This window comes from Variovorax sp. WS11, from assembly GCF_010499245.1.
Lineage (GTDB): Bacteria > Pseudomonadota > Gammaproteobacteria > Burkholderiales > Burkholderiaceae_C > Variovorax.
Map to the genome: position 1 here is coordinate 393,487 of NZ_JAAGOW010000003.1, position 396,362 is coordinate 789,848.

Annotated in this window: 343 protein-coding genes, 13 pseudogenes and 2 riboswitches (1 of these 358 running past the window's edge); of the genes and pseudogenes, 178 read left to right on the plus strand and 178 right to left on the minus strand. The window is 68.6% G+C overall.

Annotation, left to right across the window (positions count from 1 at the left end; genetic code table 11):
* From GXN78_RS27540 to mltG, 11 genes and pseudogenes are all read right to left on the minus strand, one after another.
* On the minus strand, positions 1-221 hold the 5' end (the start) of the coding sequence (locus tag GXN78_RS27540) for an MFS transporter (RefSeq protein WP_106554697.1). The gene continues 1,078 nt to the left of window position 1, outside the view; the window shows 221 of its 1,299 coding nt (coding positions 1-221); the start codon lies at positions 219-221; its stop codon lies beyond the left edge, outside the window.
* Positions 222-335: 114 nt separating this feature from the next.
* Entirely contained in the window at positions 336-3,059 is a 2,724-nt protein-coding gene (locus tag GXN78_RS27545; protein ID WP_106554696.1) for a CoA-binding protein, read from the minus strand.
* 16 nt (positions 3,060-3,075) lie between these two features.
* Complete coding sequence (locus tag GXN78_RS27550; RefSeq protein ID WP_106554695.1) at positions 3,076-4,362, minus strand: ATP citrate lyase citrate-binding domain-containing protein; 1,287 nt, start codon at positions 4,360-4,362, stop codon at positions 3,076-3,078.
* A 138-nt stretch (positions 4,363-4,500) separates the two neighbouring features.
* Positions 4,501-5,268 (minus strand): class II aldolase/adducin family protein, encoded by a 768-nt coding sequence (locus GXN78_RS27555; protein WP_106554694.1) that lies wholly within the window; start codon positions 5,266-5,268, stop codon positions 4,501-4,503.
* Positions 5,269-5,321: 53 nt separating this feature from the next.
* Entirely contained in the window at positions 5,322-6,188 is an 867-nt protein-coding gene (locus tag GXN78_RS27560) for an amidohydrolase family protein (RefSeq protein WP_106554693.1), read from the minus strand.
* A gap of 117 nt (positions 6,189-6,305) precedes the next feature.
* Positions 6,306-6,971, minus strand: coding sequence for an ankyrin repeat domain-containing protein (locus tag GXN78_RS27565; RefSeq protein WP_106554692.1), 666 nt, complete (start codon positions 6,969-6,971; stop codon positions 6,306-6,308).
* Positions 6,968-7,774: a TatD family hydrolase gene (locus GXN78_RS27570; RefSeq protein WP_106554691.1), complete on the minus strand. Its 807-nt coding sequence runs from the start codon at positions 7,772-7,774 to the stop codon at positions 6,968-6,970. Before GXN78_RS27570 ends, GXN78_RS27565 begins: the two co-directional genes overlap by 4 nt.
* Positions 7,775-7,838: 64 nt before the next feature.
* Complete coding sequence (locus GXN78_RS27575; protein WP_164255800.1) at positions 7,839-8,210, minus strand: PilZ domain-containing protein; 372 nt, start codon at positions 8,208-8,210, stop codon at positions 7,839-7,841.
* Positions 8,207-9,229: pseudogene (locus tag GXN78_RS27580) on the minus strand (DNA polymerase III subunit delta'). The gene GXN78_RS27575 and the pseudogene GXN78_RS27580 overlap by 4 nt, the downstream one beginning before the upstream one ends.
* A gap of 58 nt (positions 9,230-9,287) precedes the next feature.
* Complete coding sequence (gene tmk / locus GXN78_RS27585; protein ID WP_106554688.1) at positions 9,288-9,932, minus strand: dTMP kinase; 645 nt, start codon at positions 9,930-9,932, stop codon at positions 9,288-9,290.
* Positions 9,929-10,954 carry an endolytic transglycosylase MltG gene (gene mltG, locus GXN78_RS27590; RefSeq protein ID WP_106554775.1) on the minus strand — a complete coding sequence of 342 codons (1,026 nt, stop codon included), beginning with the start codon at positions 10,952-10,954 and terminating at the stop codon, positions 9,929-9,931. Before mltG ends, tmk begins: the two co-directional genes overlap by 4 nt.
* Positions 10,955-11,038: 84 nt before the next feature.
* Here mltG and GXN78_RS27595 point away from each other — a divergent pair, with 84 nt between their 5' ends.
* Positions 11,039-11,962, plus strand: a complete 924-nt coding sequence (locus tag GXN78_RS27595; protein WP_106554687.1) for a folate-binding protein YgfZ — start codon at positions 11,039-11,041, stop codon at positions 11,960-11,962.
* 7 nt (positions 11,963-11,969) lie between these two features.
* Here GXN78_RS27595 and GXN78_RS27600 read toward each other — a convergent pair whose 3' ends face one another.
* The 6 genes from GXN78_RS27600 to GXN78_RS27625 form a co-directional block, all read right to left on the minus strand.
* Positions 11,970-12,182, minus strand: a complete 213-nt coding sequence (locus GXN78_RS27600; protein WP_106554686.1) for a YbdD/YjiX family protein — start codon at positions 12,180-12,182, stop codon at positions 11,970-11,972.
* Positions 12,182-14,245, minus strand: coding sequence for a carbon starvation CstA family protein (locus tag GXN78_RS27605; RefSeq protein ID WP_106554685.1), 2,064 nt, complete (start codon positions 14,243-14,245; stop codon positions 12,182-12,184). Before GXN78_RS27605 ends, GXN78_RS27600 begins: the two co-directional genes overlap by 1 nt.
* 126 nt (positions 14,246-14,371) lie before the next feature.
* Positions 14,372-15,004, minus strand: a complete 633-nt coding sequence (locus tag GXN78_RS27610) for a response regulator transcription factor (protein ID WP_106554684.1) — start codon at positions 15,002-15,004, stop codon at positions 14,372-14,374.
* A gap of 2 nt (positions 15,005-15,006) precedes the next feature.
* Positions 15,007-16,368 (minus strand): cache domain-containing protein, encoded by a 1,362-nt coding sequence (locus tag GXN78_RS27615; protein WP_106554683.1) that lies wholly within the window; start codon positions 16,366-16,368, stop codon positions 15,007-15,009.
* Between the two features lie 37 nt (positions 16,369-16,405).
* Positions 16,406-17,278, minus strand: coding sequence for a YbgC/FadM family acyl-CoA thioesterase (locus tag GXN78_RS27620; protein ID WP_106554682.1), 873 nt, complete (start codon positions 17,276-17,278; stop codon positions 16,406-16,408).
* Positions 17,275-18,225 carry an alpha/beta hydrolase gene (locus GXN78_RS27625; protein WP_239142945.1) on the minus strand — a complete coding sequence of 317 codons (951 nt, stop codon included), beginning with the start codon at positions 18,223-18,225 and terminating at the stop codon, positions 17,275-17,277. Before GXN78_RS27625 ends, GXN78_RS27620 begins: the two co-directional genes overlap by 4 nt.
* Before the next feature lie 65 nt (positions 18,226-18,290).
* Here GXN78_RS27625 and GXN78_RS27630 point away from each other — a divergent pair, with 65 nt between their 5' ends.
* Positions 18,291-19,427: an iron-containing alcohol dehydrogenase gene (locus tag GXN78_RS27630; RefSeq protein WP_106554681.1), complete on the plus strand. Its 1,137-nt coding sequence runs from the start codon at positions 18,291-18,293 to the stop codon at positions 19,425-19,427.
* On the opposite strand, the gene GXN78_RS27635 is transcribed toward GXN78_RS27630, so the two are convergent.
* Positions 19,397-20,281, minus strand: coding sequence for a LysR family transcriptional regulator (locus GXN78_RS27635; RefSeq protein WP_106554680.1), 885 nt, complete (start codon positions 20,279-20,281; stop codon positions 19,397-19,399). The genes GXN78_RS27630 and GXN78_RS27635 overlap by 31 nt on opposite strands.
* 91 nt (positions 20,282-20,372) lie before the next feature.
* Between GXN78_RS27635 and bla the strand changes: the two genes are divergently transcribed.
* Positions 20,373-21,251 carry a class A beta-lactamase gene (bla, locus tag GXN78_RS27640; protein WP_106554679.1) on the plus strand — a complete coding sequence of 293 codons (879 nt, stop codon included), beginning with the start codon at positions 20,373-20,375 and terminating at the stop codon, positions 21,249-21,251.
* On the opposite strand, the pseudogene GXN78_RS27645 reads toward bla, so the two are convergent.
* Positions 21,238-21,465: pseudogene (locus tag GXN78_RS27645) on the minus strand (DUF3016 domain-containing protein); the annotation flags it as partial. The gene bla and the pseudogene GXN78_RS27645 sit on opposite strands and share 14 nt — an antisense overlap.
* Positions 21,466-21,692: 227 nt before the next feature.
* On the opposite strand from GXN78_RS27645, the gene GXN78_RS27650 reads away from it, so the two are divergent.
* Genes GXN78_RS27650 through GXN78_RS27660 form a run of 3 tightly spaced genes read left to right on the plus strand, consistent with a single transcriptional unit; the run spans position 21,693 to position 25,942 of the window.
* Entirely contained in the window at positions 21,693-22,181 is a 489-nt protein-coding gene (locus GXN78_RS27650) for a type III secretion system chaperone (RefSeq protein WP_106554678.1), read from the plus strand.
* Positions 22,178-25,555 carry a hypothetical protein gene (locus GXN78_RS27655; protein ID WP_146162973.1) on the plus strand — a complete coding sequence of 1,126 codons (3,378 nt, stop codon included), beginning with the start codon at positions 22,178-22,180 and terminating at the stop codon, positions 25,553-25,555. The genes GXN78_RS27650 and GXN78_RS27655 overlap by 4 nt, the downstream gene beginning before the upstream one ends.
* 6 nt (positions 25,556-25,561) lie before the next feature.
* Positions 25,562-25,942, plus strand: coding sequence for a hypothetical protein (locus GXN78_RS27660; protein ID WP_106554676.1), 381 nt, complete (start codon positions 25,562-25,564; stop codon positions 25,940-25,942).
* Between the two features lie 117 nt (positions 25,943-26,059).
* On the opposite strand, the gene GXN78_RS27665 is transcribed toward GXN78_RS27660, so the two are convergent.
* From GXN78_RS27665 to GXN78_RS27685, 5 genes are all read right to left on the minus strand, one after another.
* Entirely contained in the window at positions 26,060-27,046 is a 987-nt protein-coding gene (locus GXN78_RS27665; protein WP_106554675.1) for a tripartite tricarboxylate transporter substrate binding protein, read from the minus strand.
* 77 nt (positions 27,047-27,123) lie between these two features.
* Positions 27,124-27,345: a hypothetical protein gene (locus tag GXN78_RS27670; protein WP_106554674.1), complete on the minus strand. Its 222-nt coding sequence runs from the start codon at positions 27,343-27,345 to the stop codon at positions 27,124-27,126.
* A 66-nt stretch (positions 27,346-27,411) separates the two neighbouring features.
* A complete protein-coding gene (locus GXN78_RS27675; protein WP_106554673.1) occupies positions 27,412-28,485 on the minus strand; it encodes a phospholipase in 1,074 nt (357 codons plus the stop codon).
* Positions 28,482-29,504 carry an acyltransferase gene (locus GXN78_RS27680; protein ID WP_106554672.1) on the minus strand — a complete coding sequence of 341 codons (1,023 nt, stop codon included), beginning with the start codon at positions 29,502-29,504 and terminating at the stop codon, positions 28,482-28,484. Before GXN78_RS27680 ends, GXN78_RS27675 begins: the two co-directional genes overlap by 4 nt.
* A gap of 22 nt (positions 29,505-29,526) precedes the next feature.
* Complete coding sequence (locus GXN78_RS27685) at positions 29,527-31,884, minus strand: Tex family protein (RefSeq protein WP_106554671.1); 2,358 nt, start codon at positions 31,882-31,884, stop codon at positions 29,527-29,529.
* Between the two features lie 224 nt (positions 31,885-32,108).
* Here GXN78_RS27685 and GXN78_RS27690 point away from each other — a divergent pair, with 224 nt between their 5' ends.
* From GXN78_RS27690 to GXN78_RS27755, 14 genes are all read left to right on the plus strand, one after another.
* Entirely contained in the window at positions 32,109-32,675 is a 567-nt protein-coding gene (locus GXN78_RS27690; protein WP_164255804.1) for a DUF2239 family protein, read from the plus strand.
* Positions 32,676-32,809: 134 nt separating this feature from the next.
* On the plus strand, positions 32,810-34,156 hold the full coding sequence (locus GXN78_RS27695; RefSeq protein ID WP_106554773.1) for an MATE family efflux transporter: 1,347 nt from the start codon (positions 32,810-32,812) through the stop codon (positions 34,154-34,156).
* Positions 34,123-34,824, plus strand: coding sequence for a glutathione S-transferase (locus GXN78_RS27700; protein ID WP_106554669.1), 702 nt, complete (start codon positions 34,123-34,125; stop codon positions 34,822-34,824). The genes GXN78_RS27695 and GXN78_RS27700 overlap by 34 nt, the downstream gene beginning before the upstream one ends.
* Positions 34,825-34,975: 151 nt before the next feature.
* Positions 34,976-35,290, plus strand: a complete 315-nt coding sequence (locus GXN78_RS27705) for a DUF2282 domain-containing protein (RefSeq protein ID WP_106554668.1) — start codon at positions 34,976-34,978, stop codon at positions 35,288-35,290.
* A gap of 10 nt (positions 35,291-35,300) precedes the next feature.
* A complete protein-coding gene (locus GXN78_RS27710) occupies positions 35,301-35,795 on the plus strand; it encodes a DoxX family protein (protein ID WP_239142946.1) in 495 nt (164 codons plus the stop codon).
* A gap of 14 nt (positions 35,796-35,809) precedes the next feature.
* Positions 35,810-37,141 carry an NAD(P)/FAD-dependent oxidoreductase gene (locus GXN78_RS27715; protein WP_106554667.1) on the plus strand — a complete coding sequence of 444 codons (1,332 nt, stop codon included), beginning with the start codon at positions 35,810-35,812 and terminating at the stop codon, positions 37,139-37,141.
* A 10-nt stretch (positions 37,142-37,151) separates the two neighbouring features.
* Complete coding sequence (locus GXN78_RS27720; protein WP_106554666.1) at positions 37,152-37,934, plus strand: 3-hydroxybutyrate dehydrogenase; 783 nt, start codon at positions 37,152-37,154, stop codon at positions 37,932-37,934.
* Between the two features lie 15 nt (positions 37,935-37,949).
* A complete protein-coding gene (locus GXN78_RS27725) occupies positions 37,950-39,107 on the plus strand; it encodes a patatin-like phospholipase family protein (protein ID WP_239142947.1) in 1,158 nt (385 codons plus the stop codon).
* A 5-nt stretch (positions 39,108-39,112) separates the two neighbouring features.
* Positions 39,113-40,057, plus strand: coding sequence for a YeeE/YedE thiosulfate transporter family protein (locus GXN78_RS27730; RefSeq protein ID WP_106554770.1), 945 nt, complete (start codon positions 39,113-39,115; stop codon positions 40,055-40,057).
* An 86-nt stretch (positions 40,058-40,143) separates the two neighbouring features.
* The gene (locus GXN78_RS27735) at positions 40,144-41,001 is read left to right on the plus strand and encodes a DUF692 domain-containing protein (RefSeq protein WP_106554665.1); all 858 of its coding nucleotides are present in this window, start codon (positions 40,144-40,146) and stop codon (positions 40,999-41,001) included.
* Positions 40,985-41,758 (plus strand): DNA-binding domain-containing protein, encoded by a 774-nt coding sequence (locus GXN78_RS27740; protein WP_106554664.1) that lies wholly within the window; start codon positions 40,985-40,987, stop codon positions 41,756-41,758. Before GXN78_RS27735 ends, GXN78_RS27740 begins: the two co-directional genes overlap by 17 nt.
* Positions 41,755-42,468, plus strand: a complete 714-nt coding sequence (locus tag GXN78_RS27745; RefSeq protein WP_106554663.1) for a response regulator transcription factor — start codon at positions 41,755-41,757, stop codon at positions 42,466-42,468. Before GXN78_RS27740 ends, GXN78_RS27745 begins: the two co-directional genes overlap by 4 nt.
* 16 nt (positions 42,469-42,484) lie before the next feature.
* Positions 42,485-43,474: an ATP-binding protein gene (locus tag GXN78_RS27750; RefSeq protein ID WP_106554662.1), complete on the plus strand. Its 990-nt coding sequence runs from the start codon at positions 42,485-42,487 to the stop codon at positions 43,472-43,474.
* Complete coding sequence (locus tag GXN78_RS27755; protein WP_106554661.1) at positions 43,471-44,556, plus strand: PAS domain-containing protein; 1,086 nt, start codon at positions 43,471-43,473, stop codon at positions 44,554-44,556. Before GXN78_RS27750 ends, GXN78_RS27755 begins: the two co-directional genes overlap by 4 nt.
* On the opposite strand, the gene GXN78_RS27760 is transcribed toward GXN78_RS27755, so the two are convergent.
* Entirely contained in the window at positions 44,505-49,799 is a 5,295-nt protein-coding gene (locus tag GXN78_RS27760; protein ID WP_106554660.1) for an AAA family ATPase, read from the minus strand. The genes GXN78_RS27755 and GXN78_RS27760 overlap by 52 nt on opposite strands.
* Positions 49,800-50,000: 201 nt before the next feature.
* Between GXN78_RS27760 and GXN78_RS27765 the strand changes: the two genes are divergently transcribed.
* Complete coding sequence (locus tag GXN78_RS27765; protein ID WP_106554659.1) at positions 50,001-50,510, plus strand: cupin domain-containing protein; 510 nt, start codon at positions 50,001-50,003, stop codon at positions 50,508-50,510.
* Positions 50,511-50,642: 132 nt separating this feature from the next.
* On the opposite strand, the gene GXN78_RS27770 is transcribed toward GXN78_RS27765, so the two are convergent.
* From GXN78_RS27770 to GXN78_RS27795, 6 genes are read right to left on the minus strand one after another with little or no spacing between them, the layout of a single operon-like run.
* Complete coding sequence (locus tag GXN78_RS27770) at positions 50,643-51,872, minus strand: hypothetical protein (protein ID WP_204162283.1); 1,230 nt, start codon at positions 51,870-51,872, stop codon at positions 50,643-50,645.
* Positions 51,869-53,353 carry a peroxidase gene (locus GXN78_RS27775; RefSeq protein ID WP_106554658.1) on the minus strand — a complete coding sequence of 495 codons (1,485 nt, stop codon included), beginning with the start codon at positions 53,351-53,353 and terminating at the stop codon, positions 51,869-51,871. The genes GXN78_RS27770 and GXN78_RS27775 overlap by 4 nt, the downstream gene beginning before the upstream one ends.
* The gene (locus tag GXN78_RS27780; RefSeq protein ID WP_106554657.1) at positions 53,350-54,648 is read right to left on the minus strand and encodes a hypothetical protein; all 1,299 of its coding nucleotides are present in this window, start codon (positions 54,646-54,648) and stop codon (positions 53,350-53,352) included. The genes GXN78_RS27775 and GXN78_RS27780 overlap by 4 nt, the downstream gene beginning before the upstream one ends.
* A gap of 22 nt (positions 54,649-54,670) precedes the next feature.
* On the minus strand, positions 54,671-55,102 hold the full coding sequence (locus tag GXN78_RS27785; protein ID WP_106554656.1) for a hypothetical protein: 432 nt from the start codon (positions 55,100-55,102) through the stop codon (positions 54,671-54,673).
* A 59-nt stretch (positions 55,103-55,161) separates the two neighbouring features.
* Positions 55,162-57,027, minus strand: coding sequence for a GMC oxidoreductase (locus GXN78_RS27790; protein WP_106554655.1), 1,866 nt, complete (start codon positions 57,025-57,027; stop codon positions 55,162-55,164).
* Between the two features lie 4 nt (positions 57,028-57,031).
* Positions 57,032-59,560: a hypothetical protein gene (locus GXN78_RS27795; RefSeq protein ID WP_106554768.1), complete on the minus strand. Its 2,529-nt coding sequence runs from the start codon at positions 59,558-59,560 to the stop codon at positions 57,032-57,034.
* Positions 59,561-59,778: 218 nt separating this feature from the next.
* Here GXN78_RS27795 and GXN78_RS27800 point away from each other — a divergent pair, with 218 nt between their 5' ends.
* A complete protein-coding gene (locus tag GXN78_RS27800; RefSeq protein WP_106554654.1) occupies positions 59,779-60,156 on the plus strand; it encodes an FHA domain-containing protein in 378 nt (125 codons plus the stop codon).
* Between the two features lie 277 nt (positions 60,157-60,433).
* On the plus strand, positions 60,434-60,844 hold the full coding sequence (locus tag GXN78_RS27805) for a GreA/GreB family elongation factor (RefSeq protein WP_106554652.1): 411 nt from the start codon (positions 60,434-60,436) through the stop codon (positions 60,842-60,844).
* A gap of 30 nt (positions 60,845-60,874) precedes the next feature.
* Here GXN78_RS27805 and GXN78_RS27810 read toward each other — a convergent pair whose 3' ends face one another.
* Positions 60,875-61,708, minus strand: coding sequence for a c-type cytochrome (locus GXN78_RS27810; protein WP_106554651.1), 834 nt, complete (start codon positions 61,706-61,708; stop codon positions 60,875-60,877).
* A 78-nt stretch (positions 61,709-61,786) separates the two neighbouring features.
* Here GXN78_RS27810 and GXN78_RS27815 point away from each other — a divergent pair, with 78 nt between their 5' ends.
* The 4 genes from GXN78_RS27815 (at position 61,787) to GXN78_RS27830 (ending at position 66,207) form a co-directional block, all read left to right on the plus strand.
* Complete coding sequence (locus GXN78_RS27815; protein ID WP_106554767.1) at positions 61,787-62,188, plus strand: c-type cytochrome; 402 nt, start codon at positions 61,787-61,789, stop codon at positions 62,186-62,188.
* Between the two features lie 58 nt (positions 62,189-62,246).
* Positions 62,247-63,182, plus strand: coding sequence for a c-type cytochrome (locus GXN78_RS27820; RefSeq protein WP_106554650.1), 936 nt, complete (start codon positions 62,247-62,249; stop codon positions 63,180-63,182).
* Positions 63,179-65,698, plus strand: coding sequence for a cytochrome c oxidase subunit I (ctaD, locus tag GXN78_RS27825; RefSeq protein WP_106554649.1), 2,520 nt, complete (start codon positions 63,179-63,181; stop codon positions 65,696-65,698). Before GXN78_RS27820 ends, ctaD begins: the two co-directional genes overlap by 4 nt.
* Before the next feature lie 110 nt (positions 65,699-65,808).
* Positions 65,809-66,207, plus strand: a complete 399-nt coding sequence (locus GXN78_RS27830; protein ID WP_106554648.1) for a hypothetical protein — start codon at positions 65,809-65,811, stop codon at positions 66,205-66,207.
* A gap of 60 nt (positions 66,208-66,267) precedes the next feature.
* Here the strand turns inward: GXN78_RS27830 and GXN78_RS27835 are convergent, their stop codons facing one another.
* A complete protein-coding gene (locus GXN78_RS27835; RefSeq protein WP_106554647.1) occupies positions 66,268-67,185 on the minus strand; it encodes a hypothetical protein in 918 nt (305 codons plus the stop codon).
* A 491-nt stretch (positions 67,186-67,676) separates the two neighbouring features.
* Between GXN78_RS27835 and GXN78_RS42025 the strand changes: the two genes are divergently transcribed.
* From GXN78_RS42025 to GXN78_RS27850, 3 genes are all read left to right on the plus strand, one after another.
* A complete protein-coding gene (locus tag GXN78_RS42025; protein WP_106554646.1) occupies positions 67,677-68,885 on the plus strand; it encodes a calcium-binding protein in 1,209 nt (402 codons plus the stop codon).
* Complete coding sequence (locus GXN78_RS27845; RefSeq protein ID WP_181360486.1) at positions 68,882-69,445, plus strand: calcium-binding protein; 564 nt, start codon at positions 68,882-68,884, stop codon at positions 69,443-69,445. Before GXN78_RS42025 ends, GXN78_RS27845 begins: the two co-directional genes overlap by 4 nt.
* A 65-nt stretch (positions 69,446-69,510) precedes the next feature.
* Positions 69,511-71,025 (plus strand): caspase family protein, encoded by a 1,515-nt coding sequence (locus GXN78_RS27850; protein ID WP_164255806.1) that lies wholly within the window; start codon positions 69,511-69,513, stop codon positions 71,023-71,025.
* Positions 71,026-71,034: 9 nt separating this feature from the next.
* Here the strand turns inward: GXN78_RS27850 and GXN78_RS27855 are convergent, their stop codons facing one another.
* Positions 71,035-71,949 carry an EamA family transporter gene (locus tag GXN78_RS27855; RefSeq protein WP_106554766.1) on the minus strand — a complete coding sequence of 305 codons (915 nt, stop codon included), beginning with the start codon at positions 71,947-71,949 and terminating at the stop codon, positions 71,035-71,037.
* 135 nt (positions 71,950-72,084) lie between these two features.
* On the opposite strand from GXN78_RS27855, the gene GXN78_RS27860 reads away from it, so the two are divergent.
* Together GXN78_RS27860 and GXN78_RS27865 are read left to right on the plus strand one after the other, a co-directional pair.
* Positions 72,085-72,537: an Lrp/AsnC family transcriptional regulator gene (locus tag GXN78_RS27860; RefSeq protein WP_106554643.1), complete on the plus strand. Its 453-nt coding sequence runs from the start codon at positions 72,085-72,087 to the stop codon at positions 72,535-72,537.
* An 89-nt stretch (positions 72,538-72,626) separates the two neighbouring features.
* On the plus strand, positions 72,627-73,427 hold the full coding sequence (locus GXN78_RS27865) for a TetR/AcrR family transcriptional regulator (protein ID WP_164255808.1): 801 nt from the start codon (positions 72,627-72,629) through the stop codon (positions 73,425-73,427).
* On the opposite strand, the gene GXN78_RS27870 is transcribed toward GXN78_RS27865, so the two are convergent.
* From GXN78_RS27870 to imuA, 6 genes and pseudogenes are all read right to left on the minus strand, one after another.
* Positions 73,428-74,489 (minus strand): xylose isomerase, encoded by a 1,062-nt coding sequence (locus GXN78_RS27870; RefSeq protein WP_106554641.1) that lies wholly within the window; start codon positions 74,487-74,489, stop codon positions 73,428-73,430.
* A 7-nt stretch (positions 74,490-74,496) separates the two neighbouring features.
* A complete protein-coding gene (locus GXN78_RS27875) occupies positions 74,497-75,705 on the minus strand; it encodes an ABC transporter substrate-binding protein (protein WP_106554640.1) in 1,209 nt (402 codons plus the stop codon).
* Positions 75,706-75,897: 192 nt separating this feature from the next.
* Complete coding sequence (locus tag GXN78_RS27880) at positions 75,898-76,911, minus strand: aromatic ring-hydroxylating dioxygenase subunit alpha (protein WP_106554639.1); 1,014 nt, start codon at positions 76,909-76,911, stop codon at positions 75,898-75,900.
* Positions 76,912-77,114: 203 nt separating this feature from the next.
* Positions 77,115-80,481 (minus strand): annotated as a pseudogene (locus GXN78_RS27885) (error-prone DNA polymerase).
* A 16-nt stretch (positions 80,482-80,497) separates the two neighbouring features.
* The gene (locus tag GXN78_RS27890) at positions 80,498-81,901 is read right to left on the minus strand and encodes a hypothetical protein (RefSeq protein ID WP_106554637.1); all 1,404 of its coding nucleotides are present in this window, start codon (positions 81,899-81,901) and stop codon (positions 80,498-80,500) included.
* The gene (gene imuA / locus GXN78_RS27895; RefSeq protein WP_106554636.1) at positions 81,870-82,670 is read right to left on the minus strand and encodes a translesion DNA synthesis-associated protein ImuA; all 801 of its coding nucleotides are present in this window, start codon (positions 82,668-82,670) and stop codon (positions 81,870-81,872) included. The genes GXN78_RS27890 and imuA overlap by 32 nt, the downstream gene beginning before the upstream one ends.
* An 88-nt stretch (positions 82,671-82,758) precedes the next feature.
* Here imuA and GXN78_RS27900 point away from each other — a divergent pair, with 88 nt between their 5' ends.
* On the plus strand, positions 82,759-83,589 hold the full coding sequence (locus tag GXN78_RS27900) for an aldo/keto reductase (protein WP_239142948.1): 831 nt from the start codon (positions 82,759-82,761) through the stop codon (positions 83,587-83,589).
* A gap of 7 nt (positions 83,590-83,596) precedes the next feature.
* On the opposite strand, the gene GXN78_RS27905 is transcribed toward GXN78_RS27900, so the two are convergent.
* Together GXN78_RS27905 and GXN78_RS27910 are read right to left on the minus strand one after the other, a co-directional pair.
* Positions 83,597-84,481: an alpha/beta fold hydrolase gene (locus GXN78_RS27905; protein WP_106554634.1), complete on the minus strand. Its 885-nt coding sequence runs from the start codon at positions 84,479-84,481 to the stop codon at positions 83,597-83,599.
* Between the two features lie 33 nt (positions 84,482-84,514).
* Positions 84,515-85,363 (minus strand): class III extradiol ring-cleavage dioxygenase, encoded by an 849-nt coding sequence (locus GXN78_RS27910; RefSeq protein ID WP_106554633.1) that lies wholly within the window; start codon positions 85,361-85,363, stop codon positions 84,515-84,517.
* Positions 85,364-85,454: 91 nt separating this feature from the next.
* On the opposite strand from GXN78_RS27910, the gene GXN78_RS27915 reads away from it, so the two are divergent.
* From GXN78_RS27915 to GXN78_RS27945, 7 genes are all read left to right on the plus strand, one after another.
* A complete protein-coding gene (locus tag GXN78_RS27915; RefSeq protein ID WP_164255810.1) occupies positions 85,455-86,375 on the plus strand; it encodes a LysR family transcriptional regulator in 921 nt (306 codons plus the stop codon).
* Between the two features lie 142 nt (positions 86,376-86,517).
* Complete coding sequence (locus GXN78_RS41490) at positions 86,518-89,997, plus strand: DUF2868 domain-containing protein (protein ID WP_239142949.1); 3,480 nt, start codon at positions 86,518-86,520, stop codon at positions 89,995-89,997.
* Positions 89,994-91,433, plus strand: coding sequence for a GTPase/DUF3482 domain-containing protein (locus tag GXN78_RS27925; RefSeq protein ID WP_106554764.1), 1,440 nt, complete (start codon positions 89,994-89,996; stop codon positions 91,431-91,433). Before GXN78_RS41490 ends, GXN78_RS27925 begins: the two co-directional genes overlap by 4 nt.
* Positions 91,434-91,441: 8 nt before the next feature.
* On the plus strand, positions 91,442-92,194 hold the full coding sequence (locus GXN78_RS27930) for a glutamine amidotransferase (RefSeq protein WP_106554763.1): 753 nt from the start codon (positions 91,442-91,444) through the stop codon (positions 92,192-92,194).
* An 89-nt stretch (positions 92,195-92,283) separates the two neighbouring features.
* Positions 92,284-92,928 carry a CDP-alcohol phosphatidyltransferase family protein gene (locus tag GXN78_RS27935; RefSeq protein ID WP_106554631.1) on the plus strand — a complete coding sequence of 215 codons (645 nt, stop codon included), beginning with the start codon at positions 92,284-92,286 and terminating at the stop codon, positions 92,926-92,928.
* Between the two features lie 37 nt (positions 92,929-92,965).
* Complete coding sequence (locus GXN78_RS27940; protein ID WP_106554630.1) at positions 92,966-94,522, plus strand: phospholipase D family protein; 1,557 nt, start codon at positions 92,966-92,968, stop codon at positions 94,520-94,522.
* 52 nt (positions 94,523-94,574) lie between these two features.
* The gene (locus GXN78_RS27945) at positions 94,575-97,238 is read left to right on the plus strand and encodes a LuxR C-terminal-related transcriptional regulator (protein WP_106554629.1); all 2,664 of its coding nucleotides are present in this window, start codon (positions 94,575-94,577) and stop codon (positions 97,236-97,238) included.
* An 8-nt stretch (positions 97,239-97,246) separates the two neighbouring features.
* Here the strand turns inward: GXN78_RS27945 and GXN78_RS27950 are convergent, their stop codons facing one another.
* Positions 97,247-98,494 carry a tripartite tricarboxylate transporter substrate-binding protein gene (locus GXN78_RS27950; protein ID WP_106554628.1) on the minus strand — a complete coding sequence of 416 codons (1,248 nt, stop codon included), beginning with the start codon at positions 98,492-98,494 and terminating at the stop codon, positions 97,247-97,249.
* Positions 98,495-98,603: 109 nt separating this feature from the next.
* Here GXN78_RS27950 and GXN78_RS27955 point away from each other — a divergent pair, with 109 nt between their 5' ends.
* The 5 genes from GXN78_RS27955 to GXN78_RS27975 are packed head-to-tail and all read left to right on the plus strand — an operon-like array spanning position 98,604 to position 103,685.
* Complete coding sequence (locus GXN78_RS27955; protein WP_106554627.1) at positions 98,604-100,982, plus strand: penicillin acylase family protein; 2,379 nt, start codon at positions 98,604-98,606, stop codon at positions 100,980-100,982.
* Between the two features lie 8 nt (positions 100,983-100,990).
* On the plus strand, positions 100,991-101,605 hold the full coding sequence (locus GXN78_RS27960; RefSeq protein ID WP_239142950.1) for a histidine phosphatase family protein: 615 nt from the start codon (positions 100,991-100,993) through the stop codon (positions 101,603-101,605).
* A gap of 41 nt (positions 101,606-101,646) precedes the next feature.
* The gene (locus GXN78_RS27965) at positions 101,647-102,618 is read left to right on the plus strand and encodes a DnaJ C-terminal domain-containing protein (protein WP_106554625.1); all 972 of its coding nucleotides are present in this window, start codon (positions 101,647-101,649) and stop codon (positions 102,616-102,618) included.
* 4 nt (positions 102,619-102,622) lie between these two features.
* Entirely contained in the window at positions 102,623-102,946 is a 324-nt protein-coding gene (locus tag GXN78_RS27970) for a chaperone modulator CbpM (RefSeq protein WP_106554624.1), read from the plus strand.
* Between the two features lies 1 nt (position 102,947).
* A complete protein-coding gene (locus GXN78_RS27975) occupies positions 102,948-103,685 on the plus strand; it encodes a hypothetical protein (protein WP_106554623.1) in 738 nt (245 codons plus the stop codon).
* 2 nt (positions 103,686-103,687) lie between these two features.
* Here GXN78_RS27975 and GXN78_RS27980 read toward each other — a convergent pair.
* Together GXN78_RS27980 and GXN78_RS27985 are read right to left on the minus strand one after the other, a co-directional pair.
* Positions 103,688-105,415 (minus strand): annotated as a pseudogene (locus tag GXN78_RS27980) (dipeptidase).
* 131 nt (positions 105,416-105,546) lie between these two features.
* Positions 105,547-106,194, minus strand: coding sequence for a TetR/AcrR family transcriptional regulator (locus GXN78_RS27985; RefSeq protein WP_106554622.1), 648 nt, complete (start codon positions 106,192-106,194; stop codon positions 105,547-105,549).
* A gap of 185 nt (positions 106,195-106,379) precedes the next feature.
* On the opposite strand from GXN78_RS27985, the gene GXN78_RS27990 reads away from it, so the two are divergent.
* From GXN78_RS27990 to GXN78_RS28000, 3 genes are read left to right on the plus strand one after another with little or no spacing between them, the layout of a single operon-like run.
* On the plus strand, positions 106,380-107,183 hold the full coding sequence (locus tag GXN78_RS27990; protein ID WP_106554621.1) for a glucose 1-dehydrogenase: 804 nt from the start codon (positions 106,380-106,382) through the stop codon (positions 107,181-107,183).
* 22 nt (positions 107,184-107,205) lie between these two features.
* Positions 107,206-108,333 carry a DUF5938 domain-containing protein gene (locus GXN78_RS27995; protein ID WP_106554620.1) on the plus strand — a complete coding sequence of 376 codons (1,128 nt, stop codon included), beginning with the start codon at positions 107,206-107,208 and terminating at the stop codon, positions 108,331-108,333.
* 12 nt (positions 108,334-108,345) lie between these two features.
* Entirely contained in the window at positions 108,346-109,887 is a 1,542-nt protein-coding gene (locus GXN78_RS28000) for an AMP-binding protein (RefSeq protein ID WP_106554619.1), read from the plus strand.
* Here GXN78_RS28000 and GXN78_RS28005 read toward each other — a convergent pair.
* Positions 109,880-111,331 (minus strand): bifunctional 2-methylcitrate dehydratase/aconitate hydratase, encoded by a 1,452-nt coding sequence (locus GXN78_RS28005; protein ID WP_106554762.1) that lies wholly within the window; start codon positions 111,329-111,331, stop codon positions 109,880-109,882. The two genes, GXN78_RS28000 and GXN78_RS28005, sit on opposite strands and share 8 nt — an antisense overlap.
* Positions 111,332-111,348: 17 nt before the next feature.
* Positions 111,349-112,506: a 2-methylcitrate synthase gene (gene prpC, locus GXN78_RS28010; protein ID WP_106554618.1), complete on the minus strand. Its 1,158-nt coding sequence runs from the start codon at positions 112,504-112,506 to the stop codon at positions 111,349-111,351.
* A gap of 102 nt (positions 112,507-112,608) precedes the next feature.
* Between prpC and GXN78_RS28015 the strand changes: the two genes are divergently transcribed.
* Positions 112,609-114,159 (plus strand): short-chain fatty acyl-CoA regulator family protein, encoded by a 1,551-nt coding sequence (locus tag GXN78_RS28015; protein ID WP_106554617.1) that lies wholly within the window; start codon positions 112,609-112,611, stop codon positions 114,157-114,159.
* Positions 114,160-114,830: 671 nt separating this feature from the next.
* On the opposite strand, the gene metE is transcribed toward GXN78_RS28015, so the two are convergent.
* Entirely contained in the window at positions 114,831-117,152 is a 2,322-nt protein-coding gene (gene metE / locus GXN78_RS28020) for a 5-methyltetrahydropteroyltriglutamate--homocysteine S-methyltransferase (protein WP_106554616.1), read from the minus strand.
* Between the two features lie 70 nt (positions 117,153-117,222).
* On the opposite strand from metE, the gene GXN78_RS28025 reads away from it, so the two are divergent.
* Positions 117,223-118,149 carry a LysR family transcriptional regulator gene (locus GXN78_RS28025; protein WP_106554615.1) on the plus strand — a complete coding sequence of 309 codons (927 nt, stop codon included), beginning with the start codon at positions 117,223-117,225 and terminating at the stop codon, positions 118,147-118,149.
* A gap of 6 nt (positions 118,150-118,155) precedes the next feature.
* On the opposite strand, the gene GXN78_RS28030 is transcribed toward GXN78_RS28025, so the two are convergent.
* Together GXN78_RS28030 and mmsB are read right to left on the minus strand one after the other, a co-directional pair.
* Positions 118,156-120,021 carry an AAA family ATPase gene (locus GXN78_RS28030; protein WP_106554614.1) on the minus strand — a complete coding sequence of 622 codons (1,866 nt, stop codon included), beginning with the start codon at positions 120,019-120,021 and terminating at the stop codon, positions 118,156-118,158.
* A 112-nt stretch (positions 120,022-120,133) separates the two neighbouring features.
* Positions 120,134-121,030, minus strand: a complete 897-nt coding sequence (gene mmsB / locus GXN78_RS28035; RefSeq protein ID WP_106554613.1) for a 3-hydroxyisobutyrate dehydrogenase — start codon at positions 121,028-121,030, stop codon at positions 120,134-120,136.
* 402 nt (positions 121,031-121,432) lie between these two features.
* Here mmsB and ltrA point away from each other — a divergent pair, with 402 nt between their 5' ends.
* Positions 121,433-122,941 carry a group II intron reverse transcriptase/maturase gene (gene ltrA / locus GXN78_RS28040; protein WP_164255457.1) on the plus strand — a complete coding sequence of 503 codons (1,509 nt, stop codon included), beginning with the start codon at positions 121,433-121,435 and terminating at the stop codon, positions 122,939-122,941.
* A gap of 89 nt (positions 122,942-123,030) precedes the next feature.
* Here ltrA and GXN78_RS28045 read toward each other — a convergent pair whose 3' ends face one another.
* Genes GXN78_RS28045 through GXN78_RS28055 form a run of 3 tightly spaced genes read right to left on the minus strand, consistent with a single transcriptional unit; the run spans position 123,031 to position 126,857 of the window.
* The gene (locus GXN78_RS28045) at positions 123,031-124,146 is read right to left on the minus strand and encodes an enoyl-CoA hydratase/isomerase family protein (RefSeq protein WP_106560690.1); all 1,116 of its coding nucleotides are present in this window, start codon (positions 124,144-124,146) and stop codon (positions 123,031-123,033) included.
* 25 nt (positions 124,147-124,171) lie between these two features.
* Complete coding sequence (locus tag GXN78_RS28050; RefSeq protein ID WP_106560689.1) at positions 124,172-125,326, minus strand: acyl-CoA dehydrogenase family protein; 1,155 nt, start codon at positions 125,324-125,326, stop codon at positions 124,172-124,174.
* Positions 125,327-125,336: 10 nt separating this feature from the next.
* Positions 125,337-126,857, minus strand: a complete 1,521-nt coding sequence (locus GXN78_RS28055; RefSeq protein ID WP_106560688.1) for a CoA-acylating methylmalonate-semialdehyde dehydrogenase — start codon at positions 126,855-126,857, stop codon at positions 125,337-125,339.
* Between the two features lie 102 nt (positions 126,858-126,959).
* Here GXN78_RS28055 and GXN78_RS28060 point away from each other — a divergent pair, with 102 nt between their 5' ends.
* Positions 126,960-127,853 carry a LysR family transcriptional regulator gene (locus GXN78_RS28060; protein ID WP_106560687.1) on the plus strand — a complete coding sequence of 298 codons (894 nt, stop codon included), beginning with the start codon at positions 126,960-126,962 and terminating at the stop codon, positions 127,851-127,853.
* 6 nt (positions 127,854-127,859) lie between these two features.
* On the opposite strand, the gene GXN78_RS28065 is transcribed toward GXN78_RS28060, so the two are convergent.
* Together GXN78_RS28065 and GXN78_RS41495 are read right to left on the minus strand one after the other, a co-directional pair.
* A complete protein-coding gene (locus GXN78_RS28065) occupies positions 127,860-130,556 on the minus strand; it encodes a LuxR C-terminal-related transcriptional regulator (protein ID WP_106560686.1) in 2,697 nt (898 codons plus the stop codon).
* Positions 130,557-130,673: 117 nt separating this feature from the next.
* Positions 130,674-132,989 carry a hypothetical protein gene (locus GXN78_RS41495; protein WP_239142951.1) on the minus strand — a complete coding sequence of 772 codons (2,316 nt, stop codon included), beginning with the start codon at positions 132,987-132,989 and terminating at the stop codon, positions 130,674-130,676.
* A gap of 554 nt (positions 132,990-133,543) precedes the next feature.
* Here GXN78_RS41495 and GXN78_RS28075 point away from each other — a divergent pair.
* Together GXN78_RS28075 and GXN78_RS28080 are read left to right on the plus strand one after the other, a co-directional pair.
* Positions 133,544-133,888 carry a hypothetical protein gene (locus GXN78_RS28075; protein ID WP_146163192.1) on the plus strand — a complete coding sequence of 115 codons (345 nt, stop codon included), beginning with the start codon at positions 133,544-133,546 and terminating at the stop codon, positions 133,886-133,888.
* A 156-nt stretch (positions 133,889-134,044) separates the two neighbouring features.
* Positions 134,045-134,287, plus strand: coding sequence for a hypothetical protein (locus GXN78_RS28080; RefSeq protein WP_106560684.1), 243 nt, complete (start codon positions 134,045-134,047; stop codon positions 134,285-134,287).
* Between the two features lie 3 nt (positions 134,288-134,290).
* On the opposite strand, the gene GXN78_RS28085 is transcribed toward GXN78_RS28080, so the two are convergent.
* The 3 genes from GXN78_RS28085 to GXN78_RS28095 all read right to left on the minus strand — a co-directional run bounded on the left by GXN78_RS28085 (position 134,291) and on the right by GXN78_RS28095 (position 137,192).
* A complete protein-coding gene (locus GXN78_RS28085; RefSeq protein WP_106560683.1) occupies positions 134,291-135,670 on the minus strand; it encodes a CoA transferase in 1,380 nt (459 codons plus the stop codon).
* A gap of 75 nt (positions 135,671-135,745) precedes the next feature.
* Positions 135,746-136,384: a 3-oxoacid CoA-transferase subunit B gene (locus tag GXN78_RS28090; RefSeq protein WP_106560682.1), complete on the minus strand. Its 639-nt coding sequence runs from the start codon at positions 136,382-136,384 to the stop codon at positions 135,746-135,748.
* A 1-nt stretch (position 136,385) separates the two neighbouring features.
* Positions 136,386-137,192, minus strand: a complete 807-nt coding sequence (locus GXN78_RS28095; protein ID WP_106560681.1) for a CoA transferase subunit A — start codon at positions 137,190-137,192, stop codon at positions 136,386-136,388.
* Positions 137,193-137,266: 74 nt separating this feature from the next.
* Between GXN78_RS28095 and GXN78_RS28100 the strand changes: the two genes are divergently transcribed.
* Both GXN78_RS28100 and GXN78_RS28105 read left to right on the plus strand, forming a co-directional pair.
* On the plus strand, positions 137,267-137,854 hold the full coding sequence (locus GXN78_RS28100) for a LuxR C-terminal-related transcriptional regulator (RefSeq protein ID WP_106560680.1): 588 nt from the start codon (positions 137,267-137,269) through the stop codon (positions 137,852-137,854).
* Between the two features lie 487 nt (positions 137,855-138,341).
* Positions 138,342-139,976 carry a hypothetical protein gene (locus GXN78_RS28105; protein WP_181360689.1) on the plus strand — a complete coding sequence of 545 codons (1,635 nt, stop codon included), beginning with the start codon at positions 138,342-138,344 and terminating at the stop codon, positions 139,974-139,976.
* 8 nt (positions 139,977-139,984) lie between these two features.
* Here GXN78_RS28105 and GXN78_RS28110 read toward each other — a convergent pair whose 3' ends face one another.
* A complete protein-coding gene (locus GXN78_RS28110) occupies positions 139,985-140,689 on the minus strand; it encodes a nitroreductase (RefSeq protein ID WP_106560694.1) in 705 nt (234 codons plus the stop codon).
* A 55-nt stretch (positions 140,690-140,744) separates the two neighbouring features.
* Positions 140,745-141,740, minus strand: a complete 996-nt coding sequence (locus GXN78_RS28115; protein WP_239142952.1) for a LysR family transcriptional regulator — start codon at positions 141,738-141,740, stop codon at positions 140,745-140,747.
* Between the two features lie 99 nt (positions 141,741-141,839).
* On the opposite strand from GXN78_RS28115, the gene GXN78_RS28120 reads away from it, so the two are divergent.
* Together GXN78_RS28120 and GXN78_RS28125 are read left to right on the plus strand one after the other, a co-directional pair.
* Entirely contained in the window at positions 141,840-142,832 is a 993-nt protein-coding gene (locus GXN78_RS28120; RefSeq protein ID WP_106560692.1) for a tripartite tricarboxylate transporter substrate-binding protein, read from the plus strand.
* Between the two features lie 20 nt (positions 142,833-142,852).
* Positions 142,853-143,383 carry a DUF4863 family protein gene (locus GXN78_RS28125; RefSeq protein WP_106560679.1) on the plus strand — a complete coding sequence of 177 codons (531 nt, stop codon included), beginning with the start codon at positions 142,853-142,855 and terminating at the stop codon, positions 143,381-143,383.
* A gap of 236 nt (positions 143,384-143,619) precedes the next feature.
* Here the strand turns inward: GXN78_RS28125 and GXN78_RS28130 are convergent, their stop codons facing one another.
* The 4 genes from GXN78_RS28130 to ada all read right to left on the minus strand — a co-directional run bounded on the left by GXN78_RS28130 (position 143,620) and on the right by ada (position 147,380).
* Positions 143,620-144,762, minus strand: coding sequence for a hypothetical protein (locus GXN78_RS28130; RefSeq protein ID WP_146163191.1), 1,143 nt, complete (start codon positions 144,760-144,762; stop codon positions 143,620-143,622).
* Between the two features lie 191 nt (positions 144,763-144,953).
* A complete protein-coding gene (gene alkB, locus GXN78_RS28135) occupies positions 144,954-145,610 on the minus strand; it encodes a DNA oxidative demethylase AlkB (RefSeq protein ID WP_106560677.1) in 657 nt (218 codons plus the stop codon).
* A 4-nt stretch (positions 145,611-145,614) separates the two neighbouring features.
* Positions 145,615-146,298 (minus strand): 2OG-Fe(II) oxygenase, encoded by a 684-nt coding sequence (locus GXN78_RS28140; RefSeq protein WP_106560676.1) that lies wholly within the window; start codon positions 146,296-146,298, stop codon positions 145,615-145,617.
* On the minus strand, positions 146,295-147,380 hold the full coding sequence (ada, locus tag GXN78_RS28145; protein ID WP_204162284.1) for a bifunctional DNA-binding transcriptional regulator/O6-methylguanine-DNA methyltransferase Ada: 1,086 nt from the start codon (positions 147,378-147,380) through the stop codon (positions 146,295-146,297). The genes GXN78_RS28140 and ada overlap by 4 nt, the downstream gene beginning before the upstream one ends.
* A gap of 186 nt (positions 147,381-147,566) precedes the next feature.
* Between ada and GXN78_RS28150 the strand changes: the two genes are divergently transcribed.
* The 3 genes from GXN78_RS28150 to GXN78_RS28160 all read left to right on the plus strand — a co-directional run bounded on the left by GXN78_RS28150 (position 147,567) and on the right by GXN78_RS28160 (position 151,285).
* A complete protein-coding gene (locus GXN78_RS28150; RefSeq protein ID WP_106560675.1) occupies positions 147,567-149,165 on the plus strand; it encodes a glucan biosynthesis protein D in 1,599 nt (532 codons plus the stop codon).
* Positions 149,166-149,223: 58 nt separating this feature from the next.
* A complete protein-coding gene (locus GXN78_RS28155; RefSeq protein ID WP_106560674.1) occupies positions 149,224-149,844 on the plus strand; it encodes a PAS domain-containing protein in 621 nt (206 codons plus the stop codon).
* A gap of 91 nt (positions 149,845-149,935) precedes the next feature.
* Positions 149,936-151,285, plus strand: coding sequence for an esterase-like activity of phytase family protein (locus GXN78_RS28160; RefSeq protein ID WP_106560673.1), 1,350 nt, complete (start codon positions 149,936-149,938; stop codon positions 151,283-151,285).
* Positions 151,286-151,300: 15 nt separating this feature from the next.
* On the opposite strand, the pseudogene GXN78_RS28165 reads toward GXN78_RS28160, so the two are convergent.
* Positions 151,301-151,683 (minus strand): annotated as a pseudogene (locus GXN78_RS28165) (FKBP-type peptidyl-prolyl cis-trans isomerase).
* A 144-nt stretch (positions 151,684-151,827) separates the two neighbouring features.
* Between GXN78_RS28165 and eat the strand changes: the two are divergent.
* The 3 genes from eat (at position 151,828) to eutC (ending at position 155,467) form a co-directional block, all read left to right on the plus strand.
* Positions 151,828-153,198 (plus strand): ethanolamine permease, encoded by a 1,371-nt coding sequence (gene eat, locus GXN78_RS28170; protein ID WP_106560671.1) that lies wholly within the window; start codon positions 151,828-151,830, stop codon positions 153,196-153,198.
* A 17-nt stretch (positions 153,199-153,215) separates the two neighbouring features.
* Positions 153,216-154,607: an ethanolamine ammonia-lyase subunit EutB gene (locus GXN78_RS28175; RefSeq protein WP_106560670.1), complete on the plus strand. Its 1,392-nt coding sequence runs from the start codon at positions 153,216-153,218 to the stop codon at positions 154,605-154,607.
* 68 nt (positions 154,608-154,675) lie between these two features.
* A complete protein-coding gene (eutC, locus tag GXN78_RS28180; RefSeq protein ID WP_181360690.1) occupies positions 154,676-155,467 on the plus strand; it encodes an ethanolamine ammonia-lyase subunit EutC in 792 nt (263 codons plus the stop codon).
* On the opposite strand, the gene GXN78_RS28185 is transcribed toward eutC, so the two are convergent.
* The gene (locus tag GXN78_RS28185) at positions 155,464-156,408 is read right to left on the minus strand and encodes a PhnD/SsuA/transferrin family substrate-binding protein (RefSeq protein ID WP_106560668.1); all 945 of its coding nucleotides are present in this window, start codon (positions 156,406-156,408) and stop codon (positions 155,464-155,466) included. The genes eutC and GXN78_RS28185 overlap by 4 nt on opposite strands.
* Positions 156,409-156,571: 163 nt before the next feature.
* A complete protein-coding gene (locus tag GXN78_RS28190; protein WP_106561525.1) occupies positions 156,572-157,606 on the minus strand; it encodes an IS630 family transposase in 1,035 nt (344 codons plus the stop codon).
* A gap of 139 nt (positions 157,607-157,745) precedes the next feature.
* Between GXN78_RS28190 and GXN78_RS28195 the strand changes: the two genes are divergently transcribed.
* Complete coding sequence (locus GXN78_RS28195) at positions 157,746-158,327, plus strand: peroxidase-related enzyme (RefSeq protein WP_106561177.1); 582 nt, start codon at positions 157,746-157,748, stop codon at positions 158,325-158,327.
* A 169-nt stretch (positions 158,328-158,496) separates the two neighbouring features.
* Positions 158,497-158,739: a hypothetical protein gene (locus GXN78_RS28200; protein WP_164255814.1), complete on the plus strand. Its 243-nt coding sequence runs from the start codon at positions 158,497-158,499 to the stop codon at positions 158,737-158,739.
* On the opposite strand, the gene GXN78_RS28205 is transcribed toward GXN78_RS28200, so the two are convergent.
* Positions 158,715-160,454, minus strand: coding sequence for a hypothetical protein (locus GXN78_RS28205; RefSeq protein ID WP_146163223.1), 1,740 nt, complete (start codon positions 160,452-160,454; stop codon positions 158,715-158,717). The two genes, GXN78_RS28200 and GXN78_RS28205, sit on opposite strands and share 25 nt — an antisense overlap.
* A 369-nt stretch (positions 160,455-160,823) precedes the next feature.
* On the opposite strand from GXN78_RS28205, the gene GXN78_RS28210 reads away from it, so the two are divergent.
* Genes GXN78_RS28210 through GXN78_RS28220 form a run of 3 tightly spaced genes read left to right on the plus strand, consistent with a single transcriptional unit; the run spans position 160,824 to position 164,123 of the window.
* Entirely contained in the window at positions 160,824-161,216 is a 393-nt protein-coding gene (locus GXN78_RS28210; RefSeq protein WP_106561167.1) for a response regulator transcription factor, read from the plus strand.
* Positions 161,213-162,643 (plus strand): HAMP domain-containing sensor histidine kinase, encoded by a 1,431-nt coding sequence (locus GXN78_RS28215; RefSeq protein ID WP_106561168.1) that lies wholly within the window; start codon positions 161,213-161,215, stop codon positions 162,641-162,643. Before GXN78_RS28210 ends, GXN78_RS28215 begins: the two co-directional genes overlap by 4 nt.
* A 34-nt stretch (positions 162,644-162,677) precedes the next feature.
* Complete coding sequence (locus tag GXN78_RS28220; protein ID WP_106561169.1) at positions 162,678-164,123, plus strand: carotenoid oxygenase family protein; 1,446 nt, start codon at positions 162,678-162,680, stop codon at positions 164,121-164,123.
* On the opposite strand, the gene GXN78_RS28225 is transcribed toward GXN78_RS28220, so the two are convergent.
* The 3 genes from GXN78_RS28225 to GXN78_RS28235 form a co-directional block, all read right to left on the minus strand.
* Complete coding sequence (locus GXN78_RS28225; protein ID WP_164255816.1) at positions 164,118-164,582, minus strand: JAB domain-containing protein; 465 nt, start codon at positions 164,580-164,582, stop codon at positions 164,118-164,120. The genes GXN78_RS28220 and GXN78_RS28225 overlap by 6 nt on opposite strands.
* A 100-nt stretch (positions 164,583-164,682) precedes the next feature.
* Positions 164,683-166,491: a phosphoethanolamine--lipid A transferase gene (locus GXN78_RS28230; RefSeq protein WP_106561171.1), complete on the minus strand. Its 1,809-nt coding sequence runs from the start codon at positions 166,489-166,491 to the stop codon at positions 164,683-164,685.
* Positions 166,492-166,537: 46 nt separating this feature from the next.
* Entirely contained in the window at positions 166,538-167,248 is a 711-nt protein-coding gene (locus GXN78_RS28235; protein WP_106561172.1) for a phosphatase PAP2 family protein, read from the minus strand.
* Between the two features lie 93 nt (positions 167,249-167,341).
* Between GXN78_RS28235 and GXN78_RS28240 the strand changes: the two genes are divergently transcribed.
* The 3 genes from GXN78_RS28240 to GXN78_RS28250 are packed head-to-tail and all read left to right on the plus strand — an operon-like array spanning position 167,342 to position 172,312.
* A complete protein-coding gene (locus GXN78_RS28240) occupies positions 167,342-168,019 on the plus strand; it encodes a response regulator transcription factor (protein ID WP_106561178.1) in 678 nt (225 codons plus the stop codon).
* Positions 168,016-169,383 carry an ATP-binding protein gene (locus tag GXN78_RS28245; protein ID WP_106561173.1) on the plus strand — a complete coding sequence of 456 codons (1,368 nt, stop codon included), beginning with the start codon at positions 168,016-168,018 and terminating at the stop codon, positions 169,381-169,383. The genes GXN78_RS28240 and GXN78_RS28245 overlap by 4 nt, the downstream gene beginning before the upstream one ends.
* Positions 169,384-169,441: 58 nt before the next feature.
* Positions 169,442-172,312, plus strand: a complete 2,871-nt coding sequence (locus tag GXN78_RS28250; RefSeq protein ID WP_146163224.1) for a DUF4132 domain-containing protein — start codon at positions 169,442-169,444, stop codon at positions 172,310-172,312.
* A 47-nt stretch (positions 172,313-172,359) separates the two neighbouring features.
* Here the strand turns inward: GXN78_RS28250 and GXN78_RS28255 are convergent, their stop codons facing one another.
* Positions 172,360-172,785, minus strand: a complete 426-nt coding sequence (locus tag GXN78_RS28255) for an acyl-CoA thioesterase (protein ID WP_106561175.1) — start codon at positions 172,783-172,785, stop codon at positions 172,360-172,362.
* Positions 172,786-172,874: 89 nt separating this feature from the next.
* Here GXN78_RS28255 and GXN78_RS28260 point away from each other — a divergent pair, with 89 nt between their 5' ends.
* Positions 172,875-173,816, plus strand: coding sequence for a hypothetical protein (locus GXN78_RS28260; protein ID WP_146163225.1), 942 nt, complete (start codon positions 172,875-172,877; stop codon positions 173,814-173,816).
* On the opposite strand, the gene GXN78_RS28265 is transcribed toward GXN78_RS28260, so the two are convergent.
* A protein-coding gene (locus tag GXN78_RS28265) for an IS3 family transposase (protein ID WP_106561507.1) occupies positions 173,771-175,332 on the minus strand; the annotation gives its coding sequence in 2 pieces (ribosomal slippage) (positions 173,771-174,894 and positions 174,894-175,332; 1,563 coding nt in all). The genes GXN78_RS28260 and GXN78_RS28265 overlap by 46 nt on opposite strands.
* A 401-nt stretch (positions 175,333-175,733) precedes the next feature.
* Here GXN78_RS28265 and GXN78_RS28270 point away from each other — a divergent pair.
* On the plus strand, positions 175,734-176,618 hold the full coding sequence (locus GXN78_RS28270) for a hypothetical protein (RefSeq protein ID WP_106561514.1): 885 nt from the start codon (positions 175,734-175,736) through the stop codon (positions 176,616-176,618).
* On the opposite strand, the pseudogene GXN78_RS28275 reads toward GXN78_RS28270, so the two are convergent.
* Both GXN78_RS28275 and GXN78_RS28280 read right to left on the minus strand, forming a co-directional pair.
* A pseudogene (locus GXN78_RS28275) lies at positions 176,568-177,152 on the minus strand (IS630 family transposase); the annotation flags it as partial. The gene GXN78_RS28270 and the pseudogene GXN78_RS28275 overlap by 51 nt on opposite strands.
* Positions 177,109-177,633 (minus strand): winged helix-turn-helix domain-containing protein, encoded by a 525-nt coding sequence (locus GXN78_RS28280; RefSeq protein WP_146163252.1) that lies wholly within the window; start codon positions 177,631-177,633, stop codon positions 177,109-177,111. The gene GXN78_RS28280 and the pseudogene GXN78_RS28275, both read right to left, overlap by 44 nt.
* A 60-nt stretch (positions 177,634-177,693) precedes the next feature.
* Here GXN78_RS28280 and GXN78_RS28285 point away from each other — a divergent pair, with 60 nt between their 5' ends.
* Complete coding sequence (locus GXN78_RS28285) at positions 177,694-178,221, plus strand: hypothetical protein (protein WP_106561485.1); 528 nt, start codon at positions 177,694-177,696, stop codon at positions 178,219-178,221.
* 97 nt (positions 178,222-178,318) lie between these two features.
* Here GXN78_RS28285 and GXN78_RS28290 read toward each other — a convergent pair whose 3' ends face one another.
* Entirely contained in the window at positions 178,319-179,206 is an 888-nt protein-coding gene (locus GXN78_RS28290; protein WP_239142968.1) for a DMT family transporter, read from the minus strand.
* Positions 179,207-179,226: 20 nt separating this feature from the next.
* Complete coding sequence (locus tag GXN78_RS28295; protein WP_106561486.1) at positions 179,227-180,009, minus strand: SDR family oxidoreductase; 783 nt, start codon at positions 180,007-180,009, stop codon at positions 179,227-179,229.
* A gap of 123 nt (positions 180,010-180,132) precedes the next feature.
* Here GXN78_RS28295 and GXN78_RS28300 point away from each other — a divergent pair.
* Positions 180,133-181,808, plus strand: a pseudogene (locus GXN78_RS28300) (electron transfer flavoprotein-ubiquinone oxidoreductase).
* A gap of 136 nt (positions 181,809-181,944) precedes the next feature.
* Here the strand turns inward: GXN78_RS28300 and GXN78_RS28305 are convergent.
* The 5 genes from GXN78_RS28305 to GXN78_RS28325 all read right to left on the minus strand — a co-directional run bounded on the left by GXN78_RS28305 (position 181,945) and on the right by GXN78_RS28325 (position 189,686).
* Positions 181,945-182,598 carry a DUF3455 domain-containing protein gene (locus GXN78_RS28305; protein ID WP_239142953.1) on the minus strand — a complete coding sequence of 218 codons (654 nt, stop codon included), beginning with the start codon at positions 182,596-182,598 and terminating at the stop codon, positions 181,945-181,947.
* Between the two features lie 235 nt (positions 182,599-182,833).
* Complete coding sequence (locus tag GXN78_RS28310) at positions 182,834-186,481, minus strand: hydantoinase B/oxoprolinase family protein (protein WP_239142954.1); 3,648 nt, start codon at positions 186,479-186,481, stop codon at positions 182,834-182,836.
* 82 nt (positions 186,482-186,563) lie between these two features.
* On the minus strand, positions 186,564-187,853 hold the full coding sequence (locus tag GXN78_RS28315; protein WP_106560266.1) for an MFS transporter: 1,290 nt from the start codon (positions 187,851-187,853) through the stop codon (positions 186,564-186,566).
* A gap of 39 nt (positions 187,854-187,892) precedes the next feature.
* Positions 187,893-188,708, minus strand: a complete 816-nt coding sequence (locus tag GXN78_RS28320; RefSeq protein ID WP_106560270.1) for a putative hydro-lyase — start codon at positions 188,706-188,708, stop codon at positions 187,893-187,895.
* A gap of 72 nt (positions 188,709-188,780) precedes the next feature.
* Complete coding sequence (locus GXN78_RS28325; protein ID WP_106560265.1) at positions 188,781-189,686, minus strand: LysR family transcriptional regulator; 906 nt, start codon at positions 189,684-189,686, stop codon at positions 188,781-188,783.
* Positions 189,687-189,828: 142 nt separating this feature from the next.
* On the opposite strand from GXN78_RS28325, the gene denD reads away from it, so the two are divergent.
* The 21 genes and pseudogenes from denD to GXN78_RS28425 all read left to right on the plus strand — a co-directional run bounded on the left by denD (position 189,829) and on the right by GXN78_RS28425 (position 210,020).
* Entirely contained in the window at positions 189,829-190,845 is a 1,017-nt protein-coding gene (gene denD / locus GXN78_RS28330; RefSeq protein ID WP_106560264.1) for a D-erythronate dehydrogenase, read from the plus strand.
* A 40-nt stretch (positions 190,846-190,885) separates the two neighbouring features.
* A complete protein-coding gene (locus tag GXN78_RS28335; RefSeq protein WP_106560263.1) occupies positions 190,886-191,863 on the plus strand; it encodes a TRAP transporter substrate-binding protein in 978 nt (325 codons plus the stop codon).
* Positions 191,864-191,947: 84 nt separating this feature from the next.
* Positions 191,948-192,442, plus strand: coding sequence for a TRAP transporter small permease (locus GXN78_RS28340; RefSeq protein ID WP_106560262.1), 495 nt, complete (start codon positions 191,948-191,950; stop codon positions 192,440-192,442).
* On the plus strand, positions 192,439-193,716 hold the full coding sequence (locus GXN78_RS28345; RefSeq protein WP_106560261.1) for a TRAP transporter large permease: 1,278 nt from the start codon (positions 192,439-192,441) through the stop codon (positions 193,714-193,716). Before GXN78_RS28340 ends, GXN78_RS28345 begins: the two co-directional genes overlap by 4 nt.
* Positions 193,717-193,811: 95 nt before the next feature.
* A complete protein-coding gene (locus GXN78_RS28350) occupies positions 193,812-194,345 on the plus strand; it encodes a hypothetical protein (RefSeq protein ID WP_106560269.1) in 534 nt (177 codons plus the stop codon).
* A 213-nt stretch (positions 194,346-194,558) separates the two neighbouring features.
* Positions 194,559-195,470: a hypothetical protein gene (locus GXN78_RS28355; protein WP_146163177.1), complete on the plus strand. Its 912-nt coding sequence runs from the start codon at positions 194,559-194,561 to the stop codon at positions 195,468-195,470.
* Between the two features lie 18 nt (positions 195,471-195,488).
* Positions 195,489-195,587: riboswitch (glycine riboswitch) on the plus strand.
* Between the two features lie 15 nt (positions 195,588-195,602).
* Positions 195,603-195,715, plus strand: a riboswitch (glycine riboswitch).
* A 36-nt stretch (positions 195,716-195,751) separates the two neighbouring features.
* Positions 195,752-196,924 (plus strand): glycine cleavage system aminomethyltransferase GcvT, encoded by a 1,173-nt coding sequence (gcvT, locus tag GXN78_RS28360; RefSeq protein ID WP_106560259.1) that lies wholly within the window; start codon positions 195,752-195,754, stop codon positions 196,922-196,924.
* Positions 196,925-196,969: 45 nt separating this feature from the next.
* Positions 196,970-197,341: a glycine cleavage system protein GcvH gene (gene gcvH, locus GXN78_RS28365; protein ID WP_106560258.1), complete on the plus strand. Its 372-nt coding sequence runs from the start codon at positions 196,970-196,972 to the stop codon at positions 197,339-197,341.
* A 43-nt stretch (positions 197,342-197,384) separates the two neighbouring features.
* A complete protein-coding gene (gene gcvP / locus GXN78_RS28370) occupies positions 197,385-200,285 on the plus strand; it encodes an aminomethyl-transferring glycine dehydrogenase (RefSeq protein WP_164255818.1) in 2,901 nt (966 codons plus the stop codon).
* Positions 200,286-200,366: 81 nt separating this feature from the next.
* Positions 200,367-201,134, plus strand: a complete 768-nt coding sequence (locus tag GXN78_RS28375) for a histidine phosphatase family protein (RefSeq protein WP_106560256.1) — start codon at positions 200,367-200,369, stop codon at positions 201,132-201,134.
* 142 nt (positions 201,135-201,276) lie between these two features.
* Positions 201,277-201,351 (plus strand): annotated as a pseudogene (locus GXN78_RS42030) (hypothetical protein); the annotation flags it as partial.
* Positions 201,345-202,100 (plus strand): ADP/ATP-dependent (S)-NAD(P)H-hydrate dehydratase, encoded by a 756-nt coding sequence (locus tag GXN78_RS28380; RefSeq protein ID WP_258187265.1) that lies wholly within the window; start codon positions 201,345-201,347, stop codon positions 202,098-202,100. The pseudogene GXN78_RS42030 and the gene GXN78_RS28380, both read left to right, overlap by 7 nt.
* A 52-nt stretch (positions 202,101-202,152) precedes the next feature.
* Positions 202,153-202,581, plus strand: coding sequence for a YciI family protein (locus GXN78_RS28385; RefSeq protein ID WP_106560255.1), 429 nt, complete (start codon positions 202,153-202,155; stop codon positions 202,579-202,581).
* Positions 202,582-202,613: 32 nt separating this feature from the next.
* A complete protein-coding gene (locus GXN78_RS28390) occupies positions 202,614-203,054 on the plus strand; it encodes a YciI family protein (protein WP_106560254.1) in 441 nt (146 codons plus the stop codon).
* 10 nt (positions 203,055-203,064) lie between these two features.
* Positions 203,065-203,481: a DoxX family protein gene (locus GXN78_RS28395; protein WP_106560253.1), complete on the plus strand. Its 417-nt coding sequence runs from the start codon at positions 203,065-203,067 to the stop codon at positions 203,479-203,481.
* A 50-nt stretch (positions 203,482-203,531) separates the two neighbouring features.
* On the plus strand, positions 203,532-204,215 hold the full coding sequence (locus tag GXN78_RS28400) for a YciI family protein (RefSeq protein WP_164255820.1): 684 nt from the start codon (positions 203,532-203,534) through the stop codon (positions 204,213-204,215).
* Positions 204,216-204,336: 121 nt separating this feature from the next.
* Complete coding sequence (locus GXN78_RS28405; RefSeq protein ID WP_106560251.1) at positions 204,337-204,744, plus strand: YciI family protein; 408 nt, start codon at positions 204,337-204,339, stop codon at positions 204,742-204,744.
* Positions 204,745-204,751: 7 nt separating this feature from the next.
* Entirely contained in the window at positions 204,752-206,059 is a 1,308-nt protein-coding gene (locus GXN78_RS28410; protein WP_106560250.1) for an RNA polymerase sigma factor, read from the plus strand.
* A 144-nt stretch (positions 206,060-206,203) separates the two neighbouring features.
* Complete coding sequence (locus tag GXN78_RS28415) at positions 206,204-208,009, plus strand: adenylate/guanylate cyclase domain-containing protein (protein WP_106560249.1); 1,806 nt, start codon at positions 206,204-206,206, stop codon at positions 208,007-208,009.
* Between the two features lie 29 nt (positions 208,010-208,038).
* Complete coding sequence (locus GXN78_RS28420) at positions 208,039-209,037, plus strand: phosphatase PAP2 family protein (protein ID WP_164255821.1); 999 nt, start codon at positions 208,039-208,041, stop codon at positions 209,035-209,037.
* A gap of 50 nt (positions 209,038-209,087) precedes the next feature.
* Positions 209,088-210,020 carry a tripartite tricarboxylate transporter substrate binding protein gene (locus GXN78_RS28425; protein WP_164255823.1) on the plus strand — a complete coding sequence of 311 codons (933 nt, stop codon included), beginning with the start codon at positions 209,088-209,090 and terminating at the stop codon, positions 210,018-210,020.
* Between the two features lie 59 nt (positions 210,021-210,079).
* On the opposite strand, the gene GXN78_RS28430 is transcribed toward GXN78_RS28425, so the two are convergent.
* Together GXN78_RS28430 and GXN78_RS28435 are read right to left on the minus strand one after the other, a co-directional pair.
* Entirely contained in the window at positions 210,080-210,961 is an 882-nt protein-coding gene (locus GXN78_RS28430; RefSeq protein ID WP_106560246.1) for a DUF3014 domain-containing protein, read from the minus strand.
* Between the two features lie 92 nt (positions 210,962-211,053).
* The gene (locus GXN78_RS28435; RefSeq protein ID WP_106560245.1) at positions 211,054-212,166 is read right to left on the minus strand and encodes a DUF2855 family protein; all 1,113 of its coding nucleotides are present in this window, start codon (positions 212,164-212,166) and stop codon (positions 211,054-211,056) included.
* Between the two features lie 45 nt (positions 212,167-212,211).
* Between GXN78_RS28435 and GXN78_RS28440 the strand changes: the two genes are divergently transcribed.
* Positions 212,212-212,883, plus strand: a complete 672-nt coding sequence (locus GXN78_RS28440) for a TetR/AcrR family transcriptional regulator (RefSeq protein ID WP_106560244.1) — start codon at positions 212,212-212,214, stop codon at positions 212,881-212,883.
* A gap of 13 nt (positions 212,884-212,896) precedes the next feature.
* Here the strand turns inward: GXN78_RS28440 and GXN78_RS28445 are convergent, their stop codons facing one another.
* The 4 genes from GXN78_RS28445 to GXN78_RS28460 form a co-directional block, all read right to left on the minus strand.
* On the minus strand, positions 212,897-214,207 hold the full coding sequence (locus GXN78_RS28445) for a nitrate/sulfonate/bicarbonate ABC transporter ATP-binding protein (RefSeq protein ID WP_106560243.1): 1,311 nt from the start codon (positions 214,205-214,207) through the stop codon (positions 212,897-212,899).
* Positions 214,208-214,228: 21 nt separating this feature from the next.
* Positions 214,229-215,956, minus strand: a complete 1,728-nt coding sequence (locus GXN78_RS28450) for an ABC transporter permease subunit (protein WP_106560242.1) — start codon at positions 215,954-215,956, stop codon at positions 214,229-214,231.
* Between the two features lie 125 nt (positions 215,957-216,081).
* Complete coding sequence (locus GXN78_RS28455) at positions 216,082-216,675, minus strand: carboxymuconolactone decarboxylase family protein (protein WP_106560241.1); 594 nt, start codon at positions 216,673-216,675, stop codon at positions 216,082-216,084.
* A gap of 36 nt (positions 216,676-216,711) precedes the next feature.
* Complete coding sequence (locus GXN78_RS28460) at positions 216,712-217,884, minus strand: YbfB/YjiJ family MFS transporter (protein ID WP_106560240.1); 1,173 nt, start codon at positions 217,882-217,884, stop codon at positions 216,712-216,714.
* A gap of 75 nt (positions 217,885-217,959) precedes the next feature.
* Here GXN78_RS28460 and GXN78_RS28465 point away from each other — a divergent pair, with 75 nt between their 5' ends.
* Positions 217,960-218,823 (plus strand): LysR family transcriptional regulator, encoded by an 864-nt coding sequence (locus GXN78_RS28465; RefSeq protein WP_106560239.1) that lies wholly within the window; start codon positions 217,960-217,962, stop codon positions 218,821-218,823.
* A 14-nt stretch (positions 218,824-218,837) separates the two neighbouring features.
* Here GXN78_RS28465 and GXN78_RS28470 read toward each other — a convergent pair whose 3' ends face one another.
* From GXN78_RS28470 to GXN78_RS28495, 6 genes are all read right to left on the minus strand, one after another.
* Positions 218,838-219,386 (minus strand): DUF4124 domain-containing protein, encoded by a 549-nt coding sequence (locus tag GXN78_RS28470; RefSeq protein WP_106560238.1) that lies wholly within the window; start codon positions 219,384-219,386, stop codon positions 218,838-218,840.
* A 45-nt stretch (positions 219,387-219,431) separates the two neighbouring features.
* Positions 219,432-219,686, minus strand: coding sequence for a 4-oxalocrotonate tautomerase (locus GXN78_RS28475; protein WP_275407615.1), 255 nt, complete (start codon positions 219,684-219,686; stop codon positions 219,432-219,434).
* A complete protein-coding gene (locus GXN78_RS28480) occupies positions 219,682-220,449 on the minus strand; it encodes a class II aldolase/adducin family protein (protein ID WP_164255827.1) in 768 nt (255 codons plus the stop codon). Before GXN78_RS28480 ends, GXN78_RS28475 begins: the two co-directional genes overlap by 5 nt.
* 81 nt (positions 220,450-220,530) lie before the next feature.
* Positions 220,531-221,205: a DsbA family oxidoreductase gene (locus tag GXN78_RS28485; RefSeq protein ID WP_106560268.1), complete on the minus strand. Its 675-nt coding sequence runs from the start codon at positions 221,203-221,205 to the stop codon at positions 220,531-220,533.
* 37 nt (positions 221,206-221,242) lie between these two features.
* On the minus strand, positions 221,243-223,444 hold the full coding sequence (locus GXN78_RS42035) for a hypothetical protein (RefSeq protein WP_106560235.1): 2,202 nt from the start codon (positions 223,442-223,444) through the stop codon (positions 221,243-221,245).
* Positions 223,445-223,509: 65 nt separating this feature from the next.
* Positions 223,510-223,908, minus strand: coding sequence for a type III secretion system chaperone (locus GXN78_RS28495; RefSeq protein WP_106560234.1), 399 nt, complete (start codon positions 223,906-223,908; stop codon positions 223,510-223,512).
* 142 nt (positions 223,909-224,050) lie between these two features.
* Between GXN78_RS28495 and GXN78_RS28500 the strand changes: the two are divergent.
* Positions 224,051-224,953: pseudogene (locus tag GXN78_RS28500) on the plus strand (IS4 family transposase); the annotation flags it as partial.
* Positions 224,954-224,984: 31 nt separating this feature from the next.
* Here the strand turns inward: GXN78_RS28500 and GXN78_RS28505 are convergent.
* Positions 224,985-227,036: a recombinase family protein gene (locus tag GXN78_RS28505; RefSeq protein ID WP_106561492.1), complete on the minus strand. Its 2,052-nt coding sequence runs from the start codon at positions 227,034-227,036 to the stop codon at positions 224,985-224,987.
* Positions 227,017-227,190 carry a hypothetical protein gene (locus tag GXN78_RS41515; protein WP_239142847.1) on the minus strand — a complete coding sequence of 58 codons (174 nt, stop codon included), beginning with the start codon at positions 227,188-227,190 and terminating at the stop codon, positions 227,017-227,019. The genes GXN78_RS28505 and GXN78_RS41515 overlap by 20 nt, the downstream gene beginning before the upstream one ends.
* 309 nt (positions 227,191-227,499) lie before the next feature.
* Here GXN78_RS41515 and GXN78_RS28515 point away from each other — a divergent pair.
* Positions 227,500-227,772, plus strand: a pseudogene (locus GXN78_RS28515) (IS4 family transposase); the annotation flags it as partial.
* Between the two features lie 205 nt (positions 227,773-227,977).
* Here the strand turns inward: GXN78_RS28515 and GXN78_RS28520 are convergent.
* From GXN78_RS28520 to GXN78_RS28565, 10 genes are read right to left on the minus strand one after another with little or no spacing between them, the layout of a single operon-like run.
* Positions 227,978-228,742 (minus strand): alpha/beta fold hydrolase, encoded by a 765-nt coding sequence (locus GXN78_RS28520; protein ID WP_106561259.1) that lies wholly within the window; start codon positions 228,740-228,742, stop codon positions 227,978-227,980.
* Positions 228,739-229,176, minus strand: coding sequence for a carboxymuconolactone decarboxylase family protein (locus GXN78_RS28525; RefSeq protein ID WP_106561260.1), 438 nt, complete (start codon positions 229,174-229,176; stop codon positions 228,739-228,741). The genes GXN78_RS28520 and GXN78_RS28525 overlap by 4 nt, the downstream gene beginning before the upstream one ends.
* Positions 229,173-230,384: a 3-carboxy-cis,cis-muconate cycloisomerase gene (gene pcaB, locus GXN78_RS28530; RefSeq protein ID WP_106561261.1), complete on the minus strand. Its 1,212-nt coding sequence runs from the start codon at positions 230,382-230,384 to the stop codon at positions 229,173-229,175. The genes GXN78_RS28525 and pcaB overlap by 4 nt, the downstream gene beginning before the upstream one ends.
* A gap of 8 nt (positions 230,385-230,392) precedes the next feature.
* Entirely contained in the window at positions 230,393-231,232 is an 840-nt protein-coding gene (locus GXN78_RS28535) for a shikimate dehydrogenase (protein WP_106561262.1), read from the minus strand.
* Positions 231,229-232,269, minus strand: a complete 1,041-nt coding sequence (locus GXN78_RS28540; protein WP_106561263.1) for a Gfo/Idh/MocA family oxidoreductase — start codon at positions 232,267-232,269, stop codon at positions 231,229-231,231. Before GXN78_RS28540 ends, GXN78_RS28535 begins: the two co-directional genes overlap by 4 nt.
* Positions 232,270-232,299: 30 nt before the next feature.
* Positions 232,300-233,304 carry a TRAP transporter substrate-binding protein gene (locus GXN78_RS28545; RefSeq protein ID WP_106561264.1) on the minus strand — a complete coding sequence of 335 codons (1,005 nt, stop codon included), beginning with the start codon at positions 233,302-233,304 and terminating at the stop codon, positions 232,300-232,302.
* Positions 233,305-233,347: 43 nt separating this feature from the next.
* Positions 233,348-234,628, minus strand: a complete 1,281-nt coding sequence (locus GXN78_RS28550; RefSeq protein ID WP_106561265.1) for a TRAP transporter large permease subunit — start codon at positions 234,626-234,628, stop codon at positions 233,348-233,350.
* Between the two features lies 1 nt (position 234,629).
* Positions 234,630-235,229: a TRAP transporter small permease gene (locus GXN78_RS28555; RefSeq protein WP_106561266.1), complete on the minus strand. Its 600-nt coding sequence runs from the start codon at positions 235,227-235,229 to the stop codon at positions 234,630-234,632.
* Between the two features lie 29 nt (positions 235,230-235,258).
* Positions 235,259-236,113, minus strand: coding sequence for a sugar phosphate isomerase/epimerase family protein (locus GXN78_RS28560; protein ID WP_106561267.1), 855 nt, complete (start codon positions 236,111-236,113; stop codon positions 235,259-235,261).
* 19 nt (positions 236,114-236,132) lie between these two features.
* Positions 236,133-237,056 (minus strand): shikimate dehydrogenase, encoded by a 924-nt coding sequence (locus tag GXN78_RS28565; RefSeq protein ID WP_106561268.1) that lies wholly within the window; start codon positions 237,054-237,056, stop codon positions 236,133-236,135.
* Positions 237,057-237,217: 161 nt separating this feature from the next.
* Here GXN78_RS28565 and GXN78_RS28570 point away from each other — a divergent pair, with 161 nt between their 5' ends.
* From GXN78_RS28570 to GXN78_RS28580, 3 genes are all read left to right on the plus strand, one after another.
* Positions 237,218-238,003 (plus strand): IclR family transcriptional regulator C-terminal domain-containing protein, encoded by a 786-nt coding sequence (locus GXN78_RS28570; RefSeq protein ID WP_106561269.1) that lies wholly within the window; start codon positions 237,218-237,220, stop codon positions 238,001-238,003.
* A gap of 145 nt (positions 238,004-238,148) precedes the next feature.
* Positions 238,149-239,588 carry an FAD-binding oxidoreductase gene (locus GXN78_RS28575; RefSeq protein WP_106561270.1) on the plus strand — a complete coding sequence of 480 codons (1,440 nt, stop codon included), beginning with the start codon at positions 238,149-238,151 and terminating at the stop codon, positions 239,586-239,588.
* A complete protein-coding gene (locus GXN78_RS28580; RefSeq protein WP_106561271.1) occupies positions 239,585-240,457 on the plus strand; it encodes a class I SAM-dependent methyltransferase in 873 nt (290 codons plus the stop codon). Before GXN78_RS28575 ends, GXN78_RS28580 begins: the two co-directional genes overlap by 4 nt.
* 96 nt (positions 240,458-240,553) lie before the next feature.
* Here GXN78_RS28580 and GXN78_RS28585 read toward each other — a convergent pair whose 3' ends face one another.
* The gene (locus tag GXN78_RS28585) at positions 240,554-241,588 is read right to left on the minus strand and encodes an IS630 family transposase (protein WP_106561525.1); all 1,035 of its coding nucleotides are present in this window, start codon (positions 241,586-241,588) and stop codon (positions 240,554-240,556) included.
* 167 nt (positions 241,589-241,755) lie between these two features.
* Between GXN78_RS28585 and GXN78_RS28590 the strand changes: the two are divergent.
* The 10 genes and pseudogenes from GXN78_RS28590 to GXN78_RS28635 all read left to right on the plus strand — a co-directional run.
* Positions 241,756-242,346: pseudogene (locus GXN78_RS28590) on the plus strand (filamentous hemagglutinin N-terminal domain-containing protein); the annotation flags it as partial.
* A 77-nt stretch (positions 242,347-242,423) separates the two neighbouring features.
* Positions 242,424-243,782: an IS701 family transposase gene (locus GXN78_RS28595; protein WP_164255346.1), complete on the plus strand. Its 1,359-nt coding sequence runs from the start codon at positions 242,424-242,426 to the stop codon at positions 243,780-243,782.
* Positions 243,783-243,903: 121 nt separating this feature from the next.
* Positions 243,904-245,229, plus strand: coding sequence for an IS1182 family transposase (locus tag GXN78_RS28600; RefSeq protein WP_164255356.1), 1,326 nt, complete (start codon positions 243,904-243,906; stop codon positions 245,227-245,229).
* Positions 245,230-245,401: 172 nt separating this feature from the next.
* A complete protein-coding gene (locus GXN78_RS28605; protein WP_239142957.1) occupies positions 245,402-247,327 on the plus strand; it encodes a DUF637 domain-containing protein in 1,926 nt (641 codons plus the stop codon).
* On the plus strand, positions 247,288-247,593 hold the full coding sequence (locus tag GXN78_RS28610; protein ID WP_239142969.1) for a hypothetical protein: 306 nt from the start codon (positions 247,288-247,290) through the stop codon (positions 247,591-247,593). Before GXN78_RS28605 ends, GXN78_RS28610 begins: the two co-directional genes overlap by 40 nt.
* A 91-nt stretch (positions 247,594-247,684) precedes the next feature.
* A complete protein-coding gene (locus GXN78_RS28615) occupies positions 247,685-248,002 on the plus strand; it encodes a hypothetical protein (protein ID WP_146162962.1) in 318 nt (105 codons plus the stop codon).
* 336 nt (positions 248,003-248,338) lie between these two features.
* On the plus strand, positions 248,339-248,737 hold the full coding sequence (locus GXN78_RS28620) for a hypothetical protein (RefSeq protein ID WP_146162961.1): 399 nt from the start codon (positions 248,339-248,341) through the stop codon (positions 248,735-248,737).
* A 71-nt stretch (positions 248,738-248,808) separates the two neighbouring features.
* Positions 248,809-249,114: a hypothetical protein gene (locus GXN78_RS28625; protein ID WP_146162960.1), complete on the plus strand. Its 306-nt coding sequence runs from the start codon at positions 248,809-248,811 to the stop codon at positions 249,112-249,114.
* Positions 249,115-249,574: 460 nt separating this feature from the next.
* Complete coding sequence (locus GXN78_RS28630; RefSeq protein WP_106554386.1) at positions 249,575-250,021, plus strand: hypothetical protein; 447 nt, start codon at positions 249,575-249,577, stop codon at positions 250,019-250,021.
* Between the two features lie 38 nt (positions 250,022-250,059).
* Positions 250,060-250,227, plus strand: a complete 168-nt coding sequence (locus GXN78_RS28635) for a hypothetical protein (RefSeq protein ID WP_164255831.1) — start codon at positions 250,060-250,062, stop codon at positions 250,225-250,227.
* Here the strand turns inward: GXN78_RS28635 and GXN78_RS28640 are convergent.
* Both GXN78_RS28640 and GXN78_RS28645 read right to left on the minus strand, forming a co-directional pair.
* Entirely contained in the window at positions 250,224-250,706 is a 483-nt protein-coding gene (locus GXN78_RS28640; protein ID WP_146162959.1) for a hypothetical protein, read from the minus strand. The two genes, GXN78_RS28635 and GXN78_RS28640, sit on opposite strands and share 4 nt — an antisense overlap.
* A 191-nt stretch (positions 250,707-250,897) precedes the next feature.
* Positions 250,898-252,307 (minus strand): MFS transporter, encoded by a 1,410-nt coding sequence (locus GXN78_RS28645; protein ID WP_106554384.1) that lies wholly within the window; start codon positions 252,305-252,307, stop codon positions 250,898-250,900.
* 333 nt (positions 252,308-252,640) lie between these two features.
* On the opposite strand from GXN78_RS28645, the gene GXN78_RS28650 reads away from it, so the two are divergent.
* The 5 genes and pseudogenes from GXN78_RS28650 (at position 252,641) to GXN78_RS28670 (ending at position 258,419) form a co-directional block, all read left to right on the plus strand.
* Positions 252,641-253,885: an ROK family protein gene (locus tag GXN78_RS28650; protein WP_106554383.1), complete on the plus strand. Its 1,245-nt coding sequence runs from the start codon at positions 252,641-252,643 to the stop codon at positions 253,883-253,885.
* On the plus strand, positions 253,878-255,425 hold the full coding sequence (locus GXN78_RS28655) for a sugar ABC transporter ATP-binding protein (RefSeq protein WP_106554382.1): 1,548 nt from the start codon (positions 253,878-253,880) through the stop codon (positions 255,423-255,425). Before GXN78_RS28650 ends, GXN78_RS28655 begins: the two co-directional genes overlap by 8 nt.
* Positions 255,426-255,538: 113 nt before the next feature.
* Positions 255,539-256,464 (plus strand): annotated as a pseudogene (locus GXN78_RS28660) (ribose ABC transporter permease).
* A gap of 52 nt (positions 256,465-256,516) precedes the next feature.
* Entirely contained in the window at positions 256,517-257,455 is a 939-nt protein-coding gene (locus GXN78_RS28665) for an ABC transporter substrate-binding protein (protein WP_106554380.1), read from the plus strand.
* Positions 257,456-257,486: 31 nt separating this feature from the next.
* Positions 257,487-258,419: a carbohydrate kinase gene (locus GXN78_RS28670; protein ID WP_343231035.1), complete on the plus strand. Its 933-nt coding sequence runs from the start codon at positions 257,487-257,489 to the stop codon at positions 258,417-258,419.
* A gap of 12 nt (positions 258,420-258,431) precedes the next feature.
* On the opposite strand, the gene GXN78_RS28675 is transcribed toward GXN78_RS28670, so the two are convergent.
* The 7 genes from GXN78_RS28675 to GXN78_RS28705 all read right to left on the minus strand — a co-directional run bounded on the left by GXN78_RS28675 (position 258,432) and on the right by GXN78_RS28705 (position 264,797).
* On the minus strand, positions 258,432-258,740 hold the full coding sequence (locus GXN78_RS28675; RefSeq protein WP_239142958.1) for an AbrB/MazE/SpoVT family DNA-binding domain-containing protein: 309 nt from the start codon (positions 258,738-258,740) through the stop codon (positions 258,432-258,434).
* A complete protein-coding gene (locus GXN78_RS28680) occupies positions 258,737-259,897 on the minus strand; it encodes an MFS transporter (protein ID WP_106554379.1) in 1,161 nt (386 codons plus the stop codon). Before GXN78_RS28680 ends, GXN78_RS28675 begins: the two co-directional genes overlap by 4 nt.
* On the minus strand, positions 259,897-261,021 hold the full coding sequence (aroC, locus tag GXN78_RS28685) for a chorismate synthase (RefSeq protein WP_106554378.1): 1,125 nt from the start codon (positions 261,019-261,021) through the stop codon (positions 259,897-259,899). Before aroC ends, GXN78_RS28680 begins: the two co-directional genes overlap by 1 nt.
* 25 nt (positions 261,022-261,046) lie before the next feature.
* Entirely contained in the window at positions 261,047-262,621 is a 1,575-nt protein-coding gene (locus GXN78_RS28690) for an MFS transporter (RefSeq protein WP_106554377.1), read from the minus strand.
* Complete coding sequence (locus tag GXN78_RS28695; RefSeq protein ID WP_106554376.1) at positions 262,618-262,992, minus strand: YciI family protein; 375 nt, start codon at positions 262,990-262,992, stop codon at positions 262,618-262,620. Before GXN78_RS28695 ends, GXN78_RS28690 begins: the two co-directional genes overlap by 4 nt.
* Positions 262,989-263,351 (minus strand): YciI family protein, encoded by a 363-nt coding sequence (locus GXN78_RS28700; protein ID WP_106554375.1) that lies wholly within the window; start codon positions 263,349-263,351, stop codon positions 262,989-262,991. The genes GXN78_RS28695 and GXN78_RS28700 overlap by 4 nt, the downstream gene beginning before the upstream one ends.
* A 96-nt stretch (positions 263,352-263,447) precedes the next feature.
* On the minus strand, positions 263,448-264,797 hold the full coding sequence (locus GXN78_RS28705) for an RNA polymerase sigma factor (protein WP_106554374.1): 1,350 nt from the start codon (positions 264,795-264,797) through the stop codon (positions 263,448-263,450).
* Positions 264,798-264,892: 95 nt separating this feature from the next.
* On the opposite strand from GXN78_RS28705, the gene GXN78_RS28710 reads away from it, so the two are divergent.
* A complete protein-coding gene (locus GXN78_RS28710; protein WP_106554373.1) occupies positions 264,893-265,315 on the plus strand; it encodes a cupin domain-containing protein in 423 nt (140 codons plus the stop codon).
* Between the two features lie 81 nt (positions 265,316-265,396).
* Complete coding sequence (locus tag GXN78_RS28715) at positions 265,397-265,966, plus strand: GbsR/MarR family transcriptional regulator (protein WP_106554372.1); 570 nt, start codon at positions 265,397-265,399, stop codon at positions 265,964-265,966.
* Here GXN78_RS28715 and cydX read toward each other — a convergent pair.
* The 5 genes from cydX to cydD are packed head-to-tail and all read right to left on the minus strand — an operon-like array spanning position 265,963 to position 272,269.
* Complete coding sequence (gene cydX / locus GXN78_RS28720) at positions 265,963-266,088, minus strand: cytochrome bd-I oxidase subunit CydX (RefSeq protein WP_106554371.1); 126 nt, start codon at positions 266,086-266,088, stop codon at positions 265,963-265,965. The two genes, GXN78_RS28715 and cydX, sit on opposite strands and share 4 nt — an antisense overlap.
* 31 nt (positions 266,089-266,119) lie before the next feature.
* Entirely contained in the window at positions 266,120-267,274 is a 1,155-nt protein-coding gene (gene cydB / locus GXN78_RS28725) for a cytochrome d ubiquinol oxidase subunit II (protein WP_106554370.1), read from the minus strand.
* A 13-nt stretch (positions 267,275-267,287) separates the two neighbouring features.
* Positions 267,288-268,901 (minus strand): cytochrome ubiquinol oxidase subunit I, encoded by a 1,614-nt coding sequence (locus GXN78_RS28730; RefSeq protein WP_106554369.1) that lies wholly within the window; start codon positions 268,899-268,901, stop codon positions 267,288-267,290.
* A gap of 45 nt (positions 268,902-268,946) precedes the next feature.
* Entirely contained in the window at positions 268,947-270,641 is a 1,695-nt protein-coding gene (locus GXN78_RS28735) for an ATP-binding cassette domain-containing protein (RefSeq protein WP_106554368.1), read from the minus strand.
* Positions 270,638-272,269, minus strand: a complete 1,632-nt coding sequence (cydD, locus tag GXN78_RS28740) for a thiol reductant ABC exporter subunit CydD (protein ID WP_239142970.1) — start codon at positions 272,267-272,269, stop codon at positions 270,638-270,640. Before cydD ends, GXN78_RS28735 begins: the two co-directional genes overlap by 4 nt.
* A 222-nt stretch (positions 272,270-272,491) precedes the next feature.
* Between cydD and GXN78_RS28745 the strand changes: the two genes are divergently transcribed.
* The gene (locus tag GXN78_RS28745) at positions 272,492-273,598 is read left to right on the plus strand and encodes a glycosyltransferase family 4 protein (RefSeq protein ID WP_146162958.1); all 1,107 of its coding nucleotides are present in this window, start codon (positions 272,492-272,494) and stop codon (positions 273,596-273,598) included.
* A 26-nt stretch (positions 273,599-273,624) separates the two neighbouring features.
* Here the strand turns inward: GXN78_RS28745 and GXN78_RS28750 are convergent, their stop codons facing one another.
* The 7 genes from GXN78_RS28750 to GXN78_RS28780 form a co-directional block, all read right to left on the minus strand.
* On the minus strand, positions 273,625-274,809 hold the full coding sequence (locus tag GXN78_RS28750; protein ID WP_308812387.1) for an acyltransferase: 1,185 nt from the start codon (positions 274,807-274,809) through the stop codon (positions 273,625-273,627).
* On the minus strand, positions 274,772-275,734 hold the full coding sequence (locus tag GXN78_RS28755) for a nitronate monooxygenase family protein (RefSeq protein ID WP_106554365.1): 963 nt from the start codon (positions 275,732-275,734) through the stop codon (positions 274,772-274,774). Before GXN78_RS28755 ends, GXN78_RS28750 begins: the two co-directional genes overlap by 38 nt.
* 41 nt (positions 275,735-275,775) lie before the next feature.
* Entirely contained in the window at positions 275,776-277,566 is a 1,791-nt protein-coding gene (locus GXN78_RS28760) for an acyl-CoA dehydrogenase (protein WP_106554364.1), read from the minus strand.
* 94 nt (positions 277,567-277,660) lie between these two features.
* Positions 277,661-278,596: an electron transfer flavoprotein subunit alpha/FixB family protein gene (locus tag GXN78_RS28765; protein ID WP_106554363.1), complete on the minus strand. Its 936-nt coding sequence runs from the start codon at positions 278,594-278,596 to the stop codon at positions 277,661-277,663.
* A gap of 2 nt (positions 278,597-278,598) precedes the next feature.
* Entirely contained in the window at positions 278,599-279,348 is a 750-nt protein-coding gene (locus GXN78_RS28770) for an electron transfer flavoprotein subunit beta/FixA family protein (RefSeq protein WP_106554362.1), read from the minus strand.
* Between the two features lie 136 nt (positions 279,349-279,484).
* Positions 279,485-280,765 carry a mechanosensitive ion channel domain-containing protein gene (locus GXN78_RS28775; protein WP_106554361.1) on the minus strand — a complete coding sequence of 427 codons (1,281 nt, stop codon included), beginning with the start codon at positions 280,763-280,765 and terminating at the stop codon, positions 279,485-279,487.
* Positions 280,766-280,769: 4 nt separating this feature from the next.
* Positions 280,770-281,723 carry a histone deacetylase family protein gene (locus GXN78_RS28780; protein ID WP_106554360.1) on the minus strand — a complete coding sequence of 318 codons (954 nt, stop codon included), beginning with the start codon at positions 281,721-281,723 and terminating at the stop codon, positions 280,770-280,772.
* A gap of 74 nt (positions 281,724-281,797) precedes the next feature.
* Between GXN78_RS28780 and GXN78_RS28785 the strand changes: the two genes are divergently transcribed.
* The 5 genes from GXN78_RS28785 to GXN78_RS28805 all read left to right on the plus strand — a co-directional run bounded on the left by GXN78_RS28785 (position 281,798) and on the right by GXN78_RS28805 (position 287,419).
* The gene (locus GXN78_RS28785; RefSeq protein ID WP_106554359.1) at positions 281,798-282,718 is read left to right on the plus strand and encodes a MoxR family ATPase; all 921 of its coding nucleotides are present in this window, start codon (positions 281,798-281,800) and stop codon (positions 282,716-282,718) included.
* Between the two features lie 3 nt (positions 282,719-282,721).
* Positions 282,722-283,690, plus strand: a complete 969-nt coding sequence (locus GXN78_RS28790) for a DUF58 domain-containing protein (RefSeq protein WP_106554358.1) — start codon at positions 282,722-282,724, stop codon at positions 283,688-283,690.
* Positions 283,684-285,690, plus strand: a complete 2,007-nt coding sequence (locus GXN78_RS28795) for a DUF3488 and transglutaminase-like domain-containing protein (RefSeq protein ID WP_106554357.1) — start codon at positions 283,684-283,686, stop codon at positions 285,688-285,690. Before GXN78_RS28790 ends, GXN78_RS28795 begins: the two co-directional genes overlap by 7 nt.
* A 182-nt stretch (positions 285,691-285,872) precedes the next feature.
* Positions 285,873-286,802, plus strand: a complete 930-nt coding sequence (gene mltB, locus GXN78_RS28800) for a lytic murein transglycosylase B (RefSeq protein ID WP_164255849.1) — start codon at positions 285,873-285,875, stop codon at positions 286,800-286,802.
* Positions 286,802-287,419: an N-methyl-D-aspartate receptor NMDAR2C subunit gene (locus tag GXN78_RS28805; protein WP_106554355.1), complete on the plus strand. Its 618-nt coding sequence runs from the start codon at positions 286,802-286,804 to the stop codon at positions 287,417-287,419. Before mltB ends, GXN78_RS28805 begins: the two co-directional genes overlap by 1 nt.
* Here the strand turns inward: GXN78_RS28805 and GXN78_RS28810 are convergent, their stop codons facing one another.
* The 8 genes from GXN78_RS28810 to glpD form a co-directional block, all read right to left on the minus strand.
* On the minus strand, positions 287,420-287,977 hold the full coding sequence (locus GXN78_RS28810; protein WP_106554354.1) for a histidine phosphatase family protein: 558 nt from the start codon (positions 287,975-287,977) through the stop codon (positions 287,420-287,422).
* An 87-nt stretch (positions 287,978-288,064) separates the two neighbouring features.
* Positions 288,065-289,795 (minus strand): ABC transporter substrate-binding protein, encoded by a 1,731-nt coding sequence (locus tag GXN78_RS28815; RefSeq protein WP_106554353.1) that lies wholly within the window; start codon positions 289,793-289,795, stop codon positions 288,065-288,067.
* An 80-nt stretch (positions 289,796-289,875) separates the two neighbouring features.
* The gene (locus tag GXN78_RS28820) at positions 289,876-290,184 is read right to left on the minus strand and encodes a DUF2160 domain-containing protein (RefSeq protein WP_106554352.1); all 309 of its coding nucleotides are present in this window, start codon (positions 290,182-290,184) and stop codon (positions 289,876-289,878) included.
* Positions 290,185-290,206: 22 nt separating this feature from the next.
* Positions 290,207-291,019: a carbohydrate ABC transporter permease gene (locus tag GXN78_RS28825; RefSeq protein ID WP_106554351.1), complete on the minus strand. Its 813-nt coding sequence runs from the start codon at positions 291,017-291,019 to the stop codon at positions 290,207-290,209.
* Between the two features lie 82 nt (positions 291,020-291,101).
* A complete protein-coding gene (locus GXN78_RS28830; RefSeq protein WP_106554350.1) occupies positions 291,102-291,992 on the minus strand; it encodes a sugar ABC transporter permease in 891 nt (296 codons plus the stop codon).
* Complete coding sequence (locus GXN78_RS28835; RefSeq protein WP_106554349.1) at positions 291,989-293,059, minus strand: ABC transporter ATP-binding protein; 1,071 nt, start codon at positions 293,057-293,059, stop codon at positions 291,989-291,991. The genes GXN78_RS28830 and GXN78_RS28835 overlap by 4 nt, the downstream gene beginning before the upstream one ends.
* A 1-nt stretch (position 293,060) precedes the next feature.
* The gene (locus GXN78_RS28840) at positions 293,061-294,137 is read right to left on the minus strand and encodes an ABC transporter ATP-binding protein (protein ID WP_106554348.1); all 1,077 of its coding nucleotides are present in this window, start codon (positions 294,135-294,137) and stop codon (positions 293,061-293,063) included.
* Positions 294,128-295,726, minus strand: a complete 1,599-nt coding sequence (gene glpD, locus GXN78_RS28845; protein WP_106554347.1) for a glycerol-3-phosphate dehydrogenase — start codon at positions 295,724-295,726, stop codon at positions 294,128-294,130. The genes GXN78_RS28840 and glpD overlap by 10 nt, the downstream gene beginning before the upstream one ends.
* A gap of 172 nt (positions 295,727-295,898) precedes the next feature.
* On the opposite strand from glpD, the gene GXN78_RS28850 reads away from it, so the two are divergent.
* Positions 295,899-296,669: a DeoR/GlpR family DNA-binding transcription regulator gene (locus tag GXN78_RS28850; protein WP_106554346.1), complete on the plus strand. Its 771-nt coding sequence runs from the start codon at positions 295,899-295,901 to the stop codon at positions 296,667-296,669.
* Between the two features lie 16 nt (positions 296,670-296,685).
* Positions 296,686-298,182, plus strand: coding sequence for a glycerol kinase GlpK (gene glpK, locus GXN78_RS28855; RefSeq protein ID WP_106554345.1), 1,497 nt, complete (start codon positions 296,686-296,688; stop codon positions 298,180-298,182).
* A gap of 45 nt (positions 298,183-298,227) precedes the next feature.
* On the opposite strand, the gene GXN78_RS28860 is transcribed toward glpK, so the two are convergent.
* The 4 genes and pseudogenes from GXN78_RS28860 to GXN78_RS28875 form a co-directional block, all read right to left on the minus strand.
* Positions 298,228-299,451 (minus strand): calcium-binding protein, encoded by a 1,224-nt coding sequence (locus GXN78_RS28860; RefSeq protein WP_239142959.1) that lies wholly within the window; start codon positions 299,449-299,451, stop codon positions 298,228-298,230.
* A 194-nt stretch (positions 299,452-299,645) separates the two neighbouring features.
* Positions 299,646-300,602: an alpha-E domain-containing protein gene (locus GXN78_RS28865; protein WP_106554343.1), complete on the minus strand. Its 957-nt coding sequence runs from the start codon at positions 300,600-300,602 to the stop codon at positions 299,646-299,648.
* A gap of 17 nt (positions 300,603-300,619) precedes the next feature.
* Entirely contained in the window at positions 300,620-302,134 is a 1,515-nt protein-coding gene (locus GXN78_RS28870) for a circularly permuted type 2 ATP-grasp protein (protein ID WP_106554342.1), read from the minus strand.
* A 78-nt stretch (positions 302,135-302,212) separates the two neighbouring features.
* A pseudogene (locus GXN78_RS28875) lies at positions 302,213-304,602 on the minus strand (DNA internalization-related competence protein ComEC/Rec2).
* 168 nt (positions 304,603-304,770) lie between these two features.
* Between GXN78_RS28875 and GXN78_RS28880 the strand changes: the two are divergent.
* From GXN78_RS28880 to GXN78_RS28905, 6 genes are all read left to right on the plus strand, one after another.
* Positions 304,771-308,268, plus strand: coding sequence for a transglutaminase family protein (locus GXN78_RS28880; RefSeq protein ID WP_106554341.1), 3,498 nt, complete (start codon positions 304,771-304,773; stop codon positions 308,266-308,268).
* Positions 308,269-308,314: 46 nt separating this feature from the next.
* Positions 308,315-311,008 carry a circularly permuted type 2 ATP-grasp protein gene (locus GXN78_RS28885; protein ID WP_106554340.1) on the plus strand — a complete coding sequence of 898 codons (2,694 nt, stop codon included), beginning with the start codon at positions 308,315-308,317 and terminating at the stop codon, positions 311,006-311,008.
* A 2-nt stretch (positions 311,009-311,010) separates the two neighbouring features.
* A complete protein-coding gene (locus tag GXN78_RS28890) occupies positions 311,011-312,006 on the plus strand; it encodes a transglutaminase family protein (protein WP_106554339.1) in 996 nt (331 codons plus the stop codon).
* Complete coding sequence (locus GXN78_RS28895) at positions 312,003-312,461, plus strand: RidA family protein (protein ID WP_106554338.1); 459 nt, start codon at positions 312,003-312,005, stop codon at positions 312,459-312,461. Before GXN78_RS28890 ends, GXN78_RS28895 begins: the two co-directional genes overlap by 4 nt.
* Before the next feature lie 122 nt (positions 312,462-312,583).
* Positions 312,584-313,057, plus strand: a complete 474-nt coding sequence (locus GXN78_RS28900) for an MbcA/ParS/Xre antitoxin family protein (RefSeq protein WP_239142960.1) — start codon at positions 312,584-312,586, stop codon at positions 313,055-313,057.
* Positions 313,054-313,527 carry an RES family NAD+ phosphorylase gene (locus tag GXN78_RS28905; RefSeq protein ID WP_164255833.1) on the plus strand — a complete coding sequence of 158 codons (474 nt, stop codon included), beginning with the start codon at positions 313,054-313,056 and terminating at the stop codon, positions 313,525-313,527. The genes GXN78_RS28900 and GXN78_RS28905 overlap by 4 nt, the downstream gene beginning before the upstream one ends.
* Before the next feature lie 8 nt (positions 313,528-313,535).
* On the opposite strand, the gene GXN78_RS28910 is transcribed toward GXN78_RS28905, so the two are convergent.
* From GXN78_RS28910 to GXN78_RS28950, 9 genes are all read right to left on the minus strand, one after another.
* Entirely contained in the window at positions 313,536-314,777 is a 1,242-nt protein-coding gene (locus tag GXN78_RS28910; RefSeq protein WP_106554335.1) for an MFS transporter, read from the minus strand.
* Positions 314,778-315,020: 243 nt separating this feature from the next.
* Positions 315,021-316,052 (minus strand): substrate-binding domain-containing protein, encoded by a 1,032-nt coding sequence (locus GXN78_RS28915; RefSeq protein ID WP_239142971.1) that lies wholly within the window; start codon positions 316,050-316,052, stop codon positions 315,021-315,023.
* Positions 316,053-316,168: 116 nt separating this feature from the next.
* Positions 316,169-317,155 (minus strand): D-glycerate dehydrogenase, encoded by a 987-nt coding sequence (locus GXN78_RS28920; protein WP_106554333.1) that lies wholly within the window; start codon positions 317,153-317,155, stop codon positions 316,169-316,171.
* Entirely contained in the window at positions 317,152-318,102 is a 951-nt protein-coding gene (locus tag GXN78_RS28925) for a sugar kinase (protein WP_106554332.1), read from the minus strand. The genes GXN78_RS28920 and GXN78_RS28925 overlap by 4 nt, the downstream gene beginning before the upstream one ends.
* Entirely contained in the window at positions 318,099-318,842 is a 744-nt protein-coding gene (locus tag GXN78_RS28930) for a glutamine ABC transporter ATP-binding protein (RefSeq protein WP_106554331.1), read from the minus strand. Before GXN78_RS28930 ends, GXN78_RS28925 begins: the two co-directional genes overlap by 4 nt.
* A gap of 10 nt (positions 318,843-318,852) precedes the next feature.
* A complete protein-coding gene (locus GXN78_RS28935) occupies positions 318,853-319,632 on the minus strand; it encodes an amino acid ABC transporter ATP-binding protein (protein WP_106554330.1) in 780 nt (259 codons plus the stop codon).
* Positions 319,633-319,642: 10 nt separating this feature from the next.
* Positions 319,643-320,440 (minus strand): transporter substrate-binding domain-containing protein, encoded by a 798-nt coding sequence (locus tag GXN78_RS28940; RefSeq protein WP_106554329.1) that lies wholly within the window; start codon positions 320,438-320,440, stop codon positions 319,643-319,645.
* A 47-nt stretch (positions 320,441-320,487) separates the two neighbouring features.
* Positions 320,488-321,141: an amino acid ABC transporter permease gene (locus GXN78_RS28945; RefSeq protein WP_106554328.1), complete on the minus strand. Its 654-nt coding sequence runs from the start codon at positions 321,139-321,141 to the stop codon at positions 320,488-320,490.
* A 13-nt stretch (positions 321,142-321,154) separates the two neighbouring features.
* Positions 321,155-321,826 (minus strand): amino acid ABC transporter permease, encoded by a 672-nt coding sequence (locus GXN78_RS28950; protein ID WP_106554397.1) that lies wholly within the window; start codon positions 321,824-321,826, stop codon positions 321,155-321,157.
* 166 nt (positions 321,827-321,992) lie between these two features.
* Between GXN78_RS28950 and GXN78_RS28955 the strand changes: the two genes are divergently transcribed.
* Positions 321,993-323,687, plus strand: coding sequence for a hypothetical protein (locus GXN78_RS28955; protein ID WP_106554327.1), 1,695 nt, complete (start codon positions 321,993-321,995; stop codon positions 323,685-323,687).
* 34 nt (positions 323,688-323,721) lie between these two features.
* Positions 323,722-324,972 carry an acetate/propionate family kinase gene (locus tag GXN78_RS28960; protein ID WP_106554326.1) on the plus strand — a complete coding sequence of 417 codons (1,251 nt, stop codon included), beginning with the start codon at positions 323,722-323,724 and terminating at the stop codon, positions 324,970-324,972.
* On the opposite strand, the gene GXN78_RS28965 is transcribed toward GXN78_RS28960, so the two are convergent.
* Positions 324,915-325,769 carry a GDSL-type esterase/lipase family protein gene (locus GXN78_RS28965; protein ID WP_106554325.1) on the minus strand — a complete coding sequence of 285 codons (855 nt, stop codon included), beginning with the start codon at positions 325,767-325,769 and terminating at the stop codon, positions 324,915-324,917. The two genes, GXN78_RS28960 and GXN78_RS28965, sit on opposite strands and share 58 nt — an antisense overlap.
* A gap of 24 nt (positions 325,770-325,793) precedes the next feature.
* Positions 325,794-329,378 (minus strand): patatin-like phospholipase family protein, encoded by a 3,585-nt coding sequence (locus tag GXN78_RS40945; protein ID WP_204162285.1) that lies wholly within the window; start codon positions 329,376-329,378, stop codon positions 325,794-325,796.
* A gap of 220 nt (positions 329,379-329,598) precedes the next feature.
* Between GXN78_RS40945 and GXN78_RS28975 the strand changes: the two genes are divergently transcribed.
* On the plus strand, positions 329,599-330,666 hold the full coding sequence (locus GXN78_RS28975; protein ID WP_181360470.1) for an MBL fold metallo-hydrolase: 1,068 nt from the start codon (positions 329,599-329,601) through the stop codon (positions 330,664-330,666).
* A gap of 483 nt (positions 330,667-331,149) precedes the next feature.
* Here GXN78_RS28975 and GXN78_RS40950 read toward each other — a convergent pair whose 3' ends face one another.
* The 5 genes from GXN78_RS40950 to GXN78_RS28995 form a co-directional block, all read right to left on the minus strand.
* The gene (locus tag GXN78_RS40950; protein WP_181360466.1) at positions 331,150-331,326 is read right to left on the minus strand and encodes a hypothetical protein; all 177 of its coding nucleotides are present in this window, start codon (positions 331,324-331,326) and stop codon (positions 331,150-331,152) included.
* 12 nt (positions 331,327-331,338) lie between these two features.
* Complete coding sequence (parC, locus tag GXN78_RS28980) at positions 331,339-333,723, minus strand: DNA topoisomerase IV subunit A (RefSeq protein WP_106554323.1); 2,385 nt, start codon at positions 333,721-333,723, stop codon at positions 331,339-331,341.
* 52 nt (positions 333,724-333,775) lie between these two features.
* Positions 333,776-334,537, minus strand: coding sequence for a sulfite exporter TauE/SafE family protein (locus GXN78_RS28985; protein WP_106554322.1), 762 nt, complete (start codon positions 334,535-334,537; stop codon positions 333,776-333,778).
* A gap of 150 nt (positions 334,538-334,687) precedes the next feature.
* On the minus strand, positions 334,688-335,791 hold the full coding sequence (locus GXN78_RS28990; protein WP_106554321.1) for a kelch repeat-containing protein: 1,104 nt from the start codon (positions 335,789-335,791) through the stop codon (positions 334,688-334,690).
* 11 nt (positions 335,792-335,802) lie between these two features.
* Positions 335,803-336,726 carry a lytic transglycosylase domain-containing protein gene (locus GXN78_RS28995; protein WP_106554320.1) on the minus strand — a complete coding sequence of 308 codons (924 nt, stop codon included), beginning with the start codon at positions 336,724-336,726 and terminating at the stop codon, positions 335,803-335,805.
* Between the two features lie 92 nt (positions 336,727-336,818).
* Between GXN78_RS28995 and GXN78_RS29000 the strand changes: the two genes are divergently transcribed.
* Complete coding sequence (locus GXN78_RS29000) at positions 336,819-337,535, plus strand: RNA polymerase sigma factor (protein WP_106554319.1); 717 nt, start codon at positions 336,819-336,821, stop codon at positions 337,533-337,535.
* A gap of 18 nt (positions 337,536-337,553) precedes the next feature.
* Here GXN78_RS29000 and GXN78_RS29005 read toward each other — a convergent pair whose 3' ends face one another.
* Positions 337,554-339,530 (minus strand): DNA topoisomerase IV subunit B, encoded by a 1,977-nt coding sequence (locus tag GXN78_RS29005; protein ID WP_106554318.1) that lies wholly within the window; start codon positions 339,528-339,530, stop codon positions 337,554-337,556.
* 153 nt (positions 339,531-339,683) lie between these two features.
* On the opposite strand from GXN78_RS29005, the gene GXN78_RS29010 reads away from it, so the two are divergent.
* The 6 genes from GXN78_RS29010 to GXN78_RS29030 all read left to right on the plus strand — a co-directional run bounded on the left by GXN78_RS29010 (position 339,684) and on the right by GXN78_RS29030 (position 344,521).
* On the plus strand, positions 339,684-340,904 hold the full coding sequence (locus GXN78_RS29010; RefSeq protein WP_106554396.1) for an MFS transporter: 1,221 nt from the start codon (positions 339,684-339,686) through the stop codon (positions 340,902-340,904).
* A gap of 6 nt (positions 340,905-340,910) precedes the next feature.
* On the plus strand, positions 340,911-341,051 hold the full coding sequence (locus GXN78_RS40955) for a hypothetical protein (RefSeq protein ID WP_181360465.1): 141 nt from the start codon (positions 340,911-340,913) through the stop codon (positions 341,049-341,051).
* Positions 341,048-341,593 carry a class I SAM-dependent methyltransferase gene (locus GXN78_RS29015; RefSeq protein ID WP_308812388.1) on the plus strand — a complete coding sequence of 182 codons (546 nt, stop codon included), beginning with the start codon at positions 341,048-341,050 and terminating at the stop codon, positions 341,591-341,593. Before GXN78_RS40955 ends, GXN78_RS29015 begins: the two co-directional genes overlap by 4 nt.
* Positions 341,594-341,653: 60 nt before the next feature.
* Positions 341,654-342,544, plus strand: coding sequence for a 4-hydroxy-tetrahydrodipicolinate synthase (dapA, locus tag GXN78_RS29020; RefSeq protein ID WP_106554317.1), 891 nt, complete (start codon positions 341,654-341,656; stop codon positions 342,542-342,544).
* 96 nt (positions 342,545-342,640) lie between these two features.
* Positions 342,641-343,720, plus strand: a complete 1,080-nt coding sequence (bamC, locus tag GXN78_RS29025) for an outer membrane protein assembly factor BamC (RefSeq protein WP_106554316.1) — start codon at positions 342,641-342,643, stop codon at positions 343,718-343,720.
* 12 nt (positions 343,721-343,732) lie between these two features.
* A complete protein-coding gene (locus GXN78_RS29030; RefSeq protein WP_106554315.1) occupies positions 343,733-344,521 on the plus strand; it encodes an MBL fold metallo-hydrolase in 789 nt (262 codons plus the stop codon).
* 75 nt (positions 344,522-344,596) lie between these two features.
* Here the strand turns inward: GXN78_RS29030 and GXN78_RS29035 are convergent, their stop codons facing one another.
* From GXN78_RS29035 to GXN78_RS29055, 5 genes are all read right to left on the minus strand, one after another.
* Complete coding sequence (locus GXN78_RS29035) at positions 344,597-344,971, minus strand: transcriptional regulator (RefSeq protein ID WP_106554314.1); 375 nt, start codon at positions 344,969-344,971, stop codon at positions 344,597-344,599.
* Between the two features lie 11 nt (positions 344,972-344,982).
* Complete coding sequence (locus tag GXN78_RS29040; RefSeq protein ID WP_106554313.1) at positions 344,983-345,294, minus strand: type II toxin-antitoxin system HigB family toxin; 312 nt, start codon at positions 345,292-345,294, stop codon at positions 344,983-344,985.
* Positions 345,295-345,440: 146 nt separating this feature from the next.
* Positions 345,441-345,704, minus strand: coding sequence for a hypothetical protein (locus GXN78_RS29045; RefSeq protein ID WP_106554312.1), 264 nt, complete (start codon positions 345,702-345,704; stop codon positions 345,441-345,443).
* A gap of 93 nt (positions 345,705-345,797) precedes the next feature.
* Complete coding sequence (locus GXN78_RS29050) at positions 345,798-346,304, minus strand: hypothetical protein (protein ID WP_106554311.1); 507 nt, start codon at positions 346,302-346,304, stop codon at positions 345,798-345,800.
* On the minus strand, positions 346,294-347,433 hold the full coding sequence (locus GXN78_RS29055; RefSeq protein WP_106554310.1) for a cupin domain-containing protein: 1,140 nt from the start codon (positions 347,431-347,433) through the stop codon (positions 346,294-346,296). The genes GXN78_RS29050 and GXN78_RS29055 overlap by 11 nt, the downstream gene beginning before the upstream one ends.
* 14 nt (positions 347,434-347,447) lie before the next feature.
* On the opposite strand from GXN78_RS29055, the gene GXN78_RS29060 reads away from it, so the two are divergent.
* Positions 347,448-347,972: a peptidylprolyl isomerase gene (locus GXN78_RS29060; RefSeq protein WP_106554309.1), complete on the plus strand. Its 525-nt coding sequence runs from the start codon at positions 347,448-347,450 to the stop codon at positions 347,970-347,972.
* Between the two features lie 63 nt (positions 347,973-348,035).
* Here GXN78_RS29060 and GXN78_RS29065 read toward each other — a convergent pair whose 3' ends face one another.
* From GXN78_RS29065 to coaBC, 4 genes are all read right to left on the minus strand, one after another.
* A complete protein-coding gene (locus GXN78_RS29065) occupies positions 348,036-348,527 on the minus strand; it encodes a glycine zipper 2TM domain-containing protein (protein WP_106554308.1) in 492 nt (163 codons plus the stop codon).
* Positions 348,528-348,712: 185 nt separating this feature from the next.
* Complete coding sequence (gene dut, locus GXN78_RS29070) at positions 348,713-349,159, minus strand: dUTP diphosphatase (protein ID WP_106554307.1); 447 nt, start codon at positions 349,157-349,159, stop codon at positions 348,713-348,715.
* Positions 349,156-349,593, minus strand: coding sequence for a hypothetical protein (locus GXN78_RS29075; RefSeq protein ID WP_106554306.1), 438 nt, complete (start codon positions 349,591-349,593; stop codon positions 349,156-349,158). The genes dut and GXN78_RS29075 overlap by 4 nt, the downstream gene beginning before the upstream one ends.
* Positions 349,590-350,816: a bifunctional phosphopantothenoylcysteine decarboxylase/phosphopantothenate--cysteine ligase CoaBC gene (coaBC, locus tag GXN78_RS29080; protein WP_106554305.1), complete on the minus strand. Its 1,227-nt coding sequence runs from the start codon at positions 350,814-350,816 to the stop codon at positions 349,590-349,592. Before coaBC ends, GXN78_RS29075 begins: the two co-directional genes overlap by 4 nt.
* 124 nt (positions 350,817-350,940) lie before the next feature.
* Between coaBC and GXN78_RS29085 the strand changes: the two genes are divergently transcribed.
* From GXN78_RS29085 to GXN78_RS29115, 7 genes are read left to right on the plus strand one after another with little or no spacing between them, the layout of a single operon-like run.
* Entirely contained in the window at positions 350,941-352,611 is a 1,671-nt protein-coding gene (locus tag GXN78_RS29085) for a CTP synthase (protein WP_106554304.1), read from the plus strand.
* Positions 352,608-353,465: a 3-deoxy-8-phosphooctulonate synthase gene (gene kdsA / locus GXN78_RS29090; protein ID WP_106554303.1), complete on the plus strand. Its 858-nt coding sequence runs from the start codon at positions 352,608-352,610 to the stop codon at positions 353,463-353,465. The genes GXN78_RS29085 and kdsA overlap by 4 nt, the downstream gene beginning before the upstream one ends.
* Positions 353,459-353,752, plus strand: a complete 294-nt coding sequence (locus GXN78_RS29095) for a DUF1330 domain-containing protein (protein WP_106554302.1) — start codon at positions 353,459-353,461, stop codon at positions 353,750-353,752. The genes kdsA and GXN78_RS29095 overlap by 7 nt, the downstream gene beginning before the upstream one ends.
* 55 nt (positions 353,753-353,807) lie before the next feature.
* Positions 353,808-355,091 (plus strand): phosphopyruvate hydratase, encoded by a 1,284-nt coding sequence (gene eno / locus GXN78_RS29100; protein ID WP_106554301.1) that lies wholly within the window; start codon positions 353,808-353,810, stop codon positions 355,089-355,091.
* Between the two features lie 18 nt (positions 355,092-355,109).
* A complete protein-coding gene (gene ftsB / locus GXN78_RS29105; protein ID WP_106554300.1) occupies positions 355,110-355,385 on the plus strand; it encodes a cell division protein FtsB in 276 nt (91 codons plus the stop codon).
* Between the two features lie 8 nt (positions 355,386-355,393).
* A complete protein-coding gene (locus GXN78_RS29110) occupies positions 355,394-355,858 on the plus strand; it encodes a hypothetical protein (RefSeq protein ID WP_106554299.1) in 465 nt (154 codons plus the stop codon).
* An 18-nt stretch (positions 355,859-355,876) separates the two neighbouring features.
* Positions 355,877-356,836, plus strand: a complete 960-nt coding sequence (locus GXN78_RS29115; protein ID WP_106554298.1) for a hypothetical protein — start codon at positions 355,877-355,879, stop codon at positions 356,834-356,836.
* 9 nt (positions 356,837-356,845) lie between these two features.
* Here GXN78_RS29115 and GXN78_RS29120 read toward each other — a convergent pair whose 3' ends face one another.
* On the minus strand, positions 356,846-357,844 hold the full coding sequence (locus tag GXN78_RS29120) for an Hsp33 family molecular chaperone HslO (protein WP_106554297.1): 999 nt from the start codon (positions 357,842-357,844) through the stop codon (positions 356,846-356,848).
* A gap of 21 nt (positions 357,845-357,865) precedes the next feature.
* On the minus strand, positions 357,866-358,390 hold the full coding sequence (locus GXN78_RS29125) for a gamma carbonic anhydrase family protein (RefSeq protein WP_106554296.1): 525 nt from the start codon (positions 358,388-358,390) through the stop codon (positions 357,866-357,868).
* 38 nt (positions 358,391-358,428) lie between these two features.
* On the opposite strand from GXN78_RS29125, the gene GXN78_RS29130 reads away from it, so the two are divergent.
* Entirely contained in the window at positions 358,429-359,265 is an 837-nt protein-coding gene (locus GXN78_RS29130) for a ferritin-like domain-containing protein (RefSeq protein ID WP_106554295.1), read from the plus strand.
* Here the strand turns inward: GXN78_RS29130 and GXN78_RS29135 are convergent.
* From GXN78_RS29135 to GXN78_RS29155, 5 genes are all read right to left on the minus strand, one after another.
* Positions 359,262-360,395 carry a thiolase family protein gene (locus GXN78_RS29135; protein ID WP_106554294.1) on the minus strand — a complete coding sequence of 378 codons (1,134 nt, stop codon included), beginning with the start codon at positions 360,393-360,395 and terminating at the stop codon, positions 359,262-359,264. The two genes, GXN78_RS29130 and GXN78_RS29135, sit on opposite strands and share 4 nt — an antisense overlap.
* 94 nt (positions 360,396-360,489) lie before the next feature.
* Positions 360,490-361,077 carry a TetR/AcrR family transcriptional regulator gene (locus tag GXN78_RS29140; protein ID WP_106554293.1) on the minus strand — a complete coding sequence of 196 codons (588 nt, stop codon included), beginning with the start codon at positions 361,075-361,077 and terminating at the stop codon, positions 360,490-360,492.
* A 67-nt stretch (positions 361,078-361,144) separates the two neighbouring features.
* Positions 361,145-362,125 (minus strand): tripartite tricarboxylate transporter substrate binding protein, encoded by a 981-nt coding sequence (locus GXN78_RS29145; RefSeq protein ID WP_106554292.1) that lies wholly within the window; start codon positions 362,123-362,125, stop codon positions 361,145-361,147.
* A gap of 41 nt (positions 362,126-362,166) precedes the next feature.
* Complete coding sequence (gene xerD / locus GXN78_RS29150; RefSeq protein ID WP_106554291.1) at positions 362,167-363,084, minus strand: site-specific tyrosine recombinase XerD; 918 nt, start codon at positions 363,082-363,084, stop codon at positions 362,167-362,169.
* Between the two features lie 69 nt (positions 363,085-363,153).
* Positions 363,154-364,131: a tripartite tricarboxylate transporter substrate binding protein BugE gene (locus GXN78_RS29155; RefSeq protein ID WP_106554290.1), complete on the minus strand. Its 978-nt coding sequence runs from the start codon at positions 364,129-364,131 to the stop codon at positions 363,154-363,156.
* A 108-nt stretch (positions 364,132-364,239) separates the two neighbouring features.
* Here GXN78_RS29155 and GXN78_RS29160 point away from each other — a divergent pair, with 108 nt between their 5' ends.
* Both GXN78_RS29160 and GXN78_RS29165 read left to right on the plus strand, forming a co-directional pair.
* The gene (locus GXN78_RS29160; protein WP_106554289.1) at positions 364,240-365,145 is read left to right on the plus strand and encodes an AEC family transporter; all 906 of its coding nucleotides are present in this window, start codon (positions 364,240-364,242) and stop codon (positions 365,143-365,145) included.
* Positions 365,146-365,161: 16 nt separating this feature from the next.
* Positions 365,162-365,584, plus strand: coding sequence for a hypothetical protein (locus tag GXN78_RS29165; protein ID WP_106554288.1), 423 nt, complete (start codon positions 365,162-365,164; stop codon positions 365,582-365,584).
* Between the two features lie 3 nt (positions 365,585-365,587).
* Here the strand turns inward: GXN78_RS29165 and queG are convergent, their stop codons facing one another.
* On the minus strand, positions 365,588-366,655 hold the full coding sequence (queG, locus tag GXN78_RS29170) for a tRNA epoxyqueuosine(34) reductase QueG (protein WP_106554287.1): 1,068 nt from the start codon (positions 366,653-366,655) through the stop codon (positions 365,588-365,590).
* On the opposite strand from queG, the gene tsaE reads away from it, so the two are divergent.
* The 3 genes from tsaE (at position 366,641) to GXN78_RS29185 (ending at position 372,665) form a co-directional block, all read left to right on the plus strand.
* Entirely contained in the window at positions 366,641-367,138 is a 498-nt protein-coding gene (gene tsaE, locus GXN78_RS29175; RefSeq protein WP_106554286.1) for a tRNA (adenosine(37)-N6)-threonylcarbamoyltransferase complex ATPase subunit type 1 TsaE, read from the plus strand. The genes queG and tsaE overlap by 15 nt on opposite strands.
* On the plus strand, positions 367,135-372,240 hold the full coding sequence (locus tag GXN78_RS29180) for an indolepyruvate ferredoxin oxidoreductase family protein (RefSeq protein ID WP_164255835.1): 5,106 nt from the start codon (positions 367,135-367,137) through the stop codon (positions 372,238-372,240). Before tsaE ends, GXN78_RS29180 begins: the two co-directional genes overlap by 4 nt.
* A gap of 146 nt (positions 372,241-372,386) precedes the next feature.
* Positions 372,387-372,665, plus strand: a complete 279-nt coding sequence (locus GXN78_RS29185) for a glycine zipper domain-containing protein (RefSeq protein ID WP_106554283.1) — start codon at positions 372,387-372,389, stop codon at positions 372,663-372,665.
* A 66-nt stretch (positions 372,666-372,731) separates the two neighbouring features.
* Here the strand turns inward: GXN78_RS29185 and GXN78_RS29190 are convergent, their stop codons facing one another.
* A complete protein-coding gene (locus GXN78_RS29190; RefSeq protein ID WP_106554282.1) occupies positions 372,732-373,382 on the minus strand; it encodes a DedA family protein in 651 nt (216 codons plus the stop codon).
* 61 nt (positions 373,383-373,443) lie between these two features.
* Between GXN78_RS29190 and mutL the strand changes: the two genes are divergently transcribed.
* The 8 genes from mutL to GXN78_RS29230 all read left to right on the plus strand — a co-directional run bounded on the left by mutL (position 373,444) and on the right by GXN78_RS29230 (position 381,776).
* Entirely contained in the window at positions 373,444-375,303 is a 1,860-nt protein-coding gene (gene mutL / locus GXN78_RS29195) for a DNA mismatch repair endonuclease MutL (RefSeq protein ID WP_106554281.1), read from the plus strand.
* A 147-nt stretch (positions 375,304-375,450) separates the two neighbouring features.
* Complete coding sequence (locus GXN78_RS29200) at positions 375,451-376,419, plus strand: alpha/beta fold hydrolase (RefSeq protein ID WP_106554280.1); 969 nt, start codon at positions 375,451-375,453, stop codon at positions 376,417-376,419.
* A gap of 101 nt (positions 376,420-376,520) precedes the next feature.
* Positions 376,521-377,711 (plus strand): Bcr/CflA family efflux MFS transporter, encoded by a 1,191-nt coding sequence (locus GXN78_RS29205; protein ID WP_181360464.1) that lies wholly within the window; start codon positions 376,521-376,523, stop codon positions 377,709-377,711.
* The gene (miaA, locus tag GXN78_RS29210; RefSeq protein ID WP_106554279.1) at positions 377,701-378,630 is read left to right on the plus strand and encodes a tRNA (adenosine(37)-N6)-dimethylallyltransferase MiaA; all 930 of its coding nucleotides are present in this window, start codon (positions 377,701-377,703) and stop codon (positions 378,628-378,630) included. Before GXN78_RS29205 ends, miaA begins: the two co-directional genes overlap by 11 nt.
* Before the next feature lie 55 nt (positions 378,631-378,685).
* A complete protein-coding gene (locus tag GXN78_RS29215) occupies positions 378,686-379,336 on the plus strand; it encodes an ABC transporter ATP-binding protein (protein WP_106554278.1) in 651 nt (216 codons plus the stop codon).
* An 18-nt stretch (positions 379,337-379,354) separates the two neighbouring features.
* A complete protein-coding gene (locus tag GXN78_RS29220) occupies positions 379,355-379,759 on the plus strand; it encodes a DUF4189 domain-containing protein (RefSeq protein WP_106554277.1) in 405 nt (134 codons plus the stop codon).
* A 2-nt stretch (positions 379,760-379,761) separates the two neighbouring features.
* Positions 379,762-380,421, plus strand: coding sequence for an ankyrin repeat domain-containing protein (locus GXN78_RS29225; protein WP_164255837.1), 660 nt, complete (start codon positions 379,762-379,764; stop codon positions 380,419-380,421).
* A complete protein-coding gene (locus GXN78_RS29230; protein ID WP_106554275.1) occupies positions 380,418-381,776 on the plus strand; it encodes a Gfo/Idh/MocA family oxidoreductase in 1,359 nt (452 codons plus the stop codon). The genes GXN78_RS29225 and GXN78_RS29230 overlap by 4 nt, the downstream gene beginning before the upstream one ends.
* 40 nt (positions 381,777-381,816) lie before the next feature.
* On the opposite strand, the gene GXN78_RS29235 is transcribed toward GXN78_RS29230, so the two are convergent.
* On the minus strand, positions 381,817-382,041 hold the full coding sequence (locus GXN78_RS29235; protein WP_106554274.1) for a type II toxin-antitoxin system HicA family toxin: 225 nt from the start codon (positions 382,039-382,041) through the stop codon (positions 381,817-381,819).
* Positions 382,041-382,268 carry a DUF1902 domain-containing protein gene (locus GXN78_RS29240; RefSeq protein WP_106554273.1) on the minus strand — a complete coding sequence of 76 codons (228 nt, stop codon included), beginning with the start codon at positions 382,266-382,268 and terminating at the stop codon, positions 382,041-382,043. The genes GXN78_RS29235 and GXN78_RS29240 overlap by 1 nt, the downstream gene beginning before the upstream one ends.
* Positions 382,269-382,507: 239 nt before the next feature.
* Here GXN78_RS29240 and GXN78_RS29245 point away from each other — a divergent pair, with 239 nt between their 5' ends.
* The 7 genes from GXN78_RS29245 to GXN78_RS29275 are packed head-to-tail and all read left to right on the plus strand — an operon-like array spanning position 382,508 to position 390,309.
* Positions 382,508-383,872 (plus strand): aromatic ring-hydroxylating dioxygenase subunit alpha, encoded by a 1,365-nt coding sequence (locus tag GXN78_RS29245; RefSeq protein ID WP_106554272.1) that lies wholly within the window; start codon positions 382,508-382,510, stop codon positions 383,870-383,872.
* Positions 383,873-383,918: 46 nt separating this feature from the next.
* The gene (locus tag GXN78_RS29250) at positions 383,919-384,548 is read left to right on the plus strand and encodes a hypothetical protein (protein WP_106554271.1); all 630 of its coding nucleotides are present in this window, start codon (positions 383,919-383,921) and stop codon (positions 384,546-384,548) included.
* Entirely contained in the window at positions 384,545-385,414 is an 870-nt protein-coding gene (locus tag GXN78_RS29255) for a branched-chain amino acid ABC transporter permease (RefSeq protein WP_106554393.1), read from the plus strand. The genes GXN78_RS29250 and GXN78_RS29255 overlap by 4 nt, the downstream gene beginning before the upstream one ends.
* Positions 385,414-386,355, plus strand: a complete 942-nt coding sequence (locus tag GXN78_RS29260) for a branched-chain amino acid ABC transporter permease (protein WP_106554270.1) — start codon at positions 385,414-385,416, stop codon at positions 386,353-386,355. Before GXN78_RS29255 ends, GXN78_RS29260 begins: the two co-directional genes overlap by 1 nt.
* Positions 386,352-387,965, plus strand: coding sequence for an ATP-binding cassette domain-containing protein (locus tag GXN78_RS29265; RefSeq protein ID WP_106554269.1), 1,614 nt, complete (start codon positions 386,352-386,354; stop codon positions 387,963-387,965). The genes GXN78_RS29260 and GXN78_RS29265 overlap by 4 nt, the downstream gene beginning before the upstream one ends.
* Positions 387,962-389,161 (plus strand): DUF1116 domain-containing protein, encoded by a 1,200-nt coding sequence (locus GXN78_RS29270; RefSeq protein ID WP_106554268.1) that lies wholly within the window; start codon positions 387,962-387,964, stop codon positions 389,159-389,161. Before GXN78_RS29265 ends, GXN78_RS29270 begins: the two co-directional genes overlap by 4 nt.
* A gap of 11 nt (positions 389,162-389,172) precedes the next feature.
* Positions 389,173-390,309 carry an ABC transporter substrate-binding protein gene (locus tag GXN78_RS29275; RefSeq protein WP_106554267.1) on the plus strand — a complete coding sequence of 379 codons (1,137 nt, stop codon included), beginning with the start codon at positions 389,173-389,175 and terminating at the stop codon, positions 390,307-390,309.
* A 25-nt stretch (positions 390,310-390,334) separates the two neighbouring features.
* Here GXN78_RS29275 and GXN78_RS29280 read toward each other — a convergent pair whose 3' ends face one another.
* A complete protein-coding gene (locus GXN78_RS29280; protein ID WP_239142961.1) occupies positions 390,335-391,282 on the minus strand; it encodes a LysR family transcriptional regulator in 948 nt (315 codons plus the stop codon).
* A 59-nt stretch (positions 391,283-391,341) separates the two neighbouring features.
* On the opposite strand from GXN78_RS29280, the gene GXN78_RS29285 reads away from it, so the two are divergent.
* The 4 genes from GXN78_RS29285 to GXN78_RS29300 form a co-directional block, all read left to right on the plus strand.
* Positions 391,342-392,331: an NADPH:quinone oxidoreductase family protein gene (locus GXN78_RS29285; protein ID WP_106554266.1), complete on the plus strand. Its 990-nt coding sequence runs from the start codon at positions 391,342-391,344 to the stop codon at positions 392,329-392,331.
* A complete protein-coding gene (gene hutU / locus GXN78_RS29290) occupies positions 392,328-394,010 on the plus strand; it encodes a urocanate hydratase (protein WP_106554265.1) in 1,683 nt (560 codons plus the stop codon). Before GXN78_RS29285 ends, hutU begins: the two co-directional genes overlap by 4 nt.
* 18 nt (positions 394,011-394,028) lie before the next feature.
* Complete coding sequence (locus GXN78_RS29295; protein WP_106554264.1) at positions 394,029-395,213, plus strand: CoA transferase; 1,185 nt, start codon at positions 394,029-394,031, stop codon at positions 395,211-395,213.
* Positions 395,210-396,362 (plus strand): amidase (locus tag GXN78_RS29300; RefSeq protein ID WP_164255839.1); only part of this gene is annotated, 1,153 nt, incomplete at its 3' end. The genes GXN78_RS29295 and GXN78_RS29300, both read left to right, overlap by 4 nt.

Genomic DNA, 396,362 nt, shown 5'->3' on the forward strand with positions numbered 1-396,362 from the left:
CGCATCAGGAAGCCGGCGCCGAAGACCGCGAAGGTCAGCATCAGCGAGGCGAAGTCGCTGCTCGTCGGAAAGAAGGCGTGGGCGATCGAGGTCGCGTAGAAGCCGAAGAGGAAGAAGTCGAACTGCTCGAGGAAATTGCCGCTCGTGACGCGCAGAACCGCGCCGAGCTTGGAGCTCGAGGCAGGCGCGGGTGTGCCGTCGGCCAGGATGGCTGAACTCATGGGGACTCTCCAGTGGTGTATGAGGTTTTGGCGGAGAAGGAAATGGACAGGGTCCGCAGACCCTATCTCAGGCGTGCTTGCGGCACCCTGACCAGCAGCTGAATTCGTGCCGGCTCAGGCGACGAATTTGCAGAGGGATGCGACCGTACGCGTGTCCATGTTGCGGCCGCGGTTGAGGTGGTCGTCGATCTCGGCGGCGCAACCCAGCATGCGCGGGTACAGGAAGATCGTGAACGCGGCGGTTTCGAGATCGCGCTCGCCGATCTCGCCGGACTGCAGCGGCTTCCACAGCATCTTGAGGAGCAGGGCGGCGATCACCGCATCCACGTTCACGCAGTAGACGTTGCGCGAGACGCCGGCATCGAAGAGCTGCTGCACCAGCGCACGGTAGAAGTCGTGGAACACGTTGTGGTCGCCCCGCGACTCGCGCAGCTTCGCGATGAAGACCTCGCGCGGGTCGAGGTTGACCGGCTTGTCCTTGAAGACCGGGTGGTTCACGCCCGGCAGCTTGGCGATGTCCAGGCTGCCTGCGCTCTTCTTGCGGGTCTTGTACTGCGCGTACTGGTCGACCGCCTTCGCGGCGAGCGCCTTGAGATCCACGCCGTGCTCCGGGGCGCCCGGATCGTCGAGCCCGCTGCCCTTGAACTGCTCGATCAGGTAGGCGATGCCCTCGTAGCCGTTGCCGCCGTGCGCATAGCCGGTGTGCGTGAGGAAGCCGACCAGCGCCTTGTTGAGCTGCACCCGCTCGGGCTGCTCGGGGCCGTCCGCCGAGACCGCGCCCTTGGCGCCCTGGGCCGAGATGGCGCCGGGCCCGTTGGTCAGCAGCAGGCCGACCAGGGTCTGGAAGGCGAAGAGGTCGTTCTCGCCCGGCGTGCGGCCGAGGAGGGCGGCGAAGGCGATCTCGCCGAGGCTTGCGCTCTCGAGCATCTGCTTTTGCGCGATGCCGCAGAAGCCATCGGGCGCGTGCCGCGCGGCATCGGCCGAGGCACCGATCAGCGTGCCGAAGAGCTGCAGCCACCACGGGAAGTTCTGGGCCGTGAGCAGCGAGATGCGCTTGCGCGACAGCGGCCCCCAGGCCAAGGTGGCCGAGACCGCGGCCAGCGCGGCCGCCTCGGTCGGATGGCCGGGGAGGCCCTGCAGCCAGCGCAGGAACACCGAGCGGCCGCCGCGTGCCTGCACGCCGGCCAGCAGGGCCTGGGCACGGGCGTCGGGCGTGTCGGTCGTGAGCGCGGGCGCGTCCGCCGTGTCGATCTGCGCGATGTCGAAGCTGTCGCTGAGCGAGGCTCCGAACTCGTTGCCGAGGCCCGCGGCATGGAAGCGCTCGAGCATGAAGCCCAGCGCCTCGCGCGCCGCCTGCTGGCGCTTCGGCCCGACGATGGCGGCCGCCGCGGCCAGCACCGAATTGGGCGCGTTGCCGGCCTCGCGGCTGGCTTGCGCCGCCGCCAGCTCGGGCCGGCCGTGCAGGTTGATGTGGGCCGCGACCGTGGGTGCGATCAGCTTTCGGTCGTTCTCGCCGCCGGCATCGTGCAGCAGCGCCAATGCGACGTTCGATTCCAGCGAGAGCGTGGCCGCGTCCAGCATGCTGGTGCCGTGCAGGCTGCTGACCTGCGTTTTCGCGTCCATCTGCGAGGCGCCCGAGGCGTCCTTCATCGTCTGGCGCGGCACCACGCCGCCGATCTGGGTGTTGAGCAGCGCCACCTGCTCGCCGTAAGGGGCGAGCGCCTGTACCACCGCCGGGCGCAGCTCTGCCGGCAGGTCCAGGCCCTCGTCGGAACCGAACCAGGGCTTGAGCGCCAGCGTGCCCTCGGGCGCGAAGTCGGGGAGGGTGGCGTTGGCGCGCATCACCGCCGTCAGCGCGGCCGGGATGTGGGCGATGTTGGTGACCAGCGCGCCCTTGGCCGAGAACACCGGATTGTCGGGCGTGAAGATGCCGTCGACGCCGAACTTCTCCATGAACCAGCGTTCCTTCGCCAGCGCGTCGTCAGAGCCGCCGGCCATCGCGCCGGCATGGCCGACCGCGCGCGTGAGCTTGCTCTTCCAGCGGCCCACGACGCAGGCCACCACCGGCTTGTTGAACTTCGCGTCGAGCTCGTAGTAGCCACCGGGCTCGCAGTACAGCACCGCAGCCTTGCTGCGCGCATCGTTGGCGAGCGCGAAGGCGAACTCGGGCGCGGCATAGTGGATGTAGACGTCCTTGCCCGAGGAGATCACGGTGGTGGTGCCCCAGCCCGCCATGCGCAGGTACTGCGCGATGGTGGTGGAGAAGCCGCCCGAGTTGGAGAAGATCGCGATCGAGCCCGGCCGCAGCGAGTCGCTGGGCTTGTCGCCGCCCAGGGCGCCGCCGACGCGCACCTGGTTCCACGAGTCGGCCACGCCCAGGCCGTTGGCGCCGAAGATGTCGATGCCGTTTTGCTGGCCCATGGCGCGGATCTCGCGCGCGTCGTGCACGGCGATCTTCTCGGTGATGATGAAGATCTTGCGCAGCTCCGGATTCACGCGGATCAGTTCAGCCACGCCGTCGCGTGCCGCCGAGGGCGGCAGGTACACCACGCCGCAGTTGAAGCGGTGGCCCGCCGCCAGCCCGTCGCGCACGTTGTTGAACACGGGGATGTCGCCGATGGGCGTTTCCAGCACCGCGCCGCCCTTGCCGGGCGCGGTGCCGAAGACCACGTTGCCGCCCGAGTAGGCATGGCTCACCGGCGTGACCTCGCTCGATTCGCCGCCCAGGATGTTGAGCACGCAGACGCGGTCCTCGCGCGAGGCGACCTGCGTGAGCGAGCTGATGCCGACGTGGTACTTGAAGTCGCCCACGCCTGTCTTCTGCCAGCTGGATTGCATGATTCTTTGCTCCCTTTCAAGCGGCCGCGGGGGCCTGGATGCCGAGGCGCGCGGCGACCTGCTCGCGTCCGCCGTCCTTCATCCACGCGTTGATCTTGCGGGCGAACTGGATCACCTCGCTCATGTCGGAGTCGAAGCCGAAGAGGCGGTAGGGCAGGCCCAGCGCATCGCAGGTGTCGCGCAGCGCGCCCATGCCGCGCACCAGGTTCGGCCCGCCGCGGCCCACCACCACGTAGAGCGGCGTGGGCCCGTGCTGGCTGAAGTGCTCGCGGAGCGCGTCGGCCATGGCGCGCAGGGTCTCGAAGATGTCGGTGTTGTTGCTCTTGCCGCCGATGATGAAGAGCACGTTGGCCTGCTTGAGCCAGTGCTTGAAGCAGATGCGCGCGACCTCCTTCATCTTTTCGTAGGGCGGATTGCCGCCGAAGTCGGAGCTGATGATCGCGTCGTCACCCAGCATCTCGGTCACCAGCGAGTTGGCGCCGCCGCCGAAGGTGGGGGCGAGCACGGTGCCCTTGTCGTTGATCACATAGACGTCGCTCTGGCCCTGGTGGGTGCGCAGGGTGTTGATCTCCTGCTCGAAGTCGGAGTAGTCGGCCGCGAACAGGTGCGGCGGCAGTCCCAGGCGCAGCCAGCGCGGGTCGTCGCGGTCGAAGCCGCACTTGAAGTCGCAGGCCACTGGCGTGAGCCGGCCCTTCTTGTCCTCGCGCATGCGGATCGGGTTGAGCTCCAGCGTGGTCATGCCGAAGTCGTGGAACAGCTCCCACAGCTTGGGCAGCTGCTGCACCAGCGGCGAGATGATTTCCTTGGGCGCGCCGATCTCGGTCAGCGCATTGGCCACCACGAAGGCCTTGAGGCCGGTGAGTGGGTCGAAGGGGACCGTGGCGACCTGCGTCTTGTCGAGCTCCTCGATGTCCATGCCGCCCATGTGCGTGAGCGTCATGGTCGGCGCGCGGAAGCGCGTGGAGTCGCTGATCGAAAAGTAGACCTCGTGCTTGGCGGGCACGCCGGCCTCGAAGGTCACGCCGTTGGCCTTGGCCTTGACGTGGCCGACCTGGTGCTCGGCGAAGTAGAGGCGCTCCTTCTCGGCCAGCGCGGTCTTGAGGTCGCTGGCGCGGCCCAGCAGTCCGGCCTTGCCCTTCTTGCCGATGCCGCCCTTGAAGACCGGCTTGATGAAGACGAGCCCGTATTTGTCGATGAGCGCCTTGATCTCCTCTTCGCTGGCCGCGGGGCCCAGCACCTCGGTGGCCGGAAAGCCCACGAAGTGCAGCAGGCGTGCGCCGTGCAACATGCCCGTGATCTGCATGGTCGATGTCTCCTGGTGGTGCGCGAACTGCGCCGTGGGTCGCCCGCGTTTCGGGTGGCCTCGGAGAAATCGTAGAAATCGAAGCTGTCGATCCGCCGTCAGTGCGATCAGGGTTTGTACGGGGCGGGCGCAAGACCGCTACTGCTTGTAGCTCGGGTCGACGCGATCCAGCTTGCGGATCAATGCCGGCCAAACGAAGGCGCCACCCAGGCCGCCGGTCTGCACCTTCAGCGCGTGGCCCACGCCTTCGACGATGCGCGGATCGACATGCGTGAGCTCGCCGCCGCCGGCCTGCGCGGCGATCTGGATCTGGCAGGCGTTCTCGAAGGTGTACATCGAGAGGAAGGCGTCAGCGATGGTTTTGCCGACGGTCAGCAGGCCGTGGTTGCGCAGCATCAGGAAGTTGGCCTCGCCCATGTCGGCCTGCAGTCGCGGCTTTTCCTCGTCGCGGAAGGCCACGCCCTCGTAGTCGTGGTAGGCCAGCGAGGCCAGCACGAAGGTCGACTGCTGGCTGATCGGCAGCACGCCGTTCTTCTGGGCGCTCACGGCAATGCCGGCGCGCGTGTGGGTGTGCAGCACGCACTGGATGTCCGGCCGCGCCGCATGCACCGCGCTGTGGATCACGAAGCCGGCGGGGTTGACGGGGTAGGGCGAGGTGATCAGTTTGTTGCAATCCTGGTCCACCTTGATCAGGCTCGAGGCGGTGATCTCGTCGAACATCAGCCCGTAGGGATTGATCAGGAAATGGTGCTCGGGCCCCGGCACCCGCGCGCTGATGTGGGTGAAGACGAGGTCGCTCCAGCCATGGAGCGCGACCAGCCGGTAGCAGGCCGCGAGGTCCACGCGCAGCTGCCATTCTTCGGCGGAGACGAGCTTCTGGATTTCGGAGGAGGTGGTGGTGTTCATGGGGTTGTCTCCTTGGGTACCGTCACTTTAGAGCCGAGCATGACGCTCGACTGTCAAGAATCGGACACCTGTCCCGGCATTTCGAAGCCGAACAGCCGCGCCGGTGTTTCCAGAAGGATCGCGCGGCGGTCGGCCTCCGAAGGCACGCTGCGCACCAACACGTTCAGCAGTGGACCGTAATCGAGCCGCCGCGTGGCCCGCACGTGCGGCCAGTCCGAACCCCAGATACAGTGGGTGGGGTCGAATGCTTCCAGCAATGCGGCGGTGAAAGGCCGTGCATCGGCAAACGGCAAGGCCTCTCGGGAGAACTTGTCGTAGCCCGAGAGCTTCACGGTGCAGCGCCCGCTGGCGGCCATGCCGAGAAGGGCCTGGAAGCCCGCGCTCGCGAGGCCTTGGTGCAAGGGCGAAAGATCGGGCCGACCGTGGTGATCGACCAGGATCTGCGCGCCGCAGCCCATGAGGCGCGGCGCAAGCGCTGCCATCTGGTCGCCCTCGACCTGCACCTGCACGCACATGCCGAGCGCCGCAATGCGCTCCCACAGCGCGTCCGCATCGGCATAGTGCGCAAGGCCGAGCAGCGCCATGTTGAATGCGATGCCCACCACGCCTTGTGCCTGCAGATCCTGGAGCCGTGCGGTCGAGGCATCGTTGTCGACCACGGCAATGCCCTTGAACCGGCCCTTGCCGTTGCGGATCGCGTCGAGCATGCAACGGTTGTCGGTGCCGTAGCCCGAGTTGGGCCCGACCAGAAGCGCGTGCGACACGCCGTACGCATCCATCACCTCGGTGAAGTAGGCGGCAGTGGCAATCTCGCCGCCCGAGGGCGAGTAGAAGACACCCGGCGTGTACGGGAACGATTCGGGGTCGAAGAGGTGGCAGTGGCAGTCGATCTTGGGCGTGGAAAAGATGGAGGCGTCCATGCCGCGGATTTTCCCGCCTTAACGGGGGCGTCTGTGCTTTTTATTTAACATAATGCACATTGTGTTTTTCGAATCGCTGAGGCAGGCGCTGAGGCGGCTCAGCTCGGGCGAGCCAGCTCACCACTTGCCATCGCCCGGCCGCTTGTTCGCCTGGGCCGCGGTGCTCAGCAGCCGCACCGCATCCGGCCGATTGGCGCGCTGGGCAAAGTCCAGTGCCGTCATGCCCAGTTGGTTCTTCATCGTCGTGTCGGCGCCCTCATCGAGCAGCAACTGCACCGCGGCGGCCGAGCCGTACATCGCGGCCATCATTAGCGGCGTGCTGCCGTTGGGCGACTGCGCGTCGATGAAGGCGTAGTTCTCCAGCAGCACCTTCATGATCGCCACGTGGCCGCCGGTGGCGGCGTAATGCAGCGGCGCCCAGCCCGGCTTGTTGACGTCGGCATCGCGCGCGATCAGGCGCGTGACCAGGTCCTGCTGGCCCTTCAGCGCGGCCAGCATCAGCGGGCTCTCGTCCTTGGCGTTGCGCACCTCGACGTTGGACTTGGGCGAATCCAGCAGCACCTGGATCACCTTGGGCGACGGCTCGCGCATGGCGATCAGCAGGCCAGCTTGGCCCTGTTCGTCGACGGTATTGGGGTCGAAGCCGCGATTCAGGAGCGCCTGGATGCTGCTCGCGTTGTCGCTTCGGACTGCCCGGAAGAAATCCTCGTACGAGCCGGCCTGCGATGAAAAAGATGCTGCAAATACAGCTAGATAGATGATGTATTTAAAGTAATTCTTCATGACTTCACCCCCTTGAACAGGGTCTCGAAGTTCCGGCTGGTCGCCTCGCCGATGGCCTCGACCGGCAGCTTGCGCAGCTCCGCGATCTGCTTGGCCACGAAAGGCACATAGGACGGATTGTTGGTCTTGCCCCGGTACGGCACCGGCGCCAGATAGGGGCTGTCGGTCTCGATCAGCATGCGGTCCAGCGGCACGAAGGTGGCCACCTCGCGCAGCTCGGCGGCCTTCTTGAAAGTCAGGATGCCCGAGAACGAGATGTAGAAACCCAGGTCCAGCGCGGCACGCGCGACTTCGGCCGTCTCGGTGAAGCAATGGAACACGCCGCCGGCGGCCCCCGCCGAGCCGTCCTCGCCCTCCTCCTTCAGGATCGCCAGCGTGTCGGCCGAGGCGTCGCGGGTGTGAATGATCAGCGGCTTGCGCACCTGCTGGGCAGCACGGATGTGAACCCGGAAGCGGTCGCGCTGCCACTCCATGTCGGAGATGCTGCGGCCGCCCTTGCGTTCTTCCATCTGGTAGTAGTCCAGCCCGGTTTCCCCGATCGCCACCACCTTGGGCAAGGCCGAGCGTGTCACCAAATCGTCCACCGAGGGCTCGGCGATGTCCTCGTTGTCCGGATGGACGCCGACACTGGCCCAAAAGTTGTCAAAACCAGCCGCGAGCGCCTGCACCTCGGCGAATTCCTCCAGGGTGGTGCAGATACAAAGCGCCCGGTCGACCTGCGCGGCGGCCATCGCCTCGCGGATCTGCGGCATCTGGCCGGCGAATTCGGGGAAGGTCAGGTGGCAATGGGAGTCGGTGAACATCGCAAAACTTCGGGAAACGGCGGCGCGACCGCAGCGGCTGCGGTCGACGTCGTGCAGACGGAACTCAAATGGTCTGGGTCGGGCGGTCGGAGGCCAGGGTGCCGCCGAGCGCCTCTTCGATGCGCGCCTTCAGCTGGCGCGACTTCTCGTCCGAGGGAAAGCGGATGCCGACGCCCGGCGCCCGGTTGCCGGCCGCGCGTGCCGGCGTGATCCAGGCCACCTTGCCAGCCACCGGGTAGCGCTGCGGGTCCTCGGGCAGCGTGAGCAGCACGTAGACGTCGTCGCCCAGGCGGTACTCGCGCGAGGTCGGGATGAAGATACCCTTCGGCGAACAGCGGGATGTAGGCGGCGTAGAGCGCGCCCTTTTCGCCTTGATCGCCAGCTGAATGACGCTGGGTCGGGCGGGCGCGGCGGGGTGGGAGGCTGTTGTATTCATGGGCGGCGGCTGGCGGAGTTTAGGGTGCTTCGCGCTTCGCTCACAAAGTGCTTCGAGCATCAAGCCCACGCATTGAAGGGATGTTCTGCGGTTTTTGCCGCATTGGCGAGCGACCGGGCCCAGCGGCCCAGCGCCGCCTTCGACGGTAGGGCCGGCAGGTCGGCAGCTTCGAAGAAGCGCGGCGCAGCGCCGCTGTCCACCGCCATGAGGTCGTGGCACAGCTTCTGCAGCGCGCCGATGGCCTGGGCCGGCGCATGGTCGGCCAGCGCGCCGATCTCGCCGCGCTGCATGGCCTTCGGAAACAGGCTCCAGGCCTTGGGCGACTGGCCCGAGGCGGCAAGCCGCAGGGCATCGCTGGGCCGGCCGCCGGCAGCGCGCAGCAGGGCGGGCGCGTCGGCCGCCGGCACGCCCTGCCCCACCAGCCATTCGCGCGCCTCGTCGTCGCCGGGCCAGGGCATGGTGAAGCCCAGGCAGCGGCTGCGGATGGTGGGCAGCAATTGCCACGCGGCCTCGCTGGCCAGGACGAAGCGCACGTCCCCGACCGGCTCCTCCAGCGTCTTGAGCAAGGCGTTGGCGGTGATGTTGTTCATCCGCTCGGCCGGATAGACCAGCACCGCCTTGCCGCGCCCGCGCCCGCTGGTGCGCTGGGCGAAGCCGACCGCATCGCGCATCGCCTCGACGCGGATCTCGCGGCTGGGCTTGCGCTTCTTGTCGTCGATGTCGGCCTGGCTCTTCTCGTCGAGCGGCCAGCCCAGCTCCTGCATCGCGACCTCGGGCATCAGCACGCAGAGGTCGGCATGGGTGCGCACGGCGATGGCGTGGCAGCTCGGGCAGTGGCCGCAGGCGCCCTGCCCGCCTTTTTCGTCGGGCTGCTCGCAGAGCCAGGCGGCCGCCAGGGCAAGGCCCAGCTCGTACTGGCCCAGGCCCGACGGCCCCTGGAGCAGCCAGGCATGGCCGCGCTGCCGCAGCAGCTCGGCCAGGGGCTTGCGCAGCCAGGGCGAAATGTTTAGCTCGCTCATTGGGCAGCCTCCGCCCTGCGGGCTGCGGGGCTATGAGCCTTCGGAGCGGCCATGCGGCTCATGATTTGACGCCCACCAGCCCGCGCTGGACCAGCGCCGCCTCGACCTGCGCCCAGACCTGCTCGCGCGAACGGTTCGCGTCGATGCGCACGAAGCGCGGCGCGGCCGCGGCGCGCGCCGCATAGCCTTCAGCGACGCGGCGGAAGAACTCGACCGGCTGCGATTCGAACTTGTCCGGCAGCCGCGCGCCCGCCAGGCGCTCGGCCGCGGTCTCGGGCGGCAGGTCGAACCACAGCGTGAGCGCGGGTTGCAGCAGCGCGCCATCGCGCGCCTGCACCCACTGCTCCAGGGTCGAGAGCACCGCGTTGTCGAAGCCGCGCCCTGCGCCCTGGTAGGCGAAGGTGGCATCGGTGAAGCGATCGCACAGCACCACCTCGCCGCGCGCCAGCGCGGGCTCGATCACCTGCACGATGTGGTCGCGCCGCGCCGCGAACACCAGCAGCGACTCGGTCAGCGGGTCCATGGCCTGCGTGAGGATCATGGTGCGCAGCGTCTCGGCCAGCGGCGTGCCGCCAGGCTCGCGCGTGCGCGTGACCACCCTGCCCTGCGCCTTGAACAACGCCTCCAGCGCATCGATATGGCTGGACTTGCCGGCGCCGTCGATGCCTTCGAGCGTGAGGAAGAGGCCCTGCTGCTGCGTCATCGCTGCTCGCTCCGCGGTACAGGCTGCTCGATGCCGCGCTGGTAGCGGTTCACCGCGCGGTTGTGCTCGTCGAGCGAACTGCTGAAGTGGCTGGAGCCGTCGCCGCGCGACACGAAGTACAGCGACTTGCTCTGCGCCGGCTGCACCGCCGCCAGCAGCGCGGCCTTGCCCGGCATGGCGATCGGCGTCGGCGGCAGGCCGGGCCGCAGGTAGGTGTTCCAGGGCGTGTCGGCCTGCAGGTCCTTCTTGCGCAGATTGCCGTCGAAGCGCGTGCCCATGCCGTAGATCACGGTCGGATCGGTCTGCAGCGGCATGCCGGCGCGCAGGCGGTTGACGAACACGGCCGCGATCTCGGCCCGGTCCTTGGCCACGCCTGTCTCCTTTTCGACGATGCTGGCGAGGATCAGCGCCTCGTCGGCCGTCTTGAGCGGCAGATCGGCCGCGCGCGCGGCCCAGGCCGCTTCCAGCTTCTTGTCCATGGCCCGCATCGCCCGCTGCAGCACGGCGAGGTCGGTGGAGTTTTTCGAATAGGTGTAGGTGTCGGGGAAGAAGCGGCCCTCGGGATGCACGCCGGGCTTGCCGAGCCGGGCCATCAGTTCCTGGTCGCTCTGGCCCACGGTTTCGGGCTTCAGCTGCTCGGCCTTGGCCAGCGCGGCGCGTATCTGGCGGAAGCTCCAGCCCTCCACCAGCACGATGCTGCGCGTGGCCTCTTCGCCGCGCACCAGCATGTTGAGCAGCAGGCGCGGCGTGACGCCGCGCTCCAGCTCGTAGCTGCCGGCGCGGATCTGCCGGTCCTGCCCCGAGAAGCGGAACCACCCGTAGAGCAGTTGCCAGGGCACGTCCACGCCGGCCTCGACCACGGCCTGTGCGACGCCGCGCGGCGTGGTGCCCGGCTCGACCGAAAGGTCCACCGTGGGCGCCGGCAGCTTCAACGGCGCCTGCACCCACCAGAGCCCGGCCGCGCCCGAGCCGAGCACGACGAATGCGGCGAGCAGGAAGAGCGTGAGAAGAAAGCGGCGCACGGATGCGAATGAGGCGGGCAGAAGAAGGAAAACGCGGTAGCCCTGCGGGCCGAACGGAACGGAGCCGGCCATGATAATTCAGCGATGACCCCAGTCGTTCTGAATGGCGTAACAGCCCTTTCGCACCTCGGCGTGATCCGCGCCGAGGGCCCCGAAGCCGCCGATTTCCTCAATGGCCAGCTGACCCAGGACTTCGCCCTCCTCGGCCCCACCGAAGCGCGCCTGGCCGCGCTGTGCACGGCCAAGGGACGCGTGATCGCGAGCTTCATCGGCATCAGGCCGCAGCCCGAACGCGTGCTGCTGGTGATCGGCCGCGACATCCTTCCCGCGACGCTCAAGCGCCTGTCGATGTACGTGCTGCGCGCCAAGCTCAAGCTCAGCGATGCCAGCGATGAATTCATGCTCCACGGCCTGACCGGCACGGCGCTGACGGCCAACGGCGTCGATGCCGGCGCACCGCCCGGGCGCTGCTGCCAGGTCGGCGATGTCAGCGTGGTCTCGCTCTATCCCTCGGATCGCGTCCCACGCGCGCTGCGCATCGCGCCGGCGGGCAGTGCCGAGCCGGAAGGCCCGGCGCTCGATTCCGCGCTGTGGCAGTGGAGCGAGGTGCGCAGCGGCATCGTGACCGTCAGCGCGCCGATCGTCGATGCCTTCGTGCCGCAGATGCTCAATTACGAATCGGTGGGCGGCGTGAGTTTCAAGAAGGGCTGCTACCCCGGCCAGGAGGTGGTGGCGCGCAGCCAGTTCCGCGGCACCCTCAAGCGCAGGACCTACCTCGTGCAGGCGCCGGCGCCGTTGGCAGCGGGCCAGGAGGTCTTTGCCGCCAACGACCCCGAGCAGCCGGTCGGCATGGTCGCGCAGGCGGCGCCGACGCCCGGCGGCGGATGGGCTGCGCTCGTGTCCATGCAGATCGCGGCGCTCAATGCCGGTGGCCTGCACGCCGGCAGCGCCGAGGGGCCCGCACTCAGCGTCGAGCCCCTGCCCTACCCCTTGCTCGAAGACATCTGAGCCCGGCTCAACAGCAGCGGCCCTTGCCGCTGCCGTAGCGCGCCTCCAGGCGCTCGCGGAAGAAGGCCTCGTAGCTCATCGGCGCCTGGTCCGGATGCGTGCGCGCCATGTGGCTGAGGTAGGCGTCGTAGTCCGGCAGCCCCACCATCAGGCGCAGCGACTGCGCCAGCGAGCGGGTCAGATAGCGCCCGGCCTCGGGCAAGGCGGCCAGGGAGCGCATCAGGCGGCCTGAGTCGGCATCGGCTCGAAAGGCGTCTCGCGCGCCGTCGGCTTGTTCGCCGCGCGCGCCGCGAGCGCGCTGCGCACGCTGTAGACCAGCACGCTCAGCACCACGAAGATGAAGAGCCCGCACAGCGCCGCATCCAGCCGGTCGTTGAAGACGATGCGCGCCATCGCCTCGGGCGTCTTGGCGGGCGCGAGCAGCACGCCCTTCTCGATCGCCTCGGCGTATTTCGCCGCGTGCGACAGGAAGCCGACCTTCGGATCGGCCGAGAAGATCTTCTGCCAGCCCGCCGTCAGCGTACACACCAGCAGCCAGGCGGCCGGCGCGATCGCGACCCAGGCGTAGCGCTCGCGTTTCATGCGGAACAGCACCACCACGCCCAGCATCAGCGCCACCGCGGCCAGCATCTGGTTGGAGATGCCGAACAGCGGCCACAGCGTGTTGATGCCGCCCAGCGGATCGACCACGCCCTGATACAGGAAGTAGCCCCAGGCCGCGACGCAGAGGAAGGTGGCGAGCAGGTTGGCCACGAAGGAGTCGGTGCGCTTCAGCGCCGGCACGAAGCTCCCGAGCAGATCCTGCAGCATGAAGCGCCCGGCCCGGGTGCCGGCATCGACCGCGGTCAGGATGAACAGCGCCTCGAACAAAATCGCGAAGTGGTACCAGAAGGCCATCATGGCCGGCCCGCCGATGGCCTGGTGCAGGATGTGCGCCATGCCCACGGCGAGCGTGGGCGCGCCGCCGGCGCGGCCGAGAATCGTGCTCTCGCCCACGTCCTTCGCGGTTTGCACCAGCATCTCGGGCGTGACCACGAAGCCCCAGCTCGAGATGGTCTGCGCCACCGCAGCCGGCGTGTTGCCGACCAGCGCGGCCGGGCTGTTCATCGCGAAGTACACGCCCGGCTCGATGCAGGCCGCGGCCACCAGCGCCATCACCGCGACGAAGGACTCGGCCAGCATGCCGCCGTAGCCGATGAAGCGCGCATGGCGCTCGTTGTCCAGCATCTTCGGCGTGGTGCCCGAGGAGATCAGCGCATGGAAGCCCGACACGGCGCCGCAGGCGATGGTGATAAAGAGGAAGGGAAAGAGACTGCCCGACCACACCGGCCCGTTGCCCTGCGCGAACTGCGTCACCGCCGGCATCTGCAGCGTCGGCGCAACGAAGACGATGCCGATCGCCAGCGCGACGATGGTGCCGATCTTCAGGAAGGTCGAGAGGTAGTCGCGCGGCGCCAGCAGCAGCCACACCGGCAGGCTGGCGGCGATGAAGCCGTAGCCGATCAGCATCCAGGTCAGCGCCTTGCCGTCGAAGGTGAACATCGGCCCCCAGGTCGGGCTCTGCGCCACTGCCTGGCCGCCGAAGATCGCCAGCATCAGCAGCACGAAGCCGATCACCGAGATCTCGCCGATGCGCCCCGGGCGGATGTAGCGCAGGTACACGCCCATGAAGACCGCGACCGGAATGGTCGCTGCCACCGTGAAGGTGCCCCAGGGCGATTCGGCCAGTGCCTTCACCACGATCAGCGCCAGCACCGCCAGGATGATGATCATGATCATGAAGGTGCCGAACAGCGCGATCAGCCCCGGCACCGTGCCCATCTCCTGCTTGATCAGGTCGCCGAGCGAGCGGCCGTCGCGGCGGGTCGAGATGAAGAGCACGATGAAGTCCTGCACCGCGCCGGCGAAGACCACGCCGGCCAGGATCCACAGCAGGCCCGGCAGGTAGCCCATCTGCGCCGCGAGCACCGGGCCGACCAGCGGGCCGGCCCCGGCGATGGCCGCGAAGTGGTGGCCGAAGAGCACGTTCTTGTCGGTGGGCACGTAGTCCAGTCCGTCGTTGTGGCGGTGCGCCGGCGTCATGCGCTTGCCGTCCAGGCCGAGCACGCGGTCGGCGATGAAGAGGCTGTAGTAGCGATAGGCGATCAGGTAGGTGCAGAGGGCCGCGGCCACGACCCACAAGGCGCTGATGGCCTCGCCTCGCGCCAGGGCCACGGTGCCCAGCGAAAAGGCGCCGACCACGGCCACGACAAGCCACACCAGGTGGCGGCGGATGCTGTGCATGCGATGTCTCCAGACGTTGTGAACCCGGCGAGTGTCCCGATTCGCCGGCCGGTCGGCATCCGTCGCACCGCGCGGGCGGGACGCGTGGAGTTGCCTAAGGGATAACCCTGGAACGCCCAGGCCGCCTCAGCCTTGGCCGAACTGGCGGGCGTGCTCGACGGCGTATTTGATGAGCTCGGCTTGGCCCTCGATGCCGAGCCGCCGCTTGATACTCTGCCGATGCGCCTCGACCGTGCGCACGCTCAACCCGAGGTCGCGCGCGATCTGCTTGCTCGATTCCCCCCGCCCCAGTGCCGAGAGAATCTCGCTCTCCCGCGGCGTGAGCAGCGGCCTCGGCGCCTGGTTGCGGAACAGCCGCTGCGACACCGCCGGGCTCAGAAAGGTCCCGCCCGCCGCCGCCGCCTCGATGGCCGCGACGATCTCGGCCGCCGGCGCATCCTTGAGCACATAGCCGCGCGCCCCGGCCGCGAGCGCCTGCTGCACGTACTCGGGGTTGTCGTACATGCTGAGCATCACCACGCGCACCGCGGGCGCAACCGTCTGCAGCCGCGCGGCCAGCTCGATGCCGTTCATGTCCTTCATGCCCACATCGGCCAGCACCAGCTGCGGCTGCAGGCGCTCGATCGCTTCCAGCGCCTCGGCGGCGCTGCCGGCCTCGCCCACGATCTCGATGCCCGGCAAAGGGTCGAGACGCGCATGCAGTCCGTCGCGCACCAGCGGATGGTCGTCGACCAGGAACAGGCGGATCGGCTGCGTCATCGTCACGTCGCCTCCAGGCTCTTCGCCGGGACGAAGGCGACGATGGCGGTCCCCTTGCTGCCCGAGTGCAGGTCCAACCGCCCGCCGATGGCCGCGATGCGCTCGCGCATGTTGCGCAGCCCGATGCCCCGGCGCGGATCGAGCTGCGTGGTCTGCAGGTCGAAGCCGACCCCATCGTCGTTCACCTCCAGCCGCACGCCGCGCCGCTCGAAGTCCAGTGCGATGCGCACCTGCCGCGCCCGTGCATGCTTGCGCACATTGGTCAGCGCCTCCTGGGTCACGCGGAACAGCGCAGTCTTGACCTCCTCCGGCAGCTCGCAAGGCGTCCCCTGCACCGCGACCGAGGCGGCGACCGCGCCCTCCTCGCCGAACTCCGCGCCCAGCCGCTCGAGCGCGGCCGGCAGGCCCAACTGGTCCAGCAGCGCCGGCCGCAGCCGGTGCGAGATGCGCCGCACCTCGGCCAGCGCCTCGTTGAGCCGCACGAGCGCCCTGCCCAGCACCGGCGGCGTGGGCTGCTGCCCGCGCTCCAGCGTATCGACCGCCGACTCCACCAGCAGCTTGGTCGACACCAGCGTCTGGCTGGTGCCGTCGTGCAGCTCGCGCGCGAGGTGGCCGCGCTCTTCTTCCTGCGACTGCACCACCTGCCGCGCGAGCAGACGCAGCTTTGCCTCGGCCACGCGGTGCTCGCTGAGGTTGAGCAGCAGCCCCCCGGCGCTGACCACCGCCAGGCACAGCGCCGCGATGCCGGCGATCCACAGCATGGTGGTCGCGACGTTCTGGTTCATCTGCCGGTCCAGCGTCTGCATGGTCGACTGGATGTCGTCCATGTACAGCCCGGTGCCGACCATCCAGTTCCAGCGCGGCAGCGTCGTCACGTAGCCCAGCTTGGGCGCGGTCTGCGCACTGGAGGGCTTGCGCCACTCGTACTGGACGAAGCCGCCGCCGGTGCGCGCCTGCGCGATCAGTTCCTGGATGGTGAAGCGGCCGCGCGAGTCGCGCAGCTCCCAGAGGTTCTGGTTCACCAGTTCGGGTTGGCGCGAATGCATCAGCGAGCGGCCCTGCAGGTCGTAGACGAAGAAGTAGCCGTCGCTGCCGTAGTCCAGCGCGGCCAGCCGGCGCAGGGCCTCGGCGCGCGTGGCCTCGTCGTCGAGGCCCGCGTCATAGAGCGGCCGCACCACGCTGATTGCCAGCTCCACGTAACTGCGCAGCTCGCTGCGGCGCTGGTCCATGTAGGTCTGCTCGATCAGCGCGCGCTCACGCCGCGCCAGGTCGCGCTCCTGGTGGCGCACGGCCAGCGCCACCAGCACCAGCGCGACCAGCAGCGGCGCGACGGCCAACGCGACGATCTTGGTGCGGAGGTTCATGTTCCACCTATGGCCGGCCAGCCGGCGCCGTGCGGGTTCAGAGTGCGCGCCGCATCTCGATATGGGCGATGCCCGCTTCCTCGAAGGGCTCGCCGTGCGGCACATAGCCCAGGCGCGTGTAGAAGACTTCGGCGCTGCGCTGCGCGTGCAGCGCCACCTCGCGGTCGCCGCGCGCCTTGGCGGCTTCTTCGAGCGCACGCAGTACCGCCGCGCCGTGGCCGCCGCCGCGCAGCACGCGGTGCACCGCCATGCGGCCGATGCGGCCCTGGCCGGGCGCGCCGCCCGGCACGAGGCGCCCGGTCGCGATCACCTGGCCCAGGCGGTTACGCGCCACCGCGTGCACGGCGCTCTCGTCGTGCTCGTCCCATTCGAGCTCCTTGGGAATGCGCTGCTCCTCGATGAAGACGCTGCGGCGCACCGCGCCGGCGCCCTCGCCCAGCTCGGTCCAGCTGCCGGTCTTGACTTCACTCAAGGCTTCGCCGGCCTCATAGGCCGTGAAGATCTCACGCAGCAAGGCCGGCACCGGCTTCGAGGTCTGCGTGGCCGGATCGGCGAACACGTAGACCAGTTCGCAGCCCACCAGGAAGTCCTCGCCCCGGAACAGCCCGCCGTGGAAGACGATGGAGGAATTGCCCACGCGCACGCATTTCATCGCGACGTCCAGCACGTCGTCGACCCGCGCCGAGGCCTGGAAATCGATGGTGGCCTTGCGCACGTAGAGGTCGCCGCCCAGCGCGTCCATCGCCTCCTGGTACGGCAGCGCCAGGGCGCGCCAGTAGTCGGAGATCGCGGTGTCGAAGTACATCAGGTAATGGGCATTGAAGACGATCTTCTGCATGTCCACCTCGGCCCAGCGCACGCGCAGGCGGTGGAAGAAGCGGTAGTCGGATCGGCGGGTGTTCTCGGTCATGGTTGCAAGGCTTCCTTCAGGGCGCGCGCCGCATCGGCCTGGGCCTGCAGCGCTTCGGGGATGGCACGGCCCATTTTGACGAACTCGTGGATCACGCCGCGGTAGATCTCCAGATCCACCGGCACGCCCGTGGCGCGCAGCTTGTCGGCATAGGCGATGCCCTCGTCGACCACCGGGTCGCATTCGGCCAGGCCGATCCAGGCGGGCGCGACGCCTTCGACGTCCTCGGCGTTGAGCGGCGCGAAGCGCCAGTCGTCCCGCTCGGCCTGACTGTTGAGGTACTGGGCGAAGAACCAGGTGATGAGCGGCTCGCCGAGCAGCGGGCCGTCGGCGAAGCGATGGTGCGAGGCCGTGTCCTGATGCGAGGTGGTGCCCGGATAGAAGAGCATCTGCAAGGCCACCGGCAGGCCCGCGTCGCGCGCGAGGATGGCGCACACCGCCGCCAGCGTGCCGCCCGCGCTGTCGCCGCCCAATGCCAGGCGCGACCCATCCAGCCTCAGTTCGGTGGCGCTCTTCGCGACGAAGAGGCAGGCGTCCCAGGCGTCGTTCGAGGCGGTCGGGAACTTGTGCTCGGGCGCCAGGCGGTAGTCCACCGAAACGACGGCGCAGCCGCTCTTCTCGCTCAGCACGCGGCACAGCGTGTCGTGGGTGGCGATGCTGCCGACGGTGAAGCCGCCGCCGTGGAAGAACAGCAGCACCGGCAGCCGCGCTTGCGAAGGCGCGTAGAGGCGGGCCGGCAGCGCATGGCCATCGCGCGCGGGGATCGCGAAGTCCTCGACGCGCGCCAACTGCGGCTTGGGCACCTCGAGCACGCTGGCGCCCTTCTCGTAGGCGGCCTTGGCCTGGGCGGGTGTGAGCGTGTAGTACGGCGCCTGGTGGGCGCGGGCCATGCGGTCGACCACGCCGGCCATCTTGGCGGTGAGGGGCGGCGCGAGGGTTTGGGTCATGGGCAAGAGGGGCGGCGCTTGTTAAATTGGAAGGCCCGAATCGTAGCCCCACCTCCACACGACCCATGGCCCTCATCCAATACCTGACCCAAATCCAGTTCGACTTCGGCGCCATCCAGCTGCTGCGCAGCGAATGCGAGCGCATCGGCATCGCGCGGCCTCTCATCGTCACCGACGCCGGCGTGCGCGCGGCCGGCATCCTGCAGAAAGCGCTGGATGCGCTGGGCGACCTGCCGGCCGCGGTGTTCGACCAGACGCCCTCCAACCCCACCGAGGCTGCCGTGCGCGCCGCCGCCGCGATCTACCGCGAGCAGCGTTGCGACGGCCTCATCGCCGTCGGCGGCGGCTCGGCCATCGACTGTGCCAAGGGCGTGGCGATCGCGGCCACGCACGAGGGGCCGCTCAAGACCTACGCCACCATCGAAGGCGGCTCGCCGAAGATCACCGAGCGCGTGGCGCCGCTGATCGCCGTGCCCACCACCAGCGGCACCGGCAGCGAGGTGGCGCGCGGCGCCATCGTCATCGTCGACGACCATCGCAAGCTCGGCTTCCACAGCTGGTTCCTGATGCCCAAGGCCGCCATCTGCGACCCCGAGCTCACGCTGGGCCTGCCGCCGCGGCTCACGGCCGCCACCGGCATGGACGCCATCGCGCACTGCATGGAAACCTTCATGTCGGCCGCCTTCAATCCGCCGGCCGACGGCATCGGCCTCGACGGCCTGCAGCGCGCCTGGGGCTACATCGAGCGCGCCACCAAGGACGGCAGCGACCGCGAGGCGCGCCTCAACCTGATGAGCGCCTCGATGCAGGGCGCCATGGCCTTCCAGAAGGGACTGGGCTGCGTGCACTCGCTGAGCCACAGCCTGGGCGGCATCGACCCGCGCCTGCACCACGGCACCCTCAACGCCCTCTTCCTGCCGGCCGTCATCCGCTTCAACGCCGGCGCGGAGTCGGTGCAGAAGGAGCAGCGCCTGCAGCGCATGGCGCAGGCCATGCACCTCGACTCCCCGGGCGACCTTGCGGCCGCGATCCGCGACATGAACGCGCGTCTGGGCCTGCCCGCGGGCTTGGCCGAGGTGGACGTCACGCCTGCGATGTTCGAGCCCATCATCGACGGCGCGATGGCCGACCACTGCCACAAGACCAACCCGCGGCTGGCGACGCGCGAGGACTACCGCGCGATGCTCGAAGCCTCGATGTAGTCCAACAGCCAGCGCCGGAAGGCCTCCATCGCGGCGCTGGGCTTCCTCGACTTGAGCCGCACCAGCCAGTAGCTGCCCGTCATCACCTCGGTCGAAAGGGGCCGCACGAGCCGGCCTTCGTCCAGCTCGCGCTCGAACATCGAGGCCGGGGCGAGCGCCACGCCGGCGCCCTGCATGGCCGCCTCCACCATCAGCCGCGAGGAATCGAAAACGGGCCCGCGGATCGCCGGGCAGGCCGCGCCGGCGGCCGCGAACCAGGCCGGCCAGTCCTCCGCGCGGTAGGAGCGCAGCAAGGTCTGTTGCGCGAGGTCCCGCGGCCTGACGATGCGCGCCGCGATCGCCGGCGCGCACAGCACCGAGAGCGGCGCCGCCATCAGGTGCTCGGCCTTCAGGCCCGGCCAGTTGCCGTCGCCGAAGCGGATCGCGAAGTCCAGCCCCTCGCCCGCCAGGTCGACCACGTTGTTGTGCGTCATCAGCCGCAGGTCGACGAAGGGGCAGCCCTGCTGGAACAGGCGCAGCCGCGGCAGCAGCCAGCCGACCGCGAAGGTGCCCACCACGCCCACCGTCAGCACCTCGAAGAACTGGCCGTTGTCGAACTGCTGAACCACCGCCTCCATGCGGCCGAAGGACTCGGCCAGCACCGGCAGCAGTGCCTGACCCTCGTCGCTGAGCGCGAGCCCGCGCGGCAGCCGGCGGAACAGCGCCACGCCCAGCCGCGCCTCGAGGCCGCGCACCTGCTGGCTGACCGCGGCCTGCGTCACGTTCAGCTCGTCGGCCGCCAGCGTGAAGCTGAGATGCCGCGCGGAGGATTCGAAGGCGCGCAGCGCATTGAGGGGAAGATGGGCCCGTGCCATAAGATTTTCTTGTGCGAGACAGCAAATACTATCGTTTGTGCCTGCGCCGCGGATCGCCGAAAGTCGCCTCTCTTTCAGGAGCTTTCATTTCATGATCCATCGACGTCAATTCACCGGCGCCCTTCTTCTTCCCCTGGCCGCCGCTTCCTTCGACCTTCGCGCCGAGAGCCGTCCGGGTCTGGCGCGGCAACTCGCCGAGATCGAGAAAAAGGTCGGCGGCCGGCTCGGTGTCCATGTGCTCGACACCGCCGATGGCCGGCGCGCCGGCCATCGCCAGGACGAGCGCTTCGCGCTGTGCAGCACCTTCAAGTTCCTGGCCGCCGCGCTGGTGCTGGCACGGGTGGACCAGGGCAAGGAGCGGCTGGATCGCCGCGTCACCTACGCACGCGACGACCTGGTGCCCTACTCCCCCGCGACCGAGAAGCACGCGGGCGGCGAAGGCATGACCATGGCGCAGCTGTGCGAGGCCGCGGTCACCCTGAGCGACAACACCGCGGCCAACCTGATGCTGGCGAGCTTCGGCGGCCCGGCCGGCCTCACCGCCTACATGCGCTCGCTGGGCGACACGCACACGCGGCTCGATCGCATCGAGCCCGGGCTCAACGAAGCGCGCGCGGAGGATCCGCGCGACACCACCACGCCGGCCGCGATCGTGGACAGCATGCAAAAGACTCTCTTGGGCAATGCGCTCGCGCCCGCCTCGCGCGTCCGGCTGCTGCAATGGCTGGACGACAACAAGACAGGCGGCCAGCGCATCCGCGCCGGCCTGCCCGCAGACTGGAAGGTGGGCGACAAGACCGGCACGGGCGAGAACGGCGCAACCAACGACATCGCGATCCTGCGGCCGCCGGGGCGCGCGCCCGTCCTGCTGTCGGTCTACCTGACGGAGACCAAGTCGTCGATGGCCGATCGCAATGCGGCCCACGCCGCCGTCGCCGCCGCAGCCGCGGCCTGGGTCACTGGCGCCTGACGAAGCGCCTGTCGAACCAATCGTCCAGCATCGCCTTCTCGTAGCGCAGGCGGTCGCTGGTCATGTAGCGGTTGGCCGTCATCAGGTAGTGCATGTCCGAGACCTGCTCCTCGGCGCTCGCCACCGCCTGTCCGCCGCGCTCGAGCGTGTAGCGCAGCTTGATGCGCGGCCAGGTCACGCCGCGCAGCACCCGCAGGTCGCCGGCGAAGGGGCCGCGCCATGGCTCCTAGCCGCCCGCAAGGTCGATGTCGAGCACCTCGATACCCTGCGCGATAGCAGGTTCCCGAGGGGCTCGCTCTCTGCCCTCACGGCGCCATGCAAATGATCTTGCGCTGGGAACTCCGCATCCACTGCTGTTACTGAGCTATGGACCACGACGCACGGTTCCGCTTATGAGAGACGGCGTCGCGGCATAAAACTGCCCCCTGGAGAGACCTTTTCATGCAAATATCCGGGCGCTTGCAATGGCGAGCCGCGTTCTTCAATGGCCTCGTCGAGCAGCACTGCACGGCCGGCAACCTCCCGCTGCCTCAGGTACAGCCCCATGGCGGCTATGCCTTCAGTGACGGTGGAATTTGCGCCGTGCACGCGATCTGCCGCGGACAGTTCCTGGAGCTGACTACATCCGCGGGTCGCATTCCCTTGACGCAGATGCCGGCCCGGCCGCCTACATCGGAATCGTGGAGTTTGCCGCTACTGAACTCGGGCTTGCTGCGGCCCGCGGAAGAAGGCGCGCCTCCCAGTATTGGCGTAACGCATGGCGTCGCCGGATTCGAGCGGTCCGAGATCGACTTGGAAACAAGACAACTGATTCTTCGACATTGGCTGGCCATGGAAGAGCTGGATCAACCTACCTTCAGCCGCGCAGTGGAAGGCATGCGTGAACGCGCCGTTCTTTGGAATTCGCTCTTCGAACTGGAGAACACGTGAACCCTGTCAACAACAACCAAGTCTCGACTTACAGCCCAGCAGTCCGCACAGATCGAATCAATGCGCCCTCTGTCATCGCGCTCGAAGTGCCGCTGTATATGCTTCAACAGAATCCGCTGGTCGACCCAATTTCACTTCTCGTCACCGAAGCTGAGCAACTGCTCCGGCATCAGGCAGTCAGGGAGGCATTGAAGGTCCTGCTGAAGGCCGGGCACGGGTTCATTCCCGGACCGCGGGCTCAGCAACTCGTATTCCAGGGGACGACCGACTCGGCATGCATGTTGATGCGAGCGCTGATAGGAGCTGGCGAACCCGGCTCGGCTGCGGCCAGGGCAATCTACACGCATCTCCGCCATTTGCCGGAGTTTCGTCAAGCGCTGTGCATGACCCTGGCGCAGGAGCTTCAGCGCATGGTGCATGCGGAGGCGCAACTGCCCGATTCGTTCGATTGGGCGTGGAACGTCTGTGCGGCCGAAGCGCTGGCGCGGGACGACCACCCTGCCGTCGTTCGCTTCGCGCATGCCTGCTCGAGCGGGGCCCTCTTGCCAATCCTTCAGCTTGCGGGGCGCATCGATCCCGCCCAGCGCTCGGCCCTGATGCGTGCCGGCTTCCCGCTCGACCGTTGCATTACTGCCTGGATCGCAAGATGCGAGCAGCTCCGGACCACAACCAACCAAACCAACCAGGACGAGAAAGATCGCCGGCTGGCATTTCTGGCCGCGCAGCTGGGGATCTTGACGGAATGCTGCGGACTGGCCGGGCGTAGCGACGAGTTCCGCGAGCAACTGATCGATTTGGCTCAGAGGCTGATGGACGAGTGCGTGAAGCAGTCATCGGTCCAGGCTAGATCCAGTTTGGCGGATGTGGCCCGGGTCTTGACTTATCTGGGCGTCGCCGGCGACGAGGTGGAGGCCCCAGACCTTGAAGGCCTGGAAAAGGAGTTCTTGGAGCAGTTGGACAACAAGGCTTTCTCGGAGGCATCCAAGACGCTCCGGGCGATTCGCGCCACGAAACAATGCCCTGCGGAGAGCCTGCAACTGATGTTTTTCTCGTTGTGGTCCGCAATGGCGGAGGACGCAGGGCCACTCAACAGAATCGGCTGGAAGCAGGTAGATGCGGCCCAGGAGATCAACGTGGCCAAGCATGTGCAACTCGCCGAGGTCTTGCTGGAGTTCGGTGGCGCTACCGACCTTGAGTATGCCGTGACACAGCTTGTCGAGCTCTTGAGGGAATGCATGGCTTACGGCTCCCTGAACGCCCCCCAAGCGCAGACCGTGCAGGTTCTTCTAGCTCGATCCATCAAGCAAATGTTCCACAGTGGCGCCTTCCCTGCAGCGATGCCGCGGTGGCGGCAGTTTCTCGCCTTGAGGCATCTGGACTGGGCAATCGATCTGTATAAATCCATTTTGCGCCTGAGAGGATGCACATCCAATATCGCCGGTGAACTGCTGTACGACCTTCAAAAGGCCTTCGTCGGCGAACTGGCGAAGTGCGAGCAGCGAGATGAAGGCTACATTGCCAAGGAACTGCAATTGGCGCGCCTGCTTTGCGAGTTCGGAGGAAGCCGTCAACTGCAAATGGTTCGCGGCAGGCTGGAGAGCCTGCTCCTGGTCTGCGCATCCGATGAATCCCGATTCGCGTCAGCCGAGAAATCCGTCCGCAAGCAGCTTCTGTCCGTTGCGCTGAGCATGCTGGAACTCGGCGATATTGGAACCGGCTTGGAGCTTTGGACCAAGCATGAGGGCGGCCCGCTCGATCTAGCGCTCCCGAAGCAGCCCGAACGACTCGTGACCTTCGTCCGCACGCTCAATGCCCTTGCCAATTTTCCCGGCTCAAACAAACAGGAGTTGAAGGCCAAGCTCGACAGCGCATGGGACTCGCTACTCGATGCTGACGAGCCTTGGAGCTTCTACCAATGCGACTTCATCGTGCGTAACCTCCTTGAGACGCTTACCAGCCTTGTAGAACGAGGTCCGGACAGTTCCCGCAGCTTGTTGAATTTTGGCAACTGGTCAGGGGACGAATTTCATATCGAACGCGACTTGGTCGCGCTTGTACAGTGGTTCGGTCCGCTTGCCGATTCGGAGCCGCCGGGCCTGACGACAATCGTTTTCGACGACGCCGAGGAGACCAAGCGTTTCCAGGCCTTCGCGCAAGCGGCTTGGCTGATCGCCCGCATCCGTGCAAACCTGGACCACGGCGTCATTGATGCAACCACCTTTCAAAGCGAACTTGCGGGACTCGATCGTGAGTTGCTCTTCGTATTGGCGATAAATTCAGGCCTGTTGAAGCAGACTCTCGGGGAGTGGCTGGGTCGCTGCATCAAGGCCGCGCGCGGCTTGAACGCCGGGAACATCCTCGCACCGCTCGCGGCCATGTTCTTCGGCGACAACGGCGGCCTCGCACGTACAGCGAAGATTGATCTTGTCGAGATCGCCGCGCAGCATATGGACAGTGAGGAGGAGCGCTACCTGTTTCTCCGGGAGCTCATCTTCGTGCCGACGGAACTGAGGAATTCTCTTGCAGACCGCTTTGCCGATTGGTTTACGCCAGCAGTTCTTTCGTCCCTGGAGGTCGCTGCCATGGAAGGGGACGCAGAGGCAAAGCGCCATCTCGTCCGCTTGCTCTGGACCAGCCTCTCGCCGCCGCCGGCCATCTATGGCCACCCAGACCGGATGCGCATCGCCGAAGCGGCGATCCGGCTGCTGCACGCTGTGCCGCTGGACGAGCGCAAGCCGGGTGACCTCGAAGGCCTACTGATCATCAAGACGCACACGCTCTCGGGGATCGCGTGGCTCGCAAACATCAACGACGATGCGGCATTCGATCGCGGAATGCCGTACAGGATCAGCAGGGCACTTGTCGAGTGGCTCGGAATCGCAGTCATCTTCCTGGGTTGGCGGGAAGCATTTGGATGGGGGCACCCCCAAGTTGCCGAGCCGATTGCCGCAAAGCTCGCGGAAATAATTTCGGCGAGCCGTAGCGCTGCAGGACTGGATGCGCCCAGCACTGTCGTAGGCTACGCGGTGCTGAGCGAGACAGAGAAGCTGCTCCAGCCGAGCATTTCATCGAACTTGGGACGCCCTTGGGACACAATTTTGTATGCCCTGAACCACTATCCCGACCTGTTGTCCGGGATCCCGTCGGCCGTGTGGGCCGGCACCGACGCCGTCAGAAAGGAAACCAACGTGCAGCCGGACATCACCGGCAGCCTGGGCGAACTGATTGCCGAGCGGATCCTTGAAATGGCCACGTTCGAACCAGGCATGATCCCGGAGCAGACGTTGAAAGCCGAAGTCGCCAAGCAGTTCATCCTGGCTGCCTTCCTTGTCATCTTGCTGAAGGCACTCTACGAGCGCTTGTTCTGGCGCTGAGATCACATGAATTCCATCGACGTTTCGAAATACGCCGAGCTGAAAATAACAGCAAGCATTGAGATCGCCGACGAACTGCTGCAAGTCCGTCATGCGCTTTCGGGGTTTGTCCAGGCATTGCGGGCGGGTGGCCCGCTGCCGCCGCTGCTGCCTCGGCCGGATGCCTTCGATCTCCCGACGCTCGAAGTGACTGCCAGGAAACTGATCGACCGCGGCAAGCCGGGCGACGGGCTGCTCCCGGTGGTGCTTCTTGCCCTCCATCCCGACGCCGAAGAGCGCCATGTGGCCCTTGCTCGCGAGTGCCTGGAGTGCCTGGGGCAGCCCGCGCTCGCGACGGAACTGGGTGCGTTCGCAGGGCTGCTTCGGCGCGATCAAGATGTCCGCTGAGCGCGTGCCCGGCAAGCCGATGGCGCTACACGCTTCGACCATATGGTGACGCACTGACTTGTCGATCCATGGGGCGCTCATTGGATGGCAGGACTCTTTCGATGCCCTGCCCCGCGCTCACTCGGCCTTCACGCCCGCCGTCCGGATGACCTTGCCCCACTTCTCGGTCTCGGCCGCGATGAAGGCATCGAACTCCTCGGGCGTGCTGCCGGCCGGGAAGGTGCCCATCGCGTCGAGCTTCGCGCGGGTCTCGTCGCTCTTGATGATCCGGGCCACCTCTTCCGACATGCGCTTGACGATCTCGCGCGGCGTGCCCGCCGGCGCCAGAATGCCGGCCCAGGTGCTGCCGGTGAAGCCCGCGAAGCCCTGCTCGATAAAGGTGGGCACCTCGGGCACGGCCGGCAGCCGGCGGTCGCTGGCCACGCCGATCAGGCGCACCTTGCCGGCCTTGCCTTGGTTGATGAGCCCGGTCGGCGCGTCGAAGAAGAGCTGGATCTGCCCGCCCAGCAGGTCCGTCAGCGCCGGCACTGCGCCGCGGTACGGGATGTGGGTCATGTAGGTCTTGGTGAGCGACTTCCACAGCTCGCTGGTCAGGTGCGCGGCCGAGCCGTTGCCCGAGGAGCCGAAGCTGATCTTGCCGGGATGCGCGCGCGCATAGTCGATCAGCTCCTTCGCGGTCTTGAAGGGTGCGTCGTTGTTCACCGCCGCGAGCAGCGGCGAGATGCCCAGCAGCGAGACGCCCGTGAGGTCCTTCTTCGGGTCGTAGGGCAGCTTGGGGTAGAGCGTCGTGTTGGCCGCGTAGGCCGCGATCACCACGCCGAAGGTGCTGCCATCGGGCGCCGACTTGGCCAGCGCATCCACGCCGATCAGGCTGTTGGCGCCGGGCTTGTTGTCGATCACCACCGGCTGGCCCAGCCGCGCAGTAAGACCAGGCTGCACCAGGCGCGCCATCTGGTCGGTGAAGCCGCCGGGCGTATAGGGGACGATGATGCGGATCGGCTTGCTGGGCCAGGCGGCCTGCGCGAAGCCGGGTGCCGCGATCGATGCCGCGGCCGCGGCGGCCGAGAGGTTGAAGGCGCGGCGGGACAACGGGGCTTGCTGCATAAAGACGACTCCTCGAATGGAGCGCCGATTCTGGAAGGCTGTGGCATCCCTGCCCTCAGGGTTTGCCCCGCAGGAGCTCAGCCCTTCCTGCCGCCGAACACCACCAGCGCCCCGCCCACCACGATGGCGGCCACGCCGGCCCAGGTGGGGAAGCTGATGGTCTCCTTCTCCTTCACCGACAGCTCGATCGGCCCGATCTTGGCCTGGTGCGTTTCCTTGGTGAAACTGAAGCCGCCCAGGCCGATGGCGGCGATGCCGGCGACGATCAGGATCAGGCCGATGATTCGTGTTGCGTTCATGGTGTCGTGCTTCCCCGTGGTTCGAAGTAGAGAAGCCCGACTGTAGCCGCCGCGCGGCAGCGCCTGTCAGAGCGGCTGTACGTCCGCCACCGGGCTACCCCGGTGCAGCCACTCGGCCAACTCGTCCGCCAGCCGGCGCGCCTCCTGCGCCGCGATGCCCCAGGCCTTGATGCGGCCTGCCTGGTCGTTGCCGTAGCGCAGGAAGTCGTTGCGATCGGGCAGCTTGCCATTGGGCAGCTTGCGCACCCACTCCGGATCCGGCGCCAGCACCACCATGCGCTCCAGAAAGCGCGTGGGCTTGTGACGCCACTTGAGCCCCTTGTCCAGCCAGCCCGGCACCACTGCCTTCTGGAAATGCGGATACAGCACCACGCCGTCGGCATTGCCGTAATTCAGGTGCAGGTGGTAGTCGGTGATGCCGCCGTCCCAGTAGGCGCCGGGCGGCGCGCCCGGGATGTCGTGCACCGCCTCCAGCATGAAGGGGATCGAGCACGAAGCCTGCAGCGCGAGCTCGAAGTTGGTCTCGGCCAGTGCCACCTGCCGCGTGCGGAAGTCTTGCGTGCCGAAGGGCAGCGTCGCGCCGGGGCTGGAGAAGACCACGCGCTCCAGCCACGCGCCCAGGCCCTTGCGGTGCACGCTGTTGGTGATGAAGGCGCCCAGGTAGCCGGCCGGCGTGCGCGCCCTGCCCTCGCGCCCGAGGATGTGGCGCCCGCGCGCCGTGATCACATGCAGCCGGTAACGCGAATGCGCGACCACCTCGCGCGTGCGGCCGCCGTAGAAGTCGCGCAGGCCCTCGCTGAACTTCGCGCTGACCTGCTGCGCGCTCATGCGCTTCTGCCCCGCCGGCACCTCGAAATGCTGGTGGATGTAGCCGTGCTCGAACTGGTCGAAGGCGGTCTTCGGGTCGCTCAGGCAGGCATTGGCCAGCCGCCACGCGCCGATGGAAGCGCCGACCAGGTCCACGGGCTGCGTGGACTGCAGCAGCCAGTCGCCGAAGAGAAAGCGGTCGATGGGCCCGAGGATCAAGCCCTTGGGCCCGCCCGCCGCGCCGGGGACGGTGCGCACATCCTGCGGCGCCAGGCCCTGCGCGGCAATGTGCGCGCGCGCCGCCGGGCCCGCGTAGATGCGCAGGGCCTTCATCGCTTGCCGACGAGCACGCCCAGGCCCAGGGCCTGCAGCAGCCAGCCGATGCCCAGGCCGCCCGCCAGCGTGGCCGCGACCACGGCGAGCAGGCCCCAGGGCCCGCCGTGGGAAACGGCGAAGGCGGTGAAGCCCGTGCTCTTGCTCACCTCCAGCATGGCGACGTTGGCCACGTAGATCGCGAAGGTGTTGCGGCCCACGAAGGCGACGGTGCGGCCCAGCACGCCCGGCTTCCGCAGCGGCGAGCGGTCGGCCGCGACGGCGCTCATCAGCAGCAGCAGCGAGGCCAGCGTCACGGTCAGCGCCAGGTAGGCCGAGTGCTCGGCGAAAAGCCGGCTCTCGATCGGTGCCGCGAGCAGCAGCAGCACGGCGACAAGGCCCAGGCCCGGCTTGCGGCCGAACTCGCCGCGCGCCAGCGCGATGCCCATCGCCACGTAGGGAATCCAGTAGATGAAGAGCCGGTCGCCGACGGCCGAGATCCACCGGTTCTCGAACAGCCAGTAGCCCGCGGCCACGTTCAGCGCCACGCCGGCGGCGATCACCGGCAGGGTCGGCGCCTCCGCCACCCAGCGGCGCAGCAGCGGAAAGATGAGCGTGAGCTGGAACAGGATCACGAAGTAGTACTGCCCCGACCAGCCATAGCCCCCGAACCAGCCGCCCACGATGGTGTGCAGCGGCGTGGCGTCCCAGCGCCCGTCGTAGAACTTCTCGATGTAGAGCAGCGTCCAGGCGATGTAGGCCACGCCCAGCTCGACCAGGCGCTGGACCAGGTAGGCCCCGTGCGTTTCCGGCCCGCGGCGCGCCAGCGCCTTCTCGAGGTAGTAGGCCCACAGGCCGATGAAGACCGGCACGCCGAAGCGGTACACGTCCTCGAAGGGCAGGCCCGCATGGATGCAGACCACGCCGACGATGGCGGCCGCCTTCAGGTAGTCCGCGTTCAGGTCGCGGGTGCCGGCCGCCGCGGCGGATCGCGCCGGCAGTCCGTCGGCGCGCTCGGCCAGGTGGCGGGGATCAGGCATGCGGGCTTCCCATTCGTTGGTCCTAGGGCTTGCGCAGGCCTTGTAGCTTGGCGAAGGCGCTGGCCATCTGCCCTGCGGGCTGCGGCGCGTTGTCGCGGCGCGGACCCTGCTGGCCGCGCCCTGCTCCCTCGAAGCGGTTCTCGCGCGGGCCGTCGCGGCGGGCGGGCGCTGCGTCCAGCTTCATCGACAGGCCGATGCGTTTGCGCGCCACGTCCACTTCCATCACCTTGACCTTGACGATGTCGCCGGTCTTCACCACCTCGCGCGCATCGTTGACGAACTTGTGCGAGAGCTGGCTCACGTGCACCAGGCCGTCCTGGTGAACGCCCAGGTCGACGAAGGCGCCGAACTGGGCCACGTTACTCACCGTGCCCTCGAGCACCATGCCCTCGACCAGGTCCTTGATGTCCTCGACGCCCTCGTTGAAGCGCGCCACCTTGAAGTCCGGGCGCGGGTCGCGGCCCGGCTTCTCGAGTTCGCCCAGGATGTCCTTGACGGTGATCACGCCGAACTTCTCGTTGGCGAAGAGCTCGGGCTTCAGCGTCTTGAGCATCTCGGCGCGGCCCATCAGTGCATCGATGGGCTTGCCGGTCTTCTCGATCATCTGTTCGACCACCGGGTAGGTCTCGGGATGCACGCCCGTCATGTCCAGCGGATTGGCGCCGCCGCGGATGCGCAGGAAGCCCGCGCTCTGCTCGAAGGTCTTGCCGCCGAAGCCCGTGACTTCCAGCAGCTGCTTGCGGGTCGCGAAGGCGCCGTTGGCCTCGCGCCAGCGCACCACCGCCTTGGCGACGCCCGCCGACAGGCCCGAGACGCGCGACAGCAGCGGCACGCTCGCGGTGTTGAGGTCCACGCCCACGGAGTTCACGCAATCTTCGACCACGGCATGCAGGGTGCGAGCCAGCTCGCTCTGGTTCACGTCATGCTGGTACTGGCCGACGCCGATGGATTTGGGGTCGATCTTCACCAGCTCGGCCAGCGGATCCTGCAGGCGGCGGGCGATGCTGGCAGCGCCGCGCAGGCTCACATCCACGTCAGGCATTTCCTGCGAGGCGAACTCGCTGGCGGAATAGACCGAGGCGCCTGCCTCGCTCACCACCACCTTCTCGACCTTCAGCGGCGGCGCGCCGGCCTGCTCGGCCATCTTCGCCAGCAGCTTGATCAGGTCGGCCGCGAGCTTGTCGGTCTCGCGGCTGGCGGTGCCGTTGCCGATCGCGATCAGGTTCACGCTGTGTTTGGCGCACAGCTTGCCCAGCGTGTGCAGCGAGCCTTCCCAGTCGCGCCGCGGCTCGTGCGGGAACACGGTGCCGGTGTCGACCAGTTTGCCGGTGGCATCGACCACCGCGACCTTCACGCCGGTGCGGATGCCCGGGTCCAGGCCCATCACGACACGCGGGCCGGCGGGTGCGGCCAGCAGCAGGTCGCGCAGGTTGTCGGCGAAGACCTTGATGGCGACCTTCTCGGCCTCCTCGCGCAGCCGCGAGAACAGGTCGCGCTCGGTGGACAGCGAGAGCTTCACGCGCCAGGTCCAGGCCACGCACTTGCGGATCAGGTCGTCGGCCGCGCGGCCCGCATGGCTCCAGCCCAGGTGCAGTGCGATCTTGCCTTCGGCGATCGAAGGCTTGCCCGGTTCGGGCTCGACGGGCAGCACCAGCTTGGCGTCCAGAATATCCAGCGCGCGGCCGCGGAACACCGCCAGCGCGCGGTGCGAGGGCACGCGGCCGATGGGCTCGTCGTAGTCGAAGTAGTCGCGGAACTTGGCGACATCGGCGTTGTTCTCGTCCTTGCCCGCCATCAGGCTGGACTTGAACAAGCCCTCGGCCCACAGCCATTCGCGCAGGCGCTGCACCAGCGCGGCATCCTCGGCCCAGCGTTCGGAGAGGATGTCGCGCACGCCGTCGAGCACCAACTGCACCGTCGAGAAATCGAGCCCGTCGGCGGCCGGCTTGACGAAGGCCGCGGCCTCCTCGGCCGGGTTCAGCGTGGGGTCGGCGAAGAGCTTGTCGGCCAGCGGCTCGATGCCTGCTTCGCGCGCCATCTGGCCCTTGGTGCGGCGCTTGGGCTTGTAGGGCAGGTAGAGGTCTTCCAGCTCCTGCTTGGTCGGCGCGGCATCGATGGCGGCGCGCAGCTCGGGCGTGAGCTTGCCCTGCTCCTCGATGCTCTTCCGCACCGCGGCGCGCCGCTCCTCGAGCTCGCGCAGGTAGGCAAGGCGCGCCTCGAGCTCGCGCAGCTGAATGTCGTCGAGGCCGTCGGTGGCCTCCTTGCGGTAGCGGGCGATGAAGGGGACGGTGGCACCCCCGTCGAGCAGGTCGACGGCGGCCTTCACCTGGTGCTCGCCGACCTTGATCTCGGCGGCGAGCTGGCGAATGATTTTCTGCATGGATGGGAAAAGGTGCCTGGCTGGCGGGGCGCGAGGCCCGTCCAGTGTGAGAGGGGAAGAGAACAACGGAACGGAAGCACGGAAGTTTGCCATAGGGCCCCTCGCACAATTGCGCGAGGTACGTATCCTCGAGAAACGGGGCGCGCCGTGCGTAAGTCGCCTGACACGAAAATTTTCACCCGGGTAGATTGCGAAACTCGTTTTGCCCGGGTATTATTCGCGCCATGTCTTCTCCCGTTCCCGACCCCACCCTCACCGCCTTCGCCGGCTTCGAGCGTATTGCCGCCGGCCCGCGATCCGAAGTCGTCGCCCAGTTGCGGGTGCGTGCCGATGCCCAGCCGGTCTTCATCTTCGACGACAGCACCGGCGAGCGCCTCGATCTGGACCTGCGCCAAGGCGTGCCCGCCGTGCCGGAAAGCCCCGCGGCCGACGAACAGGCCACCCGCGGCGTCGGCCGCCCCAAGCTCGGCGTGGTCGCGCGCGAGGTCACGCTGCTGCCGCGCCACTGGGACTGGCTCAGCCGCCAGCCCGGCGGCGCCTCGGTGGCGCTGCGCCGGCTCATCGACGAGGCACGGCGCGTGCATGCCGATCGCGATGCCCAACGCGCCTCGCGCGAAGCCGCTTACCGCTTCATGAGCGCGATCGCTGGCAACCTGGCCGGCTTCGAGGAAGCTGCGCGCGCGCTGTTCGCGGGCGAAGGCACGCGCTTCGCCGAGCTCGTCGGCCCCTGGCCGAGGACCTGCGCACCTACCTGCTGGAGCCTGGCTGCCGCCGCATGGAGCGCTGAATGAGCCGCGCCCTGCCCGCCCAGCCCATGGACCCCGAGGACGTGGAGCACGCCGGCGAGATCGTCGTGCCGCCGGCGACCGCGGCCGACCCGGTGCCGCCGCAGATCGCCTCCAGGTCCGATCCGCGCACCGCGGCCATGGCCTCGCGCCCGCTATGGAAGACCTTCCTGCTCTTCCTCGCGCCCATGCTATTGAGCAACATCCTGCAGTCGCTCTCGGGCACGCTCAACAACGTCTACCTGGGCCAGATGATCGGCGTGGGCGCGCTGGCGGCAGTGTCCAGCTTCTTCCCGGTGATGTTCTTCTTCATCGCCTTCACCATCGGCCTGGGCGCGGGTGCCTCGGTGCTGATCGGCCAGGCCTGGGGCGCGCGCGAGCCCGAGAAGGCGCGCGCCGTGGCCGGCACCACGCTGACGGTGGGCGTGCTCTTCGCGCTGTGCGTCGCGGTCTTCGGTGGCGCCTTCACGCAGCCGATGCTGGCCGCGCTGGGCACGCCGCCGGACATCCTGGCGGACGCCGTGGCCTACGCCCGCATCATCCTGATCGCGATGCCGGGCCTGTTCGTGTTCCTGCTCTCCACGGCGATGCTGCGCGGCGTGGGCGACACGGTGGCGCCGCTCTACACCTTGATCATCTCGACCCTGCTGGGCCTGGTGATCACGCCCGCACTGATCCGCGGCTGGTTCGGCCTGCCGCAGATGGGCGTGACCAGCGGCGCCTGGGCCACGGTGATCTCCTTCGTGGTCGCGACCACGTGGCTGGGCTTCCACTTGCGGCGCAAGAAGAGTCCGCTGGCGCCCGATGCGGGCTTCGTGCGGCACCTGCGCGTGCGGCCGGCGATCCTGAAGGCGGTGCTGAAGGTCGGCGTGCCCACCGGCGTGCAGATGATCGTGGTCTCGCTCGCCGAGCTCGCCCTGCTCTCCTTCGTCAACGCCTACGGCTCGGAGGCCACAGCGGCCTACGGCGCGGTGAACCAGGTGGTGGCCTACGTGCAGTTCCCGGCCATCTCGATCGCCATCGCCGCCTCGGTGCTGGGGGCGCAGGCCATCGGCGCCGGCCAGGTGAAGCGCCTGGGCGCCATCGCCCGCACCGCGCTGATGATGAACCTGGTGCTCACCGGCGGCCTGGTGCTGCTGGGCTACCTGTTCTCGCGGCCGCTGATGGGCTTCTTCATCACCAGCGAGCCGGTGATCGAGGTGGCGCAGACGCTCTTGCACATCATGCTGTGGAGCACGGTGATCTTCGGCATGGGCGCGGCACTGTCGGGCATCATGCGCGCCAGCGGCTCGGTGCTGGTGCCGACCTCGATCTCGATCTTCTGCATCGCGCTGATCGAGGTGCCGGTGGCGTGGTGGCTGAGCCATCGCATGGGACTCAACGGGATCTGGGTGTCGTACCCGGTGGCGTTTGCGGCGATGCTGACGCTGCAGGCCAGCTACTACCGCTTCGTATGGCGCAAGAAGGCGATCCGCAGGCTGATCTGAAGAGTACCGGCGGCGCGCGCCCGGTGCTCTATTCCTTCCGCCGCTGTCCCTACGCGATGCGCGCACGCATGGCGATCGCGGTCAGCGGCCAGCGCTGCGAACTGCGCGAGGTGGTGCTGCGCGACAAGCCGGCCGAGCTGCTGGCCGCATCGCCCAAGGGCACGGTGCCGGTGCTGGTCGAGGCCGACGGCACGGTGATCGACCAAAGCCTGGACATCATGCTGTGGGCCTTGCGCCGCAACGATCCCGAGCGCTGGCTGCAGCCCGCCCACGCGACGCTGGACGAGATGCTCGCGCTGGTCGCCGAATGCGACGGCGAGTTCAAGAAGCATCTCGACGGCTACAAGTACCCCGAGCGCCATCCGCAGCCCGACGCGAGCACGCATCGGGCGCAAGGCTCCCTTTTCCTGGAGCGGCTCGAGACGCGGCTGCAGGCCGGGCGCTGCCTGTACGGCGAGCAGGCAGCGCTCGCCGACATCGCGATCGCCCCCTTCGTGCGGCAGTTCGCGCAGGTCGATGCAGCCTGGTTCGAGGTGCAGCCTTGGCCGCGGCTTCGAGCCTGGCTCGCCGCGCGGCTCGATGCGCCGGTCTTTGCGCGAGCGATGGACAAGTACCCGCCCTGGCGCGCAGGCCAGCCGGGTGTCGACTTCCCGCGGCAGGCTGGGTGAAAGCCTGCCGGCCGTGACCGATTCGTGAATCTTCCTTGATGGACGCGTGAACCGAGGAAGCCAGACTGGCTTCCAGGACGGAACAGCGATGCGGCAGTCGCATCGAGACCGATCCCACCTCGCTTCACCCAACCATCGACAGGAGATTCACATGAACGCAAACCAGCAACGCATCCACGGCGCCATCGCCGGCCTGCTCGCCCTGGGCCTGGCCGCTGCCAGCACCGGCGCCATGGCGCAGAAAGCACAGACCGAGAAATGCGCCGGCATCGTCAAGGCCGGCCAGAACGATTGCGGCACCAGCAAGAGCGCCTGTGCGGGCACCTCCACGATGGACCGCGATGCGGAGGCCTGGATCTACGTCGCCAAGGGCAGCTGCGCGCGCATCGTCGGCGGCATGGTGACCGACAAGCCCGAGAACGTGCACGGCGGCGCCGCCGCCGCGGCTTCGGCCAAGAAGGGCTGAGGAGAAGATCGTGCAAGGCACGGCTTCCATGCCCGCCGCCCATGCGCCCCATGCCGGCCTGGCACGTCGCCTGGCGGGCCGGATGGGCAGCGCACACCGCGGCCTGCAGGCGCTCGCGCCGCTGGCCGACCTCGCGGTGCGGCTCTTCGTCGCTGCCGTCTTCTTCAAGTCGGGACTGACCAAGATCGCGACCTGGAGCTCGACGCTCGCGCTGTTCGAGAACGAGTACGCGGTGCCGCTGCTGCCGCCCGAGCTCGCGGCCTGGCTGGGCACCGGCGTCGAGCTGGTGTTCCCGGTGCTGCTCGCGATCGGGCTGGGGGCGCGCTTCTCGGCCGCGGTGCTGTTCGTCTTCAACATCGTCGCCGTGATCTCCTACCCGGACCTCGGCGCGGTGGGGCTGCGCGATCACCAGACCTGGGGCCTGCTGCTGCTGGTGAGCCTGCTGCACGGGCCGGGGCGCATCTCGTTCGACCATCTGATCGGCCGCAACGTCGGCCACCGCTGAACCCGGAGCGCACCATGTCCGAAGACAGGAACATCGTGATCGTCGGCGGCGGCTTCGCCGGCACGACTCTGGCGCGCACGCTGGCACCGCGCCTGCCGAAGGGCTGGCGCGTGGTGCTGGTCAGCGAGGAGAGCTACACCACCTTCAACCCGATGCTGGCGGAGGTGGTGGGCGCCTCGGTGTTCCCCGAGCACGTGGTGGCGCCGATTCGCCAGATGCTGCGGCCGGGCGAGACCAGCCGCTTCGTCATGGGCCGCGTGACCGGCGTCGACGCAGAACGCCAGCGCGTGCAGGCGCAGACGCTGGCCGGGCCGAAGGAGATCGCCTACGAGCACTTGGTGTTGGCCTTCGGCACGCGCGCCCACCTGGACCTGGTGCCCGGGCTGGAGCAGCATGCGCTGCCGCTCAAGCTGATCGGCGACGCGCTGTTCATCCGCAACCGGGTGCTGCAGCGCATCACGCGCATCGAGCTCGAGCACGACCCGGCCGAGCGCCGGCGGCTCGGCCATTTCGTGGTGATCGGCGGCGGCTTCTCCGGCGTCGAGGTGGCGGGCGCGCTGGCCGACTTCCTGCGCAGCGCCGCGCGCTACTACCCGCAGGTGCGGCCCGAGGAACTGCAGGTCAGCGTGATCGAGGGCGGCGAGCGGCTGCTGGCCGAGCTGCCGGACTCGCTGGACCATGCCGCCGCGCGCTCGATGCGCGGGCGCGGCATCGCGGTGCGGCTCAACGCGCTGGCCGCCGAGGTCGATGCCGACGGCGTTCGCCTCACCAGCGGCGAGCGGCTCGGCGCCGCCACCGTGATCTGCACCATCGGCACCCGGCCCAACCCGCTGCTCGATGCCCTGCCCCTGCCCCGCCTGCGCGGACGCATCCAGACCGAGCCCGACATGTCGGTCTGCGGCTCGCCGCAACTCTGGGCCCTGGGCGATTGCGCGCTGGTCCACAACCAGGCAACGCGGCAGTTCGCGCCACCGACCGCGCAGTTCGCGGTGGCGCAGGCACGCGCGCTGGCGCGCAATCTGTTGGCGCGCATCGAAGGCCGGCCGACGCAGGCCTTCGGCCATGTGTCCAGGGGCATGATGGCCACCACCGGCCATCTCAAGGGTGTGGCGAGCGTCTTCGGCCTGCGCCTGCAAGGGCTCCCGGCCTGGTTGCTGTGGCGCGCCTACTACCTGTCGCGCATGCCCACGGCCGGCCGCAAGCTGCGCATCTGGATCGAGTGGACGTGGAGCATGCTGTTCGCGGCCGACATCACTCACCTGCGCTTCACGCGCACCGGCGAGGCCGAGGCAGAGCACTCCGCGGCCGCCGCCGAAGCGCTTTCCCGCATCCAACCCCAACCCTGAGGAGAGCACCATGCTCAAGCAGAAATCCGCCGTCGTCACCGGCTCCACCAGCGGCATCGGCCTGGGCATCGCCCGCGGCCTCGCCGGCCGCGGCGCCGACATCATGCTCAACGGCTTCGGCAACCCGGTGGAGGTCGAGTTCACGCGCGGCGAGATGCAGCGCCAGTTCGGCGTCAAGGTGCGCTACAGCAGCGCCGACATGAGCCGGCCCGAGCAGGTGCGCGACATGATCGCGGCAGCCGAGCGCGAGTTCGGCAAGGTCGACATCGTGGTCAACAACGCCGGCATCCAGCACGTGGCGCCCATCGAGGATTTCGCCGACGACAAGTGGGATGCGGTGGTGGCCATCAACCTGTCCTCGGCCTTCCACGTGATCAAGGCCGTCACGCCGGGCATGAAGGCGCGCCGCTTCGGCCGCATCATCAACGTCGCCTCGGCGCACGGGCTCACCGCCTCGCCCTTCAAGTCGGCCTACGTGGCGGCCAAGCACGGGCTGATCGGGCTGTCGAAGACGGTGGCGGTGGAACTGGCCGAGTTCGGCATCACCTCCAACACCATCTGCCCCGGCTACGTGAAGACGCCGCTGGTGGAAAAGCAGATCGCCGACCAGGCCAAGGCGCACGGCATCTCGCCCGAGCAGGTGGTACGCAACGTGATGCTCTCGCACCAGGCGCGCAAGTCCTTCATTGAGGTGGAGGAGCTCGCGGCGCTGGCCGTGTTCCTGGCCTCCGACGCGGCGGCCTCGATGACCGGCTCCGCGCTGGCCATGGACGGCGGCTGGACGCTGCACTGAAGGCCGGAGCGCATCATGATGGCCAACGCAACGAAGCAGCGCGCCGCCGGCGCCCGCGGCGATCCCAAGGCCGCGCTGCCCGGCCAGGTGGTGCTGGTGCTGCAGGGCGGCGGCGCGCTCGGCGCCTACCAGGCCGGGGTGTACCAGGCATTGCACGAGTCGGGCATCGAGCCGGACTGGGTGATCGGCACCTCGATCGGCGCCATCAACGCCTCGCTGATCGCCGGCAATGCGCCGCGGCACCGCATGGAGCGGCTCGACAGCTTCTGGAACATGATGCAGGCGTCCGCGCCCGGCACACGCTTCCCGGACTGGATGGGCCTCGGCAACCTGGTGTCGAACATGGCGACGGTGATGCGCGGCATTCCGGACTTCTTCACCCCCAACCTGCATGCGCTGCGCGGCTCGGCGGCGCCGCTGGGGGTGGAAGCGGCCTCGTACTACAGCACGGCGCCGCTGCGCGGCACGCTGGAGTCGCTGGTGGACTTCGAGTACCTGTGCGAGTGCCACACGCGCATGACGGTGGGCGCAGTCAACGCCTGCAGCGGCGAGATGCGCTACTTCGACACCCGCAGGGAGCGCCTGGGCGTCGACCACGTCATGGCCTCCGGCGCGCTGCCGCCGGCCTTTCCGGCGGTGCGCATCGACGGCCAGCCCTACTGGGACGGCGGCATCTACTCCAACACGCCCATCGAGGCCGTGCTCGACGACAAGCCGCGCCGCGACTCGCTGATCTTCGCGGTCAACGTCTGGCACCAGACGGCCCCCGAGCCCGAGTCGATCTGGCAGGTGATGGCGCGTCAGAAAGACATCCAGTACGCCAGCCGCGCCGACAGCCACATCGCGCGCCAGAAGCAGATCCACCGGCTGCGCCACGTGATCCGCGAGCTGCACAAGCAGGTTCCCGCCTCGCGGCGCGCCGACCCGAAGGTGGCGTCGCTGGCGGCCTGGGGTTGCGGGACCACCATCCACGTGGCCCACATGCTGGCGCCGCGCGTCGAGGGCGAGGACCACACGAAGGACATCGACTTCACGCCCGCCGGCATCCGCACGCGCCGGCAGGCCGGCCATGCCGACACGCTGCGCATGATCCAGCGCGCGCCCTGGCACCAGGCGCACGCCGATCCCATCGAGGGCGTGATCGAGCATCACGGTGCCGGAGCGCTGACGTGAGCCTGATGCTCGCGGGCCTGGGCTTCGCGCTCGCTGCGCTGTGCGCGGGCGTCATGGGCTTCGCGATCCAGCGCGGCGGCACCTGCACCGTGGCGGCCGTCGAGGAGATCGTCCACAAGCACAGCGCGCGCCGGCTACTGGCGCTCGGCGAGGCCTCGCTATGGGTGGCCGGCGGGCTGCTGCTGGCGCAGGCGCTGCACATGCTGCCGGCGATGCCGGCGGGCTATGCGCTCAGCGGCTGGACGATCGCGGGGGGCGCGCTGCTGGGCTTCGGTGCCTGGGTCAACCGCGCCTGTGTGTTCGGTGCCATCGCGCGCCTGGGTTCGGGCGAATGGAGCTATGCGCTGACGCCGCTGGGCTTCTACCTGGGCTGCCTGAGCGTGGGGCCGCTGTTCGGCGCGGGGCTGCAGCAGCCGCTGCCGCAAGGCTCGCCGGTGCTGCAGGCGCCGGTCTGGGTGGCCTTGCTCTTCCTCGCGTTCGCTGCCTGGCGTGTGCTGCTGCCGCTGCGGATGCCCGGTGCGCGCCGCGCCCTGGCCGAGCGCATCTGGTCGCCGCATGCGGCCACCACCGTCATCGGCATCAGCTTCGTGCTGATGCTGCTGGTGGCGGGCGCCTGGGCCTACACCGACGTGCTGGCCGAGCTGGCGCGCGGCATGGCCGCGAGCCTCGCGGCGCGCACTGCATTGTTCGCGGCCCTGCTGCTGGGCGCCGTCTGGGGCGGCTGGACCGCGGGGCGCTGGCGCAGCGGGCGCATCAGCGCGGCGCAGTGCCTGCGCTGCCTGGCCGGCGGCCTGCTGATGGGCTGGGGCAGCCTGCTGATCCCGGGCGGCAACGACGGGCTGATCCTGGTGGGCATGCCTCTGCTGTGGCCCTATGCCTGGGCCGCCTTCCTGCTGATGTGCCTCACCATCGGCGCGGCCCTGTTGCTGGCGCGGCGGGGGAGGCCCTGATGCGCGGGGCGCGATCTTCACAATTCGGTCACGGGCGCCGCCACCCCGCAGCACCTGCCTAGAATTTCCAGCACCAGGAGGGCAGCATGCGAGATCCGCATTCCCCATTGGCCGGGCGCACCGGCATCGGCCTTCGGCCCGAGCACTGGCGCGCCTTCGCGCAGACGCGGCCATCCGTGGGCTTCGTCGAGGCGCACAGCGAGAACTACTTCGGCCGCGGCGGCAAGCCGCTGCACTTCCTGCAGCTCGCGCGCCAGAGCCATGAACTCAGCCTGCACGGCGTGGGCCTGTCCATCGGCTCCATCGACCCGCTGTGCGAGACGCACCTCGCGCGCCTCGCCGAACTGGTGCGCATGCTCGAGCCCGCGCTGGTCTCCGACCATCTGTGCTGGACCTCGGTGGGCGGCATCCACGCCAACGATCTGCTGCCCCTTCCCTACACCGAGGAGGCGCTCGCGCACGTGGTGGCGCGCGTGCAGCGCGTGCAGGACCACCTCGCGCGGCCGATCCTGCTGGAGAACCTCTCGGCCTACCTCGACTACGCCCAATCGACCGTGCCCGAATGGGAGTTCCTGGCCGAGGTGGCGGCGCGCAGCGGCTGCGGCCTGCTGCTGGACATCAACAACATCCACGTCAGCGCGCACAACCTGGGCTTCGATGCGCTCGACTACATCGAGGCCATTCCGCCCGATGCCGTGCAGGAAATGCACCTGGCAGGCTTCACGCGCAACAGGCTCGACGACGGCGCCGAGATCCTGATCGACACGCACAGCGCCCCGGTCGCCGATGCCGTGTGGGCGCTCTATGCGGCGGCGCTCGAGCGCTTCGGCCCGGTGCCCACGCTGGTCGAATGGGACGCCGACCTGCCTCCGCTGCCGGCGCTGTTGGCCGAGGCAGCCAAGGCCCGCGCGATGATGGAGGCACGCCATGCTTGCCCTGCCTGACACCCAGGTCCGCGTGATGAACGCGCTGCTGCGGCGCGGCGATCCGGCCGCGGCGGCGGCGCTGGTCCGCCCCGGCAGCCTCCCCGCCGCGCGAAGGCTGGCGATCTACCGCAACAACATGGTGCAGAGCCTGGTGGCGGCCCTCGCCGCCGTCTACCCCGTGACCGATCGGCTGGTGGGCAGCGTCTTCTTCCGCCAGGCGGCCAAGGCCTGCATCGGCATCCATCCCTCGCGCTCCGGCGATCTGCACGACTTCGGCGTCGACTTCCCTGCCTTCCTGCGCGCCTGGTCACCGGCGGCCGCGCTGCCTTATCTGCCGGACATCGCGGCGCTCGAATGGGCGATGCACCGCGCCTACCACGAGGCGGCGCTGCCGCCCCTCGCGCTCGCGCGGCTCGCCGAGGTGCCGCCGCACGCGCAGGCCGGGCTGCGCCTGCTGCTGCAGCCGTCGGCGCGATTCGTGTCCTCGCCCTACCCGGTCCTGCGCATCTGGCAGGCCAACCAGGCCGGCGCCGACGAGGCGGATACGGTCTCGCTGGACGAGGGCGGCGTGCGGCTGCTGGTGCTGCAGCAGGCGCTGGAGATCGTCTTCGTGCCGCTCGATGCCACCGAGGATCGCTGGCTCCGCGCCCTGGCCGATGGTGCCGGGCTGGGCCAGGCCAGCGCCTGCGCCTTCGACCTCGATCCGGCCTTCGATCTGCCGTCCGCGCTGGCCCGCCACCTGACGCTCGGTCTCTTCACGGAGCTGCAGCAATGACCCGCCGCGTGCTCGTGGTCGAGGACGACCCGGACATCGGCCGCCTGGTCACGCTGCAGCTGGCCGAGCTCGACTGCGAATGCCGCCTGATCGCCGATGGCCTCGGCGCGCTGGCCGAAGGCGAGGCCGGGAACTACGACCTGGTCATCCTCGACCTCATGCTGCCGCGCATGGACGGCCTTGAGATCTGCCGCCGCCTGCGCGCCCTGCCGCGCTACACGCCGATCCTGATGCTGACTGCCAAGTCCTCGGAGCTCGACCGCGTGCTGGGCCTGGAACTGGGCGCCGACGACTACCTGACCAAGCCCTTCAGCATGCTCGAGCTGGCGGCGCGCGTGAAGGCGGTGTTCCGCCGCGCCGACCACCAGCAGGCCGCGGCCGAGCGCGTGCAGCAGGCCGAGCAGCCGATCGAAGCCGGTGCCCTGCGCATCGATCTGCAACGCCACGAGGCCCTGCTCGACGGCCGCCTGCTGGACCTCACGGCCAAGGAGTTCGAGCTGCTCGCCTACTTCGCGCGCAGGCCGGGCCGCGTGCACACGCGCGCGCAGCTGCTCGACCAGGTCTGGGGCTACAGCCACAGCGGCTACGAGCACACGGTCAACTCCCACATCAACCGCCTGCGCAACAAGATCGAGCGCGACCCGGGCAACCCCGACTACATCCAGACCGTGTGGGGCGTCGGCTACAAGTTCGCCGATCCCCGCAGCTGAAACGAGCCCTACACCCGTGGACAGCCTCTACATGCTGATCGTCGGCGCCGCCCCGGCAGCGCTGGCGGCACTGGCCATCTACTGGCGCTTCTCGCGCCGCCTCAGGCGCCTGACCGATGCGGTCGAGGCCGGCGCGCAGCTTGGCTGCCGGCAGCCGCTCCGGGTGCCGGGCGCCGACGCGCACGGCGACGAGATCCAGCGCCTGTCGGCGCATGTGGAGCGCATGTCGGGGCGCATCGGCGAGCAGGTGACGGAGCTGGAGCGCAGCGCCAGCCGGCGCCGCGAGCTGCTGGCAAACGTGTCGCACGACCTGCGCACGCCGCTGGCCTCGATGCGCGGCTACCTGGAGCTGCTGCTGCTGCGCCACGGCAGCCTGCCGCCCGAAGAGGAGCGCAACTACCTGGAGACCGCGGTGCGCCACAGCGAACGCCTGGGGCGGCTGGTCGACGACCTGTTCGCGCTGAGCCAGCTGGAAGGCGACGAGGTGCGGCCGCAGCCCGAGGCCTTCGCGCTGGCCGAGCTGACGCAGGACGTGGCGCAGAAGTTCGCGCTCGATGCGCAGCGGCGCGGGATCGCGCTGCGCGCCGAGGCCGGCGAAGCCCAAGCCGTCGGCGTGCGCGCGCTGGCCGACATCGGCATGGTCGAGCGCGTGCTCGAGAACCTGCTGGACAACGCCCTGCGCCACACGCCGCCCGGCGGCACGGTGAGCATCGCGTGCGGCCGCGATGCGCAGCGCGCGCGCGTGGCCGTGCGCGACACCGGCTGCGGCATCGCGGCCGATCAGCTGCCCGGTATCTTCGAGCGCTATGACCACGCCGACCGCGCGCTGCCCGGCGGCCGCGGCGGCCTCGGCCTGGCGATCGCACGGCGCATCGTGCGGCTGCACGGCGGCGAGCTGGCGGCCACCAGCGTCGAAGGCGAAGGCGCCTGCCTGAGCTTCGACCTGCCGCTCGCGCCGGCCGCGGCGGCTTCCGCGCAGCGCATCACGGAGGGAGTCGACGCATGAGCTCATCCATCGCCACTGCAGCGCTGCTCGCCCTCGCCCTGCTCGCCTGGCTGGCCGTCTCGGCCGCGCGCCGCGCCGCACGCCGCCGCGACGCGTGGAACGCCAGGCTGGCGCAGCTGGAACAGCAGGTGGCCGAGCAGCACGGCGCGTTCGAACGCGCCGAGGCCTCGCGCGCCGTCGCCGAGGCCGAGCTGCGCGCGAGCGAGGAGCGCTATGCCGCCGCCCTGCGCGGCAGCCAGGACGGCATGTGGGACTGGGACCTGGCCTCGGGCCGCGTGCAGCTCTCGCCGCGCTGGAAGAGCATGCTGGGCTTCGAGGCGCACGAGCTCGCCGACGACCTGCAGGGCTGGGGCTCGCGCGTGCATCCCGAGGACCGCGCCGCACTCGACGAAGCCCTGGCACGCCCGCTGGCGAGCGGCTCCGCCCCGGCCGACGCGCGCTTCGAGCATGAGCTGCGCCTCGTGCACAAGGACGGCAGCGTGCGCTGGGTGCTGTCGCGCGGAGTCGCGCTCCGGCGCGCCAGCGGCGCCGCCTACCGCGTGATCGGGCAGGACACCGACGTGACGCAACTGCGCCGCGTCTCGCACGTGCTGCAGGCGGTGGCCGACGGCACGGCCGGCGCCGTGGGCGAGGCCTTCTTCCCGGCCATGGTGCGGCACTTCGCGCAAGCGCTCGGCCTGGACTGCGCCTTCGTCGCCGAATGCGCCGACCAGCCGCCGACGCGGGTGCGCACGCTGGCCTACTGGTCCGACGGCACGCTCAAGGACAACATCGAGTTCGCGCTGGCCGGCACCCCCTGCGAAGCCGTGGTGCACACCGAGCAAGCCGCGCTGCACCGCTGCGGCCTGGCGCAGATGTTCCCGCGCGAGGCCGGCTGGGAGTCCTACCTGGGCCTGCCGATCGTCGCCAGCGATGGCCGCATGCTGGGCCACCTGGCCTTCCGTCATCGTGCGCCGCTGGGCGACGAGGTGCTGGTCGACGCGGTCTACCGCATCTTCCTCGCCCGCGCGGCGGCCGAGCTGGAGCGCATTCAGGCGCTGGCGCGGCTGCGCGTGGAAGCTTCCGGCGCCGTCGCTTCCTGAGCACCGGCCGGCGGCGCCTCGGGCAGGTCGAAGCTGAAGCGGCAGCCCTGGCCGGCGACGCTCTGCACCCGCAGCTCGCCGCCGTGCAGCTCCACGATGCGCTTCGCGATCGCCAGGCCCAGGCCGGCGCCGGCACGCTCGCGCTCCCGGTCCCCGCGGTAGAAGCGATCGAAGATGAAGGGCAGCGCCGCCTCGGCGATGCCGCCGCCCGTGTCGCCCACGCAGGCCGCCACCCGCCCCGCCTCGGCGCGCAGCGACACGCTCACCGCCCCGCCGGCCGGCGTGTGGCGCAGCGCGTTGCCGATCAGGTTGTCGAGCACGCGCTCCACCAGCCCGAGGTCGGCATCGACCGGCGGCACGCCCTGTCCGCCCTCGAAGCGCAATGCGACCTGCTGCCGGTCGGCGGTGAGCTGGAACTTCTGCAGCACATCCGCCGCCAGCTCGGCCAGCTGGAAGGCCTCGCGCGCCAGCCGCACGCCCTTGAAGTCCAGCTTGGCGAGCTCGAACAGCTCGTCGACCAGCGTCGCCAGGTACTCGCTCTGGCGCAGCGCGATCTCGACATAGCTGCGCTGCGTGGGCGCCGGCAGTTCGCTGCCCTTCAGCGCCAGCATCTCCAGGTAGCCGCGCAGCGCCGCCAGCGGCGTGCGCAGGTCGTGCGAGACGTTGGCGATCAGCTCGCTGCGCAGGTAGACGTTCTCGGCCTCCAGGTCGTCCTTGAGGCGCTGCACCTGTGCCAGGGCCTCGGCCAGCTGCGCCCGCGCCGCCTGGTGCTCGCCGATCTCGCGCCGCAGGCCCTCGAACAGGCGCGCGTTCTCCAGCGCGATGGCGGCCTCGGTGGCCAGCATGCGCACCACCAGGATGCGCTGCGCGGTGAAGGCGCTGTACAGCTGGCGGTTCTCGAGGTAGAGCACCCCCACGAGGCGCCCCTGCTTCTGCACCGCCACGCACATCGCCGAGCGCGGCCGGTGCTGCTGGATGTAGGGGTCGTTGCCGAAGCGGTCGTCGCCCGCCGCATCGGCCAGCACCACGCTCTCGCCGGTGCGGCGCACGTAGTGCACGATGCCCAGGGGCAGGCTGCGCGATTGCGCCAGCGGCGTGCCGTGCGAGACCGCGGCCTGCGGCGCCTCCACGGTGTCGGCCGCATGCACCATCGATCCGCCCTCGCCTTCCAGCACCAGGCAGCCGCGCTCGGCGCCGGCGTTCTCGATCGCGATGCGCATCAGCCGGGCCAGCAGCCGGTCGAGCTCGACTTCGGCGGCCACGGCCTGCGCGGCCTTCATCACGCTGTCGAAGTCGAGGCCATCGCCGTGCCCGCCTGCCGCAAGCGCAGCCGTGGCGGGCGGCACGGCCGCCGAGTCCGCGTCCGATGCGGCCGGTGCCGGACGCAGCCAGGCATGCCGGGCCTCCAGCTGCGCCACCTTCGCCCTCGCCCCCCAGCGCGCATAGCAGGCGCGCGCCTCGGCCATGAAGAGCGCGCCGAGCGCGGCCTCTCCGCGCCCAAGCCGCAGCCGCGCATGCAGCTCGTTGGCCAGCGCGAGCAGCTGCAGCAGCGCGGGATGCAGCGCCGCGAACTCGATCGCCTGCTCGTGGAACTTGATCGCGATGCCCTCTTCGCCATCGATGCGCGCCCCCTCCGCGGCGAGCAGCAAGGCCTGGCAGCGGAAGTTCTCGGGGCAGTTTCCGGCCAGCAGCGCGAAGTACGCGCGGGCCTGGCCGATCTGCGCGCGCACGGCCTCCTGTTCATCCGGCGCGGCCTCGTCATGCGAGGCCGCCAGCGCGATCGCGTGCCAGAAGGCATGGGTCACGGGCCAGACGGTGCCGGCCACGTGGTGCACCGTGGCGGCGGCCACGTGCGCCGCCGCCAGCGCCTCGGCCGGCGTGCCCAGCAGGCTGCTGAGATGCTGCCGGGCCACCGCGTGGAAGCTGGCGAAGAAGGGGTTGTCGCGGTAGCGCCGGCGGTAGGCCTGCTCCTCGAAGCCCTCGTCCGACAGCGACAGCGGCCCGCGCGTGCGGCCCTGCAGCGCGAGCGCCCATTGCAGCATCAGCTGCGTCGCATCGGCAAAGCCCTGGTTCTTGAGCTTGCGGATCAGCGCCACGTTGGGCGCATGCGTCTCCACGAACTGCGCGAGGCTCTCGCAAACGAGGAAGGACGACCAGAGTTCCGTGCCGGCACCGTAGGCCGCGTAGAGGAAGTCTCCGCTCTCCAGCCCGCTGCGGCAGGCTTCGCGCGCATAGGGAATGCAGCTCGCCAGCGGCCGCCGCCAGAAGTTCACGTGCGCATGGAACTGCTGGTAGATCTTGGCGCGCCGCCGCGTGTCGCCGAAGCGGTGGTTGACCGCCAGCGCCAGGGTGCCGAACTCGTAGGCGCTGCGAAAGTCCCCCTGCACCGGGCCGACCGTGATCGCGTGCGTGACGTAGCCGTAGGCCGACTCCTCGGCATTGCCATGCGTGAGCGACAGCCGCACCAGGATCGCCGAGATCAGCCGCGCGAGCGTCGGATTGCCGAGGATGAAGGCCGAGGCCCAGATGTCCGTCAGCATGCTCATCACGATCAGGGTTTCCGGATGGTCCATTGCGGGCAGCTCGGCCAGCGCCGCGATGGGCCGGGTGCCCAGCAGCGCGGAGATGCGCTCCATCTCGACGGCCAGCGCGCGCTCGGTGTCGGCGGGGGTCTCGGGCAACTGCAGGCCGAACGGCGCCAGCCCGGCGCGCGTGTTCGCCAGCGCCTCGGCATAGCGCGCCATGTGCTCGTGCTGCACGCTCTGCAGCCGGTGGACCCTGGCGCGTTCGATGTTCGTCGCGGCGCGCCGAAGGAGCTGCTGGTACTGCGGCTGCGCGGCCTCGAAGCGCCCGCACAGGTACTCGCTCTCCACGGCCTCGAGCTGCAGCGCGAAGCACAGGTCGTGGTCGCTCGCCCATTGCGCCTCGTCCAGCAGGTCGAGGCCGGCGCGGAAGAACTCCAGCGCGGCCTCGTGCGCGGTCGAGGACTTGGCCTCGCGCCCGGCGCGCAGATCCAGCCGGGCGACTTCGTGCCGCTCTTCGGGGTCCTCGATCAGGCCGCGCCCGCGGTTGAGATGGTGCGCGATGTCGAACAGCGTCTGCTGCGCCGGCGCTTCGCCCGCGCGCGCGTGCAAGAGCCGGCCGATGCGCAGGTGCAGCATGGGCTTGCGCGCCTGCGGGATCAGCGCATAGGCGGCCTGCTGCACGCGGTCGTGCAGGAAGTCGTAGGCCGGCGCGTCCTCGCGCGCCGAGGCGGCCTGGGCCTGGGGCGGGACGGGCACGATCAGCCCCGACGCCATGGCATGGGCCAGGTCGTCCGCCACGGTCTCCTGCGGCTGCTCGCAGATCAGCGCCAGCGTGTGCGCATCGAAGCGGTTGCCGATGCAGGCCGCCAGCGTCAGCGCGTACTGCGAGCGGGTGGACAGGCGCTGGATGTTGCGCGTCATCAGCTCGACCACGTCTTCGGCCAGCGGCGCCTGCGCGATGGCCTCGATCCGGTAGCGCCAGCGCTGCGCCGCCGCGTCGAAGCGGAAATGGCCGTCGCGCTCCAGGCTGCGGAGGAACTGATGCACGAAGAAGGGGTTGCCGCCGGTCTTCTCCAGAACCAGCCGTGCCAGTGGCAGGGCCTCGTCGAGCTCGCCGTGCAGCGTATCGCGTACCAGGGCCGCCAGGTCGTCCAGGCGCAGCGGCCCGAGCGCGACATGCTGCACCGCCACGCTCGCGGCCTCCAGCGCGCTCAGCACGGGTGCGAGGCGTTGCGTTGCATCGTGCTCGCTGTCGCGGCAGGCGCCGATCAGCAGCAGGCCGCGGATCTCCGGGCCGTCGAGCAGGGGCTCGAGCAGGCCCAGCGTGGCGGCATCGGCCCACTGCAGGTCGTCCAGGAAGACCACCAGCGGGTGCGCCGGCTGCGCCACCGCGGCGACGAAGTTCCGGAACACGCGCTGAAAGCGGTTCTGTGCCTCGGTGGGCGCGAGCGGCACCGGGGTCGCTTGCTCGCCGAGGATGAAGCCGACCTCGGGGATCACCTGCGCCAGCACGCCGCCGTTGGCGCCCAGCGCCTGCACGAGCACCGCGCGCCAGTGCACCAGACGCGCCTCGCTCTCGGTGAGCATCTGCCGCACCAGCTCGCGAAAGGCCTGGATCAAGGCGCCGAAGGGCACGCCCCGCACCACCTGGTCGAACTTGCCCGAAACGAAGTAGCCGCCCTGGCCGCGCACCAGCGGCCGGCACAGCGCGAGCACCAGCGCCGTCTTGCCGATGCCGGGATAGCCGTCCACCAGCAGCATCGCGGGCCGTGCCTGCGGCTCGCGCACGCGCTCGCACGCGGCGCGCAGCAGCGCCTGCTCCGCCTCGCGGCCGTACAGGTGCGCCCGGATCGCGAGGCCCTGCGCCGAGTCGCGCAGGCCCGGCGCGAAGGGGGCGATGCGGCGGTGCGCCGCCCATTCGCGCGCGCAGAAGGCCAGGTCCTCGGCCAGGCCGGCCGCGCTCTGGTAGCGCTCGTCGGGCGACTTGGCCAGCAGCTTCATCACGATGTCCGACACCGGCGGCGGCAGCCCCGGCACGCGCGCAGCGGGCGCGACCGGCGTGCCGGCAATGTGCGCGTGGATCAGCGCCAGCGCATCGTCGGCGGCGAAGGGCGGCTCGCCGGTCAGCATCTGGTAGAGCAGCACGCCGAGCGCGTACAGGTCGCTGCGGTGGTCGGGGGTGCTGCCGGTGCGGCCGGTCTGCTCGGGCGAGGCATGGCGCAGCCGGGCCACGGTGTCGATAGCGGCGAACGGCGGTGGCCCCTGCCCGGCCTGGCTGCCCGCCTCTGCGACATCGAGCAGCCACGCACGGCCCGACGCGCCATCGGCCAGCACGATCTCGGGGCGCAGCCCGTGGTGGACCCGGCCGCGCCGGTGCAGCTCGGCCAGCGCAGTGGCGAGCTGCATGCCGAAGCCGAGGGCCAGCGGCAGCGCCAGGCGGCCGGTCGCGAGCAGCGCGGGCAGGGGCTCGCCACCTGGGTCTTCCATGACCAGCGCCGGCCCCGACTGCAGCTCGAACAGGCGCGGCTGCAGCGCCGCGGCGCAGGACAGGCCGGCCATCAGCTCGCACTCGCGCCGCAGGGCCGCGCCGTCGGCGGTGCCGGTCGGCAGCTGCCGTGCGCACTTGAGCAGCACGCGCCGGCCCGCGAGCAGGCCGCGGCCGAGCCGGAAGGCGCCGGTGTCGGCGATCCAGGCATGCACTTCGGGCGTCGGGCTCATCGCTGTCTTCGTCCTCTTCCCATGTCGCGGCAGGTGCGCGCTGTGCGGACTGTGCGCCAGATCCGGCCCGGCTGGCAATGCGTGATCAAAGCGTGAACTCCGGCGGACCGCAGCGTGAAGCCCGGCCGCCACAGTGCACTCCGGAGCCGCCGACCGGCGATCCGTCCCTCGTCAACAACCTTCGCTTCCAGGAGAGTCACCATGCATATCGCCAATCCCCCGCGCCGCCTGCCGTGGCGCCCCGCCGTGCTCGCGGCGCTTGCCGCCGGCGCACTCGGCGCCCTCGCGCCGGCCGTCCATGCCGGCGAATGCCCGGCCGACAAGGTCGTCGCCGACGGGCACGGCCAGAAGGCCGGTCCCATGAGCCCCAAAGATGTGACGGACGTGGTGCGCTACAGCACCGACCTGTCGAAGGAGCCGCTGGCGCTCCAGGGCCGCCTGTTCCGCCTGCGCCAGCTCGAGATGAAGCCCGGCGGCATCGTGCCCTGGCACAGCCACAACGAGCGCCCGGCGATGATCTACATCGTCTCCGGCGAGGTGGTGGAGTACGCCAGCAGCTGCGCCGTGCCCATCGTGCACCGCGCCGGCGACGTGGCGCCGGAGAAGAACGGCACCTCGCACTGGTGGAAGAACACCGGCAGCACGACCGCCGTGCTGATTTCGGTGGACCTGTTCCCCACCGGCAAGCAGATGGACCCGCACGAGATGTGACATGACGAGCACGTCATCTTCATTCGCATCTGCGGGCTGCTGCCGGCGGCCTGTTCCGGGCCGGCACCGGCTGCGACGCAGTCGCCGGCGCAAGCTGGGGCGGCGGCTGCCTAGGGCCTGATCGAGCCCGCACTACTCGATGACCTCGTCCCCGGTCGGCTCGTAGTGCGGCACTGCATTCATGTCGTGCCGCAGCTTCGACAGCTCCCAGTACATCCGTCGCCGCGCCCGGCTCTGGTTGCCCAGCGGCCGGTGCTCGGGCGTGGTGTGCCAGGGGTTGTACGAGAGCTTCTTCGCGAATTCCATCTGCGCCGGCGAATCGAAGGTCTGCTTCGGGATGCGCAGCGTGGCAACGCTGACGCGCGGCGACAGCTTCTCGGGCCACAGCACGCCCGCGTTCTCGATCGGCATCAAGTGCGGGTCGGTCTGCATCTGCAGGCGGATGTCGAGCTCCACCTCTTCCTGGTTCAAGGTCGCGACCATGGCCTGGCGCAGGTAGTCGTCGGGCGGGCGCAGCGGCAAGCGCGGGATGGGGGTGCGCCTGGTGGACTTCGGCCACACCGAGTACTGCATCGCCTGCCCCTCGCCCAGCAGGTACGGCACGCAGCTGAAGTACGGCGCCTCGAACGGGCTGGACTGGGTCTTGATGAAGAGCGACTGCATCACCAGGTCCAGCACATGCGACTCGCGCAGGTTGACGAAGTAGAAGATCTGCGCGTTCTTCACGCTCTCGATCTGCAGCGCCGCGTTGGCCTTGACGTCGGGCGTGACGAAGGTGGGCGTGGAGACGCCGAACATGTCCAGCGTGTGCTGCTCTTCCTCCATCAGCTTCGGGCCTGGCACGCCCATGAGCTTGATGCTGATGCTCATGAAGCCCACGTCCTCGATGTCCGGCGTGATGTAGGGGCCGGGGCCGGAAAAGCGCACCCAGGCGTTGTAGCGCTGGGCCTTCGCGTAGATGCCCCGCTTCATGTGCGCGGGGATGTCGTCGTGCACGATGAACTCGGCGCGCACGATGCCCTGGGTCTTGGTGTTGCCGCCGCGCTCGAAGCCGCCGGGCTTCCAGAGGTCGCGCATCTGCTGGGTGAAGCTGCGGACGATGGAGTCGACGAATTCTTCCTCGCCGGGCAGCAGTTTCTCTTGCGCGATGGCCAGGCCTTCGTTGGGGCGGCGGCTGTTGATCAGCGCGGTGGTCAGGCGCGCCAGCGGGTCGCGCAGCAGCGCGTCGAAGGCCGGCCGCACGAAAGGATCGAACCTGCGCTCCAGCCGCAGCAGGGCCATGCCGGAGTCGCTGACGAAGTTCTTCAGCGCCGAGCCGGTGTTGGCGCGAGGCGCAGGGCGGCTCACGTTCGAGTGGGTCATGAAGCTTGGACTTTCGACAGGTAGCGCAGCGCGCTGATGCCCGGCAGGAAGAAGTACGCCCCGCCCTGCACGGTCACGAACTGCGGCAGGCCCGAGATGCGGCGATCCGGGCCCGTGCCCAGGGGCATCGAGAAGCCGTCGGTGAGGCTGCCGTCCGGCTCGGCCAGGCGATGGCCCAGCAGCGGATCGGCCTCGCCGGAGAGGCCGTCGAAGCGCGTGCCCATCAGCCACGCGTTCTGCACGAACTCGAACTGGCGCCCGATGTTCGCGGCCAGGCAGATGAAGTGCAGACCGGTCTCTTCACCCGGCGCGCCGCCGTACTCTCGACCGCGGCGCAGCAGGCGATGGAAGCGGGTCGAGGCGACCAGGTCGGGACGCAGAGGGTCCGCGCCGAAGCCCAGCCGCCGCCACAGGCGCGAGAGCGGATTCGCCCAGCCCGCCGGCAAGTCGGCATTGCGCGGGTTGGCGCGGCGGACGTGCGCGCCCACGGGACAGCGCAGGCCATCGGGATCGCTGCGATAGGTGAAGCCGTTGCGCCGCCGTTCGTCCTCCTCGATGCCGTCGATGCGCTCGCGCCCGGGGCCCACCAGCGCCTCGCCGCCTTCCATCTTGCGTCCGACCATGGCCTCGGCCAGGCGCCGGCGCAGCATCGGGTCGCCGCCGGCCTGGCGGTCGATGAACTGCCAGAAGCCGCCCACATCCTGGCGCAACTGGCGCATCACCAGGTAGCTGCCGTTGCGCCCCAGGTCGGCCATGCCGGGGGCTTCCTCGGCACGGGGCAGCAGCGCGCCGGGATCGCGTTGCGGCTCCAGCAAGGGCCTGTCGGTGTAGGCACCGTACTCGTTGGGATAGCCCAGCAGGTACTCGCCGAGGCAGGAACGGTTGGTGAAATCGAACTGCTCCTCGTCGTGCGCGGCGCGCCGGCGCTCCCAGTCGACGCGCGGCTGCGAGATGCCGTCGATGAAGCCGAAGGGCTCGGTCTCGCGCAGGTTGGCGGTGAACAGGGCATCCGTTTCCTCGAAGCCGGCTGCGCACTGGGCGCGCACGGTCGCAAGCCACGCGTCGAGCTCGCCCGGCACCGCGTAGACCATCGCCAGCACATGCGGCACGTCGTGCGGCGCGCCGCCCCACTTCCATCCGGCAGGGTCGTTCGCGCCGAGATCGCCCAGCCGCCGTGCCCGGCTCGCGTCGCTGGTCATGCCGGCCAGGAACTCTGCCGAGAAGCCCTCGACGATGTCCCTCGCCACGCCCAGCTTGTTGAGGCCCGGGGCGCTGATGGCGATGTGCAGCGCCGTGCGCGGCGGCGGCCTGCGTTCGATCGCCGGCGTGACCGTTGCCGTGCCGAGCCAGGCGCGCGCGGCCGCGGCATCGCGAATGCGCAGCAGCAGGAAGCAGGCCTGCGTCAGCCGCTTGTAGCCGTAGCGCACCAGGCCCTGAATGTCCTCGAAGTCGACCGGCGATGGCGTGTCGTGCTGGCTCATAGCAGCCTCAGCCACGCGAGCGCTTCCGCATCGCTCATGCCCACGCGCTCGAAGCCTTCGCGGATGCGCCGGTTGTTCTCCATGTCGCTGAGCGTGAGGCCGGGGTAGGCCTTGTACCAGACCTGGGTCGGCAGCTGATGGCCGCGCTGGTAGTGCTTGAAGGGCAGCTCGCGGCGCGCGCCCTCCTTGATCAGCCACGCGGTGCGCGGCCAGCCGAAGCCGTTGCTGAAGACCAGGTTGAGGCCCCAGGCGACCTTGTTGATGAAGTCGTCCATGTAGGCCTCGTGGCTGCCGTCGTAGTTGCTGGCGAACAGCACGCGCAGCTTGTTGTCGAGGAAGACCCAGTGCGCGAAATGGATGGTGCGCACGCGCCCCAGGTGGCCCCGCCCGAAGACATGGCGGCAGGCCCAGGCGATGGCCAGCAGCAGCACCTGCACGAGACCGACCCGGAACCAGCCGGGCTTGACGGCGCCCAGCGCGGTGAAGCTGTTGCTCAGGTCGTGGTCTTCCAGCTCCTGCATCTCGCTCACGGCGGCGGCGCGGGGTCGCGGGCAGTACTCCGGGTCTGCGCGTTCGTGCCGCCGCAGCAGCACGAGGACGAAAGGGAGCGCCACGAGCAGCAGCGGCGACAGCAGCAGTGCCAGCATCGGCAAGCCGAAGGCATGCAGCGTGTTGCCCATCCACCACCCCAGCGGCGTCGGCGCGGGCGGCGTCAGCAGCAGCTCGCCGGCGGCCTGCCGGGTGCGCACGAAGTTCAGCAGATCGCGCCGCAGCAGCTGCGGATCGATGGCCGCATCGCGCACGCTGCGCGGCACGCGCGCCGACAGCGCCCGCTGCAGCGCACTTTCCTCGCGGATCTGCCGCACGGTGCGGCCGATGCGGTTGACGTAGGGCGCGGCCACGGGCCGGTCATGCTCGATCAGCCAGTCGAGCAGGTCGTCGCGCAGGTCGAAGCCGCGGCAGTGCGAGAAGATGCGGCGCAGGCCTTCGCCGGCGCGCTGCACCAGCTCGGCCAGCTGGGCCTCGGCGGCGCCGTCGCAGTCGCCCATGAAGAGCAGGTAGGTCGGCAGCTTGGGGCGCGGAAGCCCGAAGACCTCGAGGTCGGCCATGGTCGCGTCGCCCAGCACCGCGAAGCGCGCAAAGTGCAATCGCTCGAAGGCGCCGAAAGGCAGCACCGGGTTGACCGGATCGGCCACGCCCGGCGCCAGCGTCATGGCGGCCAGGAGCTTGCGCAGCCCTGCTTCGCGTCCCGGGGCGATGGCGGCGACCACCACGAAGTGCGATTGAGGAGTCACTGCATCCGGTCGTGTCGGCAGGCTAGAACTTGAGGCAGAAGTCGATGAGGCGTTCCTTGCCCCAGTACACCTTGCCCAGGTAGAAGGACGGCGAGATGAGCCGGATCTCGTCGCGGATCCAGTGGGCCACCACCGAGGTCTTGGAGTAGTCGAGCACGACGCACTCCTTCTGGTCCAGCCAGCTGTCGCCCTTGTAGACCTGGGCCACGATGGCCTGGATGCCGAAGGGGCTGACCTTGTTCTTCAGCACGCCGTGCTCGGGGTCGAAGACCTTGCCCTGCCAGCCGAAGAAGTTGACCATCTTCGCGATCGACTCGGTGTAGCGAGTGCCGGGCGCGATGATCGCAGTGCCCTCGGCCTCGCCGGAGGGAATGTCGCCCGCCGGACTGGCGGTGAAGAGCTCGTCGAGTTGCTGCTGGGTCATGTCGAGCAGCTGCTGTACGTCGTAGGCCATCGCCATCTCCTCGAGTGAAGACCCCGGGCGACTGAGTGTCCAGCCGGGGTCGGGGGCCGTCAATTTGCCGAAAGTGGTGTGCGCGCGGCCGTGCGCAGCACCGCATCCGCCGCTTTCTCCGCGGCCATGTAGACCGCGGAAGCGACGAAGAAACCCGGAATGCGCGGGAACACCGAGGCATCGACCACGCGCAGCCGCGGCACGCCATGCACCGCGAAAGTGCTGTCGAGCACCCCGCCTTGCGCCTGCGGGCCGATCGCGCACGAACACGAGGCGTGGTGGCCCCAGGCCGTGTCGCGCACATAGCCGGCCAGCGCCTCGTCGCTCTGCACGGCCGGGCCGGGCGCGAGCTCCTCGGCGATCCATCCCTTGGCCAGCAGCGGCGCCGTCATGCGGCGCACCTGGCGGATCGCCTCCACCACGGCGCGCAGGTCCTCGGCGCCGGGGTCGTCGGTCTCGTCGAAGTAGTGAAAGTCGATCAGCGGCATGTCGCGCGGATCGGCCGAGCGCAGGCGCACGGTGCCGGCGCGGTTGCGCGTGTGGGCTTTGAGCACGGCCCAGGTCAGCTGGTCGGGCTGCTCGCGCACCAGCTTCGAGAAGCCGGGGAAGTAGCCTTCGAAGCGCGCGAGCACCGCCATGCAGAAGAGATCGGGTTCCAGGCCCGGCTGCATCGCGAAGCGCGAGCGCTGCACCACGCCCAGGGCCGCGCCGTTGGAGGCATACATGCCCAGGCGCCCTTCCTGCCAGCGCCGCCACAGCGTGTCGTCGCGGTCGAAGCGTGCGCCTTCGAGCACCTCCCAGGGCCTGCGCATGCGGTGCGTGACGGCGACCTCGTAGCGGTCTTGCAGGTTGCGGCCGACGCCGGGCAGCGCGGCGCGCAGTGCGATGCCGTGCCGGCGCAGCTCTTCCTCCGGCCCGATGCCCGAGAGCATGAGCAGCTGCGGCGTGTTGAAGGTGCCGCCGCAGAGGATCACCTCGCGCCGCGCCCGCGCCTCGCACCGCAGGCCCTCGGCGCCGCTGGGCGCGGCATGGGCGCGATAGAGGTGCGCGCCCTTGCGGTACTCGACGCCGCAGGCCGCGCCGGCCTCGTCGAAAAGCACGCGCGCGGCCAGCGCATCGAGCTCGATGTGCAGCTTGCCGGGATGCTGCTTCGCCACCTCCAGCAGCCGCTCGCGGATGCCGGCGCGCCGGTGATCAGAGGTCGACAGCGGCGTGTAGCACAGGCCCTCGAAGCCGCCCGGCCAGAGACGCCGCGAGTTGGGATCGCCCAGCCCGCCGCGCACCCAGCGCAGCGTGCTGCGCAGCGGCGTGGGCAGGTTGCCGGCGAAGACGCCGGCGCTGTCGCGCAGCACGCGCACCAGCCCGTCGTCGCCCAGCACCGAGAGCGGGACCGCCTTCTCGGTGCGCAGCCAGCCGCCCCAGCCATGCCCCGTCGGATCGAGGCCCACATGGCGCAGCCAGCGCCACAGCGGCCGGTGTCCGCAGTTCTCGATGCGCCGCGCGTAGCCGCGCATGCGCGAGGCGCGCCAGGAACGGTCGCCGGTGAGCCGTGCGATGTGGTTCCAGTCGGAAGCGTGCGGCAGCATGAAGATCATCGCGTTGTGCGCGCTGCAGCCGCCCAGCGCCGCGGCGCGCGGGTAGAGCACGCCCTGCCCTGCCTCGTACTTCCAGTCGCGCGCCTGTTGCGTCTCGTCGGCATAGTGGCGCACGCGGAAGTTCCAGCTGATGGCCGGGTTCTCGCAGGCGAACGCATGGAAGGCGGGCACGTCGTAGTCATCCGGCAAACGCGGCGCCGAGGCCCGCGGGTCGCCGCCGGCCTCGATCAGGAAGACCCGCATGCCGGCTTCCGCCAGCCGAGCGGCCAGCGTGCCGCCGCCGGGGCCGGAGCCGACGATCACGTAGTCCCACTCGTCGGGTGAAGGCATCTCGCTAAAAGGTCTTGAGGAAGGCGATCAGCGCGCGCTTGTCCTCGTCGTTCAGTTCCGGCTCGCGGCCGAAGGCCTTCTCGTCGTCGCTCAAGGCATCCTGCCGGTTGAACTGCGCGGTGCCGAAGTAGTGGCCGCGGTTGACCACGAAGTCCGGGCACTTGCTGAGCGTCAGCATCGGCTGGCGCAGCTTCGCGAAGTGCTCGCGCAGCTGGTCGTCGGTGGCACCGGCGGGGGTGTTTTTCAGCGCGCTCCTGAGCTCGATCAGCAGCCCGCCCACGTCGCGCACATGGGTCGCCTTCTCGTGCAGCGTGTCGCCCTCGGCGCGCAGCTTGAGGTTGGCCAGGAGCGCCACCGGCGTTCCCTTGGGGATGGGGCCGAGCACGATGTCGCCGTCCTCCTCGAACAGCCAGGGCAGCCAGCGGTGCAGCGTGCCCTGCAGCGGCTGCAGGGCCTCGGGCACGAAGCCGGTGGGCACGGTCACGGTGCTGCGCTCGGTGGTGCGGTCGATCATGCCCTCGGCCTTCTCGCCCAGCACCGCGTCGCGCTCGCGCCGCTCGGGCCAGAGCATCTGCTCGATCGAAGCCTCGAAGCTGCGCAGGCGCGCATTGACGGAAGGGTCGATGTCGAAGGGGCCGACGGTGTTGTTGAGCAGCAGCGGCGCCGTCGACCAGACGCTGATCAACGAAGGCACGCGCGTGTAGCCGCGCCCGCCGGCCGGCATCGCATAGGGCCGCGGCTCGCCGCTGAAGGGATCGCGCAGGGTCACGGTGCCCACCGCGGGCAGTTGCTTATAGGTCTGCGAGGAGAAGTTGTCCCAGATGTTGCCGGCGAGCGCATTGGTTGCGAGCGGGCTGCAGACGTTGGTGCGCAGCAGCGTCACGGGAATGCGCGCATCAGTCGACAGGTAGTTGCCCTGCAGGAAGTCCGGCGTTTGCACGACCTTGCGCATCTCGGCCTTGTACTCGTCGGACTGGGTCCACTTCCAGTAGCGCTTGAAGCAGTCGAGGTAGCCGGCGCCGGCACACTTCGCGGCCGTGAGCTCCAAGGCGGGCGGTGGCGTCGGCCCCTTGCTGGAATGGCAGCGCGCGCAGGTGTCGGCAAAGGCGAGCTTGCCGCGGTCCAGCAGGGCCGCGCCGGCCTGCAGGTGCTCGGCGCCGCCGGGCGCGTCCGCGAGGCGGTCGGGCTTCGCCGCCTTGAGGAAGAAGAGTGCCGTGTCGGGTGTGCCCGCCTCGGTCGCCTGCCAGTAGCTGGAGTTCTTCTGCGCGGTCGCGATCGGGATCGGCGTGATGGTCTTGCCGCCCACCACCGGGTTGAAGTGCAGCAGCCATTCCTCGCTGAACAGACCGATGTTGAGGTAAACGCGGTTGAGCGCGCCCAGCAGGCCCACCGAATCGGCGCCGTCCTTCAGCACATGCGGCGTGTGCACGGCGTCGGGCTTGGTGAAGAAGTCCAGCAGCGGCCCGCTGGTCACGAAGTCGTTGAACTGCTTGTTGTGCAGCTCGCCGTCCGCGAGCTTCTCCTGCCCGATGCGCTTGGCCATCTCCAGCCGTCCGCCGAACTCGTACACCGCGTTCATGGTGCGCGGGTTGTTGATGCTGTCGGTGGAGACCAGCGAGGTGTCCATGCTGCCCGGCCGGTAGGTGTGGGCCAGCTGGAACATGTAGTTGGTGCGGCCCTCGGGCTTGTTGGCGTTGTGGATGAAGAGCCGGTCCACCCACATGTACTGTGCGCCCACCGAGGAACTGAGGTTCTCGAACTTCGGGCTGTTCGGGTCGGCCGGCGGCTTCACCGGGCTGGGGCCGATGTGGCAGAAGCCGCAGGACATGCCCACGCGGTACGGGCGCACGAGATCCTTGCGGTTGTAGTAGTTCGGGTCGGTGTAGTACTTCTCCGCGTCCCATTCCTTGGCGGCCTTGGCATCGAAGGCCGGGTTGGGAAAGAGCCTGAGGCCCGCGATGCCCGTGCCCCATCCGTAGAAGGAGCCTACCGGCTGCGTCGTGCCGTCGCCCAGCGACTGGCCGCGCGATCCGATCTTGACGCCCGGGTACTTGCTCTCGTTCTCGAAAGGGTCGGGGCCGCAGTCCTTGCTGCGCACGTCGAGCCAGAGACCGCGGCGGGACTTGTCGGGGCCGGTCGCGGCCTCGAAGCAGGGCTCGTTCACCAGGCCGAAATAGCTCCAGCGGTTGGCGCGCGAATAGCCCTGGATGGGATGGGTGCTCACCACCTTCAGCAGATCGAAGGCGCCGAAGGTGTAGTCGGTCATCTGCGTCCAGAAGCGGTCGTTGCCGCCGCTCCAGGCCAGCCACATGTTGCGGCCCCGGACCTCCTCCGGCGTGAGCGCGATGCCGCCGTCCATGTCGCGGAAGTAGTCCTCCGTGGCATGCGGGAAGGAGGCGGCGTCGCGGCCGGCCTGCCTGGCTTCGTCGAGCACCTCGCCGGGGCGCGGGCCTTTGCTGCAGGCCGCGACGCACAGGATGACTGCGAGCGGCAGCAGCAATCGCTTCGCCGCAAAGCAGCGTCTTGGGATCATGGCCATTCCTCCTGCGTCCGACAACGTCGGTGAACGGGCGATCACGAGGCGCAGTGTGGGTGCGGGGGGTGCGCCTTGCCTATCGGCCATGCGCGCTAACGCGAAGGTCGTAGTCGTGGCTATTCGCGCCATCGATACGCCCCATTCATCCAAAGCGTTTGGCACTCGAGGCGCGAGCCCCTACCCTCGCCCGACTTCCAATCCGCCCCAGCCTGCGCATGCCCAAACTCCTCCTGTTGACGAGCGCCAACGCCACCAAGCAGATCTCATTGCGCAAGCCCGAAACCCGGGTCGGGCGGGCCTTGACCAACGACATCGTCATCCGGCATGACCGGGTGAGCCGCTTCCACGCCCTGCTCACCATCGACGGCCCCTTCGTGACGATCAAGGACCTGGGCAGTAGCAACGGGGTCTTCGTCAACGACCTCAGGGTGGACACGCAGCATCTGGTCGACGGCGACAACATCTCCATCGGCGGCTGTCGGATGCGCTTCCTGGCCGGCGAACAGGACTACACGGAGATCGAGGCCCTGCGCCTGCTGACGATCCCGGGACTGCCGATCGCACTGCCGGCTCGCAGCACCTCGACGGCATGAGGCGATCGCGCCCGGCCTAGAATGTGCCGATGCGCTCCCCGGCCCTCGCCAGCACCCACCTCGACGCCAAGCCGCCCTGCGCGCGGCCGTGCGTCGCGCGCGTGCGGCCTGCGTCGGGCCGCGATGCCGGGCGGCCAGCCCGTGCCGGCCGCACTTTCCTCCGCCCGGCGATCCCCTCCCCTTTTCTCTGTAGCGCAAACCATCGATCGCCGGGCCCCGCCCCGCGCATTCGCGAGCGCCGCTTGCACAGCGCGCCCGCATTCGATTGGAGTGCTTCATGGCCACCACCACGCCCCTTCCCGGCGAGCGCATGCTCACCGAACTCGACCACGCCCGGCTGCTCAAGCTGCTCGACAAGACAGGGCCACATCCGGCGCTCGAGGCCCTGCTCGAATTCACCGACGTGATCCGCTCGCGCGAGGTCCCGGCCGACATCGTCACCATGTACTCGCAACTGACGCTGGTGGACGCACGCTCGGGCGAGCGCCGCAAGCTGACCCTGTGCTATCCGCAAGACGCCGAGCCCGCGGCCGGCTTCGTCTCGGTGCTCTCGCCCGTGGGCATCAGCCTGATCGGGCTGCGCCTCGGCGCCACGGCGAGCTGGACCTTGCCCAGCGGCAGCCAGGGCGTCGCCCGGGTGGAAGAGATCCTGTTCCAGCCCGAGGCCAGCGGCGACTACACGAGCTGAATGCGCCCGATGGCAGCGGCGGCCGCGAACTCAATCGAGCGTCGACAGATAAGCCGCGATGTCGCGCGCGTCCTGCTCGGTCAGGCCCATCTCCGGCATGGCGGTGCGCGGGTCGACCTCGTGCGTGCGGCGCAGCCAGTGCACCATGTTGTCGGGCGTGTTGGCGAGCCGGCCGCCGATCATTGCGCGGCGCGCGATGCCATCGAGCGGCGGGCCGACATGCGTCGAGGAGCCGGTGATGCCGGGAATGCTGTGGCAGGCATTGCAGGCGTACTGGTGCAGCGCCCGCGCGCCACGCCGCGCATCGCCCGGCGCGCCGGCTGCTGCCGCTTGGCTCGGGCCGCAGGTGGCCGAGGCCCGCGTCTGCTCCGCATACTGCCGTGCCGTCAGATCGGGCAAGCGCTCGAGAAAGGCGACCACCGCCCACAGGTCTTCCTCGGCCAGGCGGGACTCCCAGGCCGGCATGCCGCTCATCTTGATGCCGTGCTTCGTCACCCAGTAGAGCTCGCGCGCATTCCAGTGGTGGCGCGCGTCCACCAGCGGGCCGGGCAGCGGCTGCATGCTCTTGCCGATGTCGTCCTGCGCCACCCCAGGCGCGCCGTGACACTGCTGGCACTTGGCCCGGAAGCAGGCCGCGCCGCGCAGCACCAGCTGCTCGTCGTCGAGCCGCGGCACCTCGACGCCGCGCGCGCGCAGCCGCACCGACTGGCGCATCGCGGTCTCGAGCAGGGTGTGCACCGTCTGCGTGTGCTGGGAAGTCGCCGCCACGTTGTAGAGGCCGCCATACACGACTGCCGCCGCAACGGCCGCGGCGGCGAGGCCTAGCGCCGCCGACGTGAGCAGGACGGTCTTCAGGGTTCCCATGTACTGGCGGCATTGTCCGACGCACAACAGCGCCGCCCTGTCGGCGCAACGCGCATTCGCGACGCGAGAATGCCCGCCATGGCCCTCGCCTCGCTGGACCGCCCCGGCCCGCGGACCGCGCTGCTGCTGCAGCTGGTCCCGCTGGCGCTCGCGGCCGGCTGCATCGGCGACAGCCGGCTGCCCTACGCCGATGCGCCGCGCGCCCAGGTGCTGCGCGGACAGGCGCTGCTGGCCCAGTACCAGTGCGGCAGCTGCCACGCAATCCCCGAGGTGTCGGCGGCCCGCGGCACCGCCGGGCCTGCGCTCGCGGGCTTCGGCCGGCGCAGCTACATCGCGGGAGAGGTGCCGAATCGCCCCGACACGCTGGCGCGCTGGATCGCCCAGCCGACGGCGCTGGTGCCCGACACGCTCATGCCCGCCATGGGCGTCTCGGCCGACGAGGCGCGCGACATGGCCGCGTACCTGCTGGCGCTCGAATGAGCCGCACGGCCGCTCCGAAGGCGAATAGCATCGCAGCGCGTAGCGCGGAGGTCGCCCTATGAGCGGCGCCTACATGCAGTCGGCCTTGCAGGCGGCCGGCCCGGTGGCAGAGACGCTGCTGGGCGTGACCGGCGTCTTGGTTGCCGGCGCGGCGCTGATCTTCGCAGGCGTGATGGCACTGCTCGCGCTCGCCGTTCGCCGGCGCCGGGCGCGGGTGAATGCGCGCTGGTGGGTGCTCGGCGGCGGCCTCGCCTTTCCGGGCGCAGTGCTTGCCGCTCTCTTCGTCTACAGCGAATGGCACAAGCCGCCCTGGCGGGTAGCGCCGCCCAAGGACGCATTGATCGTTGCCGTGACCGGCCACATGTGGTGGTGGGAGCTGCGTTATCGCGATCCGGCCACGGGCCTGGAGGTCGCGGGCGCGAACGAGCTGCGCATCCCGGTCGGCCGGCCAATCTACTTCGCGCTCGCCAGTGCCGACGTCATCCACAGCTTCTGGGTGCCGGCGCTCGGCGGCAAGATGGACATGGTGCCGGGCCGCATGCAGCACCTGCAGCTGCAGGCCGACCGCCCCGGCACCTGGCGCGGCGCCTGCGCCGAGTACTGCGGCGACCAGCATGCCAGCATGGCGCTGCATGTGGTGGCCGAGCCGCCTGCCGCCTTCGATGCCTGGCTTGCCGCTCAGGCCACGCCCGCCGCGCCGCCGGCCACGGCTGCGCTCGAACGCGGGCGCGATGCCTTCCTGGCGCACCGCTGCAATGCCTGCCACACGGTGCGCGGCGTGAGCGAGGAGAGCCGCCTGGGCCCGGACCTCACGCATGTGGGCAGTCGCCTGTTCCTCGGCGCCGGCCTCATGCCCAACGATGCCGATGGCCTCGCGCGCTGGGTGGCGCACACACAGCAGCTCAAGCCCGGCGCGCGGATGCCCTCCTCGCACGAGCGCATCGACGAAGCCAGCCTGCAGGCCATCGCCGCCTGGCTGGCCCACCTGAAATGAGCGAACTGCCCTCCGCCCTGCCCCGGCCCGCGGGCGAGCGCGAGGCGCTGCAGCGCGCCTGGGCGGCACCCAAGGGCTGGCGTGCGCTCTCGGCCGTCAACAACACCCGCATCGGCGTGTACTACATCGCGACCGCGATGCTCTTCTTCGTGCTGGCCGGCGTTCTCGCGCTGCTCATGCGCGCGCAACTGGCCCTACCCGACAACACGCTGGTCGAGCCGCGCACCTACAACCAGCTCTTCACCATGCATGGCACGGTGATGATGTTCCTGTTCGCGGTGCCGATCGTGGAGGCGGTGGCGGTCTATTTGCTGCCCGGCATGCTGGGCGCTCGCGACCTGCCTTTTCCGTGGCTGTCGGCCTATGCCTTCTGGGCTTATGCGATCGGCGGGCTGGTCTTCTTCTGCACGCTGTTCTTCGGCCAGGCGCCCGACGGCGGCTGGTTCATGTACCCGCCGCTCACCGGCAAGGAGTTCTCGCCGGGGCGCGGTGCCGACTGGTGGCTGCTGGGCATCGGCTTCATCGAGATCTCGGCCATCGCGGGTGCGATCGAGCTGATCGTCGGCATCCTCTTCACACGCGCGCCTGGCATGACGCTGATGCGCATGCCGGTCTTCGCCTGGGCCATGCTGGTGACGGCGCTGATGATCGTCTTCGCCTTCCCGGCGGTGATCGCTGCCACCACGCTGCTCGAGCTGGAGCGCGCCTTCGACTGGCCCTTCTTCATCGCCGGGCGCGGCGGCGATCCGCTGCTGTGGCAGCACCTGTTCTGGTTCTTCGGGCATCCGGAGGTTTACATCATCTTCCTGCCGGCTGCGGGCATGGTCTCGATGATGATCCCCGCGCTCGCGGGCACCCCGCTGGTGGCCTACCGCGGCATCGTGGCGGCGCTCGCCGGCGTCGGGGTGCTGAGCTTCGCGCTGTGGATCCACCACATGTTCGCGGCGGGGCTGGGCGACGTGTCGATGATGATCACCTCGGCGGCCAGCTTCCTGGTCGCGCTCCCCAGCGGCGTGCAGGTGTTCGCGTGGATCGCGACGCTCTGGCGCGGCGAGGTGCGGCTCAACGCGCCGACGCTGTTCCTGCTGGGCTTTCATTTCATCTTCGTGCTGGGCGGGCTGACCGGCGTGATGGTGGCGGTGCTGCCCTTCGACTGGCAGGCGCACGACAGCTATTTCATCGTCGCCCATCTGCACTACGTGCTGATCGGCGGCATGGTGTTCCCGCTGTTCGCGGGCTTCTACTACTGGGCGCCCGTGTTCAACGGCCACCGGCTGTCGGAGCGCTGGGGCCGCTGGGTCTTCGGGCTGATGTTCGGCGGCTTCAATCTCGCCTTCTTTCCGATGCACATCGCGGGCCTGCTGGGCATGCCGCGTCGCATTCACAGCTACCCGGACGAGCTGGGCTGGAACGCGCTCAACCTTTTGTCGACGCTCGGCGCCTTCGTGCTGGCCGCGGGCGTGCTGCTGTTCATCGTCGATGCCGCACGTGTGCTGCGCCGGCCGCAGAAGGACCACGGCAACCCCTGGCAGGCCGGCACGCTCGAATGGCTGCCGCAGCGCGAATACGGCGTGCGCAGCATTCCCGAGCTCGCCTCGCGCGAGCCGCTGTGGGAGCAGCCGTCGCTGCCGCGGGAGGTCGAGGACGGGCGGCACTGGCTGCCCGGCACCGTCTTCGGCGGCCGCGAGACGCTCATCACCAGCATTGCCGGCGCACACCCTCTGCACCTGCTGCGGCTGCCCACCGATGGCTGGTGGCCGCTTCTGGCGGCTGCCGGCACGGCGGGCTTCTTCCTGCTCCTGACGGTGGAACTGGCGGTGCCCGCCTTCGCCTTCGGGCTGGTTGCGATCGGGGCGGTGCTGCGCTGGTTGTGGGCCTCCGACCAGCCGCCGCCGCGCCCGCGTGCCGAGGTCGCTCACGGCGTGCAACTGCCCGTGGGCAGCCGCAGCATCATCGACTCGCATTCGTGGTGGGCCATGCTCATCCTGGTTGCGGTGGACCTGACGGTGTTCGCGTCCTTCGCGTATGCGCATGTGCATGTCGCGATGGCGGCCGATACCTGCCCGCCGCCCGGTGCCGCGCTGCCGGCGCTGCGCTGGCCCTGGGCCTCGGCGGCGCTGCTCGCGGCCGGCTCGCTGCTGATGGCGACGGCACCGCGGCGCCTGCGCGGCGCCGATGTACGCGGCCAGCGGGGGCTGCGCGCGCAGGTGACGATTGCCATGCTGTGCGCGGCCGGCGCCTTCGGCATCGATCTCTTCGCGCAGGCGCAGGCCGGCTTGATTCCGCAGGCCCAGGCCTGGAGCGCCACCGTCGCCATGCTGCTCGCCTACCAGGGGTTGCATGTCGCCGTGCTGCTGCTGATGGGCGGCTACCTGCTGGCGCGCTCCTTCGCGGGCCGTCTGCAGCCGCAGGCACGCGCCACGCTCGACAACACGCTGCCGATGTGGCATTGCGCCAGCGTGCAGGGCGTGGCGGGGCTGCTGCTGGTGCAAGGGCTGCCGCGCCTGCTGGGCTGAAGCGCGATCGCCTTCGCGCCGGCCGACAAGCGGCGTCCGCCGCTGCCCACACGGCACCGCACGCTTCCGCGCACAGTGAGGCCATGCCATCGACCCGAAGGAGGAACCTCATGGCCAAGAGCAGCATCCTGGGCGGCGAGCACGCGCCGTCGCGCCCGCGCGGCACCGACGTGGACGCGCTCGGTCCCAGCGACAGCAGCGACAGCGGCAGCGACGTGCAGACCGATCGCAACCGCACCGCCATGCCCGACGAGAGCGCCGAGGGCGCGCTGCCCATCGCCCACGGCACGGACACCGATGCCGCCGGCACCGGCGAGCGCGCCTCGGCCGATCCGGCCGCGCCCGTGGAGGATGCCGATATCCTGCCCGATCGCATCGGCACCGTGCCCTTGGACGTCGGCGAGGTCACGGATGAAGTCGACGATCCCGCCGCCGCTTCGGCCGCCGAACTGGCGGGCGATGGGGACAGCCTCGACACCGAGGACGAGGACGAGGACAACGAGGATTGACCAGAGCGGCACCGCCCCGCTCGGACGCCCGGTGCCGTGCGGCGCGGCTCCTGAGCGGGCTCAGCTCTCGATGCCCGCCAGCAACTCCTGCGACTCGTCGTCGAAGCCCGCCACCGGTTGCGCCTTGGCCAGCGCCATCCAGACGCTGAAAGGCATCCGCGGCAGCGCGCGATGCACGGCCGCGCGCGCCACCACCAGCCGCTCGCCCTGCGCGACCAGCACGCCGCACTCGGCCGGGATCTCTTCCGGCTCGGCGATCGCCCGGCCCCTGGCATCGCAGCCCAGCACATACCAGCACTCGCCGCCGAGGTCGAGGTAGGCGGCGCGCTTGTCGGGCTTGCGCAGGTCGCCGAGCAGGTCGGCGCGGTTGACCTTCACCTCGTGGACGATGGGCTGCGCATAGGCCTCGACGCTCGTGTTGCGGATCGAAAACACATCGGGCCGCGCGATGCACCAGCGCGGCTTGTCGCCCTCGTTCGCGCCGGGCAGGCGCGCGCGCAGGCTCAGCCCGCGCCATGCGACGCGGCCGGCGCGCGTCATCGCGCGCGCCACCTGCTCGACCAGCGCCTCGTGCCGCGAGAGCGCGGCGCGGTTGACGACCAGGCTGCCCGCGATGTGCGCGATGCCGGCATCGCTCACGCGCAGCGTCTCGTGGCCCTGCGGCCAGCGCACGCGCTCCAGCAGGCCGGCCGCGAGCAGCTCGACCTCGATTGCGTCGCAGCAGGGCCAGCCGGCCGAGCGGTACACCTCGCGCAGGCGGCGCGCATGCAGCCGGCCCAGCGCGGCCAGAGCGCCGGGCGGCGGGTCGGCCACCGGCGACGGCGTGCCGGGCTCGGTCATGGGGGGATCGACTGCCGGCGGATCGCCCTCGGGCTGGGGTGAAGGCGCCGGCGGCGGTGAAGGCGGCACCGGAAGGTCGGGTGCCGGCGGCGGCGGGCCGATGGGGATGCCGGCGTGCTGCAAGGCGTATGCGTTCATCGCGCTAGGGTAGCGAAAAGTGCTTGGCTCGGCGATGCCGTGGGTGGGGTTGCGAAGGCCTCACCTCACGATTGCAGGGCGATTCCGGACACATTTGCCTTGGCGCAGTCAGTTGCCTGCGCACATGTATTTGCGGCGTTTGGCTGAAGGCTCCATGGGGCCGTCAATCACTGATTTGCATCGTCGGACACATTTGTGAATTGAAAAGGGCGGTGCCTAGGCGCCACGAGTCGCGGGGCGATGCGCGCCCACATCAAATCTGATCAATTCTGACGAAGAGCAGGTTTGCTCAAATTCGAGTTCGTAAGCCGTTAAAGTGCCGGCCTAGCTCGGCGGGGCCCGCAAGTTCTGGCGGACAGCACCTGCAGGGAAGACTTCAGAGCGGTCGTCACCAGAGAATCAGACATCAGCATGAATAGCAGAAATCAAACCGAGCAAAGAGACGATTCAGTGTCGATCGCAGCTCCCAACGACACTTCTGGGTCACCCTCGTGACCCGTGCCGGCTACGGCATTGCTCCGCCGGCGGCACAACTCACGCTCCTGCAGCAAAGCTACGACGCCTTGAAGGAGAGCATCTACAGCGCCCTCGTGCTGCAGACCCGGCTCAAGCCGTATCTGGATGCGATCGAGCTGACCATCGACGAGCAAGGCATCCGCTTCGACACCACCGCACTCGCCAGCCTGCTCGATCAACGCAAGGCGGCCGGCGAGCGCGAGGCAATCATCGATCTGGTGGAGCTCAACCGCTTTGCGCAGTCAACGCTGCAGGCGGTGGGTTTCGCGGGCCTCGACACGCTGCGTGGCTGGGTCGAGGCCCTGCCGGCAGGCTCGGCGCTTCGAACCGAGCTCGCTGCCTTGAACGTCTACGCCGGGGCAACGACCAGCGGCACGGCCAAGTCGGACCTCTACCTCGGAGATGCCAGCGGCAACAGCTTCAATGGCGGGGCGGGCGACGACGTTGCGAGCGCGGGTGCTGGCAACGACACGCTGAGTGGCGGGGACGGCAACGACAGCCTGTACGGCGGAACGGGCAACGACTGCCTGAACGGCGACAACGGCAACGACACCCTGGAAGGCGGTGCGGGCATCGACAGTCTCCTCGGAGGCGAGGGCAATGACATGTTGTACGGTGGCGTCGGCAACGACACGCTCGATGGTGGGGTGGGCAACGACACCTTGAGCGGCGATGCCGGCAACAACATTTACCTCTTCGGACGCGGCGACGGCCAGGACAACATCCGCAGCCACGACAGCACCGCAGGCAAGCTCAACGTGCTGCAGTTCAAGGAAGGCATCGCCCCCTCCGACATCATCGTCAAGCAGGCCTACGACGGCTACTGGGGCGGCGGCAATGGCCTGGAGCTGTCGATCGCCGGCACCACCGACAAGCTCTTCATCAACGGCTACTTCTACGGCGACACCACCGACAGCGCCTACAGCCCCGTGCAGCAGGTGAAGTTCGCCGACGGCACCACATGGAACTCGGCAGCGATCCTGGCGAAAGTGTTCGCAGGCACCGAAGGCAGCGACAGCCTCCGCGGCACGACGAGCAGCGATACCTCGTCGGAGGGCTGGGCAGCGGCACGCTCGATGGCGCGGCGGGCAACGATACGCTCAACGGCGGTGCGGGCAACGACACGCTCCAAGGTGGCGAGGGCAACGACAACCTCTTCGGGGACGACGGCAGCGACACCTTGAACGGCGGCAACGGCAGTGACCTCCTTGACGGAGGCGCAGGCAACGACGCACTCAACGGCGGTATCGGCAACGACACCTACGTCTTCGGCCCGGGCTCGGGACAGGACACCCTCTCCGACTACGACGCTACGCCCGGTAACAAGGACGCGGTGACCTTCGCCAGCGGCTTGCCCGCCGACCAGCTCTGGTTCCGCCAAGCCGGCAACAACCTCGAGGTCAGCATCATCGGCACCAACGACAAGCTCACCCTCAACAGCTGGTACGCGGGCAGCCAATACAGCGTCGAGGAATTCAGGACCAGCGATGGCCATGTGCTGATCGATACCCAGGTGCAGAACCTGGTGCAGGCCATGGCCAGCTTCGCGCCCCGCCGCCCGGCCAGACGACACTGGCTCCGACCTACCAGGACAGCCTGGCGCCGCTGCTCGCCGCCAACTGGAAATAGCCACCAAGCGGCGTCCGGCGGAGCGCTCCCCTCCCCTTCGAGGGAGGGCGCTTCTTCCTTCGCGCGCGCGCTTCCTTCTTCGCCTGGCGCTGCGCATCCAGCGGCTGCCCGGTAGCCAGCCACTGTTTGCCCCGCAAATACGCATTGCGATCCGAGCGGCGCTGGTAGATAGTCCGCGCCATGAATGCCCGATGCAAGGCGCACCGCCTCGGCTCGATGACTCCGCTCGTTTCCCGGCTCGGCTGGATGCTGTTGCTCGCGCTCGCCTCGGCGCTGCAGTTCGTGGTCCTGCCCGCCCATGCCCAGGACCGCCCCCCGGAAAAGCGCATCGCCCTGGTCGTCGGCAACTCCCAGTACCCCAAGGTCCCGCTCGACAACCCCGTGAACGACGCGCGCCTGATCGCCGGCAACCTGCGCAAGCTGGGCTTCGACGTCAACCTGCAGCTCAACGTCGGCGTGCTGCAGTTCAGGCGGGCGCTGCGCGAATTCGCGCGCATGGTCCAGCAGGACGATGCCATCGCGGTGCTGTACTACGCGGGCCACGGCGTGCAGATCGACGGGCGCAACTACCTGCTGCCGGTGGACATCAACCTGCGCGACCAGGAGGAGGTGAAGGATGAGTCGGTCGACATCGAGGAGCTGTTCCTCAGCAAGATCGACAAGGTCGGTTCCTACCCCCGCATCGTGATCCTCGACGCCTGCCGCGACAACCCGTTCGCGGCGAAGACGCGCAATGTCCGCTCCGCCGGCGGACTGGCCGAGATGGGCGCGCGCGGCACGCTGATCGCCTTTGCCTCGGCGCCCGGCGCGCCGGCCGAGGACGGCCCGGCCGGGCGCAACAGCATCTACACCCGCAACCTGGCCGACGAGATCATGGTCCCCGGCCTGGAAGTCGAGCAGATGTTCAAGAACGTGCGCGTGCGGGTGCTGAACGACACGCGCCAGCGCCAGCTGCCCTGGGTGAACACCTCGCTGACCTCGAACTTCAGCTTCAACCCGACGGCCCGGCGGCCGGCGGCCGAGAACCCGGCGGCCGCACCCGCGTCGCCGTCCGGCGCGCCGGCTGCGCCCTTGGCGCAGGCGCAGGCGCCGGCACCCGCACCCGCAGGCCGCGACGCCAGGCCGAAGGACATCGACGCTTGCTCGCGCAGGCCCGGCGCGAGAGCGATACCAGGTCGCGGCAGCACCGCCCTCGGCAGCGCCGCCGCCGGCGGTGCAGCCCCGGTGGCGCCGCCCGCGCCGCGGCCATCGCCGCCGGCCCCGCCGCAGCCGCAGGCGCCCGTGGCAGCCTTGACGCCGTCCCCGCCCGCGCCATCTCCCGCCCAGCCCTCCTCCGCATCACGCAAGTTCCTCGACCGCAACGAGTTGCAGCAACTCTTCGTCGGCAAGACCCACACCCTGAAGGAGACCGCGGCCGGCAGCCTGATTCGCTTCGACCTGCGCGACGGCGGCAGGGTCTTCTTCAACAGCCAGAGCGTCACCAGCGTCTCGGTCAACGGCTCGGGCCGCTGGGAACTGAAGGACGACGGCGCCCTGTGCGCGAAGTTCAACCCGGCGCCGCCGAGCCGGCTCTCCGATGCGCGCAACCCCGACGACGGCTGCTGGTATTTCTACCGCGAGGGCGAGAAGCTCATGCGCAGCTCCAGCCTGGAGCCGCAGGCACGGCCCCAGGCCGAGGTCGTCCGGATCCAGTGAAAGGGCGCCTCATCGAAGCCCGCGAAGCGCCTCCTGCTTGCGCCGATCGCGCGCCCGCACCAGGGGGAAGGCCCATCCCAGGTTCATGCCCGCCGCGGCCAGCAAAATCGCTGCCGCGCCGATCCACTGCGCGATCTGCAGCCGGTGCCCGAAGGCCAGGAAGTCCACGCCGATCGCGACCACCGGGTAGATGAAGGACAGCGCCCCGGTCAGCGGCGTCGGCAGCTTCTGGATCGCGCCGTACAGCAGGATGTAGACCAGCCCCGTGTAGACCACGCCCATGGTGGCCAGCGTGGCCCAGCTGCCCGCATCGGCGGGCAGCGCATCGAGGTGCGCGAAGGGCGCGACCATCAGGATGCCGACGCAGGTCTGCACCAGCGCGATCAGATGCGGCGGCGTGCCGTCGAGCTTCTTGGTAATGACCGCGGCCAGCGCATACAGGAAGGCCGCGCCCAGCGCCATCAGGATGCCGGTGCCGTAGTCCGAGCCCGGCTGGCCGGCGCCGGGCTTGGCCTGCACGATCAGCAGCATGCCGATGAAGGCGAGCGCGAGCCACAGCAGCTTGGTTGCCGTGAGCCGCTCGGAGAAGAACAGCACGCCCAGCGCGACCAGCATGAAGGGCTGGGTGTTGTAGACCGCCGTCGCGACCGAGATGGAAGCACGGCTGTACGAGGCGAAGATCAGCACCCAGTTGAGCACGATGGCAGCGCCGCCCAGCGCCGCCAGGCCGACGATGCGCAGCGACAGGCCGCGCAGGAGGCCCAGCGCGACGCAGACCACCAGCAGGGTCGCGGCGCCGAACACGCAGCGCCAGAAGATCAGGTCCACGATCGGCAGGCCCGAGCGCACCACGAACCAGCCGATGGTTCCGGAGATCGCCATCGCGGCGCTCATCTCGAGCGTGCCGTGGGTTCTGCTGTTCATGCCTGGCCTCTTCGTCGTCGCGATGCGATGAAGGATGCCATCGACCGCACGGGCCATCCATGGCCAAAGCAAGGCGAATAGGCACATACTCCTTTGCTTCTGAGGCCACCGGCCCTTTTGCCCGAGGAAAGCTCCATGATGGACACCATCGACCAGCGCATCGTCGAGGCCCTGCTCGCCAACGCCCGCCTCTCGCTCAAGGACCTGGCGCAGGCAGTCGGTCTGTCCCCGCCCAGCGTGTCGGAACGGCCCAAGCGGATGGAAGAGCGCGGCCAGATCCGCGGCTACACGCTGGCGCTCGACCCGCAGGCGCTGGGCTACCCGCTGCAGGCCATCGTCCGCATCCGGCCCCTGCCCGGCAAGCTGCAGGCGGTGCAGAAGCTGATCGAGCAGACGCCGGAGATCTGCGAATGCGACAAGGTCACCGGCGAGGACTGCTTCGTCGCGCGGCTGTTCGTGCGCTCCATCGAGCAGTTGGACCGGGTGCTGGACCGGATCGCCGACCAGGCCGAGACCAACACCTCGGTGGTGAAGGCGCAGGTGGTGCGCAGGCGCCCGCCGCCGCTCGGCTTCGCGGCTGCGCGCTGATAGGGGATGTCCCCCTAATCCTCGACAGCCATGCGAGAGAATGCATCACCATCCGCCGCCCGGACCCGAACGACAAGGAGCGATCCACCGTGCCTGAACGATCCCCTTCCGCCCCCCGCACCGGCCGCCTTGCCGCACGCGCGGACGAGCCTGCGCCGATCGCGGAAGGCGGCCCCACACGGCGGCGCCTGCGGCGCGAGCGCACGGACCTGCTGGAGACCCGCATCCTGGATGCAGCCGTCGAGGAGTTCGCGGAGCATGGCTTCGCCGGCGCGCGCATCGAGCGCGTCAGCGCCGCGGCCGGCACGGTGGACCGCATGCTGTACTACTACTACGGCAACAAGGAGCGCCTCTACCAGGCGGTGCTGGCGAAGATCTACGAAGACATGATCGGCGCGCAGCGCGAGTTCGTGACGCCCGAGGACCCGGTGGAAGGCATGCGCCAGCTGGTGCTGCACTCGTGGGACCACTACCTCTCGCATCCCAACCTGGTGCGGCTTCTGATGAACGAGAACCTGCTGCGCGGTAAGCACATCCGCCAGGCGCCGCAGGTGGTGGAGCGCGCCACGCTGCCGCTGTTGCAGACGGTCGCGACGCTGCTGGAGAGCGGGCAGGCGCGGGGCGTGTTCCGCCGCGACCTGTCGTCCGAGCATGTGCTCATGACCATCATGTCGCTCGGCTTCTTCTATCTCTCGAACCAGTACACCTGCGCCACCTGGATCGGCGCGGACCTGATGAGCCCGCGGCGGCGCGCGGCCTGGCGCGCGCACATCGGCGATGTGGTGCTGAGCATGCTCGCGGTGCGCGACGAAGCGGATGAGGCGGCCGAGACGGGCGAGCCGCAGGCCGCGACCAAGCCGCGTCGCAGGGCCGCCGTCAAGAAGAAGTGATCAAGCAGGGCCCGCCAGCGCGGCCCACTGCTCGCGCACGAAGCGCGCGATTGCCGCGTTCTGGCCGATCAGCGAGAAGCGCGCGTTGTGCGCATAGTCCGGCAGGTTGATCATCTCGGTGGTGATCCAGCGCAGCGGCGAGTCTTCGTGGGTGCGGTGGTAGGCCAGCACCTTGCGCACCACCTCGCGCGTGCAGGCAAGCGCACCCGCGTCCCAGGGCGAATGCCACTCGCCGGGCGCCGGCTCGGTGAAGGGATAGAGGATGCCGCGGCCCGGCTCGCCCTTGGTGTACGGGAAGATCGAATGCTCGGGCACGGCCGCGACCGCCTCTCCCGAATCGCCCACAGACCAGATGTTGCGCGGCCCGTTCGGCGCCACGCTGCGCACCTGCAGCCAGCGCACGATGCCCATCTCGAGCCATTGGTCGACGAAGTTGCCGGGCTGGAAAGGGTCGAGCACCGCGCGGCCGGAGGCGACGTCTTCCGTCAGCCCGCAGATCGCCAGCTCCTGCGCGTTGCCGATCTTGAAGATCCCATGGCTGTAGTCCAGCGTGAAGTGGAAGGGGATGCCGCGCCGGCGCACCGCTCCGGCCACCGGCGCGACGCGCCGCGGGTCCTCGCTCCACATGTTGACGTGCAGCTCGAAGGCGGGCTCCACGCCGCGGGCCATGCCCTCGTCGTAGGCGCGCAGGTAGAAGTCCGCCACCTCGTCGTTGCCGATGGGCCGGCCCGTCGCGTCGTGCCAGTGCAGCATGATGTTGTGGGTGCGTGCGCCGACCTCGGCGGCCAGGCGCAGCTTGTCGGACAGCAGCGCCTCGTCGCGCCCGAGCGCATAGAACCAGCTCGCGGTGTGCACCGGCAGGCCGAAGCGCTCGATGCAGCGCAGATAGGTATCGACCTGGCCCGGCATCGGCAGGCGGTCGAAGCAGTCGAAGGCGCCGCTCTCGCGCACCAGGCGGAACTGCTCCTCGATGGTCGGCTCGGCCAGCGACACCGGCCGCTCCAGCGAAGAGGCCTGCGCGCCGCGGCCGTTGCAGCCGATGGGCGGGAGGGTTGCGCTCATGCCGCGCTCACGAAGGATTGCGCAGCTTGCGGATCTGCTCCTCGGCCGGCTGCAGCTTCGCGCCGTCGAGGTAGGTGCCCGAGGGCATCACGCCCTTGCCGTCCTTCACCGCGGTGCGGCCCACGAAGATGCCGAGCGTCGACTGGTTATCCTGCGGCCGGAACACCACCGGCCCGAAAGGCGAGTCGAACTGCAGGCCCTTGAAGGCCACGATCAGCTTCTCGGTGTCGGTCGAGCCGGCCTTCTGAATGCCCGCGGCGATCGCCTTCACCGTGGCATAGCCCACCACCGAGTTCAGGCGCGGATAGTCGTTGTACTTCTTCTGGTAGGCGGCGAGGAAGGCCTTGTGCTCGGGCGTGTCGATGCTGGCGTAGGGATAGCCGGTGACGATCCAGTTGGCGGGCGCATCGTCCTTCAGCGGGTCGAGGTACTCGGGCTCGCCGGTCAGCAGGCTCACCACCTCGCGGCCCTCGAACAGGCCGCGGGTCTTGCCTTCGCGCGCGAGCTTGGTCAGGTCGCTGCCGAACATCACGTTGAAGATGGCGTCGGGCTTGGCATCGGCCAGCGCCTGCACCACGGCACCGGCATCGATCTTGCCGAGCGGCGGCGACTGCTCGGCCACGAACTCGACGTCGGGCTGCGCCTTTTTCATGTTCTCCTTGAAGGCCGCCACAGCCGCCTGGCCGTACTCGTAGTTGGGGTAGACCAGCGCCCAGCGCTTCTTCTTCAGCTTGACGGCCTCGCCGATCACCGAGGCGGAGAGCGCATAGGTGCCGGAACGCAGGCGGTAGGTGTAGCGGTTGCCGTTGTCCCACACGACCTTGTCGCTCAAGGGGCCCGAGGCGAGGAAGAAGGTTTTCTTCTGCTTGGCGAAGTCGGTCAGCGCCAGCCCGACGTGCGAGAGCGTCACGCCCGAGAGGATGTCGACCTTCTCGCGCGCGAGCAGTTCCTCGGCCATGCGCACCGCGTCGCCGGGGTTGCCGTTGTCGTCGCGGAACACGGTCTCCAGCTTGCGGCCGCCGAGCACGCCGCCCGCGGCATTGATCTCTTCCTGCGCCAGCAGCCAGCCCTGCTTGTAGGGCACCAGGTTTTGCGGCAGGGCCTTGTAGCTGTTGATCTCGCCGATCTTGATCGTGCCCTGCGCGGCGGCGTGCGCGCCCACGAGGCAGAGGCTGGCCGCCAGCAGGCGGGCGGACGCGGAAAGCGTGAGAGTCATGGCGGAGTCCTTTATGGCGATGGCTGGGGACGGAGAAAAAGAAGAAGGTAGCGGCTCGTGGCTCAATCAGTCGCTTCGAAGCTGTGCAAGCCAGCCGGGGAACACCGCGGAACCGGCTTTGCCGGGCCGCTGGTGTTGCCCCCGGTGAGGGGGTGGGCGGCTACACGAAGTGAGCCAACCTGGGGGAGAACTTCATTCGGCGGCCATCTCCTCGACGATGCGTCGCATCTTGATGGAGGAGCCGTCGAGGCCGAGGTTGATGCGGTGCCACTGGCGCGGCTTGTCCTCGTTGCGCTGGATCGCCTCGAGCATGCGCTTGTCCTCCTGGAAGGCCATGCGCAGGTTGTTGCGCAGGCGCTCGTCGATCACCGGGTCGGCCGGCGAGTTCTTCAGGCACAGCCAGTGCTGAATGCAGCTGCGCTGGTCGACGGGCGTGATGAAGTGGCAGGCGTACATCTGGATGCAGTCGTCCCGGTTGCCCTCGGGCGCGCCGGTGCCGGTGCGGGCGGAGCCGAAGTCGATCACCGCGATGCTGGGGGCGTGGTAGTGGTAGTAGTGCCAGCGGTCCACGTTGCCTTCGAAGTTCTTGAGACCTTCGAAGATCGGGATCAGCGGGCCGTCGATCACCCAGCGCCAGGTCACGACCGTGTTGCCCTGGCGCTCGTGCTGCACGCGCGTCTCCTCGCGGCCGGCGCTGGCCAGGGTGGTCTGGTGCACGTAGACCACGTGGGTCGGGTCGCAGAGGTTGTCTGCCAGGCTCAGGTAGTTGGCCTGCACGAGCAGCGCGTCGCCCTCGACCACGCTGTAGGCGGGGTCGTCGTACTGCGGCAGGCGGAACACCTGGCTGCGATCGGCCTTGTCGGCATCGCCCATCCACACCCAGACCATGCCCATGCTCTCGGCCGTGGGGTAGCTGCGAACGCGAAAGCTCTCCGGCACGCGCGGCATGCCCGGCGCGTGCACGCAGCGGCCGCTGCAGTCGAAGGTGAGGCCGTGGTAGCCGCACTGGATGGCATTGCCTTGGAGCCGGCCGATGGTCAGGGGCGCCAGCCGGTGCGGGCAGGCGTCCTCGAGCGCGGCGACGGCGCCCTCCTCCGTGCGGTAGACCGCGAGGTCCTCCTCGAGCACGCGGCGCGCGACGATCTCGCGTCCGATGTCCCGCGACCAGGCGAGCGGGTACCAGGCGTTGTAGGCGTAGGCGGTCATGGACTTTCCTCGTGGGTGACGGCGGCTTGCACGACGCGGGGCGTTGCAGAAAGCGTGCCGGCAGTTAAGTAAGCGACTTCTACAAATTAATGTAGAGAATACTTAATTTCGGTGCTTTTGTTCCCCGGGTTTGCACCGGGAAGAGGCACCATGGCGGTGCGGCCGTGCGCATGGCGGGCATCGCCGCGCGGCGGCCGCGGGCCTCAGTGAAAGTCCCGGCTCCTGCTGTTCTTCGCGATCCGCCCCAAGAGCGGCGTCAGGTCCCGGAAGCCGGTGGCCACCAGGTGCCGCACCTCGCCGCCGCTGTCCACGTCGCGTTGCCAGGTGCCCTGCACCGCGAGCAGGTGCGACTTCAGCAGCGGCTCGCGCCAGGCCTCGACCACGTGCTTCCAGACGATCACGTTGACGTTGCCGGTCTCGTCCTCGAGCGTGACGAAGATGGTGTCGTTGGCGGTCTGCGGGCGCTGGCGGCCCATGACGATGCCGCAGGCGCGCACGGTCTGACCGCTGGGCAGGTCGCGCAGCTGCTCGGCGCTCGAGAGCTTCATGCGCGCGAGCCGTGGGCGCAGCAGCGCCAGCGGATGGCGGCGCAGCGTGAAGCCCAGCGAGGCGTAGTCGCCGACGATCTCCTCGCCCTCGGGCGCCAGGGGCAGCTGCAGCGCGCGCTCGAGGATGGGCACGCCCTTGAGCAGCGCCGGCGCGCGCCGCTGCGCGGTGGCGTCCCAGACCTGCTGGCGCCGGTGGCCCGAGAGCGTCAGCAGCGCATCGGCGGCGGCCAACGCGGCCATGTCCTTGGCGTCGAGCTCGGCGCGCAGGGCCAGGTCTTCGGTGCTGGTGAAGGGGGCCTGGGTGCGGGCTTCGACGATGCGGGTGGCGCCGGTTTCGCTGAGGGTGGCGATGCGGCGCAGGCCTAGGCGTATGGCGGGTTGGTGGGGGTTGCCTTGGCGATGTTCGAAGCGGGGGATGCTTTGCGGGGCTGCTGCCCCATCCCAACCTGCCCCAGAGGGAAGGAGCAAGAGACTCCAGAGTGCAGTCCAGGTCGCTGGCGGTCACATCCACGGGGCGCACCTCGACGCCATGCCGTCTGGCATCCTGCACCAGCTGCGAGGGCGAATAGAAGCCCATGGGCTGCGAATCGAGCATGGCGGCCAGGAAGCAGGCGGGCTCGTGCAGCTTGAGCCAGCTGCTCACGATCACCAGCAGCGCGAAGCTGGCGGCATGGCTTTCAGGAAAGCCGTATTCGCCGAAGCCCTGGACCTGCTTGAAGATGGCTTCGGAGAATTCGCTGTCGTAGCCGTTGCGGATCATGCCGTCGACCAGCGGATCGCGGAACTTCTCGACACCGCCCTTGCGCTTCCAGGCCGCCATCGAGCGGCGCAGGCGATCCGCCTGGTCGGGCGTGAACCGGGCCGCGATCATCGCGATCTGCATCACCTGCTCCTGGAAGATCGGCACGCCGAGGGTGCGGCCCAGCGCGGGGATGAGGTCGGGATAGCGGTAGTCGATCTCGCTGCCCTTGCGCACCTTCTCGCGGTTCTTGAGGTACGGATGCACCATGCCGCCCTGGATCGGCCCGGGCCGCACGATGGCGACCTCGATCACCAGGTCGTAGTAGCTGCGCGGCTTGAGGCGCGGCAGCATCGACATCTGCGCGCGGCTCTCGATCTGGAACACGCCGATGGTGTCGGCATCGCAGATCATGTCGAACACGGCTTCGTCGTCGTTCGGGATGTGGTGCATCTCGATCGCCGTGCCGCGCCAGCCGTTGACCAGCGCCAGCGTGCGCCGGATCGCGCTCAGCATGCCCAGCGCGAGCACATCGACCTTCAGCATGCCCATGGCCTCGAGGTCGTCCTTCTCCCACTGGATGACGGAGCGGTCCTTCATCGAGGCGTTCTCCACCGGCACCAGGCGCGTGAGCTTGCTCTGCGTGAGCACGAAGCCGCCCACATGCTGGCTCAGGTGGCGCGGAAATCCGCGCAGCTGCTGGGTGAGCTCGATCCACTGCAGCAGCCTGGGCATGGCTTCCTGCACGCCCGTGCGCTGCATCGCCTCCTGCAGCCGCTGGTCGAGCACCACGCCATCGAACCAGTAGTGGTCCTTGGCGAACTCGTCGACCAGGCGGGCATCGATGCCCAGCGCCTTGCCCACGTCGCGCAGCGCGCTGCGCGAGCGGTAGCAGATCACGACCGCAGCGATGGCGGCGCGGTCGCGGCCATACTTTTGGTAGATGTACTGGATCACCTCCTCGCGCCGCTGGTGCTCGAAGTCGACGTCGATGTCGGGCGGCTCGCGGCGCTCGCGGCTCAGGAAGCGCTCGAACAGCAGGTGGCCGGTCTCGGGGTCGATGGCGGTGATGCCCAGGCAGTAGCAGACTGCCGAATTGGCCGAGGAGCCGCGGCCCTGGCACAGGATGCCCTGGGAGCGCGCGAAGCGAACGATGTCTTCCACCGTGAGGAAGAACATCTCGTAGTGCATCTCGATGACCAGGTCGAGCTCGTGCTGGATCTGCCTGCGCACCTTCTCCGGAAGGCCCTGCGGATACTTCTCGCGCGCCCCCTCCCAGGTCTTGCGCACCAGCGTCTGCGCCGGCGTCTCGCCGTTCGCCACGTTCTCGAGCGGGTACTTGTAGTGCTCGCGGATCACGTCCAGGTCGAAGCTGCAGCGCCGCGCGACTTCGAGCGTGTTGATCAGCAGCTCGGCCGGATAGAGGTTGGCCAGGCGCAGCCGCGAGCGCAGGTGCCGCTCGGCATTGGGCTGCAGCGCGAAGCCGCATTCGGCGACCGGCCTGCCCTCGCGCACGGCCGTGATCACGTCCTGCAGCGGCTTGCGCGAGCGCACGTGCATGTGCACGTCGCCGGCCGCCACCAGCGGCACGCCGGCCTGTGCGCCGGCCTGCAGCAGCGTGACGAGCCAGAGGTCGTCGTCGAGCTCGTTGGGCAGCTCAGCCGCGATCCAGAGGCGGCCCGCGAAGAGGCGCGCGACCTGGGCCACGTCGGCGCAGAGCGCTTCGGCGTCGGGCATGGCGCCGGGCGTGCGCAGGGGCACGAAGAGGATTTCGCAATCGCGCAGCGAGGCGACGTCGCTTTCGTCCCAGCTCACGTGGTAGCTGCCCTTGGGCGCCGTGGTGCGCGCGGCGGTGATGAACTCGCAGAGGTTGCCCCAGCCTTCGAGATCGTGCGCGATCGCCACCAGCTTGAAGCGCTCGAAGCGGAACTCGCTGCCGAACAGCAGCCGGAAGGGATGCCGTTGCGAAGGATCGAGCTCCTCGAGGAGCTCCCGCAGCGCCTCGTGCGCGCGCACCACGCCGGCCACCGAGCATTCGTCGGTGATGGCGAGCGCCTCGTAGCCGAGCGCGTAGGCGCGCTGCACGAGCTCTTCGGGATGCGAGGCTCCGCGCTGGAAGCTGAAGTTCGTGAGGCAGTGCAGCTCGGCGTAGGCGGGCAGTACCGGCAGCCCCGGTGGCATCGGCGGCCCGGCTTCCGGCTGTGACAGCCGCGGCGGCAAGGCATGCACCGTGGCCGAGGCACGCTTGCGCTTCAGGATCTGCTTGTCGCTGAGCTCGGGCATGGTCTTGCTCCCTCGCTCAGGCATAGAGCCCCTGCAGGAACCAGCGCGGCGCCTCGTCGGACAGGAAGGCCGAAGGCCGCTCGCGAAAGATCCAGACCAGGCCCGCCTCCGGGCTCTCGGCGATGTAGTAGTCGCGCACGGCCGGGTGGCCGCCCTCTTCCGCGCCCTGCCCCGGGCCGCCCCACCAGCCGACCTCCAGCCGCTGCGGCCCGACCCGCTTGCGCAGCACGCCGCGGAAGCAGGGATGGCCGTCGCGCACCTCCAGCCGCAAGGGCTCGCGCAGCAGCCAGGAGGGGTAGATGGCGCCCGGCTCCCCGACGGGGCCATCGACCGCCTTGGGACGGCCCGGCGTCGGTCGAGCCGCCGACTGCGAAGCCGGCGGCGGCGAGGCAGCAGCCTGCGGCTTGTGCAATGCAGGCCGCCACGCCTGCCGGCACTCGAGCCGGTGGTCGGCCTGGGCGACCGCGCGCAGCACCTGCTGCGGCCCCAGCCGCGCGCTGAGCCGCTCGACCAGCTCGTGCAGCTTGTCGCCCTTGCGGTTGTCTTCGGGCAGGAAGCTGGTGCTGGCGCCGGCCCAGGGCGCGGTCTCGACCGAGCGCAGGCGCAGCCAGCTCGCCGGCGCGGCCAGCGTCGTGAGCGCGAGCCGCTCGGACAGGAGGCGCCGCAGGTGCGCCATGTCCTGCGTGGGCTCGGCCGTGCGCACCGTGAGCTGCTGGTGCGGCGGCAGCGTGACGCCGTTTAGCCGCTTCAGGTCCAGCGTCCATTGCAGCTCGATCGCCACCACGCCGCGCTGGCGCGCGCGCAGCCAGATCTGCAGTGCCGCCAGCAGGCGGTTGGCCGACCACATGAGCTCGGGCGCGCCCTCGGCCAGCGCGGGCAGTTCCAGCTTCTGCTCGAACACATCGGGCAGCTGCAGCCACTCATGGCCGTCGGGTGCGAGGCCGTAGGCCACGTCGAGGGCCGCGCGCAATGCCTTGCCGAAGCGGCGCGTGAGGCCGCCGCGTGGCAGCTTCTCGACATCGCCCCAGTTGCGGCAGCCCAGATGCGCCAAAACCTCGAGGTGATCGCGCGCCGCGCTCAAGGTGTCGAGCGGCAGGCCGGACGGCAGCTCGTACGGCGGCTGCTCGCCGCGCGCGAACATGCGCAGCCGCGCCAGCGCGACCGGGCTGGTCGCACCCTGCGCGCGCTGCACGGGGACTTCCGGCACCGGGTTGAGCCGCGCGATCTCGCGCATCAACGCCAGGCGCCCGCCCCACAGCCGCTCGCAGGCCGAGACTTCGAGCAGCAGGGCTTCGCCGTCGACCCAGGCGACACGCGGCGTGAACTGCAGGGCCCACCAGCCGAGGGCCTCGGGGGACGGCAGCGGCACCTCCTGGGCGGCGGCGATCTCAGGCGGCCAGCGCAATGCGATCCAGTGCATGGCCTTGTTCCGCGTGAAGGCCGAGGCGGAGCACGGTCGCGCCTTCGGTCTTGGGTGGCAGCCTGCCCTCCTGCTGCTGGCGCAGCTTGCGCCTGAGCTGGCTGGCCGCGAGCAGCGCCGTCATGCGCTCGCTGCGTGCCGGCAGTTGCAGGGGCGCCGCCAGCGGCGGGCCGCGGCGCTTGAGGATGTGGACGTCGATCTGCGCGGCGTTTGCGGCGCAGGCGGCGAGTTGCAGGCGCAGCCGGGCGGGCGACGCCGAATGGGCGGCCGTGTCCGGGCGAAACACGAACAGCAGGCGGTCGTGCTGCGCCGCGGCCAGTTGCAGCCGCCGCAGCTCGCCCACCCGTGCCTGCGGCAGCCAGGCCAGCACGGCGGCCACCTCGGCGCAGCGCAGCGCCTGTTCGCAGGCCCAGAGCCGCGCGGCCGATGCCTCGCTACGGATCCAAAGCAGCGCTTCCACAGGCAGGCCTTGAGCCGCGAGCGCAGGGCCGAAGGGTTCGTGCGGCGCGCCGATCAGCGCGACGGGCCCTGCGCCGCCCTGCACCGCCTGCGCCAGCGCCGGCAGCAGCAGTTGCCAGGCATGGGCCTCGGGCGCGGCCTGCAGCAGCTCCGTCATCGCGCCCACCGGCCAGCCGCCTCCCGGCAACTGCGCATCGAGCGCTGCATGCCCCGTGCCGATGACCTGCCCATCGGCCAGGCCCAGCGTGTCCCCGCGCCAGACCTTGTAACGGGCGGCGGTGGAAAAGGAGTCGAAGGAAGGCAGGCCCATGATGATCCGTATAACTGTATTTTTATACAGTATTCCTGGGTGCTCTGGTTTTCTTTTTCCGAGTCCAGGACGATCATGTGGAAAAGCCATGACACCCATGACCACTCGCCCCATTCCCTCCACCCGCGAAGCCCTGCCGGTGATCGGCTGCGGCACCTGGCTCGGCTTCGATGTCAGCCCCGGCAGTGCCGAACACCAGCGCCTGCCGGGCGTGCTCGATGCGCTGTTCGCCGCCGGCGGCTCGCTGATCGACAGCTCGCCGATGTACGGCCGCGCCGAGTCCGTAGTGGGCGCGCTGCTGGCCGCGAGCGGGCAGCGCGAGAAGGCCTTCCTCGCCACCAAGGTCTGGACCTCCGGCCGCGAAGCCGGCATCGCGCAGATGGAGCAGTCCTTCCAGCGCCTGCGCACGCAGCGCATCGACCTGCTGCAGGTGCACAACCTGGTCGACTGGCGCACCCACCTGGCGACGCTGCGCGACTGGAAGGCGCAGGGCCGCGTGCGCTACATCGGCATCACGCACTACACCGCCTCGGCCTATGCCGAGGTCGAGGCGGTGCTGCGCGCCGAGCCGCTCGACTTCCTGCAGATCAACTACTCGATCGAAGCGCGCCAGGCCGAAGAGCGCCTGCTGCCCCTGGCTGCCGAGCGCGGCATGGCGGTGATCGTCAACATGCCCTTCGGCGGCGGCGGGCTGCTGCGCCGGCTGCGCGCACAGCCCCTGCCCGGCTGGGCCGGCGAGATCGGCTGCGGGAGCTGGGCGCAGCTGCTGCTGAAGTTCGTGCTGAGCCATCCGGCCGTGACCTGCACCATCCCCGGCACCACCTGGCCGGAGCACATGGAGGACAACGCGGCGGCCGCTGCGGGCATGTTCCCCGACGCTGCCTTCTGGCAGCGCCACACTGGCTCGATCCCGCTCTAGGACTCCCTCAGGACGCGAAGAAGCGCGCGAGCCGCGCGTTCACCGCGTCCGCGCGCTCGTACTGCACCCAGTGGCCGGCACCGTCGATCACGACGCCCTCGCGTCGCGCATGGCCCGCCGCCAGCTGCGCTACCAGCGGGTGCGCGTCGGCCGTCACATCGTGCTCGCCCCACAGCAGCAAGGTCGGTCCGCCAAAAGCGTCGAGCGCCGGCTGCAGCCCGCCGGCCATCGAGACGTCCTTGCTGCGGAAGCGCGTGCCGTGGCAGGAGGCATCGTGGATGGCGAAGGCCAGTGCGTCGATCGCGGCCGGGTCGTGCAGCATCAGCGCGCCCAGGTTGTGCAACAGCGCGGCGCGCTCCTCGTTGCGGTCCTTGGCGGCGCGCCAGTTGATCATTTCCGCCGTCATGCGCCGCACCGTGCCGTGCCCGCCGCTGCCCATCAGGGCCAGGCGCCGGATACCGCCACGCCGCAGTGCGAATTTCGCGGCCACCAGGCCGCCGAAGGAAAAGCCGCCGAGATCGATCTCGGTCTGCGCACCGACCAGGCTGTCGAGCGTGGCGACCAGTGCATCGAGCGATGGGTCCAGCGCGGTCTGGCCGCCCGAGGGCGGGGGAGGCGTGTCGGACTCGTTGAAGCCCGGCATGTCGGGCAGCCACAGCGTGTGCGCGGCCGAGAGCGCCTCGATGTTGCGCAGCCAGTGCATCCAGCTGCCATGGCCGCCGTGCAGCAGCACCACGGGCGGCTGCGTGTTGTCGCTGCCGAAGCGGCGCCAACGCACGCGCCGGCCGGCGTGGAGGGCATCGTGGGAGGTGGAGAGCGCGGCAATGCGCGCGATCTGGCGATGCGCGGCGGCATCGGCCTCGGGGTCAGGATGGGAAAGTAGATCGCTCACCCGCCCATTTTGCAGCGGCCGTGCAGACCCCGCTCAGGCCGCTTCACCCGCCGCTTCACCCGCCGCGGCGCCGAAGCGGTAGCTGGACACCACGAGCCCGCCCATGAAGGCCTCCTCGTGGTAGATGCGCATGCCCGCATCCTCCCCGGCCGCGCCGGCGGCGACCATCAGCGGAATCAGGTGCTCCTCGCGCGGATGCGCGATGCGCGCCGCGGGCGCCTGCGACCAGTCCAGCAGGCGCTCGATGCGCTGCGCCGGCGCCGCATTCACGGTCTGCGCCAGCCAGTCGTCGAAGGCCTTCGACGGCTCGTGCGCCTGCGGGCCGAAGTTGCGCAGGTTGTGGTAGCTCAGGCCGCTGCCGACGATCAGCACGTTCTCGTCGCGCAGCGGCGCCAGCGCGCGGCCCAGCGCCACGTGCTCGGCCGGATCGAGCCCGCGCCGCAGCGACAGCTGCACCACCGGCACCTCGGCCTTCGGGTACATCGCGGCCATCGGCGAGAACATGCCGTGGTCGAAGCCACGCTCGGCATCGAAGGCCGCGGGCAGGCCCGCCGCCTCGACGAGGCCCTGCACGCGGCGCGCCAGCGCGGGCGAGCCGGGGGCGTCGTAGTGCACTTGGTAGGTGTGCTCGGGGAAGCCGCCGTAGTCGTAGATCATCGGCGGCTTGGGGTTGCCCATCACGGTGAAGGCCGGGGCCTCCCAGTGGGCCGAGACCATCAGGATGGCGTCGGGCGTGCGGCCGATCTGGCGCGGCATGTCGGCCAGCGCGGCTTCGAGCTGCGCGTAGGCATCGCCCATCTCCTTCTTCATCCACGGCCAGGGGCCGCCGCCGTGAGAGATGAAATAGGTCGGAAGGGTGTCGCGGGTCGTGCTCATGGTCATGGAATGCTCCTTGGCTGCCAGTCTAGGGATTTCCCGTGGGGAAATCGACAGGCTAGGATGCATCGAATCCTTTCTTCCCAGGAAATCGAACATGGACCGACTGACCAGCCTGCGCGTCTTCCGCGAGGTCGTTGAGGCGGGCAGCTTCGCCGCCGCCGCGGCCCGCCTGGAGATCTCGGCGCCGATGGCGAGCAAGCATGTGGCGCAGCTCGAGCAATCGCTGGGCGCGCGGCTGCTGCACCGCTCGAGCCGGCACCTGAGCCTGACCGAGGCCGGCCGCGCCTGGTACGAGCAGAGCGGGCGCGCGCTCGACCTGCTCGACGCGGCCGAGGCCACGATCAGCCGCCGCAACGAGGCGCCGCGCGGCCAGCTCAAGGTCAGCGCGCCCGTGTGGTGCGCCACGCCGCGCATCGCGCGGGTGCTGGCCGACTACCGCGAGCGCTTTCCGGAGGTGCTGATCGACATGCACCTGGAGAACCGCAAGGTCGACCTCGCGGCGGACGGTTACGACCTCGCGCTGCGCGCCACGCAGGAACCCTCGCCGGCCCTGATCGCGCGGCCGCTCACCCGCCTGCAGTTCCCCCTGGTGGCCGCGCCGGACTATCTTGCACGCGCCGGCCGGCCTGCGACGCCGGCCGAGCTGGCGAAGCTGCATGCCATCGTGCCCAGCTACGTGAACATCGAGGGGCTCACGCTCAAGGGGCCGGGTGGGCGGCAGGCGCCGCTGCGGCTGCAGCCGGTGATGAAGTCCGACGACACCACGCTCACGCTGCATGCGGTCCGGGTGGGCATGGGAATGGCCTTTCTACCCGAGTGGCTGGTGGACGAGGACCTGGGCGCGGGGCGGCTGGTGCGGTTGGTGCCGGAGTACACGGCGCCACCGGTGACGCTGTTTGTGGTTTATATGAGCCGGCAGTACATGGCGCCGAAGATGCGCAGCTTCATCGATTTCCTGGGGAGAGGTTGGCGAATCCCTTGCAAGGCGCATAAACATAGGCACCCGCTACAGTGACGCCTCACCGGAGACCGCCTCCCTTGTTCACCTACTTCGAAAAACTACTCCACCCTACCCCACCACCGAACCCGCCCTCCCGCGCGGCTTCTTTGCCTTTCTCTGGGCCTGCACCGAAGGCCTGCGCGGGAAGATCCTCGCGATGGCGCTGCTCACGGCCGCCATGTCGGCCTTCGAGGCGCTGCTGTTCGCGATGCTGGGGCGCATCGTCGACTGGCTCGGCGGCCAGGCGCCGGCGCGGCTGTGGGAAGAGCGCGGCGGCACGCTGATGTGGCTGGGCATCGCGCTGGCTGTCAGCATCGCCGTGGTGGCGCTGCAGACCATCGTCAAGCACCAGACGCTGGCAGTGAACCTGCCCATGCGCCTGCGCTGGAACTTCCACCGCCTGATGCTGGGCCAGAGCATGGCCTTCTACCAGGACGAGTTCGCCGGCCGCATCACCGCCAAGGTCATGCAGACCGCGCTGGCCGTGCGCGAAACCCTCTTCGTGCTGGCCGACGTGCTGGTGGCCATGACGGTCTACGTCGCCACCATGATCATCCTGGCGGCCGTGCTCGACCGCCAGCTGATGCTGCCCTTCGCGATCTGGCTCGCGCTCTATATCGCCGCGCTGTGCTTCTTCGTCCCGCGGCTGGGCAAGATCGGCAAGGCGCAGGCCGATGCGCGCGCCATGATGACCGGCCGCATCACCGACGCCTACACCAACATCGCCACCGTCAAGCTGTTCTCGCATGCGCACCGCGAGGCCGGCTTCGCGCGCGCGGCGATGCAGGACTTCATGCTCACCGGCTACGGCCAGATGCGGCTGGTGAGCGCGTTCGAGATCACCAACCACACGCTCAGCATGGGCCTCACGGCCGGCATGGCGGGCATGGGCCTGTGGCTGTGGTCGCAGGGCGCAGTGGGCGTCGGCGCGGTGGCGGCGGCGACCGCGATGGCGCTGCGGCTGCAGGGCATGTCGCACTGGATCATGTGGGAGATGACCAGCCTGTTCGAGAACATCGGCACCGTGCAGGACGGCATGAAGACGCTGTCGCACCAGCGCACCGTGCTCGACGCGCCCGATGCCGCCACGCTCGCCGTGCCGCGCGGCGAGGTGCGCTTCGAGCACGCGAGCTTCCGCTACGGCCTGGACCCGGCCGAAGGCGGCCGCCGCGTCATCGACGAGCTCACGCTCACGGTCGCGCCCGGCGAGAAGATCGGCCTGGTCGGCCGTTCGGGCGCCGGCAAGTCCACGCTGGTGAACCTGCTGCTGCGCTTCCACGACCTGGAGAGCGGCCGCATCCTGATCGACGGCCAGGACATCGCGCATGTCACGCAGGACTCGCTGCGCGCCCACATCGGCATGGTGACGCAGGACACCTCGCTGCTGCACCGCTCGGTGGCGGACAACATCGCCTACGGCCGGCCCGAGGCGAGCGCGGCGGCGATCCGCGCGGCGGCCGAGCGCGCCGAGGCGCACGACTTCATCGAATCGCTGGGCGACCCGAACGGCCGCCGCGGCTACGAGGCGCACGTGGGCGAGCGCGGCGTCAAGCTCTCGGGCGGCCAGCGGCAGCGCATCGCCATCGCGCGCGTGATGCTGAAAGACGCGCCGATCCTGCTGCTCGACGAGGCCACCAGCGCGCTCGACTCCGAGGTCGAGGCCGCCATCCAGGCCAGCCTGTACCGGCTGATGGAAGGCAAGACCGTGATCGCGATCGCGCACCGGCTCTCCACCATCGCGGCCATGGACCGGCTCATCGTGCTCGACCAGGGCCGCGTGGTCGAACAGGGCGACCACCAGACGCTGCTGGCCCGCGGCGGCCTCTATGCGCGGCTGTGGGCGCACCAGAGCGGCGGCTTCCTGGGCGAGGACGACGGGGATGGCGACGGGGATGGCGACGGGGATGGCGACGGGGATGGCGACGGGGATGGCGACGGGGATGGCGACGACGTGGGACCCGGAATCCTGGCGAGTCCTACAGTGCGCGACGCCGGGCGACTACAGCCCGCCAGCCCGTTGCTGGCACTCTGGAGCGGTCTTCAACGCAAGAGGAGCCTGCGCCGTGAATTCCATCATCTACATCGTCGGTCTGGTCGTGGTCGTCGTGGCCGTCCTGTCTTTCTTCGGGCTGCGCTGACACCACCAGCGCCGCATGTTCCTGCCCACGCGGGCAGGGATCTCGGGGCCGATCGTGGCCCCGTTTTTCATGGGGCCCCCCCGGGCATAATTCCGCGCTCTTCTCGAAGGAAGCCGTTGAATCCCGGAGCGCTCCCCTTTTCTTTTCAGGATGCGGCGATCGCCGAGGCCGTGCAACAGGTCGAAGAGGCCGGCCCGCTCGACGATGCGCAAGCGATGGGCGAGGCAATGGCGCTCTACGCCGACGGCGGCGGACGGATCGTCGAGCGCGCCCGCCTGCTCGGGCAGCGCATCGGCCTGCAGGATGAGCTGGCACGCGCCCGCACCTGGGCCCCTTGGGTCCTGCTGGCCCTGGTGGCCCTGATCGTGCTCGGCAGCCTCACGCTCGCCGGCAGCGTGGTCGGCGGCAGCGAGCGCAGCATCAACGTGGTGGTCGCGCTGGCCAGCCTGCTGGGCCTGCATCTGTTGACGCTGCTGCTGTGGCTCCTCGGGCTGCTGCTGCCGCTGGGCTCCCTCAACCTCTCCCTCGGCTGGCTCTGGCTCGCGCTCACGGCACGCGCCGCCGGCGGGCGCCGGGGCCAGGCGCCGCTGCTGCTGCGGGCGGCCACGCGGCTGCTGGTCCGCGCGCGGCTCGCGCCCTGGGCGCTGGGCTTCGTGAGCCATGTGATCTGGTCGCTGTCCTTCACGGTCGTGCTGGCGGTGCTGCTCTTCTCGCTGGCCTTTCGCAGCTACACGCTGAGCTGGGAAACGACCATCCTCGACCCGGACTTCTTCGTGCAGGCCGTCCAGTGGCTGGGGCATGCACCGGCGTGGTTGGGCTTCCCCGTGCCGGATGCGCAGACGGTGTTGTCGCCCCGGGCCGCCGCGGCCGGCCAGCGCGACTGGGCGCTGTGGCTCACGGGCTGCATCCTGGTCTACGGCCTGCTGCCGCGCCTCGTCCTCGCACTGCTGTGCGCAGGGGTCTGGCGCGCGCGGCGCCGGGCGCTGCAGCCCGACCTGTCGCAGCCCTACCACCGCCGGCTGCTGGCGCGCTTCGACGCGCTGGCGCCGCGGCAGATCGTCGATGCCGATCCCGGCAGCGCGCGGCACGGCGCGCTGCCGGGCCTGGCCGCAGACCAGACCCGCGACACGCTGATGGCGATCGGCTTCGAGCTGCCCGAGGAGCTGCCCTGGCCGCCCGCCGCGCTCGATGCCGCGGGCGCGCAGGCGCTGCGCATCGACGGCAGCGCCGGCGCCCGGCGCGAGGCGCTGGACCTGCTGGCGCGCCTGCGGCCGCGGCGCGTGCTGGTCGGCTGCAACGCCGCCGCCAGCCCCGACCGCGGCACCGAGCGCTTCCTGCGCGAAGTGGCCGCGCTCAGCAGCGAATGCCGCCTGTGGCTGCAGGGCAGCGGCGCCACGCCGGAGGCGCGCAACCGCTGGCATGCCTGGCTGGCCGATGCCGGTCTCGAGCGCATCGAGGCCAGCGACGAACCCCGGGGCGCGCTGCGCGGATGGGCATGAGCTTTCCTGAACCCATCCGCATCGCCGTCGTCGGCCACACCAACGCCGGCAAGACCTCGCTGCTGCGCACGCTGACCCGCCGCGTCAACTTCGGCGAGGTGTCGCACCAGCCCGGCACCACGCGCCACGTCGAGGCCATCGAGCTGCAGGTGGACGGCCGCGCCGCCGTGCGCTTTCTGGACACGCCGGGCCTGGAAGATGCCGTCGCGCTGCGCGAGCACATCGACGTCCTCGACGAACGCGGCGATCTCACCCCGCCCGAGCGCATCCGCCGCTTCCTCGCCGGGCCCGAGGCGCATGGCGTGTTCGAGCAGGAGGCCAAGGTGCTGCGCGCCCTGCTGGAGGTCGATGCCGCCTTCCTGGTGATCGATGCGCGCGAGCCGGTGCTGCCCAAGTTCCGCGCCGAGATCGAGCTGCTCGGCGCCTGCGCCCGGCCGCTGCTGCCGGTGCTGAACTTCCTGCGCGAGGCCGGCAGCCGCGAGGCCGCGTGGAAAGAGCTGCTCTCGGCCTACGGGCTGCACGTGGTCGTGCGCTTCGACGCGGCCGCGCCCTTCGTCGGCGCCGAGCGCGAGCTCTATCGCGACCTCGCGACCCTGCTGCGCGAGCGCCGCGCGCAGCTCGACCGGATCGCCGCCTTCCTCGACGAGGAATTCGCCCGGCGCCGCGAGGCGGCCGGCGAGCGCATCGCCGAGCTGCTGGTCGATGCCGCGGCGATGCGGCGCACAGCCTCGGCCGTCGAGTTCGAGATCGAGAGCAGCCGCGAGCGCCTGGTCGCGGCCCTGCAGAAGGCCGTGTTCGACAAGGCGCAGCGCTGCGCCTCCGACCTGCTGGCCCTCTACGGCTTTCGCGAGAACGATGCCGACGAGGCCCCACTGCCGCTGATCGAAGGCCGCTGGACCATGGACTTCTTCCACCCCGAGGCGCTGAAGGACGCCGGCATCCTCCTCGGCAAGGGCGTGGCGGTGGGCGCCGCCGTCGGCGTGGTGGCCGACCTGGCGCTCGCCGGCCTGTCGCTGGGGGCCGGCGCGGCCCTGGGCGGCGCCATCGGCGGCGCGCTCTCGCAGGGCTTCGGCCCGCTGGGCCGCAAGCTCGCCAACAAGCTGCGCGACGTGCACGAGCTCACCGTGGAAGACCGCGTGCTGGTCGTGCTCGCTGCCTGGCAGCTGAAGCTGCTGCGCGCGCTCGAGCAGCGCGGCCATGCGGCCGTCGATCGCATTGCCGCCCACACGCCGGCGGACGCACCGCCGGCCCCCCTGGAAGCCGCCCGGCGCCCGCTCGCCGAGCTGGTGCGCGCCGCCCAGCCCGCGCGCAGCCATCCGGACTGGGACAGCGAGGCGCGCCTGCGCTGGCGCGAGGCGCCGCAGCGGCGCGACGTGGTGCTGCGGGTGGCGCGGCAGGTGCCAGTGGCCATTCAGGCCTTCGAGCGTGCGGCATGATCGGGCGCATGGAAGACTCCTCTCCCCGACCGCTGGCGATCATCAAGGCCGGCGATACCTTCGGTCCGCTGCGCGAGCAGCGCGGCGATTTCGAGCACTGGGTGCTGGCCGGCCTGGGCCCGATCGGCCTGCCTGTGGTCGTGCTCGATCCGCGCCGCGGCGACACCCTGCCCCCGCCGGCGCAGATCTCGGGCGCCGTCGTGACCGGCTCGCACGAAATGGTGTCGCACCGCGAGCCCTGGAGCGAGGCCACCGGCGCCTGGCTGGCGCAACTGGTCGCGCACGGCACGCCGTTCCTGGGCATCTGCTTCGGTCACCAGTTGCTCGCGCATGCGCTGGGCGGCGAGGCCGGCAACCATCCCGGCGGCCCCGAGATCGGCACCGTGCCGATCGAGCTGACGCCCGAGGCCGCCGACGACGCGCTGCTGCGTGAGATGCCCGTGCACTTCGACGTCCAGGTGGTGCATTGGCAGAGCGCCTTGCGGCTGCCCCCGGGCGCCGTGCGCCTGGCGGGCAATGCCTTCGAGCCGCATCAGGCCTTCCGCGTCGGGCCGCGTGCCTGGGGCCTGCAGTTCCATCCCGAGTTCGATGCCGAGGTGATGCGCGGCTACGTCGACCACCTGGCCGGGGAACTGCGCGCGCTCGGCACCGACCCGGACGTACTGCGCGGTCGCGTGGCCGGCACCGAGACCGCGACCGGCCTGCTGCGGCGCTTCGCCTGCATCGCCGAGGCGCACGAAACCGCAGCGGCGCCGGCCTGAACCCCCACGCCGGCATCGACCGGCGACTACACGCGGCCCGCGGCAGTTGCGCTAAGGTGCGTCGCATCCCGTCCCACTGAAGAACAGCCATGTCCACCCCTACCCCGGTCGCGGCGCGGCCCCGCAAGCATTTCTCGATGATCCGCGGCTTCCACCTGGCCGACGTCTTCACGCTCGGCAATGCGGCCTGCGGCGTCGGCGTCGTCTTCCTCGCGATGGCCTACATCGGGAGCCAGCAGCTCGCGCATTTCATGTGGGCGGCGGCGCTGGCGCCCGCCGCCTTCGTCTTCGACGTCTTCGACGGCCGCATCGCGCGCTGGCGGCAGACGCAGTCGGCCCTCGGGCGCGAGCTCGACTCGCTGGCCGACGTGATCTCCTTCGGCGTCGCGCCCGCTGCCCTCGGCTTCGCGGGCGGGCTGGACGGCGGCTGGGACTGCCTGATCCTCACCTACTTCGTCTGCTGCGGCGTGAGCCGGCTCGCGCGCTACAACGTTACGGCCGAGGCGCTCTCGGAAGGCGGTGCCAAGGTCAAGTACTTCGAGGGCACGCCGATCCCGACCAGCGTGGTGCTGGTCGGCGTGCTGGCCTGGGCGGCATGGCAGGGCCGCATCGGCGATGCGGTCTGGGGCGGCGCGTGGATGCTCGGGCCCTGGACGCTGCATCCGCTGACGCTGCTGTTCGCGCTCTCGGGCACGCTGATGATCAGCAAGACGCTGCGCATTCCGAAGCTGTAGGCGCCTTCTCGCCCCGCATGCCGGTTACGCTCCCGGCATGCGATCCCTGCGCGCCTTCCTTGCACTTTCGCTGGCCCTCCTCCTCGCGGCCTGCGCGTCGCTGCCGGCGACGGTCCAGCGCCCGCCCTCGTCCGCCTTCACCAGCACCGACGACACCTTCCTCGGCCAGGCCCTGGCACCCGAGCTCGCCGCACATCCGGGGCTCACCGGCATCCTGCCGCTGATCGACGCGCGCGAGGCCTTCGCGGCGCGGATGACGCTCGCGCAGGCCGCCGAGCGCAGCCTGGATCTGCAGTACTACATCTGGCGCGGCGACACCACGGGGCAGCTCCTGTTCGAGGCCGCCTGGGCGGCGGCCGAGCGCGGCGTGCGCGTGCGCCTGCTGCTCGACGACAACAACACCAGCGGACTGGACGACACCCTGGCCGCGCTCGATGCGCATCCGAAGCTCGAGGTCCGGCTCTTCAATCCCTTCGCCAACCGCGGCCTCCGGGCCGGCGACTTCGCGCTCGACTTCTCGCGCGTCAACCGGCGCATGCACAACAAGTCCTTCACGGCGGACAACCAGGCCGCCATCGTCGGGGGGCGCAACGTGGGCGACGAATACTACGGCGCCGACCAGCTCCTCGGCTTCCAGGACCTCGATGTCGTCACGGTCGGGCCGGTGGTGCGCGAGGTCTCGCGCCAGTTCGACCTGTACTGGAACAGCGAGGCCGCCTACCCCGCCGCTGCCCTGCTCGGCCAGCCGCCGCCCGACGCGGCTGCGCGGCTGCTCGCGCAATGGGCCGGCCTGCGCCAGCAGCCGCAGACGCAGCACTATCTGGAGGCCGTGCGCCAGACGCCGCTGATGCGCGAGGTGGCCGCGCGCCGCCTGCCCTTCGAGTGGGCCGATGCCCGCGTGGTGAGCGACCTGCCGTCGAAGGTGCAGGCGTCCGACGGGCGCGAGCAGCAGCAGCTCATGTTCCCCTTGCTCAGGGAATCGATGGGCGAACCCCGGCGCGAGCTGGACCTGGTGTCGCCCTACTTCGTGCCCGGCGCGGAGGGCGCGCAGGAACTCGCCGCGCTGGCCCGGCGCGGCGTGGTGGTGCGCGTGCTGACCAATTCGCTGGCAGCGACGGACGTTGCCGCGGTGCATGCCGGCTACGCCCGCTACCGCAAGGAGCTGCTGGCCGGCGGGGTCGTCCTCTACGAGCTCAAGCCAGGCGCCGCGACGCCGCCGCGGCCGGAGGAGGAAAGGCGCCGCAACCCCGGCGGCAGCTCGGCCGCGAGCCTGCATGCCAAGACCTTCGCGGTGGACCGCAGCCGCGTCTTCGTCGGCTCGCTCAACCTCGATCCGCGCTCGGTGCACCTCAACACCGAGATGGGCGTGGTAATCGACAGTCCCACGCTCGCACGGCGCCTGGGGGTGCAGATCGACCAGGTGGTACCGACGCTGGCCTACGAGGTGCGCCTGCCCGGCCCGAGCGGCGGGCTGGAATGGATCGACCGCGGCCCCGAGGGCGAGACACGCTACCGCAGCGAGCCCGACACCAGCGGCCTGCGGCGGCTGTGGGTCGACTTCCTGTCGCTGCTGCCGATCGAGTGGCTGCTGTAGCCGGGCGCCGTCATGCGAACGATGGTTTGCAAAGCTATAGTCCGCATTCCCTATGCAGTCCGTCAGTCTTGCCCGAGCCAAGATCCAAACACCCCGCTTCCGCAGTGGACTGATCGAACGCAGCAAGCTCGAACAACAGCTCGCCGATGCCCTGGCGAGCCGGCGCCTGGTGCTTCTGGTGGCGCCGGCGGGCTACGGCAAGACGGCTGCGCTGTCGCGCCAGTTGCAACGGCTTCCTCCAGGTTGCGCCGTCGCTTGGGTCACTGCCGACGAGGAAGACGATCTCCAGCGTCTCCTTTCCCACCTGATCGAGGCGCTCGAACCCCTTGACCCCCCATGGCGCCTGGCCCCTGAGGCCCTGCTCGAGCTGGTGGCCCAGGGCCGGCTGCGCGAGACGGCGTCTGCCTTGGTCAACGCGCTCGAAGCCACGGACACATCAGGCGGCGTGATCGTGCTGGACGACCTGCATGCCGTGGCGGACGCCCGCGCCTTCGAATTCCTGGGCCATGTGCTCGACGGCTTGCCGCAGAACTGGACGCTCGTGATCGCCTCGCGCGTGGAGCCACCGCTCGCACTGGGGCGCTGGCGCGCGCGGCGCGAAGTGGCCGAGTTCGACGAGACCACCCTGGGCTTTTCCAGGAAGGAAGTACAGGACCTGTGGCGCCACGCCACCGGGCGGGACGACCCCGAGCAGGCCGAGCGCCTGCTCGACCGGACCCAGGGCTGGGCTGCCGGGCTCTGCTTGAGTCTCGAAGCATCGGAACGATCGGCAGCGACGGCGCCCAAGGGCGTCTGGCACAACCGTCGCCATCTGTTCGATTACCTGGCAAGCGAAGTCCTTGAGCATCTTCCCGGCGAACTGCAGGAATTTCTTCTGCGCTGCTCCGTGCTCTCCGAACTCACGGTGCGGCGCTGCGAGCAGGTCAGCGGCAATCCGCGCGCGCCCCAATTGCTGGAGGACATCGAACGGCGGCGGCTGTTCGTCTCCGTGCTCGAGGACAGCGAGGCGCTGACGCTGCGCCTGCACAACCTCTTTCGCGACTTCCTGGAGGAGCGCCTGCGCAGGTTTCATCCAGAGGAAGTGCCGGTGCTGATGCGCCGTGCCGCCGAGGGCGAGCCAGACCCCGTTCGCCGCACGCTCATCTACTTGCGTGCCGGCGCCTGGGACGAGGCGCAGCGCGGCCTGGCCGATGCGGCGCCGGACATGCTGGCCAGGGACAACGGCGTGCAGGTGATTCGCATCGTCGAGCAGTTCCCGGCCGACATCCAGGCCCAGTCGCCTTCGCTGGCCTATGTCCGGGGCCTGTGCGCCTGGCCGCACTACCAGTACCGTGCGGTACGGTCGGCCATGGAGCACGCCGCGGCCGGCTTCGACGCGCTGGGGCGGCACGACGACGCGCAGCGCGCACGGGCAATGCTGGCGCTGGCCATGTTCTTCTGCGGCCAGATGGAAGAGGCCCGGCGCCTGAGCCGGGCGGTTCGCGCACAGCCCATGGACCTCGAAGCCGAGACCCTCAGCGAAACGCTCGATTTCTGGTACGAGGCCAACCACGGGCCGGCGGATGGACCCGGCAAACACCTGGCCAGGATGGTCGACGTGCTGACGCGGCGAAACAGCGCCGAGCTGTGGTTTCGCTGCGTGCCGCTGGTCAACATGCTCATCAGCCGCCCCGGCGTGAGCGTGCAGATTCAGCGCCTGCTCCTCAGCGTCAGGGCCGTCACTGGCGACGAACACTGGTCGTTGCAGGCCAACGCGAACCTGATGGAAGCGTGGCTGCTCATCTCGCAGGGCAAGCTCGCCGAGCTGGAGGCCGCGTTCCAGAGAATCGAGGAAGATTCCAATTGGCTGGGCCAGCCCACAGGCTTGCGTATCCGGCTTGCAACGCTGAAGGTCATGCACCAGGTGATCTCCGACGACAAGGAGGCCGTGAGAGCGACGCGCGACGCCATCGCCGCGCACGCGGCACTGCTGGACCATTCCAGCGACCTGCCCCGGGCCATGCTGAGCATGGTCGTGCGGGCTTCTGCCGGCATCGGGGACTGGGCGGCCGTGCGCATTCACCTGCCGGCTCACATCAAGACGGACCGCGAGGCCCCGAACACGGAGATGCTCCTGCACGCCTACCAGGCACAGCTGGCATTGCACGAGGGCCGCGTCGGCGAGGCCTTGACGGCGCTTCGCGCGCTGGTGGCGAGATCCGCCATGCTGGACACCATCAGCCTCGACGCCACAGTCCGGACACAACTGGCGCTCGCCGAACTCGCCGATGGTTCGCCTGCCGCGGCCTGGCAAGCGCTGGAGCCGCTGGTCCAGCGCATATCGGCCACCGGCGCTGTCGGGGAGGTCCTGTTCATGGGGGTGCAGGTCTTGACCAACCTCTGGCAGGCGCCGTGGGGCGATGCCATGCCGAGGGAAGGACTGGCCGCGTTGCGGCAGTGGGTCGATACTGCACGGCGAAACAAGGCCGGCTCGCACGACCGGCCGCTTGCCTCGGCAGGCGACGATGCAGGCCTCAGTGCCCGGGAACTGGAAGTCCTCGCGTTGCTGGCCGACAGCCACAGCAACAAGCTGATCGCACGCGCGTTGGACCTCAGCCCGCACACCGTCAAGCGCCATGTCGCGCGCATTCTCGATCGGCTCGACCTGTCTTCGCGCATGCAGGCTGCCGATTGGTACCGTGAACGCTTCGGCAGCCCCATGCGCGTCGGCACCTGACGGGCGAGCTAATCCACGTTCGCACCCGAAGCCTTCACCACCTTCGCCCACCTGGCGTGTTCGCTCTCAATCAGCTCGGCGAACTGGGCTGGCGTGTTCCCGCTCGGGATCGCGCCCTGGGCTAGCAACCTCTCCTTGATGACCGCAGTGCCCAATGCCTTGGCGACCTCTTGCTGGACGCGATTCAAGATCTCCGGCGGCGTGCCGGCGGGCGCCAGCAGGCCGGACCATGCGCGCGCTTCGTAGCCCTTAAGTGCAGGGCCGCCGACCTCCTCGACCGTGGGCACGTCGGGCAGGGCCGGCGAGCGCTGCGAGCTGGTCACGGCCAGGGCCTTGAGCTTGCCGGCCTTGATCTGCTGCATCGAGGAAGGCAGGTTGTCGAACATCACATCGGCGTTGCCCCCCACCAGGTCCTTGCCGGCCAGGATCTTCTGCAGCGCGGCCGACAGCGTCGCGACGATCGGCTTGGGCGTGGTTGCAGGCGCCAGCACGCCGGTGAAGGTCTCGGCCGTGAAGTCGAAGCCTGCCTCCTTCAGGGTCGGCACCTCGGGCAGCTGCGGCTGCCGCTTGGCGAAGCTGACAGCCAGCGCGCGCGTGCGATCCTGATGGATGAAGGGCAGCGCCACCGAGAGCTGGTCGAAGTTGAAGTTCACCTGCCCGCCCAGCAGGTCGGCGGTCGCCGGCGCGTTGCCCTTGTAGTGCAAGGTAGTCCACTTCGCGCCGCTGAGCTGCTGCAGGTATTCGCTCGCCAGGTGGTTGCTGCTGCCGGCGCCTGGCGATGCCATGGTGAGGCTGTTGCCCGCGATCTTTCCTGCGGTCAGCAGCTCGCCAACGGTCTTGTAGGGCGTCGCGGGATGCACCTGCAACACCAGCGGCGTGAACGAGACCGAGCTGACCGGCGCGAAGTCCTTCTTCCAGTCGTAGGCGCTGCGCGTGAAGATCAGCGGCGAGAACAGGATGGGCCCGTTGGCGCCAAAGAAGAAGGTGTAGCCGTCGGGCTGGGCCTTGGCCACGAACTCGCCCGCGATAATTCCGCCGGCGCCGGGCCGGTTGTCGACGATGAAGGGTTGCTTGAATACGGCCTGCAACTGCTCGCTGACGGCGCGCGCTGCGCCGTCGACGTTGCCGCCGGGCGGGTAGGGCAGCACCAGGCGCACGGGCTTGTCGGGCCACGTCTGCCCTCCCTGGGAAAGAGCCGGCGGCGCAACAGCCAGGCCGGCCAGCAGCACGAGCCCGATCGCAAAGTCTCTTTTCATGGTCAGTCTCCTGAAGGCCTCGGCTCGGACAATGCACACAGCAAGATCAAAGCAGAGAATCGCGCAAATACAGAGGTCCCCGAATACGAAAAGGCCGAAAGCATTAAGCATGAATCCCTTCCGCCTCGCACCCCACGCCATCGCCCTCGCCCTCGCAACCCTGCTCGCTGCCTGCACGACAGCACCCGAGCCCGGCTCGCGCAGCGTCACCATCGAGCGCACCACTTACGGCATCGCCCACATCACCGCCGCGGACTACGAAGGCATCGCCTACGGCGTGGCCTACGCGTACGCGCAGGACAACATCTGCCAGAGCGCCGAGCACCTGCTGACCGTGCGCGGCGAGCGCTCCCTGTTCCTCGGCCCACAGGCCATGGGCGATCTGGGACTGGCCCGGCTGCCGAACGCGCAGATCGATCTTTTCGTGCGCGCCCAGATGGACGATGCCGCGCTGGCGCGTGCAGCCGCCGCGACCAGCGAGGAGGTCAGGGCCTCGCTGCGCGGCTACATCGCCGGCTACAACCGCTACCTGCAGGACACCGGCCCGGCCGGCCTGCCCGAGGCTTGCCGCAACAAGCCCTGGGTGCGGCCGATGACGCCGGCCGATGCAGCCCGCGGCACCGAGCTCTCGATGATCCAGGGCGGCTTCGGCGCGCTCGCCGGCGCGGTGCTCGCCACGGTGCCTCCTGCCCCTGGCACGCGAACCGGCGAGGCGCCGGTGCCGCTGGAACAGGCCGTGGCCGAAATCGCGCGCCACAGCCCCACCGCCAACCCCGAAGGCGGCGAGCTCGGCTCCAACGGCTGGGCCTTCGGCCGCAACGCGACGCCCGACGGCCGCGGCCTGGTGCTGGGCAATCCGCATTTCCCGTGGACCGGCACCAACCGCTTCTGGGAGATGCACCTCACCATCCCCGGCAAGCTCGACGTGATGGGCGTCACCATCGGCCCGGGCTCCTTCGTCGTGATCGGCTTCAACAAGGACGTGGCCTGGACGCACACGGTCTCCACCGGCAAGCGCTTCACGCTGTACGAGCTCAAGCTCGACCCGGCCGACCCGACGGTCTACCTCGTCGATGGCCAGCGCCGCAAGATGACGGCGAAGACGGTGGTCCTGCCCGCGATGGACGGGGCCGCGCCGGTGCAGAAGACCTTCTACGGCACCGAGTGGGGCCCGGTCGTCGGGCTGCCGCGCGCCGGGCTCGGCTGGACCGCCACCACTGCCTATGCCGTGCGCGACGCCAACACGCAGAACACGCGCTCGGCCCAGAGCTGGATGCAGATGGCCGTGGCGCGCAACGTCGGCGAGCTGCGCGCCGCGATGGGCAACCAGGGCATCCCGTGGGTCAACACCATCGCGGCCGACCGCGAAGGCAACGCCCTCTATGCCGACCTTTCGGTGGTGCCCGATGTCTCGGCCGAGATGCTGAAGTCCTGTGCGCCCTCCCCCCGCGCCGCCGCGCTGCTCGACGCCGCCGGCCTGGCGGTGCTCGACGGCTCGCGCTCGGCCTGCGCCTGGACCCGGGACGCGGCCGCCGCCATGCCCGGCGTGACGCCGCCACAGCGCATGCCCGTGCTCGTGACGCCGGACTGGGTGCAGAACAGCAACGACAGCTTCTGGCTCGCCAACCCGCGCATCGCGCCGCCCGCCGGCATCTCGCCGCTGGTCGGCTTCGTCGGCACGCCGCAGCGGCTGCGCACGCGCAGCGGCATCCAGGAAATCGAGGCGCGGCTGGCCGGCACCGACGGCCTGCCGGGCAACCGGATGGGCGCGGCCGAGCTTCGCAGCGTGATCTTCCGCGACCGCAACCAGGCCGGCATGCTGGTGATGGACGACCTGGCGGCCGCCTGCAGCGCCAACGCCACCGCGCTCACGTCCGACCAGGCGCTGGGCTGCCGCGTGCTCGCCGCCTGGGACCGCACCAGCAACAGCGCCTCGAAGGGCGCGCCGCTGTTCCGGGAGTTCTGGCGCAAGGCGAGGAACGTGCCCAAGGTCTGGCGCGTTCCCTTCGACCCGGCCCGACCGGTCGCCACGCCGGCCGGCCTGGACATGGCCACGCCGGCAACGCGCGACGCGGTCTTCAAGGCGCTGGGCGAGGCGGTCGGCATCGTGCGCACCGCGGGCTTCGCGGCCGACGTGCCGCTCGGCGAGGTCCAGGCCCGCTTGGTGCGGGGGCAGAAGATCGCGATCCACGGCGGCGACGAGTTCGAGGGCGTGCTCAACAAGGTGGAGAGCCAGGGCCAGTCGCTGATCGATCCGAAGGGCTACAACATCAACTTCGGCAGCAGCTACATGCAGGTGGTGGGTTTCGACGAGCGCGGGCCGGTCGCGCAAGCCATCCTGACCTACGGCCAGAGCACCGATCCGGCCTCGCCCTACGCCTACGACCAGCTGCCGCTGTTCGCCGCCAAGCAGTGGCATCCCCTGCCCTTCCACCGCGCCGACATCGAGGCCCAGCGGGCCGGCGCTCCCCTTCGACTCGTCTACTGAGGATGCGCATGCAAGACGGCCTTGCCCGACTGATCGACCTGGCCACGGCCCCGCCCCTGGCGCCGGCCTGCGACCACTTCTACTTTCTGCGCCACGGCCAGACCGCGGGCAATGCGCAGCGCATCTTCCAGGCGGTCGACGCGCCGCTGAGCGAACTCGGCCTGGCGCAGGCGGCGCGGGCCGCCGAGCGGCTGGCGGGCGAGCCGATCCGCAGCGTGGTCTGCAGCGACGCCCGGCGCGCCTTCGACACGGCCCATGCGGTCGCCGCCGGCCTGGGCATGGCGCCTTTGCATTTCGAGGGCCTGCGCGAGCGCAACTTCGGCGCGCTGATCGGCACCTCTTCCGCCGAGCTGGACTGGGCCTGCGAGCCCGAGGGCGGCGAAACCCTGCCCCAGTTCGTCGCGCGCAAGCGAGCCGCGCTGGAGGCGGCGCTGGCCCACCCGGCGCCGGTGCTGATCGTGGCGCACGGCGGCTCGCTCTTCGTGCTGGCGGCGGCGCTGGGCGTGCCGCTGGACCTCGGCGTGCTCGGCAACGCCCAGCCCTTGCGCTTCGAGCGAAGCGGTCCTACATGGGCGGTGAAGCCGCTCCTGCACCATTCGGGGGGTGGAGCGGCCGTGGCCTGAAGCCTGCCCTGGGCGGCTCCACGAAGCCACCCCTCACGAACATGGACTTCAAGGACTACTACCAGGCACTCGGCGTCGAGCGCAACGCGTCGGACGAGGACATCCGCAAGTCCTACCGCAAGCTGGCGCGCAAGTACCACCCGGACGTCAGCAAGGAGCCTGACGCCGACCAGCGCATGCGCGAGATCAACGAGGCCAACGACGTGCTGCGCGACAAGGAAAAGCGCACCGCGTACGACGCGCTGGCCGACCAGGTCGCGCAGGGCCGCTACGCGGGCGCGGGCACCGGCGAGGGCTTCCAGCCGCCGCCGGGCTGGGACGAGGGCTTCGAATTCCACCGCCGGCCGGGCCAAGGGCCGGCGGACCATGCCGAGTTCAGCGAGTTCTTCTCCTCGCTCTTCGGAGCCGCCGAGCGCCGCAACGCCGAGCGCCGCCAGTACCGCGCGCGCGGCGAGGACCATCACGCCGCCATCGAGATCGCGCTGGAAGACGCTCTGAAGGGCGCCGAGCGCGAGATCACCCTGCGCTCGCAGGAGCTCGACGACCAGGGCCGGCCCCAGTGGAAGACCCGCACGCTCAGCGTGAAGATCCCGCCCGGCGTGCATCCGGGCCAGTACATCCGCCTCGCGGGCCAGGGCATGCCGGGCCATGGCGGCGAGCCGGCGGGCGACCTGTACCTCGAGGTGCGCATCGCGCCGCACAAGCTCTATCGCGTCGAGGGCCGCGACCTCTACATGACGCTGCCGGTCACGCCGACCGAAGCGGCGCTGGGCGCACAGGTGAAGGTGCCCACGCCCGGCGGCGGCGTGGTCGAGGTGACGGTGCCGCGCGGCGCGCGCAACGGCCTCAAGCTGCGGCTCAAGGAGCGCGGCCTTCCGGGCCAGGCGCCGGGCCACCTCTACCTGCTGCTGGAAATCGCGCTGCCGCCGGCCGATACCGACGCCGCGCGCAAGGCCTACGAGCAGCTGGCGCAGGCCGCCCCTTACGATCCGCGCCACCATCTGGGAGTGTGACGACATGGCCAATCCCTCCTTCGACACCACCACGCTGGGCGCCGCTCATCCGCTGCGCGCCGGGGAGCTCGCGCATGCCTGCGGCGCCGAAATCGACTGGGTCGTGCAGCTGGTCGAAGTCGGCATCGTCGAGGTGCGCAGCCCGGCCGAGCGGCCGGACGACTGGTGCTTCCACAGCGCCGACCTGCAGTGCGCGCTCGATGCCCGCCGGCTCGAACGCGACTTCGGCGTCGGGCTCGACGCGGCGGCGCTGATCCTCGACCTCGAGCACGAAGTGCGGCGGCTCAAGGCCCTGCTGACTGCGCGGGGGCTGGCCCGGGAGATCTGACATGCATGTGGTCTGCGACCAGTGCGGGACGGAGAACCGCGAGAGCGCGAAGTTCTGCAAGGGCTGCGCGGCCAAGCTGCCCGCGTTTACGGCCACCGGCCCGTCCGCGCTCCAGAGCATGAAGGCGCTGAAGACGCCGCCGCATGCGCCGCCGCCGCCAGATGCGCCGATACCCGGCATGCTGCCGATCGAAACGCGCGCCTTCTGGATTCGCTTCGCGCTGCTGTCATTGCTGATCACCACCGCCTTCGTCAGCTGGTATGCCTATGTGACGCGCAAGGTGCCGCCGAATCCGGCTCCCGGCCCGCCTGCCGTCGTCGCTGCCGCATTGCCGCCGCCGGCACGAGTGGGTGCAGCTACGCCGCCCCTGGCACCCCTGGACTACGAGAGGCTCCCGCCTGCCGACCCCGTGCGCCCCGCGGAGGCGCTGGACCCGACCGAAAGCTTCGTCGTCCCCGGTCCGGCGCAGCAGCGCGAGCTGGTGCAGGTGGTACCGCCGCCGCGCCGCGACAATGACGCGCAGGCGGTGCGGACGGAAGAGTCGCGCAAGATCGTCGCGCGCCCGAACGCGAACGACCCGCGCCCCGGCTGCGCGCACCTCAACTTCATCGCGGCGGCGCGATGCGAGGCGGCGCAATGCGCCAAGGCGCAGTACGCCCGGCACCCGCACTGCAGCGCGGTGCGCGAGCAGACGCGGCGCGACGTGGCGCGGCGCAATCCGCTGCAGCTCGGCTACTAGGCTTACTGCATCGACTTCAGATTGCCGACGCGCACCAGCATCTCGGTGAACATCTGCATGTCGGCATCCAGATCGGCGACCTCCTTGAACTCCTTGGCGTTGTGCGCGGTGTACTTCTTGCCGGGCATGGCCGGGCCGAAGTTGATGGCGTTGGGCATGAGCTTGGCGGTGGTGCTGCCGGCGGTGGGCACGGGCTTGGCTTCCAGGCCGGTGGTGTCGCCGAAGATGTTGAGCAGCGTGGAGAGTCACGCCCCCTTGGGGTCGCGCGCCATCCAGTCGCCCTGCTGGTAGTCGACTTCGACCTTGGCCTGCTTCGCGGCCGCCCAGGCGTCGACCTTCTCGCCGATGGCGCGGGTCAGCTGCTCGGGCGTGCGGCCGCGCGGCATGCGCACGTTGGCCGTGACTTCCAGCTTGCCGTCCTTCTCGCGGATCAGGTTGGGCGACATCGTGAGCGGCCCCATGAAGTCGTCCTTGTAGGCCACGCCCATCTTCTCGCCGAGGTAGTCGGTGCCGTAGAGCGTGACCAGATAGTCGATGGCCTTCGCATAGTGGTTGTCGGCCAGCGCCACGCCGGACTCGCGCAGGAACAGCGCCAGGCGCGGCAGCGGATTGACGCCCTCTTCCGGCCGCGAGCCATGGGCCGAGACGCCCGTGACCTTGATGTCCACGCTGTCGGCGCCCTTGGCGATGTCGATGCCGAACTTGCCGCCCTGGCCTTCGTATTTCTGGATGAAAGCGGCCTTAGCGGCTTCCAGCCGGTCCGCCGTCTGGGCCAGGTCGCCGCCCTTGAGCGTGGCGGTGGCGGTCTGCGGCACGGCATTGGCCGCGGCCGAACCCGCCATCGCGGTGATCGCCGTGCGCTGGCCGTCCGAGGCCTGCACCGGGAACAAGACCTTGAGCCCGCCCGAGCCCTTCTCGGCCACCACCGCGGGGTACTTGCTGTCGAGCACGATGTTGTACTCGGGTAGCGGGGTCTTTTCGCGGTAGTACTTCATCGCGTCGCCGCCGGTTTCCTCGGTGGTCTCGATCATCAGGCGGATGCTGCGGTCCAGCGGCAGGCCACTTTCCTTGACCGCCTTCATCGCGTAGAGCACGGCGGCGATGGAGCCCTTGTCGTCGATGGTCCCGCGGCCGTAGAGCTTGTCGTCCACACGCGTCATCTTGAACGGATCGAGGCGCGTGCCGTCGTCCAGCACCCACTCCTCCAGCACCGCGGGCACCACGTCGGCATGGGTGAGGATGCCGAATTCCTGGCTGCCGCGGCCCGGCAGCTTGACCTCGAAGATGCGGTTGTCGACGTTGCGGTACTGGAGGCCGAAGTCCTTCGCCATCTTCTCGACCAGCTGGCCGAATTCGATGATGGCCTTGTTCTCGTGCGGCGGCACCTTGTCCATGCGCACGGTGGGCATCGCCACCATGGACTCGATGCTCGCGATCACGGCCTTCTGGTTGTGAAGGCGGTTGTAGAGCCCGAGCAGGCGGGCGATGTTGGTGAGTTCATCGCCCTGGAGCGGCGCCTTCTTCTCGTAGGCCGCGACGGCGGGCTTGAGACGCGGATCGGCCTTGGCGGCCTGCGCGAGGAAGGCGCGGAAGCTGGGCGCCGGCCTGGCCTGCTGGGCCGCGGCGAGCCGGTCGAGCTCGGGCTTCTTGAGGGTTTCGGCCGAAGCCGGCAGGCCCAGTGCAAGGGCCAGGCCGAGCGAGAGGACGGACAGGGAAAGAGAAGACTTCATGGAGGGCTCCCGGTGGCGGGATCGATTCGCTGGAAAGGCGCCGAGTCTACGCAGACACGCGCACCAGCCGCGCCGCTTGCCCATGAAAAAGGCGGCCGTGATGAGCGGCCTGTTCCCGATCTTCCGAGTTGCTACTCGGCGTCCACGGCCACGCCGAACAGCGCGTCGATCGCGGTCCGCGCGTCCGCGCGCAGCGCCTCCACCGCCTCCTCGTCACCCGACAGGTGGCGCAGCAGATACTGCTGGAACAGCCCGTCGAACAAGGCATAGAGCACCGACGGCGCCAGCGCCAGCGGCGCTTCGGCCAGCTCCGAGAAGCGCTTCATGATCCGCAGGACCATGTTCTCGAGGCTCTTGTCGATGGCCGTGACATCGGCGCGGAAAGCCTCCTCGAACAGCGCCTGCGCGCGCAGGTCGTACCACAGACGATGCATGTGGGCCTCGTCGCGCAGGGTGTCGCCCAGGGCGCGCAGGAAGCCTTCCATCATCTCGTCGTAGCTCGCTGCATCGGCGGTGACACGGTCGTAGCGGGTGACGCAGCGCGCCTTGTACTGGCGCACGCTGCACACGATCAGGTCGACCTTGTCGCTGAAGTAGTAGTGCAGCACGCCATGCGAGAAGACCGAGTTCTGCGCGATCTCGCGCAGGCTGGTGCGCGCGTAACCCAAGGTCGCCAGGGTCTGCAACGCGGCCTCGCCGAGCTCTGCGCGGCGCTCGGCGAACTTGTCGACGCGTGCGCGCGGAACGCGATCCGTCTGCTTTTCCCGTTGTGAAGCCATGGCTGAAGATGGTTTGGGACAGTCGTCCAGATTCGAAAAAGGATAGCACGGTGTCCCTTCCGCAGGCTGACCGGCGGCGCCTCTTCTTCTAGGTTTTTGACAACTGCCAAGCTTTTTCTTGACACTCGTCAAGTCGATTCCTAGGATGAATCCGGGTCCCTCACGCAAACCAAAAGGAGACAAGGATGAAACAGTTCGACCTGCAGGGCCGCAAGGCCCTGGTGACGGGGGCTGCGCGCGGCATCGGTGCCGGCATCGCCCAGGCGCTGGCGGCGGCGGGCGCCGCGGTCATGGTCAGCGATGTCCTGGAGAAGGACGGACGCGACACCGCCCGCAAGCTCGCGGATTCGGGCGCCAGGGCCGGCTTCGTGCGGCTCGACGTGACCCAGGACGACGACTGGGCCTCGGCGGTCGCGAGCACGGTGGCCGAGCTCGGTGGCTTCGACATCCTGGTGAACAACGCCGGCATCGAGATCACCTCGCTGGTGGTCGACCAGGACGCTGGCGACCTGCGCCGCATGCTGGACGTGAACGTGGTGGGCACGCTGCTGGGACTCAAGCATGCATTCCGCGCCATGCGGCCCGGCGGCAGCGCCGGCGGCGGCGGCGCGGTGGTCAATATCTCCTCGGTGGCCGCAACCATCGCCTTCCCGGCCATCGCGGGCTACTCCGCCACCAAGTCGGCAGTGGACCGCCTGACCCGCGTCGGCGCCATGGAGTCCGGCAAGCTGGGCTACGGCGTGCGCGTGAACTGCATCTACCCCGGCCTGGTGCCCACCGACATGGGCATGAGGCTCGCCGGCGACGTGGTGGCAGCGGGCCTGTGGCCGAACGCCGAGGCCGCGATCGGCGACGTCATCGGCCGGACGCCGCTGGCGCGGCTCGGCGAGGTGGGCGACATGGCCGACGCCGTGCTCTTCCTCTGCTCCGACGCTGCGCGCTTCATCACGGGCGCGGGCCTGCCGGTCGACGGCGGCATGGGCATGTAACTCAACACACGAGGAGAAGGACATGAGCAGCAGCAACAAGAAGCCCGTGGTGGTCTACGGCGCCTCCGGCTACACCGGCCGCCTGGTGTGCGAGTACCTGCGCGAGCTGAACATCCCCTTCATCGCCGCCGGCCGCGATGCGGCGCGCGTGCAGGCGGTGATGGACAAGGTCCCCGGCATCGAGACCGCCGACTACCAGGTGGTGGGCGTGCCGCACAACGTGGATGCACTGACCGAGCTGTTCCAGGGCGCCCGCGCGGTCTGCAACATGGTCGGCCCCTTCATCAAGCATGGCCACGAGGTGGCCGAGGCCTGCCTCGCCACCGGCTGCCACTACATGGACACCACCGGCGAGCAGGACTGGGTGCTCGAGGCCCAGGCCCGCTGGGGCGCGAAGTTCGCGCAGAAGGGCCTTTTGCTCTCGCCCGGCATCGCGCAGATGTACACCACCGGCGAGATCGCAGCCAACCTCTGCCTGGAGACGCCAGGCGTGGACACGCTGGACATCCTGGTGCTGTGGAAGGGCTTCCCCACCTACGCCTCCACCCAGACCATCTTCACCATCCTGAAAGCCAAGTGGTACTACCTGGAGCAGAACAAGTACGTGGAGTGGGCGCCGGGCGCGAGCTTCGAGGTCAACGTGCCGGGGCAGCACGAGAGCGCGCTGGCCCTGCCCTGGGGCGGCACCAGCCATCCGGTGTGGTTCAAGGACGATCCGCGCGTGTCCAACGTCAAGGTCGCGGGAGGCGTGTTCTCGCGCGAGGTGATGAAGAGCGTGGTCGCCACCCAGCAGATGGTCGAGGAGAAGATCAAGCCCCTGCCGCTGGCGCAGCAGGAGGCGGCGCTGGCCGACATCGCCGCCTCGGTGCAGGCCAGCATGCCGCCGCGCGAGAACCCGCGGGTGAACATCTCGCTCGATTCGGTCTACGCCTCGGGGCCGCTGGCGCGCGTGCACTGCGTGATCCACGGCAACTGCAACTACAAGCAGACCGGCCTGCTGCAGGCCTGGGCGGCCGCTTCGCTGCTGCAGCAGCCGCCGCGGCGCGTGGGCTTCGCCTCCGCCTGCCAGGCCTTCGGGCACCGCGAGCTGCTGGGCGCGTTGCGCAGCTTCGGGCTGGCGATGGAGCCGGTGCTGACCGTGCACCGCTGACCGGGCGCCGCGATGCGCCTCATCGACTATCTCGACAAGGGGGCCATGCTGGGAGCGCAGGCCCCCTGCATGCGCATGGGCGACAAGGACCTGTCTTATGCGCAGGTCCAGTCGCTGAGCCATCGCGTGGCCCGCGTGCTGCAGGGCTTCGGCATCCGCCCCGGAGCCAAGGTGGCGGTGCTCTCGGGCAATGACCCGGTTCCTTTCTCCTGCGTGTTCGGCATCTCGCGCGCGGCTGCGGTGTGGTGCCCCATCAACCCGCGCAACGAGGCTGCGGAGAACCGCTTCGTGCTCGATGCCTTCGACTGCGAAGGCCTGCTGTTCCACAGTGCCTATGCGCCGCTGGTCGCACAGATCCGGCCCGAGCTGCCCAAGCTCCGGGCGCTGGTGTGCCTGGACCAGGCCCTGCCCTTCGCACCTTCGCTGGACCAGTGCCTGGCCGGCGTGGACGAGGCGCCGCTCGACGTGCCCGCCATCGACGACCTCGCGATGATCGCCGGCACCGGCGGCACCACCGGCAGCCCCAAGGGCGTGATGCTCTCGGGCCGCAACCTGGAGAGCATGTCGGCACTGACGCTGATGGGCTATCCCTTCGAAGGCCGCCCCGCCTACCTCGCGCTGGCCCCGCTCACCCATGCGGCCGGTGTGCTGTGTTTGCCGGTGATGGCGCTGGGCGGGTGCGTGGTGATCATGCCCAGGCCCGACCTGGGCGAGTTCCTGCACCTCATCGAGCAGCACCGCATCACCCACACCTTCCTGCCGCCCACGCTGATCTACATGCTTCTGCAGCATCCGCAGCTGGAGCACACGCGGCTCGACTCGCTGCAGTGCTTCTGGTACGGCGCGGCGCCCATCGCGGCAGCCCGGCTCGAGGAGGCGCTGCACAAGATCGGCCCCGTGATGGCACAGCTTTTCGGCCAGACCGAGGCGCCGATGATGGTGTCGATGATGGCGCCGAAGGAGCATTTCAACGCCGACGGCTCCGTCGCCCGCCGGCGCCTCGCCTCCGCCGGCCGCCCCGGCCCGCTGGTGCAGGTGGGCATCATGGACGCCGACGGCCGCCTGCTGCCCACCGGCGAAAGCGGCGAGATCGTGGTGCGAGGCTCGCTGGTGATGATGGGCTACTACAAGGACCCGAAGGCCACCGAGGAGGCCTCGCGCCACGGCTGGCACCACACCGGCGACATCGGCTTGCTCGACGCCGACGGCTTTCTCTACATCGTGGACCGCGCCAAGGACATGATCATCAGCGGCGGCTTCAATATCTACTCAGTGGAAGTCGAGCAGGCCCTGCTCGCCCATCCCGACGTGCAGGACAGCGCCGTGGTCGGCCTGCCCGACGAGAAATGGGGCGAGCGCGTGGTCGCGGTGCTGCAGCTCCATGCCGGCCGCAGCTGCGAGGCCGAGGCCATCCAGTCCTTCGTCAAGGCCCGCCTGGGCAGCGTGAAGGCGCCCAAGCAGATCGAGATCTGGCCCGAGCTCCCGCGCTCCAAGGTGGGCAAGGTGCTCAAGAAGGACATCCGCGCGATGCTGCTGGCGGCGCAGCTCAGATGACGTAGAGGTCGACGTACTCGTGCACCGGCATCGCTTCCAGCGCGCGCTGGTCGAGCGACACGGCGAGGATGGCCTCCTGCTGCTTCTTCGCGAAGCGGCGCGCGAGGTTGGTGCGGAACTTGGCCTCCAGCAAGGGGATGCCCTCCTCCCGGCGGCGCTTGTGGCCGATGGGATAGTCGACCACCAGCTCTTCCAGCTTCGTGCCGTCCTTGAACGCGACGGTCAGCGCATTCGCAATGCTGCGCTTGTCGGGGTCGTGGTAGTCGCGGGTGAACTGCGGGTCTTCCACGCAGACGATTCGCTCGCGCAGCGCGTCGATGCGCGGGTCGGCCGCCACCGCGTCTTCATAGTCGCTCGCCGTGAGCCGGCCGAAGAGCAGCGGCAGCGCCACCATGTACTGGATGCAGTGGTCGCGGTCGGCCGGGTTGTTCAGCGGGCCCTTCTTGTCGATGATGCGGATGCAGGCCTCGTGGGTGCGGATGGTCACGCGCTCGATGTCTGCCGCCGTGCGGCCGGCCGCCTTCAGCTGCGCATGCAGATGCATCGCGGCCGCCACCGCCGTCTGGCTGTGGAACTCGGCCGGGAAGCTGATCTTGAACAGCACGTGCTCCATCACGTAGGAGCCGTAGGGCCGCTGGAAGCGGAAGGGCTGCCCCTTGAACAGCACGTCATAGAAGCCCCAGCCCTTGGCCGTGAGCACGCTGGGGTAACCCATCTCGCCGGACTTCGCGATCAGCGCCAGGCGCACCGCGCGACTGGTCGCATCGCCGGCGGCCCAGCTCTTGCGGCTGCCGGTGTTGGGTACATGGCGGTAGGTGCGCAGCGACTGCCCGTCGACCCAGGCCAGCGAGACGGCGTTGAGGATCTCCTCGCGCGTGAGGCCCAGCAGCTGCGCCACCACCGCGGTCGAGGCCACCTTGACCAACACCACGTGGTCGAGCCCCACCCGGTTGAAGCTGTTCTCCAGCGCGATGCAGCCTTGGATCTCGTGTGCCTTGATCATGGCGGCGAGCACCGCCTTCATCGCCAGGGGCTTCCTGCCGGCGGCCACCGCGTTGCGGCTGAGCCAGTCGGCCACCGCGAGGATGCCGCCCAGGTTGTCGCTGGGGTGGCCCCATTCGGCGGCGAGCCAGGTGTCGTTGAAGTCTAGCCAGCGGATCATGGCGCCGATGTTGAAGGCGGCCTGCACCGGGTCGAGCTGGTAGGAAGTGCCGGGCACCTTCGCGCCGTGGGGCACCACCGTGCCGGGCACGACCGGGCCCAGCAGCTTGGTGCAGGCCGGGTACTCGAGCGCCTCCAGGCCGCAGCCCAGGGTGTCGATCAGGCAGTTGCGGGCGGTCTCGTAGGCCAGCTCGCTGCGGATCTCGTAGCCGAGCACGTAGTCGACGATGTCGACCAAGGGCTGGTCGAAGGGCGGGCGGATGTTGCTGATGGATGCGGACATGGTTTCCTTCTTCATGTTCAAACGCGTTCCGCGATGGGAACGAAGCGCAGATCCTCCGGCCCCACGTAGTTGGCGCTCGGGCGGATGATCCTGTTGTCGATGCGCTGCTCGATGATGTGCGCGGCCCAGCCGCTGGTGCGCGCGATCACGAACAGCGGCGTGAACATCGCGGTGGGCACGCCCATCATGTGGTAGCTGACGGCGCTGAACCAGTCGAGGTTGGGGAACATCCGCTTGGCCTCCCACATCACCTTCTCCAGCCGCTCGGCGATGTCGAACATGCGCGTCGTGCCGGCTTCCTGCGACAGCCTCTTCGCCACCCGCTTGATCACCTCGTTGCGCGGATCGGCCACCGTGTAGACGGGGTGGCCGAAGCCGATCACCACCTCCTTCGCCTCGACCCGGCGGCGGATGTCGGCCTCGGCCTCGTCGGGCGTGTCGTAGCGCTTCTGGACCTCGAAGGCCACTTCGTTGGCACCGCCATGCTTGGGCCCGCGCAGCGCGCCGATGGCGCCGGTGATGGCCGAGTACACGTCCGAGCCCGTGCCCGCGACGACCCGTGCGGTGAAGGTCGAGGCGTTGAACTCGTGCTCGGCATAGAGGTTGAGCGAGGTGTGCATCGCCCGCTCCCAGCCGGCCGAGGGCGGCTTGCCGTGCAGCAGGTGCAGGAAGTGTGCGCCGATCGAGTCGTCCTCCGTCTCGACCTCGATGCGCCGGCCTTGCGTGGACCAGTGGAACCAGTAGAGCAGCACCGAGCCGAGCGAAGCCATCAGGCGGTCCGCGATGTCGCGAGCGCCGGGCGTGCCATGGTCGTCCTTCTCCGGCAGCACGCAGCCCAGCGCGGAGACACCGGTGCGCATCACGTCCATCGGATGCGCGCTCGCGGGCAGGTGCTCCAGCGCCTCTTTCACGCTGGCCGGCAGCCCGCGCAAGGCCCTGAGCTTCGCCTTGTAGGCGCGCAGTTCCGCCGCGGTCGGCAGCCTGCCATGCACCAGCAGGTGAGCGACCTCCTCGAACTCGCAGACCTCGCCGATGTCGAGGATGTCGTAGCCGCGGTAGTGCAGGTCGTTGCCGGTGCGGCCCACGGTGCACAGCGCGGTGTTGCCGGCCGCGACGCCCGAGAGCGCCACGGATTTCTTCGGCTTGAAGCCGGTTGCAGGAGATGCTTGCGTCATGCTTCGCAATCTACGCAAATTCGATTCCATAATGAAGGACTGAAATAGCGAAGCATTGTGAATGGTGCGAACGCAGTTTGCGAATTTTGCGAATCACCGACGATGAAGAAGACCTTCATGGGCGTGCGCCTGCGCCGCCTGCGCGAGGAGCGCAACCTGAGCCAGGTGGCGCTGGCGCAACAGCTGGGCCTGTCGCCCAGCTACCTGAACCAGATCGAGCAGAACCAGCGGCCGCTGACGGTGGCGGTGCTGCTGCGCATCAGCGCCACCCTGGGGGTGGACGTGCAGGCCTTCTCGGACGACGAGGAGGCGCGGCTGGTCGCGACTCTGCGCGAGGCGCTGGCCGACAACCCGGGCGGCGAATCGGTGTCGATGGCCGAGTTGCGCGAGCTCGCGACGCAGATGCCGGTCGTCGGCCGCAGCCTGGTGGCGCTGCACCGGCGGCATCGCGAGGCGCTGGAGCGCATCTTGACCATCGCATCCGCGCTGGGCGACGGCCGCGAGGAGCTGGCCCGCCTGCCGCCCATGCCCTTCGAGGAGGTGCGCGACTTCTTCTTCGCGCAGCAGAACCACATCGCCCCGCTCGACGATGCCGCCGAGGCGCTGGCCGCGGCGTGGCGGCTGCGCGAAGGCAACCCCGGCGACCGGCTGGCGCAGCGCCTGCTGGAGCAGCACGGCGTGCGCGTGGTGCCGATGGAAGGCGATGCACCGCAGGACCAGCGGCGTTACGACTCCGCTACCCGCGTGCTGCGGCTGTCGCCTGATCTGGAGCCGGGGCAGTACGCCTTCCAGATGGCGACGCAGCTGGCCTTCCTCGAGATGGATGCGCAGCTGCAGGCGCTGGTGGAGAAGGCGTCCTTCACGAGCGACGCGGCGCGCGCGCTCGGCCGCATCGGCCTGGCCAACTACTTCGCCGGCGCCCTGCTCCTGCCCTACGGCCCCTTCCTTGCCGCGGCCGAGGCGCTGCGCTACGACATCGACCAGCTGGCGCGCCGCTTCGGGGTGGGCTTCGAGACCATCTGCCACCGCCTGAGCACCCTGCAGCGGCCCGAGGCGCGCGGCGTGCCTTTCTTCTTCATCCGCGTCGACCGGGCCGGCAACATCTCCAAGCGCCAGTCGGCCACGCACTTCCACTTCTCGAAGACCGGCGGCACCTGCCCGCTGTGGAACGTGTACGAGGCCTTCGCGCAGCCCGGCCGCATCCTGACGCAGCTGGCGCGCATGCCCGACGGCCGCGCCTATTTGTGGATCGCCCGCACGGTCTCGCGCGGGCACGGCGGCTGGGGCTCGCCCGGCAAGACCTTCTCCATCGGCCTGGGCTGCGACATCAGCCACGCGCCGCGGCTGGTGTACGCCAAGGGCCTGGACCTGCGCGACCCGGAGGTGCCCACGCCCATCGGCATGGGCTGCAAGGTCTGCGAGCGCGCGGCCTGCCCGCAGCGTGCCTTTCCCTTCCTGGGGCGGCCGCTGGATGTGGACGAGAACCAGAGCCGGTTCACGCCGTATGCGGTGGCGCAGACGCATCCCGCCGGGTTGGCCATGAAGGGGCGGTTTGCTGGGCGCGTCGCGAAGCCCGTCAGCATCGAAGCGATGAAGGAGGCCACTGCCGAAAGTGCAATCGCAAGGCAGCGCAGGGGCGGACCATCGCGCTGACTCGTATCAGTTCGCGAGCAAGAAAATCGAGAAACGTTCATGTGCCTGCGCACTGCAAAGGCGCCCACGGGTGCGCTGCGGCGCGCCACTGTGGCGGTCGTCGCTGCGCGCCGACTCCCCTGCGATGCTCGCGCAGCCGGCCTGCCGCAGAACTCGCGCCGTTCACTTCGTTCACTATGCTCAAACAGCTGCGGCAAGCTAGATCACGAAGCACGCCTGTCCTTCGGCAGGCGTGCCGGCCGGCTGCGCTGCGCTTCTCGGCGCCACAGAGGCGCGCCGCAGCGCACCCGTGGGCGCCTTTGCGGGATGCGTTGTGCCGGTTTCTCAAACACCAACCACCCAACACCGCGAACGCTGGAGCGAGAGCGGGTTCGGTATTCAGAACATCCCCAACGCCTCCTCCGCGGAAGGTGGTCTGCGGACCGGGCGATTTCTGGGGCGGCGAGGAGCGCAGTCTGGGGGCGGGCGCGCCTGCCGAAGGACAGGCGCGCTTCGTTTTCTAGCTCGCCGCACCTGTTTGAGTGCAGTGAACGAAGTGAACGCAACGAGTTCTGCGGCGCCGCCCCCAGGCGAGCACCGGAGCGGAGTCGGCGCGTAGCGACGACCGCCCCAGTATGAGCCCGGACCGCAGACCGCCTTCCGCGGCGCGCGCACCTGCATTGCCGCGCGTATCAAGTGCCGAGCGCCAGCTCCTGCCGCAACAGCTTCGCCGCCGCCACCATGTTCACCAGCGCCGCCTCGGTCTCGGCCCATCCGCGCGTCTTCAGGCCGCAGTCCGGGTTGACCCACAGCTTCGACGGCGGCACCACCGCCGCGGCCTTGCGCATGAGGCGCACCATCTCCTCGACCGCCGGCACGCGCGGCGAATGGATGTCGTAGACGCCGGGGCCGATCTCGTTGGGGTATTCGAAGTCGCCGAAGCCGCGCAGCAGCTCCATGTCGGAACGGCTGGTCTCGATGGTGATCACGTCGGCATCCATGGCCGCGATCTCGGGCAGGATGTCGTTGAACTCCGAATAGCACATGTGGGTGTGGATCTGCGTGCGGTCGCCCACGCCCGAGGCGCTGATGCGGAAGGCGCGGGTGGCTCCCTCCAGGTAGGCCTTCCAGCCGGCCCGGCGCAGCGGCAGGCCCTCGCGGATGGCCGGCTCGTCGATCTGGATGATGCCGATGCCGGCACGCTCCAGGTCGACCACCTCGTCGCGGATCGCCCACGCGATCTGCTCGGTGGTGACGCTGCGCGGCTGGTCGTCGCGCACGAAGGACCATTGGAGGATGGTGACGGGCCCGGTCAGCATGCCCTTCATCGGCCGCGGCGTGAGGCTTTGCGCATAGGCGGTCCACTCGACCGTCATCGGCGCCGGGCGCGCGACATCGCCGAAGATGATGGGCGGCTTGACGCAGCGCGAGCCGTAGGACTGCACCCAGCCGTTGGCGGTGAAGGCGAAGCCGTCCAGCTGCTCGCCGAAGTACTCGACCATGTCGTTGCGCTCGGCCTCGCCGTGCACCAGCACATCGATGTCGAGCGCTTCCTGCTTGCGCACTGCGAGCGCGATCTCGGCGCGCATCTTCTCGCGGTAGCCCGCCGCATCGAGCTCGCTGCGCTTGAAGGCGGCGCGCGCGGCGCGGATCTGCGCCGTCTGCGGGAAGGAGCCGATGGTGGTGGTGGGCAGCGGCGGCAGCGCGAAGCGCACCCGCTGCACAGCTTGGCGCTCGGCGAAGGGTGAAGCGCGGCGATCGTCGCCGGCCACGCGGCGCGCGAGGCGCAAGGCCACCTCCGCGCGATGCACGCGCGGGCTGGCGCGGCGCGCCGCGACTGCAGCACGGGCGGATGCGAGCGCCTCTGCGACGCCCTCCTCCTCGCCGTCGAGCGCGGCGCGCAGCACGCGCAGCTCGCCCAGCTTCTCGACCGCGAAGGCCAGCCACGACTTCAGCTCGGCATCGAGCTGCTTCTCCGCCGCCAGGCTGAAGGGCACATGCAGCAGCGAGCAGGAAGGTGCGATCCACAGCTCGCCCCGGTGCTTGGCGGCGACCGGCCGCAGGCGCGCGAGCGCGGCATCGGGGTCGGTGCGCCAGATATTGCGGCCGTCGACGATGCCGACCGACAGCACCTTGTGCGCCGGCAGCCAGTCGGCCACGCCGGTGAGCTCCTCGGGCGCGCGCACCGCATCGACGTGCAGGCCGGCCACCGGCAGCTGGCAGGCCAGGCGCAGGTTGTCCGCGAGCGGCGAGAAATACGTGGACAGCAGCAGCTTCGGCGCGTTGCGCGCAAGCTGCCAGTAGACGCGCTCGAAGGCATGGCGCCAGGGTTCAGGCAGGTCCAGGCCCAGGATGGGCTCGTCGATCTGCACCCATTCGACGCCCTGCGCCTTCAGGCGCGCCAACACCTGCTCGTAGACCGGCAACAGGGATTCGAGCAGGCTGAAGCGGTCGAAGCCGGCTTGCTTCTCCTTGCCCAGCCAGAGAAAGCTCAACGGCCCGAGCAGCACGGCCTTGACCGCGTGGCCGGCCTTCTGCGCCTCTGCCACCTCGTCGAAGAGCCGGACCGACGCCAGGCCGAAGCGCGTATGCGGCGAGAACTCCGGCACCAGGTAGTGGTAATTGGTGTCGAACCACTTGGTCATCTCCAGCGCGAAGCGGCCGTGCCCGCCATGGGCGCAGCCGGGGTGGTCGTGCACCTCGGCCGCGACGCCGCGCGCCATCGTGAAGTAGCGCGAGAGCTCGGGCTCGTCGCCCTTGAAGTCGAAGCGCGCCGGCTCGCAGCCCAGCAGCTGGATGTGGTTGGCCACGTGGTCGTAGAAGGCGAAGTCGCCCACGGTCACGAAGTCCAGGCCGACGTCGCGCTGGGCCTGCCAGTGGCGTCGACGCAGATCGCGGCCGGCCGCTTCGAGGGCCTCGCGGTCGATCTCGCCGCGCCAGTGTTGTTCGAGGGCGAACTTGAGTTCGCGCTGCGCGCCCATGCGCGGGAAACCGAGGGTGTGGATGCGTGTCATCCCCCGATGGTCGGGCTTCCTGCACTATGATTCAAACGAAAGCTTTTGCCGTTCAACTTGAATTTTATTCATGGCCCAGTCCATCCTCGAGATCCGCCACCTGCGCACCCTGGTCGCGCTGCGCGACACCGGCAGCCTGGTGCGCGCGGCCCAGCTGCTCAACCTCACGCAGTCGGCGCTGTCGCACCAGATCAAGCTGCTCGAGGAGCGCTACGAGGCGGCCCTGTTCGAGCGCAAGTCCGTGCCACCCCAGTTCAGTGGCGCCGGTCTGCGCCTGCTGCAGCTGGCCGACGCCGCGCTGCCGCTGGTCGAGGAAGCGGAGCGCGACCTGTCGCGGCTGGCGCAAGGCGGCGCCGGCCAGCTGCGCATCGTGGTCGAGTGCCACACCTGCTTCGACTGGCTGATGCCCGCCATGGACGCCTTCCGCACCCGCTGGCCGGAGATCGAACTGGACATCGTCTCGGGCTTCCACCCGGACCCGATCGCGCTGGTGCTGCAGAAGCGCGCCGAGGTGGCCATCGTCTCCGAGCAGGATGCCGCGGAGACGGTGGACTACCACCCGCTGTTCCGCTTCGAGATCATGGCGCTGGTGGCCAACGAGCATCCGCTGGCGGCCAAGCCCTACCTGACGGCGCGCCATTTCGCCGACCAGACGCTGATCACCTACCCCGTGCCCGACGAGATGCTCGACATCGTGCGCCAGGTGCTGGCACCGGCCGGCGTCGAGCCCGCGCAGCGGCGCACCACCGAACTCACGGTCGCGATGCTGCAGCTGGTGGCCAGCGGCCGCGGCATCGCGGCCCTGCCGCTGTGGGCGGTGCAGAACTACCTGGACCGCGGCTACGTCACGGCCCGGCCGGTGGGCAAGAAGGGACTCACGGGCGAGCTGCACATGGCCTGCACCGCATCGACCTCGGCTCGGCCCTGGCTGGAGGACTTCGTGAGGATCACGCGGGAGAGCTGCTTCAAGAGCCTGCCGGGGATCAAGCTGTTGTGAGCGCCCTCAGGCGACCAGCGCCACCGGCGCGCGTTGCCCGACCAGCTCCAGCACCCGCTCGCCCGACACCGTCTCGTGGGCCAGCAGCTCGTCGGTCAGCGCATCCAGTGCGCGGCGATGCGCGCGCATGAGCTGCTGGCACTGGAGGTTCAGCGCCTCGAGCAGCTGATTGGCCTGGCGCACCGCTGCCGAGATCTGCCGGGAGGCATGCTGCGCCGGGAGCGCGCCGATGCTGAAAAGCGTGCCGTCCTGCCCGAAGCCGTAGCGCCCCACCATGTCGAGCGCCAGCTTGGACGCCTGCTGCAGGTCCTGGCTGGCCCCGCTCGACGCCTCGTCGAAGACGGCCAGCTCCGCGTTGCGCCCGCCCAGCAGCATCTGAATGTGCTTTTCCATGTCGCTCTTGAGCACCAGCGTCTGGTCCTCCTCCTGCGTGACGAGCGTGACGCCCAGCGCACCGCCGCGCGGCAGGATGGTGACCTTCTCCACCTTGCCGTAGCCCAGCACCGCCGAGACCAGCGCATGGCCGGCTTCGTGCACCGCGATGTAGCGGCGCTCGCGCTCGCCGAGCGCTCGCTGCGCGCCGTTGAGCTCGCCGATGCGCGTGGTCTCGATGGCTTCCATCAGATGGCTCATCGTGACGGTACGGCTGTCCGCGCGCGCGGCCACGAGCGCCGCATGGTTGACGATGTGGGCGATGGTGGCAGGCGACAAGCCGGTGGTCAGCCGGGCGAGCTGCTCGTGGTCGATCGCGCCTTCGGTGCGCAGCTTGCCCGCGTACAGCCTGAAGATCGCAGAGCGGTCGCGCACGTCCGGCAGCTTGACGTGGACGCGGCGGTCGAAGCGGCCTTCGCGCAGCAGAGCTTCGTCGATGTGCTCCTCCAGGTTGGTCGCACCGACCACGATGACGCCTTCGTTGGCCTCGAAACCGTCCATCTCGACCAGCAGCTGGTTGATGATGCGGTTGCTTTCCGACTCGGCAGGCCCCGCGCCCGCCGAGGTGCGCTTGGAGATGCCGTCCAGCTCGTCGATGAACAGGATGCAGGGCGCATTCTTGCGTGCGGTCTCGAAGAGCTTCTTGACCTTCTGGACGCCGACGCCATAGAACTTCGAGGTGAACTCGCTGCCGTTGGTGGCGATGAAGCGCGCGCCACATTCCCCGGCCAGCGCCTTCGCCAGCAAGGTCTTGCCCACGCCGGGGCCGCCGAGCATGAGCACGCCGCACGGGGCGCGCGCCCCGATCGCCCGGTAGCGGCCGGGGTCCTTCAGGTAGTCGACGATGTCCTGCAGCGCGTGCTTGGCCTCGCCCGCGCCGATGACCTCGTCGAAGCCGACGCCGGTCGGCGCCTCGACCAGCTTCGCGCCGCCGCCGATCGAATCGCGCATCGTGTAGACCACGAACGCAACCAGCAAAAGGGGCAGGAGGATGCCGGCCAGGTCGCGCGCGGTCGTGAGCGTGCGGTTGTCCGCGGCAGGCGCGCCCACGGTGCTGTCCGGCAGCACGACGAGCTGGAACGGGTGCGCGCCGCCTTCCTTGGCCTGGGCGACGGCCACGGCAGCAAAGGAGCCGCGCCCGTCGACCACGAAGTAGCGCTCGCCCGCGGTGGTGGAGACGAGCAGCGCGTTGGGCGCAAGACCCACGGCGCCGACCTGGCCGGTACGCAGGTCGCGCAACAGGTCGGAACCGTCCTTCTCGACGGCGGTCCAGGCTTCCGGCGCATGGCGCATCTCATGCGCCGGCCCATCGAGCCGGCGAGTCGGCGAGCTGTCGTTCAGATGGAGAAACACGGCCGCGGCGGCGAGCGCAGCCAGGGCAAGAACGAGGACGAGGGCCAGGCGGCCCTTCGAGCGAAGAAGTCGATGGAAATGCTTCATGCGGCGGTTGCGCGGTCGGGGGATGCCGGATCGTAGGCAATCCACCGCGCGCAAAGCCGCCTGGGCGCCGCGGCGCGCAGGTAACAGTCAGGCTGCGTGCAATTGTTGGCGCTCAGCCGGCCTTCTGCACCAGCTTGATCACGCTCGAGAAATCCAGCACCCCGTGCCCCGCCAGGCTGTGCGCCGCATACAGGTTGCGCGCCAGACCGCCCAGCGGCGTCGAAGCGCGCACTGCCGCGGCGTTCTCCTGCGCCAGGCCCAGGTCCTTGAGCATCAGGTCCGTGCCGAAGCCACCGGCATAGCCCTTGGAAGCCGGTGCGTTCTCCATCACGCCCGGCAGCGGGTTGTACTTCTCGAGCGCCCAGTTGCCGCCCGAGCTGCGGCGCATGATCTCCGACAGCACCTTGGGGTCCAGCCCGTTGGCCACGCCCAGCGCGATGGCTTCCGAGGTGCCGATCATCAGGATGCCGAGCAGCATGTTGTTGCAGATCTTGGCGATCTGGCCCGCGCCGGCCTCGCCGGCGTGGAAGATGTTGGCGCCCATCTTCTCCAGCACCGGGCGCGCGCGCTCGAGGTCGGCCGCGGCGCCCCCGACCATGAAGGTCAGCGTGCCCGCGATCGCGCCGCCGGTGCCGCCGGAGACGGGCGCGTCGATCACCGCCACGCCGCGCTTCGCGCCGGCCTGCGCCAGCTTGCGCGAGGTCGCCGCGGCGATGGTGCTGCTGTCGATCACGAGCGTGCCGGGCGCAATGCGCTCCAGCAGCCCCGGCTGGCCCTCGCTGCCGAAATAGAGCGACTCCACATGCTGGCTCGCGGGCAGCATGCTGATCACCACCTCGGCGCCGGCCAGCGTATCGGCCGCGGACGCGGCGATGGGAACGCCTTCGGCAGCGAGCTTCTTGCAGGCCTCGGCCGAGAGGTCGAAGGCGCTGAGCACGTGGCCGGCCTTGTGCAGGTTGAGGGCCATGGGGCCACCCATGTGGCCCACGCCGATGAATGCGATCTTCATGCTTGTCTCCGGTGCGCCGGTCAAAACCGGCGAGGTGTTGTGAATGAAAGAGTCATACGTTGAAGGCTTAGCCAGCTACGGCGGCCCCGAGTCATGCGTACACATTCGTGAGGGTGTGGGCGAAGCGTTGACAGGGGTACGCGCGGGCCGGGTATCGAGCCGCGTAATACATGCCCCGCGGCGAGAGCTGCGGGTGGTCCGGGGTGCCGAGGTTGTCGGAGAAAGCCGAAGGCCACACCGATGCTGCCGCTTTGGCGAGGCGGCATCGGACCCCGCGCGGTCAGAGACCCCGCGCACGCGCGGAAACACCTCGCACGGGAACCGGGAGATCCCGCGTCCTTCTGCGCAGCGCTGGGAAGCGCCTGGCGCAGAGCGCATCGTGAAGCCCAAGGGCGTACGACGATGAGCCACGGGCGCGGGAAGTCGGACTGCTGCGTAGTACCGAAGAAGCTGCCGAACAAGGCCGCGGGGGAAGCCCCTGCGGCGGCGGAGGCGGTGGAGGGAAGGCGGCAGGCCAAGGGCAATGCCATCGCGGCGCGCATGTCCCGCAGATCGGTGCGGGTCTATGACATGGGAACCGCGCTCGATGGCATACGACAGACGGCAAAGGGCCGTCGTGGTGCGAGGTTCACTGGACTGCTGCATCACATCTACGCGGTCGAGCGCCTGCGGGCGGCCTACCTTGCGCTCAAGCGCGATGCGGCCGCCGGGGTGGACGGCCAGACCTGGCAGACGTACGGGCAGGACCTGGAGGGCAACCTCCTGGAACTGTCCGAGCGGCTGGCCCGAGGGGGCTACCGGCCCCAGCCTGTCAAGAGGGTGTACATCGACAAGGCCGACGGCAGCAAGCGCCCGCTGGGCGTGCCGGCGCTGGAGGACAAGCTCGTGCAGCGCGCCACGGTCGAAGTGTTGAACGCCATCTACGAGCAGGACTTCCTCGGGTTCAGCTACGGCTTCAGGCCCGGCAAGAGCGCGCACAACGCGCTGGATGCCGTGGCGGTAGGTGTGAGCAGCAGACGAGTGAACTGGATACTCGATGCGGACATAGCCAAGTTCTTCGACACGATCGAAAGGGACTGGCTGGTGAAGTTCATCGAACACCGCGTGGCTGACGCGCGCGTGGTGCGGCTGATCAAGAAATGGCTGCACGCGGGCGTGCTGGAAGACGGCAGGCTGACGCAAAGTGAGTTGGGTACGGTTCAGGGTGGGAGCATCAGCCCGCTGCTGGCCAACATCTACCTGCACTATGCGTTCGACCTGTGGGTCAAGCAGTGGAGGGGGCGCCATGCCCGAGGCGACGTGATCGTCGTGCGCTACGCCGACGATTGGGTTGCCGGGTTCCAGTTCCGCGACGATGCCGAGCGCTTCCAGCGCGCGGTGGCCGAGCGGCTGGGCCAGTTCGGGCTGAAGCTGCACCCCGAGAAGACGCGGCTGATCGAGTTCGGGCGCTTCGCCCGCGAGAACCGACGCCGCAAGGGACAAGGCAAGCCGCAGACCTTCGACTTCCTGGGGTTCACGCATTGCTGCGGGACGACGAGGAAGGGCCACTTCATGGTCCTGCGACTCACCAGTGCCAAACGCCTGCGAGCCAAACTGCAGGTGGTCAAGCTCGAACTCAGAAGGCGCATGCACCAACCCATCCCGGAGCAGGGCCAGTACCTGCGGGCGGTGGTGACTGGGCATGCGCGCTACTTCGGCGTGCCGTGCAACGGCGCGCGGCTGAGGGCATTCCGCTTCCAGGTCGTCGGGTTGTGGCACCGCACGTTGTGCCGCCGCAGCCAGAGCCACGACCTGCCTTGGCGACGCATGTATCGCTTGATGGCGCACTGGCTGCCTGTTCCGACCATCTGCCACCCTTACCCGAACCAGCGTCTGATCGTCACGACCCAAGGCAGGAGCCGTATGCGGTAGCTCCGCACGTACGGATCTGCGGAGGGGGTGCTGGGTGACTGGCATTCCTACTCCTACTTCTTTCTGGTGAATGCGTATGCAGGGCGGGGTCAGGCCAGCCGGGCCAGCGCTTGCGGCATCTCGCCGCGCGGACGCAGGTGGTCCTCGACGAATTCCGGCGTGATCTCCTCGAGCGTGGCCGGGTTCCATTTCGGATTGCGGTCCTTCTCGATCAGCAGCGCGCGGATGCCCTCGGCAAAGTCCTTGTGCGCGCAGAAGCCCAGCGAAGTCCAGTACTCGAGGCGGAATACCTCCGCCAGCGACATGTGCTTGACGCGCTGCCACAGCGCAAAGGACATGGCCGCAGTGCTTGGCGCGCCCTTGGCGAAGGTCTGGGCGGCGGTCTGCAGCCAGGGGTCTTCCGACCTCAGCGCGCGCAGGCGCTTCGCGATGTCCAGCAGGTCGTCGCCCGCCATCAATTCGTTGATGGTGTCGAAATGCTCGCGCACCTTCGACGGCTGCCGCTCGGCGCCCTGGCCCGCCTCGGCCAGCAGGCGCGACAGCGTGGCACGGTCGGCCGCGAGCTCGCCGCTCCAGGCTGCGGCCGCGATTGCCTTCAGCACCTGCGGCTTGCGCTCCTGCGGCACCACGAGGTCGGCCAGGCCGCAGAAGATCGCATCGGCGGCGTTGAGCGGCGCCGCGGTCAGTGCCAGGAACACACCCACGCGCCCAGGCATGCGCCGCAGGAACCAGCTGCCGCCGACGTCGGGGTAGAGGCCGATGTTGATTTCCGGCATCGCCACCCGGCTCTGCAGCGTCACGACCCGGTGCGAGGCGCCCGCCATCACGCCCACGCCCCCGCCCATCACGATGCCGTGGCCCCAGCACAGCAGGGGCTTGGGGAAGGTGTGGATCAGGTAGTCGAGCTCGTACTCTTCGCGGAAGAAGTCCTCCGCATAGGTGTTGCGTGCCGGGCCGCAGGCCAGCAGCGTCTGGTAGAGCTGCCGCAGGTCGCCGCCGGCGCAGAAGGCCTTCTCGCCCGCGGCCTGGAGCACTACGCCGGCCACGGACGGGTCCTCTGCCCATTCGCGCAGCTTCGGCGTGAGCAGGCGCACCATCGCCACCGACAGCGCGTTGAGCGAGGCCGGTGCGTTGAGGGTGGCGACGCCGAAGCGCTTGCCGCCGGCGGTCTTGATTTCTTCGAAGAGAACTACAGGGTCGGTCATGGGGTGTCGAGTCGGGAAAGCAGGCTCAGCGGATGTCGCTGTCGCCCTCCAGCAGCTTGCGCGCAACGATCACGCGCATGATTTCGTTGGTGCCTTCGAGGATCTGATGCACGCGTGCATCGCGCACCAGCCGCTCCAGCGGGAATTCGCTCAGGTAGCCGTAGCCGCCGTGCAGCTGCAGCGCATCGTTGCAGACGTTGAAGCCGGCATCGGTCGCGAAGCGCTTGGCCATCGCGCAATAGGTGCTGGCGTCGGCGTGGCCCGCATCGAGCTTGCTCGCCGCCAGCCGCACCATCTGGCGCGCGGCCACCAATTCGGTCGCCATGTCGGCCAGCTTGAACTGCAGGGCCTGGAAGCTCGCGAGCGGCTTGCCGAACTGCTGGCGCTCGTGCAGGTAGCGCCGCGCGGCATCGAGCGCGCCCTGCGCCGCGCCCACCGAGCAGGTCGCGATGTTGATGCGGCCGCCGTCCAGCCCCTTCATCGCAATGCGGAAGCCCTCGCCTTCGCTGCCCAGCAGGTTTTCGGCCGGGATGCGCACGTTGTCGAAATTGATGGTGCGCGTGGGCTGGCTGTTCCAGCCCATCTTGTGCTCCTTCTTGCCGTAGCTGATGCCGGGCGCATCGGCCGGCAGCGCGAAGGCCGAGATGCCGCCCGCGCCGCCGCCGCCGGTGCGTGCCATCAGCACCAGCACGTCGGTCGAGCCGGCGCCGGAGATGAAGGCCTTGCCGCCGTTGATGACGTACTCGCCGCCCTTCAGCTCGGCCCGCGTTTTGAGCGAGCCGGCATCCGACCCGGCACCCGGCTCCGTCAGGCAGTAGGACGCCAGCTTGCGCCCGCTGGTGAGGTCCGCGCCCCAGGGCTCGCGCACCGCTGCACCGCCCCAGGTGCCCAGCATCCAGGTCGCCATGTTGTGGATGGTGATGAAGGCGGTGGTCGACGGATCGACCGCGGCCATCTCCTCGAACACCAGCGTGGCATCGAGGCGCGGCAGCGCCAGGCCCTCGATGCTCTCGGGCGCATAGAGGCCGCAGAAGCCCAGCTCGCCGGCCTTCGCGATGGCCTCTTTCGGGAAGATGCCTTCCGCATCCCACTGCGCGGCATGCGGGGCGAATTCCGCGAGCGCGAACTCGCGCGCAGTCTGGGCGAAGGCGCGCTGCTCCTCGGAAAGTTCGAAGTCCATGCAGCCGAGATTACTTGAGGCTGATGGTGGTGTTCAGGCCATGGGCGGTGGCATCGTCGAACCAGCGCGCCGTCACGGTCTTGGTCTGCGTGTAGAACATGATGACCTGCTTGCCGTAGGGGCCGAGGTCGCCCAGCTTGGAGCCGCGCGAGCCGGTGAAGGAGAACATCGGCACCGGCACCGGGATCGGCACGTTGATGCCCACCTGGCCGACGTCGATGTCTTCCTGGAAGCGGCGCGCCGCGGCGCCCGACTGAGTGAAGATCGCGGTGCCGTTGCCGTTCGGGTTGGCGTTGATCATCTCGATCGCCTCGTCGATGCTCTCCGCGCCCGCCACGCACAGCACCGGGCCGAAGATTTCCTGGTCGTAGATGGTCATGCCCGGCTTCACGCCGGAGAAGATGGTCGGGCCGACGAAGTTGCCCTTGTCGTAGCCGGGCACCGTGGGCTTGCGGCCGTCGAGCTCCAGCGTGGCGCCGTCGGCCACGCCGCGCTCGATCAGGCCGGTGACGCGCTCATAAGCCGCACACGACACCAGCGGGCCGACGTCCACGCCCTTGTCGATGCCGGCGCCGATCTTGAGCGACTTGGCCTTCTCGACCAGGTCCGGAACCCACTTGCGCGCATCGCCCACCAGCACCGCGACCGACACCGCCATGCAGCGCTGCCCCGCCGCGCCGAAGCTCGCGCCGACCAGCGCGTTGAGCGACTGGTCCTTGTGCGCATCGGGCATGACGATGGCGTGGTTCTTCGCGCCCATCATGCATTGCACGCGCTTGCCGGCCAGCGTGGCGCGGTTGTAGACATGGGTGCCGACCTTGGTCGAGCCGACGAAGGAGATCGCCTTGATGTCCTTGTGGTCGCAGATCGCGTTGACCACGGCCTCGCCGCCGTGCACCACGTTCAGCACGCCCGGCGGGATGCCGGCTTCCAGGGCCAACTCGCAAAGGCGCATGGTCACCATCGGGTCCTGCTCGGAGGGCTTCAGCACGAAGGTGTTGCCGGTGACGATGGCCATCGGGAACATCCACAGCGGGATCATGGCGGGGAAGTTGAAAGGCGTGATGCCCGCGCACACGCCGAGCGGCTGCAGCAGCGTGTAGGTGTCGACGCCGCCGGCCACGTTGTTGGCCAGCTCGCCCAGCTGCAGGTTGCCGATGTTCGACGCGTGCTCGACCACCTCGAGGCCGCGGAACACGTCGCCCTCGGCGTCGGGCAGCGTCTTGCCCTGCTCGGCGGTGAGGATGGCGGCCAGCTCGCCCATGTGCTCGCGGATGAGCTGCTGGTACTTGAGGAAGATGCGCGCACGGGCGCCGATGGCGGTCTTGCGCCAGGTCTTGAAGGCGTCCTGGGCCGAGGCCACGGCGGCATCGACCTCGGCCTGCGTCGCGAAGGGCACGCGCGCCAGGACCTCCTGCGTGGCGGGGTTGACGATGTCGCGCCATTCGCTGGTCTTCGACTCGACGAACTTGCCGCCGATCAAGAGCTTGACGGTGGCGACCTGGGTCGCGGGCGTGGTGGTGGCATCCATGGATTTGTCTCCTGAGTAAAGGCTTCAGCGACCGATGCTAGCTTTGCACTTTTGCCATGGCAATAGACAAATACGCACTCATGATCTGCATAATTGCAACGCATGGACTGGGACAACCTGCGCTTTTTCCTGGAGCTGGCGCGCTCCGGCACGCTGGTGAGCGCGGCGCGCCGGCTGGAGGTCGATCACACGACGGTGGCGCGCCGCATCCATGCGCTGGAAAAGGAGATCGGCACCGCCCTCTTCGCGCGCGAAGCCGGCGGCCATCGCCTGACCGAGGCAGGCCGGCGGCTGCAGCCGCAAGTAGAGGCGATGGAGGGGGCCCTTCTCGCCGTGGAAAGCGCGGCGCCGGCCGCGCAGGCGGGCCTCTCGGGCCTGGTGCGCATCGGCGCCACCGAGGGCTTCGGCACCATGGTGCTGGCGCCGCAGCTGGCGCGCTTTGCGCAGCAGCATCCCAAGCTGGTGATCGACCTGCTGGCGATGCCGCGGCTGGTGCACCTGTCGCGGCGCGAGGCCGACATCGTGATTTCGCTGGAGCGGCCGGCGCGCGGCCCGGTGGTGGTGAGCAAGCTGACCGACTACGTGCTGCGCCTCTACGCCTCGGCCGACTACCTGGACGCCCATCCGCGCATCGCCTCGCGCGAGGACCTGCGCGGCCACACCTTCATCAGCTACGTGGACGACCTGCTCTTCAGCAAGGAATTGCAGTACCTCGACGAGCTGTACCGCCCCGATGCCTTCGCGCTGCGCAGCACCAGCATCCTGGCGCAGCACCAGGCGACTGCGGCCGGCGCCGGCATCGCAGTGCTGCCCGCCTTTCTTGCCGAGCGCGATCCGCGGCTGCGCACCGTGCTGCCCGGCGAGGCCAATTTCACGCGCACCTTCTGGATGTCGATGCCGGCGGAGAACAAGCACCTGGCGCGGATGCAGGCGGTGTGGCAGTTCCTGCGCGAGACGGCGGAGTTGCAGCGGGCGGTGCTGTTGCCAAAGGCGTAGGGCTGTTCAGGCGCTCGTTGAACCGCGGCCGGCGAGGTTCTTCGCATACCAGGCCGCGGCTTCGCCTCGCGAGGACAGATCGAGCCTGTCGAGGATGCGCGCCACATGACGCTTGACGGTGTGCGGGCTCAGGTCGAGTGCGCGGGCGATCACCTTGTTGCTCTGACCCGCAGCCACCAGCGCCATTACTTCGAATTCGCGCCCACTCAGCCGCGATGCATGGATATTGTCGCGATCCGACGTGTCATGCATGCCATACAGGCGGCCGAGCTCGGCCCACCTCTGCAGCATTGCAATGCCTTCGGCCGGCGCTGCCTGGCCCCAGTCGGCTTTGGACAGCTGCGTGAGCGCATCCACCCCAGGCATTAATACTTCTCCAATCTCGCCGCTCGCCGATATGCGCTCCACCATCGTTGCGATGGCTCCCCATGCCGCGCGTGGCGTTCCATATCTGAGCTCAGCCAGTGCGAGGCGGGTGCATACCGTCGCGTGGAGCGTGAAGATATCCCTTTGGCGCGACGGCTCGTGCAACTTGCGCAGGAGGGTCAATGCTTCCTCTCCTCGCCCCTCGGCCAAGGCAAGCTGCGCATCAAAGGTTTCAAAGTAGAGCTCGAGACTCGGTAGACGGCGCACCGGGTGCCCTTCCAGCATGGCCAAGGTTTTCCGCACGGTATCCCAATCTTCCGCCGCGGCAGACATCCTGATGATGGTGGGAAGGAAAAGCCCGACCAGCCTGCCACCAGGCGCGAGCGCGTGTGCATGCGCCAGGATCGCCTGGCGACTCGCCTCGAAAGCCTCGCGATCGTCGCGAATCAGGTCGATCTGCGCTTTGTAGATCAGCAAGGGACCACGCAGGCTGTCCGGCTGACCCAGCCATCGGCTGTCTTCGAAGGTCCGCCCCAATGCCGCTTCGGCGGCAGGGACGTTGCCTTGCCACAGCAGTTGCACCATCTCGATCAGGTTAACGGACGCCCTGAGCGAAGGATGCTCTTCGCCCGCGACGATCTTGGCGGCCTCGGTCAGCCGATGCAACTGAGCGCAAACGCCGGGCCGACCGAGGAACAGACTCACTCGAGGCATGCAGCGGTACCAAAGTGCCGCATCAGGGCTGCTCAACAAGCAGTCGACGATCGTACGCAGATGCTGACCCGGGCCTTCAGCAGGACCATAGTAGCCGCTGTACCAATGGTCAAAAAGCGCGATTGGCAACCTGCCCTCCAGGTCTGCGGGAGAAGGCCGAATGCGCACTGACAGGTCGAGGGCTTCGTTCACATCGCCCGACGACATCAGGCCGAGGTCCGCAAGCGCCCTGGCCCACAGCGCCTGCTTCGGTTGGCCGAGCACATCGAACTGAGCGGCAGCAACCTGCATGGCGTCCCGCTGACCGATACTGTCGGCGTCGTGCCAGGCGCATAGGCCGCGAGCGAATGCCAGGTTGGCCGACTGCTCGCGCAGCTGCGCCGGAAACTGATCGATCAGGCGCTTCGCCTGCGCAATCCGGCCAAACGCCAGCGCGACGTCAACTGCGTCGACCACAGCGTGCTCGGCCGCAGCCCAGGCGCCGGCTCGAAGCAACAGCGCGACCTTGCGCGCCGGATCGACCTCGACCTCGGCAGCACGGCGCAGGAGCAACGGCACTTCGTCGGGATAGCGCCTGCGCAATTGCTCCTCTAGAAAATCGCGAAAGAGGTCATGCAGGCGCAGTGTGAGCGTCTCGCCGTCAAGCACTGCAACGAACAACCCCCGCCGTTCGATCTCCTCGATCAGTTCAGCAGCGCGCGGCTGCGGCTGGGCACTGAGCGCCGCGCAGCGCTCCGCGCTGAGTTCGGGCAGCACCGAGCAACGCAGCAGGAATTCGCGCAACTCATCCGGCATCCGCGTCAGAACCTCTTCGGCCAGGTATTCGAACATGTGACGGCGACTGAGCTTCTGGCTCGCCGGCCTCGACGGGACTTCGGGCTGCCTGCCGATGGCTGTGTCCAGGCTTAGGCTCAGCCCGGCGGGCCATCCTTGGGTACGTTCATGCAGACTGCGGGCGACCGCAGGATCGTCCTGGCCAGTCGCCATGCGCGACAGTTGCTCCACCTCCTGCAACGAGAAACTTAGCTCGGCGTGCCGAAACTCGGCCATTTCGCGCCGGCCGCGCAGGCGCGCCAGGTCCAGCGGCGGCTCGGTTCGGCTTGCGATGGCCAGGGTCCACTTGTCCGGCAGGCTGTGGAGCAACAGTCGGAGGAACTCGAATACCTGCACGTCCGAGATGGCATGCAGGTCGTCCAGGGCAATGACGCCGCGCTCGACGGCAGTTGCGGCCAGTGCGGCGCGCAGCACCTCTACGGCTTCGCGCAGCCCTCCCTTCTGGGCCGCTTGCTCTGCCAAGGCCTCCGGCGCCATGCGCCAGGGCAGGTCGTAGGGCTCCAGCGCCTCGACCAGGCACAGCAGCAGGCGCGGCAGGTCGTCGTCGGCATCGGCGGTCACCCACGCGACGGCGTGGTCCGGCGGCAGTGCTTGCAGCTGGCGCATCAAGGCCACCGACTTGCCGAAGCCGGCCGGCGCGACGAGGAGCACCAGGCTCCGTCGGATCAGGGCCTCGCCGAGCCTGCGATCCAGCCCACTGCGCTCGATCAGGCTGGTGCGAGGGCGAGGAAGCCGGATCTTTGCCGGTGCGAGCGTCGGAGCGTGCAGGGCGATAGGCACGTCAAGCACGACACTGCTCCTGATACCAGGCCGCAGCCTCGCCACGCGATGAGAGATCGAGCCGGTCCAGAATTCGCGCCACGTGGCGCTTGACGGTGTGCGGGCTCAGATCCAGTGCCCGGGCAATCAGCTTGTTGCTTTGCCCGGCAGCGAGGCACTGCAGGACTTCGGTTTCTCGCGCGCTGAGGGGGCCGTTGGCACCGCCCGCGGTGACGCGGTCTTCCTCCGGTGCGCCGGCGCGCCATTGCCTTGCCAGTTCCGACCAGGCGTCGAGAACCGCCAGATCCTGCAGCGCTTCGCAGTCCCTGCGCGCGCGCCAACTCCTCCAGCACTGCCGGCCCGCAGAGCAGCGCGCCGCCCGCGTCGCTCGCCGCACCCGTGGCATCGACCCAAGGGGCCAGCGCTCTCCGCGCTGCCGGCGGTGAGCCGGCTCGCAATTCGGCCACCGCCAGGCACGCACGCACGCACGAACGCATCGAAGCCGACACGGTCCACGTCGGCCGAGCCCTCGACGACACTGCGCAGGGCTCGCAGCGCATCCTCGTTCCGCCCCTCGTGCAGCGCGTGCCGGGCCTCCAGCGCCCGCATGCTGAGCTTCGGGAACGCAGTGGTGCCGCCGAGTCCTCCCAGATCGCGCAGCGCCTGGCGCACACGCGCCCAGTCGTCCGCGGCGGCCGACTGGCGTCCCGACCACGCGATGACGTTCGTTTTCCAATCCGCGTGGAGCGTCGGCGCAGCCGCGTTGGACAAAAGGGCCTCGCACCCGGTGCGCACGGCTTCCTTGTCTCCGCTCATGACTTGGAAGACCACCACCGCGGCCAGCAAAGGGACGGACAGGCTGCGCGGCTGGCCGAGCCATCGGCTCTGCTCCTGCAATTGCTCGATGGCCGTGCGGGCCGCCTCGCGATCGCCCCGCCACATGGCAAGCCAGGTGGCGAGCACGGTGGCCGCTGCCTGCAGTGGCTCGCTGCCATCGCGGGCGGCCGTGAGCGCTCCTTCCACGAAACGCCGCATCGGGCCTGCCGTGCCGGCCCGGCCGATCATCATGTACATCCGCGGCATGCAGCGGTGCCAGAGATGCGCAGGCGCATCGTGGGCCAGCAGATCCGTCATCCTGTCCAGATGGTCGGCCGGTCCGGTCGATGGGCCGTAAATCGCGCTGCGCCAATGCTCGAAGAGCTCGACCTGCACGGCCGCTTCCCGCGTGGCGGGCTCGGCAGGAACCGCCCCCGCCTGGGCCTTCGCTTCCTCGAGCCTCCCCATGAAAAGCAGCGAGATCGCCCCCAGGAGTCGTGCTTCCTGCGCCTCGCCGGGCCGGCCGAGCCTTTCCAGACCCGGCGCCGCCTGGCCCATCCACTTCACGACGGAGGGATCTTCGAACTCCTGCCAGGCGCACAAGCCGCTCGCATAGGCCAGCTCCGGCGATGCGTCCCGCCTGTGCTGCGGGAACTGCTCGATGAGCCGCACCACCTGGGCGCTGTCGCCTGCGGTCAGGAACGCAGGCGCAAGGTCTGCCAGGACCTGCTCGGCTTGCGGCCAGTCTCCGGCGCGCATCCAGAGGTTCACCCGGCGCACAGGATCTCGCTCGGACTCCGCCGCGCGCCTCAACAGCTGCGGCACCTCCTGTGGCAGTTGCTGCCTGAGCTTCTCATCCAGGAAGTCGCGGAACAGATCATGCAACCGCAGGATGGGCTCCCCGCCCTGGAGCACCGAGACGAACAGCCCTCCTCGCTCGACGTCCTCCAACAACTCGGCCGCGCGCGGGCTGCCGCTCACGGCGGCGCAGCGGCCAGCGGTCAGCTCCGGCAGCACCGAGCAGCGCAGCAGGAAGGTGCGCAGCTCCTCCGGCATCTGCTCGAGAACCTCGCTGGCCAGATAGTCGAAAAGGTGCCGCCTGCTCTGCCTGGCGCCGATCCGATCGACCCCGCCGGGCCCGGCAGTCGCATCCACGCTCAGCCATACGCCGGCCGGCCATCCCTCGGTGCGCTCGTAGAGGCCTCGGACCACCTGCGGGTCATCGGTTCCTGTGATGGATTGCCGCAAGCTGCGAACTTCCTCCATTGAAAAGCTCAGCACATCCTGGCGGAACTCGGCCAGCTCACGGCGTACGCGCAGGCGCGCCAGAGCCAGCGGCGGATCCGTGCGCGTGGCAATCACCAGAGTCCAGTTGATCGGGAGACCTTCGAGCAGGGCGTCGAGGAAGGCGAACACGCGTGGGTCCGACACCGCATGCAGGTCGTCCAGTGCGATAAGGCCGCGCTGGACGTCCGTCGCAGCCAGCGTGTCCAGCAGCATCCTGGCCGCGCTGCGCGGGCCGTCTTCCTTCGCGGCCAGCGCTGCCAGCGCCTCCGACGCGATGCGCCAGGGCAGGTCGTAGGGCTCCAGCGCCTCGATCAGGCACAACAGCAGGCGCGGCAGGTCGTCGTCGGCGTCGGCGGTCACCCATGCGACGGCGTGGCCCGGCGGCAGCCGCTGCAGCTGGCGCGACAAGGCCACCGTCTTGCCGAAGCCGGCCGGCGCGACGAGGAGCACCAGGCTCTGACGGATCAGCGCCTCGCCAAGCCGGCGATCCAGTTCAGTGCGCTCGATCAGTCTGGCGCGAGGGCGGGGAAGCCGGATCTTTGCCGGTGCGAGCGTGTGGGAGTGGATCGCGGTGGGTTCGTCAAGCACGCCGTTGCTCCCGGTACCGTAGCCGACGGGGGGTCAGCGCCATGCAAATGCGCCGTTCCAGCTCGCCGCGCTCGATCAGTCCGGCGCGAAATCGCGGCGGCTGGATCTTGGTTTGAGCAAAAGTCGCACGCTGCATCGTTCCTCCGGCGCGAGACCGGACTATAGAGCCAAGGACACCCCTCTGGAACCGCCTCATTGGCTCGCCGTTGGCTCTCGATTGGCCTAGGCACCCGGTCCTGGACGGGGAACACTGGCACCGGACCAACAAGAGTATCCGGACGGGCCCCGCGATGACGGGGCACGCGCCAGTCACAAGCTCCCAAATCATGCATGTCATCGACCACTCCACCCTCCCTCGACTCCACGCCGAAGGGCGGCAGCGCTTTGCCGCGGCCCATCGGGGCCTGGGTTTCGCGCCTTTCGAGCTTTGGATGGAGGTCCTCGAGATCGACGCACGCGTCGACCTCCAGCCCATCGAAAGTGCCCGGGTCGTGCTGGTGCTCACCGGCCACGGCAAGCTCGTGGTCGACGGCGCGGCCCAACGCTTTCACGCCCCCTGCAGCCTGGTCCTGCCCGCCGGCATCGACAGCCAGGTGGTCAACATCGGCGCCGAGCTCATGCAGATCGTGACGGGTTTCACGCCGGCCGCTGCGGTAGCACCGCCGGCTTGAGCCTCGGTCCGGACCATGGCCCTTCGGCCTTGGCCCTCCGCTTAGGCCGAACTGGCTCCTCTGGTCGATGTGCCGAAAAGCTGAAACCAAATACTTCGATCATGCGCAGGAAAGAGATGAATCGCTCTCCCAGCGCCCCACTGATCGGAGATTGTCATGAGCTCAGCCGCCGCCACTTCGCTGGATAACCTGCATTCCGGCCTTCAGCCCCTGCATCACCTGGCGCCCGAGAGGGCCCGCATCTCTGCCTCCCTGCAATCCGTGTTACGCCAATCCGCCGCGCGGTCTGTCGAGATCTGGCACAAGCTCTCGCGCAAGACCCAGATCCTGCTTGTCGCCCTGTCAATGACCTTCACCAGCTTCGGTCTGTCGATGATCGTGGCAACCCTCTCGCGTTGATGCTCAGGGCCAGCGACCCGGGTGACTGCCCGGCGGCATCGAAGGCCACCGCCAGGCGACCGGCGTTCGGGCCAGCCGTGCACTGAGCCGCATGCTCCGGAGCTCGCCGAAGCCGGAGGCGGCACTCTCCAGCCAAGGCTCGATCTTCGGGCTGGGCACCTCGAAACCATCCGAAATCCGTCCCAGGCCGCGCAGCCACTGCCCGGTCTGCGCCAGCGAGACCTGGACGTGCCAGCTGCCGCCTTCGCGCTGCTGGCGCCACAGCGCCGCCGCCGCGCCCATCGCGATCAGGTAGCCGGTCGCCTCGTCGAGGATCTGCATCGGCAAGGGCCGCGGCTTGCCCTCCCCGGCCGCCTCCCCCTCGGCGTGGTTGAAGCCCATGGCCGTCTGCACCAGCGAGTCGAAGCCGCGCCGCGGCGCCCAGGGGCCATGCGTGCCGTAGGCCGAGAGCGAGACATGAACGATGCCGGGGCGCTGCCGCGCCGTCTGCTCGGGCCCGAAGCCCAGTTCGGCCACGCCGCCGGGCCGATAGCCCTGCACGAACACATGCGCCTCGGCCAGCAGTTCCTCGAGCGAGGTCCGCCCGGCCTTGCCGCGCAGGTCCAGATGCGCCGAGAGCTTGCCCCGGCTGGTGTCCGCAATGGCCTCGATGTTCGGCAGATGCGGTGCATTGACCAGCATGACATCCGCACCGAAGGCCGCCAGCGCGCGGCAGCCGACCGGGCCAGCCAGCACGCGCGTGAGATCGAGCACGCGCAGGCCCGCGAGCGGCGGCTGCGACTCGGCCAGCGACGCCAGCGCCAGCGGCGGCGCTTCGCCGATGCGCTCGATGGTGAAGAGCGGCTGGGCCGCGATGGCCCGGCCCTGCGGCGTCGCATCCCATTCGTCGAAGCGGCGCAGCGCGGTGGCGACCAGGCCGGCCTCGGCCGCGGCGGTCTCGAAGTCGATCGCTTTCCTGCCCCGCATGGCTGCCTCGGCGTCGGCCCGCTGCGCCGTCGACGGGTCCAGCCCCATCAGGCGCAGCGCTCCGTCGCGGTGGTGGGCGAAGTTCGCATGCACGCGCACCCAGCCGTCGGCGCAGCGGTAAAGGCCAGAGAAGGGATCCCACTGCGGCGGCACCCGTCCGTCCAGGCTGAACCAGGCGGTGCATTCCATCGCCGCATGCAGCATGTCGACCGCCACCTGCTGGCGCGGCGTGCCGCGCAGATGGCCGAGCTCGCAGGCCGCGAGCGCGGCGGCGGCGATGCTGGCCTGCGCGGCCGTGCCGACGGCGAAGGAGGAAGGCAGCACCGGGTCGGCGCCGGTCAGGCGGACGAAGGCCAGGGCCTCCTGGGGGAGAGCGGCCAGGGTCCAGAGCGACTGGAGGGTTTCTTCGGGGCGCATGGGGTTGTCCTCGAGGCTTCCGAGCGCTGCTGCCCTCACCCCTGCCCTCTCCCCAAGGGGAGAGGGAGTAAGACCTTAGTGCAGGAGCTTGACGCCGGTCTTGGCCTGCAGCGCCTCGAAGGTGACGCCCTCGGCCAGCTCGACCACCTTCAGGCCCTCGGGCGTGACGTCCATCACGGCCAGGTCGGTGATGATCCGGTCCACCACGCCCACGCCGGTCAGCGGCAGCGTGCATTCCTCGAGGATCTTGAGGTCCTCGGTGCCGTCCTTCTTGCGGGCCACGTGCTCCATCAGCACGATGACGCGCTTCACGCCGGCGACCAGGTCCATCGCGCCGCCCATGCCCTTGACCATCTTGCCGGGGATCATCCAGTTGGCCAGGTCGCCCTTGGCGCTCACCTGCATGGCGCCGAGGATCGACAGGTTGATCTTGCCGCCGCGGATCATCGCGAAGCTGTCGTGGCTGCCGAAGATGGCCGAGCCGGGCAGCGTGGTCACGGTCTGCTTGCCGGCGTTGATCAGGTCGGCGTCGACCTGGTCCTCGGTCGGGAAGGGGCCGATGCCGAGCATGCCGTTCTCGCTCTGCAGCCAGACTTCCTTGTCGCCGACGAAGTTGGCCACCAGCGTGGGAATGCCGATGCCGAGGTTCACGTAAAAGCCGTCTTCCAGCTCCTGGGCGGCGCGCGCCGCCATCTGGTCTTGGGTCCAGGGCATCTCAGGCTCCTTTGTTGCTGCTGTTCTTGACGGGGGCCGGCACCTCGCTGCCGGCGGCGGCCTGGGCAATTGCGGCCTGCGCCTCGACCTTGGCGGCGGCCACGTCGACCGCCGCGCTCACGGTGCGCTTCTCGATGCGCTTCTCGGGGCTGGCATTGAGCACGATGCGGTGCACGTAGATGCCGGGCAGGTGGATGTCGTCGGGCGCCAGTTCGCCGATCTCGACGATCTTCTCGACCTCGACGATGCAGATCTTGCCCGCCATCGCCGCCGCCGGATTGAAGTTGCGCGCCGTCAGGCGGAAGCGCAGGTTGCCGGACTTGTCGGCCACATCGGCCTTGACCAGCGCCACGTCGGGCACCAGCGAGCGTTCCATCACGTAGGTCTCGCCGTCGAACTCGCGCAGTTCCTTGCCCTCGGCCACCAGGGTGCCCACGCCCGTCTTGGTGAAGAAGGCCGGGATGCCGGCGCCGCCGGCGCGCAGCTTCTCGGCCAGCGTGCCCTGCGGGGTGAACTCGAGCTCCAGCTCCTTGGCCAGGTACTGGCGCTCGAACTCCTTGTTCTCGCCCACGTAGCTCGCGATCATTTTCTTGATCTGACGCGTCTCCAGCAGCTTGCCCAGGCCGAAGCCGTCGACGCCGGCGTTGTTGGAGATGCAGGTCAGGTTCTTGACGCCCGAATCGTGCAGTGCATCGATCAGGGCCTCGGGAATGCCGCAGAGGCCGAAGCCGCCGACCGCGAGCGTCTGGCCATCGGCGACGACGCCCTTGAGCGCCGCATCGGCGGAGGGATAGATCTTGTTCGCCATGATTCCTCGTTCGGAAATGGTGGTTGATGGATAACCCGCACGATACTACGTATGCGCATACGTAGTATTTCGTAATGGAGACACCCGACACCGCCCTCGCCCCTATCGACTACCAGCTCGCCTTCGAGGAGGCGCCGGTGGGCATGGTGCTGTCGCGCCATCGGATCATCGTCGATTGCAATACGCGCCTGTGCGAAATGTTCGGTGCCACGCGCGAGATGCTGGTCGGCCAGTCCTTCCGCGTGCTCTACCCGAGCGTCGTCGAATTCGAGCGCATCGGCAAGCGCATGGAACCGATCCTCAATGCCAGCGGCCGCTACGCCGACAACCGCATGATGCGGCGCGTCGGCGGCCTGCACGGCGCCTTCGCGGGCGAGACCTTCTGGTGCCACGTGAGCGGCCAGGCGCTCAATCGCGCGGCGCCGCACGAGGCCGGCATCTGGACCTTCGAGGACCTGGGCTCGCGGCGCGCGGCCAAGGCCGAGCTCACGCCGCGCGAGCGCGAGGTGGCGGCGCAGCTGATGAAGGGCCTGACCTCAAAGGAAATCGGGCGGGCGCTGGGCATCAGCCACCGCACGGTCGAGATTCATCGCGCGCGGCTGATGCGCAAATATGCCGCGGCAACGACGGCGGAACTGGTGCAGAAGCTCATCGCGGCTTAGCGCATGGAACCTTTTTCGAGCGCGTGCCACTCAGCTTGGGTCAACGAGGCATGTTCGTCGCCTGCAGTTGATGAATGATCGTGTGGGTCCGATGGCGCAATGCGCCGGAGGTCCCTGAAGCTTGAATCTCAAGTGTGTCGGACGGGGGTTCGATTCCCCCCAGCTCCACCAGAGTGCGGATGCGCGTGCGTCCGCAGTCTCGTGGGGCTGACTGGTTTCGACGACGCATGGCCGCGGAAGGCGACGATCCGAGAGGCGACTGCCGTAAGCAGAGCAAATCCAGTAAATGCTAATGACAGCTTTTACCTGAAGCAGGCGACCTAAAGCCGGCTTCGGAGTAGCCCGAAAGGGTTCCCGGCCCCTGCAGTTTCTGCAGGCTCGGCAACAGAAAGGCCGGGACCTCGTCAGCGCGCCCCGCGTACTTGAAGCCTCGGGCGCAGCGGCGCATCATGCCGCCGTGCCGCACCTCGCACCCCGCCGCCGATCCATGCGCTGCGCTTCGGCCGAGCAGCTTCGAAGAAGCGCGGCGCTGGCGCTGCTCGTCGTTGCCGGCTGCGCCCTCCCGGGCAGCGACCGTGCGTCGTCCCGCGCCGCGCCGCCACCCCCCGACTGCCATGCACGCGTGGGCACCGACCGCAACGCCGAGCTGCCGGGCTACCTGCTGCCCGGCGCGAATGGTGCGACCGTCTGCGTTCCCTTACTGCTGACCGCGAGACGCCCCCCGCCGGACTACGAGGGCCGCAACTTCTACGTCGACGAATACACCGACGCCAAGCTGAAGGCCCGCTGGCGCTGGTGCAAGACCGACACCGCCTGCTTCCAGCGCATCGACGCCCAGATGCAGCGCTGGCTGCCGCCCAACAAGGAGCGCGCCACGCGTTCCACCGGCGTGGTCGATCCGTCCGGCCGCATCGACCCCGACGGCCAGGTGGACCTGCGCCAGATCCGGCGCCCGGCCTTCTTCGCGAAGGCGCCCTATCGCGAGACGATTGCCGAGGCCGAGCCGCACACCTACACCGTCGAGTTCAGTGCGCCGCGCGACACCTTCGAGCGCATCGACCTGAAGATGCAGGACACCATCAACCTGCGCGGCTGGTACATCGAGGGTGTGGGGGTGGATGACGGCAAGGGCGGCCGGTTGCGCGCGCTGGCGATCATGGCCAACGGCGGCGGCGGGCAGATGACGGCGATCCAGCATCCCGACGAGAAGCCCTACCGCATCGACGCCGCCACCGGCCGGACCGTCGCCATCAGCTTCCCCAACGCCACCACCGAGACCATGGGCCAGCGCTGGTGGCGCGAGAACCTGCAGGCGCTGAACGCGGCCGGCTTCGACGTGCTGGCCTACGACCGCCGCGGCGAGGGCATCTCCGGCGGTTTCAGCGACACCAACACGCTCGAACAGGGCGAGGATGTGTTCCGCGTGCTCGAGCAGCTGGAAAAGGGTGACGGCCTGCGCCTGCTCTCGCCCTCGGGCCAGCTGATAGAGGGCAGTGCGGCGGGCGGCCGGCTGTTGGCCGGCATGAAGGCCAGGCAGATCCCGATCCTGCTCGGCGGCTACTCGCGCGGTTCCATGTCCACCGCCTGGGCCATGACGAAGAACTTCGTCGAGTCCTGCAGCTACGACATGCCGGTCGCCGCCTGCTCGCCGCCCAAGGGCTACACGAACATCAAGGGCGCGATCCTGCTCGCCTCCTTCGCGAGCGGCGCGGGCTACGTGCCGGCCGCACCCGACTTGGCCGATCGCAACCTGTTCCTCGGCGGCATGGCGGCCGACCATCACATCGTCTTCTATCCCAACTCGGCTACGCTCGCGGGCATGCCACGCTGGCCGGCCGCCTTCTTCGGCAAGGGTCTGTGGGACCGCGCCGAGAGCCTGGAGGGGACCATCGCCGCCTACGACCGCATCCGCGGCCTGAAGGAGATCGTGGTGGCGCGCGGCCCGCATTCCATCGAGACCTGGGACCCGGACGACCTGCGCTATCTGCAGGAACGCATGGTCGCCTTCGCGAAGGCCGCGGCGATGGGCGCCTCTACGGTGCCGGGCGGCAGGCGGTGGACAGACCTCAAGAGTCTGGTCGCGACCACGCCGGATCGCTGGGAGCCCTCCTCGCGGCCCTAAGTGGCCTGCTAGCCCCAGAACACCGCGAAATCCTCGACTGCTTCCCTGGGCATCCCGAGATCGTTCACCTCGGCCTCGACCTCCGCATAGCCCAGGGACATGCCGCAGACCAGCGCCTGCCCTGACGGCAGGCCGAGGAACTGCGAGATGACCGGCTCGTAGCGCACGAACAAGACCTGCGGGCAGGTATCGAGCCCCCTGGCCCTCGCGGCAATCATGATCGTCTGCAGGAACATCCCGTAGTCGGCCCAGCTGTGCCGGGTGAGCCGGCTGTCGATGGTGAAAAGCAGCCCCACCGGCGCATCGAAGAAGCAGAGATTGCGCCCCGACTGCCGGTAGCGCGCTGACAGGTCCTTGCGGTCGATTCCCAGCGCGGCGTAGTACCGGGCGCCGAAGTCGGCCTGTCGGGATGTGCACTCCGCCGGCAGGTCGGCCGGGAAATGCGGCGAAGGCGGCAGCTCGTTGCGCTCGTGCGCCTGCATCAGCGCTTCGCTCAGGCGCCGCTTCGGATCGCCCTCCAGCACATGCACCCTCCAGGGCTGGGAGTTGGAGTTGCTCGGCGCGCAGCGCGCCACGCTGAGGATGTCCACCACCACGGCGCGCGGGACCGGTGTCGGCCTGAAGGCGCGCACGGCTCTTCGCGACCGGATCACGGCGTCCACGATGCCTGCAACGGCGTCGCTCTCGGCCACCACGGGATCTGCTTTCGTCATGCCGCCATGGTGCACGAGCAGCGCGCCGGCATCCACTGAACATTGCGCAAGATGCTCATGCACGAAACGACAGCGCGAGCCGGGCGAGCTGCTCCCTCAGCCAGACATGCGCCGGGTCGTGCTCGTGCCGCCGATGCCAGACGGCGCGCATCGTGGCCTGCTGGGTCGCATAGGGCAGTGCCTTTGCCAGCAGTTCGCGCCGGGCGACGAAGGCCTGCGCCAGCGGCGCCGGAACAATCGACACCATGTCGCCGCCGGCCAGCAGATCGGGCACCGCGAGCGAGTGCGGCACGGTGACCCGGTAGCGTGGGCGCAGGCCGGCCGCAGCCAGCGCGTCCTCCAGCGCCGCGCGGTCGAACATCTCCGACTGGCGCGCCAGCCCGCGCTCGGCGATAAAGCCACTGACCGCGCCCTCCTCCTGACCGCCCAGCGACACCGTCAGCAACGGGAAGTCGGCGAGATCGGCGATGCGCGGCTTGCGCCGCGCAAGCGCATGCCCGCGCCTGAAGACGAGCACGTCCTCCTGCAGCCACAGGCGCGCGCTCTGGAAGCGGGCCGGGACCTCGGCGAAGATGCCCAGCGCGATGTCGATGCGGCCGACGTCGATCTGCTCCGCCAGGTCGAGCCGCGTCGAAGGGCGCACCACGAGATCGATCGCGGGCGCCACCTCGCCCATGCAGGCGGCCAGCCGCGTCAGCAGCACCGAGGTCACGTAGTCGTTGGCCGCGACCACGAAGCTGCGCGCCGTGCTCGCGGGATCGAACGGCTGCGCGCCCAGCGTGTCGTGAATGCTGCGCAAGGCCTCGCGCAGGGCAGGCGCCATGGCAAGTGCGCGTGCGGTCGGCTCCATGCCTTTGGGGGTCCGCACGAAGAGCTCGTCCTGCAGCGCCTCGCGCAGGCGTCCCAACGCATGGCTGATTGCGGACTGGCTCAGGTGCAGCCGCTTGCCGGCGCGCAGCAGGTTGCGATCTTCGAAGACGGCATCGAAGACGCGCAGCAGGTTCAGGTCGATGCGCTTCGCGTTCAGCGCGGCCTGCGCTCTGGTGGTCATGTTGCACCTCGTGCATGTGGCGGTTGCAGATTCGTCGCTTCCGGCAGCGGCGCGGCGCTGGCAATGTCCAGGCCTGCACCGAAACCGATGGAGCCCGCGATGACTGAACTCTCCCGGCGACGATTCGCCAAGTATGTGGCCTGCCTCGTGCCGGTCCCCTCCCTGCTCTCTGCGCCGGCGCGGGCGCAGCCGGACAGCGCGCCGGGCCGCATCGTGGTCGGCTATCCGGCCGGCGGGACGATGGACCAGACCGCGCGGCGGCTGGCCGAGTCCTGGCGCACACAGAACCGCGCCTACCTGGTGGACAACCGCCCCGGCGCCGCGGGCCGGATCGCCACCGCCCAGATGAAGCGCGAACGCGCGGACGGCAGCGTCGTGCTGTGCACCCAGACCTCGGCGATGACGATCTACCCGCATGTCTACACGCGCCTGTCCTATGACCCGGTCCGCGACCTGCGTCCGGTCGCCGCGCTCGCATCGTCCACCTGCGTGCTGGCGATCAGCGCGGCGGTGCCCGCCGAGGTGCGCACGCTGGCCGACTATGTCCGCTGGCTGAAGGCCAACGAGAGCGGCCGCAGCTATGCGTCGCCCGCCGCTGGCTCGCTGGCCCAGTTCCTCGGCTTCCGCTTCTCCCAGGCTGCAGGAGTTCCGCTGGCCCACGTGCCCTACCGCGGCTCGGCGCCGGCCCTGCAGGACCTGCTCGGCGGGCAGGTGCCTGCCTACCTCGGCTTCGTCGGCGACTTCCTGCAGTACCTGGGCAGCGGCAAGCTGCGGCTGCTGGCCGTGACCAGCGAACGGCGCTCCCGCTTCATCAAGGACGTTCCCACCTTCGCCGAGCAGGGTTTCGACTCCGTGGTGGGCGTGGAAAGCTATGGCCTGTTCGCGCCGGCCGGTACGCCGGACGCGGTGGTCGCCGCCCTCGCGGCCGCGACGCGGACTGCCGCCGCCGACAAGGCGCTGGCCGGCGGCCTGGAACAGATCGGGCTGGAGGCCGCCTACGTCGGCCCGGCCGAATATGTGCAGACCATCGCCGCCGAGCGCGAGCGGTGGAAGCCGATCGTGCCGGCATCCGGCTTCAAGGCCGACGAGTGACAACACAAGGAGAGCACCCCATGACCGACCAGGAAGAACTCATCGCCACCAGCCTGCCTTTCCTCGAGCAGATCAAGAACATGACCGCGGGCACCGAGGTCGAGCAGTGGCTGAACGCCAATCACGGCCCCGGCAGCCCGCTCTATGAACGGCTCGCGGGGCTGGTGAAGGCCGGCGTGCGCGACGGCTGGGCCGCCAACGTCGAGATCCGCGGCGAACGCTATCGCCGCAGCCGCATCAGCGAGGCCACGCCGCAGACGCTGGGCTTCAGCATCACCACCGTCTACATGGACAGCACCGGCAACGACCAGGGCAACGACGACGGCAGCTTCCGCGGCGACTACCACGCGCATCCCTATGGCGAGTTCAACATGGTGGTGCCGCTGGATGAACGCGCAGCGCTTGCCGGGCCCAACGGCTGGTGCCATGGGGGGTGGACGGCGCCGGCGCCGGGGAGCCATCACTATCCGGAAGCCAAGGGCGGCGCGGTGATCGCGTTGTTCTACCTGCCGGCGGGGCGGATTTCGTACGACATCACACCCAACGCTTGAGCCGGTCAACAACGTCGTTGGAGCTGCAGATCACAAGCACCCGAAGCGGGAGCTTTCGATTCGGGCGACTCGGACCCGACGTGTCCGCATTCATGGTCCTACTCGTCAACCGCGAGGTCGGCAAAGCACCCAAACTCCCATGATGCAGCGCGTATCTGGCTGAGCTTGCGAGTGATCTGTGGCTCTTTGGCGCAGCGTGTCGCTCAATTCGCGCTTCAGAGTCCGAGGCTGATGGGTCAAGGGATACTCGACAAAATGCCCGCCTTCATCCACGGTGACCACATCCCTCGGCTTCGCTCCAAGGACTTCCAGAATATGGCTGGCATTGTGAGGGCGCACCCCGGCCTGCACGAGGTCCGCGAAATAGACCTTTTCCAGCTCCACCCTCTTGCTCCACGGATGAACTGGGCGAACCCGATCACTTGCTTGTCCACCTTCGCCATGAACTCAAGGTCATCAGGACTCAATCCAGCCGATGCGTCTTCGCAAGCTAGCAGTCTGGCGCAGCGTTGATAGGACTCTGCCCAATCATCCATGCCGTATTTTTGAAGCCATTTCGGCAAAGAAGCTTGCAAATCGGTGAGGTCGACGCCACGGCTCTTTGGGTCAGGCGTTTTGTGGTAGATCGCCAAGTTCGTGAAGCTGAGCATGTCGCCACGTTGCACCTGGGATTTGTGGACCACTTCCCCATGCTGCGTCGCGTGCACATCCCGCAAGTGCTGCACCACCACACTTGGAACCTTGCCCTTTAGGTTATCGATCCGGTCGCCCAACGTTTCTGGATTCACGATGTACTCCGGGCCGTCGATCGATAGGTCAGTGTCGTAGAAAAGGTTGGTGAAAAGCTGCGCCCCTTTTTCTGCCCCATCCTGGTGAAATCCTGAGGCTTTGGAGACGTCAAGCGCGCCTTTGAGAATGATCTGAAGGCCCAAGCAGTAGTCCTCATTCACCAAGGCATCGCGATGCTTGAGCAAGTAGACCATCTGGCCTGATCGATCCAAGGCGCTTTGCGCGAAAGCAATGAGAGTGGATGATTCCACCCCCGCTTCCTCGAGGTTGCATGCTGCCGGACCCTTCGAAGGCTTGTAGGTGTATTCGAACCCCATCTTCCTATCTTTGGACAGCGAGAGGCTGATCTCGCCGACGAGAAGCGCACGGCCCGTCCCGTCGGCATGCTTCAAGTCCCATTTCTTGACCTTCTGCATCACGTCATCGAGGCGCTCAGCATCGGCAGGATCGAGCCGAATGACATCCGGCTTGTAGAGCCCCTTGAGGCCTTCATGTTCGGGAGGTGCCTCGGCCCGTGGCGGCGTGGAGGCAACCGCTGGATTTTTTCGTTGCAAGGTAGAAGACGGGCTGACATTCCGGTTGACGTTCACGGTGCGCTCCTGGTTGATGAGGTCGGTCCCAACTTGAATGCGTCCTGATCGGCCGGCGCATCGAAAATTGAATCCTTCCAATCAGTAACCCCGGGTTTTCTGCGGTTCCCGGCAAGGGCGTCACATGAGCGTTGGCTCGCGAGCAACAGTTCCCTGAATCTGACGCCGGGTCGCTGCTCTGCCAGGAACGATCAACGCGCCTTGCGAAAGGTCAGGTTGATGCGGCAAGCCCCCGTCAGGGGATGCTCGCCCTCCTTCACCGGCAGCACGCCGTGATAGTGCAGCCGCGAAGCCCCGCCCCACACCACCACGTCCCCATGCGTGAGCGGCACGCGCTGCGCCTTGTCCGACCGCTTCGGTCCGCCGAAGAGGAACACGGCCGGCAGGCCCAGCGAGACGGAGACGATGGGCCAGTCGTAGTTGCCCTCGTCGCGGTCCTGGTGCAGCGAGAGCCGGGTGCCGGCTTCATAGCGGTTGATCAGGCAGGCGTCCGGTGCGAAGCCCTCGAAGCCGCCCGCGCGTGCGGCGGCCGCGGCCAGCTCGCGGAAGGCGGCGGGCATCGGCGGCCAGGGCCGGCCGCTGTCGGGATCGGACGCGTCGTAGCGGTAGCCGCTGAGGTCGGACACCCAGCCCAGCGCACCGCAGTTGCTCATCGCGACCGACATTCGAAAACCGCCCGGCGTGATCAAGTGACGCAGCGGCGCCTGCGCCAGCACCGCTTCCACGCCGGCCAGCAACTGCGCGCCTTGCGCAAGCGCAAAGCCGCGCAGCAGCACCGCACCGGCCGCGAGCGGCTGCATCGCAGGCAGCGCGGATTCTTCAAGCCCTTCGAAAAGATCGAGCGTCATGGCCTCAGGCCGCATCGTGAAAGATGATGCCGGCGGTATGGCGATGCCCCGAGCGCACCCGGCTCACCCCATGCCGCAGGTTCACGCGATAAACGCCGCGCGTGCCTTGCACCGGCCGGTGGTGCACGGCGATCACCGCCGCATCGCCCTGGCGCAGCGGCAGCACCATCGGCCGCGACTGCATGCGCGGGCGCTGCTCGGTCATCACGAACTCACCGCCGGTGAAATCGCGGCCCGGCTCGGACAGCAGGATCACCAGCTGCAGCGGGAACACATGCTCGCCGTACAGGTCCTGGTGCAGGCAGTTGTAGTCGCCCTCGCCGTATTGCAGCAGCAGCGGCGTGGGCCGCGTCTGCCCCGCCGCATGGCAGCGCGCGATGAAGTCTGCATGCCGCTGCGGAAAGCGTACCTCGATGCCCATGACCTGGTTCCAGCGGTTGGCGATGGGCGCGAGCTGCGGGTACATCGCTTCGCGCAGCCCGGCCAGCTTTTCGGGGAGCGGGTAGTCGAAGTACTTGTACTCGCCGCGGCCGAAGCCATGGCGCTCCATCAGCACGCGGCTGCGGAACAAGGGGTCGAGCGGATAGAGCGCGGCCAGCGACGCGCAGTCCTCGCGCGTCAACAGGCCCGGAATCAGCGCGCTGCCCTCGCCGTCGAGGTCCAGCGCCACCTGTTGCCAATCGATCATGCGGCGCTCGCCTCCCGCTTCAGCAGCGCGCTCTTGCGCTCCACGCCCCAGCGATAGCCGGAGAGCCCGCCGTCGCTGCGCACCACGCGGTGGCAGGGAATCGCCACCGCCAGTGCATTGGCGCCGCAGGCTTGCGCCACCGCGCGCACCGACTTCGGGCTGCCGATGCGCTCGGCAATGTCGGCGTAGCTCGCGGTGCTGCCCGGCGGGATCTCGCGCAGCGCCTGCCACACGCGCTGCTGGAAGGCGGTGCCGCGCACGTCCAGCGGCAGGTCCAGGCCCACGCCCGGCGCCTCGACGAAGCCCACCACGCGCGCCACCAGCTGCTCGAAGGCCGGGTCGCCGCCGATCAGCCGCGCGTGCGGGAAGCGGTCCTGCAGCTCGCGCGCCAGTGCATCGGGATCGTCGCCCAGCGCGATGGCGCAGACGCCAAGCGCGCTCTGCGCCACCAGGATCGCGCCGAGCGCGCACTGGCCGATGGCGAAGCGAATCTCCGTGTCGGCACCACCCGCGCGAAAGCGCGTCGGCGTCATCCCCAGCACCTCGTTCGAGCGCTCGTAGAAGCGGCCGTTGGAGTTGTAGCCGGCGTCGTAGATCGCATCCGTCACCGTTTCGCTGCTCGCCAGCGCCTCGCGCACGCGCCGGTCACGGTGCGCCGCGGCGTAGGCCTTGGGCGTGAGCCCCGTGACCTCCTTGAAGAGGCGATGCAGGTGAAAGCTGCTGAGCCCGGCGCGCTCGGCCAGCGCGTTGAGCGTCGGCGTCTCGTCGGCGTTTTCGATGAAGCGGCACAGCTCGGCCACCTGCGCCGCCTGCTGCTCGTTGCGCGCCGGCTGATCCGGCTTGCAGCGCTTGCAGGGGCGGAAGCCCGCGCGCTCCGCATCGGCGGCCGTCGCGTGGAAGGCCACGTTCTCGGGGCGCGGCTGGCGCGCGCCGCAGGAGGGCCGACAGTACACGCCGGTGCTGCGCACCGAGTAGAAGAACTGTCCGTCGGCCGCGGCGTCGTGCGCGACCACCGCCGCCCAGCGCGGGTCGCTCGCGGTTTCGAGGGCACGGACTTCGTTGGGGTTGCTCATCATGTTCATTGCAAGTCCTTTCGGCTTTTCATGGATCGATGAACCGATTCTGGAGATCGGGCATCGCATGCGCACTCCGGGTCTTGCTTTCGAATTCGATCGTAGAAGATCGTAGGACAAGGCCGCCAACGGGGGTTTTTGCTCGCGCCCTCGGCCTACGGGCCCCTGCTCCAGGCCTCGTTACCATCTTGGCCGATGATCGATCGCCGTTCACTCCTCACCGCCGGCGGCGCCTCCATGGCGCTGGCCGCCCTCGGATTTCCCGCAGATGCCCTCGCGGCCGGGGGAATCAAGCTCAGCCAACCCCGCCCTTTCTCTTTCGAACGTCTTGTTACCGAAGCCAAGGCGCTCGCGGGCCGGCCTTACGTGGCCGACACCTCGCTGCCCGCGGACGTGCTGCAGCGCATCGACTACGACGCGCACGGCAAGATCAAGTACAACCCCGATCTCGCCGTGTTCCGCGACGGCCCCGGCCCCTTCCCGGTCACCTTCTTCCACCTGGGCCGCTACTTCCAGTTGCCGGTCCATATGTACGTGACGGAGGCCGCCAGCGGGGACGGCTTCGCGCGCGAGATCCTCTACGACACCGACTATTTCGCGATGCCCGCGGACAGCCCCGCGCGCCAGCTGCGCGAGGGCGCCGGCTTCGCCGGCTTCCGGCTGCAGGAGAGCCGGCTGGGCGACCAGAAAAAGCTGGCTTGGCAGACCAACGACTGGGTCGCCTTCCTCGGCGCCTCCTACTTCCGCGCCATCGGCGAGCTCTACCAGTACGGGCTGTCGGCACGCGGCATCGCGCTCGACGCGGCCATGCCCGACCGGCCCGAGGAGTTCCCCAACTTCACCCGCTTCTACTTCGAGCCGCCCGCCACGCCCGATGCCAACACGATGACGGTGTACGCCCTGCTCGAAGGCCCGAGCATCACCGGCGCCTACAAGTTCGTGATGCAGCGGACCAAGGCGGTGCTGATGGACATCGAGGCGCGCCTGTTCCTGCGCCGCGACGTCGGCCGCCTCGGCCTGGTGCCGCTGACCTCGATGTTCTGGTACGGCGAGACCGTCAAGCCCACCGCCATCGACTGGCGGCCCGAGGTTCACGACTCCGACGGCCTCGCGATCTGGAACGGCGCCGGCGAGCGCATCTGGCGCCCGCTCAACAACCCCACCCAGACCCGCGCCTCGGCCTTCAGCGACACGCGCCCGCGCGGCTTCGGCCTGTTGCAGCGCGACCGCAACTTCGACCACTACCAGGACGGCGTGCTCTACGAGAAGCGGCCCAGCCTCTGGGTCGAGCCGCAGGGCGACTGGGGCGAGGGCTCGGTGCAGCTGATCGAGATCCCCACCGACGACGAGATCCACGACAACATCCTGGCCTGCTGGGTGCCCAAGGCCCCGGCCAAGGCCGGCGCGAGCTTTGCGCTCAAGTACCGGCTGCACTGGACCGACCAGGAGCCCTTCCCCTCGCCGCTGGCGCGCTGCATCGCCACCCGCATGGGCCGCGGCGGCGAGCCGGGCACGCAGCGCCCTGCGGGGGTGCGCAAGTTCATGGTCGAGTTCATCGGCAAGCCGCTCGAAGCTATCCCCTTCGGCGTCAAGCCCGAGCTGGTGCTCACGGCCTCGCGCGGCAAGTTCTCGTACATCTTCGCGGAGGCAGTGCCCAATGGCGTGGCGGGCCACTGGCGCGCGCAGTTCGACTTCACGACCGAAGGCACGGAGCCGGTGGACATGCGGCTGTTCATGAAAATCGGGGACCAGGCGCTGACGGAGACCTGGCTGTACCAGTACCAGCCGGGCTGAGCGCGCGGCTCCCGACCTGGATGCTTTGTCCAGGTTTGGATACGGATACATTCGGCCGATGAAGAAAAAGCCGAACAAGCTCCTGCTGCGGGAGCTGCGGACCATTGCCCAGGGCCTGGGCAAGACCCTGGCCCCCTTCTGCGAGGTGGTGGTGCACGACCTCAGCCATCCGAAGAACGCCATCTTCGCGATCGAGAACAACCTGAGCGGGCGCAGCGTCGGCCAGCCGGTGACGGAGCTGGGCCTGGCGCGCATCCGCGACCCGGAGTACCCGGCGGTCATCGCCAACTACGCCAACCAGTTCGCCGACGGCCGCAAGGTGAAGAGCACCTCCATCGGCATCAAGGACGAGAGCGGCGAGTACGTGGCCGCGCTGTGCCTGAACGTCGACCTCACGCTGTTCCAGGGCTTCCAGGCCGCGCTCTCGCAGTTTTCCAGGATCGAGTCGAGCGAGGTCAGCGAGACGCTGGACGCCAATCACGCGAGCCGGATCTGCGAGCAGATCGACGCCTTCGCGGCCGCGCGCGCGAGCACGGCCCGCGCGCTCAAGCCCGCCGACCGACGCCTGCTGGTCCAGGAGCTCCGGAAGGCCGGCTACCTGGACATCCGCCGCGGCATGGAGATTGCCGCCGCCCACATGGGCGTGTCGCGGGCCACGGTGTACAGCGACGCGAAGTAGGCGCCCTTCGGATGGGATTGGCGCCGATGTCATGGCCGCGTCACCCGCCGGCGGCATGGTCCGGGCTTTCATCACAAGAAGCTTCCGGACCATGCAGCGCACCGTGTTCTCCCTCGTCGCCCTCGCTGCCGCCCTGGCCTGCAGCCAGGCGAGCGCCCAGACCGCCTACCCCGCCACGCTCGCCGGCCATGCGCTGATGCCGGCGCAGAGCTTCATCGCCGCGCCCAAGGATGCGCCGGCCGACCTGCAGGCGAGCGGCAAGTTCACCACCGGCAAGCGGGTCGAGAAGATCGGCAGCGTGGAAGGCCTTTCGGGCGGCCGCGGCACGGGCGTCTCGCTGCCCTTCGAGGGGCAGCCGGCGCAGGGCCAGTCGGGCATCAAGAAAATGGAGGACGGCAGCTTCTGGATCCTCACCGACAACGGCGCCGGCTCGAAGGCCAACTCGCCCGACTTCATGCTCTACCTCAACCACTACAAGGTGGACTTCGGCAGCGGCAGGTTCCAGCGCCTGGGCACCGTGTTCCTGCACGACCCGGACAAGAAGGTGCCCTTTCGCATCGTCCACGAAGGCAGCAAGCAGCGTTACTTGACGGGCTCGGACTTCGACCCCGAGAGCTTCCAGTTCGCCGGCGGCGCACTGTGGATCGGCGAGGAGTTCGGTCCCTACCTGATCAAGGCCGACCGCAAGGGCAAGGTGCTGGCGGTGTTCGAGACCCAGGTCGACGGCAAGGCGGTGCGCTCGCCCGACCATCCGGCCGTGACCACGCCGGGCGCGCCTGGCGGCCCGGTGGACTTCCAGGTCAAGCGCTCCAAAGGTTTCGAGGGCATGGCCGCCTCCAAGGACGGCAGCAAGCTCTACGCGCTGCTCGAGGGCCCGGTGTGGAACGCGGAGACCAAGGACTACGAACGCGTCGATGGCAAGGAGGCGCTGCGCGTGCTGGAGTTCGACGTCGCCAGCGAGAAGTGGACCGGCCGCCACTGGAAGTACCCACTGGAAGCCAACGGCAACGCCATCGGCGACTTCAACATGATCGACGCCACCACCGGCCTGATCATCGAGCGCGACAACGGCGAAGGCACGCCGGACAAGGCCTGCCCCGAAGGCCAGAAGCGCGCCGACTGCTTCCATGACATTGCGAAGTTCAAGCGCGTCTACAAGATCGAGATGAGCGATGCCAACGTCGGCCAGCCGGTGCGCAAGATGGGCTACATCGACCTGCTGCAGATCGCCGACCCGAACAAGCTGTCGCGCAAGCCCACGGTGGAAGGCGTGCTGAGCTTCCCCTTCTTCACGATCGAGAACGTGGATGTGGTGGATGCCACGCACATCGTGGTGGGGAACGACAACAACCTGCCCTTCTCGAGCAGCCGGGAGCCGAACAAGGCCGATGACAACGAGCTGGTGTTGCTGGAGGTGGGGGAGTTTCTGAGGGCCAAGTAGCCCTCAAGACCCCGCTCAGCGCTTCGTCACCGAGATCAACTCGATCTCGAAGTCCAGCGTCGCATTCGGCGGAATCACCCCGCCCGCCCCTTTCGCCCCATAAGCGATGGCAGGCGGGCAGGTCAGTTTGGCCTGCCGCCCGGCTTCATCTTCTGCACCCCTTCGGTCCAGCAGGGGATCACGCCGTTCAACGGGAACTCCGTCGGCGCATTTCGCTTGTAGGAGCTGTCGAATTCCTTGCCGCTGTCCGGAAAGGTGCCACGGTAGTGCACCTTGACCACATCGGTGGCCGAGGGCGATGCGCCGTTGCCCTCTTTCAGCGACTGGTAGATCAGCCCGCTCGGCGTGGTGACGGGGGCGCTCTGCGCCAGCGCGGCCGGCAGTGCGCACAAGGACACGAGGGCTGCGGCAGTAAGACGAAAGAAGGAATGCACGAGACGGTCTCCCGGGTTGGTTGAAAACGGTCCATTATTGCGGCGCATGCCGCCATGGCATCGCTCTTGCTGTGAGCCTCCGGTCCCATTCAACAACAAGGAGTGTGCATGTCCACAGGCTTGAAGAAAGTGCTCGGCCCCATCCAGCTCTGGGGCATTGCCGTCGGCCTCGTGATCTCGGGCGAGTACTTCGGCTGGAGCTACGGCTGGAACACCGCCGGCACCCTGGGCTTCCTGGTCGCCACCGTGCTGGTCGCGACCATGTACACCACCTTCATCTTCAGCTTCACCGAGCTCTCGACCGCCATCCCGCATGCGGGCGGGCCCTTCGCCTATGCGCGGCGTGCCTTCGGACCCAACGGCGGCTTCGTCGCGGGTTTCGCGACGCTGGTGGAGTTCGTGTTCGCGCCGCCGGCCATTGCGCTTGCGATCGGCGCCTACCTCAACGTGCAGTTCCCCGGCATCAACCCCAAGTGGTTCGCGCTCGGCGCCTATGTGATCTTCATCGCCCTCAACTGGGTCGGCATCGGCATCGCGGCGGCCTTTGAGCTTTTCGTGACCGTGCTTGCGATCTTCGAGCTGCTGGTCTTCATGGGCGTGGTCGCGCCGGGCTGGTCGCTGGCCAACTTCGTGGCCCACGGCTGGTCGGGCAGCTCGGATTTCGGCAGCGCGGCGATCCCGGGCATCTTCGCCTCCATTCCCTTCGCGATCTGGTTCTTCCTGGCGATCGAGGGCGCGGCCATGGCGGCCGAGGAGGCGCGCGATCCGCACCGCACCATCCCGCTGGCCTACACCACCGGCATCCTCACGCTGGTCGTGCTGGCCTTCGGCGTGATGATCTTCGCCGGCGGCGTCGGCGACTGGCGCCAGCTCGCCAACATCAACGATCCGCTGCCGCAGGCGATGAAGGCCGTGGTCGGCGAGCAGAGCGGCTGGCTGCACATGCTGGTGTGGATCGGCCTCTTCGGGCTGGTTGCCTCCTTCCACGGGATCATCATGGGCTACTCGCGCCAGATCTTCGCGCTGGCGCGCGCCGGCTACCTGCCGGCCACCTTCGCCGCACTGAGCCCGCGCTTCAACACGCCGCACCGCGCGCTGGTGGCCGGCGGCGTGATCGGCGTCGCCGCGATCTTCAGCGACGAGTGGGTGCAGTTCGGCGGCCAGACGCTCACGGCCAACATCGTCACCATGTCGGTGCTGGGTGCGATCGTGATGTACCTCATCTCGATGGCCGCGCTCTTCAAGCTGCGGCGCAGCGAGCCGCAGCTGGAGCGCACCTACCGCGCGCCCTTCTACCCCGTCTTCCCCGCCATCGCGCTGCTGCTGGGCCTGGTGTGCCTGAGCGCGATGATCTGGTTCAACGGCAAGCTGACGCTGCTGTTCCTGGTGCTGATGGCATTGGCCTACGGCTATTTCCGCCTCACGGCCGCACAGCGCGAGGCCGCCGCGCCCGACAAACTGCTCTCCACGATGGGCTGAACTTCTTCCTTGCCGCAATGCGCTACCGGACCACCCTCGATTCGCAGGTCTTCGCGTTCGACGACCTCCGGCAGGTCATGGCCTTCGCCAGCCCTGCGCGTTCGGGCGACTACCTGGCGGGCATCGGTGCGGCCACCGCGCAGCAGCGCATGGCGGCGCGCCACGTGCTGGCGGAGACGCCGCTCAAGCAGTTCCTGAGCGAGGCCCTGATCCCCTATGAAGAAGACAACATCACCCGCCTGATCATCGACGACCACGATGCAGCAGCCTTCGCGCCGGTGGGCCACCTGACGGTCGGCGACTTCCGCAACTGGCTTCTTTCGGAGCCAGCGAGCACCGAAGTTCTGGCGGCGCTCGCGCCCGGCCTCACGCCCGAGATGGCGGCCGCCGTCTCCAAGCTGATGCGCAACCAGGACCTGATCGCGGTGGCACGCAAGTGCCGCGTGGTGACGCGCTTTCGCGACACCATCGGCCTGCCCGGCCACCTCGCGGTGCGGCTGCAGCCCAACCACCCCACCGACGACCTGCGCGGGATCGCCGCCTCCATGCTCGACGGCTTGCTGATGGGCGCCGGCGATGCGGTGATCGGCATCAACCCCGTGACCGACAGCGTGCAGCACCTGGGCGACCTGCTGCGCATGCTCGACGAGGTGATCCAGCGCTTCGAGGTGCCGACGCAGAGCTGTGTGCTGACGCACGTGACGCACGCGCTGAAGCTGGTCGAATCCGGCGCGCCGGTGGATCTGGTGTTCCAGTCCATCGGCGGTACCGAGAAGACCAACCGCTCCTTCGGCGTCACGCCCGAGCTGCTGGATGAGGCGCATGCGGCCGCGCAGTCGCTCGCGCGCGGCACGGTCGGCAACAACCTCATGTACTTCGAGACCGGCCAGGGCTCGGCGCTCTCGGCCGATGCGAACTTCGGCGTCGACCAGCAGACCTGCGAGGCGCGGGCCTATGCGCTGGCGCGACGCTACCAGCCGCTCTTGATCAACACCGTGGTCGGCTTCATCGGGCCGGAGTACCTCTACGACGGCAAGCAGATCATCCGCGCCGGGCTGGAGGACCATTTCTGCGGCAAGCTCCTGGGCCTGCCGCTGGGCTGCGACGTCTGCTACACCAACCATGCCGAGGCCGACCAGGACGACATGGACACGCTGCTGGTGCTGCTGGGCACGGCCGGCATCAACTTCATCATGGGCGTGCCGGGTGCGGACGACGTGATGCTCAACTACCAGAGCACCTCCTTCCACGACGCGCTGTTCCTGCGCGAGTCGTTGGGACTGAAGCGCGCGCCCGAGTTCGAGGCCTGGCTGCAACGCATGCAGATCACCGACGGCACTGGCCGGCTGCAAGCGCCCTCTTCCAACCCGCTTCTGGCGGACATGCGTTCGCTGAAGGCCCTGACATGAGCGCCGCCCGGCCGTCCGAAGGCGCTCGCCCCGCAGCCGAGGGCGAAGGCGAAGGCGAAGGTATTCCAATGCGCGACCCCGTCACGCACAGCCCCTGGGCCGACTGGCGCAGCGCCACGCCGGCACGCCTCGCGCTCGGCCGCGCAGGCGCCGGGATGCCGACCGACGAAATCCTGCGCTTCGGCTGGGCGCATGCGATGGCGCGTGACGCGATCCATGCGGCCCTGGATGTCGATGCCCTCGAGGTCGCGCTGCGTGGAGAGGGCTGGGAGGTGCTGCGTGCGCGCAGCCGGGCGACGGACCGTACCGCTTACCTTCGCCGCCCCGACCTGGGCCGCCAGCTCGACGACGACGATGCGCAGGCCCTGCGCACCCGGGCGGGCCCACCGGTCGATCTCAGCCTGGTGATCGGCGACGGACTTTCTTCACTGGCCGCGACGCGCCATGCGCTGCCGCTGCTGTCCGCCTTGCGCCCGCAACTGCCGGCCGCGCTGCGGCTCGCGCCCATCGTGATCGCCACGCAGGCGCGCGTCGCGCTCGCGGACGAGGTGGGCGAGGCCTTCGGCGCCCGCATGGCCGTGATGCTGATCGGCGAGCGCCCCGGCCTCAGTTCGCCCGACAGCCTCGGCCTCTACATCACCCACGCGCCACGCCGCGGCCGGCATGATGCCGAGCGCAATTGCATTTCGAACGTGCGTCCGGAGGGGCTGCCTTACGAGGCTGCAGCCTTCAAGCTCGCCTGGTTCGTCCGCGAAGCGCTGCGCCGCGGCCTGACGGGCGTGGCGCTCAAGGACGAAAGCGCGTCGGCCGTGCTCGCGTCGGAGAACTCAACCCCGCCGCTGGAAGGTCCGGGCTCCTAGATCCCGAGCCACGTCGTCAAGGACTTCTCGATCTCCACCGACGGCGCAACGAAGCCGGAATAGTTCGACGGCCCGAGCGCACGCTTGCCGCCATCCGACTGGCCGAGCTGCAGCAAGGCCTCGCGCACCGTGGCGGCCGTGGTGACGTCGAGCTTGCTCGACACCAGCCATTGCTTGATGGGCACCGCCCGCGACTCCGCGCAGGTCTTGCCGCCGGCGGTCTTCCACGCCTTGATCACACCGGCGGACGCCGTGGCGCCATAGGCGGTGAAGCCGTTCTGCACGTAGAAAGGCACGGCGTCCTGGTAGCGGGTGTTGGAGAGCCTGACCGTGCCCTCCTGCAGACCCTGTTCGCGCAGCATCGCGCGGGTGATGACCGAAGTGATCGAATCCGGATCGGGGACGACCAGGGTCTTGCCGGCCATTTCCTTCCAGTTGGCGATGGGCGGCATGTCCTTGCACAGGAAGGACACCTTGTACTCGGTGAAGCCCGCGGTCCACGCGAGGCCCTTGTAGCCGCCGCTCTTGGTCGCCTCGAAAGCGACGTGGGCCGGATGCACGAAGGCCAGCTCGACCTGCTGCTGCTTCAAGGCCTCGCGGGCGCTGCCGTGAGAGCTCAGCACCTTGATGGTCACGGGCTGCTTGAGCGCCTTGCTCAGTACCTCCGCGATCGGTGCGAACCTGGCTTCGATCTCGCTGTCGCTGGCCCGGTAAGTGACGCCCTCGGTCACGCCGATCACCAGCGCGTGGGCGGAGCCGCCGGCGGCCATCAGCAGCGGCAGCAGCCATCGCCCGGCGATGGCGGCCGCGTGTGCGTGTGCGTGTGCGTGTGCGTGTGCGTGTGCGTGTGCGTGTGCGTGTGCGTGTGCGTGTACGTGTGCGCGGCTTGCGCGGTTATTGCGGCCGATGGCGGCTGCATCCTTGTCTCCGTGGTGCTTCATCACGAACCGTCCTTTGTTGCGATGTCCTTGTGCGTGACGCTCGCCGGTCTTCTTCCGGCCTGTGCGTTCACTCCTGCGCTCTCGATGTCCCGAGGAACTGTAACCAAAAGTTTTCGTCGTAACTCCTGGGCGCGTTCACGGCGCGACAGGCCGGGTGACTTACTCATAGGTCAGAAATATAGGAGACAGATGGATGCCTGAAAAAGGAACGAACCAAGGCGCTGTCTTCGGCGATGGCCTGCAGTTGACCGTCAACTCGGCACTGCAGCTTCTCGCCCGCTTTCAAAGGCGAGCGAGCAACTCCTGTGCGCTTGGCATGGCTCCAGACCAACTCGTCGGGATTCAGGTCAGGCGCATAGCCGGGCAAGAAGTGCAGCGTGAGTTTGCCGGCGGTGCTGGCTACGTATTCCTTCACGATGGCCTTCTTGTGCGCGGGAAGTCCATCCACAATCAGGCGCACCGGCTTTCTGCGCTTTCGCATCAACTGTTTGAGCAATTCGACAAACAACTCACCAGTCAACGCGCCGGAATAAGTCGCAAACCAGAAAGCGCCCTTTGCGGTGACGGCGGACGCCGCGCTGATGCTCTGACGCTGCCCCGGCCGATCAATGACGGGGGTCTGTCCTTTCTTGGCCCACGTCTTGCCATGCACCGAGTCGGCTCGGAATCCGGATTCATCCCAGAACAAGATTTCCGCCTCACTGGCTTGCGCCTCGGTGGCAATCGCGGGAAAGATCTCGCTTTTCCATCGAGCAACCGCAGCGGGGTCGCGCTGATAGGCGCGTTGCAGTGGCTTTTGCGTGGTCAGCCCCAAGCGTGCAAGCAGCGCGCCAATCGAGGCGAGCGACAGGCTCACTTCAAAGCGCGCGAGCAGAAGTTCTTGGACGATCTGCCGGGTCCACAGTCCAAAGTCAAAGCCGTACTGATCGGGGCGCTTGCCATTGACCCATCGAAAGACTTGCCGCTCCTGGGCGCTGGTGAGCTTTCGAGGCCGCCCCGTCCCTTTGGTCGACCGCAGAGCCTTCAGTCCACGGCCACGTCCGCGCGCCGCCGCTTTGCACTTGTACGCCCACGATCGGTTCATGCCAAAGGATGCGGCCACAGCCGCGGGGTGCTCTCCCTCGTTCATGCGCTGAACAGCCACAACACGCATTTCCTCAAGCGTGTTGTGGGCCAGAGTGCGACCGTCTCGTTTCATCAGCCATTGGACTCTATGAGGCCGAGCAAGTTTCACAATCGTCCGCTAAATTACTGACTCATGAGTAAGTCACGTCGGCGGCCGCAGCGTGCCGAACACCCTCGCTCCTATGATGGGCGGCAGCAACACCGGAGACACCATGACCGCACTGCGCTATCCCCTCGCCGAGTTGAAGGACCTGCCCGAAGACATCCGCGCCAAGGTGCTCGAAGTGCAGGAAAAGGCCGGCTTCGTCCCCAACGTGTTCCTCGCTCTCGCGCGCCGGCCGGCCGAGTGGCGCGCCTTCTTCGCCTACCACGACGCACTCATGCTGAAGGAGGAAGGCTCGCTCACCCAGGGCGAGCGCGAGATGATCGTCACCGCCACCAGCGCCGCCAACCGCTGCCTCTATTGCGTGGTGGCGCACGGCGCACTGCTGCGCATCTACGAGAAGAAGCCGCTGGTGGCCGACCAGGTAGCGGTCAACTGGCGCAAGGCCGACATCACGCCGCGCCAGTACGCCATGCTCGAGTTCGCGACGAAGGTCAACGAGCGTTCGCACGAGATCGACGACAGCGACTTCCCGCCGCTGCATGCGCACGGCTTCAGCGACGAGGACATCTGGGACATCGCGGCCATCACCGCCTTCTTCGGTCTGTCGAACCGGATGGCGAGCTTCAGCGGGATGCAGCCGAATGCGGAGTTCTATCTGCTGGGGCGGGTGCCCAAGGCCAAGAAGTAGCTTTGCCTTTGCTCCCCTTGTCCACGGAGAGGGGGAGCAAGACCGGTGCTATATTCCGCCCCCAGATTCCGCCCGAAGAGCCTTCCAGGGCCGCAGCGGACATCCTGACCTCGCAAGAACATCAACAGACGCGCAACAGCGCGCGACAGGGAACGGGCATGAAAGAGGTATGATCATCGAGGATCATCCTTTTGTCGCGGAAGCGACGAAAGCATTGATCGCCAAGAGTCATCCTGAGCTAAGTGCAAGGGTGTGTGATGCGGCGGCACCCGCGCTGTCGCTGCTGCTTGACCCCGATCGTTGCTGGCATCGGGTGTTACTCGATCTAGCCTGGATTTCCACGCGGAGTAGTTCGCCTAACGCGGGCCTGGGTTTGAGTCCGCCTGACTACGCCGACATGCGCAGAGAGTAGCCCTTCCACCACGGAATGGGGATCGCAGTATTGAGCAATCCGGAGGCGAGGACGATGGGCAAGTGAGCGCGACGGTGAAAGTGGACGCGGACCTCGGAGTCGGTGACCGAGACGTCGGCGGGAGTGTCGATGAGGTCACGGAAGATGTGGCGAGCCTGGGCATCGGCATAGCCGCGCATGCGACGCGCGAGCAACCGGTACAGGCCGCTGGCGACGACCAGCAGCGCCATGTCGAAGTCTACCTTCATGCCCACCGCCGATGACAGTGCGTCCATGTGGAAGAAGCGCACGGCGTCGGACAAGGCGTTCTCGATCAACATGCGCTGGGCATAGCGGGTGAGCAGCTTGGCGTGAGAGCTGTGAGGGTCGTTGGTCAGCAGGATGGTGGGCTGCTCATGGCCGAGGTCGACCACGAAGAGCTGACGCAAGGTGGCCCCGGCCAGGCGGATCGATTGCTCGAACACGCGAGGGGTCTTGTACTTGCGCGCGGGCACATCCAGCGTGACACGGCGCCAAGCCGAGGCGGGAAGATCGGCCACCTCCTTCAGCAGCACCGCCGAGCGGCGACGCAGCGTGATGAAGGTGATGCCCAACTGATCCAGACGCGCCAGGTGGGCATAGGTGGTCAGGCGCGAATCGAACACCAGGTGCCGCGGGAGCTCACCGTGCTGGCGCTTCCAGAACTCGATGAAGCGGAAGATCTCTTCGGCCTCCTCACCCTTGCGCAGATCGGCGTTGGAGTAGCAAAAGGCGCGGCCGCTCGCGTCCTGCGCGAGGAAGGCCAGCACACTGGCCTGGGCGCGGCTGCGCGCGGACACGAAGTGGCGCTGGACCTGGGGATCGTCGCCGTAGTACGGCACCGAGTGGAAGTCCAGGTTGAACGAGTGGGCGTCGAACAGCTGCTCGTCGGTGAGGGCGCGGTGCCAGGCCGCCAGCAGCGCGACGGTGCGCTCACGCTCGACCCGCGAGGAATACTCGCACAGGTAGCTCTTCTTGGGGATGACGTTCAAGCCGCAAAACAACGCCAGGCCCGGATCGGTGACCAAGGCCATGACATGGCTCTTGCGCTCGATGGACCACAGCTTGAGCGCCAGCGCGCAACGCAGGGCGTGCGACGAGGGAATCATCCTGGAGCCCGGCAGCTTGGCGCGCGCGGCGATCTCGTCGAGCTGCAGGCGCACCAGATCGGGCAAGAACAGGAACAAGCCACCGCAGCGTGTGGTGAACTGCGTGCCGGGCTGTAGCGCGAACTCGCGCACGTCGGCCACCGCCTCGGCGGTGGGGCCGAGATGCTCAAGTCGTTCGTCATCGCCGCGCCGCGGCAGCGGCGCGAAGCCCTCCTCGCGCAGCACCTCGCGCACGGCGGTGGGGCTCAAGGGCGTGCCGTGCGCCTTGAGTGCCTGACTGATCTCGTAGACCGAATGGTTTTGCTTGCGCAGGGCCACGACCAGGTCGTGCGCCTTGGACTTGTGCGGCTGGGTGCGTGGACCGGGGCTGGGCGAGTGGAAGAACTGCGGATCGGGATCGCGGCGGAACTGATGGCACAGCACGCGGAAGGACCCGGGGGTGTAGCCGAAGGCGCGGGCGACCTCGTGGGAGGGGCGGTCTTCGACGAAGAAGGCGCGCAGCGCTTCGTACTGGCGCTGGCGGGGATGGGAGGGCTCGGCGAAGAATCGTCGGATATCTGTTAGGTCTTTAGGTACGCCTATACCCATACGCGCATTGTGCTATATGGAGAATGGCGGCGTCAACGACAATCTCACCGGTACCCATCAAAGATCGGGAAACTCAAGCTGCATGCGGCTTGGCGAGAGATTGGCGTGGACTGGCACAAGCAATGCAGAAATGCCAATGGCCCCGCGTGGGGGCCGTCGAGATGATGGGGTAGGCGCACCAACTGCTAACGCTGGAGGGCCAGGCCCCTGCGCCAACATCAGCAGAAGCGGTCTGCTCCTATCGAGCAGCGTTACCCAAACAGTGGTGCGTGGAAATCCAGGCTAGACATACCTGGTGCCCATGGCCTTTCCCTCGCACTGGACCTCCATCGTTGGGGGCTGGCGCTCCGGACCTGCATCGTCACGGCGATGGATCGCGCGGACTTTGCGGCTCAACTCAAGGACCGCGGCTTCCTCGGCTACATCCTCAAGGCAATCCCGGCCCCGGAGTTCTCGACGGCGCTCGCCGAAGTCCTGGAGGGCAAACGGGTGTTCCTGGACACAACCACGTCAGCCTCGGGCAACGCCGCTGCCCGGATCACGCGGCGCCAGGCGGAGGTGCTCGACCTCGTCCGCAAGGGCTACAGCTCCAAGCAGGTCGCGGCAGAGTTGTCGCTGACCGAAGGCACGGTCAACAACCACGTGAATGCACTGATGGGCATACTCGATGCAAGCTCGCGCAGCCATGCCGTCGCAAGGGCGATCGAACTCGGCTTGCTCCGGATGACAGGTTCATTGCCGGTCGAGAAAGCCCGGACATGAGCCGAGAACAGTTCAGTGCGCATCACCCCTTTTCTCGCGCTCAGGTCGAGCAGACCGTGGCGGTAGTCGCGCACGAGGCGCACGCCAAGCGCTTGCTGATGAAGGTCACGACCGCGCATCGCCAGTACGCCATTGATCGATGGGTCCTGAATCAGTTGGCCTTCTGGCTCACAGTGGCAACCCTGTTCTTGGCCGAGATACTGAGGCCGAGCGTCGCCCGCTCCGTGCTCTATGCCTGGCTGCTGGTTTGCACCGTCACCTGGGCGCTGCGTGCACTGTTGTACTACTGGATTTTTCGCGCGCCACCAGCCGAGGTCTCCCGTCGGCTGCTTTTGCGTTCGCTCCCATTGATCATCATGGCGTTGTCGACGAGTCACTGGATCTGGTCGGTCCAACTGCTCGTCACGCCTTCGTTCACTCCGACAGTGATCGTCATGTACGTCGGGTTTGTGATGCTCACCATCACCGGCATCGGCAATTTGCTGGTCACGCCGCTGGCTGCGGGAGCCTATGTCATCGGCTTGTGGCTGGGCCTGTCGATCCGGGTCGTGCAGGTCGGCCTCATGCCTTGGAGCCTTGTGCTTGCCATCGACATCTGCGTCGCAAGCATCCTCTGGCTTTGCGTCTACATGACAGTGAACCACCTGCAACCGCACCTGGACCGCAGCGATCAGATCGATTTGTTGCTGGCGGAGCTGAAACGATCCAACGCAGAACTCGCGTCGATGAAGGACGACGCAGCCGCGACGCTGGCCAAGCGCTCGAGTTTTTTCGCTGGCGCCAGCCACGACTTCAAGCAGCGTCTGCATGCGATGAAGCTCATGCTTCATGCGTGCATCTCGGATATGCGAGAGAGCGATGTGTCGCGATGGACGCTGACGAGACTCTCCGAGGAGGTGCGCGAACTGGAAAGCTTCATCGCCCACTTTCTGGCTTTCGCACGTATTGAAGCCTTGAATGAGAAGGCCGATCTTCAGGAAGTCCGATTGCTGGACCTGTTCCAGCAAATCGATCTGCGCTTCGAGGAGCTCGCATCGTCGCGGGCAGTGCTGTTGCGCTTTCATTCGACCCGAGTTCGATTGCGCACGGATCCGAGACTGCTGCTACAGGTGATCGAGAATCTTGTCTCCAATGCGCTGAAGTTCACACACGGCGGCGTCCTCGTGGCGGCGCGCAGGCGAATGGGCGGCATTGCCATCGAAGTGTGGGATCAAGGCCCAGGCATCGAGGTCGAGCAACTCACCAACATCTTCGAGGCATTTCATCAAGGAATCGACGCCGCAGCCCGAGGCGAGCGCGGCGTCGGGCTGGGCCTCGCCGTCGTCAGGCGCTTTGCGGATCGACTGGGCTTGACCGTTTCGGTATCCAGTTGGCCAGGGCGCGGATCGGTGTTCCGCATTCAGGTGCCGGCACCGCTGGTGCTGTAGACCCGTAAACGATCAACAAGGAAGGAACGGTATCGTGGATTGGTTGAACGGTGAACTGCAGAGGAAGTTCGCGGCCGCGCGCGACAAGCCCTGGACGCTGGCATACGCGTCCATGAACGAAGACCAGCTGTGCTCGGGTCCCCTGAAAGTGGAAGGCTCGCTGCCGCGCGATCTTTGCGGCACTTTCTATCGCAATGGGCCGGCGCGGCACGAGCGCGCCGACGGACGCTATGCCCATAAATGGGACGGCGACGGCATGATCCAGGCCTTCGCCCTGCGCGATGGGACGGTGTCGCACAGGGCGCGTTACGTTGCCACGTCGAAGTACCGGAAGGAATCGGCCGCCGGCCGGTTCGAGTTCAGCGCCTATGGCTCTGCCGTGGGCTGCCAGAGCGAGCTCACGACCGATATCGACGCGATGAACGCCGCGAACATTGGCGTTTGCGCTCATGGCGACCAACTGCTGGCCTTGTGGGAGCCGGGTTCCGCATATGCGCTGGATCTGGACACGCTGGAAACCCTGGGATTGAAGCAGTGGAGCGCACCCTTGCCGCTTCGCCCTTTTTCCGCGCATCCGAAGGTGGAACCGGATGGACGGCTCTGGAATTTCGGCTGCGATCCGGTGGCGAGCGTGCTGAGCGTCTACGCCGTGTCGGCGACCGGCGTGGTCGAGCAGCAGCGGCGATTCGACATTCCTCGATTGCCGCCGGTTCACGACTTCGCCGTGACACGCCATCACTTGGTGTTCGTGCTGCCACCCTTGGAGCTGGCTGTCGAGCGGTTGGAGGCCGGCCGCCCCTTCGGTGCTTCGATTGTCTGGACGCCTGGGCGCCCTGCGCGCGTGCTTGTCATCGACAAACGATCATGGGCGCTTCGGTGGTACGAATTGCCGCCCGCCGTCTTTTCCCATATTGGCAATGCCTGGGAGGATGACGACGGCGTGATCCGGTTCGACTGCATGTCCGGACACGATGCGCAATGGGCGTTGCACGGCTGGTCCTTGATGCGCGGCCTATATTCGCATGTGCGGGGGGCCTCGCTGACCTGGATCGAGTTGCGTCCAGATGGAAGCTGCGCAGCCAGGATGGATGCCTCCCTCGAGACCGAGTTCCCGGTCGTCGAGCCGCGGGTGGTGGGGCAACGGTACGAGGCGCTTCTGTGCATCAGCCGCAGCCCGGACCGGCCCGCTGATTTGCCAGGCTGGGACAGATTGACGGCAGTCGACGTTGAGGATGGCAGCGCCCAGTCCTACCATTTTGGGAACGACTGGATGGTCGAGGAGCATGTGTACGCGCCGCGTCCAGGGAAGCCCGATGCGAAAGCGCGATGGGTCGTCGGCACGGCACTCAACCTGCGGACTGCGAAGACGGCGCTCTCGGTGTTCGACGCAGGCGCGATCCAGGAAGGGCCGGTCGCGCAAGTGGTGCTGCCCTATGCATTGCCGGTGGGCCTGCATGGAACCTTTCGCGCAGGCTCATAACAGCTCATGCGACGCCATGGAGAAAGCGCTGGTCGGCGACACGATGATGTGATCGAGAACGCGGATGTCCAGCAGGGCCAGGCCGTCCCGTACGCGGTGCGTCAGCGCCACATCGTCACGGGAGGGGTCGCAACTTCCGGTCGGATGGTTGTGGCTGAGAATACAGGAACTCGCGTTGTGCCTGATCGCTTCACGCGCCAACTCGCGTGTGTAGACAGCTGCCTGTGCGACGGTCCCGCGAAACATCTCATCGAACTCGATCAATCGCCGATCCACGTCAAGCCATAGCACCGCGAAGACTTCATAGCTCCTATGCGCAAGCCGGATTCGAAGGAAGTCCCAGGCTTCACGGGGATTCCCGAAACGGGGCCCATTGCGCATTCGTTGCTCCAGGACCTCCAGCGCTCGTTGAATGCAGCGTTGATCTTCCGGGTTCTCGTCTTGATAGCCTGATTCCATCGGCGCATTGGAGCATCTCGCGCCCGGAATGCAAATATGCAATTCCTCATGGTCGGGTCTGAGCGCCGGCGCCCGGGTCAGAGGCCCGGTGCCCTCACCCCTACCCTCTCCCAGAGGGAGAGGGAGAGGGAGCAAGAGAGGCAGAGGGAGCAGGACCACGGCACGACGCCAGCGCGTCCAATCCCGCCTTGTAGCTCGGCGTCCGCACATCCATCGCGCCCAGCACCGTGTGATAGAGGTTGTCATGCGTGAGCGGCGCATCCAGCCCCGCCTCCATGCAGGCCAGCGACAGGCCCGCGCGCTCGCGCATGCGCGGTCCGAACCACATCACCATCGGGATGTGCTTCTGCACCTCGGGTGCAAAGCTGTAGGGCACGCCGTGCAGGAACAGCCCGTACTCGCCCAGCGACTCGCCGTGATCGCTCAGGTAGAGCAAGGCCGGGTCGTAGCGGCTGGACTGCGCCTGCAGCCAGTCGATGGTCTTCCCGAGGAAACGGTCGGTGTAGGCGATCGAGTTGTCGAAGCCGTTCACCAGCTCCGCATGGCTGCACTCCGCCAGCGCGTTGGTCTTGCATTCGGGCACGAAGCGCTTGGCGTCCGGCGAGGAGCGCTTGTAGTAGGCCGGGCCATGGCTGCCCATCTGGTGCATCACCAGCACCACGCCCTTGGCGCGGCGTTCGGCCGGCAACGCAGCCAGGCGCTCGTCCAGGCCCCGGAGCATGGCGTCGTCCAGGCATTCGTCGCCGTCGCACAGCGCGCTCTTCACCTCCGGCGCGAGCTGGTCGAAGGCGAAGGCATGCGGGATGCGGTCGCACACGCCCTTGCAGCCGCCGGGCTGGTTGTCGAGCCAGAACACCGCGAGGCCGGCGGCCTGCAGCACGTCCATCAGGTTCTCGTAATCGTCCTTGCGCGCCTCGAACGCGGCCTTTCCCAGGGGCGAGAACATGCAGGGCACCGAGGCCAGAGTGTTGGTGCCGCAGGAATGGACGTCGCGCCATGACAGCACCTTGCGCGCCGCCAGCTCCGGCGTGGTGTTGCGCGCGTAGCCGTTCAGCCCGAAATGATCGGCCCGCGCCGTCTCGCCGACCACCAGCACGAAGAGCGGCGGCCGGGCCTGCGCCGCGTAGCTGGCGCCCAGTGCCGTGCCGCCCGACACCGGAATCAGCTTCCTGCTGTGCCTGAACAGCGGCTTGAGCGCCACCGCGCCCGCCGAATAGAGGCTGGCCAGCGGATTCATCATGTAGCGCAGGTGAACGTTGTTGCGCATCAGCGGCGCGAGCTGCCGGTTCATTGCCAGCGCGCCGCCGGCCGCCAGCGCAACGGCCGCGACGAGCAGCAGCGCGTTGCGCCATGCCTGCGACAGCAGGCCCCTGGGCGCCACGCGCACGCGCCACAGCGCCCAGGCGGGCAAGGCCGCGACCAGCAGCACGTGGGACAGCAGGCCCCAGCCCATCAGGTCGCGTGCTTCGTGCGCGTCGGTCTGCATCGCGTTGGCCAGCATGCTCGGGTCCATCACGGCGTGGTAGCTCAGCATGAAGTGCTGCGCCACCGCGGCAACGATCACCACGGCGAACCACAGCGGCTTCATCCAGCGCGACCAGGCGACGAGCGCCAGCAGGGCGACGGTGCCGCAGACGGTGAGCAGCGCCATCAGCGCGATCTGGGGCAGGTAGATGCTGGGCGCGCCGCCGATGCGGGCCAGCTCTGCCCACAGGGGCCAGTTGGCGGCCAGCGCGAGATAGAGGCTCAGCCAGAGGACCACGCTGCGTGCCGAACGCGGCTGCGTCAGCCAGGCATCGATGCGTCGCCACAGGGGTGCGGTCGCCTCTTCGATCGAGGCTTGCGCCAGGGGCGCGGCAACGGTGTGCTCGGGGGAAAGGGCGGAATTCCGGACAGTCGAGAAAGGCATCCGGCGAGTCTGGGAAGCCGGACTGAAAACTCGCTGAATGCCCGGCTCAGCTTTCGTTCAGCTTGGGCGTGGCGCCCGCCGCCGCACCGCTGCGGTCTCGCATCAGCCGCAGCAGCGCGTCGACGGCAAAGCCCGTGGTCCAGCAGAGCCAGCCCGTCCACAGCGTGTGACTCATGTAGTGGGCCCCGCGCAGTTGCTGCGCCAGGCCCAGCAGCAGGCCGCCCGCCAGCGCGCAGGCCAGCCATGCGCGCGCCGCGGCCGGCGAGCTGCGCCGCAGCACGAACCAGCCGCCCACGTAGGCGAAGCCGGCGGAGGCGTGGCCCGCCGGAAAGCAGCCGCCCGGCCCGCCATCGCGCAGGCCCCAGGCCCAGTGCGACACGTAGTCGGCCACGCCGCCGAAGGCCTTCAGATCCCAGGGACAGCTGGTCGCGCTCGCCTGCTTGACCAGCGACACCACCAGCACGCCGGCCAGCACGGTGAGGGCGAGCTGGGCCCGCTCCCGCCTCCGCAGCCGGCGCAGCACGCCCACCGGCCAGCGAATGGCGGCGACGAGCGCAATCAGCAGCAGCCAGCTCAGCGACCTCGCGCCTTCATGCATCACATGCACCAGGAACCCGTTGTCGCGCCAGGGAAAGCCCGTCGGCGTGCCCGCGAGCCGGGCCAGCGCGAGGTCGAGACCGGTGGCGTCCCAGAGCAGGAGCAGAAGCAAGGCCAGGAGTGTCCAGGCAAGGGCGCGTGCGGGCATCGAACGGAACATGGACGCGAGAGCCTAAGCCCGCCTGCTGAACGCTGCCTGAAGCGCCCGCGCGGCACACTAGACTCGCACTCTTTGGAAAAGAAGGAAGGCGACGTGCGCATATTGCTGGTCGAGGACGATGCCGCGCTGGCCAGTGCGGTCTGCAGCTACCTCGAGGCCAAGGCCTTTGTGGTCGACGTGACGCCCGGCCTCGCGCAGGCGCGCGCCGCGCTGGCGGCGGTGCAGTACGCCGCCGTGCTGCTCGACCTGCACCTCCCCGACGGCGAAGGCCTGTCGCTGCTGCCGGACGTGCGCGCCCTGCGCGACCGCCCGATCGTGATCGTGCTCACCGCGCGCGACCAGGTCACCGACCGGATCCGTGGCCTGGACGCCGGCGCCGACGACTACCTCATCAAGCCCTACGATCCGGCCGAGCTGCTCGCGCGGTTGCGCGCCGTCGAGCGCCGCCGCAGCAGCGCCAGCGCTCCGGTGCTGCGGTTCGGCAAGCTCGAGATCGACCTGGCGCGCGACCTGGTGCGCAACGATGGCATGCCGGTCACGCTCACGCAGAAGGAATGGGCGCTCCTGCGCGTGATGGCGACGCGGCCCGAACGCATCCACACGCGCGACAACCTGGCCGATGCGCTCTACGGCTTCGGCGACGAGGCCGACAGCAACACGCTGGAGGTCTTCATCAGCCGCCTGCGGCGCAAGCTGGGCCGCAACCACATCCAGACCCTGCGCGGCCTGGGCTACCGGCTGTCGTACTCGCCCGAGGACGACGACGAATGAAGCTCGGCTTCCTGCAGCAGGCGGAAGCCGAGCTCGGTTCCCGCGATTCGCTCGCCGGGCGGCTGACGCGCACGCTCATCGTCTGGGTCGGCGGCGTCTGGCTGCTGTGCGTGCTGGGCGTGGTCTGGTACGTGGACCGCGAGATCAATCACAACTTCGACAACGAGCTGGCCGAGGTCGCGCACCGCACCTTCGACACTGCGGTGCATGAGTTCGACAAGCTGCGCGCCGAGCGCCCCGACGCCGCCCTGCCGCTGATCCCGCCGCCGCAGCTCTACCCCACCGACGCGGTGCTCTACCAGATGGTGGATGTGCACGACCGCGTGCTGCTGCGCTCCGCCGAAGCGCCGGCAAATGCCTTCGACGTGCCGCTGGCCCAGGGCTTCGCCGACAGCGAGGCCTGGCGCATCTACACCGCGCGCCACCCGACGCTCGGCCTCTACCTCCAGGTCGCCGACCCGCTGGACGAGCGTCGCACCGCGCTCAACCGCACCCTGCTCGGCCTGATCATTCCGTTGATGGCGATGCTTCCCCTGCTGGCGCTGGTGCTGCGCAACGTGGCGCGCAGCGAGCTGCGCGGCCTGCAGGTGCTGGCCGGCGAGATTGCGCTGCGCAACGGCTCGGACCTGCGGGCGATCCCGCTCGCCGGATTGCCGCGCGAGCTGCGGTCGGTGGGAGACGACGTCAACCGGCTGATGCAGCGGCTGTCGCACGCGCTCGACGTCGAGCGTGCGCTCGCGGCGAACGCGGCGCACGAGCTGCGCTCGCCGCTCGCGGCCGCCCGGCTGCGGCTGCAGACCGCGCTGGAGCACGACCTGCGTCGCCACGACGTGGAGGCCGCGCTCGATGCATTGCATGTGCTGGGCCACCGCGCCGAGAAGCTGCTGCAGCTCTCGCGGGCCGAATCGGGCGCCTCGCTCACGCGCGCCCGGGTCAACCTGGTCCAGCTCGCCGGCACCGTCGCGCAGGAGTTCTGGAAGGACCCGCGCGTCAACGAGCGCCTGTCGCTGAAGGTGCCCGACGCCGAAGCGCCCATGGCGCTCGGCGATGTGGATGCATTGGCGATCGCGCTGCGCAACCTGGTGGAGAACGCCCTGCGCTACGGCCACGGCCGCGTCGTGGTCGAGGTGATGGCGCCCGCCACCCTGGCCGTGCGCGACTTCGGCCCGGGCGTGGGCAGCGCGCAGCTGCGCACGCTGCAGCAGCGGCACGTGCGCCACAGCTCCGACAGCGCGGGCTACGGGCTGGGGCTCTCGATCGTCAACACCATCGTCGAAAAGCACGGGGCGCGGCTCGAACTGTCCTCGCCGCCGCCGGGGGCGGCGACGGGGTTCGAGGCGCGGATCGTGCTGGACGCGGCCTGAGCGGCGAGCGCGAACAGTCCCAGGGCCTCCGCCAGTTCCTTCGAAGCTTCCTGGCACTTTGCGATGGTGCCGGGTTCCAGAGTGTCCGTCTGGGCGGAACCAAGAGCGACGCCGAGTTACATATGAGTCGAGTCGTCGGCCTTGTCGACGGCCACGTGACGAGCCGGCGGCCGAGATCGCACAGCAGCAGACCCAGCGGCGGGCTCCCCTCATACGGCTCGACACAGCCAGGACAAACAGGAAGCCCATGCGACGATCCGAGCCATCCCCCGGCACAGGCACAGCCGAGGACGCAAGCCCTCCGCAAACGGCGGCCCACGATGGCGCGTCAAAGCTGCTGCTGGAGGTGCTACGCAGCGCGCCGAGCCGCGACAACAGCCTGAAGTTCAACGCGCTGATCAAGCGCATGCCCGCGTCGCAATCCCTGCCCTTGCTGGTCGAATGGATGACACACAAGGAAGCTCGTGCCGCACTCGACAAGCTGGCGCGGCACCATCCGGCCGCGACGCTCAAGTACATGACCGAGCACGCGCTGGCCTCCCGCTCGCACCTGGCCCGAAGCTGGGCGGTCCGGCTGGCTCTGGGCGAACCGGCCGCGTTGAAGGCGCTCACGAGCGCCGAGCAGGAGCGCTTCGAGGCACTGCTGTCCTCGATGAAGGTCGAAGAGGCCGCGCCGGAGCAACTGCCGCCTCTGCTTCGCCAGCCGCCATGGGTGAACGGCCGTGCGTCGATCGAGCTGCCGACGCTGGACCTTCCCGCGCTCGTGCTGCCCGAAACCATCCGATGGACTCTGGCCGACAAGGCGAGCGCGGCAAGCGGTCCGCTCACCAGCGCATGGCGCTTGCAACGCCTGGACCGCTCGGCCGCGCACTGGCTCGCAGCCCTGCGCATCACCCCGGCCGGCCAGGCCAGAGTGATGGGCGGCGAAGCGTTGCAGGAGGGCGATGTCGAGCTCCCGCAGCACGCCTTCGACGCAGAGGTGCCGGACCTCGTGCTGCTGCTGCCCGACCCGGCTGCATTGGCGGTATGGAACAGCTATCCGTCCAGCCTGTGGTGTACCGGCCGCGGCGATGCCATCCGCGCCATCCTCGCAAAGCATGGCGAAGCCGCATTGCCGGGACTCGCGGCCTACGCGCAACGCCACGCCGCAGAGGGGCTGGCCCTGGCAATCGACGTGGACAGCGCCCGACTGGTGCCCACGGCACTGCATGCCCTGCACCACTTCAAGAAGGCCCGAACGGCCGCCATCGCATGGATGACGGCCCATCCCGTCACCACGCTGACGACGGCGCTGCCGCTGGCCTTCGGCCGGGACGGGACGCAGCGCAGCCTGGCGCAACATGGTGTGCGCTGGCTGCTGTCCCAAGGCTTCGGGGCCGAAGCGCAGCAGGCGGCAGCGCGCCACGGCTCGGAGATGGCACGGGCCCTGCAAGCGCTGCAGGAAACAGATCCGCTGCAGGTCCTGCCGTCGCGCATGCCCAGGTTCGCCGGGTTCTTCGTCGCGCCGTCATTGAGCCGGCCTGTGCTGCGGCACGGCGGCACTGGTCTGCCCGACAGCGCGATGGAGCACATCGGCACGATGCTGGCCATCAGCCGGCTGGACTCGCCCTATCCCGGGCTGGCCATCGTCAAGGATGCTTGCACGCCGACTTCGCTGGCCGAATTCGCCTGGGACCTGTTCGAAGCGTGGATGTCCGCGGGAGCGCCGGTCAAGGAAGCCTGGGCCTTCGAGGCGCTGGGCCATCTCGGCAACGACGAGACCGCTCACCGGCTGACGCCGTTCATCCGGGAATGGCCCGGCGAATCGGCGCACCAGCGCGCGGTAGCGGGCCTGGATCTGCTGGCAGCGATCGGCAGCGATATTGCGCTGATGCATTTGAATGGGATCGCCTGCAAGCTGAAGTTCAAGGGCCTGCAAGACCGGGCCCGCGACAACATCGACGCGAGGGCCGAAGCGCGCGCACTCACCGCCGACGAGTTGGCCGATCGCCTGGTGCCCGATCTGGAGCTCGACGCGCGAGGCACATTGCAGCTGGACTTCGGACCGCGGCAGTTCCGCGTGCACTTCGACGCCGCGCTCAAGCCTTGTGTGCAGGATGCACAAGGCATGCGCCTGAAGGACCTGCCCAGGCCAGGCCCGCAGGACGATGCAGCGCTGACGCATGCAGCCGCCCCGCGCTTCAGGCAGCTGAAGAAGGACGCCAGGGCCATCGCCGGCGTGCAGATCCCGCGGATGGAAATGGCCATGGTCCGTCGCCGACGCTGGTCGGCGGGGGATTTCCGTCTCTTCATCCTCGATCACCCCTTGATGCGGCAGTTGTGCACGCGGCTGGTGTGGGGCGTGTACGAAGGGGCGGGCGCGCCGGCGCGGTATTTCCGGATCGAGGAAGACGCGATCCTGGTCGACGCACAGGATGCGCGCGCCGACCTTCCGGACGATGCAAGCGTCGGCATCGCCCATGTGCTGGAGATGCCGCAACCGATGCAGGCTGCGTTCGGGCAGCGCCTGGGCGATTGCGGAATCGTGCAGCCGTTCAGGCAGCTCGGCCGCGAGACATTCATCCTGAAGGATGCCGAAAGCGCGGACAGCGAGATCAGGCGATTCGCCGGAAAGACGGTGGCCACCGCGAGCGTGATGGGGCTCGTCGATCGCGGCTGGCGCCGCGGCTTGGTTGAGGATGGCGGATACGTCGGCTGGTACAGCAAGCAGGCCGGCGAAGGGCTGGAAGTCCATCTGGAACTGGCGCCCGGCATGGTCGTCGGTGAGCCGGACTTCCAGCCCCGGCAGCGCCTTCCGAGCCTCGTGCTGCGCCGGGCCGGTACTTCCGGATTCGACGGTCGTGTGAAGTTCGGGGGCCTCGATCGCATCACCGTCAGCGAAGTGCTTCGCGACATGGCGCTGCTTGCCGAGGCGGCGATCGATCCCTGAGGGGTTCGACGGGACGCAGTTCCACACAGAGCTCCCGCGCGACGTTTTCAGCAGGGGGCGACGATCGCCCGCAGCCAGTCCGGCAGCCGCAGCGCCTTCTGCTTCACGACATCCACCCAGATCGTCGTCGCCCCGCCCGCTGCGCAGATGACATCGGGCGCATCGGTGCGGGCCATGGTGGCCCAGCTCTCGAAGGTGGTGCGGCCGGGGTCGCTCACGTACATCTTGATCAGCACGTCGCCGGGGTACTCGAGCTGCCTGTAGAAGTTGCAGAAGGCATTCACGATCACCATGCCCTGCCCCTCCGGCTTGGGCACGGTACCGAGCGAATGGAACCAGTCGATGCGCGCGGTCTCGAGGAAGCGGAAGTAGCTCGCGTTGTTGAGATGGCCCATCGCGTCCATGTCGCCCCAGCGGATGGGGATCGTCATTTCGTAGACCAGCTTCTTGACTTCGGGGATTTCGATTTTCATCGGTATGCGTTGATGGCGCCTTCGGCGCGCCGGAACCAAGCGGGTGCCGATGTTACAGACATGGGCTTTCCCCCTCTTAGACCCATGTGATGAAACGTCAATCCGAACTCTCCCCCAAAACATCTCCTGAGAACAGTCCGAGGCGTCATGGTGACCTCCATGTGTCGCTGGCGCAAGAACTACTTGGCAATGAACCTGTGCCGGGGCCGCTGGAATGTCCGGCGCTGGATATGCTCCATCATGGAGCGGAGCCCACGCCGCAGCACTTCGACTCCTGCGTCAAATGGTGCCTGCAGCGCGGGCGCCTCGACATCGTGGCGGGCATACAGGGCAAGTATCCGACGTTTCGTGCCACCGTCGATCTGAGATCCCTGCAGGCTGGCGACACGGCCTCTGCCATTACCGCGTTGACGTCGAACCGAATCGAATGCTCTCTGAGGCTCACGTTGGGCGATCCGGTCGTGGCGCTGGAACTGGCGCATTGTCTTGCGAGCCCGCAGTGCGCCATCTCAACTCTCAGCCTGGAATTTCCAACGTGGGACCGCGTGAGCGCCGGCAGTCTGGTGGCCGGCCTTGGGCGCGCCATCGCCGATTGCCCTTCGATGCGCCATCTGTACTTGCAAGGTCCCAAGGGGGGCAAGTGCGAACTTGAGACGTCATTCATCGTGGAAGCGATAGTCAATCCAAAGCTTCTGTGCGTTGTCCTGGGCTCCGGGCTCGCATGGCACGACGGCGCCTGGCCGGATCTCGGCAGGCGGATCCTGCACCAGATGCTGGCGCGACATGATCCCGGTTCAATCAGCGGTCAACTGGCAGATGCCTACGCCAATGCGATTGCTTTGAACAGCGCAAGATCGGGTTCGTACACGGTGGAGATGGGGCTTTCGACTTCTTGGCGATCCAGATCGGCGAATGCGCTGCAACAAAAGGTGGGTGCGAACAAGTACACGAGACGCGGCGCGCGTCAAGGTAGTAGTCGCCTGGTTTATGCAGCCAGCGGCTGTATATCTAATGCTCGCGAATGGGTCTGAACAATCGAGTCGCGTTCGGGGTTGAGCGTCACGGCGCCGATGGGCGACCAGTTGCGAGTGCGGCCAGACCAGCGAGCCGGGTTGATCTCACGAGCGCGGGTGTACAGCGCGTGGCGAGCGGCCAGGATGGCGTGGTCGTCGCCGGCATGACGTTGGGCCGGGCTGACGTAGCGAATGCCGCTGTGGCGATGGTCATGGTTGTACCAACGCACGAAGCCGGCTGCCCAGGTGCGTGCCTGCTCGAGATCAGCGAAGCCCTTGGACGGGAATTCCGGACGGTACTTGGCCGTGCGGAACAGCGCCTCGGCGTAGGCGTTGTCATCGCTCACGCGGGGTCGCGAGTACGACGGCTTCACGCCCAACCATTTGAGCATCGCCAGCACCGTGGTGGCCTTGAGCGTCGAGCCGTTGTCGCCATGCAGCACGGGCTTGGAGTCGAGTGTCGCGATGCTCTCGGCCAGCGCCGTGCGACGCACCAGATGCGCGGCATGGTCGGAGTCATCCGTGTCATGCACCTCCGAACCCACGATCTTGCGGCTGTACAGATCCAGAATCAGGTACAGGTGGAACCAACGCCCGATCACGGTGGCCGGCAGGTAGGTCATGTCCCAGCACCAGACCTCGCGTGGTGCCGTGGCGATGTGCGTGGTGGGCGGGCGCGAGGCCTTGGGCGCCTTGGCGCGGCCACGGCGGGTATTCTGCCCGTGCGCACGCAGCACGCGGCTGAAGCTGGACTCGCTGGCCAGGTAGATGCCCTCGTCGGCCAGCATGGGCACGATACGCGCCGGCGGCACTGCGGCGAAGCGCGGCTCGTTGGCCACGCCAAGCAGCTGCGCACGCTCGGCAACGCTCAAGGCATGGCTTGGCACGGGGCGCACGGCCTGCGGCCTGCCATCGCCCGTCACGAGGCCCTCACCGATCTTCCAGCGCTGCAGGGTGCGCAACTCGATACCTGCGGTCGCGCAAGCCGTGCGCAGCCGCGCACCGGCGGCATGGGCAACGTCGATGTCTCGGGCCAGCGCCTGGCGATCTTCGAGGCCGATCATTCGTCCTCGCCTTTGTTGAAGATCGCCGCGACTTTTTTTGAAAGTACCAGCAGCGCCGCCGTCTCGGCCAGGGCCCGGTCCTTGCGCAGCAGGTCTCGTTCGAGCTCCTTGATGCGCTTCCTGTCTTGTCGCGTGGCCTGCGGGCTGGCCCGTGCTTCCTCGGGTTCGGCCAGCGCTGCCGTAGCGCTGGCGTGCCACTTGTCCAACTCTCCGGGGTAGACCCCGTGCTCGCGGCACCAAGCGCTCTTGCCGGCCTCGTCCATCGCCGCCGTGGTGATCACCGCCTCAAGCCGCGCGCGCGCAGTCCAGGCCCGCCCTCGGGCGGGCCTGGACTGCGCCTCCTCGCGCCAGCGCTCCAGCGTTCCCGCTCCAATGCCAACTTCCCGCGCAACCACTTCTACCGCTGCGCACTCCGGCGGCAGCAACCGTGCCACCGCCCTGTCCTTGAATGCTTGTCCATATCGAGCCACTACTGTCCTTCATCGCCGCCCCCAGGTTCTTGGTTCTATCGAGGCGACAACTATTGTGACGCGGGGGGGGGCTACCTTACAGTGAAAGACCTCGCCAGCTTGGCCAGTACATCGCGAACGATGACGTCGCAATTCCGCGGTACGAAAGCGCCCGACGTCGAGAGCATGCTTTACGAGATGATCAGGTCGGCAGAGGCCTTGGCTGACGAGGACCTGCGCTGGATTACCCATCAGTTCGAGGAGCGGACGTGGTTCGTCGATCCACGGCTTTCGTCGCTTCGACACGGCTTGACGAGCATTGCCACCTCAGCGCTGTCGAAGGAGGTTTGGATTTTGCCGCGCATCGGAGCGATCGAAGAAGCGACCGAAGAAGCGGTCGATCCGGAGTTGGCAGCGCAGCGATGCTGGAAGGCCATACGGAGACTTGCGAAGCAGTGCAAGTGGCCGCGCAAGGCAGAGAGCCGCACCGCGAGGACTTCCAGGCGTGTATCGCCTGGTGCGGCGAGACAAATCGCATGGACGTCGTGGCGGCGATCCAGCGACGCTGGCCGGCCTTCTCGAACCTCGTGCATCTCGATGACATCGAGATGCAGGTGCCGATACTTGGAAGCATCCTGTCTTATGGCATCGCGTGCGATGTCACGGTGACGATCCGCGGCGACCTTGACATCGAAAGCCTCGAGACCGCGCTCAAGCAATTGCTGCCGGAATCGATGTCCACCGATGACATCGATGACTCGAAAGCTGCCACCCAGCCGCCGGGGCCGGGGATCCGAACGCTGGGCATCGTCTTCGGTGTCGAAGAGCGGTTGGTGGTGCCGACATCGCTTGCGCAAGAGCTTGCGAAAACGAAGTTGCGCGGGCTGTGCCTGATGGGCGGCGACCCACGGGTGAAGCTGGCGCAGGGATTCCTGCCCGAACTCCTGCTCAGCAAATGGATCGAGCAGTTCACGCTGCAGGGTGCGTTCGATGCCGAGCTTGCGGTCTACCAAGCGCAAATGTGGATCGAGCAGGCCAAGGTGCGCAGCCTGCATGTGCGGTCGAGTCCGTTTCTGGTCGATGTGTTCGGCGAGGCCGTCGTCGCGGCCGGTGACAAGGGCCGGCTCGTGGACCTCGAGCTGCTGAGCGCCCAGGCAAACGAGACACCTCCGTTTACCTGGGCACCTAAGCTCTTCGATCCTGTCTTGGGCATCACGAGCCTGGCCCTGGATGAGCAGCAGCTTGCGCGCCTGATACTAACTCGCGTTCAAAGATATAGAAGTTATCCATTTGAACCCGGTCATTGAATGGGTTCGCGTAGGATTGGATTCGAGGGCGACGAGTCCGTTGGTCAGGGTGCTCTCGACGGCGTCCAGATTGGCGAAGACGTGGTTGGCGAAGCAGTCCTCGCGCAGCGACTCCCACAAGTGCTCGGCGGGGTTCAGCTCCGGGCTGTACGGGGGCAGGAAGATCACGCGCATGTTCTGCGGCACGGCGAGATCACCGGCGATGTGCCAGCCTGCTTGATCCATGACCATCACGATGAATTCCGCGGCGTGGCGCTGCGCGACCTCGCTCAGGAACAGCGACATTGTCTCGGCGCTGACCCAGGGCAGCACGAGGCTGTCCAGCACGCCGTCGTGCGGGCTGACGGCGCTGAAGGCGTAGATGTACTTGCGCTCCAGTCGCGCACCGACCACCGGGCGTGTGCCGTGAGGTGCCCAGCAGCGCCGAGGGCTGCCCAACAAGCCGAATCGGCCTTCGTCCTGGAACATCAGGCGCACTTGGCGCCCACGTTCAGCCTGGCGCTCGACCTCTTGGCGTACCGTGCGGCGCAGTTTTTTTAAAGGCGGCCTGCGCCGCCACGTCTGCCTTGGGGTGCCGTGGGCGCGGCACCACCTTGCGCCAACCGTGGCGATCCAGAAGCCGGTAGACCGTAGAGGGGGCCACCTGCTTGCCCAGTTGTTCCTGGTAGGCCTGCTGGATCTCCGCCACCGTCAGCATGCCGCCCGCCTCGGCACGCTTGACGAATGGCGCCAGAAGTTGCTGCTCTTGCTCTGGGCTGAGGTGTTGGTGATGCCTGCCGCCACGCCCGCGCAGCTCGAAGATGGCATCTCCCTCCTTCGACCAGCGCGAGTGCAAGACATGCACCGTCGCTGTGGACCAGCCCAGCAACTCGGCGATCTGCGCGGCTGAACTGCCCAGCGTCGCACGGATGAGCACGCACTGGATGCGCTGGTACTCCGCATGACTGCCGGCTCGCTTGAGCCGCTCCGCCAGGCGCTCAACAGTCGGCCTATCACCCACGATCAATGTCTTCATCCACGACTCCTTGAAGTTCGTGGAATTACATGATATCTAATCTATTGAACGCGAGTTGGTATGAGTGCCTCGCAATGGGCCGATGCGCACAAGATCAACCAGTGTCTGCTGGAACTGCGGCCGCTAACCGCCGACTTCGAGCGCGCTGTGCCGCCCGGCATCGCAGCGCAGCTGGTGGCTCGCAATCAGCAGATCCACGCGCATATGGCGCGTTGGGCCGTTGAAATATTCATGAAGAGCTGGAGCCCGTCCGGCCGGCGGCCCGAGCGGGCCTGGATGAATCAGTTGCTGGACTACGTCGCTGAGCCTGGCAGCTTCAACGCCCTGCGCCGCCTCAACAAAGAGACGGCGAACGCGTCCACTGAATATGCCGATCGCCTCGCCCTGGTCCTGCGCAGGGCTGCATTGCCGGGCAGCGGACGCCTCGGCGTGGACCGGATCGTCAACCATATGACGAATCACGGCTACTCGTTGACCGAAGCGCAGTACGCGCGGCTCCGGTCCGCCGTGGTGGGCAGGATCGAGCGCTATCTGGATCGCTGGCAGGCTAGCCGCTTGCCCGACCTTGGCGTCACGACCACGACCTGATCGCGCACGGGGCCGCTTGGCCGCGTGAGGCATGGGCGCCCCCGCGCCCCACTATCGGGACTCCGGCTCAGCCGCTTTTGCGCCGAGGCCCTGGCTCTCACCGATGCGCCTTGATAGACGCAAGGATGCCCAAAACAAACAGCAGCGCCGCCGCAAGCTCGCTCGCATGCGGCCAGCGACCATCCCACAAAAAGGAATAGAGCAAGGCAAATAGCGTCTCGCTCACGATCAACTGTCCGCACAGGCTGGCCGAAAGCCGCTGGCTCGCGATGTTCCACAGCACGGTCGCCAGCCACGAAGAGCCCAGCCCGCCGGCCAGCGCCAGCAGCACGAACAAGGCCCCGTCGGGCTGCGCGCGCAGGGTCGCCAGGTCGGAGCCCGCGGCCAGCCACAGCACGAAGGCGCCCAGGCCTGTGGCGATGCCCAGCCAGTTGGTCCAGTCGGCCGCATGCACCTCGGAATGGCGCTTCAGCCAGGCGGCGTTGAGCAGGCCGAAGGCGGTCCAGCTGGCCATCGCGAGCGCGGCGAGCAGCATGCCCCGCCCGAAGTGCGCCCGTGCGGCGCCGCCGATGCCGGTCTGCGGCCAGGCCGACCAGACCATCAGCGCGATCCCGGCCGCAGTCAACGCCAGGCCCGGCAGCAAGCCCGCCATGCGCAAGCCTGCCGGCCGGCCGAGCAACATCATCCAGACCGGGATGGTGCCGATGACCAGGCTCGGCACCTCCGTGCCCGCCTCGACGATGGCAAAGGCCAGCAGCAGGTAGTAGCCGCTGAAGCCCAGCCCGCTCAGTCCGAGCACGGCGAGGGCCTGGCGCGCGCTGGGCCAGCGCCGCTCGGCCGGCCGCCACCCCAGCGCCAAGCCCGCGACCGCGCCGAAGACCAGGAAGCGCGCCGCCGTGATGTCGACCATGCCGAAGTGCCCCACCATGCGCGGCACCACGAACACCAGGCCCCACAGCGCACCCGCGGCCAGGCCGGCCGCGATGCCGATCACTGCGCCGCGGCTCAGAGCGCGTATCCGTCGTCGGCCGCGATCACCGCGCCATTGACGAAGTGGCCCTGGCCGCTGGCCAGCAGCACGATCAGCCCATCGAGGTCTTCCGGCTTGCCCAGGCGCTTGCGCGGCAGGCCGCCGACCAGCTTCTGGCCGTCGTCGGAGGCCCAATGGTCCTCGTTGTTGTCGGTCGTGATGAAGCCGGGGCACAGCGCGTTGACGTTGATGCCGAAGCGCCCCCATTCGAGCGCCATCGCCTTGGTCATCTGCACCACGGCGGCCTTGCTCATGCAGTAGACGCCGATCTTGGGGATGACCTTCAGCGCGCCCACCGAGGCGATATTGACGATGCGCCCGCCGATGTACGTGCCGGGCGCCGCGCCGCGGGCCCGCGCCAGCATGCGCTTGCCCACCTCCTGGGCGATGAAGAAGGCGCCCTTCACGTTGGCGTCGAAGATGAAGTCGTAGTCCTGCGGCTTCACCTCCTCCAGCCGCTGGGTGGTGCTCACGCCGGAGTTGTTGACCAGGATGTCGATGGGCCCGACCTCGGTCTCGGCGCGCGCCACGGCGGCCCTGATGCTGTCCACATCGGTCGCGTCGAGCTCCACCACGTGGGCATCACCGCCCTCGCCCTCGATGCGCGCGCGCAGCTCCTTGAGGCGGTCGGTATGGCGGCTGGCCAGCACCACCGCGGCGCCGGCACGGGCCAGGGTCTTGGCGAACTGCGCGCCGAGCCCGCTCGATGCGCCAGTGACGAAGGCCACGCGGCCGGAAAGATCGATGCTGTAAGCCATGAAGACCGTCCCTGCTGGTTTGGATAAGCGACATTCCGGACAAGCATAAGGCGCCGCATAAAATGGCCCGGCCCTTCGCGGCGCCTCGCCACCCTCCCAAAATCATTATCGACGAGACCCCACATGACCCACGACGAAATCCTCGCCCAGTACGGCCCCCGCGAAGCCATGGAATACGACGTGGTGGTGGTCGGTGCCGGCCCCGGCGGGCTGGCCACCGCCATCCACCTCAAGCAGCTGGCGGCCTCGCACGGCAAGGACATCTCGGTGGTGCTCGAAAAGGGTTCCGAGCCCGGCGCCCACATCCTCTCCGGCCCATCATGGACCACGCGCGCTCTACGAGCTCTTGCCCGACTGGGAAGGCAAGGGCGCCCCGCTCAACCAGCCGGTCACGCAAGACACCTTCCTGATGCTCGAGCGAGACCGGCGCCTACCGCACCCAACTTCCTTTTGCCCAGAACTTCCCAACGAGGGCAACTTCATCGTCAGCCTGGGCAACGTGGTGCGCTGGCTGGCGCAACAGGCCCAGGCCCTGGGCGTGGAGATCTTCGCGAGCTTCCCCGCGGCCGAGTGCTCTACACCGAGACGGCAGGTGCGCGGCGTGGCACACCGGCAACATAAGGGATCGGCAGGGACGGCAGGCCCACGAGCACTTCCAGCTCGGCATGGGGCTGCATGCCAAGTACACCATCTTCGCCGAGGCGCCGCACGCGGCCACCTGGGCGCACCAGCTGATCGCCAAGTACAAGCTCGACGCCGGCAGGACCCGCAGAGCTACGGCATCGGCATCAGGGGCTGTGGAGATCACGACCCGGCCTGCCACGGCCCGGCCTGGCCGTGCACACCGCCGGGCTGGCCGCTGCCGCCCGACACCTACGGCGGCTCAGCTTCTCTACCACGCCGGAACAACCAGGTGATCGTCGGCTTCGTGATCGGCCTGGACGTACCAGAACCGCACGCGGGCCTTCGAGGGGTTCCAGCGCTGGAGACCCATCCGAACATCCGCTGGTACTTCGAGGGCCGGGACCAGGGCCTGAAGGCGCCCAAGCGCCTGAGCTACAGGGCGCGCGCCATCACCGCCGGCGGCTGCTCTCACTGCCCAAGACGGTGTTCCCCGGCGGCGCGCTGGTGGGCGACGACGCCGGCTACCTGAAACGCCAGCCGCATCAGGGGCAGCCACGCCGCCATCAAGACCGGCATGCTCGCCGCGGAGGCGTACTACGGTGACGGTGATGGCCGGGCGCCAGCACGACGAAGCTCAGCGCCTACCGGCCTCGTTCCAGAAGAGCTGGCTCTACCGCAGGCGCTGAACAAGGCGCAACTTCAAGCAGTGGTTCCAGAAGGGCCTGACGGTGGGCACGCTGATGACCGGCATCGAGCGAGTACGTGCTGCGCGGCCCATCCCCTGGACGGTGCACCGCCACCAGGCCGACCACGAGCGGCTCAAGAAGGCCGCGCACGCCAGAAGATCGTGTACGAAGCCGGACGGCAAGCTCACCTTCGACCGGCTCTCCCCGGTGTTCATCAGCAGCACCAACCACGGGAGAACCAGCCCGCACCTGACGCTGAAGAAACGCGGCGGTGCCCACCGGAATCAACCTGCCCGAATACGCCGGCCCGGGCCCGCTATTGCCCGGCCGGCGTGTACGAGTTCGTGGCCGGCGAGAACGGCCAGCAGCGGCTGCAGATCAACGCGCGAACTGCGTGGCACTGCAAAACCTGCGACATCAAGGACCCGACGCAGAACATCGTATGGGTCACGCCCAGGGGGCGGCGGGCCGGGCTACGTAGGGATGTAGGGTTCGCTCCCGTCAGCCTGAAGCAAGCGGCGTTGCCGATCGGCGTGAGGGGCTGTTCGCGCTACCAACACAGCGCTCGTCGTTGGATGCACGCCCGGCATGCGCGGAGAGTGAGCGTGCGTCAGGAACAAGTTTGTCACCGTCTTGCTCCCTCTCCCTCTCCCTCTCCCTCTGGGGGCGGGGTGAGGCACCGAACCTCCCGCGGAGGCGTGCGGTGACAGGCCCCTTGTATAGCGCGCCACCAGGAACACGTAGTCGGCGCTGTAGCGCTCCTTCGCGCGCTGCCCTGGTCGGCCTGGGCCTCGCAGCCCTTGGCCGGCGCGACACCGCCGACGGTGTTGATGCGCTGCACGCTCGTGACGCTGTCCATACGACCGGCGGTGCCGGCCGACTTCGCGGACAGCAGCAGCCAGGGGATGTCGGCCGCCCGCGGCGCATCGGCGCGCGCCTTCACCGTGCCGATGGTTCGGCTGCCGTCGAGCGCGGTCCAGTGCGGACCGGCGCCGTGGGTGCCCATCTTCTGCCCGCCGGCGCCGAAGAGATCGGCCTCGGGCGCCACGAACTGCCAGGCCCAGCCGCCCTTCTCGGCGGCGCGACACTCGTAGACCTGCGACCCGGTGGCCTGCCAGGTGAAGGCCGCGCGCTCGCCCGCGGGCGCCTGGATGGCACTCGGCAGTGGCGCCATGGACGCACTCGGAACGCCCGGCTCCGACATCGAAGCACAGCCGGCAAGCGCGGCGGCGCCCAGCAAAGCTGCGGCAAGACGAGGCATGTGGGGGTCGGATCTCATGGCACCTCCGTGACCGAGTGCAAAAAACGACAGCATTCTGACCCGGTGTCAGCCCAGAGACCAGCGTGCGTGTCGGTTCCTCCCGCGTCGAACACCCTCGCAGCATCAGGCCGAGGGTGGTGGGTGACGACGCAGTGAAGTAAGGAGCGGCCGCAGATACTGGGGATGAACGGAGTCGGCCACCCACCGCCCTCGGCCCACCCGGACGTCAAACCCGGACATCAACCCCGAACCCTCAAGCCAAGCCCCACCCCCCCCCCGGCGTCTCAATCCTGAACACATCGCCGTGCTGCATCACTGCCCGATATGCCCCAGCGACTCGACCGCGCCCCCGGCCCATCTGACCCGGTTGATCCCCCACCGCGCCGGCCTCGCCGCCCGCGCCGCCGAAGGCACCGTGCGTGCGGCCGTTGCTCAGGATCGAGGCCGTCATCGGCGCCAGGAAGCGGATGCGCCGCACGCCGCCGTCGCCGCCGCGCCAGCGCCCTGCCCCGCCCGAACCGGCGCGGATCGCGTAGCTCTCCAGCCGCACCGGGTAGCGGAACTCCAGCACCTCCGGATCGGTGAGCCGCGAGTTGGTCATGTGCGTCTGCACCACGCTCGTGCCTTCGAAGCCCGGCCCCGCGCCCGAGCCGCCGGAGATGGTCTCGTAGTACTGGTGCTCGCCGTCGCCGAAGGTGAAGTTGTTCATCGTGCACTGGCTCGCCGCCAGCACGCCCAGCGCGCCATAGAGCGCGTTGGTCACGCAGCTCGAGGTTTCCACATTGCCCGCCACCACCGCCGCCGGCGCCACGGGGTTGAGCATGCAGCCCTGCGGCACGACCACGCGGATGGGCTTCAGGCAGCCGGCGTTGAGCGGAATGTCATCGTCCACCAGCGTGCGGAAGACGTAGAGCACGGCCGCCATGGTGATGGCCCTGGGCGCGTTGAAGTTGTTGGGCAGCTGCGCGCTGGTGCCGGTGAAGTCCACCGTGGCGGCGCGTGCGGCCGCATCGACCTGCACCCGCACGCGGATCTGCGCGCCGTTGTCCAGCGGCAAGGTGTATTCCCCGTCTTTCAGCGCGGTGATGGCACGCCGCACCGACTCCTCGGCGTTGTCCTGCACGTGGCCCATGTAGGCGGCCACGGTATCGCGCCCGAACTGCGCGACCATCGCCTGCAGCTCCTGCACGCCCTTCTCGTTGGCGGCGATCTGCGCGCGGAGGTCGGCGAGGTTCTGCTCGACGTTGCGCGAGGGATGCGGCCCGCTGCCGAGCAGCGCGCGCAACTCAGCCTCGCGGAGGCGGCCCTCTTCGACCAGCTTGAAGTTGTCGATCAGCACGCCCTCCTCGCCGATGGTCTTCGAGAAGGGCGGCATCGAGCCCGGCGTGATCCCGCCCACGTCCGCGTGGTGCCCGCGCGAGGCCACGTAGAACGAGGGCTTAGCGTCTCCGGCCGCCAGGTACACCGGCGAGACGACCGTGATGTCCGGCAGGTGCGTGCCGCCGTTGTAAGGGTCGTTGAGCATGTAGACATCGCCCGGCTTCATGCCCGGGTTGCCATCGATCACGGTGCGGATCGATTCGCTCATCGAGCCCAGGTGCACCGGCATGTGCGGCGCGTTGGCGATCAGGTTGCCCTCGATGTCGAACAGCGCGCAGGAGAAGTCCAGCCGCTCCTTGATGTTCACCGAGTAGGCCGTGTTCTGCAGCCGCAGGCCCATCTGCTCGGCGATGTTCATGAAGAGGTTGTTGAACACCTCGAGCATCACCGGGTCGGCGCGCGTGCCCACGGCCTGCGCGGCCACGCGCGGACGCACGCGGTGCAGCTCCACGCCGGCCGCGGTCGCGCGTGCCTGCCAGCCCGGCTCGACCACGGTGGTGGCGTTGCGGCCTGCGAGGACGGCCGGGCCGTCGATGGCGGCGCCGGGGCGCAGCTCGCTTTCGAGATGCAGCGCCGCATCGCGCCAGCCGGCCGGCTGTTCATCGGCCTCGCAAAAGACGCGGACCGCGGCATGCGGCTGCGGCGCGTGCCGGATGGCTTCGCCGGCGTCCAGAGGCGAAGCGGCGCGTTCGCCGGCGGCCGTGGCCTCCACCGTCACCGCCTCGATCACCAGCGCGCGCTCCGGCATGAGGAAGGCGAAACGGCGGCGGTAGGCGGCCTCGAATTCGCTGCGCAGCGCGACCAGCGCCTCGCCCTGGGGCGCCTCCAGGGGCAGCGTGCAGGCCAGCGCGGTGTCGGTGCCCTCGTAACGCAGCTGCACCCGATGGATGGCCCCGATGCCGGCGCCGGCCGCCCCCTGGGCATGCAACTCGGTGACGGCTTCGTCCGCCAGCGCGAGCGCCGTGCTGCGGGCCGCCGCCAGCACGTCGGCATCGAGCCGGCGCTCCAGCGCCCGCTCGCGCATCGCCAACTGGTCTGCCAGCCCCATGCCGAAGGCCGACAGCACGCCGGCGAAGGGATGCAGGTAGACGCGCTGCATGCCCAGCGCGTCGGCCACCAGGCAGGCGTGCTGGCCGCCCGCGCCGCCGAAGCATTGCAGCGTGTACTGCGTGACGTCGTAGCCGCGCGCCACCGAGATGCGCTTGACCGCATTGGCCATGCTGGCCACCGCGATGCGCAGCGCGCCGCTGGCGACCTCCTCCGCGCTCACGTCGCGGCCGCTGGCTTCGCTCATGCGCTGCGCCATGGCGCCGAAGCCGCGGCGCGCCGCTTCCAGGTCCAGGGGCTCGTCGGCGCCGGGCCCGAAGACCTTCGGGAAATACGCCGGCTGGATCTTGCCGAGCAGCACGTTGGCATCGGTGGTGGTCAGGGGCCCGCCGCGCCGGTAGCTGGCCGGGCCCGGGTTGGCCCCCGCCGATTCGGGCCCGACGCGCAACCGCGCGCCGTCGAAGGCGATCACCGAGCCGCCGCCCGCCGCCACCGTGTGGATGCTCATCATCGGCGCGCGCATGCGCACCCCGGCCACGTGGGTCTCGAAGGAGCGCTCGAACTCGCCGGCGTAGTGCGACACATCGGTCGAGGTCCCGCCCATGTCGAAGCCGATCACGCGCGGATGGCCGGCCTCCAGCGCGGTGCGCACCATGCCCACGATGCCGCCGGCCGGCCCGGACAGGATCGCGTCCTTGCCCTGGAAGCGCTGCGCCTGCGTCAGCCCGCCCGAACTCTGCATGAAGAAGAGCGGCACGCCCGGCATCTGCTGTGCCACCTGGTCCACGTAGCGCCGCAGGATCGGGCTCAGGTAGGCATCGACCACGGTGGTGTCGCCGCGCGGCACCAGCTTCATCAGCGGGCTGGTCTTGTGCGAGACCGACACCTGCGTGAAGCCCGCCTCGCGGGCGATGCGCTCGGCCGCCAGCTCGTGCGCCCGGTGCTGCCAGCCGTGCATGAAGACGATGGCGCAGGCGCGCAGGCCGCCATCGAAGGCCTCCTGCAGCGCGGCGCGCAGGCCGGGTTCGTCGAGCCGGCGGACTACTTCGCCATCGGCCGCCACGCGCTCGTCGGCCTCGATAACGCGCTCGTAGAGCAGCTCGGGCAGCACGATGCGGCGATCGAAGAGGCGCGGCCGGGCCTGGGTGGCGATGCGCAGCGCATCGCGAAAGCCGCCGGTGGTAACGAGCACGGTGCGCTCGCCCTTGCGCTCCAGCAGCGCGTTGGTGGCCACCGTTGTGCCCATCTTCACGCACTCGACGCGCTCGGGCGTGACCAGTTCGCCGGCCCGCAAGCCCAGCAGCCGGCGGATGCCCTCCACCGCGGCGTCGCGGTACTGCTCGGGGTTCTCCGACAGCAGCTTGAGGGTGTGCAGGCGGCCCTCGGGGTCGCGCCCGACCAGGTCGGTGAAGGTGCCGCCGCGGTCGATCCAGAACTGCCAGCGGGAGGTCGAGAAAATGGGATGCGTGCTCATGATGGTGGGGGAAGAGGTCGCGGAGGGACAGGGCGGCCCCGGCGGGCCGCCGCATACGGACGAAAGAACGGAGGGAAAGGCGTCAGTTCTGGTGCAGATCGCGGCCGCGCGTCTCGGGCAGGCACAGCGCGACCACCACGACCATCGCGTAGGCCACCGCCGCGCACACGCCGATCGAGGTGCCCAGCGACAGCTGCATCCGATCGCTCAGCACGCCCACGAGGGCCGGGAAGGTGGCGCCGATGCCGCGGCCGAAGTTGTAGCAAAAGCCCTGCCCCGATCCGCGCAGCTCGTTGGGAAACAGCTCGGCGAGGAAAGCGCCCGCACCGCTGAAGATGCCCGACATGAAGAAGCCCAGCGGGAAGCCCAGCATCAGCATCATCGCGTCGGTGATCGGCAGCAGCGTGTAGGCGTACACCAGCGTGCCGGCGCCGATCGCGAACAGGATGAAGGCCAGCCGGCGCCCCAGGCGGTCCGACAGGTAGGCGCCGCACAGATAGCCGAGGAAGGCTCCGGCGATGAACATGAACTGGTAGCCGCCCGAGCCGAGCACCGTGAGGTGGCGCTCGTTCTTCAGGAAGGTCGGCAGCCACACGCCGATGGCGTAGTAGCCGCCCTGCATGCCGGTGAACAGCAGGCTCGCCAGCACCGTGGTGCCCAGGATGCCCGGCTTGAAGATCGCGAGGAAGTTGCCGCTGCGCTCGCCGCGGGCGATGGCGGCGCGGGTCTGCACATAGATCTCGGGGTCGCGGATCGAACGGCGGATGAAGACGATCAGCACCGCCGGCAGGAGCCCCAGCAGGAACATCACGCGCCACGAGATCTCCGGCGGCAGGAAGGAGAACAGCGCCATCGACACCAGCACCGCCGCGCCCCAGCCCACGGCCCAGCTGCTCTGTACCAGCCCCACCGCCTTGCCGCGGTAGGCGGGCCGGATCATCTCGGCGATCAGCACCGAGCCCACTGCCCATTCGCCGCCGAAGCCCAGGCCCTGCAGCGTGCGCGCGATCAGCAGCTGCTCGGGCGTCTGCGCCAGCCCGCAGGCGAAGGTGAAGATCGCGAACACCAGGATGGTGAGCTGCAGGATGCGCACGCGCCCGTAGCGGTCGGCCAGGATGCCGGCCAGCCAGCCGCCCAGCGCCGAGGCCACCAGCGTGGCGGTGCCGATGACGCCGACCTCGGTCTTGCTCATGCCCCACATCGCGATCAGGATGGGCGTGACCAGCGGCAGCGTGTAGTAGTCGAACGAGTCGACGGCGTAGCCGCTGAAGGATGCGGCCAGGGTGCGCTTCTCGTTGCGGTCGAGCGTCGTCAGCCAGCTGCCGCCGGCGGGCGCCTCGGCGCCAGGTTGAATGGGTTCCGCTGTGTTCATGTGTTTGTCTCCTTGGTTTCTTGAATCGAGGTTCCTGCGTCAGAAGGAGGCCAGGCGGTGATGCGGCAAGTCGGTGACCAGCATCGCGCCCGGCGCGTGGGTGATGGCGAAGGGCAGCCGCGCCTCGGCCAGCGCGGCCTGGGGCGTCACGCCGCAGGCCCAGAACACCGGCAGCTCGTCCGGCATCACGTCGACCGGGTCGCCATAGTCGGGATGTGCGATCGCGCGGATGCCGATGAGCGCCGGGTCGCCCAGATGCACCGGCGCGCCGTGCACGGCCGGAAAGCGCGAGGTGATCTGCACCGCGCGGATGGCATCGGCGGCGCGCAGCGGGCGCATCGAGACCACCATCGGGCCGCGGAAAGCGCCGGCCGGCACGGTCGCGATGTTCGTGCGGTACATCGCGACGTTGCGTTGCTGCACGACATGGCGCAACTCGATGCCCTCGGCCATCAGCGCATGCTCGAAGGTGAAGGAGCAGCCGATGACGAAGCTCACCAGGTCTTCGCGCCACAGCGCGCGCACATCGCCGGGTTCGTCGACCAGCTCGCCGCCCTGCCACACGCGGTAGCGCGGCAGGTCGCTGCGGATGTCGATGTCCTCGCCCAGCATCGGCAAGGCCGGATCGCCGGGCTCCGACACGCCCAGGAGCGGACAGGGCTTAGGATTGGCCTGGCAGTAGCGCAGGAAGTCCGCGGCATGCGACTTCGGCAGGATGACCAGGTTGCCCTGGACATGCGCGCTCGCCAGGCCGCTGGTGTGCGATTGCAGCGCGCCGCTGCGGGCGGCGAGGCGCACGTCGCGCGCGCTGCTCGCGGCGTCGGGGGTGCGGAAAGGGGCTTGAAGCGTCGACATGAAGGCGTCCGTGAGGTGATGGAGCGGATTGTGGGAATCCGCCCTTCCGAACGCCAACGCAAAGTTTCTTGCTCAGCTCATCGATTTTTTCGATGACCTGGAACCGTGCGAGGCATGCACCACGGCGGAGCCGAGCGCGGCCTCGAGCAGCGGCGAGGAGGGGTCGTCCCGGTAGCTCGCGTAGATGGGCAGCGGCTCCAGCGTGTCCTCGCAGGGCAGCACCCGCAGCGGCAGGCGCCGCGCCAACGGCTCGACCACGGCGCGCGGCAGGGTCGCGACACCGAAGCCGGCCTCCACCAGCTGGGCCATCGCCGAGATCGAGGAGATGGCATGCACGCGCGGCGCGGGACTGCCCGCGTCGCGGAACAGCTCCAGCAGCGCCACATGCGGCTGCGAGCCGCGCTGGAAGGTGAGCAGGTCCAGCGCGAGCAGGTCGTGCAGCTTGTAGCGCCGCCGCAGGTGCAGCTCGCGGTGGCCGACGAAGCACATCGGCATCGGCGGCACCGCACGCGTGCGCACCCCATCGCCGGCGGCCGGCAGCGCGGCGAAGATCAGGTCCTGCTTGCCGCGCTGCAGCTGGTCGACCAGCACCGGCGTGGTCTCGACCGTGAGCTCCAGCTCGAAATCGGGGTAGGTGGCCTGCATGTGCTTGAGCCAGCCGGTGAGCCAGCTGTGGATCACCGACTCGATGGCGCCCACACGCAGCACGGTCGCGCGCACCGCGCCGGAGCCCATCTCGGCCTTGATGTGCATCTGCATTTCGAGCAGGCGCTGGGCGAAGGCATGGAAGCGCTGGCCGGCCACCGTGAGGCGGAACTGCTTGTCGCGCCGGTCGAGCAGCAGCACGCCCAGCTCGCGCTCGAGGGCGGCGATGCGGCTGGACAGGGCCGACTGGGTGAGGTGCAGTTTCTCGGCCGCCCGCGTGACGCTCTTGAGGGCGACGGCCCAGTGGAAGGCTTCGACGAATCGCAGGTTCATGGGGCGCTGGAGGGTTGCTTCGGGAGGCATTGTTACTCCCTCCTCGAGCGCCCGGTGCCCTCACCCCCGCCCTCTCCCGAGGGAGAGGGAGCAAGCCGGGGACAAAGGCGGGGAGATAGACTGAGCACCCCAAGGAGACACCATGCACATCGTCATCACCGGCGGCGCCGGATTTCTGGGCGCACGCCTGGCGCGCACGCTGCTCGCGCAAGGCAGCCTCGCACTGGCTGGCGCCGCGCCCCAGCCCATCGAACGCATCACGCTGGTCGACCGCGCCGCGCCCCCGGCCGATCTCGCGGCCGACACCCGCATCGCCGCCGTCGTCGGCGACCTCAACGCCCAGTTGGCCGACGCCGACGCCGCCTACTGGGCCGAGGCAAACGCCGTTTTCCACCTCGCCGCCGCCGTCAGCGGCGAATGCGAGGCCGACTTCAATCTCGGCATGCGCAGCAACTTCGGCGCCACCAACGCCCTGCTCGAACGCCTGCGCGCCGCCGGCACCACTCCGGCGCTGGTGTTCTCCAGCTCGCTCGCAGTGTTCGGCAACTCGCCCGAGCAGCCGCTGCCCGAAGTCATCGACGACAACACGCTGCCCACGCCGCAGACCAGCTACGGCATTCAGAAGTTCATCGGCGAGCAGCTCGTGGCCGACTACACGCGCAAGGGCTTCATCCGCGGCCGCAGCGTGCGGCTGATGACGGTGAGCGTGCGCCCGGGCCTGCCCAACGGCGCGGCCTCGGGCTTCTTCAGCGGCATGATCCGCGAGCCGCTCGCCGGCATCCGCGCGGCCGTCCCGGTGCCCGACGAGACGCTGGTGGCGCTGGCCTCCCCGGCGCGCACCGTCGAAGGCATCGTGCGCGCCGCCGAGGCGAGCGATGCGCAATGGGGCCCGCGCACCGCGCTCAACCTGCCCTCGCTGAGCCTCACGGTCGGCGGCATGGCCGCGGCGCTCGAACGCGTGGCCGGCAAGGCCGCCACCGCCCTGCTCGACCGCACGCCCGATCCTGCCATCCAGCGCATCGTGAAGACTTGGCCGGGCCGCATCGAGGCCCGGCGCGCGCGCGGCCTGGGCCTCTTGCCCGATGCCAGCTTCGAGGACGTGATTCGCGATTACGTCCGTGAAAATCCCGACGCCGTGAAGCTGCCGGCCAATGCATAGTCATACGTTTGCAAAACGTCACATCGACAGGAGACTCCCCATGAAGTTGAACCGACTGGCCGCCGGCCTCGTCCTCGTCCTCGGCCTCGGCATGGCCTGCGCGGCCTTCGCGCAGACGGCCATGAAGATCAGCATCTCGACCGCGCAGAACTCGCACCAGGGCGTCGCCATCGACGCCTTCGCCAAGGAAGTGGCGACCCGCACCAACGGCCGCTACAAGATCGAGACCTTCTACAACGGCTCCCTGGGCGGCGAGCGCGAGTCGATCGAGGCGGTGCAGCTCGGCACCCAGGAGCTGGCCTTCTCCTCCACCGGCCCGGTGCCCAATTTCGTGCCCGAGGCCAAGATCCTCGATGTGCCCTTCCTGTTCCGCGACAAGGCCCATGCGCGCGCGGTGCTCGACGGGCCGATCGGCCAGGAGCTGCTGACCAAATTCGACGCCAAGGGCTTCAAGGCCCTGGCCTGGGCCGAGAACGGCTTCCGCCACATGACCAACAGCAAGCGCGATGTCAAGGGACCGGAAGACCTCAAGGGCCTGAAGATGCGCACCATGGAGAACCCGGTGCACATCGCGGCCTACAAGGGCCTGGGCATCATCACCACGCCGATGGCCTTCCCGGAAGTGTTCACGGCGCTGCAGCAGGGCACGGTCGACGGCCAGGAGAACCCGCTGTCGGTGATCATGGCGGCCAAGTTCTCGCAGGTGCAGAAACACCTGTCGCTGACCGGCCATGTCTACTCGCCTTGCATCTTCCTGATGAACAAGGCGGCCTTCGACAAGCTCAGCGCCGCCGACAAGACCGCCTTCCTCGAAGCCGCCAAGGTGGCGGCGAAGGTGAACCGCGACCGCGTCGACCAGGACGACGCCAACGGCGTGAAGGAGCTGCGCGCCCAGGGCATGACCGTGATCGAGAACGTGGACAAGAGCAAGTTCGTCAGCACGCTGGCGCCGGTCAACGCCGAGTTCGAGAAGCAGTTCGGCAAGGCCAACATCGACAAGATCCGCAACTTCCAGTGATCCCGTTGCCGCGATGACCCGCGGCGCACGCCCGCACAGCACCGGCTGGCGGGCGTTTTTTATCGACCTTTGCATGCCTCGCTCATGAAATCCGCCTTCCTCCGGCTCGACCACTGGACCAATTCGCTGTCCATGGCCGTCGCCTGCCTCATGCTCGTGATCGCCTCGGCGCTCGGCGTGTTCCAGATCGTCACCCGCTTCGTGCTCGAGCAGCCGGCCGAATGGTCGGAGATCCTGATCCGCGTGAGCCTGATCTGGATGGTCTTCATGGGCATCCCCACCGCTTTTCGCCAGGGTGCGATGGTCAGCGTCGACGTGCTGTACCGCTGGAGCCCGCCGAAGATGCGGCGCGTGCTCGACTGGCTGGTGTGCCTGGCCGCGCTGACGCTGATCGGCGTCATCGTCTGGTGGGGCTGGGACTATGCGAAGCGCGGCGGCGTGCAGTCGATGGCGGGGCTCGAATCGGTGTCGATGTTCTGGGCTTACGTGGCGATGCCCATTGGCGGTTTGTTCAGCGTGATCGGCATCGTGGGCAACTTGCTCGATCCGCAGCGGCAGGAACTGGAGACCGCGCAATGACCCCGATCATGGTCACCACGATGGTCGTGTGCTTCGCACTCACCATCTCCGTCGCGGTCTCGATCGGCCTGGCCTCCGTGGTCGGCATCCAGGCCTCGAACGCCAACATGCTGATCTCCGTCAAGGAGATGTTCAACGCGATCAACAAGTTTCCGCTCGCGGCCATCCCCTTCTTCATCCTGGCCGGCAACCTGATGGAAACGGGCGGCATCTCGCGCCGGCTGGTGGAATTCGCCAAGAGCCTGGTGGGCGGCGTGCAGGGCGGGCTGCCGATGACCTGCGTGCTGACCTGCATGATCTTCGCGGCGGTGTCGGGCTCCTCCGTGGCGACCACCTTCGCCATCGGCGCCATCCTGATCCCGGCGCTGATCAAGCATGGCTATCCCACCAGCTACGCGGCGGCGCTGCAGGCCACGAGCGCGGAGCTGGGCGTGATCATCCCGCCCTCGATCCCGATGATCCTCTACGGCGTGAGCGCCGAGGTGTCGATCGGCGAACTCTTTATCGCCGGCTTCGGCCCGGGCATCCTCATCAGCCTGGCGCTGATGGCGTTCGTCTATGTCTACTGCAAGGTCAAGGGCCTGGGCAAGAACGATGGCGACGGGCGCCTGGGCGTGGGCGTCGCCACCTGGCGCGCGGGCTGGGCGCTCTTGATGCCGGTGATCATCCTCGGCGGCATCTACGGCGGCATCTTCACGCCGACCGAAGCCTCGGCGGTGGCGGTGCTCTATGCGCTCGTCGTCGGCATGCTGATCTACCGCGAGATCAAGCTGCCGCAGCTCTACGCGGTGCTGCGCAAGTCGGTGATCTCGTCGTCGGTGATCATGTTCATCATCGCCAACGCCGGCCTCTTCGCCTTCCTGATCACGCGCGCCGGCGTGCCCGAGGCCATCGGCCACTGGCTCGAGGGCGTGCTGAAGTCGCCGGCCATGTTCCTGCTGGGCGTGAACGCGGCGCTGTTCGTCATCGGCATGTTCATCGAGACCAGCGCGGCCATCATCGTGCTGGCGCCCATCCTGGCGCCGGTGGCGATGCACTTCGGAATCGACCCGGTGCACTTCGGGCTGGTGATGGTGGTCAACCTGGCGCTGGGCATGATCACGCCGCCCTTCGGCGTCAACCTGTTCGCGGCCTGCACGGTGGCGCGCATTTCGCTGGACCGCATCGTCACGCACCTGGTGCCCTTCGTGCTGGTGATCCTGGCCTGCCTGATGGTCATCACCTACGTGCCGGGCATCTCCTTGGGGCTGCGCGACCTCGTTTATGCGAAGTAGTTCACGCATGATGGCCTGAGGCCTCGGGTTTCACCGGGGTGTCATGCACGTGGCCGATGCTGCGGCGCTTCGATTGCGAACGCCACAACATCCCCATGCTCTTCATCAAGACCGAGAAAGCGCGCCAGAAACTGCAGCCGGGCCGCCGCACCCTGGGCCAGCGCGAGCGCGCCCTGCTGCTGATGGCCGACGGCCAGCGCTCGGTCACCGATTTCGGCGAGCTCTTCGGCGGCCGCGACGAGGCCGGCCGCGTGGCGCTGCACCTGGTGCAGGAAGGCTACCTGCTGGACTCCCGGCCCCTGCGGTCCGCGGTGCCCGCGCCGGCGCGCCAAGCGCCCGAAGCCATCCCGCAGGCGGCGATCTCGGCCGACACCTTCGACGGCAAGCGTTCGCTCGCCACCACGCGCATGTTCCTCTTCGACCTGTGCGAGCGCATGTTCGTGCGCCGCGATCCGGTGCTGGCTGGGCAGTTCCGCGAGACCCTGCGCGAGTCGCGCGACCGCGAGTCGATGCTGTCGGTGGCCGAGGCCATGCTGGGCGAAATCGAGAAGCTCGCGGGCGTCGAGCGCGCCGCCTCGATCCGCGACCGCATCCTGCGCCTGCTGCCGGCCGAGGAGGCCGTGCACTGAAAACAAGGGTTACAGCATGGGCCCGGCACGGCGCCTTGGCTGACACGCAGTGCCCCTGTTTCTTGAATAGGCTTGGGGAGTTGCGGCTGCTTCGCGCAGCCAGCGTCGCCGTTTCCGCATTCAAGCGGTAACATCTTCACGCGGCCGCAACCGGCGGGGAGCGCATGGGGCGACAACCCGCCGCTTCTCTTTTCTTCTCTCCCCTGAAGGCAAATGACAAGCTACGGTTTCGTTCACTTGGAATTCGGCGACCAGCACCGCGAGCGTTCGCTCCAGGTGCTGGACAAGCTGCGAATCCGCCTGGCCCAGGATGGCGACCGCTTCTCCAGCGTGATCGTCGACAACGCTAGCGCCGTGCCCGCCGAAAGCGCCACCGGCACGGACTCCGCGCAGGGCCTGGTGGTCGCCGGCGACAACAGCAACCGCGAGTTCTCCGGCTGGGACACCGGCATCGAGACCCTCCTCGCGCGCGGCGAGCAGCCCGACGTCTGGATCTTCTCGAACGACACGGTGGCCCTCAACCACGCCTGGAGCGAACGGCGGCTCGAGCGCTTCGGCGGCGAGATCCGCAAGCTCGCCCTGCATCCAGGCCCCTGGCTCTTCGGCGAGATCAACGACTTCCCGCGTTCGACCATGACCCCGATGGGGCCGCTGCTCGAATGGGTCTCGACCTACTGCTTCGCGATGAACAACACGCTGCGCCACCGGCTGGGCACGCTCTCGCCCGGCAACGCGCTGCTGGACTCGCTCGTGAACGAGCAGTTCGAGCCCGGCCGCGGCGTCTTCCGCGACCATGTGGGCGAGGCGTATGTCGATTTCGTGTCCGCCTGGCTGATCAGCGACGACGGCGAGGGCGAGCAGAAGAAGCGCCGCTTCAAATGGGACCACGAATGGCACAAGGCCAGCCCGCTCGGCACCGAGAACTTCGAGGACCTGCGCATGAAGGCGCGCTGCTGTCTCTCGGAACACATGCTGAGCCTGCGCGCGCGCCAGGCAGGTGCCGACATCCGCTCGCCCTACGATGCCCGCAACTTGCGCGAGCACGTCCGGCGCTCCCTGCAGTTCCTATCGGACAAGCTGTGGGAGAAATTCCTGCTGCGGCGGCTGCGGCTGGAGCGGTCGTAGGCGCGGTTTCCCTTACACTCGACCCGGTCAGGAGAGAGCCCCGCAGCGCGGGGCCGCCGAAGGCGCAGGGCCCCTCGAAGAACGGGCCCGAACGCTCAGGCAAAAGGACTGACGAGGCGCCCGTTTTTCGGGCGTTTCCTTGCTGGAGAGAGGCGGCGCTTTACGTTGAGTGAAAGCCGTCCACCGAAGGAGCAAACCCCGATCGTGGGGCGAATCTCTCAGGTAAAGCGGACAGCAGGGGTGGCCCATGGCTTTGCCGCCATGGATCTGGACTGCCCCTGATGGAGAGTGCCTTGGCCTCTGCTCCCGACGATCTGCAAAAGACCCCGCTGTACAACCTGCATGTGGAGCTCGGCGCCCGCATGGCGCCCTTCGCGGGCTATTCGATGCCGGTGCAGTACCCCGCCGGCCTGATGGCCGAGCACAAGCACACGCGCACGGCCGCGGGCCTCTTCGACATCTCGCACATGGGCCAGCTGCGCCTGGTCGGGCCCGAGGCCGCTGCCGCCTTCGAGACCCTGATGCCGGTCGACGTGATCGGCCTGGCGCCCGGCAAGCAGCGCTACGGCCTGCTGCTGAACGACGAGGGCGGCATCCTCGACGACCTGATGTTCTTCAACGAGGGCGGCGATTCGATCTTCGTGATCGTCAACGGCGCCTGCAAGGCTGCCGACATCGCCCACATCCAGGCGAAGATCGGCCAGCGCTGCCAGGTGCAGCCCCTGCCCGACCACGCCCTGCTCGCGCTGCAGGGCCCGCAGGCCGCGGCCGTGCTGGCGCGCCTGTCGCCCGGCATCGAGCGCTTCGTCTTCATGACCGGCGGCAAGGTGCAGATCGGCGGCATCGCGGCCTTCGCCACGCGCAGCGGCTACACCGGCGAGGACGGCTTCGAGATCTCGGTCGCCGCCCCTGACGCCGAGGCGCTGGCCCGGCTGCTGCTGGCGCAGCCCGAGGTGCAGCCCGTCGGCCTGGGTGCTCGCAATTCGCTGCGCCTCGAAGCAGGCCTCTGCCTCTACGGCAACGACATCGATACCACGACCACCCCGGTCGAGGCCTCGCTCAACTGGGCCATGCAGAAGGTGCGCCGCAGCGGCGGCGCGCGCGAGGGCGGCTTTCCCGGCGCGGCGCGGGTGCTGGCGCAGCTCACGGCCGACAGCGGCACGGCCGGCCGCCTCGACCACGAGACGCTCAAGCGCAAGCGCGTCGGCCTGGTGGCGCTGGAGCGCGTGCCGGTGCGCGACAGCACGCTGCTCGAATCGTTCGAGGGCCTGCCCATCGGCCAGGTGACCAGCGGCCTGCTGGGCCCGACGGTCGACCGGCCTGTCGCGATGGGCTATGTCGCCCTCGCCTACGCCGAGCCCGGCACCCGCCTGCAGGCCATCGTGCGGGGCAAGCCGGTGCCGATGGAAGTCAGCACCCTGCCTTTCGTGCCCGCGCGCTACTGGCGCGGCTAATTCTTCTTTCTTCCTTCCCTTCCCCTTCCCCCCAGGAGCCATTCCATGACCATCAAATACACCAAGGACCACGAGTGGGTGAACGCCGACGGCGACAACGCCACCGTCGGCATCACGCTGCATGCCCAGGACGCGCTGGGCGACGTGGTCTTCGTCGACCTGCCGCAAGTCGGCCAGGGCTACGCCCAGGGCGAGGTCGCGGGCGTGGTGGAGTCGGTCAAGGCCGCGGCCGACGTGTTCATGCCGGTCAGCGGCGAGGTCACCGAAGTCAACGAGGCGCTGCGCGCCGACCCCTCGCTGGCCAACAGCGCGCCCGAAGGCGAAGGCTGGTTCTTCAAGATGAAGATCACCGAGCCCGCGCAGCTCGACGCCCTGCTCGACAAGACCACCTACGACAAGTTCACCGACGAGAACTGAAAAGCGGACACCCGCCGCGTTTGTTCCCCTCTCTGAGCCCTCCATGTCGAAGTCCTCCTGCTCCTTGCCCACCCTCGCCGATCTCGAGAACGCCGGCGAATTCATCGCCCGCCACATCGGCATCGAGGCCGAGGACGAAGCGCGCATGCTCGCCGTCGTCGGCTCCAAGACCCGCGCCGAGCTGATCGACGGCATCGTGCCGCCCGCCATCCGCCGCAGCCATCCGATGCAGCTCCCCGCACCGGTGACCGAAGCCGGCGCGCTGGCCGAGCTGCGCGCCATCGCGGCGAAGAACAAGGTGGCGCGGAACTTCATCGGCCAGGGCTACTACGGCACCCACACGCCCGGCGTGATCCTGCGCAACGTGCTGGAGAACCCGGCCTGGTACACGGCCTACACGCCCTACCAGGCCGAGATCTCGCAGGGTCGCATGGAGGCGCTGCTCAACTTCCAGACCATGGTCTGCGACCTGACCGGCATGGCGATCGCCAACGCCTCGATGCTCGACGAGGCCACCGCCGCGGCCGAGGCGATGACGCTGGCGCGCCGCAGCGTCAAGAGCAAGAGCAAGGTGTTCCTGGTCTCGGGCGACTGCCATCCGCAAACCATCGAGGTGATCAAGACGCGCGCCGCACCGCTGGGCATCGAGGTCAAGGTCAGCACCGTCTCCGAGACGCTGCCGCATTTGATGGCCAGCGGCGATTTCTTCGGCGCGCTGGCGCAGTACCCCGCCACCACCGGCCACGTGCACGACCTGCGCCCGCTGGCCGGCCATGCGCACGCCTGCGACGCCGCCTTCTGCGTGGCGGCCGACCTGTTGGCGCTCACCCTGCTGGCCCCACCCGGCGAATGGGACGCCGACATCGTCTGCGGCACCACGCAGCGCTTCGGCATGCCCTTGTGCAACGGCGGCCCCCATGCGGCCTACCTGGCTTGCCGCGACGAGTTCAAGCGCTCGCTGCCGGGCCGCCTGGTCGGCGTCAGCGTCGACACGCAGGGGCGCCCGGCCTACCGCCTGGCGCTGCAGACGCGCGAGCAGCACATCCGCCGCGAAAAGGCCACCTCCAACATCTGCACGGCGCAGGTGCTGCCGGCGGTGGTGGCGAGCATGTATGCCGTCTACCACGGGCCCGAAGGCCTGACGCGCATCGCGCAGCGCGTGGCCGCCCTCACCGCCATCCTGGCGCAGGGCCTGGAGCAGATGGGCCGCGAGCTGGCCAACGCCACCGCCTTCGACACGCTCACCGTCCTGACCGGCGAGGACACGCCGAAGATCCTGGAGCGCGCGCAGGCCACCTCGGTCAACCTGCGCCAGGGCCTGCAGCAGCACCTGGGCATCTCGCTCGACGAGACCAGCACCCGCACCGACATCGAGACCCTCTGGGCCCTGTTCGTGCCCGCGGGCACGCCGATGCCTCGCTTCGAGGAGCTCTCGGCCACGGTCGGCTCGCGCATCCCGCTGGACCTGCGCCGCAGCAGCGACTTCCTCGCGCACCCGGTCTTCAACACCCACAAGAGCGAGACCGCGATGCTGCGCTACATCCGCAGCCTCTCCGACAAGGACCTCGCGCTCGACCGCAGCATGATCCCGCTGGGCAGCTGCACCATGAAGCTCAACGCGACCAGCGAGATGATCCCCATCACCTGGCCCGAGTTCGCGGACATTCACCCCTTCGCGCCGGCCGAGCAGCTGCAGGGCTACGCCGAGCTCGACGCGCAGCTGCGCGCCTGGCTCTGCGAGGCCACCGGCTACGCCGGCATCAGCCTGCAGCCCAATGCCGGCTCGCAGGGCGAGTACGCCGGCCTGCTGGCCATCAAGGCCTACCACGAAGCGCAAGGCCACGGCCACCGCAACATCTGCCTGATCCCCTCCTCCGCCCACGGCACCAACCCGGCGAGCGCGCAGATGGTGGGCATGAAGGTGGTGGTGACCGCCTGCGACGCGCAGGGCAACATCGACATGGACGACCTCACGCGCGCCTGCGAGCAGCACCGCGACGACCTGGCCGCGGTGATGATCACCTACCCCAGCACCCACGGCGTGTTCGAGACCCGCGTGAAGGAGCTGTGCGAGATCGTGCATGCGCACGGCGGCTGTGTGTACGTCGACGGCGCCAACATGAATGCGCTGGTCGGCGTGGCCGCGCCCGGCGAGTTCGGCGGGGACGTGAGCCACCTCAACCTGCACAAGACCTTCTGCATCCCGCACGGCGGCGGCGGGCCCGGCGTGGGACCGGTGTGCGTGGTCGAGGACCTGGTGCCCTACCTGCCCGGCCACGTGAGCGGCGGCCTCCCCTCGAACGGCGTGGGCGCCGTATCGGCCGCGCCGCTGGGCAATGCGGCGGTGCTGCCGATCAGCTGGATGTACTGCCGCATGATGGGCGCGGAAGGCCTGCAGGCCGCGACCGAGGTCGCGATCCTGAGCGCCAACTACATCAGCGCGCGGCTCAAGGACCATTACCCCACGCTCTACGCCAGCCCGAACGGCCACGTGGCGCACGAGTGCATCCTGGACCTGCGTCCGCTCAAGGACACCAGCGGCGTGACGGCCGAGGACGTGGCCAAGCGTTTGATCGACTACGGCTTCCACGCGCCCACCCTGAGCTTCCCGGTGCCCGGCACACTCATGGTCGAGCCGACCGAGAGCGAGCCCTTGGCCGAGCTGGACCGCTTCGTCGACGCGATGATCGTGATCCGCGGCGAGATCCGCCGCATCGAGGAAGGCATCTGGCCGCGCGAGGACAACCCGCTGAAGAACGCGCCGCACACGGCCGACAGCCTGCTGGCCAGCGAATGGACCCGGCCCTACTCGCGCGAGCTCGGCGCCTTCCCCATCGCCTCGGTCAAGGACGCCAAGTACTGGCCGCCGGTGGGCCGCATCGACAACGTCTACGGCGACCGCAACCTGTTCTGCAGCTGCGTGCCGGTGGCCGACTACGCGTGATAACGCCCGACGCGCACCGGGCGAAATAGGCCTTTGCCTACGGGGCGCGCGGCGAGGGGCTCCTAGCATGGGCTTCGTTCCATGCAATCCAACTGGCCCCAAACCCTCTGGATCGTTCGCCACGGCCAAAGCGCCGGCAATGTCGCGCGCGATGCAGCCGAAGCCGGCGGGCTCCCGCTGATCGAGCTGGCATGGCGCGACATCGACGTGCCGCTGTCCGAGCTGGGCATCGAGCAGTCGATCGCACTCGGCGACTGGTTCGCCCGGCTGCCGGCAGAGGAGAAGCCCGAGGTGATCCTCTGCTCGCCCTATGCGCGCGCCCGCGCCACCGCGGAGCTGGTGGCCGAGCATGGCGGCCTGTCCGGCGACAGCATCAAGCTGCGCTTGGACGAGCGCCTGCGGGAGAAGGAGTTCGGCATCCTGGACCGGCTGACCAAGCTGGGCATCCGCCAGAAGCACCCCGAGCTGAACGAGCAGCGCCTGCACGTGGGCAAGTTCTACTTCCGCCCGCCCGGCGGCGAGAGCTGGTGCGACGTGATCCTGCGCCTGCGCAGCGTCCTCGAGATGGTGACGCGCGAGTACGCGGGGCGGCGCGTGCTGCTGGTGGCGCACCAGGTCATCGTCAACTGCCTGCGCTACCTGCTCGAGCACATGGACGAGCAGCAGATCCTCGATATCGACCGCCAGGGCGACGTGCCCAACTGCGCCATCACCTCCTACCGGGCCGAGCGCCGCGAACAGGAGGACGAGGTGCTCCAGCTCGATCTGGTTAACTTCCTCGCCCCGCTTCGCGAAGCCGCCACACCGGTGACCCGCGCGCCCGATCAACCGGCGGCCCCCAAGCCCTGAGGCTCCTCCCGGTGCCATGGCCACGCCGCGCGCCGCAGCCCTGACCGAAGCATCGCTGGCACGCTGGCCCTTGCCCGACCCGGGCGCCGACGCCGACAAGGAGGCGCGCGGCCGCGTGCTGGTTGTCGCGGGCAGCGCCGAGATGCCCGGCGCCGCGCTGCTCGCCGGCACCGCGGCGCTGCGGACGGGTGCGGGCAAGCTCACCCTCGCATGCCCCGCGTGCGCCGCTCAGGGCCTGGCGCTCGCGATGCCCGAGTCGCGCGTGATCGCCCTGCCCGAGACGCGCGGCGGCGGCCTGGCCCCACGCGGCTGCGAGAGCCTGGCCCCATTGCCGCTCACGTGGCGGCCGTGGTCGTGGGTCCTGGCCTTTGCGACGAGCGCGGCAGCACGGCCTTCGTGCGCCGGCTGCTGCGGCTTTTCCGCGAGCGCACCGTGGTGCTGGATTCGATCGCGATGTCGGTGGCGGCCATGCAAGCCTTCGACCAGCCGGTGCTCCTGACGCCGCATGCAGGCGAAATGGCGCACCTGTGCGGCCTGCCCAAGGAGGTCGTCACCCAGGAAGCGCTGCACGTGGCATGTGAAGCGGCCATTCGCTGGAATGCCTGCGTGGTGCTCAAGGGCGCAAGCACGGTGATCGCGACGCCGCAAGGCCGCGCCTGGCGCTTCGACGGAGGGTCGATCGGGCTCGCCACCTCGGGCTCGGGCGACGTGCTGGCCGGGCTGATGGGCGGCTTCGCGGCGCGCGGCCTGCCGCCGGAGCAGGCGGCGGCGTGGGCCGTGGTGGTCCATGCCATGGCGGGCAGGAAACTGGGCCGGCGCGTCGGACCTCTGGGCTACCTGGCACGCGAGTTGGCGGGGGAAGTGCCGGCGGTGGTCCGGCAGATTGGCCGCTGCGCCGCGCCGCCGTTGCAAAAATTTACAACTCCCGATGTCGATCGGATGCGCTCTGCTTCGACGTCCCTGTAGAGCCTCATTCCGAGACTCGCCACCCAACCCTTCAACCCTTCAGGAGTACGACATGCGATTCATGGTGATTGTGAAAGCCAACAAGGACTCGGAAGCCGGCGTCATGCCGACCGAACAAATGCTCACCGAGATGGGCAAGTACAACGAGGAGCTCGTCAAGGCCGGCGTGATGCTGGCCGGCGAGGGCCTGCAGCCCACTTCCAAGGGCGCGCGCGTGCGCTTCGACGGCAAGACCCGCACCGTGACCGACGGGCCTTTCAGCGAGACCAAGGAACTGATCGCGGGCTTCTGGCTGTGGCAGGTGCGCTCCCGGGACGAGGCCATCGAATGGCTCAAGCGCGCGCCCTTCACCGACGGCGAGGAACTCGAGCTGCGCCAGGTCTTCGAGATGGAGGACTTCGGCGCCGAGTTCACCCCCGAACTGCGCGAGCAGGAAAAGCGCGTGATGGCCGAAGCGGAAAAGAACCGCGGCAAATCCTGAACGCCCATCCACCATCTGGCGGAGATTCGACAATGAAATTCATGGTGATTCGAAAAGCCGACAAGGACACCGAGGCCGGCGTGATGCCCACCGAGCAGTTGGTCACCGACATGCTCCGGTACAACGAGGAGATGATCAAGGCGGGCGTGATGCTCGACGGCATGGGCCTGCAGCCCAGCATCAAGGGCGCGCGCGTCAAGTTCGGCAACGGCAAGCCCACGGTGATCGACGGCCCCTTCACCGAGGCCAAGGAACTGGTCGCGGGCTTCAGCCTGATCCAGGTGAAGTCCAGGGAAGAGGCCATCGCGTGGGTCAAGCGCTGGCCGACGATCGACGGCGGCGGCAACGTCGAGATCGAGCTCCGGCAGGTCTACGAGGCCGAGGACTTCGGCGCCGAGTTCACGCCCGAGATGCGCAAGCACGAAGCGTGGCTGCGCGATGCCGCCGAGAAGCGTTCCGCGGGCAGGAACTGAGGAGGCCGCCATGCAAGCAGCTACCACCCTCACCCCCGCCGCGCCGGCTACCGGCGCCGCCCGCTGGACCGGCCGCGTGCTCAGCGCACTGGTCGTGCTCTTCCTGCTGTTCGACGGCTTGATCAAGGTGGCCGGCCTGCCCGTGGTCGAGGAGACGATGGCGCAGCTGGGCTACCCGGCCGGCCTGGGCTTCGGGCTGGGCGTGCTCACGCTCGCCATCGCCCTGCTCTATGCGCTGCCGCGCACCGCGTTGTTGGGTGCGGTCCTGCTGACCGGCCTGCTGGGCGGCGCCATGGCCACGCATCTGCGTGCCGGCAGTCCCTTGTTCAGCCACCTGCTTTTCGGGCTCTACATCGGGCTGATGGCCTGGGGCGGGTTGTACCTGCGCGACGAGAAGCTGCGCGCATGGCTGCCGATCCGGCGCTGAGGGACGCGCTATATGCTTGCTGTCCTTCTTTTGGCAGAGGACTGCATCGCATGAGATTCGTGATCCTGAGCCAGGCCGGCCCCTCCGGACAGGCCGTCCCGGTTCCATCGCCTTCCGTCGGCATCACGTTGCACGAGAGCGCGCCGGTCGCCGCCGATGCGGCCGGCGTGCACGTCCGCTTGACGGACGCCGGCCCCGAAGAGACACGCGTCCCCTTCCCAAGCGCGACGCGCGTGGCGGGCCTCGGCATCGTCGAGGCCGAGTCGCGCCAGGCGGTCGCCGAGTGGCTGCGTGACGCGGCCGGTGGCGACGACGAAGCCGGCTTCGAGATCCGCGAGACCGGCTGCGCCGGCGGGCTGGCAGGGGTCGATCCTTCGGGCACTGCCAGCAAGCCGCGCTTCTTGATCCTGGTGAAAGCCGATGCGGACACCGAGGCCGAGGCGCCCAGCGATCCCGCGAAGCTCGCGGCCATGGCGCAACGCAACGACGAGGGCGTGCGCGCCGGCCTGCTGCTGGCGGGTGATGGCCTGCGCTCCACCGCGCGCGGCACACGCGTGCGCGTGGGCAACGGCAAAGCCGGCGTCATGGACGGCCCTTTCGCCGAGGCCAAGGAACTGGTCGCCGGCTTCTGGCTGATCCAGGCCGATTCCATGGACGAAGCCATCGCCTGGGTCCGGCGCTATCCCTTCGCCCAGGCGCGGCCCGAGGTCGAGATCCATCCCGTGGCGGGTTGAAAAAAATCAGCAGCCCTGTCGATCCGGACGCGCCTCGTTCGACGTTCAGATAGAGCCCCAGGTTTTTCCAGAGCCGCCCACATCAGGGCGGCGGCCCGGCTCCCATCCAAGGAGTGAAGACATGCGATTCATGATGCTGATGATCCCCAAGGGCTACGAAAGCGCCGCCCCAGGAACGATGCCCGATGCCAAGGCCGTCGAGGCCATGATGAAGTACAACAAGTCGCTGAACGACGCCGGCGTGCTGATCACGCTCGACGGCCTGCGCCCGCCCTCCGAGGGCGCGCGCGTCAGCTTCCCCGGCGGCAAGCCCAAGGTGACGGACGGCCCCTTCGCCGAGGCCAAGGAGGTGCTGGGCGGCTACTGGATGATCGACGTGAAGTCCCAGGCAGAGGCCATCGCCTGGGCCTCGCGCTGCCCGGGCTCGGAGAACGAGACCATCGAGATCCGCCGGGTGCAGGAGATGGAGGACTTCCCGCCCGACGTGCAGAAGGCGGCCGAAGGGTTCACAGAGATGCAGAAGCGCTGACCCCTGAATGACCGCGCCCGACATCCACCGCACCATCAACGCCGTCTGGCGCATCGAGTCGGCGAAGATCATCGGCGCGCTCGCGCGCATGGTGCGCGATGTGGGCGTGGCCGAGGAGCTGGCGCAGGACGCGCTGGTCGCCGCGCTCGAGCAATGGCCGCGCGAGGGCGTGCCGGACAACCCCGCCGCCTGGCTCATGCAGGCCTCCAAGCACCGCGCGCTGGACCTGCTGCGCCGGCGCAAGCTGCATGCGAGCAAGGAGGGCGAGATCGGCCGCGAGATCGACGCGCAGCACGAGATGGCGTCGGCGGACTTTGCCGAGGCGGTCGATGCCGCGCTCGACGACGACGTGGGCGACGACCTGCTGCGCCTGGTCTTCACCGCCTGCCATCCGGTGCTGTCGCCCGAGGCGCGCGTGGCACTCACGCTGCGCCTGCTGGGCGGGCTCACCACCGACGAGATCGCGCGTTCCTTCCTGGTGCCGGAGCCCACCATCGCGCAGCGCATCGTGCGCGCCAAGCGCACGCTGGCGGCGGCGCGCGTGCCCTTCGAGGCGCCGCGCGCGCATGAGCTCGGCGCGCGCCTGGCCTCGGTGCTGGAGGTGATCTACCTGGTCTTCAACGAGGGCTACTCCGCCACCGCCGGCGACGACTGGATGCGCCCCGCGCTGTGCGAGGAAGCACTGCGCCTGGGCCGCATCCTAGCCGGGCTGGTGCCCGACGAGCCGGAAGTGCATGGCCTGGTCGCGCTGATGGAGATCCAGGCCTCGCGCTCGGCCGCGCGCGTCGATGCCCAGGGCGAGCCGGTGCTGCTGCTGGACCAGAACCGCGCACGCTGGGACCAGATGCTGATCCGCCGCGGCTTCGCCGCGCTGGCGCGCGCCGAGGCCTTGGGCGGCGCGCTCGGCCCCTATGCGCTGCAGGCCGCCATCGCCGCCTGCCATGCGCGCGCCCGCACGCCGGAGCAGACCGACTGGACACGCATCGCGGCGCTCTACGAGGCGCTGGCGCAGCTCGCGCCCTCGCCCATCGTCGAGCTCAATCGCGCGGTCGCGCTGTCGATGGCCTTCGGGCCGGCTGCCGGCCTGGAGCTGGTCGATGCGCTGCGCGACGAGCCGCTGCTGAAGGGTTACCACCTGCTGCCCAGCGTGCGCGGCGACCTGCTGGCCAAGCTGGGCCGCAAGGCCGAGGCCTGCGCGGAGTTCCAGCACGCGGCCTCGCTCACGCGCAATGCGCGCGAGCGCAAGCTGCTGCTGATGCGTGCGCTGGCCTGTTCGGGGAGCCCGCTGCCGCCTGAAGCGCACGCCATGTCCTAAGGACAGCAAACACATGCGGCCGCAGTGATCCGCCCGCTTCCCACGCCCCAGAACGGAGCTTGCACGAGCAACTGTTGCCACTGGCCTCCGTCTGGCCGCAAGCACTATGGCGCAAGTTAGGCCATTTGCATACATTTACCCACCATGGGCCCGGCCACCGACGAAAAGATTGTCGCCTTCGATTTGGCGCAGGGCCTCTCGTGTCTGCTGCGACGGCAGCGCGTCATCCTCGTTGCCGATCTGGTCGAATCCGTACGCCTGTTGATGCAAGACGAAGCCAATGCCGTCCAGCGGTGGCGATGCTTTGTGGACAAGATCCAGTCCTCAGTGCTTCCGGAGTCGTCAGGCCGTTTGGTCAAGAGCCTGGGCGACGGGGTGCTGGCAGAGTTCAACGATGTGCCGGCTGCCGCTTCGGCGGCGGTGGCAATGCACTCAGAAATCGCCAGGCTGAGCCAAGGATGCCCCAGCGATACATCCATGTGGCTGCGTATTGGCATCCACATCGCAGATGTTTTCGTCGACACGCTGGATGTGTACGGTGCCGGCGTCAATCTTGCAGCGCGACTTGCAGGGTTGGCCGGTCCCGGTGAAACGGTTATCTCCGCCGACGCACGCGACAGGGTCGTCGATGGGCTTCATGGAGAACTGGAAGACCTTGGTGAATGCTATCTAAAGCACATTCCCCAGCCGATGAGAGCGTTTCGGTTGCATGCGCGCGGTTTTGATCGAGTGAGTGCGCGGCCTTCTTCAACCGAACACCATGCCATACTGGCCGTGGTCCCGTTCGCGCTGGTACCGCCCCATCCAGCAATGAACGTGATCAGCGAAGCGCTGGCCGAGCACATCATCGTCGGCCTCTCCGGACTGACCAGCCTCCAGCTCATCTCCCGGCTGTCGACTTCGCCGCTTTGTAATTCGGTTGATCCCGTCCACGATTCACGCGTGCTGCTGCGCGCCAATTTCGTACTCACCGGTCATTGCGCGCTTCGCGGCACTGACATGACAGCCCGCTGCTCACTTACCGAAGTGGCGGGAGGAGAAGTACTCTGGCAAGGCACCTATCACTCCTCTATCGATGAGTTGTTTGGCTTCGAGGGAGGCTTCGTCCCCGACCTCGTGGCCCATGTTGGACGGGCTGTCGTACGCCGCGAGGTCAAGCGGAGCAAACGGCTGCCGCTTCCATCGCTCGAGAACTATGCCTTGTACATAGGTGGTAATTCATTGATGCACCGCATGGCAGAAGACGACTTTGCTCTTGCAAGACGCCTATTCGAGCAACTCGAGCATCGCCTTCCGCGCACTGCTGCGCCCAAGGCAATGCTTGCTAAATGGCATCTGATGAGACAGTTGCAGGGCTGGAGTCGCCAAACAACGAACGATGGCCGAATGGCGCAGGATTTCGCGCGTCGCGCACTCGATCAAGACCCTGAGCATGGCTTTGCCCTCGCTACCGAAGCTTTCGTCTCCGCCTACATGGATGCCGACTTGCCACACGCGCGCCAAGGCTGCCTGCGGGCATTGGAACTCGATCCGCAGGAAGCGCAGTGCTGGCGCATGGCGGCTGGCGTGCATAGCTACTTCGGAGACGGCGTCGCGGCCGAGTCATGCGCCGAACGGGCACTAGCGCTGACCCCGCTCGACCCGACACGCTTCATCTACGAGCTCGTGCTTGGTGCAGCCAAGCTTGCTTGCGGCAAATATGGCGAAGCAGTGACCTTGGCCGAATCATCGTTGCGTCGCAACGCAATGCATGTGCCGACACACCGCTTGCGCGTCATTGCTCTTTCGATGGCGGGTCGGGATGTCGAAGCAATTGGTGCGGCGCATGCCCTGTTGACGTTGAGTCCAGGTTTCAGCGTCAACGACTTCGAGCGCTGGTATCCAGGTCGCAACCAGTCGCATGCGCCTGAATACTTTGCAGCACTTCGCCGGGCGGGACTGCCTGGATAGCTTTTTTAACAACGATGGAGGGCAATCTCATGACCCAGGCTGACCGGACTCTCTCGAACAGCTTTGCCGAATCGAAGCTGTCCTTCCCACCATATGGGTTGATCAACACGGAAAATGCGCGCTACCTTGCCACGCGGCCTGTACCGGAGGGGTTTCGTCGTGATCCGACGTCCCCGCGGCCCTCCGACGCGGAAGAGTGGGAAGAGTGGCTCATCGAGTTGGCCCAGGAGATGTCGGACTTCCTCTGGCCCATCTATCAAGACAACGAGTGGGTCGGACGCGCAGTGGCTCACGCGATGGATCTGACGCAGATAGACCTTATGGTCATGCAAGCCCTGCAGCCCACGATGGAGGAGCGCATTCGCGGCGCAATCAGCCCAACGGACCGTCACCGCATCGCATGGGCGCATGAGGACGAGGGGCCGCCGCGTTTTACCTTGGCGCTGTACCAAGCGGTGTGGCCTGCAGAACTGGAGGCGGATCTCAACCGAGCCATCCTCACCGGCGGCGTCGACATTGCACGACCGGCCTCGCAAGGACTGAAGAAACTGTTTCAGCGGCCGAGACCGCAGCTCACGGCACTCACGCTCGGGCTCAAGGACGGGCTGGAGGTGCAGCCCTCCAAGTCGGCGATCACGCCGTCGATGATCAGCGGCCATTGCATCCAGGGCACGATGGCGTTGGCTCAGGTGCACTATTGGCTTGCGGATGCTGCGAAGCAGCGCCCCGGCCTGCTTCAGCTGTTGAATCGATTCTTGATCGACACCGGCGACCGTCGGGTTTTCGCGGGGTTGCACTACCCTTCCGATAACATCGGGTCGTGGTTTGTCAGCTTGAGGTTGTGCGCACACGTCTATGGCGACGGTGCCGCCCGAGTACGGTCGGGGTTGTGGAGCGCAATCCAAGAATGCAGTACCGTCTTCAAGGCCATGAAAGAGCAAGGTGGTCTGTACACGGATCTACTTGCCAAGCTGGAAGCGACGGTAAGTTCGTCATCTTCTGCGGATCAGGGAGCGGCAGCATCATGACAAGCATATTGGTGCGCTGCCATGCGTGTCTGGCAGCCGTCGCAGCTATCTTGACTGCCAGTTCCACCCTCGCGCAATCCGCTACCTTTCCGGACAGACCCATCGTCATTGTTGACCCTGCCGCGGCCGGTAGCGGTACCGATTTCTTCTCGCGCCCCTTGGCCGAGGAGATGAGCAAGATCCTGAACAAGCCAGTGATCGTGGAAAACAAGCCTGGAGCGGGAGGTGCGCTGGCAGCCGAGTTTGTCGCGCGAGCCAAGCCCGATGGTCACACGCTCGGGCTGGCGGCGGTGAGCACTCATGCGGCCAATCCCGCGGTGAACAAGGCCCTGCGGTATGACCCAGTCAAGGACTTCGCGGCGATTACGCTGATGGTGACACTGCCCAGCGTGACTGTCGTGCGCGCGGACGCCCCGATACGGTCACTCAAAGAACTTGTCGAAGCGGCACGGGCGGCGCCAGGCAAGGTTACCTTTGCCGGACCTGGCATCGGAACGGCCGCCCACGTGCTGCTGGAGCAGTTCTCGCGCCAAGCGGGCATCCGCGTTTCGTACATTCCCTATCGCGGCAGCGGAGACATGCTTGCCGACCTTCTCGGCGGCCGCGTCGATGTTGCGAGCGACAATATCCCGACGCTCCTTCCACACCTCAAGGAAGGCCGATTGAGAGCGCTCGTGGTGCGCGACGTGATCCGCGTTGCGTCGCTGCCTGACGTGCCAACATACAAGGAACTCGGATTCGAATCTGTCAGCTTTCCACTGTGGTTTGGATTGGTGGCCCCGGCGGGCACACCGCCAGATGTGATTCGCCTGCTCAACAACACCGCTCAAACCGCGATGCGGACTCCTGCCTTCCAGCAGCGCATCGAAGCCGGATCGGCTCGCTATTCGCCGAGCACCCCCGAGCACTTTCAGGCTCAGATTGAGGAATGGCGAGATCGGTTCAGGATCACGGCCGAGCAGGCTGGGATCCGAACCGAATAAGCCCCTTTTTTGCCACGCGCGGCAAGCTTCCCAATCGCAGCGGAGCACCTGGCCAAGGTCTATTTCTTTTGCGCGAGCGCGCCGCCCGCGATCTGTCCGCGGAACTCCCGCAGCCGGGCCTTGAGCCGGCGCTCGTTGACCTGACCCGTGCGGATCATCATCTTCTGCCCGGCCGACAGCGATTCGAGCGCGGGGTCGACGAACTCGTAGTGCACCCAGGGCCGCTCGGAGGGCACGTCGCCCTTGATCTCGACCAGCTTCACCTGCAGCGGCCCCGTCGGCTCGGGCGCCTGCAGCAGGTGGTCGATCACCGCGACCAGGCGGTCGTTGAAATGGCGGTTGGGATAGCCGAGCTCCTCGTACGCCTGCTGGAACAGCGGGTAGAGCTTCTGGTAGAGCGCCGCCGCGCGCTGCGGATTCACCGATTCGGCGAACAGCACCAAGGGCGTGTAGCGCGCCGAGTTGTCGAGGCTGATGGTCTGCGCCTCCTTGCTGCCGCCGGCCATGAAGCGCTTGGGCGTGCGCTGCACCGGCCACATGCGCGCCGCCGCCTGGTCGCGCGGCAGGTTGTCGACGGTGGCGACGAAGCGGTGCACGAAGCCATCGGTCTGCAGGAAGCTACCCACCGCCTTGGCGCCGAGCAGTTCGGCCAGTGCGGAGCGCACGTGGGCGTCGGCGTCTTCGAGCTTGGGCAAGGTGGCGTCGGCCGTGGTCTCGACCGGGTTCTGCGGCTCCGCCGGTGCGACAGCGGCAGGCGGCGGAGCCGGTGCGTCGGGCTGCGGCGCGGTGGCCGCCGGAGTCGCTTCGACAGGCGCGGCCTGCTGGTGCGTCCAGCGCCACCAGACAGCACCGGCGCCCAGCGCCAGCACCACCAGCACCACGAGGATCCACAGCGAGGATTCGCGCGCCGGCCTCAGATCGTCGAACTCGCGTTCGGGCATGGGGCATCTCTCCTTTTCATGAGCCCCACCATTGGACGCCATGCGGCGCCGCGGCAGCCGCGGCGCTGGTAACGGCCTGTGACGGCAGGTGCTCAGCCCACTCGGATCACATGCGCGTGCAAGGGTTCCACGCGGCCCGCGTGCAGTTCGACGATGACCTGCCGCGCGGCCTCGAGGCCCTCGCTCTCGACCAGCGTCATCCAGCGGTTGCCGGGCCGGCTCAGCTCGGCCATGAAGCGCTGCTGGGCCTCGTTGAATCGGCGGTTGACTTCCTGCGGCCCCCAGTCGGCATTGCGCTTGCGGATCTGGACCGGCGCGAAGTAGAGCGTGGGCTTGGGGCCCGGGAGATCCGTCTCCTCCAGCCAGGCGGGCTTCTGCGCCGAGCCCGCGAAGCAGTCGTAGACCAGCGCTTCGCCGAAGTGGCGGTGCACGGTGGCGCGCAGCGCGTCGTCGCCCGAGAAGTCGATGTAGATCGTGGGCGCGTCGGCCGGCAGCGTCGTCAGTTCTTCGTAGCTCACCGTCTTGTCGTAGCAGCCCAGGCCCTCGACGAAGCCGCGGTTGCGCGCCGAGGTGGCGGCCACCAATTGAAGGCCGGCGCGCCGGCCGAGGCAGAAGGCGGTGCCGTACGCGGTCTTGCTCGAGGCGCTCGACACCACGGCCTGCGTGGCGCCGAAAAAGCCGTTGTCCTCCAGGAAATCCGCCAGCATGAAGGAGGTGATGAAGAGCGGACGCAGGAGCGCCTGGTAGCTTTCGAGCGGCTGTGCGTAGGCCGGGTCCGCGCTGCAGCGCGTGTATTGGTTGTAGGCCGAGATCAGCCCGCTGCGATGCGGCGCCCCGTCGTAGAAGCCGCGGGACGTCACGCGCACGGGCTGCATGCGCACGTGGCTCGCGATCGGGAAGTAGCCGTAGAAGCGCTCGCCGACCTCGACGCCCTCCGCCGCGGACGCCGCCACGTCGGCGAAGCCCCAGACCGGCATGTGGCCCCAGTCCTCGTCGCCGCTGGGAAAGAAGGACCAATACTTCATCATCGCGTCGCCGAAGGCGGCGTAGGTGATGTTGTTGGTGGTGAGCGAAAAGCGGTCCACGCGCAGCAGCACCTCGCCGGGTGCCAGGCGGCCGTCGTCGTCCTCGTGGCGGATGCGGGTGGTGGCCAGCGAGTTCCTGCGGGTCTGCAGGCGGGTTACAGTGAAAGCGTCCTGGTTCATGTCTCTTCCTTTGAGCTTCGGGGCCGGTGCGGCCCCTGTCGAAAAATGTACAAACGCCAGCACGCGAGCGGGTTCGGAAAAGCCGCCACCCCCGCCGCGCCCCGCTCCAAGCCCCTGAAGCGCCCCACGCAGGCGCGCGGCAAGTTCACGGTGCAGGCGATCTACGACGCCTTTGTTCGGATTTGGCAGGCCGAAGGCTGGGAAGGCGTGACGACGCGCGCCGTCGCATTGGAAACCGGCATCGCGATCGGCACGCTCTACGACTACTTCCCCGACAAGGAAGCGCTGCTCTCGGGCTATGTGCGCCACTGCATCGAGGCGCTGCTCGCGCGCCTCGACGCCGAGGTGATCGCGCCGGCCGCCCTGCCCTGGCGCGAGCGCGTGGCGCGCCTGGTGCGCATCACCTGCGTCGCACAGGCGGAAGGCCTGCCGCCGCTGGACCGCGAGATGCTGATGCTCGAGCACCGCATCGCCGAACCCAAGCACCACCAGCGCGTGTACGAGGAGCTGGCCGAGCACTGGCTGCACGCCTTCGCCGCATGCACCGACCTGCCCTCGCCGCCTTCGCCCGCCACGGTGCACGCGCTCCTGGCCGCAGCCTGGGGTGCGCGGCGCTACCGCCTGCTGCTGCCGGCCGAGGCAACGGATGCCGGATGGATCGCCGAGATGGAGGCGATCGTGATCGCGCGCATCGGCGCCCCCGATCGAAGCGCCTGACCCGGCCGGCCGCTCAGGCAGGCCCCGCTTCCGCCTCGTCGTCGCCGGCCGGCAAGTGGATCCGGCCGGTGTGGAAGTCGTACTCGTACACCTCGCCGTAGCGGCCCCATTCGATCGCGGTGCGCAGCACGCGCTCGGCGACCGCGCTGTCCAGGCTGTCGCTCAGCAGCTGCAGGAAGGGCTCCTCCGGCAGCTCGCCGGACGGCGCCTGCTCCAGGCTGTGGCGGATGTGCGCGGCCAGCGGCACATGGGCCAGCAGCTGCTGGCCGAAGAGCTCCTGGCGCAGCGTGTGCGTGCCCTCCACGTAGCGCCGGCCCAGCGGCGTGAGGTGCAGGCCGGCGTCGGCCAGCTGCGCGAAGCCGAGCAGCGCCAGCGCCTGGGCCAGCGGCAGCAGCGCGTCGTCGGCGAGCTCGGCCTCCTCCGCCAGCTGCGGCAGGTCGGCCCGGCCCTCGCGCTCGCCGTCGATCAGCATCTCCAGCAGCGCCTCCATGCGGCCAACGTCGGCGTCCGGCAGGCGGTGGCTCAGGTGCAGGTGCAGCGGCTCGACGCGCGCAAGGCCGGCGCCGCCGGTCATGAGCGCGTAGACCTCGTCGACCAGCGCGCGCACCTCCAGGCTGTCGCCGTCGCGCGGCCGCGGCAGCGAGATCGGCAGCTCGGCACGCACGCGGCCCGGGTCGCTGGCGAAGATCAGCACGCGGTCGGCCATCAGCACCGCCTCCTCGATGTTGTGGGAGACCACGAGCATCGCCTTGGTCGGCATGGCGCCGCCGTCCCACAGCCGCAGGATGTCGTCGCGCAGGCGCTCGCCGGTGAGCACGTCCAGCGCGGAGAAGGCCTCGTCCATCAACAGCACCTCGGGCTCGACCACGAGCGCGCGTGCGATGCCCACCCGCTGGCGCATGCCGCCGGAGAGCTCGCGCGGCAGCGCGCCCTCGAAGCCGGCGAGCCCGATCAGCTCGATCGCGGCCGCGGCGCGGCGTGCCCGCTCGGCCGGCGCGATGCCGCGCGCCTCCAGGCCCAGCTCCACGTTCTGCTGCACCGTGAGCCAGGGGAAGAGCGCGAAGGACTGAAACACCATCGCGACGCCGCGCGCCGGCGCATACAGCGGCTGGCCGCGGTAGCGCACCGCGCCGGCGTCCGCACCGATCAGGCCGGCGAGGATGCGCAGCAGCGTCGACTTGCCCGAGCCCGACTGGCCCAGCAGCGCGACGATCTCGCCCTCGGCCAGGCGGAAGTCCACGCCCTCCAGCACCGAGCGGGCCGCGCCCTCGGAAGAGCGGAAGGACTTGCCCACGCCCTGCAGTTCGACGATGGCTTCGGCCATGGCTTTCTCCTTCGCTTCGGTTCAGAAATGCATCCGGTTCTCGGCCAGCTCGTAGAGCCGCCGCCAGACGAAATGATTCAGGGCCATGACGAACACGCACATCACGCCGATGCCCAAGGCGATGCGCGGAAAGTCGCCGATGGCGGTCATGTGCGCGATGTAGCTGCCCAGGCCGTCGGCCTGCAGGGTGGTGTCGCCCCAGCTCACGTACTCGGCCACGATGCTGGCGTTCCACGAGCCGCCGCTGGCCGTGATGGCGCCGGTGACGAAGCTCGGGAACACGGCCGGCAGCAAGTAGCGCCGCCAGCGCAGCCAGCCGGTCAGCCCGAGGTTGCGCGCCGCATGGCGCAGCTCGGTCGGCACGCCCGAGGCGCCGGCGATCACGTTGAAGAGCAGGTACCACTGGGTGCCCAGCACCATCAGCGGGGACAGCCAGATGTTCGGGTTGAGGTGCCAGCGCGCGATGAACAGCACCGCCACCGGGAACATCAGGTTGGCCGGGAAGGCAGCCAGGAACTGCGCCACGCCCTGCAGCCGCCCGGCCCAGCGCGGATTCATGCCGACCCAGATGCCGAAGGGCACCCACACCAGCGCCGCCAGCGCGATCAGCACCAGCACCCGCGCCAGCGTGTAGAGCCCGAGCACGAACACGTGCCCGACCTCGGCCCAACCGACCTCGGTGTGGATGAAGCGCACCAGCCAGACCACCGCCAGCAGCACGGCGGCCGCGAGCGTGGCGTCCCACACGCGCTCCGCCGCGCGGTGCGGCGGCCGCGGGCGGGCCTTGATCGAGGTGCCGTCATGGTCGAGCCGCAACAGCAGCAGCGAGCGCTCGAGCAGCCGGGCAATGCCGAGGCCGATGCGCTGCAGCCGGTCGGTGCGGCGCAGCCAGGTCAGGAGCCAGGAGCGCGGCGCGTCTTCGCCGCCGCTCTCCTCGAAGCGGAACTTGTCGGCCCAGGCGATCAGCGGCCGGAAGAACAGCTGGTCGTAAAGCACGATGCCCACCAGCATGCCGCCGATGGCCCAGCCGATGGCGCCGAGGTCGCGCGCCTCGATCGCCATCGCGATGTAGGAGCCCACGCCCGGCAGCTTGATGTTCTGGTTGGATACCGAGATGGCCTCCGAGGCCACCACGAAGAACCAGCCGCCGGACATCGACATCATCATGTTCCACAGCAGGCCCGGCATCGCGAAGGGCAGCTCCAGCCGCCAGAAGCGCTGCCAGCCCGAGAGCTGGAACACCGCGGCCGCCTCGCGCAGCTCGGCCGGCACGGTGCGCAGCGATTGGTACAGGCTGAAGGCCATGTTCCAGGCCTGCGAGGTGAAGATCGCGAAGATCGCCGCGCACTCCACACCCAGCAGGCTGCCCGGGAAGAGCGCGATGAAGCCGGTGACGGTGATCGACAGGAAGCCGAGGATCGGAATGGACTGCAGAATGTCGAGCACCGGCACCAGCACCCGTTCCGCCGCGCGGTACTTGGCGGCCAGCGTGGCGAAGATGCAGCTGAAGACCAGCGAGGCCGCCAACGCCAGGAACATGCGCAGCGTGGTGCGCAGCAGGTAGTACGGCAGCACCCAGGCATCGAGGCTGATCGGCATCGCCTCGCCCAACTGGTAAGGGCGGACCATCTGCGAGCCGCCCCAGGCCAGCGCGAACAGCAGGGCCAGGACCAGTGGCAGCAGGGCCCAGTCCCAGCGGTTGCCGCCGGCGGCGACGGCCTGGCGGGGGAAGAAGCGTTTGTCGAGCATGGGCAGCGGAGAGGCAGGGTCGGAATCGCAGACCCTGTCCGCGGCGCGGCGCCATCCTGCCCGTGCTGCCTTTGGCGAACCTGACCAAGCCCTGATCGCGGCCCGGCCCGGCCGGGGCGCCTCGACTACAGCGGGAAGGCCTCGAGCCCCGCCTGCCCCTCTGCGCCCTTCCCCGGCGTGTGCGCGACGTTCATCACCCAGCACACCATCACGAAGTAGCCCACCAGGGTGCTGAGCTCCACGACGATCTGCTTGCCGAAGCGCGCTTCGGCCGCGGCGTAGGTCGGCTCGCTCACGCCATGCTGGCGCAGCAACTCGAGGGCGAAGTCAAGGGCGAGTTGCTCGTCGTCGGCCAAGGGCGCGGCGCGGCGGCCCAGGCGCAGCGCCTCGATGGCCTCGGCGCTCACGCCGGCCTTGACCGCTGCCTGCGAATGCAGCAGCCACTCGAACTGGTTGCCGACCTCGCGCGCGACCGCGCTGGTCACCAGCTCGCGCACGCGTGCATCGAGGCCGCTGTCGAAACGCAGGTACTCGCCCAGGCTGCCGATGCGCTCCATCAGCACCGGGCTTTGCAGCAACGAGATGAAGGGGCCGAAGACGCCCTTGCGCGGCCCGTCGATCAGCGTCTGCGCAGCCTTGCGCTGCGCCTCGGACATGGTGTCGGCCGCCGGCATCGGCAGGCGCTCGGCCCAGGGTCGGGTATGGCCTTGTTCGTACATGGATGCTTTCCTTTCAGCGAAGAGATGAGGTGCGGATCATGCGGCACGCGCCAGCCACCAGGCGCTGCCCGCCAAAGCCAGCGCGCCGATCGCCAATGCGACGAAGAGGCCACCGAAGCCCTGCGCGCTGCCGCTGAGCAGGGAGGACAGCATGGGCCCCGCCATCTGGCCGATCGCGAAGGCCGCGGTCATGCGGCCCAGCGCGCGCGTGGGGTCGCCGAGGCTGCGCGCCCTCGCCTCCTGCATGCCGGCCATGGTCGCGACCATGAAGGTGCCGCCCACCAGCAGCGCGGCCAGCAGCACGGTGAGCGCCGACAAGTGCAGCACCGGCAGCAGGCAGCCCAGCGCCATCAGGGCATGGCTGCCGGCCAGCACGTGGCGCCGCGCCATCTTCGACAGTGCGAGGCTGGCGAAGAGCGTGGAGACTGCAGCCGCCGCGCCGAACACCGGCCAGGCGGCGCCGAAGACGGCCGGATCGTCGACCACCGCGCGCGCCAGCACCGGCAGGAAGGTGGCAGGCAGGATGTAGCCGAAGCCGAGCAGCCCATAGCAGATGACCAGGCCCCAGGACACGCCGCCCGCCGCCGCCGGCGCGGCCGCCGTGGGCGCAGGCGCGGCGGCGCCGGACGCGCCGCGCGGCATCAGCAGCGCCACCGCCGCCAGGCCCACGAGCGCCAGCGCGCCGAGCTGCAGCCACAGCGCATCGGGCGCTACATCCGCCGCACCCGCGCGCCAGCAATAAAGACCGGCCAGCGCGATACCCGCCCCCACGCCCGCATAGAGCAGGCCTGGCCCCGCGGGCCGCTCGAAGCGCGACAGCCAGGCCAGGCACCAGACACTGGTGCTCACCAGCGCCCAGGCGCTGGCCACGCCGGCCACGAAGCGCAGCAGCAGCCAGGCCGGCAGCGAGGCGGTCCAGCCCATGGCGGCGGTCGAGGCCACGATCAATGTCAGCGCCAGCAAGCCCACGCGCTGCGGCGTGAGCGGCAGGCGCGCCGTGGTGAGCGCGCCCAGCAGGTAGCCCGCGTAATTGGCGGCGGCCAGCCAGCCGCCCGCGGCCACGTCGGCGCTGCCGGCCCGGATCATGAGCGGCAGCATGGGCGTGAAGGCGAAACGGCCGATGCCCATCGCGATCGCCAATGCGATCAGGCCCGCCAGGCAGGTCGCCGCGAAGGAAGGCCGGGGCAGGCTGAGAGAAGGGTTCGACATGGGAGCCCATTGGACGCAGAATCCGGGAGCTCCACAAATGAATTATCGAGAACAACCATTCTCGATTCGAGAACCATGAGAACGATCGACCTCGACTCCCTGGAGATCTTCCGCACCGTGGTGAGCGAAGGCGGCGTGATCCGCGCGGCCGGCAAGCTCAACCGCGTGCAGTCGAACGTCACCACCCGCATCCGGCAGCTGGAGGAGCGGCTGGGCCACAGGCTCTTCCTGCGCCAGGGCCGCTCGCTGGCGCTGGCGCCGGCGGGGCGCAAGCTTCTGCCCTACGCCGACCGCCTGCTGCGCCTGGCCGAGGAAGCCGAGAGCGAACTGCGCAGCGAAGTGCCGGCCGGCACCTTCAGGCTGGGCTCGCTGGAGAGCACCGCGGGCAGCCGGTTGCCGCCGGTGCTCTCGCGCTATCACAAGCTCTACCCGGGCGTGGTGGTCGAGCTGGTCAGCGGCACCACCGGTGCGCTGCTCAAGCGCCTGGAGGCTTTCGAGGTGGAGGCTGCCTTCGTCTCGCAGCCCTTCTCCGCAGCCGGCTTCGAGTCGCTCGCGGTGTTCGAGGAAGAGCTGGTGCTGATCACGGCGCGCAGCGTGGCCTCGGTCACGCGCCCGGGCGACCTGGCCGGCGCCACGCTGATCGCCTTCGCGCAGGGCTGCTCCTACCGGCGGCTGCTGGAGCAATGGCTGGGCAAGGGCGGCGTGCTGCCTTCGCGCTCGCTGGAGTTCTCTTCCTACCAGGCCATGATCGCTTGCGTGGCGGCGGGCACGGGCTTCGCGATCGTGCCGCTGTCGGTTCTGAAGGCGCTGCGCGCCACGGCCGACGTGCGCCAGCATGCGCTGCCCGAGCGCGTGCGCGCGAACCGCACGCACCTGGTGTGGCGCGGCACGCCCTCGGTGGCGCTCGCGCGGCTGATCGAGATGCTCGACAAGCGCTGATGCGCCGGAGGGGCTCAGCGGCAGATCGTCGTGGTCCCCACCGGCCGGCAGGTCTTGCCGTCGAGGCCCTGGTAGCGGTCCAGTTGGCCGGAGCGGTCGTAGTGATTGCCTTGGGTGTCGTGGCAACCCGTGGCGTCGCAGTTGCGGATGCGCGGACGCATGTCGCGCGGCGGCCGGGGCTGGCGATACGCACCGGGATAGCCGTAGCCGTCGTCGATCACCGAGTAGTCGTCACCGCGATCGCTGCGGCGTGAATCGGTGGGCCGGTCGGCGCCGGCGCGGTGGTCGATGATGACCGGGCCGGATGGCGCCTGCGGCGGCGCGGGCGCGGCGGCTTCCATCGCTGGGCGTGGCGGCAGGCTCGGTCGGCCGGCATCGGCGTTTCGCTCGCCCGGCGGCGCCGCCGGGGGCGGGGTCGAGACGCGCCCCACGGGACTGGCACCCGCCGGGCAGGCGCTGTCGGTGTAGCTCACGTTGCCGGCAGCGTCGGCACACCGGATCACCTCCGCGCCGGACAAGGTGCCGAGGGTGCTCAGGATCGAGAGGACGATAAGGCGGCGCATGGGCAGCCATTGTGCCCCCCGGCGCCAGCGCGTGGGCACGCGCGTTCAGCCGGCCGGAGGTGGCGCCGGATCGCTCCAGAGCTTGCCGCCGGTGGCCCAGTCCTGTCTCGCGATGTCGTAGAACAGGATGTCGACGGCCTCGGGCGAGCCGCCGAGCGTGCGCACGGTGGCCTCGGTCAGGGCCTGCGCGAGCGCGCGCTTCTGTTCGAGGGTGCGGCCTTCGAACATCTCGACGCGAATGGTGGGCATGGGGTCTCTCCGGTGTGGGTCGTTGAATGGTTGATCGTCGGGTCGGTCAATCGCGATAGCCGGGCGCGCTGCGGTCCAGCCGCAAGAGGGGCCGGCTATTCCAGGTCGCCAACTTCCCACCCGGTGCCGTCGCCCACCCACCTCGCCAGGTCCGTGCGGCGAGCGTCTGCTCACCACGTGCGCACCGCGCCGCCGGTGGCTGCCACATGGCGCGCAATTGCGCCTGCGCGGCGCGCTCGAGCAGGTGCATCAGCATCCACGCCTCGGCCACGGTGCGGCCGACGACCAGGGGGCCGTGGTTGTCGAGGATCAGGCCGTCGAGCGCACCGAGGTCCGCCACCAGCCGCCGCTGCTCGTCGGCGCCCAGCGCGAGCCCTTCATAGGCATGCCGGCCGAGCCGGCGGTGCAGCCGCATGGCGTACTGCGAGGTCGGCTGCAGACCTTCCGGCAGCATCGACAAGGCCACGCCCCAGGGCGTGTGCAGGTGGATCACGCATTCGACATCAGGCCGCGCCGCATGCACCGCGCCATGGATCGCGAAGCCGCTGGGGTTGACGCGCGCGCCCGAGCCGTCGGCGACCTCGCCGCGCACATTCACCTTGACCAGGCTCGATGCCGTGATCTCGTCGAAGGTCGCGCCGAAGGGGTTGAGCAGGTAGTGGCCCGGCTCGCCGGGCACGCTGGCCGACAGGTGGGTGTAGATGGTGTCGTCCCAGCCGTTCTGCGCGGCCATGCGGTAGGCGGCCGCGAGGTCGATGCGGACCTCGCGCTCGGTGCGTGGCGGACGTTGGCCGGTGTTGAGGTGCTGGTTCATGCGATGGCTGCGGCCGCAGGCTCGAGGCGCCGCTCGATTTGGATGCGGAATTTTCTCTCACCAACGCGAGAGAACTTGCGCTCAGGCCACGGCGGTGGCCGCTGGCGCGGCGCCTGCGATCTGGCGCAGGGCGCGCTCGAACACTTCCACCGGCTGGCCACCCGAGATCAGGTGTTGGTTGTCGATGATGATGGCCGGCACCGAGTGGATGCCGGCATCGGTGTAGAGGCGCTCGCGCTCGCGCGTTTCGGCGGCGTATTCGTCGCTGTCGAGGATGGCGCGTGCGCGCTGTGGATCGAGGCCCGCTTCGGTGGCCAGGCGCACCAGCACCTCGGGATCGGACGGGTTCTCGCCATCGGTGTGGCAGGCCTTGAGTAGCGCCTTCTTGAGCGCGACCTGCTTGGCTGCATCCTCGAGTGCGGCCCAGTGCAGCAGGCGGTGCGCGTCGAAAGTGTTGTAGATCCGCGAGCGCCCTTCCCTGCGGAACTCGAAGCCCACCGCGGCGCCGCGGGCGCGGATCGCCTCGCGGTTCTGGGCCTGCTGCTCGCGCGTGCTGCCGTATTTCTCGTGCAGATGCTCGTAGGCGTCCTGGCCTTCGGGCGGCATGTGAGGGTTGAGCTCGAAGGGCTGGAATTGCAGCTCGGCGGTGATCTCGGGAGCCACGCGCTTCAGTGCGGCTTCGAGGGCGCCGAGGCCGACGGCGCACCAGGGGCAGGAGATGTCGGAGACGAAGTCGATGCGGAGGTGGGCGGGCATGGGCTGATGGCGGCTATCGAAAGCCGCCATCATGGCACTACAGGGTTAGCCTGCGCCGCAGCGGGGTGGATGGCGCCGAGTCCTCTGCCACGGGCGGCGGCGGCAGGTCGGGTGGCGGCAGCGAGTCCTCCGCTGGCTCGACGGTCGATACCTGCGGGCCTTGGCCGACGGGCGCCGAAGTGTCTATGCCGTGACCTGCGGCATCCTCGGGACCCTTCACATCCTTGCTCAGGATCGCCTTGACGTGTTCCTGGACGCTCTTGAACTCGATCCTGCCTTTACGGGTTGCAAGCAAATGCTTGATCGTGATGCCATCGTCATCGCGATCGGTGTCTCCCCACCCGCTCTTGATGACGCCGCGCACTTCGGCATCCTCCACCAGTGCCTGGAGCGCGATCCGGGTTTGCTTGTACTGCGCAGCCCTGCGTCCATGCGGCATCTTTTTCAGCAACGCCTGCAGTCTTCCCGTCGTCTCCTGTTCCTTGCCGGCCTTGAGGTAGAGAACCTGGTTGTCTCTGGTGACGACTTTGTGTCCCTTCCCGTCATCGACCTTGCTGGCTGTCAGGTACGTCCCTTCGGCCTTCAGATCGTCGAGCAGCTTCGAAGCGGTGACAGCCGGTGGCGACGGCAATAGCTCGGCCGGGGGCGGGCTGCCAAACGACGGCGAAACAGGCGGAGGCCCGCCAGCGGATACCAGCGGCGCGACGGTGGACGTCGGCGGCGCGGCGTCGGGAAGCGGCAGCAGGCCTTCGGGCGGCGGCATGTTGACGACAGGCGGCAGATCTGCGGGCGGCAGCCCGCTGGGGTCAAGAGCCGCGTCGTTCGGATTCTGGCCCGGCACAACAGGCATTGCCGAGAGAGCATCCAAAAGCTCAGCCAGTACAGCGGTCGACTGCGATGCGGTGTTGTCTAGCGGTGGTGGCGGCACGTCGTCGGGTGGCGACGACACGACGATGGGAGGTGGCGGCACGTCGTCAGGCGGTGGCGACGCGACGACGGGAGGCGGCGGCACGTCGTCAGGCGGTGGCGACACGACGACGGGAGGTGGCGGCACGTCGTCAGGCGGTGGCGACACGACGACAGGAAGCGGCGGCACGTCGTCAGGCGGCAACGACACGACGACGGGAGGCGGCGGCACGTTGCCGGAAAACAAAGACCTGGAAAATTCCTCCCGCTTGGCAACAACCTGCTTAGCCGTCTCCGTTGGCAAGTGATATCCCGCCGAGGCCAGATTTTTCAGCCTCGCGAAAGGCGAGCCGGGATCAAGAAACGCTGTAAGAAGTTTCTCGGCCGACTTACCCAGCGCCTGCAACTTTTCCCGATCCCCGCTTGGAATCGTGCTGAGAAATTCATCGCTGGTCAGCGCCTTGTTTGCCAGATCCAGGATGGATTCCTGTTCGGCCAGGGCCAGGAGCAGCGCCTTGCTCGCTTGCTTGAAGGGTTCACTGTTGAAGGATTTACTGCCCGGTTCCGGTTTGGCTCGCTCAAACAAGAATGCCAGCTTGATCTGCAGGTCAGGCCCCGGCCAGCCGGCGATCTTGTCCAGGAGATTCTTGACGGTCGGCTCTCCCGCGGCAGCACTCGCAAGACTTGCAGAAGCGATAAACCGACGCCCCAGCTTGAGCTGGCTGACCGTATTCGGGTCCAGATCGCGGCCAAGCTTTTTCGCCTGCTTGTTGATGGCGACGATTCCCTTCAGCAGCTCGGCGTTTCCTTGCTGGCGGATGTTTTCACGAGCCACCTTGACATCGTTGCCCGTTTTTGCTGCTTCGAAGTCGTCCAGGAAGTGCGAGATGACATTGCCATCGGTGCTGAAATCCTTCTTCACCGCTTCAGCGGAGTTCTCGGCTTTCGTCTCTACGCCTTCGAGGATCTTCGCCACTTTGCCCTCGACGTCATCCATCTCGATGCAGCCCTTGGATCTGCTTCTCGCGATGACGATCTGGATCCCTTGCGCCTCCCATTTTTCATCGAAGGTGAGGCCGCTCTCTCCCCGAGCGCTGGAGGCCAGTTCCTCCAGGTATGCCCTGGCCCCCTTGTAGTCGGCCTTCCTGCGCCCGCTGAGGCGATACACCACGGCCGACGCGCCGTGCTTCTTATTTTCCGGAGACAGGTACGTGACATCGCTTCGGGCGACCCCATCGATTTCACATTTGTCTTTGGTTTTCTGACCGACCAGATACCTTCCGTCCTCCTTCTCCTTTGTGGAAGCCAGGACACCCTGGAACGCGTGCGCCAAGCTCTCATATCAACGCTCTGCGCCCGATTGTTGCTGCCGACTTTCGTGCCCATCGGTTCTCCTCCTTAGATTCGGGCCGCCATGTGGGCCAGGGCCGGAGCGGACGCAGGAATGGCAATTTCTTCGCTGGTCACATAGCCTTCCCACCACTGCGCAACCGCCGCAAACTGCTCAAGAACGCGCGCGAATTCGCCGCCCTGCACGCTCTCCGGGTCCAACTCGCGCACAAGGAGCAGATCCCCCTCCTCGCCGCCCATGCCGATACGGGCGCCACCGGTGTCGCGCCACAGCGTGTTGTAGGAAAGTGCGGTCTTGTGAACTTGGGCGGCGCGGCCTTCCGGCGGCGTGCCGATGTCGGCACTCAGGACCAGGCGGGCTGGCTCCTCGGCCCATTCGGCGAGGATGAGAACGGTGACTTCGCTTTCGAAGGCGAGTGTCCAGGTGGAATCGTCGTCCTGGACCACTACTGTCCGGTTAAATGACCCGCGCCGAACCTGAGATCAAGCACTGGCGCGGGCCGCAGGCCGATTTCGTTTGGTGCCGACTTGAACGTCGATCGCGAGGAACCGCGTACTTTCCGGGGTCTGACAGCCCTGGGGAGCACGCGTGTACGTCGGCAAGACCTTGTTCGCTCAACTCATGGAGTTCGTTCCATGGACCAGCTTCGCCCGAATCGTGAATCGCTATGGTGGCAACTCGGGCGTTCGCACACTGACCTGTGCCGAGCAGTTTCGCGCCATGGCGTTCGCCCAGTTGACGTGGCGAGAGAGCCTGCGCGATATCGAGGTCAGCCTGTCCGCCAATGCCAGCAAGCTCTATGCGATGGGTTTTCGCGCGGCGGTCAAGCGATCGACCCTGGCCGATGCGAACGAGTCGCGCGATTGGCGCATCTGGTCCGACCTGGCGGCGGTGCTGACCCGTCGCGCGCGCAAGCTCTACGTGGGCGATGCGGTGCTCGGCGTGGAATTGGACAACACGGTCTACGCCCTGGACTCCAGCACCATCGACCTGTGCTTGAGCCTGTTCTCCTGGGCGCCGTTTCGCTCCACCAAAGCGGCGATCAAGCTGCACACCCTGCTGGACCTGCGCGGGGCCATCCCCGCATTCATCCACATCAGCGGCGGCAAGTTGCACGACGTGAACGCGCTGGACATGCTGGTCATCGAGGCCGGCGCGTTCTATGTGATGGATCGCGGCTACGTCGACTTCGCGAGGCTGCATGCACTGCAGCAGGCCGGCGCCTTCTTCGTCACGCGCGCCAAGTCGCCGATGGACGCCCGGCGCGTCTACTCGGCTGCCACCGATCGCGGCACCGGCATCATCAGCGATCAGCAAGTGATGCTCAATGGGCACTACTCGGCGAAGAAGTATCCGCAGCACCTGCGACGCATCCGGTTCAAGGACCCGGAGTCGGGCAAGACTCTCGTCTTCCTGACCAATCATATGGCTTTGCCGGCGCTGACGATCGCTGCGCTCTACAAGAGCCGCTGGCAGGTCGAGTTGTTCTTCGACTGCCTTTCATACTGCACTCCTTCGTATGTCATTGAATATCAAGGGCCAGCTGGCCCGCGACGTGAGTTGACGGGCCTGGCTCGGCACGGGCGGCGAGAAATTCATCGAGATCGGCCTGGCGAATGGTCCACGGCGCGTTGCGGCAGGCTTGCTTGGCCGCAAGGTCCTTCTGGCGGATCAGTCGCAGCACGGTGGTCGGCGTGACGTGCAAAGCGGCGGCGACCTCATCAACGGTCAGCTCACCACGTTCCTGACGTTCGCCCTGGCGGTACGGCGCGATGCCGTGGCCATTGCGGATCGAACAGATGCGCGTAGCGGTCCAGGTATGCCCGTGCGCCGTGCGGTGGCCCAGTCGATTGATGGTGGCGGCTATGCGCTCGTCGGGCTGCAGGCGAGCCAGCGAAGCGATCAGCTCGATCGTCTCGGCGCTCGTCACGTAGCGATGCGCACCCGTGGGCGTCTTCTTCAACCACAGCTCGGTGTGATCACCGCCTTGCCAGTGCACGATGAAGCGCACCGAGTCACCCTCGGAGGTCACGACGATCTCCTTGATCACGGTGCGCACGATGCGCTTCCTGACATCGGGCGTGGTGTCCGGGTGGTCCCATAGCCGCGGCACATCCTCGGCCAACGACATGAGGGCTTGCTTGGTTTCGTCGCTGAGCGCATCAGGGCGCTGTTGCATCAACTCCGCGACCTCTGCCTCGAGCCGCGATTGCACGCTCAAAGCGTCGTTCCAGCGCCGCTCCAATGACCCAGCGACAAGACGGTTGGCGGGGTCCACGGCATCGTACTGGCGCTGCGCACGGTCGACCTCGTAGCGGGCCCGCTGCAGCGCCAGACGCTTCTGGGCCAGCCGTTCGTCCTCGACGCTTTGCAGCTGATCGATGGCCTGCAGCGCCGCTTGCAGTCCCAGCGGCTGCAGGCAGCGCAGCACTTGCTCGCCCACCAGTCGATCCGCGCCGAGGCCGCCGAACATGACACAGCAGGCATGGTCGCGGCTGAGGATACGCGTGGTGCATTGATAGCGGATGCTGGTCGGGCCTGGATAGGCTACGCACAGCTTGGCCCCGCAATGTCCGCAGCGCAGCAGTCCCGACAACAACGCGCTGCCGCTCCTGATCGAACCGCGCACCGCGCTGCCGCGTCCATTGGTGTTGTGAGCCATCAACTCCTGGTTGCCACGATACGCGTCCCAGTCGATGTAGCCCTCGTGATGATCGAGGATCAGCACCGACCAGTCCTCGGGCTTGCGATGGGAGGTTCGCACGGCACGCTTGCGTCCATCCTCGATGCGCACGCTGGTCTTGCTGCGACCGTATGCGTAAGCACCTGCGTAGATCGGGTTCTGCAGCAGGCTCAGCACGCTGTGGTAGCGTGGGACCTTCCACACGATTCGTTCGGCGCCGCCGGCGCTCGTCACAGCCGGCATCTCGATGCCTTGCTTACCCAGCCAGAAATACACGCGCCGGGCGCTGCCGAGTTCGGCGAATTTGCGAAACACCAGATAGATGGCCGCGCGCACGCGCTCGTCGGGATCCTTCTCGAGGCGGTCATCGAAGGTGCGCACGTAGCCGATGGGTACGCCCATAAAAAGCTCCCCGCGTTTGGCCTTTTGCTTCATTGCTTCGTGCGCTCGCTGCCGAAAGCTGGCCAGCTCCATCTCGCTGATCGTGCCCTTCATGCCCAGCAGCAGCCGGTCGTTCATCTGCGCGGGATCATAGATGCCATCCGCATCGATGAGCAACGTCCCCACGACGCTGCAGAACTCCAGCAACGTGTGCCAGTCGCGCCCGTTGCGCGCCAGGCGCGACGCTTCGATGCTCAGCACCGCGCCGACCTCGCCGTCGCACAGCAACCCCAGCAAACGCTCGAAGCCCGGACGCAGCGTGCCTGAACCGGAGCGGCCAAGATCGTCGTCGATGACCTCCACGCGCTCCCATCCCAGTTGCCGAGCACGATCGACCAGCGCGTACTGCCGACGCTGGCTCTCGAGGTTGTTGTGAACTTGGTCCGGCGTCGATTGGCGAACATACACGCACGCCCGCCGCGACAGATGCTCAGCGGTGATCTTGTTCATCGCGTTCTCCCTTGTTGATCGCCACGGCGACGACTCGCATCCACTGCACCATCTGCTGCAGCAGATGGATCTGAACGTCCTGCGGCAGTTGTGGCAGAGGTTGCTCTTCGGCGTCGTCGAACAGCACTGTCTGGGCCATCGGGCGTGGCGGCATCGCGCTCTCCTGTAGGGTTTGTGCAAACCCGTGAGGATAGGAACGTCGATACCCAGCGGCGCAGCTCCAGCAGCGTTGCAAGCGGCAAGCGCGATTGCTCGACGATTTGCACGTCGCCCGCCGAAAGCTCGGTCATCCACGCGGGGACGGACACCGTCGTGCCATCGTGCCGCCGGATGACGTAGCAGGGCTCGCCGCAGACGTCGTGCACCCTGACCACCGCGAGGCTCCCACCCACAAGAGGGTGGAAGCGGTAGCGCACTACGATGTCATGCGAGAGATGTTGACGGGCAGAATGTCGCCCCCTTGTTCAAGTGGATCAAGCAGCACCTGCGCATCAAACACTTCATGGGCAACAGCGAGAACGCGGTAAAGACGCAGGTCTGGTGCGCCGTCGCCACTTACGTGCTCATCGCCATTGTCAGGAAGGAGCTTCAACTCGATGCCTCTCTCTACACTTGTCTACAGATATTGTCGGTCTCGGTATTCGAGAAAACCCAGCTCTCATGCGCCTTGCAGGCCGATCTGTCCCATTCGGAACCGCCTGACCTCGCTAACCAGTTGAATCTGTTCAACTTTTAACCGGACAGCAGTGGTCCTGGACGATGACCGAGAGGTTCTCGGCGTCGGGCCCGACCTCGCCGAGGCGCTGGCTGACGTACTGGGGATCGAAATGAAAGCTCACAAGCGTGACTCCGGCAGTGAAATGGTCGTACCCCCTCGCAAAGGAGGTACTCCTGCCTGAGTAACGCGGGAAGCTCTAAGGTTCCATGGCCCCTTCAGCGCTTCAAAGGCCGCGCCAGAAGTCGATCAGCAGCTGGGCGAATTCCACCGGCCGCTCCACCGCGCTGAGGTGCGCGGCGTCGATGCGGGCCAGCTTCGCGCCGGGAATGGCCTGCGCCATGGCCTCGGACATGACGGGCGGGGTGGCCTCGTCCTGGTTGCCGGCAATCACCAGCGTGGGCGTGCGGAGGGTGCGGTTGCTCTCGCGAAAGTCGATGGCGGCCACCGCCTCGCAGCTGGCGATGTAGCCGGCCGCGTCGGTAGCGACCAGGGTGTCGTGCAGGCGGCGCGCCGTCTCGGTGCCCTCGGGCGTGCTCACGTAGGCGGGGGTGAGCCAGCGCGCGACGGCGCCGGGCGCGATGGCCGCCACGCCCTGCGCCTGCACCGTCTCGACGCGTGTGCGCCACGGTGCGCGGTCGGTGTACCAGGCGGAGGAGTTCGCGATCACCACGCTGCGCAGCAGCTCGGGATGCTTCGGCGCCAGCGCCTGCGCCGTCATGCCGCCCATCGAGAGCCCGACGAAATGCACCGGCTCGCCCTCGGTCTCGCGCGCGATGAGCGCAGCGGCATCGTCGGCCAGCTCCTGCAGGCTCAGCGGGCCGGGCACCACCTCCGAAGCGCCGTGGTTGCGGTGGTCGTAGCGCAGCACCGTATGGGCCCGCGCCAGCACCTCGGCCACGCCGTCCCACATGTGCAGGTCGCAGCCCAGTGCATGGCTCAGCACGACGATGGGCCCCTCGCCCTCGCGCAGCACGTTCAGACGAGTCATGCCTTGTCCTCCTTGCTGCGTTCTTCGAGCAGACCCTTCTCGCGCAGGATCGCGGTGGCGATGCCGAAGGCATGGTTGGCCACCGGCACGCCGCAGTAGATGGCGGCCATCATGATCACTTCCTTGATCTCGTCGGGCGACAGGCGCGACTCGGGCGGGCCGTCGAGCGCGGCGCGCACGTGCATCGCGAATTCCTCGTAGGCATGGATGCCCAGCATCATCGACAACACCATGAAGCGGCGCGTCTTGTCGCCGAGGGCCGGGCGGCCCCAGATGTCGTTCCACGCGTGGCGCGTGATCAGTTCCTGGAACTCGCTGTTGAAGGCGTTGCGGTTGGCCAGGGACTTGTCGACCCAGGCATCGCCGAGGATGCGGCGGCGGTTGAGGAGGCCGGCTTCGTAGTCGCCGGCGGGCGGTGAGGAGGATGCGGTCATCGTGCGTTGTTCCCTTGGTTCAGCTGGTCCTGCAGGGCATGAACCTGCGCCAGCGCGATGGTGGAGGCCGCGCCGGCCATGGCCGGGTCGAACCACTCATCGGCGGCCTCGGCCGGCAGCTCGGCGCGCAAGCGCTCGATGTTGCCACGCATGCGCGCGGCGTCGACCTGCAGGCCCGGCAACGCGGCGGCCAGGGCGCGCACGCTGCCGTGCGCGCTCATCAGCAACTGGGGCCATTCGGCCAGCTCGGCCTGCCAGGCCCCCAGGGCGCGCTCGTGCTCTTGCGGCATGGCGGCCAGCAACGCGGCCACGCGCTGCGGCGCACGCTGCGCGGCGGCCAGCGCCACCATCGAGGCCACGGGATTGCGCTTGTGCGGCATGGCGGACGAGCCGCCGCGGCCGGGCTCGCTGGGCTCGGCGACTTCGCCGACTTCGTACTGGCCCATGAGCGCGATGTCCCTGGCGATCTTGCCGAGGCTGCCGACCATCAGGCCCAGCTCGCAGCCGAGCGCCACCCATTCGTCGCGCTGCGTGTGCCAGGTCTGGCCAGGGTCGCCCAGGCCCAGCTCCTGCGCCATGCGGCGGCGCACCGCGGGCCCCTGCCCTTTCATCTGCGCGAGCGTGCCGACGGCGCCGCCGAGTTGCACCTGCAGTGCGCGGCGCGCCGCCTCGGCAAGCCGCGCGCGGCTGCGCACCAGCGGCGCGGCCCAGCCGGCGCACTTGAGGCCGAAGCTGGTCACCGAGGCCGGCTGCATCAGCGTGCGCGCGAGGATGGGCGTGGCGGCGTGCTGCTTCGCATGCGCGAGCAGCGCCTGCGCGGCCTTGCGCAGGTCGGCCTCGACCAGCGCCACGGCCTCGCGCGTGACCAGGGCCATCGCGCTGTCGATCACGTCCTGGCTGGTGCTGCCGAAATGCACGAAGGGCACGGCCTCGGCATTGAAGAGGCCGACCGACTCCTTGAGGCTCTTGACCAGCGGGATCGCGACGCTGCCGGCGCGCCCGCTGTCGCGCACGATCTTGGCGACGTCGAAGAGCTCGACCTTGCAGCTGCCGACGATGGAGCGCGCCGCCGATTCGGGGATCAGGCCCTCGGCCGCCTGCGCGCTCGCCAGCGCGGACTCGAAGCGCAGCATGGCAGCGACGAAGGCGTGGTCGCTGAAGGCGGCCAAGGTTTCGGAGGTGGAGAGGAAGCCCTCGAAGATGCTCATGGAAATGCTCAGTAAGCCACTCGCGCAGTCGCTCGCAGCTCGTCCGGCGTGGCGGTGCCGTAGCCGAAGAACTCGAGGTAGGCGGGGATCATTTCGAACAGCATGTCGGTGCCGACCTGCACCGAGCAGCCCTTGTCTTTGGCGGCACGCAGCAGCGGCGTGTATTCGGATTTCATCACGACCTCGCCGACGAAGGTCGAGGGCGCGATGCGGTCGACGTCGAAGGGTAGCGGATCGTCCGCCTTCATGCCCAGCGGCGTGGCATTGACCACCAGGTCGTGGCCGGCCGGGTCCTTGGAGCCGCAGGCCACGCGCAGCGCGGGGTAATGCGCCTTCAGCCGCTCGCCCAGCGCCTCGGCCGATTCGGCCCGCGTGTCGAAGAGCGAGAGCTCGGCCACGCCGGCCGCGGCCAGCGAGGCTGCGATGGCCGAACCCACGCCGCCGCTGCCCGAGACCAGCACGCGCGCGCCTTCCAGCTTGCAGCCCTTGCGCTGCACGCCGCGCACGAAGCCGGCGCCGTCGAACTGGTCGCCGATCAGCCGGCCGTCGGCCTCCTTACGCACCGCGTTGCAAGCGCCGGCGATCTTCGCGGCGGGCGTGAGCTCGTCGACCAGTGCCATGGTGGTGACCTTGTGGGGCATGGTCACCAGCGCGCCGCGGATGTTGCTCATGCGGAACAGCAAGGGAAAGAAGGCCACGTAGTCCTCGGGCTTGACGCCCATGGGCACGACCACCGCGTCGATGCCGCGAGCCTCGAACCAGGGGTTGTAGATCATCGGCGCCTTGAAGCTCTCGGTCGGATAGCCGATGTGCGCGATGAGGGTGGTCTTGCCTGAAATGTTGGTCATGGTGTGATGGGGACCCGAAGGCCTGTTCGTGCCGCCTCTTCGACGGCCAGCGTGACGGCCAGCGTGCGGATGGCGTCGCGCACCGTGACGCGCGGCGGGAGCTCGCGCCGCACGACGGCGCAAAAATGTTCGAGCTGGTGTGTCAGCGGATCGGTCTCGCGGATCTCGACCCGGCTCTTCACCAGCGGGTTCTGCCAGGAGGCCGGGCCCAGGTACTCGTAGAGGCACATCGTGGGCACCTGCAGCGAACCGCGCGTGCCGGCGATCACGTAGCAGTCCTGGTCGGGGTGCTGCTCGAAGGCGGCGTTCTCGCCCGAGTTCTGCTCCCAGCTGCGCGGGCTCGCCGCCGCGTCCGACAGCATGAAGGTGCCGAGCGCGCCGTTGGCGAAGCGCAGGTTGATGGCGACCGTGTCCTCGACCTCGAAGCCGCGCACGGCGTGGGAGCCGAAGGCCTGCACCTCGACGATCTCGCCCACCAGCGCGCGCAGGTTGTCGATCTCGTGGACCAGGTTGATCAGGATCGGGCCGCCACCCTTCAGCCGACGCCAGTCGGCGTCGAAATAGTCGTCGGGCTTGTGGAAGGTGGCGCTGGCGGTCACCGCCACCAGCCGGCCCAGGCGGCCGCTGGCGATGGTGTCGCAGGCGGCTTCCAGGATGCCGCTGTGGCGCCGGTGGTGGCCGACCAGGATCGGCACGCCGGCTGCTTCGGCCGCGTCGGCCAGCTGCCTGGCATCGGCCAGCGAGCCACCCACGGGCTTTTCGACGAGCGCCGGCACGCCGGCCTCGACGCAGGCCAGCGCGCCCGACACGTGCAATGCGTTCGGCGTGGCCAGGATCACGCCGTCGGGCCGTTCGGCGGCCAGCATCGCCTCGAGCGCCGGGTACAGGGGCACGCCGGCCTCGGCAGCCAGCGCGGCCGTACTGGGGAAAGGATCGGCGAAGGCCGCGAGCTCGCAGGCGCTGCTCGCGAGCATGCGCTTCCAGTGGGCCCGGCCGATCAGACCGGCCCCGGCGATCGCGAGACGCAGCTTCCCCATGGTGCTCTCCTTCAGGCCCGACGCCCGGGCCTACTTGCGGACTTTAGCCACCTCGGCCATCAATTCCTTCACCGTCGCCTCGCCGACCGAGGCCGAGTACTTGTCGATCACGGGCTTGACCTTGTCGCGCAGCTTGGCCATCTCGGCCGGCGGCAGCTCGGTGACGGTCATGCCGGCCTTCTTGAGCGACTCGAGCGCGGTGTCGGCCGCCGCGCGCGAGGTCTCGCGCTGGAACTTCGTGGCTTCGGCCGCCGAGTCCTCGATGATCTTCTTTTCCTCGGCGCTCATGCCGTCCCAGGCCTTCTTGCTGATGATCAGCGCCTGCGGGTTGTAGATGTGGCGGGTCTGCGTGATGTGCTTCTGCACCTCGGCGAACTTCGAGGAGGCGATCACGGTGTTGGGGTTCTCCTGGCCGTCGACCGCCTTCTGGTCCAGCGCCGAGTACAGCTCCGGGAAGGGCATCGGCGTGGCGTTGGCGCCCAGCGTGTTGAAGAGGTCGATGTAGATCGGCGACTGGATCACGCGGATCTTGAGGCCGGCGATGTCCTCGGCCTTGGCGATCGCGCGCTTGCTGTTGGTGAGGTTGCGGAAGCCCAGGTCCCAGTAGCCCAGGCCATGCAGGTTCTTCTCGTCGAGCTTGGCGAGCAGCTTCTTGCCGAAGGGGCCGTCGGTCACGGCATCGGCCTCTTGCGCGCTGTTGAACAAGAAGGGGAAGTCATAGGCCGCGAATTCCTTCACCTGCGCCGTGAGGATGCCGGCGTTGAGCACCGTGACCTCGATGGTGCCGCCCTGCAGTGCAGACACGGTTTGCAAGTCGCCGCCCAGCGTGCCGCCGGGGAACAGCTTGACCGTGATCTTCTTGCCCGATTTCTCTGCCACCAGGTCGGCGAACTTCTGCGCGCCCTGCGCCTGCGGGTGGCCGGTCTGGTTCTGGAAGGCGAACTTGAGCGTGCGCTCCTTCACCTGGGCGGCGGCACCGCCCATGGCGACGGCGGCGGCCACGGCGATCAAGGTATTGCGAAAGATGTTTTTCATGACGTGAGTCTCCTTGGGTTGAATCGGGGAAGCAAAAAAATTCTCAGCCGCTGAGCAGGCGCGCCGGCCAGATGACGAGCTGGGGGAACAGCACCATGAGGAACATCATGGCGAACTCGGCAATGGCGAAGGGCAGCACGCCGCGGGTGACTTCGTCCATCTTCATGCGCCCCACCCCGGCCACCACGTTGAGCACCGTGCCCACCGGCGGCGTGATGAGGCCGATCGAGTTGTTGATGATGAACAGCACGCCGAAGTAGATCGGGTCGATGCCCGCGGCCTTGATCACCGGCATCAGCACCGGCGTGAGGATCAGGATGGTGGGCGTCATGTCCATGGCCGTCCCGACCGCGATCACCAGCAGCATGATGACGAACATCAGCAGCATCGGGCTGGCGATCAGCGGCTGCAGCAGCGCCACCAGCTTGCTCGGCAAGTCGGCCACGGTGATGAGCCAGGCCGAAACCATGGCGGCGGCCACCAGGAACATCACGATCGCGCTGGTCTTGGCGGCGGAAACGAACATGCCGTAGAACTGCGAGGGCTTGAGCTCGCGGTAGATCACGGTGGCGACGAAGATCGCGTACACCGCCGCGACCACGGCCGCCTCGGTCGGCGTGAAGATGCCGAAGCGCAGCCCGATCAGGATGATGAAAGGCAGCAGCAGCGCCCAGAAGGAGTCGCGCAGCGCCTTGAGCACCTCGCCCCTGGACTTGCGCGGCGGCGGCTGGATCGTTTCCCTGCGCACCAGCCACCACCAGGTGAACCAGAGCGACGCGCCGATCAGGATGCCGGGGAAGATGCCCGCCAGGAACAGCTTGGAGATCGACACGTTGGCCGCCACGCCGAAGATCACGAAGCCGATCGAGGGCGGGATGATCGGGCCGATCACGCCGGAAGCCGCGATCAGGCCGCCCGAGCGCGCCTTGTCGTGGCCGGCGGCCACCATCATCGGGATCAGCAGCGCCGACAGCGCGGCCGCATCGGCCACCGCGGAGCCCGACAGCGCCGATAGGATGCAGGCCGCCACGATCGCGACGTAGCCGAGACCGCCGCGTACATGTCCCACCACCGCCAGCGCCAGGTTCACGATGCGCCGCGACAGCCCGCCCTGGTTCATGGCCTCGCCGGCCAGCATGAAGAAAGGCACGGCCAGCAGCGGGAAGCTGTCGGCGCCGTTGATCACGTTCTGCGCCAGGATCTGCGCATCGAACAGATCCAGGTGCCACATCAGCGCGGCGCCGCACAGCAGCAGCGAATAGGCGATCGGCACGCCGATGGCCATGGCGCCCAGCAGGGCACCGAGGAAGATGGCAATCGTCATGTCAGCGTCCGTTCTTCGGGTTGTTGGTGCGGCGCTGCGCGGCCTCTTCGGCATCGCGGCGGGCCAGCTCGGCGTTGATCTTGTCGATGTCGCCCTGCTCTTCCGACTCGTGCACCATCACGAGCTCGGCGTCGCTCAGCTGGCCGCTCAGCGCGCGCCACAGGTCGTACAGCAGGAACACGATGGCCGAGACGCCGAACAACACGCCGACGACGTAGAAGATGGCGACCGAGGCGCCCGTGGTGGGCGCGCTCACGTCCCAGTTGATCAGCGTCTGCTGCCAGCTGCCGGTGAGCAGCAGGTACGAGGCGAAGAGCATCAGCACGTGCGCCACCACCAGGCACAGCTTCTTGCCCCAGGTCGGCAGCTTGGCGATCAGCATGTCGGTGCCCAGGTGGCCGTGCTCGCGCACCGCGACGATGGCGCCCAGGAAAGTCATCCAGACAAAGAGCCAGCGCGACACTTCCTCCGACACCGTGATGCCCGAATTGAAGCCGTAGCGCAGCACCACGTTACCGAACACCATCACGACCATGATGGCGAGCATCAGCGCCATCAGGCCCTCGAGCCCTCGGCAGTACCACGAAAAGATTTTTGTCATTGCTTGTCTCCTGTTGCTGCCCTTGTTTTCTATGCGCCGATGACCGACTCGCTGATCCAGCGCGCGCTCTTCATGCCGCGCTGGCCGACCACCATCGGGTCGGAGTTCACGTAGTCGTCGTTGAAGACTTCGAAGGTGTAGTGGCCGCGGTAGCCCTTCTGCTCCAGCAGCTGCACCAGGTCGCGCACGTCGTGCAGGCCTTCGCCGGGGAAGAGGCGCTGGTGGCGCGCGAGTTCGATCATGTCGGCCTGGCGGTCGCTGTACTCGAAGAAGTAGTCGGCCAGCTGCACCAGGAAGATCTTTTCCACCGGCACCTCGGCCAGCTGCGCCAGCGTCTCGGGCGTGTCGTCGCCGTGCACCGACATGTGGAAGCTGTCGAGGTTGAGGCCCACGTTCTGCCGGTTGCAGCGGCGCACGATGTCCCAGGCCTGGTGCCAGCGGTTCACGTGCCGGCCCCAGGACAGCGCCTCGTAGCAGATGCGAATGCCCAGCGGCGTGGCCAGCGTGGCCAGGGTGCGCAGGTCCTCGGCCGCACGCTCGGGGTCGTCGATGGCCAGCGGCGAGGTGGTGGAGCAGACCAGCAGCAGGTCGGTGCCGACCAGCGCCATCTGGCGCAGCTGCTCGCGCGCCATCTCGAGCCGGTGCGGACGCATGGCGTCGGGCGCGCATTCGAAGTCGCGCAGCGGCTGGAAGTCGGTCACCTTCAGGCCGCTGGACTTCACCAGCTCGGCCGCTTTCTCGACGCCGGCCGGATGGGCGATCAGGTCGCGCGCCCACAGCTCGACGCCGGCGAAGCCCGCGGCCTTCATGCATTCGAGCTTGTGGCCGAGGTCCCCCCCCATGGTGACGGTGTTGAAGCCGAAGCGGTCGAGCGAAATGGCCATGGTGTGGTGGGCGTGCCTGTCAGGCGACGCTGTCGGAGTGGTAGCGCAGCGGCGCGTCGATCTCCGCCGCCATCGCCTGGGGATAGATCAGCTCGCGCAGGAAGCGCGCGTCCTCGCGCACGCCATGCGCCGCGGCCGTGTGGCCGAAGAAGTCGAGGTAGTACGGCATCTGCTGGATCAGCATCTCGAAGCCGGCCTGGGCATTGAGGCCGCGCGCGCGGGCCGCCTGCACCAGCGGCGTGGGCTGGTTGCGCAGCAGGATGTCGAACAGCGCCGCGTGCGGCTCCATGCGCGCCACGTCGACCGGCAGGGCATCGCCCTCCTTCAGGCCCAGCGGCGTGGCGTTGACGACCAGGTCGTAGCCGGCCGGATCGCTGCTGTCGACCGCGACGGTGGTGGCGTCGAAGAAGGCATCGAGCTTGGCCGCGACGCCGGCGGCCTTGCCGGCCGAGATGTCATGAAAGGCGATGTGCTCGGCGCCATTGACCGTGCCGCCCTCGGCCAGCGCCACGCCGGCCGCCGCCGCGCTGACGCCGGCTCCCAGGATCAGCACGCGCTTGCCGCGGAAGGGGATGTTGTAGTGGTCCAGCGCGCCCAGCAGGCCTTCGCCGTCGAACAGGTCGCCTTCGAGCTCGCCGTTGGCGATGCGCTTGACCACGTTGACCGAGCCGGCCACCCGGCCGAACAGGCCGGCGCCGTCGAGCAGGTCCACCGCCAGCGGCTTGTGCGGCGGTGCGATCACCATGCCACGCACGTTCTTGGCGAGGAACGAGGCCTTGACGAAGACTGCGAAGTCGCGTGTCGCCACGCGTGCCGGTGCCATTACCGCGTCGATGCCGAAGCGCTCGAAGACGGCGTTGAACATGCGCGGCAGGCGAACGTTGGTCACCGGATCGCCGGGGATCAGGTAGAGGTCGGTGCTGCCTGCGATGAAGGGGAACATGGGTTTTGTCTCGCTCGGTGTTGTTCGGCTATCGCGCAAATTGCCGGGGAGCGCCGCTAATGTAGGACGCCGGCTTGCGCGACCCAAGAGGAAGGAAGCAGAATAGCGCGCTCATCGCTCGAACGCGATCGATAATCGAACGAATCCAGGGTTTGTCCCCAATGACCATCGACGCCTCCCCTGCCCCGCCCGGACTCGACAAGCGCGACTGGATCGCCGGCCTGGAGCGCGGCGTGTCGGTCATCGAGGCCTTCGACGACGCCCACCCGCGCATGACCGCCAGCGAGGCGGGCCAGCGCACCGGCATGACCCGCACCGCCGCCCGGCGCTACCTGCTGACGCTGCAGCACATGGGTTATGTGGCGGGCGACGGCAAGCTCTTCTGGCTGACGCCGCGGGTGCTGCGCCTGGGGCAGTCGTACCTGGAGTCGGCGCGGCTGCCGCGCATCGTGCAGCCCTTCCTGCAGCGCGTGGCGGCGGGCACGCACGAGATCGCCTACCTCAGCGTGATGGACGGCGACGAGGTGGTCTACATCGCACGCAACGGCCCCAACCGCAGCATGAGCACCGGCTACGTGCTGGGCGCGCGCGTGCCGGCGCAGGTCACGGCCTCGGGCATGCTGATGCTGGCGATGCGCAGCGACGAAGAGCGCGGCCACTGGCTGGCCACGCACGAGCTGACCGTCTTCACCTCGCACACCATCTCGAGCAAGGAGCGCATGAAGCTGGAGCTGGCGCGCATCCGCGCGCAGGGCTGGGCACTGTCCGAGCAACAGTTGGACCTCAACTCGCGCGGCATCGCGGTGCCGCTACGCGACCGGCACGGCGAGCTGGTGGGCGCGCTCAACATCACCATGCCGATGGGTCACGAAAGCAGCGACGATGCGGTCGCCCGCGTACTACCCCTGCTGCGCGAGACGGCGCAGGCGATGCGAAATCTGATCTGAAAGAGCGGGTAAGCGGGCATCGGTATCGGCATCCGGTACGCCGCGGCGCGTATTCGGCCACCTTCACGACGACGCTTGAAGCCGGCTGGGATGGCTTGGCAATGATGCGCCCATCACCACAACCCACCGCCTCCGAGCGGCAGCGATGAAGCAAATTCTCAACGACGTCCATTCCCAGTTGAACGCCACCCTGGTTGCGCAGGTGTGCAAACCCCGGACGCTGCCCGAGTTGCAGGCGACGGTCAGGCAGGCAGCTGGCGCTGGCCGTCGCATCTCGGTCGCCGGCGGCCGGCACGCCATGGGCGGCCAGCAGTTTGCAGCCGATTCCGTCCACATCGACATGCGGGCCCTGGACAAGGTGCTGAAGGTCGACCCGCGGCTCGGCTTGCTGGAGATCGAAGCCGGTGCCATGTGGCCGCGCATCATCGAAGCGACGCACGCCATGGAGGCCGGCAGCGAGGGGCACTGGGGCATCCGGCAAAAGCAGACGGGCGTCGACGAGGTCACGCTGGGCGGCTCCATTGCAGCGAATGCGCATGGGCGCGGCCTGGGAATGCAGCCACTGGGCAACGACATCGAGGACCTCACGCTCGTCGACGCGCGCGGTGACGTGGTGTTCTGCAGCCGCAGCCACAACCCCGAACTGTTCTCGCTGGCGATCGGCGGCTGGGGCCTCTTCGGCATCGTCTACGCCGCAACCTTGTGTCTGTCGCCGCGTCTTCTTGTCAGGCGCATCGTCGACGTGCTCGACCTGGACGATGCGGTGAACGCCGTTTTTCGCCGTGCCGACGAGGGCTGCCTGTACGGCGACTTCCAGTTCGCCATCGATGCGCATGACGATCACTTCCTGCGCCGCGGCGTCCTCGCCTGCTACAAGCCAGCGCAGGCAGCCGGCGCGCGCGAGGATGCGGCGGCGGACCTCTCAGCCGATGCGTGGCTGAAGCTGCTCGAGCTCGCGCACCACGACAAGAAGGCGGCCTTTGCGCAATACGCGAGGCACTACCTCGACACCCACGGCAAGCTCTACGGGTCGGACACCATGCAGCTCAGCACCTACATCCCGAGCTACGCCGACTTTCTCGCCGGCACGCAGGCTGGTGGAGTTGCCCCGAATGAGACGCTGGTCATCGGCGAGCACTACGTGCCGCGCCATCGACTGCTGCCGTTCATGCAGCGGGCGCGCGAAGTGCTTCGCGTGTTCGGCACCGAGGTGATCTACGGGACCATCCGGTCGATCCTTCGCGACACCACCTCGTACCTTCCGTGGGCCAAAGACGACTTCGCGTGCATCGTCTTCAATCTGAGAACGCCGCACGACACGGCGGGACTCGCCCGCACGGCGGACACGTTCCGCGCCTTGATCGACGCCTCCACCGAACTCGGAGGCAGCTTCTTTCTTACCTATCACCGCTACGCATCGGCCGCACAGGTGCAGCGGTGCTATCCGCAGTTCGGCACGTGGCTTGCAAAGAAGCTCGAATACGACCCGCAGGAGCTGTTCGCCAGCACCTGGTATGCGCACTACCGCGATGCGTTCGCGCCGCCCTGCCCCGATGCGCTCGCGTGTGAAAGCGCATCGGCATGAAGTCCGATCAAGCCAGCAGCACGGCCAAGCTGATCGCGGCCAGCACGATCCTGCTGGCCAGCGATCCGCACACGGCCGCACTGGTCGCGCCGGGCGCGCGCGCGTTGTGCGAGCGCTTTCTGTCCGGCAGCCGCGCCGACCGGATGCTCGCGAAGAGCGCATCCTTCGCTCCCGCGCGTGTGCTGTGGCGCATGGTCGAGCACCTGGTCCTGCCCGGCATCACGGCCCACTACTGGCACCGCAAGCGCTGGATCGAACGCCGATGCCGCGAGTCCATCGCCAGCGGCTTCCAGCGCGTCGTTGTCATGGGTGCCGGCTTCGACACGCTGGCCCTGCGCCTGGCGGCGGAGTTCCCGCGCATCGACTGGATCGAGATCGACCACCCGGCAACGCAAGGTGCCAAGCGGCGTGCGCTGGGCGGCGAGCTCGCGCCCAACCTGCGCTTCGTCGCCGTCGACCTCGCGACCGATCCACTGCCCACCGAACTCTTCGACGACAGTCGCGCTACCCTGGTCATCGCCGAAGGGGTGCTGATGTACCTTTCTCCCGAAGCCATCGACCGGCTGTTCCAGGCACTCGCGGCGTTGCGTGCGCCGTCGACCCGGATGGTGTTCAGCTTCATGTCGAAGTGGCCCGACGGCAGCACCGGCTTTCGCCCGCGCAGCCGCTGGGTCGAACGGTGGCTGGCGTGGCGCAGCGAACCCTTCGCCTGGTCCATCGAAGTGGAGCGCATCGACGGCTTCCTGCAGCGCTTCGAGCTCACGCCGATCGAAGTCGCGACGGCACAAGAGCTGGCGGCCGAAGCCGGGACCGCTCATTCGCTGCTGGCTGGGGAAACATTTGTTCTCTGCGAAAAAGCGCGTGCCTGACGTCCCTGTAGCTCGGAGAGCGCTCGGGAGCCGGCACTGCGGTACGCCGGAAACGGTGAGCCCGGCAACAATTCAGCGACAAAAGACCAGATTTACTCATAGGTCAGAAATATAGGAGACAGATGGATGCCTGAAAAAGGAACGAACCAAGGCGCTGTCTTCGGCGATGGCCTGCAGTTGACCGTCAACTCGGCACTGCAGCTTCTCGCCCGCTTTCAAAGGCGAGCGAGCAACTCCTGTGCGCTTGGCATGGCTCCAGACCAACTCGTCGGGATTCAGGTCAGGCGCATAGCCGGGCAAGAAGTGCAGCGTGAGTTTGCCGGCGGTGCTGGCTACGTATTCCTTCACGATGGCCTTCTTGTGCGCGGGAAGTCCATCCACAATCAGGCGCACCGGCTTTCTGCGCTTTCGCATCAACTGTTTGAGCAATTCGACAAACAACTCACCAGTCAACGCGCCGGAATAAGTCGCAAACCAGAAAGCGCCCTTTGCGGTGACGGCGGACGCCGCGCTGATGCTCTGACGCTGCCCCGGCCGATCAATGACGGGGGTCTGTCCTTTCTTGGCCCACGTCTTGCCATGCACCGAGTCGGCTCGGAATCCGGATTCATCCCAGAACAAGATTTCCGCCTCACTGGCTTGCGCCTCGGTGGCAATCGCGGGAAAGATCTCGCTTTTCCATCGAGCAACCGCAGCGGGGTCGCGCTGATAGGCGCGTTGCAGTGGCTTTTGCGTGGTCAGCCCCAAGCGTGCAAGCAGCGCGCCAATCGAGGCGAGCGACAGGCTCACTTCAAAGCGCGCGAGCAGAAGTTCTTGGACGATCTGCCGGGTCCACAGTCCAAAGTCAAAGCCGTACTGATCGGGGCGCTTGCCATTGACCCATCGAAAGACTTGCCGCTCCTGGGCGCTGGTGAGCTTTCGAGGCCGCCCCGTCCCTTTGGTCGACCGCAGAGCCTTCAGTCCACGGCCACGTCCGCGCGCCGCCGCTTTGCACTTGTACGCCCACGATCGGTTCATGCCAAAGGATGCGGCCACAGCCGCGGGGTGCTCTCCCTCGTTCATGCGCTGAACAGCCACAACACGCATTTCCTCAAGCGTGTTGTGGGCCAGAGTGCGACCGTCTCGTTTCATCAGCCATTGGACTCTATGAGGCCGAGCAAGTTTCACAATCGTCCGCTAAATTACTGACTCATGAGTAATCTGAGCTGATCGGCCCCAGAATCCGGCCCCTCGACGGGAGTGGGGCCGCAGCGCTGACGCGTTGGCTTGGCCTCCCCCGGATGTTGGGAGGCAAAGAGTTGAACAAGTATCTTCACAGGGTCGTCTTCAATGCCGCGCGCGGCCTGCGCATGGTGGTGCAGGAAACGGCCAGGAGCGCGGGCAAGGCAACCGGCACAACGCCCGCGATCGCGGCGGGCGCTCTTTTTGGCGTGCTGGTGGCGCTACCCGGCCAAGCCCAGATCGTGGACGCGCCGGGCGTGGCGCCGGGCCTGCGGCCCACCGTGCTGGTGGCGCCCAACGGCGTGCCGCTGGTCAACATCCAAACCCCCTCGGCCGCCGGCGTCTCGCGCAACCTCTACAACCAGTTCGACGTCCAGCGGGGCGGCGTCATCCTCAACAACAGCCGCAGCGATGTGCAGACCCAATTGGGCGGCTGGGTGCAGGCCAATCCCTATCTGGCGACCGGGCCGGCGCGGATCATCCTCAACGAGATCACGAGCGGCAACCCAACGCAGCTGCGCGGGGCCATCGAGGTGGGCGGCCAGCGCGCCGAGGTGATCGTCGCCAACCCCGCGGGCATCGCCGTCGATGGCGGCTCCTTCATCAACGCCAGCCGGGCGACGCTCACCACCGGCACCCCGCAGCTCAATGCAGCCGGCGGGCTGGACGGCTAGTCTTACTGTGTTAGTAATTTGAGTGAAATCAAGGCATTATGCGCACTTCTTCAGGAGAAGGGCGAACCTTGATGGAAGACTTGCAGGAATTCGAGCGGTACATGGCCCATCTGAGCGAAGGCCTGGGACATTCAGATCGGCACGCCGGGCTGCGCGGGTACACCACGGGGCTGATGTCGCCGCTGCAGCGCAAGAGCGTGGAGCCGATGGCGGCACATATGGACCCGCTGAATGTGCGTTCGCGCCACCAGTCGCTGCACCACTTCGTGGCCGACGCGAATTGGTCGGATGAGCGCATGCTGCTGGGGATATGCCAGTGGGTCGTGCCTCTGATGGATTTCAGCGACGGCGGTTGGTGGATCATCGATGACACAGGATTTCCCAAGCAGGGGCGGCACTCGGTGGGCGTCGCGCGCCAATACTGCGGGATGCTGGGCAAGCAGGACAACTGCCAGGTGGCGGTGAGCGTGTCGCTGGCCTGCGCGGCGGCCAGCATTCCGGTGGCGTGGCAGCTGTACCTTCCCCAGGAGTGGGCCGACGACCAGGCCAGACGCGAGAAGGCCGGCGTGCCCGAGGCAATCGAGTTCGCCACCAAGCCTCAAATCGCGCTGCAGCAGATCGAGCACCTGGTGGCTCAGGGGGCGCCGAGGCACTGCGTGCTGGCCGACGCGGGCTACGGCGTGGACACGGCGTTTCGCGAACGCCTGGACGAGCTTGGATTGCGCTACGTTGTGGGGGTGACGGGCAGCGTCACGGTATGGCCGCCCGGGCACGAACCCCTGCCGCCCAAGCCTTACAGCGGTAGGGGCCGCGTGCCACGGCGGCTGCGCCGCGGCGACGCCACCGCCCCCGAGCACCGGCCCCGCACGGTCAAGGACGTGGCCTTCGACATCGAGCCCGACGACTGGCAAGAAGTGACCTGGCGCGAGGGCACGAACGCCGCGCTGCGCTCGCACTTCACGCGCGTGCGGGTCCGTGCAGCGCACCGCGACCAGCGGCGCAGCGAGCTGCGCGAGCCGCAATGGCTGCTCATCGAGTGGCCCGAGGGCCACGAAGAGCCGCTGAAGTACTGGTTGTCCACGCTGCCCGAGGACACGTCGCTGGAGCGCATGGTCTACGAGGCCAAGATGCGCTGGCGCATCGAGCGTGACTACCAGGATCTCAAGCAGGACCTGGGCCTTGGACAGTACGAAGGCCGGGGCTGGCGCGGCTTTCATCATCACGCCAGTCTCAGCATTGCCGCCTACGGCTTCCTGCTGGCGCAGCGGCTGCAGCACCCCGACGAGGTCGGGGGTAAAAAAAACTCCGCACGCCAAGAGCCTGCCCTACCCACGCATTACAAACCTCGGGGAAGCCCAGAGGGCGCAGCGCCACGTCCCATCCTCCATCACGAGCTTGCGATTGCGTATCGGCGCACTGCTGGCTCGTAACCTGCCCCGATGTCCCTGTTGTCTTCGGCACCAACGAGCCCTAAATATTTAACACAGTAAGACTAGGAGCCTGCGCGGCAGAAGCGTGACGAGCGCGCAGAGGCTTGATAGATTTGGGCGCATGCCCATCAGCTACCTGCCCTACGAGCCTCAGCAGCAAAGACTGCTTCCTGACGCACTTCAAGACTGGCTGCCCGAAGGGCACCTGGCGTACTTCATCAGCGACAGCGTCGACAGCCTGGATCTGAGCGCCTTCCATGCGCGATACGCCAAGGGTGGGCCGCGCAATCAGCCGTTCCACCCGGCCATGATGGTCAAGGTGCTGATCTACGGCTACGCCACCGGCACCTTCAGTTCGCGCAAGCTCGCGGCCAAGCTGCACGAAGACGTTGCGCTGCGGGTGTTGGCTGCAGAGAACTACCCGGCGCACCGCACGCTCTCGGACTTCCGGGCACTGCACCTGGAGGAACTGGCGGCGTTGTTCGTGCAGGTGGTGCGCCTGGCGCGCGAGTGCGGCCTGGTCAAGCTGGGCACCGTGGCGGTGGACGGCACCAAGCTCAAGGCCAACGCGAGCCGCCACAAGGCCATGAGCTATGACAGGATGGTCAAGGCCGAGGGCGAACTCAAGGCGCAGATCGATGGCTTGCTCAACCGAGCGTGTGCCGCCGACGACCTGGAGAAGAACGAACCCGACCTGGACATCCCCGGGGAGATCAAGCGCCGTGAGGACCGGCTCAAGGCGATCACCGAGGCCAAGCTGCGCCTGGAGCAACGCCAGCGCGAGGCCGATGCGGCCCGCGGGCGCAGCGCCGACGACGAGCGCAAACCCCGCGACAAGGACGGCAAGCCCAAGGGCGGGCGCTACAAGCGCGACTTCGGTGTTCCCAAGGACAGCGCCCAGGAGAGCTTCACCGACACGGACAGTCGGATCATGAAACGCTCAGGTGGCGGCTACGACTACGGCTACAACGCCCACACCGCGGTGGACGAGGCCGCGCAACTCGTGGTGGCCGCGGAACTGAGCAACAACGCCGCCGACAGTGACCGCCTGCCGGTGCTGTTGGCGGCGGTGAAGGCCAACCTGGGCGAGGACGCCCGACAGGTGCTGGCGGATGCGGGATTCCGCTCGGAGGCCGTGTTCGAGCAGCTCAAGGACAGCCCGAGCGAGCTGATCGTGGCATTGGGCCGAGAGGGCAAGCAGGCGCTGGACATCGACGCCGAACAATACCCGCGCACTGCAGCGATGGATGCCAGGCTGAAGACGCCACCAGGCCAAGCGGCCTACCGCAAGAGGAAGTGGATCGTGGAGGCGCCCAACGGGTGGATCAAGAGCGTGCTGGGCTTCCGGCAGTTCAGCCTGCGGGGATTGAACAAGGTCAAGGCCGAGTTCAAGCTCGTGTGCCTGGCGCTGAACCTGCGGCGCATGAGCACCTTGATGGTCAGATAAGGTCCACAGTGGGGGCACACGCGTGCCCCTCGCCTCCGGCAGGCCAAATAGACCCTGTCCGGGAGCTTCAGGAACAGCCAAGGCGCAGCGCCAACCCTTCCTCGCCGTGCACGAACTCAACGCGGGGCTCACCTCCGCGCAGAAAAACTTCTGCCGCGCGGACTCCTAGGTGGTGCGCGGCGGTACCGTCAGCATCGACGGCGCGGGCCTCGATGCCAGGAGCACCGACTACGCGGCCATCCTGGCGCGCGCCATCAAGGTCAACGCGGGCCTCTGGGCCAACGAGCTGAAGGTGGTCACTGGGGCCAACCAGGTCTCGGCCGATCAAGGGCAGATCAGCCCGACCGCAGGCACTGGCTCGACTCCCGTCTTCGCGCTGGATTCGTCGCTGCTCGGGGGCATGTACGCCGGCAAGATCACCCTGATCGGCACGCAGCATGGCGTCGGTGCGCGCAATGCGGGCACGATCATGGCCGCGGACGGATCGGGCCCGCTGGGCGGTGTCGGCGAACTGGTCGTCACTGCGGCCGGGCGGCTGGAGAACATCGGGACGATGCAGGCCGCGAGGCGTGCCGACATCGCGGCCCAGAGCCTCGCCAACAGCGGCCGCATCACGAGCGGCGGGGACCTCAAGATCGCCACCCAGGGGACACTCGGCAATGCGGGCACCCTCGAAGCGCAGAGCCTGCAGCTGGCAAGCGGCGGCGACATCGACAACCGCGGCGGCACCATGCGCCAGACCAACCTGTCGCTGACCGCCACCCAGGGCCACGTCATCACCAACGCGGCGAGCGTCACGACGCCAGGCACCTTGAGCGTGACGGCCAGGGCCGTGATCGGCACGGCCATCAACGGCGGGAGTTTCGAGGAGAACCTGCGGGAGGGGATCAAGGGGGCGCTGCTGGACACGGTGGCGGCGCAAGGGGCGAATGCGATCGGGGATCTCACGGCCGACGGCGCGCTGGACGGGTTCGCCAACACGGTGGCCCACGCGATTGCCGGATGCATGGTCGGCGCGGCGCGAGCCGACAGCGCGAGCGGCTGCGGCGCGGGCGCGCTGGGCGCCGCCATCGGCGAACTGGCGGCCGAAGCCTACGGCAGACGAAACGACACGGTGCAGTTCGCCGCGCTCGTGAGCGGGCTGGCTGTGGCGGTCACGGGCGGGGATGCGAGCCAGATCAACATCGGTAGCCAGGCGGGGGGAAATGCGGCGGCGAACAACTACCTGAATCATGCCGACGCGTCCCGCCTCATGTACCTCCACCAGTTCTGCAAAGCCAGCATGTGCTCGGAGGCGGAAGTCGATGAATGGCAGTTGCTGAAGGACAAGGACCTGAAAACGACAGCCGCCTTCAATGCCTGCGCGGGGGACTTCAGCGAACGCTGCAAGACGATCCGCGCAGACTTCCAGGCCGCCTCGCACTCGTACCTGCCGACCCGGGGCGAAGTCCTGGTGTGGGCGGTCAACAAAGCCGATGAATCTGGCGGCAGGTTCAGCGTTGCCGAAATCTACGAGGCCTACAGCGCCAATGTCTTCGGCGTCCCGCCGACCGTGACCACCGGCGACCTGAACGCCGCCGCCGATTGGGTCCGCAGCGAGATCGTCAAGGAGCCGCCCCTGAGCAGGATCGCGATGGGGCTGGCGACCTACCAGAACGCGGAGTGGGCCCAGTACTTCGGCGCGAACGTGGCGGCCAACCTGATGGCGCAGGCCAGGAGCATGGCGCGTCCGGAGCCGCTGATGGACAAGCGGCCGCCGACGGTCATTAGCAATGGGGAGTTGCGAGACAGCAATGGACAGACCATTGGGAGGCAGAACTGGGCTAACGGGCAATGGGAGTATGTTGCGCCCGCGATTCCGCTAAGGCCGGTAGGCACATCGGCATCGGTTGTCTACAAAGACCCCGTCACTGGACTCAATGCGTTCAGCCCAACGACATCCGTCAATCGGTCCGAAGTGAAGAGGTTGGCATATGACCCAGAGCAAAAGAGACCGCGACTGGGGGAGGGAAATGACGCGGCACAATTTCAGAATGCTACGGGGTCCGCCTCGTCCGGATCGACTCCAAAGGTGATGAGAAATCACCCGATTTCGTGATTGCTGAAGGGCCTAACGCAGGCATGACAGTTGACTTTATGTTTTCAGTGGACACTGCATACGCTGGAACACACATGAATAGAAATTTCTTAAGGTCTCCGGGGGACCGATTGGCAATGTTCAACCGTTTAAATGACCATCTGGCAAAAGCCGATATCGTGCCGCTAAATTTTAGAAATCTTACCCTCGAGAATCAAGAGCACTTGATGGAAATCATCAATCAATTGCCGCCTGCCGTTCGCACACAACTTTTAATCATTCGATGAGGAACTGAAATTGGGCCGAGAAATCATCATCAACTTGGACTTCGATACACGGGGTCATCCTGGGAGTCTGTCAGAAGCGTATTCGACAGGCGTGTTTGATGTCATCACAGAAGGTACACGCAAGCATTTCAGGACCGAAGAAGCAGCGTGCGCACGTCATTGCTTCCTTAAGTTAGACGAGCTATTTCAACAATACATTTCCCTGGATGAGGTCCACCCTGGCTGCTTCAACATTTTCGTCCGCGCCTGCGAGTCAGGACTTGCCGAATACCAGTCGACGGGGGTCACTGCATGGGGCGTACAGCATGAAGATCATCGTGTTCACCGCATCGCCAGAGAGTGGTCCGAGCTCATCAAGAAGCTCCACGCCGATCCCCGCTACATCGCTGGCGAGCCCGCCGGAACGTGATGGACGAGGTCCACCCTGCTTGCTTCAATATCCTCGTACGTGCTTGTGAAGCCGGCCTTGCCGAGTATCAAACGACCGGAATGACAGCCAGCCTGGGGAGTCCAGCACGAAGGTGCCCGAGTGCAGGGCATTGCTTGGGAATGGTCGGAACCCATAAAGAAGCTCCATGCTGACCCGCGCTACATGGCTGCCGCGCGCGGCGAGACGTGATCTTGGGCGCAAACTTTTCAAAAGGCGAATAGCGCACAACTAACTGATGCACGAGATCCTCGACCGACTACCGCCTGCGTAAAGAGCGAAGACTTAGACCATCCGCTAAAAGGAAAGGACTGCAAATTGGGACGCGCAATCATCGTTAACCTAGATTTCGACACGCCAGGCCGTCCAGGAAGATCAACGCAAGCATTTTCCACCGGTGTCTTCGACGTCATCACGGAAGGTGCGCGCGCGCACTTCAAGCCTGGGGAGCAGGCATGTGCTCGCCATTGCTTCTTCAGATTGGACGAACAATTTCAGGAGCACATCTCCCTTGATGAACTCCATCCCGCGTGGTTCAACATCTTCGTTCGAGCTTGCGAAACCGGTCTGGCCGAGTATCGATCAACGGGAATCACGGGCTGGGGCACGCAGCACGATCCAGATATGGTGCGAGGCATCGCTTGGGAGTGGTCCGAGTTCATCAAGAAGCTCCACGCCGATCCGCGCTACATCGCTGGCGAGCCCGGCGAAACGTGATTGTTAGGCAAGAATCTTTCTCGCAAGGCGTTAGTTGAGCTTACGGTTATATAAAAGACAGGATTACGTATATGGCGATGAGTTTATTTTGTTATTCTTCGAAATCAAGCCCTGAATTGCAGAAAATTATTGATCTCATTGAAAACCAGCATCAAGAAACATTTAAAATCAAATTTCTTTTCTCAAAGGCTCAAGACGTTGACCCCATTCAGAAGGAAACAGTACAGGAATATGGTTTTTCCGCAAATTCATTTTTCTTGATCGATTACAACGACAACCCAGCAATAGGCCTCTCGCCGACTGTCGTTGATTTGATCAAGAAAAGTCTGGGGGCCGATGGCGTTTTAGTGCTATTCGAAAACGAAGAATTAAGGTGATCAAATCACCTTCAATCTTCAGCAAAAAGAGAAAAATTGTTATCACGCGATTAAAGGCAACTCATGGGACGCGCTGTCATCATCAATTTGGACACTCATTCAACGGCCCCAGCGGAAAGTCTGGCGGAACGGTTTGCGACCGATATTTTCGACGTCATTATTGAGGCAACACGCAAGCATTTCAGGTCCGAAGAAAACACATGCGCTCGTCTTTGCTTCCTGGACTTGGATGAGCGTTTTCAAGAGTACGTTGCCCTTAACGCAGTTGATAGCGCATGCTTCAACGCTTTTGTGCGAGCGTGCGAAGCAGGAGTGCCGAGTACAGCACCACCCGCACCACGGCCTGGGGCAGATGGGACGAACCTCGGAGGGTGGCGCAATATGCATGGGAATGGTCCGAATTGATCAAAAAGCTTCATGCCGATCCGCGCTACAACCGAACTACGTAGGGGAGGGACTCATGGCACGCACCATCATCATTACGTTGGACTTCGACACCCCCGGCCGCCCAGCACGCTCGGCGGAGCCCTTTTCCACCGATGTTTTCGATGTCATTGCGGAGGCTGCGCGCAAGCATTTCAGGCAAGGGGAAGAAGCCTGTGCCCGTCACTGCTTCTTGGCCCTAGACGAGCATTGTCAGGAGTACATCAGCCTTGACGAAGTTGACAGTGCCTGCTTTAACGCTTTTGTGCGAGCGTGCGAAGCAGGACTTGTCGAGTACCGGGCTACCAGCACCACGGCCTGGGGCAGACGGCACGAATCTCGGAGGGTGCAACACTACGCTTGGGAGTGGTCCGAACTCATCAAGAAGCTCCACGGCGATCCTCGCTACGGGCAGCCGAGGCAAGCACTTCAATACGCTCATCGCACCGGAAAAGTACAGCTACGCCGAGGCGACGAGCAATGAAAAACAACTTTATGAAGACCCCCAAGAAGACACAGACAATGAGCAACGATATCCAGACCCGCCTTAAACCCGAGGTCGATGGACTTGTGCTCGATTTCAGAAACCTCTCAGCAGAGAACCAAAAACTGCTGACAGACGACATTCTCAATCACTTTTCGCCGGCCGAGAAAGCCAGGATCTTTATCCTGCGTGGAGAGGAGGACTAGAAATTGGCACAGTCGCCTCGAAGCTGCCGCGCCCGAGATATAAGTGCCCCTTCAAGTTCCAAAAGGCGCCCAGCCCAGTCATGGATGGACTCACTGTAGCGAATGGCGACCATTGCATTGTGGCTCGCCTTTTCTGCACGACCGACCGCAATGAGCCACGGCGCCATTGCAATGTGGGCTACCGAGAAGCCTGACGAACGCTGTATGTCGCCAGGAGGCAAGTCGCACGAGCTTACGGTTCGGTATGCAAGCTCTGCCGTTTCCTTTGCGCCTGGCGCCAGTTGCCCAGTGGCGCTGAATGCTTCCACCATCTTGAGCGCGTCGATCAGTGGCGCCTGATATTGCTTCTCGGGAAAGGCGCGCTTCCAGAAAGCGAGGGCAAGCCGGGCAGCAATGAATCCGAGTTCGACCTGCGCTCTCGGTTCGAGTCCTGCGCGAACTCGTCCGGAAAGCCGCTGGTTGATGATTGGTGCGCCCATGTGCCGCCTAAGTGTTGACTCAAGCGGCCTGCCACACGCAGATCCGCTCAACGGAATACAAAGGGACTTCGCACCTTCCAGCAACAGCGTAGAAGCACCAAGGATTAATCCTTTGTCTTCAATCTGAATCCACTGAAAAAGAAAAAGCCCGTGCGCGAGATTACACGAGCCTTTCCTGATTTCGCGGGTATTCAGCCCGCCGCCTTCGCCAACCTCCCATCCGCAATCGTCTGCTCCCGCATCCGCTCATAGTCCGGCTTAGGCACCGGCACCGCATCCGCATCGCCCAGATCATTCATGTGAATGCGATAGGTCTCCCGCGCACTCAGCGCAGCAATTGCGGCGATCACCGTAATGCCGAAGGCCAGCGAGCCGACGATCAGCGGGATGTTGGGTGCGCCGGGAGGCGCGACGGTGGCGAACAGCGCCGGCAGCATGGCCGTGATGGCGGTGCCGATGTTCTGCGAGATCGCCATCGCCGAGACGCGGGTGCGGGTCGGGAACAGCTCGGGGTAGAAGCTCGGGAACACGGCGTTGTAGCCTTGGTAGACCACGCCCCACATCAAGAGCGACATGCAGATCGCCAGCGGTACGTTCTTGATGCTGATCGCGTAGAGATAGCCGAAGGCCAGCAGACCCGACGCCAGCGCGCCGAAGATGATGGGCGGCCTGCGGCCGATCCTGTCGGACAGGTTGCCCACGTAGGGAATCACCACCACCGCGAGCATGTTGCCCAGCACCGGGATCCACAGGTAGATGTCCTTCGCGAAGCCGATGCCGTAGGCAGCCTGCACCGCGTAGGCGGCGCCGAAGATGGTGGCGATCACGGGGATCACGTTCATCAGCGACATGCACACCACGCGCAGCATGTCCTTCCAGCTGTACTTGAAGGCGTCGACGATGGGCGAGCGCGGGCGTTGCTGTTGCTGGCCCTCCTCGGCGAAGGCGGGCGTCTCGTCGACCTCGCGGCGGATGATGTAGCCCGCGACGATCACGATGAAGCTCAGCAGGAAGGGAATGCGCCAGCCCCAGCTGTTGAACTCCTCGGTGGGCATGTAGTGCGCGAGCGGCAGGAACACCGCCGCGGCCAGGATCTGGCCGGCCTGCACGCCCTGCAGCGTGAAGCTGGCGAAGAAGCCGCGCCTGCCGAAAGGCGCGTGCTCCAGGATCATCGAACTGGCGCCCGAGATCTCGCCGGCCACCGCGAAGCCCTGCACCAGGCGGCAGATCACCAGCAGCAGAGGGGCCAGCAGGCCGACCTGGTCGTAGGTGGGCAGCAGGCCGACCGCGATGGTCGAAAAGCCCATCAAAAACATGCACAGGACCAGCACCTGCTTGCGGCCATGGGTGTCGCCCCAGTGGCCGAGGAAGAAGGCGCCGATGGGCCGCGCGACGTAGCCGACGCCGTAGGTCGCCAGCGAGGCGACGATGGCGATCTTCGGATCGCCCTTGGGGAAGAAGATCTGCGGAAAGATCAGCGACGCCGCGGTGGCGTAGATGAAGAAGTCGTAGTACTCGAGCGCTGAGCCGATCCAGCCGCTGGCGGCGGCCTTCTTCGACTGGTGCCGGCCGCTGGGCTCGTGCTCCTGGGGTTTGCTCATGGAATGTCTCCGTTGGATTGGGGGGCGAGGCGACTGTAGGTCTGCGGAGGGATGGCCGGCAATGTGACGGCCGGGCGTTGCGATCGATCATCGATCGCCGCTGTGCGACTTTCGCGCGAAATAGGGGTTTATCCGAGTCCGTCAAGCTGCAGGGCACCGGACCGATACCGTGATGCCGCCCTACCCCTCCACAGAGGGCCGCCATGGGTCTGAACAAATACTTTTTTGCATTTTTCCGGGTTAACCCGGGATGGTCTCGCCGTGGCCCGCTTCTACTATTTATTCAACTTGAATTAATTAATCAGCGCTTCCGCAGAGCAAGGAGACAAGCCAGTGACGACAGCCGGTCCCGGTCGGGGCACGAACTCGGTCAACCTGCGCCTCTACAACGAGCGCAGCCTGCTGCAGCGCCTGCGCCGCGCCGGCGAGGCGTCGAAGGCCGACCTCGCGCGCTGGGCCCAGCTCACCAACACGGCGGTGGGCAGCATCGTGCAGTCGCTCGAAGAGTCGCGCCTGATCGAGCCCGCCGGCCGCCGCCAGGAAGGCCAGCGCGGCCAGCCCGCCGGGCTGTACCGCGTGAATCCCGAGGGCGCCTACGGCATCGGCGTGCGGCTGGACCGCACCAGCATCGAGACGGTGATGATCGACCTGGGCGGCCGCATCCTGGCGCGCGCCGCGCACGACCTGCTGCTGCCCCACCCCGACAAGGCGCTCGCGCTGGTGCGCGAGGACGTGCTGCGCATGATCGATACGCTCGACCGCGCCCAGCGCGGGCGCCTCATGGGTATCGGCCTGGCCCAGCCCTACAACCTCGGCGCCTGGCTGCGCGAGCTCGACCTCGAAGCCGACTTCCGCATCTGGGACGAGGTGGACTTCGGCGAGATGCTGGCGCAGGCAGTCGACCAGCCGGTCTTCAAGGAGAACGACGGCAACGCGGCCGCCATCGCCGAGTTGTTCTTCGGCGTCGGGCGCGAGGAGAACGACTTCCTCTACATCTTCATCGGCGCGGCGCTGGGCGCCGGCGCGGTGATCGGCGGCGAAAGCCTGCGCGGCGCCAGCGGCAACGCGGCCGACCTGGGCCTGATGCCGGTGCCGCCCAGCCGCCTGGCCTCGGCGCCGGTGCCGGCGCGCCGCTGGGACATCCTGCTGTCGCGCGCCTCGCTGAATGCGCTCACGCGCCACCTGCGCCACCAGGGCGTCGCCGTACACGACCACGCCGGGCTCGACGCCTGCGTCCAAGCTGGCCGGCCCGAGGTGAACGAATGGCTGGAGGACTGCATCGACGCGCTGGTGCCCTCCACCCGCGCCTCGCTGGCGGTGCTGGACCTGCCGGTGGTGGTGATCGACTGCGACATCGACAGCGGCCTGATCGACCAGCTGATGCAGGGCCTCGACCAGGGCCTGCGCGCCATCGCCCCCGAGGCGCGCCAGACCCCGCGCATCGTGCGCGGCAGTTTCCGCGCCGACGCCGGTGCCATCGGCGCGGCCAGCCTGCCGATGTTCTTCAACTTCTCGCCGCGCGCGGACGTGCTGCGCGGCCATTCCCACCCCCGCCACCAGGAGACTGCGAATGCATGACTCCCCGCCTGCGCTGCTCGAGCTGCGCAAGATCTCCAAGACCTTCCCCGGCGTCAAGGCGCTGCAGGATGTGCAGCTGCGCGCCAGCGCCGGCCGCGTTCACGCGCTGATGGGCGAGAACGGCGCCGGCAAGTCGACGCTGATGAAGGTGCTGTCGGGCGCCTACATGCCCGACCCCGGCGCCGAGATCCTCATCGACGGCAAGCTGGTCCACATCGACGGGCCGCTGGCGGCCAAGCACCTGGGCGTGTCGGTGATCTACCAGGAGCTGAGCCTGGCGCCCAACCTCACGGCCGCCGAGAACATCTACATGGGCCGGGCGCTGCGCCGCGGCGGCATGGTCGACCGCGCCGGCATGCACGCTGCCTGCGAGGCGACGCTGCAGCGCCTGGGCGCCGACTTCGGGCCGGCCGTGCGCGTGGCCGAGCTGTCGATCGCGCAGCGCCAGCTGGTGGAGATCGCCCGGGCGGTGCATTTCGACTGCCGCATCCTGGTGATGGACGAGCCGACCACGCCGCTCTCGACGCACGAGACCGACCGGCTCTTCGCGCTGATCCGCCGGCTGCGCGACGAAGGCCTGGCCATTCTCTACATCAGCCACCGCATGGACGAGATCGACGAGCTGGCCGACGAGGTCACGGTGCTGCGCGACGGCAGCTACGTGGGCACGCTCAGCCGCGCCGAGCTCTCGCGCGACCGGCTGGTCAAGATGATGGTGGGCCGCGACCTCTCGGGCTTCTACCGCAAGGAGCACCACGGCCAGCACACCGGCGAGAAGGCGCTGACGGTGCGCGACCTGCGCGACGGCCGGCGCGTGCACGGCTGCAGCTTCGAGATGCACGCGGGCGAGGTGCTGGGCCTGGCCGGCCTGGTCGGCGCCGGCCGCACCGAGCTGGCGCGGCTGATCTTCGGCGCCGACCCGCGCACCGGCGGCGACGTGTCGCTGAACGGCAGCGGCGCGGTGCTCGACATCACGCGGCCGATCGACGCGATCCGCTCGGGCATCCTCTACCTCACCGAGGACCGCAAGGGCCAGGGCCTGTTCCTCGACCTCTCGGTGCGCGACAACATCAACGTGATGGTGAGCCCGCGCGACGCCAAGGCGGGCGGCGTGATGGACGGCAAGCGCGCGGCGCAGCGTGCGCGCGACGCGATCTCGCAGCTGTCCATCCGCGTCCCCTCGGCGCGGGTCAACGTCGGCTCGCTCTCGGGCGGCAACCAGCAGAAGGTGCTGCTCGCGCGCCTGCTGGAGCTGGCGCCCAAGGTGCTGATCCTCGACGAGCCCACGCGCGGCGTCGACATCGGCGCCAAGAGCGAGATCTATCGCTTGATCGACGAGCTGGCACGGCGCGGCGTCGCCGTGCTGGTGATCTCGAGCGAGCTGGCCGAGGTGGTGGGCATCTGCGACCGCGTGATCGTGATGCGCGAAGGCCACCTGGTCGGCGAGGTCGGCGGCGCGAGCGCGCTGGCCATCACGCAGGAAAACATCGTCGTGCTGGCCACCGGCGCGGCCGCCACCCACACGCCCGTGCTGCACTGAAGCCCGCGGCGCATCCAGGAGACATCGACATGAACAAGCACACCGCCGCCCTCGCGACGCCCCACAACCCCGCCCTGCCGGGCGCCCTGCGCGGCGCCAGCGGCAAGGAGATCATGCGCGCCCTCGGCATGCTGCCGGTGCTGGTGCTGCTGTGCATCGGCTTCAGCCTGGCGAGCGAGAACTTCTTCAGCCTGCAGAACCTGTCGATCATGACGCAGCAGGCCTCGATCAACATCGTGCTGGCCGCGGGCATGACCTTCGTGATCCTCACCGCCGGCATCGACCTGTCGGTGGGCTCGATCCTCGCCGTCTCGGCGGTGGCGGCGATGCTGGTGTCCAACATCCCGGGGCTGGGCATGCTGGGCATCGCGGCCGGCCTGGGCTGCGGGCTGGTGTTCGGGCTGATCAACGGCGTGCTGATCGCCTTCCTCAAGCTGCCGCCCTTCATCGTGACGCTGGGCTCGCTGACGGCCGTGCGCGGCATCGCGCGCCTCCTGGGCAACGACACCACCGTGTTCAACCCGCAACTGCCCTTCGCCTTCATCGGCAACGGCGAGGTGCTGGGCATTCCCTGGCTGGTGATCATCGCCTTCGCGGTGGTGGCGCTGTCGTGGTTCATCCTGCGCCGCACGGTGCTGGGGCTGAACATCTACTCGGTCGGCAGCAACCCGAGGCAGCGCGCCTGGCGGGCATCAAGGTCTGGGCGGTGCTGCTCTTCGTGTACCAAACCTCGGGGCTGCTCTCGGGGCTGGGCGGGGTGATGGCCTCGGCCCGCCTCTACGCGGCCAACGGGCTGCAGCTGGGCGCCTCCTACGAGCTGGACGCGATCGCGGCGGTGATCCTCGGCGGCACCAGCTTCGTGGGCGGCACCGGCTCCATCCTCGGCACGCTGATCGGCGCGCTGATCATCGCGGTGCTGACCAACGGACTGATCCTGATGGGCGTCTCGGACATCTGGCAGTACATCGTCAAGGGCCTGGTGATCATCGGCGCGGTCGCGCTGGATCGCTACCGCCGCAAGGACTCGGCGCGGACCTGAGTCCCCTCTTCTTTTCCCTTCCCTCACTCAACCACCAACGGAGACTCTTCCCATGCGCAAACCCCTGTTCGCCCTCGCCGTGATCGCCGCGGCGCTCGCCGCCCCTGCCGCGCAGGCGCAGCAAAAGCAGATCAAAAGCGTCGGCATCACGCTCGGCTCGATGGGCAACCCCTTCTTCGTCGCGCTCGCCAAGGGCGCCGAGGCCAAGGTCAAGCAGTACAGCCCGAGCGCCAAGGTGAACGCGCTGTCGGCCGACTACGACCTGAACAAGCAGTTCTCGCAGATCGACGGCTTCATCGCCTCGGGCGCCGACATGATCCTGGTCAACGCGGTCGACGCCAAGGCCATCGAGCCCGCGCTGCAAAAAGCCAAGAAGGCCGGCATCGTGGTCGTGGGCGTGGACGTGGCGGCCAACGGCGCCGATGCGACGGTGCAGACCAACAACGTGCAGGCCGGCGAGATCGCCTGCCAGTTCATCGTCGAGAAGCTCGGCGGCAAGGGCAACGTGATCATCCAGAACGGGCCGCAGGTGTCGGCCGTGATCGACCGCGTCAACGGCTGCAAGTCGGTGCTCAAGAAGAGCCCGGACATCAAGGTGCTGTCGGACGACCAGGACGCCAAGGGCTCGCGCGAGGGCGGCCTCAACGTGATGCAGAACCACCTGACGCGCTTCCCGAAGGTGGACGCGGTGTTCGCCATCAACGACCCGCAGGCCATCGGTGCCGACCTGGCGGCCAGGCAGCTCAACCGCAAGAACATCGTCATCACCTCGGTCGACGGCGCGCCCGACATCGAGACCGCGCTGAAGAGCGACACCCAAGTGCAGGCCTCCGCCAGCCAGGACCCGTACATGATCGCGCAGAAGGCGGTGGAGATCGGCCACGACATCATGAACGGCAAGAAGCCGGCCGAGCCGATGACGCTGCTGCCCTCGACGCTGATCACGCGCACCAACGTCAAGGACTACAAGGGCTGGCAGTCGCCGCGCTGACCGCATTCGATTCACAGGCAGAGACAGGGAGATGGCGATGTTCGTGGTTTGCGGCGAAGCGCTGATGGATGTCTACATGGGCGAGTGGACCTCCACCGGGTTGACGCTCGATGCCCGCGTCGGCGGCTCGCCGCTCAACGTGGCGCAGGGGCTGGCCCGGCTGGAGCGGCCGGTGGCCTTCCTGACGGGCCTGTCCACCGACGCCTCGGGCGAGCGCCTGCTGGCGTCCTTGCGCGCCGAGGGCGTCGACACCTCGCTGGTGCTGCGCGGCGATGCGCCCAGCACGCTCAGCGTGGTGAGCCTGGACGCCGCCGGCGTGCCGCGCTACGCCTTCCACGGCAAGGACGCGGCCGACCGGCAGATCACGCACGAGACGATGCCGGCCCTGCCGGACGCCACGCGCGTGCTGCAGTTCGGCTCCTACGCGCTCGCGGTGGAGCCGGTCGGCAGCGCCCTGCGCGCGCTGGCGGCGCGCGAGCGCGCGCGGCGGCTGATCGCCTACGACCTGAATGTGCGGCTCAATGTCGAGCCCGACCTCGCGCACTGGCGCGATGTGGTCGGCTTCATGGCGCCGCTGGCGCATCTGATGAAGACCAGCGACGAGGACCTGGCCCTGCTCTACCCCGACGAAAGTCCCGAGCAGGTCGCCGAGCGCTGGCTGGACCTGGGCGCATCCCTGGTGGTGGTCACGCGCGGTCGCGACGGCGCCACCGCCTGGACCCGCGAGGCGCGCGCCGATGCGCCCTCGCCGCCCATCACGGTGGTCGACACCGTGGGCGCCGGCGACACCTTCCAGGCCGCGCTGCTGGCCTGGCTCGACGAGCAGGATGCCTTGACGCCGCAGGCGCTGGCGGGGCTCGATGCCACGGCGCTGCAGAACGCGCTCGCCTTCGCGACCCGCGCCGCCGCCCTCACCTGCTCGCGCCGCGGCGCGGACCTGCCGAGGCGGTCGGAGCTGAGATAACTGGGCCGCGCGCTACGTCTTGATCGTTGCAGGCGTGCCGGTCCTCCGCTGCCGCGCCCATGCAATGGCATCGCCGATGTCCGCGCCATCGATACCCAGGCCCTCCAGCCTCTCGCGCACGCTATCACCGCGTTGAATGTGCGCGGGGGTCAGCAAGATCCGGCCATCGCGGACTTCGACTTCGAAGCACTCCGGTGCGCCCACTTGCTCCGTCAAGCTGCGCGGCAGCGTGAGCTGATTCCTGGAAGTCATCTTGATGCGCATGGTTGCCTTGCGAAAACGGAGGGGACCGACGTTACAGCCCTGCACCGCGACGGTCAACGCCCCGCTTCCAGCCGCTGCGTCCGCCACGCGCACACGCTGCCCACCACTGCCAGCAGGGTCGCCACGCCGAACATCACCACGTAACCGAAATGCTGGGCGATGGCGCCGCCGGCCAGCACGCCCAGCACGCCGCCGAAGCCATAGCCGATCACGGTGAAGAGCGCCTGCCCGCGCCCGCGCAGCCGGCCCGGGAAATGGCGCGACACCATGGCGATGCAGGTCGTGTGGTGCGCCGCGAAGGACAGCGCATGCAGCAGCTGCGCGGCCGCCAGCGCCCAGAGCCACGATCCGCCGCCGGCGGTGAGCCCCATGCGCAGCACGGCCGCGACACCGCAGATCAGCAGCCAGCGCGGCATCGCGAAGAGTTCGAGCAGCCGGCCCTGGAGGAAGAACCAGGCGACCTCGGCGCCCACCGACAGCGCCCACAAGAGGCCGATCACGCCCTTGCCGTAGCCCAGCGAGTCCAGGTACAGCGAAAGGAATCCGTAGACCGCGAAATGCGCCATCACGTGGAAGAACAGCGAGGCGAAGAACCAGCGCACGGCCGGGATGCGCAGCACCGGCCCGACCGGCTCCTTCTGCGCCGCGTGGGCCAGCGGCGCGTCGCGCGTGTCGGGCAGGCGCAGGGTCGCGATCAGCACGATGGCCAGCGTGCCGCCCGCCCAGGCCGGGAAATGGCCCATGCCGAAACGCTCGAACCACTCGCCTGCGACGAACACCGTGAGCAGAAAGCCGGCCGAGCCCCACAGCCGGATGCGCCCGTAGCGCCCCCAGTCGCCGGCCACCAGGTGGGCCATGGCCGCCTCGGTGAGCGACATCATCGAGCTGGTGTGGGTGAACATCACCAGCAGCACCAGCCCCAGCCACCAGGCACCGCCGTTCCACCACAGGCCCAGCGAGGCGAAGAGCGCCACCGCCGCGCTGATGCGCAGCAGCAGCACGCGCTGGCCCGTGTGGTCGCTCAGCGCGCCCCAGGCATAGGGCGCGAAGACGCGCGTGATCGACTGCACCGAGGTCAGCAGGCTGATGGTGAAGATCGGCAGCCCCAGGCTCTGGAGCCAGAGCGGAAGGTAGGGATTGAAGAAGCCGATGTGGGCGAAGTAGCTCGCCGACAGTCCGGCGAAGGCGAGCAGGTGGCCCCGGCCCGCGGCCACTAGAGGAAGGACGCCTGGGGTGACGTGCCTTCGGCGTTGGACTGCCCCGGATCCGGCGCTCCGATCACGTCGCCGCACTGAGCGCGGTTGCGCAGCGCGTGTTCCATCACGACCAGCGCGAGCATGGCCTCGGCGATGGGCGTGGCGCGGATTCCGACGCAGGGGTCGTGGCGGCCCTTGGTGACCACCTCGACCGGCTGGTTGTGGATGTCCACCGACTGGCGCGGGCTGATGATCGAGCTGGTGGGCTTGATCGCGATGCTCACGTCCAGGTCCTGCCCGGTGGTGATGCCGCCCAGCGTGCCGCCGGCGTTGTTGCTGTCGAAGCCATCGGGCCGGATCGAGTCGCCATGCGTGGTGCCGCGCTGCGTGACGCTGCCGAAGCCGGCGCCGATCTCCACGCCCTTGACGGCGTTGATGCCCATCATGGCCCAGGCGATGTCGGCGTCCATCTTGTCGAAGAGCGGCTCGCCCAGGCCCACCGGCACCTTCGAGGCCGTCACGCGAATGCGCGCGCCGCAGGAATCGCCGGCCTTGCGCAGGGCGTCCATGTAGGCCTCGAGCTTCGAAACGTCGGCCACGGGCGCGAAGAAGGGGTTGTTGGGGACGTGCTCCCAGCCCTCGAAGGGGATCTCGATCTCGCCGATCTGGGCCATGCAGCCGCGGAACACGGTGCCGTACTTCTCGAACAGCCACTTCTTGGCCACGGCACCGGCGGCCACCATCGGCGCCGTCAGCCGCGCCGAGGAACGGCCGCCGCCGCGCGGATCGCGAATGCCGTATTTCTTCCAGTAGGTGAAGTCGGCATGGCCGGGGCGGAACTGCTGCGCGATCTGGCCGTAGTCCTTGCTGCGCTGGTCGGTGTTCTCGATCAGGAGTGCGATCGGCGTGCCGGTGGTCTTGCCCTCGTACACGCCGGAGAGGATCTGCACGGCGTCCGGCTCGTTGCGCTGGGTCACGTGGCGGCTGGTGCCGGGGCGGCGGCGGTCGAGGTCGCCCTGGATGTCGGCCTCGCTGAGCGCCAGGCCGGGCGGACAGCCGTCGATGACGCATCCGATCGCGGGGCCGTGGGATTCGCCGAAGTTGGTGACCGCGAAAAGGGTGCCGAAGGTGTTGCCGCTCATGGGCGGGGATTATCCCCGCAAGGCTTCAGGCTTCGCTGGCGGAGGGGCACGGCGCAGGCGCTGCGGGCGCCGCCCGCGGCGGGCCGCCCACGCCGCGCAGCATGAAGGCAGCCAGCAGCGCGGCCGCCAGCGCCACGCCAGCGCTGATCGAGGCCGTGAGCCCGAAGGCCTGCGCAAAGGCCTCGCGCGAGGCCTCGAGCAAGGCCGCGCCGGCCGGCCCGGGCAGCGCCGCCGCCGCATCCGCCGCGACGCCCAGCCCGCTGCGGGCCGCCTCGGCCACCGCGGGCGGCACGCCCTCCAGCGCGTTGCCTGCCATCGCGTTCCGGTACACGGCCACGATCAGGCTGCCCAGCATCGCGATGCCCAGGGCGCCGCCGAACTCCGAGCTGGTCTCCTGGATCGCCGAGGCCGCGCCGGCCCGCTCGGGCGGGGCGGTGCCCACCATCATGTCGACCGCCAGCGTGAAGGCGAAGGACAGGCCCAGCGAGAGGATCGCGTAGGCAGCCACCAGCAGCGCCAGCCCATCCGTGCGATCGACCTGCGTCAGCAGCGCGAAGCCCACCGCCGCGATGAGCAGCCCGCCGGCCATCACGAAGCCCGGCCGCACCCGGCGCACGATCCGCGGCACCAGCGTCGAGCCCACCGCGAAAGCCAACCCCGACGGCACGCTCCACAGCCCGGCCTGCAGCGGCGACAGGCCCAGCACCAGCTGCATGTACTGCACGACGAAGAGAAAGCTGCCGAAGGCGATGAAGAAGGCCAGCGTGTTGATGGTGAGCGCCGCGCTGAAGGCGGGCGCGCGGAACAGCGCCAGGTCGATCAGCGGATCGGCGAGCCGCCCCTGGCGGCGAAAGAAGGCCCACCCGATCGCCACGCCCAGCACGACCGCCGCCAGCGGCAGCCAGCCGGCGCCGTGCTCGGCGAAGCGCTTGAGGCCGTAGATCACGGCCAGCACCGCCAGCAGCGACTGCGCCGCACTGAGCAGGTCGAGCCGCCCTGCCCCCGGGTCGCGGTACTCGGGCAGCAGCCAGGGCCCGATCAGCAGCAGCAACGCCATCACCGGCACGCTGACCAGGAACACCGAGCCCCACCAGAAGTGCTCGAGCAGCGCGCCGCCGATCAAGGGCCCGATGGTGCCGCCGATCGAGAAGCTCGCGATCCAGACGCCGATGGCCACGGTGCGCTCCTGCGCGTCGAGGAACATGTTGCGGATCAGCGAGAGCGTCGACGGCGCCAGCGTGGCGCCGGCCACGCCGAGCAGCGCGCGGGTCGCGATCAGCATGGGGGCGGTGGTCGAGAAGGCGGCCAGCACCGAGGCCAGCCCGAAGAAGGCGGCGCCGATCAGCAGCAGGCGGCGCCGCCCGATGCGGTCGCCCAGCGTGCCCATGGTGATGAGCGAGCCGGCCAGCATGAAGCCGTAGATGTCGACGATCCACAGCATCTGCGCGCTGCTCGGGCGCAGCGCAGCGCTCAGGTGCGGCACCGCGAGGTTGAGCACCGTGAGGTCCATTGCGTAGAGCATGCAGGGCAGCGCGATCACGGCCAGGCCGGTCCATTCGCGGGCGCCGGCCTTGTGCGGGGTGGCGTGCGCGGCGGTCATGGCTGCGCTCCTTCCGTCGGGCGTGCGAGCTCGAAGACCGGCCAGAGCTCGATGCTGCCGACGCGCGAGGACGGAATGCCCGCGGCCAGGCGCACCGCCTCCTCCCCGCTGGCGGCCTCGACCAGGTAGAAGCCGCCGAGTTGCTCGTTGGTCTCGATGAAGGGGCCGTCGGTGACCGACAGCCGCCCGTCGCGCACGCGCACCACGGCGGCGGTGCTCGCGGCCTCCAGGCCTTCGGACTCGACGAAATGGCCGCTGGCGCGCAGGCGGTCGTCGTAGTCGAGGTGCTCGTTGACGAAGGCCGCCATCTCGGCGGGCGGGATCGTGCCCATCTGCGCTTCGGTGGCGAAGATCATGCAGAGGTATCTCATGATGCGATCCTCTCGACCTTGGCGATGGGCCGCACCTCGATGCTGCCGTACTTCGCCAGCGGAATGCGGGCCGCCACCTGGATCGCGGCGTTGAGGTCGGGCACGTCGACCAGGATGAAGCCGCCGAGCTGCTCCTTGGTCTCGACGAAGGGGCCGTCGGTCTGCGAGAGCTTGCCGCCGCGCGTCTGCACCACCTTGGCGGACTTCGGGGTTTGCAGGGCCTCGGCGACGATCAACTGGCCGCGCGCCGCGAGCGCCTCGTCGTAGTCCATCGAGTCGTTGTCCAGCTTCGCCCGTTCGCTGGCGGACATCGTGGTCAGCAGCGTGGGATCGAAGTAGACCAGGCAAAGGTATTTCATGCGCATCTCCTGGAAGAAGGGTTGAGGGGATGCCTCTGGTCGAATGGCCGGGCCGGATTTCGACAGGCCGGGCAACTTTGCACCGGCCCAGTTGTTTCAGGATGCATCGCCCGTCGCGGGCAGCGCCGCCAGCCGCCGTTCGAGGAACTGCCGCTCGGGCGCCTGCCGCGCGAGCGCCAGCGCGCGCTCGTAGGATGCGCGCGCCTCGGCAACGCGGCCGAGACGCCGGCACAGGTCGGCCCGCGCGGCATGGGCCAGGTGGTAGTCCGCAAGCTCGCCGCGCGCCAGCAGCGCGTCGATCAGCGCCAGGCCGGCGGCCGGCCCGTCGCGCATCGCGATGGCAACGGCCCGGTTGAGCGCCACCACCGGCGAGGGCTCGGCACGCAGCAGCACGTCGTAGAGGCCGGCGATCTGCGCCCAGTCGGTGGCGGCGGCATCGGCCGCCTCCGCATGCACCGCCGCGATCGCGGCCTGCAGGGTGTAGGGGCCGAAGCGGCGCGAGGACAGGGCCCGCGTCACGAGCGCGCTGCCCTCGGCGATGAACGCGGGGTTCCATCGCGTGCGGTCCTGCGCCTCCAGCAGCACCATCTCGCCCGCGGCCGAGCTGCGCGCCGCGCGCCGCGACTCGTGCAGCAGCATCAGCGCCAGCAGGCCGATGGCCTCGGGCTCGGGCAGCAGTTCGACCAGCAGCCGGCCCAGGCGGATCGCCTCGGCGGAGAGGTCCGGCTGCGTGAGCGCCTCGCCGGACGACGCGGCATAGCCCTCGTTGAACACCAGGTAGACCACGCGCAGCACGACGTCGAGCCGCTCGGGCAGCTCGCTCACGGGCGGCACCTGGTAAGGGATGCGCGCCTCGCGGATCTTGTTCTTGGCCCGCACGATGCGCTGCGCGATGGTGGGCGCCGGCACCAGGAAGGCGGCGGCGATCTGCTCGGTGGCGAGGCCGCAGACCTCGCGCAGCGTCAGCGCCGCCTGCGCATCGGGGGCCAGTGCCGGATGGCAACAGGTGAAGATGAGGCGCAAGCGGTCGTCCTCCAGCGCCTCGGCATCGGGGTCGCGCTCGTCCCAGGCCAGGGCGGGGTCGGCGCTGGCCTCGACCGAGTCGGCAGCATCGTCCCAGGGCTCGAAGCGCGCGCGGCGGCGGATGCCGTCGATGGCCTTGAAGCGCCCCGCCGACACCAGCCAGGCGCGCGGGTTGGCCGGCACGCCCTGCGCAGGCCATTGCTCGAGCGCGGCGCGAAAGCCGTCGTGCAGCGCCTCCTCCGCCAGGTCGAAGTCGCCCAGCAGCCGCACCAGGGTCGCGAAGATGCGGCGCGAGTCGCTGCGGTAGACCGCGTCCGCCGCCTGCGCCGCCTGCGCCGCCTCGTGCGCCGCGAGCCGGCCGGCATCGCCTGCCGCGGACACGAGCTTGGCGGCATCGAGGGCGCCGGCGTCAGAGCGAACCATGGGGTTGAATTTCGAAGCGCGGCGGCGGCTTGTCAAGCGGCGCGGGAACGCTTTATGCATCGCGTCACGGCATCCCCGCCCTGCAAGGAACATTCATGCTGGACCGCACCGACACGCAGTTCTCCCACGTCAAGCCCGGCGACACCGACTACGTGTCGGGCGGGCTGCGCGACTTCTTTCTGTACCGCGACCTGGGCGTCGCCGAGGCCACGAACGGCAAGGTCATCGCGCATCTGGTCAAGGCCAACATGGCACCGGAAGCGGGCACCGGCTGGCACCGCCACGAGGCAGAGTTCCAGATCGTGATCATGGTCAAGGGCTGGGCCCGCTTCATGTACGAGGACCAGGTGACGCTGGTGCAGGCCGGCGACGTGGTGCACCAGCGCCCGGGCATCCGGCACTACCTGTTCGACTACTCGCCCGACATGGAGTACCTCGAGATCGTCTCGCCGGCCGACTTCAAGAGCATCGACGTCGAGCCGGTGTGCGAGGTGCCGCCGCCCACGCCCTGGGCCTGAACCGGGCCACGCCGGCGGCGCCGGCCTGCAGACTTTTCAGTCTTTCTTGAAGCTACAGCAATTCGGCCCGAGAATCGGCCGATGCCCACCGACACCCTGCCCCCGCTCAGCCGCCAGTTCATCGCCCACTTCGGGGAGATGGGCAGCAAGTGGGGCATCAACCGCACCGTCGGCCAGATCTATGCGCTGATCTTCATTTCCGAGCGCGCGCTCAACGCGGACGAGATCGCGGAGGCGCTGGCCTTTTCGCGCTCGAACGTGAGCATGGGGCTCAAGGAGCTGCAGTCCTGGCGCCTGGTGCGACTGCGCCACCAGCCCGGCGACCGGCGCGAGTACTTCGAGGCGCCTTCCGACGTGTGGGAGATCTTCCGCGTACTGGCCGAGGAACGCCGCCGCCGCGAGGTCGAGCCCACGCTGTCGATGCTGCGCATGGCGCTGCTGGAGAAGCCCACGAACGACGAGGAGCGCCACGCCCAGCAACGCATGCGCGAGATGCACGATCTGATCGACCGGCTGATGAAGTGGTTCGACGACGTGCAGCGGCTCGCGCCGGAGACGGCCATGCAGCTGATGGGGATGGGGGCGACGGTGACGAAGGTGCTGGGGCTCAAGGACCGCATCACCGGGGCCAAGGGCAAGAAGGCCGTCTAAAGGGGCTTCTCCAGCTTGTCCCGTCGGATCGCCTCATCGTCCATCAGCTCGTACCACATCGCATTGAGCACCGCGAAGGTCGCGGCGAGGGGGAGTCCCAGCAGCCAGGCGAAGTACCACATGGTTCGGTTCCTTTCTTGATGGCTTGATCGATCAGTAGGCGTGGCCGCGCTCGTCGCGGATGGCATCGGCGTCGACCTTGCCCCACATCACCTTGTAGACCCAGCTGGTGTAGGCCACGATGATCGGGATGAAGATGGCGCTGACCACCAGCATGATGAACAGCGTCAGGTGGCTCGAGGAGGAGTCCCACACCGTGAGGCTGGCGCGGGGGTCGAGCGACGAGGGCAGAATGAAGGGGAACATCGAGGCGCCGACGCTGAGGATGATGCCGGCGATGGCCAACGCGCTCGCCAGCAGCGCCATCCCTTCGCGCCGCATGCGCATCCCCAAGAAGGCCAGCAACGCACCCGCGAGGCCGAGGCCCGGCGCGATCCACAGCCACGGGTGGGCCGCGTAGTTGACGAACCAGGCGCCCGGTTGATGGGCCACGGTCTTCAGCAGCGGATTCGACGGGCCGCCCGTGGGCAGCGCGCTGGTCACGCGGTAACCGTCGATCCAGGACCACAGCACCAGACCCGCCAGCGCGTAGAGCACCAGCGTGAGCAGCGCCGCCACGCTGCCGTAGCTGCGCGCGCGCGCCGCCACCGGCCCGGCCGCCTTCAGCTGCAGCCAGGCGCTGCCGTGCATCGCCAGCATCGCGAGCGAAACCAGCCCGCACAGCAGCGCAAAAGGATTGAGCAGCCCGAAGAAGGAGCCCTCGTAGAAGATCCGCATGTCGGGCGCCAGCCGGAAAGGCACGCCCTGCAGCACGTTGCCGACCGCCACGCCGAAGATCAGCGCGGGCACCAGGCCGGTGACGAAGAGCGTCCAGTCCCAGCGCGCGCGCCACGCTGCATCCTCGTGCTTGCTGCGGAACTTGATGGCCACGGGCCGCAGGATGAGCGGCACCAGCACCGCGAACATCGCGAGGTAGAAGCCCGAGAAGGACACGGCATAGAGCTGCGGCCAGGCCGCGAAGAGCGCGGCGCCGCCGACGATCAGCCAGACCTGGTTGCCCTCCCACACCGGGCCGATGCTGTTGATGATGACGCGGCGCTCGAGGTCAGTGCGGCCGGCGAAGGGCAGCAGCATGTTGGCGCCCAGGTCGAAGCCGTCGGTCACGGCGAAGCCGACCAGCAGCACGCCGATCAGCAGCCACCAGATGAAGCGCAGGGTTTCGTAGGTGATGAGTTCGTGCAGGATCATGGTGGTTCTCCGTTCAGTCGGCGGCAGCGAGCGGCGTGCGCGGCAGCGCGGCCAGTTCCGCATCGGCCTCGGCGCGGTAGGCGGCCGGCGGCGGCACCGGGTGTTCCTCGGGGCCCTTGCGGATCGTCTTCAGCATCAGCTTCATCTCGATCACGAAGAGCACGGTGTAGAGCAGCGTGAAGCCGGCAATGGTGAGCAGCACCGTGCCGGCGCCCAGGTTCGACACCGCCACCGCCGTGGGCAGCACACCCTCGATCACCCAGGGCTGGCGGCCCAGCTCGGCCACGATCCAGCCGCACTCGGCCGCGAGCCAGGGCAACGGGATCGCGAACACCGCGACCTTGAGCAGCCACGGATACGCATCCAGCCTGCGCCGCGCCGACAGCACGAAGAAAGTGCCGGTCAGCAGGATGAAGAACATGCCCAGCCCGACCATGGTGCGGAAGGCCCAGTACAGCGGCGCCACCGGCGGGACGGTGTCGCGCGCGGCCTGGGCGACCTGCTCCGGCGTGGCCTTGCGCGGGTCGTCGACGTAGCGCTTGAGCAAGAGCGCATAGCCCAGCGCATGGCCGTTGTCCTCGAAGATCTTGCGCGCCGATTCGGGCACGGCCGCATCGCTGCCGGCCTCGCGGATCTTCTGCAGCGCGTCGTAGGCCGAGATGCCGACGCGGATGTTGAGCTCGGCGCGGTGCACCAGGTCGTCGATGCCGGGGATCTCGGTGGTGAGCGAGCGGGTGCCGATCAGCCCCATCACGGCCGGGATGTGGATGGCGTAGTGCGTCTCGCGGCTCGCCTCGTCGGGGAAGCCGAAGGCGGTGAAGGCGGCCGGGGCGGGCTCGGTCTTCCACATCGCCTCGACGGCGGCCAGCTTCATCTTCTGGTGCTCGGTCGAGAGATAGCCGCTCTCGTCGCCCAGCACCACGACCGACAGCGATGCCGCCAGGCCGAAGGAGGCCGCCACGGTCATCGAGCGCTTGGCCAGCTGCAGGTGCCGGCCGCGCAGCACATACCAGGCCGACACGCCGAGCACGAAGATGGACGCCACCGTGTAGCCGGCCGACACCGTGTGCACGAACTTGGCCTGCGCCACCGGGTTGGTCAGCACGGCGTAGAAGTCGGTCACTTCCATGCGCATGGTCTGCGGGTTGAAGGCGGCGCCCACGGGGTTCTGCATCCAGCCGTTGGCGATCAGGATCCACAGCGCGGAGAAGTTGGAGCCGATGGCCACCGCCCAGGTGGCGATCAGGTGGCCCACCTTGGAGAGCTTGTCCCAGCCGAAGAAGAACAGGCCGACGAAGGTGGCCTCGAGGAAGAAGGCCATCAGGCCCTCGATGGCCAGCGGCGCGCCAAACACGTCGCCCACGTAGTGACTGTAGTAGCTCCAGTTCATGCCGAACTGGAACTCCATGACCACGCCCGTGGCCACGCCCATCGCGAAGTTGATGCCGAAGAGCAGGCCCCAGAACTTCGTCATGTCGCGCCAGATGGTGCGGCCGGTCATGACGTAGACCGTTTCCATGATGGCGACGAGCACCGCCAAGCCGATGGTGAGCGGCACGAAGAGGAAGTGGTAGAGCGCCGTCAGCGCGAACTGCAGGCGGGAGAGTACAACGATGTCGAGGTCCATGGGGGCTTTCCTTCCGGGTTCTTGTGCTTCGTGGCTCGTGGCTGGCTAGTCGGGGCGCAGGGCGCTCAGGGCTGCTTCGAAGGCGGCCGTGCCGCGCCGCAGGTCGGCAACGATGCGGCCGGACCGCAGGACGAGCAGCCGGTCCGCCAGCGCGGCCTCGCGCCGCAGATGAGTGGCGATCAACAGCGTCCGGCCCGCGGCCTGGGCCCGCAGCCGCAGCAGCACATCGTGTGCGGTGGCAGTGTCCAACGCTTCGGTGGGTTCGTCGATCAGCCAAAAGGGTACGTTGCGCAGCAGCAGCCGGGCGAGTGCGAGGCGGCGCGACTGGCCGCCTGAAAGGCCCAGGCCGCCTTCGCCGAGCAGGCTGTCGAGGGCCGAGGGCATGGCGCGCACTTCGTCGGCGAGGCCTGCTGCGTGCAGCACGGACCAGAGCCGCGCGTCGTCGGCCGAGGGGTCGGCCAGGCGCAGGTTGTCGCGCAGGGTGTCCTGGAACAGGTCGGTGCGCTGCGTCAGCAGGCAGGACGGGAGGGCCCGCAGTTCGCCTTCCGCGGGCGCCAGTTCGCCTGCTGCAGCGGCAAGCAGGGTCGACTTGCCCGCGCCGCTGGGGCCGATCACGGCCACGCGCTCGCCCGTGGCGACGGTGAAGGCGCTGCGGTGCAGCGCGGGCCAGCGGCTGCCAGGGTGGGCCAAGGTCAGCGCGTGCGCCTGCAGCGCCAAGCCGTCGTCGGGCGCGGGTGGGACGGGCATCGGCTCGGGGCCGGCGGCCATGTGCGGCGCCAGGCGCCGCGCCGCGAGCCAGCTGCGGCCGGCCTCGAGGGCGCCGCGGCGCAGGGCGGCGAAGGGCTCGATGGCACCCAGCGCCACGAGCAGCGCCAGCGCCGCGGCGGGCGCGCCGATGGCGCCCTCGCCTGTCAGCAGGCCCGCTGCCAGCAGCACGGCCGCCAGGGTGAGCGAACCGGCCAGGCCATAAGCCATGCCGGCGCCGGCCTCGAGGCGGTTGAGCACGAGATCGGCCGCGGCCAGGTGGCGGTCGGCCGCGGCCAGCGCGTCGCGCTGGGCCTCGATGCGGCCTGCCATGACCAGCTCAGTCTGGCCGGCAACCAGGTCCGCCGTGCGGGCGCGCAGGCTTTCCATTGCCTGCGCCCGGCGCACGGCGGCGGGCCGGGCGTGCCGCGCGAGCACGAGCGCGATGCCCCAGCCCGCGCCGAGCAGCCACAGCGCCAGCAGCAGACCCACCCACAAGTTCATGACCCCAAGCACCAGCCCGGCCAGCAGCGCCGCCCCGAGCGCCGCGGCGGCAGGCACCAGCAGGCGCAGGTAGAAAGACTCCAGCGCGTCGATGTCGGCGCTCAGCCGGAACAGCAGCCGCGCCGGTCGTGCGAGCAGCTGCCGCGCGGCATCGGGCCGGGCCCAGCCGCGGAACAGGCGCACGCGCAGCGCGGCGAGCGCGGCGAAGGTGGCGTCGTGCGTCAGCAGCCGTTCGCCGTAGCGCGCGCCGGTGCGCCCGAGCGCCAGCAGGCGGATGCCAGCCGAGGGCATGAACACATCGAAGACGATGGCGGTGGCCGCATGCAGGCCAGCGAGCGCGGTCGCGGTGATGAACCAGCCCGAGAGGCCCAGCAGGCCCATGCCCATCAGCACGGTGAGCGCCGCCAACCCCGCGCCCAGCGCCAGCCGGCGCGGCTCGGCCGCCAGCAGTTGCCCCCAGACCGTGCGCAGGTCGCGCCAGCCCTTCGTCATGCGGCCTCCTGCACGGGCATGGGATCGAGGCTGATCACGCGGTCCATGCGCGCGGCCAGGACGGGGTCGTGGGTGGCGACGATCAGAGTCTTGCCCTGGGCCAGCGCGACCAGCGACTCGGCCACATGCGCCGCGGTCGCGGTGTCTAGGTGAGCCGTGGGCTCGTCCACCAGCAGCAGGTCGGCGTCGGGATGCACCGCAAGCCGTGCCAGCGCCAGCCGCGCCGCCTCGCCGCCCGAAAGGCCGCGGCCGCCCTCCCCCAGGCTGGCGCGCGGATGGGCCTGCGCCACCGCGTCGAGCGCGGCGAAGCGCATCGCGGCCTCGACCTGCGCCGTCTGCACGCCGGCGCGGCCCAGCGCGACGTTGGCCTCGACCGAACCGGCGAACACATGGGGCTTCTGGCCCATCCAGGCCATGCGCCGCCGCAGCGCGGCGGCCGTCCGGTCGGAGAGCAGGACGCCGCCCACCATGACCTGTCCTTGCTGCGCCGGCATCAGGCCCGCGATCAGGCTCAACAGCGCCGTCTTGCCCGAGCCGCTGGCACCCATTAGCGCCACGTGTTCGCCGGCGGCGATGCGCAAGTCGCGGCCCTCGAAGACCGCACCGCCGCCGGCATGGGCGAGGTGCACTGCGCGCAGACGCACGGACGGCGGGCCACCGGCGGAGCGGCGCTCCTCGGACGGAAGCCCACCATTCGCGCCGGGCAGCATCGTCCCGCCCTGCCCGACCCGGTCCAGCGCCGCGAGGGCAGCCTCGCCGGCCGCACGGTCGTGCCAGACCGCGGACAGCTCGCGCAGGGGCTCGAAGAAGGCCGGCGCCAGCAGCAGCACGAACAGGCCCTCACCCAGGCTCAGGCGCCGGCCCCAGGTGCCGAACTCGAAGGTGCCGAGCAGGTGGAAGCCCACGTAGGCCGCGACCATCGCGACGCCCAGCGCCGAGAACAGCTCCAGCACGGCCGAGGACAGGAAGGCAATGCGCAGCACCGCCATCGTGCGCTGGCGCAGCCCCTGCGCCGCCTCGCCCAGCCGCAGCGCGGTGGCATCGACCGCGCCGAGCGCGCGCAGGCTGGCCAGGCCGCGCAGGCGGTCGAGCAGGAAGGCATGCATGCCGCCGGCCTCGACCATGTGCGCCTCGCTCGCGGCCCGGGCGCGCCAGCCGACGATGGCCATGAAGAGCGGGATCAGCGGTGCCGCCACGAGCAGGATCGCCGCCGCGACCCACGAGTAGGCTGCGACCAGCGGCAGGATCAAGAGCGGGACGACAGTCGCGCGCCAGCGCGCCGGGGCATAGCGCACCAGGTAGGGCACGACCGCCTCGGCCTGCTCCGCGATCGTGCTCGCGGCCAGGCCGGAGGCCGGACGCGCGCGGTCCAGCGGCGAATGCGCGGCGAGCGCCGCTGTGGCCTGCGTCCGCATCGCCGACAACGCCGCGCGCGCGGCAGCGAACACGCGGCGCATGCCCCAGGCTTCGCAGGCAGCACGCAGCAAGCCCAGCAACACGATGCCGAGCGCAGGCCACAGCACCGCCCGCAGGCCCTCGCCCCGCGCCAGTCCATCGACCGCCCAGGCCAGCAAGGCGGCCTGCGGCAACCACAGCAAGGCAGCGGCGCCCTGGACCAGGCTGGCCATGCGCTGCGGCGGGGCCAGGCGCTCGAGGCTTGCGGTCGATGCGGGGGAAGTCATGCTTGGATTTCGTGTAATTTCAGAAATTCCTGAAATTCCCTGAATCATAAAAGATGTCACGCCGCCTCCGCTATCTTCGCGCCAAAGACCCGCCGCGACGCTTGGCCGCCCCCCCCGGCACCCGCTAAGCTACTGCGCCAATGTGACCGCCCTGCCGGAGCCCCCAAATTGAAAGTTCTTTCCATCACGCCGACCTACTTCCCCGAAGTGGGCGGCATCGAGTCCGTGGTCCGCGAGCTGGCCAGGTGCACCTCCGGCCATGGCGTGCAGGTGGACGTGGCCCATGTCTCGGCCAAGCTGTCGGAGGCCTCAGTGAGCGAGGTGGACGGGCTGAAGGTCTATCGCGTGCCCGTGGTCGGCAATCGGCTCGCCGGCTATGCGCGCGACTTCGGCCGCCTCGCCGCCGGCTATGACCTGCTGCATGTGCACGATCCGCAGCTGATGATGCTGACCGGCAACGTGCTGCTGCAGTGCCGGCACATCCCCGCCGTGCTCAGCACGCACGGCGGCTTTCGCCACACGACGCGGCACCAGTCGATCAAGTGGCTGCACGAGCGCCTGCTGATGCGTACCCTGCTGCGGCACTACCGCAAGATCCTCGCGACCAGCGAATCGGACACGGCGTACTTCAGCCAGTTCTCGGACCGCGTCGAGAAGTGCGAGAACGGCATCGCCTACGCCAAGTTCCAGCAGGGCCGGCTGACCGGCACGCCCGACCCGGCGAAGTGGATCTACTGGGGCCGCTGGTCGCGCAACAAGCGCATCGACGCAGTGATCGACACGGTCGCGATGGCGCGCGATCAGGGCATCGCGATCGACCTGCTGATCGCCGGGCCGGACTTCGACCAGTTGCGCGAGTCGCTGCAGAACCAGATCAGCGCGCTGAAGCTCGATGCTTCGGTCCGGCTGCATCCCTACATCGAGGATGCCGCGCTGATGCACGAGCTGCAGCAGCGCACTGTGTTCGTCACCGGCAGCGAGTACGAGGGCTTCGGGGTCGGCATCCTGGAGGCGATGGCGGCCGGCAAGATCGTGCTGTGCCGCGACATCGCGCCGATCAATGGCTTCGTCGAGCGCGGCAGCAACGGCTTCTTCCTCGACTTCGAACGGGGCGCCGCGGACCTGGGCACGATCCGCGAGCTCACCGGCCTCGACGCCGCACGCTGCGCCGCGATGTCGGAGGCCGCGCAGCGCAAGGCCAAGGGCTACGATTGGGACTCGGTCGCGCGGAAGTTCTCGGCGCATTACGCGCAGGCGTTGGACGTCCGCGGCTGAGTGGCCTCAGGGCCAAGGCCGCAGCCTCAGGTCATGGCCCCGCAGGCCAGCAGCCCGGCGAACAAGGCCAGCACGCCGCGCCAGGTCGCAGGCCGCGATTCGACCCAGCGGTACAGCAGCACCGCCGCCGCAATCGACAGCGCGAAGGTCGCCAGCAGGCCGAAGAGATCGACCCAGGGCCCGGCCGGCGCCAGCCGCGCGACCACCGCGCTCACCAGCAGCAGCACCGGGAAGTGGATCAAGAACAGCGAGTAAGAGATGCGCCCCAGCCGCACCAGTGGCGGCCAGGCCGCCAGTGCCAAACCGCCGCGCCGCTGCGCCGCGGCCAGCAGCAGCGCCGTGACCAGCGCGGTCGCGATGCGGCTGCGCCAATCGAGCGCCAGGGCCGCGGCACCGATCAGCATCAGCAACGCCACCGCGAACTGCCAGGTGCTGCGCCGCGTGGCGCGGCCGATCCAGAACACCAGCATGCCGAGGCCGTAAGCGCCGAAAAAATAGAGCGCCGTGTCGTCCAGCGCCGCATGGCGGTTGAACACCGCGAGCGAAGCAACGGCCAGCGCCAGCACCAGGGCCACCGCCAGCCAACGCGCGCGCTCCGGCCTCAGGACCCAGCGGCGCTGCAGCACCTCCGAGAGGCCGATCGCCAGCAGCGCCAGCACGAAGAGCTGGAAGTCGATCGCCACGTACCACACGCCGGTGGACAGCGCTTCATAGCCGAGCAGGTCCTGCAGCAGCAGCCCATGCGCCAGCAGCTGCGCCATGCCGGGCGGCGGCGGCACCGCCTCGTCGATGAGCCAGGGCCGCACGAGCGCGGCGGCCAGCACGCTGACGCAAAGCGCCGCCAGGTAGGGCATGGCAAGCCGGCCGTAGCGCTGGAACACGCGCAGCATCGGACGGTCGATGCGCAGCACGCCATCGGGCGCGAGGCTGCCCGCCGCCAGGAAACCGGCGATCACCAGGAACACCTGCACGGCGAGCCGGCCGTCCTCGGCCAGCCATTCGAAGAGCCTCGGCGCCAGCGTCGAGGCGCCAGCCGGCAACGGGCCGTAGCGCGCGAGGTGATGCCCGACGATCAGCGCGCAGGCCAGGCCCTTGACCGCATCGAGCAGCGGCATGCGCGCCGCGGCCGCGGGCACCGCAGTCGTGCGCACCGCGGATTCGCTCACACCGGCTTCAAAGGGCAAGGCGCTGGCGCGCTTCCTGGTACTCACGCTTGAGCTTCTCGATGAAGGCGGCGGCGGACCCGACCTCGGTCACGGCCCCGATGCCCTGGCCCGAGCCCCAGATGTCCTTCCAGGCCTTGGTCTTGCTGCCCTCGCCGCCGGCGAAGTTCATGGTCTTGAGGTCGCCCTCCGGCAGGTTGGCCGGGTCCATGCCCGCGGCCACGATGCTGGGCGCGAGGTAGTTGCCGTGCACGCCGGTGAAGAGGTTCGAGTAGACGATATCGTCGGAGTTGCCGGCGACGATGGCCTGCTTGTAGTCGTCGCTCGCGCGCGCCTCCTGGGTGGCGATGAAGGCGGTGCCGATGTAGGCGAAGTCCGCGCCCATGGCCTGTGCCGCCAGCACCGCGCCGCCGGTGGCGATCGAGCCCGACAGCGCAATCGGGCCGTCGAACCACTGACGGATTTCCTGCACCAGCGCAAAGGGGCTCTTGATGCCCGCATGCCCGCCGGCGCCGGCCGCCACCGCGATGATGCCGTCCGCGCCCTTCTCGATCGCCTTGCGGGCGAAGGCGTTGTTGATGACGTCGTGCAGCGTCACGCCGCCGTAGCTGTGGACCGCGTCGTTGACGTCGGTGCGCGCGCCGAGCGAGGTGATGACGATCGGCACCTTGTACTTCACGACCATCTCCATGTCGTGTTCGAGGCGGTCGTTGCTCTTGTGCACGATCTGGTTGATCGCAAACGGCGCGGCGGGCCGGTCCGGGTTTGCCTTGTCGTGGGCCGCGAGCGCCTCGGTGATCTCCGCCAGCCAGTCTTCCAGCTGCGAGGCCGGGCGCGCATTGAGCGCGGGCATCGCCCCCACCACGCCGGCCTTGCACTGCTCGATCACGAGCTTGGGGTTGCTGATGATGAACAGCGGCGAACCGATGATGGGCAGCGGGAGCTTGGCGAGGACGGGAGGGAGCTTGGACATGTTCGGTGGTCTCTTGAAGGTTGCGGAAAACGGGGCGGATGTCAGAAGGCTTCGATCGCCAACGCAGTCACGCTCTCGGCCCCGTCGACGATGCTGTCGCGCAGGCCCGGCGCCTTGTTGAGGATGTGCTCGGCATAGAAGCGGGCCGTGGCGATCTTGGCTTGCATGAAGGCGGTGTCGTTGCCCGCCTTGACCTGCTCCTCGGCCACCAGCAGCGAGCGCGCAAGCTGCCAGCCGGCGACCAGGTTGCCCGCCAGCATCAGGTAGGGCACACTGCCCGCGAACACCGCGTTGGGCGAGCTCTTGGTGCCGCCCGCGACGAACTCAACCACGTCGACGAAGGCCTCGCGCGCAGCCTTCAGTCGCTTGGCGACGGCCTGCGCTTCGGCGCTCTCGCGCTTGGCGAGCTCGGCCTCGGTCTTCTCGATCTGTGCCGCGATGGCCTTGGCGACCTGGCCGCCGTCGCGCGCGGTCTTGCGGCCCACCAGGTCGTTGGCCTGGATCGCGGTCGTGCCTTCGTAGATGGTGAGGATCTTGGCATCGCGCAGGTACTGCGCCGCGCCGGTCTCCTCGATGAAGCCCATGCCGCCATGCACCTGCACACCCAGCGATGCGACCTCCAGGCTCATCTCGGTGCTGTAGCCCTTGACCAGCGGCACCAGATATTCATAGAAGGCCTGGTTCTGCTTGCGCGTGTCGGCGTCGGGATGATGATGGGTTGCGTCGTTGGCGGCAGCGGCCACGCTCGCCATGGCGCGGCAGCCCTCGGTGTAGGCGCGCATCGTCATCAGCATGCGCTTGACGTCGGGGTGATGGATGATGGGCGCGCTGGCGTTGATCGAGCCGTCGACCGGGCGGCTCTGCACCCGCTCCTTGGCATAGGCCACGGCGTGTTGATAGGCACGCTCGGCGATCGCGATGCCCTGCATGCCCACGGCGTAGCGTGCCGAGTTCATCATGATGAACATGTACTCGAGGCCGCGGTTCTCCTGGCCCACCAGATACCCGACGGCGCCGCCGTGATCGCCGTACTGCAGCACCGCAGTCGGGCTGGCCTTGATGCCCAGCTTGTGCTCGATGCTCACGCAGTGCACGTCGTTGCGCTCGCCCAGCGAGCCGTCCTTGTTGACGAGGAACTTCGGCACCACGAACAGGCTGATGCCCTTCACGCCCTCGGGCGCGCCGGTCACGCGCGCGAGCACCAAGTGCACGATGTTCTCCGCGAGGTCGTGCTCGCCGTAGGTGATGAAGATCTTGGTGCCGAAGACCTTGTAGCTGCCGTCAGGCTGCGACTCGGCACGGCTGCGCACCATCGCGAGATCGCTGCCCGCTTGCGGCTCGGTCAGGTTCATGGTGCCGGTCCACTGCCCGCTCACGAGTTTCTCGAGGTAGATCGCCTTGAGTTCGTCGGAGCCGGCCGTGAGCAAGGCCTCGGTCGCGCCGTCTGTCAGGAGCGGGCACAGCGCGAAGCTCATGTTGGCCGAGTTGAGCATTTCGCCACAGGCCGCGCCGATGGTCTTGGGCAAGCCCTGGCCGCCGAACTCGGCCGGATGCTGCAAACCTTGCCAGCCGCCCGCCACGTACTGCGCGAAGGCTTCCTTGAAGCCAGGCGTGGTCGCGACCTTGCCGTCCTTGAAGGTCGAGGGATGCTTGTCGCCCGCCTCGTTGAGCGGCGCGATCACGTCCTGGTTGAAGCGCGCGCATTCCTCGAGCACGGCCTGCGCGGTCTCGAGGCCGGCGTCTTCCAGGCCGGGCATGCGCGCAACCTGCGCGATGTCGGCGAGATGCTCGATGTCGAAGAGCATGTCCTTGACGGGGGCGATGTAGCTCATGGCTGTCTCCAATGCGACGTTGGCGAGGCGGATACGAAAAGGGCATCGCGAACGATGCCCTGGTTTCTTCGATGGACGGTGTCCCAGCAGGCGGTCAGAGCGCCTTGACGAGATCCGGCACGGCCGTGAAGAGGTCGGCCACCAGCCCGTAGTCGGCCACCGAGAAGATCGGCGCTTCTTCATCCTTGTTGATCGCGACGATCACCTTGGAATCCTTCATGCCAGCCAGATGCTGGATGGCGCCCGAGATGCCGCAGGCGATGTACAGCTGCGGGGCCACGATCTTGCCGGTCTGGCCCACTTGCCAGTCGTTGGGGGCGTAGCCCGCATCGACCGCAGCGCGGCTGGCGCCCAGGCCGGCGTTGAGCTTGTCGGCCAAGGGTGCCATCACCTCCTGGAACTTCTCCGCGCTGCCCAAGGCGCGACCGCCGGAGACGATGATCTTGGCCGCAGTCAGCTCGGGGCGTTCGCTCTTGGTGACTTCTCTTCCGACGAAGCTCGACTTGCCGCTGTCGGCCACGCCCTCGGCGTTCTCCACCGTGGCGCTGCCGCCGGTCGCCGCCGCGGCGTCGAAGCCGGTGGTGCGCACCGTGACCACCTTGATCGCATCGCTGCTCTGCACGATGGCAATGGCATTGCCCGCGTAGATCGGGCGCTCGAAGGTGTCGGGGCTGTCGACCTTGGTGATGTCGCTGATCTGGGCCACGTCCAGCTTGGCGGCGACGCGCGGGGCGACGTTCTTGCCGTTGGCGGTCGCCGGGAACAGGATGTGGCTGTAGTTCTTGGCGATGGCGAGGACTTGCGCCGCGACGTTCTCGGCCAGGTTCTCGGCGAGGCTCGGGCTGTCGGCGGCAATCACCTTGGCCACGCCGGCGATCTTGGCCGCAGCGGCCGCGGCTTCCGCCGCATTGGCACCGGCCACCAGCACATGCACATCGCCGCTCTGGCAGGCGATGGCCGCGGTCACGGTGTTGAGGGTCGCCGGCTTGACGGTGGCGTGGTCGTGTTCGGCAATAACAAGTACGGTCATGGTCAGATCACCTTCGCTTCGTTCTTCAGCTTGTCCACCAGGGTGGCGACATCGGGCACCTTGATGCCGGCACCGCGCTTGGGCGGCTCGCTGACCTTCAGGGTCTTCAGGCGCGGCTTGACGTCCACGCCCAGGTCCTCGGGCTTGAGGGTGTCGAGCTGCTTCTTCTTGGCCTTCATGATGTTGGGCAGCGTGACGTAGCGCGGCTCGTTCAGGCGCAGGTCGGTCGTGATGACCGCGGGCAGGCTCAGCGAGATGGTTTCCAGGCCGCCGTCGACTTCGCGGGTGACTTGCACCTTGTCGCCGGAGACTTCGACCTTGCTGGCGAAGGTGGCTTGCGGCAGATCCGCGAGAGCAGCCAGCATCTGGCCGGTCTGGTTGGCATCGTCATCGATGGCCTGCTTGCCCAGGATCACCAGGCCGGGCTGTTCCTTGTCGACCAGCGCCTTGAGCAGCTTGGCCACGGCCAGCGGCTGCAGCTCTTCGGTGGTCTCGACCAGGATGCCGCGATCGGCGCCGATGGCCATGGCGGTGCGCAGGGTCTCCTGGCACTTCGCATCGCCGCAGGACACGGCGATGATCTCGGTGACGACGCCCTTCTCCTTGAGCCTCACCGCTTCTTCGACGGCGATCTCGTCGAAGGGGTTCATGCTCATCTTGACGTTGGCGATGTCGACACCGGTGCCGTCGGACTTGACGCGCACCTTGACGTTGTAATCGACGACCCGCTTGACGGGGACCAGGACCTTCATTGGCTTGACTCCATTGAATTGCGAAACCGGGGGTGCAGAGGAACCGAAGATTTTAGGCGCCGGCCTCCGCGCGAGCTGTTCATTTCAATCATGGGGCGCCGAGGCGCAAGAAAAGAACGGTCGTGCTTTTTTGCGATTATAGGCGAGCTTCGCCGACGGAAGGAGCGCCAGTTGGTAACGATTCGACGCGAAGCACGCGCTGCGGATAGGGAATGTCGATGTTCGCCTTGCGCAGCGCTTCGAGGATGGCGACGTTGATGGGCGAGCGCACGTTGTCCTTGCCCTTGTCCGGATCGGCGATCCAGAAGTTGAGCGTGAACTCCAGCCCGTCGGGCGCGAAGTTCGTCAGGAAGGCGACCGGCGCCGGGTCGTCGAGCACGCGCTGCTGCGCGGCGGCGGCCTCGCACAGGATGGCCTGCACCTGGGCCACGTCGCTCTCGTAGCCGACGACGATGCTGGTCGTGAGGTTGAACTTGAGGTCGGACACCGAGAGGTTTTCCACCCGGCTCGTGATCAGCGACTCGTTGGGCACGATCGACTCGCGCCCGTTGCCCTGCCGCACCAGCGTGTAACGGGTCTTGATGTCGGTGATGCGGCCCTCGAAGCCGTCGACCTTGACGTTGTCGCCAATGCGGATCGAGCGCTCCAGCAGGATCACGAAGCCGCTCACGTAGTTGGCCGCGAGCTTCTGCAGGCCGAAACCCAGGCCGACGCCCAGCGCGCCGCCCAGCACGGAGAGCGCGGTCAGGTCCACGCCCACCGCCGAGAGCGCGAACAGCAGTCCGATCAGCAGCAGGACGGCGCGGACCGCGTTGGAGGCCACCTTGCGCATCGACAGGTCGGTCACCGCGGTGCGCAGGATGCGCTTCTCCACCGTCGAGGCGACCCACAGGGCGACCATCAGCACCAGCGCGGCCGACAGCGTGCCCTCCAGCATGGTGCGCAGGCTGACCTGGTTCTTGCCGAAGGCGAGCTTGATGTTGTCGAGCTCGGTCAGCACTGCCGGCAGCAGCCCGACGATCCACAGCACGGCCGCGACCCAGGCGATCCACGAGATGGTGCGCTCCACCAGCCGTGCCAGCGCGGAGGCCGGAAACACGGCGCGCAGCACGCGCGCGAAGAAGCGGATCGCCGCGAGCGAGAGAAACACCGACACCGCGATGCGCAGCACCAGCACCGGCTGGAAATCCAGCACGAAGCGGCGCGCCAGGTCGGTCAGCAGCAGCGCCAGCACCGGGAACAGCAGGCCGTCGAAGGTGCGCTCGCCGAACCAGATCGAATCCTTGGGCTGATCGCGGCCGAACCAGCGGCAAAGGCCCCAGGCCAACGCCACGCAGGCGACCAGCGCGGCGATCTCGACCCAAAGGGTTTCGGCGTGGATCTGGCTGAGCCGCTGGCGGAAGTCTTCCAGGTTCATCGGCCTACAGATCCGCCAGCACCCGCACGTGCGCCTCGACGCTCGTGGCCAACGCATCGAGGTTGTAGCCGCCCTCCAGCATCGAGACGATGCGGCCCTTGGCGTGGCGCCGCGCGACGTCGCGGATGCGCTCGGTAATCCAGGCGAAGTCGTTCTCGTTGAGACGCATCTGGCCCAGGTCGTCGTCGCGATGCGCGTCGAAGCCCGCGCTCACGAAGATCATCTGCGGCTGGAATTCGTCGAGCCGTGGAATCCAGCAGGCCTCGATCAGCTCGCGCACGTCCATGCCCTTGGTGTAGGCCGGCACGGGGAGATTGAGCATGTTGGGCGCCGGATGATCCGTGCCGCTGTACGGATAGAAAGGGTGTTGGAAGAAGCTCACCATCAGCACCTGCGGGTCGTTGCTGAAGATGTCCTCGGTGCCATTGCCGTGGTGCACGTCGAAGTCGACGATCGCCACCCGCTCCAGGCCATGCACCTCGATCGCATGGCGCACGCCCACGGCGACGTTGTTGATGAAGCAGAAGCCCATGGCCCGGTCGTGGCAGGCATGGTGGCCGGGCGGGCGCACGGCGCAGAAGGCGTTGTCGAGCTCGCCCGCGATCACCGCGTCGGTCGCGGCGATGGCTGCGCCGGCAGCGCGGCGGGCCGCGAGAACGGTGGAACGGCAGAGGGTGGTGTCGGGATCGATGGCCGCATAGCACGGGCCACCGGACGGCTCGTCGGCAACCAGGCGATCGTTGAGGGCTTCCAGGTGCTCCATGTGTGCGACGCTGTGGGCCCGCGTGATCTGGGCCAGCGTGGCCAGCGGCACCTCGCCGCGTTGGAGCGCATCGGTCACGCCGGTCAGCAGCAGCCTGTCTTCGATGGCATCGAGCCGCTGGGGGCATTCGGGATGGCCGGGGCCCATCTCGTGCTTCCAGCAGTCGCGGTGTGTGAAATAGCCGGTTTTGCCCATGATCGAATCGCGTCGTAGCCTCACGCGGCATGGGGCCGCAAGGCTTACGGTATTGTTTGCATATGGATACAAAAATGGACGTCGCCGCGAAGCTCGCCAGTTTGCTCGGCCAGCTTAACACGGTGATCGTGGGCAAAGAGGCGCAGGTGCGCGATTGCGTGGCCTGCCTGCTGGCCGGCGGCCACCTGCTGATCGAGGACGTGCCGGGGGTCGGCAAGACCACCCTGGCGCATGCCCTGTCGCACACCTTCGGGCTGCAGTTCTCGCGCGTGCAGTTCACGGCGGACCTGATGCCGGGCGACCTGTCGGGGGTGGCCATCTACGACCGCATCGAGCAGGCCTTCGTCTTCCACCCCGGGCCGATCTTCGCCCAGGTGCTGCTGGCCGACGAGATCAACCGCGCCAGCCCCAAGACCCAGAGCGCGCTGCTCGAAGCGATGGAAGAGAAGCAGGTCACGGTCGAGGGCGAGACCCGCCCCCTGCCCTCGCCGTTCTTCGTGATCGCGACGCAGAACCCGCACGACCAGCTGGGCACCTTCGCGCTGCCCGAATCGCAGCTGGACCGCTTCCTGATGCGCATCTCGCTGGGCTACCCCGACCGCGCGGCCGAGCGCGAGCTGCTCGCCGGCGCCGACCGCCGCGAGATGCTGGCCCGCCTGCCGGCCCTGCTTACCGCCGGCGAGCTCACCGCGCTGCAGCAGCGCGTCCTGCAGGTGCATGCGGCCGAGCCGCTCCTGAACTACGTGCAGGACCTGATCGCCGCGACGCGCTCGGGCCGCTGGTTTTTGCAGGGGCTATCGCCGCGCGCGGGCATCGCGGTGCTGCGCGCCGCCAAGGCGCAGGCGCTCCTGGCCAACCGCGACTACGTGGCGCCCGACGACGTGCAGGCCGTGCTGCCGCAAACCATCGCGCATCGGCTCACGCCGGTCGGCGATGCCGGGCGGGGCGCGGTCGAGCAGGTGCGTGCCATGGTCGCCGCCGTCCCGCTCCCGTAAAGCATGACGGCGGCCCTGCGTTCGCGCATCGACGGCTGGTTCCTGTCGCGCCGGCCGCCCTCCGACACGCTGGAGCTCACCCAGCGCAACGTCTACATCGTGCCCTCGACGGCGGGCTGGATGCTCGGCGCCACGCTGCTCCTGCTGCTGATCGGCTCGATCAACTACCAGCTCAACCTGGGCTACCTGCTGACCTTCCTGCTGGCCGGCAGCGTGGCCGTCGGGATGCATGTGGGCCACGGCACGCTGCGCGGCCTGGGCCTGCGGCTGATGGCGCCCGATCCGCAGTACGCGGGGGCGGCGGCGGTGCTGCGCGTGGTGCTGAACAACACCCGGCGCAGCACGCGATACGGCATCGGGCTGGCCGTGCGCCACAGCGGGCAATGGTCGTGGAGCGACGTGCCGGCGCAGGGCAGCGCCACGGTCGAGGTCGCTTTCAGGCCGGACCGTCGCGGGCTGCATCCGGCGCCCACGCTCACGGCCGAGACCCGCTTCCCGCTCGGCACCTTCCGCGTCTGGACCGTGTGGCGGCCGGCCTCGCAGGTGCTGGTCTATCCCGCGCCCGAGTCGCACCCGCCGCCGCTGCCGCCGGGCGAGCCGCGGGCCGGCCAGGCCGCCTCCTCGGCGCTGCGCGCCAGCGTGGCCGGCGAGTACGACGGGGTGCGTGCCTACCGGCGCGGCGATCCGTTGAAGCTGGTGGTCTGGAAGCGGGCGGCGCAAGCGCAGGCCGTGGGCTCCGAGGACCTCGTGAGCCGCGACACGCAGCAGGCGCAGCGGCAGGAGCTGTGGCTGGATGCGCAGGCGACGGGGCTGGCCGATGCGGAGGGGCGCCTGTCGCGGCTTTGCGCGTGGGTGCTGATGGCGGATCGGCTGGGCGTGGACTACGGGTTGCGCGTTGCCGGCCGGACCGTGACGCCGTCGCAAGGCGAGGCGCACAGGCGGCGTTGCCTGGAGGTGCTGGCGCTATGTTGATCCCCGCGAAGCCTGCCCTCAAGCTCCAGGCCCTCCCCCGCGAAGCCCGGGACACGCTCTTCCTGCTGGGCGTGATCGCCCTCATCCTCCTGCCCCAACTCCCCAACATCCCCTGGTGGTGCAGCACCCTCGCCGCCGTCGTCCTGCTCTGGCGCGGCAGCCTCGCGGTGCAGGCCCGCCCGCTGCCCAGCAAGTGGTGGCGGGCCGGGCTGCTCACGGTCACGCTGCTGGTGACCTACGCCACCCACCGCACGCTGCTGGGCCGCGACGCCGGCGTGACGCTGATCGTGATCCTGCTGGCCCTCAAGACGCTGGAGCTGCGCGCGCGCCGCGATGCCTTCGTGGTCTTCTTCCTGGGCTTCTTCACGATGCTCACGAACTTCTTCTACTCGCAGTCGCTCATGACGGCCTTCGCCATGCTCCTGGCACTGCTGGGCCTGCTGACCGCGCTGGTCAATGCCCACATGCCGGTCGGCCGGCCGCCCCTGATGCTTGCGGCGCGCACTGCCGGCTGGATGGCGCTGCTCGGCGCGCCGATCATGCTGGTGCTGTTCCTGCTCTTCCCGCGCATGGCGCCGCTGTGGGGCACGCCCACCGACGCCATGGCCGGGCGCAGCGGGCTGTCGAACACGATGCGCGTGGGCAGCATCGCGCAGCTCGCGCTCGACGACGGCATCGCCGCGCGCATCAAGTTCGACGGCGACCGCGTGCCGGCGCAGCGCGACCTGTATTTCCGCGGCCCGGTGCTGTCGCAATTCGACGGCCGCGAGTGGACCGCCTCGCCGCTCCTGTCGCGCGGCACCGCGCAGAACCTGCGCGTGCAGGGCCAGCCCATCGGCTACCAGGTCACGCTGGAGCCCAGCAACCGGCCCTGGCTGCTGACGCTCGACGCCACGCCGCAGAAGCCCGAGCTGGCGGGCTACGAGCTCTTCGGCACGGCCGACCTGCAATGGCTGGCGAACCGGCCGATCAGCGATCTGGTGCGCTACCGCGCCCAAAGCTACACGCGGTTCGACAGCGGGCCGCAGCGCCGCAGCGCCGGGCTGCGGCCCTACGTCGCGCTGCCGCCGGGCTCCAACCCGCGCACCGTAGCACTGGCCGCGCAGATGAGGCGCGACCCCGCCCTCGCCGGCGCAGACACCCGCGCCTTCGTGCAGGCTGCGTTGCAGCGCCTGCGCACCGGCGGCTACAGCTACACGCTGGAGCCCGGCCTCTACGGCCAGGAGACCGCCGACGAGTTCTGGTTCGACAAAAAAGCGGGCTTCTGCGAACACATCGCCTCGGCCTTCGTGGTGCTGATGCGCGCGCTCGACGTCCCGGCACGCATCGTGACCGGCTACCAGGGCGGCGAGCTCAACGGCGTCGACAACTACTGGACGCTGCGGCACAGCGACGCCCATGCCTGGGCCGAGGTGTGGCAGGAGGGCGTGGGCTGGATGCGCGTCGATCCGACCGGCGCCGTCTCGCCCGACCGCGTCGGCCAGTTCCAGCGCCTGGTGCCGCAGCCCGGCCTCTTCGCCGGCGCGATGGTGGCCATGAGCCCCACGCTGGCGCAGAACCTGCGCGCCGCCTGGGAGGCGGTGAACAACGGCTGGAACCAGTGGGTGCTCAGCTACACCCAGAGCCGCCAGCTCGACCTGCTGAAGAACCTCGGCTTCGAGGCGCCCAGTCTGCAGGACCTGGCGACCGTCCTGCTGGCCCTGGTGGTGCTGGCGAGCCTGGCGGGCGCCGGCTGGACGCTGTGGGAGCGCAGCCGGCACGACCCCTGGCTCCGGCTGCTGGGCCAGGCGCGCACGCGGCTCGGGCAAGCCGGCATCGAGCTGCCCGAGGGCACGCCGCCGCGCCAGATGGCCGGGCGCCTCGCCGAACGCTTCGGCAATGGCGCGCAGGCCGCGCAGGACTGGCTGCTGCGCCTCGAGGCGCAGCGCTATGCCGCCGCGCCCGGCCCGACGCTGGCGGCCCTGCGCACCGAGTTCCGTCACCTGCCCTGGCCGCGCTGAAACCACTTGTGTCGCGCGCCGGGGACTTGCACGCGGACGGCACAATCGGCACCCATGCGACGCCTCCTCCCGACCGCCTTCTCCTGGCCCTCGTCCTGCTGGGCGCCGCCCTCCCCTCCCTTCCCGCCTCGGCCCAGAAAGTGGTGCGCGGCGAAACGCCCCACGCCACGCGCGATGACGCGATGCAGTTCGCCGACGACGTGGCCGCGCGGCGCAACCTCGACCGCGCCTGGGTGCGCGCCACCATCGGCAACGCGCGCCTGCTGCCCAACGTGCCGCGGCTGATGCTGCCGGCGCCGCGCGGCACGGCAAAGAACTGGCGCGTCTACCGCAGCCGCTTCATCGACCCGGTGCGCATCGGCGCCGGCGTGCGCTTCTGGCGCGCCAACGCCGCCACGCTGGCGCGCGCCGAGGCCGAGTACGGCGTGCCGGCGGAGATCATCGTCGGCATCGTCGGGGTCGAGACCATCTACGGCCGCAACATGGGCAACTTCCGCGTGATCGACGCGCTGGCCACCCTGTCCTTCGACTTCCCGCAGGGCCATCCGCGCGCGGCCGAGCGCCAGGCCTTCTTTCGCGGCGAGCTCGAGAGCTTCCTCAGCACCGAGAGCCGCACCGCCGAGAACCCGATGGTCCCGGTGGGCAGCTATGCCGGCGCGATGGGCATGCCTCAGTTCATGCCCAGCAGCATCGCCAAGTACGCCATCGACTTCGACGGCGACGGCCGCATCGACCTGGTCAACAACCCGACCGACGTGATCGGCTCGGTGGCCAGCTACTTCAAGGCCTTCGGCTGGCAGCCGGGCATGCAGCCCATTTACTCCGTGGGCTTCGACGAGACGCGGCTCAAAAAAGAGGTGCTGCTGGCGCCCGACATCCTCCCAAGCTTCAGCGCCGACAGCTTCGTGGCCGGCGGCGCGGTGCTGGAGGGCGAGGCGCTGCGGCACAAGGGTCTGCTGGCGCTGGTCGAGCTGCAGAACGGCGCCGACGCGCCCAGCTACGTGGCGGGCACGCAGAACTTCTACGTGATCACGCGCTACAACTGGAGCAGCTACTACGCGATGTCGGTGATCGAGCTGGGGCGCGAGGTGCGCGCCGCGATGGAGAACTGATGCAGGCCGATGCGCGCCATGCCGCATGGGCCGAGGCCTGGCGCGCCCTGGGCGTGCAGGCGCCTGACGATGCACTCTTCGACGCGCTGCTCGCGCGCTACGGCGAGGCGCATCGCGCCTACCACACGCTGCAGCATCTGGACGAATGCCTCGAGGGCCTGGCCCTCGAGCGCCGCCATGCCAAGCGCCCTGCCGAGATCGCGCTGGCCCTCTGGTTCCACGACGCGATCTACGACGTGCACCGCCACGACAACGAGGAACGCAGTGCCGACTGGGCGCGGCAGGCCTTGCGCGATGCGGGCTCGGATGACGATGTGGCGCAGCGCGTGCACGCGCTGGTGATGGCCACGCGCCACCAGGCGCAGCCCGAGGAGGCGGATGCGCAACTGCTGGTCGACATCGACCTCTCGATTCTGGGCGCGCCGGCGCCGCGCTTCGCCGAGTACGAGCAGCAGATCCGCATTGAATACGCGCATGCGCCGCCGGAGGTCTTCGAGCCGCGGCGGCGCCAAATCCTCGGCGGCTTCCTGGCGCGCGATCCGCTCTACCTCACGCCGTCGATCCGTGGGCGCCTGGAGGCCCAGGCCCGCCTCAACCTGCAGCGCGCGATCGGCTGATCAGGCGCCGAACTGCCCACGCGCCATGACCTGGCCGGCGCGGTCCACCACCACGGCCGCTCCCATTGCCACGGACTCGCCGGTGAACGCCGTGATGTTGACCTGGTGCGTGACCCAGACCTCGAAAGCGCCGCCCGGAATGCGCGCCAGGCCTTCCAACAGCAACTTTCGGTTCTCGGGCGCGACTTGCGCATTGCCGAAGCTGGAGTTGAGCGGCGTCCACAGCTCGTGCGCACCGAAAGCCAGCTCCGCCGTGTCCTTGCAGCGGCACCACGCACTGGAGCGCACGGCGCGCGGCCGCAGGCCGCGGCTGCGAAACCATTCGCCGGCCGCGCGGGCCTGGGCCCGACCCGCCTCGCTCAAGTTGCGCTGGGTGTCGCACTGGTCCAGCCTGAACCCGGGCGGATCGCCCACGCCCGAAGTGGTCTGCGCATGGCGCCACAACACCGCGCAACGACCGGCGCGCAGGCGTTCGGCCATGGCGTCGTCGCCCTGCTGCGCATGGGCCCGACCGGCCAGGGCCGCGGCCAGGAGGATGAATTCGCGTCGCCCGAGCATCGCGCGAGGCTAGCAAAGCCGCCGACCCCAAAGCAAAAAGGGCTGCTGTGCCCGTCGCACAGCAGCCCTTGCAGGACGCTCGAATGCTCAGCGCGCCTTGCCTTCCTTCCAGGCCGTCAGCAGCTTGTCGTAGTCGATGGTCTCGCCCTTCGGCTTCTCGTTGGCCAGCTTCTTCCACGGCGCATGCTGGTCGCTCAGCCACTTGCCCGGGTCGCCCTTGGCGTTGAGCTTGGGCGCGCACTTGGCCATGCCGGCGCGCTGCAGGCGGCCCATCACGTTGTCCATCTCGTCGGCCAGGTTGTCCATCGCCTTCTGCGGGGTCTTCTCGCCCGTCACCGCCTCGGCCACGTTCTTCCACCACAGCTGCGCCAGCTTGGGGTAGTCGGGCACGTTGGTGCCGGTGGGCGACCAGGCGACGCGCGCCGGGCTGCGGTAGAACTCGACCAGGCCGCCCAGCTTGGGCGCCATGTCGGTCATCGCCTTCGACTGGATGTCGGACTCGCGGATCGGCGTCAGGCCGACGATGGTCTTCTTCAGCGAAGTGGTCTTGGCGGTGATGAACTGCGCATAGAGCCAGGCGGCCGCGGTGCGGTTCTCGTCGTGGGCAGCGAAGAAGGTCCACGAGCCCACGTCCTGGTAGCCGTTCTGCATGCCCTGCTTCCAGTACGGGCCGTTCGGGCCGGGCGCCATGCGCCACTTGGGCGTGCCGTCGGCATTGACCACCGGCAGGCCCGGCTTGGTCATGTCGGCGGTGAAGGCGGTGTACCAGAAGATCTGCTGCGCGATCTGGCCCTGCGCGGGCACCGGGCCGGCTTCGCCGAAAGTCATGCCGGTGGCTTCGCGCGGCGCGTACTTCTTCATCCAGTCGACGTACTTGGTGAGCGCGTAGACGGCTGCAGGCGAGTTGGTCGCGCCGCCGCGCGACACGCTGGCGCCCACCGGCGTGCACTTGTCGTCGCCCACGCGGATGCCCCACTCGTCGATCGGCAGGCCGTTGGGCGTGCCGATGTCGGCGGTGCCGGCCATCGAGAGCCATGCGTCGGTGAAGCGCCAGCCGAGCGACGGATCCTTCTTGCCGTAGTCCATGTGACCGTAGATGGGCTTGCCGTCGATGGTCTTCACGTCCACGCTGAAGAACTCGGCGATGTCCTCGTAGGCGCTCCAGTTGAGCGGCACGCCCAGGTCGTAGCCGTACTTGGCCTTGAACTTCTCCTTCAGGTCCGGGCGCGCGAACAGGTCGGCGCGGAACCAGTAGAGGTTGGCGAACTGCTGGTCAGGCAGCTGGTAGAGCTTGCCGTCGGGTGCGGTGGTGAACTTGGTGCCGATGAAGTCCTTCAGGTCCAGCCCGGGGTTGGTGTACTCCTTGCCCTTGCCGGCCATGTAGTCGGTCAGGTTCATGACCTTGCCGTAGCGGTAGTGCGTGCCGATCAGGTCGGAGTCGGAGATCCAGCCGTCGTAGATCGACTTGCCCGACTGCATCGAGGTCTGCAGCTTCTCGACCACGTCGCCTTCCTGGATCAGGTCGTGCTTGACCTTGATGCCGGTGATCTCCTCGAAGGCCTTGGCCAATGTCTTCGACTCGTACTCGTGCGTGGTGATGGTTTCGGACACCACCGAGATCTCGCGCACGCCCTTGGCCTGCAACTTCTTCGCGGCGTCGATGAACCATTTCATCTCCGCGGTCTGCTGGTCCTTGTTCAGGGTCGACGGCTGGAATTCGCTGTCGATCCATTTCTTGGCCTCGGCTTCACCCGCCGAGGCGCTCTGCATGGCGAGCGCCGCCGCTGCCAGTGCCAGCGCTGTGTAGCGAATCTTCATGGATGTCTCCTCTAGGTGCTTCCCGGTGTTGTGCAGATCCCGGCCCCGGGAAAGCGAAGAGCCGGACAGCGTGAAAAGATTCAGCCCTTGCGCATGACCAGGGCGAGCACGAGCATCGACAGCACGAAGCTGATCCAGATCGAGGGCTCGGCTTCCAGTTCAAGCCATTCCTGGAACTTGCCGGCCAGGCCGATGAAGATCAGGTTGACGTAGGCCGCGATCAAGAGGCCGATGAAGAGGCGGTCGCCGCGCGTGGTCTCCATCGGTAGCCAGCCGCGGCGCAGGGTCGTCGGCGACTTGAATTCCCATACGGTCATGCCGACCAGCATCAGCGCGATGCAGCTGAAGAAGACCGCCACGGGGGTGGTCCAGACCATCCATTCGAACATCTCGAGCTCCTTTCTTCTTTTGTCAAACCCGTCCCATCGCGAAGCCCTTCGCGATGTAATGCCGCACGAACCAGATCACGATCGCGCCGGGCACGATCGTCAGCACGCCCGCCGCCGCCAGCGTCGCCCAGTCCATGCCCGAGGCGCTCACGGTGCGCGTCATCGTGGCCACGATGGGCTTCGCATTCACGCTGGTCAGCGTGCGCGCCAGCAGCAGCTCGACCCAGCTGAACATGAAGCAGAAGAAGGCCGCGACGCCGACGCCCGCCTTGATCAGCGGCAGGAAGATGGTGAGGAAGAAGCGTGGGAAGGAGTAGCCGTCGATGTAGGCCGTCTCGTCGATCTCGCGCGGGATGCCGCTCATGAAGCCCTCCAGGATCCACACCGCCAGCGGCACGTTGAAGAGCAGGTGCGCCAGCGCCACGCCCAGGTGCGTGTCCATCAGCCCCACCGTGGTGTAGAGCTGGAAGAAAGGCAGCAGGAACACCGCCGGCGGCGTCATGCGGTTGGTCAGCAGCCAGAAGAAGACATGCTTGTCGCCGAGGAAGGAGTAGCGCGAGAAGGCATAGGCCGCCGGCAGCGCCACCGTGAGCGAGACCACGGTGTTGATGCCCACGTAGATCAGGCTGTTGATGTAGCCCGAGTACCAAGACTCATCGGTGAAGATGCGCGCGTAGTTGGCCCAGGTGAAGTGCTGCGGGAAGAAGGAGAAGCTCGAAAGGATCTCCTCGTTGGTCTTGAAGCTCATGTTGACCATCCAGTAGATGGGCAACAGCGCGAACAGGATGTAGAGCAGCAGGAAGATGCTGCGCTTGCGGAATCTCTTCTCGTTCATATCGACCCCCACACTCTGCACTTCGTGTCATCGCTGCCCCCCGAGGGGGCGCGAGCTTGCTTGGGGCGGCCCGGCGCGGCGCTCATTGGGGTTCCTCCACCGCTTGCGTGCCCACCCGCTGCATCCAGTTGTAGAGGACGAAGCAGAACAGCAGGATGATCAGGAAGTAGATCAGCGAGAAAGCCGCCGCCGGACCCAGGTCGAACTGGCCCACGGCCTTCTGCGTGAGGTACTGACTCAGGAAGGTGGTGGCGTTGCCCGGCCCGCCGCCCGTCAGCACGAAGGGCTCGGTGTAGATCATGAAGCTGTCCATGAAGCGCAGCAGCACCGCGATCATCAGCACGCCGCGCATCTTGGGCAGCTGGATGTAGCGGAACACGGCGAAGCGGCTGGCACCGTCGATGCGCGCGGCCTGGTAGTAGGCGTCGGGGATGGAGCGCAGGCCGGCATAGCACAGCAGCGCCACCAGCGGCGTCCAGTGCCAGACGTCCATCACCAGCACCGTGAGCCAGGCATCGGTCGCGCTGCCCGTGTAGTTGTAGTCGATGCCCAGCTTCTGCAGGGCCCAGCCGAGCAGGCCGATGTCGGCGCGGCCGTAGATCTGCCAGATGGTGCCCACCACGTTCCAGGGGATCAGCAGCGACAGCGCAATGATCACCAGCACGGCGGAAGACTTCCAACCCGTCGAAGGCATCGACAAGGCCAGGCAGATGCCCAGCGGGATCTCGACCAGCAGCACCGCCAGCGAGAAGCCGAGCTGGCGCCACAGCGCCCCGTGCAGTTCGTCGTCGCGCATCACCGCGGCGAACCATTCGGTGCCGACGAAGACGCGGCGCTCGGGCGAGATGATGTCCTGCACCGAGTAGTTGACCACCGTCATCAGCGGCACGATGGCCGAGAAGGCCACGCACAGCAGCACCGGCAGCACCAGCCACCAGGCCTTCTGGTTGATCGGCTTGGTTGTCCCGTTCATGCCACCAACTCCTCATCCCTATAGAAGCACGTATGCGCGTCCACCACCTTCAGCCAGACCGGCGAACCCGCCGCCGGCACCTCCACGTCGGAAGGGAGCCGCGCCTTGATCACGCTCTCCCCCGCCCGCGCCGTCAGCATCTGGTGCGTGCCCACGTCCTGCACCTGCACGACGGTCGCCGCCACGGCCCCGGCTGCGCTCGGCTCGGCCAGCGTGACGTACTCGGGACGAATGCCCAGCTTGAGCGCACCCTCGGGCAGCGTGCGCTGCGTCGTGAGCCGCATGCCCGCCACTTCGAGCGACCAGCCGCTGCTCTGCACCGGCAGGAAGTTCATGCCCGGCGAGCCGATGAAATGCCCGACGAAGGTATGGGCCGGCCGCTCGAAGAGCGCATCGGCACTGCCTACCTGCACCGCCTTGCCGCGCGTCATCACCACCACCTCCTCGGCGAAGGTCAGCGCCTCGACCTGGTCGTGCGTGACGTAGATCAGCGTGAGCTTGAGCTCGCGGTGGATCTGCTTGAGCTTGCGCCTCAGCTGCCATTTGAGGTTGGGGTCGATCACCGTCAGCGGCTCGTCGAAGAGCACGGCCGACACGTCGCTGCGCACCAGCCCGCGCCCCAGCGAGATCTTCTGCTTGGCATCGGCCGCGAGGCCGGCGGCGCGCTGGTTGAGCTGGCCGCTCATGTCGAGCATCTCGGCGATCTCGCCCACGCGCTTCCTGATCTGCTCGGCGGGCAGCTTGCGGTTGCGCAGGGGGAAAGCCAGGTTTTCGGCCACGGTCATGGTGTCGTAGATCACGGGGAACTGGAACACCTGCGCGATGTTGCGCTCCTGCGGCGACGCGTGCGTGACATCGCGCCCGTCGAAGCTGACGGTGCCGCGCGAGGGCACCAAGAGGCCCGAGATGACGTTGAGCATGGTCGTCTTGCCGCAGCCCGAGGGGCCGAGCAAGGCGTACGCGCCGCCGTCGCGGAAGCTCATCGTGAGCGGCAGCAGCGCATAGTCGCTGTCCTGCGTGGGGTTGGGACGATAGGCGTGTGCCAGGTCGAGGTCGATGCGTGCCACCTCAGCCTCCTTGTCTGCGCCAGGCGGGCGCCACGGCCAGCCGTTCGGCGCTGTCGAACAGATAGGCCTGCGAGGCCGGGAAATAGAGCGTGATCGCGGCGCCCAGCTCGAAGCGGTGCACGCCGGTCAGCTGGGCCACCAGTTCGCCCACCAAAGTCTCGACGTGCACGAAGGTGTCGGAGCCCGAGATCTCGGCCAGCTCGACCCTGCCGGGGATCGCGATGTCGCCCTCGCCCGGCCGCACGTCCAATGCGCTGGAGCGCAGGCCGATGGTGACGGCGCCGTCGACGCCCGGCGAGAGCGTGAGCGGCACCAGCGGGCCGCCGGCCAGCTGCACGCCACCGGCCGCCACGCGCCCGGCCAGCAGGTTCATCGGCGGATCGCTGAAGGCGCGCGCCACGCGCAGCGACTGCGGCGCATGGAAGACCTCGGCCGTGGGGCCGTACTGCAGCAGCTCGCCGGCATCCATCACCGCCGTGTAGCCGCCCAGCAGCAGGGCCTCGCCCGGCTCGGTGGTGGCGTAGATCACGGTCGAGTCGCCGGTGGCGAAGAGCTGCGTGAGCTCCTCGCGCAGGCCTTCGCGCAGCTTGTAGTCGAGGTTGACCAGCGGCTCGTCGAGCAGCACCAGCGGCGCGTTCTTGGCCAGCGCGCGCGCCAGCGCCACGCGCTGCTGCTGGCCGCCGGAGAGCTCGGCGGGATAGCGGTCGAGGAACATGCCGATGCTCAGCTTCTCGGCCAGCTCGCGCACGCGCGCCTCGACGTTCTTCTCGCCGCGCAGCTTGAGCGGCGAGCCGATGTTCTCGGCCACCTTCAGCGAAGGGTAGTTGATGAACTGCTGGTAGACCATCGCCACGTTGCGCTCGCGCACCGGCACGCCGGTCACGTTCTTGCCGTCGACCAGGACCAGGCCCGAAGTGGGCGTGTCCAGCCCGGCCATCAGCCGCATCAGGCTGGTCTTGCCGGCTTGCGTGGCGCCGAGCAGCACCGTCACCGCGCCGTGCCTCGGCGCGATGCTCTGCTCGTAGAGCCAGGTTTGCGCGCCCACCTTCTTGGTGATGCGCTCGAGTGTCAGCTGCATGCAACTCCTTCTTGCTGCTCTTGAGTCCGGGCCTGCTGCTGCATCCAGGCACCGACCCGTTCGCGTTCTTCCGCCGTGAAATGCAGGCCCAGCTTGGACCTGCGCCACAGCACGTCCTCGCCGCTGCAGGCCCACTCCTCGTCCCGCAGGTAGCGCAGCTCGCGCTCGTGCAGGCCGGGGGCCACGGCAAGGCCCATGTCGTTCATCGATTGCGCCCCGCCGATCACGGCAGAGACGCGGGCGCCGTAGGCGCGCGCCAGCCGGCGTGCCAGCGCGGCATCGAGCCACGGATGCCTCGAACGGACGGCGGCCACGAAGCGGCCGAAGTCTTCGTCCGGGCGCGCGGCGGCGCCGATCCAGCCCGAGAGGTCGCCGCCCGCCAGGAAGGCGCCCTCGGTCCAGGCCGGGCGCGCTTCGCCGAGCATGCGGCCCACCTCGTCGGCCGCGTCCTCCGAGAGCTTGCGGAAGGTGGTGATCTTGCCGCCCCACACCGACAGCAGCGGCGCCGCGGTGGTGTTCGATTCGAGCATGTAGTCGCGCGTGACCGCCGACGGATCGCCCGAGGCATCGTCGAGCAGCGGGCGTACGCCCGAGTAGGTCCAGACCACGTCGGCCGGCACGATCGGCTTCTCGAAATAGCGGCTGGCCTGGGTGCAGAGGTAGTCGATCTCGTCGGCGCCGATGCGCGCCGCGCCGGGGTCGTCGCCGCTCAGCTCGATGTCGGTGGTGCCGATCAGCGTGAAGGCGTCCTGGTAGGGGATCGCGAAGATGATCCGCTTGTCGGGGTTCTGGAAGATGTAGGCATGGTCGTGCGCGAAGAGGCGCGGCACCACGATGTGGCTGCCCTTGACCAGGCGCAGATGCCGGGTCGCCAGGGCTTCGCCCTTGGCGGGCTGCGCCACGCCGCGCAGGAAGGACTCGGCCCAGGGCCCCGCGGCGTTCACCACCGCGCGGGCGCGCACCGTGCGCCGGCCGGCCGGGCCTTCGAGCACGGCGGTCCATCCGTCGGCATCGCGCTGCGCGCTCACGCAGCGCGTGCGGGTCAGCACCTCGGCGCCCTTGGCTCGCGCATCCAGCGCATTGAGCACCACCAGCCGCGCATCATCGACCCAGCCATCCGAATACACGAAGCCGCGCTTGAACTGCGGTTTGAGCGGCGCGCCGGCCGCATGCGCGCGCAGGTCGATCGAGCGCGAACCCGGCAGCACCTCGCGCCGGGCCAGGTGGTCGTAGAGAAAGAGGCCCATGCGCACCATCCACGCCGGCCGCATGGACGGGTCGTGCGGCATCACGAAGCGCAGTGGCCACATGATGTGCGGCGCACTGCGCAACAGCACCTCGCGCTCCTGCAGTGCCTTGCGCACCAGCGAGAACTCGTAGTACTCGAGGTAGCGCAGCCCGCCGTGGATCAGCTTGGTGGAAGAAGAAGAGGTGTGCGCCGCGAGGTCGTCCTTCTCGCACAGCAGCACGCGCCAGCCGCGGCCCGCCAGATCGCGCGCGATGCCGCAGCCGTTGATGCCGCCGCCGACGATCAGCACGTCGCAGGCAGCCAGGGCGGCGGCCGAGGAGGATGGAGGGGTTGCGCTCACGGTCTTGGAATAGTTCTCTCGGGGTCTCTTGGGTCTCTCGAATTTTGCTCGATGAATCTTCGCTTTTTTTCATTTTGGTTCCTTAAGGCGCGATTTTCCTAGTCGTTAACCCTTAACGCTCTTCGTTTTCTTTCGTTCTAAAGTAGCCCGCCCTGCGCTCTCTTCCATTCGCGTGAATTCGAATCCCCGCCAGCTCAAGCTCCTCAACACCGTGCGCACGCGCGGCTCGGTCACGGTCGAACAGCTGGCCGACATGCTCGACGTGACCCTGCAGACGGTGCGCCGCGACGTGCAGCGCCTGGCCGACGAAGGCTTGCTGACGCGCTTCCACGGCGGCGTTCGGGTGCCGAGCTCGACCACCGAGAACATCGGCTACCAGCAGCGCGAGACCCTGCATGCCGAGGGCAAGGCGCGCATCGCGCACGCCGTTGCCGCGCGCGTGCCGAACGACTGCTCACTGATCCTGAACATCGGCACCACCACCGAGGCCATCGCCAAGGCGCTGCTGCAGCACAGCGGGTTGCGCGTGATCACCAACAACCTCAATGTCGCGACCATCCTGAGCGACAACCCGAACTGCGAGGTGATCGTGGCGGGCGGCTCGGTGCGCCTGCGCGACCGCGCGATCGTGGGCGAGGCCACGGTCGATTTCATTCGCCAGTTCAAGGTCGACATCGCGCTGATCGGCGTCTCCAGCATCGAGTCCGATGGCACGCTGCGCGACTTCGACCTGCGCGAGGTGAAGGTGGCGCAGACCATCATTGCCCAGGCGCGCGAGGTCTGGCTGGCGGCGGACGCGAGCAAGTTCAACCGGCCGGCGATGATCGAGCTGGCCAAGCTATCGCAGATCGACTGCCTGTTCACCGACGCGGAGCCGCCGCCGCCCTTCCCCGAGCTGCTGGCGCAAGCGCAGGTCCGCTGCGAGATCGCACGCGAACATTGATCAAGGACCTTTCCTCATGACCTACCTGCTCGCCCTCGACCAGGGCACCTCCAGCTCCCGCAGCATCGTCTTCGACCGCGAAGGCCGCATCGTCGCCATCGCCCAGCGGGAGCTCACGCAGATCTATCCGCAGCCCGGCTGGGTCGAGCACGACCCGATGGAAATCTGGAGCAGCCAGCTCGCCACCGCGCACGAGGTGCTGGCCAAGGCCAAGCTGAAGGCGAGCGACATCCACGCGGTGGGCATCACCAACCAGCGCGAGACCACCGTGCTGTGGAACCGCAAGACGGGCCAGCCCGTGCATCACGCCATCGTCTGGCAAGACCGCCGCGCCGAGCCGTTGTGCGCGAAGCTGCGCGAGGACGGCATGACCGGCACGATCCAGGAGAAGACCGGCCTGGTGATCGACGCCTACTTCTCCGGCACCAAGCTGCGCTGGCTGCTCGACAACGTGCCCGGCGCGCGCGCCGCGGCCGAGCGCGGCGAGCTGGCCTTCGGCACGGTGGACAGCTGGCTGATCTGGCAACTGACCGGCGGCAAGCAGCATGTGAGCGACGTGAGCAACGCCTCGCGCACCATGCTCTTCAACGTGCACACCCATCAGTGGGATGCCGACCTGCTCGAGGCGCTGGACATCCCCGCCTCGCTGATGCCGCAGGTCAAGCCTTCGAGCGCGCATTTCGCCGACACCGACGCGGGCCTGTTCGACCGGCCGCTGCCCATCGGCGGCGTGGCCGGCGACCAGCAAAGCGCCCTCTTCGGGCAGGCCTGCTTCGACGCCGGGATGGCCAAGAACACCTATGGCACCGGCTGCTTCCTGCTGATGCACACGGGCGGCGACTTCCAGCCTTCGCACAACGGCCTGCTCGTGACCAGCGCCGCACAGGCGCCCGGCATGCCGCCGCAGTACGCGATGGAGGGCAGCGTGTTCGTCGGCGGTGCTGTGGTGCAGTGGCTGCGGGATGGGCTGAAGGCCATCCAGGGCAGCGCGCAGGTGCAGGCGCTGGCCGAGAGCGTGCCCGATGCGGGCGGGGTGATGATGGTGCCGGCGTTCACCGGGCTCGGCGCGCCCTACTGGAATGCGGATGCGCGCGGCACGATCACGGGGCTGACGCGCGGGACCACCGTCGCACACATTGCGCGCGCGGCGCTGGAGAGCATCGCCTACCAGAGCGCTGCGTTGCTGCAGGCCATGAGCCGCGACGCGGTGGCTGCGGGTGGGACGCCGGTGGCGGAGCTGCGGGTGGATGGCGGTGCGGCGGTGAACGACCTGCTGATGCAGTTCCAGGCGGACCTGCTGGGCATTCCGGTGGTGCGGCCGGAGGTCATCGAGACCACCGCGCTCGGCGCTGCGTACCTTGCTGGGCTGTCGACGGGCGTGTACCGCGATACGGGGGAGCTGTCGAAGCAGTGGCGGGTGGAGCGGCGCTTCCTGCCGACGCTGAGCCGGGAGAAGGCCGAGGAGAAGATGGCACGGTGGGAGCTGGCGGTGCGGAGGGCGACGCTGGTTTGAACGACCCCGCGGATGCGACCAGCGCCTGCGTCTGCACCTGCTTCTTTACCCCCAGAGCGGAGGAGCAAGCGTCGGCACCAGCCTGGCCTGATCATCCAATGGCGTCGCGGTCACCGAGCCCGCAGCCTGGGGCGAGAAGCTGGCCATCGCCTGCACCAGGTTTTGCACCTGGGTGTCGATCAGCACATGGCCGTCGCTGGTCCTGAACTCCTCGACGTGGTAGCCACTGCCCGCATACCAGCTGTTGAGGGTGAGCTTGTCCTCGGTGCCGATGATGCTCACCTCGAGGTTGTTGCCCACTTGCCTGAACCACAGCTGGTCTGCCGTGATCCCGCTGGCGAACTGCACCACGTCCTTGTTCCCTGCGGTGGCGTCGTCTTCGATGATCGTGTCACGGCCATGGCCACGCGCCATGCGGTAGGTGTCGTTGCCGGCTCCGCCGATCAGGGTGTCGTTGCCCGCGCCACCGTCGAGCGTGTCGTTGCCCGCGCCGCCGGTGAGTATGTTGGCGCCGGCGTTGCCGGTCAGGGTGTCGTTGTGGCTGCTGCCGAGGAGGCGCTCGATGTTAAGCAGCGTGTCGGTGCCGGAGCCGCCCGTGACCTGGGCACCGGTGGCGGTCAGGCTGACGGTCACGGCCGCAGCGCTGTAGTGGTAGGAGGCGGTGTCGATACCGCCGGCGCCGTCGAGGATGTTGTCGCCGGCGTTGGCGGTCAGCACGTTCGCGAGTTCATTGCCCGTGGCATTGATGTTGTCCTGGCCTGTCAGCCACAGGTGCTCGATGTTCGCGCCCAGTGCCCAGGAGACGGAGGACGCCACCGTGTCGATGCCTTCGTTGGCCGACTCGATCACGACGTCGCCCGCGGTGTCGACGACATACATGTCGTTGCCGGCGCCGCCGCTCATCACGTCCTCTGCGGCGCCTGCGTTGAGCGTGTCGTTGCCGGCAAGGCCCTCCAATGTGTCGTTGCCGGGGGTGCCGTTCGCCCCGCGCCTCTCGTCGTTCACCGCATCGGCCGTGACGGTGCGCACGGCGGCGGCGCCCACGGTGCCGTAGCGCGTGAACGGAAAGGTTCTCAGCTTGATCTCGGCCCGCTGCCGCACGGCCAGATGCCGGGCCGCACGCAGGAGCAGATCGATGTCGGCGCCCTTACCCGGGCTGCAGCCGAGCTGATGTGCCAGCGTGGCCGGATCGGCTGCGATGCGGTGCGTGCGCGCCAGAACACACAAGGCATGCAGCGCGGGGTCTGCGGTTCGCGCGCCCTCTTCCAAGCCTGCGCGCGAACCCGCCGCTATCGCGGCCCCCTGTACTCCCTGCATCGCCTACCCCCTGAGCCTTTGGTGTGTGGCGAGGGAAGATAGCCGAAGCCCGGAGGGGCCGCACCCCTCCAAAAGTCGACACTTGAAATCGATAAGACTTGCGTCTTACCGCACGCGGACCTTCCGCGGACTTGGGATTAATCCTTTCAGTGTCCCGGCACCAGGAAGTCCTGGCTGATCCGCCACCCGAGCTCGTTCACCCGGTCGAGGAACTGCGTGAGGTACGCGTGCAGCCCGGTCGCGAGGATCTCGTCGACGCGCGCGTACTGCAGGTCCGCCAGCAGCTTGCCGGCGCGCCGCTGGGTCTCGGCGCTCTGGTCGTTCTGCACCTTCTCGAGGTCGTTCACCACCTCGACCAGGCTGGCGTGCAGCGAGCGCGGCATGTCCGCGCGCAGGATCAGCAGCTCGGCCACGCGCTCGGGCTTGATCACGTCGCGGTACACCTTGCGGTAGACCTCGAAGGCCGAGACGCTGCGCAAGATGGCGCTCCAGTGATAGAAGTCGTACTCCTGGTCCTCCTCGGTGGCGGTGCCGAAGAACTCGCTGTTGAGCGCGTGGAACTTCACGTCGACCAGACGCGCCGTGTTGTCGGCGCGCTCGATGAAGGTGCCCAGGCGCGAGAAGTGGAAGGCCTCGTCCTGCAGCATGGTGCCCACCGTCACGCCGCGCGACAGGTGCGAGCGGAACTTGACCCACTCGAAGAACTGCCCCGGGTCGCGCTCGAAGTCGCCGGCGCGCAGCATGCGGTTGACCTCGAGCCAGGTGGTGTTCTGCGTCTCCCACGATTCGGTGGTGAGCGCGCCCCGCACGGCCCGGGCGTTCTCGCGCGCCGCACGCAGGCAGGACAGGATGGACGAGGGATTGTCCTCGTCCTTGACCATGAACTCCATCACACGGTCGGGGGTGATCTGGTCGTACTTGTCGTTGAAGGCCGGCAGCAGTTCGCTGATCGACAGCAGGCCCTGCCAGCCGTACTTGGCGACCTCGGCCGACTGCGGCAAGAGCGAGGTCTGGTAGTTGACGTCGAGCATGCGGGCGGTGTTTTCGGCCCGTTCGGTGTAGCGCGACATCCAGTAAAGGTGATCGGCGGTGCGTGAGAGCATGTGTTCTTCTCCTCGGATCAGCTCGACTGCGTCTGGGTCTGGCTCTGCGTCTGCTCCGGCGCGCCGTTGCGCGGTTTGGTCCGACGGTCGCCCTCGAGGATCCAGGTGTCCTTGGTGCCCCCGCCCTGCGAGGAGTTGACCACCAGCGAGCCCTCCTTGAGCGCGACGCGCGTGAGCCCGCCCGGCACCATCTGCACTTCCTTGCCCGAGAGCACGAAGGGCCGCAGGTCGATGTGGCGCGGCGCGATGCCCGACTCGACGAAGGTGGGCGAGGTCGACAGGCTCAGCGTCGGCTGCGCGATGTAGCCGTCGGGCTTGGCCAGCACGGCCTTCTTGAAGTCCTCGATCTCGGCCTGCGTCGCGGCCGGGCCTATCAGCATGCCGTAGCCGCCGGCGCCGTGCACCTCCTTGACCACCAGGTCCTTCATGTGGGCCAGGGTGTAGTCCAGGTCTTCCTTGTTGCGGCACATCCAGGTCGGCACGTTCTTGAGGATCGGCTGCTCGCCCAGGTAGAACTCGATCATCTTCGGCACGTAGGGGTAGATCGACTTGTCGTCGGCCACGCCGGTGCCCACGGCATTGCAGATCACGACATTGCCCTCGCGGTAGGCGCGCATCAGGCCGGCGCAGCCCAGTGTGGACGTCGGGCGGAACACCTCGGGGTCGAGGAAGTCGTCGTCCACGCGGCGGTAGATCACGTCCACGCGCCGCGGTCCGCGGGTGGTGCGCATGTAGACGAAGTCGTCCTTGACGAAGAGGTCCTGCCCCTCGACGAGCTCCACGCCCATCTGCTGGGCGAGGAAGGCGTGCTCGAAGTAGGCGCTGTTGTACATGCCGGGCGTGAGCACCACCACCGTGGGCTCGGCGGTGGCCGGCGGGGCGGAAGCGCGCAAGGTCTCGAGCAGCAGGTCGGGATAGTGCGCCACCGGGGCGACGCGGTTCTGGCTGAAGAGCTCGGGGAAGAGCCGCATCATCATCTTGCGGTTCTCCAGCATGTAGCTCACGCCGCTGGGCACGCGCAGGTTGTCTTCGAGCACGTAGTACTCGCCGTTGCCGCTGGCGTCGGGCGCGCGCACGATGTCGATGCCGGCGATATGCGAGTAGACGTCGTTGGGCACCTTCACGCCCACCATCTCGGGCCGGTACTGCGCGTTGTTGAAGATCTGCTCGGAGGGCACCACGCCGGCCTTGATGATCTCCTGCCCGTGGTAGACGTCGTGGATGAAGCGGTTGAGCGCCGTCACGCGCTGCACCAGGCCTTTTTCCATGCTCTCCCATTCATGGGCGGGGATGATGCGCGGCAGCAGGTCGAAGGGGATCAGGCGCTCGGTGCCCGAACCGTCCTCGTCCTTCGCGCCATAGACGGCGAAGGTGATACCGACCCGGCGGAAGATCATCTCCGCCTCCTCGCGCCGCGAACGCATCACCTCGCCGGGTTGCTTCGCGAGCCACTGGTCGTAGCGCTTGTAGTGGTTCCGGATCGCTGCGCCCTGGTAGGGCAGCTGCTCGTACATCTCGTCGAATTTGTGCATGGGACGACCAATCTCCTTGGCCGTAGCTTAGCAAGTTCAAGGCCAGACGCCGTGCTCACGCTAACCCCAACGCGACATTCACGGCGGCTGATGATGCCAGTAGCGCCGGCCTTCCTGCCGTTCGCAGCGAACGCTCCCGGGATGGGCGCTGGACCACCGGGCGGCGCCGCAATGCGCCGAATCGACCACTTCGATGCGTCGCTCCGCATAGCGCGCCACCACCTCCCCGGCCGGGTGGCCGAAGCGGTTGCGGTAGCCGGCCTGGACCAGCGCGATGCGCGGCTGCACGGCGTCGAGCAGCGCGGGGGTCGAGGAGGTCTTGCTGCCGTGGTGCGGGACCAGCAGCAGGTCGGCCTGCAGCGCCGGCGTGCGCGCTGCCAGCGCGGCTTCTTGTACCCGCTCGATGTCGCCGGCCAGCAGCACGGTGGCACGCCCGTTGCCGACGCGCAGCACGCAGGAGACCGCATTCGGCTTGGTGAAGCCGGCATAGTCGGCCTCCTGGGGGTGGAGGATCTCGAAGCGCACGCCGTCCCAGGTCCACTGCTGGCCGGTCAGGCAGCGCTGGACCGGCCGCAGCTGCTGCAGCGGGTGCCCGGCCTCGACCGAGCTGCGCAGCTCGGCCTCGGCCTGCATCGCCAGCACCGCGGGCGCGCCGCCGGTGTGGTCGCTGTCGCGGTGGCTCAGGACGACGGTGTCCAGCCGCTCGCCCAGCGCGCGCAGCAGCGGCACCAGGACGCGATGGCCGGCGTCGCTTTCCAGGCTGTAGCGCGGGCCGGCGTCATACAGCAGGCTGTGGGTCGCGGTGCGCACGAGCACCGCATTGCCCTGGCCGCGATGTCGGCCGCCAGCAGCTCGAACTCGCCCGCCGGCGGCCGCGGCGCCTGCCAGAGCAGGGCCGGCAGCAGCAGCGGCAGCCCCTGCAGGCGCAGCGCCCAGGGCAGGCGCATGGCCAGCAGCACCCCGCCGGCCACGCCGGCGACGCTCGCCCAGAGCGCGGGCGCCGGTGCCGAGAGCGTGGCCAGCGGCAGCTCGGCGAGCCACTGGAGCACCAGGGCCAACAGCTGCACCGCCCGGGCGGCCAGGTCCCACAGCGGCGGCAGCAGCACGCCGAGCATGGCGAGCGGCGTCAGAACCAGCGTGACCCAGGGAATGGCGATGGCATTGGCCAGCAGCCCGACGCTGGAGACCTGCTGGAAGAGCAGCAGGCTCAGCGGCGTCAGCGCCAGCGTCACCGCCCATTGCTCGCGCGCCATGCGCGCCAGGCGCGCCGCGGCGCCTGCGCCGCCGGCATCTGCGGACCCGCTGGCGAACAGCACGCCGACGGCGACGAAGCTGAGCCAGAAGCCCGCCTGCATCAGCGCCCAGGGATCGACGGCCACGACCACCGCGCAGGCGCACAGCCAGACGAAGGGCCAGGGCCACTGCCGCCCCGCAAGGCGCAGCAGCGCGACCGTGGCCAGCATCCAGACCGTGCGCTGCGAGGGCAGTCCCCAGCCGCTGAAGAGCGCATACAGCGCCGCCAGCAGCACGCCGCCCACCAGGGCCGCATGCGGCGCGGGCAGCCACAGCATGAGGCGGCTGCTGCGCCGCCAGGCCGCGCCCACCCCCCACGCGGCCAGCCAGGCGAACATCGTGATGTGCAGGCCCGAGATCGACATCAGGTGCGCAACGCCGGTGGCGCGGAACACGTCCCAGTCGGCGCGCTCGATCGCGTTCTGATCGCCGGTGACCAGGGCCGCGATCACGCCGGCCGGCCGGCGCTCGGGCACGCGCTCGAAGACGGCGTCGCGCACCGCTTCGCGCGCCCGCTCGACGGGGTGGCGCCAGGTCTGCCCAAGCGGCTGCGGCCGCGCATCCCGTGCGCCCGTGCGCACGTAGCCGCTGGCCTGCACGCCCTGCTCCCACAACCGCAGCTCCTGGTCGAAGCCATGCGGGTTGAGATTGCCGTGCGGCGCCTTCAGGCGCACCGTCATGCGCCAGCGCTCGCCCGCGTGCACAGCGCCCGGCGCGGCGGCGGGCTCGGCGCGCGAGGCCTGCTCGGGCGCGCGCCCCCAGAGGCCGGTGTTGTCCGCGTACCAGCCCAGCGCGATGCGCGAGGGTGTGCGCGGCAGGCTGCTGTCGACATCGCCGGCCCAGCGCGCGCTCTCGACATCGAAGAGAAAGCGCACGGCCCCATCGCCGTGTTGCGGCATCTGCGAGACCACGCCCTCCACCTGCAGGTCGCGGCCTTCGAGGGACGGGTCCAACGCTTCGGCCGCATAGGCGCAGGCACGCCAGCCCGCCAGGCCGGCGCCGGCCATCGCCCCGGCGATCAGCAGGGCGGGCAGCAGGACGCGCGAGGATGGCCGCCGCCCACGCAGCAACGGCAGGCATGCCACCGCGGCCGCCAGCATGGCGACGTAGACGGCGGCGCCCCACAACGCGGCCTGCTGCAGTTGCAAGGCCGCGCCCAGCACCGAGCCGGCCATGAAGGCAAAGAAGCCCAAGCCCCGGCCCTGCTCGCCGGCCGTCACGAAACACTCACCAATGCCATGCTGCAATCACTCCCTCAGCTGCGCTCTATGGCGCGCTAATTGCTATGCCTGTGGGCTAGTATGCGTCCTCGTTCAGAGGCTCCCTCGACGCTTTAGAAAAAAATGTCCATTCACGCCGCACTCCACCACGTCACCCACTACAAGTACGACCGTCCGGTGCAACTGGGGCCCCAGGTGGTACGCCTGCGTCCCGCGCCGCATTGCCGCAGCAAGGTGATCTCGTACTCGCTGCGGGTCGAGCCCGAGCAGCACTTCGTCAACTGGCAGCAGGACCCCTTCGCGAACTACCTCGCGCGGTTGGTGTTCCCCGAGAAGACGCGCGAGTTCAAGGTCACGGTCGACCTGGTGGTCGAGATGGCGGTCTACAACCCCTTCGACTTCTTCCTCGAGCCGCAGGCCGAGAACTTTCCCTTCAAGTACACCGAATCGCAGGCGCAGGAGCTGGCGCCCTACCTGGTGGCCGACCCTGCCACGCCGCTGGTGGCCGCCTACCTCGAGAAGATCGACCGCAAGACGCAGCGCACCATCGACTTCCTGGTCGGCATCAACCAGCAGGTGCAGCAGGACGTCAACTACCTGATCCGCATGGAGCCCGGCGTGCAGACGCCGGAGCAGACGCTCGCCAATGCCTCGGGCTCCTGCCGCGACTCGGGCTGGCTGTTGGTGCAGCTGCTGCGAAACTTGGGATTGGCGGCGCGCTTCGTCTCGGGCTACCTGATCCAGCTCACGCCCGACGTGAAGGCGCTCGACGGCCCCAGCGGCACCAGCGTCGACTTCACCGACCTGCACGCCTGGTGCGAGGTCTACCTTCCGGGAGCCGGTTGGGTCGGCCTCGACGCCACCTCGGGCCTGATGGCCGGCGAAGGCCATATCCCGCTGGCCTGCACGCCCACGCCCTCCAGTGCGGCGCCGATCGAAGGCGGGGTCGACGAGGCCGAAGTGGACTTCGGCCACGAGATGAAGGTCACGCGCATCCACGAGTCGCCGCGCGTGACCAAGCCCTACACCGATGACCAGTGGGCCGAGGTGCTGGCCCTGGGCGATGCCGTCGATGCGCGCCTGGCGGCCGGCGACGTGCGCCTCACCATGGGCGGCGAGCCCACTTTCGTTGCCACCACCGACCGCGACGCGGCCGAATGGAACACCGATGCGCTGGGCCCCACCAAGCGCGGCTACGCGACCGAGCTGGTGCACCGGCTGCGCGACGAGTACGGCCAGGGCGGCTTCCTGCATTTCGGGCAGGGCAAGTGGTACCCCGGCGAACAGCTGCCGCGCTGGGCGCTGTCGATCTTCTGGCGCGCCGACGGTCAGCCCGTGTGGCACCGCCCCGAGCTCTTCGCCGACGAGCGCCATCCCACCCACTACACCAGCGAGGACGCGCAGCGCTTCACCCGCGCCCTGGCGCACCGGCTGGGCCTCACCGACCGTTTCGTGCAGCCCGGCTACGAGGACGTCTACTACTACCTCTGGCGCGAGCGCCGGCTGCCGGTGAACGTCGACCCCTTCGACTCGAAGCTCGACGACGAGATTGAGCGCGTGCGCCTGCGCCGCGTGTTCACCCAGAAGCTCGATGCCGTCATCGGCTACGTGCTGCCCATTGAGGCCGCCAACGCCGACACCGATGCGCCCCCGCTCGCCGGCCCGGGCTGGAAGACCGGGCCCTGGTTCCTGCGCGACGACCGCCTCTACCTGATCCCCGGCGATTCGCCGATGGGCTTGCGCCTGCCGCTGGATTCGCAGCCCTGGGCCAGCAAGGGCGACTACCCCTACCTGGTCGAGCGCGACCCCACTGCGCCACGTGCGCCCCTGCCCGCCTCGGCTCTGTTCCGGGCACGCTACGAGGGCACGCCGGGCAGCGCGCCCGACCTCGTCGAAGTGCCCTACGACTTCGGCACGCCGCAGCAGTCGCCAACCGCCGTGCGCTTCCAGGCCGCGCACGGCAATGCCGCGGCAGCGCGCGCCCAGGCTGCGGCGGAGCCGACCACGCTGCGCCCACCGCAGCGCGGCGAGTCGGCGCACTGGATCACGCGCTCCGCCCTGTGCGTGGAAGTGCGCGACCCGCGCCGCGCCAATGGGCCCGCGGCCGAAAAGCTCGGCAGCGCCTCGGGCGTGCTCTACGTCTTCATGCCGCCGCTGGCGCGGCTGGAGGACTACCTCGACCTGCTCGCTGCGGTCGAGGCCACGGCCGGGGAGCTCGACCTGCGGGTGGTGATCGAAGGCTATCCGCCGCCGCGCGATCCGCGCCTCAAGCTGCTGCAGGTCACGCCCGACCCGGGCGTGATCGAGGTCAACATCCATCCGGCCCACAACTGGCGCGAGCTGGTGGAGCACACCGAGTTCCTCTACGGCGCAGCCTTCGAGACCCGGCTGTCGGCCGAGAAGTTCATGACCGACGGCCGCCACACCGGCACCGGCGGCGGCAACCACTTCGTGCTGGGCGGCGCCACGCCCGGCGACAGCCCCTTCCTGCGCCGGCCCGAGCTGCTCGCGAGCCTCTTGCTCTACTGGCACAACCACCCCTCGCTCAGCTACCTGTTCTCCGGCATGTTCATCGGCCCGACCAGCCAGGCGCCGCGCGTGGACGAGGCGCGCAACGACCAGGTCTACGAGCTCGAGATTGCGCTGGCCCAGATCGCGCGCAGCCGCGAGGTCCACGGCGAGGACATGCCGCCCTGGCTGGTCGACCGCACGCTGCGCAACATCCTGGTCGATGTCACCGGCAACACGCACCGCAGCGAGTTCTGCATCGACAAGCTCTACTCGCCCGACGCCACCACCGGCCGCCTCGGCCTGCTGGAGCTGCGCGCCTTCGAGATGCCACCGCATGCGCGCATGAGCATCGCGCAGCAGCTGCTGCTGCGCGCCATGGTGGCGCGCTTCTGGGACGCGCCCTACCGCGCCCCCGTCACGCGCTGGGGCACCGAGCTGCATGACCGCTTCCTGCTGTCCACCTTCGTCAAGATGGACTTCGAGGACGTCATCAGCGAGATGCGCCAGGCCGGCTTCGGCTTCGACCCGGTCTGGTTCGCGCCGCATTTCGAGTTCCGCTTCCCGTTGGTCGGCCAGGTGCAGGCCATGGGCGTGGAGCTCTCGCTGCGCAACGCACTCGAGCCCTGGCATGTGATGGGCGAGGAAGGCTCGGCGGGCGGCACGGTGCGCTATGTCGACTCGTCGCTGGAGCGCGTCGAGGTGCGCGTGACCGGGCTCAACGAGAGCCGCTACGTCATCACCGTCAACGGCCAGGTGCTGCCGCTGCAACCCACCGGCACGACCGGCGAGTTCGTGGCCGGCGTGCGCTACAAGGCCTGGAATCCGCCCTCGGCGCTGCACCCCAGCATCGGCGTGCATGCGCCGCTGACCTTCGACATCGTCGACACCTGGATGAAGCGTTCGCTGGGCGGCTGCCAGTACTTCGTCTCGCATCCGGGCGGACGCAGCTACGACACCTTCCCCGTCAATGCCTACGAGGCCGAGAGCCGGCGCCTGTCGCGCTTCTCGCGCATGGGCCATTCGCCGGGACTGCTTCGCACGCCGCCGGCGAGCATCGAGATCGCGGGCAGCCGGGAATTCCCGTTCACGCTGGATTTGCGCAAAGCTTGACGAGTGAGCCTGGGTCTTGTTGCGAGGGTGTGACAATCAACGCACCGTGGACCCCTTGAACGAATCCCTCTTCGACGCCCAGGCGCTGGAATCGCCGGCCGCCCTGGCCTCGTCGCTCGCGCCGCCGGCCGCACCGGGGCACTTCGACGAGCTGCGCGGCCTCGCCACGCCGGCCAGCGTGCCGCGGCTCGGCGTGCCCTCGCAGCCGGCGCCGCTGCACGACGCATCCTCCCCGCCCCCGGCCACGCCGGCCGAGGCACCGGCCAATGAACGCGCCCCGCTGGCGCCGCATTGGGCCGGCTTCTTCGAGCAACTCGGCACCGAGGGGTTCAGCGACCTGCCCCGCCGCGCCGTCAGCCTGGAGCGCCAGATCCGCGACAACGGCGTCACGTACAACGTGTATGCCGACACCGACAGCCCGCAGCGGCCCTGGTCGCTCGATCTCTTCCCGCTGATCGTTCCGCCCGAGAGCTGGGCCGCGATCGAGGCCGGCACGCTGCAGCGCGTTCGCCTGCTCGATCGCGTCCTGGCCGACGTCTACGGCCCGCAGAAGCTGCTGGCCGAAGGCCTGCTGCCGCCCGCCCTGGTGCACGGCAACCCGGGCTACCTGCGCGCGATGCACGGCGTGCGCCCGCCGGGCGACACCTGGCTGCGCATCGCCGCCCTGGATCTCGCGCGCGGCCCCGACGGCAACTGGTGGGTGGTGTCGCAGCGCACGCAGGCGCCCTCGGGCCTGGGCTATCTGCTGGAGAACCGCCTGGCCATCGCCCGGCAGTTCCCGCAGGCCTTCGAGGCGCTGCACGTGCAGCGCCTGGCCGCCACCTACAACGCGATGATGGAGGGCCTGCAGCACATGTGCCCCGCCGGCCAGCCGCCGCACATCGTGCTGCTGACGCCCGGGCCCTACAACGAAACCTACTTCGAGCACGCCTACATCGCGCGCTACCTGGGCATCACGCTGGTCGAGGGCAACGACCTCACGGTGCGCGACCAGCGGCTCTACCTCAAGACCTTGCAGGGCCTGCGGCCTGTCCACGGGCTGATCAAGCGCCTGGACGACCAGTTCCTCGACCCGCTGGAGCTGCGCGCCGATTCCACCCTCGGCGTGCCCGGCCTGCTGCAGGCGGTGCGCGCCGGCAATGTGCTGGTGGCCAACACGCCCGGCTCGGCTTTCCTCGAATCGCCCGCGCTGCTCGGCTTCCTGCCCGCGCTGGCGCGCCGCCTGCTGAACGAGAAGCTGCTGCTGCCGGCCCTGCCCACCTGGTGGTGCGGCGAGCGCGCCGCGATGGAGGCCGTGCTGCCGCAGCTGGCCGGCTGCACCATCAAGCCCACCTACGCCGGCGAGGACGGGCATACCGGCTTCGAGACCCAGCTCGGCAGCCGCCTGAGCCGGCGCGAGCTCGACGAATGGGCCGGCCGCATCGTGCGCGAGGGCGAGGAATACACGGTGCAGAACTACCTGCCGATCGCGCAGATGCCGACCTGGAGCCAGGACCTGGGCGCGGGCCACATCGCGCCGCGCGCAGTGCTGCTGCGCGTCTTCGCGGTCTGCGTCGGCCCGCAGTCCTGGCGCGTGCTGCCCGGCGGGCTGGCGCGGCTGGCGGCGGCAGACGCGCAGATCGCCTCGATGCAGCGCGGCGGCAGCAGTGCCGACGTGTGGGTGCAGACACACGGCGAGGTCGACCGCACCACCCTGCTGCAGGCCCACAGCACGCCGGCCTCGCTGGCGCGCCACCGCGCGCCGGTCACCAGCCGCGCGGCCGAGAACATGTTCTGGCTGGGCCGCTACACCGAGCGCGCCGAGAACGCCGTGCGCCTGGCGCGGCTCACGCTCGACCTGCTCAGCGGCGAGGATCCTTCATCGCCCAGCCTGCTGACCTGGCTGCACGACATGGCGCGGCGCAACGCGCTGGTGCCGCGCGACGTGCCCAGCCTGCCGCGCTCGCGGCGCGTCTTCGAGCGCGCGCTGATCGCCGAGCTGGGTGACATCGACGAGGGCGGCAGCGTGGGCTATAGCCTGCGCTGCGTGCGCCAGGCCGCGGCCGCGGTGCGCGAACGGCTGTCGCCGGACCACTGGAACCAGATCGTGCGCGCCGAGGCCGAGTTCATGCGCCGAAGCGCCGAGCAGGCCGGCGAGCGCGGCGAAAGCGGCTACGCCAGCGCCGCCGCGCTGCGCATGCTCGAGTCCGCCAGCGCCGCCCTGTCCGCCATGACCGGCGCCCAGACCGACCGCATGACGCGCGACGACGCCTGGCGCCTGCTCTCCATCGGCCGCCACATCGAGCGCCTGGCCTTCCTCTCCAGCTCGCTGGCGGCCGGCTTCGAGCTCGGCTCGGTGCACGACGTGAGCGGCTTCGAGGCGATGGTCGCGCTGTTCGACAGCACCATCACCTTCCACGCGCGCTACCAGCAGCGCCGCGACGTCGCCACCCTGGTCGACCTGCTGGTGCTGGACGGCGACAACCCGCGCTCGCTGGCCTGGGTCACGCAGACGCTGCGCGGGCGCATCGCGCGGCTCGCGGGCAGCGCGCCGGGCAAGCTCACGGCGCTGTCGCACGAGCTGCCCGACCCGGCCACCTGGACCCTGGAGCATCTGTGCGAGCCCGGGCCCCGCGCGGACTACGTCGCGCTGGCGCAGCTGCTCGAGACCTGCGAGACCGCGGCCTACCATGTGTCGGATGCGATCGGCATCCGCTACTTCACACTGACTCTGGAATCGCTGCGCTCCGTCGGCGCCTGACCATGCTCCTGCACGTGACTCACGAAACGCGCTACGCGTATTCGCCCCCCGTCGAAACCGCCCAGCACCTGGCACATCTCAAGCCGCGGGCCACGCCGTCGCAGCGCCTGGTGAGCCACGCGCTCACGGTCAGCCCCGAGCCCGCGCAACGCAGCGAGTCGCCCGATGTCTACGGCAACGCGCGGGCCTTCTTCGCGCTGGACTCGACCCACGAGGAACTGGTGGTCACGGCCGAGAGCGTGGTCGAGACTTCCACGCCCCTGCTGTCGCCGGCCGCGGCGCGCGAGCTGCCCTGGGAGGAGGTGCGCGAGCGCTTCCGCTACGCCAAGGAAACGCGCTTCGATGCCGCCGCCGAATTCGTCTTCCCCTCGCACTACGTGCCGCGTCACGACGACTTCGCCGCCTATGCGCGACCCAGCTTCGCGCCGGGCCGCCCGCTCTTCGACGCCGCCATGGACCTGGCGCTGCGCATGCACACCGACTTCGTCTACGACAGCGGCAGCACCGAGATCAGCACACCGGCGATCGAGGCCCTGGCCCAGCGCCACGGCGTGTGCCAGGACTTCGCGCACATCATGATCGCCTGCCTGCGCACCCTGGGCCTGCCGGCGCGCTACGTCAGCGGCTACCTGCTGACGCAGCCGCCGCCGGGCCAGCCGCGGCTGCTCGGCGCCGACGCCTCGCATGCCTGGGTCTCGGTCTACATTCCCGGCGCCGATGGGCCTGGCGACTGGGCCGATTTCGACCCCACCAACGGCCGCCAGCCCGGCGAGGACTACGTGGCGCTGGCCATCGGCCGCGACTACTCCGACGTCTCGCCGATGCGCGGTGTGCTGCACGGGGGCGCGCGCCACACGCTGGACGTCAGCGTCACCGTGCGGCCGCTGGAGGAGCTGCGGGCCGCGGCCGCGCAGGCGGCGCAGCAGGTGCAATCGCAGAGCCAGACACAGACCCAGACACAATCGCCCTTCCAAAACCCAGACAAGGAGCCCTCATGAGCATCGACGACAAACTGAAGAGCCTCGGCATCACCCTCCCGCCGGTCGCCATTCCCGCTGCCGCCTACGTCCCCTTCGTGCAGACCGGCAAGCTGGTCTTCCTCTCCGGCCATATCGCGAAGAAGGACGGCAAGCCTTGGGTCGGCCAACTCGGCGCCGGCCTCGGCACCGAGGAAGGCAAGCAGGCCGCGCGTGCCATCGCGATCGACCTGCTGGGCACGCTGAAGGCGGCCATCGGCGACCTGAACAAGGTCAAGCGCATCGTCAAGGTGATGAGCCTGGTCAACTCGACGCCCACCTTCACCGAACAGCACCTGGTGACCAACGGCGCCAGCGAGTTCTTCGCCGAAGTCTTCGGCCCCGAAAAGGGCGCGCATGCGCGCAGCGCGTTCGGCGTAGCGCAGATTCCCTTCGGCGCCTGCGTGGAGATCGAGCTGATCGCTGAAGTCGAGTAAGACCGGAACCTTTCCCTGAAGGCGGACCCGCGCAGTGCATTTGCAATATACAGACATTGCATTTGCAACTGTGCTAAGGTCGCGCAATGCCAAAGAACGAAACCCCATCGGCCGCCTGCCAAATGGCGCGCGAGTTCGAGCGCGTCTTCGTGGTGTTCCTCGACTCCCCTGACCGCAGGCTTCGCTCCGGCGATCACTTCTTCGATCGCTCCGCCAATTCCTGTCGGCTCGATCGGGACAAGGCCTCTCACTACGCTTCCTCGAGCATGCGTGCCGGCGCGGTGGATGAATGGTTCAAGGCCTCCCGGTTGCCGCGAAAGAAAGACCTTCAGCTGGCTTTGTGCCTGAACGCCTCCATGCTGTCCCGCGCTCACGCGGAAAAGCCGCTGGAGCCGGTCGTGACGGAACGCATGTTCAGGCAGGCGGACCTGCTGGTGCGCGCCACGGAAGTGTTCGGCGAAGACGGCCCGAAGTGGATGGCGACGCCCCACCCTCTCCTGGACGGCAAGACACCTGCCGAGTTCGCCACCAACGAATTCGGTGGCGAGAAGGTTCGCTCGATGCTCAACGCGATCGAGCACGGAGGCGTTGTTTGAGCCTGTCGGTCTGGCGCATCGGGACGACCAAGGCGCTGCGACTCGAACAGCTCGACCTGGGGTCGACATTGGCTCCGGGCCGATGGCACCAGACGCCTCCTGCCGGGCGCCCCGTCGTCTACGCAGGTGGCAGCCGTGCGCTCTGTCAACTCGAGAAACGCGTGCATTGCAATGGCATCAGGCCACTGAACCAAGCCTTGTTGCGGCTCGATCTTCCCGACGGCGCGATCCTCGAAGACGTGCGCGCCCTGACGGACCTGCCTTCAAACTGGATCGACCGGGAATCACTGACGCAGTCGATCGGCATTGCATGGCGAAGAACGAACCACGCGCTCGGGCTGTGGGTGCCCTCGGCGGTCGAGCCCGGCGAGAACAACATCGTTCTCAACCCGGACCATCCGTCATTCGCATCCATTGCAGTGACCGTCGAGCGCAACCCTTTCACCTTCGACGATCGAATGTTTTCCTAGGCTGCCAGCTACGATCGCTCAGCCGAGGCGTTCAGAGCCAGCGGGCGCGGCGCCCGCCCCAGCGTGCCGATGACGGCTGCCGCCACCAGCACCAGCGCGGCACTCATCAGCATGGTGTTCGCGATGCCGTAGCCGTCCACCACCAGCCCGCCGGCCAGCGCACCGCCGGCGATGGCGACCTGGAAACCGCTCACCAGCAGCGCCTGCCCGGCCTCGGGGGCATCGGGCACGGCCTGCATCATCCAGCCGGTCAGCGCCACCGGGATCAGGCCGAAGGCCACGCCCCAGACCACGACCACGAGTGCGCCGGCCAGCATGCCGCTGCCGACCAGCGTAGCCAGCACCAGCGCCGCGGCCAGCAGCAGCGCCGCCGTCAGCGCAGCCACGCGCACGCTGCGCGCCACCAGGCTGCCGCCGAAGAAGGTGCCGACGAAGCCGGTCGCGCCGTAGACCAGCAGCAAGGTCGTCACCGCATCGGGCCCGAGGCCGAAGCTCTGCTGCAGCAGCGGCTTGAGATAGGTGTAGGCCGCGAAATGCCCGGCGATGAGGAACAGCACGGCCAGCAGCCCGACCTGCGCCATGCGGCGGGTGAGCGGCGTCAGCAGGTCGAGCGGCCGAATGGCGCGCGCCGGCGGCATCGAAGGCAGCAGCCAGATCTGCATCAGCAGCACCACGGCCGCGAGCACGCCGGTCGCCCCGAAGGCGGCGCGCCAGCCGGCCAGGTTGCCGAGGAAGGCGGTGATGGGCACGCCGAACACGGTGGCGCCTGAGATGCCAGCCAGCACGATCGCCATGGCACGCGCCTTCGAAGCATCCGGCACCAGCTGCGTACCGGCGCCCGGCGCGAAGGTCCAGAAGCCGCCGATGCACAGGCCCAGCAGCAGGCGCGCGATCAGCATGGTGGCGAAATTGGGCGCCAGCGCGGCCAGGAAGTTCGAGGCCACCAGCAGCGCGCTGAGCGCGATCATCACGGTGCGCCGGTCCAGCCGGCCCGAGGCCACGATCAGGGCCGGGCCGGCAAAGGCGGCCAGCACGCCGGGCATGGCGACCATGAGGCCGGCCGTGCCGTCGGAGACGCCGAGGCCGGCCGCGATATCGGTCAAGAGGCCGATGGGCAGGAACTCGGTCGTGACCATGGCGAAGGTGCCGACGGCGATGGAGCCGACCGCGAGCCAGGTGGAACGCGAGGGCTCTTGCGTGCGCGCGGGCGCGAGCACGGCATCGTCGCAGGTGGTGCAGGGAGCATTCATGGGCAAGGTCTTCAAAAAGAAAAGCCTGGGCTTTGGGGATGGCCCGGGCTTGTTGCAATGAAGGCCGAGTTTGACGGCGGGGCATTGCCTCTCAAAGACGTCGCGGGGAAGTTGTCCGTTTCCCGATTGCTAACAATGCGGCTCGATGATGCTTATGCGCCAAGCGATTAAAGGCCGCGAGCGCTGCGTGCACATCGAAGGTCCGGCGCCCTCACCCCCGCCCTCTCCCAGGGGGAGAGGGAGTCAGACCGCACCCGAGGAGCCGCGCACCACCAGTTCCCCCGGCAGCAACAGTTGCCGCGGCGGCCCCTCGAGCCCGCGCAGGCGTTCGATCAGGCAGGTCGCGGCGGTGCGGCCGATGGCGTCGGTGGGTTGGGCGACGGCGCTGAGTCCGGGCCCGATCAATGGCGCCCATTCGGGATCGTCGAAGCCCACGAAGCCGAGCTCGACTCCGAAATGCCAACCCAGGCGCGCCATCGCCGAGGCGACGCGCAGGGTCACGATCGCATTGCCGGACAGCACGGCGGCGCGGCGCCCGCTCCTGGCGCGTTTGCGCAGCGCACGCAAGGCAGCGTCGAGCGCATCGCTGTCATCGCCGGTGCTTTCGAACACCTCGCCGGCGACGCGCGGCTGGTGCGCCGCGATGCAGTCGCCGAAGGCCGCCGTCCGCTCGCGTCGCGAGCTCACGCCCTGCAGCGGCTCGGTGATATAGAGCAGCTCGCGGTACCCGCCCTCGACCAGGTGGCCGCAGGCGGCCTTCATCGCGGCCGGGTTGTCCAGCGAGACGAAGTCGGTGTGCATGCCGTCATGCCGGCGGTCGACCAGCACCGCGGGCTTGCCATGCAGCGCGTCGGCATCGACCAGGCCGGCGCCGCGGCCCAGGGTGTTGAGGATGAAGCCGTCCACCTGGTAGCCCGCGAGCGCATCGATGGCCTCGCGCTCGCGGTCGATGTCGTTGCCGAGGTTGAATAGCATCACCAGGTAGCCGGCCTCCTGGCAGGCCTTCTCGGCGCCGCGCAGCACGGCCACCGAATAGGGGTTGGTGATGTCGGCCACGATCAGGCCGATCAGGCGCGAGCGCCCGTGGCTCAGTGCCTGCGCCATCGGGCTCGGCGTGTAGGCCAGCCTGGCGACCGCGGCCTCGACGCGCGCGGCGATGTCGGCGCTCAGCAGGCGATCGCGGTGGTTGTAGAAGCGCGAGACCGTGGCCTTGGAGACGCCGGCTTCCTTCGCCACGTCGGCGATGGTCGCTCGGCCGGGTTTCCTCGGGCTTATCGGCGTCCCTTCGCCTTCGGCTACGGTGCTATTCGCCTTGGGAGCGGCCCGACGGCTCACTGGAGTACCTTCGCCTTCGGCTGCGGCGCTATTCGCCTTGGGAGCGGCCCGGCGGCTCATGCAAACGCCGTGTCGTAAACCGCCAAAGGCCGCTCGCCCGCGAGCGCCTTCAGCAGGTTGGTGACGGCCAGCTCGGCCATGGCATGCCGCGTCTCGTGCGTGGCCGAGCCGATGTGCGGCAGCGGCGTCACGCGCGGGTGGGTGCGCAGCGGCGAATCCAGGGGCAGCGGCTCGGTCGCGAAGACGTCGAGCCCGGCGGCGCGCAGCGTGCCCTGGTCGAGCGCGGCCAGCAGTGCGGGCTCCTGCACCGTGGCGCCGCGCCCGCCGTTGATGAAGATGGCGCCCGACTTCATGCGGCTGAACACGCGCGCATCGATCATGCCGCGCGTGCTGTTCGACAGCGGCAGCATGGCCACCACGATATCGGCGCGCGCCAGCAACTCATCCAGCGGCGTGTGCGCCGCCCTCCCCAGCAGCTCGGGCGCCTGCGCCGCCAGGTCGACGGCGCGCCGCGCGTGGTAGAGCACCGGCATGCCGAAACCCAGGGCCGCGCGCCGGGCGATGGCCTGGCCGATGCGGCCGAAGCCCAGCAGGCCCAGCGTCTTGCCGTGCACGTCGTGGCCGAACAGATCCTCGCCGATGTTCTTCGTCCAGCGGCCTTCGCGCACCAGGCTGGAAAGCTCCACCACGCGGCGGCTGGTCGCCATCAGCAGGGCGAAGACGGTGTCGGCCACCGTCTCGTCGAGCACGCCCGGCGTGTGGCACAGTGGGATGCCACGCGCGTGCAGCGCAGCCAGCGCGTAGTTGTCCACACCCACGGAGACGCTGGAGATCACTTCCAGCTTCGGCGCGCGCGCGAGCAGCGCCTCGTCGACCGGGAAGCTGGAGCCGATCAGGCCCTGGGCCTCGGGCAGCGCGGCCTCGAAGGCGCTGCGCTGATCCGCGATGCGCGGGTTGGCCACCGTGACCGCGTGCGCCGCCTGCAGGCGGACCAGTTGGTCTTCGGGCAGCTCTCGAAAGACCAGGACCTTCTTGCGCGTCACAGCCGCGCCTCGTCCAGCTGCGCCCGCCTCGGCAGGCCCTCCGTGTCGCCCAGCACCTGCACCGCGCGGGCGCCGATCCAGGCGGCGCGGCGCACTGCCTCGGGCACGGTCTTGCCCTCGAGCAGCGCGCTGATCACGCCCACCGCGAAGCCGTCGCCGGCGCCCACCGTGTCGATCACCTTGGCCACCGGAAAGCCGTCGACGCGGCCGGTGCCCGCCGCATCGCCGTCGTAGTAGGCGCCCTGCGCGCCGAGCTTGACCACCACCAGCTTTGCGCCCCGCTCGCGATAGAAGCGCGCCACGCCTTCCGGCGTGCTCTGGCCGGTGAGCAGCAGGCCCTCTTCCATGCCGGGCAGCACCCAGTCGGCACGCGCGGCCAGCTCGTTGATCCAGTGCCGCATGGTCTCGGTCGAGGACCACAGCGTGGGTCGCAGATTGGGGTCGAAGGAGATGGTGCGGCCCGCCGCGCGCATCACCTCCATGGTCTTCAGCGAAGCCTGCAGGCTGGTGTCGGAGATGGCGGCGAACACGCCGGTTGCATGCAGGTGGCGCGCCGAGCGCAACCAAGCCTCGTCCACATCGGCCGGCCCCATGTGGCTCGCGGCCGAGCCCTTGCGGTGGTATTCGACCGGCGGGTCGCTGCCGTCGGTCACTCGCCCCTTGAACTGGAAGCCGGTGCGCTGCGCCGGGTCGCTGATCACATGCGAGCAGTCGAGCCCCTCGGCCTGCATGGTCGCCAGCAGCGAGCGGCCCATCGAGTCGGTGCCGAGCCGGCTGGCCCAGCCGACCTTCAGGCCCAGGCGCGAAAGGCCGATCGCGACGTTGGTCTCGGCGCCGGCGGTGCGCTTGTGGAAGCCGGTCGCGTTCTCGATGGGACCGGGCTGGTCGGCCACCAGCAGCATCATGGCTTCGCCGAACAGCGCGACATCGAAATCGGAACTTGTCATGGGATGGCTTTCAGCGAGCGGATCTGCGCGACCTGCTCGCGCGTGACGGCGAGCAGGTCGTCTCCGATGAGAGGGTATTCGATGGCGTGCGGCACATCCGCAGGCAAAACCCGCAGCACGGCACGCCAGGGCGCGAGCGAGTCGGCCAGCGGCACCGCCACCCACTTGGCGGGCAGCCGCTGCACGCCCTTGCAATGCACATAGCGCACGCGTGGCGCCAGCGCCTGGGCGGCCGCAAGCGGGCATTCGCTCAGCCAGTGCCAGTTGCCCATGTCGAAGGTCATGCCCAGGTCGAGCCCGGCGGCGTCGGCCGCGCCGAAGAAAGCCTGCAGCGCGGGCAAGGTGCCGGCCTTCACAGTCTGGTCGTTCTCGATCAACAGCTCGACCGCTTGCGCATCGAGCAGCGACTTGAGCCGCGGCAGGGAGGCGTGCGAGGTTGCGCCGAAGCCACCGATCGACATCTTGAGCCGGTGCGCGCGCAGCGTGTTGGCCGCGGCCAGGCCTCGTGCGAGAGCGCCTTCATCCAATGTGCCGTCATGCGCCCACAGCCCCTCGGGGCTCGAGTAGACGGCCGCCAGGCCGGCCAACGCAGGCAACTCGGCCGCCGCATCGCGCAGCAGTTCCCCACGCACCTCCACGCCATCCGCCCCGGCTTCCAGCGCCAGCCGCGTACACCACAGCTGCCCATGCCGCCCCACCTCGGCCGCGCCAAAGGACGACAAGGAAATCAATACATTCATTTAGCTTTTTTCAGTGCGCTTGATGCGAGCTGAGGATCTGCCCGAGAAACTGCTTCGTCTTCTCGTGCTTCGGGCTGCCGAAGAATTCCCCCGGCGGCGCCTGCTCGACGATCTTGCCGTCGGCCATGAAGATCACGCGGTCCGCCACGCTGCGTGCGAAGCCCATCTCGTGCGTCACGCACAACATGGTCATGCCGTCCTCGGCCAGGCCGATCATGGTGTCGAGCACTTCCTTGACCATCTCGGGGTCCAGCGCCGAGGTGGGCTCGTCGAACAGCATGATCTTGGGCGACATGCACAGCGCCCGCGCGATCGCCACGCGCTGCTGCTGCCCGCCCGAGAGCTGGCTCGGGTACTTGTGGGCCTGCTCCGGGATGCGCACGCGCGTGAGGTACTTCATCGCCACCTCCTCGGCCTCTTCCTTCGACATGCCGCGCGAGCGCATCGGCGCCAGCGTGCAGTTCTGCAGGATGGTGAGGTGCGGGAACAGGTTGAACTGCTGGAACACCATGCCGACCTCGGCGCGCACCGCGTCGACGTTCTTGCCGCCGGCCGTGAGCTCGATGCCGTCGACCACGATCTTGCCCTTCTGCACCGTCTCGAGCCGGTTGATGCAGCGGATCAGCGTCGACTTGCCCGAGCCCGAAGGCCCGCAGATCACGATGCGCTCGCCGGTGCGCACCGACAGGTCGATGCCGGTCAGCACCTGGAAGGTGCCGTACCACTTGTTCACCGCTTCCATGCGGATGATCGATTCGGCACCGGCGTGGGTAGCGACTGCGTGGTTCATGGAGAGACGCTCAGTTCAGCTTCGGCAGATCCGTCTGCAGCCACTTGTTGTAGAGCTTGTTGAGCTCGCCGTTCGCCGTGTTCTTCGACACGAACTCGTTGACGTTCTTCAAGAGGTCGTCCTGGCCCGGACGCATGGCGATCGCCATGGCCTGCTGCACCAGGGTGAACTTGTTCTCGAAGGTGTTGGCCGGCACGCGCTTGGCGATCTGGGCGGCGACGGTGACGGAGCAGCCGATGGCGTCGACCTGGCCCGAGATCAGCGCCTGCATGGCCGAGGCGTCGTCGTCGAAGCGGCGGATCTCGGTGCCCTCGGGCGCGGCCTTGGTCACGGCCACGTCTTGCGTGCTGGCACGGGCCACGCCCACGCGCACGCCCTTCAGATCGGCCGAGCCCTTGATGTTGCTGCCGGTCTTGCCGTAGAGAACGATGGTCGCGGCCGCATAGGGTTGCGAGAACTGCACCTGCTTCGCGCGCTCGGGCGTCACCGCCAGCGAGGCCACCAGCAGGTCGACCTTGTTGGTCAGCAGGAAGGGGATGCGGTTCGGGCCGGTGACCGGCACGATGTTGGCCTTGACGCCCCAGTCCTTGGCCAACAACTTGGCGACGTCGGCGTCGTAGCCGTCGGGCTGGTTCTGCGCATTGGTGGTGCCGTAGGGTGGGAAGTCGACCAGCATGCCGATGTTGATCTCGCCCTTCTTCTTGATGTCGGCCATGGACTGGGCAGAGGCGAGCGGGGCGAAGGCGGTCAGCGCGGCGCCGAGGCCGAGGGCGGCGATGGCGGCGCGGCGGGTGGTGAAGAGAGTCATGTGGAGGTCTCCGTGATTGAGGACGTGAAGAGGAAGAAAAAGCGTGATCAGCGAGCGAGCGCCCGTGCGCGGCGGCGCTCCATGCGCGCTGCCATCAAAGACAGCGGCCAGCAGATGGCGAAGTAGATCGCCGCCACCGTCGTGAACACGTACAGCGGCTGGAAGGTCGCGTTGTTGATGATCTGGCCGGCCCGCGTGACCTCGGTGAAGCCGATGATCGCGGCGAGCGAAGTGCCCTTGATGATCTGCACCACATAGCCCACGGTCGGCGCCAGCGCGATCTTGAAAGCCTGTGGCAGCACCACGTCACGCATGCGGCTCGCATAGCCCAGGTTGAGCGCGTGTGCGGCCTCGGTCTGGCCGCGCGGGATGGCCTCGATGCAGCCGCGCCAGATCTCGCCGAGAAAGGCCGCGCTGTTGAGCACCAGCGCCACGCCGGCCGCAATCCACGGGTTGATGTCGAAGCCGATCACCGGCGCGCCGAAGAAGATCAGGAACAACTGCAGCAGCAAGGGCGTGCCCTGGAAGATCTGGATGAAGCCGGTGGCGAGCACGCGCGCCGCCCTGCTCTCGGACGTGCGGGCCAGCGCAATGAAGAGCCCCAGGATCGCGCCGCCGATGAAGGCGATCAGCGACAGCGCCAAGGTCCACTTGGCCGCTTCGAGGATGAAGAGGAAGTCGGGAAAGCCGAAGGTACGCATGTTTGACAGTGCCTCAGCGGCGGTCCGGGTAGTTGAGCGTGCGCCGGTAGATCAGCTTGAACATCGCCGAGAACGCAAGCGCCAGCGCCAGGTAGATGCCGGCCACGACGATGTAGATCTCGAAGCTGCGGAAGGTCTGCGACTGCAGGTTGGCCGCGACCGAGGTCAGGTCGTCGGCCGAGATCACCGACACCACTGCAGAGCTCAGCATCAGCAGGATGAACTGGCTGGTGAGCGCGGGGTAGATGGCCTTCAGCGCCGGCTTGATGATCACGAAGCGGAAGATCTCCCAGGGCTTGAGGTTGAGCGCCCTGCCCGCCTCGATCTGGCCCTTGGGAATGGATTCGATGCCGGCACGGATGATCTCGGTGGCATAGGCCCCGAGGTTCACCACCATCGCGGTGAGCGCCGCGGTGTAGGGCGACCAGCGCAGCCCGATGGCGGGCAGCGCGAAGAAAAAGAAGAACAGCTGCACCAGGAAGGGCGTGTTGCGGATCACCTCGATGTAGGCGTTGACGATGAAGCGCAGCCAGCCCGGCCCCGAGGTCTTGCCCCAGGCGCAGAAGATGGCCACCACCAGGCCAAGCAGCGTGGCGACGAGCGAGAGCTGGATGGTGATCCAGGTGCCCTTCAGCAGCAGCGGCCAGGCGGCAAAGACGGCGTCGAACTGGAATTGGTAGTTCACGGGGATGAGGGTTCGGGACTGGTGCATCCGCGGTTGCGATGGCACCGAAAAAGGGCTTTCCGAGGCGTTGAGCCAGTGTACTGAAACCGGTTTCAGCACCAATCAGGGATTTCCCTAGCCACCCCTGTCCGTTCCTCGCCGGCATGCGCATGCCTACACTCGCGGCATGCAGCAGATCACTCCAACCTTAGAAGCTGCGGCGCAGGCGGCGAACGCGGGCACGGCGCCCGCCGTGCGCCACCTGCGCGCGACCCTGCTGTGGCCGCTGCGACTGATGCCGACGCAGGGGCAGCGGCGCAGTCCATGGCACGTGTTGAAGGAGATGGGCGATGCCTCGCCCTGGCGCGAGGAGGTCGACGAATACACGGGCAGCAGCGAAGGCTTCCACGAGCGCCACTACAACGAGTTCGTGAGCTTCCTGCCCTATGTCCAGCGCTTCCTCTACGGCGAAGGCCGCCGCGGCCGCGAGGCCGGCGGCACGGGCGGCGAGTCGCCGATGCGCGTCTTCCGCCGGCGCGACATCGCCGCCGTCCGCGTGGTGCCGCGTCCGGGCGACGCGCCCGTCACGCTGCAGGTGGTGCACACCGATCTCTACTTCTTCTTCGACGTCGACGTGGTGATGCTCAACATGGAAGTCGGCGTCGACGACCTGAGCCTGCCGCAGGCGCAGGAGATCCTCTACCGCTTCGGCCGTGCCTACCCCGGCGGCTGGGACGCCCAGGGCGCGGCGCTGCATTGCATGGCCAGCGTCGAGTGGCTGGACGCCGAAGGGCGCGTACTCGCGAGCTCCGATGCGCAGCAGCGCGACCTCTTCCTCGAGCATGTGGCCGAGCACCGCGCGCCGCGCATCGCCGCGCATTGGGCCTGGCTGATGCTGCCCCTGGTGAGCGACCATTCGGGGGATCCCGGCGCGCTGCGCTTCCGCCAGCTCGAGTACTACCGCATGCCGCTGATGGCCTACCTCGCGCTCGACGATCCGCGCCGGCTCTCGCGCAACGACTTCATCCGGCTGGCGCTCATCACCGGCGCGGCCGAGCCCGCGGTCGGCAGCAGCGGCCCCCTGCCCTTCTCCGAGGAGCACCTGGCGGACTTCGAGCAGCGCTATTGCTACGACCGCTTCTGGGTCGACGCCGGCAGCGCGCCGAACACGCGCTACCTGTGCAGCGGACGCTCGCTGGTCGTGGTCGGCAGCGCCGACTCCGAGTTCTTCTGCTGCCGCGACCGCGGCGTGCTGGCGCAGTTCCGGCACCAGCACTTCCTGGTCTTCCTGATCGCGCACTTCCAGAAGGCGGCGCTCTTGATGTTCTCCGACCGGCTGGTCGAGGCGCTGCGTCGGCTCGACGTGCACGATGTCGCGAGCGTCAAGCAATTCAAGCGCGCCATCCGCGCGAGCTTCGAGGGCTTCCTGCGCTTCACGCACCGCTATTGGTTCCACGAGATCTCGGAGCAGGCGCAGGTGCGCGCGCTGTCGCACCTGTGCGCCAATCACCTGGCGCTCGATCCGCTCTACGAGGAAGTCAAGGAGCGCATCGCCGACATGAACACCTACCTCGACGCCGACAGCCTGCGCCGCCAGGCCAACACGGTGGTGCGACTCACGGTGGTCACCCTCTTCGGCCTGATCGGAACCGTCACCACCGGCTTCCTCGGGATGAACCTGCTGGCCGAGGCCGATTCGCCGCTGTGGGTAAAACTCATGTGGTTCGGCGTGGTGGGCTCGCTGACGACCTGGCTGACCTTCTACACCATGATCAAGTCCAAGCGCCTGTCGGACTTCATCGACGCGCTGTCGGACGAACGGCACACCTTCAAGACCCGGCTGGGAGTGCTGGCGCGGGTATGGAAGCCGGGATCGGACTGAAGCCGCCGCTGCTCTACGACCAGAAGCGAGCCTCATGTCCGAACACATCATCACTTTCAACGCCGGCTCGTCCTCGATCAAGTTCGCGCTGTTCTCGATCGGCGCCGACGGCCTCTTGCGTCGCGCGGCCGCAGGCCAGGTCGATGGGCTGGGTGCCGGCGCGCATCTCGAGGCGAAGGCCGCAGACGGCCGCGTGCTGCACGACGCGAACCTGCCCGAGGGCGATCGGGTCGGCCATGCCGACGCACTGGCCGCGATCCTCGCGCTGATGCAGGCCGAGTTCCCGCAGCTGCGCTTCGCCGCCATCGGCCACCGCGTCGTGCATGGCGCCGCGCGCCTCAGCGCCTCGACGGTGATCGACGATGCGGTGCTGGCGTCGCTGCGCACCCTGGTGCCGCTGGCGCCGCTGCACCTGCCGAACAACATCGTCGGCATCGAGGCCACCCGCCGCGCTTTCCCCGGCGTGCCGCAGATCGCCTGTTTCGACACCGCCTTCCACCGCGGCGGCGGCTTCCTGAGCGAAGCCTACGCGCTGCCGCGCGACTACTTCGAGGCCGGCATCCGGCGCTACGGCTTCCACGGCCTGTCGTACGAGTACGTCGCCGGGCGCCTGGCCGAGCTGTCGCCGCGCGAGGCCGCAGGACGGGTGATCGTCGCCCACCTCGGCAACGGCGCCTCCATGTGCGCGCTGCGCGGCGGCCGCTCGATCGACACGACGATGGGCTTCAGCGCGCTCGACGGCCTGCCGATGGGCACGCGCTGCGGCGCAATCGACCCGGGCGTGCTGCTGCACCTGCTGGAAACGCACGGCTACGACGCGGCGCGCCTGTCCGACCTGCTCTACAAGGAGTCGGGCCTCAAGGGCCTGTCGGGCATCTCGCACGACATGCGCGAGCTGGAGGCCTCGGAGGACCCGCACGCGAGCGAGGCGATCGCATATTTCTGCGCCTGCATCCGGCGCGAAGCCGGCGCGCTCGCGGCATCGCTCGGCGGCATCGATGCCCTGGTCTTCACCGGCGGCATCGGCGAGAACTCGGCGCGGGTGCGCGCCGCCGTGCTAGGCGGGCTGGACTGGCTCGGCATCGACTTCGACCCCGATGCGCAGCCCGAGGGACGCGACGACCGCGTGATCTCGGCCCCCGGCTCGCCGGCCAGCGCCTGGGTGATCGCGACCGACGAGGAGGCCGTGATCGCGCGCCACGCGCTGCGCCTGGTCCGCGCGGGCCTTCAGGGCGCGACCACTGCTTCGATCGCGGCGCGCCACACCAAGGCCAGCTTGCCGTAGCCCTGCGGGTTGGGGTGGATCTCGTTGAGCCAGTCGTTGCTGTCGCCGGTGGCGCCGGAGACCGCGCGGGTCAAGGTGCCGAGGGTGTCGATCACGTGCACGTTCGCAAGGCCCAGCGTGCGCACCACGCCGGCCAGCTGCTCGATCAGGTGATCGGTCAGGGGCTGGTGCATGGGCTCGGGAATGCCGTGCGCCTTCAGGGCCGGCAGCAGCCAGGGCCCGCGGCCCGGTGCCGCGGGCAAATCGTTGGGCGTTGGGTAGTCGTAGGTGTGGACGAAGATCGGCGTGGCAGCGTTGTTCGGACTGCCGGCGGCCAGCTGCGACACCATCGCGAAGTTGGCGCGCAGATAAGTCTCGAACGCCGCCCAGGCCTCGGGACGGATGCAGTCCTGGGGTGAAGCCGGATCGCTGCCCGGCGGCAGCAGGCGCAGCAGCTGCTGGCCGACCAGGCGATCGCTGACCGCATCGATCAAGTCGTTGCCGCCGCCGCTCAGCAGGATGGCATCGAAGGGCCAGCTGCGCGGGCCGTCCGCGAGCAGGGTCGCGAAGGCCGGGTCGCGCCACCAGTCGACCATGTGGGCCAGCGTGTCGCTGGGGCGCGCGGTGCTGGTCACCAGCGTGCTGCGCGTGAGGACCAGCCGGTTGAGCAGGTTGTTGCCCAAGAGCGAGCCGAAGGAGAACCACGAGTCGCCCTCTGCCAGCATGTGCCGGCCGAAGCCCGAGGGGCTCACGCTGTTGTCACCGAAGCCGAGCTGCTCCGGCCGCACGATCACGACGGGCCTGCCGTTGGTTGCCATGGTTTTGCTCCTTGTGCGATGCCTTCAGTTCGCCAGCGGCCCGCCGGTGCGCGGCAGCCATACCTCGATGTTGCTCTTCGTCTCGGCGCCACCCTGCGGCCGCAGCTTGATGGCCCAGGGCTGGCCCGTGGGCGAAGCGGCGGTCTGGATCAGGGCCTGGGCGCAGGGGCGCGTCTTCTCGTCGCGGATGATCACGGTGGGCTCCGGATGGCCCACCGGCGGCGAGCGTCCGGCCCGGCGCGAGGTGCTCAGCACGTCCTCGATGGGCGGCACCGAGGCGCCCAGCGTGCGCCAGGGCCCGCGCCAGCTGCGCACCCGGTCGCGCAGCGCGGGACCGTAGATCTGGATGTAGACCACCGTGCCCTCGCAGACATCGGACGCGGGCGGTGGTGGTGGCTGCGGCGCCTCGACGCCGTTCGACGGATCGACGCCCGGCCCCGGCCCCGGCCCTGGCCCCGGCACCGGCACCGGGTAGGGGCGCGGCACGGGCCTCGTCATGGGCACCTCCACCGACGCGACCTGCGGCCGGTCCGGCATCAGGTCCAGGAAGCGGTCGTGCAGCCACACCACCGCCGGAAAAGGCGTGGGCAGGATGCCGCTGCAGTTCTGCTTGGAGCCGACCTGGCCCGTGTAGTCGCGCGCCCAGTAGCGCGGCGCGCAGGGCGGCGCCTGCGCCGGCTGCAGGCAGTCGATGCCGTTGCCGGCATCGAGCAGGCGCGCGCAGGCCGGCGCGCGCGCCTCCGGCGGCTCCTTGGCGCAGGCCTGCTTGGCATCGTCCACGATGCGCACCGAGAGCCGGAACTTGGCCATGAAGTTGTCTCGGCCGTCGCGGCACAGCAGGTCGCCGGTTCGCAGCAGCTCGGCCGCGAGCTGCGCGGACGCATCGCCGCTCGGGGCGCTCGCCTGCAGGCGGGCCCAGCGCTCGGTCAGTTCCTTGAAGGAGCTGTTTTCGGCCTTTTCCGTCTCGGCGCGCTGCGCGCGCCAGCTGTCGATGCCCTGCCAGGCCGCGACGCCGAAAGTCGCGGCGGTGCCGATGCCCACCGAGGCGGTGACCGCGCCGGCGCGCATCACGCGCGCCTGCAGCCGGCTCATCGAGCCCACGGCGGCCGCGGTGGCGCCGTCCTTGTCCTGCCCCCCGCCATCGCCCTGCGCGGCACCTGTCTTCACGACCGCCTGCGCCTGGCCGTCATCGGGCACGAACATGCCGGGCGCACCCTGCGCCACCTGCTCCAGCATCTCGCCTTCCAGGCGCGTGCCGATCTCGGCGCCCAGGCGGAAGTAGCTCTCCCACTGCGCCTCGTCGAAGAACTGGTCGGTGGTGGGCTGCTGCGGGAACAGCGGATTGGCAGCTTTGAAGTTCACCAGGTCCACCGGCAGCGCGGCCGAGACATTGGGCTTGACCAGCACGATCTGCCCGGTCGCGCCGCTGGCGTAGCGCACCTGCGCCAGCGCCAGGCAGGCCTGGCTGTTGGACGAGGCCAGGTCGTTCAGCGAGCCGAAGGCACCCAGGTGCGCCCAGTCGGCACCGGGCCGCGGCTTCATGAAGGTGATCTCGGCATTGAGGTCGATGCGCGCGCGGCGGATCAGGACCTCGAGGTCGCAGAAGCGGTAATCCGGGTCGGCGCCGCAATCGGCGATCACGATCAGCGCAGCCTGCTGGCGCAGCAGCGCATAGGCGCCGGTGTTCTCGAAGTGGCCGCCGTCGCTCAGGTACCAGTTGGCGGAGCTGCTGCCGGGAAAGACGCCGAAGCATTCGAGCAGCATGAAGCGCGTCTTCATCAACAGCGGGCTGCCATGCACCGCGGCGCCGCTCTGCACGATGCCGGCCTCGGCGCTGTTCCACCAGTAGCCCAGCCGCAGGCCCGCGAACACCGACAGCGCCGCGATGCCGCGCTTGGTCAGGCGCCCGAGGCCGGGCGCGAAGGCGGCGCCCGAGATCGCGGTCCATGCGCCCAGCGTGAGCGCGCCCTCGCCATGCGCCTGCGCCCAGCCGGCGCCGCCGGCCTGCATCCAGCCCTGCGGGCCGATGGTGAGCGGCAGGCTGCGGCGGTCGCGGTTGAAGAGCTTCTGCTTGGTGTCGTGCGTCTGGTTGATGCAGACGTTGGCCAGGTGCACCGGCCCGCCGTGCAGGTGCGGCGCATAGTGCAGCTGGGAGATGTCGTCATGCGCGTCGACCTCGCCCACCGGCACCTGCGGCGGCGCCAGCCCCGACACCTGGTCGGTCGGGCTGGCACCCAGGCGCCGCGCATTCGCCGCGCCCAGATAGCCGCGCACGATGCGCGCCTTGTAGAACATGTGCAGCGAGGAGACGTTGAGGAAGCCGAAGTTGCGCCCCGTCACCAGCGCATAGGTGAAGACGATGACGAAGATGGTGCCCAGCCAGACCCAGCCGCGCGAGAAGTCCAGCCCGCTCTGCGTGAAGACCGGCAGCAGCGTCGCCGCGTACACCACCCCCACCCACCAGGCTGCAAGGCAGAAGGCCAGCAGCAGCCCGAGCAGGCTCGCCAGGCTGAGCACCATCGTCTTGCCGATGCCGGGCGCCTGCTGCTTCTGCGACAGCAGCATCGGCAGCACGCCGCGCAGCGCCGCCGCCACCAGCAGCAAGGTGGCGCCGTAGAAGGCGCGCAGGTCCTGGCTCTCGGCCGCGATCCACCAGGCGGCGCGATCGAGCAGGCCCAGCATCGCGATCAGCAGTGCGGTGTTGATCACCGAGGCGAGGCCATCGGTCAGGTCGTTGCGCAGCTCGGCGGGCGAGCGCTTCCGGCTGCGCCACAGCACCCACAGCAGCGCCACCACCCAGCACATCGCGAAGCCGACGAAGGCCGGCGCCAGCCACAGCGGCCCGCTGTAGTGGCGCACCAGCTGCGGGCCGACCCAGCAGGCGGCGGCCGCGAGCACGCACCACATCGCCACCTGCAGCAGCATGGAGGCCGTGGATTTCCTGTCGCGCACCGACCAGTAGCCGCAGGCCAGCACCACCGAGGCGATGAAGGGGCCCACCAGCGTGAACCACAGCGTGGGCCATTGCGTGGCCCACTGGACCAGCAGGCGCAGCGAATGCACGCTGGCCAGGTCGCTCACGCCGACCACCGAATCGGGCGGCACGCTGTTGAGGTCGACCGCGCGGAACACCGAGTCCCACAGCAGCAGGTTGACGGCGGCCAGCACCATGCCGATCAGGCTGGCGGCGATCGCGATCTCGATGTGCGTGCCCAGCAGGTTGCGCAGGTAGAGCGCGCCGGCGAACAGCGTGTCGCGCAGGCCGCCGGGGATCAGGTAGCGGCCGTTGCCACGCAGCCACCAGCCGAAGCGTGCGCGGTCGACGTCGCCGAAGGCGCGCTCGATCTCGCGCACCTCCTCGGCCGACTTGGCATTGGTGCACAGCCGTCCCAGGGTGGCGCCGACGTAGCCGCCGCCCGAGACGGTGGAGACCAGGTCGAACCTGAGCAGTTGCCGGCGCGCTGCCAGCGACTTGAGCAGGCCGAGGCAGAAGGTCGCGCTGCGGATGCCGCCGCCCGACAATGCCAGGCCCCAGGGCCTGTGGCCGTCGTCGACGCCCGCGAGCGCTTGGCGCCGTGCGGTCACAAGCTTCTGGATGGTCTCGTCCATGCGGCTCCTGGTTCGGTGGACGCTGTTCGGCGTGGAATATTTCATGCCTCGCGAGGGGCGGCAATGCCGCGAACGGTCTATGCCGGAACGCTGGGCGCAGCGGTTAAGCTCGCCCCGACCCGGGCCCCTCCGGCCCGCTCCGGGAAGCCACGCCATGCACTCCGACACGCCGCACGTCGATCCTTGCACCTCCATCTGCGCGCGCCTGCTGGGCCGCGGCATGGTGCTGGCCCTGCTCTGCGCCCTCGTGGCCGGCTGCGCCGCCACAGCCAGCAGCGCCTGCGAAACGCCCTATGCGGGCTCGCCGCAGTTCAAGAACTGCCTGTTCGAGAACCCGCCCAATCCGCAGGCCCTGCCCTCCGCCAGCCCGTGGAAGATCTGGTCACGCTTTCTCGTGGGCAGCAAGACCGACACGGTACCGGTCGACCCGATTCCCGTGCGAACGCTGGACCCGGCGCAGCTCGAGGCGCTGGACCGCGACGCCAACCACGTGATCCGCCTCGGCCATTCCTCGCACCTGCTCAAGCTGCGCGGCAAGTACTGGCTGATCGACCCGGTGTTCGGCGAGCGCGCCTCGCCTTTCTCGTTCATCGGGCCGAAGCGCTTCCACAAGCCGCCGATCGCGCTGGAGCAGCTGCCGCCCATCGAGGGGCTGATCCTCTCGCACGATCACTACGACCACCTCGACGTGCCGACCATCGAGTACCTGGCGCAGCGCGTGAAGCGCTACTTCGTGCCGCTGGGCGTGCGCGCCCGCCTGCTGGAGATGGGCGTGCCGGCCGAGCGCGTGGCCGAGTTCGACTGGTGGCAGGCCGGCGAGCACGACGGCGTACGGCTCACGGCCGCGCCGGCGCAGCATTTCTCGGGCCGCACGCTGAGCGACCGCAACAAGACGCTGTGGGCCTCGTGGATCGTCGAGAGCGGGCGCGAGCGCATCTTCTACAGCGGCGACTCGGGCTACTTCGCCGGCTTCCGGCAGATCGGCGAGCGCTTCGGCGGCTTCGACCTGGCGCTGATCGAGAACGGCGCCTACGACGCCTACTGGCCCTCGGTGCACATGACGCCCGAAGAGAGCGTGCGCGCCTTCGAGGACCTGCGCGGCAAGGTGCTGTACGTGGTGCACAACAGCACCTTCGACCTTGCCTTCCACACCTGGCACGACCCGCTGGAGCGCATCGCGAAGCTGGCGCAGTCGAAGAAGATCGAGCTGGCGACGCCGGTGATCGGGGAGGTGCTGACGATCGGGCGGCCGAGGAGCAATGCGCTGTGGTGGGAGGGGCTGAAGTAAGACGCTGGAGTAACAGGAAAAGCCCATGCCCATCCACACAGTCCCGAGCCGAGAAGCGCGAAGGGTCGTCGTTGGATGCACGCCCGGCATGCGGGGGTTGCGTGCACCTCGGAGGGCCGGTGCCCTCACCCCAGCCCTCTCCCAGAGGGAGAGGGAGAGGGAGTCATACCGGCACGCGCGAAAAGAGAGTGTGGTCCGGAATAGCGTGTCCCCGTCTTGCTCCCTCTCCCTCTGGGAGAGGGCTGGGGTGAGGGCACCGGGCGTATCCACGGAGGCGTGCGGTGTGCCCTGGGCCGGCCGTTGAGGCACCGCCGAGCAGCGCAGCGGCAGGCGGATCAGGGCTCGCGACTGTTTGAGCGAAGCGAGTTTGAGCGAGACCCCGCCTGACGCGAGCAGCGCAGGGAAGCCCGAAGGGCCGGTGACGTCGGCCGGCCCAGGGCACACCGCACGCCTCCGCACCCCCGGTCGATCATCGATCCCGATTCACTTCCTGCGTTCGCGCGCCCGCCGCACTTGCCGGCTCTGCGAGGCCTCCGCGGCCCGCCGCTCCCGCTCGCGGCGCTTGTCGCGCACACGCTTGGACAGCCAGCGCGCGAGCAGGAAGCTCGCGGCGCTGGTCACGATCAGGACGAAGATGCCGACCGGCCCGAAATCCATCATGCGAAGGCGTCCTCAGAGCACGCGCACGACGCTGCTCGGCTTGAAGCCCAGGTCGGCCGCCTTGCCCTTGCGCGCACGGCTGCCGCGCGCGTTGTTGAGCGTGCGGATCTCCAGCGTCTCCTCGCGCTCCTTGCCGCCGCGGCCGATGCCCTCGATCCGCACGCTGCGCGTGTAGGCAGCGGCGCCCGCCAGGGTGTCCTTGGCATCGAGGTCGATCAGCGTGAGCCCGCGGCCGCCCTTGGGCAGCGCCTTCATCTCCAGGATCTCGAAGGTCAGGATGCGCCCGCCCGTCGAGGCGCAGGCCACGTGGGTGGCGGGCGGCATCGGCTCGGCGCCGCTCGCGCCGCCGACCAGCGAGGGCCGGCACAGTTGCTCGCCCTCGCCCACGTCGATGAAGGCCTTGCCGCCGCGCTGGCGCGAAATCATGTTCTCGACCGAGGCGATGAAGCCGTAGCCGCCCGTGTTGGCCAGCAGCAGCGCGGCCCCGCTCGGGCCGGCGAAATAGTGCGCAGGATGCGTGCCGCTCTCCAGGTCGATCAGCGTGGTGATCGGCTGGCCGTCGCCGCGGCCGCCCGGCAGCGAGGCCACGGCCACGCTGTAGACGCGCACGCTCTTGTCCTTGGCGGTGCCGAAGACCAGCAGCGTGTCGACCGAGCGGCACTCGAAGGCGCCGTAGAGCGCATCGCCGGACTTGAAGCTGTACTCGGCTGCGGCGGCGCCGGCGGCGCGCTCGCTGGCCCAGCCTTTCTGCGTGCGCACCCAGCCCTTCTGCGAGACGATCACCGTCACCGGCTCGTCGACCACGCGCACCTCGGCCACGGCGCGCTTCTCGGCCTGGATCAGCGTGCGGCGCGGGTCCTCGAAGCTCTTGGCGTCGGCCTCGATCTCCTTGACCAGCAGGCGGCGCAGCGCGGCCGGGGTCGCCAGGATGTCTTCGAGCTTCTTCTGTTCCTCGCGCAGGTTCTTGAGCTCCTGCTCGATCTTGATGGCCTCCAGCCGTGCCAGCTGGCGCAGCCGGATCTCGAGGATGTCCTCGGCCTGGCGATCGCTGAGGGCGAAGCGCGCGATCAGCGCGGCCTTCGGATCCTCGGCGGCGCGGATGATCGCGATCACCTCGTCGATGTTGAGCAGCACCAGCTGCCGGCCCTCGAGGATGTGGATGCGGTCCTGCACCTTGCCGAGGCGGTGGCGCGAGCGCCGCTCGACGGTGATCTCGCGGAAGGCGATCCACTCGCTGAGCATCTGGCGCAGCGACTTCTGCGTCGGCTTGCCGTCGATGCCCACCATCGTGAGGTTGATGGGTGCGGAGCTTTCGAGCGAAGTCTGCGCCAGCAGCGTGGTGATGAACTCCTCCTGGCTGATGCGCGAGGTCTTGGGCTCGAACACCAGGCGCACCGGCGCGTCCTTGCTGGACTCGTCGCGCACCACGTCGAGCACCGCGAGCACGGCCGCCTTGAGCTGGGTCTGCTCGGCCGTCAGCGCCTTCTTGCCGGCGCGGACCTTGGGGTTGGTGAGCTCCTCGATCTCCTCCAGCACCTTCTGCGTGCTGACGCCCTGGGGCAGCTCGTTGACCACCAGTTGCCACTGGCCGCGCGCGAGGTCCTCGATCTTCCAGCGCGCGCGCACCTTCAGCGAGCCGCGGCCTGTGCGGTAGGCCTCGGCGATCTCGGCCGGGCCGCTGATGATCTGCGCGCCGCCGGGGTAGTCGGGGCCGGGCACCAGGGCGAACAGCTCCTCGTCGGAGAGCTTGCCGTTGGACTTGATCAGCGCCACGCAGGCGTCGGCCACCTCGCGCAGGTTGTGGCTGGGGATCTCGGTGGCCAGGCCGACCGCGATGCCGCTGGCGCCGTTGAGCAGCGTGAAGGGCAGCCGTGCGGGGAGCAGGCGCGGCTCTTCCGTGGAGCCGTCGTAGTTGGGGATGAAGTCGACGGTGCCTTCGTCGATCTCGTCGAGCAGGAGGCTGGTGATGCGCGACAGCCGCGCCTCGGTGTAGCGCATGGCCGCCGCGCCGTCGCCGTCGCGGCTGCCGAAGTTGCCCTGGCCATCGACCAGCGGGTAGCGCTGCGAGAAGTCCTGCGCCATGCGCACCAGCGCGTCGTAGGCCGCCTGGTCGCCATGCGGATGGAAGCGGCCCAGCACATCGCCGACCACGCGCGCGCTCTTGACGGGCTTGGCGCCCACGGTGCCGTTGGCGCCGCCGAAACCCAGGCCCATGCGCGACATCGAATAGAGGATGCGCCGCTGCACCGGCTTCTGGCCGTCGCTGACATCCGGCAGCGCACGGCCCTTGACGACCGAAAGCGCGTATTCGAGGTAGGCGGTCTGTGCGTAATCGGCCAGCGTGAGGGCCCCGTCCTCTTCGGGGTTCTGGAAATCGAGGGTCGGTTGGGAATCCATGGGGAGAGACTTTGTGAGAGCGGCAAGTGTAGTGGCCGTGCCACCCGCCCTCTCAACGCATCAGCTCCCGCGCGACCATGTACACGCCCAGCAGCGCCAGCCCGGCCAGGAAGCACCGCCTGAACACCGGCAGCGGCATGCGAACGCGCATCCACTGGCCGAAGGCCATCCCCGCCAACGCCGGCAGCAGCATCGCCAGCGAGGCGCCGAGCAGCGGCGTGGAATAGCTGTCGCGTCCGGCCAGCGCCAGGGCGAGCGCGAGGGTCGAGGTGGTGAACGAGAGCCCCATCGCCTGGATCAGCGCGTCGCGCGGCAGCGACAAGGCCTGCAGGTAGACGACGGCAGGGATCACGAACACGCCGGTCATCGCCGTGATGCCGCCGGTGACCGCGCCCACCAGCGGGCCCAGCCATGGCTCGTGCCGCGCATCGAGCGCGAGCGGGGGCGCCAGCAGCAGCCACGCGGCATACGCGACCAGCGCGATGCCGAGCGCCACCCTCGCGCCTGCACCATCCGGCGCACCGAAGAGCCAGGCGCCGACCAGCGTGCCGGCGACGATGCCCAGCTGCATGCCGCCGAGCCGGCGGGCCAGGCGGCCCAGGCCGCGCCAGGGCTGCAGCTGCCACACATTGGTCACCAGCGTGGGAACGATCAGCAGTGCCGCGGCCGCGGCCGGCGACATCCACACGGCCAGCAACGCCATCGACAGCGTGGGGAGACCGAGCCCGATGACGCCCTTGACCATGCCGGCCAGGATGAAGACGGCAGCGATGGCCGCCCAGATGGCGGTGCTTTCCTGGGACAGCGCGCTCATGCGCGCCTCCGGCAGCAACGCAAGGATCCGACAGGGGAAAAAGATGACTTGGGCATGCGCCCAGTCTCACCAAAGACACGGCCGCGGGAAATGCGGAAGTCGCAAACCCGGCCTCAGGCGGTGCCTGAGGGCGTCACTCAGGCCAGCGTCTCAGGCCAGCGTGAAGGCCTCGTGCACCGCCGACTGCACGCTGCCGCCGAGCACGGCGCCGCCGCCTGCGACGTAGATCCAGTCGCCGATCACGGCCGCGCCCACGGCGTGGCGCGGCGTGAGCATGGGCGCGTGGCGCTGCCACCGGTCGGAGCGCGTGTCGTAGCTTTCCATCTGGCCGAAAACCTTGGCCTGGCGCGGCACGCCGCCGACGAGGAAGCCGCCCTCGCCGCCCATGGCATAGAGGCGCTCGCGATAGACCACGAGTCCATGGCCCGAGCGCGCCGTCGGCAGCGGGGCGCGCAATTCCCAGGTGTCGCGCGCCGGCAGGTAGACATGGTGCAGTTCGGTGTTGTATTCGAAGGTGTTGAAGCGGCCGCCGATCACATGGATCTGCCCGTCGTACGCGACGCAGCCCACATGGTCGCGCGCGCCGGGCAAGGGCTTGCGCGCGGACCAGCGGTCGGCCTTCGGGTCGTAGACCTCGTGCCAGCCGACGCTGGCGCGCTCGGCGGCCGGCTCGGAGGCGCCGCCGATCAGATGCAGCATGCCGTCGAGCACCACCGCCGCGGCCGCGCCGCGCGGACGCGGCAGCGGCGCGATGGCGGTCCAGCGGTCGGCGGCGGTGTCGTAGACGAAGGCCTTGTCGTCAGAGCGCCGGTTCTGCTCGATGAAGCCGCCCAGGGCCCACACGCGCCCGCCTTCCGACGCCACCGCCACGTGGTTGGCGCCGCGCGACAGCGGCGCGCCGGACAGCCAGCGGTCGCCGGCCGGGTCGTAGATGTGGTGGTAGTCGCGGTTGACCGCGCCCTCCCCGTAGCCGCCCACCACATGCATGCGGCCCTGCGTCGCAGTGGCCCAGGCCATTTCGCTGCGCGGGATCGGCAGCGCCGCGCGCGCCACCCAGCGCCCGAGCGCACCGGCCGGCGCGGGGCTGTCGGTGACGCGCTGCGCCTCCTGCTCGGGCGTCATGTGGTGCGGAACGCCGCCCTGCAGGCGCGCGAAGGGCTCGGGCGAGGATGGCGCGGCCGGCAGCGACTGCGCGCGTGCGGCGCCCCCGAGGGCCATGGCCGCGCTCGCGAGGACCAGTCGTCGGCGCTGCATGGCGGGTGCTCCTAGGGCTTTTTCGAGATTCGATCCGACAGCTTCAGCGGCGCAGCGTTCGCATCCGCTTCGGCCACCTGCGGTGCCTCGGCCAACTCCGGCAACACGGGCATCGCGCCCGATGGCGAAGGCATGTTCCCGCGCCCCAGCGCGCCGCCGCGCGGTGCCGCCAGCTCCATGCGCACGCGGCCCGGCGCGTTGCCCCGGCCCGCGGCCACCGAGGGCTTGAGGTAGGCGTAGAGCTGCAGCACGGTCTTCACGTAGTTCTGCGTCTCGCGGTAGTTCGGGATCTTGTTGCCCGCGCGCTGGACCGCGCCCTCGCCCGCGTTGTAGGCCGCAAGCGCGAGCGTGATGTCACCGGGGAACATCGCGATCAGGTCGCGCAGGTAGCGCGAGCCGGCGGCGATGTTGATGTGCGGATCGAAGAGCTTCTTCTCGATCGAGCCGCGCTTGTCGGCCCCGACGCCGTAGCGCTGCGCGGTGGCCGGCATCAGCTGCATCAGGCCGAGCGCGCCCTTGGGCGAGACGGCCTGCGCATCGAAGCCCGACTCGGTCGCGACCAGGGCCTGCAGCAGTTCGTAATCGATGTCGTGGCGCTGCGCTGCTTCGCGCAGCGCCTTCTGCGCGGGCTTGTAGCTGGGGGAGGCCTCGAACAGTGCGAGCAGCGACTGCGATGCGCGGGGCACCTGGCCATCGATGCGACCCGCGCGGCCGCGGGCCAGCGGGCCGACGCCCTGGGCGGTATCGAAGGCCTGGCCGCCGCGGAAGAAGAGCTGGTAGCGCTCGTCGATCTTCTCGGAGGCGAAGTGGGCCACGCCCTTGTCGTCGACGTAACCAAAGATGTCGGAGGCGTGCGCAAGCGGCAGCCATGCGCACAGGGCCAGCAGCAGGAGCGGGAGCCGCCACCAGCGGCCGGAAGCGTGTCTGGGATTCATCGCCGGGCGCATTGTCGTCGATGCCCGCCGATTTACGTCCGGGAACAGGAATACGTCCCCCTCCATCCAATGGACAACACGACGACGCCACCATGCACCCACTCGAACGTATCCAGGACGCTGACGGCGTCGCGCAGCCGACCGACACCGAGCTCGCCACGCGAGCCGCGCAAGGCGACGCCCTCGCCTTCCAGCTCATCATGCGGCGCCACAACCGGCTGCTCTTTCGCACCGGCCGCAGCATCCTGAAGGACGACGACGAAGCACAGGACGCCTTGCAGGACGCCTATCTGCGCGCCTGGCGCTCGCTTGGCGACTTTCGCGCCGAGGCCCGGCTCTCGACCTGGCTGGTGCGCATCGTGGTCAACGAAGCCCTGGGACGCCTGCGGCGGCGCGGCAGCGCCCAGGTCATCGCCTTCGACACGGCCGTCGAAGCAGGCTCTACCTCGGAGGACACGTGGATGCAGGCAGACCCCGACGAACAGCCGGATCGCCACGCGATGCGCGGCGAGACGCGCAAGCTGATCGAGGCGGGCATCGACGCGCTGCCCGAGGTGTTCCGCACGGTCCTCGTGCTTCGCGCGGTCGAGGACATGAGCATCGAGGAAGTGGCTGCCGCGCTGGACATTCCCGAGGCCACCGTGCGCACCCGCTTCTTCCGCGCGCGCGGCCTGCTGCGCGAAGCCTTGTCGCGCGAGATCGATGTCGCAATTGGGGACGCCTTCTCCTTTGCCGGCACGCGCTGCGACCAGATCGTCGCGCACGTGATGGCCCTCATCGGCCGTGCAAACGCAGGCCCGACCGGCTGATCAGTCCAATCGACGCGCCTATACGTCGACTTCGACGTCGTCGCCGCGCAGCTCCATCAGCTCGCGCCGCGCGGCGGCCTCGCCCTTGCCCATCAGCTTGGTGATCTCGCCCTGCGTGCCCTGCAGATCGAAGCGGCCGAGGCGCACCTGCAGCAGGCGGCGCGTGTCGGGGTTGAGGGTGGTCTCCCAGAGCTGCTCGGCGCTCATCTCGCCCAGCCCCTTGAAGCGGCTGATGGTCCAGGCGCCCTCGCGCACCCCGTCCTTGCGCAGCTTGTCGAGGATGGCGGTGAGCTCGCCCTCGTCAAGGGCATACATCTTGGAGGCCGGCTTCTTGCCGCGCGCCGGCGCGTCGACGCGAAACAGCGGCGGCTTGGCCACGTACACGTGGCCGGTGTCGATGAGCTTGGGGAAGTGGCGAAAGAAGAGCGTGAGCAGCAGCACCTGGATGTGCGAGCCGTCCACGTCGGCATCCGACAGGATGCAGATCTTGCCGTAGCGCAGGCCCGAGAGGTCGGGCGTGTCCTCCGGCCCGTGCGGGTCGACGCCGATGGCGACCGAGATGTCGTGGATTTCGTTGTTGGCGAACAGCCGGTCGCGCTCCACCTCCCAGGTGTTGAGCACCTTGCCGCGCAGCGGCAGGATGGCCTGGCTTTCCTTGTCGCGGCCCATCTTGGCGCTGCCGCCGGCCGAATCGCCTTCGACCAGGAAGACCTCGTTGTGGGCCGTGTCCTTGCTCTCGCAGTCGGTCAGCTTGCCGGGCAGCACGGCCACGCCGGAGCCCTTGCGCTTCTCGACCTTCTGGCCGGCGCGCTGGCGCGTCTGCGCGGCCTTGATGGCCAGCTCGGCGAGCTTCTTGCCGTAGTCGACGTGCTGGTTGAGCCACAGCTCCAGCGCCGGGCGCACGAAGCTGGAAACCAGCCGCACCGCGTCGCGCGAATTGAGGCGCTCCTTGATCTGGCCCTGGAACTGCGGGTCCAGCACCTTGGCCGAGAGCACGTAGGAGGCGCGCGCGAACACGTCCTCGGGCAAGAGCTTCACGCCCTTGGGCAGGAGCGAATGCAATTCGACGAAGCTCTTGACCGCATTGAACAGGCCATCGCGCAGGCCGCTTTCATGCGTGCCGCCGGCGCTGGTGGGAATGAGGTTGACGTAGCTCTCGCGCACCGGCTGGCCTTCCTCGGTGAAGGCCACGCACCACTCGGCGCCCTCGCCCTCGGCGAAGTTGTCGGCGTTCTTGTCGGCATGGCCGGCGCCTTCGAACAGCGGGATCACCGGGTCGGCGTTGAGCGTCTGCATCAGGTAGTCGCGCAGGCCGCCCTTGTAGAGCCACTGCTGGGTCTCCTTGGTCTTCTCGACCACCAGCGTGACGGTCACGCCAGGCATCAGCACCGCCTTGCTTCGCAGCAGATGGGTCAGTTCGTTCACCGGCAGCACGCCCGATTCGAAGTACTTGGGGTCGGGCCAGGCGCGCACGGTGGTGCCCTGCCGGCGCTCGCCGCTCTCGATCGAACGGACCTGGAGCGGCTCGGCCACATCGCCGCCCGCGAACGCGATGCTCGCCGCCGAGCCTTCGCGGAAGGACTGCACTTCGAGCCGCTTCGACAGCGCATTGGTCACCGACACGCCCACGCCGTGCAGGCCGCCCGAGAAGCTGTAGGCACCGCCCGAGCCCTTGTCGAACTTGCCGCCCGCGTGCAGCCGGGTGAAGACCAGCTCGACCACCGGGGCCTTCTCCTCGGGATGCAGGCCGAAGGGGATGCCGCGGCCGTCGTCCTCGACGCTGACCGAGGCGTCGGTGTGGAGCGTGACCTTGATCTTCTTGCCGTAGCCGGCCAGCGCCTCGTCGGCGGCGTTGTCCAGCACTTCCTGGATGATGTGCAGCGGGTTGTCGGTGCGGGTGTACATGCCCGGACGCTGCTTGACGGGCTCCAGGCCCTTGAGGACGCGGATCGAGCCTTCCGAATAGGCCGGGGGAGTCTTGCTGAGGGTCGCCATGGGGGCGGATTGTATGCGTGGGCTGCCGAATACCTGGATGGACATACAGAGCGGCGTTGATGCGCAGGCCGCATCAACGCGGCTCGAAAATATCAACAATGCGTGTCGCGGCCGTGGCCGATGCAGGCTTTCGCTTTTGGCTACAGTCGCCGGATGCACGCTCAATCCCAGCCGCTGTCGCTCAAGCAGGTCCTGTTCTGCGGCGCGATGATCGTCACCCTCTCGATGGGGATCCGCCACGGCTTCGGGCTGTGGCTGCAGCCCATCACGCAGGAACAGGGCTGGTCGCGCCAGAGCTTCTCGCTGGCGATCGCGATCCAGAACCTCTCCTGGGGCGTGATCGGCGTCTTCGCCGGCATGCTGGCCGACAAGCTGGGCGCCTTCCGCGTGCTGGTGGCGGGCGCCGTGCTTTACGCGATCGGCCTGGCGGGCATGGCGCTGTCGCCCACGCCGCTCATGTTCGCGCTGACGGCCGGCGTGCTGATCGGCGCGGCCCAGGCCGGCACCACCTACGCGGTGATCTACGGCGTGATCGGCCGGCAGATCCCGGTGGAGCGGCGATCGCGGGCCATGGGCGTGGCCGCAGCGGCCGGCTCCTTCGGGCAGTTCCTGATGGTGCCGGTGGAAGGCCAACTGATCGCGGGCTTCGGCTGGCACACGGCCCTGCTGGTGCTGGCGCTCATGGTGCTGCTGATCGTGCCCCTCGCCTTCGGCCTGCGCGAGCCGCGTGTCGGCCACGCCGCCGTCGCCCACCGCGACCAGACCATCCTTCAGGCCGTGGGCGAGGCCTTCAAGTACCCCAGCTTCGTGCTGTTGATGGCGGGCTATTTCGTCTGCGGCTTCCAGTTGGCCTTCATCGGCGTGCACATGCCGAGCTACCTGCGCGACAAGGGGCTCTCGCCCGAAGTGGCGAGCTATGCGCTGGCGCTGGTCGGCCTGTTCAATGTGTTCGGCACCTATGTCGCCGGCTCGCTCGGGGCACGGCTGGCCAAGCGCAAGCTGCTGGCCGCGATCTACTTCAGCCGCGCGGCGACCATCGCGATCTTCCTGGCGGCGCCGATCACGCCGCTGTCGGTGTATGTCTTCGCGAGCGTGATGGGCTTCCTGTGGCTGTCGACCGTGCCGCTCACCAGCGGCATCGTGGCCCAGATCTTCGGCGTGGCGCATCTCTCGATGCTGGGCGGCTTCGTGTTCCTGAGCCACCAGGTCGGCTCCTTCCTCGGCGTCTGGCTCGGCGGCTATCTCTACGACAGCACCGGCAGCTACGGCATCGTCTGGTACCTCGCGATCGCGCTGGGCGTGTTCGCGGCGCTGGTCAACCTGCCGGTCAAGGAAGGCGCGATCGTGCGCCGGCCGGCCCCTCAGCCGGCCTGAACCGCCATGTGCCCGGGCATCCACCATCGCCTCGCGCACGCCGGCTGGCTGGCCGCGGCGGTGCTGGTGCTGCTGGGCGTGTTCGGCCTCTACACGCGCCCCGCGTTCCTGGTGGCGCTGGTCGACCAGATCTGGGCCTGCTTCTGAGCCACGATCTCTCGCCCTCCCCCTGGGTCGTGCGCTGGTCGCACCTGCTCGCTCCCGGCACCACCGTGCTCGACGTGGCCTGCGGCGCGGGGCGACACATGGACTGGTTCGCGCAGCACGGGCATGCGGTAACAGGGGTGGACCGCGCGCCGGAGGCGATCGCCTCTTCGGTGCGCTTCGGCCGGGCCCTGCTGGCCGACATCGAGGACGGCCCATGGCCCTTCGCCGGCCAGGTCTTCGGCGCGGTGGTGGTGACCAACTACCTGTGGCGCGCGCGCCTGCCCGACATCGTGGCGGCCGTCGCGCCGGGCGGTGTGCTGCTCTATGAAACCTTCGCCGCCGGCAACGAAACCATCGGCAAGCCCTCGCGCCCGGACTTCCTGCTGCAGCCGGGCGAACTGCTGGCCGCCTGCGCCGGGCTTCGGGTGGTGGCCTATGAGGATGGCTTACTGGCTGAGCCGGAGCGCTTCGTGCAGCGGATCGCGGCCGTCCGGGAACCGTCGAACCTGCCAGTTGGAAAACCAATGCGCTACCCCCTCTGAGGGGCCTTCCGGGCCAGTCAGTAGAATGGCTGCCTTTCCGCAACCGACAAAGAGACCCCCTTGGAGCAATTGACAGGCAGCATCGTCGCGCTCGTCACGCCGATGCATGACGACGGCAGCGTCGACTATCCCGCCTTGCGCCGGCTGATCGACTGGCACATCGACGAAGGCACCGATTGCCTGGGCGTGGTCGGCACCACCGGCGAGTCGCCGACGGTGAACGTCGAGGAGCATTGCGAGATCATCCGGGTCTCGGTCGAGCAGGCCCGGGGCCGCGTGCCCGTGATGGCCGGCTGCGGCGCCAATTCGACGAAAGAGGCGATCGAGCTCGCGAAATTCGCCAAGGGCGTGGGCGCCGATTCGCAGCTACAGGTGGTGCCCTACTACAACAAGCCGACGCAAGAAGGCCAATACCGGCACTTCAAGGCCATCGCCGAGGCCGTTGGCGACCTGCCCATCGTGCTCTACAACGTGCCCGGCCGCACGGTCGCCGATATGGCGCACGACACCGTGCTGCGCCTGGCGCAGGTGCCGGGCATCGTCGGCATCAAAGAGGCTACGGGCAACATCGAGCGCGCCCAGTGGCTGATCAAGGAAGTCCCCAAGCACTTCGCCGTGTACTCCGGCGACGACCCGACCGCGGTCGCGCTGATGCTGTGCGGCGGCCAGGGCAACATCAGCGTCACGGCCAACGTGGCGCCGCGCAAGATGCACGAGCTGTGCGTGGCGGCCATCGCCGGCGACGCCCGGCGCGCGATGCAGATCCAGTTCGAGCTGATGCCGCTGCACCGCCACCTGTTCGTCGAGCCGAATCCGATTCCCGTGAAGTGGGCGATGGCACGGCTCGGCCTGTGCGGCGGCGCGCTCCGGTTGCCGCTCACCGAGCTCGGCGAAGCCAGCCGGCCGGTGGTCGAATCCGCGCTGCGTGCCAGCGGACTCCTCAAGAACTGATTCCATCTTTACCTGCCGTACACGAAGCCCGGCAACCTTTTTGCGGGGCCGGCGCTCTGACACAGCGCTAAACATTCCACACTAGGAAGAAGACGAGTGAAAACCCTTTCGCGATTCGCACTGCTGGCCTTGATCGCCAGCCTCGCCGCCTGCTCGGTCCTCGAGAGCGACAAGATCGACTACAAGAGCGCCGGCAAGGCCCCGACGCTGGAGGTGCCGCCCGACCTCACGCAGCTGTCGCGCGAGAACCGCTACGCGGTGCCCGGCAACGCGGTCTCGGCCAATGCGTACCAGGCCGGCGTGGCAAACGCGCCCGGCATTCCGACGGCAGTCGCCAATCTCGGCGACGTACGCATGGAGCGCACGGGTACGCAGCGCTGGATCGTGGTCAATCGCTCGCCCGAGCAGCTCTGGGATCCGATCAAGGACTTCTGGCAGGAGAGCGGCTTCCTGCTGACCACCGAGCAGCGCAACCTCGGCATCATGGAAACCGACTGGGCCGAGAACCGCGCCAAGCTGCCACAGGACGTGATCCGCGGCACGCTGGGCAAGCTGGTCGACGCGATCTATTCCACCGGCGAGCTCGACCGCTTCCGCACCCGCATCGAGCGCGGCGCCAACGGCTCCACCGAGATCTTCGTGAGCCATCGCGGCATGCAGGAGGTCTACACCAACACGCGCCAGGACCAGACCGTCTGGCAGCCGCGCCCCAGCGACCCCGAGCTCGAGACCGAATTCCTGCGCCGCCTGATGGTCAAGCTGGGGGTTTCGCAGGAGCAGTCGAAGCTCATCGCGCAGACCAGCGCGCCGGCCAAGACTGCGAGCGTTTCCAATGTCGGCGGCCAGCCCGTCGTGCAAATCAACGAGAGCTTCGACCGCGCCTGGCGCCGCGTCGGCCTGGCGCTGGACCGCACCGGCTTCACCGTCGAGGACCGCGACCGCGCCGCCGGCGTGTACTTCGTGCGCTACGTGCCGCCGAACCCGGACAAGAAGGAGCCGGGCTTCTTCGCCAAGATGTTCAGCTCGAGCAAGACCGAGGCGCCGCTCAAGTTCCGCATCCTGGTCAAGGGCACGGGCGAAACGAGCACGGTGTCGGTGCAGAACGACAGCGGTGCGGCGGAAACCTCGGCCAATGCCCAGCGCATCGTCCAGGTCATCGCGGACGATCTCAAGTAAGCCGGGCCCCGCATGCTGCGCTTCCGCAGCCTGGGCAGCGGCAGCACCGGCAATGCCACGCTGGTCGAGGCGACCAGCGGCGGGCGCCGCTCGAGGCTGCTGATCGACTGCGGCTTCGGGCTCAAGCATCTCGATGCGCGCCTGGCGCGCGCCGGCCTCGCGGCCAGCGACATCGACGCGGTCTTCATCACCCACGAGCACGGCGACCACATCGGCTGCGCCCGTGCGCTGTCCAGGCGCGAGCGCATTCCCGTCTGGATGAGCGAGGGCACCTGGCTCGCTGCCGGCGGGCACGACTTCGCAGGGCGCCTGCATCTCGCACGGGACGGCATCGACATCGAAGTCGGCGACATCCTGGTCCAGCCCTTCACCGTGCCGCACGATGCGCGCGAGCCGCTGCAACTGCGCTGCAGCGACGGCGCACGCCACCTCGGCATCCTGACCGACCTCGGGCATGCGACGCCGCATGTGCTGTCGCGGCTGTCGGGACTCGATGCCCTGCTGCTCGAGTTCAACCACGACAGCGAGTTGCTGGCCCGCTCGGCCTACCCGCCCTTCCTCAAGCAGCGCGTGGGCGGCAACTACGGCCACCTGTCCAACGCCGCTGCTGCCGCGATCGCGCGGGCACTGCACCACGGCGGCCTGCATCACGTATTGGGTGCGCACCTCAGCGAGCAGAACAACCGGCCCGATCTCGTGCGCCGCGCGATGGCCGAGGCGCTCGGTGCGAGCGAGCACGAGATGCTGACGGCCAACGCCTCGGAAGGGTCGGACTGGCTCGATCTCCAGCCGTCGGGATAGGAGCGCCCCTCCCACGCGGGGCTCACCTGAAATATTCCCGCACGGGTCTTCAGGGGCGGCGCAGTGGGCCTGGGCTCAGGCGGCCACGGGCTCAGGCCTGCCGACCAGCGATGTAGCCGGGATGCCCAACGTAAGAAGACGACGAATCATGTGCAGGGTCAGCGGCCGTTTGCCGTTGAGAACCTCGTAGACACGATGGCGCGGCCCGATGTAGGGCACCATGTCGGCCACGCTCAGGCCGTCCTGATCCATGCGGAATTTGATGGCCTCGATCGGATCCGGAGGGACGATCGGATAGTGCTGCGCCTCATACGCTTGCACCAGTGTTCCGAACACTTCCAGACGCTCGCCTTCAGCTGTGTCGGGCTCCGGGTCGAGATCAACAAGCTCGGACACCAGCGCGAGCGCAGCGCGGTAGTCGGCTTCCGAACGGATGGCGCGAACTTCCATGATGGTTCCTTTCACTTGGACTGGTCCACGGTGGCGGCATCGATGGCATCGTATTGCGGATGCGTGCCGACAAACTTGATGTAGGCCCACTGCATCCTGTAGGCCATGGCGACGATCAGCCTGTAGTCATTCCCTCTGATATTGAAGACGACACGGTTGCTGCCAACGAAGCTGGCGTTGCGGAACTGGTCCTTCACGTCAGCTGGCGAGGTCCACTTCGCCAGCCGCGCCACGTCATACCACGCTTCCAGCGCGCCTTTGGAATCCCTGTACTGCGGTTTGCTGTAGAAGGCCACCAGGCTCGCGTGCGAAACGATGTGCATGCGCGAATTTTAGTCCCAAAATGGGACCATCGCCAAACCAGCGTCGCTCACTCGAGCACTGGCATCTTCACGAATGCAGCCGATGCTGATAACGCCAATTGAAAAGGCCGCCCGCGGGCGGCCTTTCGCGAAACTGCAGCGCAGCTCTATTGCTTGGGTGCTTCTTCCTTCTTCTTGGCCGCCTCGGTAGCGGCATTCGCTGCATCCAGCGCCGAAGACGCGCCGGGCGAAGGTGCCGGCATCGTCGCCGAGGTGTCGGGTGCAGGCGCCGGTGCAGGGGCTGGAGCGGGTGCCGGCGTGACGGCGGCAGGCGGCGGGGTCACGACGGCCGGCGCGGACTCCTCCTTCTTGCCGCAGGCGGCAAGGGCGACCGCAGCGACCAACGAGGCGAGCAGGACGGACTTTCTCATTACAGGGCTCCTTTGGATGAAGGTCTCGAAGAAAAAATTCTAGACCTCTACCCTGACCAGGAAGCCCATTGCGCCTAGATTCGCGGCATTGGCTTACAAGCCCAATGTCGTGGCCGGAAATGCGGCTTTCGCATGGCGCAAGCACTCGTCGATGCGCTCGCGCAGCGCCCTCCGGCGCTCGGGATCGCGACTGCAGACGCCGCGCACGCGCTCCACGTCGATGCGCGCCAGGCACCAGCCCGGCGTCCAGATGCCGCTGGGCACCTGCGGCAGGCCGGGCCCGTCGCAGGCGCGGCAATCGACGATGTGGCTCCACATGCGCCGCCACGTCACGAAGCGCGCGTGCTCGCGCTCGAACACGTCGAAGCGCTGCGCCAGCATCACAAAGCTGCGGCCGGCCGCAGACCAGGCCTGCAGGGCCTCGGCCATGGCGCGTTCGCCCAGCGGCCAGTCGACGAAGGCCGGATCCGCGAACACGATCTCGCGCCAGTTCTCGCGCGCAGCGGCGGCCAGGGCGGCATGCACATGCGCCTCGAAGGCGCGGCGGCCATCGAAGGCACCTTCGAGCAGCAGGTTGCCGGTGGAAGCTTCATTCGGCATGCAGCCACCCCGCTTCGCACCAGTCTTCCAGCAATGCGCGTGCGTCCTCGCTCGCCGTCGCGAGATCGCGCGGGCCCAGCGTGCGCTGGTCCGCGAGGCGGCGCATGAGCCGGGCATCGCGGCCCGAGGCGCGGAAGCTTTCGCCGTTGATGTAGAGATGGCGCGCGTCGTAGAGCATGCGCGTGCGGCGGTCGAGCGACACGCCGCTCCACGCGTCCGGCGGCTCGCCCTGCTCGAACCACACGGTGGGCTTGGGCTCGGTCATCGATTCGCCCAGCGCGCGGTCGATCGCATCGGGGTCGCGCAGCGCCGCCAGCACGGCCTTGCGCGCGAAGTCCTGCAATGCGGACGGCATCTCGGCCGGCGCGGGCACGGCGGGCTGCGCAGGGTCCTTGTAGTGCACCGCAGATCCGGCAGGCGCGTCCTGCAGAAGCTCGGCATGCGCCTCCGCGATGCGGGCCAGCAGGTCGGCCCCCAGCGGTGCGGCGGCAGGCGCACGCAGGCCGATGGAATAGGTCATGCAATCGCCGCCCTCGGCCACGCCATCGTGCGCATAACGCGGCGGCAGGTAGAGCATGTCGCCGGGCTCGAGCACGAAACTCTGCTCGGGCTCGAAGCGCGCGAGGATCTTGAGCGGCACATCGGGCACGAGCCGCAGATCGCGCTGCTTGCCGATGGACCAGCGCCGCCGCCCGTGCGCCTGCAGCAGGAACACGTCGTAGCTGTCGAAGTGCGCGCCGACGCCGCCGGTGTCGCTCGCATAGCTGATCATCAGGTCGTCCAGCCGCGCATCGGGCACGAAACGAAACTGCTGGAGTAGCGCATGCACGCCCTGGTGGTGCAGATCCACGCCCTGCACCAGCAGCGTCCAGGCGGCTTGCTTCGGCGAAGGCAGCGCCCGGCGCGCGAAGGGGCCGTGCTTGAGCGCCCAGCCGCTCTTGCCGTGGCGGATCAGCCGCGACTCCACCTCCTCGCGGCCGGCCAGCGAAAACAGCTCCTCGCGTCCGATCGATGGCACCATGCCGGGAATGGCCTGGCGCACCAGCAAGGGCTTCTTCTGCCAGTGGCGCCGCATGAATTGCGAGGCGCTCAGGCCGCCGAGCAGGGCCAGGGGTCGTTGAGTCTCCATGGGAGAATTCTCGTATGGAAATCTCTGAACAATGCGTGGTCGGCCTGACCTGGACGCTGAAGGACACCCTCGGCGACGTGCTGGACGTGCTCGACGAACCGGTGGAGTTCCTGATCGGCGGCGACGATCTCTTCGCCGCGATCGAGGCCGCCCTGCTCGGCCATGAGCCCGGTGCCCGCGTGCAACTGCAGCTCGAGCCCGAGCAGGCCTTCGGCGACTTCAACGACCAGTTGCTTTTCCTCGAGCCGCGATCGCTCTTTCCCGAAGGCATCGAGGAAGGCATGACCTTCGACGGCGCCGCGCTGCCGGCCGGCGTGAATCCCGACTTGCCCAAGGACACGATCTACACCGTGAGCGAAATCTACCCGGAGCACCTGGTGCTGGACGGCAACCATCCGCTGGCGGGGATCGCGCTGCGGCTGGATCTCACGGTGCGCTCGGTGCGCGAAGCGACGGAGGAGGAAATCGGCCGCGGGACGGCCGGTACCGGCTTCTTCAAGGTGTCGCCCACGTCGCCGGGCAACGGCACGCTGCACTGAACAGCCGGATCAACAGGCGAAAAAGAGCCGGGCGGTGCCCGGCTTTTCCTTTTGGCTGCGCGCTCAGAAGCGGGAGATCTGCCCGCCATCGATGCGCACGCGGTCGCCGATGCGCAGGTCGCCCGGGCTCGGGACATCGAAGGAGCGATACGCGCCATGGTCGGTCTGGATCGAGACGCGGTAGCTCTCGTAGACACGTGGCGCGTTCGCATTGGCCTCGATGCTGTTGCCCAGCAGGGCGCCACCGACCACGCCCAGTGCGGTGGCCGCGGCGCGTCCGCTGCCGTGGCCGAACTGGTTGCCCACCACGCCGCCGAGGACGCCACCCGCCACGGCACCTCCGCCGCTGGTGCCGGCACCGGAGCTCTGGCTGCGGATCACCTCGATGTTGGCAACGCGGCCGTACTCGACGTAGGCCGATTGAGCCGCCGGGTAGCTCGGCTGATAGGGATAGCGCGAGGTCTGGTAGACCGGCTGCGGCGCCACACACGCGGTCAGCGCAGCAAGCGCGAGCACGGAGGCGGTAACGGAAACAAAACGAGTTGGGTTTTTCATGCTGTGTACTCCTCGAAACAGGTCGGCGCAATGCGCTCTCCATGGGCTCTAACGGATTGCACCGCTGCGCGATGACCGTGAACACATGTTGAAACCTTCGATGCCAGGGCCATATCGCCGGTTCCGTTCTTTACCTGTGAGCAACACGGCCCAGGCCCCGCAAGCCTGCGCCTACATGGCCGCGCTCAATGCTTGCCGGTCGAGCCGTAGCCGCCTTCGCCGCGCTCGCTGGGCGGAAACTCGGCGACCACCCGGAACTGCGCCTGCACCACGGGCACGATCACCAGCTGTGCCAGCCGCTCCATCGGCTGCAGCACGAAGGCCGTGTCGCTGCGGTTCCAGGCACTGATCTTGAGTTCGCCCTGGTAGTCGCTGTCGATCAGGCCCACCAGGTTGCCCAGCACGATGCCGTGCTTGTGGCCCAGGCCCGAGCGCGGCAGGATCAGCGCCGCATAACCCGGGTCGGCCAGGTGGATCGCGATGCCGGTGCCCACCAGTTGCCAGGCGTTGGGCGCCAGCGTGATGGGTGCATCCAAGCAGGCGCGCAGGTCCAGCCCGGCGCTGCCGGGGGTGGCGTAGGCAGGCAGTTGGTCCTGCATGCGGGGATCGAGGATTCGGACGTCGACGTTCACTTCGAATTGCGCTTTCTTTGCTGTTGCAGTTGCTGTTGTCGTTTCGCGGCTTCTTCCAGCCATTGCTTCCAGTTCTCCACGCCCGGCGGGAACACCAGATGCTTGAGCTTGTAGGCCAGCCACAGGCCGCCCGCGAACAGGGCGACGACGAGGACCAGGGACGCATCGGCCGCCAGCAGCACCAGCAAGGCCAGCATCCAGGCAATGCCTAGCCCCTTGAGCAGGTTGCGGCCCAGGCCGGCGCCCATGGTTGCCTGGCGTGCCTCTGCCTGCGGCTGGCGGGCCGGCTGCACCTCGTGCTGGTGCGTCATGCCGACATCGAGCCCGTGCTCGCCCTCTTGTACCGGGCCGCGAGGCTGCGCGGCCTGCGCCGTGAGGCGCTCGACGTAGCGGGCGAAATCGCCGTCGGGCGGCGTGTTCCATTGCGGATTCATTTCGGACTCCCGGGCGGCAGCCGTGCCGCGATCTCGGCCACGAGGTCGCGCGCCAGCGCCAGCTTGGGCGCGCGCGGCAGCTCGCGCGCGCCATTGGCATCGACGAGCAGCAGACTGTTGTGGTCCTGTCCGAAGGTCAGCGGGCCGATGTTGCCCACCAGCAGCGGAATCCCCTTGCGTTCGCGCTTGGCCTTGGCGTGCGCGGCCAGGTTCTCGCTCTCGGCGGCGAAGCCCACGCAGAAAAGCTTGCCGGCCCTGGCGCGCTCGCCCTGCGCGATGCTCTGCAGGATGTCGGGGTTCTCCACGAAATGAAGCACCGGCGCCTGGCCGCTGCCGTCCTTCTTGATCTTCTGCTCGCTCTGCGAGGCCGGCCGCCAGTCGGCCACCGCAGCGGTGGCGATGAACACCGACGCGCTCTGCGCGGCCTGCCGGCTGGCCTCGAGCATCTCCCGCGCCGACTGCACGTCGATGCGCGCGACGCCGCGCGGCGTGGGCAGATGCACCGGACCCGCCACCAGCGTGACCTCGGCGCCCGCCTCGCGCGCGGCGCGCGCGATCGCGAAGCCCATCTTGCCGGAGGAGTGGTTGGTGATGCCGCGGATCGGATCGAGCGCCTCGAAGGTCGGCCCCGCCGTGACCACCACCTGCTGCCCGGCCAGTACCTTGGGCTGGAACTGGGCCACGATCTCCTCGAACAGCTGCAGGGGCTCGAGCATGCGGCCGTCGCCGGTCTCGCCGCAGGCCTGCCAGCCGTTGCCCACGCCCAGCACACGGGCGCCGTCGGCGTCGACCTGGCGCAGGTTGCGCTGGGTCGCGGGATGAACCCACATCTCGCGGTTCATGGCCGGTGCGATCAGCAAGGGCACGCGGTCGACGGGCCGCGCGAGGCACAGCAGGCTCAGCAGTTCGTCGGAACGCCCCTGCACCAGCCGTGCGATGAAGTCCGCGCTGGCGGGCGCCAGCACGATCGCGTCGGCCTCCCGGCTCAGGTTGATGTGCGGCATGTTGTTGGGCTCGCGCACATCCCACTGCGAGGTGTAGACCGGCCGCCCCGACAGCGCCTGCATCGTGACGGGCGTCATGAACTGGGTCGCGGCCTCGGTCATCACCACCTGCACGGTGGCGCCGGCCTTGACCAGCAGCCGGCACAGCTCCGCCGACTTGTAGCAGGCGATGCCGCCCGTGAGGCCCAGGACGATGTGTTTGCCGGCGAGGTCTTGCATATAAGCCGGCAATGTAGCAGCCCGGCTACGCACGCGTTCGCCGGGTGTCCCTGGGTCTTCGAGGCCATGAGGCCGCACCTATAATCTGCATTTCCCACTGCCCGGACCCACGTTCGGAACTGGCATGACCAAATTCGTCTTCGTCACCGGTGGTGTGGTGTCTTCCCTGGGCAAGGGAATCGCCTCCGCCTCGCTCGCCGCACTCCTCGAGTCCCGCGGCCTCAAAGTCACCCTCATCAAGCTGGACCCCTACATCAACGTCGACCCCGGCACGATGTCGCCCTTCCAGCACGGCGAAGTCTTCGTCACCGACGACGGCGCCGAAACCGACCTCGATCTCGGCCACTACGAGCGCTTCATCACGACGCGCATGCGCAAGGCCAACAACTTCACCACCGGCCAGATCTACAAGACCGTCCTCGAGAAAGAGCGCCGCGGCGACTACCTCGGCAAGACGGTGCAGGTCATCCCGCACATCACCAACGAGATCCAGGAATACGTCAAGCGCGGCGCCGGCATCGCCACGCCGCACGAGGTCGACGTGGCCATCGTCGAGATCGGCGGCACCGTGGGCGACATCGAGTCACTGCCCTTCCTCGAGGCCGTGCGCCAGATGAGCCTGCGCATGGGCCCCAACAACTCGGCCTTCGTGCATCTGAGCTACGTGCCCTGGATCGCGGCGGCCGGCGAGCTCAAGACCAAGCCCACCCAGCACACCGCCAAGGAGCTGCGCGCCATCGGCATCCAGGCCGACGCCCTGCTGTGCCGCGCCGACCGGCCCATCCCCGACGACGAGCGTGCCAAGATCTCGCTCTTCTCCAACGTGCCCGAGTGGGGCGTGATCTCGATGTGGGACGTTGACACCATCTACAAGGTCCCGCGCATGCTGCACGAGCAGGGCCTGGACGGCCTGATCTGCGACAAGCTGCGCATCAACACCCCGCCGGCCAAGCTCAAGCGCTGGGACGACCTGGTCTACGAGGTCGAGCATCCGCAAAAGGAAGTGACCATCGCGATGGTCGGCAAATACGTCGACCTGTCCGACAGCTACAAGTCGCTCAACGAGGCGCTGCGCCATGCCGGCATGAAGAACCATGCGCGGGTGAAGATCGAGTACATCGACTCCGAGACCATCTCGCCGCAGGACGTGGCCCGGCTCGGCAAGTACGACGCCATCCTGGTGCCCGGCGGCTTCGGCCAGCGCGGCGTGGAAGGCAAGATCGCGGCGGCGCGCTTTGCCCGCGAGAGCAAGGTGCCCTACCTCGGCATCTGCCTGGGCATGCAGGTCGCGACCATCGAGTACGCGCGCAACGTGGCAGGCCTCAAGAACGCGAACAGCACCGAGTTCGACCCCGACACCAGCTGCCCGGTGATCGCCCTGATCACCGAGTGGAAGGACCGCGACGGCACCATCAAGCTGCGCGACGAGAAGTCCGATCTCGGAGGCACCATGCGCCTGGGCGCGCAGAGCTCCGACGTGGCGCCCGGCACGCTGGCCCACAGCATCTACGGCGACGTGGTGACCGAGCGGCACCGCCACCGCTACGAAGCCAACGTCAACTACCTCGACGAGCTGCGCCGCGCCGGCCTGGTGATCTCGGCGCTGACGCAGCGCGAGCACCTGACCGAGATCGTCGAGCTGCCGCAGGACGTGCATCCTTGGTTCATCGGCGTGCAGTTCCACCCCGAGTTCAAGTCCACGCCGTGGAGCGGCCACCCGCTGTTCAACGCGTTCATCAAGGCAGCGCTGGAACATCAAGGCGCGGACAAGCAGGCATTGAAAGTCGTCGCATGAAACTCTGCGGATTCGACATCGGGCTGGACAAGCCCTTCTTCCTGATCGCGGGACCGTGCGTGGTCGAGTCCGAGCAGCTGCAGATGGACACCGCCGGCACGCTGAAGGAAATCACGTCCTCGCTCGGCATTCCCTTCATCTTCAAGAGCAGCTTCGACAAGGCTAACCGCTCCTCGGGCACCAGCTTCCGCGGCCCGGGCCGCGACAAGGGCCTGGAGATCCTGGCCAAGGTCAAGCGCGAGCTGGGCCTGCCGGTGCTGACCGACGTGCACACCGAAGAGGACATCACGGCCGCCGCGCTGGTGGTCGACGTGCTGCAGACGCCGGCCTTCCTGTGCCGGCAGACCGACTTCATCCGCGCCGCGGCGCAGTCGGGCAAGCCGGTCAACATCAAGAAGGGCCAGTTCCTCGCGCCGCACGACATGAAGAACGTGATCGACAAGGCGCGCGCGGCCGCCAAGGAAAAGGGCCTGCCCGAAGACAGCTTCATGGCCTGCGAACGCGGCGCCAGCTTCGGCTACAACAACCTGGTGTCGGACATGCGCTCGCTGGCGATCATGCGCGAGACCGGTTCGCCGGTGGTCTTTGACGCCACGCACTCGGTGCAGCTGCCCGGCGGCCAGGGCACCAGCTCCGGCGGCCAGCGCGAGATGGTGCCCGTGCTCTCGCGCGCCGCGGTGGCGGTGGGCGTGGCGGGCCTCTTCATGGAGACGCACCCCGACCCCGCCAACGCGCTGAGCGACGGCCCGAACGCCGTGCCGCTCAAGCACATGAAGGCGCTGCTCGAGACGCTGCTCGCGCTCGACCGGGTCACCAAGAAAAATGCATTCCTGGAGAACTCGTTCCAATCATGAGTGCCTACATCATCGCGAACGTCGAAGTGACGAACCCCACGCAGTACGAGGACTACAAGAAGTGGTCCACCGAGGCCATCAAGGCGCATGGCGCCGAGGTCTGCGTGCGCGGAGGCAAGGTCGAGGTGCTGGAAGGCGACTGGAATCCGCAGCGCCTGGTGCTGCTCAAGTTCCCCAGCGTGGAGGCCGCGAATAAGTTCTATGCCTCGCCGGAATATGGCAAGGCACGCGAAGCGCGGACCGGAGCTGCGATCATGCGCATGGTCGTTGTCGAGGGTGTGGCCTGACGTTCCACACGATCGACACAACCCCAAAGATCTAGATACTGCAGAAGGAAATTGAATGAGTGCAATCGTTGACATCGTCGGGCGCGAGATCCTCGACAGCCGCGGCAACCCCACCGTCGAATGCGACGTGCTGCTCGAATCGGGCACCATGGGCCGCGCCGCGGTCCCCTCCGGCGCTTCCACCGGCTCGCGCGAGGCGATCGAGCTGCGCGACGGCGACAAGGACCGCTACCTGGGCAAGGGCGTGCTCAAGGCCGTCGAGAACATCAACACCGAGATCTCCGAGGCCGTGCTGGGCCTGGACGCCAGCGAGCAGGCCTTCCTGGACCGCACGCTGAACGACCTCGACGGCACCGACAACAAGGGCCGCCTGGGCGCCAATGCGACCCTGGCCGTCTCGATGGCCGTGGCCCGCGCTGCGGCCGAGGAATCGGGCCTGCCGCTGTACCGCTACTTCGGCGGCATGGGCGGCATGCAGCTGCCAGTGCCGATGATGAACGTCATCAACGGCGGCGCGCACGCCAACAACAGCCTGGATCTGCAGGAGTTCATGATCATCCCGGTGGGCGCGCCCAGCCTGCGCGAGGCCGTGCGCTACGGCGCCGAGGTCTTCCATGCGCTCAAGAAGATCCTGCACGACCGCGGCATCAGCACGGCAGTGGGCGACGAGGGCGGCTTCGCCCCCAGCGTCGAGAACCACGAGGCCGCGATCCAGCTCATCCTCGAAGCCATCGACAAGGCCGGCTATGCCGCCGGCACCCAGATCGCCCTGGGCCTGGACTGCGCCGCCAGCGAGTTCTACAAGGACGGGCAGTACGTGCTGGCCGGCGAGAACCTCACGCTGTCAGCCGGCAACTGGGCCGACATGCTGGCGACGTGGGTCGACAAGTACCCGATCATCAGCATCGAGGACGGCATGCACGAGGGCGACTGGGACGGCTGGAAGCTGCTCACCGAGCGCCTCGGCAAGCGCGTGCAGCTGGTGGGCGACGACCTGTTCGTCACCAACACCAAGATCCTGCAGGAAGGCATCGACAAGGGCATCGCCAATTCGATCCTGATCAAGATCAACCAGATCGGCACGCTCACCGAGACCTTCGCCGCCATCGAGATGGCCAAGCGCGCCGGCTACACCGCCGTGATCAGCCACCGCTCGGGCGAGACCGAGGACTCCACCATCGCCGACATCGCGGTGGGCACCAACGCCGGCCAGATCAAGACCGGCTCGCTGTCGCGCTCGGACCGCATCGCCAAGTACAACCAGCTGCTGCGCATCGAGGAAGACCTCGGCGACGTCGCCAGCTACCCCGGACGCGCGGCCTTCTACAACCTGCGCTGACCCGCGGGACGGAGCACCATGCGTTCGCGCATCGTTCCGATCATCCTGGTCCTGCTGCTGCTGATCCTCCAGTGGCAGCTGTGGACCGGGCGCGGCAGCGTGCGCGACGTGGCGCAGCTGAAGGACAAGCTGGCCGAGCAGAAGGACGCCAACGCGAAAGCGGCACTCGCCAACGACAGGCTCAACTCGGAGGTCAACGACCTCAAGCAGGGGCTGGAGATGGTCGAGGAGCGCGCGCGCCAGGAGCTCGGCATGGTCAAGCCCAACGAAGTGTTCGTGCAGATCACGCGCTGAAGGTTGAGATGACTCCCGCCCTGCCGGCCGGCAGCGTGATCGCGCTGATCGGCGCAGATGACAGCGGCAAAGCCCGGCTGGCCGAGGCGCTCGCGCAACGGCTGGCGCAGCGCGGCATCGCGGCCAGCCTGGTGGTCGAGCCCCTGCTGGAAGGCTCGTTCGATGCCAGCACGCTCGAGGCCCACCGTGGTGCCCTCATCCTGCTCATCGCACCCGCCTCGCCGACGCCGGTCGACGGCATGCTGCGCCAAGCGCTGATGGACGCGAAGCTGAGCTTTGCGGTGGTGCACGGCGAAGGCGCGGAACAGCTGGCCAACGCGTGGAATGCAATCAACGTCGCAGCGGATGCCGAAGCCGGCCGCAGTGCTGCATCGAAGGGCGCCACCGCGTGGTCCTGGACCTGCGAGAAGTGCTCCGACCCGGCCTGCGAACACCGATTGTTCAGCGATCTAGTCGCCAGACGCTCGTCATAACACAGAGGAACCGAAGGAATGCAGCATCTCAGACTCCATGCGGCCGTCCTGCTCTGGGCCCTGCTGTCTGCCGCAGCGGCTTCGGCCGCGCCGGCCCAGGCCACCGTGAGCAACGACACCCACACGACCGCCTGCGCCGAAGAAGACAACGTGTCCCTCAACCTCGACGGCGCCCGCATCCGCCGCTTCCGCGTGGAGGCGCTGCCGCCCGTCTACCTGACGAGCATCGAGCAGGACCGCACGGCGCCTGATTTCTCGGGTTGCAACTTCGACGGCAGCACCCACCCGACCGACCCGCGCTACAGCTTCAAGGAGCGGCGCGCGGTGCTGCACGACGGACCGCGATGGCAGGTCGTGGGCATCACCCTCCCCTCTTTCTGGCGGCCCGAACGGGTGCCGGTCCGCGTCGACGGCCGGCAAGATCGCGGCTTCCACATGATCCAGGTCTTTGCCAAGACCGGCGCCAAGCCGCTGGAGGCGATCGTCATGTACCCGTCCGACGGCTACTGGCGCATCAAGCCTCTGCCCGCGCCGCGCTTCGGCGACGGCGTGTACGGCTCCTCCTTCGTGATGGGTCCGGTCGAGCAGGCGGGCAGGCCGATGACCCGCATCGCATCGATCGCGATCGACACCAAGCCGCTGGCCTTCAAGCTCCTCTTCGCGAACGGCGGCGAGGCGAAGGTCGACGTGCGCGAGATCAGCGAGGCGCGCACCACGCTCGACGTGGCCATGAAACCGGGCCGCGGCCAAGGCGCGCGCTTCGCGGTGCTGCGCTCGATGTACGTCGCACCGGACAACGCCGACATGAGCGAAGTGGCATGGCGCACCGTACCGAACGCCGCCGAGGAGCGCAAGCCGCTGCCCGAGGTCAAGACGCTGCAGGCGGCCGATGTTCGCTTCGGCCGGAGCATTCCCTCGCGCCACAACACCAGCGCGCCGGACATCCGCTTCGGCGGCTTCGCGACGGGCGCGCGCTGAAGCAGCGCGCTACTGCATCACCGGGCTCGCCGGCAACTGGTCGCTCGGCGCGGTGAAGATCTGCGCCGCGTCGACCGCGTCGAAGCGGTACTGCTTGCCGCAGAAATCGCAGCCCACCTCGATGTCGCCGCGCTCCACGAGGATGGATTCGGCCTCCTCCTGGCCGAGCCCGCGGATCATCTGCGCCACGCGCTCGCGCCCGCAGGTGCAGGCGAAGTGCGGGCCCAGCAAGCCGGTCTGCGGCTCGAAGCGCAGCAGCTTCTCTTCCCAGAACAGGCGGCGCAGGATGGTCTCGACGTCGAGCGTGAGCAGCTCGTCGCGCGTCAGGCTGGCGGCGAGGATGGCGATGCGGTTGTAGTCCTCGTTGTGGCCGATCTGGTCCACGCCGATCGGGTCGTTGGCGCCGCGGCCGCTGCCCTCGAGGTTGGCCGCGCCCTTGACGGGCAGGCGCTGGATCAGCAGGCCGGCCGCCACCTTGTCGTCGGCGGCGAGCACCAGCGTGGTGTCGAGCTGCTCGCTTTGCAGCATGTAGTGCTGCAGCACCTCGCTGAGCCGCTCGAGCTTGCGGCCGTCGCCATCGACCAGCGGCACCACGCCCTGGTAGGGCTGCTGGCCCGGGAGCTTGTCCTTGGGATCGAGCGTGATCGCGCAGCGGCCCTTGCCGTTCGCGTTGACCATCTCGGAAAGATGCGCATCGGGATCGAGCTCGCCCACCACCTTGGCGGTGGCGCGCAGGCTGAGGTCGGGCTTGACTTCGGCCACCGCGACCTTGACCGGCCCGTCGCCGAAGATCTGCAGGATCAGCGCGCCGTTGAACTTGATGTTGGCCTGCATCAGCGTGGCCGCTGCCGTCATCTCGCCGAGCAGCTCGGCCACGGGCGTGGGGTACGGGCCGGTGGCGGTGTTCGAGGCGCGCCGCGCCAGGATCTCGTGCCAGGCATCGGTCAGGCGCACGATCATGCCGCGCACGGGCAGGCCGTCGAACAGGAACTTGTGCAACTCGCTCAAGGCAGTCTTTCCGATCGGATCTCAACCGATCTTTTTGAGGCCCTTCGCGAAGCGGCGGGCGTTTTCCACATAGTGATCGGCGTTCTTCCGAAGCCGCTCGGCGGCGGCATCGTCGAGCGTGCGCACCACCTTGGCCGGCGCGCCGATGATCAGCGAGTTGTCGGGAAACTCCTTGCCCTCGGTCACGACGCTGCCGGCGCCGACGATGCAATTGCGGCCGATCTTCGCGTTATTCAAGACCACCGCGCCGATGCCGATCAGCGAGTTGTCGCCCACGGTGCAGCCGTGCAGCACGACGTGATGGCCCACCGTCACGTTCTCGCCGATGGTCAGGGGCACGCCGGCGTCGGCATGCAGCATCGAGAGATCTTGAATGTTGCTGTTGCGGCCGACGGTCAGCGTGTCGCTGTCGCCGCGCGCCACCACGCCGAACCAGAGGCTGGCGTTGTCGCCCATGATCACGCGGCCGATGGCCGTCGCGCTGTCGGCAACATAGGCGCCCTGCCCGAGTTGCGGCGCCACGCCATCGAGTTCGTAGAGGGCCATCTCGGAGTCTCCTGGGGTGCAAAACTAGAATTGTAGGGATGCAGCACCCCCGCCTCGATGCCCTGGCCGCGCTGCGCCTCACCGACCCCGACCAGAAGGTGGCTGCGACGCATGCCGCGGCAGCGCAGATGCGGGTGCATCCGGCGCCCGCCACGCCCGTGCGTACGGAAAGCGACGAGGCCGGCGTGCCTGGCCGCCCGGAACGGCCATTGCGCGTGGCCGCCACCGCGGTGGAGAAGCGCTCGCCCTTCACGCCCGAGGGCCGGGCGGCGCTGATTCATTCGATCTGCCACATCGAATTCAACGCCATCAACCTCGCCCTCGACGCCGCCTGGCGCTTCGACGGCATGCCCGAGGCCTACTACCGCGACTGGCTGTGCGTGGCCGACGAGGAGGCCTTGCATTTCACGCTGCTGGACGAGCTCCTGCGCGGCATGGGCTGGCGCTACGGTGATTTCACGGGCCACGACGGCCTGTGGACCATGTGCGAGAAGACCCGGCACGACGTGCTGGCGCGCATGGCGCTGGTGCCGCGCACGCTGGAGGCGCGCGGGCTGGATGCAACCCCGCTGATCCAGGCCAAGCTGCGCCGCGTGAACACACCGGATGCGATCAGGGCCTGCGAGATCCTGGACATCATCCTGCGCGACGAGATCGGCCATGTGGCGATCGGCAACCGCTGGTACCGCTGGCTTTGCGAGCGCGAGGGGCTGGACCCGATCGCGCACTACCGCGTGCTCTACCGCCGCCACGAAGCGCCGCGCCTGCGGCCCCCCTTCAACCTCGAGGCCCGGGCGCACGCGGGCTTCACCCCGGAGGAACTGGACGCGCTCGCGTCCCCGGCTGCTACGCCTGCTTCGCGGCAGGACGCCTAGACACGCTCCAGCACGGTGGCGATGCCCTGCCCGCCACCGATGCACTGCGTGGACAGCGCATAGCGCCCGTTCTCGCGCACCAGCAGCGAGGCGGCCTTGCCCGTGATGCGCGCGCCGGTCGCGCCGAGCGGATGGCCGATCGCGAGGCCGCCGCCATCGATGTTGACGGTCGCCGGGTTCAGACCCAGCTCGCGGATGCAGGCCAGCGCCTGCGAGGAGAAGGCTTCGTTGATCTCGACCACGTCGAGGTCGGCCACCGTGAGCCCGGCGCGCGCCAATGCCTTGCGCGTCGCCGGGATCGGCCCGATGCCCATCACCGCCGGATCGACGCCCACCGTGGCGAAGGACTTGATGCGCGCCAGCGCCTGCAGGCCATGCTTTGCGGCGAAGGCGTCGCTGGTGACCAGCACTGCGGCCGCGCCATCGGTCAGCGGCGAGGAGGTGCCCGCCGTCACCACGCCATCGGGCCGGAAGGCGGGTTTCAGGCCAGCCAGCGCTTCTGCCGAAGTGGTCGGGCGGATGCAGCCGTCGGCGCTGATCAGTTCGCCGGATGCGGTGCGAATCGGCACGATCTCTCCCACCAGCCGCCCTGCCTCGCGCGCGGCGGCCGCCTTGCGGTGCGACTGGACCGCCAGTTCGTCCTGGTCGGCGCGGCTGACCTGCCAGCGCTCGGCGACGTTCTCGGCGGTTTCGCCCATCGAGAGGTAGGTGTCCGTGTTCGCCTCGAGCTCCGGGTTGGGCGAGAAGTTGAAGCCGCCCTGCGGCACCATGGTCATCGACTCCACGCCCACGCACAGGAAGGCCTCGCCCATGCCGGCCTCGATCTGCGCCGCCGCGATGTGCACGGCCTGCATCGAGGAGCCGCAGAAGCGGTTCACCGTCATGCCGCCCACCTCGTGCGGCAGGCCAGCCAGCAGACCGACGATGCGCGCCAAGTTGTTGCCCTGGGCCGCCTCGGGGTAGGCGCAGCCGAGGATCACGTCTTCCAGCAACGCGGGGTCGAGGTCGGTGCGCTGCAGCAGGCCCTTGACCACTTCCACGGCCAGCGTGTCCGGCCGCACCTCGGCCAGGGCGCCTTTCTTGGCGAAATGGAAGGGAGAGCGGGCGTACCCGGCGATCACGGCTTTCATGGGGTTCTCCTGGAAAGGTTTAACGATTAACTACCAACCAATCGGTAGATTTTCAGACCAAAGAAAAGGCACCCGAAGGTGCCGGGACAAAGGATCAGCCGGCGAGCGAACGCTTGAGCTGCACCATGCTTTCGTCGAAGTCGTCCACCCGGCCCGTCATGCGCGCCGCCAGCAGCGCGCCCTGGCAGACCGCGAACACGTAGGCGGCGAGTTCGCCGACCGGCGTGGCCGACTTGCGCTCAGGCAGCAGCGCCCCCAGCACGCCCGTCAGCCACAGCACCTGCGTGCTGCGCAGCTCGCGCACCGCTTGCCGCAGCTCGTCGTTGATGACGTCCCAGCCCGGCGCCAGCGCCCCCGCGGGACAGACGCCGAACCCGGCGCGCAGGCCGTCCCGGTACATGCGTAAGTAGGCGTCGAGCGCGGCCTGGGGCGTGCGCACCTTGGCGCCGGTCCAGTGCTTGAAGGCCTGGGTCGCATCCTGCAGCACCGCGATGCCGAGCGCTTCCTTGGTCGGGAAGTGGTGGTACAGGCTGGGCTTGCGGATGCCGACCTTGTCGGCCACGTCCTGGAAGCTGAAGCCGAGGTAGGAGCGGGTCTGGATCAGCTCACGCGCCACGCTTAGGATCTGCTCGCGGGTGGTGGCGCCGGCAGCTTCGACGGAAGTGGCGGAAGTGGAATTCATCTACCTACTATAAGGTAGAAAATGTCATCTGGCAAGCCCTGCCGCACATGGCGGCTCGCCCCCCGCTTCAATCGCCCTTGATGCCCGCCGCCTTCACGATTCGCGCGTTGCTCTCGTACTCTTCGGCGATCTCGTCGGCAAAGGCCTCCGCCCCGCCGCCGGCGGGCACGTTGTCGGTGGCGATCAGCCGGGCGCGCAGCTCGGGACTGTCCAGCGCCTTGTTGATCTCGGCGTTGTACTTGGCGATCAGGATGGCGGACGTGCGGGCGGGCGCGAACACGCCGAACACGGAGCTGAGGTTGGCGGCCGGGAAGCCCAGCTCGGCCAGCGTCGGCACCTTCGGCAGGCTCTGCAGCCGGTCCGGCGCGCCCACCGCGAGCGGGCGCAGCTTGCCCGAGCGGATATGCGGCGCCACCGCCGGCCCGGCGTTGATCGACAGGATCTCGAACTGCGCGCCCAGCGCATCGTTCATCTGCTGCGCGCCGCCCTTGTAGGGCACATGCGTGATGTCCACCCGCGCCGCGCTGCGCAACTGCTCCAGCAGGATGTGGCCCAGTGAGGCCTGGCCCGAGGTAGCCCAGCGCACCGCGCCCGGCCGGGCCCGCGCGTCCTCCATCAGCGTGCGGAAATCGCGCGTGCCGGTGGCCTCCGTGGCCAGCAGCAGCACGGGCGAGTACATGACGCTCGCCACCGGCGCGATGTCCTTCAGCGGGTCGAAGGGCGACTTGCCGAGGTGCGGGTTCAGCACCAGCGGGCTGATCGCCGCGAAGCCCAGCGTCGCGCCGTCGGGCGCGGCCTTGGCGACCGCGTCCATGCCGATGGTGCCGCTGGCGCCCGCCTTGTTCTCGACCACCACCGCGCTGCCCAGCTGCGCGGCCAGCCTTTCGGCCAGCGCGCGCGCCACCACGTCGCTGACACCGCCGGCCGGATAGGCCACGACCATCCGAATGGTTTTCGGGACGGCCTGCGCATGCACGGCCGCGACGGCGAGGCTGCAGGCCAGGCCCAGCAGCCAGCCACGGACGCGAGGGGAAAGCTTCCGGGTCATCGCTTCTTTCCTTGTCGGCTTGATTCCTTCACACCTGCACTTCATCCGCGCGGATGGTGCTGCGCATGCAATTGTTTCAGGCGCTCGCGCGCAACGTGCGTGTAGATCGTGGTGGTCGAGATGTCCGCATGGCCAAGCAGCAGCTGCACCGCGCGCAGGTCGGCGCCGTGGTTGAGCAGGTGCGTGGCGAAGGCGTGGCGCAGCGTGTGCGGCGACAGCGGCACATGGACGTCCGCCGCCTGCGCGTGCTTCTTGACGATGATCCAAAACATCACGCGCGTCATCCCCGCGCCGCGCGCGGTGACGAAGAGGTCGGCCGTCTGCTGGCCGTCGAGGATGGCCGGCCGCGACTCGTGCATGTAGCGCTCGATCCAGCGCCGCGCCTCGCCGCCGAAGGGGACCAGCCGCTCCTTGCTGCCCTTGCCCAGCACGCGCAGCACGCCGTCGTTGAGGCTCAGGTCGAAGACCTTCAGCGTCACCAGTTCGCTCACGCGCAGCCCGCTCGCGTACATCAGCTCGAGCATCGCGCGGTCGCGCAGCCCCAGCGGCGTGTCGATGTCGGGCGCGGACAGCAGGTCTTCCACCTGCTTCTCCGACAGCGTCTTGATCGCGCGCGGCGCCTGCCTCGCGGGCACCAGCCGGAGGCTCGGATCGGCGCCGATGCGCCGCTCGCGCACGGCCCAGCGGAAATAGCGCTTGAACACCGTGAGCCGCCGGTTGGCCGACGTCGCCTTGCCGCGGGCGGTGAGCCGCGCGCCCATGTAGGCCTGCAGATCGCTTTCGCGCGCGGCGTCCAGCGCCAGGCCGCCCTGGGCATGGAGCCACTGCGCGAACAGCGCGAGATCGCGCCGGTAGGCCGCCAGCGTGTTCTTCGACAGGCCGTCCTCGAGCCAGAGCGCGTCGATGAAATCGTCGATCTCGGGCGTTGCGAGGGGCGTGTCGAGGGTGGCCGCGGTCATGGGACGGCAAGATAGCAAAAAAAAAGCCGCCCGGATCGCGGGCGGCTTTCTGTGGGAAGCGCGGGTGCTTCAGTTGTCCAGCGTGAGCTTCTGCTTCACCACCACCTGCTTGTACACCGCGAACTCGGCCTTGATCTGCTCGGCGAACTGCTCGGGCGAGTTGGCCACGATCAGCGAGCCGGTGTCCTCGATGCGCTTGCGCACCGCCGGGTCCTCGACCGATTTCTTCACGCCTGCGTTGATCTTGTCGACCACTTCCTTCGGCAGGCCCTTGGGCCCGAGGATGCCGTAGTAGGCCATGCGGTTGACGGGCTCCAGACCCACTTCCTTGAAGGTCGGCACGTTGGGCAGATCCTTCAGCCGCTGCGGCGCGGCGACCACGATCGGCACCAGCTTGCCGGCCTTGATGAAGGGCATCGCCGAGGGAATGTTGTCGAAAATGATCGGCACCTGCCCGGCCACCGTGTCGTTCAGTGCCGGGCCGGCGCCGCGGTAGGGGATGTGGGCCACGAAGGTGGTGGTCAGGCTCTTGTAGAGCTCCATCAGCAGATGGCCGATGCCGCCGGTGCCCGAGGAGGCGTAGGAGTACTTGCCCGGGTTCTTCTTGATCTCGGCCAAGAACTCGGCATAGTTCTTGGCCGGGAAGTTCGGGTGCACCGCGATGATGTTCGGCGTGGCCGCGATGTTGACGATGGGCGTGAAGTCGTTGATCGGGTCGTAGGGCGTCTTCGGATTGATGGCCGGGTTGGCGGCCGTGCTCGACACCGTCGCCACGCCCAGCCTGTAGCCGTCGGGCGTGGCGCGCGCGGTCTCGGCCGCGCCCACGATGCCGCCGCCGCCGGCCTTGTTGATCACCACCACGCTCTGGCCCAGGTGCTTGCCCAGCGGCTCGGCGATCACGCGGGCCACGATGTCGGTGGTGCCCCCCGGCGCGAAAGGCACCTGCAGCTCGATGGGCTTGTTGGGATAACCCTGCGACCAGGCGGGACCGGCGACCAGCGCCAGCGCGGCGGCGCCGGCGAGTGCATTCCATTGACGACGTTGCATGAAGAAGGCTCCTCGAGATCGAAAATTCGAAAGCTGGGATGCTAACGGCTTCGCACACGCCTCAGTTCGTGGATAACCCATGGAAAGACGACGTTTATCCTCGGACGGGTGAACTATGCCCAGCTGCTCTTCCCCGACTTCTCCCTCATCGCCTGCGGCTGGCTGCTCTGCCGCTACACCGCACTGAACCGCCGCGTCTGGGACCAGGTCGAGAGCCTGGTCTACTACTTTCTCTTCCCGGTGCTGCTCTTTCATTCGATCGTGCGCAGCCCGCTCGACTTCGGCGCCACCTCGCACCTGCTGACCGCCGGCGTCGGCGTCGGCCTCTCCGGTATCGCGCTGGCCTATGCCCTGCCCTTCCTGCCGTGGCTGCGCACGCACATCGACCGCAGCGACCACGCGGCCAGCGCACAGGTCGCCTTCCGCTTCAACTCCTTCATCTGCCTGGCGCTCGCCGATCGCATGGCGGGACCGGCCGGCCTGCTGATGATCGCGGTGTTGATCGGCGTGTGCGTGCCGCTCTTCAATATCGCCGCGGTCTGGCCCATGGCGCGGCACGCGCAGACCGGCTTCGCGCGCCAGCTGCTGCGCAATCCGCTGATCATCGCCACGCTCAGTGGCCTGGTGGCCAACCTGCTGGGCTTCACCGTGCCGGACTGGCTGACCCCCACCCTCACGCGCATCGGCGCCGCCTCGCTCGCGCTGGGCCTGATGGCTGCGGGCGCCGGCATGCAGTTCGCGACGCTGGCGCGCGGCAAGACGCTGGCCGTCTCGGTGCTGGCGATCCGGCACCTGGTGCTGCCGCTGATCGCCTGGGGTCTGGCGCTGGGGCTGAAGCTCGATGCGGCGCAGGCGGCGGTGCTGATGACCTTCTCCGCCGTACCCACCGCTTCCAGCGCCTACGTGCTGGCCGCGCGCATGGGCTACAACGGCCCCTACGTCGCGGGCCTGGTGACGCTGTCCACGCTGCTGGGCGTCGCGAGCCTTCCTTTTGCCCTTTCGCTGGGCCGCTAGGACTACCATCTCGCCGATGCGCTCCCTGCTGGTTCTCGCTGCGGCATCGCTTGCGCCAGCGCTGCACGCCCAGGAGTACACCCGCTACCTGGGCGGGTGGCAGGGGCCGTTCCTGCTCTACGTGACGCAGCAGGACACCGGCGCGCAGGGGCCGCCGGCGGTCTTCAACGGCAGCCTGCAGATCGCCAACGACGGCAGCGTGCGCGGCCAGCTGCCCGACGCGGCCTGCACCCTGAGCGGCTCCAGCACCGACTTCGTCTCTGCTGCCAATGCCTCGCTCGAGCTCGACATGAGCGGCTGCAAGGACGCGCGCTTCAACGGGCATTTCGCCGGCAAGCTGATCAACAACCCGGCCCTCAAGTACGCCTCGCTGCGGCTGAGCTCGATGCGCTCGCTCGATGCCGCCACCGCGCAGGTTTCGGCGATCCTGCGGCGTTGAACATTACGCGCCCTCGCCGAGGCCCCATTCGACATGCTCGCGCACCAGCGCGCTGGGATGGCCGCGCCGCGTGGCCAGTGCGTCGCGCGCCTCCGCCTGCCCGGCGCGCAGCGCATTGCCCAGCGCCACCGCGATGTTGCGCAGCCAGCGCTCGTGGCCGATGCGGCGGATCGGGCTGCCTTCGGTGAAGCGCAGGAACTCCGCCTCGCTCCATGCGAAAAGCTCGCCGAGCTGGCGCCCGGTCAGCCCCTCGCGCGCATCGAAATCGGGCAGCGCGCTCTTCTTCGCGAACTTGTTCCAGGGACAGATCAGCTGGCAGTCGTCACAGCCGTAGATGCGGTTGCCGATCAGCGGCCGCAGCTCGGGCGGGATCGGCCCGGCATGCTCGATGGTCAGGTAGGAGATGCAGCGCCGCGCGTCGAGGCGGTGGGGCGCGATGATGGCGCGCGTGGGGCAGATGTCGATGCAGGCGCTGCAGCTGCCGCAATGCGCGCTGACCGGTGCGCTGGCCGGCAGCGCCATGTCGACATAGATCTCGCCCAGGAAGAACATCGAGCCCGCCTCGCGGTCCAGCACCAGCGTGTGCTTGCCGCGCCAGCCCTGGCCGCTGCGCGAGGCAAGCTCGGCCTCGAGCACCGGCGCCGAGTCGGTGAAGACGCGATGGCCAAAGGCCCCGACCTCCTCGCCGATGCGATCGGCCAGCTTCTGCAGGCGCGCGCGCATCACCTTGTGGTAATCGCGGCCGCGGGCATAGAGCGAGACGATGGCTTCGCCCGGGCGCCGCGGCCGGTCGAACTCGATCGCCTGCCAATCCCCGGGCGTGCCGCGCGGCAGGTAGTCCATGCGCGCCGTGATCACCGACACCGTGCCCGGCACCAGCTCGGCCGGCCGCGCGCGCCGCGTGCCGTGCGTGGCCATGTAGTGCATCTCGCCGTGAAAGCCCAGCGCCAGCCATTGCGCGAGACCCGCCTCCGCGCTGGACAGATCAACGCCCGCAATCCCGATTTGGGAGAATCCGAGTTCCCGGGCCCAGGCCTGAATCCGACTCACGAGTTGATGGCTTCCGATCACCTGCCGATTGTAGAAACGCGAACCCTGGTGCAACGCTGGCTGAGCGAGGACGACTGCGATGCGCTCGCGGTCAAGCTCGCGTCATCGCAAGCGCTGGGCGATGCGTTCATCGCATTGCATGGAGACCTCGGCGCCGGCAAGACCACCTTCGTTCGCCACCTGTTGCGGGCGCTGGGGATCGGCTCGCGCATCAAGAGCCCGACCTACGCGGTGGTCGAGCCGCACGAGGCACCCGGCGGGCTCGCCATCTTCCACTTCGACTTCTATCGCTTCAGCGATCCGCACGAATGGGACGACGCCGGCTTCCGCGACATCTTCGCGGGCCCCGGCCTCAAGCTTGCGGAGTGGCCCGACAATGCTGCAGGGCGCATTCCGCTTGCCGACCTTGCTATTAAAATCGAAGCAATGACCGACGATACCCGTACCGTGACACTGCAGGCGAACACCGCGCTCGGCAGCCGCTTGTTCGAGGCCGCTGCATGAACCCCAAAGGACTGCATCGACGGGCGCTGCTGCTGCAAGGCGGCAGCCTCGCCCTGCTGCTCGGGGTGCACGAGATCGCGCGCGGCGCCACCATCGTCGCGGTGCGCGTGTGGCCGGCGAACGAATACACGCGCGTCACCATCGAATCCGATGGCCGGCTCAATTCGCAGCAGCTGGTGGTCGGCAACCCGCCGCGGCTGGCGGTCGACATCGAGGGCATCGACCTCAACCCGGCGCTGCGCGAGCTGGTCGGCAAGATCAAGCCCGGGGATCCCTTCATCAACGGCCTGCGCGTCGGCCAGTTTGCCCCCAGCGTGGTGCGCATCGTGTTCGACCTCAAACAGACGGTCGCGCCGCAGGTCTTCTCGCTCGCGCCGGTGGCGGCCTACCAGCATCGGCTGGTGCTGGACCTCTATCCGCAGCAGGCCATCGACCCGATGGAAGCGCTGATCGCCGAGCGCCTGCGCGACGCGCCCAAGGCGCAGGGCCGCGACAGCACCGTCGCCGGCATCGCGCCGCGCAATGCAGGCGCCGCCGGCGACGTGCCCGCGCCGCTGCGCCCGGCGCCGCCGGCCGTGGACCCGCTGGGCGACCTGATGGCGCAACAGTCGATGCGCCCTGCCCCCTCGCCCGGCAACGGCGCACCCGCGCCCGCCCCCGCGCTGGTCGCACCCGCACCACTGCCGCCGGTCGTGGGCACGGCGCCGGTCATGCCCGCCATGCCACCATCGGCGACGGCACGCGGCAACAACGGCAACGGCGGCACCGCCACCGCGAGCCGCACCGACCGCATCATCATCGTCGCCCTCGATCCCGGCCACGGCGGCGAGGACCCCGGCGCCATCGGCCCCAACGGCACGCGCGAGAAAGACATCGTGCTGCAGGTCGCGCACCGCCTGCGCGACCGCATCAACGCCAGCAGCGTCAACGGCAACCCGATGCGCGCCTTCCTCACGCGCGACGCCGACTTCTTCGTCCCCCTGGGCACGCGCGTGCAGAAGGCGCGCCGGGTGCAGGCCGACCTGTTCGTGAGCATCCATGCCGATGCCTTCACCACGCCCGAGGCGCGCGGCGCCAGCGTGTTCGCGCTGAGCCAGACCGGTGCCTCCAGCAGCGCCGCGCGCTGGCTCGCCAACAAGGAGAACCAGGCCGACAAGGTGGGCGGCGTGAACGTCGGCTCGCACGAGGCCCAGGTGCAGCGCGCCCTGCTCGACATGAGCACCACTGCGCAGATCAACGACAGCCTCAAGCTCGGCGGCGCCATGCTCGGCGAGATCCGCGGCATCGGCGCGCGGCTGCACAAGCCGCGGGTCGAACAGGCCGGCTTTGCGGTGCTCAAGGCGCCCGACATTCCCAGCGTGCTGGTGGAAACCGCCTTCATCAGCAATCCGGAAGAAGAGGCCAAGCTGCGCACCGTGGCCTACCAGGAAGACCTGGCCGATGCCCTGATGCGCGGCATCCACCGCTACTTCGCGCAGAACCCGCCGCTGGCGGCGCAGCCGCGAGCTGTAGTCCGGCATCCAAGCCCATGGCCGACACAACCGCCCCCGCCCCTCGCCCGCCCCGACTACCGCCTCAGCGACAGCCTCTGGGCCAGCGGCGGTCCGTCTTTCACCGGCACGCAGGCGCTGGTGCGGCTGATGCTGATGCAGCGCCAGCGCGATGCGGTCGCCGGCCTGGACACGCGCGGCTTCATCAGCGGCTACCGGGGCTCGCCGCTCGGCATGGTGGACCTGGCGCTGTGGAAGACCGGCAAGAAGCTCGACGAAAGCGGCATCCGCTTCCTGCCCGCCATCAACGAGGAGCTCGGCGCCACCGCCGTGCTCGGCACCCAGCGCGTCGAGGCCGATCCCGAGCGCACCTGCACCGGCGTGTTCGCGATGTGGTACGGCAAGGGGCCGGGCGTGGACCGCGCGGGCGATGCGCTCAAGCACGGCAACGCCTACGGTGCTTCGGCTCACGGCGGCGTGCTGATGGTCGCCGGCGACGACCACGGCTGCGTGTCCTCCTCGATGCCGCACCAGAGCGACCAGACCTTCCAGTCCTGGCATGCGCCGGTGGTCTCGCCGAGCTGCATCGCCGAGTACCTGGAGTACGGGCTGTACGGCTGGGCGCTGTCGCGCTTCTCGGGCAACTGGGTGGGCTTCACCGCGCTGTCGGAAATCGTGGAGAGCGCCACCACGGTCGACCTTGACCTCGTGAACGCCCGCGCCGCGACCTGGCAGGACGGCGACACCGTGCGCCGCATCACCGGCTACGCGCCGCCGGCCGACGGCCTGCACTACCGCTGGCCCGACCTGCCCTCGCTCAAGATCGAGCAGCGCCTGCATGCCAAGCTCGACGCGGTGCGCGCCTTCGCCCGCGTCAACAGCATCGACCGCCAGATCGTCGAGAGCGCCGATGCGACGGTGGGCATCGTCACCGCCGGCAAGGCGCACTACGACTTGATGGAAGTGTTGCGCCGGCTCGACGTGACCACCGAGGCCCTGGCTGTCCACGGCCTGCGCATCTACAAGCTGGGCCTCACCTACCCCGTCGAGCCGACCCGCATGGGCTGCTTCATGCAGGGCCTGAAAGAAGTCCTGGTGATCGAGGAAAAGGGCCCGGTGGTCGAGGACCAGCTGCGCACCATGTTCTACAACGCCGCCGAGCGCCCGGCCATCGTCGGCAAGCAGGACGCGCAAGGCCGGCCGCTGGTGAGCGGGCTCGGCGAGCTGCGGCCCTCGCGCCTGATCCAGGTCGTCGCCGACTGGCTGGCTGCTCATTTCCCCGACCTCGACCGGCGCCACCTGGTGCGCGACTTCACGCCGCCCGAGCTGCTGTCCAACGCCAGCGACAGCGTCAAGCGCCTGCCCTACTTCTGCGCCGGCTGCCCGCACAACACCAGCACCCGCGTGCCCGAGGGCTCGCATGCGCAGGCCGGCATCGGCTGCCACTTCATGGCCAGCTGGATGGACCGCGAGACCGAAGGGCTGATCCAGATGGGCGGCGAAGGCGTGGACTGGGTGTCGCATGCGATGTTCACCCGCGTGCCGCACGTCTTCCAGAATCTCGGCGACGGCACCTACTACCACTCGGGCTACCTCGCGATCCGCCAGGCGGTCGCGGCGCGGGCCACGCTCACCTACAAGATCCTCTTCAACGACGCGGTGGCGATGACCGGCGGCCAGCCGGTGGACGGCATCATCAGCGTCGACGGCATCGCGCGCCAGGTGGAGGCCGAGGGCGTCAAGCAGGTGGTGGTGGTGTCGGACGACATCGGCAAGTACAAGAGCCTCCGGAAGCGCTTCCCAGCCGGCACCGAGTTCCACGACCGTGCAGAGCTCGATGCGGTGCAGCGGCGCCTGCGCGAGATCGCCGGCGTCACCGTGCTGATCTACGAGCAGACCTGCGCCGCCGAGAAGCGCCGCCGCCGCAAGAAGGGCGAGCTGGTCGATCCGGCCCGGCGTGTCTACATCAACGACCGCGTCTGCGAGGGCTGCGGCGATTGCTCGGTGCAAAGCAACTGCATCGCCGTGCTGCCGCTGGAAACGCCGCTGGGCCGCAAGCGCAAGATCGACCAGAGCAGCTGCAACAAGGACTACTCCTGCGTCCAGGGCTTCTGCCCCAGCTTCGTCGGCGTGCTGGGCGGCGGCCCGCGCAAGAAGACCGGCGCGCTGGCCGCCGGCGCCGACGCCTTCATGCAGCGCGTGAACGCGCTGCCCCGCCCGGCGCCGCATGCCTGGACCGGCCCCTACGACCTGCTGGTGACCGGCGTCGGTGGCACCGGCGTCGTCACCGTCGGCGCGCTGGTCGCGATGGCGGCGCACCTGGAGGGCAAGAGCGCCAGCGTGCTCGACTTCATGGGCTTCGCGCAGAAGGGCGGCTCGGTGCTCAGCTTCGTGCGCGTGGCCGACATCCACTGGCGGCTGAACCAGGTGCGCATCGACACCCAGCAGGCCGATGCGCTGCTGGCCTGCGACCTCGTGGTGGGCGCCTCCGCGGACGCGCTCTCCACCGTGCGCCACGGCCGCACGCGCATCCTCGCCAACACCCACGAGACGCCTGTGGCCGAGAGCCTGCACAACCCCGATGCCAGCCTCAAGGCGCCGCTCTTGCTCGACAAGCTGCGCTTCGCCGCCGGCGCCGAGCGCGTCGAGACGCTCGATGCGCAGGCGCTGGCCGAGGCCTTCCTCGGCGATTCGATCGTCTCCAACATCCTTGCGCTCGGCTACGCATGGCAGCGCGGGCTGGTGCCCGTGGGTCTGGAGGCGCTGCTGCGCGCCATCGAGCTCAACGGCGTGGCGGTGGAGAACAACAAGCTCGCCTTCTCGCTCGGCCGCCTGGCCGCCGGCGACCCGGAGGCCGCGGCCGCGCTGCTGCGCAGCAAGTCGGCCGAGCCTGCACAGCCCGAGCCGCTGGAGGCGCTGATCGAGCGCGGCGTGGCCCACTTGGCGGCCTACCAGAACGCCGATTACGCCAAGCGCTATGCCGACACCGTCGCTGCGGTGCAGCAGCGCGAGGCCGCGTTGCACGCCGACACCACGCTGCCCTTCACGCGCGCGATGGCGCAGGGCCTGCTCAAGCTGATGGCCTACAAGGACGAGTATGAGGTGGCCCGGCTGTACACCGACGGCGAATTCGCGCGCTCGCTGCAGCAGCAGTTCGAGGGCGAGCTCCAGCTCGAGTTCTACATGGCACCGCCCGTACTGAGCCGGTCGCGCCAGGGCCGGCCGCCGCGCAAGTTGCGCCTGGGCGGCTGGATGATGCCGGCGATGAAGCTGCTGGCCCAGGGCCGCCGGCTGCGCGGCACCGCGCTCGACCCCTTCGGCTACACCGAGGAGCGGCGCATGGAACGCGCGCTGATCGAGGACTACCGGCGGCGCATCGAGTCGCTGCTGCCATCGCTCAGCGCCGAGCGCTTGAAGGTCGCCACCGAGATCGCGCTGCTGCCGCTGCAGATGCGCGGCTTCGGCCATGTGAAGCAGGCCAACGTCGCGCTGGCGCGGGTGCGGGAGGCCGAGCTGTTGCACCGATTCGATTCGAAGGCCTTTCCGCGGCCTGCGCCATCGCGCGCCGCCGGGCAGATCCGCGGCATCGCGGTGACCGCGTCACAGCGCTGACGCGCGGTCGCGCGGACGACTTCGCTGTTGCTTCTAGTTGCACGGACTCTGCGCACACTCTCGGGCAAGGGGGTGCGGCCGACTCCTACAACCACGAGACCGCAACTTCCCAGAATGAGTCCATCACTCCTCGAAAGGTGGACATCATGAACACACGTCTCTGGATCACGGCCGGTGCGGCCACGGCCATCATGACGCTGGCGGGCTGCGCAGCAGGACCGAATGAGCAATGGGGCACGGCGGGCGGCGCAGTGGGCGGCGCGGTGGTCGGCAACGCCATCGGCGGCAACACGGCCAGCACGGTGGGTGGCGCCGCCATCGGCGGCCTGATCGGCAACCAGGTGGGTCGCCGCGCCGACGAACGCAACTACTACCGCGGACAACGCAGTGGCGGCTACTACCCCTACAACGGGCCGACCTACTGAGCCCCGCTTCCCGCGTTGAATGCGGAAGGCGTGCCGATGGCACGCCTTTTTTTTGACGCCCCGCGATCAGCGCGCCGAGGAAGGCGTGCGGCCCGCGCGCCAGGCACCGAAGATCGCGATCAACCCCGGCACGATGATCAACGCCCAGATGATCTTGTCCAGGTGCTCCTTCACGAAGGGCAGGTTGCCGAACAGGTAGCCCGCCGTGCACAGGCCCACCACCCACAGCAGGCCGCCGCCGATGTTGTAGAGGCTGAACTTGCCGCGCGTCATCTCGGCCACCCCCGCCACGAAGGGCGCGAAGGTGCGAATGAAAGGCATGAAGCGCGCCAGCACGATCGTGATGCCGCCGTAGCGCTCGTAGAAGTCGTGGGCCTGGTCGAAGGCCTTGCGGTTGAAGAAGCGCGAGCTCTCCCACTGGAAGACCTTGGGCCCGAAGTAGCGCCCGATGCTGTAGTTGCACTGGTCGCCCAGGATCGCCGCGGCGATCAGGACTGGCACCGCGATCCCGAAGCTCATCAGCCCCGCGCCGCACAGCGCACCCACGATGAAGAGCAGCGAATCGCCCGGCAGAAAGGGCATGACCACCAGCCCGGTCTCGACGAAGACGATCAGGAACAGCAGCGCGTAGACCCAGGGTCCGTAAGCGATGACGAAGGTCTCCAGGTGTTTGTCGACGTGAAGGATGAAGTCGACCAAGAAGCTGATGATTTCCATGGGCGCGCATTATCCGGGTGCGGCGCACGCGCCCTCCGGGAAGCCCTTCTAGAATGACCGCGTGAGCGCCCTTCCCTCTGCCCTCCCCCCGGCCGCGCGCCGCCCCATCCGCGAACTCCCCGATGAACTGATCAGCCAGATCGCCGCCGGCGAAGTGGTGGAGCGTCCGGCCTCGGTGGTGCGCGAGCTGCTCGACAACGCCCTCGACGCCGGCGCGCGCCAGGTCACGGTGCGGCTCGCAGCCGGCGGCGTGCGCCTGATCTCGGTCGAGGACGACGGCCAGGGCCTGCCGCGCGACGAGCTGCCGCTGGCGCTGCGCCGCCACGCGACCAGCAAGATCGCCAGCCTCGGCGACCTGGAGACCGTGGGCACCATGGGCTTTCGCGGCGAGGCGCTGGCCGCCATCAACGCCATCGCCGAGCTCAGCCTGCTGTCGCGCGCGGCAGGCGCCGACGGCGCCTTCGCGCTCGACGGCCGCACCGGCGAGCTGCGCCCCGTGGCGCGCGCCACCGGCACCACGGTCGAAGTGCGCGAGCTCTTCTTCGCCACGCCCGCGCGCCGCAAGTTCCTGAAGACCGACGCCACCGAGCTGGCCCACTGCATCGAGGCCGTGCGGCGCCATGCGCTGGCGCGGCCCGAGGTCGGCTTCGCGGTCTGGCACGAAGGCAAGCTGATCGAGCAATGGCGCGCTGCCGAGGCGCGCGAGCCGCGTCTGGCCGACACGCTGGGCGACGAGTTCGTCGCGCAGAGCGTGGCGGTCGAGCATGCCGCCGGTCCGGTGCGCGTCACCGGCCGCGCCGGCATTCCCGACGCCGCGCGCTCGCGGGCCGACCAGCAGTTCTTCTACGTCAACGGCCGCTTCGTGCGCGACAAGGTGCTGGCCCACGCGGTGCGCAGCGCCTATGAAGACGTGCTGCATGGCCAGCGCCAGCCGGTCTACGCGCTCTACCTCGAGATCGATCCGGCGCGGGTCGACGTCAACGTGCATCCGACCAAGATCGAGGTGCGCTTCCGCGATGGGCGCGAGGTGCACCAGGCGGTGCGCCAGGCAATCGAGAACGCGCTGGCCGCCCCGCGCGCCGGCGATGCGACTGCGGTGCCGGCCGAGCCCTTCTTCAAGCCGCGCAGCGCGCCGGTCGTCCCGGCGTGGAGCCAACCGTCGATGCATTTCGCGGCCGAGCGCGGCCTGGGCGACGCGGCGGCGATGTGGCCCAGCGAGCGGCGCGAGCCGCTGGCGGCATCGTCCCCCGTCACTGCGCCGGGGACGGCAGAGGCCTTCCCGGCCGTTGCCTTCGCGCAGCCGGCCGCCCGGCCCGCGCCGCCGGCGGACGACCAGGCCTGGCCCCTGGGCCGCGCCCTGGCCCAGCTCCAGGGCATCTACATCCTGGCCGAGAACAGCCAGGGCCTGGTGATCGTCGACATGCACGCGGCCCACGAGCGCATCGTCTACGAGCGCCTGAAGACCCAGCTGGACGGCGCCGCCATCGCCAGCCAGCCGCTGCTGATCCCCGCCACCTTCGCCGCCACGCCCCAGGAAGTCGCCACCGCCGAGGCCTGCGCGGCGGTGCTGCCCGCGCTCGGCCTGGAGATCACACCCTTCTCGCCGCGCACGCTGGCGGTGCGCGCGGTGCCCGGGACCCTGGCCGATGGCGACCCGGTGGAGCTGGCGCGCAGCGTGCTGGCCGAGCTGGCCCAGCACGACGCCAGCACCGTGGTGCAGCGGGCCCAGAACGAGCTGCTCTCGACCATGGCCTGCCACGGCGCGGTGCGCGCCAACCGCCGGCTGACCATCGACGAGATGAACGCCTTGTTACGCCAGATGGAAGCGACCGAGCGCTCGGACCAGTGCAACCATGGCCGGCCGACCTGGCGCCAGCTCTCTGTTCGAGAGCTCGACAGCCTGTTCATGCGCGGCCGCTGAGTCCGCTTGCCGCCAACTTCCGCACATTTGTCGCAAGTTGGCCGCGTAACCAAGGGTTTTCACGCGTCATCGAGACCCCGGGCACGGCCGTTGCATGGCACTCTTGAGTTGAACTTTCGTCTCAATCGCCTGTCATTCAGCTTTCCGATGAAGTCCTGGTCCCTCTTCGCCTCCGCTACCGCCCTGGTCGCCTTGCTGGCCGGGGGCTGCTCCACCCTCGACGAGCGGCAGCGCGAATGGATCTTCCAGCCCAGCGACCGCAGCTGGGGCAACTCCGAGGCCATGAGCGAAGGCATGGAGCATGTCTGGATCGACTTCGACTCCAAGGTCACGGGCCAGCCGGTGCGGCTGCACGGCCTCTGGCTGGGCGGCGCGCCGGAATCGGCCGACACCCCGGTGCTGCTCTACCTGCACGGGGCCAAGTACAACGTGGGCGGCTCGGCGCCCCGCATGCGGCGCATGCACGAGCTGGGCTTCTCGGTGCTCGCCATCGACTACCGCGGCTTCGGCAAGAGCAGCAAGGCCCTGCCCTCCGAGGACTCCGCCCGCGAGGACGCGCGCGCCGCCTGGATCTGGCTTGCGGCGCGGCACCCCAAGCAGCACCGCTACATCTTCGGCCACTCGCTGGGCGGCGCGATCGGCATCGACCTGGCCGCGCAGGTGAACGACGAAAGCGGCACCATCGTCGAGAGCACCTTCACCTCCATCGCCGACGTGGTCGGCAGCTTCAAATGGGGCTGGCTGCCCTTCGGCCCCTTCATCACGCAGCGCTTCGAGGCGATCGCCAAAGTCAAGAACATCGGCGCCCCGCTGCTGGTGGTGCACGGCAGCGCCGACAGCCTGATCAACCCGACCCTCGGACGCAAGCTCTACGAGGCCGCCACCGTGCCCAAGCAGTTCGTGCTGGTCGAGGGCGGCTCGCACCACAGTACCGGCTCCATCGGCGAGGTGCAGTACCGCGCCGCGCTGGCCCAGCTGTTCCGCATGAAGCCGCCCACCGTGCTTGCGGCGCAGGCCCAGGAAGAAGCGGCCGCGCCGCGCGTGACACCTGCCGCGCGGCCGATGCCGCCCGCCGACCAGCGCGATGCCGGCTCGGCGCCGCCGCACAAGATCTGATCCCCGCCCCGCCGCTTCGGCGGATCGCATTTGCTACCCTCGGGCGCATGCCGCCCATCGCAGCTCCCGCTGTCCCCTCTGCCGAGACGCCCGGCTCACGCATGTCCCCCGCGCTCGTGGCCCTGCTGCTGGCGCTGCTGCTCGGCATCCAGCCCGTCACCACCGACCTCTACCTGCCCGCCCTGCCCGCGCTGACGGCCGGCTTCGGCGCGGCCATGGGCCAGGCCCAGCTCACGCTGAGCGCACTGCTCCTGGCCTTCGGCTGTGCGCAGCTGGTGCTCGGCCCGCTGTCCGACCGCTTCGGCCGCCGGCCGGTGCTGCTGTGGGGCCTCGCGGCCTACGTGCTGGCGAGCGCCGGCGGCGCCGTCGCCGCATCGATCGAGCTGCTGATCGTCTGGCGCACGCTGCAGGGCGCGGCCATGGGCGCCGCGGTGATGGCGGCGCGCGCGATCGTGCGCGACCTCTACCAGCCGGCCGACGGCGCGCACATGATGTCGCGCGCGCTCACCGGCCTCGGCCTGATCGCCTGCCTGTGCGCGCCGGTGGGCGGCCTGGTGTCCGACCTGTTCGGCTGGCGCCTCGCCCTGGCGGTGCCGGCCCTGTTCGGCGCGCTGGCGCTGGCGCTGGTCTGGCTGCGCTTCGACGAGTCGCTGGCGCAGCACAATCCCGACGCGCTGCGCCTCTCGACGCTGGCCGCCACCTGGACGATGGTGCTGCGCCATCCCACCTTCCTGGCCTTCTCCGCGCTCACCACCGCTGCCTACGGCCTGCTCTTCACCTTCCTCGCCGCCTCCTCCTTCGTCTTCATCCAGGTGCTCGGGCTCACGAAGACGCAGTACGGCCTGGTGATGCTGTGGAACTCGCTGGCCTACATCGTGGGCACCTTCGTCTGCCGGCGCTGGCTGCCGCGCTTCGGCGTGCGCGGCAGCGTGGCGCGCGCCGCGTGGCTGACGCTGCTCGGCGGCACCGCGATGGGCCTGCTGGCGCTGGCCGGCGTGCACACGGTGTGGGCACTCGTCGTTCCGCAGACGCTGATCATGCTGGCGCACGGCGTGCACCAGCCCTGCGGCCAGACCGGGGCCGTCGGCCCCTTCCCGCAGGCCGCCGGCGCGGCCTCGGCGCTCAACGGCTTCCTGATGATGCTGGCGGCCTTCGGCATCGGCGGCTGGCTGGGCGCGCGCATGGACGGCACCGTGCTGCCGCTGGCGCTGGGCATGTGGTTCTGGAGCGTGTGCATCGCGCTGGTCGCCTGGACGCTGGTGCGCCGCTACGGCGAAGCCCATGGCCACTGAGGTCGGCTACGTGGCCCTGGCCGGCCCCACGGCGTCGGGCAAGACCGCGGCCGCGCTCGCAATCGCCCGTGCGCGGCCGGTGGAGATCGTCAGCGTCGACTCGGCCCTGGTCTACCGCGGCATGGACATCGGCACCGCCAAGCCCAGCGCCGCCGAACGCGCCATCGCGCCGCACCACCTGATCGACATCCGCGATCCGCGCGAGCCCTACAGCGCGGCGGCCTTCGTCTCCGATGCCACGCGCCTCGTCGCCGAGATCCGCGCGCGGGGCCGCCTGCCGCTGCTGGTGGGCGGCACCATGCTGTACTTCAAGGCGCTCGCCGACGGCATCGATGCGATGCCCGCGGCCGACCCCGAGGTGCGCAGCCGGCTGGAAGCCGAGGCCACCGCGCTCGGCTGGCCCGCGATGCATGCGCGGCTGGCGCAGGTCGATGCGCCTACCGCCGCGCGGCTCGCGCCCAACGACAGCCAGCGCATCCAGCGCGCGCTGGAAGTCTGGCTCACCAGCGGGCGCGCGATCTCCAGCTTCCATGCCTCGGAACGTGCGGGCGGCCTGCCACCGGTGGCGCTCTTCTCGCTCGAGCCCACGGAGCGCGCGTGGCTGCACCAGCGCATCGCCGAGCGCTTCGACGCGATGCTGGCGGCAGGCTTCCTCGACGAGGTACTGGCCCTGCGCGCGCGCGGCGACCTCGCGCCCGATCTGCCTTCGATGCGCAGCGTGGGCTACCGCCAGGCCTCGGAAGCGCTGGACGGCGCCTGGCCCCTGGCCGAGCTGCGCGAGCGCGGCATCGCGGCCACGCGCCAGCTGGCCAAGCGGCAGATCACCTGGCTGCGCAGCATGCCCGCACGGCGCGTCGTGCCGGCCGAGGCGCCCGATGCGATCGCGCGCATCGTGGCCGCGGTGGGCGAGATCGCATGAGCCGCCGGGCCGCTCCCAAGGCGAATAGCACCGTAGCCGAAGGCGAAGGCACGCCATGACGCTGAAAGTCGAGGGCCTGGCCAAGCGCTACGGCGACAGCACCGTCTTCGAGCAAGTCTCGCTCGCGGTCGCGCCTGGCGAGTTCGTCGCCATCGTGGGCGAATCGGGCGTGGGCAAGTCCACGCTGCTCAACTGCATGGCCGGCCTGGACAGCTGGGACGCGGGGACCATCGTGCACGACGGCGTCGACATTGGCGGGCTCGACGGCGAGGCGCGCGCGCTCTGGCGCCGCCGGCAGGTGGGCTTCGTGTTCCAGGCCTTCCATGTGCTGCCCCATCTGGACGTGGCGCAGAACGTCGCCTTGCCGCTCATGCTGCTGAAGCAGGCAGCCCCGGCGCGCGTGGCGCACATGCTCGAGGCGGTGGGCCTCGCGGGCCTGGGCGAGCGCCTGCCCCGGCAGCTGAGCGGCGGCCAGCTTCAGCGCGTGGCCATCGCGCGTGCGCTGGTGCACCGGCCTGCGCTGCTGCTGGCCGACGAGCCCACCGGCAATCTCGACCCGGGCACCGCAGCGAAGGTGATGGAGGTGCTGTTCGCGCAGACGCGCGAGCACGGCGCCTCGCTTGTGCTGGTCACGCATTCGGAGGCGGCCGCGGCGCGGGCCGACCGGGTGCTGCACCTCAGCGCGGGCGGCATCGTTCCCGGCTAGTTGTGCGATCCTTTGGGGATGCGCTTTCGATCACGTCCTGCCCGCCTGCCCGGCCTGCTTGCCTTGCTGCCGTGTCTCGCCCTCGCCGTGTTTACCGTCCATGCCGAGCCCAGCCCAAGCTGGGGAGCGATCGCAACCCTGCAGGGGTGGTATGGCTACGCCTTCGACCAACCTTCCCGCGGTGCCGCCGAGCTTGCTGCCCGCGCCCAATGCGATCGCGCAGCGGGCCGCCCGGGCGCCTGTGCCGTCCGCGCCTACTTCGATCGCGCCTGCGGCGCACTCGCCACCGGCAACTACGGGGAGTGGGGAACGGCCGTCGCGTCCACGGCCAGCGCCGCGGGCAAGGCGGCTGCGGGCCAATGCGAAAGCCATCTGCCCACCGAGCCCTGCAAGGTGGTCGTCAGCGTCTGCTCGCGGCGGTGAACATGCGAGCGCCGTCCAGGACATCGCTCTTCGCCGCGGCCAGGAACTGGGACGCGCCTGCCGTCGCGGCAGCGCTGGCCGCCGCACCTGAGCTGGTCAACGCGAGCGACCCTCGTGGCCGCACGGCCCTGCACCTGGCTTGCACGGTCAAGCCCGGCGGCAGCGCGCAGCTCGCGGAACCGAATGGCATCGAGACCGTGACCTGCCTGCTCGACGCCGGCGCCGAGCTCGAGGGCGCGGTGCCGATGGATGAAGACGACGGCGACTTTCGTGCGACGCCCCTCTGGTATGCCGTGGCGCGCGGCGAGAACCTTCCCTTGGTCCGCTTCCTCCTGCAACGGGGCGCGAACGCCAGCCACTCGCTGTGGGCCGTGGTCTGGCGAGACGACGACGCGATGTGCCGCGAGCTCCTGAAGACTCGGCCGGCGCTCGACCTGAAAGCGGAAGGCGAGACCGCCCTCTTCTATGCGGCCAGGCTGAAGCGGATCAAGACGCTCGGTCTTCTCATCGACGCCTGCGCCGATCCGTCGATCGCGGATCCGCAGGGCCGCGACGCGGTGGACATCGCGCGGGCGCGGCGACTTCCCCAGGAGCTGATCGACCGCCTGGAGTTCGCGCGGCGCCGAGAACATCGACCACACCGCAAGGACCTGAAGCCATGAGCCTGCATCAACGACTCCAGCAGCGCGCCGCCGAGAACAAGCCGGTGCGCATCGGCCTGATCGGCGCCGGCAAGTTCGGCGCCATGTACCTGGCGCAGATCCCGCGCACCCCCGGCGTGCAACTCGTGGCCATCGCCGACTTGTCTCCCGATGCGGCGCGCACGAACCTCGAGCGCGTCGGCTGGAAGCCCGAGCGCGCCGCCGCCCGCTCGGTGCAGGAGGCGCTGCAGAACGGCACGACCTGGATCACCGAGGACTGGCAGGCCCTGACGCGCGAGCCGTCCATCGACATCGTGGTCGAGTGCACCGGCAACCCCGTCGCCGCCGTGGAGCACTGCCTCGATGCCTTCGCGCACGGCAAGCACGTGGTCAACGTCACGGTGGAGGCCGACGCCTTCTGCGGCCCGCTGCTCGCGCGCCGCGCGCAGCAGGCCGGCGTGCTGTACTCGCTCGCCTTCGGCGACCAGCCGGCGCTGATCTGCGACCTGGTCGACTGGGCGCGCACCTGCGGCTTCCCGGTGGTGGCGGCCGGGCGCGGCCACAAGTGGCTGCCGCATTTCAGCGAATCGACGCCCGAGACGGTGTGGGGCCACTACGGCCTCACGCCCGAGCAGGCGAAGCGCGGCGGCCTCAACCCCAAGATGTTCAACAGCTTCCTCGACGGCTCCAAGCCCTCGATCGAGAGCGCGGCGGTCGCCAACGCCACCGGGCTCGGCGTGCCCTCCGACGGCCTGCTCTACCCGCCGGCCAGCGTGGAGGACATCCCCTTCGTCACGCGGCCGAAGAGCGAAGGCGGCGTGCTCGAGCGCAAGGGCATGGTGGAGGTGGTGTCCTCGCTGGAGGCCGACGGCCGCCGCATCCCCTACGACATCCGCATGGGCGTGTGGGTCACGGTCGAGGCCGAGACCGACTACATCAGGAACTGCTTCGAGGAATACAACGCCCACACCGACCCGAGCGGGCGCTACTTCACGCTCTACAAGCGCTGGCACCTGATCGGCCTGGAGGTCGGCGTCTCGGTGGCGAGCGTGGCGCTGCGCGGCGAGCCCACCGGCGTGGCCACCTGCTGGAACGCCGACGTGGTCGCCACCGCCAAGCGCGACCTCGCGGCGGGCGAGACGCTCGACGGCGAAGGCGGCTACACGGTGTGGGGCAAGCTGCTGCCGGCGGAGCGCTCGATGCGGCTCGGCGGACTGCCGCTCGGGCTCGCGCACAACGTGAAGCTGGTGCGCCCGGTGAAGAAGGGGCAGAGCCTTTGCTGGGCCGATGTGGCGATGGACACCGGCACGCATGCGTACAAGCTGCGCCGCGAGATGGAGGCGATGTTCGCGCCGGAGCGGGCCGTGGCCGCCTGACGAATTCCGAGGCTGCCATCTGGCGGGACCTCGGGCGTCCCTACTTTTGCACGAAGGACTCGGCGTCGATGCCGGCCTGTTTGAGGATTGCGCGCAGCGTTCCCTCGGGCATGTCGCCGGGGTGGTTGGGAATGGTGGTGTACCGGTTCAGCGCCGGGTTGAACCAGATCTCGTGCGAGCCCGCCGCCTGGCGGTGGAATTCCAAGCCGAGTTGCTTCAGGCGCTTGACGATGTCCCGATACCGAAAGCCCGCCAGCGCGCCCATCAGGTGGCGACGATGAGCGGGTAGTCGAAGACCTCGCGTACCGGCCGCAGCGGGGGGTTGATGGGGCCGCTCTGCGCCTCGATCAACTTCCTGGCCACATCGCGCGCGATCTCGATGGTCTCCTGAATCGTGCGGCCCTGCGCGATGAGGCCTTGCACCTCGTCGCTGGTGGCCAGGTACACGCCCTCGGGCAGCTTCTCGATGTGCAGCTGAATCATGTGTTCCATGGCGATGACTCCTGGTGAGCCGCGCGGCTACGTTCGCGCGTGCTGCGGCCGGTGGTTTTGATGGGCGCTGATGCGGCAAACTTGTTCAAAAGATACCACGTGTTGGTATCGGGTGCGGGTGAACCCTGACGTTCGGAAAAGCTGAACTCTCCGCATCGATCATGTGAATTGTCCAGACCTCCGGCCATCCCTACGATCCCTCGCATCGCCCGTCCCACGGGGCATGCACGGAGCCACGGATGTCCTACAAGGTCCTGTTGATCAAACCGTTTTCGGCCTACGAGCGCGAGCAGACGCCGGCCGAGGACGCGGATCTCACCCATGTCGAGCGCGGCTCGCCGGCCGGCGAATACCTGCGCCGCTTCTGGCAGCCCGTGGCGCTGTCCTCCGAGCTGGGGGAGCTGCCGGTCAAGGTGCGCATGTTCGGCGAGACGCTGGTGCTGTTCCGTGCGAAGAACGGGCAGGTCGGCCTGCTGGAGCCGCACTGCAGCCATCGCGGCAGCTCGCTCGAGTTCGGCATCTGCGAGGACAACGGCCTGCGCTGCTGCTACCACGGCTGGCTGTACGGCGTGGACGGCACCATCCTCGAGACGCCCGGCGACCCGCCCGAATCCACGCTGCGCCACAGCCTCTGCCACGGCGCCTACCCGGTGCATGAGTACAAGGGCCTGGTCTTCGGCTACTTCGGCCCACCCGCACTGAAGCCCGAGTTCCCGATCTACGACTCCTACGAGCATCCGGGCGACCGGCTGGTGCCTTACTACATCACCTACCCCTGCAACTGGCTGCAGGTGCACGAGAACGTGATGGACCCGGCGCACGCGGTGTTCCTGCACACGCGCATCAGCTTCTCGCACTTCGCGGACGTCTGGGGCGAACTGCCGGAGATGGACTTCGTGCCCACGCCCACCGGCATGATCTACGTGACCTCGCGCCGCTGGGGCGACAACGTCTGGGTGCGCTCCAACGACATCCTGCTGCCCAACCTGGCGCAGGTGGGCCATGTGTGGGAAGATGGCTCGACCCCGAAGGAGTTCGCGCGCGTCGCCATCACGCGCTGGACCACGCCGGTGGACAACACGACCTGCCGCATCATCGGCTGGCGCCACTTTCATGCCGATGCCGACCCGCGCGGCCTGGCCGACGAGAGCCGGTGCGGCCCCGAGTCGGTGGACTTCTTCGGCCAGGGCGGCGATCGGCCCTACGAGGAGCGCCAGCGCATCCCCGGCGACTACGACGCGCAGATCTCGCAGCGCCCGATCGCGATCCACGCGCTGGAGAACCTCACGCGCTGCGACCGCGGCGTGGCCATGCTGCGCCAGCTGCTGCGCCGCCAGATCAAGCGCGTGGCCGAGGGCGGCGAGCCCACCCTCTCGCCGGTGCGCAGCGGCGGCCTGATCCCCACCTACACGCACGACACGGTCGTGCCCGTGCCCGCGCGCGGCGGTGACCGCGAGGCCGACGGCGCGCTCTTGCGGGCCGTCAGCAAGGCCATCACCGAGATCGTCGTCAAGGGCCCGCACCAGGAGCAGGCCGACCGGCTGCAGCAGGTGCGCGCACTGATCCGCGAGTTCGCCGAGCGACAGCGCGAAGCCGTGGCCTGAAGGCCCTTCGACACCCGAACCCATCGTCATCGAGGAGCGCTCTTCCATGCCATCCCCCATCCACCCCGGCCGCGTCGACTGGACCGGCGAGAACCCCGGCATCTACCTGAAGGAAAGGCAGGACGGCCCCTGGACCGGCCTGGCCACCTTCTTCCGCGTGGTCTATTCGCCCTACGGCATGGGCAGCGGCGTGGTCGTGCTCGACCAGCCCGGCACCGCCCGCGGCCTGCCCGAGGTGCACAACTTCTGCATCAGCGACAACGAGGCGCTGGCGCGCTTCCTGGTCGACCGGTTCTTCTCGCGCTTCGCCTCCTTCCGCGTCTCGCCGGGCATCGGCGCGATCAGCTACCTGGCGGCCACCGAGGTGCAGCGCGCCGGCGACACGCGCTCGCGCTACCAGGAGATCGTGAAGTCCGACGGCTTCGAGGTGGTGATGACCTGGGGCGGCCTCGGCCAGCCCTATGCGGTCGACATGCCGGCCGAGAAGGGCCCGACCCAGGAGCACCAGATGTACAGCCTGTTCCTCGACGCCGCGGAGGCCGAAGTCACCATCAACGGCAAGCCGCTGAAGGGCCGTATCGCGATCCGCGACTTCGCCGACACGAAGAAGAGCACCGCCTTCCTCGCGTTCTCCGAGTCGTGGATGCAGGTCGCACCCGCGGGGACGCCGGCATGACCGAGTTCTTCCAGTACCTGGCCTCCGGCCTGGTGGTGGGCTGCATCTACGGCCTGATCGCAATCGGCTACACGGCGGTCTACAACGTGACCGGCATCGTGAACTTCGCGCAGGGCGACGCCTCGATGCTGGGCGCCCTCGGCGCGGTGGGCCTGCTGGGCTTCGGCGCCTCGCTGCCGGTGGCGATCGCGGCCTCGGTGCTGGCGGTCGGACTGCTGGGGGTCGTGATGGAGCGCGTGGCGATTCGGCCGGCGGGCCCGGACGTGATGCGCGGCATCATCATCACCATCGGCGTGGGCGTGGCCTTCCAGGGCATCGCCGTGCTCGTCTGGGGCACCGATGCGCAGCCCTTGCCCGCCTTCTCGGGCGAGCAGCCGATCAGCCTGGGCGGCGTGACCGTGCCGCCGCAAGCGCTCTGGATCCTGGGCAGCGCCGCGCTGCTGATGGTGGCGCTCTACGTGTTCTACACGCGCACCTACCTCGGCAAGGCCTACCGCGCCTGCGCCATGGACCCCCGTGCCGCGGGCCTGATGGGCATTCCCACGCGCACGATGCGCGCCATCGGCTTCCTGCTGTCGGGGCTGACGGGTGCCATCGCCGGCGTGATCGTCGCGCCCATCGCGCTCATGCAGTACGACAGCGGCGTCTTCCTCGGCATCAAAGGGTTCGTGGCCTGCATCATCGGCGGCTTCGGCAACCCCATCGGCGCCGCGCTCGGCGGGCTGGTGCTCGGCCTGCTCGAAGCCTTTTCCACCGGCTACCTGAGCTCCGGCTTCAAGAACGCGATCGCGTTCGTGATGCTGCTGGTCTTCCTCTTCCTGCGCCCGGGCGGCCTTCTCGGCGAACTCGGCACGGTGAAGCGATGATGAAGAAGCTGCTGCTCCTGGCGGGCTTCCTGGCCGCGGTGTATGCGATCGGCAATGCCTACCTGACCAACCTCTTCGTGGTGGCGGCGCTGTTCGCGCTGCCAGCCCTGGGCCTGTCGCTGCTGATGGGCTACACCGGCCAGATCTCGCTCGGGCATGCGGCCTTCGTGGGCCTGGGCGCCTATGCATCGGCCATCGCCACCAAGTCGCTGGGCCTGAGCCCCTGGCTGGCGCTGGTGCTCGCCACCGCGCTTTCCACGCTGGCGGCCTGGGCCATCGGCTGGCTGGTGTTCCGGCTGCGCGGCCACCATCTCGCGATGGCGACGCTGGCCTTCGGCATCATCGTGCACGTGGGCTTCGTCGAATGGCGCTGGCTGACCGGCGGGCAGGACGGACTGCCCGACATCCGGCCGCTGTCCTTCGCCGGCTTCGCCCTCGGCTCCGACATGGCGATGTACCCGCTGGTCTGGGGGGTCTGCCTGATCGGCATGCTGCTGGCGGGCAACCTGGTGCAGTCGCCGGCCGGCCTCAGCATGCGCGTGGTGGCGGAGAGCGAGCCGGTGGCCGGCTCCATCGGCATCGCGAGCGCGCGGCTCAAGAGGCAGATCATGGCGCTCAGCGGCGCCTACGCCGGCCTGGGCGGCGCGCTCTACGCCCACTGGCTGGGCTACATCAGCCCCGGGCCCTTCGACGTCGGCTTTTCGATCCGACTGCTGCTGATCGTCGCGCTGGGCGGCTTCGCCGGCACCTGGAGCGTGCTTTTCGGCGTGTTCTTCGTGGTGCTGATCAGCGAGCTGCTCAAGCCCTTCGGCCGCTACGACGTGGTGATCTACGGCGTGCTGCTGGTGGTGGTGATGATCTACTGCCCGCGCGGGCTGCTGGCCGGGCTGGTCGACCTGTATCGCCGGGTCGTGCCTGCGCACAAGGAGTCTGCGGCATGAGCAGAGGCGAGATCCTCCTGGACGTGCGCGAGGTCTGCCGCCGTTTCGGCGGGCTCCAGGCGCTCGACGCCGTGTCCTTCGACGTGCGCCGGGGCGAGATCCTGGCGCTGATCGGCCCCAACGGCGCGGGCAAGTCCACCATGCTCAACGTGATCTCGGGCGCGGTGCCCGCGAACAGCGGCGAGGTGCGCTTCAAGGGCGAGCGCATCGACCACCTGCCGGCCGAGCAGGTCAACCGCCGCGGCCTCGTGCGCACTTTCCAGGGCGCCGAGGTGTTGCGCGGCCTCTCGGTGCGCGAGAACGTGATGGCCGCCGGCGTGGCGAAGAGCGGCAGCGGCGTGCTCGACGGGTTGCTGGGCATCGGCCGCGCACAGCGCGTGGGGCAGCAGCTGCGCGAGGAGGCACTGAAGCAATTGCAGGTGGTGGGCCTCGACCACCTCGCCGAAGCCCCCGCGACCCAGTTGACAGCCGGCCAGCAGCGCCTGCTCGCAGTGGCACGCGCGCTGGCCACGGGCGCCGAGCTGCTGATCCTCGACGAGCCCGGCGCCGGTCTCAACACAGTGGAGAAGAACCTGCTGGTCGAGGTGATCTTGCGCATCCGCCAGCGCGGCAGCACGGTGGTCTTCGTCGAGCACGACCTGGGCTTCGTGGGCCGGCTGGCCGAGCGCATGGTGGTGCTCGACCACGGTCGCATGATCGCGCGCGGCCTGCCGGATGCGGTGCGCGCCGACCCGGCCGTGATCGAGGCCTACCTCGGCAATACCGACGTGGCCGCGACGGTGCGGCCGGCCGCCACCGCCTCGATCGCGCCGCAGTTGCTCGGCATCGACCGGCTCGTCGTGCGCTACGACGGCCTGACGGCGCTGGACCAGGTCAGCCTCGAGGTGCGCCAGGGCGAGATCGTCGCGCTGATCGGCGCCAACGGCGCCGGCAAGTCGAGCCTGCTGAAGGCCATCGCGGGTGCCGAGCCGCCGGCCGCGGGCCGGCTGCACTTCAATGGCGCCGATCTCGCGGGCGTGCCGCTGGAGGCGCGCGCCGGCCTCGGCATCAGCCTCGCGCCCGAAGGCCGCGCCCTCTTCCCGGCGCTGAGCGTGCGCGACAACCTGCTGGTCGGGCGCTATGCGCAGGTGCGCAAGGCCGGGCTGATGAATCTGCTGTGGCCCATGGGCCGTGCCGCCGCCGAGATGGACGAGGTGCTCGAGGAAGTGCTGCGCTTCTTCCCGCGGCTGCGCGAGCGGCTGCACCAGCAGGCCGGCACGCTCTCGGGCGGCGAGGGCCAGATGCTCGCAATCGGCCGCGCACTCATGAACCGGCCGAAGCTGCTGATGCTGGACGAGCCCTCCTTCGGCCTCGCGCCGCAGGTCTCGCGCGAGATCCTCGAGTCGCTGCCGCGTCTCACGCAGCTGGGCGTCACGGTGCTGATGGTGGAGCAGAACGCGCGCTCGGCACTGCAGGTGGCCGACCGCGCCTACATCCTGGTCAACGGCCGGCTGGTGGCCCAGGGGACCAGCCGCGAGCTGCTGGAGCGGCCGGACATCACGCAGGCCTACCTGGGGTGGGAAGGCGACGATCCGGGCGCGGCGAACGAACCGATGGTGGCCGCGGCATGAAGAACGAAGCGGACGCCCTCGCCTTCGATGCGATCGCGCGGGTGCGTCCGCAGCTCATCGATCTGCGGTCTGCCAGCGAAGTCATCGACTTCCCCGAGCGCACCGTGCTGCACGCCGGACCGCCCTTCGAGAACGCTGCCGCCGTACCGGCCCCGGTCGCGAATTCGGCCGCTGCGGCGCTCGTGTTCGAAGGCTGGGCCGAGGCCCGCAGCGAGGCGCTCGCGATGCTGGCCGACGGCCGCATCCGCCTCGCGCCCGCGCAGGACCACCGCTGCGCCGTGCCGCTGGCCTCGGTGCTGTCGCCTTCGCAGCAGGTGCAGGTGGTGCACGATGCCGCCGGCACGGCGAGGCCCGCCCATGCGCCGCTCAACGGCGGCAGCGGCCCGGCCCTGCGCCTGGGGTTGCCGGGTCCCGAGGTCGTGACGCACCTCCATTGGCTCAACGGCCCCTTCGCCGATGCCATCCGCGCCGCATGCCGGCGCGGCATCGACCTGCTGCCGATCGCCGACCAGGCGCTGGCCGATGGCGACGACTGCCACGGACGCACGCAGGCGGCCACGGCCTTGCTCATGCAGGCCTTCGCCTTGCCGCCCGGCGAGGGGCCGAGCAGCGAGGCGCATCGCTTCCTGTCGGCCTCGCCGAGCTTCTTCCTCAACCTCTGGATGGCCGCCGTCAAGTGCATGCTGGGAGCCGCCGAGGGCATCGCCGGCAGCGCCTTCGTCACCGCCATGGGCGGCAACGGCGTGCAGATGGGCCTGCAGCTCGCCGCCCGGCCGGGCCGCTGGTACACGGCGGCGTCCTCGCCGCCGGTGGGCAAGCTCGAGGACGGCGCCGCCGAATCCGACCGCCTGCCCGCCATCGGCGACAGCGCGCTGATCGAGGCCTTCGGGCTCGGCGCCATGGCCTTCGCCCATGCGCCGGTGCAGATGCAGGCGCTCGGCGCCTGGCTGCCCGAAGCATCCGAGGCGCTCGCGCGCGCACTGCTGTGGGACGTGCACCCGGCCTTCGCCGCATCGCACGCGCGCTGCGGCCTCTCGGCGCGCGCCGTGGCCGGCACGCGCAAGGCGCCCGTGGTGGCGCTCGGCGTGCTCGACGCGCGGGGCGAGCGCGGCCGCATCGGCGGCGGCATCTGGCAAGCCTCGGTCGCGCACTTCGAGCAGGCGCTCGCCGACGTTTTCACCGATCTGCAACCCTGAAGGAACCCACCATGAAACGCTTCGCAGCCCTTGCCCTCGCCCTGCTGGTCTCGGCCGGCGTCCAGGCCCAGGACATCAAGATCGGCGGCCTGCTCGAAACCTCCGGCTTCGTCGCCTCGCTGGGCCAGCCCGGCCTGGATGGCGCGATGCTCGCCGTCGAGCAGGTGAACGCGGCCGGCGGCATCAACGGCCGCAAGGTGCAGTTCGTGAACGTGAACTCCGAGAGCGACAACACCAAGACGGTGTCGGCCGCCAAGCGGCTGATCGAGCAGGAGAAGGTGGTCGCGATCGTCGGCCCGATGAGCAGCGGCTCTTCCTTCGCGGTGGTCGACACCATCGAGAAGGCCCGGGTGCCGATGATCTCCAACGGCGCCTCGCGCGGCATCGTGCTGCCGCCCGAGCAGAAGAAGTTCACCTTCCTCGCGCCGCTGACCGACGTGGTGGTGCAGACCGCGATGCTCAAGGACATGCAGGCCAAGGGCATCAAGAAGATCGCCATCCTGAATTCCGATGTGGCCTTCGGGACAAGCGGCCGCGATTCGCTGGAAAAGCTGGCGGGCGACTTCGGCGTGCAGATCGTCGCCAAGGAAACCTTCGGCAATGCCGACACCGACATCTCGCCGCAGCTCACCAAGATCCGCGGCTCCGACGCTCAGGCCACCGTGGCCTGGGCCACCGGACCGGGCCTGGCCATTTCGACCAAGAACCATCGTGCGCTGGGCATCAAGACGCCGCTGTACCTGGCGCATTCGGCCAACGACTTCAACTACCTGCGTCTGGCCGGCGATTCGGCCAACGGCGTGCTGCTGCCCTCGTCCAAGCTCTACGTCACCGCCTCGCTGCCGGCCGGCGACGCGCAGAAGGCAGTGGTGGAGGGCTTCGTGCGCGACTACGAGAAGAAGTACGGCAAGCTGCCCGCCACCTTCGCCGGCAACGGCTACGACGCGGCGATGCTGCTGATGGAGGCGATCCGCAAGGCCGGCACCGACCCGGCGGCCGTGCGCGACGCGATCGAAGGCACGAAGAGCCATGTCGGCGTGACCGCGTTCTACGCCTACTCGCCCACCGATCACTTCGGCACCAAGCCCGAGAGTGTGGTCATGCTGACGGTGAAGAGCGGCAAGTTCGAGCTCGCCACCGCTCAGTGAGGCCGCGATGCGCCGCAGCCCGGATTCAGCCAGCCGTGAAGGCCAGGTCGTCGACCAGCGTGGTGACGATCTCCACCACCGCGGCCGCGGTGCGCGTGAAGCGGTAGCGATGCGAATGCGCCAGCACCAGGTTGGGCGTGCGCAGCGTGGACTCGAGCTCGCGCGAGTGCGTGTCGGGGGGGCAGAAGTTCAGGAGCGAGAAGCCGTGGCCGTTGGCCACCAGCCCGAGCAGCATGGTCATCGAGTAGACGCGGTGCGCGATGCGCGGCGCCACGCCGTCGGCGCTGAAGGCCGACAGCATGTAGTTGCGCGTGCGCGGCAGGTCCAGCAGGATCAGTGGCTCGGTCGCGAGCTCGCGGATGGTGAGCTTCGGCTTGCCCAGCAGCGGATGCCCCGCCGGCAGCACCGCCTGCAGCGGCGCGGGCCGCAGCACGATGCACTCGATGCCCGAGGGCACCTCGAAGTCGTACATCAGCGCAAGGTCGAAGGCGCCGGTCTGCAGGCCTTCGAGCAGGTACTCGTGATGACCCTCGTGCCAGAACAGCCGCGCCTTCGGAAAGCGATCGGCAAACTGGCGCATCAGCGGCGGGATGACAAAGGGCGCGAAGGAGAACAAGCAAGCCAGGTGCACATGGCCCTGGACTTCGTGATGGTCCATCAGCCGCCCCGAGCCGATTTCCCAGGCCTGCTGCAGCAGGTTGCGGCACTCCACCGCGAAGGCGCTGCCGGCCTCGGTCAGCACCAGGCCGCGCGCATGGCGGCGCTGGAACAGCTGGACGTTGAGCGTGGCCTCCAGGTGCGCGATGGCGGCCGAGACTGCGGGCGCCGAGACATGCAGCGCATCGGCCGCCTTGTGCAGCGACTGGTGGCGCGCGACCGCGACGAAATAGGAGAGCTGGCGCAGCGAGAAGTCGGGCGCGCGAATTTCGGCGCTGCCCTCGCCTGCCGTTCGATCGCCTTGGACTGGGGGCACGGCGCTTCCGGGACGGTGGGGAAAATTCATTCTAGCAATGGGGGTTCCGCGTGACCCACATGAACAAGCCGACGATGAAAGCCTGGCTGGTGGACCAGCCCACCGGCATCGCCGCCCTCCAGCGCCTCGAGGTCCCGCGCCCCGTGCCCCAAGCGGGCGAGGTGCTGGTGCAGATCACGGCGGCGGCGCTCAACTTCTCCGACCTGCTGATGCTCAAGGGCCAGTACCAGGTCAAGCCACCGCCGCCCTTCTCGCCCGGGCAGGAGATCGCCGGCCGTGTGGTCGAGGCACCGCCGGGCAGCACGCTGCGCGTGGGCGACCGCATCGCGGCCAAGGTGGAATGGGGCGGCTTTGCCGACTGCGCCGCGGTGCGCGAGACGATGGCGATCCGACTGCCGGAGAGCCTGGACGATGCCGCGGCCGCGACGCTACCGGTGGTCTGGCCCACGGCCTGGATCGCGCTGCACGAGCGTGCGCGGCTGCAGCCGGGCGAGACCGTGCTGGTGCATGCGGCGGCCGGCGGCGTGGGCCTGGCCTGCCTGCAGCTGGTGCGCGCGGCGGGCGCGCGCGCGATCGCGCTGGTCGGCCACCGCGCCAAGTTCGAGGCCTGCCGCGCCGCCGGCGCCGACGAGGTGGTCAGCATGGAAGACTCATGGGCCGACATCGTGCGCGAGCACGGCGGCGCCGACGTGGTGGTCGACACCGTGGGCGGCGATGCCACGCTGCAGAGCCTGCGCTGCATCGCGCGCAACGGCCGGCTGCTGCTGGTCGGCTTCTCCAGTGGCCAGATTCCGCAGATCCCCGCCAACCGCCTGTTGCTGAAGAACCTTTCGGCGCTCGGCGTCTACTGGTCGCACGACTGGAGCCTGGCGCAGGTGCAGCGCGCCGTCGATGCACTGCTCGGCCTGCATGCGCGCGGCGCGATCCGCATTGCGCCGGGGCGCAGCTATACCTTTGCCGAGCTGCCGCTGGCGCTGCAGGACCTGGCGCAGCGCGGCACGGTCGGCAAGAGCGTGCTGCTGGCCGAAACTTTCGGAGACCTGGCATGAACGACCGGCTGATATCCGCAGGCCCGCGCCCGGTGCGCGCGCCGCGCGGGACGCAACTGAACACCGCCAACTGGAGCATCGAAGGCGCGCTGCGCATGCTCATGAACAACCTCGACGCCGAGGTGGCCGAGCGTCCGGACGACCTGGTGGTCTATGGCGGCATCGGCAAGGCGGCACGCAACTGGGAGGCCTACGAGCGTATCGTCGCCAGCCTGCAGCGGCTGCGGCCCGACGAGACGCTGCTGGTGCAGTCGGGCAAGCCGGTCGGGGTGTTCCGCACGCACGCCGGCGCGCCGCGCGTGCTGATCGCCAATGCCAACCTGGTGCCGCACTGGTCCACGGCCAGCCACTTCAACGAGCTCGAGCGCCAGGGCCTCATGATGTACGGCCAGATGACTGCTGGCTCCTGGTTCTACATCGGCAGCCAGGGCACGGTGCAGGGCACCTACGAGACCTACTGCGAAGTGGCGCGCCAGCACTTCGGCGGCGAGCTGGCCGGCCGCTGGCTGCTGACCGCGGGCCTGGGCGGCATGGGCGGCTCCCAGCCGCTGGCCGGTCGCCTGGCAGGGGCCGCGGTGCTGGTGGTGGAGGCGCAGCAGAGCCGCATCGACATGCGGCTGCGCACCGGCTACCTCGACCGCCAGGCACGCGACCTGGACGATGCGCTGACGCTGATCGCCGACGCGAAGGAACGCCGCATCGGCCTGTCGGTCGGGCTGCTGGGCAATGCCGCCGAGATGCTGCCCGCGCTCGTGCGCCGTGCGCAGGCGGGCGGCATGCGGCCCGACGTGGTAACCGACCAGACCGCGGCGCACGACCTGCGCAACGGCTACGTGCCCGCGGGCTGGACCGAGCAGCAATGGAACGAAGGGCGTGCCGCCGACCCGGCCGCGGTGGAGACGGCGGCGCGCGCCTCGATCGCCGCGCACGTCGAGGCGATGCTGGCCTTCAAGGACATGGGCATCCCAGTCTTCGACTACGGCAACAACATCCGCCAGGTCGCCTTCGACGGCGGCGTGGCGCGCGCCTTCGAGTTCCCCTCCTTCGTGGTGGCCTACGTGCGGCCGCTGTTCTGCAGCGGCAAGGGCCCGTTCCGCTGGGTCGCGCTGTCGGGCGACCCGCAGGACATCTACAAGACCGATGCGCGCCTCGCGCAGCTCTTCCCCGACGACGCGCCCCTCCAGCGCTGGCTGGCGCTGGCGCGCGAGCACGTCCGCTTCCAGGGGCTGCCCGCGCGCATCTGCTGGCTGGGCCTGGGCGAGCGGCACCGCGCGGGCCTCGCCATCAACGAGATGGTGGCCAGCGGCGAGCTCTCGGCACCGGTTGCCATCAGCCGCGATCACATGGACTCGGGCTCGGTCGCCAGCCCCAACCGCGAGACCGAGGGCATGCTCGACGGCTCCGATGCCGTGGCCGACTGGCCGATCCTCAACGCGCTGCTGAGCTCGGCCTGCGGCGCATCGTGGGTCAGCGTGCACAACGGCGGCGGCGTGGGCATCGGCTATTCCACCCATGCCGGCATGGCCGTGGTGGCCGACGGCTCGGCCGACGCCGCACGCCGCATCGAGACGCTGCTGTGGAACGACCCGGCCACCGGCGTGATGCGCCATGCCGATGCGGGCTACCCCATCGCGATCGAGGCCGCGGCACGCCATCGCCTTCAACTGCCTTCGCTCTGAATCCGAGGAGATGCATCCATGGGACTGCTGACCGGCCTGCGCGTGATCGACCTGTCGCGCGTGCTCTCGGGACCGTACTGCACCGCGCTCTTGGCCGACCTCGGCGCCGAGGTGATCAAGATCGAGGCGCCGGGCGGCGACGACGCGCGCCACTTCGGCCCCTTCCTCGAAGGCACGAGCGTCTACTTCTCGATGATCAACCGCAACAAGAAGAGCCTGGCGCTCAACCTGCGCGACGAACGCGCGCAGGCCATCGTGGCGGAGCTCGCGGCCACGGCCGACGTGGTGGTGGAGAACTTCCGCCCCGGCGTGGCGAAGCGGCTCCATGTGGACGCCGGTACGCTGCGGGCCCTCCACCCGCGGCTGGTCTATCTGAGCATCTCCGGCTTCGGCCAGCACGGCCCGGCCACGGGTCTGCCAGCCTACGACCTGATCATCCAGGGCATGTCGGGCCTGATGTCGCTGACCGGCGATCCCGCGGGCCCGCCCACCGCGACGGGCGAATCGATCAGCGACCTGTGGACCGGCCTCTTCGGTTCCTGGGCCGTGCTGGCCGCGCTGCAGGCGCGCAACCGCACGGGCACCGGCGAGACCATCGACCTCGCGATGTTCGACGCCATGATGTCGCTGCAGATGACGGGCTTGAGCCAGTTGCGCGCCACCGGCCGCGCGCCCGGGCGGGTGGGCAACCGCCACCCGGTCACCGTGCCGGTGGACTGCTTCGCCGCGCGCGACGGCCACCTGACGCTGGTGGTGCCCACCGATGCCCTGTTCGCACAGCTGTGCGAGGCGATGGACCGGCCCGCGCTGGCCGCGGACCCGCGCTTTGCCGAGGGCGCCTCGCGCCGCACGCACCAGGCCGAACTGCGCGCGCTGATCGCCGACTGGCTCTCGGGCCTGACGGTCGACGAGGCAGTGGCGCGTTGCCAGGCCCACGACATCCCGGCCGGCCCGGTGCACGACCTCGGGCAGGCGATGGCCTCCGAGCAGGTGCGCGCACGCGGGGTCGAGACGCGGGTGCCGCATCCGGTGTTCGGCGAGATCGGCATCGTGCCGCAGCCGGCCCGCTTCGCCGGCGGCGGCACGGCGCAGGTCGTGCGCGAGCCGAGGGTGGGCGAGCACGGCGATGCGTTGCTGCGCGAAATCCTCGGCCGCAGCGACGAGGACATCGCGGCGCTGCGCGGCGCGGGAGTTCTGGCATGAACGGCAGCGCCTACGCCGGGATGACTGCCGTCGCGGTGCGGCAGGGCCTGGCCCGCGGCGAACTGAGCGCCGAGGCCGTGGCCCGCGCTGCCCTCGATCGCATCGCCGAGCATGAGCCCTCGATCCACGCCTGGCAGCATCTCGATGCCGAAGGCGCGCTGGCGGCGGCGCGCGCCCTCGATGCGCGCGGCGTGCCCGGGCTGCTGGGCGGCGTGCCGCTGGGCGTCAAGGACATCATCGCAACGGCGGACCTGCCCACGCGCTACGGCTCGCCGATTTACGACGGTTTCCGCCCTGCCGCCGACGCGCACTGCGTGAGCGCGGCGCGCGCGGCCGGCGCGGTGGTGATGGGCAAGACCGTGACCACCGAATTCGCCTACTTCCAGCCCGGCCCCACCGCCAATCCGCGCAACCCGGCGCACACGCCCGGCGGCTCCTCCAGCGGCTCGGCCGCCGCAGTGGCCGCCGGCATGGTGCCGCTCGCCTTCGGCACGCAGACAGCGGGTTCGCTGATCCGGCCGGCCTCCTACTGCGGCGTGTTCGCGCTCAAGCCGGGTTTCGGACTCGCGAGCCTGGAAGGCATCAAGCCCTTCTCGCCCTCGCTGGACACGCTGGGCTGGCTGGCGCGCAGCGCCGACGACCTGGAGCTGATGCGCTGCGCGATGGCCGGCGCTGCCTTCGAGCCCCTGCAGCCGCCGGCACCGGGCGCGCTGCGCCTGGGCGTCTGCCGCACCCATGAATGGCCCGCGGCGGATGCCGGCGGCGCCGCCGCCTTCGAGCAGGCGCTGCGCCTCGCCGAAGCGGCCGGCGCCGTCCTGCGCGACGCCACGATGCCTGCCGCGACGGCCGGGCTGCTGGCGGCGCAGAAGACGGTGATGGCCTACGAGGCCGCGCGCCAGCTCGACATCGAATGGCGCCTGCATCCCGAACAGCTCAGCGCAGCCCTGCATACCCTGCTCCAAAGCGGACGCGACTGCGCCGAAGCCGACTACCGCCAGGCGCTCGCGCAGGCCGACGCGGGCCGGCGCACCGTGCGCGCCCTGATGAACGGGCTCGACGCCCTGCTGGTGCCGGCCGCCCCGGGCGAGGCGCCCGCCGGCCTGTCCGCCACGGGCGACCCCGTGTTCAGCCGGGTCTGGACCCTGCTCG

Excerpts from the sequence above, each read along its gene's own strand:
- cydX (WP_106554371.1), bottom strand. The coding sequence starts at position 266,088 with ATGTGGTACTTCGCCTGGCTGCTGGGACTCCCCCTCGCCGCGACCTTC.
- GXN78_RS27565 (WP_106554692.1), bottom strand. The coding sequence starts at position 6,971 with ATGAAGAATTACTTTAAATACATCATCTATCTAGCTGTATTTGCAGCA.
- GXN78_RS27610 (WP_106554684.1), bottom strand. The coding sequence starts at position 15,004 with ATGACGCAGCCGATCCGCCTGTTCCTGGTCGACGACCATCCGCTGGTG.
- GXN78_RS28630 (WP_106554386.1), top strand. The coding sequence starts at position 249,575 with ATGGCACGCACCATCATCATTACGTTGGACTTCGACACCCCCGGCCGC.
- hutU (WP_106554265.1), top strand. The coding sequence starts at position 392,328 with ATGAACGACCGGCTGATATCCGCAGGCCCGCGCCCGGTGCGCGCGCCG.
- eat (WP_106560671.1), top strand. The coding sequence starts at position 151,828 with ATGTCCACAGGCTTGAAGAAAGTGCTCGGCCCCATCCAGCTCTGGGGC.
- denD (WP_106560264.1), top strand. The coding sequence starts at position 189,829 with ATGCACATCGTCATCACCGGCGGCGCCGGATTTCTGGGCGCACGCCTG.
- GXN78_RS27550 (WP_106554695.1), bottom strand. The coding sequence starts at position 4,362 with ATGCAGATCACGGGCATGTTGCACGGCGCACGCCTGCTGCACTTCGTG.
- GXN78_RS27815 (WP_106554767.1), top strand. The coding sequence starts at position 61,787 with ATGGCCCTCGCCTCGCTGGACCGCCCCGGCCCGCGGACCGCGCTGCTG.
- GXN78_RS28790 (WP_106554358.1), top strand. The coding sequence starts at position 282,722 with ATGACGGCGGCCCTGCGTTCGCGCATCGACGGCTGGTTCCTGTCGCGC.
- GXN78_RS29235 (WP_106554274.1), bottom strand. The coding sequence starts at position 382,041 with ATGGGCGCGCTGGCGGGCTTTCGGTATCGGGACATCGTCAAGCGCCTG.
- GXN78_RS28200 (WP_164255814.1), top strand. The coding sequence starts at position 158,497 with ATGATCATCGAGGATCATCCTTTTGTCGCGGAAGCGACGAAAGCATTG.
- GXN78_RS27940 (WP_106554630.1), top strand. The coding sequence starts at position 92,966 with ATGCGATCCCTGCGCGCCTTCCTTGCACTTTCGCTGGCCCTCCTCCTC.
- GXN78_RS27790 (WP_106554655.1), bottom strand. The coding sequence starts at position 57,027 with ATGCCTTCACCCGACGAGTGGGACTACGTGATCGTCGGCTCCGGCCCC.
- GXN78_RS28450 (WP_106560242.1), bottom strand. The coding sequence starts at position 215,956 with ATGCTCGACAAACGCTTCTTCCCCCGCCAGGCCGTCGCCGCCGGCGGC.
- GXN78_RS28865 (WP_106554343.1), bottom strand. The coding sequence starts at position 300,602 with ATGCTCTCACGCACCGCCGATCACCTTTACTGGATGTCGCGCTACACC.
- GXN78_RS28120 (WP_106560692.1), top strand. The coding sequence starts at position 141,840 with ATGACTGAACTCTCCCGGCGACGATTCGCCAAGTATGTGGCCTGCCTC.
- gcvT (WP_106560259.1), top strand. The coding sequence starts at position 195,752 with ATGGAGAGTGCCTTGGCCTCTGCTCCCGACGATCTGCAAAAGACCCCG.
- GXN78_RS28305 (WP_239142953.1), bottom strand. The coding sequence starts at position 182,598 with ATGAGATCCGACCCCCACATGCCTCGTCTTGCCGCAGCTTTGCTGGGC.
- GXN78_RS28785 (WP_106554359.1), top strand. The coding sequence starts at position 281,798 with ATGGACGTCGCCGCGAAGCTCGCCAGTTTGCTCGGCCAGCTTAACACG.
- GXN78_RS27990 (WP_106554621.1), top strand. The coding sequence starts at position 106,380 with ATGAAACAGTTCGACCTGCAGGGCCGCAAGGCCCTGGTGACGGGGGCT.
- GXN78_RS28345 (WP_106560261.1), top strand. The coding sequence starts at position 192,439 with ATGACCCCGATCATGGTCACCACGATGGTCGTGTGCTTCGCACTCACC.
- GXN78_RS29130 (WP_106554295.1), top strand. The coding sequence starts at position 358,429 with ATGCAGCACCCCCGCCTCGATGCCCTGGCCGCGCTGCGCCTCACCGAC.
- GXN78_RS27715 (WP_106554667.1), top strand. The coding sequence starts at position 35,810 with ATGTCCGAAGACAGGAACATCGTGATCGTCGGCGGCGGCTTCGCCGGC.
- GXN78_RS28830 (WP_106554350.1), bottom strand. The coding sequence starts at position 291,992 with ATGAACGGGACAACCAAGCCGATCAACCAGAAGGCCTGGTGGCTGGTG.
- GXN78_RS29215 (WP_106554278.1), top strand. The coding sequence starts at position 378,686 with ATGACGCTGAAAGTCGAGGGCCTGGCCAAGCGCTACGGCGACAGCACC.
- GXN78_RS27555 (WP_106554694.1), bottom strand. The coding sequence starts at position 5,268 with ATGAACACCACCACCTCCTCCGAAATCCAGAAGCTCGTCTCCGCCGAA.
- GXN78_RS27630 (WP_106554681.1), top strand. The coding sequence starts at position 18,291 with ATGGCCCTCATCCAATACCTGACCCAAATCCAGTTCGACTTCGGCGCC.
- prpC (WP_106554618.1), bottom strand. The coding sequence starts at position 112,506 with ATGACGCAAGCATCTCCTGCAACCGGCTTCAAGCCGAAGAAATCCGTG.
- GXN78_RS28160 (WP_106560673.1), top strand. The coding sequence starts at position 149,936 with ATGCAGCGCACCGTGTTCTCCCTCGTCGCCCTCGCTGCCGCCCTGGCC.
- GXN78_RS27875 (WP_106554640.1), bottom strand. The coding sequence starts at position 75,705 with ATGACTCTCACGCTTTCCGCGTCCGCCCGCCTGCTGGCGGCCAGCCTC.
- GXN78_RS29135 (WP_106554294.1), bottom strand. The coding sequence starts at position 360,395 with ATGAAAGCCGTGATCGCCGGGTACGCCCGCTCTCCCTTCCATTTCGCC.
- GXN78_RS27760 (WP_106554660.1), bottom strand. The coding sequence starts at position 49,799 with ATGAGCCCGACGCCCGAAGTGCATGCCTGGATCGCCGACACCGGCGCC.
- GXN78_RS28325 (WP_106560265.1), bottom strand. The coding sequence starts at position 189,686 with ATGAACCTGCGATTCGTCGAAGCCTTCCACTGGGCCGTCGCCCTCAAG.
- GXN78_RS27680 (WP_106554672.1), bottom strand. The coding sequence starts at position 29,504 with ATGCCTGATCCCCGCCACCTGGCCGAGCGCGCCGACGGACTGCCGGCG.
- GXN78_RS28440 (WP_106560244.1), top strand. The coding sequence starts at position 212,212 with ATGTACAAACGCCAGCACGCGAGCGGGTTCGGAAAAGCCGCCACCCCC.
- GXN78_RS29185 (WP_106554283.1), top strand. The coding sequence starts at position 372,387 with ATGAACACACGTCTCTGGATCACGGCCGGTGCGGCCACGGCCATCATG.
- GXN78_RS28055 (WP_106560688.1), bottom strand. The coding sequence starts at position 126,857 with ATGGATGCCACCACCACGCCCGCGACCCAGGTCGCCACCGTCAAGCTC.
- GXN78_RS27605 (WP_106554685.1), bottom strand. The coding sequence starts at position 14,245 with ATGCACAGCATCCGCCGCCACCTGGTGTGGCTTGTCGTGGCCGTGGTC.
- GXN78_RS27985 (WP_106554622.1), bottom strand. The coding sequence starts at position 106,194 with ATGGCTTCACAACGGGAAAAGCAGACGGATCGCGTTCCGCGCGCACGC.
- GXN78_RS29045 (WP_106554312.1), bottom strand. The coding sequence starts at position 345,704 with ATGAGAAAGTCCGTCCTGCTCGCCTCGTTGGTCGCTGCGGTCGCCCTT.
- GXN78_RS28205 (WP_146163223.1), bottom strand. The coding sequence starts at position 160,454 with ATGGGTATAGGCGTACCTAAAGACCTAACAGATATCCGACGATTCTTC.
- GXN78_RS29145 (WP_106554292.1), bottom strand. The coding sequence starts at position 362,125 with ATGACCCGGAAGCTTTCCCCTCGCGTCCGTGGCTGGCTGCTGGGCCTG.
- GXN78_RS27755 (WP_106554661.1), top strand. The coding sequence starts at position 43,471 with ATGAGCTCATCCATCGCCACTGCAGCGCTGCTCGCCCTCGCCCTGCTC.
- GXN78_RS28375 (WP_106560256.1), top strand. The coding sequence starts at position 200,367 with ATGCAATCCAACTGGCCCCAAACCCTCTGGATCGTTCGCCACGGCCAA.
- GXN78_RS29115 (WP_106554298.1), top strand. The coding sequence starts at position 355,877 with ATGCAGCATCTCAGACTCCATGCGGCCGTCCTGCTCTGGGCCCTGCTG.
- GXN78_RS28085 (WP_106560683.1), bottom strand. The coding sequence starts at position 135,670 with ATGCGCCCCGAAGAAACCCTCCAGTCGCTCTGGACCCTGGCCGCTCTC.
- GXN78_RS28690 (WP_106554377.1), bottom strand. The coding sequence starts at position 262,621 with ATGACCGCCGCGCACGCCACCCCGCACAAGGCCGGCGCCCGCGAATGG.
- imuA (WP_106554636.1), bottom strand. The coding sequence starts at position 82,670 with ATGGGCCTGCCTTCCTTCGACTCCTTTTCCACCGCCGCCCGTTACAAG.
- aroC (WP_106554378.1), bottom strand. The coding sequence starts at position 261,021 with ATGAGCGGCAACACCTTCGGCACCCTTTTCGCGGTCACCAACTTCGGC.
- GXN78_RS27935 (WP_106554631.1), top strand. The coding sequence starts at position 92,284 with ATGTCCACCCCTACCCCGGTCGCGGCGCGGCCCCGCAAGCATTTCTCG.
- GXN78_RS28755 (WP_106554365.1), bottom strand. The coding sequence starts at position 275,734 with ATGTCCAAGCTCCCTCCCGTCCTCGCCAAGCTCCCGCTGCCCATCATC.
- GXN78_RS27965 (WP_106554625.1), top strand. The coding sequence starts at position 101,647 with ATGGACTTCAAGGACTACTACCAGGCACTCGGCGTCGAGCGCAACGCG.
- parC (WP_106554323.1), bottom strand. The coding sequence starts at position 333,723 with ATGGATTCCCAACCGACCCTCGATTTCCAGAACCCCGAAGAGGACGGG.
- GXN78_RS28840 (WP_106554348.1), bottom strand. The coding sequence starts at position 294,137 with ATGCAGCTGACACTCGAGCGCATCACCAAGAAGGTGGGCGCGCAAACC.
- GXN78_RS27745 (WP_106554663.1), top strand. The coding sequence starts at position 41,755 with ATGACCCGCCGCGTGCTCGTGGTCGAGGACGACCCGGACATCGGCCGC.
- GXN78_RS27685 (WP_106554671.1), bottom strand. The coding sequence starts at position 31,884 with ATGCAGAAAATCATTCGCCAGCTCGCCGCCGAGATCAAGGTCGGCGAG.
- GXN78_RS29200 (WP_106554280.1), top strand. The coding sequence starts at position 375,451 with ATGAAGTCCTGGTCCCTCTTCGCCTCCGCTACCGCCCTGGTCGCCTTG.
- GXN78_RS28335 (WP_106560263.1), top strand. The coding sequence starts at position 190,886 with ATGAAGTTGAACCGACTGGCCGCCGGCCTCGTCCTCGTCCTCGGCCTC.
- GXN78_RS28235 (WP_106561172.1), bottom strand. The coding sequence starts at position 167,248 with ATGTTCCGTTCGATGCCCGCACGCGCCCTTGCCTGGACACTCCTGGCC.
- GXN78_RS29250 (WP_106554271.1), top strand. The coding sequence starts at position 383,919 with ATGCCATCCCCCATCCACCCCGGCCGCGTCGACTGGACCGGCGAGAAC.
- GXN78_RS27615 (WP_106554683.1), bottom strand. The coding sequence starts at position 16,368 with ATGAACCTCCGCACCAAGATCGTCGCGTTGGCCGTCGCGCCGCTGCTG.
- GXN78_RS28975 (WP_181360470.1), top strand. The coding sequence starts at position 329,599 with ATGGTGCTGGCCCTGCTCTGCGCCCTCGTGGCCGGCTGCGCCGCCACA.
- GXN78_RS28090 (WP_106560682.1), bottom strand. The coding sequence starts at position 136,384 with ATGCCCTGGACCCAAGACCAGATGGCGGCGCGCGCCGCCCAGGAGCTG.
- GXN78_RS28770 (WP_106554362.1), bottom strand. The coding sequence starts at position 279,348 with ATGAAGGTCCTGGTCCCCGTCAAGCGGGTCGTCGATTACAACGTCAAG.
- GXN78_RS28910 (WP_106554335.1), bottom strand. The coding sequence starts at position 314,777 with ATGAATGCTCCCTGCACCACCTGCGACGATGCCGTGCTCGCGCCCGCG.
- GXN78_RS28015 (WP_106554617.1), top strand. The coding sequence starts at position 112,609 with ATGAAGAAGACCTTCATGGGCGTGCGCCTGCGCCGCCTGCGCGAGGAG.
- GXN78_RS29085 (WP_106554304.1), top strand. The coding sequence starts at position 350,941 with ATGACCAAATTCGTCTTCGTCACCGGTGGTGTGGTGTCTTCCCTGGGC.
- GXN78_RS29035 (WP_106554314.1), bottom strand. The coding sequence starts at position 344,971 with ATGGAAGTTCGCGCCATCCGTTCGGAAGCCGACTACCGCGCTGCGCTC.
- coaBC (WP_106554305.1), bottom strand. The coding sequence starts at position 350,816 with ATGCAAGACCTCGCCGGCAAACACATCGTCCTGGGCCTCACGGGCGGC.
- GXN78_RS28125 (WP_106560679.1), top strand. The coding sequence starts at position 142,853 with ATGACCGACCAGGAAGAACTCATCGCCACCAGCCTGCCTTTCCTCGAG.
- GXN78_RS27960 (WP_239142950.1), top strand. The coding sequence starts at position 100,991 with ATGCAAGACGGCCTTGCCCGACTGATCGACCTGGCCACGGCCCCGCCC.
- GXN78_RS28410 (WP_106560250.1), top strand. The coding sequence starts at position 204,752 with ATGACCGCGCCCGACATCCACCGCACCATCAACGCCGTCTGGCGCATC.
- GXN78_RS28665 (WP_106554380.1), top strand. The coding sequence starts at position 256,517 with ATGCGCAAACCCCTGTTCGCCCTCGCCGTGATCGCCGCGGCGCTCGCC.
- GXN78_RS27730 (WP_106554770.1), top strand. The coding sequence starts at position 39,113 with ATGCTCGCGGGCCTGGGCTTCGCGCTCGCTGCGCTGTGCGCGGGCGTC.
- GXN78_RS28005 (WP_106554762.1), bottom strand. The coding sequence starts at position 111,331 with ATGTCCGCATCCATCAGCAACATCCGCCCGCCCTTCGACCAGCCCTTG.
- GXN78_RS28080 (WP_106560684.1), top strand. The coding sequence starts at position 134,045 with ATGAGCTCAGCCGCCGCCACTTCGCTGGATAACCTGCATTCCGGCCTT.
- GXN78_RS29075 (WP_106554306.1), bottom strand. The coding sequence starts at position 349,593 with ATGAATCCGCAATGGAACACGCCGCCCGACGGCGATTTCGCCCGCTAC.
- GXN78_RS27910 (WP_106554633.1), bottom strand. The coding sequence starts at position 85,363 with ATGACCATGAGCACGACCCGCGACACCCTTCCGACCTATTTCATCTCT.
- GXN78_RS27570 (WP_106554691.1), bottom strand. The coding sequence starts at position 7,774 with ATGTTCACCGACTCCCATTGCCACCTGACCTTCCCCGAATTCGCCGGC.
- GXN78_RS27925 (WP_106554764.1), top strand. The coding sequence starts at position 89,994 with ATGAGCTTTCCTGAACCCATCCGCATCGCCGTCGTCGGCCACACCAAC.
- GXN78_RS40945 (WP_204162285.1), bottom strand. The coding sequence starts at position 329,378 with ATGGACGAGACCATCCAGAAGCTTGTGACCGCACGGCGCCAAGCGCTC.
- GXN78_RS27720 (WP_106554666.1), top strand. The coding sequence starts at position 37,152 with ATGCTCAAGCAGAAATCCGCCGTCGTCACCGGCTCCACCAGCGGCATC.
- GXN78_RS28600 (WP_164255356.1), top strand. The coding sequence starts at position 243,904 with ATGCCCATCAGCTACCTGCCCTACGAGCCTCAGCAGCAAAGACTGCTT.
- GXN78_RS40950 (WP_181360466.1), bottom strand. The coding sequence starts at position 331,326 with ATGATGGATTTCGGGCCGGTCGGCATCTTCGTCCTGATCGTGACCAGC.
- GXN78_RS27970 (WP_106554624.1), top strand. The coding sequence starts at position 102,623 with ATGGCCAATCCCTCCTTCGACACCACCACGCTGGGCGCCGCTCATCCG.
- GXN78_RS28700 (WP_106554375.1), bottom strand. The coding sequence starts at position 263,351 with ATGAAATACCTTTGCCTGGTCTACTTCGATCCCACGCTGCTGACCACG.
- GXN78_RS40955 (WP_181360465.1), top strand. The coding sequence starts at position 340,911 with ATGTGCCCGGGCATCCACCATCGCCTCGCGCACGCCGGCTGGCTGGCC.
- GXN78_RS27955 (WP_106554627.1), top strand. The coding sequence starts at position 98,604 with ATGAATCCCTTCCGCCTCGCACCCCACGCCATCGCCCTCGCCCTCGCA.
- GXN78_RS28570 (WP_106561269.1), top strand. The coding sequence starts at position 237,218 with ATGACCATCGACGCCTCCCCTGCCCCGCCCGGACTCGACAAGCGCGAC.
- GXN78_RS28555 (WP_106561266.1), bottom strand. The coding sequence starts at position 235,229 with ATGACAAAAATCTTTTCGTGGTACTGCCGAGGGCTCGAGGGCCTGATG.
- GXN78_RS28805 (WP_106554355.1), top strand. The coding sequence starts at position 286,802 with ATGCAGGCCGATGCGCGCCATGCCGCATGGGCCGAGGCCTGGCGCGCC.
- metE (WP_106554616.1), bottom strand. The coding sequence starts at position 117,152 with ATGACACGCATCCACACCCTCGGTTTCCCGCGCATGGGCGCGCAGCGC.
- GXN78_RS29110 (WP_106554299.1), top strand. The coding sequence starts at position 355,394 with ATGACTCCCGCCCTGCCGGCCGGCAGCGTGATCGCGCTGATCGGCGCA.
- GXN78_RS27995 (WP_106554620.1), top strand. The coding sequence starts at position 107,206 with ATGAGCAGCAGCAACAAGAAGCCCGTGGTGGTCTACGGCGCCTCCGGC.
- GXN78_RS28385 (WP_106560255.1), top strand. The coding sequence starts at position 202,153 with ATGCGATTCATGGTGATTGTGAAAGCCAACAAGGACTCGGAAGCCGGC.
- GXN78_RS28045 (WP_106560690.1), bottom strand. The coding sequence starts at position 124,146 with ATGACCGACCCTGTAGTTCTCTTCGAAGAAATCAAGACCGCCGGCGGC.
- GXN78_RS28715 (WP_106554372.1), top strand. The coding sequence starts at position 265,397 with ATGCCCACCGACACCCTGCCCCCGCTCAGCCGCCAGTTCATCGCCCAC.
- GXN78_RS28280 (WP_146163252.1), bottom strand. The coding sequence starts at position 177,633 with ATGAAGACATTGATCGTGGGTGATAGGCCGACTGTTGAGCGCCTGGCG.
- GXN78_RS28780 (WP_106554360.1), bottom strand. The coding sequence starts at position 281,723 with ATGGGCAAAACCGGCTATTTCACACACCGCGACTGCTGGAAGCACGAG.
- GXN78_RS28935 (WP_106554330.1), bottom strand. The coding sequence starts at position 319,632 with ATGAACCACGCAGTCGCTACCCACGCCGGTGCCGAATCGATCATCCGC.
- GXN78_RS28025 (WP_106554615.1), top strand. The coding sequence starts at position 117,223 with ATGGCCCAGTCCATCCTCGAGATCCGCCACCTGCGCACCCTGGTCGCG.
- bla (WP_106554679.1), top strand. The coding sequence starts at position 20,373 with ATGATCCATCGACGTCAATTCACCGGCGCCCTTCTTCTTCCCCTGGCC.
- GXN78_RS28945 (WP_106554328.1), bottom strand. The coding sequence starts at position 321,141 with ATGCGTACCTTCGGCTTTCCCGACTTCCTCTTCATCCTCGAAGCGGCC.
- GXN78_RS29165 (WP_106554288.1), top strand. The coding sequence starts at position 365,162 with ATGCGCTCCCTGCTGGTTCTCGCTGCGGCATCGCTTGCGCCAGCGCTG.
- GXN78_RS29155 (WP_106554290.1), bottom strand. The coding sequence starts at position 364,131 with ATGCAACGTCGTCAATGGAATGCACTCGCCGGCGCCGCCGCGCTGGCG.
- GXN78_RS27600 (WP_106554686.1), bottom strand. The coding sequence starts at position 12,182 with ATGCGCTCCCTGGCCGCCTTGCCCGAGGCCGGGCGCTATCTGACCCGC.
- GXN78_RS29255 (WP_106554393.1), top strand. The coding sequence starts at position 384,545 with ATGACCGAGTTCTTCCAGTACCTGGCCTCCGGCCTGGTGGTGGGCTGC.
- GXN78_RS28215 (WP_106561168.1), top strand. The coding sequence starts at position 161,213 with ATGAGCCGAGAACAGTTCAGTGCGCATCACCCCTTTTCTCGCGCTCAG.
- GXN78_RS28880 (WP_106554341.1), top strand. The coding sequence starts at position 304,771 with ATGTCCATTCACGCCGCACTCCACCACGTCACCCACTACAAGTACGAC.
- GXN78_RS29270 (WP_106554268.1), top strand. The coding sequence starts at position 387,962 with ATGAAGAACGAAGCGGACGCCCTCGCCTTCGATGCGATCGCGCGGGTG.
- GXN78_RS28595 (WP_164255346.1), top strand. The coding sequence starts at position 242,424 with ATGGAAGACTTGCAGGAATTCGAGCGGTACATGGCCCATCTGAGCGAA.
- cydD (WP_239142970.1), bottom strand. The coding sequence starts at position 272,269 with ATGGCCAGCCTGGTCCAGGGCGCCGCTGCCTTGCTGTGGTTGCCGCAG.
- GXN78_RS28995 (WP_106554320.1), bottom strand. The coding sequence starts at position 336,726 with ATGAATCCCAGACACGCTTCCGGCCGCTGGTGGCGGCTCCCGCTCCTG.
- GXN78_RS28655 (WP_106554382.1), top strand. The coding sequence starts at position 253,878 with ATGCATGACTCCCCGCCTGCGCTGCTCGAGCTGCGCAAGATCTCCAAG.
- GXN78_RS28730 (WP_106554369.1), bottom strand. The coding sequence starts at position 268,901 with ATGGACCTCGACATCGTTGTACTCTCCCGCCTGCAGTTCGCGCTGACG.
- GXN78_RS29125 (WP_106554296.1), bottom strand. The coding sequence starts at position 358,390 with ATGGCCCTCTACGAACTCGATGGCGTGGCGCCGCAACTCGGGCAGGGC.
- GXN78_RS28105 (WP_181360689.1), top strand. The coding sequence starts at position 138,342 with ATGCGCTGCGCTTCGGCCGAGCAGCTTCGAAGAAGCGCGGCGCTGGCG.
- GXN78_RS28295 (WP_106561486.1), bottom strand. The coding sequence starts at position 180,009 with ATGGCTTACAGCATCGATCTTTCCGGCCGCGTGGCCTTCGTCACTGGC.
- GXN78_RS28705 (WP_106554374.1), bottom strand. The coding sequence starts at position 264,797 with ATGGTTCGCTCTGACGCCGGCGCCCTCGATGCCGCCAAGCTCGTGTCC.
- GXN78_RS27735 (WP_106554665.1), top strand. The coding sequence starts at position 40,144 with ATGCGAGATCCGCATTCCCCATTGGCCGGGCGCACCGGCATCGGCCTT.
- GXN78_RS28710 (WP_106554373.1), top strand. The coding sequence starts at position 264,893 with ATGCTGGACCGCACCGACACGCAGTTCTCCCACGTCAAGCCCGGCGAC.
- GXN78_RS27660 (WP_106554676.1), top strand. The coding sequence starts at position 25,562 with ATGAATTCCATCGACGTTTCGAAATACGCCGAGCTGAAAATAACAGCA.
- GXN78_RS28350 (WP_106560269.1), top strand. The coding sequence starts at position 193,812 with ATGCTCTTCATCAAGACCGAGAAAGCGCGCCAGAAACTGCAGCCGGGC.
- GXN78_RS29275 (WP_106554267.1), top strand. The coding sequence starts at position 389,173 with ATGAAACGCTTCGCAGCCCTTGCCCTCGCCCTGCTGGTCTCGGCCGGC.
- GXN78_RS28985 (WP_106554322.1), bottom strand. The coding sequence starts at position 334,537 with ATGAGCGCGCTGTCCCAGGAAAGCACCGCCATCTGGGCGGCCATCGCT.
- GXN78_RS28870 (WP_106554342.1), bottom strand. The coding sequence starts at position 302,134 with ATGCACAAATTCGACGAGATGTACGAGCAGCTGCCCTACCAGGGCGCA.
- GXN78_RS29000 (WP_106554319.1), top strand. The coding sequence starts at position 336,819 with ATGCACCCACTCGAACGTATCCAGGACGCTGACGGCGTCGCGCAGCCG.
- GXN78_RS27725 (WP_239142947.1), top strand. The coding sequence starts at position 37,950 with ATGATGGCCAACGCAACGAAGCAGCGCGCCGCCGGCGCCCGCGGCGAT.
- GXN78_RS28210 (WP_106561167.1), top strand. The coding sequence starts at position 160,824 with ATGGATCGCGCGGACTTTGCGGCTCAACTCAAGGACCGCGGCTTCCTC.
- GXN78_RS28670 (WP_343231035.1), top strand. The coding sequence starts at position 257,487 with ATGGCGATGTTCGTGGTTTGCGGCGAAGCGCTGATGGATGTCTACATG.
- GXN78_RS29245 (WP_106554272.1), top strand. The coding sequence starts at position 382,508 with ATGTCCTACAAGGTCCTGTTGATCAAACCGTTTTCGGCCTACGAGCGC.
- GXN78_RS27975 (WP_106554623.1), top strand. The coding sequence starts at position 102,948 with ATGCATGTGGTCTGCGACCAGTGCGGGACGGAGAACCGCGAGAGCGCG.
- GXN78_RS29140 (WP_106554293.1), bottom strand. The coding sequence starts at position 361,077 with ATGAATTCCACTTCCGCCACTTCCGTCGAAGCTGCCGGCGCCACCACC.
- GXN78_RS27805 (WP_106554652.1), top strand. The coding sequence starts at position 60,434 with ATGGCCACCACCACGCCCCTTCCCGGCGAGCGCATGCTCACCGAACTC.
- GXN78_RS28355 (WP_146163177.1), top strand. The coding sequence starts at position 194,559 with ATGACAAGCTACGGTTTCGTTCACTTGGAATTCGGCGACCAGCACCGC.
- GXN78_RS28565 (WP_106561268.1), bottom strand. The coding sequence starts at position 237,056 with ATGTTCCCCTTCATCGCAGGCAGCACCGACCTCTACCTGATCCCCGGC.
- GXN78_RS27810 (WP_106554651.1), bottom strand. The coding sequence starts at position 61,708 with ATGGGAACCCTGAAGACCGTCCTGCTCACGTCGGCGGCGCTAGGCCTC.
- tsaE (WP_106554286.1), top strand. The coding sequence starts at position 366,641 with ATGGCTTCCGATCACCTGCCGATTGTAGAAACGCGAACCCTGGTGCAA.
- GXN78_RS27890 (WP_106554637.1), bottom strand. The coding sequence starts at position 81,901 with ATGCACTGGATCGCATTGCGCTGGCCGCCTGAGATCGCCGCCGCCCAG.
- GXN78_RS28890 (WP_106554339.1), top strand. The coding sequence starts at position 311,011 with ATGCTCCTGCACGTGACTCACGAAACGCGCTACGCGTATTCGCCCCCC.
- GXN78_RS28735 (WP_106554368.1), bottom strand. The coding sequence starts at position 270,641 with ATGACGAAGGGCTGGCGCGACCTGCGCACGGTCTGGGGGCAACTGCTG.
- GXN78_RS41515 (WP_239142847.1), bottom strand. The coding sequence starts at position 227,190 with ATGCCGCCACGCCCGATGGCCCAGACAGTGCTGTTCGACGACGCCGAA.
- GXN78_RS29295 (WP_106554264.1), top strand. The coding sequence starts at position 394,029 with ATGGGACTGCTGACCGGCCTGCGCGTGATCGACCTGTCGCGCGTGCTC.
- GXN78_RS28415 (WP_106560249.1), top strand. The coding sequence starts at position 206,204 with ATGGGCCCGGCCACCGACGAAAAGATTGTCGCCTTCGATTTGGCGCAG.
- GXN78_RS27675 (WP_106554673.1), bottom strand. The coding sequence starts at position 28,485 with ATGAAGGCCCTGCGCATCTACGCGGGCCCGGCGGCGCGCGCGCACATT.
- GXN78_RS27860 (WP_106554643.1), top strand. The coding sequence starts at position 72,085 with ATGATGGACACCATCGACCAGCGCATCGTCGAGGCCCTGCTCGCCAAC.
- GXN78_RS27690 (WP_164255804.1), top strand. The coding sequence starts at position 32,109 with ATGTCTTCTCCCGTTCCCGACCCCACCCTCACCGCCTTCGCCGGCTTC.
- GXN78_RS27930 (WP_106554763.1), top strand. The coding sequence starts at position 91,442 with ATGGAAGACTCCTCTCCCCGACCGCTGGCGATCATCAAGGCCGGCGAT.
- GXN78_RS27620 (WP_106554682.1), bottom strand. The coding sequence starts at position 17,278 with ATGACCGAGAACACCCGCCGATCCGACTACCGCTTCTTCCACCGCCTG.
- GXN78_RS27770 (WP_204162283.1), bottom strand. The coding sequence starts at position 51,872 with ATGACCCACTCGAACGTGAGCCGCCCTGCGCCTCGCGCCAACACCGGC.
- ctaD (WP_106554649.1), top strand. The coding sequence starts at position 63,179 with ATGAGCGAACTGCCCTCCGCCCTGCCCCGGCCCGCGGGCGAGCGCGAG.
- GXN78_RS27765 (WP_106554659.1), top strand. The coding sequence starts at position 50,001 with ATGCATATCGCCAATCCCCCGCGCCGCCTGCCGTGGCGCCCCGCCGTG.
- mltB (WP_164255849.1), top strand. The coding sequence starts at position 285,873 with ATGCAGTTCGCCGACGACGTGGCCGCGCGGCGCAACCTCGACCGCGCC.
- GXN78_RS27775 (WP_106554658.1), bottom strand. The coding sequence starts at position 53,353 with ATGAGCCAGCACGACACGCCATCGCCGGTCGACTTCGAGGACATTCAG.
- GXN78_RS27695 (WP_106554773.1), top strand. The coding sequence starts at position 32,810 with ATGGCCTCGCGCCCGCTATGGAAGACCTTCCTGCTCTTCCTCGCGCCC.
- GXN78_RS27705 (WP_106554668.1), top strand. The coding sequence starts at position 34,976 with ATGAACGCAAACCAGCAACGCATCCACGGCGCCATCGCCGGCCTGCTC.
- GXN78_RS28695 (WP_106554376.1), bottom strand. The coding sequence starts at position 262,992 with ATGAGATACCTCTGCATGATCTTCGCCACCGAAGCGCAGATGGGCACG.
- GXN78_RS29240 (WP_106554273.1), bottom strand. The coding sequence starts at position 382,268 with ATGGAACACATGATTCAGCTGCACATCGAGAAGCTGCCCGAGGGCGTG.
- GXN78_RS27785 (WP_106554656.1), bottom strand. The coding sequence starts at position 55,102 with ATGGCCTACGACGTACAGCAGCTGCTCGACATGACCCAGCAGCAACTC.
- GXN78_RS29040 (WP_106554313.1), bottom strand. The coding sequence starts at position 345,294 with ATGCACATCGTTTCGCACGCGAGCCTGGTGGCCTTCTACAGCAAACCG.
- GXN78_RS28955 (WP_106554327.1), top strand. The coding sequence starts at position 321,993 with ATGCAGCAGATCACTCCAACCTTAGAAGCTGCGGCGCAGGCGGCGAAC.
- GXN78_RS28930 (WP_106554331.1), bottom strand. The coding sequence starts at position 318,842 with ATGAATGTATTGATTTCCTTGTCGTCCTTTGGCGCGGCCGAGGTGGGG.
- GXN78_RS28340 (WP_106560262.1), top strand. The coding sequence starts at position 191,948 with ATGAAATCCGCCTTCCTCCGGCTCGACCACTGGACCAATTCGCTGTCC.
- cydB (WP_106554370.1), bottom strand. The coding sequence starts at position 267,274 with ATGATCCTGCACGAACTCATCACCTACGAAACCCTGCGCTTCATCTGG.
- GXN78_RS28645 (WP_106554384.1), bottom strand. The coding sequence starts at position 252,307 with ATGAGCAAACCCCAGGAGCACGAGCCCAGCGGCCGGCACCAGTCGAAG.
- GXN78_RS29005 (WP_106554318.1), bottom strand. The coding sequence starts at position 339,530 with ATGGCGACCCTCAGCAAGACTCCCCCGGCCTATTCGGAAGGCTCGATC.
- GXN78_RS27665 (WP_106554675.1), bottom strand. The coding sequence starts at position 27,046 with ATGCAGCAAGCCCCGTTGTCCCGCCGCGCCTTCAACCTCTCGGCCGCC.
- GXN78_RS28560 (WP_106561267.1), bottom strand. The coding sequence starts at position 236,113 with ATGGCCATTTCGCTCGACCGCTTCGGCTTCAACACCGTCACCATGGGG.
- eutC (WP_181360690.1), top strand. The coding sequence starts at position 154,676 with ATGCGCGACCCCGTCACGCACAGCCCCTGGGCCGACTGGCGCAGCGCC.
- GXN78_RS28140 (WP_106560676.1), bottom strand. The coding sequence starts at position 146,298 with ATGATCGATTGGCAACAGGTGGCGCTGGACCTCGACGGCGAGGGCAGC.
- ltrA (WP_164255457.1), top strand. The coding sequence starts at position 121,433 with ATGAGCCACGGGCGCGGGAAGTCGGACTGCTGCGTAGTACCGAAGAAG.
- GXN78_RS29060 (WP_106554309.1), top strand. The coding sequence starts at position 347,448 with ATGGAAATCTCTGAACAATGCGTGGTCGGCCTGACCTGGACGCTGAAG.
- GXN78_RS28580 (WP_106561271.1), top strand. The coding sequence starts at position 239,585 with ATGAAGTCCGATCAAGCCAGCAGCACGGCCAAGCTGATCGCGGCCAGC.
- GXN78_RS27635 (WP_106554680.1), bottom strand. The coding sequence starts at position 20,281 with ATGGCACGGGCCCATCTTCCCCTCAATGCGCTGCGCGCCTTCGAATCC.
- GXN78_RS28245 (WP_106561173.1), top strand. The coding sequence starts at position 168,016 with ATGAAGCTCGGCTTCCTGCAGCAGGCGGAAGCCGAGCTCGGTTCCCGC.
- GXN78_RS28050 (WP_106560689.1), bottom strand. The coding sequence starts at position 125,326 with ATGGACTTCGAACTTTCCGAGGAGCAGCGCGCCTTCGCCCAGACTGCG.
- GXN78_RS28100 (WP_106560680.1), top strand. The coding sequence starts at position 137,267 with ATGGAGACACCCGACACCGCCCTCGCCCCTATCGACTACCAGCTCGCC.
- GXN78_RS27625 (WP_239142945.1), bottom strand. The coding sequence starts at position 18,225 with ATGACCCAAACCCTCGCGCCGCCCCTCACCGCCAAGATGGCCGGCGTG.
- GXN78_RS28110 (WP_106560694.1), bottom strand. The coding sequence starts at position 140,689 with ATGACGAAAGCAGATCCCGTGGTGGCCGAGAGCGACGCCGTTGCAGGC.
- GXN78_RS28575 (WP_106561270.1), top strand. The coding sequence starts at position 238,149 with ATGAAGCAAATTCTCAACGACGTCCATTCCCAGTTGAACGCCACCCTG.
- GXN78_RS29055 (WP_106554310.1), bottom strand. The coding sequence starts at position 347,433 with ATGGAGACTCAACGACCCCTGGCCCTGCTCGGCGGCCTGAGCGCCTCG.
- GXN78_RS29050 (WP_106554311.1), bottom strand. The coding sequence starts at position 346,304 with ATGCCGAATGAAGCTTCCACCGGCAACCTGCTGCTCGAAGGTGCCTTC.
- GXN78_RS28765 (WP_106554363.1), bottom strand. The coding sequence starts at position 278,596 with ATGACCGTACTTGTTATTGCCGAACACGACCACGCCACCGTCAAGCCG.
- GXN78_RS27795 (WP_106554768.1), bottom strand. The coding sequence starts at position 59,560 with ATGATCCCAAGACGCTGCTTTGCGGCGAAGCGATTGCTGCTGCCGCTC.
- GXN78_RS28925 (WP_106554332.1), bottom strand. The coding sequence starts at position 318,102 with ATGACAAGTTCCGATTTCGATGTCGCGCTGTTCGGCGAAGCCATGATG.
- GXN78_RS28480 (WP_164255827.1), bottom strand. The coding sequence starts at position 220,449 with ATGAACCAGCACCTCAACACCGGCCAACGTCCGCCACGCACCGAGCGC.
- GXN78_RS28310 (WP_239142954.1), bottom strand. The coding sequence starts at position 186,481 with ATGAGCACGCATCCCATTTTCTCGACCTCCCGCTGGCAGTTCTGGATC.
- GXN78_RS29205 (WP_181360464.1), top strand. The coding sequence starts at position 376,521 with ATGTCCCCCGCGCTCGTGGCCCTGCTGCTGGCGCTGCTGCTCGGCATC.
- GXN78_RS28405 (WP_106560251.1), top strand. The coding sequence starts at position 204,337 with ATGCGATTCATGATGCTGATGATCCCCAAGGGCTACGAAAGCGCCGCC.
- GXN78_RS28230 (WP_106561171.1), bottom strand. The coding sequence starts at position 166,491 with ATGCCTTTCTCGACTGTCCGGAATTCCGCCCTTTCCCCCGAGCACACC.
- GXN78_RS28435 (WP_106560245.1), bottom strand. The coding sequence starts at position 212,166 with ATGAACCAGGACGCTTTCACTGTAACCCGCCTGCAGACCCGCAGGAAC.
- GXN78_RS28505 (WP_106561492.1), bottom strand. The coding sequence starts at position 227,036 with ATGAACAAGATCACCGCTGAGCATCTGTCGCGGCGGGCGTGCGTGTAT.
- GXN78_RS28030 (WP_106554614.1), bottom strand. The coding sequence starts at position 120,021 with ATGAAGCATTTCCATCGACTTCTTCGCTCGAAGGGCCGCCTGGCCCTC.
- GXN78_RS27595 (WP_106554687.1), top strand. The coding sequence starts at position 11,039 with ATGACCCCAGTCGTTCTGAATGGCGTAACAGCCCTTTCGCACCTCGGC.
- GXN78_RS28820 (WP_106554352.1), bottom strand. The coding sequence starts at position 290,184 with ATGTTCGAATGGATGGTCTGGACCACCCCCGTGGCGGTCTTCTTCAGC.
- GXN78_RS29180 (WP_164255835.1), top strand. The coding sequence starts at position 367,135 with ATGAACCCCAAAGGACTGCATCGACGGGCGCTGCTGCTGCAAGGCGGC.
- GXN78_RS28545 (WP_106561264.1), bottom strand. The coding sequence starts at position 233,304 with ATGAAAAACATCTTTCGCAATACCTTGATCGCCGTGGCCGCCGCCGTC.
- GXN78_RS29225 (WP_164255837.1), top strand. The coding sequence starts at position 379,762 with ATGCGAGCGCCGTCCAGGACATCGCTCTTCGCCGCGGCCAGGAACTGG.
- GXN78_RS28380 (WP_258187265.1), top strand. The coding sequence starts at position 201,345 with ATGCCCCGCGTGCGCCGCTCAGGGCCTGGCGCTCGCGATGCCCGAGTC.
- GXN78_RS27945 (WP_106554629.1), top strand. The coding sequence starts at position 94,575 with ATGCAGTCCGTCAGTCTTGCCCGAGCCAAGATCCAAACACCCCGCTTC.
- GXN78_RS28455 (WP_106560241.1), bottom strand. The coding sequence starts at position 216,675 with ATGTACGAACAAGGCCATACCCGACCCTGGGCCGAGCGCCTGCCGATG.
- GXN78_RS41490 (WP_239142949.1), top strand. The coding sequence starts at position 86,518 with ATGGCGCTGCTCACGGCCGCCATGTCGGCCTTCGAGGCGCTGCTGTTC.
- GXN78_RS27740 (WP_106554664.1), top strand. The coding sequence starts at position 40,985 with ATGCTTGCCCTGCCTGACACCCAGGTCCGCGTGATGAACGCGCTGCTG.
- GXN78_RS28150 (WP_106560675.1), top strand. The coding sequence starts at position 147,567 with ATGATCGATCGCCGTTCACTCCTCACCGCCGGCGGCGCCTCCATGGCG.
- GXN78_RS29010 (WP_106554396.1), top strand. The coding sequence starts at position 339,684 with ATGCACGCTCAATCCCAGCCGCTGTCGCTCAAGCAGGTCCTGTTCTGC.
- GXN78_RS28195 (WP_106561177.1), top strand. The coding sequence starts at position 157,746 with ATGACCGCACTGCGCTATCCCCTCGCCGAGTTGAAGGACCTGCCCGAA.
- GXN78_RS27870 (WP_106554641.1), bottom strand. The coding sequence starts at position 74,489 with ATGAGCGCAACCCTCCCGCCCATCGGCTGCAACGGCCGCGGCGCGCAG.
- GXN78_RS28760 (WP_106554364.1), bottom strand. The coding sequence starts at position 277,566 with ATGAGCTACATCGCCCCCGTCAAGGACATGCTCTTCGACATCGAGCAT.
- GXN78_RS29285 (WP_106554266.1), top strand. The coding sequence starts at position 391,342 with ATGAACAAGCCGACGATGAAAGCCTGGCTGGTGGACCAGCCCACCGGC.
- GXN78_RS27950 (WP_106554628.1), bottom strand. The coding sequence starts at position 98,494 with ATGAAAAGAGACTTTGCGATCGGGCTCGTGCTGCTGGCCGGCCTGGCT.
- GXN78_RS27855 (WP_106554766.1), bottom strand. The coding sequence starts at position 71,949 with ATGAACAGCAGAACCCACGGCACGCTCGAGATGAGCGCCGCGATGGCG.
- GXN78_RS28225 (WP_164255816.1), bottom strand. The coding sequence starts at position 164,582 with ATGGAATCAGGCTATCAAGACGAGAACCCGGAAGATCAACGCTGCATT.
- GXN78_RS28810 (WP_106554354.1), bottom strand. The coding sequence starts at position 287,977 with ATGCTCGGGCGACGCGAATTCATCCTCCTGGCCGCGGCCCTGGCCGGT.
- miaA (WP_106554279.1), top strand. The coding sequence starts at position 377,701 with ATGGCCACTGAGGTCGGCTACGTGGCCCTGGCCGGCCCCACGGCGTCG.
- GXN78_RS28990 (WP_106554321.1), bottom strand. The coding sequence starts at position 335,791 with ATGCAGCGCCGACGACTGGTCCTCGCGAGCGCGGCCATGGCCCTCGGG.
- GXN78_RS28390 (WP_106560254.1), top strand. The coding sequence starts at position 202,614 with ATGAAATTCATGGTGATTCGAAAAGCCGACAAGGACACCGAGGCCGGC.
- xerD (WP_106554291.1), bottom strand. The coding sequence starts at position 363,084 with ATGACCGCGGCCACCCTCGACACGCCCCTCGCAACGCCCGAGATCGAC.
- GXN78_RS28485 (WP_106560268.1), bottom strand. The coding sequence starts at position 221,205 with ATGCCCGCCCACCTCCGCATCGACTTCGTCTCCGACATCTCCTGCCCC.
- GXN78_RS28185 (WP_106560668.1), bottom strand. The coding sequence starts at position 156,408 with ATGAAGCACCACGGAGACAAGGATGCAGCCGCCATCGGCCGCAATAAC.
- kdsA (WP_106554303.1), top strand. The coding sequence starts at position 352,608 with ATGAAACTCTGCGGATTCGACATCGGGCTGGACAAGCCCTTCTTCCTG.
- GXN78_RS28550 (WP_106561265.1), bottom strand. The coding sequence starts at position 234,628 with ATGACGATTGCCATCTTCCTCGGTGCCCTGCTGGGCGCCATGGCCATC.
- GXN78_RS28400 (WP_164255820.1), top strand. The coding sequence starts at position 203,532 with ATGAGATTCGTGATCCTGAGCCAGGCCGGCCCCTCCGGACAGGCCGTC.
- GXN78_RS28640 (WP_146162959.1), bottom strand. The coding sequence starts at position 250,706 with ATGGGCGCACCAATCATCAACCAGCGGCTTTCCGGACGAGTTCGCGCA.
- GXN78_RS27820 (WP_106554650.1), top strand. The coding sequence starts at position 62,247 with ATGAGCGGCGCCTACATGCAGTCGGCCTTGCAGGCGGCCGGCCCGGTG.
- GXN78_RS27915 (WP_164255810.1), top strand. The coding sequence starts at position 85,455 with ATGGACCGACTGACCAGCCTGCGCGTCTTCCGCGAGGTCGTTGAGGCG.
- GXN78_RS28825 (WP_106554351.1), bottom strand. The coding sequence starts at position 291,019 with ATGAACGAGAAGAGATTCCGCAAGCGCAGCATCTTCCTGCTGCTCTAC.
- GXN78_RS27560 (WP_106554693.1), bottom strand. The coding sequence starts at position 6,188 with ATGGACGCCTCCATCTTTTCCACGCCCAAGATCGACTGCCACTGCCAC.
- alkB (WP_106560677.1), bottom strand. The coding sequence starts at position 145,610 with ATGACGCTCGATCTTTTCGAAGGGCTTGAAGAATCCGCGCTGCCTGCG.
- GXN78_RS27830 (WP_106554648.1), top strand. The coding sequence starts at position 65,809 with ATGGCCAAGAGCAGCATCCTGGGCGGCGAGCACGCGCCGTCGCGCCCG.
- GXN78_RS28115 (WP_239142952.1), bottom strand. The coding sequence starts at position 141,740 with ATGACCACCAGAGCGCAGGCCGCGCTGAACGCGAAGCGCATCGACCTG.
- GXN78_RS28470 (WP_106560238.1), bottom strand. The coding sequence starts at position 219,386 with ATGCGCCGCCTTATCGTCCTCTCGATCCTGAGCACCCTCGGCACCTTG.
- GXN78_RS28585 (WP_106561525.1), bottom strand. The coding sequence starts at position 241,588 with ATGAAACGAGACGGTCGCACTCTGGCCCACAACACGCTTGAGGAAATG.
- GXN78_RS28095 (WP_106560681.1), bottom strand. The coding sequence starts at position 137,192 with ATGGCGAACAAGATCTATCCCTCCGCCGATGCGGCGCTCAAGGGCGTC.
- GXN78_RS27575 (WP_164255800.1), bottom strand. The coding sequence starts at position 8,210 with ATGAATACAACAGCCTCCCACCCCGCCGCGCCCGCCCGACCCAGCGTC.
- GXN78_RS28270 (WP_106561514.1), top strand. The coding sequence starts at position 175,734 with ATGCTGGAAGGCCATACGGAGACTTGCGAAGCAGTGCAAGTGGCCGCG.
- GXN78_RS28315 (WP_106560266.1), bottom strand. The coding sequence starts at position 187,853 with ATGAACACAGCGGAACCCATTCAACCTGGCGCCGAGGCGCCCGCCGGC.
- GXN78_RS27670 (WP_106554674.1), bottom strand. The coding sequence starts at position 27,345 with ATGAACGCAACACGAATCATCGGCCTGATCCTGATCGTCGCCGGCATC.
- GXN78_RS28430 (WP_106560246.1), bottom strand. The coding sequence starts at position 210,961 with ATGCCCGAACGCGAGTTCGACGATCTGAGGCCGGCGCGCGAATCCTCG.
- mmsB (WP_106554613.1), bottom strand. The coding sequence starts at position 121,030 with ATGAAGATCGCATTCATCGGCGTGGGCCACATGGGTGGCCCCATGGCC.
- GXN78_RS28000 (WP_106554619.1), top strand. The coding sequence starts at position 108,346 with ATGCGCCTCATCGACTATCTCGACAAGGGGGCCATGCTGGGAGCGCAG.
- GXN78_RS28460 (WP_106560240.1), bottom strand. The coding sequence starts at position 217,884 with ATGTCGAACCCTTCTCTCAGCCTGCCCCGGCCTTCCTTCGCGGCGACC.
- gcvH (WP_106560258.1), top strand. The coding sequence starts at position 196,970 with ATGACCATCAAATACACCAAGGACCACGAGTGGGTGAACGCCGACGGC.
- GXN78_RS28940 (WP_106554329.1), bottom strand. The coding sequence starts at position 320,440 with ATGACTCTCTTCACCACCCGCCGCGCCGCCATCGCCGCCCTCGGCCTC.
- GXN78_RS27850 (WP_164255806.1), top strand. The coding sequence starts at position 69,511 with ATGAATGCCCGATGCAAGGCGCACCGCCTCGGCTCGATGACTCCGCTC.
- GXN78_RS28175 (WP_106560670.1), top strand. The coding sequence starts at position 153,216 with ATGCGCTACCGGACCACCCTCGATTCGCAGGTCTTCGCGTTCGACGAC.
- GXN78_RS29265 (WP_106554269.1), top strand. The coding sequence starts at position 386,352 with ATGAGCAGAGGCGAGATCCTCCTGGACGTGCGCGAGGTCTGCCGCCGT.
- GXN78_RS28815 (WP_106554353.1), bottom strand. The coding sequence starts at position 289,795 with ATGAAGATTCGCTACACAGCGCTGGCACTGGCAGCGGCGGCGCTCGCC.
- GXN78_RS27880 (WP_106554639.1), bottom strand. The coding sequence starts at position 76,911 with ATGACCGCCTACGCCTACAACGCCTGGTACCCGCTCGCCTGGTCGCGG.
- GXN78_RS28060 (WP_106560687.1), top strand. The coding sequence starts at position 126,960 with ATGGACTGGGACAACCTGCGCTTTTTCCTGGAGCTGGCGCGCTCCGGC.
- GXN78_RS28535 (WP_106561262.1), bottom strand. The coding sequence starts at position 231,232 with ATGACCAACATTTCAGGCAAGACCACCCTCATCGCGCACATCGGCTAT.
- GXN78_RS28285 (WP_106561485.1), top strand. The coding sequence starts at position 177,694 with ATGAGTGCCTCGCAATGGGCCGATGCGCACAAGATCAACCAGTGTCTG.
- GXN78_RS27835 (WP_106554647.1), bottom strand. The coding sequence starts at position 67,185 with ATGAACGCATACGCCTTGCAGCACGCCGGCATCCCCATCGGCCCGCCG.
- GXN78_RS28525 (WP_106561260.1), bottom strand. The coding sequence starts at position 229,176 with ATGACCGCATCCTCCTCACCGCCCGCCGGCGACTACGAAGCCGGCCTC.
- GXN78_RS28445 (WP_106560243.1), bottom strand. The coding sequence starts at position 214,207 with ATGGCCGAAGCCATCGTCGAACTGCAGGGCGTGGGCAAGTCCTTCCGC.
- GXN78_RS27650 (WP_106554678.1), top strand. The coding sequence starts at position 21,693 with ATGCAAATATCCGGGCGCTTGCAATGGCGAGCCGCGTTCTTCAATGGC.
- tmk (WP_106554688.1), bottom strand. The coding sequence starts at position 9,932 with ATGACGCAGCAGCAGGGCCTCTTCCTCACGCTCGAAGGCATCGACGGC.
- GXN78_RS29190 (WP_106554282.1), bottom strand. The coding sequence starts at position 373,382 with ATGGAAATCATCAGCTTCTTGGTCGACTTCATCCTTCACGTCGACAAA.
- GXN78_RS28895 (WP_106554338.1), top strand. The coding sequence starts at position 312,003 with ATGAGCATCGACGACAAACTGAAGAGCCTCGGCATCACCCTCCCGCCG.
- gcvP (WP_164255818.1), top strand. The coding sequence starts at position 197,385 with ATGTCGAAGTCCTCCTGCTCCTTGCCCACCCTCGCCGATCTCGAGAAC.
- GXN78_RS29065 (WP_106554308.1), bottom strand. The coding sequence starts at position 348,527 with ATGAAAAACCCAACTCGTTTTGTTTCCGTTACCGCCTCCGTGCTCGCG.
- GXN78_RS28625 (WP_146162960.1), top strand. The coding sequence starts at position 248,809 with ATGGCGATGAGTTTATTTTGTTATTCTTCGAAATCAAGCCCTGAATTG.
- GXN78_RS28900 (WP_239142960.1), top strand. The coding sequence starts at position 312,584 with ATGGCGCGCGAGTTCGAGCGCGTCTTCGTGGTGTTCCTCGACTCCCCT.
- GXN78_RS28465 (WP_106560239.1), top strand. The coding sequence starts at position 217,960 with ATGAGAACGATCGACCTCGACTCCCTGGAGATCTTCCGCACCGTGGTG.
- GXN78_RS28960 (WP_106554326.1), top strand. The coding sequence starts at position 323,722 with ATGTCCGAACACATCATCACTTTCAACGCCGGCTCGTCCTCGATCAAG.
- GXN78_RS28775 (WP_106554361.1), bottom strand. The coding sequence starts at position 280,765 with ATGAACCTGGAAGACTTCCGCCAGCGGCTCAGCCAGATCCACGCCGAA.
- GXN78_RS27700 (WP_106554669.1), top strand. The coding sequence starts at position 34,123 with ATGGCGCAAGAAGGCGATCCGCAGGCTGATCTGAAGAGTACCGGCGGC.
- GXN78_RS28420 (WP_164255821.1), top strand. The coding sequence starts at position 208,039 with ATGACCCAGGCTGACCGGACTCTCTCGAACAGCTTTGCCGAATCGAAG.
- GXN78_RS27800 (WP_106554654.1), top strand. The coding sequence starts at position 59,779 with ATGCCCAAACTCCTCCTGTTGACGAGCGCCAACGCCACCAAGCAGATC.
- GXN78_RS28540 (WP_106561263.1), bottom strand. The coding sequence starts at position 232,269 with ATGGGGAAGCTGCGTCTCGCGATCGCCGGGGCCGGTCTGATCGGCCGG.
- GXN78_RS28260 (WP_146163225.1), top strand. The coding sequence starts at position 172,875 with ATGAAACGTCAATCCGAACTCTCCCCCAAAACATCTCCTGAGAACAGT.
- eno (WP_106554301.1), top strand. The coding sequence starts at position 353,808 with ATGAGTGCAATCGTTGACATCGTCGGGCGCGAGATCCTCGACAGCCGC.
- GXN78_RS28795 (WP_106554357.1), top strand. The coding sequence starts at position 283,684 with ATGTTGATCCCCGCGAAGCCTGCCCTCAAGCTCCAGGCCCTCCCCCGC.
- ftsB (WP_106554300.1), top strand. The coding sequence starts at position 355,110 with ATGCGTTCGCGCATCGTTCCGATCATCCTGGTCCTGCTGCTGCTGATC.
- GXN78_RS28255 (WP_106561175.1), bottom strand. The coding sequence starts at position 172,785 with ATGAAAATCGAAATCCCCGAAGTCAAGAAGCTGGTCTACGAAATGACG.
- GXN78_RS28395 (WP_106560253.1), top strand. The coding sequence starts at position 203,065 with ATGCAAGCAGCTACCACCCTCACCCCCGCCGCGCCGGCTACCGGCGCC.
- pcaB (WP_106561261.1), bottom strand. The coding sequence starts at position 230,384 with ATGAGCATCTTCGAGGGCTTCCTCTCCACCTCCGAAACCTTGGCCGCC.
- GXN78_RS29260 (WP_106554270.1), top strand. The coding sequence starts at position 385,414 with ATGAAGAAGCTGCTGCTCCTGGCGGGCTTCCTGGCCGCGGTGTATGCG.
- GXN78_RS27545 (WP_106554696.1), bottom strand. The coding sequence starts at position 3,059 with ATGCAATCCAGCTGGCAGAAGACAGGCGTGGGCGACTTCAAGTACCAC.
- GXN78_RS28965 (WP_106554325.1), bottom strand. The coding sequence starts at position 325,769 with ATGGCAACCAACGGCAGGCCCGTCGTGATCGTGCGGCCGGAGCAGCTC.
- GXN78_RS28075 (WP_146163192.1), top strand. The coding sequence starts at position 133,544 with ATGCATGTCATCGACCACTCCACCCTCCCTCGACTCCACGCCGAAGGG.
- ada (WP_204162284.1), bottom strand. The coding sequence starts at position 147,380 with ATGAACATGATGAGCAACCCCAACGAAGTCCGTGCCCTCGAAACCGCG.
- glpK (WP_106554345.1), top strand. The coding sequence starts at position 296,686 with ATGACCTACCTGCTCGCCCTCGACCAGGGCACCTCCAGCTCCCGCAGC.
- GXN78_RS28635 (WP_164255831.1), top strand. The coding sequence starts at position 250,060 with ATGAGCAACGATATCCAGACCCGCCTTAAACCCGAGGTCGATGGACTT.
- GXN78_RS29030 (WP_106554315.1), top strand. The coding sequence starts at position 343,733 with ATGCTGCGCTTCCGCAGCCTGGGCAGCGGCAGCACCGGCAATGCCACG.
- GXN78_RS28320 (WP_106560270.1), bottom strand. The coding sequence starts at position 188,708 with ATGTCGACGCTTCAAGCCCCTTTCCGCACCCCCGACGCCGCGAGCAGC.
- GXN78_RS29230 (WP_106554275.1), top strand. The coding sequence starts at position 380,418 with ATGAGCCTGCATCAACGACTCCAGCAGCGCGCCGCCGAGAACAAGCCG.
- GXN78_RS27900 (WP_239142948.1), top strand. The coding sequence starts at position 82,759 with ATGACACCCATGACCACTCGCCCCATTCCCTCCACCCGCGAAGCCCTG.
- GXN78_RS28155 (WP_106560674.1), top strand. The coding sequence starts at position 149,224 with ATGAAGAAAAAGCCGAACAAGCTCCTGCTGCGGGAGCTGCGGACCATT.
- GXN78_RS28520 (WP_106561259.1), bottom strand. The coding sequence starts at position 228,742 with ATGACTCGTCTGAACGTGCTGCGCGAGGGCGAGGGGCCCATCGTCGTG.
- GXN78_RS28190 (WP_106561525.1), bottom strand. The coding sequence starts at position 157,606 with ATGAAACGAGACGGTCGCACTCTGGCCCACAACACGCTTGAGGAAATG.
- GXN78_RS29220 (WP_106554277.1), top strand. The coding sequence starts at position 379,355 with ATGCGCTTTCGATCACGTCCTGCCCGCCTGCCCGGCCTGCTTGCCTTG.